The following is a 461373-nucleotide window of genomic DNA, read 5'->3' as shown; positions in this document are numbered from 1 at the left end:
GCTGGCCGACAAATACCGTCGCGGATTCCCATCATCGCTCGATGGAGCACCGTTTCTATTGCCCACCGATGTCAGCGTGCTAAGGCGTCACTTGGATCGCTGGTTCGCTGACTTAGGTATGACGCCTGTTATACGCGGTGAATTCGCAGATAGCGCGATGATCAAGATTGCTGGCCGCCGCGGACTGGGCCTGTTTGCGGTGCCGACCATCATCGAAGACGAAGTTAAAAAGCTGTACGGTCTCTTCAGGGTCGGTATCGCCGGTGGAATTGAAGAACACTTTTACGCCGTATCGGTCGAACGCAAAGTGAAACATCCCGGCGTGATCGCGATTCGTCAACAAGCACCGGACAATAAACGCGACGCGGTAGCTCGCTGAGCACTCCGCTCAACCGGCTTTGGTATCACCACCGACTACGCGCAAGTGAGGTCGAATGAAAGCGGCCGCGATGGCTCGAGGAATTTCTGCCTCTGCTAAAATCAGTTGAGCCTGGTAATCGCGCTTCAAGGCGACCATCTCTTGTTGCAAGGCGACTGCCATCGTGCGCCTGGCCTCGGACTCGGCCCGGGCGATGCGGATGTCGGCATTGGCTTGATCCAATCGCAAGCGTGCTCCGATATTGGCCCCGACGTCGATATCGGCAATGTCGATCGACACAATCGTGAACGATGTTTGCGAATCGAGGCTCCGCGCGGTCACTTCACGTGATATTAGGGCCGGATCAGCTAACGCCTCTTCATAAGTTTGACAAGCACCGATGGCAGCTACGATCCCTTGACCAACGCGCGCGATAATGGTTGGCTCCCCTGCTCCACCAATGATTTTTTGCAGATCGGTGCGCACCGTTACCAGCACGCGAACTTTCAATTGAATGCCATCTTGAGCAACCCCATAGAGCGTATCTGGGTTGCCATCGACAATTGCTGGACAACGAATAGTCTTCGGATTGACACTGGAAGTAACCGCTTCCAGGATATCGCGCCCGGCCAGATCGATGGCTGATGCCGTTTGCCAGTCGAGCACCAGGTTGGCGCGATCCGCCGCGATCAGGGCCAGGGTCACTCGATGTACATCGCCGCCAGCCAGGTATAACGATTCGATCTCGGCCGTCGAGATATGTGCCAGTCCAGCTTGCAGTGCCATGACTTTACAGCGCACTACAACTTGCGGGTTGATGCCTTTGAACGTCATCAACATCAAAGTCGTGATGCCGATATCAGTTCCAGAGGCATAGGCTTGCAGCCACAACCAGATGTGCCAACTTAGCACGAACAGTACAGCACAGATCAGGCCCAGAGCAATAATGGAGACGTATAGAAGCGTCATGCAGCGCTCGATTCATGCTGGTCAGACGCCAGTCGCGAATCGTGATAATAACTGTTCATCATATCTGCCTCCTCAGTGGGTTCGGCATGGGCCAAACCGTCAACCTACCAGACTGGGCAGATTAAACAATAGGCGTGGAATGCTAGTCTTATCGTTTCATTAGTGGACATGAGTGTTTACTTAGTGTTCCTCTGCTCCCATTTTGACATCTCCTCCAAGGTTGGCCAAAATCAACCTCATATTAGTGCTCGTCGAGCTTCTTTCACTAATACAGGGCCAAAGACTATGTTTCAGCAAGAAGGTTACGATCTGATGGCGGCAGCGTTTGAGGTCTACAACGTCCAGGGGTTCGGCTTGGCTGAAGAGATCTATCAGCAGAGCTTTGAAATTGAACTCGGCTTGCGCAACATTCCCTACCTCAGCAAAGCCCAGATCGAAGTCTACTACAAAGGGCGTTTGCTCAACACCAAGTACATCCCTGACCTGTACGTCTTCAACGGCATCGTCGTCGAACTGAAAGCTGTAAGTACACTGCTATCTGACCATGATGCGCAACTGTTCAACTACTTGCGCATCAGTCAAAATCAGGTCGGCTATCTGATCAACTTCGGTACCCCGAATAAGCTGCAATGGAAACGCTTTATAGTAACCGCGGAACACTAATATTCGCTAATAAGCACTAATAAGAAGCAGTTCGAGCCTTACCGTTTCATTAGTGGAAATGAGTGTTTATTAGTGTTCCTCCGCTTCCAAAATCGACGATCACGCCGTCCACGAGCACTCGGCCTTGGTGGATCTTGATCATCTTGGGTTGTCCGTCATCGTTACGCGCAAAGCTGCGGAATTCGAAGTAGGGTTTCTCGTTGAGATCGACGGTGATATCGGCCAGGATATGACACGCCAAGGCTTCGCCGAGCGCCAGGCTGCGCGTGTTGTCGGTTCGCCAGTGAACGCCGCCCATACTGCGTCCCAGAGCGACATTGGAGGCGAGTTTGTTGAGTTCACCTTCGATCGTCAGTTGGCTGGCGATATTGCCAGGCAAGGCGGTGCGAATTTCATCTTCGTTGTCAGCTTTGCCGGTTTGGTAAGCAGAAAACGCATCGGCTGGGCCGTAAGGTTTGCTGCGTTGGCCCAGTTCGCTCAGAGGTTTGGGAATCACTTGGCCATTAATGCGATCGAAGGTTTGGAAGTACGCTTTGAGAATGGTCACGCAGGCTCCGGCAACCGTGGCGTGGCCGGCGCCGTAGGCAGGGTGAGTCGGACTGCCTGCCGTAAAGGCCATGGGCAGCAGCAGGCTGTGGCAGTCTTCGCGAATATGTTCAGCGGCCATGGTCTTGGCGACCCAAGCTGGCAGGCCATAGGGTCGCTTCTCCTTCTTAGGCCCCACGCCGACGGTTTGGACATGCACCAGGCCGCCATAAGCTTCGGGCCGCAACCGCAGGTGCACTTGCCACTTTTGATTCCAGACAATTTTGAGCGCGCGAGTAGCCACTTCGGAGACGAGCGCCAAAATGTGAGGGCCGCCCAGCGTGCCAAAGCCGGCTTCGCGATTGCCGAAGCCTGGGCGGGGAAAATCGCCATAGGGATTGCCGTAATTCCACTTGGCTCCGCCAGAGAGCAGGAGCAGCGCAGCATTGAAGTAGGCTTGATGTAACGCATCTTTGTTTACAAAGCGAGCCAGATCGCGCATGGTGCCGATGTATCGACTGGTGTTGACATAATTCTCAGCGCTATGTTCGTTGGATTGCGGGTACGCTTGACCGTGGTTGTCTTTGCCCGAGTTCTGGGCTTCCAGCCACGCTGGATATTCGGTCAAGAAGTCGAGGTGTGACTTGTAAGGCACTTGTCGTTGGCTGATCGACTGCGTACCGAATTGAACATCGCGAACAAAGAACTGGCTGACCAGTGGTCCGTATTCTTCACCGGGCAATCCCATGCGAAACAGGTTCTGCGGAGTGATCTTGCTGAGTGAACCGGCTGGGCCTGGTAGGTCGATGCCGGTGATCAAGTGTCCTGGATCGGTACGATCTTCGATGCCGCGTTTGAATAGTTCCCCGAGTTCTTTGGCGGCTGCGTCGACCAGCTCGTGGCTGTTAAATTGATCAAACGACACATCTCTCAGAAGTGCCATCCAGTACAACTCGGTCATTTCGGCTGCCGTGGTGATCGAAAGAACCGCGGGTGCCGGTGGCATCGAGTAGGTAGCCGGATGGCGAGTCAGTCGATCGTGCGCTAGACCAGCTTGTGGATTGGTAAAGCGGGCAGTCCCGTCTTTATAAAATGGCACCTCGCTGAAAGCCGCATTACCTTCGCAGGCTTGCACGAACTTTTCGAAGTGCACCGGATCGACTTCACCAAATCGATCGTGCTTGAGCGTCTTATGAAAACTCCCCAACCCACGCACAGGCTTGCCACCGACATTGAAGACGCGATACGTATCACCATTAGCAGTCATAGTTGTGGACCTCGAGGAAAGTGATGGGTAGCCACCGTCACCAGACGGTAGACCGTCAGGGTAGCCACCGTCGCCAGACGGTGGACCACCGCATGGCAGCGTTGCGACATGTCCTGGCCCTAAGGCTGAACGTTTAACCGTTCAATTGTTTTTATATGGTACCAAAAAAATATTCTGACACGAAAGATGCTCAGTGCACAATGAAAGACGAAATTGAACTGGTCTATAAACAATAAATGCAAGAAAATTGTAGAAATATCTGAGACAGCAAAGATCAAGCCTTTGTAAATCCATACTGACCAAGGTCACAATATTCATGTGATCATTGCTAGGATAGCCATGCTTCCAGCGGGTGAAAAGAAACAGGCTGCAGGCATGAGGCATGGATCATCTATGCAGCTTTTTGCCGTTTTCGAACTGCTCAGGCCTGAAAGAGTTGGGGTCATTAAGACCAGTACAGAATTCTAGTATACTAGTGTCGCATTGTCTCCTTTCGCTCCGCGAAAGGCGAATCCTTTGGCGGAGCATAAGGAGACACAAGGTCTGTCCCAGGTCTGTCCCAATTCTTCTAGAGAGTTTCATCGTGAATACAGCCCGAGATTCACTGCGTCGTTTTCTGAGTGGCCGCCAACCTAATTGCCGTAGAGCATCCAGACCAGCGCGACGACTGCTGAGTGAAAAGCTGGAGCTGCGACAAGTGATGGCAGCGGATTTAGGGCCCGAGCAGTTGTTGCACAATTGGGTGCCGCCGACGCAGGAGGTATCTTGGGGCGATGTATCGCTAAGCTTGGGGGCGGCGGCCACGGCCGACGAGTGGAAGGCAAAGCTCGCGCCCTATGCTGATCGACTCTCCAATAGCGATCAAGCAGCGCCGACGTTTCGAGTGAACGACTTGCGTTACGACCCGTCGACCGCTACGACGTTCCTCTATTTGCAACAAACGCATCAGGGAATCGACATCGTCAATGCGTACGCTAATCTGGCGGTGCAGAATAATGGTCGAGTGACGGCCGGCTATAGCTCGTTTGTCTCCACAGATAAACTAGCTGGAACTGAACTCCGTTTTGCGAGCTTGTCGCCAGAGCTGGCGCTGGCATCGCTGGGTCGACACTACGGTTGGCCTGGCATTGATCCGGCCAACATTTCACAGTCAACGACTTCACAGTCAACGACTTCACAGTTCACCAGCGTGGATGCCAGGCAGAACCCGACGTTACAAGCTCCAGCCATAGCCCGCCAGGCCGTTGAGTATGTGGGCGTGTTTGTGCCGAACGAACGCCAAGAGCTAGAGATGGCCTGGCGAATGAACGTGGAGCCATTGGTTTCCAACTCATGGCTCGACGCATCGGTCAGTCAAATTGATGGCAGTGTGTTGTTTGTTGCCGATTGGACTTCGAATGCTCAGTACGAAGTGTTCGCCTACCCCAAAGAGAGTCCAGCCGACGGTCCGCGCACGCGCGTAATTGATCCAGCCAATACAACAACTTCGCCGTATGGCTGGCATGATACCGATGGTGTGCCAGGCGTCGAGTCGGTACGCACTCGCGGCAACAATGTAATTGCCTATCGGGATACCGATGCTAACAATCGGCCTGATTTAGATTCGTATGTCAATGGTGGCGCGATTTTGATATTTGCACCGCCGCTAGACCTGACCCAAGAGCCTGCCAGTTATGCTGAAGCAACGACGGTGAACCTATTCTATACAACCAATCGGTTGCATGATGTGTTTGCCAACAAAGGATTCTATGCAGAGGCAGGCAACTTCCAGCGCAACAACTACGACGCAGCCCGTGGCCTGGCTGATGATCCCCTACTAGCCGAAGATCTCGACGGCGGCGGATTCAACAATGCGAGTATGACGGTACCGCCCGATGGTCGTCGACCGCGGATGCAAATGCAACTGTTTAATACGACGACTCCGGCACGCAGTAGTTCGCTGGACAACGGTATCATCGCGCACGAGTACGCGCACGGGGTTACGGTTCGCTTGACGGGTGGTCCCAATAATTCCTCAGGCCTGGCAACGCTCCAAAGTGCGGCCATGGGCGAAGGCTGGAGCGATTTCTTTGCGTTGCTCTTTACGCAAGCATCTACAGATACAGCGGCACAAGGTCGAGGAATAGGGACATATTTGCTCGGGCAACCGGCCGATGGCCCGGGCATGCGGACGCAGCGATATAGCTATGACATGTCCGTCAATACGCTCACCTTTGCAGACATTGTCGGCGTTTCCGATCCGCACACGATGGGCGAAGTATGGGCGGCTACGCTGTGGGACTTGAATTGGGCGCTGATTGGTGGGCGTTCGCTGGATGCAAATTTGAATAACACAGGTTTGGGATTCAATACCAACTTGAATGCGACCACCGGCGGCAACAACGTGGCCTTCCGCACTGTGTTACATGCCTTGAAAATTCAACCGCTCAATCCCACCTTTCTGCAAGCACGCGATGCGATTTTGCGAGCCGATCAAATTCTGAACTCGGGGGCCAATCAAGAGACCATTTGGCGCGTCTTTGCGCGGCGCGGCATGGGGTATAGCGCCGTTGGTAACGTCGCCTCCAGTTCGGCAGTCACGGCCGCTTTCGATATGCCGATCGTTGGGTCGATTGCTTTCGAACGTCAAGGTTTGCTCGGGAGCGGCATAGCGACAGTCAGCGGTCCATTGTCCAACGTGCTCGGGATAAGAGGTTCACAGAGCTTGAGCTTCGCGATGGAAGCCAATAGTCGCGTTAGTTTCCAATTGACCCCTGTGAGCGCTGCGGCGCAATTGACGGTGCAAATTCGACGTGCCAATGGAACAGTTGTGAGGGCGGCAGAACAAGCCGCAGCGGGTGCCACGATTGTTATACCAACCTGGTCTGCCGGAGAGGCTGGAGACTTCTTATTGGAGGTCTCTGCCAGTGCTCCCACGAAAGTCAACTTGGTGGCTGCGCGAAACGCGGCTCTGGAATCACAGGTGGGTGATTCGTCCAGCGAGAATGAGCTGGGGTTGAACAGTTCGTTCCGAGCACTAGCGGGAGGAGGCATCAACGCCGCGGTGGGTAATACGGGCGTAGCAGGCTACCGCTTTACCCAGGGCAACGACGCTAGTAAGTTCATTGACATCAGCAGTTCCGGCACAGCAATGTTTCTGTCCGATGATCAAGAGCGAGTTATCCAGTCGACTGTCGGCAATCGAATCATTCCTGCTGGTAGCGTCGTCGTCAGCAATAACGGAACCATACTGGCTGGACCCTATATTGACTTGAGCTATGTCAACCTGCCTCTGAGCCAGGTGGCAGAGAGTTTGCCGCCAAGCTTATTTGTTTACTGGGATGATATTGATGGAGGTCCCGGCGCTGTCTATTGGCAGGAACTGATCGTCAATGGTATTCCGACTTTGATTGTCCAATGGCACGAACGTCCCTACTTCCCCAGATTGGGACAGGCCACTTTTCAGCTGCAACTCTTCGAGTCTGGTCCGGTGTTGGCGCGTTATGCGTACAAAGATGTCGAGTTCGGATCGGCTAGTTTTGACAATGGAATCAATGCCACTGTGGGCGTCATTGGGCCAGACGATTTCGCAGAGTTCAGTTTCAACACTGCATCATTATTCGCCAACGACTATCTCGATATTCTACCTAGAGATGTCAATGACGAGTATCGTTTTTCGGGTATGGCTGGGCAGCGTGTCGATGTGGCCCTGGATGCGCTCGGGACAAGCAATCTAGGCGACACCACTGTGCGCCTGCTTAGCGCATCGAATTCAGTGCTGGCGACCGCCAGCCGAACGCCCATCAGTGCATCGACTGCGGTGGCCAATTATGATCTGGGTATCTTGGGCTTTGTGTTGCCTGCGACTGGCGACTATTCCGTGCAAGTTTCGGGCCTGGCAGGTTTTGACTATTACCTGGCAGTAACCGAGTCGTTGGCCATCGATACCGAGAACGCCAGCGGAGTAATAACTCCCGCGCGTTCCTTGACGTTGCCAGCGGCGGCCGCAGGTTTCATGAGTGCCTCGGATACACGCGATTTGCTCGATCTGCAACTGACCAGCGGTCAAACGATGCGTGTGTTGCTTTCCTTGGCCGACGATAATGCAGGTATGCTGCCACGCAACACTTTGCGCCCGCGCGTGAATATTCTGGGACCTGGCGGAACCATCATCGCCACCAATTCGACATTCAACGCGGACGGACAAATTGTGCTCAGCGTGACAGCGACGGAAACCGGACGGCACCGCATTGACTTGCGCAGACTCTCGGGTGAGGGTGACTATGTTCTGCAAGTCGACCAGCTTCAGGCTGCCACCAATGCCACTGTTGCATTGGCTGCTCCGGCCACAGCCGTGGACGAGCGTGCGAGCTGGCGCTCCGCCTGGTATAATCTGGCACAGCCCTTAGACGTTAGCGATGATCTGCAAGTTACCGCCCTGGATGCCTTGCTGCTGATCAATGAAATTAACTCACGGCACGTCAGTTCCGCGTTCGGTCTCTTGCCGTCGCGCAGGACGGATACAGCAGTGGTCGACCAGTTCTTTGATACCAACGGCGATGGTATGTTGACACCGGCCGATGCGCTGTTGGTGATTAACCAGCTCAATCAATAAACGGTCATTAATTTTTGCACGGTTCCTTAGCTGCAAATGGAGTAGCGAGCATGTTGATCATGCGATGGTCCTTGGTTTTGAGTTTCAGCTTGTTGGCATGGCCGAGTACATGGGCTGACGATTGGCCGCAGTGGCGCGGGCCGCAGCGCGATGGCAAATCGGCAGAGACCGGCTTACTCAACAAGTGGCCTGAAGGCGGACCGAAGTTGGTGTGGCAGACCAATGACTTGGGCAATGGCTATTCAACGCCATCGGCCGCCAATGGCCAGTTGTACGTTATCTGCAACAAAGACAATGCGAGTGAAGATTTGATTTGCCTGTCGCTGGCCGATGGTAAACGCCTCTGGTCAACGCGCATCGGTACGGTAGGCAAGAACGAAGGCCCCCAGTACCCCGGCACGCGATCGACACCCACAATCGATGGTGCTTTGGTCTATGCGCTGGCGTCAGATGGGACGCTCGTTTGCGTGGAAGCCAAAGGCGGCACGCTCAAATGGTCAACCAATCTGCCCAAAGACCATGGCGGCAAGGCCGGTATGTGGGCTTATACAGAATCACCACTGATCGATGGCGACGCTTTGATCTGTTCCCCTGGTGGGGCAAGTGCGACAGTGGTTGCGCTGAACAAGAGCAGTGGTGCAGTGATCTGGAAGGCGGCCCTGGCAGAGGCCGATTCAGCCAGTTACTCTTCGCCGGTGATCGCTACGATCGATGGAATCAAACAGTATGTTTTGTTTCTGTCCAAAGGGGTCGTCGGTCTACAGGCTGACACAGGCGAGCTGCTGTGGCGCTATACCAAGACCAGCGATGCGCAAGCCAACGTGCAAACCCCGGTCGCCCAGAACGGTTTGGTTTACACGGCGGCCAGTCGCGTAGGAGGTGGACTAGTCCAAGTTGCCGGCACCAAGTCAGAACCGAAGGAACTGTACTTCGCCAAGCAGATGCCTTCGGGGATGGGAGGCAGCGTCTTGGTTGACGGCAATCTGTTTGGTTCAGCGGGACCAACGGTCATGTGCATCGACTACACAACCGGTCAATCCAAGTGGCAGGATCGCAGCGTAGGAGCCTCTGCAATTTGTTACGCCGATGGCAAGCTGTTCTTGCACGGCGAGAACAACGACGTGGCCATGATCGCAGCCTCCGGCGAAGGCTACCAAGAGCTAGGACGCTTCACTCCGCCCAACGCGCCAGATCGTGGAAAAGCCAAAGCGTGGACCCATCCCATTTTGGTCGACGGCCAACTGATTTTTCGGGATGTCGGAACCATCTGGTGCTACGACGTCAAGAAACCAGGCTAAGTGGGCTACTTGAGAGTTGAAGTCTGCTCCTTACTCCTACTCCTACTCCTACTCCTACTCCATTCGAACTCCTACTCCATTCGAACTCGTACTCCATTCGAACTCGTACTCCATTCGAACTCGTACTCCATTCGCAAGGCGGTCATGGAGTAGGACTGCGTAGTGCTTAATACGTAAGTCTCACTGCTGCTGTTGTCTTCGAATCTCGTACAGCAAGACACCAGCAGCGACGGCGACATTTAGCGAGGTGACGCGACCCGTCATGGGAATCGTAACCCGCTGGTCGCAAAGCGACAGTAGCTCAGGGGCGACACCGTGTGCTTCGCTGCCCAGAATTAGCAGGCTAAAGGCCCGTAGATCACTGTGCCACATGTTTTGCGCGGCATTGGAGTCAGCCGCGACCAGCGTGGCGCCTGCCGTCTTGATCTGCGACGCTGCCTGGACCAGATTGTCGGTTTGGATAATCGGTACATAATTGGCTGCCCCAGATGATGACCGAATGACATGGGGAGTCATCTCCGCTTGATGGCTTTGACCAACGACTACTGCCCTGACGTCTGCACCGTCGCAACATCTGAGGATGGCACCGAAGTTAAAACTATCTTGAATTCGGTCGCACATCACGATCAGCGGCGTAGAGGCATGGTCCGCTGATTTGATCAACTGCATTAGTTCGTCGAGCGATCCATAGGGATAGGCACCTAACCGCGCCACCATCCCTTGGTGTTCGGTTGATTTCGACAACTCCTCTAAGCGTGAGCGGTTGACGATTTGAACAGGGATGCTGTTCAGTCGATCGGACTGCAGCAAGTCAGTCGATTCAGCAAACACCTCTTGGGTAACGAAGACTTCCAATACCGGCCAACGACCAGTAGCTAACGTTTCCAAAACGGCATGTTTACCCCACAGCCAACTCCGCTGATGATTGCCACTGAAGGCTTTATTCGTACGCTTGCGCAAAACTATACCACCAATGCCTCTCGCCGCATTTCATATCGGGTTCGCGAGTGCAATTCATGCGGCGACTTCCAAGAGCCTGCTGCGAAACACACTCTGCCTCAGGTTGCACACCGGCCCGTGATTGTTTGACGCGATCGGTGCACTAACAGTCTATCCTGAGTCGGAGTATTGTCCCACGGGGCCAAGGATAGGCTGAGCCAGGTAATCGAGGCTTAGCGGTTGCCGTTACGCGGAAACATCTTAATCTTCGGCGAGGCCGCGTTTAGATTCGATACTAACCGATTGAACTTCGTTTTGGGCTGCGACAAATTGCTTCAACTTCTTAGCGCTTTCCAAGTCCTTGCACTTGGCATGACAGATTCTGGCTGCAGTTGAAGTGGCTTTTAAACCTGGCTGATCGCCCAGCGAACGAACTGCGGAGCAGTCAGGGTGTTTCTGCACTTCGCTCAGCAAGCTCATTCGCTGGTCAGGGCTGAGATCGGGTTTGAGTACAAAGCTGAGCGTTTCCATGTTGGCCTCCTTCGGTCGGGATCCGTATTACCACATCGACCGGCCATGTCGCAACGAGGTTTGCTTGACCTTCACCTGCAAGAGACGGATGAACTCATGATAGGGTTAGTCAAGTAGGAAGGCAAATCAGACGGCTTCGGCCAGTTTCAGCAGATTCAGGCGTCCGTGGCCATGCTCGTCGGTAAACGCATTGCCGAGCATCGCTGGAACTTGATCGCAGTTATCTTCGAGCAGTTGTCGAACATCGGCTGGCGACAAGCTATTATCACGACCCAGCAGTAGCGCGATGGCAGCGCTCACGTGCGGTGTGGCCATCGACGTGCCGGGCCAGGCGTCGTAGTCTGTCTCGCGAGGGCTCTTCGAAATCTGCCCAGTTGAGGGATTCTTGCGAAAGCCAAAGTCGCCAGCGTAGGTTGGCAAAGTTGACCAGATGTCTTCGCCCGGAGCCATCAGGCTGATGTGATTGCCTTTGTTGCTGAAGGATGCTCGAGTATCATTGATGCGGCTAGCGCCGACAGCGATCACGCCAGGAATGGCGGCGGGATAGGAACGTCTGCGCGTGTTATCGTTGCCCATCGCCGCTACAACGCATACGTTCTGATTGTTCAATTCTTGGAACAGCAGCAACTCTGCCCGTGACGGTTCACCATAGCCACCGATGCTCAGGTTTACCACGCGTGTGCCATCGGAGGCGCAGCGGATCAGAGCGCTGTGGTACATTTCCGGATCGACGAAGTATTCGTAGAATTCAAAGCCCATGTCTACTTCAACTAAATCAGCTTCGTCATCGAAGATCTTGTAGGCCGCCAGCTGGCAGTTGCAGATACCGTTAATACCAACGTCGCCATTGACCAAGGCGCGAATTGTTCCCGAAACATGTGTTCCGTGACCGATGATATCTCGATCACTGGATTCGACGTCGCCATAGTCGAATATGTAGTCGATTTCGCTGCCGGGTAGATCGGGATGTTCCAGATCAATGCCGGTATCGAGCACTGACACTCGAATGCCTGCAGCTTGATTAAAGCCCAGGTCTTGAGCTTCTTGCCATTTGATCTTCTGTAGATTCCACATGGTGACGGGAGCCGGCGGTACGGCGGCAATACCGGCCCGACCTCCGCGCCCGCGCGTGGGCGCCCGCGACGCTTTGGCTGCGGACTTCGAAGGTCTGAGCGAAGGCGTTTTCTTGACGGCTTTCTTTTTGGCCATGAGGTATCGAACGGGTACCCGCGAAACCAGTTCGACGTTGTTGTCTTCCATCAGTGCGGCTTGCAATTGCGTCAAGTCCGTGCCTTGGGTGACTTGGATCATTCGCATACCGGTGGGTGTCGGTTCGCCTGCGGCTGGAGGATTCATGCCGAGTAATCCAGCCACCGCGATGCGTGTGCGGGCTGAGCCAGATGACGGCGAAACGACATCTAAGTTCGTGACCTTTCGAATTACGCCACCGCGATCCATGCGATCCAGAATGCTTAGTCCAGGTGTGGAAAAACCGCCTGGGCCAGCAGCCAGTATGCTGATACCTCGAGACGCCGCTGGCGGAGCGACTTTTACTATCAAACGGTCGTCGTGGAACTTGGGGGCAAACGTATGCGATTTTAGCGGCGAATCGAACATCATCTTTCCTTTCGGGGGCTACGGAAGAGTGTATTCAACGTAGAGTGGCCTGCTCTTAAACTTTGGGAGTAAAGTCTGTTTGGAGAATTTCAGTCGCTTGAGAAACTTCATCCCCGCCGGGCTTTTCTCGGCCAGCGATTTGGTTTCAGCTTCGTTGAAATCAGCTCGGGCGATACAGTGGTCGGTCTGATCCTTCAAGGCCATGTACAAAAGATCAAAAGGCATCTTCCAACCATCATGTGGTGGACGTTTGCCTTTGGCATACTCTTGGTCGGTAGGAATCATAGCCACCAATTGGCCACTGGTCATGTCTTCCAGTCCGCCAGCTTTGCGAGTTGCATTGTGGCTGCCGTGATGGCCAACCTTATAGAACACGGCCCGCTGGAGCAACTGTTGACTTGTAACGTTTAACTTCTTGCCCTCCTGGCTTTTGAACTCAACGTTATCCCACGAAAGCCAATTGCCAATTTGCGCATCGCCTGGAAAGATCAGCGTGCGCCCATCGGGTAACTCAAAGGCTACGACCAGGCTGGTGTTATTGACTCCTACATCCAATTGCAGGGCCAACTGCGAGGCTGCGCTCAGCCAATCGTCATCGATGCGTCGCCAGGGAGTCGTTTGATGATTGAGCGGGTCATTATCAAAGCCATAGTGCTCGCGGAAGTAATTGTCCTCCTGCGCCTGCTGTTCAGAAATGGCATAGCAGTCATCGAACGGACCGGCCGGTAGATGGTCATCGTCGGGATTGAGAAGCCATTGAGCCGCCGCGGCTAGCGAAGTGGATTGGTCGGCCAAGTGTCGATAGCCTTGGTCGCCACTGGGATTCATCTTGCGAATCGACTTTTCGTTTCGCGGTGGTCCGAGTATGTAAGCTTTGACACCAGTAGTTCTAAGCGGTAGGCACTCGCCAGGTTTGCGGAAGTCATTGCTTTTCATTTGGCCACGCAGCCAATCCATCGTTTGGCCCAAGGTCATGCGTCCCGTAGTTTTACTGGACTGGTTGGCATCGACTCCCAGGAATCCCATGACCTGCTCAGTTGCGGCCATACGCTGTCGAATTCCGAAGTCGTTGATGGCTTGGACGCCGCCAGCATTCTCGACTACCTTTAGAGCGGCCTCGACGCGAAGGCGATTCTTGTTGATCGATTGCTTGATTTGTTTGGCCATCGGGTCGTTCAAGTTTTCGGCCCATGACAACCACACGTCTCTAAAATTGATCTTCTCGAAGACTGCCTTGGCGAGCGAAAATCCAGAGATGTGATCCCAATGTTCATGTGTGATGATGAGCAAATCAATTTCGCCTCCGGTAAGTTCTGCGAGATCTTGAGCGACCGCATTCAATCGCGCTTCATCATCCGGCGTGTTCAGGAATAGTCCGCAGTCGATCAGCACATAATAGGGTTCACCTCCAGAAGTTCGCGGAAACGAGATGAGAAAACAGTCTCCCAAACCGTGACAGTACATACGGACCTTGACGCTCGAGTTGCCCTTGGTCGAACTGCTCTTTGGCGTAGACTTCTTTACCGACTTGCTGGCTGCCGACTTCTTCGTACCCGAAGGGATACCAGCTTTCTTGGGAGGCGTTTTCTTCTTCGCAGCTTTTTTCTTAGCCATAGATGCCATCTCCCAAGTCGGTTCCATGTAACAAGGCAAATGGACTGCCGATGTTTGTATCGAAGTATGTTGATTGCAAGGCAAACGAACCACCTTGCTGTTCGAACCGGCGTTGTCGTTCCAAGCGACTTTTGCTGAGAATCGACTTGTAAATGGAGTATCGAACTGCAGTAGTGCGTGGATCGATGATCAGCGTGCATCCGCCGCGAAACCAGAAGTCTGGTTTCCGATACTTGTACCCGGTCTTCGCGGCTTGACGTTGGGTAAAGGCGAACGGCTCTGTTGATCCGTCAACTTCTTTTTGTTCGCCTTCGGAAAGAAAGCCTGCACGCCGTTGCACTACTTCTACCACCAAGTCTTGACTCTGCTGATCATCGGGGCCAACTCGCAAGCATCTGCGTACTGAGTGCACTTCAAAGAGAGGCCTACCTTCTTTGTTGCGAGGCACACTCTTATAACCCTCGCCGCGAACACAGATGCCCAGCATTTGATCAGTGTCAGAATTGGCAGCATGATCTACGAACCATTTATGAAAGATACCGCAATTCTCGCGCATGCGCAGATACGCCGCGCGGCGGTCGCGGCTATCGTAGTCGTCGTTCAGTTTGAGCTGGTCGAGGACACCTTGTAATAGCTGTGCATCGCGAGCGCTGGGAGATCTCCACAACATGGCAGACTGGTCGAGGACGTTGACGTCGGCTGGATACAATCCCCAGCTGCGAAATGCATCGATGACGGCCGTGCGATAATGTAAGTCATCGTTGCGAACTAGTTCGTAGTCGGCTGTAATCAGCGCTCGCAGGTACTCGCCGAAGGTCAAGTCTACTGGCGGTACATAGTCCAGTGCTCGGACACACATCGTCAAAAAGTGTTTAGCAGCTTTGGAAGCTTCGCCAGCCAGTCGATTGACCAGGTCCGGTGTGATTTCACCATCGGGCAGTATGCCAGTTCCGCCAGAGGCGATACGGTACAGATCGCGAGTGCGATGATCATAAATGTTGAGAAACGCTTTGAACAACGCAGCCATCAAGATGGCTCCGCGATCATGGGGTTCAATAACTTCGTTGATTTGCGAGGGATCGGGAGGCACTTCGATGTATTTGCGAAGCGCCCCGCGGTGACCACCTAGCGCAGCTCCAAACTGTTGAGCCAATTCGCCGAGAAGATTCTGCTGTCGCAGATCGCCTCGTGTCTTGGCGATTTGATGCTTGACTACTTCGGCATGCGAAAACTTTTGAAACAGCGCAACTGCATCGGCAAAGGCCTCGTGAAAGGCAAAAACATCTGGGTTACTGGGATACAAATAGTACCGGTGTAAGCCATGTAGTAAGGCGTGTGTCGTTTCGTGAGCGACGATGTCATACGATTGACAGGTGAACACAACCCCGCCGGGTAGAGTTTGCCCACCGGGTTCTTCGCTGGAAGCGAAGTAGCCAAACAGTACCGCATGGCGGTCCGGGTCATAGTAGGCGTTAGCATCACGAAATGCATGCGGATAAATGCGCAACCTGGCGACGAATTCATCCTCGACGTTATTCGGCGGAATGACTTCGCCATCTTCATCGCGCACGAGATGGGGAGCCCACAATGCCTTGCGACCTAGCGCGTGCTCGAAGGTTAGGATAGTATTCATGGCCACTGCGTACGTCATCTGCTGATGAAACTGAGGATTCGACTCAGCCGGTGACAGACCATCCTGGGCCACCAGTCGCGGATCCGAAATATCGACCGGGTAATAGAACCTGCGGCTGAGCGGATCATAGTCGATGACTTCTATGTATTCGCCGATCGGTCCCGGCTGAAGTTGATTGTCATCCCAAGGCAAATTGACGGTTATGACTGCGATTCCCAAGCCCGATATATTCGTGGCCAAGAGCGGATCAAAACTAAATACTCGTAGTCGGCGATGGTTGGGAGCACTGGGCACTGGCCGCGACGATCGTTTGGGCGGAAGAACGGCTTCCTGAACTGACTTCGGGTTCCTCTTAGCGGAAACAAGTTTGGCCGTTACTGATTCAAGAACGGGCGCCGAGGCTGCGTCGATATCTTCGAGCGTGGTCACCTGGTCATCTCGCTTGACTACGTTGGCAGCCAATGCAACGCGTGACAAACGTGGTAACTCGCCCTTCAACAAACTCCTGACGGCTGATATGACGGTGGGGTACATGGCTAACATGGCATGCTTGCCCTTGGGCATGCGGAAAGTGCGTACGTCATCCAGCTTGGCGTTGGCATCGGTGACTGTACCATCACCTGGAACAATCAAGCCACTAGCGACCGCATGACCGTTCTCAAAGGCAATGGCTTCGGCCATTGGTACATCGCCCAAAATGATCGACGTGCGATCGTTGAAGAATCGAGTATCGAGTTTTTTGCTCCAGTCAAATCCGTATTGCAGCCGGTCCGTGTCGATTCCGAGCGTCCAACTGCTCGCCTTCTGCAGCAGCGTCACATCGAACCTGGGCTGCTCGGCTCTGGGGTGGCCATTAACTGGCAACTGAAAGTTCTCGGACTTCCAAGGCAGCAGTTGATATAAACCGGTAAAGGATTGTAGGATTGATTTGAAGTCGGCCTTTACTCCGAAACGTTCTAGGATGTCGATCGAAGAGTTATCGCCTGTGAAAGCAAAAGCTGCGGAGAACGATCCATAACTGGCTGGACCAAGCAGGATAAGATTGCTAACGATCTTCCTGGCCAGGTCTGGACCTAGCAAGTGAAGGGCTCGGCGGGCGACTAGCGAACCTTGGGAATGAGCAATGATATGTAAGGGACGCGATGTACTGGCTTGGTGTGCGCGAATCTTGCCTGCTAGTGATCTGGCAGCTAGTTCGAGGTCTTTGCGCCAGTCGAACGCAAAGTAGCTGGTACCATAGCGATGCAACTCGAGATCCCAAGCCAGCAGGTCGTACATGCCTGGCAGCGTACCGGTAGCTTGGATGGTGACACGATCATCGGCTTCGGTTTCGTCCGCTCCCAACGAGGTTGCCGACGTTCGCAGCTTGTCGAGTTTGAGAGCGCCCAATTGCCCGGCGTCGGTATCGAAAGCGATGGTCGGGTCGATCCAAATCAAGCCATGGCCACCGCGTGTGTCTGTTAGCGTGCTACCGAGAAATCCCGGGACAATGATGATATCAGCGGTGTTGCCAAATAGTTGTGGGCGAGTAGCTGATGAACGTTCTTCTTCCCTGAGCTTGAGCAGATATCTGAGCTGCGCAGGTTCGATCAATCGCTTTTCATCGTCATCCTCGGATTCCTCACGCAATAGCGTTTCGCCGTCTGGCTGATTGAGCAGCCGTGGCAGGGAACCGGCAGCTAAAATTCTTCGACGTCGCTCATCTCTATTCAGATTCGTCATGCTGGTCGCCTTTCGCACAGCGCGTCATCGTGGCCGCGCGTTACCGAAACCAGGCTGAGTTTACCAAGTCAGCTTAGGCTTATATTAATTGAGAACTAAAGCGATATGGAAGAAAAATGCACAGGTTATGTTGTCTGGCAGATGTAATATTTTTTCTGATGAATGGTTGATCCTAGATGTAGACGGACTGGGCGTCACAAAAGAACGCGGTATTTCGAAAAGTAGCGCGGCTCTCCAGGGCCGCTCACAAAAAATCAGAACAGTTGCTCTACGTTGTAGAGCGGCTGTCCCCAGCCGCTCAGCACCCGGCAAGTCGCTGGCCTGTAACGCTGGTCCGCTGGTAGTCGGAAGAAGCATTGGTTAGAGGGTTCTGAATTAAAAACGCAGAGACGCAGAGGATCGCAGAGAAGACACCCACCAAGTCGCTTGCCTGCAACGGTGGTCTATTGGTCGGAAGAAGCTGAGGTTAGAGGGTGCAGAGCAGCTCGGGACAGCTGCTCTACGTAGCTGCTCACTTCGAAGCGTCAACTTCTTTCTTGGTCTGCAACTGTTTCAAATATTCGGTGACCGTTTCTCGATTCTGATCAACGGCTGATGCGACCGCCTTCTCTTGAACTTCGATGGCCTGGTCGAGCTGGCCGTTGAGCTCTAAGAGGTGAGCATACGTGTCGAGGTAGTGCGAATCCTCGGGGGCTTGTTCAATCGCCGCAGCCATGATCTTTTCAGCTTCGGCCAGGAGCTCAGGCGATAGCTTTCGTCCCTCGATTGCGGGTGTGGCAATTGCTTGCCAAACAACCTGATTGACTTTGGCCGGCGGTTGATCCTTCAGCAGAGCTTGCAGGGTCTGTATGGCTTCTGCCTGTCCTTTAATGACCTGATACTCAAGCTGAGCTGACTTGACCGAGGTCACCAGCAATTTAATGCGTGTCTGGATGGCTGGACTATCGAACTCGCCCTCCGCTTTTTCGATCAAGGCTAATGCATTATCGAATTTGTTCGTCATTGCCGCCTGCATAATCTCTGAGGCAACGGCTGAGAACCGTTCGCTTTCGCGATATTCAACCAAGAATGCCTCGCGATCCCATTTACCATCCAACACACTCTCCAGTGGCTTGTCGATGGACATCGGATGTCCGATCCACTCGATGTAGCCATCTTTGCCAACTAAAAATGCGCATGGGATGCCGTTGCGACCGGCAGCTGCCATGTAGGCTTGGTGACAGGAACCATCCGGATCGGTAGTCAAACAATAGGCGCTCGTCAGTTCGCCGTAAGTGGTCGGCTCTTTGTCGGCAGGTTCTTTGTCGTTTGACTCTGCGTCTTCAGCGGCTGGCTTCTTTTGAGATGGTAAGGCGCGTTCCAGGAACGACTCGACGGTCTCCAGATCTTCGTTGCTGATACTAACTACTTGCAGACCTTGCTCGACATGTTTCTTCTGTAGTTCGACGATGTGCGGCATAGCGGCAATGCATGGTCCGCACCAAGTGGCCCAGAACTCAACGATGTAAACCTTGTCAGCTTCAAATTTGGTTACCGGTTGGAACTTGCCGTTTCCATCGTGTACCCAGTGTTCAATATTCAAATCAGGCGCCGATGAACCAACTGTCAAGCTGGGTGCCGGCCGATCAGCGAGCTCCTGCCTTTTGGCTCGAGGCTTGCGCAGCTCAGGCACTTCCTTTTCGTCGACTGTCGTGCCATGACTGAGCGTAAAGCCATGAAAATTCTCGTGGGGCAGATTGAAAGAGTAATAACGGCTTTCGGATTGGAAACCGACGGAGTTGACGGTTGATTCTGGATCAGTAGAAGAACCATAAAACGCCAGGCGGAGTGTGTCACCAGATTTGAGTTCAATCTCTTTTAATGGGATCAAATAGCTATCCACTCGCACCGTCTGGCCGTCGCGCGTCTGCACATACTGAATGCCGCCACGTCCTTCTGAGTCGGGCATCAATCCAGTTGAGCCGCGTTCACTAATTACGATCTGGTAATGCAAGCCAGTCGATGTGGGCCATGGATTCAAGTCATACGTGCGATCGATTTTGGGAGTCCGTTTCTGGTCACCATCGGTATCGAGAATCAAGCTCGATGAATCACCACGCGACCGTCCATTGGGGCCTTTGACGATCTCGTCACTTTCATCATTCCACATAATCGCTTGAACGTAGAGAAAACTGGCATTGGACCAGGCCGAAAGGCGCAATTCGTCTGTGTCGATTAACACTTGGGCTTCGGACTGCGGAAACCCGAAAGCACCATCGGTGCGGACATCGACATCCTCGGCACCGTGGCCAACTGTCAAACATCCGAGCACGACAACGACAGGTAGAAAGCTATGACGCCACAATCGATTGAACATGTGATTGATCCGGTAGAAAGCGATTGAACAACCAACTTGCCCCGCGTCAGCAAGAACTGCGCATAGTGTAACGACTTCCGGAGCCAAATTAAAGTCAATTGTGTCTAAGCACGTCTACACGTCCAATTCGGGATTAGGGCACAGCCAGGAATCGAGGATAGTGGTGCTTACCGGCTGCGCACAGAATTTTACGTCATCCACGAAAGCAGTTCGCGAACACCGACGGTCGCGAAGGTGGTGGCGTAGTCGGACATGGCATAGGGAATGATCAATTGTTCTTGGTGAATTATAGCGCCGCATGTGTACACAACGTTGGGCACGTAGCCTTCGCGCTCTTGTTCATTGGGGGCAATCAAAGGTTCGCGCAGCCTGCCGATAATCCTGGACGGATCCTCTAGATCAAGCAGTATGGCACCGATGCAGTATTTACGCATGGCACCCACACCGTGAGTCAGTACCAGCCAACCTGCGTCAGTCTCAATCGGTGAACCGCAGTTGCCCAGTTGCACATACTCCCACGGGTACGTCGGCTTGATAATCAGCTCTTTCGTATGCCAGAAATAGAGCATATCCGAGTACATCAGAAACAGATGTTCGCCATCCTGCCTGCCCAGCATGGCATAGTGGCCATTGATCATTCTGGGGAACAGAGCCATGCCCTTATTGGCAATGGCTGCACCATTGAGAGTGTGCATTTTGAAGCGCACAAAGTCGGTCGTTTCTAGCAGCTGCGGCAGAACCATCCGGCCATCATAGGCGCTATAGGTTGCATAGTAACAGGACTGATTCTGGTCACCCGTGAACCTAACGAAACGCGCGTCTTCGATTCCATTGGTCTCCGTCGGACTCAGCGGGAACACGGTGCGTTCCGACAGGTCATGATCGGGTGAATACAAAATTGTGTAATTCGATTTCGCCAACATGATAATGCGGTCCACTAGAGGAGCCATTTCTGCATGATGGAGCCTGTGTTGGCGCAGCGCGGCTTTGAGGCCGTGCTCCAAGCGATCCAAGGTAAACTCTTCCGGGAGCGTGGCCAATACTTCATGGCTGAAGGGTGTCGATAGGCCCAGCTCAATCAGTTTTCGTTGAAACAGATCTTTGTTGTACGAGGCGTCAGGAATCAATCGTGGAGTCGTGGCGAATTTGGCCGGTTCATCAACAGCAATTTTAACATTGCGATCAATTGTGCCTGAACGAAAAACAATGGACGATATGTGGCCTTCACCTACGGCCCGCAAGCTCATCGCAAAACGGCGCGAGCCTTCGGGAAGGTTCGACTGATCGGGATGCCAAACCATTGATGGATTGAACAGTGCGGCCGACTCTAAGGCATATTCCTGAGTGAAATATGCACCGAGTAACAAGCTGCGGTTCTGGCTGAGCGCGACATCGGTAAAGAGATAGCTGCGGAGGTCATTGAATCGCTGCTCAAAGAACGACTCGGGCGACTGGTGACGTCCATGAAACTCTCTGAGTACCTGCTCCAGTTGAACGTCGACTTCGCTTTCTGCCAACTGCGACACACGCGCGATGACACGCACAACTCGATCCGCACCGGGTGGTTGAAAGGGGCGTAGAACAACTCGTTGTTTGTTGGGAGAGAGGACTATACCTGTTCGTTTTATCGCAATAGAGCTCAAGCGATGAACTTTCCGGAGTGACTGGATGGGGCATTTGTTTGCAAGCAGTGAATTTAGTTGCTGGCAGTAATGTTGGCTGCGAACTGGCGCATTTCAGAGAGAGATAGCAAGAACGCCAGCGTGGATTCGGCACCTTGATTGGCATTGACTTGGTTTTCCATCAAGCCGTCAAAGCAACCACCGGTGGCGGCATCATAAATCGGTTGACCTAGGTCGTTCCGTCCCAGAAACCAGTCAAAGGCCAAATGCGCTTGATTGCACCAAAAGGGATCCTCCGTAGCACCAAAAGCTTCGATGGCGGCTGACGTCATCGCATAGGCTTCAATGGGCTGCTGGTCATACACCGCATGTGCGCCGCAATCACGACTGAACCCATTGGAACCGATGGGACGAAATCGGCCTTCGGGTGATAGTTGTTTCTCAGCCAGCCATCTAAGGCTAGCCAAACCGATCTCAGTGGTTTGCGGATTGCTTGCCCAGCGGCCTTGCGCGATCAGGGCCTGGCACAGCCTGGCATTATCATACGAAGCAATATCTTCAAACCATGGCCAGGCTTCGGTAGCCACAGTGTTGTACATAGCCATCAACTTATCGGCTAGTCGCTGACTCATGGATGCCGCGAGTCGATCGCCACTATAACGACGTAGGTATTGTTGAATGCCCAAAATAGCCAAAGCCCAAGTTCTCGGAGAACTGGTACTCTCGCACGTGGGCAAAGCCTGTTGAAAGAGTTCATGTGCCCAGGAAACCAGACCCGGACGGCGCGAGCGACCGACGCAGGTGCCCAGTGACCACAGCGATCTGCCTTGCGAATCATCGGACCCGTCGTGCTCTAACCATTGCCGCTGGAAGCTCATGAAATTGCGAAAGCGGCCGGTATCGCGCACAAAGGCGTGATTCAAAAAAGCAGCGTAACGCGAGGCAAGGATCTGGACTTGCGGCGAGTCCTTGCCCATGTCTTCGATCAAAACTGTCAGTATCAGCGCTCTGGCATTGTCGTCAGTGCAATATCCGTGCAGCCGGTCGGGCACGCTGTAAATCGCATGTTGCAAGATTCCAGTTGAATCACTCATGTGCTCCAAATGGCCCAGATGCATTTGTGGCAAAGCCAAAGGCAATTCGTCTAGCGTTCGGACTGCCAATGGACTGCTGCGGATGCTGCGTTCTTCGATCGCTCGCTGAAAGGATTTCAGATACTGTAGCGACGCCTTGTCCCAAGTCATGGAGCGGCCGAGCGTGCGAGCTTGCTCACGCATTGCCAGCCGACGCTGGTCATCGCCGAGCAATTCACAAACTTCGCGAGTGATCGCGTCGGAATCACTAAAGGGTATCAAGATGCCGCGGCCATCAGCCAGTAGTTCTTCAGCATGCCAATAAGGAGTCGAGATTACAGCTTGACCGCAACCAAATGCGTAAGCCAAGGTGCCCGATACGGCTTGTTCGCGGTTCAGATAGGGAGTGATATATAGATCGGCAGCGCCGATGAACTCCGTCAATTCATCGAGTTCTACGAACCGATTATAAAAACTCACGTGTTTGCTGATGCCCAGTTCCTTGGCCATCCGCTCCAAACTAATTCGATATCGTTCGCCTTGTTCGCGGATCAGACTGGGATGCGTTGCGCCCAACACCAAATAAATGAAATTCGGAAAACGCTCCACGATCTTGGGAATGGCTTTTAGTACGTACTCGATGCCCTTGCCGGGTGAGAGTAGACCAAAGGTGAGGGCGACGGCTTTCCCTTGCACGCTGAATTGCGATTTCAAGTCTGCCTGATCGGCTTGCGGTGCGTGCGGTATTCCATGCGGGATGAGATCTATCTGAGCGCTATCGGCGGCGTAAGTTTCGATGAGCGTGCGTTTGCACCGCTCGGTCATCACGACTAGTCGACTCGAATATCGAATCAACTGGGTCATCACAGATCGCTGTGACTGACTGGGCGCCGAGAGTACCGTGTGTAGTGTCGTCACAACGGGCATTCTCAAGTCTTGCAACAACGCCAGAATGTGGCTCCCGCTGGCTCCTCCGAAAATGCCAAACTCGTGTTGCAGAGACACGAGGTCTACATTTCTGAAGTTCAAGAAGTCGGCTGCAGCTCGGTACTCGTCGAGTTCCTGAGCGGCGACATGGAATTGTGCTTCACTGCCGTAAGCGTATCCGCCTGCGATGTCATTGAGAGGAACGACCATACACTCGGCGGGAGTAGACTTTGTAACTGCGTTTCGCAGATCAAAAGTGAACGTGGCGATACCGCACTTGCGTGGCAAGTAGGTGCCGATGAATGCGATTTTGCGCAGGTCTTGATGGTTCAGGTTGGACATATTTCTGTGACGCTCTCTTTCTTCAGAGATTTCAAGATGGCCCCTGTGGAGAGCTCGAGTACGGCGACCGAGGTGTCTGCTGCTCCGTAGAACACGTGCAGGTTTTCACCTGCAGTTAGCGTTCCCGTCGGAAAGACGACTTCCGGTACAAAGCCATGTGTTTCATGAGCCGATGACGGAACAAGGATCGGTTCAGCGGATCGAGCGATCACTTGTGTTGGATCGTCGCGATCAAGGAGCAACGCACCAACTGCATAGCGGCCCACGTGACCGGCCACCTTGGCTTTCGCACTGCCGTGGTACAGCAATAACCAACCTTCATCCAGCAGTATTGGCGGAGGCCCACTGCCTAGGCGATCTGCCTCCCATACTTCACGACCATGGGCTAGCGGCTGATGTTGTCCCCAATGCAGGAGATCAGGTGAGCGAGCTAGCCAGATTTGCGGTGCACTAAAACGTGAGTTGGGATTGGGACGATGAAGGGCGACAAACTGGTCGTCAATCTTGGTGGAAAAAAGTACTACGTCTTTGTTCTCGCAGGGAAAGATGATGCCATGGCGATGAAATTGCACCATGTTCTGTGACGACATCAACTGCGTTAATGCCCCCAGTCGAGAAACCGCGACATAGGTTATCCAATAGGTCTGATCGATCTTGGTAATGCGAGGGTCTTCGATGCCGAATTCCTCTGCCAGGCCCCAGGGTTTGATCAGTCCCGCTGGCTGCCAAGCAGAATCACTATCACCATGTTGTCGATAGACCGCTAGTTGAGAGACCGATGTCAGCCGGAGCGCACCGGTGGCGGGCAGGCTTACCACGCGTGCGTCTACTCCCAGCAACTGCTCGTCCGGGATCCAATCTGCTTCCAAGTGTCCATCGTGCGTGTAGCGCGGTAGAGCCGTCATGCCAGGCCGTTGCTCGATGGGTCGCTCGGCTACACGTGCTAACATCACGGGACCTGTGGCGGTCATAGTGATCGCGGGATTGAAGACTCCGATCACCTCCCAGCCTGCTTGGGAAGGTTGGATGTCCCTGGGGCTGAACAAGATCTTCTCATTCTGACGCGCAGGCATGCTCATACGCGGTCGGTCTCGTCGACACAGCCGAGCATTTCACCAAACTTCGACGCGGAAATGGCTCCAGAGAAACGATACACTTCGGGGCTACTAGTTGGATCCAAGCGATAAAGCGCTACGCTGGTCAACGACGCGTGGTTAGCCTGGGCGTGTTCAGGTTGTGAATGGCCCTCGAGTTGAACGAAGGTATCCTGGCAAACGAGCCAAACCAAGTTGACCGGCAGGAGGTCATACGGATGCTCTCGACGCTGCGAGTGTCCATCAAAAGGTCCACCAACAAACCCAATCCATTCGTGTGCATTTTCGGTGACGCGTAACATAGTCGTTCCTCCATGGTATCGAGTGTTCTATGAGTTCGACATGGATGTTTCAAATGACTCAACCAGGCCATATCCATGGCAGCCTGCTCGCAGTGCAAGAGAATGCGATAAATCAACCAAGTCTCGCTTTTCGTCGATGGCCGACACGATTGCCTGCATAGTCGCAGCCACTACCGTCGGTTGATTTGGACCGGACGCATCAATGACTACCAAATGCAAGCCGGTTGTGGCCGAGTTGAGCTGGCCTTGCATGTACCCTTTGACAAGCGGATAAGGTGTCAGCTCGCTGGCTTCAGGGCAGTTTTTTAAGTAAGCATCATAGCTGGACTTTTCCGTAAATCCGTAAATGGCACTCAGCGCTGCGGCGCTTTCTCGAGCCGCTAAAGCGGGCTCCAAAGGCGCGTTGTCTGCGTTCAATATGTAGCGAGGAACCCGAGAGCTACGATCCACCACAGATGCCTCCTTGGCACAAGAGAAGTAGCCGCAACTGCTGGAATTCATAGCACACTAAAACAATGTGCTAGCAGACTGCGCGCCTTGACGTGGTCGACGAAGAACAGATCTTGCAAGCAAAGCATGCGCTGAGTTGAGCCCCTGTTTTTGGCAAGAGCTCCAACTCGAATGTTCGGCATTGGCCAACTTGTAAGCCTAACAGAGTGGCTTGAATAAACAATGGCTACGCCCAATATTGCCGGTTTATTCATGTGGAGCTTGCGTTGCGGGCAAAACGCGAGATTGAACAGTTGTTGGTTGGGTATTGGTCGAGTACTTCTTAATTTCTGGTTGGCCAGTCTCCCAGAGCCACTCGTAAATTCGCGGCAGTCGATCGGCTGGTTGCCCCGAGGCCTTCGTAAGCTCCGATGAAGTCAGTAGGTGGATGGTGCTACCGTCGGTTGACCATTGGGCATGCACGAAACTGGGACCTTTCTCTGCCAAATGTTCGCGCACAATTTCACCCGTGAGCGTATTCAAAATCTTCAGGTGATTGCCGGAGACCAACAGCAGTTGGCGGCTGTCTGGTGAAAAACGTAGCTCGGACGCTTTGAAGAATCGTCCATGCCCTTGTTTTGGATCAGCGAAGTCGATGCCCAGGCGATGCTCACCTGAATGTGTATCCCAAATATGGACCGAACCCAAGTAGCCAGCAGCGACAACCAGTTGGCCATCAGGTGACACAGCGAGACCAATCGCCCCCTGAACACCAAAAAATGGTTCGTATGTGTTGGCCAGTTTGCCCGAGTCTAGATCGCGTCGCACGATGCGGTGATCATCCGTGGAGTATAAAACCGACGATTCGTCAGAAGCGAATACTATCCCTGGTCGTGCTTGAGCAGGGTATTCTCCCACGAGTTTTCCCACGTGAGTGGTCGCATCCAGTTTCAGGCAGCGAAGATTCCAGAAATGCCGAGCATCCAACGTAGGTGGGTCGGTGGGAATAGTTTCGACTTCGGTACGAACATGAATAAGCGCCGCAGCATATTTCCTGGCAGGTGATATCTGTACGGCCGAGATTCGTTGTCCTTCAGGTACGGCAAAGCCAGAGTACTGCTGGGTACTCTTGCTGAGTAAGTCGATGGTTTCACCTGCCTGCGTCAGCATCGTGCTGCCATCGGGCGACAGCGCCCCAAGTTCTGAACGTTGGACCAGCAGGATGCGACTGAGGTCGGATTTGGACCAGTCCCAAACATGCAAACGTACTACGCTGGGATCCAGGCCAGCATCAATGTCAGCATGCGGTACCACTTCGCCCAGCCGCACAGGATGGTCTGGACCAACGCAGGCAATCACTGTTGCAACTTCGGCCACGACCGGACGCGTCATGGTTGTAGCCGCTCGCATGAAGCGCTCTATAGGTGCCGTCGCGTCAGTATTGAGGACGGCACCAGGTGTAGACGCATGATTCGAACCAAGAATCACCTGTGGACCAACATGCAAGGCAACCAGTTTGTCTTGGATATCAAAGAAGCAATAGACTTCAATGACAGGCTGGTGATCAGAATTACTTGCTTGCCGAAGCTTGCCATACAAGTATGTCCGAATGCCATCGCGCTCGATTGTCCGTTGGGTAGCGTCCGGTGCGATGTGTTGCATGACATCTATATTTATTTCGGCGTCTACGATGTCGTCAAATTCATTGGCTCGAAGCCATTTTAGAACCTCGTCGCGATGAATTGACCCAGATAACTCGCGCGGAATTCTCTCTAGCCAGCTCTCTTGCCATGTGCGTTCTGGTTGGCCTGAGACTGGGGCGGACAAGTCTGCAGACTTCGTCGAAGTGTCCGGTGCGCTGAGTCGGTCTCGTTTGTATCGTTTGAGAATACGGTTATCGCCCGCGCCCGTCGTAAACGATTCGGGTCGAGGTCCTCCTTCTCGAGCAACACATAAGATCAACTCATCACCGTCAAGTTGGTAAAGCCCATGAATGGTGCCTTCCCAGAGTTGGAAGTCCATGGCGGATGCCGACGCGTTCATGGGAATCACGATATGTCCATACTCGCCTTTAAGCTCTGCGCCGTTGGGCGCGGTTTGATGCTGCGAGAATTTGGAGCCCTGAATAATCATCCTTTCATTGAACAGCTGATCCGGGGCACCGGCTTTACCATCACGTTCAGATGATACCAGTCGCCAAACTCCTTGCAGCTCGACAATCACCTGACCATTAGAGGCAGGTTGCAAGAAACTGTAAGCCGTCATCAGGCCACCGAGGGCGACGAGCGACACAATGATCTTAGCCATGTTGGATCGCACCTTTCCAAAGATCGAAGTCTGGGCGTTATTGGGAATGTTGGAGACCTGCGTGTCGACCTCACGAGGAAGTGGTATGAAGTCGGGTTGTTGCACATGCGCCAGGCATTGTTCAAGTAATCGAGCGACGTCGGCAGCACAGCCGAATCGATGATCGGGATGTTTGGCCATCAACTTGCCAATGATGCGACATAGCCAATCAGGAATATTGGGATTGATGTCGCGAATGCTTCTGGGCTCATCATCGACGATACGCCTGAGCACGCTCAAGCTTGATTCGGCGCGAAAAGGTGGGCGGCCAGTACACATGGTGTAAAGGACGCTACCCAAGCTAAACAGATCGCTGCGGGCGTCGACCGGCTCGCCGGTGGCTTGCTCGGGTGACATAAACTGTGGAGTTCCTGGATGAACTCCGCTACGAGTTAAAGTGGCATCATCAACGGCTCTGGCCAATCCGAAGTCAGTAATCAGCGCGCGATCCACGCCCGCTTCCAGAAGTATGTTGGATGGCTTGATGTCGCGATGAACCAACCCCTGGTCGTGAGCGGCCGATAAACCCGCAGCAATTTGCTTGCCGAGTCTGAGTATCTCGCACGTTTGCAGAGGTCCAGTTTGATCGATTCTGAACTGCAGCGACTGACCTGCAATGTATTGCATCACCAATAGGGGAGCATCGCGTTCGGTTTCGACGTTATGAATGGGCACCACATGCTCGTGGACGATAGCAGCCGCTGCCCGGGCTTCTCGAGCAAAACGCTTACGAGCCGCTCCGCTGCCTGCGAGGAATGGAGCCAAGACCTTAATCGCAACGGGACGATTTAATTCCGAATCGAAGCCTTTAAAAACGACTCCCATGCCTCCCGCGCCGATCATACGTTCGACTTCGTATCGTCCGAGTCGTCCCAGCATTTCGGGATGGGACGGTGGCGACAACAATTGGCGGGCCATGGATTCATTCCACGAGAACCCACTCTCGAGGCCGTGCGCCCACGAGAAATGAGGTCGATCATAGGCACTGTCAGAGCCGTCGCTTGCCGCATGAGAGGATAGTGCATCGCTCGCCGTGATCCAATCGTTAGGGCTAGCAGCTAACTGTTCCAACCGCTGTTGGCAGTAAGTACATTGTTCAATGTGCTGCATCAATTCACTCTGGTCTAACTCGCCGTGGCTGCTACGCAACATGGCGGACAATTGAAGGTCATCGCAAGTGTTGGATTTTGGGTTCATGATTCGTCTTTGTAGCGTTCGACAAGTTCCTTGATACGCGCCATAACGCGACTTCGACCAAAGTAAATGTTGGCCCTACGCGTTTGCAGAGTGCGGGCTGCTTCCTCGATCGACAGCCCATCGATATGGGTTAGCCAGAATGCTTGCCATGTTTGTTCTGCCACTGAGCTCCGAACTTTCTCTGCGGCCCAGCGAAACACGGCTCGCTCGTACTCCAAATCGAGATGTTCAGACGGATCGCTGGGGGCTGGCAGCGAGCACAGCGTATGTTCAGCTGCCACTCCGTCTCCGCCCAGCGGACGTTTACTGCGGCGTGAGAGTATGTCGGCAGCTTCGTTGCGAGCGATGGTAAGCAGCCATGCTCGAAAGCTGCCGCGATCTGTTCGGTCCAACCATTTCGAGACCGATCGAGTGACTGCTAACAACACTTCTTGAACCAGGTTTTCAGCATCAGCCGGCTGCAGTCCGCGGCCTCGAGCCACTCGATACAGCACATTGCCGTAGAGTTCGACAAATTCGTCCCACGCGGACACGTCGGCTGCGTTTTGCAGTCGTAGAATCAAGCTGACTCGTGTCTCAGGTGGGCTTGGCGACATTTGTAACCATCTCCGCGATGTCGGACAGGACATTTATTAGACTCACAAGTCCATGCCAGTCTTGCGCGCGCAAACGAGAAATGTAGAGGGAGTTCCTCTTTTGCCCCTTTTGATCAAAGCCTAGTATAGCGCCGTGAAAGATGGTACCATTGGTGGTTCGGACGCAATGCGTTCATCGACTCCGAATTCGGGTCGCCACTCCTTGTCGCACAGCGATTAGCCGCGGCAGCCTTCACTTGAGGTTGATTTTACCGACTGGCTACTCTTACTCGCTGGAATTCTGTTATGGCGCAGGGAACGATCAAAAAAGTGATCGCTGACAAAGGCTTCGGATTCATCAAGACCGATCGAGGCGAAATCTTTTTTCACTCATCCGCACTGCAAGGCGTGACGATTGAATCACTCCGAGAAGGCACAGTAGTCGACTACACCGAAACGCGTGGACCGAAAGGCCCGCGAGCTGAGTCGATCAAGGTCGTTGCACCTTAGTCGCTCTGGGGTGGATCGTTACTGATTTCATCCGCTGGCATGCGCAGCGGCTATTCAGCCCTGCGCGTATGTGCTCCTTTCTTGGAGGATAGTGCATGACTGTAAATAAGATTCCCGACAATCAACTAACGCGCAGCGTGACCATGAAATTGGCTCAACGCAGCGGCGGTAGTGGTTGCAAAGTGACTGCCGTGGTGGCTAACGGCTACGTGACTCTCAGTGGTTTTGTAGCTGCTGAGTATCAGAAACGCCCACTGGTCAATGCGATCAACGGCATCAACGGTGTGCGTCGCGTGATCGACGAGTTGCAAGTTACGCCTAAGAAGAAACGCGAAGACGCTTAAGCGGCTTGGTCAATGTTAAATGCAGCAAGGCCGACATTTGCATGTCGGCCTTGTTGATTTCTCATGTTGCGGTAACGCTCTCAGTCGCGACTTACCAGCGTTCGCGACGTTGACGACCACCAGCACCGCCGCCACCACCACCGCCGCCACCGCCATCAAACGATCGTGGGCGATCTTCGCGAGGCTTGGCTTCATTGACTTGTAGATTCCGTCCATCGTTGTCTTTGCCATCCAGCCCAGCGATCGCTGCGTTGGCTTCTTGTTGACTCGACATCTCGACGAAGCCAAATCCTTTGCTGCGTCCAGTATCGCGATCTACGATGACTTGAGCGCTGACGACGCTGCCAAACGAGGCAAACAGTTCTTCCAGTTGTGGCGTACCTACGTTGTAGCTCAGGTTTCCACAGTACAGTTTCTTACCCATCGATCCTAACTCCAAAACGGGTTCTTCGTTCGTATTCAATCAACAAGACAAAGAACCATAAAAATCTTATTGAAAGTAGCTTTGAGCCCTTCGGCTAACCGCAGGGCATTTGTTTTATCTTCGTCCGCTTTCATTAGCAGCGGACGGCGTTGTTTACTGAGCCTCGCTGGTCACTCGTCGCATGGCTTCGAAGCCTGTCGCGGTGAGCGAATAGCCACCTTGGAACGATTCAGCGTTCAGTAAACCAGCGCTGACAAGTCGCGCCAAACTGTGTCCGTGCGAATCGAGCTCATTGCCGCTTAAGCACAGCATTTTACCTGTGGTCATCAAGTAGCGACTGAATATGTGCAGGACGCGTGTTTCATCTTCCGAGATCACAGGTGCATCGGGCCGCAGGGTGGCTTCCGTGTGACGTTTCTCACGTTTTTCTCTCTTTTTTGCCGCTTTATCACGCTTTTCGACCTCGCGCTGACGCTTGGCCATCGTGTTTCGGTCTTTCGCCATGGGAATACTTTCATAGAGCACGTGGCAAGTCGTGAGCCATGCAACAGGATTTCAGCTGAACCTGATAACCCTGAAGACGTTGCCGGATGCTGTGTGTTTTTGAGATTATCCTCGGCCGCTCTGCTGTATTAGGATCAATCCACACGGATTGACGCGCGCAGCGAATGAGGACTTGGAGAAAGAAGAAAGAACACGCGGTTCTCTGATCGACTGGAAGAGCTCACTGGTTACGTTTCGGAAGTATACCACATACCAACTCTGGCGGCCAGTTGAAATTTGGCCCCCTGTCAAAGTGCTAGCCTTGCGAGGGCTCAGATTTTGCGATGCACGGTTAGTGATTAAACGCTTGCCGCTACAGCGGCAAAGGTCACAAACTCATTGCGCTCTGAGTCCCACAGTTTGAGCCTCAGGCAACCAATAATGTCGCGCAGGGCAAACGACGTGCGGCCAGGTGTCTGCAAGCCAGTCAATCCAGACATGGCTTCCGGCAAGCGATAAAACGGAATCTTGGCATTCAAGTGATGCACATGGTGATAGCCAATATTCCCTGTAAACCAACGCAAAATGAACCCGGTTTCCAAATAACTGGACGAAATAAGGGCCGCATCGGTATAAGACCAGTTCGAGGCGTTCAAAATCGTGGCCGTCGGGAAGTTGTGCTGGATGTAAAACAAGTAGGCCCCGAGCACCATGGCCAACCATGTGGGAAACACGAAGGCAAATACAGTAAACGACCACCCAAACAGAGTCACACCTAACGCGATCACACCGAAATGCAGCAGCAATGTGCCCAGCACTAAGACGTTTTTCTTGAAGTCACATAGCAGCGGGTGAATGCACATTCCAAATAGGAATACCGTCAAATAGCCAAACAAAATGACCAGCGGACTGCGCGCAAGGCGATACTCCAACCGCTCCGCAAAAGTGGCCGCCAGGTAATTCGTTCGAGTCATAATCGGAAACGAACCAATGCTGGCCCCGAAAACTTTGGAATTGTGGCGATGATGATGGTCGTGGGATCGCTGCCAGACCGCCGGTGGCGTGAGCATCAAATGACCATACAGCTTCAACAGGAGGCTGGCGGCAGTTGAGCCTTTAAAGATCGCCTGGTGCAGAAAGTCGTGGTAAATGATAAACATCCGCACCAAAGTCAACGCAATCAGTAAACTACAGGCAGAACGCAGTAAAAAACCTGAGTTAAGCCACACAATCACTACCAAGCCCAACAGCAAGGACATAGTGGAAAGCAAATGCCACCAACTCAAATAGCGGTTCTCGGTGGCGTAGTTTCGGCTATCGATTAACAGCTGGCGTTCAGATGATGCGAGATAGTCAACGTGGATATGTGGAGCCTGCTCGCTCGTTTGACGCAATTGATAGCTCCAGCAGTGGTTCGGACATTGGTCGGAAATGCAATCGGCACCCCATATGTCCGAAAACAAAGATGTCAGCGTAGCTTACCCCACGTCTCCCCGTCAATTGCACTCGCTCGAGTTCTGCTGGAGTTCAACTAAGTTCTTGGCCCTCAAACTCACCGCGTCGGAAGCCACACAGTTCACCTAGCAATTCAACGGCATCTTTGTTTTTGCCCTCAACCTTTAATTGCCAATCGAAGTATTCGCCGTCGATACCTAGAGTTTGCATAACCGCATGAGATTCCCACTCAAAATCGACTTCCCAATCGCGATCCCATAAGATGCGATCGCGCAGGCATTCGATCAAGAGATCCCAGGTGTCCATCGAATCGCAATCAGAATCGACGATTTCGCCGGCCATCGACTCGCGCACATGGTCGCTGGTGGCATTCCAAACCATATTCCGCCAATAGTGCGCGCCAGGTTCGCTGGGCTCAAACAAATAGATTTCGCTGCCCAGCATGCCTTCGACTTGCCTGAACGCCATACCCACGGCCGCTTCCGTCCATGCATTCAAAGGAGCCAAGTCTGGTGTTTCCCGAAGCAGATAACGACCTACATAGGCAAACAAGTGCAATAACGACTTGCGCGATTGCCTGGCCAACAATGTCCCCGAGCAATCCAAAGAACGTTCTTCCAGCATTTCCACCGTACGTCGCAGCCCGGCGCGAACTACCCGCGATTCGTGGCCAACCAAAATCCGGTCACCATGTGGTGTATGCCAAGTCATGACAAAGCCTTCTGAAGTAGCTGGTGCGAACTCAAATCAGTAGCCTCATATTCTACTCTCTCAGCCTGACCACTCAATTGCAGCAAGGTACCTGTCGGCGGTGCCGGCATCACTACATCCAAGCGTCGACAAAATCGCCGGCCAAGTCTCTTTTGATTTCGCAAAAATCTTTGCGTTTCGCGGAGCGAAGAAGACGAATGGCGCCTACTCCCCAGCGGTTCTCAGCCAACTAGAAGACACCAGCGTTTGTTTCCGATTGTCTAAGGCGACGGGGCACTTCTGTGACTTTTCAGGACCGGTTTCCAAAGCAGATCGAGTTCGACATTGACCGGGCGGCACTCAAACGGATCTATCGAATTCAAGCAGCGGTATTGTGCTACGGACTGCCGTTGTTTTTCTCAATACTTTTGTCTATTTCAGTGTTCGCAGAGTATCTTAAAGCCCACGGGCGAATGGCTGGTTGGGAATGGTGGACTGCGGGGACGCAATACGTTTCGATTGGGATTGCCGTCGGTTTATTGATCGGTTCGGCGTTTTACTTCGCCTACTTCCATCGCTCAGCCGAACTGACCGCCAACAATCTGAGACTGATCGTTGAGGGACCATTTCTGCGATTGGTTACTGGCGGCTACGTAGTGGTTGATCGACGCTTTCATTTCCGCGATATCCACACCTACACTACGATTGAAGGTCCCATACTTCGACGACGTGGGTTAAAGACGCTGATGTTTCGCACCGACCAGCGCCAGGCGCAGCCCATCCAAATCGATGGTCTTAAGAATGCAGACCAGGTCCGCGACATGCTCTGCGAAATCGATGCTCTTCGAACAAATGATGCGTGAACCGGATGATACTACTGGCTGCCGCGATCTTCGGCTGGTCCGCCATGACTGGCCAGGTTGCGGGCTGTGTTGACCAAACCGATATGCGAGAACGCTTGCGGAAAATTTCCGAGCATCCGTCCCAGAGTCGGCGAATACTCCTCAGAGAGCAATCCCACATCATTGCGGAGTGAAAGTAACTGCTCGAACAACTGTCGAGCTTCACGATGGCGACCGGCCAGCGCATAGTTGTCGGCCAACCAGAAGGAACACAACAAGAATGCACCCTCTCCGGCTGGCAACCCATCCACATCGTTGCGATAGCGTTCAACGAAGCCATTGTGCGTTAGACGCTCTTCGATCAATTTGACAGTCCCAGCCATACGAGGGTCGTCGGCGTTGATGAACTCCACGATCGGTAGCATGAGCAGAGATGCATCCGGTTCTGTGGCCCCATAGTATTGCACGAAACTGCCCATGTCTTCATTGAAGCCCTGGGCACAAACTTCGCGGTGAATTTGGTCGGCCAGGTTGCGCCACTTTTGCGCATCACCTGGTAACTCGAAGCGCTCGATTTCTTTGGCTGCTCTATCGGCGGCCACCCAGGCCATGACTTTCGAGTGCGTGAAATGTCGGGGCTGGCCCCGAATCTCCCAAATACCCTCATCGGGTTCTTGCCAAATGGTTTCGAGAAAATCCATCATAGCCGTTTGGACACGCCAGGCTTCCGGACTGGGCGCGATTCCATGGCGCCGCGCTAAGTGCAGGGCTTCCATGATCTCGCCCGGCACATCGAGTTGTCGTTGAGAATAAGCCGCATTGCCAGTCCGAACCGGTTGCGAATTCTCGTAACCAGGCAGCCAAGGCAACTCGATCTCTGTCAAACGTCGCTCGCCGGCAATGCCATACATGATCTGCAGCTGTGCTGGATTGCCTGCCGCTGCGTTGACCAGCCAGCGTCGCCAGGCGCGAGCCTCCTCTGTATAGCCACCGACCAGAAAAGCATACAGAGTGAAGGTCGCATCGCGCAGCCAACAATAGCGATAATCCCAGTTGCGCACGCCACCCAAGTGTTCCGGTAGCGAAGTGGTGGGAGCTGCGACGATGCCACCGGTCGGTCGATAGGTCAGCGCTTTTAGAACCACCAACGATGCGCGAACATCTTCCAGCCAAGGGCCAGTGTATTGGCACTGATTCGACCAATCCAGCCACCACCGACTCGCATCGTCGAGTGTCTGCGTGGCATTCTTGCCCGGCGGCTCGGTTTCATGCGTGGGCATCCACGTGAGTTCGAAACTCACTTGCTCGCCCGCGCCTACTTGAAACTCGGCAGTGGCATTGCCCTTTCCTAATGTCCAAAGACAGTCGCTACGGCAAATCAAAGAATCGGGGCCAGCCGTCATGCGCACGCCTCGATCGATAGCCAGAGCCCAAGGAATGATGGAACCATAGTCGAATCGAGGCGATAGTTCGCAGCGCATCCGAACTTCGCCGCGAACTCCTTGTACGATACGAAACACCTCGGCTGTGTCTGTCTGCGGTGCCATAAAGTCGATGATGCGCACCATGCCGGAATCAGTGGTGAACTCTGTTTCCAGGATCAATGTTCCACTGCGATAGCGGCGAGCTGTATGGAGTACAGGCTCCAGCGGTAACAGCCGCCAGTAGCCATGCTCTGCGTTACCTAGCAGCGAGGCAAAACAGGCAGCGGAATCGAATCGCGGTAAGCACAGCCAATCAAGTGAACCACGACGACTGACCAGCCCCGACCCGCGGCAGTTACCCAGCAGAGCATAGTCTTCGATCAACTCGGGCATGATGCTTGGCTTTCCAGAATAGTGGCACTGTGCGCAGGTAACGTTATCCAGTTGTTTAAAGCTGTAGGATCGGGTGATTCTGGAATTGGTGACTCTGGTTTGGTGGCTGCGTCCATAGCGTTGGCTTGGTCGCTTCGTAAGAGCACCCGCCAGTGCGAGGGTAACGCGTGTGGCAGGGTTAGCTTATAAGCTTTGTCTTTAAAGTTGCAGAGCAGCCAGAGTCGGCCTCTCTGCACGCACAACCACTGCTCTTCATCGCTATACCAAGTTTGCACAGCATCAAAATCGCCGTCTGTTAAATCAGGGAACTGTTTGCGAAGCGAGATCAGCTTGCGGTACCACTCGAACATGTCGCGACTGTGGTTGGATAGTGGTTCGATCCATCGGATCTTTGAGCGTTCAAAGCTGTCGGGTTCGGTTGGATCGGCGAGTTGATCCGCTGACCAGCCGAACGCGGCGAACTCTTCATTGCGACCTTGACGAACCGCTTCGGCTAGTTGCGGATGGACTCTCCAGTCTGCGAAATAGAGGAACGGCTGTTGGCAGTGGAGTTCTTCGCCTTGAAAGAGCTGGGGTATATGCGGGCTGAACATCAGTAGGGCGGCTGCCAGCTTCGCTTGCGCGTGACCGACCAGTTGCCCCAGACGTTCACCACCAGCCCGATTGCCGATTTGGTCGTGGTTTTGGGCAAAGGTAATGAAGCGATGGCCGGTCAAAAAGGGAGCGGGCCGTCCATGGCGCCGCTCGCGAGCTGATGAATGTTGTCCTGTGTAGATATAGGGATGGGTAAATGCGCTGGCCAGCCCACTCAGATTTCCAAAGTCTTGATAGTATCCATCGCGCTCACCAGTGATGGCTGTGTGCAATGCATGATGAAAATCGTCACACCATTGCGCGTTCAAGCCGAATCCGCCGGCTTCGCGGGAGCGCAGCAGTCGAGGATCATTAAGATCGCTTTCGGCAATCAGCGACAAATGACGCCCAAGATGCGCCGAGAGCTTTTCGACTTCGACAGCCAATTGTTCTAGAAACGATAACGAGGTTGTATCGACGATCGCGTGAACTGCATCCAATCGCAACGCATCGACATGATAATCGCGCAACCACATCATGGCGTTATCACAGAAGAAGCGGCGTACCCCATCGCTATGCGGTCCATCGAAGTTGATGGCTGCGCCCCAGGGCGTCTTGTGTTGCTCGGAAAAGTACGGACCGAACTCCCGTAAGTTGTTGCCAACTGGCCCCAGGTGGTTGTAGACCACATCTAAGATCACGGCCAGGTTACGCGCGTGGCATGCATCAATCAATTGCTTCAATCCATGGGGCCCGCCATACCGATGATGGGGAGCAAACAATCCGACTCCGTCATAGCCCCAGCCGAATTCACCAGGAAATTCTGACACGGGCATCAATTCGATATGCGTAATGCCGAGCTGGGCTAAGTGATCAAGTCGTTCGATGGCGGCTTCGAACGTGCCCTCTGGCGTGAAGGTTCCCACGTGTATTTCATAGATGATTGCAGAACTGAGAGGACGAGATTGAAAACCGCTATCGGTCCATTGAAACTGTTGGTGATCGAGTTGTCGCGACGGACCATCGTAACCGTACGGTTGCCAGGCTGAACGCGGATCGGGCCTGGCCGGGCCATCGTCGATACTCAGCAGGTAATCGGCGTGTTCGTCTTGACTCCAGAGCTCATAGCCTGCAGGTACGACCCAGTCACCACAGAGCGCATGCTCAGTGCAACGCTCGAGGGCCAGTTTCTTTTGCCCCGTGTGCAACCAAACGCTTTTGGCCAAGGGTGCCCAGACTTTTAGTGAATTGCTGTTCATGGGATTGGCGGCCAGGGCAAATTCTATGCCTGCGCACGTGCTGTCTCGGAATGCGTCATGCATTTCTATTCCTTGCAATTTTCGTGTGGGCGAAGACGTTTGAGAACTCCATTACTCGAGCACGAGTCGCCGCCTGCACTGGGCATAGGCTTTGCAGAGCGAGTCCAAGCTGCGCTTTGTTAATCCTGCCTGAACAATAGATCCTGAGAGCCTTCCCATGAGTACCTTGCGATCAAGCGACTCCGTTTCTATCGAGCAGACTTCAGCCAGTGTGATAGCCGGGGGCGGGCTAGTCGGGACACTGGTGCAGTGCGTCAAGCAGCGCATAGTTCAGGCCGAGGGAATCGGAGCCACGTATCGGTGCCAATTTCATGGCTCAGGTTTTCGGTTGGAGGATGCGTACCAGCTGGTTAACTATTTCAAGGAGTTGGGCGTTACGCATTTGTATTGCTCGCCGCTAATGAAGGCCCAAAGCGGCAGCACCCACGGTTACGATGTAGTGGATCCGACGCAATTAAACGACGAGTTGGGTAGCTTAGAACAACTGGAGCAGTTGATTGCAGGGTTGGGCCGCGCAGGTATCCAAGCGATGGTGGATGTTGTGCCCAATCATATGAGCGTCGCCAATGACCAGAATCTTTGGTGGATGGATGTCTTGAAACATGGGCCGGCGTCACCTTATGCGATGTTCTTTGACATCGACTGGTATCCACCCAAGAGCGAACTCCATGGCCGCATACTATTGCCGGTGCTGGGAGCTGTATCGGGTGAGGTTTTGGAGAACGGCCAACTGGCTGCACGATATTGCCAGGGCGAGTTCTGTCTCGAGTGTTACGACTATCGACTGCCTCTGGATCCGAAGACATGCGCTGAGTTGGTGAGCATTGCTGCACCTGAGCCATCTGGTTCTCCAGAGAATCTGGAGGCGGTGGAATGGTTAGAGTTGCGGTCCATTAAAGCGGCGATGGAACATCTGCCTGATCGCGGTTGCAACGATTGGGCGAAGATATCCGAGCGGCAGCGTGAATCAGTTGTGATTCAGCGTCGCTTGCACGACCTGGTAACCAAGTCGCAGGTGATCGCTGAACATATATCTCAGAAGATAAAGCAAATAAACGGGGTTGTTGGTCAACCACGATCGTTTGACCAACTGGATCGCTTGTTAGGCCAGCAGGCTTATCGGTTGGTGCATTGGAAGGCCAGTTCGGATGAGATTAACTACCGTAGATTTTTCGACGTTACTTCTTTGGCTGCTCTCTGCGTAGAACGGTTGCATGTCTTTGAGCATACGCATCGCCAAGTGATTCAGTGGGCGGCGGCCGGATGGATCTCTGCGTTGCGAGTGGACCACGTTGACGGATTGTTTGATCCGACTCAATATCTGTGGCGATTGCAGTGGTATTATCTGTTGGCATGCGGACGACTGGAGTTCGAGCAGCTCGCTGACGATGCGCGGGGTGGCACGGAATGGTCGGATATTGAGCCAGAATTTTTGGCTTCTCTGCACGCTGAGTTAGGCGGTGTGGATCCAAATCGGTTGCTATCGGCTAAGGATCTTGAACGCCAACTAGCGCCGCTGGCTGTCGGTCATCGCCCGCTGTTGAATTTTGATGATCGATTGCCTTTGCCGGTTTACGTCGAGAAAATCTTGGGTGCTGAAGAGCCCTTGCCGGATGAATGGCCCGTGTTGGGTACAACGGGTTACGACTATTTGAACACGCTCAACGGTTTGTTTATCGAAGCGGCCGGTTTTCAACAGCTGGCCAAACAATACGATCGCTTTGTGTTAGAGCACCAGCAGTTTGAAGAGGTTGTCTACGAATGTAAGCGATTGATATTGAGTGGTCCGATGCGTAGCGAAGTGACGTTGTTGGCTACTCGACTTGATCGACTGGCCCACAGTTCGCGTTACTGGCGTGACTTCACGTTGAACTCACTTGAGTTTGCACTGCAAGAGACGATCGCGTGCTTTACTGTTTATCGTACTTACATTCGCGATACAGTGGTTTCGGCTCGTGATGCACAGATTGTGCAGCGAGCGGTGGCGATGGCCAAGCGTCGCAATCCGGCTGTGGAAACAGATGCGTTCGATTTCTTGCGTGATGTTTTGCTATTGGCTGAGCCGCGCGATTTGAGTGATGATGCCTGGCGCGATCGTGAATATCTGGTAGGCCGCTTTCAACAGGTGACTAGCCCTGTTCAGGCTAAAGGGGTTGAGGATACTGCTTTCTATCGATATGTACCGTTACTTTCGATCGATGAAGTGGGTAGTGATCCACGCATGGCGATCAAGTCACCAGAAGAATATCATCGTCAGAACGTGCAGCGTCACGAACAATGGCCCGCGAGTATGTTGGCCACGACCACACATGATACAAAGCGGAGCGAAGATGTGCGGGCACGCATCAACGTGCTGAGCGAGATACCCGGTGTATGGCGGAAAGCCATGCAGCGTTGGCACCGCCTCAATCGCAAACATGTACGCCAAGTCGATGGACTAGATGCTCCCAGCCGTAACGATCAGTGGCTGCTATATCAGACGCTCTTTGGTGTCTGGCCGGTGTCGGCTCCCAGTGATGGTGAACGCGCTGAGTTGATCAGTAGGTTGCAGCAGTACATGGAGAAGGCAACCAAGGAAGCCAAACTGCACACAAGTTGGATTAGTCCCAATCCCGCTTACGATGCAGCCGTCAAGCACTTCGTCGAGGCGATATTGGCGGACGGTGCTTCGAAGTTCGAGATGGATTTCCAGGCTTTCGTCGATGCGGCTCTGGATGCTGGACTGGTCAACGCTGCCTCGCAGGTGCTGTTAAAGCTTACTGCGCCCGGCGTGGCTGACATTTACCAAGGGCAAGAGCTATGGGATTTTAGCTTGGTGGATCCGGACAATCGGCGGCCAGTTAATTACCAGTTGCGTCGGCATTTGTTGGGCGAGATTCGCCATGAGATACGCGATGCGACCAGTCGACGTGGGTTTGCCCGCTACTTGGCAGGGAATTTGCGAGACAATCGCCTAAAGCTGTGGATCACCCTCGAAGGACTTGGTTTTCGTCGCCGCTTATTCGGAGTTAAGGACGCAGCTGCCGGTGATAAATCGGCCAGTGGCCGATCGAACTTGCGCTATAGGCCGCTAACGGTTGAGGGTCAATTGGCCAATCACATCGTGGCGCACGTTTGGCACTGTCCAGCCCGACAGGATCGCATCGAGGGTATCGTCGTCGTGCCGCGTTTCGTTCAGTCGCTTGGCATGCCGATTTCCCAAGTTGATTGGCTGGACACGCGGATCGAGCTGGGAGTGTTGCCCGAGGGCATGCTGAATGTGTTCACAGGCGTACCAGTGCCGCCGAGTGCCACGCTCAAGTTGTCTGACCTCCTAGCCGTCTTTCCACTGGCACTCCTATCTCGGTAACGTCGCCTGGGACAGACAACCAGCACCGCAGTCGATGGGTCTGTCCCCAGCCTGGAGTGCATTGCTAGCACGACTATTTGCACTGGGGACAGACCACGCGCCAGTGGCCAAATCGCAATGCAAGCAAATCAACCCGGGGTCTGTCCCCGCAGGCGATGATGCTAGCAATAAATTCTCATTGTCGACTTGCGAAGAGGGACAGACCACAGGCCACTGGCGGCAGGCCGACGTAGTCGATGGGTCTGTCTGTCCCCAGCCGGGAGCGCATTGCTAGCATGACTATTCGCACTGGGGACAGAACACGCGCCGGTGGCCAAATCGCCATGCAACAAATCAGTCCGGGGTCTGTCCCCGGGTGGCGGCTGGATGCAAGTAACCGGGGCTAACGCCCACGGCTTAGTGAATAACCGGGGCTAACGCCCACGGCTTAGACCTGGGCAGTGGGATAGACGTTGTAGATGTCGCCGGTGGGGATGATGGGCTTGCTGGGGATCGGCTCTTTGCCGGCTGGTTTCGGACGCTTGTAGCCAAAGAAGCCGCGACGCTGAATCGTCTCGGCAACTTCCGCCGGGACGTGATTGATCCAGTCCAGATTGCCCCGTTCAATCATCTGCAGAACTTCGCGCGAGAACGTACTCAAGAAATTCGGATTGTAATTGTCCAATTGCTCGATACAGCCCTTCTCGACCAGGTATTGATACAGCTTCCTTAACTCTGGGGCCACGTTGAGGTTTTCAACGGTAGTCAGCTCACCGCTCTGGCGATCCAGAAGCGGATAGATAAAGAGTTTCAAATCGTTCTTGAACAAACGACCAAACGACTCCAAGATGCCGCCGTCGAGTTGCGTGTAATACTTGTGATCGAATAGATCGATCAGACTGCTCGCGCCCATGGTTATGGCAATCTTCTTCTTCGTATAGCGAGCCAAGTAGGCGGCTAGACGGTAATACTCGAAGTAGTCCGAGATCAAGACGGTCATGCCACTGGCGGCCAGTAGATCGATGCGCGCCATGAAGTCACGCAGGTCGATGTCACCGGCCATCTGCAAGTTGTGCATGGTGATCTCTGCCAGCGATACAATCTGATCACCCGAGACGTCTGGCTCGCGACTAAATTTGTCATACGCGGCGCTGAGCATATCCAGATTCACGTTGGTGATCGGTCGAAAACTGCCCCGTTCAACCAAGATCGGTTTCTTGTACAGAACTTCCGATGGTTGCAACACCTCGCCTTTGGCAGAAAACATGGCCGCGCTACTCAAGCCAAGTTGCACCAAACGCAGACTCATCACACGATTGTCGACATGCCGAAATGCAATTCCTGAGAACTCGATCATGTCGATTTCTATGCGCCGCGTGCTCAGGTTATCCAGCAGCGATTCAATCAAAATCTCCGGCTCGTGATTCAAGAAGAAGGCACCATAGAGCAGATTGACTCCCACGATGCCCAGGGCTTCCTGCTGCATAGCGTTTTCGTTGTCGAGCATGCGCACATGAATAATAATTTGACTGTCCTGGTCTCGCGGATGTGCTTGAAAACGTACGCCCATCCAGCCATGGCAATCATTCGTGCCTTTAAAATTACGAGCCGAGACAGTATCGGCAAATACGAAGAATGCCGTCGCATCACCACGACTTTCCTTCAGTCGCTCAATGTTCAAGTTGTGTTCATGGTCCAGCATGTCTTCCAATCGCTGGCGACAAACATAGCGATCACACTGGCCATAAATGGCATCGCTAACCGACATGTCGTAAGCCGACATGCTCTTGGCAATCGTCCCGGCTGCTCCGCCCACGCGGAAGAACCAACGCACGACCTCCTGGCCAGCCCCAATTTCAGCAAACGATCCATAGCGTCTGGGGTCAAGATTAATGTTGAGCGCTTTACGCTCAGTGTTCGGACGCTCAGAATGTGGGCGCTCGCCAGAACTCATGATGTAATCCCCCCGGATCATGAAAAACTAGTTGGCCAATCGATACAGTTTGCCTGAAAATATGCGTCAAGATCCAACTTCCGGGGCACCAGATCCACCCGCGAAACATCAGAAACAGTTTTGCCAGCCGTCATAACCGGTCAGGTCGATTTCTCCGAAACTGCGAATTCGTCCTGCGGTATACCGTCCACGGTGAACCTATGGAGAACAGTCTGGTAGTTTATTTTTCTAAGGCTTCTAAAATAGGGACTCTTTCCATGTGAGCTCCCAAAGCAAGAGTTTGGCTGTACCTAAATAGACTGAATTTGAGTACGGACAAAAATACGAACGAGAACTTGCACGTCGAGGTTGTGATTGGAGTTGTATGCTGTCTTTGACCGCCGAATATGCTTTACGAGCGGTAACTTGCTTGAGCGTGCACGCTACGCAGGCGATGTCGGCCGATGCTTTGGCTCAGCAGACCAAAGTACCACGTCGCTATTTGACACGAGTCCTCCAAGATCTGGCGCACGCGGGACTGGTGCATTCTCGCCCAGGGCCAGGTGGCGGTTATGAACTGCTGCCTTCAATCGACCAGTTGACTATCTTGGACGTGGTCAACGCGGTTAGTCCGCTAACGAGAATCCACAGTTGCCCACTCGGTCTCAAGTCGCATCAAGAACTCTGCCCTCTGCATGCTGAACTCGACCGCGCTTACGCGGCAACAGAAGCTGCCTTTCGTGGCGTCACGATCCGGCAACTGTTAGACTCTACCAGTTCCAGTGTGCCACTGTGCGAAAGATAACAACATGCGAATACTTCTCAGCCTCCTGCTCGCTTTGACCTGCGCATCCTCCGCGCTGGCTCAGTTGCATTGCCAACAAGCGGACGATCGACTGGTGATTACGGCCGCCAGCAATCGCCCGGTGATCGAGTATGTTTTCTCCGATCCGGAAATTCGAAGGCCCTACTTTACCGGCGCTCATTCACCAGCTGGTCATCTGCTGACCCGCCGCCATCCACCGGATCCAAGCGTCGATGCCACCGATCACGCCACTATGCATCCCGGTATCTGGCTGGCGCTGGGCGATATCAGTGGCCAAGATTTTTGGCGTAACAAAGCTACGCTCAAACATACTCGCTTTACTGCCGAACCAGCCCTGGCAGGCGATCAACTGAGTTTTGCAACCGAATGCGAATTGATCTCGGCCGAAGGCACAGTCATGGGGCGTCTAAAGAATGCTTACGTCATCACGTCCCTAACGAGGGCCTGGGTGATCGCTTGGCAAGCTACCTTTCATGCCTTGGATCAACCCTTGGTCCTGGGCGACCAAGAGGAAATGGGCTTCGGCGCACGCATGGCTACGGCTCTTACTGAAAAGAGCGGCGGCCGAATTATCAATTCAAACAAGCGAAAGGGAGCAGCGGAAACATGGGGGCAAGCGGCTCTGTGGTGCGATTACTCCGGCCAAGTCGCCGGTCAGCCCTGTGGTATCACATTGGTTGGTTCACCCAAGAACTTTCGCATCAGTCATTGGCACAACCGAGACTACGGATTGATGGTCGCCAATCCATTTGCCATCGCAGCCATGAAACAAGGCCAACCGAGTAAAGTCGTTGTCCAGCCGGACATGCCACTAACCGTTGCGTTTGCCGCTGTGCTGCATGATGGCCAATATGATCCTGAGAAGACTTATGCCCAGATAGTGGATAGCGATCTACTAACTTGGGATTAGGCAGTGTCTCATTTTGCTCCGCAAAAGAAAGATCTTTTGCGGAGCGAAAAAGACTGAGCTGCCTTTCGCGGAGCGAAAGGAGACTAATGATTTAGTCGTCTGACAATGATCTCGTCTAGCCGTCCTTCCCAGCTAGAGTCCGTGTGTCCGCGTCCGCCGAAGAATAGGTCTTGAACTTCGTGCGGAATAGTCAGCGACGCTTGCACATCGATCTCTGGTTCAATGGATGTATTAATAGTTGCATCATCAAGTGCATCTAAGAAAACTTGTACTCGCTCGCCGCGACGTTCAAAGCGGACTTGGGCCCAAGTCCAGCGTGGTATCTTCGTTCTGCCGAAGACCGGTTCGGCGGAACCTGATTGAAACATCAACCTGCCCGCTTGCTGGCCCTGACCGGACAGGCCCAGCGAATCGCCTGCAGATACTGGGCTGTGATTGTAGCCTCGTCCAAATATCCAGCCGGCCACGGTGCGACTTTCATCGGGCATCCCATTCCAGATCCACAAGGACACCGAGTAACGATCGGTTAAGTTTGGAATGCGAGCGCGGAGTCTGCCGCCAGCGAAATGTGCCGCACGATTTATTTTCTCGGGACCATGGTACTGCCCGGAGTGTGGACCCGCTAAGAAGAATACTACGCCGGGCTCATAGATCGCATCAGCATTCTCACCCGACAAGTCGATGGCGCGGGGACCCTCGGTTTCATTCAGTCGATAGTAAGCTGCGGGATGTTGGCCGAGCGTCGCTTGCACCGCCGGACCGGACTCATCGACGCTGGCGCGGCGAGGCCGCGCCGATACTTGTTCCAGCAAGTTCAAGCAGGCTTCAGCAATCTTCGGCTCAGCGTCAACTTCCAGACCCGCCGAGCGTGCTGCCCAGGTATTGTAACCACCCAGTACATGTTGCTCGGGCGGTGGTATGTAACCGTCGCCACCGTTGGCCAGTTCGATCACCATGGTCTGTTCCAGCGGCGATTGCAACTTGAGTTTCATGCCGGTGAGCGCATATGTTTCTGTGGGAGTAGTGGCGATAGCGATCGAACCGATGCGCACCGCTTGTACAACCACGTCGGTCGATTGCCGCTCGTGCAATAGAAGTTGTTCGCGCGCATAGACCTCTTCGGTTGTTTGTGGCAGATTGGTACCCAGCTGGTCGACGATCGCCTGAGCCCACAGTAAACGCTGTTTGTCTGGCACGCGGTATTTTAAGTGTAGACGCGTCTCGGCCATTGCCAGATCTGCTTGCTGGTCGTACTTGATTTGCTGCATGGCGGCCTGCGTCAAGTCGAGCATTTCGCTCGTGTACTGGTCAATCTTGATCGATTCAAAACGTGCTGGAGTTTTCTTGGTGTAGTCCATGCGCCAGATGTCGCCACTGCAGCCGTGCGACATAATGCCGACGAAGGGAGCCTTGCTAGTGGGTGTGCTGGTCGAATTCGATGCTGCTAGTCGCGCCTTTAGGCCTTCAGCAAACCGACCGAAGTAGTCAGCGCTGACGGGTGTCTCGCCGCTGAAATAATGCATGGAGAAGTTGGCCAAAACCGCAATGGGCCGACCGGCAGTAGACTGAATTGAAATCAGTGCAAGGTCGGGATCTTCGGGACCACTCTCGCCGGTGACGTCGTCCCAGACTCGGCCGGCATGCATGTTGGCTCGAACGGTGGCATTGCCAAATGGATCTTCACCGCGACGATCTGGGCGGCGAATCCAACGTCTCACTGCCGTATAATCGGCGGCGCTGGTTGTTGCCCAACCAACTTGGGCTGGTTCAAGATTAGCCAGTGCCGTTTCGATGGCTTCGACAATTTTCAAGCGCAGAAAAGGTATGTAGGCGGCATCTGCATCCGTACCAAGACAGCTCATCGACGCTGGTACCGAATGAGCATGTGTAGCCGAGATCAACATGCGGTCAGTCGGCAACCCGGTTCGCTCCTTGGCCAAAGCCTTGGCTTGGTCAATAAACTCTCGCGACATCATGCAACTATCGACGACGACGATCGCCAAGCGTTGTTGACCGTCGGCCAGCCCGATAGCTCGCGCATAGATGGGTGTGGTCGTTTGATTGGCTGTACCTGCGGTCATGCCGCCGTTGATCATCACTGGATAGGCAGTGGGCGTGATATCGATAGCCGCTGCACCTGCCTGCAGGGATTGAGCCCGAAGCTGGCGGGCTAAAAATTGGTTCGCCAATGCGAGGCAGACCAGGAGTACCCACAGAGATTTCATGGTTGATACCTCAAGCGAAACCCAAAGCGGAATGCGGTAGTGGGATTCGGTAGCGGAATGCGTCAAGCATTTCGAGGCCTGACAAGAGCCAGATGGAACCGCAGACGATTCTCGAAAGCCTTGACGGCTTCCGCTACCAGAGGACTACGAAAGCCTTGACGGCTTCCGCTACCAGAGCATTACGAAAGCCTTGACGGCTTCCGCTACTGCAGGTGCTGGCAGGCGGGAAATCAAAACGCGTAAGCGAGGGAGCAAGTCGGTGGTCACTTTGCTCAAGCGTTAGCCAAGTAAAGTGGTTTCACCGAGTTGGTCCCTCGCTTACGCGCCGGTTACGAAAAGGTGCGTCGCTCGCTTAAGGGCGGCTATGGTTTAACCAAAACAGCAACTATTTCTTAGCTGGCGCGGCAGCATCCAAATCGATTGGGAAGTTGTTGGTTTCACCTTTGACAACGTCAACTTCAATTCCCGATGTATCCTTGTTGGAGTACTTTTCGGGAATAATATGCTTTGGCTTGGCGCGATTCTTGGCTGCGGCTGGTCCCATCATGGCTTCGTAGCCTTTTCCGCTGTATCCCTTTTTCGACAATTCGGCCGCGTCGAACGAAGGCTGATCTTTGGTGTCGATTTTGGAAATCGTCACGATGTGATGGCCGACCAGAGCGCCATCATTCATGCCGAAGGTCGACGCTTTGAACTCGCCTTTTTCGTTGGTCGTACCGTACGAAGTACGTGGTCCACCATCCTTGGGATGAAACATGACTTTGGCTTCAGCGACGGGTTCGCCATTCATGGTGATGACGCCCGTGGCCTTTTCCAGTGAGGCTGGACTACCACAACCTGCGAGACTGATGACTGCAGAGAGTCCGGCCAGGTTCAGTAAAGAAACCGCAAGAAACCTTCTGTTACGCATTGGCTATTTTCCCCCTTCGGACCGTTGGACTCAAAAGAAAACGCGCACTGCGTTAAGGATCTCGCAGTGCGCGCTTAACATTGTCAGTTGAGCATGACTGGTAAGTCAAGTCAATTTGTGAAGACTACTATTGCCAATTACCGACTGGTACAGCGTCGCGACGATCGCCCAAACGCTGGTAGGTCAAGTAATCGATCGTGGCAGGCACGAAGTGCACCGAGCCATCGCACAGCACGAACTGTGCACCACCGGTGTGCAGCGACTTGAAGCCTTGCGACATGTTCCAGGTACGGAAGTGATTGCAGTCTTCAGCACCGCCGGTCGAATCGTCCTTACCGCCGTTTTCGCGGCGGCAAGTTGGATGGTTGATCGGAGCCGTGGTGGCAACCCAAATCGCATTGTGGTGCGACCAAGGATGGTACTGGCTGTGGTCACCGCACAATGGACGAATTTCGCCCATGGCGATCACATTGGAAGTACCGTCAGTGACGTCGCGCAGCTTGGCCGACCAGTTAAAGCGGGAGGTAACACCCGAGATGCTTTGACCACCAACTTCATTGCCCGAATCACCGTGACCAGCAGGACCAGTGCCGAAGTTGTTACCCAACAGACCTGGGCAGCGACCGCCATCAGGCATGAACTGATTACCCATCGACATGGCATAGTTGGAGATCGACTTGTTGGGCAGATCTACATAGGGGTCCGATGGACATCGCATGATCGAGATGTCTTTTTGTGCTGGTCGTGGATTAAGAGTGGACCAGCCTTGCAGGCCGTACCCAAGATCGCACATCTGCACGTCGATGCCATTAACACCTGGATCGGCAGGACTGGTGATCAACCGGACGAAGTCCAGCTGACCATAAAGTCCGGTTTGCTCGAGGAATGGCAACAGCTTTACGAGGTGACTTCCCTTACCATACTGGGTGCGCCAACCTGGGTTCTGGTGTGGGTTGGTGCCATACGGGAACGACTTATGGGCGCTCTCGTAGTTGAGCAGTGCTAGACCGAACTGCTTCAGATTGTTCGAGCACGACATGCGTCGTGCAGCTTCACGGGCGGCTTGAACGGCGGGTAGCAACAGACCCACCAGAATACCGATGATCGCAATGACCACCAACAGTTCGACGAGGGTAAAACCTCGCCTGTGCATCGACCTCTGCATGTAACCACTCCCATCAGTTAGCGAATAACACAAAAGAGAAAAAACGTGACTAGGTGCCCCATGATTGCTTAGATAAGGTATACGGGGCCCCGGCGCGTCATTATGATACAGTTTAATTTCGGATGTCAAGCGCGCACTGGCTAAAGTTTTTTGCCGCTTGAAATAAAGTTATCCTTACCCAATGCCCATCCCGTTTTCATTTCCTTCCTTTGGGGGCCTCGCACTCTATGTCCTATCTCGATATCAACAATCCTGAAATGTCAGGTTCGAATTCGACAACCACCGCCAGCGCTACGGTTCCAATCGCGCCTGTGTTGGGAACTGTCGCAATACTCGGAATTGCCCTGGTTGCCGTGCTGCACTTGTTTTTTCCAGTGTTTACGCCAGGCGAAGACTTGCTCATCCTCTTCCCACCGGAAGAAATCGCGCAGAAGCGTGAGGCCACGTTCATGCTCTATCGCTTGCTCAATCCGATGCTAGCGCTGGGGGTGTTTGCGGTCGCTACAGCCATCGCCGTGCCCTTGGTGTTAGGCTCAACAGGCAAAGTCGTCCCAGGGTATACCAAGATGCTCTTGCCCTACGCGGTGTTGGCCGGCGTTCTAACGTGTATCGGTCTGGCTCTTGGTCACTTAGTAATGGAATTGCCCGCCGCCAAGAGTTTAGGACTAGGCCGGACCTTCCTGGCACGTTGGCTGGAATTTGCTTTTCTTGGTGCCGGAATAGGTGGCGCAATCGGAGCGGCGGTCGGTGGGAAAAACATGGCGATGCGCCTCGGGGTCAACAGCGCAATCGTAGGTGTGATCTGCGCCCTAGTCATGGACCTGGTCTTTGTGCCTATTGCTACCGCTAAAGTTGATGTGCTAGTACCAGGCGGAATCACATGGGGCCAGAAAGATCTGCTGGCCTTGTCGCTCTTTACAGTGGCTGCAGTGGTCGCCATCACCATCGGCGTAACCAAAGAACTCTCTGCCCCTAAGTGATTGAGTGGCACCCTTAACCGTGGGCGTTAGCCCTGGTTCCTAAACAAACGACCAGCAACCGCGGCTAACGCCGTCGGCTTAGTTTGATAACCGCGGCTAACGCCGTCGGTTTAGTGTTCGACGATCAAGACCGTCTGATTGGCGGCGATGTTGGATAACTGTTGTCGTTGGCCGCTGGGCCAAGTGATCTCGATGTGATCACATTGAGCCTGGTCGGCCAGTCCGAAATGAAGCACGTTACCCCAACTGCTTTGATAGCCGCGGCCGTTGCGGACTTCGTCTACTTGTGTCAGTTTACCGGCGACAACTTTAACCTTTGCGCCGATGGCTGGGCGATTGCTAGTTGTGCCCACTAACTTCAACTGCAGCCAAAGTCGTTTCTCACTGCGATTGTCGATGATGGCAGGTTCTTGGTCTAGGTTCAGCACAACCATGTCTTGGTCACCATCGAGATCCAGATCAGCTACTGCCGCTCCACGACTAACGGATTGCCTTTTCAGGATATCAGGTAAGCTGGATGTGATGTTTTCGAAGTACCACTGCCCTTTGTCCTGCAGCCTATTGCAGAGGACCATATCGGCTACACGATAGTAGGTATTCTTTCGCCGATGATCTAAGTGACCGGTAGCCACATAAACGTCGCGATCGCCGTCATTGTCCAGATCGCTCAAGCAGCATCCCCACGTAACATGTGGCAACGTATCCTCGCCTACGCGAGTCTGCCGAGAGACATCTTGGTAAAGTTGTTGTTCGGTCTGGCGGAACAGATTGATGTATTCATTCTCAAAGGTAGTCACCAGCAAATCGATGCGGCCGTCGCCATCCAGGTCGCCAGCGTCGACTCCCATACTGCCGGAGGCTGCACCTAGGGCATTGACCGCCGCTCCCATGACGAGTCCCGCTTCTTGGAAATTGCCGTAACCGTCATTGCGGAAGAAGCTATTGGGCATCTCGTCGTTGGCCACAAAGATGTCGCTGTCGCCATCGTCATCAAAGTCGCCGACAATACAACCCATGCCCGTCGCTGATGTCCCGCCAATACCCGAACCGGCGGTTGCATCTTGCCACTGGCCGCGCTCGCCGGTGCTCATCAACAACGAACTGTGTTCTGGGCGAAAGTCTTGCGGGCCCGGATATTGGGTGCGCGCTAGCTGGACTTGCTCGTCGATGTCATCCATCGACAGTTGAACATAACGGGCGACGAATAAGTCAAGATTTCCATCGCGATTCACGTCGACGAAGCTCGCGCCCGCGGAAAATTTGCGTTCCAAGAGCCCGCTGATTTCGTGCGTGACATCTACAAAATGTCCATGCCCATCATTGTGAAACAGCAGATCACCATCAAAATTGCTCAAGAAAAGATCGGCAAACCCATCGTTATCGTAATCTGCTGCCGTGACTCCCAGACCAAAGTGCCCGTGGTCCAAACCAGCAGCCTGCGTCACCTCGAGGAATTGCCAGTTGCCCAAGTTGCGGTATAAGGCACCACCAATTCGATTGGGGGAATTGCTTGATGTGTCAAGTAAATTAGTTGATATATCAATTATTGTGCCGGAGGGGTCTATCAATGGTCTGCCACTGCAGAAGTAAATGTCGATCAACCCGTCCTGGTCGTAGTCGAACAATGCCAGTCCGCCAGTCATTGTTTCTGGCAACAAGAATTTGCCGCTCTGCCCCGTTTGGTGCAAGAACTGGATGCCAGTCTGAGGCGTGACATCGTGCAGCCGAATAGTGTTGACTACCGGTTTGGGTGGCCTGGCCGGCTGGGCTGACCGGTCTACGCTCGGAGTGCAGCCTAGTAGCAGACAGATTACTAAGAGACCTACCCTGTTGGCACCGCGGCAATTACTGCTGATGGTCATGACATAGGCGCGTAGCCCAGGCCACGCGAGTGGCCGCGTCTTACTCATGAGGCACAAGTCCGCCGCTGTAGTATTGGCTGAGCAACTGGCTTGCGCCTGGATGATCGGGGCTGATCTCCAGTACCGTGCGGAGCCATTTGACTCCATCGGTGATCGAGCCGACTTTGATCAAGCGTTGGCCGATGTCAAAACGCAGGTCAGCGTTTTCCGGAGTCTCGATGACTTGGCGAATGAGTCGAACGATTTCGTTTTGCTCTTTGGTGGCGGCCGCGACCAGGTCGAATTGGTTCTTAGCTTGTTCGACTTGCCCGGTTTGCTGTAAAGCTCGGCCCAGCGCCTCACGAGCCACGGTATCGTCGGGGGCTAGCTGTACCACGTAGACGAGATCTTCCAGGGCCGCCTGGGGTTCATTGCTGGCCAGGCGAATTTGGCCCCGCAAACGTCGGGCTTCAGGATGCATCGGGTTGACCGTTAGCACGCGGTCTAATTCTGCCAAGGCACTTCCGAGATCATTTTCGGCGAAGTCGCACGTGGCCAATAATGCATGGACTTCGATGTCATCGGGTTCTTCTTGCGCACAGATGATCAACTCCTTGCGAGCTGCGGCAGTGTCACCTGCCTCGATCAATACCTCGGCCAGTCGCCGGCGCATGAGTGTGGTTTTGGGCGACAATTGCAGACCTTGTCTATACGCTTCGATGGCACCGGGCAACTGATTGATGCCTTGCAGCAGATAAGCCTGCAGGAAACTGGGCTGTGGATCGCTGGGCGAAGACTTACGCCAACCATCCAGCAGACTAAGAGCTTCGTCGGTTCGCAAGTTGGCGAACAGTCCCAGCACGTAGGCTTGAAAAATGTCAGGTCCAATATCGGCTCGCTCGACAATCAGCTGAGCGAACTCTTTGTCGAATCCTCGAATCTGACCTGACTGAACCGTAATCAGCTTGCGTTCCAATTCGAGATCGGCAGCCGGCGCGCCTAGCTTGGCGGCTGCTTCGGTCAGCATCAGTGCTTTATCCAAATCACCCGTACGACGATGAGCCCGGACCAACTGCAGGGCAGACTGCGGATTGTTCGCATCGGCTAACAACTGCGACCGTAATAGACCCAAAGCTTCGCCGTCGCGGTAAGTGCGAAAGAGCTGATCCGCTTGGATCCGCGTGCGCCAGTTGGAGACATCATTCCAATACCAGGCTAAAACCGCCAGGCCGACACCAGTGGCCCACAGCAACCACACAAATCCACGGCGGAGAATGGGAGGCCGGCCGGCTGCTGAGCTCATCGTCGAAAGGTCTCGGGGGAAAGGACATACATAAATGCGGTCAAGCCACTATTATACCTTGTCTCGTCCGCAGTGTAGCGGAAGCCGTCAAGGCTTTCGGGATGGTCCCGCAATGTAGCGGAAGCCGTCAAGGCTTTCGGGATGTTCGGTTTCGAAATGCTTGACGCATTCCGCTACGGGGGACGACGAAATGCTTGACGCATTCCGCTACGGTTGGCGGTTCGGGGTATGATGGTAGAGAAGAGGGACCCGCGGAACTATGGCAAAAAAAGTTTTGATTCTCTGCCTGGCAATCTTGTTGCTGGTGCCGATTGGCTATCGGCTGTGGCGGTTGGTACAACCACCGGCGGTGGGCGATCTTTACACGCAAGGGCTGCGTCAATTGGCCGAAGGCGATGTGGTTATGGCACAGCTCTCTGCCGAAGCTCTCGCTGCGCCTGGTGTGGATCGCAGTTACAAAGATGTACTAGAAGCCGGCGTGGATTTGAAAATGGGGCGAGTGCATGCGGCCGCCGCTCGACTGCAAGCCGCCTTGGCACAGCCGACGACCGCAGCCGTAGCTCATGCGATGACTGGCGAAGCCTTTTACAAGAACCGGCAATTCGGCGCGGCCATTGATATGCTCAAAGAGGCGATCAAGCTGGACGAGTCTTCGGTCGATGCACATCGCTGGCTGGCTGCGTCGTACTACGATATTGGAGCGACCGGACCGACGATTCAGGAGTTGGCCAAAGTCTCCGAACTTGCCCCAGATGATCCGCGACCGCATCGTCTGACGGGTTTGATCTACAAAGATATGGAGTCGTACGACGCCGCCATTGAACAGTACCGCGAAGCCTTGCAGCGGTCCAGCGATTTTCCAGACCGCAAAAATGTCCTGCGCGAATTGGCCGAATGCCTGCTCAAAGCCGGTAAACACGATCAAGTTGACGAGATTTTGAAACAATGTCCGCTGGATGCGGTCACGCAAACCTACTCCGCCGAAGCCATGTATGCGCGCGGTGATCTGCAACCTGCCCTGGTCGCCATCGACCAGGCCTTGGCAATGGATCCGCAGCATCTGCCAGCTTTGTTGCTCAAAGGTACATTGTTGGCAGAACTGGATAAACTGGATGCGGCTGTGGAAGTGTTGGAACAAGCGGAGACGAAGTTTGCGCAAGACAATCGAGTTCACTATCAGCTTTCACAACTGTATTCGCGTTTAGACAAAACCGAGTTAGCCGAAAAGCATGGCAACGAAGCGACGCGCCTGCGCGATTTGCGGGCCCACTTTACCGAACTCCATGCGCAGGCCTCAGAAGATCTCAACAATGCCGAAGTGCGATATCAACTCGGTACAACTGCCAAGCAACTAGGGTTGAATGAACTAGCCATCACTTGGTTCTCGGCTGCCTTGGCCCTCAAGCCTGAGTATGTCGAAGCGCTTCAAGAACTAAAATCGCTAACTGGACGCTAACCATCAGCTGCAAGTTTTCAAACTTCAAACTTCATACTTCAAATTTCCCCATGCGTCTTCTTTGGCTCTTGGTCATTCTCTTAGCTTGCCCACTGGTTGCGTGCAACAAGAAGAGCGAACCAACTCGAGTTCCAGATAATCCCAAGCCGCCGGCTGCGCAGCCGGTTCCTGCCGTTGAAGCTAGTTCCGGCACACTCGATTCAACCTGGACACTGATTGATCCAGCCTCATCGCATGCGGCCTGGACCTATCGCAACGGAGACGAGGCGGACAAGTGTACGATTCTGGAATCGCTGGGCGGAGGTATCGCGGCGCTGGACTTCGATAATGATGGACGAGTTGATATATGTGCCACGGGCGGTGGCCAGTTTGGCTCCGACGATTCGATCAGCGGCTTGCCCAGCGCATTGTTTCAGAACTTGGGCGAGTGGAAATTTGTCCAACGAGCCGGCGCCAGCCGTATCGAGCCGGCTGCATTTTATACACATGGCGTGGCCGAGGCCGACTACAACCAAGATGGATACAGTGACCTGGCCATTACCGGCTACCGCGGATTGATGCTGTGGCTGGGCATGGGTGATGGCACATTCATCCAAGCCGCTTCGGCCAGTGGCATCGACCACCAGCTATGGAGTAGCAGCGCCGCTTGGGCCGACATCGATAATGATTCCGATTTGGATCTGTATGTTGCCAATTATGTCGATTGGTCTTTTGAGAATCATCCTCAATGTCGCTCCGCCGATGGCCGCCGCGATATCTGTCCGCCAAAATCATTTTCAGGTATGCCACACGCTCTCTATCTCAATCAAGGCGATGGTTCTTTCCAGCCGGCTGATGCAGCCATGGGACTAGCTGCCGATGGCAAAGGACTGGGCGTCGTGATCGCCGACTTTGATGGCGATGGCTGGCCTGACATTTACGTAGCCAATGATACGACGAGCAACTTCTTGTACATCAATCAACAGGGCAAGTTCTCTGAGCAAGGAGAGCTGAGCGGAGTAGCGCTTGACGATCGCGGCTTGCCTAATGGCAGCATGGGCGTGGACGTTATGGACTACAACCGCGATGGCCGGCTGGACATCTGGGTGTGCAATTACGAAGATGAAACCTTCGCGCTGTATCGGAACATGGATGGCAGTCACTTCACGCATTCCAGCAAAGCGACAGGTTTGAATTCGTTTGGGCAGCGCTTTGTTGGTTTCGGGACTGCCTGCGCCGATTTCGATTCCGATGGAGATGAAGACGTAGTCGTGACCAACGGTCACGTGATCAAATTTCCGAATCGCTCTCCGCGCAAACAAGTGCCGCTATATCTGAGCAACGAGAAATCGCGGTTTGTGCGCAAGAGTTTTTCCAGCCAACACTACTTTGGTCAACCGCACGAAGGTCGTGGCCTGATCACGGCCGACTTTGATAACGATGGTGACCTGGATGTAGCCGTCTCCCATTGCAATGAAGCCCTGGCCATACTTCGCAATGAAAATGCAGTGGCTCGAAGTATGACGTTGCGGCTGATCGGTACGAGTTCCAATCGAGATGCCATTGGCGCCATGGCCACGTTGCAGACTGACAAAGGCAAGTACGTTCGCACCATTAAAGGCGGTGGCAGTTATCTGTCTACTTCGCAGCGCTTAATACACTTCGGCTGGGCCGACGGCGAAACACCAACTAAGCTGATGCTGCGCTGGCCCAGCGGTCGCGAAACCGAATATGCCGTAGCCGTGAAAATGGACATCATCGTTGAACAGTAGAGCAGCTGTCTACAGCTGCTCAGAACCTGTTAACCAAAGTTCCTTCCGACCGCATGACTTGAGTTACAGGTGGACGACATGCCGGGTGCAGAGCGGCTGGGGACAGCCGCTCTACGACCAGCGCGCACTATTGATCCAGCTGTAAGCGATAGGGTTGCGACTGGCTATACATCTCACGTCGAGCCTCTAGCTGTTCGGCTAGCTCGGTTAGATTTTGTTTGCGCGCGTTTGAGATGGCCAGGTCAATAATTTCGATGGCGCGTTCGAAGAGCTTTTGATCGGCGTGGGCTGCCGCTAGGGCATCGCCGGCTTCGGGCGATTGCCCTTGGGTTAGTTGCCAGGCTCGATCGGCCAGTTCAATGGCCAACTTGGGATCGCGCGCGCCCTCTTGAGGATGTGTCGCCAAGATCCAGGCCGCTGAGTTGAGCGCTACGATATGATTGGCGTTACGCTTGAGAACCTCTTGATAGTTGTCGAGCGCTTGCGTGTACTGCTTGGAGGCTTGCTGACTAAATGCGAGACCAATCCGGGCTTCGATGAAATCGGGATCCTGCTCGAGCACCTGCGCGTAGACGCGTTGAGCTTCGACGGGATCACCAGTGGCCTGCAAAACATTGGCAACGCCCAACAGTGCGCGACTGGCTGTTTCGTCTAACTTGAGAGCGGTCTCCAAGCTGATGAGGGCTTCTTTGTTCTTGCCTGCTTGACCGAGCAACCAACCCAGCTGCGTATGAGCATCGACAGAATTCGGTGTCTGCTGAATCGTTTCTCGCAACAGTTGTTCCGCTGCATCTAATTGCCCTGTCATCGCCAGCACGTCGGCCAAGCGCAGGCGGCAACGCAGATCGTTGGGTTTGACCTTCAACACGCGCTGATAGAATTCAATTGCAGTCGATAGTTCCCCTTCGGATTGCAAGAACGAAGCTAAGGCAAAGTTGGCTTGTGGGTAGCTGGGCAACGCAGTGATAGCCGCTTGAAATGCTTCGAACGCCGCCTGCAGATCACCGCTGGCCTGACTTATTTGACCTCGAGCCAGAGCCACGCGCGCTATGACCTCTCGCAAATTCTCGTGACGAATTTGCCCGGCCTTGGCCAATAACTCCGAGTAGCGACTGCCGACCAAGAGCGCTAGGGGAGTGAGTTGTCGCTCCAACAGTGCAATGATCGTGGGCGCATCAGACTGAGTTTTCACCGGCAAATATTCCAGGAATGGTCGATCATCACGATAGATCTGACCACCTTCGCTCAATCGCTCCAGTTGAGCTGGTCCGCACAGAAAGCCAGCGAGAAACGATTCGGGTTTCGCTAAGTAATAGTCGGGGCCGCCCCAATACGCATACTGCATATCACGCCGCAGTTGTTCATTAGCTTGCAACTGGTCCGTCAGTCGTTGAGGATTAAAAGACAGGCTCTCATCGACAGTTCCGATCAGCAATAGTTCCGAAGTGTTGTACCACAACATGCACTGCGGAAACACTTCGCGAAAGGTAGCGACCAAAGTACGAAATTCATCGGGGCCAAAGAACTCGATCGGCATAAATTGGCAAACCAGACCGTGCTCTCTCAAGCGAGGTTTGAGTTGTCTATAGAAGTCTGCCGTATAGAATGACGCGATGCGCGGTCGGTAGATCTGCCCGACTTCAATCGAGATGATGTCATAAGCCCGCTGAGTATGTGTCACGAAGTTGCGACCATCTTCGACAATCAATTGGACGCGCTGATCGTCCAACCATTCGCCTTGAAAATGCTCACGCACTAGCTGCACCAGTCCATCTTCGATTTCCAGGCAGTCGAGTTGGTTGATGTCATGCGTCAAGAAGCTACTAGCGGTTTGTCCCGTTCCTAGCCCGATTACCAAAACATCTTGAGGATCGGGATGCAAGATGGCCGGCACGTGAGCCGCAAAGATCTGATGATTGCGAATGTTCTGGCCTTGCCACATGCGATTGATTTCCAGCCGCATCACATTCCCTTGCTGGACCACGCTCACATTGGCGTTTACACCTTCGCGAAAGTCAATCAAGCGACCATCCAGCGCTAGAAAATCTTGTGGCAAGCGCGTCTGGCAATAGGTTGGAATGCCTAACCAACCGGCAATGGCGAATACTGACCAAATCACTTTCCAACCGACGTGCATACGTGATTCGACCAGCCACCAGGCAGCCAGGCCCAGCGCGATACCTAGGCCGGTGACAATCCACACCGTGGCCGATAGACCCCACACAGGCAATAGCAAAAAACCAGTCATCAGCGAACCAACTATGCCGCCCAGTAGATTAATCGCCGTCATGCGCCCGGTCTCCCAGCCGGTTTGCCCGGCTTCATTGACCATCAGACTGATGGCCAATGGAAAGGATGCACCCGATAGCATGGCCGGCACCAGCATCACTATGGATATGATGACCAGTTGTCGGCTGACTTCGATAGCGCTCAGCCAACTACCCCACCATTCCGGTCGCCAATGCATCGTTAACGTGATCGCCAAAGCGCTGAGCACTTGAGCGAATCCCAATACCGCCGCGCGGCGCTTCAAGTAATCGCCCAAGAGCGCAGATAATGTGCTGCCCAGAACAATACCTAGCAACACCATGCCTAGCGTCAAGCTGTAGGTGTAAACAGTATTGGGCATCCACAGCGACAGATACCTGGCCCAGAGAACTTCAGCGGCCACTGCGACCAAACCGATCCCGAAGAAGATCATCGCTAGGATAGTACGCTGACGAGGCGTCAGTGCCAGTTGCGGTGAATTGGCTGCGCCGATATTTTCCGCTGGCAGTTTGGCTAGGTTGGGCTTGGGAGTCTGTGTATCAGTGGCGATCGAATAACTGACTGAAAGTCTAAAGGCTACGATACTCACCAGGATGTTGACGATGCCTGCGGATATCAAAGAAAGCTTGACTCCAATCGTGGGTATCAACACAAAGCCGGTCAGCATGGCTCCGAGAGCCGCTCCCAGCGTATTGATCGCATACAATTGGCCGACGGTACGGGTGACTCTCGCTGACTTTTGGCGTTCCAGCATCTGACAGAACAGTGGCAAGCTACCGCCCATCAGCGTGGTGGCGGGTAACAGTATCACGCTAATCAGGGTTAGACGCGTCAGCGCGAGCAGCCAAGGTGACTGGAAGACTTGCTCATAGATTTGCCCATACAGCGAATCGATCCACTGAAACATCCACGGGCTCAGTATGGCTAATATGCCAACGCCCAGTTCCAGCCAGGCGTAACCTCGCAGCGGATTGGAGATAGCCAGGGTCTTGCGGCCAACCAGCAAACTCCCCAGGGCCAAGCCGACAAAAAAGACCGCCAGTACCACACTCATCGCCCATGTCGAACTGCCCAGCGTCAGCGAAGCGGTGCGAATCCAGCACACTTCGCAAACCAGCGCCGAGAGGCCGGTGAGCAGAAACAAGATGCGTGACATGTATATCCTTAGGGTGTAAACAATTTCTTCAATTCGCTATCGGCTTGAACGTTCGTAGGGTAACGATCCAAGACCCAGCGGTAGTGTTGGCGGGCACTCTCTTTATCGCCGATGGCGGTGAAGACTTCAGCCAGCCCGAGGTGTGGTTCGGCCGCGCTGGGGTTGAGTTTGGCGGCTTCCAAGAACTCTATGCGAGCCTCGTCCCATTTCTTCTGTTGCGCTAACACCAACCCTAGGCGGTAGTGGGATGGATAGTGAAACGCATTGCCGGTTATCGCAGCCCGATAGTGCGTTTCGGCATCAGGCAGTTCATTATGTTTCTCTAAAATCGTGGCGAGGTTGTAATGAATATCAGCGAAGTTTGGATTCAGTTTCAAAGCCTGTCGATAGTGCTGGACGCACTTGTCTTCTTCGCCCTTGACGGCATGGGCAAAGCCTAACGACGCGTGAGCTTGCGCGGCGTAGTCAGGTTTTAATTCCATCACGCGGTTATAGAGCTTGATGCCTTCATCCACGTTGCCCAAGCGAACATAGGCATTACCCGCCTGGTATACGGTCTCTGGGTCGTTGGGGATAAGTTCGAGGGCTCGCAAGGCAACGCGGTCGGCGTCCTCTTTCTTACCAGCCCAGCTGTAGACCTTGGATATGTTACGCAGCGCGGCTCCGTGGGCTTCTGAATCAATGCCCTGCAAGACACGCTGGCTGGCTGCGGACAGCATTTGGTCGTTAACCAAGAGCCCACTAGCGTTGGCAGCGCCTGCGCTGATCAGTTGCTCACTTGCCATAACGTTCACAATATCGACGGCGATTTGTTTATAGGCGTCGATCGTAGCGTGGACGTGATCCAGGAATAATGCATCGCCCGCAATGCCATGCGCAGACTGGTCTTCGGTCCATTTGACAAAATCGATGAGCGGTACTTGCTGCTCGCTGGCCACCTGCCGCACAGCTTCGATCACCTCGGTGGGTGCGCGGAGAGTGCATACGTCTTCGTCGCGAGCTTGCAGGTAGTCGGCTTTGGCACGTTCCCACTGTCCGAGCGCCTCAAAGATTCTCGCGCGCAGATAAAGCGTATCAGCGTGGCGATCATTCAGTTCCACACATAGGTTGATAGGATAGACGGCATCGGCGTATTTACCTTCGCGGTAAAACTCTTGCGATTTTTCGTAAGCTGTCTTCCACTCGAGCAGTTTGGCTCCCAACAACCGCGGATGATTTTCGCTTTTAAAAGGCGAGCACTGGCCTATGTTGGAGGCTGGAGTTATGAGAATTGTCTTGGCCCCGTGCTCGCTGGCCATCTTGATCATGCGTCGCAAGTTGTAGGCGAAATGATCTACGATATGCGCGCGTTGGTCGTCATCCCGATGATAAACTTCGGGACCGATGGCGCTATCGAGCAGTGTGTTGACTTCCGCGGATAACTGATTGGGTGAACGATTGATCGTACCAGTTTTCGAATCGGCCTGAGTGGCTTTTGTGGCCAGGCTCTTGAGCGCCGTGAAGGTGCGCGTGCGGCTGGCCAGGCTGCCCAGTTGCAAGATCAAACCGGGCGTTTGTTTCAGTTGCCCATACGTGCGAGCTTCCAAGAACTCATTGTGTCCCGAATAGATGACGAATAAATCCGGCTCGTAGTTCAGTAGCTCCTCCATCAAGTTGGCTGCTCGGTAGCTGGCGTAACTGATGCCGCCGCAGTTGATGACCTCGAATTGATGACTCTTGTCCGCTTCAGGCAACAACTCGCGCAGCCAACCACTGAATGAAGTCTGGTCATCGTAGGGGTGGCCGTAGGTGGTCGATCCGCCGAGTGTAAAAATGCGGTACGTGTTGGCGGCTTTCTTGACCGGGAAAGTCTGGCGATTGAACCAGCGCAGCTTGTTTCGCGCGGTCATATACTCGGGCTGACCTTGCGCGTCGACCGACTCTGCAAACAGTGGCGAGTGACTTGCAAAACCCACGTACGGATCTTCAGTGGCCGTGGCTGGGGCGATGCCAATCAAGCCCAATACCAATTCCAGCAAGCCAAAAAAGAGCAGCGTGATGACAGCGGAGAAGACGACCTTTTTGGTCGTGCTGAGTTTGCGTTTGCGAGAATTCACGGGCGGCACAGTCGATTGTGGTCACAGTGGGATTGCAATAACGGGAGGTTACATCCCATCATAACGCAAAAAAGGGGTCAGGTCTCTTTTTCATCGTCCCTCGCGTTTACAGTTTTTTCCTACACTTGCGATTTCGTTATCCAGCTCATGACGACCTACGACTTGGCAGTCCTCGGATGTGGCGGCATTGGCTCCGCCGTGTTATTTCATGCAGCCCGTAGCGGCGCGCGTGTCGTGGGCATTGAACAGTTTCCAGCCGTGCACCACCATGGAAGTTCACACGGCCACACGCGCATTATTCGGCAGGCATACTTCGAGCACCCGCATTACGTGCCGTTGTTGCTCGAGGCTTACGAACTGTGGGCCGAACTCGAACTGCTCGTCGGTCAACGGTTGTATGTCGAGACCGGGCTACTGCAAGCCGGGCCCGCCGATGGTGTAGTTGTGCCCGGTGTGCTTCAAAGCGCCCAAGAGCACGATTTGCCGATCGATCGCCTGACGGCCCGTCAGGCCATGGATCGCTTTCCAATGTTCCGTATCCCGGAAGAGCACCTGGCCGCATTTGAATATCGCGCGGGATACTTGCTGGTCGAGAAGTGCGTAGCCGCTCACTTGCAAGCCGCTCGCATGGCTGGGGCTGAACTCTGGGATCAAACCAAAGTTGAAGCCTATAGACCGGTCGAAGGCGGATTTGAACTTACGACTTCCCGCGGCAGCATCCGTGCACGTCGCTTGGTTATCACCGTTGGCGCATGGCTGTCACAGTGGCTACAAGATCAACGAGCCCCATTGCAAATACTCCGAAAACATCTGCATTGGTACCAGGCCAGCGACCAACGGGTCCTGGAGACGGATGGTTGTCCGTTGTTCTTCTTCGAAAACCAGATCGGCTGCTATTATGGCTTTCCCGCGATCGACGATTATTGGGGATTGAAAGTAGCGGAGCACTCTGGCGGGCAGCCGATCAACGATCCATCTCAACTCGATCGCCGGATGGATTCCCTTGATCGTGAACGCATCGAGTCTTTTCTGCGCCAGTACTTCCATGGCGGACACGTTCATCAGCGGCATGATGTGTGTATGTACACAATGACCAGAGATCATCACTTCTTGATCGACACGCATCCAGAGGATGACCGCGTGTGGATTGCCGGCGGCTTCTCCGGCCACGGCTTTAAATTCGCGTCGGTCATTGGCAAGCTATTGGCCAACGCAGCGCTGCAAGACCAGCGTGATGGCCGTATAGAATTTCTACGGCTGAAATCGTTTAACCCGTAGCCGCCAGGCGAGGTGCACCCTCTAACCAAGCTTGCGTTTACCTGATCATCCGCTTGCTTAACTCAATGAGTTGGTGGTGAGAAACCACTCCTTCGTTTGCCTCGCCTTCGGCTACGGGTTAAACGAGTCAAACGGCCAGGCGAGGTGCACCCTCTGATCAAGCTTGTGTTTACCTGAGCATCCTCGTTTAACCCGTAGCCGCTAGGCGAGGCGCACCCTCTAACTAAGCTTGCATTTACCTGATCATCCGCTTGCTTAACTCAATGAGTTGGTGGTGAGAAACCACTCCTTCGTTTGCCTCGCCTTCGGCTACGGGTTAAACGAGTCAAACGGCCAGGCGAGGTGCACCCTCTAACCAAGCTTGCATTTACCTGATCATCCGCTTGCTTAACTCAATGAGTTGGTGGTGAGAAACCACTCCTTCGTTTGCCTCGCCTTCGGCTACGGGTTAAACGAGTCAAACGGCCAGGCGAGGTGCACCCTCTAACCGAGCTTGCGTTTACCTGAGCATCCGCTTGCTTAACTCAATGAGTTGGTGGTGAGAAACCACTCCTTCGTTTGCCTCGCCTTCGGCTACGGGTTAAACGAGTCAAACGGCCAGGCGAGGTGCACCCTCTAATCAAGCTTGTGTTTACCTGAGCATCCTCGTTTAACCCGTAGCCGCTAGGCGAGGTGCACCCTCTAACCAAGCTTGCATTTACCTGATCATCCGCTTGCTTAACTCAATGAGTTGGTGGTGAGAAACCACTCCTTCGTTTGCCTCGCCTTCGGCTACGGGTTAAACGAGTCAAACGGCCAGGCGAGGTGCACCTTCTAACCAAGCTTGCGTTTACCTGATCATCCGCTTGCTTAACTCAATGAGTTGGTGGTGAGAAACCACTCCTTCGTTTGCCTCGCCTTCGGCTACGGGTTAAACGAGTCAAACGGCTAGGCGAGGTGCACCCTCTAATCAAGCTTGTGTTTACCTGAGCATCCTCGTTTAACCCGTAGCCGCCAGGCGAGGCGCACCTTCTAACCAAGCTTGTGTTTACCTGATCATCCGCTTGCTTAACTCAATGAGTTGGTGGTGAGAAACCATTCCTTCGTTTGCCTCGCCTTCGGCTACGGGTTAAACGAATCAAACGGCCAGGCGAGGTGCTAATCTGTTAATACGACTGGTAGCGAACGAGCGATCTCTTCGAAGGCGGCCCGCAGTTCGTCTTCGTTACTCGTGCCGTAGTAGCGTCCACCGGTGATGGTGGCGATTTCTTGCAGGTCAGCTTGATAGGCAGTCAACATCGACACGCAGTGCACGATAATGCCGGCGGCGCGAGCATCATAGGCTGCATTGGTCGGGTCGCGGCCAGCATTCCATTGACCATCGGTCAGCAGTACGACCACTTTGCTGGAAAATCGATTGCTGTTGGATCCGTTGAGTACAGCCACTGCGCGGTCCAAACCGGCTGATAGATTGGTACCACCCATGATCGGCTGATTGGTTCGAGCGTTAACAAGCGAGCGAACGGTGGATGCATTGGTGGACCAATTAGCCCCCGAGACAGCTGGTAAGGCTAAGTCGGTAGAAGAGGCTGGATAGTCGGTATACGGGCTGATCGGCATCTCGTAATCCGAACCCCAAGTGACTAGCGCGGCACGAGGCGGCGGATTGGTTTGACCGGCAGTATCTAGGAACACATTGATGGCTCGGGTCAGTGCAGCCCAACGACTGTGGACTGGATGTGGTCGAGATAGCATGTTCTGCCAGGTAGTTCCCCAAGCAGTAAAGTTTGAAAGGTGCGGATTGCCCGATGGGAATGAGTAATCGACACCCGTCATATCAAAGTTCATCGATCCTGACCGGTCCAAGCACAAGCAGACTTCTACTTCTTGCTGACCGGCGGTCGATTGGAAACTGGGAGTGAATCCGTTGTTGCCGAGGACACGACTGAAGTACAGGGGTAGCGCAGCATTGGCGTAACCTTCGCCAGTTTTGGCGTTGATACGAACTGCGTTGGGTGGCGAACCATTAGCCTGGAAAGTCCACTTGCCAGAGTTCGACGCCGAGACGCGTCCGATCGTGATGTCGTTGGTGCCCAAGCGGAAGGGCTGACCACCCACGTTGTTGGCGGCTGCATAACGTACAGCTTCGCTCCTGGCCACAGTTGTATCTTGCGTCCGAGAGAGTGCTTCAGCCCCGGCTTTAGCCGCTGCATCGGTGGCTGACCGCAATTCGGTCCGTACCAACTGCATGTAGGCGAAGTCAACGGTCATAGCGGCCGTGACTACGAAGACAAACATCATCGTCGCGATGAGAATACTCGCTGCACCTGCGCGGCTGGCCCCAGCCCGCACCCTCTGCCCGGTTGCGTTCATATTATGCCCCACTTTTTGCATTCACTGGTCATCCATCGTTCCCCAACGCGGATGTCCATTGAAACCCTATCTCGCTTTTTCCTTGCAGGTCAGGAAATGAAGCCAATGTGGAGATTTTCAACATGCACTGCGATATCAGCGGCAGTTGATTACGTTTGTAGCGATTGCGCGTACAAATACCTGACACTTCCACACCCAAAGTATGGAAGTGTCGTGTAGTTCCACTAGCTGTAGAACGAATCAGCGGAGCACTTCAAACTCTTTAATCTCACGTTTCACGCCGCCGAAGATGCCCAAGTTGGTTAGTGAATCGATGCCCGCACCGCCTTCGAAAACAGCGTCAACTGTTGCAGCGACGCGCGTAGCGACCAGTTGGTCATTGCCGCTATCCAAGCTGACCGCAATCGACTTGCCACTGTCCACATCGGTCATCCGGACGACATCGTTACCAGCGCCAGTGAAGATCCCCAGATCTTCGACCGTGGCTACGCGGTTGAGGGCGACGACATCGGCTCCAATGGCACTGTTGGCATCGGTGTTTACGTTAAGTGTGAACGCGCTCAAGTCAGTTAAAGTTACGCGATCAGACCCACCCTTGGTTTCGATGGACGCACCCAATCCGAAACTGGAATTGGAAATTGAAACCACATCGTCGGCTTCATCGCTCACGACGGTCGCGAACTTGTCCACCAGCAGGTTACTAAGTTGTGCGTTGAGGGCCCCAATACCACCGTCGATATAGAGATCTTCTCGTACGACTGTACCGTTCAATTGCACAACATCCGCGCCAGCTTCGCCATAGATGCTTGCGTTGGCACCAATGGTCATCGGTGCGGCAGCAGGGTTGACCAGGCGATCATTGCCAGCTCCCAGATCGACCATGAGGTCATTGGTCAATTGGACTGAACGCATAGTGACGGTATCGTTGCCGCCTTCCATGCGAACTTCCATGGCATTCAAATTTGGACGTACAAATCGAAGGGTCGTTCGGCCATTGATGAGGGTTCCATTCTGACCGCTGACTACTACATCGCCAGATGCTGCCTGTGCAACGATTATTTGGTTGTCCAAGTTGTCGCCTTCGATTCGCAACAAGCTGCCTTCGAGGGCGACCGATACATCGCCAGCCATCAACCGGCGTTGCTCCAAAGACTCTACCCGAGGTCGACACAGACTTTTCAATTGACGTTTCACAATAGAGGCTCCCAAAATTTTGATTGGAAAACTGGTTCTGCAACTGGCGCCCGCCTGCGCTGGCAAGGCGTAAAGGCTCATGCATTACTCAGTAAAGGTCTCGTGTGCCGTAGAATCCGCCAGCAGAATACGGAATTTTCTCCAGGGCTCAGGGACGCCCAAACGTCCTGAGTGCAGCAGATCTCGCCGGCGTTATGCCCCCGGGGGAGAATCGTCCAGATTGTGCTCGAGCCTCGTTCGTTCTATGCTAAGAACATCCCACCCGAACGCACCCAACTCGAGGATCCCACCTGTGCATCTTCGTCAACTATTTTCTCTCTTGCTGCTCATTGTGCTCTGGCAGCCCGGTCCATCGATCGAAGCGGACGAACTGTTTTTCGAGAGCCACGTTCGACCAATTTTGAAGCTGCACTGCTTTCATTGCCATGGCGAAGATGGTGTGCGCGAAGCCCAACTGGATGTTCGCCTGGTACGTTTCTTGAATCAAGGTGGTGAAAGCGGTCCAGCGCTGGCCATCGGGGACGCAGAACACAGTTTACTTTGGCAACGCATTGATGCCGGTGAGATGCCTCCCAAAGGTAAAGGACTCAGCCCAGCTGAAGCGACGATCCTCAAAACATGGATCGATCAAGGGGCTCGTACCAAACGGGCCGAACCAGAATCGCTCGACGATGCCAATCAATGGACGGAAGAGGAACGCAGCTACTGGGCATTCCAGCCGCCGGCGGCCACAGCCTTGCCTTCTACGAATCGTCCTGAACTCGCTGACAATCCAATTGATGCCTATCTGTTGGCTCGACTGGAAGCGGAAGGTTTGTCGTTTAGTCCGCAAGCCGACAGAGCCACGCTCATTCGGCGACTTTCATTCGATCTACTAGGTTTGCCGCCGGCTCCGTCCGATGTCCTCAGCTTCGTCGGCGATGACTCGGTTGATGCATACGAACGACTGGTCGACCGACTGTTGGCCTCGCCCGCTTATGGTGAGCGTTGGGCGCGGCACTGGCTCGATGCTGCGGGCTATGCTGATAGCGATGGCTACACCGAAGAAGATGACGTCCGACCATGGTCTTTTCGTTATCGCGATTATGTGATTGCTGCCTTCAATCAATCGCGGCCCATTGACCAGTGGGTCGTCGAGCAACTTGCGGGCGATGAACTGGTCGCTGGTCCGTATCAAGATCTCGATGAAGTTGCTATCCAGCGGCTGACCGCAACAGGGTTCTTGCGCACGGCACCCGACGGTACGGCCGGTGGCGGAGTTGATGCTGAAGTCGCCAAGAACGACGTCATGGCCGAAACTCTAAAGATTGTCAGTACATCGCTGATGGGGATGACCGTCGGCTGCGCACAATGTCACGATCATCGCTATGATCCGATATCGCAAGTCGATTATTATCGCTTTCGTGCGATCTTCGAACCAGCGCTCGATACCAAGAACTGGCGTCCCAAAGCCTCGCGGCTGGTCAGCATTCTCAAGCCGCAAGAGCGACAGTTGGCACAACAAGTTGACGCAGAGATGAACTCTGTTGAAGAACGCAAGACTGCCGAACTCGATTGCATCGTCGATGAGATCTTCGGCAAGGAACTCGACAAGCTGGCCGATGATATGCGCCAGCCAGCTTTGATCACGCGCTCCACGCCTGAAGATCAACGATCTGCTGAGCAAAAGCAGTTGATGAAAGATTACCCATCGCTCAACGTCGATCGCGGTTCCGCGTACTTGTATGAACCGGCTCGCCTGAATGAGCTCAATAAACGCTATGACGAGTTGCGCGAGCGGATAAAGGCACGCCGACCGGCTGAACAAGATGTAGCTTGTCTAAGCGAAGTGCCTGGGCAAGTTCCAGTGACCTATCTCTTTTCTCGTGGAGATCACAAACAACCTCGTCAGGCCGTTGAACCTGGAGGGTTGAGCATACTGCCCGAGCCTGCCAACATTGCCAGCGATGATGAGTATGTGCCCACCACTGGGCGCCGTTTAGCGTTGGCAAGGCATTTAACCAGTGGCACGCATCCACTAACGGCGCGTGTGTTTGTCAATCGAGTTTGGATGCATCATTTTGGTCAGGGAATTGTCAATACGCCTGGCGACTTCGGTGCGCTTGGTGAACGCCCCAGCCATCCAGAGTTGCTGGATTGGTTGGCGCTGGAACTAGTCCGCAACGCTTGGGATCTGAAACAACTGCAGCGCAGAATCGTTACCTCGTATGCCTATCGACAAGCGTCGCAGAAGACCGAAGCCCTGGCCGCTGTTGATCCCGATAATCGACTGCTGGGGCGCATGTCGATTCGACGATTGGAAGCAGAGGCCATACGTGATGCGATGATAGAGGTGGCCGGCATGCGTGTCGCGACAATGTATGGCCCACCCTCGACGGTCAATCCCGACGATGTTGGCCAGGTCATCGTGGGCTCTGCGATGCGCGATGGCAACGGCATCATGGTCGCGCAGTTAAAAGACGATCCTGAACAGTTTCGCCGCAGTTTGTATGTGCAAGTGCGACGTTCGATGCCGCTGGGTATGCTGGAACCGTTTGACTTAGCAGCCTTGGCTCCCAACTGCGACCGCCGCAGTGCCTCGACCGTAACGCCGCAAGCCCTGCTGTTGATGAATAACCAAGTCACCATCCGTTTAGCTGAACGTTTTGCGCAGCGACTTGTGCGCGATTCAGGGCCAGACTTACGCAGTGAGGTTGTGCAAGCTAACCTCTTAGCCTTCGCGGTGCGTCCGACTGAAGAGGAGATAGCTGCAGCGATCGCTTTTATCACCGAGCAACAGAATTACTTCGAGCAACAAAAGCTGGAGGGAATCACACCTGCCGAGCAAGCTCTCGCGCTGTACACGCAAGCGCTGCTGTCGACCAATCGCTTCTTATACGTGGACTAAACACGTGGACGCATCAACGTGTTTAGACTCGACTGTTCCATGCTAGCCAGTTGTTCAGAGCCTGTATGTTTCAAAGGATGCCGCGATACTTCAGAGCGTACACGTAGCCAACGATGGATAGGATGAACAAATAGAGCAAGCCGTTGGTGGGATAGGCACGACCGCGGGCTGGCTTATTGGGCTCCCATTTTTGAAAGCCCAACCAGTTAGGGGTGGGCTCGAAGACGATGGGTTTCATAAGACCCTCGAGAAGTTCCTTCTGACGTGGGTCTGGCTGGAGTCTAGCGATATCCGCAGGCGTCAGCCCCTGCCCCGCTTCGCGCACGACCACGCGTGGCGGATCCCAAACCGGACGACGCACCACACTCATATCGAGCAACTGGTAAGTCGGAAACGCTGCAAATACAGCTCCGGTCATCAACACCAATACCAAACCGCCGACGATAATCGCGGCGTCAAGCTGATCTCGGCTGAGTTTGGACATAGTGCTAAACTCTAGGACAATTGGCCATCAAAGTTCAATCAAAAACGCACTTGGCCATTCCGAATTATGATCTTTCCACAGGCGGCTGGGGATTCGCAAGATTGCTTGGTTCTCATTGGTGCCACCACCGGGTTCTTTAGGTGCCCAAGGTGTAAACGCAGACTCGGTCCCGGATGACGTTTTCCATGTGCCTTCTTTTGATGCGTCGCTGACATCTAGCCAGATTGAGCTATAGACTCCGAAGCTTTCGGCCAGCTTGGCTAACTGCTCATTTTCTTCAGGTGTAGTGGGGGCCGGCAATGCGCCGCCCATAGATTGAGCCAACTTGACTGCGTCTGCATATTTGGTTGGCGTGCTGATCATGACATACTTCTTCCCGCCCACACTTACCGGATTGGATTGAACTTGAAAATCGTGTTCACATCGCAGTTCGGGGCGGCTGGTGCATAGTTGGTGGATTCCATCGAGCGTGCATTTCGTCTGGTAGACTGCAATCGAGTTGGCAGACTTCAGTTTGCCGAATTCCAGTAGTAGATTGTCATCAATGGAATCGCTCCACGAAAGATCTAACTTCTCGATTTTCGAGTGGGCCGCCAGGGCGGTGGCTGCCTCGATCGTTTGCGTACCTCGAAACAGTACCAGTTGTTGTAGCGTAGGATGTTTGGCCAACTGGTTGGCAATCGCTGGGGAAACGTCAGCATACATGATGACTAGCCTCAGCAGTTGCTTGTTCTTCGATATGAAAGCCATCTCTGAGTCTGTAATGGTCGGTCCAACTACGCGAACGGTCTGGGCGTTTGGCAGCTTGGCAAGCAGGGTCAGAGCACGATCACTTTGAGCCTTGGCTAGCCGATCTAGATACAAGGTATCTGCCAATTCTGGGTGGGCAAAATCGAAGCTTATGTACACACCCATCTCCCGAAGTTCTCGCAAGTCGGCGATTATCTCAGCGGTGAGCATGGGCGTAGGGACGTTCTTGACTTCGGATTGCGATTCCTCGTTGTCGCTCTCTAATCGTAGCGAGACAAAGATTCGTTTATAGCCAATCGTATCAGCATGTTCAAAACGCAATGTGTGAGTACCTGCCGCAACGGTGATTTGTCGACAAGTTTGTCGCGCATCGTCACGCACCCAGTCATCGACAATGGTTTCGCCGTCCAGCTTGATGCGCAGGCCATCGTCGGTTAAGGTTTCGAGGCGATACACTCCACCGTCGGATTTGAATTTGCGCTCGCCCACGGTGACGCCGTGTGCTACTGGGGCGTCTTTTAGCGGCGCAAGATCGCCCCAGTGCCAATCGACCGCGGGAGTTGAAATGGCTGCGTAGAATTTCGTACTCATAGGAGGTACTTCGGGCAGCATCCACCAATCGTAATCGTGTTGCGCTTTCCAGCCGGCCACTTTCCAAGGACCCAGCCAGTCCGGCTCACGCGCAGTAGCCGGCGTATTTGAAAGTAACGGTATCTGAAAAACGAGCTGGCAATCAATCGTACGATATTGATGGGGCGTTAGTTGCACGAATAATCGATCCGCTTCGCACCGATAAGCCAGATCGCCCCGTTCCAATTGCTCCACATATACTCGCGCCAAGTTGAAATTCAATTTGGTACCCTTCCAAGGCAGAATTTTGAAGGGTGATTCTCGGGTATTCCATACCTGACTGCCCAACTTAATTTCAGCTTTGTCATTGGCTGGCAACTGTCCAAAAACTTCAGCCCGCGAGCTATCAAACATCAGTAGTGCTGGATCAAAATTTTTGATCGTCAGTCGTACTTCGACGAATGGCAGAGCGTAGGCATCGCTGGCCTTTTGACGGAGCAAGGTAGGATCAACCCACAGAGCTTTATCGTTCACATTGCCCTTGTCTGCTGCTTCCACTACTAGTTCGAGCTTCTTTACTCCGCGAATGTCGACGGTGATACCGTGGATGAGGTGATCGCGAATAATGCTAGAGCGGTAAAGAGGTTGGCCATCTCCGCGAATGACAAAGGCGACCGAACCGGCCTGGTTGTCTTGCAATCCGAAGTAGGTGGTAAACGACGAGAAACCTTCGGGGATAGCAATGGTCGTGCTGTGCGGAGCATCGACCGCCAGGGAGTCGTAATGTTCGACGCCACCGAGCAAATGTACAGGAGTTGGATTCAAAACCGGATCGGCCAGCCCCTGGCTGTTGAAGCTGTAATCGGTTAACAAGACTGTTTGTAAATCAGCGGGAACTTTGGCCAGCAATGGTTTGCTTGGCTGCGGATTGGGTGATGCTGAGGCCGTCTCCACTGGCAAAGCTGGACTTGGTGGGGTCTTCGTCCGAGCCTGGCTCGAAACTTCGAGCGATTGCTTTCGAAAATCGGCCGCTGAACTAGTTAGAGATTGAAAATAATCGTCGTCAGTCTTGGGTCTTATACCTAGCGTCGTCAAGCGACTGAGGGTAGGTGTCGTGACTGCCTGACGACTTGGAAGATAGAACGGTGCAGCATGATAGACAGGTTTTGTGGCATCGACTCCATCGTACTTGCCGCGCACGTCGACCAGCTCCACCATTGAGTTCGATTCGAGCACACTAACTCCCGCTTGGGTCGTAACAAAGATTCGCGAGCCATCTTCATTGAAACTAGTACCAATCGGCAAGCGATCGCCCTCAGGCGTCCACTGACCCACGAGTTTCAAGTCAGGAAGAGTTAGCTTGACGACCGCAGTAGGGTGGCCAGCCACATCGGGAATGCGTGTGAAGTCAGGAACAGTTACGGCGTAGGTTTCGGTCGTGATTGTTGAATATGGCACCTGAACAGTGTATTCCTCAATCTCATCATAGAACTCGGGGACCTGCAGAGTTCTGGTACGAGTTACATTGCGCAGTTGACCTTCAAAGTCGACAGAAAGCTGCTGAGTTTTATTAACATCAAGCATGCGAGACTTTTTGACAGTTCGTTGCCGAATTTCTGTTCGACACGATGTCATTCTAATTGTTCTTGTTTGCGTCTCGGTACGCAGCTCGATTCTTAGCGGGTTATTAATTGTCGCACAGACCATGGAGGCATCAGTTGCTTGGCTCAGAAGGCTAGCTGGCCCATCGGCCTGAAAAGCGGCGGTCTGCTGTCCGGTGCCGAGGTTCCACAAGATGACGCGTCCCTCCTCACCGCAACTGAGGAGCTGATTATTGGTAGTGGCTAACAGCGACGTAACTTTCCCGACGTGACCTGCCAATGTTTTTAGCTGCGCGCCATCCGTGGTCGAGATAACCTGGATGTTCACAGGAGAATTATCTTCGTTTTGCGCGGCCCCGAATCCAACGGCTAGCTGAATTCCATCGATCGAGAATGCCAACGACTGGACAGGAGCGTTGCCCACCGGCCACGTTTGCAACACTCGTCCATCGGCCGAATCGAGCAGGCGAACTTTACCGTCCTGCCCACCAACGGCGACGCGCTGCGTTTGAGCATGGATGGCTAAAGCCCGCGGCAACAAAGGTTGGGGTTTCGTAAAGCTGGTCACAAGTTTGACAGGATACAGCTTTTTCAAGAAACCGCCCGACTGCTTGGGCATTAGTCCAACATCGATTGCAAATTCAAACTCGCCAGTTTCTTGCGGAGCAGTGCCGATCAACTGAATCTGTAAAGTGCCAGGCGCAGATATTGGTTTTGCATTGGGGCTGGATTCGTTGTCGTAATGCCACGTCGTGGCGTGGAACTGCATGAGTTTTTGCGTTTCACTCTGTGGCAGAATCGCATCTAACTTCAAGTTGGCAAACAGCTTGGTCGGTTCGGATGTTTGAAAGGTGACTTCGATGTTAACGGCAAAGTTCTTGCCAGGATTGGCTGCGATCGAGAGGATCGTGTCTTTGGGCTGCAGAGCGCCCGATATAGAAGCAATCTTGATATCCAGTTCAGGAGTAACCGACCGATTGCTATCCGGCGATGTTTTTCCTTCCGGCATCGGGAGGGTTGAGTTCCAAAGAGGTTCGCCAAAGTCAGGTGTAAACTTCATCCCTGGCGCTGCGGGTGCCGTTGGGTTGATTACAGTTTGACTGGAACCTACTGATGACCAGCCAAGGACCATACACATGCAGAGGATCGAGACTCGTCGCATCCAAGACTCACACAATTCTTCAGCGGTCATTATTGCGACTCCACAATACGTCACCTGTATCAATATCAATAAATGAAACTTGTGCATCGTCGGCAACCACTGATTGATTGCCGTTTCGATCTACTGCTATGGTTTTCAGTATCCCGGGTGACTGGCTGTCCTTTTGTGGGCTCAGCAATCGCGTATCCCAGACGTAAACGGTTTGGTCCTTGACGGCCAGAACCAGGCGCCCATCGCAACTAATATCAGCGCTAATTAATCCATATCCATCTAAGAGCGAGTGCTGAACTGGATTGCCTGCGCCATGCACTAGAATGGCCACTTTAATACCAAAATAGCTGCTATCGAAGAGTACCAGGTCATCTTCTCGGACACGCAATTGAGATGGAGCAAACGCTAGCGAGGCCAGCTCGAAATTGTTCTTGCACACTGTCCACGACGGGTCGGTACGTACGACAAAGTAACAGTCCTCCGTATTGGAGTTAGGCAGCACGGCTAGCGGCGAAAGCTTCTTCTCTGCGTAAGTTTGAAACGAAGTAGGTTGGAAGCTCAGTTGCGACTGCAAAGGCAAGAACCGAAGTTGTTGCTCAACTGCCACGAATAGCTTAGAAGAATCATGCGCGAAGACGGGCATATCCACATGGCGGAGTATCGAAGTGTGGATGACTTGTTGTCGTTCAAGGTTGACTAGAGCGAATTGATTATCCGGCCCTTTTGCGTATAGCCATTTGTCATCCCACGAGATCATGATGTTCTGAGGAATGAATGGCATGTCGAAGCTGGATAGCTCCTGCTTTGACCGCCAGTCCCAGCCTTTAATCTTATTGGCATTGGAATAATAAGCTAAATCGGCTTGGTTAGCCAATGTCACGGCACGTGCATCGGTCTGCAGCTCCGCCAGCAAGCTTCCATCGCGAATGGAAATCACACGCATGGCCGATGGATTGGCGCTGTGAACCAAACAGGTGGCACCATCGGTGCCGGCCAGAATTCGGAGGACTCGCCGCTGTTCAAGAGGAAATTTGGAGATCAATCCCTGGCGTTGGCGTGCATCCAAATGTTGATATTCCCAATCCCGGATGTTGTCTCCAGATTCGTCGAGCAATTTTCCCGAGAGTTCGCGATCGCCAATCGATTCGGCGCGCGCCGCGCTGTTCAATTTTCGGGAGTAAGCGATCCACAGTGGCAATTCGGATGTGTCCGAGCCCGCGGGGATCGGGCGGAGGCCAGCGGTGTCGTGAATCATACTAGTTATTGCGCCCAGTTGATTCTGCACGGATTGCAGACTTCGATTGGCGTTGTTGATACGGCGCGCAATGATCGTCGTCGTAGCCATGAGAAGACCGACGGCCGCAATTGCACCACCAGTCGACCAGGCCGCGAGCTTAGGATGTTTCTTGGCATAGTATTGCGCTCGCTCAAGCAAGCTGATGCGGCGGCCTTTGATCAACTCGCCATTTAAAAAACGATCGAGATCATCAGCCAGTTCACCGCAACTGTCGTAGCGATTCCATGGTTCGTGGGCCATCGCCTTGAAGCAAATCGCATCCAAGTCAAGTGGAATGCTGGTTAATAGGCTGCGACAACGCGGCGGGGTAGGTTTTTCGAGACCGGTAACGATGTCGAGAGATTCGCCAGGGTGCGGTCGTTGTCCGCATAACATTTCGAACAGTGTGGCGGCTAAGGCGTACTGGTCGACCGCTGAACCGACCGATGCTCCCCCAATTCCAGCTTGTTCGGGAGCCATATAGGCCAAGGTACCCGATTGGGAATAGGCTGCCTGCTCGCGTTGTTGCTCATCAGTCCGATCGACGGCCAGCCCAAAGTCGGTTAGTTGCGGTCGATCTTGGTCGTCCAGAAGTATGTTGTGAGGTTTTACATCGCGATGGATCAAGCCTTCTTGATGTGCATAGTGTAGGCCTCTAGCCAGATCGCGTACGATGGTGGCGGCGTGCCGTGGCTCCATCGGGCCATCAGTGATGCGATCGGCCAGACTGCTGCCCGGAATCAGCTCGCTGACGACGAAGGGCCGCTGACTATGGCCCCCAACTTCGAAGACGGCCACGATGTTAGGATGGCGCAGCCGAGCCGCAGCCCGCGCCTCCTGAAGGACTTTCTCGAAATCAGATTCAGCCAGTGGTGCCGTCTGCAATTTGATAGCGACCTGGCGTTTCAATACAGGATCCTTGGCCAAGTAAACGACACCAAAGGCACCTCGACCAAGTTCTCTGTCAATTACATAACGACCGATAGTCTGTTGCCCACGCGCTTTATTCGAAGTGGCTGGAGTCAGTTCGCTTGCTGCCGACGACAGCGGCTTAAACGACTCCTCTTGAGATGGAGAAGTCGGAGTAGATGGCTGCTTGGGTGATGGTGTAACTTCCGAGTGGGTGGCCAGAGCTTCGCGACTGGCCAGTTCATCTTCAGCCGCGTGGAGCTTGACGGCTTGAACCTCGAAGACTCCATGGCATTTAGGGCAGCGAATGCGACTGGCGATGTACTTGGAATCAAGTCGTAGGCTGGCGTTGCAAAGGGTACATACGGTAGCGATGATATTCGACGCGTGGGGCATAGCGTGGTTGAGCCTGATGATCAGTGCAACTGAGAATGGATATGTTTCAAACTGGCGAGCATGTCCTCGGTGGATGAGAATCGCTGGTCAGGATTCGTGTCGAGTCCGCGATGAATCCACTGGGCCAGTTGGCTGTCGATCTCCGGCACCAGCGATTCAATAGCCGTAAATTTGTTATCGCGAACGGCGATGATTGGATTGGTGCGGTTGTCAATTTTGAGCGGTGGTCGAGCCGCGATGAGTTCGTATAGAGTAGCTGCCATCGAATATTGGTCGCTGACGGGTTTGAAGAAGCGAAAACCGGCCAGCAACTCGGGAGCCATGTAGCCAATGGTCCCGCCGATCTGTTGATCGCTGGTCATGCCGCTGTAGCCCGCATCGAAGTAGTTTTTGGCCAGGCCAAAATCCGCGAGCTTGACGATTAACTTCATGTCGCGACGTTCCAACAAGATATTGCTGGGTTTGAGGTCTCGATGAACAATGCCTTTACTGTGGGCAAAGGCCAGCGCCTCCAAACAATGCGTAATGATGCCCGCCGCCAGTTTGATTCGGCGTTTAGCCGATAGAGACTTGCACACTTCGGCCCAACGCACGGTCGGCACGTAGTCCATTACGATGTACGGTGACTCGCCGGCCATCCCCAGTTCGCGAAAGCCGACGATCTTAGGATGTTGTAACTGACAGAGTACCACTGCCTCTCGTAGAAAACGGTTGCGATCGATGCCATGGCACTTGTCAATGCGCAGCAGTTTGATGGCAAAGTCCCGTTGATCGCTAATGCGTATGGCGTGATATACAGCCCCGAATCCGCCTTGGCCGATTAAATTCTGAATCTTGAAACCAGGCGGTTCGAAGGTTTTTACGATTTGAGGTATCGACTGCGAGGGCCCGGTGTCAGGTGTAAACTCATCCGTATGTTCATTAGACATGATGCATCTTAAATCGGTTGCCTCCGAGTGCCAGGTAGGCCGCGCGGATGTCGCCTGGCGCGTTACGGGCGGGCTTCCAGTTTTTTAATCCGCGCTTCAAGGTCGCCCACTCTTCTGTACAAAGACTTGAGTGCATCAAACTGTGTTTCAGAGATGACCGCATATCGGTCCTGTTTGGCCACGAAAGCTATTTTTTGAGCGACGGCGACACTAGGGATGCTGCTCTTGTTCTTTCTGACGCCATAAACTTTTAATTGAGTTTCGACATCGATCTGCTTCTTGTCGTCAACCATGACATCGGACATCCATATCATGGCGGTACCCTGGTTGGACGACAGCCGTGCAGGTCCGTAGCCGCGAAAACCTTTAGCACCTGTCTCTTCGCCGGCAGCGTTTGCACCAATTTCCAGTCCCACTACTAGCCTGTCGACGGATTCTGGATCTTCACTTGCCTTCCAGTCGGTCTGGTAATCGAATGCGACAAAGTACTTGGTCGCCGGATCGAGTAGTTTTTGCGAGTCTAGTGGTACGGGCGAGGTGGGATGACTGCCATTGGCATCTTGAGTCATGGCTGGGGAAGTCATCACGCGGATGTTGGTGATTTCGATATTGACTCCAGCCAAAGTCACCTTGGAAGCGGTTGCTTGAGCGTGTACGTACGCTGTGCACAACGCAACCCAGGCTGTGCTGAAAACAAGAACAATGTGGCGCATAAGATCCCTGACCTAAGCGAACGAGAATAAAAGGCAGAGCAAGTTTTTTGCCTCGCTATTGGCTTTTACGCACGTACCTTACAGCACTCACAAAAATCTCACTTCACACGAGCTTAGTTTTTTTTCGGTGGTAGAGTTCTCGCGATACGAAATCCGCAGTTGATATCGCGGGTCAATGCATTGATATGGTGGTGGGAACCTGCCGAAGAATAAAGACGGCTGGACAAGAAAGATCCACCACGGATATCGAGGACCGTCTGTTTGTCGAGCGACTGGTCATCCCAAATTCGAGACCTAATGGTCGTCAAGTGTTGGTCATCACCCAAAACCGCTTCATACAAGTTACCCGCTATATCATAGAAACCCCACGGATTGGGTTTGCGTGTGGCTACCTCTCGGGGACGTTGGTCACAGTTGGACGAGTCCCAGCAGTAAGATGGAAGGTAGTCATACGAGTCACCCAAGAACTGCCGAGTTCGTGTGCCTGCGCGGAACGCCATCTCCCATTCAACGTTAGTTGGCAAGCGATATCCGTCGCTATCCCACACATTTGTGGGCAAGGTTAGCCCAACATCAATTTGTGAGCTTTCTGGTAACCCGATCTGTTCGAGGGGAATTTGATCCAGTTCGCTCAACCAGCGACAGAACTTTAGCATGTCGGTCAGATTGTAGCCCGCCGCAGGACAGTCATCCGGCACGATGTAGTTGTAGCGATCATTGCTCACAATGGCTGGGTTTTCGATCAAGAACTTGTGCATCAGCCAATGCGGAACTTCGATGGCACACAGTGCGAATCGATTTTTTACGGTGACAAGCTGTCGATTGATCGTCAGGGACCAAGGTAAGTTCTCATCGATGCCGTAAATTCCAGAAACACCCTGGTCAATGATCACAAAGGGCAGTCCCAACGGTCCATAAAACCATTGTCGATTTGATTCGTTCGGGGTGTAGCCATAGCTGTGCGCGTGTTGCTGGTTGGCTACCGGTCCGGCTTGTTCAGGAAAGTACAGTCGTTGCAGAAAGTCGGCCGCAAAGTGAACTCCGGAATTGGGATGCTGCCAGCACCAAGCCAAACGTTGTCGCAGGTCGCTGCGCGCGGGTTCTCGCGTCAGAGTAATGTCCGCTGGTAGCGCCAGGAGCAGCCCCTGCAATTGCGACGCAGATGCCTCGGGATGAATCAACTGTAGAATTGCAGCGGCGCCGCGTCCGGCAGTGGCCAAGTTTTCAATCACTGCTGTCTTCAACGCGGGGTTCGATGTTTGGTCAAGAACCCGAAGGACAAGGTCGCTCGAGCCGAGTTGCCAGGTTGCCAGTGCGAGTTTGGCCATGTTTGCCGAGTCTTGCACGCGCAGCCGACCAGTTTGGCGATGCCAACAACTATGCAGATAGCCCGTATTGTTCTCTGCATAGATGTAGACTGGATCATAGCCGAGTTTCGACAACGTGAGTTGCTGGCGTAGATGTTCACCGGGCTCACAACGTCGGATGAGAGCAAACTCCTCGGTACCAGAGATGTACTCCAGGCGGTAGGTAGACGAGACGTTGCATTCAGCGAAACTTACGGGCTCCTGGATCATCATGAATTTGCGATCGTTTTCATCGCGACTGGGATGTTGGCGACTGGTCAGCAAGCCGACTTCGATGGCCTGTTCGCCACAGGTAATCGTTTGTTGAAATACTTTGGTCGACGCCTCAGAACTATCTCCATCGGTAATATTGCGGAGTGCTTCTGTTAGATCTTTCGAGAGAAATGTGCTAGGCCCCCACTGGCCTTTGCGCCAGAGCAGGGCTGCATATTGAGGAGTAGGTTCTACGTGTACCCACATGGAAATCGCTTCCCAGCCAGCCTGTCGCCGTTGATCGATGTAAGCACCCACTTGATCGAGTGGTACCAGCCAATCGACCGCGCATGGCTCATCGGTTAGTTCGAAGGTGGCGCAGAACAACTGGCGACCTGCCAACTCATACGGCTGAATGGTCAGTAGCGACAAGTGGTTCTCCGCTAGGGCCTCGATCAGTTCATCGCATCTTGCACGTTCAATGGAGTGTATAGATCCCAGACCTCTGCCCATGAATGCACTAGACTGATCGAATAATTGTTGCAGTCGAACATTTATGGAACTGGGTGGCGGCTGTTCCTCGGATTGCCGCCAGAGTCGTTCATACTCGGTATGAAACTGCTTGATTGCATCATTTTGTGTTGCGAGAGGTAGACTTGATGGAATAGCCACTGAAGACAAAGGCGTCAGCTCGAGGAAACGCAACATAGATTCTGAATCGCGCAAAGCCCAACTCCAGGCAGTCTGGCGAAGTGATACCGAACGTACCAACGGGTGTTCCTGTAGCGTTTGAAGGTTAATCGTTCCCAATCGTTCCTTCGATGACTGTCCCTCGTTCGGAGGTGGTGCCCGAAAGAGTTCCAGCAGCAAGTCCTGGCTTACTCCTTGGAGTAATCTAGACCATTGACTGGATTCTTCGACGGGAGCTTCGGTCAATCCATGAATGATGTTCTGCAAGCAGTCGGGCGAAGCATGCCAGCCTGGTTCCAACTCGGTCCGCAGGCTTACAAGTCGGAGTGCACCGACTTCGGACTTCGAATGCTGTATTGCCTGGTCCAGGGCTGTGACGAATTCCGATGTAGCCACCTGTGAATGTTTGACGAGCCGGGGAAGTAAGAAAGCTAACTCATCACAGGCAGAGTTCTCAATTGCGGCGATCAGTTCGTTTGGTCGTACAAGTGCACCATCGATTTCGGGAGTCAGGCAGAGCCATCGCATTTTCACTTGCCAGCTGACTTCTTCAAATTCGTGTTTTGGGACTGGAGTTTTCAGTCGAACACTGGCTTCAGCAAAAAGTTGTGGCAAATTCTCTGTCGATGCGCTACCAATCGCCCCTAACAGTGCAAGATTTGAGAGTTCGATACGTTGAGACTGATCGTATTTCAGCGAACGGTAAATGACTGCTGCGCACAACGTGCTGACCAAAAACATGGCCGCCAGCAAGCCAACGATGGTGGGATGTTTGGCAATGGCTCGCCATGCCCGTAGCGGTACGCTCTTAGGGCGAGCTTTAATTGGCAATCCCTGGAGCAATCGCGTCAAGTCATCTGCGACCGCTTGCGCCGAGTCGTAGCGATCGGCGGGGTTCTTTTCCAAACACTTCAGGCAAATGATCTCGAGATCCTTGGGCGTCTCTGGACGCAACTTGCGCGGAGAGATGGGGGCGTCATTCAATACTTGAATGGTGACTTGCATTGGCGAACTGCCAATAAACGGTGGCCGGCCTGTGATCAAGGCATACAGAACCGCTCCCAGACCATAGACGTCTGTCGCAAAGCTAGTCGGATGATCCGCCTGAGATGCTTGCTCGGGAGCCATGTAACCCGGCGTCCCCAGCATAACTTCGGAGGCAGTCAGCGACGAATTGGAATTCAAGTTCTTGGCGATGCCGAAGTCGGTTAACTTGGGTAGTCGATCACTGCTGAGCAGTATGTTTGATGGCTTCAAGTCGCGATGCACTATACCCAGACCATGCAAATGACTTATCGCGCTGGCAATTTGCTCTGTCCAGGTGACAGCATCCCGCAAACCGATCAGCGGCCGGGCTTGTAATTCTTTGGCCAAACTGGTTTCAACCCAACGTGTCGCGAAATAACATCCTTGTTCACGACGACCAAAGTCGAGCAACTGAACGATATTGGCATGGTCGCATTGGGTAAGCGTTTGCCGTTCTAGTTCGATTCGCTGCCATTGATCAGCTGTCAGGTTGGGAATGATCTTGATGGCAACTTCGATTCCCGAACGTTTGTGGTTGGCTCGATACACTACGCCCGAGGCGCCAGCGCCTTCGTACGCCAGCAGGGAATAACCTTCGACACTGGGAAGAGGCTGCGCAGACTGAGGGATCGACTGCAGCAACTTTGAAATGTCGTCGGTTCTCTGATCCAGGGCGATCTCGTCCAGGCTCACGCGGCACTTCGGGCACAGACTCAGATGCAGAGCAAAATCTGGCACGCTCTGCAACGCCTGATCAGGATCGCCGGCAAACGCATGTAGAAACGATTTGTTGGGACATTCCATGGGGCCACGGTGCTGGGCTGAGTGTGAGGGAAGAGCGATCGCTCTGGAAGCGGCAACGCCGCACGTTCGCAAGCATTTTCAGCTTCAACTCATTTACGTACCAGCCTTACATCGCTCAGTCCCAAAGAGTGCCTAATCGCGAATTGGACGAGTAGAAGTGCCATAGTTCTGCGTCAATCGTTCGCGAGCCTCGCTCAACATTTTGCGAATCCGGAAGACGTGAATGTACACCCTTTCAACGGGGATATCCAAATGTTGGGCGATGTGCTCGCCGCTCCAGCCCTCAACCTCTTTTAGAAAGAAAGACTGCCAAGTCACAGACGCGGCTCGTGATCGAACATCGCTGACTACCGCGTGAGCCACCTTGAGGCGTCGTTCTACCGAATCAGAAAAAGCTGCTAGCGAATCATCGTGATCAACCGCATGCGTAGTTGAATCAGTCAATTGCTGCAATTCAGGCAGTTGCTTCAACATGCGATCATTACGCAAGTCTCGGCGCAGATGGTCGGAAGCCGTATTGTCGACAATCACCCTCAACCAGCCGCGAAAACTCTGGCTGGGATCATAGATGAACTTGGGCAGGTTGGTCAGCAGTTTACAATAGACTTCGCTGACAATGTCTTCCATCGCGTTGTCTGGAACGCCGCGATATTTTAGCCAAGTTCGGAACATGGGCTCGTAGATGTGTACGAACTTTTGCCAACTCGCGTTATCGTCGACTCGGCCAATTGCCCGAACCAGTGTACCCGATGTTTCTGGGTCGCATGCTGAAGTCGTCATCGCGTATGCGTACTCGGTTGGCCTACGAAATCTTAGCTTTCAAAAAGTCATGCATTACAGTGTATTTTCTGGGGGTACTCCACGCCAGTCTTAGTTTCTGGGGCTCAAAGATTTCATTGGTCGCCTGATTTGACGAAACGGTAGCCAAGTTGTTTCGTCGTCGGTCGACAAGCTGGCTTCTCCGCCTTGTGTTGGAAGTCGTAGGGTGAAACCGCGCGTGGCATCGTGGAGATAAATGAAACTTTCGTCGCGGCGCGTTTCTTGGAAAGTGAAGTGTTCAGGCAGTCCTTTCTTCGTCTCGATCCATCGCCCGACGGGTTGATACTGGTGATACAGTGCGCCATCTCCATATTGAACAGACTCGCGCACGGTAAACGGATCGATCAGATAGGGACGCTTGGGCTCAGAAATTGGCATTGGCTTGATGGTCGTGGGTGACAATTCTCGATTGGAGAGCGTGGCCAATTCGGTGCCATCAAACTTACGAATTGAGCCATCCAGCAGCGCGTAGATGGCTTCGAAGTTGTCTGAAAATTCGAGAGTCGTGCCTGACATGCGGCTGCCGAATTCAAGTGTCAGCAAGGGCAAAGCAGTTTCATAGTCCAACACCGGCATACTGTGCCAGTAGTTTGTTAGCACAACCAATCGCTGGCCCTTTTCGTCGAATCGAACATCAATGGGGGTTTGCGGTAGCAAAAACTCTCTTAAGCGATTGCCGCTTCTGATGTCTACGGCGGTTAAACTCAAGGGGAATTCGTCGGCGTGTCCGATCACGATCTCTGGTAGCTTCGGGTGATAAACGAGGGAATTGACGGTGCCCTTTTCGTCAAACTCAAACTCGACTTTTCCGCTTTCCAGGTTGTAAGCGGTAACGCGATCGGTACCAATGGCGAGTTGACTACCGTCTGGCGAGATAGCGATCGAAACTTGCGCGCCAATCCAAGCGGTTTGTAACGGAATGCCTTCACGGGCTGGCTTGAGCTCAGGGGTCCAAAATGATATGGACTTCTGGCTTACGGTCACCAATAAATTCTTGGCTGGATGCCACTTGATGGCTTTGGCAGGATCTGGCAGAGTGATGGAGGCTGCTGGTTTACCGTTGGACTGGTAAACGCGTAGATGGCCTTGATCAGTTGCCACGGCAAAATATTCACCCGAAACCGAACTTTGCACTTGGCCGAGTTGAGTAAGAGTGACCTTATCGACGGTGGCTAGCTTGTTTCGATTTAGTCCCAGGAGTTCAATCTGTCCACCCAGATTTAAGCTTACCAGCCGATCATCAGGCAATTGAGCAAATGCGTGAGTCCACGGGGACTGTGACGTTAGCGAATTCGGAGTCGTCAATTCACTCAGCTTCCAGGTTTTGATGAAGCCGTAAGCGTCGCCAGAAACCACCCACTGCGAGTCTTGAGAGAAACATAGCGCAGATAGTGGTCGGGTGTGTCCAACTAGAGACGCCGACTTGGTTAAGTTGGCAGCATCCCACAGATGAACTGTTGTGTCGTCGCCGATCGTTGCAATCCATCGACCATTGGGCGAAAACTTCGCATCGATCACACCTCGCGGATGTTCGGAACCCAAAAGAGACCTGACCGACCTTGGCTGATCGAGTATTAATACTCGATCCGAACAAACGGCGATGCGGTCGCTGTCAGGTGAAATGGCAAATGTCGGGCGCCTATGAGGACGGATTTCAAAGCGTTCAATTTCGCCAGGAGGATCTAATGTCCACACGCGCATCATGTTGGGAGATGAAGATAAAACATGTTTCGAATCTTGGCTGACGGCCATGCCAACAATCGATTCGTCATGTGCAATCCACGAAGCCACCGGTTGGGTCTCTGGCGATTTGGGATCAAGCACTACGATGGTGTGAGGCGGTGACTCACGACGAGCTGCAATGACCAGGCCATGAGATGTTAAGGCCAAGTGGATTCGACTGAGATCGGAATCTGCTGGCGGTGGTGGTTCTGGATGTTGAAAGAGGATACTCTCTTCCACCTGTTTGAGTAGGTTCCATGCACGCACCGTACCATCGTTGCTGGCCGAGTAGAGGGTGTGTCCATCGCTGGAGAACTTGACGCTGGTGGCTCGAGCGTTGTGGCCTTTCAACGTACCGATTTGCTTTAGAGTGGCGAAATCCCAAAGAAAGATATCACCTGTGAAATGGCCGCTGGCCACGATGGTGCCATCGGGAGATACGTCCAAGCTGACCGTGGTCCCGCCCGAGGCCTGGTTCGATGCCGAGGCTCTGGAAATGGCTCGCATCCAATACCTCCATTCAAAACCGCGTTGATCACGCTGGCCGGCTGGCGGTGTTGATTCCTGCAGCAGCCGGTTCACCATTTCGATGTCCCCGCTATTGAACGCCAGTTGCAAGCTGTTCATCTGGGAAATGTACAGTCGATCCTTGGACTGCTGGTCGCGCTGAAGCGCTTGTGATTCTGCTTCTCGAGCTCTTTGACTTTCATTGTGCTCGCGGGCTTGCGCAAGCTTTGCCTCGGTCGCCGAAGCTTGGGCCTGGTCGCGAGCGTCGTTGGCGATAGCCGTTTGAGCTTGGGCTTCCCATAGCCCCATTAGCGTTCCGATCAGACCGCCGATCAAGAGCATTAGAAATGTGCATCCGGCCATAACGGCAGCCAGGTTCTTTTTGACAAACTTCCGAATCTTGTAGCTGGCCGAAGGTGGGCGGGCGACCACCGGCAGGTCCGCCAGGTAACGTTCGATGTCCGCTGCAAAACTGCTGGCCGTTTCATAACGCCTGGTTCTATCGCGTTCGAGCGCCTTCATCACCACCCAATCAAGATCGCCTCGAAGCAAACGATGAAGATGTTGGGCATCGATTCGTCGCAGGAGACTGATTTCGGAAATTTTGGTTTTCGATGAAGTCAGCCGATCGCTGGGCCGCGGCGGATCGTGCTCACGAATGGTTTGAAGTACGTTGAGAAAGGCAAGCTGCTTGATGGATTCGGCTTCCAGGGGTGTCATACCGGTGAGCAGTTCATACAACACCACACCTAGTGCATAGATGTCAGTGCGAGTGTCGACGTCCATGGCAGTCAGCCCCGCTTGTTCGGGACTCATGTACTGAATGGTGCCGATAACCGAACCGAATTCGGTAAACAGAGTTTTGTCTGTCAGCTTAGAGTACTGATCTAGGGCTTTGACGAGTCCAAAATCAATCACTTTGGGCAGCGGTTGGCCATCTTTGTTGGTAACCAGAATGTTCGACGGCTTCAGGTCGCGATGGATGATGCCCTTTTGATGAGCATGCTGGACCGCGGCGCACACCAAGCTAAACAACTGCAGTCGTTCGCGAATACTCAACTTGTTGTTATCGCAGTACTCGGTGATCGGTACGCCGCGTACCAGCTCCATTACGAAGTAGGGTTGCCCGAATTCGGTCGTTCCGCCATCGAGGATTCTCGCGATACACTCGTGGTCCATCATAGCTAGCGCCTGACGCTCGGCTTCAAATCGAGCCACGATCGTCTTGGTGTCTCTTCCGGCTTTGATCAGTTTCAGAGCGACTCGGCGTTTGATAGGCGCTGTCTGCTCAGCTACCCAGACTTCCCCCATGCCGCCTTCGCCAATTTTCTGAAGCAGCTTGTAATTGCCGATTGTGCTACCCGCTTGCTTCAGACTTACAGTAGCTCCCGACAGGGTAGGAGCCGCCGAATCTTCATTGGCGCTGCGCTCCTCTGAATCATCGGCAGCATTCGAGAACCAAGGATCGTTTTCGTTACTGGCTGTCATAGGTGGTTACTCGATCGCGGGTACCGTAAAATCGGCCGTCGGCCTCCAATCGTGCCAGTTGTTGTACACACTCGTCAAGGTGTTGCAAGTGAAAACTGACGGTGATCCATTGATGGGCTGCTTGATTCGCCAGCAGCTATCGGTAAAACATTCGAGAGACAGCTCAATACATTTCTTTGAAATTGGAGAAATGATGACGCAACTTTCGTTAGGTCGATTGACGGTTGCAGCTCTACTTGCAGGTTTCTTGATACTCCGTGGCGTTTTCGTTCCGAGCCACAGTCAATCGAGCAATTTGAATGGTGTACGCAAGTCTGAACAGACGAACGTGACCAAGCCCATAGAACGGATCGAGGTTGGCCAACGAGTTCTGGGGGAGGAACTCTATCAGCAATCTCGAATGCCAGAACCAAACTGGGCCGAATGGCTGCTTTTAGAGGCAGTCCTTCAGGATCCGACACATTCGGATCGGAGCTCTCAAGGCTTGACGATTCAACTTTTGAGGCCAGAGGCATGGGTCCGCGAGCAAATCCGACTCGTTTCCACTCGCACAATGATCGACTTCAGCGAGTCACCCAAGCTAATTGAATTGCAGGGCAGTGTTGTCCCGCTTCGTGGGATCTTTCTGGATCTCCTCGAGGAGCTTGTCCAGCTCGAGGACCAGGGGCAGGTGCTCGAGAGGATTGAATTGGACTTGAATCTGCCCGAAATGGGCGCGGTAGGATCGGCCCGCATCACAGCCATAGCGAACTGCCCAATCATCGAACCTGGTCCTGGGAACGTGGTGACGGCGACATTCGCCCATCCCGCCACGGTAGCCGTATTCGATGTTGCATTCGGTAATCATGATTCACCTGGCTCAGTCGATACCGTTGGTGTAACTTCGAACCATCCCTTTTGGAGCGTTGACAGAAATCGGTTCGTTCCTGTCGCTGAGATGACAATTGGCGAACGGTTGCGCACTTACCAAGGGACGACGAGCCGGTTGCTACGCAAGATTGCTCGGTCTGGTCAGCATCAAGTGTACAACTTGGAAGTCTACAATCAGCACGTCTACTATGTGGGCGACTCAAACGTGCTGGTCCACAATTCGTGTGTGCGGGATGATTGGGAGAACGAACCTCGCGATCGCCCAACATACTCTGCCCGAGAGTCGCGTGAATTAGGCTTGAACCCCGTCCCCACCCGCGGCGCACTAGTAAGCGGAAGGCCCCTTAGCACTCAAGAAGACCATCATATCGCTTCGCCATACAAGCGACAGCTTCGAGAAATTTTTCGTAGTGTTGGATTGAATATCAGAACGCATCGAGAGAACATTCTTCCATTGGATTATCATACAGGTCCACACTTGTCTGCCTACCACGAATTCGTCCATCGTGTTCTTACGAAGGCGTTGGGAAAAGACGGTGGGGACCCAGTTAACGCCATCAATTCTGCACTTCGACGGCTTGGTAACTTCTTAAAGAAACATCCCACTATTCCGAATTACTTTCGCCTCTAAGAAATTAAATTAACTCTTGTGAGTGACAAAATACGCAAACTTCTGGAATCGATCTCTACATCGCTAGTTGAATCGCATTATGGCGTACTGGCAGCGGTATCGCTTGTGCCTGCCAGGAATGGCACAAAGCAGTTGTTGTTTGCTCCAAAGAGCATTACGGAACTTCAGAGTTGGGATCGAGTTGGCAAAGTCATCGGGTACGAGGCGGATCGAGCTGGCTCATTGAGCGTGATTAGACGATTGTTGGAGTTTCGTGAGTTCTTGATTTCGGAGCGTATCGTCGACCACAATCAAGCCGAATGGAATGCACGGCAGTTTTGGGAGCTAGCGGAAAACCGGCATGCAATTACTCAGGCCGAGATTACCCGCTTTGAGTCAGCCTGCAAGCTTTCGAAAAGAGCCTCACGGCCATTCGATCAGCGGTTGCATCTAATCTGCTGTCGTTTTCTGTACACACAACTTATGAAATGTGAGTCTCTAGGACGCACCGGTTCTGAGTGCTGCACGTTATACATTCAAGCCATGGAACTGCTGGATCATGAGTTGCCGCATTCTCGCCGGCTGACGAGCCAAGCCTTGTCGGCGGTGCGAACTTTGTTGGTTGATGATCAGTGGAATGTGGGTGAAGATGGCTGCCAGCTCAAATTCAAAGCCGCATGCGAAGCCATGATCCGGGCTATTCAGCTCGGTGTGCTCCAGTGGATCGTGGATGGATAGAAGACAGATCGGCAAGGTGTAATTGGTTGTCGAAGGTGATATAGTCGAGATTCCTTTGCCAATTGGATGAGTGGCCATTGGTTGGATTCTCTATGTCTCGAGCTACTTCAAGAACTGTGTGGGCTTCATTGTCTTCGGGATTAAAGGACAGCTGCGCGACGATGTGGTGTTTAACTTCGCTTCCGATCGACCAGCGTCGATGATGGTTCTTGGTCCGCTGTACACGAGCATGCCGGCGATTAAACACTACGGCTGGCGGCCGGTTGCACATCAACCTATCTCATCTGCCAAACTTATGCTGACCAGGCGCGATGTGGGCGGTGAGGTGTTTGTTGGCGACCAGCATTTGGGACCTGTGGGAACCCATGAACAACTGCCCAAGATGGAGCTGTTGGGAATGCCTTTGGTTTATCAGGAGATTCAAAAAGGATTTGGCTGACGGAGCGAAGGAAGTGTAGAGCGGACACAGGCTGGAAGCCTATGCTACAGAAGACACAGGCTGGAAGCCTATGCCACAGCTATTGTTGGTATGGGCCGAGGAGTGTGTATTTGATTTCGCGTACATCGCCGCTGGTATCTTCGCCGCTGGTATCTTCGATGCGAATTTGGACAGGGCAGCGGCCATCGCTGAAGTCCTTGAAGTCGGCGGATATCAAGACGGGAATGTATTGATGCTCTCCGCCAGGTAAGACAACTTCGGGTTTCTCGATGGGACGAATGGTGCCGCTGGCCGGTGAGACGATCGATAACTGGTAGCTGCGCTGTTCCGTTGTGCGATTGGTCAGACTCAGCTTCAGCGTGTTGTCGATCGAACCGTTGGAGCCCACTGAATACGTGTTGCCTAGCGTACGCAGAATCTTGGCGTCGAAGTCCTTCTTGGTCAAGAAGAAGAAGGTGAAGAGCGACAACGTGATGGTGATGGCGATGGGATAGATGATCAAGCGTGGGCGAATGATCGAGGCGTTCTTGCGACCGACGGAATCTTGATTGCTGTACCGTACGAGACCTTTGGGCATGTGCAAGGTGGTCATGACGCTATCGCAGGCATCGATGCACTGGGCACAATGCAGGCACTCCATCTGCAAACCGTTGCGAATATCGATACCCGTGGGACAGACTTGCACGCACATGCCGCAATCGACACAGTCACCTTTAGTAGGTTGTCCATCATTGATTTCTGGCTTGCCGTGGCCGCGTGGTTCGCCGCGCAAGTTATCGTAGGTCACGATTAAACTGCGACGATCCAACATCACGGATTGGAAGCGACCATAGGGGCAGGCGATCAAACAGGTTTGTTCGCGGAAGTACAGGAAGTCGAACGACAACAGAACGGTCGTCACGCCCATCACCAAAAACGGTATGGGGTGCTCCAGCGGTGAACGCTGGATCCACTGGGCCAGGCGATCGGTGCCTACGAAGTAGGCTAAAAACGTGTGCGTCAAAAATGCGCAGATGGCCACGACCACAGCGCCTCGCATCCACCAACGCCAGCCGGTTAACTTCGCGCGTGGCACCCCGCCTTTGCCCGTTGTCCCCTGGAACAAACGATCAATAGGGCGAATCAGGAATTCCATGTAGACCGTCTGAGGACAACCCCAACCGCACCAGACTCGGCCAAACAATGCAGTCACAAAGAACAGCGACAGGAATCCCGTGACCATCAGTAGAGCCAACAACAACGTGTCGGTCGGCAAGAAGGTGTAACCGAGAATCGTAAATCGGCGCGCTGGAATATCGAGCAGCACCGGTGGTAGCCCACGAAATCGCAAGTGCGGCAGGATCGTAAAGAAGGCGATCAATAGCCAACCCACGATGCGTCGCGCATGCCAGAATTTGCCGATGGCCACTCGAGGAAACAGCCAGCGTCGTGAACCATCAGCCTCCAACGTAGCCAGTACGTGCTCTTCAGGACGCAAGAGTGACTGGCCAGCATGTGCACCTTCACTGGTGGCAGTTGGCGGCTTGGATACCTTCGGCGACGTCATGGTTTTCCCTCACGCTCATTAGAGATCATATCTGCTATCAATATAGATCCAGATGTGCGGCAAAAGTTACAAGCAACCGTTGGCCTGTCCGGTCTGTCCCCCAACGCCGCTCGACGACCGGGGACAGACCCCGGTCGATTTGCTGGCATTGGACGAGAGGCCCGCGTGCGCGTGCTCTGTCCCCCCGGCGCGACGGGGACAGACGTTGGGTGTGAGGCAGTTTGGGTTAGAGGGTGCTGAGCGGCTGGGATATCCGCGCTACGATCGGGGACAGACCTTGGGTCGATTTGCTGGCATTTGGCGATGGCCCGCGTGCGCGTGCTCTGTCCCTGGGCGCGATGGGGACAGACGTGGGGTGTGAGGCGACTTGGGTTAGAGGGTGCTGAGCGGCTGGGGACAGCCGCTCTACGACCCGGGGACAGACCCTGGGTTGATTTGCATGCATTTGGCGATGGGCCCGCGTGCGCGTGCTCTGTCCCCCGGCGCGACGGGGACAGACGTGGGGTGTGAGGCGGACTTGGGTTAGAGGGTGCTGAGCGGCTGGGGACAGCCGCTCTACAGGGCTAGGCCAGGCCTCGAAGCATGCCGTGCCAATAGAGTTGGGGCAGAGCATATGCTTTCAACAAATACATCGAGTAACGTTCCTTGGATTGATCAAACGGGAAAGTCTCTTGCGGTTTGCCGTCATAGTCGAATTCGGCCAGCACCAGTTTGCCATAGCCAGTAATGATCGGACATGAAGTGTACCCATCGTATTTGGCCGTCAGAGGCTGGCCGTTGAGCGCACAGAGTAAATTTTCGACGAGCACGGGAGCCTGTTTGCGAATGGCCGCGCCAGTCTTGGAGGTTGGCAAGCCACTGCAATCGCCGATGGGGAACACATTGGCAAACCGCGGATGTTGTAATGTGAACTTGTCGATCTCGACCCAGCCGGTGGAACCTGCCAGTGTGCTGCTCTTCAATACATCGGGCGCACTCATCGGAGGAGCAACGTGCAACATATCGAACGGCTGAGTGGTGATGACTCCCGTCTCCAACTGCTCAAAGACCGCTTCTTTGCTCTCAGGCTTAATCTCGATCAAGTTCCACTTCAAACGGACTTCGATGTTTTTGCGAACCGTGACTTTCTCAAGCGTCTTGCGATACTTTTCCACTGCAAACAAGAAACCTTGTGCAGTCGCAAAGATCACATTCGTGCCCGCACGAGCGCCAGATTTGCGAAAATGATCATCGGCCATGTACATGATCTTCTGCGGCGCTCCACCACACTTGACCGGCGTGTTGGGCATCGTGAACAGCGCGTTACCACCCTTGAAGTCACGAATGCATTCCCATGTGTAATCGACATGCTCGTACGAATAGTTGCTGCAGATCTGCTGATGGCCCAAGCCCGCCCGCAAGCCCGGGATCTTGTCCCAATCTACTTGGATACCCAGTGCGACCACCAAGAAGTCGTAGCTGACCTGGCGGCCATCGGCCAGCGTTACGCAATTCTCTTCGGCCGTAACTTTTACTATGCGTTGCTGAATCCAGTCGGTACCTCGCGGAATATAGTCGGCTTCCGCACGACGGCTTTGTTCTTTCGGAAATACGCCACCACCTGCCAGCGTCCAGAGCGGTTGATAGAAATGATCCTGCGATGGTTCCACGATCGCCATCTCTAACTTGGCGTCCTTGCGATGCAGTTGAGCGGCGACAGTGATACCGGCTGTGCCTCCGCCGAGAATCAGCACTCGATAGTGGTTCTTGATGATTGTTTGCATGACAAGTGCCTTAGGATATTAGAAAAGAGTGGCTAATGAGAATTACAGTTTGCCTTCGACCCAAAACCATCCTCGCAATTCCCCTTCTCGAAAACCGATAGCGGCATCGTCAGGATAATGGGTGCGCAGTTGTTCTAAGACATCAGGGCCAATTTGATCTTTCGCTCCATGGCACATCACACATTGTGCCTGCAACTTGATAGGTAACAGTCCAACTGGACGCCCATCTTTGAGAACGCCAAACCAAGGCTCGTTGTTGCGCTCAGCCACCAACTCGGTAGCCCATTCAGGAGCCGCATTCGCAGGATTGCGCAGCCGGACACCAGTTCTGCCAATTCGCAGCCCAAGTTCTTGACTGACTTGCTGCGCCAGAGCAGGCGCTTCCGCATGACAAACATCAATAGCCTTGACCGGGCCCTCCGCAGTTAAGACTTCCACCAGCCGGCCAGAGAGCTTCGTAAAGAGCTGATCCTTAGCAGCCATCAACTGTCCACGCTGCTCTTCTGTCACCACCGCATCAGAATTGATAAGCGAAAGTGATGAACTGTCTTCAGCCGCATTCTGGCCAACAGAATCGTTTTGTGCCGGCACGCAGCCGGCGAAGGTCGCCATTGCCAACAAGCCAAAAGCGATCTTGAGTTGCGTTGTCTTGGTCATGTATCCGTGTTCCCAATTCGTGTTGTCAAAAGAGTATTCGATTAAGGATGGAATGCCGTGCGCGACAGAACCAACAGGGCCACCGCCACGATGGCACCGGCAAAGACTCGTTGGAGCACGATACCGGAAAGTCGCTGCGCGAACTGACTGCCAATCATCAAACCGATCAGGCTGCCCAGGCTGAACTGAGTGGCGATCTCCAAGGACATGACATTGCCATTCCACAAGTGACTGGCAATACCTGAGATACTGACCAACGTCATAACCAGCAGGGAGGTGCTAATGGCTCGCTGCATGCTCATGCAACTAAAGGTGACTAAGGCTGGGACGATGATAAATCCGCCGCCTACACCGAACATGCCGGACAGGAACCCTGTGACAACACCGACCACGACCAGCAATACTGCGCAGGGCGATGTCCAGCGCAGCTTTCCCTCACCATCCCGCTTACAAACCGCTGGCGAATCGCTTTGCCCTGACGCGAAAGCTTGCGTCTCTTCGTCGCGTTTGAACCACATCTTCGCCGCAATACCGAGCATCAGGAAAGCAAAGATCGTCAGCAAAATCGACTCTGGTATAAAGTCAGCCACATACGAGCCGAGGGGTGCTCCCGCCATGCCAGCGACCGCAAACAACAAACCTACTGGAAACTCGACCAGCCCCTTGGTCGCGCGTTGCATAAAACCCACCAAGGCAGTGAGACCCACGGTCAAGAGCGATACATCGATCGCTTGACGTGGCCCCACGCCAATGGCGTAAACCAATAGTGGCACCGCAAATATGGCTCCACCACCACCAGTCAAGCCCAGCGAGATTCCGACTATCGTTCCTAAGAGCATCGTTAACATGCTCATATTGGATTCTCGGTTGAAGGGTTAGTGGATAAAGCGTTGAGGTCTAAGGATTACAAGACTAAGCCACGCACATCGTCGGCAGGTTGGATGCCTGCCAGGCTTTGTAACCACCAATCATGTCTTGAACGGCACGGCCATGGCGAGCCAGCAAGCTGCAAGCGATGGCTGAGCGGTAACCGCTTTCGCAATGCACTACCAGCGGTCGATCGGCAGGAATTTCACCGAGGCGCTCTTCCAAATGATTCAGCGGAATATTGAGGCTGCCAGCCAAGTGACCACCAGCCCATTCGCGTTCGCTGCGAACGTCCAGAATCGTCAGCGGATTGTTACCTTCAATGCGTTCGGCCAACGATACCGCCGTAACTCGCTCGATGCTTTCGACCAGCTCGGGACTTTTGCGCAGTGAGTTCATGCCATGCACAAGGTAGCCGACTACGTTGTCAAAACCAATTCGTCCAAGCCGCATGACGGCTTCCTCTTCATCGCCTTCGTCGCTAATGATCACAATGGGGCGATCGGTGCTGAGAAGCGTGCCACACCACGTAGCGTACTTGCCAGTCAGGCCGATATTGATAGCACCTTTGAAGTGAGCACCTTCGAAGTCGACCGGACTGCGCACGTCAACCACCTGGGCACCCTGGCGCTGAAATTGCAAGAGCTCTTCCAGCGATAAAGTTTCCATAGAATCCATCAGTGTGTCATGCAAGTTGGGACGCTCTTGACGATTCAGAATCGCATCGTGCACAAAGTAGCCAGGCGCTTCGGGCTGCTCGGCGGTGACAATCTGCTTGAACTGTTCGCGGGGCATCGGTTGGAGTGCATAGTTGACCCGCTTTTGTTCGCCAATGGTCGAAACGGTCTCATTGCTCAAGTTCTTTCCGCACATCGAACCGGCGCCGTGCGCTGGGTATACGAGCGTATCATCAGGCAGGGTTACCAACTTTTGATTCAACGAATCATACAACTGGTCGGCCAACTCATCGGCGGTGACACCTATTGAAGCTAACAGGTCCGGCCGTCCCACATCTCCGATGAACAGCGTGTCGCCGGTGAGAACTGAGTGTGGTTTTTGCGTGTCAACAGAGAGGTCGTAAACAAGAATCGAAATACCCTCGGGAGTATGGCCGGGTGTCTCCAGGACTTGCAAACGCACATCGCCAAACTCGATCGTTTCATTATCTTTCAGCTTAATGGCTTCGAACTGAGCTTGAGCGCGGTCCCCCAGGCATATCTGAGCCCCAGCTCGGTCGCGCAGTTCAATATGGCCAGCCAAGAAGTCAGCATGAAAGTGCGTCAGGAATACATAGCGAATCTGACAACCCGCTGCTTCGGCATCTGCCAAATATTGGTCGATGTCGCGCTGCGGATCGACAACCACTGCCGTTTTCGACTTCGTATCGGTGATCAAGTAAGACGCATGGGACAGACAACCAAGATAGTACTGTTTGATATTCATGGTTACGGCCGTTGGCTAAGAAATCTACCAGGAGGTGGGAAGTTGTAGCGGAAGCCATACTCGAAATGCTTGACGCATTCCGCTACCAAACATTAACCGAAATGCTTGACGCATTCCGCTACCAAACGTTGACCGAAATGCTTGACGCATTCCGCTACGAGGCGTTAGTCATTTGACGCAGCAAGCCGTTGAATCGGTCGCTGTGTTGTTGGTCGACCTGACCTGATTCCAAGGCATGCGTGCGAGCATCATGCCTAGTACGCACGAGTCAGTCATCCCAGAGAACAGCAATCCAGCGCCCATGACTCCGGACAGGATCGACCACATTGGGTTCCACGCCGACAGGATCGCTCCTACCATGACCAACGTACCAACGATTACTTGCACCTGGCAGTTGATCGGCATGGTCTTCTTGCCTTGAACGACGGGTACTCCCGCTGACTGGCAAGCCATCGTTCCACCGTCGATGTTGATGATGTTGTCAAAACCTGCGGCTACGAAGCGTTCACACGCTTGGCGACCTCGAGCTCCCGAACGGCAGACGATGTACAGCGGTTCTTGCGACGTACCATTTCGAGCTGTTTGTATGGCACACGGATCCAGACGGTCGAGCGGTTGGTTGCGAGCAATGGTGATATGAACCGATTGAAATTCTGCAGGCGTCCGCACATCGATCACTTCCAGGCGTTGGCCTGCTTCGACCAGTCGTTTGAACTCTATCGCTGAAATGGATCTAACCACAATCTGTACTCCTTGCTCTAAAGTCTGCCACCCGTTCCACTGCCGCCCTAGGCAGCGCCCGGACAAAAGCCTAGAGCCACCAAACTAGGGTTGGTTACACAGATTTCGCTGAAAATGCCCAAAATGTCCACAATGTCTCGATGCGCAAGAATCTGTAACCTTTTGACCTGTATTGGCTCTAGCTAAGTCTCGGAACCTGATGCGGGAGAATTCCTCATGACTTGCGAAGAACTGCTTAAAGCTTTAAATGAGTACGTCGACGGCCATCCCATGGACTTGGTTTGCGAAGAATTCGCAGAGCATTTGGCAGGGTGCAACCCTTGCCAGATCGTCATCGATAACATCCGGCAGACGATTTCAATTTACAAGTCCGGATTGCCGTTCCCCATGCCGGCTGACTGCCAGCAGAAATTGGTACAGGCGCTCAAAGCCAAATGGGAAGCAAAGTTCAGTGCCGAGGTGAGTTCGGTAAACCGTTAAGCTGAGCTTGGGCTAAAACGTTTCATTCAGGCGGTAAAGGGAATTGTTGTATGTCCGCAAAGTTGATCCACTATGCAAGCAAGTTTGCCAGTTGGCTTCTGCTACTGGCCAGTATCGCAGGCGTCAGCTTGCTGCTGATGGTCTTTGCCGGCCTGTTTCACTCTAAGGTCCAGCCCTCTGAGCAGACGCATTATGAGAAGTTACCTGCAGGCGCTCAGTTGGCCACTGCGCAGTTGGTGACGCAACCCAGATATGAATCCGCCATTGGCGCTATTCGCCCGGTTCACGAAGCCAATGTGGCTTCGAAGATTCTGGCGCGCGTGTTGGAGGTCAACGTAGTCGCTGGCAAGAGCGTTACCGCTGGCGAAGTGCTCGTGCGTTTGAGCGATGAAGAGCAGCAATCTCGAGTGCGGCAAGCCGAAGCCGATCGCGATTCACGCCGAGCAGAGTTTGACCTGGCCCGCGTTGAATTCGAGCGCGCCAAGCAACTGGTGCGGACTCAGGCTATCTCGCAATCCGAATACGATTCAGCTCGCACCAAATTGCAAACGACCGAAGCAAACCTCAATCGCTCCTCTCGCGCACTGGAGGAAGCCAAAGTATTCCTAGACTACACAACCGTGGTCGCCCCCTTTTCCGGGACGGTAGTCGACAAAGCTGTGCAAACTGGTGATACGGTCAGTCCCGGACAAACTCTGGTTACGCTGTACGATCCCACGCAAATGCAATTGGTTGCTAGCGTGCGCGAGTCGTTGGCGATGAAGTTAAAGGTCGGCCAGCAACTGCCAGCCGAACTAGAAGCTCTGGGCCTTAAGTGCTTTGCAACTGTCAGCGAAGTAGTCCCGAAAGCCGATACGTTCAGTCGTTCCTTCGACGTCAAAGTTACCGGGCAGTGTCCCGATGGAGTTTACAGCGGCATGTTCGGACGACTGCTGCTGCCGCTGGAAGATGAACAGTTGCTGCTCATCCCACAAGCGGCCATTCAGCGCGTCGGACAATTGACATTTGTTCAAGTTGCCACTGGGGATCGACTGTCGAGACGCTCAGTACAAATTGGACGGTTATTCTCCGACCAGTTCGAAGTGTTGTCTGGATTGCAAGCTGGTGAACAAGTTGTCGTTCCAGGTCTGGTGTCTGAAGGAACAGCCCAATGACTCGACATGCAAAACATGAACCAACCGATTTGTTGACATCGATCGTCCGCGCGTTTCTCGACTCGAATCTGTCGATCATCTTGATTCTGTTGTCGCTGATCGTGGGCGCCGCTGCGCTGTGGATTACGGCCCGCGAAGAAGATCCACAAATCGTAGTGCCCTTGGCCGATGTGTATGTGAACTTTCCTGGTCATTCAGCCTCGGAAGTCGAACAGCTAGTCTCGACTCCTTTGGAACGCATGCTCTACCAGATCGACGGAGTGGAGTATGTGTACAGCATGTCGCGCGATGATGCAGCGATCATCACGGTCCGCTTCTATGTGGGCCAGGATCGCGAACGGAGCCTGGTCAAACTATTCAAGAAGCTGAATGAGAACGCCAACGCGATTCCGACTGGTGTGACCGGTTGGGTGATGAAGCCCGTCGAAATCGACGACGTTCCAATCGTTACGTTGGCCATCACCGGCGCATCGGATAACAGCTACACGCTGCGTCGTGCGGGTGAAGAATTGGTTGAGCGACTATCGGTTGTGCCACAGGTCAGCCGCGCGTATGTCATAGGTGGACAACCACGTACAATTCGAATCGATCTCGACCCTGACCGTTTACAATCACGAAAACTGGGCATCACCGATGTACGTAACGCCGTGGAAATGTCCAACCTGGCCAGTAGCGCCGCCGCGTTTTCCAAGCTCGATCGCGAATTCCAAGTCAGCGTGCGGCCAAACCTGCAGACTGCCACTGATGTAGGCAATCTGGTGGTCGGTGTGTACGACGCTCGGCCGGTTTTGCTGCGAGATGTGGCTGATGTCATCGATGGTCCTAGCGAAGTCACCGACTATGTTCGCTATGGTTGGGGAGCTGCCAACGAATTCGAAAAGCACCCATCAACGCCAGGTTGGGTGCTTGGGCAGACACATGAATTCGATTCCGAATCATCTGGCGATAGCCACGACCATGGACCAGCCAAAGCGGTCGACTATTCGCGCCCTGCAGTAACGCTGGCGATTTCCAAGCAAAAAGGGGCCAATGCAGTGCGGGTCGCGGATGCCGTAGTTCGCGAAGCTACGCGTCTGCGTCACGAAGTGCTCCCCGGCGATATTGAACTGGTTGTAACCAGAAACAACGGTATCGTCGCCAACGAGAAAGTAAACGAGCTGATCGAAGCTCTCGGCGTAGCCATCATTATTGTGATCTTGTTGCTAACGTTCGGCTTGGGGTGGCGCGAAGCGTTTATCGTTTCCATCGCGGTACCAGTGGTATTCGGATTGACGTTAGCCGTGAACTTGATGTTTGGTTACACGATCAATCGCGTAACCCTGTTTGCATTGATTCTAGCGCTGGGGTTGTTAGTCGACGATCCGATCGTGGACGTGGAGAATATCGCTCGGCACTTCGAGCATCGCAAGAAAGCCACTCGCAAGATTGTGTTGGATGCTGTGTCCGAAATTCGGCCACCGCTGATTAGCGCGACCTTGGCGGTTATCGTCAGCTTCTTACCGATGTTCTTTATCACCGGCATGATGGGGCCATACATGTCGCCGATGGCCTTGAATGTGCCGGTAGCCATGCTGATGTCGATGGTGGTGGCCTTTACGATTACGCCGTGGCTGTCGTATCACGTGCTGACATGGGGTACCAAACTGATTCGCGCCGAAGACAAGCACAGCGCTTCCACGGATGCGGATACCGAAGCTGGGGCAATTAGCGAGGAGGCCTACGATCCGGCGGTGGTGCAGCAGTCATTTTTGTATCGTTTTTTCCGTCCCCTGATGTTGCCGCTGCTTAAGACTCGTTTTCGCGCGATCGCCTTTCTGATATTCATGGCAGCACTTACCGCCGGAGCGATGGGCTTGGGCGTGCTGCGCATGGTGCCGCTAAAGATGTTGCCCTTTGACAACAAGAATGAGATTCTCTTCCTGCTCGACATGGACGAAGGTACGACACTTGAACGGACCGACGCGGTGGTACGGGAAATGGAGTCGATCCTAGGTGCACAGCCCGAAGTGATCAACTATGTCAGTACAGTTGGCACCTCGGGCCCCATCGATTTCAATGGCATGGTGCGCCATTACTATCTGCGCAATCGTCCGCATCAAGCCGAAGTACGCGTCAACTTTGTAGGCAAGAAGAATCGCAAGCTGCAAAGCCATGGAATCGGTTTGCGCCTGCGCGACGAGTTAGATGCATTGGCCAAGAAGGTAAACGGCAAAATTCAGATCGTGGAACTACCGCCAGGACCTCCGGTGCTGGCCTCGCTGGTAGCCGAAGTGTATGGCAAAGAAGATAGCAGTTATCAAGAAGTGCTAGACGCCGCAGCTACCGTGGGACTGCGGATGAGTCGCGAACCCGGAGTGGTTGAGGTAGATGATGTTCGCGAAACGCCTATTACGAAAATGGTGTTCGAACCGGATCAAGAGAAGGCGGCGATTTCGGGAATCTCTGTTGCCGATATTTCCAACACAATTCGAATCGCGCTAGAGGGTGATACACAAACCAGTTTGCGAGTTGATGATGAACGCAATGCGCTCAAGCTGACGTTCCGCTTGCCGCGAGCCTTGCGTTCCAGTGCCGAGGGGCTGTCGCAGCTAAGCTTGCGAAGTGCTTCTGGACAACTTGTGCCCCTGCATGAATTGGGCAAGTGGTATACGGAAGCAGCTTCGCAGACTGTATATCACAAGAACCTGCAACGCGTGGCCTACGTGTTTGCTGAATGTGTAGGCCGACCGCCAGCTGAATGTGTGATCGATATTTTGAGCGATCAAAAGCCCAGTGGCCCGAATATGGTCGAAGATGACCAACCTGTACCGGTCTCGCAGCGCACTTTTATAAATAATGGCAGCGGTATCGACTGGCGCATTCCGGAGGATACAACCGTCACTTTTGCTGGGGAAGGTGAGTGGAAGATCACGCTGGATGTGTTCCGCGATTTAGGCCTGGCCTTTGGAGCTGCCATGCTGATGATCTATATCATCTTGGTTGCTCAAACAGGTTCGTTTTCCGTACCGGTGATCGTGATGTTGGCAATACCCTTGACAGCGCTGGGCGTAATGCCCGGGTTCTACATGCTGAGCGTTTTGTTCAGCCAACCGGTCGGCAATTACCCCGATCCAGTGTTTTTTACGGCCACGGCCATGATTGGGATGATCGCGCTGTCGGGTATTGTGACTCGTGACTCGATTATCTTGGTCGACTTCATGCAGCAATCGGTAGCTCGAGGTCGTCCGCTGTTTGATGCGATCTTGGAAAGCCGTGTAGTGCGCTTGCGACCAATTCTATTAACCGCGGGCGCTGCCTTGCTGTCCGCTGTTCCAATTACGCTTGATCCAATCTTTTCAGGCTTGGGTTGGTCGCTGATTTTTGGACTAATCGCCTCGACGGTCTTCACGCTGTTCGTCATCCCGGTGACCTATTGGCTGCTGACAGCCAAGCGTGAGCCGTGATCGGTTGACCACTAAGCCGAGGGCGTTAGCCTCGGTTGCTGCATCTAGTTGTCATGAACGTTGGGAAACCGAGGCTAACGCCGGCGGCTTTGTAACCTTTTCCACTTGTGTGGATCTAATGAAGAACAATGGAGAAGAGGGTCCGCCAGGGACGCTCTGTGTGTTTAGTGGTTTGGACTAGGAGTTTGTTCATGAATCGTCGATGGCTGTTGATTGCTTGTGGCATGGTTGCCTTGCTAGCGGGTCGTCTTGTGGCGGCGGATTTATCGCATACAAAGGACTCGTTGGATGTGGTCAAGACGCGGGTGGCGGAGAAGAAGGCCATCTTGGTTGATGTGCGGAGTGAGGATGAATGGAAAGATGGACATGTGAAGCAGGCGCTCCATTTGCCGGTGTCCGATCTCGGCAAGTTGAGCGAACAGCAATTGCGCGAGAAGCTACCCCAAGACAAGGTCATTTACACGCACTGTGCTGTTGGGCTGCGGGCCTTGAAGGCTGGCAAGCTGATTCAAAAGTACGGCTACGACATTCGGCCTCTGAAACCCGGTTACGACGAACTAGCCAAAGCCGGATTCGAAGTCGTGAAATGAGGTCAGTTGTTTCACACAGCACCAGTCGGTTAGCGTGTCGATATCGGCGGTAACGCTGTCGAGATTCAAGATCTCTACGCAATTCGCGGGCTGTGAACGTATCCACGCTTTCGCCCCGGTGTCGCCGTCTAATTCGCCAAGTTCCGATAGGCTACGATGGCGAAAACAAGCTGGCACCCCGGGGCCCTCTGCGTATGAAGTAGCTGCGACGAGCGTTGATTGTTGGTCGCCCAGGCTGTCGATCAACGCTCGATAGTGGCAGGCCGCCATCAAGGGCTGGTCGCATAAGGCCACTAGCAAGTTGTACGGAACGTCGATAGTTGCTCGGACATTCTTCAGCCCATAACGCAAGCTGCTGGCTTGACCAGCATGCCAACGAGTGTGTTCAACGAAAGTAATGAGTGAGTGGCCAGCATCGAAGCTATCGATCAGGGACTGACAGGCCGCCTTGCACTGCTGAGCGTGAGCGCCCAGTACAACTACGACGCGGGTACACCCAGCTGCCAGAAGTTGTTCGATGGTATGCACTACCAACGGACTTCCTTGCCAGGGCAGCAGTTGCTTGGGTTGTCCCAGCCGACTTGATCCTCCAGCCGCTAGCAACAAGGCGACTGTCTTGACGGTTGATGTCATTGTTCGAAGCCTGTGCCTGTTCAATGATACTCAGTTTCGGCTGGTGTAGAAACATTAGTATGGAACACGGGCGTGGCTTTGATTGCGTCTTGACCGACCTCGGCAACAGTTATTGACGGTCGACGAATCTCGAAGACTTGATGTGCCAATGGAGGATGCACTGAGCCAGATCGTTCGGTCAAACTCATACCCGTCTTACCATGTTCGAGAGCGACAAGTTCTGACATAATCGACAGAGCAATTTCCTCGGGCGTAACGGCTCCGATATCCAAGCCCACTGGACAGCGAATTCGATCAACTTGCTCTGCGGACAACATTTGTCCGCGGCGATAGAGTGCGGCGATCAGTTTCGCTAACCTGCGTTTTGATCCCAGCGTACCGATCGAGCCTACGGGTGCGGCCACGAGGATCGGCAGTAGCTGGAGATCGCTATTGAGATCATGCGTCATCAATAAGACGTGAGTGTGCGAGTCTGCTACTAGCGATTGGGCTAACGCTAGATAATCCCCTAAATGCACTTGTGCACCTGGGAACCGAAGCTGGGTTGTGGTCTCAGGGCGTTTGCCCACAACGCAGACTTCCCAGCCTAGACTGACCGCGGCTTGGACGACCGGCTGAACATCGTCGCCCGAGCCGAAAACGACAAGGCGTTTGGGAGGCTCAAGAATCTCGACAGACAGTTCAATAGCCTGCCGCTGCGCATCGAGTGTAGTAGCGGTGAAAGAGTCGCGTGTGTTGCGCAGCAGTTGTTGGAATACATCTCCGCCATGACCGACTGCGGGCGCGGAAGCCAAAAAGGCACCATCGCTGAACTGAATCAGACTGTCGCCTACACTAATGTCGTTCCACTGCGATCGATAGACCGTCAGTAGGCGCGCAGTCTGTCGATCTCGGGCAACTTGCGCGGCCATGCGGACAAAAAACGCATCTGCCCAATCCAGTGGTTGGCAGAGAATTGAAACAATACCATCGCAACCAGTGTTGTAACGCGTGGGCGAGATTGAATTGCCGCGTGTATCAAATGCGATCAGCTTCGGACTGTGCCGTGCTTCGGACCAGGCTCGACGTATGAGGTCCTTCTCCAAGCAACCGCCACTTATATAGCCGTTACGCTGGCCACCTTCGGTCAATAGCATCCGCGCGCCGACGCGACCATAGCCACTGCCTTGTAGACGCACAACCGAACACAGGATGCCTTTTTCTTTAGCGACTAACGCGGATTCAGCTAATTCGAGCAGTTTGAGCATAGGTGTGACTCTTTCTGGGCACGTGGACGCATCCACGTGTTTAGCGCATGACCAAGCGAGGCACGATCGGCAAGTGACGAATTCGTTTGCCTGTGGCGTTGTAAACGGCATTGGCAATGGCGGCAGCGACACCTGTGATGCCAATCTCACCGATTCCCTTAGCACCGATGGGCGAGGCATTGAAATCAGGCACCTCAGTCCACATCACATCGATGAAGGGAATATCGGCATTGACCGGCACATGGTATTCCGCCAGGTTGTCGTTCGTGATTCGCCCCAGTCGATGATCCCATTTGACTTCTTCATACAAAGCATGACCGACACCCATAATCATCGCGCCCAGGAACTGGCTGCGGGCTGTCTTGGCGTTCAAGATGGTGCCACAAGCGAAACTGCCGAGCATTCTGCGGACCCGTACCAAGCCAAAGTCTTCATCAACTGCCACTTCGACAAATTGAGCGCCGAATGAATGGTTCGAAGTCTGCGTGTCTTGCTTCATCGGCATCTTGCCGCTGGCTTCCAACGTTTGTTTATTGGCGATTTGAAGCAGTTGGGACCATGAGGTTTGGTCGTTGGTGGTTACCAACTGACCCTTTTGGAATTTGATTTCGTCGGCGTCCACTGCGCGGAGCGGTGATTCCTTAGGGAGCAGCTGCAGAAGCTTGCCCTTGAGTTCCTCGACTGCATAACGCACTGCCGCGCCTACGCTGAGGGCAGTGGTGCTGCCTCCGGATACACCACCGGCCGGTAAATCACTGTCGCCAAGTTTCATCGTCACCTTATCGACTTCGATGCCCAGCATATCGGCAAGCAGTTGGCACTGAACTGTTTCGGTGCCGGTCCCAATTTCCTGGGTGCAGCAGTCGATGTGGGCAGTGCCATCGTCTTTGATAGTGACTTTGGCTTCGGTAGCAAAAGCGATGGATGGATAAGTTGCGGCCGCCATGCCCACTCCGATCAGCCAGTTTCCCTCTCGTCGTTGACCAGTCTTACTCGATCGATCTTTCCAGCCGAAACGTTCGGCGCCTGCTTGCATGCAAGCGACCAGATGTCGACCGCTAAAAGGCTTGTCCTGGTGAATGTCTTTGGCTGGTTCGTTGAGGATGCGCAGCTGGATCGGGTCCATGTCGAGCTTCACTGCCAATTCGTCGATGGCCGATTCCAGGGCGTACATGCCTGGAGTTTCAGCAGGGGCGCGCATGAAGGTGGGGACTTGCATGTTCAAGCGACATTGCGTCTGCGCCAGTCGAAGAGCTTCCGTGTGATACATCATACGCGTAGCCATCGTAAAGGCTTCCGCGTATTCGTCTTTGATGGCCGTAGCCGCTACTCCTTCGTGGATGATGGCTTGGATGTGGCCATCGCGCCGCGCCCCAATGGCAACTCGCTGTTTCATCGGAGTGCGTTGGCCAGTACCGCCGTACATCTGTTCACGCGACATGACCACCTTGACGGGGGCTCCGACCACTCGACTACAAAAACAGGCGAGCAGAGCTTGTGGCCATGAGAGTCCCTTAGAACCAAACGCCCCGCCTACATAGGGACAGATGACACGAACTTGGCTGAGTTGTAAACCAAAGACCTTCGCGTATGTATTGCGAGCTGCGGCGATACTCTGCGTCGCCTCGTACACCGTCAAAAACGGTTGGCCATCTTTGGTCGACCACTGAGCGATCGTGGCATGTGGCTCGATCGGGTTATGATAGTTGCCTTGCAAATCATATTCGACATCGATCGAAGTCTCAGCAGACTGTAGTAAACTGTTGGCGTCTTGAATTTCGATTACTGGCGGTGCGCCCATGAGCGATTTGGGTCGTTCGTCGGCTGGAGCTTGATGAATATCGGTTACGTGCGCCGTGCTTTCCGTTTCGATGCGCACCAGGTAGGCCGCGTCGCGTGCGTTTTCAAAAGAGTCGGCGACGACGGCGGCCAGGAATTGACCCGCAAAGAAGACCTCCTTTTCGGCCGCGGGAAACAGTTTGGAATGAGCGTTTGTTTGGAACTTGCTTTCGCTGGCCGTGGCTACCCGTGTGAACTCTGGAATGTTGCCGGGAGTGATAAGGCGTTTGACTCCAGGCATGCGCTCGGCGGCTTGCGAGTCCACAGCCAGAAATCGGCCGGCTGCGATGGGGCTGGTTATTGGGACCGCGTACAACAAATCTTCGATGGGCCACTCTGCCGCAAAACGAGCTGTGCCCGTAACTTTCTCACGACCGCCGCGGCGCACCAGGGGTTGGCCGACATTGGCGCCGAGCGTTATGGGTTTGTATGTAGGCGAACTCATGTTTGTCCTCTCCGAGTTTGCAACGACGCGTAGGAATTGTTCTTAGGAATCGCGACCATGCTGGAAGGCCCAGAGGTCACGATCGGTCGGAGTGCCCTGGTCGCGCAGCGTCTGCAAGGCTCGAACGAGAACACGTTTGCCCAGTGTGCGCTTGTATTCCAGCCCACTGGGCGGTTGGGCATCACCCAAGGCGGCTTCGGCAGCCTGGGCAAACACATCATCGGTGGCCGCTTGACCTTGCAGTGCCTTCTCCGCTGCGGGGCTGGGCCAAGGTATGGTCGCTAGTCCCCCCAGTGCCACGCGAGCGCTTATTATCTTGGCTTGCTGGCCTTGACCTTCAAGTTCTAAACCGACGGCCGCACTGGCCAAAGCAAAAGCGTAACTGCTACGATCGCGAATCTTCAAATACATGCTTTGACGACTGGCAGCCGTAACGGGAATCGAAACACCAACGATTAGTTCCTGGTTTCGTAGAACGGTGCTGTAGGTGTCTTGGTCTTTTGGTTCCACAAAGAAGTCACGAGCAGCCACAGTGCGTTCGTCTTGGCTGGAACGTAAATGCAGCTGACAGTTCAGGGCAGCCAGGGCGATAGCCAAGTCCCCGGGGTACGTGCCCAGCAAGCGACCATGATGACCCAAGATAGCCATCAACGACAGATCGACACCCTGCGTAGTATTTTCAAGTTCATTGGACTGCCATGGCGCGTCTGGGAAGTCGATATGTCGAAAATAAGGCGACCGCGTACGTTGCAGAAGATTACCACCGATAGTAGCCATGTTGCGAATTTGCGGTGAAGCTGCCAGCAACAGCGCCTGCTTGACGGCAGGCAACAAGCGCCCGATCAGTTTATGATCAGCGACTTGAGCCATTGTGCAGCCGGCTCCGATATAGACGTTCGTTTCCCGCTCCTCGATCGTTGTATCGAGTAGCGGCTTGATCGAGATCACTTTCGACGGGGTGAGCACGTTCAGCTTCATCAAGTCGACCATGGTCGTGCCACCAGCTAGGTACATTGCTTGTGAGTCGTCATGGCTCTGCAGCGCGTCTTCAAGACTTGATGGCGCGGAGAATTGGAACGGTTTCATCAATGACTCCTGGGGCTAAGATACATCGAAGCGCGTGACCTGAGTTACTGGATCAGAAACCGGTTCAATACCGGCTGCTTGACGAACCGCAGACACGATGTTGGGGTAGGCTGAACAGCGACAGAGATTACCGCTCATCCACTCACGAGTCTCTTCGACAGATTGCTGAACGTGACCTTCCTGGATGCAGCCGATGCCGGACATAATCTGCCCTGGAGTGCAATAGCCGCACTGATACGCGTCGCATCGCAAGAAAGCTTCTTGCAGTGGATGCAGCTCATCGCCGCGGGCGATTCCTTCGATAGTTGTCACTTGCTTACCACTTAACGTGGCAGCCAGGGTTAAGCATGACAGGACACGTTGGCCATCAAGGAGCACCGTACATGCACCACAAGCACCTTGGTCGCACCCCTTCTTGGTCCCAGTCAACTGCAGTTGCTCGCGAAGCAAATCGAGCAGCGTAGTCCTTGAATCGATTTCTAACTTCACAGTCTGATTGTTTAGTTTGAATTCAACGCTCATCGTGTGCGTAGTTAGGTTGTCATTTGAATCAGCTTGACTGCCCGCAGTGGAACCACCGACGCTGGCCGCCGAAGCGCCAGCAATCAATCCAGCTTCTTTGATAAAGTCTCGCCGCCCGATGCCACTTTGATTGCTCATCGTCCATGCCCATGGTGTGATTCGAAGCCAAACAATCATGAATACGCAATGCAATCACCGTACCAACGTCAGTGAGCTCTGCCAGGCTTCGCCTGTAGCCGATCTCGCCAGAGATTGGAAATGGATCGGTCAAGGGACTCGCCCCTCCCGAATCTCGCTACGGCTCGATTCGACCTCCCCAAGGCGAAGCCTTGGAGAGGTGACTGTCACCTCTCCCGCGAAGCGGGGGAGGTCGCAGACGAGGCGTTTAGCCTTCGTCTGCGGGAGGGGGCACTGCGCCAGGCAAGACTCCGGCGGTACTAACCACCTCCACTGCCCAGACCCCTCCCGAATCTCGCAAAGCCTCGATTCGACCTCCCCAAGGCGAAGCCTTGGAGAGGTGACTGTCACCTCTCCCGCGAAGCGGGGGAGGTCGCAGACGAGGCGTTTAGCCGAAGTCTGCGGGAGGGGGCACTGCGCTAGGCAAGACTCCTGCGGTACTAACCACCTCCACTGCCCAGACCCCTCCCGAATCTCGCAAAGCCTCGATTCGACCTCCCCAAGGCGAAGCCTTGGAGAGGTGACTGTCACCTCTCCCGCGCAGCGGGGGAGGTCGCAGACGAGGCGTTTAGCCGAAGTCTGCGGGAGGGGGCACTGCGCTAGGCAAGACTCCGGCGGTACTAACCACCTCCACTGCCCAGACCCCTCCCGAATCTCGCTACCATGCTCTATGCGTGGAGAGGTGACTTATAGATCAGCAACCGCAATGCATTGGCGACGACGACCAACGTTGAGCCTTCATGGAGGACAACGGCTGGGCCCAGTGAGAGGCCCAGCGTGGTAGCGGGTACTAGGAACGCGACCATGCCTAAGCTGATCCACAGGTTTTGTCGAATGATGGCGCGCGTTTGCCGACTGAGGCCAACTGCAAATGGCAAGTGATTGAGATCATCGGCCATTAATGCAACGTCGGCTGTTTCGAGCGCGACATCGCTTCCGGCGGCACCCATTGCAATTCCAACGGTGGCGCCAGCCATGGCGGGCGCGTCGTTGACTCCATCGCCGACCATGGCCACTCCACCTTGCCTGCCCAGCGACTGAATGAAACGCACCTTGTCATCGGGCATCAGATCGCCATGCGCCTCCTCGATGCCTACGCTGCGAGCAACAGCTTGAGCCACTTGTTGATGATCACCTGAGAGCATTAACATCCGCTGGATGCCAAGCTGCTTTAGCACGCTGACAACACCAGCAGCGGATGAACGCGGCGTGTCCATCACTCCCAAGACACCCAAGTATTGATTGCCCTGTCGGACGATCATCGTGGTGCGCCCCTCTGCCTTTAGTTGGTCAACCGTTTGGCGAATCTCAGGTGGTAACTCCGCGGATTGGTCGGTGAACAAGTTCTCTTTGCCAATGGCCACCGGCTGACCATCCACTAGAGCTCGTACACCGCGGCCGATGACTCCTTCCAAACTCTGAGCAAGGGGTATGACCGCATTGCCGAGTTGTGCCTTGGCGTCGCGGACGATAGCTGAGGCCAGCGGATGGTCGCTCAGGGTTTCAACGGCTACGGCAACGCTCAACAACTTTTCACGCGTGATGCCGGGCATCGGCAGGACATCGGTCAAGCGAGGCTTGCCCTCGGTAAGCGTGCCGGTTTTGTCGAAGGCGATTACATTGACCGATCCTAAACTTTCAAGAGGGCCACCACCTTTGATGAGCACTCCACCGCGGGCGGCTCTGGCGATCCCGCTCAGTACAGCGCTAGGAGTCGAGATAGCCAGCGCACATGGGCTGGCAGCCACCAACACGGACATAGCGCGATATAGTGACGCCGAAAAAGTTTCGTCGATGATCAGCCAGGCGAACAGCAGCAACACATCAAACGCTAGGACCGCAGGTACAAAGTACTTTTCGATGTGACGCGTAAGCGTTTGAGTCGGCGAGACGCGTGTTTCTGCTTCGCTGACCAGCTTGACGATGCGGCTGAGTGTATTGTCGGCGGCTGTTTTGGTCACCTGGATCTCCAGTGCCCGCGTGCCATTGATTGTGCCTGCGTACACGCGATGTTCGGCGGATACTTGTTCGGGATGCCCGCTTGCTTGCTGCACATCATCTACAGGACTTTTATCTACAGGTACACTTTCGCCAGTCACGGGCGCTTGATTGACACTGCTCGTGCCTTGCACCACAAATCCGTCGGCTGAGATGCGTTCGTTGGGTTTGACGCTAACGACTTCGCCGACTTGCAGGTCTTCCACCGCCACATCCACCCATTGGCCGCTGCGTCGTACATGGGCTGTGGCGGGTGCCAACTGGGTGAGTGCTTCGATAGCGCGTTTCGCGCGGCCCATGGCGTAGCTTTCCAACGCATGTCCAATGCTGAAAAGGAAGAGCAGCAAGGCACCTTCAGCCCATTTACCTAGATACGCTGCGCCAGCGGCTGCCAAGAGCATGAGCGAGTCAATCTCGAACTTGCCAACCCACAAACGCTCGAAAGCCTCGCGCAGCATAAAACCGCCTGCCAGCAGATAGGCGGTGATGTAAAGTCCGATTGAAATGGCCGCAGGTACCGAAGCTGAAAATGAAATCAGCCATCCCACTAACACACATGCGCCGGCCAAGACGGCACACACCAGTTCGATGTCGAGACCGCTAGCAGTGGTATGCCGATGCCGGTCGCAGCAACCTGCCGCGCCATGTGGATGTTCACCCGCATGGCCTGTATGCCGGTGGCCAGCATGTGGCGTGACATCAGAATGGGAGGAAAACGCGTGCGATTGAATTGCGGCTATTTGCTCGCGCAGTTCCTCGTCGGTTACCAGGTTCTTGTCGTATTCAATGCGCACGGTGCCGTCGGCAGCGACGACTGCTTCCAGCACTCCAGGCAGATTGCCCAGTTTCTCGCCGCGTAACGTCGCCAGGCGCGCGTCCATGGGTGGTGTACGGTCGAGGAAATGACCATATTTGTTTTCGATCGATAGACCCGCGCGCCGCGCGTACTCCTGCAGCTCCGAAAGCGAGACCTGTTGCCGATCGAAATGGATACAGAATTGAGAAGTTGCCACTGAGTCAGATACCCGCGTCATATGAACGTGGCTGACTCCCTGCTTGGCTTGCAGCATTTCTTCGAGACGTCCAATGCAGCTGTCCTGCTGATCTTGGACGTGCGGCAGTAGCACAGCCAAGTCAATGCATTCTTTATCGTTCATCGATGTACTTCATAATCAAGATCATGCGGTAACCAAGGCCTCCATTGAGAGCAGGCGAAGTCGATTTGATCACAACTGCATCAAAATGACATGGTGAAATATTAGCCGCACAGCCCGCGCCTTGAAGAAATCGTGTGTTTCCTGGGTTTTCTGCAAACTCTTTTTCAAGTTTTAACATTGGTACAGGGAGTGCCAACACTTCATGCACGTTCTTCACTTTGAGGAAGCGCTGGCGACAAACCTCCGAACAACTCTGGGAGTGTACGATGAAGGATCTGCTGTTGGTAGTCGGTGCGGTGATGCTATTGGGTGGAGTGAATCAAGTGGGCCAAGCTCAGCAGCCCTATCACGGGCCGGCCTACGGAGCCAATTATCAACGACCGTTTTATCCAAGTCCCTATAACGCAACCTTCGGTGGTCTGGGCTACGCAGCGCCCGCTTATCCGCCTAGGTTTGCACCGACAATTGTGCATCCCAGAGCCAATTATGGTTCCAGTTACAGTCCTCGAGGGTGGAGCGGTTATCCAAACGGTTTTCCCAATTCCAATCGCTATGAAAGCTATCCTAACTCAGCCCGACACGGTTCACATCATGGACATCAGCACCACTCACACCAGCACCATCAGCACCAACATCAACACCAGGCACCGCAGCCTGATTATCAGTCGCATCCTTGGCATCCTGGCCACTACTTGTTTGGAATTTAGATCTTAGCCTCCCGAAGTTGAGGCGCGATCGCTGACTAGCGAATGCTCTTGCTTCGCGATAGGTGAATGGCTATCGCGGAGTGGGAGGCGATTGAGGAAGTGGTTTTGGCGGCGAAGGGAACAGGGAGAGATGGGGAGATGGGGCTGCCTTTCGCGGAGCGAAAGGAGACAAAGCAGCCTTGACCCGATAATTTAACTAAGCGATATTGGCGCTAACCGGTTCAAGTCGAGGATATCAGATTGTTGGCTGCGTGTTTTAGAATTGTGATGCTGCTTTCCTTCACTGCACACGCAGTGCTGGGTTGCTGCATGCACCATCAACACCACTTGTGCAATCCGGGGATTCTGTTTTCCAGCCAGGCAGCCAAAGTTTCCAGCCCGGTTGTGAAGTTGGTCGGTCATCACTGTTGCCAACACCACACGGAACGAACTTCTAGTGAATCCGTGCCATTACCAGCGGCGCCCAGTCATGAACCAGACTGCGACCAGCCGTCGTGTTCGTACCTGGTCACTGATTGCGGACTAACCAATCCGAAACTGCTAGATCTGGATTTGAGTTTTGATTGCGTCATGGACGCATCGCTTCCCCATCAGCTTACTGTGGACACGTTCGCTGCTTCGAATTTGAGCCGGACCAGGCAACTATCTATCGTGTTCGATTTCTGCGCGACGCAGAATTCTTGGCAACTCTGAGCCACCCCTGAACACAAGAGCTCGTACAGCTTTTTTGACTCTCGCACAGACACGGTTAACTGAGCGGTGCCTCGTCGCATGCTTTGCTGCTGGAGAATCAACTCACTTAACGGCTCGCAAACGATCGCGGTTTCGTTGACGGTTTCCACTGCAGAACGCAGGGATGAGATGGGGGAGGTCCTATGAAGTCGAACACAAGTACGTGGTTGCGGCGAGTCGCCTGGGGGCTACTGTTAGCTCTGGTGATTGGTACCGCTGTTACTTATGCGTGGTGGTGGCCCGCAGTTAGTCACACGGTCGATGCGATTGTACATTCACGCAAGAATACGCCTGCGCAAACGCCTGGGCAAACTTCGACCGAACATGACCAGCATGATCACAACCATGCAGGGCATTCGGAGACTCAATCTCTAGAACTCTCGGCCCAGGCGCTCAAGAACTTGGGTTTGACCGCCGAATACCTGGGGCCGATCGAGTTGGGCAGCTATCAACGCACGATTTCCGTACCAGCCATTATCGCCCCGCGTCCAGGCCGCACACAGCTGCGGGTTTCGTCTCCTATGAGCGGCGTTGTGATGCATGTGCATGCAGTGACTGGTGAGGCCGTCATGCCGGGCGACCTACTTTTTAAAGTTCGATTGACCTACGAAGATCTGGTTGAGACTCAAACGCAATTCCTGAAAGCCATCAGTGAGTTAGAAGTCGAAAATCGCGAGATCGCCAGGCTTGAACAAGCGGTGCAGTCGGGAGCTGTACCTGGTAAAGCATTGATCGATCGCCGATATGCCAAGGATAAATTAGAAGCCTACCTCACCTCGCTGCGCGAAGCTCTCAAACTCCACGGCTTATCGCCTCAACATGTACGCAACATCGAAGTCGACAAGAAACTGCTGCGCGATCTGTCGATTGTTGCGCCCGAGATTGACGTACATGACCATGACGAAAATTTGCGCTTGAGCAAGTTGCCGTTGCATCCGGCTAGCTTTCGCCAGCCACCATCTAACCAGCGACATGGATTGGATGGTCAACACGGTCACGATGAGAGGCAGAATCCAAATGAACCGCCAGCATCGGCGGATGCCTCCGTTATGCGTCCCTTGATCATAGAGGATCTGAAAGTCGAGAAGGGCCAAGGCGTGATGTCGGGTGAACTGCTATGCACGTTGTCCGACTACTCCGAGCTCTACATCGAGGGCCGAGCCTTCGAACAAGACGCGCCGGCAGTGGCGGTGGCCGCAGAAAACGGTTGGACGATCGATGCCCTGTTTCCGACGACCAGCGGTCAAGAGCAGCTTTCGCAATTGAAGCTGGCATACGTGGCTAACTCGGTTGATCCTGCTTCGCGCACGCTGTCATTCTTTGTTGAGCTGCCCAACCAGGTGCTGCGCGACGAGCAGCGCAGCGATGGAAAGCGATTCATCAGTTGGAAGTATCGCGTGGGGCAGCGCCTTCAATTACAGGTTCCCATCGAAGTCTGGCAGCAACAGATTGTCTTGCCAGTCGATGCGGTCGTCAAAGATGGGGCTGATTGGTATGTCTTCCAACAGAATGGTGACCATTTCGATCGAGTGGCTGTACACGTGAAGTATCGCGATCAACGCAACATCGTGATCGAAAACGATGGTTCGATCTTTGCGGGCGATGTTGTGGCTCGTCGAGCGGCTCATCAACTGCAAATGGCAATCAAAAACAAGTCGGGCGTGGGTGCAGATCCACACGCTGGACATACGCATTAAGGCACTGCAGAACAAAAGGCCAGTCGACTTATCGTAGTGCCCTAATCCCGAATTGGACGTGTCCACGTGCCTTGGAACGGAGTCTCATCGTGCTGAACGCAGTCATACGCTTTGCCCTTCACCAACGATTGTTGGTGATAGCCATGTCACTCTTGCTGACCGGCGTAGGGTTATGGCAAGTGTGGCGGATGCCGATCGATGTCTTTCCAGATTTGAATCGGCCACGTGTGGTGATCATGACCGAAGCCCCGGGAATGGCACCAGAGGAAGTGGAGTCGTTAATAACTTTCCCAATTGAAACTACGCTCAACGGTGCCAGCGGAGTTGAAGCGGTGCGCAGTTCGTCAGGCGTCGGCATTTCTGTGGTCTACGTCGAATTCGCGTACGGAACAAACATCTACACTGACCGCCAAATCGTGGCCGAGCGCATGCAAATGGTGCAAGACCGTTTGCCACAAGGCGTCTTACCTCAACTGGCTCCCATTTCGTCCATCATGGGCCAGATCCTGATGCTGGGTATGTGGAGTGAAGACGGCCAGGTTCAACCGATGGAGCTGCGCACAACGGCCGACTGGATCGTACGTCAACGCTTGCTAACTATCCCCGGCGTATCGCAAGTGTTCACGATGGGTGGCGAGCGCAAGCAGTTTCAAGTTCTCATCGACCCCCAGGCGCTGACTCGATTTGGCGTCACGCTGAAAAAAGTCGAAGCTGCGGTCGCCGCCAGCAACGAAAACGGTACCGGTGGATACTTGGATCGGCAAGGGCCCAGTGAATTACTGGTTCGTTCGCTCGGTCGGTTGAATTCGATTGAGGAACTGGCCGCTGTGCCGGTTACGATTCGCGATGGGCGGCCCATCGTACTCAGCCAGGTTGCCACCGTCCGCGAAGGCGCTCAGATTAAACGCGGCGATAGCTCGGCATTTGTTCGTCGCGATGACAAAACCAAGCCCAATCAGGGACTCTTTTCGGGCGGGCCGGCGGTAGTGTTGACCATCAACAAACAGCCTGGCGCCGATACACGCCGTGTTACAGAAGACATCTTGAAGGCCCTCGCAGATCTCAAGTCAGCGCTACCAGCGGGAGTACGTATCGAACCGACCTATTCGCAAACGGCTTTCATCCAACGGGCGATCGCCAATGTTGAAGAGGCGCTGCGCGACGGCATAATCTTGGTAGTCATTGTCTTGTTCGTGTTCTTGATGAACATTCGCACTACGTTTATTACCTTGACCGCTATTCCGCTGTCGCTGTTTATGACGGCCATCGTATTTGCTGCATTTCAGCTGTCGATCAACACCATGACCCTAGGCGGCATTGCTGTAGCGATGGGGGAGCTAGTCGACGATGCCATCGTCGATGTCGAGAATATCTTTCGGAGGCTCAAGGAGAATCGCCTGGCCGGAAATAAACTCAACCCTCTGTTGGTTGTCTTTCGTGCATCAACGGAGGTGCGACGCTCGATCGTCTTCAGCACGACTATTGTGATTCTGGTTTTTCTGCCACTCTTTGCGTTAGGTGGCATGGAAGGCAAACTGTTTGCGCCGCTGGGAATCGCTTACATCGTCTCAATTCTATCGTCGCTGATTGTTTCACTGACGGTCACACCAGTGCTCTCCTATATGCTACTGAGTTCGAATAAGAGCCAGCGGCATCAGCAGGACGCTCTAGCCTTGCGTTTGCTCAAGCGAGTCGGCGAGAAAGTCATACGATTCAGCTTGGCGTTTCCCTATTTCAATCTAGGACTGACAGTGGGCCTGGTGGCCGTGGCTGGGCTGTTCCTGTCACGCTTGGAGCGAGACTTCCTGCCGCCTTTTAACGAAGGCACCATTCAACTGAACGTGGTTCTCCCGCCTGGCACTTCTCTATCGGCATCCAATGCAATCTGCCATAGCGTCGAGCAGTCGCTCATGGCCATTGACGATGTCCAGCGTTTCGTCCGTCGCACAGGGCGCGCAGAATTAGATGAGCATGCCGAAGGCGTCAATATGAGCGAGATTCTGATCGAACTGGATCCGCAATCTCCGCGCTCCCGGGAACAGCAGTTGGAAGCGATTCGCCTGGCGATGCAAAATATTCCTGGAATCGTAACTGCCGTCGAACAGCCGATCGCACATCTTATTTCGCACATGCTCTCCGGCGTAAAGGCCCAGGTGGGCATCAAAGTATACGGTGATGATCTCGACTTGCTGCGTCAGAAGGCCGAAGAGATCAAGGCGCAAATGCAAGGCGTCGCGGGGGTAACCGACTTGATGATTGAACCACAAGTCATGATTCCTCAGCTGCGCATCGAGCTGGATCGTTATCAGCTGACACAGTACGGACTAAATGTCAGCGAAGTGAACGAGTACGTGCAGACAGCTATGAATGGTGCAGTGGTTTCCGAAGTATTGGACGGTATGCGAACATTTGATTTACTGGTGCGAATGCAGAACGAGTATCGTGAAGACATCGAGGGTTTGCGGCGGCTGGCCATTCATCTGCCAGAAGGTGGCACGATTGCTCTGGGCAGCATTGCCCGCATCTACGAATCGGGCGGTCCGAATACCGTCAATCGAGAGAACGTGCGCCGGCGCATCGTTATCCAGTGCAACGTTAAAGACCGTGGCGTAGTCGATGTGGTCGGCGATATTCGAAATGCTATAGCGCCGGCAATCAAGTCTCTGCCACCGGGCTACTACGCCAGCTACGAAGGTCAATTTCAAAGCCAACGCTCGGCCAGTCGGGCGATTGCGATCCTATTTGCGGTTGCCCTGCTGGGCGTGTTTCTAGTGCTGTACACCTTGTTTCACTCAGTGAATCTAGCGCTACAAGTTATGGCTGCGCTACCGATGGCCTTTATCGGCTCGGTAGCAGCATTGGTCTTTACTGGTCAGACAGTGACGATTGCCGCCATGGTAGGCTTTATCTCGTTGGCCGGAATTGCTTCGCGCAATGGTGTGCTGTTACTGCAGCACTACCTGCACCTGGTTGAATTCGAAGGCGAAGCGTTTACCAAGGAGATGATCATTCGTGGGGGGCTCGAACGTTTGGCCCCGGTGTTGATGACCGCGCTGACTGCCGGTATTGCACTCGTACCGTTGGTGTTGGCAGCTGGTGAACCTGGTAAAGAGATCCTCTACCCAGTGGCCACAGTGATCTTGGGAGGTGTAATCAGTTCGACCATGTTGGACTTCTTCGTCCACCCTGCCCTGTTCTGGTTGTTTGGAATTAGGTCAGCCGAGCGGGCAGTGTCAAAATCACGACAGCCGGTTGAATTGACGGAGCTGGACCGACCGCTACCAACTTTCCGTCAGAGTTAAAACATATTGGGCCAAGTTGCAGTTGTTTTCTGTTGGAGCTTGAAATGAAGTATTCTGGTGTATGCGTTTCGCTGGTAGTCTTACTTGCTGGTGGTTGTGGACCTGAAGTTAATAGCGGGATCAAGACTACCGACAGTTCCATACCATCGTCTTCGCAGGCTCATGAACATCCTAGCCAAGGTCCGCACCACGGGACTTTGGTCGAATTGGGCAACGAAGAGTATCACGCTGAAGTTGTACATACAGCTGATACGGTGACGGTTTACATGCTCGATGCACAAGCTAAATCTGCAGTTGCCGTTGAGACGCCGGAGCTAGTGATCAATGTCGTGCATGACGGCCAGCCCAAGCAGTACAAGTTGCTCGCCAGTCCAGAGTCAGGACAGCCTGAGGGCAAGTCGTCGCGCTTCACCCTAACCGATAGCGCACTGGCTGCACATATCGATGATGATCATGTAGCCTCCAAACTCTCGGTGACCATAAACGGCAAACCGTATCGCGGCGAGATTCACCACGACCATGGGCACGACCATCCTCATTGATTGCCAGCCGAGCCGAAAAATGATCACAATCGTCAAATTCGGTTGTGGTCAGAGTGCAATATCGAATTGGAACTACGGGTGTAATGGTTGAGTTCTGAGAGGTGGCCTACTGTTCACTGTTTAGGGGCAATTTCGATCTGCGCATTCATAAACTCGATGGAGACGCACGGTCTTAATACAGAGTAGGGGCAACTCTGAATGTTTGGCTTTGGGAAGAAGAATGCAGAACTTTTGGCTCTTAACCAAAAGATGGGGCGGTTCATCAACGACCACTACTACGTTGACATGGAGTTGAGCGTTGAGCGTAAACGAACCGAAAGTCGTAGCAGGTGTACGGTGCCTTGTGTTCTGTTCCTATTAAGTGAAGCACAGGATCCGCAGTGCTATGCCACAGGCACCACAGTCGAACTATCTCTCCATGGGATGTCCGTGATTACCACGGATCATCTAGAAGTTAGCGACTACGTAATCGTAATCGGTGCCGCCGAAAAACGTATGTACGTGCGTGCCAATTGCAAGTTCTGCAAACCTCGCGAACTCGGTGCTTATTACGTAGGAATGCAGTTAACTGCCATTCTCAATCCGCTCGACTATCCGGCCATCACCAAGACGATTCGAATTTTCGAGGAAAACCAACAAGTCCCCAGCCTGGTGTAGAAGTGCCTTAGCACGTGGACGCGTCCACGTGCCTAGTGCAAAATCGTCTGAAAATGGGCGACCAGTTCATCGACGTTAGGACGACTCAAGACATTCGCGTGCGCACCTTCGATATCGACTACCTGAAATAGTCCCGGTGCAAACAGTGGAGACCAAGAAGCAGACGGGTCTGTTCGATCCTCTCCAGGCCAATTGGCTCGCAACTTGGCTCGATACAAGACTGCCGGCCCCTGTGCCGACGTTGGCCGGTAATGTGACAAAGCCTGCATATTCACGGCAGCGACATGCGCGTAGCTACCTTTAACATCGATCAATCCTTCTAGTCGCTGCTCCCAGCTGATCAGCTTAAGTTTGAATTGAATGCCCAGCCAGTATCCGTGAATCCTCTCCATTAAGTAATGCCAGCGTCGATCGGCGGGCAGTTGGCATGCGTAACGAATATGAAACGCTAAGCTTTGGAGCAGGGAAGCTTTCAGCGGAATACCAGTAGAGCAATCAATCAGTGCCAGGGCAACTTCTTGACCGTCGCGCCGCAGGATTTGGGCCATTTCATAGGCCACAATTCCACCGAACGAGAAACCCACTAGATTGTATGGGCCATGTGGCATGGCTTCACGCAAGGTATGCACGTGATCGGCTGCCATCGCCACCATGTCGGTTAGGGGAGTGTCGATTCCGTTTAAACCCACGGGCTGCAGGCCAAACATGGGCCGATCATCACCCAACAACCTTGCCATATGCCGGAAGTTCAGAAAGTGCCCATCGATTCCGGGCAGGCAGATAATTGGTGATTGCGTCCCCAGCGGTTGCAGGGGAACCAGTTTGTCCCAACGTTCGAGGTGGTGAGTTTGTTCGTCGCGATAGATGTCTGCCAGCAGTCGCATGGTTGGGCATTTGACCAAGGTATCGATCGAGATCGCTCGGCCAAACTCTGCTTCCATGCGCGAGAACAATATGGCCGCCGCCAGTGAATCACCGCCGCAGTCAAAAAAGTTGGAGTCAGCATTTAGTTGATCATGCTGGAGGACTGATCGCCAGATCGACAGCAGCCTCACGACTACTGGATCTTGTTCGACATCGTCCGGCACAAGTGAAACTGGCTGTTTTTGTTCAGCCTGGTGCGTGGCCAGATACTGGCGATCTACTTTACCTGTGGCGGTAGTCGGAAAACGGTCGACGACTACGAATTGCTGTGGAATCATATAGGCCGGTAACGTGGCTGCCAGTTGCGCTGGAATGGAACTTGTATCCAGTTCGGCTTGGTTACCCAGTATGTAGGCACGCAACTGCGATCCAGCTCCGCAATGGTGCAAGCAGACTATGGCTTGCTGGATACCTGCGCATTGCGTGAGGGCCAGTTCGATTTCATTCAATTCAACGCGATGACCGCGCACTTTGACCTGATGGTCATTGCGCCCCATAAACTGGAGCTGACCTTCCCAGTTCAGGTATCCTAAATCGCCAGTGCGATAAAGGCGTTCATCCGGGAAGTGACCGTGGACTGGGCGTGCAATGAACCTCTCCGCAGTCAGTGGATCATTGCGAAAATAGCCTTGGGCCAAACATTCACCGCCCAAGTACAATTCGCCTTCAAAGCCACGGGGTACAGGTTGCTGATTGCGGTCTAGCAGCACCACGCGACAATTGTCGATGGGTTGGCCGATACAAGGGCTGGCAGACCACTGCGAGGCGGCACCAGTCAGCAAGTGGGCGGTGACCACGTGGGTCTCAGTTGGTCCATACTGATTCCACAAACGACAGTCAGGCAGTTGAGCAAAAAAGTCGCGCACAGCCGGCGTGATTTGCAGCTGTTCACCCGCGGTAATGACTTCCTTGAGCGCTGCTCGGTTAGCTTGGTCGCCGGCAATCTCACACAGTCCACGCAAGGCCACAAACGGCACAAATATTCTCTCGATGTTTTCGCTAACGATGAACTTCCAGAGACGATTCAAGTCCTGTTGCAGTTCCTCATCAACCAGCACTAACTGGCCACCGGTGGCCAGGGTCGCGAAGATCTCCTGGAATGAGACGTCGAAACCTAGCGATGCAAACTGCAAAGTTCTAGTTGATGATCCGGCCGTGGACGTGCGGCCCTGCCAGTCAACCAGGTTATTCAAAGCCCCATGCCGCATGGCGACACCCTTAGGACGTCCTGTCGAACCCGATGTATACAGAATGTACGCGATGCTCTCAGCGGCTATTTCAACCTGTTGGTAGTCATGGGCAGTTAGACTTGAGTAATCGAAGGTATCGCAGTCCAAACGTGGCAGCACCGCATGCGCTGCGACACGCAGGTCGTTCATTTGTGAAAGCGTCAGCACTAGAGCTGGCTGACAGTCTTGCAGAACTTGTTCACGTCGCTTGTCAGGCCAGGTTGGATCAATCGGCACATAAGCAGCCCCGCTCTTCAGGACTGCCAATACTGCCACAATCATCTCTGAGCAGCGAGGCATGTAAATGCCCACGGGTTGACCGGGACCGATCCCACAGCATTGCAAGCAAGCTGCCAGAGCTTGACTGCGATGTTCAAGTTCGGCGTATTCAACTTGGCTGTCACGAAAGCTCAAGGCAGGCAAGTTTGGGTTCTGGGAAACTTGCTGACTGAAGGTTTGCAAGAATGCAGGAGCTACACCCACGGACTGTCCGCTAATACTTGACAGTTCATCGGCAGGCAACCAGTCGATAGAATCAATCCGCTCTTGGGGGTGGTGAACGACAGCCTCGAGCATCGATTGCAAATGCCTGGCGAAGGCTTCGATGCGTTGGCGGTGGAAGCAAGTGCGTCGATACTGAAGCTCGAAGCGAATGGTATCAGCACCAACAAACGCAGCGATCAGCAAATCGAACTTAGCGGTTCCATTGTCGATAGGTACCGACCTGCATGACAATCCAGGTAGTTGCAGAGCGTCTGGTTCATCCTCCAGCACAAACATGACGCGAAATGGATCTTGGCCAGCGATTTCTGACGAAAGCAGTTCCTTCTTGAGTAATTCTAGCGGATATTGTCGATGGGTTAGCGCGCCCAAAACTGTGGCACGCACTCGCGTTAACAGATCGGAGAAACTGTGGCTGCCACAAAAGCGTGTGCGTAGAGGCAGGACATTGATGAAGTAACCGATCAAATCTTGCGTGGCTTTGTCACTACGTGTGGATACGGCGGAGGCAATGACAATATCCTCTTGCCCAGTGTACCGGTAGAACACGGCTTTGATGGCGGCCAGTAGCGCAATGAAGGGCGTTACCTGACTGTCCTTGGCAAACTGCGTGACGGACTCGAACAGCGATCTACTCAGTTGAAGATAGATTGTTTCGCCTTCGCTATCAGCACTGGCAATCTTGTCGTCTGGCAGATCCAGCACTGGCAATGGTCCCCTGAGCTGCTCGCGCCAATACTCGCGCTCCGCCGCGAAGACAGTGGGTGGCATATTTTCCGCTTGCCACTGGGCGAAATTGGCAAACTGATGTTGCAGATTCGTCTTCTTACTGGTGCAACCGCTGACGAAAGCCTGGTAACGCTCAGCGATCTCTTGTTGGATCAAGTTGATCGACAATCCGTCGATGGCAATGTGGTGAATGGACAGCACGAGTCGCCAGGTTGCTTCGTCGAGCTGGTAGAGGGCCGCGCGAATCGGCATGTCTTCGTGCAGATTGAACGGCTGAGTAACCAGTTCGTGTGCGTAGCGAGCGAATTGCGATTGTTGGGCATCAAACGACAGAGCAGTCAAGTCGACGCAATGTAGTTCAAGCTCACTAGTGGACAGTACGATCTGCTCCAACTGCGAATCGTTCGCCACATAAACCGTCCGCAAGATGTCATGGCGGCTGATTAGTTCATTGAGTGCAAACTGCAGTGCTTCCACACTCAAACCATTGCCGCAGGCCAGCGACGCTTGGGTGTTGCGATTTTCGGGCAATTCAATCTCATACACCAGCGGAACGTTGTATCGTTGGCGTTTGTTCTCCAGGAAGTTGACGACCCACAGCTGTTGCTGCGAATAAGAAAGCGGCGCTCGAGTCAGTCGCGTGTTTCCAGCGGTCATCTCTGGCAGAGCCGCAGGTTCGCACTCGCTGTGGCTGCCTGCGTCGACTAGTTTGGCCAACTCGATAGTGTTAAGTGACTTAGTCAAGACGTCGGGCACGGAAAGCTGAATGCCGCATGCGTTACGAATTTGGCAGACGAGTGCAACTGCTAACAGAGAATTACCACCCAGCGCATAGAAGTCGTCACGAATATCCAGTTGAGGCAATTTCAAGAGTTTGCAGAGAAGGCTACTGACCAGCATTTCCGTGGTTGTCGACGGTAATCGTATGTCGGCCGCTGCGCGTTTGATCGACGGTTGTGGCAGTAGTCGTCGATCGACTTTACCATTGGGACTGAGCGGCAGCCCCGGCAATGTTACCAGCGCGCATGGAAGCATGTATTCCGGGAGTACTTGCCCGAGTTGTGCATTGAGTTGCTCTAGGGTGAGAGCGTGACCTGAATCCAAAACTACGTAGGCCAACAGGCGGGCACCAGCGGCTTCTTCGCTGGCAATGACGGCTGCCTCGCGTATATTCGGCAAGCGGGCGATTTCCGATTCGATCTCGCCCAAGCCGATGCGGTAGCCACGAATTTTGACTTGATGGTCTCGTCGCCCTAGAAATTCCAAGTTGCCGTCGGGCAAATAGCGGCAAAGATCACCAGTGCGATACATCAGGGTGCCTGCATCCCATGGATCGGGCACAAAGCGCTCGGCAGTAAGTTCTGTTCGATTGAGATAACCTTCAGCGACTCCGATACCTGCCAAACACAATTCACCTACTTCGCCAATCGGACATAAATTCAAATCGGCATCAACGACATAGAGACGTTGATTAAGCATGGCCGTGCCGTAAGGAATGCTGCGCCACTGAGGGTCGACCTGGTCAATTGGATAGAGAACGGACCAAATCGAAGCTTCCGTGCTACCACCGAGAGAAACGATCTGCGCTTCTGGAGTCGCCTCTCGAATGCGAGCGGGCAATGAAACTGCAATCCAGTCACCGCTGAGCATAATCAGCCGGAGGCTGGAATAGGTAATCCGCGCTTCCGAGTAGGTGACCAACATATCCATCAGCGCGGGTACAGTATTCCAAATGCTGACCGCATGTTGCCGTATTAGTTGACTCCACTGCTCAGGATCGCGTGATTGTGAGAGCGTAGGCTGAACAATGGCCCCGCCAATTGCCAGCATGCCGAAGAGGTCATACACGGACAGGTCGAAACCGAACGACGATAGGGCCAGCACTCGATCGGTCGACTGAACATTGAAACGATCGTTGATATCGCGAACAGTATTAACCGGTCCGCGATGATTCAGCATCACGCCTTTGGCTTTACCTGTGGAACCGGAGGTATACAGGACATAGGCCAGATTGTCGGCGGGCACTTTTGGAAAGCGCGCGAGCTCGGTAGGTGGCAAGTCGCGCGTATCGACAAAAGTGATCTCTGCCTGCCCTAGCCAGTCGGGCTGGCTAGAGTGGCCCACGACCATACGTACAGCCGCATCTTCCAAGAAGTACCGTAGTCGTTCCTCTGGCAGCGTTGTGTCAAGCGGCAGATACGCACCACCAGCTTTGAGAATCCCTAGCAGCCCAACGACTGCGTGTTGACTGCAATCAGCCAAGACACCGATCGGTTCTTGAGGTTGAATACCGGCGGCGATCAAGCGCGCAGCCACTCGCTGCGATTGTTCGTTCAAGTCTCGATAGCTCAGAACGCTGCCGCCGCAAATCACGGCAGGCGCATCCGGCGAACGAAGCACTTGAGCTTCGAACAGCTCATGCAAGCAGGGATCGTCAGACCAGGTTCTCTCTGTGGCGTTCCACTTCTCGATCAGGCGGCGCTCGTGTTCCGAGAGCCGCTCGCAGAAGGTGGAAGACAGATCAACCTGATCCTGCTCAACCTGGGTCATGAGAACAGCCAAGGGGCTGTTCTGTTTTTCTCCAAACTTTGCAGAACTCAATTCGTCAACTTCCTCAAGCTACTTGCATATGGCTTTCTTCGACCTTCGAACCATCACGTGAAGGCAGTTCGAGTTCGATGACAGCCGAGTGCCTGGTCGGGCTGTGGCTGGTGGGTACGCGCCGTCGCAGGTGAAAAGCCACCGCAATCAGCAAGCTCAAAAAGGCGGCGATGGTAGCTCCCATAAACATGGTCAGCATGACTTTGGGATTGCTAGGAATCTTCGACTGACTGGGTGACTGCAGAATGCTCAGGTTCGAAAGATTGCGTTCGCTCAGGGCTAGATCAATACGAGTCTGTTCGTAGCGCTGCGCGTAGTCTTCGTAGTTGCGACGAGCCAAATCGAGCTTGCGATTGATTTGGGCCAGCCGCAGCTCATTTTCATTGATGTTCTTCAGCTCTGATCTGGCTTCGGTCAGTTGTTCACCCAAGATGCGTTGCTTGGCGCGGAGCGAAGCGGCAACTGCCTGCTGGTTCAGCAATGATGACTCCATTTCACGCCGCGACTGGTTCAGGCCAACAGTCACTTGCTTCAGAGCTTCTTCCTCGTTGAGCGTGCGTTGAGCGGCGACAATCTGCTCGCGAGTGCTACGTACATTGGGATGGTCAGGGTTGTAGCGTGCCAGCAGTTCTTTTTCTTGAAGTTGCAAGGCATAAAGTTGCTCACGCATGCCCTGACTGGCGGAACTTGGCAAGCCGGTTGTTTCGGCCAGCTTCACTTCGCCAGGTTGTTGACTCAGAATCGACCGACGCGAATCGACTTCGCCTTCAACCGTTTGTCGCATGGCGGTCGCATCCAATAGAGCCGTTTCGAGCTGTGAAATCTGCGCGATCTTGAGTTGGCGTTGCTGGCCCATTTCCGAGAAGCCAGTCGAGTTCTTGAACTCCAACAATTCCTCTTCAATCTCGGCGACTTGTTTACCGAGTTCTTCAGTTTGCAGTTCAAAGAATCTGCTCGAGCCTTCGTTTTGGTGAACCCGCACGTGGGTATCGATGGCCGCTTGAATAACTTCGCTAAGTACATTGGCTGCCAGGGCGGGATCAATTGTTTCGTAACGCAGACCAATGATGGTCGTGTTTCGAGGATTAAAGATCTCCAAGCGTTTGGAGAGGGCTTCAATGGCTTTATCGCGCGGACTATCGACGTAGACTGGATTGAACGATTGAATCGTCTTCATGTCGATGGGAAACCAACTGGATTTGCCCTTCTTGGCTTTGGCCTCCAGGATGCGATCGGGGCCAATCTTGTCGACAGCTCGTTCCAAAACCGTGCGGCTTTGGACTAGCGTCTGAACCGAAAAGATCTCTTTCTCACGAGAATCTTGCACGGCAATAGTTTGGCCGGTCGTGGCCGTGGGATCTAAACCTACTGTTTCTTTGCCCAAACGCACGAAGAGACTGGCTTCCGAGGTAAAGCGTGGCTCGACGACGTACAAGTATCCTAAACTTGCCGCCATCGCGAGAGCGAAGACCATGAAGATCTTACCCTTATTGTTCCAACACGCTTCGAAAAGATTGAGCGCTGCATCAGAGCTAGTCGACGAAAACATGACTTGTATTCTCCTCAGGTTATGTACCGACATCAATCGTCTCTGACGATAACGAGGTGATAGGTAGTTCGGGATTCAAGGTCGCAGAGTGATCCATGGGGTGAGCAAGATCGGCCCTGTAATCAGCGGTATAAGGTTTACGCCGTCTGCCGCTGCGACGTGTCCATTCGAGTTCCACAAAGTCACGCATTTGTTGCCTGAAGCGTTCGGGACGGAAATACTCGGCATGTCGACGGACTGCGGAGAGATCGAATTGCTGTTGAGTGGCTTCGAAGTGTTCGATTGCATCGACGATGCTGTCTGCCTCTTGATGTTCAAAAAAGCAGCCAGTTACGCCGTCGATGACAGTTTCAAGACTGCCACCGCGTTGATAGGCGATGACGGGAGTAGCACAAGCTTGAGCTTCTACCGGCATGATGCCAAAGTCTTCTTCGGCCGCGAAGACGAACGCTTTGGCGCGTTGCATGAGCTTCTTCAGTCGGTCATGTGGCAAGAAACCTAACATCTCGACATTGTGAGGCGCGATTGCCTTGAGCTTCTTGTACATCGGGCCGTCACCGGCAACCAACAGTTTGCGATCGGGCATTTTTCTAAAGGCTTCGATAATCAAATCGACGCGTTTGTAAGGCACTAAACGCGAGGCGGCCAGGTAGTAATCGTCTTTGTTATAGTTCGGGCTATAGGCATACACGTCGACCGGTGGGTAGATCACTTCGGCATCTCGACCGTAGCATTTGCGAATGCGATTGGCTATGAACTCGCTGTTGGCTACGAACACATCGACGCGACTGGCGGCGACATAGTCCCAGAATCTCACGTAGTGCAACATGGCGCGAATCAGCATGCTGCGTAGTCCACGTTCCAGATTGCTTTCACGCAAGTACTGGTACTGAAACTCCCAGGCATAGCGGATGGGGGTATGCACGTAGCTGATGTGCAGTTGATAAGGTCCAGTGATGATACCTTTGGCCACAGCGTGATTCGACGAGATGATCAAGTCGTATTCCGACAGATCCCATTGCTCGACCGCCATGGGCATCAGCGGCAGATAGTTTCTGACCAGCTTGCGCACCATGGGTAGCTTCTGGATGAAGCTGGTCTTGGGGACTTTACCTCGCAGGAAGGCACGCTCATTCTTTGGCAGAATGTCGGCGACTGCGAACAGGTCGGCTTCGGGATATTGAATCAAGAATTGTTCAACAACCCGTTCCGAGCCAGCATAGCTGGCTAGCCATTCATGAATTACCGCAATTTTACGCATGGATTAAATTACCGTAGCCCTAACGGAGTGTTCCACTTTTTCAAGTGGTACAACGGTTTCAGCCAACTCGTCGAAGACTGCGCGGACTTTACTGGCCGCCGCCTCCCACGTGAACATGGCCGCTCGTGCGATCCCTCGCTGGGAAAGTTCATCTCGTAATGATGAATCGTCTATTAGCTTCATCAGCCCAGCTGCAATGGCAGCGGCTGTCGGTTCGACCAGCCAGGCTGCCTCACCTGCGACTTCGGGTAACGAAGTAACATTGCTGCATACCACCGGTGTGCCACAGGCCATCGATTCGATAACTGGCAAGCCGAAGCCTTCGTACTGGGATGGCATCACGGATACTACTGCGCCACGATAGGCGGCGGCGAGATCTGTATCCGAGAGTGCACCGAGAAAATGCACGCGATCACCCAAGCCCAGCTCGGTAATGACTTGGGCAGTATGAGGCGACGCCGTACCGGTGATGGCCAGATCCAGCTTGGTTTGTGATTGAATAGATGCGAACGCTTGCAGCAAGCCATCAACGTTCTTGTGAGCGCGTTGATTGCCGACATACAACATGTAGGGTGAAGCTTGATGGCGTGGGCCGGTAGCGGTGAACGCTTCGCCGACACCGTTGTAAACGACTTCCACACGCTCCGCCGCCAGTCCTGCCCAGTGCATAATTTCGCGTTTGGAGTACTCAGAGACCGTCAAGACTTTGAATGCTCGACGCGCCGCTGGCCGGACTACATAATTGAAGTACTGACGTTTGGCCCAAGAGGCTTCACCCGGATAATTCACGAATATCAAGTCGTGTATCGTGAAAATGAATGGACAAATCGGAACCAGTGGCAGCGTTAGCGGCGGATTGTAACCAGGCGAGAAGAAGGCTTGTTGACGGTTCCAGAGTTTGTAGCCCAGTCGCACACAATCAATCGGACTTGTGGGCCGACCAGTCAACGGTTGACTGACAAGAGTTGGTAAGCGTCGATGGAGCTCGCGGGCAAAACGTCCAATGCCTTGCTGTGTCTCCCAACGGGCGTCGTATTGAATCAAGTTGGTTAAGGCGTTCATGCGAGGCTCTCCATAGCAGGGCTTTCCAACTTCTGAACGAGTCGAGTTCCAGCGGCCGCCAGCAGCACAGCCAAGATCAAAAATGTGAACGAACCAGCGGCGAAGTAATAGGTACGCCACAACTCAAAGAAGGCATACAGGACGATGCAGCCGATCAAACACAGCAAGTTCTCCGCGCGGAAAAAGTAGCTGCCTACGGCTGACATCAAGAATGCAATCCACGCCATGATCGGAAACGACCAATAGCCCAGGTCGCCATACATTTCTACAAAGGCAGAGTTGGTCGTCAGAGTTTCTTCGACATCGACTTTGCGCAAGTACCATTGGTCGCCAACACCACCCGAATTGTCGTTGGGTCTCATGTCTGCTGGGTGCATGAAGGTCGGGGTGATGTACTTGATTACATTACGCGTTGCACCCCGCGATGGGTGGTCGATGGCAATGCGTGCAACTCCTACGCTGGCCTGGACGGGAGCGCCCAAGTAGCGTTGAACTTCCAGGAAGGTTACCGCTATCGGATTCTCGACACCGAAATACTCACGGTAGCTGCCCGCGGTTCGGACCCAAGTGAAACAGATCACTAGTGCGCCCAGTCCCAATACGGTCGGCGTGATAGCGTGAGTGCTGACATGTCGTAGCTGGTCAAAACGCACGGCTAGTCCGCCGGCAAACAAGACCGCTTGTGCAATCAGAATGCGAGCGGATAAAGCAGCTGCCGCCAGCAAGAGACAAAAGTTAATGGCATCCAACCAACCAAACTTGCCTTGGAAGACAAGTCTATACAGCGCATAACCACCGACTAATGAAGCTGCATAACGCAGCGAGTACAGATGGTTATAGTTTTCATAGAGCGCATCTTTCAGTTGATTGAACTGCTGCGTTCGCACTAGTTCCATAAGGCCTGGCCCACCACGCATCGCTGCCATCCAAGCGCCTGCTACGCCAATCATCGCCAACATCGACAGAACGAAGTAGAAAGTTTGAGGTCGGAAGGCATCACTCGACATAACGGTCAACTTGGGTAGAGCGGCAGCCACGTATTGTCCCAGAGCCGCACAAGCAAAGATGCCTCCGTACCATGCGGAGAGCACAAGGATGCTACCGAATGTCAGCTCTTCACGCACTCGATAGCCTGACGCTCCTTCGGTCGATGGACACAACCAAAGCACGACACCGACTATCAGCAGCGGCATGAACACCATGCCTGGTTGGCATAGTGAGGCCGCAGCTTGCGCCCAGTAGTTGGTCTTGTTCGATTTAATCGGCAGCGAAAAGGGCATTGATCCTTGCTCATCAAAAATCTGATTTCTCAGTTAAATGGCTTAACGCTCACCCCCCTACGCCATACTAATTACGGGATTTCCCAGGCGAGCTACTGCAAGTTGCCTACTGCCCTTTTTTCAGTACTTTCTCCATCAAGAACGTATAGCTGTGCCGACTGTGCGACAAAAGGCTCAGGTCCATGATCGTCCATACACCTACCGATACCCGGGCACACAGGCAAAAACCAATACACTGAAGCGATACCACTATGCTCCACGCCACTGCTAGACCATAAATGCCGCAGTTGCGAGTTAGCAAAACACCAAGTGTAAACATGGCTATTGAAGTGCCGAGATTAATCCATAGAGCTTTTAACTGTTGGCCAGCCATCATCAACGTCAACTCGGCGGCTCCCGCGCACACAAACACAATCTGACCGATGCAGAGCAGACGCAGGATGTTGGCGCCTTCGACATAAAATGGCCCAAAGAGCAGCCCCAATATTTGCGGGGCGAAAGCAACAATCGGTATCGACACCAACAGGGCAGGTAGAGCTGCCATGGTGGCCGCCGAGCGCAGAATCCTTTGCAGTTCTTGAAGTTTGTTTTGGGCCCGCAATTCTGCAATCGAGGCGATTACAGTTAGATTGACTAATTGCATCGGAATGCCAATCAGCAACATCAACCGCCGAGCCGCACCATAGAGAGCCATGTCTTCATGCGAAACCATGGTTCCACCAATCCAGATATCAGCTTGGCCAGTTACGTACGACAAACATTGAGTCAACATCAAGGGCCAGCAGACCCATAACAAGGCTATCCAAGATAAATCAATGGTCGCAGGTGCGCCAGGCGCTTCGGTCAGTTCAAGCAAGCGACGATTGCCGATTGAAAACAGCGCTTTCACTGCCAACGGCATCACAGCACACAAAGAAATTGCACTGCACAACACGGCTTGTTCTAGACTGACAGGGGCCGTTAGGATGTATAGTCCCACTATCGACAAGATAAACAGCGTATTGCACAGGGGTCCGCCAAATTGGCCAGTCAACAAGATCGACCAACGCGAATCGTGAAAACTGCGTAGCAAAGCCGCACAAAGCTGAATGACTCCCCAAGCGACTACGCCGATGGCCAGCAGAAGTGCGACCCACTGAACATTCGGGATGTTAAAGAGTTGCTGACCAAACGCTTGCACAAATGCAAAGCATAGTGCGCCGCCGACCATCAGGGCTACGAATGCTAGAAGAAACCCGCGGCGTAGAATAAGTCTGACTTGCCGCAGATCACGCAAGCCAATACTCTCAGAAACAAAGCGTACCAACGCCGTATTGAGTCCGAACATGGCCATCAAAGTGGCAAATGTCAGGATACTGGCTAGTACGAAGTACAGACCAAAGTCGGCCGGCGATACAACCCGAGCCAGTACGACGTTGGCACCTATCGCCGTTGCAATCCCGACGACACGCCCACCCACGACCCAAACGCTCTCGCGAAGCAAACGCTTTTGAGTTCGTTTAGTTTCATTCAGCATCGCCTAGTCGCTCCTGGGGTCAGTGCCCAGTCGACTATCGTATTTGCTGCAGCATCAAAAAGCCATCAACATCCGGATCACAGTAGTCCACCAGCAGACTTGCCCGCGGTACAGCCGCTACCCAAGGCATAATCGGGCCCTTCCGAGCGCGGGGTCGGTTGAGAATTTGGTTAGCAGGTTCCCATTTATGAACGCAGAGACGCAGAGGATCGCAGAGAAGTAAGTCGAATGCAGACTGGCTGTGTTCTCAGCGTTTTCTCTGCGGACTCTGCGAACTCTGCGTTTCAATAAGCGTCATTGCCCGGACCTATGTCCGTACTTCATTACGGTGTTGGGCTCGGGAGAACTTTCGCCCTTCCGGGCGCGGGGTCGGTTGAGAATTTGGTTAGCAGGTTCCCATTTATAAACGCAGAGACGCAGAGGATCGCAGAGAAGTAAGTCGAATGCAGACTGGCTGTGTTCTCAGCGTTTTCTCTGCGGGCTCTGCGGACTCTGCGTTTCAATAAGCGTCATTGCCCGAGACTTGTGTCCGTGCTTCATTACGGTGTTTGGCTCGGGAGAACTTTCGCCCTTCCGGGCGCGGGGTCGGTTGAGAATTTGGTTAGCAGGTTCCCATTTATAAACGCAGAGACGCAGAGGATCGCAGAGAAGACATGTCGAACGCAGACTGGCTGTGTACTCAGCGTTTTCTCTGCGGACTCTGCGAACTCTGCGTTTCAATAAGCGTCATTGCCCGGACCTATGTCCGTACTTCATTACGGTGTTGGGCTCGGGAGAACTTTCGCCCTTCCGGGCGCGGGGTCGGTTGAGAATTTGGTTAGCAGGTTCCCATTTATAAACGCAGAGACGCAGAGGATCGCAGAGAAGTAAGTCGAATGCAGACTGGCTGTGTTCTCAGCGTTTTCTCTGCGGGCTCTGCGGACTCTGCGTTTCAATAAGCGTCATTGCCCGAGACTTGTGTCCGTGCTTCATTACGGTGTTTGGCTCGGGAGAACTTTCGCCCTCCCGGGCGCGAGGGCGGTTGAGAATTTGGTTAGCAGGTTCCCATTTATAAACGCAGAGACGCAGAGGATCGCAGAGAAGACATGTCGAACGCAGACTGGCTGTGTACTCAGCGTTTTCTCTGCGGACTCTGCGAACTCTGCGTTTCAATAAGCGTCATTGCCCGGACCTATGTCCGTACTTCATTACGGTGTTTGGCTCAGGAGGACCTTCGCCCTCCCGAGCGGGCCGCAATCGTTCAGAGCGGGCGCCGAGCGGCTGGGGACAGCCGCTCTACGGAGGTCAGGCTTTCGAAATCGCCGAACACTTCGTCGACCGCTGCGCTCGAGATCTTAGAGGACGAGTTGGCGGACGTCGAGGAAGTTACGAGACCGGAGCCGACCACGGGCAAACTAGTAGCCATCATCAACGGATTACCTGGCGGCACTTGTTGATTGACAACTTCTGCGCGCGAGTTTGTACGCGATGGCGAGTTTACTGTGGACAGTTGCACTGTGATGGGCTGCGGTGCCGCCAGACTTCCCAGGCTCATGGCATTGCCCGAGAGTTTCTCGGAAACGACCAGCTTCTCGCCGCGCGATTCAGCGACGCTGCCGATAGCGGGAATCGTAATTCGCCGTAGCACTCGATTGGCAATCACTGAGTTACGGATGGCCACGCCGTCCGAGTTGAGGACAAAGCCGTCTTTGTCGACGTCTCGATTGTTATCAATGGTTGCTACACCACCAATTGGGTTGACCATCACCAAGTCGGCATTGCTAACAAAGAAGGCTCCGGCCAGAACTTGTCCGTTCATTTCCCCCTGAAGGTGGCCGATATAATAATCGTCGGCTTGACTGAGACCAGTGTTGCTAGTGGGCAACACACGAATCTGTAGCCAGCGATTGGCAATCGCGTTATCGGGCCATTCGATGCGAACCCGCGCGGGTGTCGATGGTGTACCTGGGGTAACGATGATCGCCGAAGGTGTCGGCGCATCGGCCCAAGTGCTGGGCGCATTGGCGGTTTCATTGAAGTTCCCTTGTGGGCTCATCTTGAAACTAAAGTCGCTGGCCAAGAGCGAACTGGCAGTCAGGCCAGCGATATCGAATACCAGACCGTTAATACCACGAGTCGTATTGATCAAGTTTTCATAGGTCAAGACAACCGGGACCGCACCAGCCCGAGCCAAGTTCTTGTTGGGCGCAATCGCGGCATCAACGCTACTAGACGCAAAGCTGCTGCCCTTGTAGTAGAAACCAGTGTCGGCCACCGTCGTGAAAACATCAATGGTGAAGGTGACCTGGCTGGTATTGAATCCGTCATCGGCGGTGATGGTTACCGTCGCGTCATCGACACCGATCGTAGGAGTGTACGTCCAGCTCCATGTGCCATCGGCATTGCGAACAACATCACCGACAGAAGCGCTGAGCGTCACGATGGTCGATTCAGGATCACTCCAGTTTCCGTTGTTTGCCAAAACAGTAGACACATTGCCTGACACGTGTGACTCGGTCACCGTCAAGAGCGGCGACTCATTCACATTCGTGACATTGATAATCAGCGACTTTTCCAGTGTCAGTCCGGACGAATCCATCGTCCGCACACGAATGGAGTAACTGGCTTGCGACTCAAAATCAAAACTCGAGTTTGCCGTCAGCGTGTTCCCAGTGATGGTAAACGCATTGTTGTTGGTATCGCCAGCACCCGTCACTAACGTATAGATAAAGCTGCCCGGACCGTCAGGATCTGTAGTCGAGAAAGTTCCCACCGCGGTGTTGGCAGCTGAGTTCTCAGGAATCGATGACGCGCTGAGTAAAATGTCGGTTGGTGCTTCTTCGACGTTGGTGACCGTGATGACGAAGCTCTCTTCGAACATCAGTCCGCCTTGATCGGTAGTCCGCACCCGAACCGAGTAACTGCTCTGGGTTTCGAAGTCGAAGGCCAGATTAGCCGAGATTGAGTTACCTGCAAGGGTGAAAGAGCCGTTATCTGTACTGCCTGCTCCCGCGACAAGTGCGTAGGTGAAGGTTTGACCTGCGTCTTGGTCTGTCGACGAGAGTGTACCAATCACAGTATTGGCTGGTGAATTCTCGGCAATCGACGAGGCTGAGAGGGCGATGTCCGTGGGAGCTTCGTTGACATCGGTGACACCGATCACGAAGATCTCTTCGAACATCAGTCCACCTTGATCGGTAGTCCGCACACGAACCGAGTAACTGCTCTGGGTTTCGAAGTCGAAGGCCGAGTTGGCCGAGAGTGAATTACCTGTGATCGTGAAGACCGCGTTATCTGTGCTGCCAGTTCCAGCGACCAGTGTATAGGTGAAGGTTTGACCGGCATCTTGGTCGGTGGATGAGAGTGTACCAATCACCGTATTAGCTGGCGAATTCTCGGCAATCGACGAGGTCGAGAGGGCGATATCCGTGGGAGTTTCGTTGACATCGGTGACACCAATCACGAAGATCTCTTCGAACATCAGTCCACCTTGATCGGTAGTCCGCACCCGAACCGAGTAACTGCTCTGGGTTTCGAAGTCGAAGGCCGAATTGGCTGAGAGCGAGTTACCTGTAAGGGTGAAGAGGGCGTTATCAGTACTGCCTGTTCCAGCGACAAGTGCATAGGTAAACGATTGACCTGCATCTTGGTCGGTGGATGAGAGCACCCCAATTGCGGTGTTAGCTGGCGAGTTCTCGGCAATCGTCGTAGCGGACAGGGCGATGTCCGTGGGCGCCTCGTTGACATCGGTGACGCCAATCACGAAGATCTCTTCGAACATCAGTCCGCCTTGATCGGTAGTCCGCACCCGAACCGAGTAACTGCTCTGGGTTTCGAAGTCGAAGGCTAGGTTAGCCGAGAGCGAATTACCTGTAAGGGTGAAGAGGGCGTTGTCTGTGCTGCCTGCTCCAGCGACCAGTGTATAGGTAAACGATTGACCTGCATCTTGGTCGGTGGAGGATAGCACCCCAATGGCGGTGTTAGCTGGCGAGTTCTCGGCAATCGACGTAGCTGACAGGGCGATATCCGTGGGAGCTTCGTTGACATCGGTGACACCAATCACGAAGATCTCTTCGAACATCAATCCACCTTGATCGGTGGTCCGCACACGAACCGAGTAACTGCTCTGGGTTTCGAAGTCGAAGGCCAGGTTAGCCGAGAGCGAGTTACCTGTAAGGGTGAAAGAGCCGTTATCTGTACTGCCTGCTCCAGCGACCAGTGCGTAGGTGAAGGTTTGACCTGCGTCTTGGTCTGTCGACGAGAGTGTACCAATCACAGTATTGGCTGGTGAATTCTCGGCAATCGACGAGGCTGAGAGGGCGATGTCCGTGGGCGCTTCGTTGACATCGGTGACGCCAATCACGAAGATCTCTTCGAACATCAGTCCACCTTGATCGGTGGTCCGCACACGAACCGAGTAACTGCTCTGGGTTTCGAAGTCGAAGGCCGAATTGGCTGAGAGCGAGTTACCTGTAAGGGTGAAGAGGGCGTTATCCGTACTGCCTGTTCCAGCGACCAGTGCGTAGGTGAAGGTTTGACCTGCATCTTGGTCTGTCGACGAAAGCGTTCCAATCACAGTATTGGCGGGCGAATTCTCGGCAATCGACGAGGCCGAGAGGGCGATGTCCGTGGGAGCTTCGTTGACATCGGTGACACCAATCACGAAGATCTCTTCGAACATCAGTCCACCTTGATCGGTAGTCCGCACCCGAACCGAGTAACTGCTCTGGGTCTCGAAGTCGAAGGCCGAATTGGCTGAGAGCGAGTTACCTGTAAGGGTGAAGAGGGCGTTATCAGTACTGCCTGTTCCAGCGACAAGTGTATAGGTAAACGATTGACCTGCATCTTGGTCGGTGGATGAGAGCACTCCAATTGCGGTGTTAGCTGGCGAGTTCTCGGGGATGGTTGCAGCTGACAGGGCGATATCCGTGGGCGCTTCGTTAATGTCCAGCACATCGACGACTAAGGACTTTTCGAAGAACAAACCGCCTTGGTCTGTAGTGCGAATACGCACTGCGTAGCTGTTCTTGGCTTCGAAATTGAAGCCTTCTTTGGCCACAAGTGTCGCACCGCTGATGGTGAAGGCGCCATTGTCAGTGCTGCCGGTTCCGGTCACCAGCGTGTAGGTAAACGTATTGTCAGCATCCTGGTCGGTTGAGGTGAGAGATCCGACAACTGTATTGGACGCCGAGTTTTCGGCAATGCTGCTGGGTGCAAGTTGCAAATCGGTGGGTGCCTCGTTGACGTCGGTCACCATGATAGTGAACACCCGCTCGAACATCAGCCCCAGGTTATCGGTCGTGCTAACACGAATGGAATAGCTAGACTTCGTCTCGAAATCAAACGCTGCCGTAGTGGTCAGCTGGCCACCGCTGATCGCAAAGAAGCTGTTATCCGCATCGCCAGTCCCGCTTACCAGGCTATAGACCGGCGTGCTGGTTTCATCCACATCGCTGGTATCAAACAGCCCAACAAGCGAGGTCGCCGGCATGTTCTCAGCGATGGAAGCCGAAGACAACGTCGTATCCGCAGGCTCTGGATCAACCAATTGCACCCGGAACTGATAGTCGACCGGATCTGGATTGCCGAACACGCCTTCGAACATTAGGGTGTAGGTACCGTCAAGTGGTACGGTAAGGGTACCTATATCTGCATACTGATACGTTGACACCATGGATCGCCCAAGTGGATCAAACAAGTGCCAGGTAGCATTGTAAGTTACTGGTGATTGAGTGTCGAAGTAGAAGCGTTCACCCGCGCTGGCGTCGAAGCGATATATATCGGTGTTGCTGCCCGGAACAAGTTGACCAGTAATCGTCGTTCCGGGACTAAATGGGGTAATGGCAGCGACGTCCGATAGACGGAATTCGTAGTTTCCCGTGGCGTCACCGTTTCCGTACACCAATAGAGCATATTGTCCCGCGGTGAGGCTGAGTATAGAGCTAGACGAGCCCGACCAGCCGATACCGTCATCGCTGATGCCACGGTTAGGGACCACGGTTCCTGACGGTCCCACTAGTGTCCAGTTGATAGCCCCACTCGCATTCAACGTATCAAAATACAATTGACTGTCGGCAGACAGAGTAAATGTATAGCGATCAATTGCACCTACTGTGTCGATTGAATCGTCGTAGCTGGTGCCAAGAGTTAGCAGAATGTCACCGCCGTCGATTACTGGCTGAACGTTGAAGGTGTAGTCAACCGGATCTGGATTGCCGAACACGCCTTCGAACATCAGCGTGTAGGTACCGTCAAGTGCTACAGTAATAGTGCCCATATCTTCGTACTGATACGTCGACGCTATCGATCGCCCCAGAGGATCAAACAAGTGCCAGGCAGCATTGTAGGTTGCTGGTGATTGGGAATCGAAATAGAAACGCTCACCAGCGCTGGCGTCGAAGCGATAGATATCGGTATTGTTACCGGGGAAAAGCTGAGAAGTAATCGTCGATCCAGGACTAAATGGGGTAATAGCAGCGATGTCTGATAGACGGAATTCATAAGAGCCCGTGGCCTCACCGTTTCCGTACACCAATAGAGCATATTGTCCCGCGGTGAGGCTGAGTATAGAGCTAGACGAGCCCGACCAGCCGATACCGTCATCGCTGATGCCACGGTTAGGGACCACGGTTCCTGACGGTCCAACTAGTGTCCAGTTGATAGCCCCGCTCGTATTCAATGCATCAAAATACACTTGACTGTCGGCAGACAGAGTAAAGGTATAGCGATCAATTGCACCTGCTGTGTCGATTGAATCGTCGTAGCTGGTGCCAAGAGTTAGCAGAATGTCGCCGCCGTCGATTACCGGCTGAACGTTGAAGGTGTAGTCAACCGGATCTGGATTGCCGAACACGCCTTCGAACATCAGCGTGTAGGTACCGTCAAGTGCTACAGTAATAGTGCCCATATCTTCGTACTGATACGTCGACGCTATCGATCGCCCCAGAGGATCAAACAAGTGCCAGGCAGCATTGTAGGTTGCTGGTGATTGGGAGTCGAAATAGAAACGCTCACCAGCGCTGGCGTCGAAGCGATAGATATCGGTATTGTTACCGGGGAAAAGCTGAGAAGTAATCGTCGATCCAGGACTAAATGGGGTAATAGCAGCGATGTCTGATAGACGGAATTCATAAGAGCCCGTGGCCTCACCGTTTCCGTACACCAATAGAGCATATTGTCCCGCGGTGAGGCTGAGTATAGAGCTAGACGAGCCCGACCAGCCGATACCGTCATCGCTGATGCCACGGTTAGGGACCAGGGTTCCTGACGGTCCCACTAGTGTCCAGTTGATAGCCCCACTCGCATTCAACGTATCAAAATACAATTGACTGTCGGCAGACAGAGTAAATGTATAGCGATCAATTGCACCTGCTGTGTCGATTGAATCGTCGTAGCTGGTGCCAAGAGTTAGCAGAATGTCGCCGCCGTCGATTACCGGCTGGACGTTGAAGGTGTAGTCAACCGGATCTGGATTGCCGAACACGCCTTCGAACATCAGCGTATAGGTACCGGTAAGCGGTACGGTGATGGTACCCATATCTGCATACTGATACGTCGACACCATGGATCGCCCCAGAGGATCAAACAAGTGCCAGGCGGCATTGTAGGTTGCCGGCGATTGGGAGTCGAAATAGAAACGCTCACCAGCGCTGGCGTCGAAGCGATAGATATCGGTATTGTTACCGGGGAAAAGCTGAGAAGTAATCGTCGATCCAGGACTAAATGGGGTAATAGCAGCGATGTCTGATAGACGGAATTCGTAAGCACCCGTGACACCGCCTGGTCCCTGCACTGATAGACCGTAGTCGCCCGTTGGCAAGCTGAGTAACTGACTGCCTGAACCCGACCAGTGAATTCCATCACTTTCGAACAGTTGATTATCGATCACTGTCCCGGTGGGGCCCATTAGTGTCCAGGAGATACCCCCGGTCGATGAAAGTGCGTCGAGGTACAACAGGCTGTCAGCAGACAATGTAAACGTGTATTGATCAACTTCGGAACTATCCGAGATCAAGTCAGTCACCAGGTCACCCAAGTTCAAGGGTGAACCAATGAACGGTTCAGGCGGAACATTGTCAATGAAATCAACTTGAAATTCGTACGCGAGATCGCCTGAATCGTAGAGGTAACCTTCGATCAAAAGATAGTATTCTCCGCCCACCGCCAGTCGCACATCCGTGGCATCCGTTCCTTGACTGGACGTGAAGATGATTTGCCCATACGGATTGATCAGCCGCCAGATGGCATTCGGCGACGACTCGACCAGAGAATCAAAGTTGAAGGCATCTCCCGCGGTGGCATTCAATGTGTAAACGTCGGTCTCGCCTGCAGGGGTGAGTATCTGGGCCACAGGAGAACCAAGTGTAATTGCTGAGCCAGCCGAGGCCAGTTCGAGCACTTGGAACGAGTAGTCTCCGGTACTGCCATTGTCGCCTGAGACAGTCAGCAAGTAATCGCCGGCAATTAGTCCAGGAGTCGGATTGCTAATCGATTGGTCCTGATCTATGCGGCGATTTGAGAAATGCGTTCCGGCGGGGCCTTGCAGAGTCCACAGGAAATCACCGTTAACTGACAAGGCATCAAAATGCAGATAACTTTTACTGGCCAGCGAAAAACTGTAAACATTCTCATCGCCCACATCAGAAATCGCGCCTGCAACTGGAGTGTTCAGCGGCAACGGCGTGGTGGCAACCACGATCTGATGAATGGAGAACGCATAATCGACTGGGGGCGTATCACCATAGTAACCTTCGACCAAGAGCGTGTAGTTACCGGTCAATGGCACCTGAGCTTGCATATCGCTACCGGCCCCACTGCTAACCACTGGCCGCCCCAGCGGATCGAGCAATTGCCAGCGTGCATTGCTGACGTCGGCATCCTGGGCATCGAAATAGAATCGCGTTCCAGCGGCGGCCGAGAATTGGTAAGCATGCGTCTCCGAAGTAGGGTCAAGCGTACCTGAGGTGACACTATCGAGAGTTAGCGAAGGCGCACTTCCCAAGTTCAGCACTTGGAACGAGTAGTTGCCAACCGTTTCCCCGTTACCATCAACGGTCAGCACATAATCTGCGGCAGGCAGGCTGAAGGTCATGGGATAGCCATTCCGCCAGTCGTAACTTAAGTCCTGACCGAAGAACGTGGTACCACCCAGACCGGTTAGAGACCACGAGATACCACCATCAGATGAGAACGGCTCAAAATACAGAAGGCTGGTGCTGGCCAGCGAGAAACTATACACATCGACTGCACCAGGTTCGTCAATAGAATCTGTGTACGGTGTGTCAAGCACGAGCGGAATAACCGGTGAGGCCTGAATCTTGCTGACTACAAACGAGTAGTTGACCAGTTCCGTGTCATCAAAGTAACCTTCGATTAAGAGCGTGTAAGTGCCGGTTAGTGGCACTTGAGTTTGCATATCGCTACCAGCGCCAGCAGACGTGATTTCGCGTCCTAATGAATCGCGCAAGCGCCATTGGGCGTTAGCTACGTCAGCGTCCTGTGAATCGAAGAAGAAACTCTCACCAGCAGTAGCCGAGAATTTGTACGCATGTGTCTCCGAAGCAGGGTCCAGCGTGCCCGAGGTAACGCTGTCGAGAACTAGCGCAGGCGCATTTCCCAAGTTCAGCACTTGGAACGAGTAGTTGCCAACGGTTTCTCCGTTACCATCAACGGTCAGCACATAATCCCCGACGGGCAGGCTGAAGGTCATGGGATAGCCATTGCGCCAGTCGTTACTCAAGTCATGGCCGAAGAACGTGGTACCACCCAGACCGGTTAGAGACCACGAGATACCACCATCAGAAGATAACGGCTCAAAATACAGCAGACTGGTGCTGGCCAGCGAGAAACTGTACACATCGACTACACCTGGTTCGTCAATAGAATCTGTGTACGGTGTGTCAAGCACGAGCGGAATAACCGGCGAGACCTCAATTTTGCTAACTACAAACGAGTAGTCGACCAGTTCGGTGTCATCAAAGTAACCTTCGATCAAGAGCGTGTAAGTGCCGGTTAGTGGCACTTGAGTTTGCATATCGCTACCAGCGCCAGCAGAGGTGATTTCGCGTCCTAATGAATCGCGCAAGCGCCATTGGGCGTTAGCTACGTCAGCGTCCTGTGAATCGAAGAAGAAGCTCTCACCAGCAGTAGCCGAGAACTTGTAGGCATGCGTTTCCGAAGCAGGGTCAAGCGTGCCCGAGGTGACGCTGTCGAGAACCAGCGCAGACGCGATTCCCAAGTTCAGCACTTGGAATGAGTAGTTGCCAATCGTTTCTCCGTTGCCATCAACGGTCAGAATATAATCACCGGTGGGCAGGCTAAAGGTCATGGGATAGCCATTCCGCCAGTCGTAACTCAAGTCGTGACCGAAGAACGTGGTACCACCCAGACCGGTTAGAGACCACGAAATACCACCATCAGACGAAAACGGCTCAAAATAGAGCAGACTGGTGCTGGCCAGTGAGAAACTGTACACATCGACTGCACCTGGTCCAGAGATCTCGCCCGCAACCAGCGTATCGAAAACTAGCGGCACAACTGGCGAGACTTCGATGCTGTGTACGGCGAACGAATAGTCGACGGCGGTCAAATCATAAAAATATCCTTCAATCAGCAGCGTATAAGTGCCGGTCAAGGGAACTTGAACTTGCATATCGATCACAGCCCCGCTGGACGCAACTTGTCGCCCTGCTGGATCAAGCAGCAACCAGCGCGCATTGCCTACTTCAGCATCCAGAGAATCCACATAAATCGAATCTCCTGCCGTCAATTCGAACTTGTAGGCGTGAGTCTCCTGAACCGGATCCAAGGTGTCGGTCGTCACCGCCTCCAATGCAACTGGTGTCGCGGTTGCCAAGTTGAGTACCGTGAAGGAGTAATCCCCGACGGTTGCATCCACCCCATCGATCGTGAGCTGGTAGTCGCCTGCGATGAGCTGAAAGTCAGATCTATAGCCGGCCCACCAGTCATATTCCAATGGTCGATCGATCACGACCACGCCATCTGGACCGCGCAGACTCCAGGTAATACCGCCGGTTGTCACCAGATTATCGAAGTAAACGAGCGAGTCAGTGGCTAACGTGAATTGATAATCGTCTTGCTCGTCTGCGACTGAAATCGAAGACGAAATCGTTTCCCCCAGAGTCAGTGGAGCTCCAACAACTGGGGTTGGTGGATTGTTCGTAACGTAGTCCACCTGAAAGCTGTACGACAACTCCCCTGCATCGGCGGTGTTGCCATCGATCAGCAGCAGGTATTCGCCGGCTAAAACAAGACTGATGTCAGTCGCATCGTTACCCAGTCCCGTGGCAAATACATCGCGTTCCAGTGGATCGAGCAACCGCCAGGCAGCATTCAGTGGATCGGCCGTCAGAGCATCAAAAGAATACACGTCGCCCGCGTTGGCATTAAAGCGGAATGCGTTCAAAGCCCCAGCCGGATTGAGAGTTCCATCGACCTGCGTGCCCAGCGTAATCGCGGTGGGTGTATGCAAATCAACAAGCCGAAAGGAGTAGCCAAAAGTCGACTCGGACTGCGATGCAAAGTCGAGCGAATAATCGCCGGCAGGCAGGTTCAGAACCAGTGTCTGACTTGTCAGATCGCGAAGCGGAACGAAAGTCTCGAAATCGTTCTTCAACGTCCATGCGACGGAAGCATCCGCCGTTAAACCGTCGATCGCCACGCGCGTCGGTTGGCTGAGACTGAACTCATATTGGTCCAGATCGCCCACCGTACCCATGGTTTCGTGGACTTCTTGGCCCAACGCCAAACCATACAGCATGGTTCGCAGTTCTAGCTGTTCTACCGTACTGCGTCGCGCGAGTCTGCGTTTGCGGTTTATATTCTTGCGATTATGACGGGACTTCTGCGCGCTGGCCGAGGGTGGGACTTGCGAAAACAAGCTGCCAATTGACATTGTCCGATTCCTGAGGGTTAGATGGTCATCAACTTAGCTCTCAGGAAACATATCAATTTTCAAAGAGTATGTAAGCCGGCAAGTTGCCTCGCGACAAAATTAACCATCGCCTCCGTCAATAACGCGACAAGACAAACTCCTTTTGGCACCATTGGTTGCATTTTGATAAGAGTGAACAAATGGTATGCTACTTCTGGTTGGTTGAGCATCTACTTGCTCGATGTCAAAAACGCTAGCAGATCGCGCAAGTCATGATCGGTTAATTGATCTACCAGTCCCGTAGGCATCAGGGAAGACTTGAGCTCTTTGCGTTGCACAACGTCGCTCTTTTGAAAGACGCGTTCCTTGCCGATCGCATCGCGATAAACGTCCACACTGGACGAACGCAGTAAGATCCCAGTGAATACATTGCCATCATTTAGCTCCAGAGCAGTGGCAAAATATTGTGGAGCGACATCGCGATTTGGTTCCAGTAGAGAGCGTAACAACTGAGCCCGATCGCCCTGCAACGCTACCAGGCTCAAGTCGGGACCGACCACGTTGCCGCGGCCTGAATGACGATGACAGTTGGCGCACTGGCTACTTTGCGAGTCATGAAAGATGCGTCGCCCCGAGTCAGGATCTGCTGTTCCTGGTAGACTGTCCAGTCGCTGCAGCCATGCCAGGGTATCGTTGGCTGAAGGTCGACCGCGTTTCCACTTCGCAGGCGAAAGCACGGCCGCTATATGTTCAGCCGAGTCGGGGTATCGCTGCACAAGTTCAGTCAACTTGGCTTGCGTCGATTCATCGAGCGTAGAGGCGCGCAGGCCGCGCAGGGCTGTGTGACGCACCGACAGATTTGTATCTGTGGCCAGTTTAACGAGTAACTCGAGTTGTTCCGCTCGAGCCTTGCCCACGCTGGATTGACCCAGACCTGCGATAGCGTCCAGGTGCAGCTCTGAATCAATATTCTCACGCTGAGCGATCTCCATCAACATCTGCCAGGCCTCAGCATTTTGGAGCGTGCCCAGACTGCGCACGACTTCCAGACACAAATAGCGATCGCCAGCAGCATACAAATCTCTCAGCAGCTGCACATCGATCTTGGGATGATGGACTGGCGCCAAACGCAGGGCGTAGCTCTTGATCTTCGCGGGAGTTGAGGGATCAAGCAGTTTGGTAATCAAGACCTCGGGATCAGTGACACCTGCGCCCGGATTACCATGGAGTGTATTCCACGTGGCTAAAGCTGCTTCAAAAATTGTGTAGTCCAGTTCGGAGCTACGTAACAGCTCTTCAACGTCAGCTGTGAATTGTGTTAGCACGCCATCGGCAATCCAGCGCAAGAGTTCAAAGCGAATCTTCGGATCCTTATCCGACCACAGGGCGCGCACCCATTTATCGTCTTGCAAGTCTTGGCGGCGTAGAGCGACCAAGGTCCACAACCGATCACCGCTCGGCATCTTGGTTAGCGCCTCAGGCGTTAGTTCACTGCTCTGCGCGGCAATAGCCGTGAGAGCCGCGTCGGCCAGGTAGGCATCTTGACCACTTGCCAGTTGCAACAACTCGGGCAGCTTGAGCACAGATTTTCCAGAGCGCAGGCTGGCCGCTAAGGTGGCTTCAGCATTTAATGGCTCGGGTTGTGTTTTGACCCAGGGGCTCGCGCGATCGATGCTGATTTTCCATAACCGCCCGCGCTGATGTAGTTCATACGAACTGAATACCCAATCGGTAACAAAGAAATCGCCCGTCGGCCCAACAGCCATAGCCACTGGCCGAAAGTACTCACTGCCGGTAATGACTTCGATGCGTTGCGAAGTATAGCCGGCGCCTTGCCGCTGGAGCGGGAAGTACTCGATGGCATGGTTGCTCCATGACGGAATCAATACGCCGCCGCCCAGTTGCACGATCGCGCTCGGACCTTCACCGCATGGATAGATCATGCCCAGCGTTCCACGCAGTTCTCCATTCCAAGCGACGAAGGGATGTACTGGGGCGCTACCGTAGACCCACTGGTATCCATAGTCGGCGCCTTCGATGATCTGCAGCAAGCGGCACGGTGGTCGGCTGCCTGGATCGTTTTCGGCGGCGAAGATCTCGCCATCAGATCGAACAACTAAACCGAACGGATTCCAAAAACCTCGCGCGATCCTGCGCATGCTCGTGCCGTCAGCCTTGATCCAAAACACACCGCCTTCACCACGACCGCTGACCTTCGATCCATCGCGAGCCGTTAATGTCCAGTCTTTGCCAAAGTTCTCTCCAAGTGAAAAGACCAGGCTGCCATTGGGATGCCAGGCCATACCGCTCAGCCCGTTATGTGGATAGTCGGATACTGTATCCAGCACAGCCACATTCTCTTCGAGATCGCCGACACCATCGTTATCCGTATCTTTGACGCGCAGGATGCGATCGCGTTGGCTCAGGTAGACCCAGCCATCCTCGCCCAGTTTGATATGCATGGTGGCCTTGGTCCGATTGTAGAACACACGGCGATGTTGCCCCTCTTTATCGAAAACTAACACCTCGTCATGCTCAGGTCCGGGGTAGCCTTCGGGCCTAAAGTGCGTATGACAAGCGACCAACCACACATTTCCTTGAGCATCGACATCGATGCCCGTCGGTGTCACTAGTGCCGGATGCTCGGCGAGCAAAGTCATGTTGACTCCACTCTGATGAGTCTGAATCTCCGCTGCCAATTCTGCTGGCACCGCAGGCGGCTTGGGGGCTGCAGCTTGTCCATGAGCCAAGCGAGCTGGTCCCCAGGAGACCATCAACGCCAGCGTCACCACCATCGTAGGATGTATCGCTCGATCCATAGCCGCCACTACTCATTTCTCGCACAGGGATATTTGATCTGCCCGATGACTCGTGCCGGACATTGTATTTCACTAGCAAGCCTCAGTGGGCCACAAGGACATTTAGAGAATCTTTTGTCCATGCGGGAAAATTTCGGGAATATCAGTATGTCGCCAAACGTTAAACAAAAGAGCAGACGACGCCATAACCCGAGTATCGAGAAGGAGATCACCATGACCAAACCAACTTTGCTCGCAGCCATGCAAATGCTCATCAAGCTGGTGTCACTGATTGGAGTGCTGCCCCTGGCCCCGGTGGTCCTACTCTGCTGGGCAGCCTACTATGCGAACCTTCTAACCAAATTTTCGACCGACCGCGCGCCCGGGAGGGCGAAGGTCCTCCTGAGCCAAACACCGCTATGAAGCGCGGACATAGTGCCGGGGGGAGTTGTAGAGCGGCTGTCCCCAGCCGCTCAGCACCCGCTCTGAACGATTACATGATGGAACGGGATGGCGGAAGGTCCTCCTGAGCCAAACACCGCAATGAAGCACGGACATAGTCCCGGGGGAGTGTAGAGCGGCTGTCCCCAGCCGCTCAGCACCCGCTCTGAACGGCCTGATAGTAGGGTGTTATTGCAGGGCTAGCAATTTGGAAGTCTATGCCACAGATCACAGGCTGGAAGCCTATGCCACAGATTCACACAGGCTGGAAACCTATGCCACAGATTCACACAGGCTGGAAGCCTATGCCACAGAAGAACACAGGCTGGAAGCCTATGCCACAGAAGAACACAGGCTGGAAGCCTATGCCACAGTTACTTGGTCAAGCGAATAATATAGAGGTCTCTGGCTGATGAACCCGGTGCTGAGAATAGTTTGCCATCGGCGCTGATGGCTAGGGTTTGCACGTAGCCGGAATCACCGACTGCTTGGACGTGCACGCGTTGGGCTTTCTTGACGTCCCAAATGTTCACCTTGGCGTTACCGCCGCTGAGCAGTCGCGAGCCGTCGGGAGTAAACTCCATCGACCACTGAATTTCATTGCCGACTAGCGGTTGAAGTTCGCGGCCCGTTTCTAGATTCCATACCCGAATGTTGTAGGTATCTCCGACGGCGATGGTCGAACCATCGGGAGAGATCGCTGCTGCCTGGCCGCTGGACCACGAGCGGGTCAGCATGCGTCGCTTCTTGATCTCTTGCTTGGCAATATCGAAATCAATCAGCGCGCCGCCATCGGTGGCTTGTAGTGTGCGACCGTTCTTGTTGATGAACACGGCTTTGACTTTGCCTTCGAAACCAGGAATGCTGGCGACTTCGTCGCCGGTTTCCAACTCCCAATAACAAGCCTTTTTGTCTTCGCCACCAGAGATGACATACTTGTTGTCATTGGAAACGAACATGCATACGACCTCTTTGGTGTGGCCAGCAAATTGTCCCACTTGCTTCAGCATGCCTTCGTCGGAGACGGAGTAGACGATGATTTGACCAGAGGCGCCACCGGCCAGTAAGAACTTGCTATTGGCAGAGAACGTGCAGCACGAGACCTGGCCGAGCATCTCCAGTTTGTCGAGCGAACCCGCTTCGCTCTGATTGGCAATGTCGAACAGCACCAGAGCTCGATCGTTCTTGCCCGCAGCCACGAACTTGCCATTGGGCGAAATGGCCAGCGATTTGACTCCCCAGTTCAGATCGGTGAACTTGGCGACTTCGCTGCCATCGATCGGGCCACCTGCTTTCGGTCGACCGCTGCGTGGACTGGCATTGTTACCCGAAGCCATATTGTTTGAGCCAGCCGCGGCTCGTGGCGCAGGTTTGCGAGCTTCGCTGGAATCGGTTTTCACGCTCAATCGCACATCGATATCGACATTCAGCTTCAGCTCCACGGCGGCTTCGGTAAACATCGATTTAAAGACATCGCGCTTCATAGTACCGCCCGGAATCAGCAAGGAACTAAAGGCGCGGGCTACGTTCCGGGTATCGGCCAGTCGCTTCTTGAACTCATCGGCGGTCAAACCGAACTCGCAGGCAACTTGTGGCAAATCGATCTCTTGGTCGAAGTTGCTGGCCATAGCGGATACCGGCTCACCGCTGCGACTGAGACTGTTGATACCCAGAGCCCGCAGAGCCTGTGCAAATCTCTGACCATCTTTGTCGAAGACTTCGTCAAGTTCTGCTGCTTCGCGATAAAGGGCCAAGATGTCATCGGCCTCGGCGAATGCGTTGCGATTGGCGCGCACTGCGCCTCCCACTTCGTCTCTTTTAGGGATCACGCCGGTGTAATGGCAGGACATGCACGAGACGCCGTTGGTAACTGTTTTGTCAGGGCGTTTGGGATCGCTGACGATGCTGGTGGGGCCTTGATCGATACGCTTGCCGGCATCATCGACCAGCAGATAACCTTGCAGACCGTTGGGCAAGCTGAAGATGATCTCGCCGCCATCGTGTTTAAAATTTTCTTGAGCCCCTGTGGGACCCAGTGGATATTGAAACAGGTTTTGCTGGCCGATACTGCCACCAAAGTCGTAACTCTTCCAATAACTGCCGTAGGGTGACTTGTGCCATTCGATCAAGCGATTGTTTTGAGAAACGCCCGAGCGATTGAAGGCTGCTCGAATGGCACGCTCTTGCTGAATGTTGGACGCCACGTTGACTCGCAGCATATCTTCCAGGGCAGCGTCGGTCTCGGGCAAGTTCAACAGCACATGATACAAGGGTGGCTTGGAGGCCGCGAACACGAACCAGTCGATGCGCACGTAGGGCATCTCGGTTTGGGTTTCTGTCACTGAATTCTTGAAGGCTGGCGATGCGAGTTTCAAGAAGTAGGGATTCGCTTTCTCGATGGCTTGCCACATCTCACCGTTCCAGTGCAGATCGCGAATGTCGATCGCCATTACGGTGCGGGCTGCATCGATGGGCCGCGGCAGAACCATCGTCGTATTCCAACTTAGACTGTTGATCAGTTTGGAAAACGCATTGCGATAGGTTTGTAGTTCGTCTTCTGACACGCCCGCATTATAAAGATGCGTCAAAGTAAAGTAGCGCATGAAGCGGCGTGAGCGTTCGCCTTGCTTGGCCACGTCCGCGTAGATCGCATCGACCACTTGATCATGGGTGATGAACGGTCGAACTTCTTGTTTGGGTTTGACTGGACTGCCTGCATTGATCCAGGCTTCGATCGTTTCCAGATCTTCCTGGGATGGTCGTGGCTCTTCGCCGATCGGCGGCATGACGCCTTCGTCTTTGGCTTTCATGCGTTGCAGCAGCAATGACTGTTTGGCTTGACCAGGCTTGGCCATCGTGGTGGCCAGCTTGCCAAGATTGCTCACGAAGTTGAATCCCCCTTCACTCGCGCCGTCCTCGCCATGGCAGCGGTAGCAACCAGCTTTCAAGATCGACTCGACGCGCTCGGCCAGCTGTAGTTTGTCGGTAGGCAACGATGCGGCGGATATCCCAGCTGAACCTGGCGAAGACGGCTGTGCATCGCTAGTCGATGGCTGCGTGGGCTGGCCCTTGGCTGGCGCTCGAGTGCTGGTTTGTGATTTGATGAAATCCTGATCAGCCTGGCACAACTTATTGAATGGCACCGTGATGATCGATCCATCTGGCTTTTCCAGAATGACCTTATCCCCGCGGACGGTCACCAGCTCAGCCACAATTTTATGTTTGCCCGTCGCGTCGAGCCATTCACGGGACATGGCCAGCGTTGGGAGCAAACAAACCAGGATGGCAAATGCGAACAGGGATTCAACAAATGGTCTCATGAGAAACCTTGGGAGGTGAAAGGCAGTGTCTCCTTTTGCTCAGCAAAAGGAATTTGCATTTTCGGGAAGCGAAACGAGTTGGCCGCTGGAGGGCTGTGACGAGCGTGCCTTTCGCGGAGCGAAAGGAGACGCTTATTGTAAACGAAAGTTGTCAGCTAAGTCTACGAACATTATATTCTGGCGACTCTCCTGGTTCATGGCGACCTCCAGGATTGCTTGCGTCATGAGTTCAAAGTATGCAAACAACTGGGCCGAGGGAACATGAGCAATTTTTCGTTTTCGATTGACGGCCCGATTGTTGGTCTGTATCTGCTGCTGACGATGTGGGCCGGCATCTATGTACGCAAGTATGTTAGCCGCGTCGAAGATTTTCTGGTGGCTGGCCGCGAAATGAATCTCTACTTGGGAATCGCCTCATTGGCAGCTACCGAGTTTGGCATTATCACTTGCATGTACACTTCGCAAGCTGGATACAATCATGGCTTCGCCGGCGCCATGCCAGGTATTTGCCAGGCGATTGCCATGTTCGTCGTAGGCACGACGGGGTTTTGCGTCAAGCCGCTGCGCGAATCGGGAGCGATGACGCTGCCGGAACTATTCGAACAACGTTTCGGAAAATTTGTGCGCTGGCTCGCCGGTGTGGTGATCGTCATGGGCGGCCTCTTGAATATGGGCGTCTTCCTGAAGATTGGTGGCGAGTTCTTGTGCCTGGTGTGCGGGTTCGATATTCGCTACCTGGCATTGATGATGGGTGTCTTGCTGACCTTGGTCGTGATCTACACAGTACTGGGCGGTATGTTGTCAGTGCTCGTCACCGACTTCCTGCAGTTTATCGTCATGAGCGCAGGAATTCTGATCGTGACCGTGATGATTGTCTACCAGATTGGCATCGACAAAATATTCGGTACAGTTGAACAGTATCATGGGGCAGGCGGGTTCAATGCCTTGGTCAATCCTAATCTTGGATGGACGTATGTACTGTTTCAGATCTTAGGCACAACTGCCGCAACGCTGACCTGGCAAGCCACGATCTCCAGATTGCTGGCAGCCAAAGATGCCAGGACTGGTCAGCAGATTTATACGCGCACCAGTTTCTTCTTTGTGTGTCGCTGGATCTTGCCCGGCGTGTGGGGAATCGCAGCCCTGGCTACCCTAGGCTGGCATCCGCTGAATGAATTGACGGATGCTCAGAGGTCCGCTATTCCGGCGAGTGTTCAAGCCAAGATTGAAGCCTCTGCAGTCGGCAAGCCGCTGGCCGGGTTAAGCAGCGCTGAAGTGGCCGCAATCGATAGTGCCAGCGTTACCAGAATCAGCGATGCATCGCTGCATGCCATGCCGAAGTTCTTGAGCACGTTTCTTCCGATAGGCATCATGGGACTGCTGGTGGCAGCCATGTTGGCTGCGGATATGTCCACCGATTCGAGTTACATGTTGGGTTGGGGTAGTGTCATCTACAACGACATTCTCGCCCCCTTTCGTCGTCGCCCGTGGCCACACAGTCGAGCCATTTTGTGGAACCGCTGCATCGTGGCATTGATTGGTGTTTATCTGTTTGTGTTCGGATTGATGTATCAACTCGAAGGCGACGTTTGGTCGTTCATCTTGCTCACCGGATCGATCTACTTGTCGAGCATTACAGTGCTGTTGATCGCTTGCTGTTATTGGTCGCGAGCCAACAACTGGGGAGCGATTGGTTCGATTCTGCTGGGCGCAATAGTGCCGATCGCGCATTTAGCCATGCAGAAGATTCCCGCTACCAAGGACCTGGCCGCCTCTTTTGGTTCCGACGCAGCCGGTATCGCCGCCTTTGTGGCGTCGGCCTTGGGTATGATCATCGGTTCGCTGCTCAAACCACGCACGAAGGAAGCTCAATAATGATCGCGCACCCATTCTGGTCGCTACTGCTGCTCGCCTGTGTCGTCTGGTACTCGACGATCACCATCTACGTAGCCATTCAAGGCCTTAGCGATATCCGCAAGATGCTCAAGTTGTTGTCGGAAAGAAAATAGCCTGTAGAGCGGCTGTCCCCAGCCGCTCAGCACCCGCTCTGAGCGCACGGTCGGTGGAGAATTTGGTTAGCAGGTCCCTATTTGGAAACGCAGAGACGCAGAGGATCGCAGAGAATACCAAAATCGGATGATTCAATTAAATGGTCTTCTCTGCGAACTCTGCGAACTCTGCGTTTACTGCGCGGATGCGAGGGCTTGTACTTCTGCGTTGCTGCGTAAACCAAAAGCTGTAAAGCGTCGATTGCGGTGAATCCAACTGGCCGCCAGCTGATCGTCAGTCCCGAAGACATCGATCTTTCGATTGTCGTTACTGATCAATTGCCTGGCTGCCTGGCCATATTGAACTTTGCTCGACTGACCATGTTCGAGGACCAAGAACTCGGAGTTGTCCGTTCGCCGACATAGCAGCGCTGCACAGTTGCATTTGCCAGGAGCACAAGTGCACTTGCCTTGTTTGCATAAGCATTCAGGTAGCTTGAGCACTTTAGCCGATACCAGCCTGGCATCTTTGGGTAACGCGATCGAACTGAGCGGTTGATAGCCCAACAGTTGTTGGGCTTCATGTAAGTCAACATCTTGGCCTGAATATTCTTTGGCGAGTTCCTGTAAGGCTTGCGTAGGTTGACCTGCATATACGCTGACGACGCGCGAGTAATCGATCACGATCTCTCGGCTGTCTGGCGTGTCGGTCAGCGGAAAGGCGAGCCACACAAATAGGCTAGCTGCCAGGGCCAATCCTAAAACAAGCAGGCGATTGCTACGGCCACCTTGTCGCCGGCTTGGAGTTGTACTGCTCGAAGTCGTATTGCTGGAGACGCTAACCTGGTTGTTCAAACTCTCGCAGAGTTTCGACCACGCGGGCGCCGGAGCGCACGGCTGGTCGCACGCGCTGATCATGGATGATAGAGACTGAAACCTGGCCAGCTCGGAGTGGCAGGCCGGGCACGACTCAATATGACAGCGGCACTCGTTCATTTCCGCTGGGCTCAATTGGCCGTCGAAGTAGCTCGAGAGGTTGGCGGAGACTTGTTGGCAGTTCAATTCTTAGCCCTCCCATCCCAATTGTTTCAGTGCCTCACGCAGCTCGCGTCGAGCTTTGTTCAAGCGTGACCCGACGGTTCCTACAGGAATATCCATGATTTCAGCAATTTGTTCGTAGGGTAATTTGTCGACTTCCTTGAGTTGAATCACGATCCTTAAGTGATCATCCAACTTAGCCAGCGCCATCTCGAGCAACTCGCGCATTTCAAGTTGGTGTCGCCGTGGTTGAAAAGCAACCGTTGATTCATCAAGTTCCAAAGTGGCTCGTCTTCGCTCACGTCGGAGGTATTGCAACGCCTGATTGACCGCCAAGCGGTAGACCCAGGTGGAAAAACTTGCTTCTGCCTGGTAGCTATCCAGCTTGGCAAAAACCTGGATGAATACATCCTGAGTCACATCGTCGGCCGCCGTTTCCCCCACGATCCTGCGCACCAAGTTATGTACGCGACCGCCCAGCAGCTCATAAACTTGCTGTTGACTCTCACGATCGCCACTGGCAGCGCGCCGAATTGCGTCAGTACTTAATGTCATTCTCGCTCACAGCTGTACCTCACTGCGGAAATCTACAGCGGAAACATAACCCCCAATGGCAACTCGCGACGTCCAGTGCTTACACACCTTAGATGCCCAGGGCGGGTTCATCCTTCACGCTAAACATAGAATTCTTCGTGAAGTTTCACAATCCGCAAACTCAATTGTTCGTTGTTCTGCGAAAGGCGGTTGTTGGCACGTTGTTTGATTGAGCAACATCATCGCTCAGGTCAATTTTGGGCTTTGGGGTTTGATTCAAGATTCTGTGACTATGGGAGAAGTGTTATGAGTTTGGGATTGTTACTGAATGCTGGTTGTTGCTTGGCGCTGCTGGGAGCCGTTCACATGGTGGCCAAGGAGGAGCACAATGAACATATGACCAAGTGCGCCAAGACGTGCGCCGACTGCGCATTGGAATGCGACGCGTGTTCGACGCATTGCCTAGGTCTGCTGGGTGAAGGCCAGAAAGAGCACCTACGAACCGCTAAACTGTGCGTTGACTGTGCTGAATGCTGTAAAACGTGCGCCAGCCTCTGCGCGCGTCAGAGCGAACTATCGCGTCCGATGCTCGAATGCTGCGTCAAGAGTTGTACGCAATGCGCAGAAGCCTGCGAAAAATTCCCCGACGATAAACACATGGCCCAGTGCGCTAAGACTTGTCGCCAGTGCGCCAAGGAATGCAAAGCCATGCTCGAAATGCTCGGCAAATAATCAGCTCTGTAAGGCAAACTATCTAAAACTGTGGCCCGGCATCCGCTGGGCCACAGTAGATGGACGAGCGACGCTTCTTTACTCAGTGACGCAGCACTCGCATACGCACTGCGCGCACAGACATACGTCGTCTTCGCAATCACAACCCTTGTCCACGCAGCAGGCGGCGCCGCTACAGGCCTGAGTTTTCTGAGCTACCGGGGTAGCTGATGCGCTCGACCAGGTAACCGCTGCCGCCAGAGCCGCAATGGCCAGCCCACCGCCTAACACAGACTTCAACATCGATTTGTCTCCCAACAAGTTTACCGTGCGGCCGCGCAAACCATTCGCATCAGCCTTACCAGTTAGATGCCCGAGCTCGTGTGATCCTTCAACGGTTTCGCGGAAATGTAGAGCGGCTGTCCCCAGCCGCTCAACAGAAAAATTGGCCCGTGTGACCAAAGTTGTCCAGCCACGGCTGATAAATATTGGCGTTGGGACGCAACGCTCTCAACCAACTCTTTAAGTTACGCGGACACTTACACTCAAGGAAGAAATGAAATGCTAGCACTATCTCGCAAAATTGGTGAAAAGATCATCATCGGCGACAACATCACTGTTGAAGTGCTGCGTGTCAAAGGCAATCGTGTGGTGCTGGGCCTGGCTGCGCCCGCCGATGTCAAGATCATGCGTGAAGAACTGAAAGGCAAACCCAAACCTGAACGTATCACGCTGGAAGTTGTGGTCGAAGATGGACTGCTCGTCGCCTGCTAAGCTGGCCAGGCTAATCTAACTCAAGACTCGCTCGCTTCAACCGCAGCGAATTCATGATTACGGAAACCGAACTCAAGCTCATCGCGGCCCCGGCCAAGATTGGGCTGAGCAACAGACCGAACAGTGGATACAGCACGCCGGCAGCCACTGGCACTCCGACCAGGTTGTAGACAAAAGCGAAGAACAGGTTCTGGCGAATATTGTTCATCATGTGTCGACTGAGCAAGATAGCTGTTACCAATCCGCTTAGGTCGCCGCGAACCAACGTAATCCCAGCGCTTTGGATCGCGACGTCCGTACCCGTACCCATGGCGATCCCGACATCGGCTTTGGCCAGTGCCGGCGCGTCATTGACTCCATCGCCAGCCATGGCCACGCGGGCTCCGGCGGCGCGCAGCTTATCCACATACGCAGCCTTGCCCGACGGGCTGACTTCCGCTTCGAAACCATCGATCGATAGTTGGCTGGCAAGGCTGCTGGCCGTCCGTCGACTGTCACCGGTGAGCATAATGATCTTTAGTCCCAGTCGTTTCAACTGCGCAAGCGCGGCCACGGAAGTCGATTTTGTGGGATCGGATACGGCCAGCAAGCCGACGATGTGATCGTCTACAGCCACGGCCATAACGGTCTTGCCGGCTGACTGCAATTGCTCCAACTTCGAGCGAGTTGTGTCGAGCACTTCGGTGCGCTCGGCTTGATGGAAAGCCAACGTGCCAATGGCAATCTTGTGATCATCTACCAACCCACTAACTCCACCGCCGGCAGTGGATTGAAATTGTTGGACAGCCAGTAATGAGAGGCTGCGATCCTTGGCTGCTTGTACGATGGCGGTGGCCAGTGGATGCTCGCTGCTGGCCTCGATACTAGCGGCCAGGCGGATCAATTCACTTTCGGTAGTCGACTTCAGCGTGATGACATCGGTCAGGCGTGGTTTGCCTTCGGTTATGGTACCGGTCTTGTCGAGTACCACTGTATCCACTTGGGCTAGTCGCTCGAGGGCTTCAGCATTGCGCACTAGCACACCGGCCCCAGCGCCGCGTCCGACGCCCACCATGATCGACATGGGTGTGGCCAATCCGAGCGCACAAGGACACGCGATGATCAGTACAGCTACCGCATTTACAATAGCGTACGCCAGCTTGGGCTCTGGTCCCAACCACAGCCACATACAAAAAGTTATGACTGAAACCGCCAGAACTGCAGGTACAAAATACCCGGCGACACGATCCGCCAGGCTCTGAATGGGAGCACGACTCCGCTGCGCGTCGGCGACCATCTGCACAATTTGACCCAACAAAGTATCGCGACCAACACGCTCAGCGGTCATCACCAAACTGCCGGCACCGTTGAGTGTGCCGCCGGCCACTGTATCGCCCACGGTCTTGGCCACGGGCATCGGTTCGCCGGTCAACATGGACTCATCGATATGCGACTGACCTTCGATAACAGTGCCGTCGACAGGCACTTTGTCACCCGGCACGATGCGCAGTTGGTTACCGATTTGAACCTGATCCAAGTCGATAACTTCATCGCCACTAGAGGTGATGCGTCGCGCGGTCGGTGGAGCCAGGCTGAGCAATGCCTTGAGTGCCGTACCCGTTTGACTGCGAGCCCTCAACTCCAGCACTTGACCGAGCAATACGAGCACGACAATCACCGCGGCCGCTTCGAAGTAAATCGCCACCTGCCCCGTGTGTCGCATCGCATGAGGAAATAGATTTGGAAAGAGCAGTGCAAAGACACTGTAAATGTAGGCACTGCCGACACCCAACATAATGAGGGTGAACATGTTCAAGCTGCCTGTCCGCAGCGATCTCCAGCCCCGCTTGAAGAATGGCCAGCCAGCCCACGCAACGACTGGCGTCGATAGTAAAAACTGTAGCCATCTGGACCAAGTGCTCTCCGCCAACTCATGGAGAGACTGACTAGGAATGAGATGGGACATCGCCAACAAGAAAACGGGCAATGCTAAGGCAGCGCCAATGATGAGCCGCCTGGTCATCCCTTGCAGTTCGGGATCGGCTGCGTCATCATCACCGGCCCACATGGGATTGCGCTCGAGTGCCATACCACACACGGGACAATCACCAGGCACCTCGGACTCTACCCCCGGACACATGGGACAAAAGTATTTGGCTGAACTGGAAGGACTGACATCTGCGTGCGCCTGTCCATGACAACAGCTAGGGGCCGCATCGCTGGGCTGCTGATTCAGAAAAGCCTCTGGTGTCTGCGCAAACTTGTGTTTGCAGTGCGCACAACAGAAGTAGTATTGGGTGCCGTTGTATTGAAACGAATCAGCAGCCGAATCCGGATCGACCTGCATCCCACATACAGGATCTCGCACCGTCGAGTTATTTAGAATCGGCAATCCGCCCAACATGATGTCAGCTCCTAGTGAAACCTCATCTGTGATTGTACACACTCTGAAGGTTTGCACGATGGAACGGGAGGGCGAAGATCCTCCTGGGCGCGCGGTCGGTCGAGAATTTGGTTAGCAGGTTCCCAAAGATAAACGCAGAGAGACGCTGAGAATCGCAGAGAAGACTTTCTGTGTCCTCGGCGTTTTCTCTGCGGACTCTGCGGAACTCTGCGTTTTAAAACGAGCTCTGCTAATCGTTCGGTGAACACCGTCTGGCTCAACTTCCGGCACGTAGTTTGCCGTGCATGCACTGGTCCCTTCAACTACCTGGAGAATCTGTCATGACTTCGATCGACCGCCAACAGCCCGAGAAGAACCACGAGGACCTGACTGGACAGGCAGCTGTTGACAAGATCAAGCAGATCGTGGCTGATGGGCCAAATTGCTTTTTCTGCTCGGGCCCTGGCGCATCCGGGTCCATGTCGTCGCGGCCCATGAACGTGCGCGAAGTCGATGATCGCGGCAGCTTGTGGTTCCTAACAGCCAGCGATAACACGCTTGCCCAAGAACTTCAGCAGCATGCAGCGGTGACATTGTTAGTACAAGGCGCCAAGACTTCCGAATTCTTGCAACTCGACGGTCACGCCCAGCTCTCCCACGATCAGACTAGAATCGAACAACTGTGGGAACCGATCTTAAAGACTTGGTTTACCGAAGGCTCGCATGACCCACGCATTCGAGTCATCCAAGTCGTTCCACAGAAAGGCTATTACTGGGATCAAAAGCACGGTGGCCTGGTAGCCAGCACCAAAATGGCCCTCGGCGCTCTCTTGGGCGTCACTCTAGACGATTCCATTCAAGGCACATTGTCTTCGTTTAACAAATAAGCCTTGAAGGCCGCGGCACGGGTGGCACTGGCGATGCGCAGCATTGCCAGTGCATGGAACGAAGTATTGCGTATGGCGCCCCCGGTTGGTCGGCCAAGGTCAGCGAAGTGATGGTGGCACCGGAGTCGGCGCCCTAGTTACTTGATTTGATCGCTGGCGAATCAATTTCGCATGGGGCTCGCAAACTTCGGTTCCGTTGGTTGGCGCGACCGGTGGCCGAAAATCAAACGCTTCGTTCGGAGCACTGGCCATGCTGCGCATTGCCAGTGCCACCCGACGCCCAGCGATGCAATCCAAAGTTTGGCGCCTTCGGCTCCGGGTCTTGTAGCCGATCTCGCCAGAGATTGGAGTGCTTTCTCGTCGATCGATGACGCGTCCAAAGTCTGGCGACTTCGGCTACAGGGATTTAAGGGCGTTCGTCTACCCTAAAATTCTTTCTAAGGGTGGCTAATAGTCCTGCGTGAGCGGTGGGGGCTGGAAACGCGGTTAAGATTCTTTAAACTACAGGCCCTGTTTTCCTGGCCGTGCAATTCCTTGGAAAGAGTATGGATCTTATGAAACCGCCTCAGCCCTTTAGTCGGTGGATGTTAGCCCTCTTAGTAGGACTCACCAGCTTTTGCAGCCTCGATGCCTTCGCTTTGGCTCAAGATGCTGCTACGCCTGAAACAACTGCAACCGAAACGGCCGAGCCGGCGCGGCGGCCGGGCGGCGAAGCCAACCTGGTTCTGCCGGATCTGGCCCAAGTCAAATTTGTGGGCGGCCTGGATGGCCGTACGCTACTGTTTGGTGGCCTGGTCATCAGCGCCCTGGGACTCGTCTTCGGGATGGTCATCTATACCCAACTGAAGAATATGCCCGTGCATCAAAGCATGCGCGATATCTCGGACCTGATCTACGAAACTTGTAAAACTTATCTGCTCAAGCAAGGGCTGTTCATCGGCATGCTGTGGTTGGCCATCGCAGCGGTGATCATCTTTTACTTCAAACTGCTGCTGAATTTCGAGAACCAGCGGGTGGGCATCATTTTGCTCTTCAGTGTTATTGGGATCTTGGGCAGCTATGGTGTCGCCTGGTTCGGTATTCGCGTCAATACGTTCGCTAACTCGCGCACCGCTTTCGCCAGTCTGCGTGGGTTGCCGCATCCCATTTATGAAATCCCGCTCAAAGCCGGTATGAGTATCGGCATGATGCTGATCAGCGTTGAACTGCTGATCATGCTCTACATTCTGTTGTTTATTCCACGCGACTACGCTGGGCCATGCTTCATCGGTTTTGCGATCGGTGAGAGTTTGGGCGCGGCGGCGCTGCGTATTGCGGGCGGTATCTTTACCAAGATCGCGGACATCGGCGCCGATTTGATGAAGATCGTCTTCAAGATTAAAGAAGACGATGCGCGTAACCCGGGTGTGATCGCCGACTGTACGGGCGATAACGCCGGTGACTCAGTGGGCCCCAGTGCCGACGGTTTTGAAACTTACGGTGTAACCGGCGTTGCCTTGATCACGTTCATACTTCTAGCGGTTAACGAAAAGACTGCCGGCGCGAGTTTTGAAACGCTGCAAGTACAACTGCTGGTGTGGATCTTCGTGATGCGGATCATGATGGTGATCGCTTCAGCTGCCGCTTACTTCATCAACGAAAACATTACTACCAAACAGTATGCCACTTCGGAAACGATGAACTTCGAAGTCCCACTGACGCGGTTGGTGTGGGTCACTTCGATCGTGTCGATCGTGCTGACTTATATTGTCTCTTGGATCGTGATTCCTAGCTTGAGCGACAATACCACGCTGTGGTGGAAACTGTCGACGATCATCTCGTGCGGAACCTTGGCCGGTGCGGTGATTCCCGAGTTAGTGAAAGTGTTTACCTCGACCGAGTCCAAACACGTCCGCGAAGTTGTTTCGTCGTCCGAACAAGGTGGAGCGTCGCTGAACATCCTGTCGGGTCTGGTCGCTGGTAACTTCTCGTGCTTCTGGTTGGGCTTGGGTATTGTGGCGCTGATGGGCGTCGCTTACGGCGTAACGGAAGTTGGTCGCGGCACACCCACGGGCCTGGATGCGATTATGGCTGCCCCCGCCGTGTTTGCGTTCGGCCTGGTCGCCTTCGGTTTCTTGGGAATGGGGCCAGTTACGATCGCGGTCGATAGTTATGGTCCGGTGACCGATAATGCACAGAGCGTGTATGAACTGTCGCTGATTGAAGATGTACCCAACGTCGAAGCGGAAATCAAACGCGACTTCGGTATCGATGTGAAATTCGAACGCGCCAAACATTTGCTGGAAGAGAACGATGGTGCGGGCAATACCTTTAAAGCTACGGCCAAACCGGTGCTGATCGGTACCGCGGTTGTCGGTTCGACCACGATGATCTTTTCGATCATCATGGGACTGACGAACGGTCTGACGCAAGACTTAGATAAACTCTCGCTATTGCATGCTCCGTTTATGCTGGGGTTGATCAGCGGTGGTGCGATCATCTACTGGTTCACCGGCGCATCGATTCAAGCGGTCACCACCGGTGCTCACCGCGCGGTCGAGTTCATCAAGGAGAACATCAAGCTGGAAGGCACGACGCGAGCATCTGTCGAAGACAGCAAACGCGTGGTCGCCATATGTACGCAATACGCTCAGGCGGGTATGGTCAATATCTTCTCGGCTGTGTTCTTCGTCACTTTGGCTTTTGCGTTCTTGGAGCCCTACTTCTTTATCGGTTACCTGGTATCGATTGCGATCTTTGGTTTGTATCAAGCCATCTTCATGGCCAATGCCGGTGGTGCTTGGGATAATGCCAAGAAGATTGTCGAAGTCGAACTGAAAGCCAAAGGCACTCCCTTGCACGATGCGACCGTAGTCGGTGATACCGTCGGCGATCCGTTCAAAGATACCTCGTCGGTCGCTCTGAACCCGGTCATCAAGTTCACCACGCTCTTCGGTCTGCTGGCCGTCGAGCTGGCTGTGGAACTGGGGGCTGAATACGGAGCTGTTGCCACCAGCTGGCTGGCGATTGGCTTCTTTGGGCTGGCTTTGATCTTCATTCACCGTAGCTTCTACGGTATGCGGATCAAGAAGTAAACCGTGGCCACCGTCGCCAGACGGTGGACATTCTGTAGCCACCGTCGCCAGACGGTGGACTCCCGTAGCCACCGTCGCCAGACGGTGGATGCGTAGCGTGAGATCATCCACCGCTTGGCAGCGGTGGCTACACAGGCTGGAAGCCTATGCCACACCCCAGATAGTGACTTCAGCCTTAATCTTGCCGAGGGCACTGCCCAGCTGGAGCATCGATACGACATCAAATCCATGAGTGGAACTGGCCTCACGCTGCAGGTTGCTGCAGTGGGGCCAATGCCAGTGCTCAACTTGACCCGAGCCGCCACGCAGGGCATCGATTAAATGCACTCGCGAAAAATCTTCGATCCAGTCCAGCACATCCAGCGGCACGAGAGCTCGGCGGACTGTGACCAGCGGAAGTTTCAATTCTGCAATCTGATCCGCCAATAACCAGCCGAGCGAATCGTCGCCATGTGGGCTGCCAATGCCGACTACCAATTGATTGTGCGTGTCGTTTGTGTGCAGAGCAGCCAATAGTTCAGCCGGGATCATCTAGGCCCGCTCGATCTTGACGTTCAGAAAGTGCGTCGAACAACTGATACATGGATCATAAGCCCGCACTAGTTGTTCGCAGATAAGAGCCACTTGCGGATCGGGCTGGTCGATGATCGTGGGCAACAGGCTGCGCAAGTCCGCTTCGATCTGCGATTGATTCTGCGATGTAGGTGGGACGATTTTTGCCGAGACCACGCGGCCAGCGTCATCGACTTCGTAGCGATGATAAATCAATCCGCGTGGCGCTTCCGTCGCCCAGCACCCCTGCCCCGCCCGATGCTGGTACGCCTGGCGGGCACTACGCAGTGGTCGATACTGTTGCATGAGGCTCAGCGCATCTTCGAAGGCCGTGATGACCTCCAGGGCTCGCGCCATGATGCCGTGTTGCGGGTTGTGACTGACAAGCGGCCAGTCTAATTCGCGGGCGACGGCCAGCGCGCAAGGCGATAGCCGCTGGTGATTCAAAGCCAGACGAGCCAGTGGCCCCACAAAGTAATCCTCTGTTTGGTTGCCAACTCGCCGTTGCGATTGCAGAGCTGTCGAATGCGGCACTTGAACCTCGGCAAAGTGCTGCTCGTAGTGCTCGATGTCGATGCGCAGTTGGTCACCAATGCCTATGTGGCCACGCATGATCGGGTACTGCTGGTCGTCGACCAGCGACACGTATTGATGCGGCTGTGTAAATTCAGGGAATGTAAAAGTGCTGATCCAGCGCGCGGTTTCCATGGCCAATTGCAAACAGTGTTCAAACTCAGGGATCAGACCCGCCAGCAACTCCGGATCGGGAGGGCGATAAAATCCACCGACCGCTACGTTGATGGGATGGATCGCGCGGCCACCTAGAATTTCTAGCAAGCGATTGCCCGCCTTCTTCATGCGCAAACCGCGATTGACCTCCATTGGACTGCGCTGGGCCAGTTCAATACCGCTAGCGCAGCCAAAGAAGTCGGGCGCGTGCAGCAAGTGAATATGCAATACGTGACTCTCAATCCATTCGCCACAGTACAGCATTCGGCGTAGATCCTGAATTTCGGGTCGAGTAGTAACTTCGAGCGCCCGCTCTAAGGCTTCGACAGCGGTGATTTGGTAGGCAATGGGACAGATGCCGCAGATGCGAGCCGTCGTATCGGGCACTTCTTCCAGCGGCCGACCGCGCAAGAGACTCTCAAACAAGCGCGGCGGTTCGTAGATCCCCAGCTGCACGTCGACCACTTGGCGACCATCCAGTTTGATCAGCAGTGAGCCTTCGCCCTCGACACGCGTGAGAATCGGAATATGAATTTGACGAGCCATTGTATTTACATTTCAAACTTCAAACTTCAAACTTCAATCTTCAATCTTCTTCGGCATTTGACAAGTGAAGCTATGCAACAGTTCATACACTTCGCGCTGACTCTTGGCTGCTCCGCGGGGATCGGCCAGCATGTTGGAAGCCGAAGGCAAGTTGATTTGCACCATGTGGCCAAAGCAACCGTAACAGCCGCGATCGTACGCTGGGCAAATGGATCCGCAGCCTGACTGTGTGATTGGTCCCAAGCAGGCTTTGCCTTGAGCCACCACGACACACACCGTACCGCGACGTTTGCAAGGTTGACACACGCTCTCAGTTGAAGTTCGCGGTCGTCGACCTGCGACCAGCGCCGTGAGCACTTCTAGCAGTTGATGTTTATCGACCGGGCAACCGCGAAGTTCGAAATCGACTTTCACATGATCGGCGATCGGTGTCGATGTGGCCAGCGTTTCAATCCAGTCAGGTTGAGCATAAACAGACCGCATGAACTCGTCGTGGTCAGCAAAGTTGCGCAGGGCTTGAATCCCGCCCGAGGTTGCGCAAGCGCCGATGGTCACTAGTTTCTTGGAGACTGCCCGCAACTGCTGGATGCGCTCGGCATCATGCGGCGTGGTTATCGAACCTTCGACTAACGTCACATCGTAAGGGCCATCTTCCAAATGGCTGGAGGCTTCAGCGAAGTGAGCAATGTGTACCAGGTTGGCCACAGCCAGCAGTTCATCTTCTGCATCTAGCAGCGTTAATTGACAGCCATCGCACGAAGCGAACTTGACCACGGCCAGTCGAGGTTTTGTATTCATCACCACTCCTTGATGCGCATGAGCTGGCAAGCATGATCGTAGCGATACACCGGCCCATCTTTGCAAACGAAGCTGGGGCCGAGTTGGCAATGTCCGCACAGTCCGACCGCGCATTGCATATGTCGTTCCAGCGATACCCAGATCGATTCGGGAGCGATGCCACACTCGATCGCGCCTACAGCTGCGTAATGCATCATGATTTCTGGCCCACATGTCATCACCACTGTACGCTCCGGCCGCATCACTGTTACTTGTTTGAGCAGTTGAGGAACAACTCCTACATGGCCAGTCCAATTGGGATCGGAGTGATCGACCGTGGTGATCACTTCCCAGCCGTGTTGTTGCCACTGTGCGAACTCATCGGCGTACAGCATTAGATCCGGCGTGCGGGCGCCCATGAGCAAGATGTTGCGCTCCGTTCGATGGGGCTGGTCCATCAAGGCGTAGATCACTGGCCTGAGAGGTGCCAAACCAATTCCACCAGCCAATAAGATAACATCGCGCTGCTCGCAGGCTGCGATCGGCCAGGTCGAACCGTAGGGACCACGCAGACCAAGTTGATCGCCGACCTTCAACGCAGCGAGCGCTTCTGTCACCCGCCCCGCCGCGCGAATTGTATGCAACAGTCCACTCGAGCGCGCATCAGGCTCGCTCGGCCCGCTCATACTGATAGCCACTTCACCGCAGCCCGGCAGATACAACATATTAAATTGCCCCGGTGCAAAACGATACGCGTTGCTGACCGCTTCGTCGGTTAACTCCAGTCGATAGGTAAGCACATCGTTGATCTCTGGCGAGATCGCAGCGATGCGGGCTGGATGAGTGAGCCAAGGGTTCATATCAATTCTCCATGTTGCAGTATAGCGTTAAAGTCACCTCCCCCAAGCTCGCTTGGGGGAGGTCGCAGACGCGGCGTTCAGCCGTCGTCTGCGGGTTTTGAAGTTGCGCCTTTTTTGCTTAAATCATACGGCTATCCTGTATTCTGTTGGAAGTGCTGCAGCCATCAATCGTTTGAGTTTGTTGATGCCTCCAGAAGTTTTTAGGCGGTCGTTGATGTACTTTAGTTCTTGGCCCATACTTTCTTGGCGGTAGGCTAAGCACAGTCCATGCAGTCGCTGCATGGCCCACCATCGTCGCCTCTCCTCGTCGAGCCTACGGTCATTCATTCTTGTGATACGCATATCTTCCAAGAACAATACCGTAGTAATCGCCAACTCAGTCCAAGTCTCCACAGCTCGGAAGTCTTTGAACGAGTACTGATCGAAACCGAGCGTAGACTTTAGTTCTTTGAAGAATAGTTCGATTTGCCAGCGGAGCGAGTACATCTCGATCACTTCAAGCACACTCAAATCAACAGCATTCGTCATCAGGATTTTGACGTCGTCGGAAGTCGCCTTCACTAGATTGGATTTCGTTGTCGAAAAAATCAGTAGCACTGAACCGACGTTCCGTACCTCTGCTTTTTCCTTGTGCGTATAGTAATCGCGATGTTTCGTTTTCGGCCCAATACGATACTTGGAAAGCCGCCGGTAAGAGGCGTACTTGCCCGTACTCGCGTGAAGCCTGGTTCGCTTGAGCGACAAACTCGTCCAATCCTTTAAACGAGACCGCAATTTGGGGCGGTTGCCCTTGGTGCCTTGATAAACTCTTTCCGAATTAGCCGGAAAGATCCATGTGTATCCTTTTTCCTCACAAGCTTCGCGTACAACCTGAGATTCATAGGCCGTATCGCCTATCACCACTACTTCCGCATCATCTGGCAATGGGAGCGTGCGGATCATTTCCGCAGCACACTCTGCCGTTGTCAGCATCGGAACTTTTCGATGCTCGCTGTATTCTTCCGTGTAGTGGGGCATTTGCCTTGGCACACGGATGCCACTGGGAGTGATCAGCACACCGCACGTGAAGCTGTGGATCGATTTAGCATCCGTCTTCACGCGCTTCCTGTTTTTACTATTCCCGTTCTTCTTGCGTTGGCGATTGCCAGCGCTACATATGTATGTGTTTTGAGATGTCTTACCAGACTGCGTCTTCTGCGTTGCATCCACAATGAAAAAGAATTTGCCGCGCTTCGACTCTTTCGCGAGCAGTGCCTTGGCCAGACCTTTATTGAAATCGAATTTCCGCCAACGTGCCTGCGCCAAGAAACGAGTTACCTCCCCGCGATGAACTGCCTCGGAGCAAATACTACCAGCAGCAGCCGAGCAACTCATTCGGCCGCGATGCAGAATAAAGGCGAGCACCATTCGCATGAACATCATCAATGCGCGTTCTTTGAGATTACATTGAGCCAAATACCCCTTGAGCGACTTGGCAGATTCGGCGACGATAATCATTGCGGGTCCTCCTCCATGTTTGGTGATATTCAACAAACTTTTCATGGAATGGACCCGCTTTTTTTGCAATAGCAGTTTTTTTGCTAGCATGAAAAAGGCGCAACTTCAAAATCTGCGGGAGGGGGCACGGCACCAGGTTTGACATGTGCGTTAACTGATATTCATTCAGGACTCGCCCCTCCCGAATCTCGCAAAGCCTCGATTCGACCTCCCCAAGGCTTCGCCTTGGAGAGGTGACGGTCACCTCCACCGCGCAGCGGGGGAGGTCGCAGACGCGGCGTTCAGCCGTCGTCTGCGGGAGGGGGCACGGCACCAGGTTTGACATGTGCGTTAACTGATAATCATTCAGGACTCGCCCCTCCCGAATCTCGCAAAGCCTCGATTCGACCTCCCCAAGGCTTCGCCTTGGAGAGGTGACAGTCACCTCCACCGCGCAGCGGGGGAGGTCGCAGACGCGGCGTTCAGCCGTCGTGTGCGGGAGGGGGCACGGCACCAGGTTTGACATGTGCGTTAACTGATATTCATTCAGGACTCGCCCCTCCCGAATCTCGCAAAGCCTCGATTCGACCTCCCCAAGGCTTCGCCTTGGAGAGGTGACAGTCACCTCCACCGCGCAGCGGGGGAGGTCGCAGACGCGGCGTTCAACCGTCGTGTGCGGGAGGGGGCACGGCACCAGGTTTGACATGTGCGTTAACTGATATTCATTCAGGACTCGCCCCTCCCGAATCTCGCAAAGCCTCGATTCGACCTCCCCAAGGCTTCGCCTTGGAGAGGTGACAGTCACCTCCACCGCGCAGCGGGGGAGGTCGCAGACGCGGCGTTCAGCCGTCGTGTGTGGGAGGGGGCACGGCGCTACGAGGTGACGTAAGCGCGGCTACTTCTTGCGTCAAGTCGATGCCGACGGGGCACCAGGTGATGCAGCGACCGCAACCGACGCAACCGGAGGTGCCGAACTGATCGATCCAAGTAGCTAGTTTATGTGTCAACCATTGTCGATAACGCGAGCGAATTTGAGGGCGCACGGCACCGCCGGCGATGTGGCTAAAGTCAAAATTAAAACACGAATCCCAATGTCGTTCGCGCAACACACTCTCATCCACCAAGTCCGTAACCTCATCCACCGAATGACAAAAACAAGTTGGACAAACTAGCGTACAGTTTGCACAGCTCAAGCAGCGCGAGGCGACGTCATCCCATTGAGGGTGATCCATGCGGGCGAGCAACTTGTCATGAATGTCGCGGGTGTCCAGGCGACGCGAGATCTGATCAACTGCGTTTTGCCGACCGACTTGCGCTTGCGAAAGTTCCTCGTCGGTGGCAGGTCGCAGCGGTAACTGGTCGCAAATCGCTGCGCCAGCTGGACTGCCGCTGACGATAGTAAAACCGCTTTCTATTTCAGTTAAAGCCATATCGTATCCGGTGGTGACCTCGGGGCCGGTGTTCATCGAAGTACAAAAGCAGGTCTGGGCAGCTTGCGTACAGTTGACGGCGATCAATAGCAAATGCTGACGTCGCGTGGCGTAAGCTGGATCGATGTAGTCACCCTGCATGAAGACGCGATCTTGAATACCAATGGCAGCTAGTTCACATGCGCGCACACCCAAGCAAGCCAGCTTGCGAGGCTGGTCGACGATCTCTTCAAATTTCCAGCCATCGTCGCTAGTCTTTCGCGAACGCATCAACGGCAAGATCGGCGGGAATAAATACTTCTTCCACGAATGGGGACCGACCACGTAACCAAACAGACGCTCGTCGTCGCGTTTGACTAGTCGATAGTGACCAGGGGATTGTTGATCACCGTAGCCGATCGGCAGCTGGTCAACGTTATCCAGCGGGCCATAGACAATCGCGGCTTCGTCAATGCGCGGACCGATCACCTCGTAGCCCGCTGCGATGACGACATCCAGCAGACTTTGGAATTGATCTTTCTGCAGAAAGTTGGTGGTCATGACGGAAGTATTCCACACAGGCTGGAAGCCTATGCCACATTGGTTACAAACCTGGCGTCGAGGGCTACGACGCGCTCGGGGCTGGCCACCAACGGATTGATGTCAGCTTCGATCAAACTCGGCTCATTACGAATCATACGACCGAAGTCAGCGATCACGCTAGCGAGCAACTCCAAATTAACCGGTGGACGGTTGCGGAAACCGGCCAGTAGCGGCCAGCAGCGCAGTGACTTGAGCATCCGCAAAGCTCGGTTTTTGCATACCGGCGGCAACTCGAGCGCGCGATCTTGAAAAACTTCAGCCGCGATACCTCCGTAACCGACCATGATAACGGGACCAAAGACCGCATCGCGTTTCATCCCAATAATCAACTCGACACTGCTGGCCAGCGTCACCATCGGTTCCACCGTAACGCCTTCGATCACTGCATCGGGACGCATGCGGGCGGCACTACTGACGATCGCACTGAAGTGCTCGACGACTTCGCTATCGCTGTTGATATTCAAAGCCACGCCGTTGACTTCGGTCTTGTGCGTGATTTGGGCTGACCAAACTTTTAGTACGACTGGATAACCGATCTTTTGCGCCACTTCGATGGCTTGCTCGGGACTGCTAGCGGCGATCGCGCTAGCCACAGGAATCGAGTAACGTTGCAATAGCTCTTTGGATTCCGTCGAGTCGAGCAATCGCTGCGATTGTGGACTCTGCGGAGCGCGCGTTGGCAGCGGGACATCCAGGCTGCGCGTGAAGTCGACTTCCAGTTCGACACTATCTTCTTTACGAAACTCTTGATTGGCAGCTCGGGCACGCGCGTAAGCGGTTAAATGATTAAAGCCACCGATGGCTTGCTCGGGAGTTTCAAAGGTTGGTATCTGGGCCGCTTGCAGCAGCGCGATTCCGCTGGCCATTTGTTGGCCGCCCATCCAAGCGGCGATGAGTGTCTTGCCAGCTCGCGGCGCTAGTTGTGCGACCAGGCGAGCGGTGCGTTCGGGTTGCGTCATGGCTTGCGGAGTTAGCAGTGCCAACACGGTATCGACGTTTGGATCATCGCTGACAATATCGATCGCTCGCGCGAAACGCTCGGGATCCGAGTCGCCTAACACATCGACGGGATTACTATGCGACCAACTGGGTGGCAAGAACTCGTCCAGTTTATGCATCGACTCGCTGCTCAACTGAGCCAGTCGACCATGGCCGGCCAGCAAGGCGTCGGTGGCCATGACCCCTGGTCCACCGGCATTGGTCACGATGGCCAGTCGCTCGCCAACTTGTTCAGGATGTCGCGCTAGTAGTTCAGCGCATTGGAACATCGACTCTAAATCAAATACGCGCACGATACCCACGCGCTCGAAGGCGGCTTGATACACTGCATCGACGCCGGCCATGGCGCCGGTGTGCGAAGTGGCCGCTTGAGCCGACTCGGCAAAGCGACCGGCTTTATATGCAATCAAAGGTTTGCGACTCGCAAAGCGACTGGCCGCTTGCAGAAAATAGCCGGCTTGCATGATCGATTCGACATACAAGATGGCCGCGCTGGTATGGGGATCATCAGCCAGGTAGTCCAGCAAATCGGCAAAGCCCACGTCCAGTTGATTGCCCAGCGAGACGAAGTGCGAGAAGCCGATGTCTTCGGTCAGTGCCCAGTCAAGAATGGCAGTACAGAGCGCTCCGGACTGCGATAAGAAAGCGATCGAACCTGGACTGGGCATGCCGATCGCAAAGCTGGCGCTCATTTGCGTCCAAGGTGAAATCACTCCCAGACAATTGGGACCGATGATGCGCAGACCTTGATAATGACGTTGAGCTTGACGAATCTGTTCTTCCAGCAGAAGACCGGCTGAGCCTAGTTCGCGAAAGCCGGCCGTCAGAATCACGATAGCCCCCACGCCGCAGCGACCACACTGATGTACCAGGTCGGGTACCGTTGCTGCAGGTGTGCAGATGACGACCAACTCGGGCACTTGCGGTAGATCCGCCACACATGCAAAGGCTGGCAAGCCATGAATGGTGCTGCGCAAGTGGTTCACTGGGTAGATCGTTCCCCGATACCCACTGCGCATCAAGTTGGTCACCACGGTTGAACCAACTTTCGCCGGCGTTTCACTAGCGCCTACGATCGCGATCGAATGCGGAGCCAGTAGTTTGCTAAGGTCCATATGTCTCCTTTCGCTCGTAGCCACGTAGCAGCGTTTCTCCGAAACGCTGACGAATTGCGTCTCGGAGATACGCAACTACGCGACGCACTCGTAGCCACCGTCGCCAGACGGTGGATGCACCTGCTTAAGGCCTCTACCGTCTGGCGACGGTAGCTACGGTTCGACTCGTAGCCACGTAGCAGCGTTTCTCCGAAACGCTGACGAATTGCGTCTCGGAGAGACGCAACTACGTGACGCGCTCGTAGCCACCGTCGCCAGACGGTGGAGGCACCTGCTTACCGCCTCTACCGTCTGGCGACGGTAGCTACGAAGACCTACCGTCTGGCGACGGTAGCTACGGTTCGAGAGGCGACAGTGCGCGTGCGATTGTTTCGAGGTTATGCGTCATCATACCGATATAAGTTCCTTCGGGTGTACCGGGTTTGCCCATGGCGTCAGAGAATAATTCGCCGCCGATTTGGACGGAGTGTCCTCGAGCTCGGGCGCCTTCCAGCAAGGCTTCGATGCTCTTGGCTGGTACGCTGCTTTCGACGAAGACGGCGGGGATTTTTCGGTCGACGATCAGGTCGACTAATTCATTGATGCGTTGCAGTCCGGCTTCTGAGTCGGTGCTGATGCCTTGAATGGCTTGGACCTCCAGGCCGTAAGCGTGTCCGAAGTAACGAAAGGCATCGTGCGAAGTGATTAAGACTCGGCGCTGTTCCGGAATGGACGCCATGAGGCTGAGGCCATGTTGGTGGAGCTGGTCGAGTTTTTGTTGCAGGTCCGCGGTGCGTTGCTGGTAGAGCGCACTATTTTTGGGATCGTACTCTTGAAGGAAGTTGCCCACGATCCCCGCGGCTTGTTGCCACAAGCTGACATCCATCCACACGTGTGGGTCGGGATGATGCGGATCGCTATCGGGCAAGTTTTCAGGACGGTGCAGCAAATCGCCGACTGCGCAGGTTGGCCGCGAACTGGACGAGGCTTGAAGGGCTTGCGACATTTTGCCTTCGAGCATCAGACCATTGTTGAAGACCACATCGCAGCCGAGGATGGCTCGTAGGTCATCGGTGGAAGGTTTGTAGAGATGCGGATCGACGCCATCGCCCATCAGCTGAGTCACTTGGACTTCTGGTCCACCGATCTCGCGCACCAAATCGGCGACCATCCCCACGGTCACCGTGGCTTTGATGGGGTACGTACCATTGAAGGTGGTCGACTTAGGCGCCGAGGACGAGTTACACCCGACCACCAGCAGCACAGCCAACCAAAGATATTTGCGATTTATGATTTTCGATTTTCGATTTGAGATTTGAGATTTGAGATTTGAGATTTGATATGACCAGCGCTCGTTTAACCCGTAGCCGCAGGCGAGGCGCACCCAGTGTAGCGACTCTGCGCAACGACCGTAGCCGAAGTCGCCAGACTTTGGAAGCATCACGTTTGACCCATCCAATCTCTGGCGAGATCGGCTACAACAACCGTAGCCGAAGTCGCCAGACTTTGGAAGCACCACGTTTGTCTCAAGCGCGGGCAGAGTTGGGTTAGAGGGTGCTCCTCGCCTGCGGCTACGGGTTAAACGAGCGCTGGTCATGGTCGCATGTGCGGTACTTTACTTCTTGGCTTCCATTTGATCGATCAGAACATCCAGGACGGTATCGACGTGATCGTGGAAGCCGCCTGGGAGTTGTTTATCTTTGCAGTAGGCTTCGATATTTTCCATGGGGAAGAAGCGGCGGGCGTCGAGTCGATAGCTGCGGGTGGCACCTTCGCGGGGCGTGATGCCGGACTTATCGAATTCGGTGATGGCGATACTGCCGCGAATGCTGCAGTTGTCGGGTCGAGCCGGGTGGCCGTAGGGATTCAGGTAGACCAGTTGCGTGCGATTTTTGGCGGTGACGAACACGTGGGACTTGAGGCGTTCGGAGCCGGCGTCGGTAGGTCGACCACGGACGAAGGCGTATTCGAATTGGCTGCCGGTTCGTTCGCCGGATTTGAGGATCGAATTTTTGAAGATCATAACCAGCGTACGTAGGTCTTCGGGTTTACGTTCTTGGGGACTGGAGCGGGTGAAGAGGCCGACGCTGCGAAACTCGTTCATAGCGTTGGAGATGACAGGTTGGAAGCGCTGGGTGACTTTAGAGCCGCGGAACTGAGCGGTAGCGGCCAGTGGCAAGTGATGGTAGTAGAGTTTGCCGTCGATCAAGTCGCGGCGCACGCGGACTTGGATAGAGACATAGTTATCGTCGAGGTATTCCAAGATCGTCTTGCGGCTGATCATCGGCAGGGCGGCTTGATCGGAGGAGTCCATCGTCAGTCCGACGGAGATCACGCAATGTCGCGCGGCGGGTCGTGAGGAATTATGTCGCGCGGTGCGGATGATAGCGAAGCTATTGGTTTCCAGCGATTGCCCTTCGGCGATCTGGTCGCAGCGATTGCCGCTATTTTCGCTATGCAGTCGATCCAGCTCTGATTGAGTGCGCGGCAACGAGCGAATGGTTTTAACATCCGCAAACTCATCCTCAGCACCAGCCAAGTTGGTCACAGCCGCCCAACACGCCAGCCCAACCAACCACATCTTCAACATTACATTCGCCCCCAACTAAGCCGAGGGCGTTAGCCCCGGTTACAACTAAACCGAGGGCATTAGCCCCGGTTCCTACACTACTCCGCCGGCGTCACCCCCGGTTCCCTGTCCATCACCTGGTTCCCTAAGCCGCAGTCGTCACCCCCGGTTGGCAACAACCATCGGCCGTGTGCGTTTGAAAACCGAGGCTAACGCCAACGGCTTAGTTTGTGCGTCCTATTCTAACGCGCGGGGGCGGACGTGTGAAACAAGCACAGAAGCGCAGCCGGTCGATGGGAAATCCGCAGCACCATCCAACCCAGCAGCTACGAACTATAGGCCACACATAAGCCCAGTATTGTGCACTGCGATGATCTGCGCAGGGGACTCGGGATGTTTTAATCGACATCCACGAGTCCGATCGAAGGCTTGTCACCAGGGACGGCGACTTCGCTACATTGATCAGTTGATAGCTAGTCAACCAACCTACGATGGAGAATGCAATTTTCCGTGTTCAGATCGGTACCTGGTACAAATCCGACCGGTATCGAGCGGTCGATCAAATAGAACGCTCGGTGCCTCCTCGCTTTGCCTTGGTTTGCTCCGTATTCGGCACCCAGGCCGGTATCGATATCGTACTCGAAGAAACCGAGCGTTATTCTGACAGCAAACACGTTCGATCGATCCGTGACTAAATTGGCAAGTCGTGCAGCAGGGTAATTGAAGATCTGCGAATTGTTGATACGCGTCGAGTTCGGGAACAAGGGAGAACCGTTCAAATCATCTCTAAACAATCTTTGCCCGTTCAGCTTTCGAAGTACGGAATTGTCGGCATTGTCAGGCGTTCCAATCGGCAATGGCGGCGGGAATGAATTACGGCCAGCCAACGAAGTGAATCGACCTGGAAATTGTGTAGGTGAAGTGCTGTTGAGATAAGGGTTACCCTCGCCAGTTCGGTTATCCAACACTGACGATGCAGAAAGTCCGCCACCGAGCGAAGTTTGCAGTTCCTGCAGGTACGGAATTTGTGCACCTTGGTTTTGTCGATCGTTGGCTGGCATCATGTTCGCCATGAGGCCTTTGATTACGTTCGGCTGAGTTGCAGTGTTGATATTCACCTTGCCTGGATAGCGATACGATGGAATCAAGTTAAAGGGGGCCCGGAATGGTGCCAGTAACTCGTCTCTGGCAACGTCCCCGTTGGAGATGACCCTATTTGGATCTACAACGGTCCACGAATCTCCCCACGGACTTGGAGTTTCTATTAACTGAAGTAATTCAACTACCGACCCAACTGAGTTGTTGGCTTGTGGCCCCTGATCAATCTCGAGTGTGTGGCGATGACGCGGTTTGTTGTTTACCGTTTCGAAGTAGAACTCTTGATTGAACGTACCTGGTCCGCTGATCGGAACGTTTGCAAGTTCAATTGGACTAACAAAGTTTCTATTTGCCCAGAACGGTGCGTCGGGGACTCTCGAAGGTCCGCCTTGGTAGTAAACGTGCTGATATTCACTGCTATCCGGGTAGCCCCGAAGAATAAATTCTTTATTCAAATAGCCGAACGTTTGGAAGTCAGGCGTTTGTTGCGTTCGATCTTGGGATGCGTTGGGTGAAGCCTGATCAGCGTTGTGTTCACTCTTTAGTTCAAATTTGAAGTAAGCCGTTGAGGTTGTCGATGGCTGCGAATTTTGCTGCGGCAGGTCTTCAGTGTCATAGGTATAGAATGTTTCGCCTTTGTTTCCTTGCTTGTACTCATTTCCAGTATCGGTGGCGTCAAAGAACGTATGTTTGCCTGACTTCGAGCGAGATACAAACTTGATTTCTGGACTTGAGTTCACGGAAGGGTTTTCCCCAGAAAACACGGTCAAATCAATCGAAATCCAGTCCACTGTGATATAGGGATTTAACGCCGGATGGAATGCAATTGTAGGATCGGCCAGACGTTGGAGGACTGCGGCGCTCCAATTTGCTTGGGTCTTTGATTCGGGAACGTTATTGATGACGTTCCAACCGTGTTCTTCCAAAAAGAATCGCGAACTAGCTCCATTTTCTCCGTCGAATACATCGCGCGTGCTTAGGGATCCGCTATCCATTGCGATGTAGCCGTCTTGTGGCAACTGTTCAAATCCCGGCGCTCCAATTGTAGGATCGCCAGTAACATCCCCTGGAATTGAAACAGTTGTAGGGATTGGATAATACCGTTCAGTTGTTGGCTCGGAAATGTTAATGCCAACGTACGGTTTCACTGTGTTCGGATTTGCCGTGGTATTCAACGCACTCCAATCGGCAGGAAGCGTAGCTCCGGCAATCATCGTTATGCAAGGACGTACCGTACTCTCCATTGGTGGTTGAGTCGGTGAACCAGGCATATTGGACGGCACTCGATGGGGAAGCCAAAATCCGGGAACACCATCTTGATTCCAAATCTGGAACCAGTCGAAACCGTACGGTGGATTATTACCGTGTCTCAGTGCAATGCGATGGTAGCTTGGCAAGTTGAACTGGCGCGGTAGCGCCTGTTCTTGGCTTCCAAAATATGTCATGGGCCGAGGACCGATAACTAAGTATTGGCCACCTTGCAATGCAACTTCGTCCGCCTCTTGTCGATAGAAAATTCTGGCTTCGGGATCTGTTACTCCTGGCAATGCCCTCGACGCGTTCGTACCTGTTGGAGGAACCTCGGTGCGGTCGGTGAACCAGAGCACGCGGTCGATTACAGGTTCGTCTAGAGCTGGTTGGCTGTTTCCATCGTCGGCAGCACTTGAGGTTCTCCATTCAAGGCCATCGTCTGGGTTGCCAATTTGATAACTGTAGTTGAACCGACGAGATCCTTGGTCGGTGGTTTGACCAGCTTTTTGTTTGAACGCTTCTGTAAAGTTATCTGTGTCAGGCGTGTTTACGGTAGCTTGAGTGGTGACGTCTGGTTTCAGTAGCAGCACGCGCCAAACGGGATAGCGATTACCGCTTGAGTCCTGTGTGTACTGCGCAAGATTCAATGCAAGTCGCCCATTCAGATTCTGCGTATACAGAGTCGGCGACGAGCCAGGCAGCGCGTTATCGAAATCTTGATTCGACGCAGTTGAACGAGGGCAATAAAATTCTAAGAAGAGGGAGCCTTCTGGTACGCGAATTTGCTCATGGCGGTTTTGTTGCGTGGGATTAGCGAAGTATCGAGCGTCATGTGTCGCTAATGACTCCGTAATCAAAAGCTCAGGTTGCTCCATTCCAAACACGACACTGTCTGGTTGTGGAACCCACTGAGGTTGAAAACTGTTGCCATTAAAGAATGGATCCGGGTCATAGACGAAGCGAGTCATCGTCGAATCGGCATCACGATAGTCCACGACATTAACGGCCCATTGAGCAAGTATTCGGGCGCGTGTAGCCGTGTCAACGGTCGCAGTCGGCTGATTCGGGAATTTATAGTCGGCAGGCAGAATCATCTGTGCCAGGCAATACAAATGCCGTGCAAACAATTGACGCGATTGAACTCCGAAATACGTGCTTTGGTAGTCAGGATCTGCCTCCCAGGCAGGATCGAAACTCGCACGGCCAAGAAGTAGATCGGAATTCACATTTGCCCGTTGGGGATAGGGGACGGCTTCTGGGTTTGAAGTCAGTTCAAGTGGTTCGTCAACTTCGCCATTGGCACCTTGGCCATTTGGCAAGCCATCAACGCCATTGCCGAACGGTCGGTTTAGGTCAAGTCCACGGTTATTGGTAAATTCAAGCGGGAAAAGTTCTTTCAGAGCAGCATTGCTCACAAGTGGGTATGCAGATGACCCAGTACGCATTTGCCAAAACGATTCAACAAACTCAATGAACGAGCTTACCCTTGCAGTATCAGAGTTTCCATTGACGTACGTAAATGGAAATCGAGGAGTTGTCAATTCAACGTTACGAGGACTGATGCTTCGAACTCTGTTCAGAAAGTTGGAATTGCTCACGGAAGACCACGAATCTGCAGTGGCTTGTTCGAGGTCTCGGGCCATCGCCGCTCTGTCTGGATCGCTCGCTCTTACAAGTCGCTCCCATGCAGAGACGGATATGCCGCCATCCGAGTAATGGCCGCTTAGTGGACGTGCTTCATATGGGTCGTCAATTTCTTCCTCGAGGATATCTGCAGGATTTGTCGAGTTGGTCAAGATGGGATTACCGTGAAGATCGAGAGCAATTCCAATTCGACCATGGGTTGAAATCGGTAGCCCGGGCAATCGGAGATTGTTCGGACGTGATGGACGCAAAACGAGATTTGAGCTATCAGATCGCTTAGCGATTGCTTGGCTGAGTGGATCATCTTCTGTATCAATACCTGGTCGATCGTTGTATCGCAGGTTCATTAGGCCCGTCATGTCTTGATCGCGACCGCTATCGAATAGGTGACGCAAATAGATGTCTGCGGGACCATGCCCCAAACCCTGCGGCCAATTTCCAGGTTGAGGGAAGTTGACATTGTACGCAAACTTCTCGGATGACAGTGTTACTGGATAGTTAGTGCTGTTGGCCTGAATCTGCGCACCGGCAGAGTTTATATCTAGTTTGCCATCCATATCCTCGATATAGACTGCAACCAGGACCTTAAGCAGATGTCCATCTGACGATGTTGACAGCGGAAAGTTAACGTCGACCCAATTCGCATCGGTAACGCGGTCTCCATCGGTGTCAACGTCCCAAGGGCCTCGCAGATTCCATCGTAACCAAGCGTCAAAACTCTCTTGTTGGTCGGGATCATTTCCAAGTCGGCTCCAGTCGAGTCTCAGCTGAGGATTTCTCAACCCTTCAGCAAGCTGGACGTTGGAGCCGCCGGTAAACATCGTATTCTTTTGAAGCGTGATCGTTCCGTTGTTTCCGTCAGGAAAGTTTCCAATTCGATAAGATATGGGTCTAGCGGTTGCGCGCTCGACGAGTTCAAGAAATGACAAAAATACCGCGGGTTGAGATTGCAGATTCGAAAGCGACAACATCTGCGGGTCTAGACCAGCAATGTAGTTGATCAGATCAGGTCGATGGAACGACGGGGTGATCTCATCGGAGGTTTCGGCAGCGCTGGTGGTGTCGATAAACCGCCGCAGGGCCAAAAAGAAGTTGTTGTAGTCAGCCGCATCATAGGCTTCGTCCAAATCACCGGTTATCGAGTAGGCTTGGCCGTGGTGCGCATTTGTTGCCCCGATCTTGGCATGATTGGGTTGGAACGCCTCTGGAACCTGATTGAAGGGAGCTTGTAATTGATTGGGATGGGCATGCTGACCTGCAACAGGAGGCTGGGCGCCAGCCGCATGCTGCTGGTTCATGAACAGCGAACCGGTAGTCGGGGACAAGTTCGCACCGTTTCGAACGATACCAATCCCATCATTGTTGTGCGAGCCACCGTTAACCACAAACGAAAATGGTGACAGGAGGGTCTGGCCCGTAAAGTTTGCGTAGAGCAGGCTGTCGCCTTGGTTTTCGTTCTGGTAATTGGTTTGGTCATCTAGCTGCATCAACTCGTTTATGGTCACATAGCGGCTTAGCGCTGAAGAGAAAAACGGCCGCGTTTTTGCCGTATCAAGAGACGACAAGTCTATCAAAACGGTGTATTGCGCAGGGCCCTTGGTGTTCATCTCAGCAACATCAATTTCTCCTACGTACCGCACAATTCTGAACGATTGATTTGCTAGTGGCCCATCAACAAACGTTAGGACCCGACCTGTCCAAGCATCATGTTGACGGGGAAGCGAACGGTTGTACTCAAGAGGGATCTTCAGAAATGGACCAAACACCCCGCCACTATACGACGTATACAGTTTAGGCCCGTATTCAAAGCCTGCGGCATCGGTAGGAATAGGGGTTGGCGGAAGCGTGTAACCGCGATTCCCGTCGTCGCTTAGGTTGATGCGAGCTGTTAGCGTAACCGACTCGCTTCCATACAAGTCCTCAAGGAGACTATGCTTCCAAAGTGCAGAATCGCGATCGTTCGTGCCACGCACGATTTGCCGAACAACACTATCGAGCAGTCGCGACGGCGGAGTACCGCGAAAATCGCGCCGGGCCATTTGCATACTCGCGGTGCGAGCTTGTCCCGAGAATGCTAAGTAAGTCACTGTCAGGAGACTGAATAGCGCTAGCATTCCTAAAACGATAAGCAGAATCAAGCCCTGCTGTGAACGTCTTCGCAGATGCATCTTCCCGCTCCTCTTAACCTCGGACTTGGTAACTAACATTATCGCATACGCTCCAAGGTTCGTTCGTAAACTGCCACCGTTCCAGGGATATAGGTTGCAGTTGTTATTGCTACATTGTTGGGATCAAATTGCCAATCTGGCCCGTCGAGCACAACCTCTCGATGCCATAAGGCATCAGTGCCTGGCTGTCCCATGGACGCGGTCGACGGGATGGCATCCTGAGCCATAGCGGCGATCCGAAACCAACGATGCACGGCGTTCTGGGTACCCATAACTTTGGATAGCATTATCCATTCCCCAACATGCATCCCGCTGTCAATGCCATCGGTGGCAAACAGGCTTACTCGACCACCATGTCCACCTTTAAAATCCACTGGGCCTGCAGTGCCTGCCATCGGTATTACGCGAAAGTATCGTTCACCGGATGGTTTGTTTTCAGTATCTGCAATACCCGCGCGAGCTGCGGGAAAGGCAAAACCAAGATCGCGTTTGTAGATTACGGCGACTGAGAGGATTGCGCTGTCCACCGCCGAGTCACCCGCATTGGTGTCCGTCGGGCACAAGGTAGCAATCCAGCTATATTCAGACTTGCTCGTGAAACGTCCACCACTGGCGTATCGGACCGGTGGGACTGAATTATCCTCTTCGGTCGTTGATAGCGTAGCGTCCGGATTTACAGCATCTCCCACCGAAATATCATCAATCGAAGTGAACAACTGTTGCACCTGGCGTGCAGATACTCTCGCTCCACTAGAACTGTTGGCCAGAGTAACGCGAACCATTCGCGGTTGTGTGTCGATCGCTAAAGCAGGCGCAAAGGGTACGGCCGGATCAACCGCAGGATTATACGTATCCAAGTAGTACGGAAATACCGCTGGACGGTACCAGTTGTTTCCAATACTCGTAAATGAGTTTGCGGCTTCCAGTTGTGTCCAATCTCTTGATGATAGGAATAGAGGATCTATACAAACGGCTTGGCGCGACAATATACGCGTCGCAGTTCCGCGTGCGGTGGGCAGCGAGGAATAGGAGTGATATCCAGGATTTATTACGTTGTTAATTGTGAAGTCTTGATAGAATTGCCAAGAAGCACTTTTGTGTATTCCCCGAGCAACTAAGTCATCGTACCATTGATGAGCCAATGCCTGAGCTTCGGCTGAACGTAAGCTGTCAGCTGTGTTTCGGACTGCCAAAGGTATCAGAGAGGCGATACCCAACAATCCGACGATTGCGATTCCCATCGCAAATAACACTTCCAAAACGGACAAGCCGAGCCGCCGTTTCTGCACTCGTCTTCTTGTCATCAGTTTGCGCCTCCAATCAAGCCGCGTGTTGCAAAAAATCTCGCCGATGACAAGTCTGCCAAGCCTACGTTCTGCGCAACGAGAGTCGAGTAAACCGTTCCATGAGCCGTGTTGATACTCACCCATCGATTTGATAAATCTAATATGTTCAGCTTCACGTCGTCTCGACCCGAAACTGAATCTGGAACGACTTGCTCAGTGCGGCCAACCAGCAGATGAATAAGTCCCCGAGCAGCCCAGGTCTGACTTATCGACGAGCCCGCTGAATTGGTTTGCACCTCATAGACGCTATCTACACTACCTGAGGGTGCGAATACAATGAATATTTGCCGAGTCACGGCAACGTTCAGATTTACGTTGGTAGCAAACTGATTAAGCGTTGGACCGATACCACTCGAGTTTAGATCAATGCAAGTATCTCGAGGCAGAACTACGGTTCCGACCATCGTTTTACTGGGCTTTCGATAAATGCGAAACGGAACACTTGGACGGGGCGTTGAACTAAACGGATAGTTGGCAGTCGTGGCGGACGGCAGCATTTTTTCCATCGATGCAGTGTTGATTCCTTGCGCAACATCTACAAACCGCGGCGGGTTTTGAAAGCTCACGCCTACCAAAGTGTTGTCTGGAGCGGGAAGCAACGCAGGAGTCCCGACGATCTTAAAGCGGAACCTATGGTCGCCGATCTCGATCTCATCGCCATCCGAGGCTAAGCCACCTAGAAGGGTACTCGCTTGGGCCTCTGGAATCGCCAGCCTGTCAAAGAATCCATCGGAATCCACATCGTCTAATCGCCCAGTCGTTCCAACCCAATCGCCTTCGTATGGTGGAAATACTTCGCCGAGTGACAAACGTGTTGAGTGAAGTAACCCTGGTTGATTGTTGTTGTCAAAACCCGCGCGCTCAATGATCACGGATACCGGACGATTTGATGCAACGGCTCGGGCTTTTGCGGACTCAATAAAGCCTTGAACAATCCGTGTGGCTTGCGAGACTTTCTGGTCCTTAAGCAGCGTTCGAATATTGGGCAGAGTAACAGAAGCCATGAGCAAAATTATGCCCATCACTATTAATAGCTCTACCAGTGTCACTCCACTGCGGCGTCTAGATGTTTTAGTGTTTATCATTGTAGCAACAAGTCGTAATTAGTAATGTTGTCGGCGTAGCCTTCGGTTGTTCCATCAAAATTGGTATCGTGAACTGAACCGATCAAGACAGGTGCCTGAAATCCCGAAGGAGTGAACTCCAAAAATGGGTCTATGTAGTAATGCAATCCATTATCTGAGTAGACTCCTAGGGCAGTCCCTGCCCATGGCTTGGTAACATACTGGGCCAGTGCCGTCGGACCTCCTGATGGATCAACGCAAGGCAGATCGTTGTTACCGGCATCGAAGTCAAAAACTAGATCAAACACGCCGTCCGGTCCAGCGCTAACGACCAGCGGTACCAAGAGCCATGTTCTGCCGCTCGAACTGTACCTGAAGTCGGTTTTCAAAGGATCTAGTGCATCGGGCACCAATGGGTCATTTAGTGGGCTGGCAAAACCTGCGGGCCATCTTATCCAGCGAATCGGCTGGCCCCAGGCGTCAAGGAACTCGGGAAATGAATCACCGTCCGTGTCGCCGATCTCACTGGGCTTGAAGTATTCAAGTGCCGAAGCGCCGTTGTAGTTCGAAGCCGTCACAATTTCGTAAAGAAGTTCGGCACCTTGGTTTTGGATTGTTGGATTAAGCGAGCCTATCGGTGCCATGACAATGCTCGATGCTGGTACAGGCAGCGAGGGGGCAGGACCGCTAACCATCTTGCTGCGGTAGGTAAGATAAATCCCAGGTACATCGCGACTTACGGGAATCAGAGTATCGGTCGTATTCGGATCAGCCGTAAATGCCGCCACCTTGTAAGGTATTGGAGGGTACATCAAATCGACATAGCGGTCGGGCATCTCCATTCGCATAAGGTCTCGCAGAATGATCATTCGAGCCCTAGCTCCCTCGCGCGGACTAAGCGGAACTGTCCAAGTTCCATTGGCGGTTTTAAAAGGGCTTAGTACATCGTCGGGTACGTTTACCTTGACCGCTCGATACCGATATTCTTCCCAACGCATGAGTATGACATCGTTGATCTTCTTGATTGTGCCGTTCGTTCTGGTGATCTTCGCGTCTCTTTGCGCGCCCGACAAAGTGTAGAGCACCATTCCCATCAACACACCAATGATCGCGATCGCGACCATTAGCTCCACAAGAGTGAAGCAACGATGATGTCGAATGAAGATTTTTTTTTGCAAACGATTCATCGCATTAACCTAACTCGCATCTCGTCGTCGCAACCTGAGAATCAAATCTCAAAATTTCGCGTTTGGGAAGCAAAAACATCGACAAGATGGTGTGCTTGTACCCATACGCAAACCACGTTCCTAATTGCTCAGCCCGTCGCGAAGCTGCCCTTCCGAAAAGTTCGTCACGTTATCGAGTTGCGCAGTTGCTGCACCGTCGACATCCGAATATCGGCTAAATTGAGCGAGTGTTGGGCCATGAGTGGTATCAACCGGCCCAAAGTCAATGGTTGCACCCGACGGGAACGCATAAAAGATTGGTCCTGCAACGGGGCTTTGGCGACCTGTCACCGGAGGTATAGTAATTGGATTTTGAGGGGTCGGATTCGCATACGGACCGCTATAACTGGCGGTTGGATCAAAAGGAACTCCGCCGTATCGATCGTCTAAACCGGCGCTGATTATCTGAAACGATTTTTCGTTTGCATATTTATAGCGCAGCTCAGCTGCTGCTCCGGTCGTTCCCGCATTTGTATTCTCTTGCCCTGAGCGATATGGTCTTGCAACTCCAAGTCCAGCGACTGTGTAATTGTTGAAAAATGTCCCAACAGGCGCTACTGGAGAAGTGTAGCTGTAGGTTCGTTTTTCAATGTACACATAGGGCGCGCGCAGACCGTACGAAGGGCGGTACACGGGAATCGCGTCAACGTCAGATGTCGTGAAACCATAATCGGACTCATCACTCGACAAAGTTGCCGGGCCCACGATTCCGAGAGTTAACTGCGCTTCTTTGAAATCATACAAAGCACCTGTTCGAGCAGTGTTGTACTGATACGACGTGGTGTTTGGAACTAAGCTGAATGGCCCACCAGGACCTGTGAATGGATGGACTGGGTCATCACTGAATCCGCCCAATGCAAATACCAATGCTTCAGGTGGGTCCATCACACCCAATGGCGCACCATTTACAACTTTTCCAAGACGATCCGCTTGTGTTAGCGGCGCCACGGGTCGGTGAAGCATTTGAAATTCGGTGTCTGCGATTTGCGGAAATAGCTTGCGGTAATGACGTTCAAAGACGACCGAATTCGATCCGTCAGGTGGATAGTCGCCATACTTGTTTTTGTACTGATCAATCGCATTGGCCAGCGTGCTGACCTCCATCGCGACTCCGGCGGACTTTGCAGCACGCATACCCCAGAATACTGCCGGCAAAAGTAAGCCAGCCAGTATCCCAATGATTGCTATTACCATCAGTAGCTCAACCAGGGTGAAGGCTGAGCGGGGGCGGTGGAGAGGGCGGTGCATGGGGTCGACTCCTTTTGGTCTGGCTTCTACTGGGCCACTTTGTACTTGGGTCACTGTGTACTTCGTTTACTGTGTACTGGTGCGATTTTTCAACTTGGCGTTCTGGTTAACTTCGGCGATCTCAAATCTAAATGCCTTACCGGCTCTCAAGCTCATATTCACTTGCAGCGAGCGGCGCATCTAGATTTGAAATTCAAGTCTTCATTCTCTGGTATTAAGTCACTTACTAAGTCACTCACTGAGGCATTCTCTGGGTCGATCGGCTCGCGATTAGGTCAGTGAGGTGATCATCTGAATCAACGGCATGAACAAGGCCACCACGATGAAACCGACGGCTACCCCTAAGAACACGATCAATAGCGGCTCGATCAAACGCGTCAAACCTTCGGTCATCACGCGGACTTCGTCGTCGTAGGTGTCGGCCACCTTGTAAAGCATCGTGTCCAATTCGCCCGTCTCTTCACCGACGTCCACCATGTTGACGACTAGCTCGTCGATCACGCGGTCCCGCATCTTGACCAGGTAAAACAGCACGCAGCAGACCGCTCCCAAACCGCAGGCAAAACCGCCTACAGTCGTCAACGTTTGCAACGAACCCTTGGCACCTTTGACCGTTCGACCAGCCGTGATGGCGACCGACAGAATCATCACGCCTGGGAACACGCCCAGCAGCGCCCAAAAGAACATGGCCATCGGATGGAAACCAGGCGTCGCGTTCTCACGCAACGGCTTGCTGATCACTTCACCCTCGCGAATCGAATCGTTGACCCGCGCAAAAATTCTTTCAAACAGCGCATTGCCCGCCGTCTCACGCGTAATGTTGAGAGCTTCCAAAATCGGCACACCGCTACTGACCAGCGTACCGAGCGTCCGCGTCGTCCGGGCCATGATGTTCTTTTCCATCAAGCGCCCGAACACTGGCAGCTTCAGAATAAACATGTCAAAGCCCATGCGGCCATGTTTGAACTTGCGAGCCAGCTTCGTCACCAACCAGAAACAGAACGGGATGATCAGCAGCAAGAACCAATACCGCACGATGTAATCGCTCATGGCCACCAACAACACCGTCGGGGCCGGCAAGTCCAGGCCGAACTCCTGGAACATCTTGGTAAAGTTCGGCACGATCACCGCCATGATCAACACCAAAATCAAACTGGCAATGATCACTACCGCAATTGGATAAATCAAAGCGCCTTTGACCTTACGCTTGAGAGCTTCGGAGCTCTCCAAGAAGTCGGCTAGACGCTGCAGAATCGTTTCCAGAGCACCACCGGCTTCACCGGCTTTGATCATGTTCACATACAACCGGTTGAACACTTTGGGCGACTTGCTCATCGCTTCCGACAGCGTCGAACCGGTTTCGATTTCATCGCACGTGTCACCCAGCGCGTTCTTCAGCTTGCCAGGTTTATTGTTAGCTTCCAAAATGCGCAGCGAACGCAAAATCGGCAGACCGGCGTCTTGCAGAATCGATAGCTGACGCGTGAAGGTGCAGATGTGTTTGGTCTTGGCTCCGCCAATGGCAAACGGCCGCTTCTTCTTGCCACCGACGGACACCTGTTTGTTGGCGCCCTTCTTCAGATGGATCTTGGTGACGAAGTAACCCATCTGACGTATAGTCGTTTGGGCTTCTTCCTCGGTGGCGGCTTCGATCACGTCCTTGATCTCTTGGCCGGTCGCATCCATCGCTTCAAATTGATAGGTTGGCATGATTGAAGTTTGAAGTCTGAAGTTTGAAGTTGGAAAACCTAAAGCCTGAAAAAACTAACGTCTACTGGTGCGTTTACTCTTGCATGGTCTCGCGCAGCACTTCATCGACGGTGGTGACACCTTCGTAGACGAACTTGATGCCGTAGGATCGCAGAGTGGTCATACCGTAACTGGCAGCTTTGTCGCGCAGTTCGTCGGTCGTGACGTTACGCATCACGGCGTCGCGCAAGTCGTCGTTCATGACCATCAGCTCAAACAAACCTACGCGGCCTTTGTAGCCGGTGTTGTTGCAATTATCGCAGCCGCGGCCGCGGAAAAATTTCTTGCCCTTCACGTCCGTTGCGGTCAGCCCCAAGTCGGCCAACAGTTCCATCGGCACTTCGGTCTCTTCGCGACACTTGGTGCAGATGCGGCGCACCAAACGCTGCGCCAAGATGGCTTCCAGACATGCGGTAATCAAGAAAGCTTGAATGCCCATGTCCTTCAAACGCGTAATCGTGCTGGGAGCATCATTGGTGTGCAAGGTGCTAAAGACCAAGTGACCCGTCAGCGAAGCTTGAATGGCAATCTCGGCTGTCTCGAGATCGCGGATCTCGCCGACCAAAATCGTATCCGGATCCTGACGCAAGATAGCGCGCAAACACGACGCAAAGGTAACACCGATGTCGTGATCGATCGGAATCTGGATGATGCCGTCGATATCGTATTCCACTGGGTCTTCGGTGGTGATCAGCTTGTCTTCGATATGATTCAGCTCGGAGAGCGCCGAGTAGAGCGTCGTCGTCTTGCCCGAGCCGGTCGGACCGGTCACCAGCACGATACCGTTGGGGCGATCGATGATCTTGCGGAAGTAGGTCAAAGTCTCTTCGTTCATACCTACATTGTTCAGGCTGAGCGATACGACCGAACGGTCCAGGATCCGCATAACCACGCTTTCACCGAACATGGTCGGCAAAACGCTAACTCGCAAATCCACCGGGTGACCACCGACCATCAATTCAATACGTCCGTCTTGAGGCAGACGACGTTCGGCAATATCCAAATTGGCCATAACCTTGATGCGCGTGGTAATCGCAAAGGCCAAGTGACGTGGCGGCGGCACCATTTCATACAGCACACCTTCGGCTTTGATGCGAATGCGGAATTCATCTTCGAAGGGTTCAAAGTGAATGTCGGAGGCGTGGTCCTTGATGGCCAGCAGCAGCACCATGTTCAGCAGCTTGCGCACGGGCACCGAGTCGGCCAGAGCTTCGGCGTCGGTCAAGTTGAACGCGCCTTCGGTTGCCAGCGCCTTGGCCGCAGCTTCTAACTCTTGATCGCTGGCCAAGTCAGCCACGACGCGCTCGAAGGTATCCAGCTCACTCGAGTAATACTTGTCCACGGCCGCTTGAATATCGCGCTCGGTGGCGACCACCATGCGAATCTCATAACCCAAAAAGGTTCGCAGTTCGTCTTGAATGTTCAAGTTCTGTGGATCGCAAGTCGCGACAGTCAGCGTGTTGCCATCGAAGTGTACGGGCACGACGCGATACATCTGCGCCATGGCTTCGGTCAGTTTGCTGATCACATCGGGCGGCAGTTTCAGTTCGCCTAGATTGACGACCTGCATGTTCTGCTGCTCAGCCAACGCTTGGGCCAGCTGTTCATCGCTGATCAAGCCGATTTCTTCAGCGATCTTGCCCAAGAGCGCACCGGGCCGCTGCTGCTGCTCATCGAGAATAGCTTCGAGCTGTTCATCGGTGATGAAGCCCATATCGACGAGGACTTGACCAATTTTTCTTACTGACATGACTTAGCTCTCGTGTGACTGTTGGCTCAGCGTTTGCCACGGGTTAAACGCAATCCGGTTCAATATTTGTCCGTAGAGCGGGTCTCCAGGCCCGCTCGAGACTCGCGGCCCAACTAAATCCAGGTTGACGGACGGGCCTGGAGACCCGTCCTACGTAATCTTTAAACGAATCGGTTAATGGGCTTCCTCTTCGACTGGGATGGCGTCGTCGCCTAGTCCGCGGCGGACGTTGACGATGCGTTTGGCCAGGTCGTCGGGGCGGTGAGCTTTACTGAGTACATCTTCGACGGTGACTTTGTTGTCGCGCCATAGATTGAATAAAGCGTCATCCATCAAGTTCATGCCGTATTTGGCTCCGGTTTGAATGGCCGAGTTAATACGGAAGGTTTTGTTTTCGCGAATCAGGTTGGCGATACCAGGGGTTACGACTAGTACTTCGTAAGCTGCGCAGCGACCGCCGCCGATTTTCGGGAGCAATGTTTGAGCGACTACACCGATCAGCGATGTACTCAACTGAGTTCGAATCTGGTCCTGCAAATTTCCAGGGAACGCATCGATGATGCGGTTGACCGTGCCTTGAGCGCTATTGGTGTGCAGCGTGCCGAAAACAACGTGGCCGGTTTCGGCGGCGCTAATGGCCGCTTGAATCGTTTCCAAGTCGCGAAGCTCGCCGACCAGGATCACATCGGGATCTTGACGCAGCGCGCGGCGAATGGCTTCGGCAAAGCTGGGTACGTCGACGCCCACTTCGCGTTGGTTGATCGTCGACTTCTTGTGATCGTGATAAAACTCGATAGGGTCTTCGATCGTGATGATATGGTGGTCATGCGTTTCGTTGAGGAAGTTGACCAGGCTGGCCAGCGTGGTGCTCTTGCCCGAACCCGTAGGGCCGGTCACCAGTACCAGGCCACGCGGACGCTGGACCATCTTCACCACCGAATCGGACAGGCCGAGTTGTTCGGGAGTTAGTTTGTCGTTGGGGATCTGACGCAACACCATCGAAATGTTGCCGCGTTGTTTGAAGATCGACACGCGGAAGCGGGCCATGTCTCCAAAGGCGAAACCGAAGTCGGCGCTGCCCGCCTCTTGCAACTCGCGCTGGCAACGCTCGGGGGCGATACTCTTCATCAGCGAAACCGTGTCATCCTGCTCGAGGACTTTGGTCTCGAGTTTGCGCATGCGACCATGCAAGCGAAACACGGGTGGCTGACCGACAACGATATGAATATCGCTGGCCCCTTGCTTTACCGCTGCCGAGAGCAGCTTGTCAATCAGAACTGTTGCCATAGATCTCTCATGCTCCACGCTCCACTGGCGGCTATCGGCAGGCCGCCAGCAGCAAGCGCGGGAGTACTGGAAAGTGAATGCTGGACAAAAGGAACTGGGAAGCCACGTAACCGACCGAGGACGCGAGGCTCAAAATCAAGTGCGACAATGTAAAACGCAACAGTGTGCAAACAGACTTTAGTTGAGCGCTGGGCCTTCGGATTGGGTTTCGGAAGTTTTGGACTGCGGCAGGCTCAGGAGGGCGCCCAATCAGGCGGTGCGTCCTGAGCCAACGGCTACGAGGTAAACGAGAGCGCTGCTTGAGATGAGACAAATGAATGGATGAATGCAGCAGAGCTGGCTCGCTATGGGCATTGTAATCGGTGCATGGGAGTTGGGACCAATCGATGAGTTGTATGAGCCTCCCTGCAAATAGCTCCTCTGGGGGTTTGTTTAGTTGTTACCAGCTCGTTTAACCCGTAGCCGCAGGCGAGGTGAACCCTCTAACCCAAGCCTGCTGGCTGATGAACCCTCTAACCCAAGCCTTCTGGCTGATGAACCTCTAACCCAAACCTGCTGTCAGAGACTAGCTCTGCGTGCTCCTCGCCTGCGGCTACGGGTTAAACGAGTGCCGCGAGGTGAACCTACTAACCTAAGCCTGCTGGCTGATGCTGGTTGAGACTAGCTCTGCGTGCTCCTCGCCTGCGGCTACGGGTTAAACGAGTGCCCTCGGCTTAGGCTGGGGCTTTGACAGCTTCGGCGTCGCGGAATTCCTTGAAGATGATGTTCATGGCCCGGTCGTCTTGCTCGGTTCGCTTGGCAGCTCGATACACTTCTTCCAGCACAGTGATGCCTTTGAGCACCTTGCGGATACCATCGCAGTACAGCGTGGTCATGCCTTGGTTGATCGCTTCTTCACGTATGTCGATGGTGGATTTACCCTGGAACATTAGTTCACGTACTTTGCTGGTCACGACCATCAGTTCGTAAATACCGATGCGTCCGCGGAAGCCAGACTTCTGACAGTAACTGCAGCCTTTGCCGCGCGAGAAGGTCGCCTTCTCGGCTACGTCGGCTGGAATGCCAGCATCAATCAGCACGCTCTCAGGCAGCTTCACGGTGGTCTTGCAACGCTTGCAAATTGTGCGCACCAATCGCTGCCCCAACACCGCCACCACCGAGCTAGCCACCAAATATCCGGGGACTCCCATGTCACACATGCGTGTAACAGCACTGGGCGCATCGTTCGTATGTAGTGTACTGAATACCAAGTGTCCAGTCAATGAAGCTTGAATTCCCATGGATGCGGTCTCGGTATCGCGCATCTCGCCGACGAGGATGATGTTGGGTGCTTGTCGCAGCATGGCGCGAATGATGCGCGCGAAGTCCAGTCCGATATTGTGTTTGACTTCGACCTGGTTGATACCGGGAAGATAGTATTCGACTGGGTCCTCGGCGGTGATGATTTTGCGATCGGGCCGGTTCATCGTATTGAGGGCGGCGTAGAGCGTGGTGGTCTTGCCCGAGCCCGTTGGGCCGGTCACCAGAAGAATGCCGTTGGGTCGTTTGATCATCTGGCTGAAGACTTTGAAGTCGCGCTCGGCCAACCCCAATTGGCGGATACCCACCTTGATGTTGTCTTTGTCCAGCAGTCGCATAACGGCGGACTGACCGTGGCTAGTTGGGATGATGCTCACGCGCAGGTCGAGCTCCTTTTCCCCCACAGTGACTTTGATTCGACCGTCTTGCGGGCGACGTCGTTCGGCGATGTCCATCTTAGCCAAGATCTTGATACGCGAGAGGATGGCACCCAAGAGTCGGCGAGGTGGGCTATCGCGTTCGACCAAAACGCCATCGATACGATAGCGAATGCGCACGCGATCTTCGAACGGTTCGACGTGGATATCGGAGGCGCGGAGCTGGACGGCTTCTTGAATCATCAGCCCGACTAGGCGGACAACTGGGGCGCTATTCTCATCGACCAGTTCATTATCGCCGGACGCGCCGTCTTCGGAGGTTTCGGTGAAGTCGATTTGCGTGTCGGTGAATTCTTGCAGAATCGAGTCGGCCGATTCACCTTCGACCTGGCCATAGTAACGGTTAATGGCGTCGTTAATAGTCTCTTTGGGGGCCAGGGCCGTTTCGATGCGGCGGTTGAGGATGAACCGGAGTTTTTCGGTGGTCTCCAGATCGAACGGGTCGCTGATGAGCACGATCAGGGCGTCACCGTCTTCTTGATACGGGATGATCGTATTTTCGCGGGCCACCGACTCGGGTACCAGTTCGATAATGGAGTTGTCGATGCGCACCGAAGCGAGATCGACGAAGTTCATCTTATGGAAGTCGGCTAAGGCTCGATAAACATCCTGTGGTGCCGCGTATTGCATTTTAATGAGGGCGTCGGCTACCGAGATGTCATCTTGCCGAGCCATATTGCTGGCTTCGGACAATTGATCCAGGCTGACCACGCCGCGGCGAAGCAGCAGGTCGGTAAAGTCGCGCATCGGTTGGTCCATGATAGGCTCCTGTGTGGGTGCCGATTCCCAAATATTGACCGGTGTGCCACGCCCTAAGTGGAAAACAGGGTGTGGCCAGTGAATAGTCTGTTGGTGGAATTACTGTGGATATTACTTCAGTATTGTCCAGTTTAACCAGAGTCTCGCCGAACGCCTAATGTCTTGGCAACGGGGGACTTGCGCTAGAAGTGCGGGACAATGAGATGAGGATACGCTCATCTTGACTGATTGGGGCGCGCGTTGTCAACAATTTGCAACCAAGCAGGTGGATTTTTGAAAACTATACCGAGGGCGTTAGCGGCGGTTCCTAAGCCGAGGGCGTTAGCCCCGGTTCCTGCTTCAACGCGCTGCAACCGGGGCTAACGCCCTCGGCTTAGTTGGGGAACCGGGGCTAACGCCCTCGGCTTAGTTGGGGAACCGGGGCTAATGCCGCTAACGCCCTCGGCTTAGTACCGCAGCGGGGTTGTCGATCTCCTTACAACACAATTGGTATCGGTCCAACTTCTCAGCGTGTTCGGAGCCCTAATGATGGCAGCTAAAGATGTATTAGCCTTCTTCATCACATGGAATGTATATGGAACGCATTTGCAAGGCGATCCACGCGGTTGGTGGAAACGCGGGGCGGGACTACAGCAGCCACAACCGCTCTTGCAGGAATGGCACGCCGATCGACTTAAATATCCAATTTTGCTGTTGAACGAACAACAGCGGGAAGCTGTCGAAAACGAACTCGATCGCTTGGCGGATGCTTGCGGCTGGTGTTTATGGGCACGAAATGCTCGAAGTAATCACGTGCATACGGTGGTCACTGCCTACGATCGAAGTGCGCAATCGGTGCGTGATAAAATGAAAGCTAACTGTACCCGAATGATCCGAGAGCGTTGGCCTCAATTTCAAGACCGTCCCGTATGGACTGCAAACGGCCACTGCGTGTGGATCAAATCTCAAGCAGATCTTGAAGCCGTTATTGATTACGTCAATATCGCCCAAGATCTGATGCACCTGCGTTTCCCCCTAAACCGAGGGCGTTAGCCCCGGTTCCTACTAAGCCGAGGGCGTTAGCCCCGGTTCCTGCTTCAACGCGCTGCAACCGGGGCTAACGCCCTCGGTTTAGTTGGGGAACCGGGGCTAATGCCCTCGGTTTAGTTGGGGAACCGGGGCTAATGCCCTCGGTTTAGTTGGGAACCCTAACGCTGGACTTTGGTTCAGCGTCTATCTATTGTAGAGCGGCGCCGAAATTCTGGCGCAGTTTGTCATCGTTTCGATGTTAAAACGCCGCTCTCGATATCCATAAAAGGTTCCGCAATGTACGTTGCCCCTCGACGACGTCCCTCACGTCGCAAGCTGTTGGTCGAAGCACTTGAGAACCGTCGCGTGATGGCGACACTCCAAGGTAATATCTTCTTGGATAGCGATATTAGCGGCACGCGCCAAGCGGCGGAAAATCTGCTGGTCGGTCAAGCAGTCACCGTTTACGTTGATTTGGATAACAGTGAAACTCTGACCGCCGGCGATATATCGGTGCCTACCGACACTGGCAGCTATTTGATTTCAGCGCCGCTACTGGGGGCGGGCACGTTTGCTGTACGCGTTGATCCCAACGGAGCTCCCTTTGCGCCCAGCAGTGTTGGCACCGCGGTAGTCATCGACCCGCTGACGATAACCACTGTCGATGACATCGGCGTCTATCGCCTGGGAGAAATTCGTGGAACCAAGTTCAACGACCACAATGCAGATGGTACGCGTCAGTCCACCGATGAAGCGATTGCGGGTGTGGCCTTCACCCTGACCAATTTGGGCGCCGACGGTACCGTCGGCGGCGGCGATGATGGAGTTCCCGTAACAGTCACCACCAATGCCGCAGGTGAATTTGCTTTTCCCAATCTCGTAGCAGGCACGTATCAATTAGTCGAACAAGCCAATCCTACTCTCAGAGTAACCACCGCTGCGTTCACCAACTTCGTGGTTGATGCCAGTGGTCAACTGTTTGTGCCCGCTACGGCCATTCCCACGGACGCATTTCAAACTCTTCAAGTGTTGCGGCCTGAACTAGCGCGGGGCAACTTTCGACTGGGAGCGATCCATGGCTATGCTTTCGTCGATGCCAATGGCAACGGTGTCGACAATGCAGAGTCGCGCGTAACTACGGGTGTAACTGTAACGCTTCGAGGTGCCGGACCAGACAATGCGTTTGGAACGCCAGATGACCCGGCGCCGGTGGCCACAAATCCAGATGCTGCCACTGGCCTGTATAGTTTTACTAACTTGGACTTTGGTCGATTCCAGATTGTGGTCACACTGCCTACTGGCGTCGTGCGCACGACGCCAGCTCTAGGCGTTTACTCGATCAACGATAGCGGGTTGATTTACTCTCCGACCAGTACACTAGTGATTCCCGATGCGCGTCAACAAGCTCCGGTGCTGAGCCCCGAACTAGCACTCGGACTGTTTCGCAATGCAGAAATTCGTGGTCACAAGTTTACTGACCACAATGCCGATGGCGTCAAACAGTCTACTGATGAAGGCCTGGCGGGCGTCCGCTTTCAGCTGACCAACTTGGGATTGGATGGTTTGCCGGGTGGGGGCGATGATGGCGCTCCGATTGTGGTCACTAGCGATGTCAACGGCGACTTCAGCTTTTCCAATCTTGGGCTGGGCACCTACCAGCTGCTGGAACTTGATATCAACGCGAACATCCAGACCACCACGGCCGACTTTACAAACATTGTCGTCAGTGCCAGCGGTCAATTGTTTGTGCAGACAGCCGCATCGGGCGTGCCTGATGCCTATCAAACTCGAGTTGTGCGTCCGGAGCTGCGGCGAGGTAACTTCCGCCTGGGCGAGATCTTTGGTTATGTGTTCGTCGATCGCAATAGTAATGGAGTCGACAATACTGAGACACGCAACATGCCCGGAGTCACGCTGCGTTTGACTTGGGCTGGACCTGACAACGATTTTGCCACCACCGCCGACAACACCATTCAGACTCTGACACCCAACGCTACCACTGGAGTCTTTAGTGCCACGCGTCTGGCGTTTGGCCGCTACTTGTTGCAAGAGCAATTGCCTACCGATGTGATTCGTACTACGGCAGCCCTGGGTACTTATAACATCAACGATAGCGGGTTGATCTTTGCGCCCAATACCACCTTGGCCATTCCTGATGCGCGTCAACAGTTTGCACCATTGCGAACGGAATTGGCTGTGGGGACATTCCGCTTAGGTGAGATTTATGGATATACGTTTGTCGATAGCAATGACAATGGCGTGGACAACGCGGAATCCCGCGTCACGCCCGGCGTGACAATCCTATTGACCTGGGCTGGTCCAGACAACGATTTCGCGACTGCAGCCGATAATACAACTCAGACGCTGACACCCAATGCCACCACGGGACTGTTCAGCGCTCGAGGTTTGGTATTCGGCCGCTATCGGTTGCAAGAGCAGTTGCCTACTGACGTAGTTCGCACGACAAACCCACTGGGAGTCTACAGCGTCAACAACAGTGGCTTGATCTTTGCGGCGACTGCCGCACTGGCTACGCCCGATGCGCGGCAACTACCTATCACACTGCAGCCTGAATTGGCTCTGGGTGTCTTTCGACTGGGTGTAATTCGTGGTTATGCATTTGGCGATATCAATGGCGATGGCATTGATTCCGGGGCGGCCGAACCACGTGGAGACGCTGCGCTGTCGGTCCCACCCGAAGCCCAAGAGCTGCGTGTGCGCGTGCAGCTTTCGCGCAATGGATCAGATGTTGGTGCGCCGATCGAAACCAATGCGGCTGGAGTGTATAGCTTTGGCGGGCTAAGAGGAGGCACCTATCAAGTCGTGGTGACTCAGATACTGCCCAATCGCAAGCTAACGACCGCGCGCGTGATTAGCAATTTGCTGGTCACATCGGGCAGCGTTTATCAGGCTGTCACAGGTTTGGTTGCGCCGCTGGATGCGTACCAAACATCAACCGTCAATGTCAATCTGGCCATCGGTTCGGCCAAGCAAGCTGTCATTAAGGGCATTGTCTTCTTGGATCGCGATGGTAACGGTTCGCAAGGCGCGCCGGCACAAGAACCCGGTATGGCCGGTTTTACGATAACGCTACTGGGTGCTGGAATTGACAATACCTTTGGCACAGCTGACGATCTCAGCTTCTCGCCGATTTTGACCACGTCCACGGGGCTGTATGAATTCAATGTCGATGCACGCAATCCCGTTGGCCTGTTGACAGCCACACCGGATATTCTGCCCGGTCAATTCCGAGTAACAATCACCGAACCGATGCATTACACCCGCGGCAACGGCAGCAACTTCGGTACAGAAACTCGTACCATTACTGGCGTGCGTTTGAACGACATTGTCTTGGGCCCCGGGGTCGTCGCTACGCTGGCACCCAATGCTGACCAGACGACCAGCACCAATGCGCTACTCAATTTCGGCGTTGAGCGCTACGCAGCCATTCAGGGCGTAGCCTTTAACGATCTGAATGCCAATGGTGTCCGAGAAGCTGGTGAAGCGGTCGTTGTCGGCCAGACCATCTCGCTGCAGGGGCCAGCTGGTTTTGCAACTCGACAGGTGCTCACAGGTCCCGGTGGGATTTACTTGTTCGATGATTTGCCAGAGGGAGTTTATTCAGTTCGTCCGATTCTGAGTTCTGAACTTGTCAATGGCGTTACCCAAGAGACGCAAGGTCGCACGAAGAGCTACGCGACTGTCGATGCGGATTTGAACAACATCTACGTGGCGCCTGGCCTCGACCCGCGACAACCCAATGAGCGGGCCAATAGTTCCACACCGCCAGTTGAACGAATTCTGCTATTGCCCACTACGGATCTCGAACAAGGAATTGTTCAGCTGTCCAAACTTGAGGGCACAGTCTTTGTTGACACTAATGCAGACGGTACGCAAAACGCTGGCGAAGCGGGACAAGTTGGTGTTCAAGTCGCTATCCGGCGCATTAGCGGTGGATACAGGCAAGACGAACTGGCGACCCAGCGCATCCTGGCTACCGATGCTGCAGGCAAATACACCTTCTATGTTTGGCCTGGCACTTACGACGTAGCCGAAGTAACACCCGCGGGCTTTGAATCTACTGTTCCACGCACGCGCTTTTCCGAGTATGGCTTGGTGAATATCGAAGGGGGCACATCGGCCAAACCGCGCTGGAGTGTAGCTGCGTCCCTGGATGCGATTGGTACCAATAATGATTTGATTGTGGTCGATGAAGTCTTCAATCGCGCATCGTCTTCGAAAGTGGGTGGCATTCGCATTTACAGCAATGTAGGCCTGAGCCCGCTCGAAGGATATCGCTTCCAAGAAATTGCCTTCGGTCCGAATGCCCGACCTAGCTATGCGACAGCGGTAAATCTGGTCGGAGACTCAACTCCTGAAATCGTTGTGACATTCTCAGGCACACCGGGAACGCAGGTGAGACCATACGATAAGACGTGGGGCGATGTGTTGATCTTGCGCCTGAACGGTCTGGTGTACGAAGTCTACGATCCACTGACAGGTGGTAAGATTCCAACCAGCGAGTTAGCCAACTATGGTAACCGTCAAAAAACGGTCACTAGCGCGCTGGGCGGTGATGGTCCGCGTCACGTGTCTGTCGCCAACATCAATGGCTTGAACTACTTGGCGATCTCCAACGAACGCAATTTTGATAATCCAGGCAATACGGATGTGACCAACTACCATGATGTGAGCATTGCGAGACAAGTCTCCGCCAATTCGCTGTTGTTTGTCAAAACGCGCTCGATCGATGTTAGCACGCCCTCGATTTCGGCAGACGTGGTCTCGACCGCCTTCGGTGATTTTGATGGCAATTCGACGATCGAGTTGGCCGTGCCACAATCGGGATTGGGTACGGTTCAGTTCTTCAGTCCCGTTACCGGCGCCCAAGTTCTGCCGGCTATTAGTGGTCTGATGCAGCCCACGCATGTGCTGGCAGGCAAGTTCACTCAAAACACGCGCGATGATTTGGTAGTCACCGAATACAGCAGTTCTACCGTTAGTCTCTTCCCCCAGGTCAATGGACGACTTGGTAGCAAGATTGTCGTGGGTGAAGTTGGAGACGCGGGGCGGCCAGCTTTTGCTGCGGCCGCCGATATCGATCGCGATGGAGATCTAGACCTGGCCGTCGCCTCTGGGCAGTTCGGTTCGATTTCGCTGTTCTACAATCAGACGCCCCGTGGAGCAGCCACGCGGTTTGATAGCGCGGATCGACTGAATGTGAAGACGCCTTTGCCTGCCAGCATTCAAGTTGCGTTTGGTGACTTTAACGCTGATGGTTTCCCCGATTTAGTCAACACGCATTTTTCAGGTGCGGTATCCATTCATCCTAGTGTGGTAACGACTGGCTTGACATGGAAATCTGCCCAGGCGATTGCCGGTCCAACCAATGGTATAAATCTGATCGACCAACGCGCCGCTACGAGCGTTAGCGTAGCTGATGGTAGCTTTGTGTTACCGATACGCGCTTTGGCGACCAATGGAGCGGCCTATCCGCTCAACAGCAAGTACCCCAATTCCGCACTTATCCCGGTGGCTCCCGCGTTCTCGCTGGCCGCTGGACCAACCACCGTGCCTACGCAGAAGTTGGGCAATTTCCGCGTGGCTCCTGCACCGCTGCGCTTGTCGACTGAACTACGTGCGGAGGTCATGGCCTTTGACCTGACCGGCAACGGTCAAGTCGAACCGTTGGATGCCTTGTTGGTCATCAACTCGCTGAACTCATTGCCGGCAGGTGATTTGGGCAACTTGGATGTCAATCAAGACGGCAGCGTAACGCCACTGGATGCACTGTTGGTTATCAATGAACTCAACACGCAGGCGGCTGTCGGCGCGACTATCGACACGGCCATCGCGCAGTCGATGTTCTCAGCTGCCATCGAGCGGTTGAGCGTAGTCAGTGGGCGACCTGAGTTACTGGCGCCCTTGGTCAACATGACCGTAGCAACCGATGATTTGCCCGAAGGAGTATTGAGCTGGGTGACCGGCAATACACTGGTGGTCGATTCACAAGCTGCCGGACGCGGCTGGTTTGTCGATAGCACTCCCGAGAGCGATAGCGAGTTTGAATCGGGCAAGGTAGTCACTGGCGTCGACCTGCTGAGCGTGTTGACTCATGAGATCGGACACTTGCTGGGACTGGAAGATCAATTGGCCGGCACCGAAGGTGAAATCATGCACGCCCACCTACGTAGCGGCGAGCGTCGCTTGGACGCTGACGCCGTGGATCGCTTGATTTCAAGTTTGGGAATCGAAATCTAATTCCGTAGCCACCGTCGCCAGACGGTGGATCTGTCGTAGCCACCGTCGCCAGACGGTGGATGCGGTACTTGATGATTTTCCACCGCTTGGCAGCGGTGGCTACGGTCCAGCGGTGGCTACGTTTTGAGCTTAGTAGTACCGGTTGAAAGTCGCACGGAATTCACCGTCGAAGGCTCGGTCACTACCGTTGCCCACCGGTACACCTATTCCAAGTCCCAAGCGGTTACGTTGGCTGAACTCGAAAACCATGGCGCTGACCAGGTTGACATTGTCAAACTGTTGAATGGGCAATTGAATCTGCGTGCGTCCGGTAGGATCGACTACGCAGTCAGCCTTGTTGAGCGAACGGTTGTAGTGAACTTCTGCAATCGGAGCCACACCGGTCAGACCTCTGCCGGTGCTGCGATACATCCAGTAACCAGCACCCAAATCGGTGTAGAGCAGCGTCATATCCTGCAGCCGTCCGATGCGAGTCAAGCTGGACTGATTCAGGTTGTTATTCTGGAGTACGGTGTTGCCGTTCACATCCATGTCAACTTGTAACACGCCTTGTAGGAAGGCGCGTTGCGACGGTTTGTAGAAGGCGCCCAAGAACGGCATCAAGTGCACAGACTCGTTTTCAATGCGAACGACTTCTTGGCCCAGGCCGTTGAGCACGCGCGTCGAATCGGCCGTGGGCACGGTCATCGACAAACCACCGGAGACCAGTGCATTACCTCGCCGCCACAAGACGTGCTTGAGCGAGAAATAGAGATTACCGAACTCGACGTTGCTGGTATTGGTACCACCGTCAAGCAGGATGTTGCTGTCGAGCGTGGTTGCAAACGGAGTGCGCATCTCGAACGACGTGTTGGGACTGAGTAACAACGTTTCGAAACCCGGCGAGATACGATTGACCGTAATGCCGTTCTCTAGCGGAACATTGTGAAACAAACTGTAGTTGACAAAGACACGATTCTGCGGAATCGGGCTGGTGTTTTCGGCCAGCTTCATACGTTGCTGAGCAAACGAGCTCGGCACGCTGATTGCCTTCGTATAACCGTACCGCAGCAAGAAAGGATCACTGCTGCCGCTGGCGGTGCCGGTTAGCGTTGCCGTACCACCACCGAAGGCGTAGCCTGGCTCGGCGGGGCGTTGCAAGTCGTTGGGCGAGGCAGGTTGGGCCAAGGCAACTGTAGTGCCGTTGAGCACACCGGCAGCCGAAATGTCATTGCCGGCTGGGCCCATAACATCAAAGTCATACACGCCACCATTCAAGTCACCATACGCCATCGTCTCGTAGTTCTGCGAGATGATTGAATTGGCATTGGATGTCGGTCCAAAGAAGTCACCGAACATTCCGGGATCGGTCAGGCCAGCGTTGCTACCAAAGAAACCACTCTGACTTTGTTGACCGGGTCGGCCCAGACTGGCCAACGACTGAGATTCGTCTTGCGTCAGTGGTGTATTGAGAGCAGGCGTGGCATCGTTCAGATTGAATTCGGTTGTGGGATCTGGCGTAGGCGTGGTGGGGCTGGGTTGTTCGGGAGAGGGTTGAGTTGGCAGCGCATTGGGAATCGATGAGTCAGGAAAGGGCTGCGATGGATAGGGCTGCAAGGGCATCGATTGGCTGGGCGGCACCGGAATCATGTTGCCATTGGAATCGTAAATGGGAGCCGGTTGCATCGGCATGGGCATCGTGCCAGGTGCCATGTTAGGCATCATGGGTATGACTTGGCCGGGTGGGCAAATCTCGCGCAGCTTACGCTGTTGGCAGGCGGGGCAAGTCCAGCGACCGCACGTGCAGCGTTTGGTCGAAGCCGGAATGACCTGCACTTCCGGCGACTGTGGCATCTGGGCCAGCAGATTTGGTGTTCCGCTACCCAACGTAACTGCGCCAGCGAGAATCGCAGTCCGTCGAATCCATCTTGGATAGTTCATGAATCACTTCCTTCCGTGGAAGAGCGTACGCCACTTAATGGGGCGGCTAAATTTAGGATTGGCCCATTGACAGCATTGATCGACGATTTGCAAAACTTCTTTGAACAGAATTCGTCATGCAAGCATAAGCATCACAAGCACCATGAACTACCAATTTGTCACACACCTATGGGGCTTTCACCGCCGTACGCTTGCCGCGGCCCTCGCTTCGTTCATTTTTCTAAATCGACAGATTCAGTTTATGACAACAAAAATATTGTCTCAAGCGCGCGTAATCGCGCATGATTTCGTATCCGAGCTCGCTAGAGTTTGGATCGGCACACGGTTTTCGTAGCCGAACTCGCCAGAGTTTGGATCCCGGCCATGCAGGCTTCCTCCGCCACCCAGCCGTTAAAGCTTTCCGCAATGCAGCTCGTAGCGGAATGCGTCAAGCATTTCGTATTTTGTAGCGGAATGCGTCAAGCATTTCGTATTTGGATTGTCCATGCATATCGAAAGCCTTGACGGCTTCCGCTGCGAGGATCGAAAGCCTTGACGGCTTCCGCTACGCGAGGTTACTTGCAACATGCTTCGCAGACCAGCACCTTGCAGGGTACCAGCTTGGTGACTTCGACTTCTACGTTTTTGCGTTCAATTTTGGGGACGCACACTTTAACTTTGCGTGTGCGCTCTTCGGGCACCAGGTTATAGAATTCTTCTTCGGCGCACGGAATCTTGAAAGACTTGGGAGTCTTCACGCAGTAGAAGATGGTGCACTCGGTTTTATCAATGACCAGTTGCTTTTCCAGGTAATCGCATTCTTGCGTACCGTCGTGCATGCGGACCTTTTCAACTGGGCACGTCTCACAGACGCACACCGGTCCACACTTGGTGCACTCTTCGTGGCACTTGGTCTCTTCCACGCAGAACGATTCTGGAATCTTAATGTGTTCGGTTCTGGCCACCGGGACCGAAGCTAACTTGGGTTCGATCTTGGTGATCTTCTGCTCTTTGACTTCGTCATCCAAATACCAGCATTCTTTTTTATAGGAACGCTTGTCTGGCTTCATCACGAAGACCGTATATTTCTCTTCGCGTTCTTCTTCTTTGGTGACGATGCAATTCTTGCCGCGTAGTTCTACCACGGTCTTAGGCACCATGATGGTCTTTTCCACCAGGTGATACGTTTGGCAGTTCTTTCCGCAGCGGTGGCAGCGCAGTAGATGCTCGCCTTGGACGGCGACAGGGGCCAGTGATAGCAGGGTCAGGCAGCCCAGCAACGGCCAAAACCAACGGCTTGATTCCATTTGTTTCAACATGACGGGGCCTCCGGTCCCTAGCTTTGCGCATTTGTCTCATGCGTAGTATCAACCGTTACTTCGTCCAGGAAATGCCGCTTTGCTTAAGTTTAATAGCCGTGTAGACAGCGACGACTGCAGCGGTGTTCAGTTTGTAACGTCTAGCGTCTCTTGAACACCTAGCTGATCACGTAGCTGAACTCGCCAGAGTTTGGCTTGGGTCGTCTTCGCGCTAAACGAAGATCCAATCTCTGGCGAGATCGGCTACGAAGGTCCAATCTCTGGCGAGATCGGCTACGAGATGCAATCTCTGACGAGATCGGTTACGAAGATCAACTCTCTTCTTTCGGGCGCGCCAAGACGCGGACGGTGATGGATTGAGGCTGACCGTCACGTTGTATTAACAGTTTGATTTGACTGCCGACGCGTTGGCTGGCGATTGCGCGGCTGAAGACCACGGGGTCATTGACTTTCTTGCCTTCGATCTCCAAGCACACATCGCCGGCACTGAGCACGTTGGCGTTGTCGCCCGTGGAGTTGACGATGCCATTGATGTAGACACCTTGAATACCGCTCAAGCCTGCGCGGCGAGCTCGGTCGCTATCGACTTGGGATAGTTCGACGCCGAGCCAACCGCGCTGGATGTTTCCCTGCGCAGTTAGCTCCTCGGTCACTTTGCGGGCGATGGTGGCCGGGATAGCGAAGCTTACGCCTTGGAATTTCTCGCCAGCGATCGCCGTGTTGATACCCACGACTTTGCCCTCAATATTTACCAGCGGTCCCCCGCTACTGCCAGGATTGGTAGCGACGTCCGTCTGAATGAAGTCTTGAAACGGACTGTTCGAAATGGCTGGATTGCGATTGGAACTGACGATGCCCATCGTCACACTATTTTCGAGTCCAAAGGGTGAGCCAAAAGCCCACACGAAGGTGCCTATCTTTAGCGTTTGAGTGTCGCCCCAAACAATAGGCTGTGTTTGTTTAAAGGTCGTCTGCACCAAAGCCAAATCGGTCAGTGCGTCATAGCCAACCAAGGTGCCACTTTGACGTTGGCCGAGGTGATCGACCACTTCCACCGCCTCGGCCGAGCGCACGACGTGATAATTGGTCAGTACCAGTCCGGATTGATTGACAAACATTCCGCTGCCCAGGTCTTCGCGCGGAAGTGCCAGGGCATCGCCGAACAGCACGGCCAGTTCATCGCTGACACGTGCATTTTCATGTTTGCGAACCGTTACTCTAACGAGTGAACGCAGAGTTGCATCGGCTAGTTTTTCAGAGTGTACCGAAAGCGAAGCAGCGGTTGACTGCTGCGTCGTGATCGGATTATTGGCTTCGACGATCAGCATGCCGATGGCATACGCCAGCAGCAGTGACAGGGCGAGTAATAAACTGACGGGCCATAGATAGCCACCGCGATTACCCAAAGTTCTCGGCAAAAAGAAGCGACTCATTAGGTGACCATTCTGAGCACATTCGAGCTACGGGTTTTTGGGCTCGACTTGGGCCATGGGTAAACGAACGTAGGGCAATAACTCGGAGGGAATGAATTTAGGTCTCTGTGAGAAACCGGCAGTGGCTTGCACTGCAGTGGCTCGCTCAATAACGCCTTCTTGAACTTGCTTGACGAACTCGGGCCAGGTGAACAGTTTATCGCCGTCAGCATCGTTAGGAGTAGTGAGCGTCTTGAGAACGACATCTGTAAACAAACTTTTTCCTGCCACTTCAGCTGCCGGTTGATCGCCTTCGCTGGCGGTGAGGGTCAACACCAAATCGGCTTGCAACACGCGTACGGCCGAACGTAAGCGATCGCTTTCCAGTGGTTGGAAAGCCGCACTGTAACAAGTATCCAGCACCACCACTTTGCGACACGCCAATCCGGCCAGCGGGGCAATCTCTTCGATACCCAAGCAGCGGTCGAACTGCCCTGCCCGGACGTCGCGGGAATCGGCGTCGGCTGCAATATAGAAGTAGTTCCCAGATTGTTCATCCTGTATGCCGTGTCCGGATAAAAATATCATGACAACGTCGTCGGGCCGCACCGTATCGCGCAAATTTTGTAATTTGTCATGCACCAGTGCCAACCAGCGGTTGCGCGTCATTTGTGAACCGACCAATAACGTCGAACGTTGCACGTCGTATACATTCTTAGCAGCCATCTCGATTTGCGAGGTGAATTCGGTGACGTTGCGTTCGGGTGACTTCAAATTCGGGATGCGGTTATCCTGGTAATCTCCAGTGCCTCCGGCGAAGATCCACAAACGCGGCTTGGTCTTGAGCCCATCGGTGGCCGGGCGATGCACGATCACTTCAGCAGCGCCGACCACACGCTGACTACTGGCGGCCAGCACTTGCAATTTGATGTCGCGATCATGGGGGACGCCAGCTTCCCATGATAGGCGGACGATGTGTTTGTCGGCCGCCATTGGCGATGCTTGATCGTTCCGCGAAGTCAACCTGGCAGGCACTCCATTGGCGAATGCTTTGACCGACGCGAGTTCCGATCCCAGCGGCAGCACAACTTCCGCTTCGACCTGCACCTGGTCCTCCCGAGTTTGAGTACCGGTCTTGGGCGAGAGTATATTGACCGTCGGTTGCAAAGCGATTGCGTTCTGCAAGGGATTGAACGTGCCGGTCAAGGTTTCACCAATGGCGCGGGCCGCTGCTTCGACGCTACCTTGCTCGATAACGCGCTTGAGCAGCTCAGGTCTTTCCAGTACCGCTTGAAATCGATCGGCTCGATAGAACGAAGGCGCTGCTTCGGGTCCGCGATTGATTTGCCAACCGAAGATCGAATTGCCGTTGAACGACGATGCATAGAAGCCGGCCGCTGTCCAGGCAGCCCATTCTCGCTGCGCGTCGAAGACCTGGCCAAACAGTGGTCGCCACTGCGGTTTTAGTACGACGGCTTTGGGGTCATTGCCAGGCTTTCCATATTTGAACTTGACGATGGTATCGAAGTCGGGGCGATTCAAGAAAGCGATCCCTTGTTCGTCCAGCGGGACGACTTGCTCTTCGACTTGGGTTCCATCGGCAGATGCTTTGAACCAACTAATGCCCGAGATCTGATCACCGGCCCGCAGGCCAAACTCGAAGAGCGGCCCGGCGGAATGAGCTTCACTGACCGTCAGCTGGCCTGCATCGAGCGCAAAGACCGCGCCGTACTTTTGCCAACTAATCTGGGCCGATCGTTCATCACTTAATAGTGCATTGAGGGGCCAGGTGCAGAGTTGGCGGTCATTTCCACATGACATCATGATCCGCTGATCAGACGAAACGGATAACGACAGTACATCACCTTCGTGGCCGTTGAGTATGCCGACGCGACGCAGGCGCCCGTTATCTGGTTGACTGAGCGAGAACAGATGGATGTCGCTCTCGCGTGGAAATTGATAGACCACGGCCACATGAGTCGGTACTTGATTGGCGTTGCGTATCCACTGAGCCGCAATGATCTGCCGGGGCTCGGGTTGAGTGAGTGGATCGAGACTTCCCAGTTGCACCTGTCCACGTTTGACAACGCTCAGTCCGCCTTCGATAGCGATGCGAAATTCGCCTGACTGCCAACCGTCGTTCGGCTTGAGCGTTGGCTGCCAGATATCGGCCGCTGCATCGATCAGCGTCATGCGCTGGGGATCAAACGTAATAGTGCCTTTGGAGTGCGTCGCTTTCCATTGGTAGCCGGTTTTGGCAAAGGCGATGTCCGTGATCGGTAGCACCGTGGCTTCCGATGGCAAGCGTTGGTTGCGAATCGGTTTCTCTTTGAGCGGCAAAACGTAAACGGCCATGCGCCCACTGAGGATCAACCAATTGCTGTCAGGGCTAAACTGGCAAGCAATGTATTCACTGCCGAATTGATTGGGCAACTCTTCCACTGCTGGTTCGGCTTTGAAATTCCAAAGTTCGATCTTCGAACGCGATTGAACACCAATGGTTCTTACCTTTAGCACGGCCAACTGTTGACTGTCGGCCGACCAGGCGAGGCTGCGATAGTCGTCCAGGACCTCGTTGTCTTTGGCGACTTGCGCGGTCTTTAAAATTAATGCACCATCGCGCCACACATACAGCCAATTGCCTTTGCCTTGGCTGGCCTCGCCATCCGCAGCCAAACTATCGACAGCGGCGACCATGCGACCATCGGGGGACATCGACAACCACATGAGCTTTTTACCGTAGGCCGCTTTGCACTTGCCATAGAAGGCTTGAACATCGGCGACCATGGATGGTTTAACCGACCGGACCAGTTCGTGAAACTGTTTGAATACCTGGGCATCGGTGCCCGGTGCTACGCTGGGACTCCACAAGCGTGTATTGCCTTGGACCGAATTGCGAGCCACGATCGACCAGGGCCGGGCAGCCGGCGCAGATTCGGTCAACCATTCGACACCGCCCTCGATCGCCCGGGCAGTTACCGGCCAATAGTCAGGCATCACGGCTTGCGGATTCTGCAACCAACGCGGCGCGACCGAATCATCAACTGTGTAGAGGGCCACACCCAAATGCTCATCAATTGCCAATGCTTGTCCGCGATCCAGCGCCAAAATGCGCATGATCGGTCGATTCTGGAACAAAAATGGTTTGAGCCACTGGCGCTGAACCCAGTCATATCGCAGGATCTCACCGCGGACGCCATCGGCACCATAGCCTGAGATCAGCAGGACATTGCCACTACAGGCAATCGCGCGCACACGACCGCTAGGACCGCTGCCAACCTGCCAACGAATCAATTCGTCGTGCATCCACTGCTGAGTGTTGGCTTCCGGCAATTTTACGAGCCGCCAATGGTGAACCAACTTGTCATCACCGCCGGTGAACAAATGTGTCGAGCTGGCATCAAAAGCATGAGTGAACACATTGCTGGTGTGTTCCGGCACTGCCAGCCGCAATCGCACACGCGCATCTCGACTGCCCTGTAATTCTTGCAGTTGTCCCACTTGGTCGATAACCGGAACCACCTCCATCGTTTGGTCGGCTTTAGCAACCGGTAGCGAACTTTCGCTAGGCAACTGTCCGGCAGGCGTAGTGCCAGGCTGGGCCTGAGCAGATTGCGAATTTGTGCCGCTTGAGCTATTGCGTTTCCCGGGCAGGGTCGATTCAGCTGGCAGACGCTGAGTCGAGTTGGCCGCGTTTCTGGTCAACGCTGGCGGCAACGAAGACTCCGGGGGCAAAGCCCATACTGAATTACCTGTCAGTAACCAGAGGGTTTGAATCACCACCAGGCAGATGGTGTAGGGTCGACGAAGAGGTGTTGAGGTTCTCATATCCAAGTTATCGCCGAATTCTGCCGCCGGTTGCTGGCTGTGCCACATATTTTCCAAGACTAGGCCATTTTTAGGAAACTCCAGCCACCAGCCTGCGATACCATGAACGGAGCCCTCGATCGCACTTGGAGATATCAGAATGTTTCGCCACTTCATGCACAGCCTCGTATTTATTAGCGCCTTGGCGCTGACATGGCCCGCGTTGGGACAGCCACCTGCCAGCCCATTGGGGGATGCCTTTCGATCCATGTTCAATCCGGGATCCAATGTGCAACGCATGGGCTCTATTCAGCGTACCAACTATTTTGACGATTTGCTCAACGCACGCGGACGCTTGGAATTGGCTTTTGTCATCGACGGCACCGAGAGCATGGGGAAGGAGCTATCGGGTATCCAAATGCAGTTGGGTGCTCTGGTGGGTGACCTGCGGCGCGTCGTCGGTCAAGAATTGGCGGTTCAGATGATCATTTATCGTGATTCTGGCGCCGCCTCTGGTCCAATCTCCTGGCCGCTGGAGGTCAGCCCCAACTCGTGGGCGATGAAAGATGTCGACATTGCGACTGGTCTCTCGAAGCTTGTGCCGGAGTCTGGGGCGCCTTACTACTACGAACAAGTCGACGTCGGTTTGTTCACAGCGCTGGAAGAACTGAATTGGTCGAGCGACGATAATGTGACTCGCTGGGTATTCTTGATTGGCGATGCTCCTCCGTTCCAAGTCGGCTTTGCGGAAGAAGCCAATCAAGCGGCGCGCAAGTATGATTCAGAATTGCTCAAAAGCTTGGCCAAAAGCAAAGGCATCAATGTCTACGGGATCGTCTGTCCATCGCGGCCCGAAGATGCAGCGATACACAAACAGGTCTTACCGGAGTGTCGAGCTTTCTTTCAAGAATTGGCAGATGCCACCGGCGGGGCTGTGTTGGATCTGGCCGATCCACATCAGTTAAGCGAAGTGCAGCATGCAGCTCAACTCGCCACGGCCCGGGGAGTGAAATTCGCGCCGATCACCCAAGCCGATCTCGATCGCTTTAGTGTCGCCGCCAAGAAACCGACCGCTCCGGTTGTCGTGGCCGTCGTGCCCTTTTTGACGATCGACGAGATGAACTTTGATTTCAAAGAGTCGATGGTGCAACTCGCCGAAGAGGTTCGCGTGCAATTGAATGACAAAGGCATTCAGACCAGGCGCTTGGCCAAGGTGCGCGACGAGTACCAACAACTAGTGCGCAGTCGCGTCCCGATCGATGACAACATCTTGGCACAAAAATTGGCCGACCGTTTGAAGGTGGATTACTTGATATGGCGACATCTGCCCTCGACCAACCAGTCCAGTGCCAACGTAGCCAGTACATTCCAGGTGGCCGTCATTAATGCCCGCACGGGCAAGCCTGATGCTGTGTCTGATCCGATCGACCCCAAGAAACCGACTGCTCCCGGGGGACCGCTGAACGTGAAGTTATGCTCGCAAGTTCTACAGTCGTTGGCAGCCAAGACCAAAGGTAATAGCCCGATCATCGCCAAGGTCTTTGATGGCAAATTTACGACCCGCCTGGTAGCCACCACGGAAGAAGGTTCGCGACAGTTAGAGATCGCGCGCTTGAAATTGCAGCAATCGATGCCAAAATCTGCCAACCTCGGCGATGATCAAGAACTGCAGGCGGTCATCGACGCTTTAACGGAAGTTCCCGATTCGATGAAGAGCGATCCACTGTTAAACAACTTGCTGGCCAACGCCTACTACGGTGTGGGGTTACAAGGCAAGTTGCAATCGAATAAGGCAGCGGCGAGCAAGCTGGCCCAGGCTAGAAAACATGCCGAGATTGCCAATAAGGGCAATCTCGAATTTCAAGCCGACTACAGTTTCTTCCATGAACAATATGACAAAGCCATCGCCAAGTACGAAGAAATCGTCGCTCAAAGCATCGGTGTCGACGCGGTCTGCCGTGCTCATTGGATGCTTGTGTTTCTCTACGCTGGCGATTGGGGCGTGAATCCCCAACAAGTCGATCTATCCAAGTCGCGAGAACATGCGATCGCCCTGTTGGCCACCTACCCTGATTCGGCCGAAGCAGCGGCGCTCAAAGACGTTCTCCGCTGGGACCCACGCAGCCAACGCACGCGTTTCAACGAGCTACAACTGGAAGACATCAGTCCTTCCAACAAGTAGCTATCCTCGTAGCGGAAGCCGTCAAGGCTTTCGAATGGTTGACCAAATCGACATGCTTGACACATGCCGCTACACGGCGTCGGGTGGTACTGGCAATGCTGCGCATAGCCAGTGCCACCCTTACGAGCGGATGCTCGTACTGGCTTTGGCGGGGGCGACGGCTTTGTTGCGTCGGATGGCCGCGTCGAACATCAAGCGTATCTGGCGAAAGTCATAGATCTCAATGTCGCCTTCTTCCGAGCCGGTGATCAGGTATCGCTCATCCAGACGCATGTAACGCGGCCCGCTGGAGGTTTTGGCAATTTCAATCAGGTTGGCATTGTCGTCCAGCGACTGTAGGTACAGGCGATTGGAATCTGTTCCAAAGACCAACCACTTGGCCACTGGTGACTGGCTATCGAGTGCACAGCTGACGATCGTACCGCTATCGCTCTTGGCATAGATCTTCCTTGGCGATGCATAATCGGCTACGTCGGGCACAAACAAGACTGTTGCATCGACGCAGCCGATCAGGAGCTGAATCTTGCCGCCTACTTTTTCGAGCCGCGCGTAGTAGGCTTCTGTCGTCTGAGGCACGTCTAACAGTTCATACTGCGTGGGCGCAGCCAGCGGGAAGCGAATCAGCTGCGCCAGGTTCATCGATTCATTAACGCTCGACTGCTCTTTACGAAGGGTGATATATCCGAAGGTCTCATCAGTTTGAATCGATAACATCTCTTCTTTAATATTGAAGCTGAGGTTCGGATCGTCTGTCGGCAAGGCCAGGCGTTCCAACTTGCCAGATGCCTCCAGGCTTGCGACATGCAAACTGCGCGAAGTTTGAATGGCGACCCACTTGCCGTCGACAGATAGCCGAGTAGTCGGTGTTGAGAAGTAGTCGATGTCTGCCAAAGATAGCCTGGCTGACTGACCATCCAGCGTCAACAATTGATCTGCACCCCAATCCAGCAGCACCGCCGCCTGTCCATTGCCAGCGAAACAAAGTTCGGTGGGATCGTTGGACGAACGATACTGATTGAGTGGGGCAGGCAAATCAGTGGTCGAATTGAAGGCTTGGATCAAGTACTTGCCCTGAAGTTTCCCACTGGCAATGACCTGCGAATGAAAGATCCCCAGATTGTGAATCTCGTCAAAGACTATGTCAGAACTGGATACTACGCGATTGTCGCGATAACTAGCCAGTGAGACTGATTTGTCAATGCGCTGGATACTGACCAATTCATTGTCAGGCTTGACCGCAAACACGTTGGGTAGATAAGCCGCCTTCTCCGTGTCGCGCAGGACGGGACTGGGCAAGTTAATTGCCGAGCGAAAGGCGAGCCGATCACTGGGCAGGCCGGTATCGATGGCTTGCGTCATGGCTCGCACTGCTTCTTGCCATTGCTCATTCGATAGCGAGGGCTGATCCAACAACTTGAGGGCGATGTTCTCTTGTTCTTGCCAGGCCGGCAGTGGTAGCGGAACATCGGGCTCTTGGGTGGGCACCTCTCCACCCTTTTCTGGTTTCGGCTTGGGCCACAGCGTAACACCCACTGCGGTCGCCAGGCTGGCTAGCGCCACCGCACTGCCGATCAATTTCCAATTGCTCAATCCGGGCGGGCGGCTGGTCGCCGCTCGCAGGGCATCGACCATATCAACTGCATTGACAAACCGGCGCGACGGTTGCAAGGACGTAGCCCGACGAATCACGGCTGCTTCGGCACTAGGCAACTCGCTTAAATCCAAGATGCCGCGGCGGCGTTGATCGATTACGCCAGCTTGAGAAAGATCTTCGAAGGGCAACTTGCCGGTGCGCAGTTCCAAGTAGCTGATCGCCAGCGAGAACTGATCGGAATAGGGAGTCACTTCGTCGTTGACACACTCTGGTGCCATGTAGGCCAGCGATCCACCCATCGTTGTTTTGCGAGTTGCCGATGATCCGAGGATCGTGCGCGACACACCGAAGTCGCACAGCACTACCGATTGACCCATCAATAGCAGGTTCTCTGGTTTGACATCGCAGTGTCGAATGGCCACCGGGCCTTCACCTAGATCATGTTTGGGTGCGTTGAGAAAGTCGATCGCCTTAGCGGCGTCTTCCATGTACTCGATTAATTCATCGCGCGGAATCCCTTCGACACCTTTCTGCTTGTACTCTTTGAGCAGATGATCGAGACTCTTGTCGGCAAACGGCATGGCGATAATTAGTGTGGCCGGCCGATGATCATCGGGCACGCGCGTCACGCTGGCCAGAGTACCACGCACGGTATCCAGCAGTATGCCATCGTTGACTTGATCATCGGGAATGATCTCGCCATTCTCATCGAGCAACCAAATCGCGGTCATCTGCAAAAGATGTGCATGCCGCAGGTGCTTCAGCGGTTGAATGGCTCGGTATTCTTTGCGGCCTTGAGACTGTTCCAGATTCAAGAACTTTAGCGCGGCATACGTATTGCCCGGCGCCATGGCTTGCCAGACTTCGCCAAAGTTACCGCGGCCCAGGAACTTAACCAAACGGTGGCCAGTAACGAGACGGTCACCTTCTTTGAACATCTGGCAGCTTCTCCGGAAAAATAGCCTTAGCACGTGGACGGTGCTTATTGTAACCGAACAGGTTCTTCTGCCCACTCGGTGCTGACCCACTGGGCATCGCCGTCGCCCGGGGCCAAGAAAAAGTCCAGTTTGCCGGATGGTTTACCAGAATCATATTCGTATCGATAGACCACGCGTCCATCTTCGAAGTATTGATGTTTGACGCGGTTGGCCAGCGGGGGTCGCACGACCAAACGCGCGCTGGCACCGGGCACGACGGCTATCTCCAACAAATACTTGCCCGCTTGCTGTTGGCCTTCGGCCCGCACTTTAAACTTACCACCAATGTCATGTACTTTGTCTACGCCGACCTGGTAGACATCTTTCATGTCGATCGAACCGACGATGGTGGGACCTTGTGGGCTTTTACAAATCCACAAGCGCGCAGGCAGGACGCGATCGGAGTTTGGCCCGCTGAAGGTCACTCGGCCCACGGGACGCACCTGGCCGGACTCCCAGAATACATCTGCCGACCAAAACAGCGGCTTGGGTTGATTGCCACTGGAGCCAACTTCGATAAACGACCACTCCGGTCGCAGCGTTTGTTCGGTGCGTTTGGTGCGATCGAGCTGAAAACGGACATCGTGATAATTATCGCGTGAGCGCAGCCGCCAGGCTTGCAGTTCAGGAGTCAAACGCAAAGGTAATTCTTGATGTCCTGGGAACGGAAAAGTGAACAAATTGTTCGTGCGATCGTAGTCGATCTCAATTGGATCACCCGCATGCACTTCAATTTTCAGACGACCTAGCTCTCGACTGACAGGATCAGAAAAATCAGTGACTGCGACTTCCCGATACTCAGCTTGAGGCGCATCCTGATTAATGTCCAAGGGAGATTCGGTACCAAAGGTCAATTGTCCTGCAATGTCTTTAGCCTTGTGCTGGCCCAGATGTACAACTGAATAACGCAAAGGCTCCAGTGTTCGTGACAAGACCTCAGCCAAGTTCCTGAAGTTAGCAGTGACATATTGCCCGCCTGTTCGCTTGGTTAGACCTTCTAACTTTACATCCTTCCCATTCCCAATATGGAGCACATTGAACTGAGCGCTAGCTCCGCCGGTAAATGCGTCGTCGACTTCCTTGAATGATGTATTCACTTTTACGGGATATTCGGTTAGTGGCCTGCCGCCAGGCGTACCATCGTGGGTAGGCACCACCATATTTTCACCGTCGGTGATCAAAATAACGCGACGATACACATTGGCAGTTCTATCGCGTTCAAACGAGTGATCCAAGATCTTTTTGCATTGAACGGCCGCGTAGTACAGCGGCGTATTACCATATGGTTTCAGATTCGCGAGATACTCCTGATCGATGCGGTCGATCACTTTGGGAGTCGCGTCCACAAGATCTTCCAGCGTCGTCACATCGGTACTGAAATCCGAGCCGACCAGAGTTGGAAACTTCGTCTGCCATGGTGCATTGATCTTGTTAATCCAAGTATTCGAGTGTCCGAACACAACCAATGCAATTCGGACATTAGGACGTCCCCGCAACGTTTGCAACGCATCCCGCAGATTATTCTTGGCGATCTCAAAATTGGTCTCAGAGAAAGACCCAGAACAATCTAAGGCAAATACAATCTCGAATGGTTGTGGAGTCGCGGCCACTTTGACGGTGGTTCTCAAGTCGCGCGCAAAATCGTTTTCTAATGACCACTGGACTTTGGGGCGTCCAAACTCAACTGGCAAACTAGCCGAATGACCGCGATAGTCGCAGAACAGTTTGCCTTCTTCGCCTGTCAGCGCAAATTTGGATCGCGCAGCCTGATCACCGATCTTGACCGTGGCCAGGTGCTGCATGGTCCAATCGCCCAAGTATTTCATGCGCGTCCAGTTGCGAGCCAAGCCGAGCGGATAACTGGCTGCAGGTAAGCCGACCGTCACGGTCTTCTGCACTTTGTCGGTTTCAGGACTGCCTGTGGCCAGTATCTCCGACCAGGCGATCGATTGGGATACGCGTTGTTGCAACCGTTGCTGTGCGTCGGCGCGAGGTGGCTGAGGCGCGTGCGGTAGTTTATCGCATTCATCCAAAAACGCTTGTGCACAAATGGCGAAATAGGGGCGCGAGCTGTCGGCCACCAACTCCGGTGTGCGCCAAAAGTCGTTGGCCATCCCGTCGGCCCGCCACAACAGATAGTCTTGCCAGGTCGTTTCTTCCAGCAAGCGAGCGGCATCAAAGGTTGGTGGAACCGGATACCAATTGGTAGACATGCGCACGGCCATGGCCGCTGACGCTGGCTCGCTCTTGCCCGCCGTTACACTATTGTGCCGGCCTTGCGAGGCGGCAATCTCTTGCAACATCGCCTGCCACAGCTTCTCGCTATCTGCACGCCCAGGATTACTATGCGCGTCCATACTCAGCAGCGGTGGGAAGAGCCCTAACATGGCTGGCTGGATACTCAAATCGCGCTGGAGCGGACGAATGCCATCGCTTCGGATGTTGGACGACGTCGCGCCGGCTGGTTGTGCAAAGGCCTGAAAATGCGCCAGCAGATTATCGTGCAACTCGCGGCGCTGACTGGTATCGATCGGCACATGATGCAAGTGCAAATAGATGTCGTGCAATGTTTCAGGTGTAAGTCTCTTGGTTAGACCTTGCTGATCATTCAACAGCTCTTTGACTTCCGTGCGATACCTGGCACGTATCTGTTCCATCAGCTTGCCCAGTGGAGCAGCATCGGCATTGATGTCCGCCGACAGACGTTTGGTCTCTGCTATGGCACTGGCCAACTTGCTCTGCAGCTGAGGATCAAACAGCCAATTGGCGACCAGTGGCAACTCGTCCATACTCTGGTCCAGCAACTGCCACTTGTCTCCCAGTTGCTGCAGCGCAGCGCGCGTTGATTCAATCGATGTCGGCGACAGCGAGGTCGAAACCAGTTTGCGGGCGTGCAGTTCATCGCGCTGCAGACGCAGCAGTGCAATGGCCTCCTCCATCTGCTCGCGACTCGTGCGATTGCTCAAGATCCGCGCGTCGGCTTGAACAACCTGGTAGAAACTGCGTTGAATCTGTTCTAGTGCCGTCAGTAGCAGTGGCCAGTTCCCATTGACACTCGCATCGGCGTTCCAGATGTTGGCAATCGACTGCGAGTCATCTAACACTTGTCGCAGCAAAGCCTCTTCCATGCGCGTGTCATAAGGCGCTTGTTCTATAGCAGGCCATAACTTGTTCAGCCCATCCAAGTTGTCTTTGGTCCAATGATCTGGACTTTGCTTGAGCCACCACCAGGCGAACTTGGTGAATTCATCGAGTTGTTTGGTCTGAGGCGGAGCGGGACGTTTGCCATCGGCGGCCGGGGGAGTCTGTAACCAGTCGAGCGCTAGGTCAGCATACGTGGGTTTGACCTTGGGATCCGCTGGTGCTGTGGCCAGTGGCGCTGGGGCTGGCGTTTGAACGGAAGGGGCAGTCTTATCGTTTTGGCCTGCGCCCTCTGTCGACTGTTTGGCTGCTGCTGCCGTTAACATCTCCTCCGCGGTGGCATGCGGCAATTGAAAATCAATCTTGATCGGTTCACCTCCAAAGCGTGAGGTGCCAGTTAAATTTGCGGTGCGAGTTTGGTTATCTTTCATCGCCAGGTCAGCACTGGCTAACTTGGCATTGGCCAAGGATTCGTAATACTTGCCAGCCCAGGCCAGTTGATCAGCGTGGCCGATTTCGCTGCGCACTTTGGCTACCAACCACGGGTTGTCTTGCAGTCGTTTGACGCGCCACGGTTGAAATCGATTCCAAGCCTCGGACAATCTGGCGATCATACTCGCTTGGATAACCGCAGGCTCTGCGCTGCGCGCGTTGGTCGGCTCGCAGTAAGCGACGTCAAAGTCTTTGCCTTGGACGCTCCAAACTAATTGCGGTTCTTGCAGGGCAGCGCGGGTTTGCAGCGCATGATCTTTGACCGAGCGCTGCAAATACTCGAACATCTCTTGGACTGTTATTTGGCTATCTTCATTGCGATCGGCCGCCCCGCTGAATCCTTGGGCCGTCAAGGCGCCGAAAATTGTGCCGCCCAGTTCAGGTGCGGGCCAACTCAACTGCCCCTTGCCCGCGGCGAAGACTACCGCCAAATGTCGACGCTGCAATGACTCAACTTGCGACTTGGCTAGTTCAAAGAACTCATTGGAGAAGATTGGTATGCGTGCATCGGGCAATTGCCGGCCCTGATCGACCAGGAGCAAGATGCGCGTAGCACTGTCGACCGACTTGATGATCTCCAGCACTTCCGAAAAGGGTGCAGATGACTCGTTAGAAAAATGCAAGACTGGCTGACCGTCCTTGACCACGCCATGCGCGGAAATATAGACGACCAGTGTCTTGTATTTACTCCAGCTGAATTCCGAACCGCCTGGACCACCGGGACGGGCTTGCTGCAGCTGAGTCTTTAAGATGTCATCCCATGTCCAGGGTTTGCCATACGGTGCCGTGGCCTCGTCGAAGTAACTCTTGCATTGCAGAGCTTGCTTGTTTTCGCGGGCGTTGAACCAGGCTTCAAAGCGTTCGGCGTCTTCTTTGGCCCACGAATTGGGTTGCCAAGGCGAATCGAAATTCAGACCACTCAGCACGATGCAATCGGTCGCATCGCCTCGAGGCATCAGACTAATCGCAAAGAAGAACGCAGCCGCTAGAAGTGAAGCGGCTGAAACAAACAACCACATTCCGCGCCAGCCCATTGACCTCGGACCGCCTTGAACCCAAAACGGTTTGCTGCTGGCTGCCTTGCGACCGCTCTTCCAGGAGGCAGCCCCGGCGGCGCGGGCCGGTCGAGCCGATTCCGAATTGGCAACTTCGGTCGACTTGACGCTCTTGCGCGGACCTGGCGCCTTATCGTCTTTACGCCAACCAGCCATCGATCCACCTCGATTATTGCACACTCAGGATTTACACAGGCTGGAAGCCTATGCCACACACCTACACAGGCTGACAGCCTATGCCACATCATACAGCCAACGGATGTGGGCCACATTATAAAAGACGCACAGGCCGCTAACCTTAGAAAGGTTAGCGGCCTGTGTTTGTTCACCAATGTCGGATCTTAGAACGCGCGCCAGTGCGGAGAATTATTTTTCCAGGAACAGCACTGGGGTTACGGAAACTGGTGGGTCTCCAAACATCACATGGTCGCCTGGCAGGAGCATGTACGCGGCATCGGAATCTTCCGGAGCCAGGTTCGCTCGTCCCTTGGCCGTGGCCACTACTTTCCAAGAACCTCGGAAACCACTGCCGCGAGCCGGGTCGACTTGAACATAAACGTTCGAGCCGATGGGAATAATCATCGTAGGATCTTCAAAGTGCACATAAGCGAGTGCATTTTGCGGATCGTACCCAATTACCACGCCACCCTCAGGATTGGGGCTGGACGTCAATTCCAAGTCTGGATTGACAATCGGCGCGGGGCGATTGGGGGCCAAGCGAATTTGTGGCACGGCGCCATGTGACAAGGCAGCCAGGCGAGCTGGCATGCTGTCGTTCAGACGGCGCAAGGCTGCATCTTTCAGTTCGCTTTTCTTCTGTGCGTCTTCTTCATCCTGTTTGGCTTCTTCGCTATCAGCGTCATCGGCCTTAGGCTTCTCGCCAGGAACTTCCTCGGCATCCGGCTTGGGTGCTTCCGGAACGATCGGTGGCAACTTCTTTTCGGGTTTCTTCTTCGGTGGTGGTGGCTCTTGTTCGGGTTCTTTTTCCGGTTCCATTACAGGCGGAATTGGGCTTGGGCAACAAGCCTGTAGAACGCGAACAGCCAGTTCACGCACACGCGCCGATGGCTCGACATAGCAACCGAACTCATCTTTGGCATAAGCGATCTCTGCCAATTTCTTGAGCATGGGTTCCTTGCAGCAACAGCTCATACCACACTTGCTGCAGCATTTGCCGCAAGCCAGGTTGAGCAGTTCCTCCATGGTCGTCACACGGACATCTTCGGTGCAGTCCTCAGCCGCGGCAATGAGCGCCTTGGTGATCTCGCCATCTTTGTCATAGCAACCGCAACCGATCGAAGCCAAATACTTGATGGCTTTAATCTTTTGTGGTTTGAGGTCTTCCTCTTGCTTGACCTTGGCGGCCTGCTTGATGGCTTCGTTCTTCGACTTGAGATTCTCGGGATCGCCGATGGCTTTCAGCGGCGGCTTCTTCTCAAGGTTAGGACGTTTACCCTTGGTATTGAAAAGGGCGCCATGCACTTTTCGCGCGCCTTGGGGAATTCCCAAGAAATTCCATAACGTTGGTGGAGCTGGAGCGGGCGGCGCCAACGCAGCTTCCTGTCCAACTGCTGGCGAGATGAGCAATGGTATGCACAATCCCCACAGCAAAAGTTTAGTTCTGACCCACATCTTCGCACTCCATCGCACTCAGACTTGGCATTGGTGAAGGTGATGCTCGGCCGGGTTGGGCTCTGGCCCCATTGCCCAAGTTCCGTTTGGGCTCTTCCGAGACATCATCTTTCCAGATATCGTCCGGTCGCCGAAGGAAAATTGCAAAATGGGTCAATTGAAGTCGAGGATCGATAACCGCTGTGTTAAAGTTTGTCTCAATCGATGTAGCTTGCCTCGCTTAACACTCGTAGAGCGGCTGATGTGGCATAGGCTTCCAGCCTGTGTGAACTCTGCGTTTTAAAACCAATGGCCAAGCGTCCAAAGTCTGGCGACTTCGGCTACAGCACAAGACCTCGGGAATTTGTTCCGGGTTCCAATTTAAAAACGCAGAGGAGCGGAGGATCGCAGAGAATACCAAAATCTGATGATTCACATGAATTGTCTTCTCTGCGGCCGCTGCAAACTCTGCGTTTTAAGACTGATGGCCAGGCGTCCAAAGTCTGGCGACTTCGGCTACAGCACAAGACCCCGGGACTTTGTTCCGGGTTCCAATTTAGAAACGCAGAGGAGCGGATGATCGCAGAGAATACCAAAATCTGATGATTCACATGAATTGTCTTCTCTGCGGCCGCTGCGAACTCTGCGTTTTAAAACCAATGGCCAGGCGTCCAAAGTCTGGCGACTTCGGCTACGTCACAAGACCCCGGGACTTTGTTCCGGGTTCCAATTTAAAAACGCAGAGGAGCGGAGGATCGCAGAGAATACCAAATCTGATGATTCACATGAACTGTCTTCTCTGCGGCCTCTGCGAACTCTGCGTTTTAAAACTGACGGCCAGGCGTCCAAAGTCTGGCGACTTCGGCTACAGCACAAGACCTCGGGAATTTGTTCCGGGGTCCAATTTAGAAACGCAGAGGAGCGGAGGATCGCAGAGAATACCAAAATCTGATGATTCACTTGAGTGGTCTTCTCTGCGGCCTCTGCGAACTCTGCGTTTTAAAACTGACGGGCAGCATCCAAAGTCTGGCGACTTCGGCTACAGCACAAGAACCACCTTCCCCCGGACTTTGTCCGTGCTTCAGAGCGGTGTTGGGCTCAAGAGGACCTTCGCCCTCCCGCGCGCTACTCTTTTTTATTCATCTCGACTTCCCACACCTTCTGGAAATCTTCGGGTTTAGTCAGGACGATGGTTGTTTCGCCTGCATACTCTTGCGAAGACTGGCTGTATTTGACCGAGACTTTGTAACTGCCAGCCTTTACATCCTTGTAGATAAATTTGTTCTTGGCTTTGCGTTCCTGTTTGGGAATGGCCGGAACGATGGTAAAGATCATATCGTTACGCGCCGCGCGGTTTTCATGCAGCTTGGCTTCAACCTGCAGATCACCTTTGACCTCGGGTGGTGCTGCCCCAGCTCCGCCAGCCTCTTTGGGATCGACAGGCACTACCGCATTGATAGTCAGAAACTTACCGAACGCGACGCGAGTGGAATGATCGAAGCGGTCGCTGACCACCATGGCCAGTCGATACTTGCCGGCTGGCAACAAGGAGATATCCATCTTCTGTGCCACGCTCTGAGCTGATGTCAGTTCGATAGGCTCAGCAATCAGCGGCATGGGTGGTCTGCCCTCAGCTTGAGCCGTGATGCTCTTGATGGTCAACTTGCCGCTGGAATCCACGGCCCGCAATCGAACTTCGATCGGTTTGGTATCACCAGCGGTGACCGATTCGGTCAGCAGCACACCTTGTGCATCGGAGGGAGCATCAAAGTCAGCCAAGATCGCGGGCAAGCTGGCCAACGTTTGCGGGCCACTCACTACCGAGACAGGGAACTTACGATCGTGAACTAATTGGTCATTGGAAAAGTCGAACGTTACCTGTTGATCACGTTCGTTCCAGTTGACGATCAACAGATCATCGACACTTTTGATATTGGCGGTAATCTGGCGATCGCGAACGTCGCGCAGCTTGGGGACTTGAGCTAAATGCACGGTGAAGCGACTATCGGGTTCCGGCAAGTCGACCGCCAACTGCACTTCGACGAGGGCTTTAAGATTGGGAAAGACTGCAGTGCCGCTGGCTGACAGTTCCTGCAGATCCTTTTCGGTAGGTGGCGGTGTGAAGGGCACGTAGGTCAAGCCAGGTTTGCCGCTATCCATTAATGCATAACGTCGCCACTGGACGCGCGAGCGCATGCGTTCGATCGGACGCGTAGCAGGATTCTGGCTATCGGGTCGCACGACGTATATCAGGCTGCGCGGTGTTCCGTCGACATCCAACCACACTTCACCATCTAGAGCTGCGAAGCGCAAGTTGGGCGAAGTGAAGTCGGACCAGGTGGCCTTGTCTGTGGGCATGCTTAGACTGCCAGCCATGATGTTCTCGTTGTTGCGTCGCCAAGGCAATGGATCCCAAGTGATCTTCAATGGCTGTTTGGCTAGATCGTCGGGTGCCTCGTCGGCTCGACCATCACTGTTGACATCGCGCCACCGCAGGCTGACGCGCAGGTCTTGGCCACGTTCCATTTGCACGCTGCCTTCCAATAAATCGGCCGCCTTGCGCGGCCGGAGATTGACCACATAAGTTTTGGCTGGCTTGTCATCGACGAACATTTGAATGGCCATGCCGCCAGCCACGCTGAGGGCTGCCGCAGAAGGAGGCGTCGCGGGTGGAGTGCCCGCAGTAGCCGGGTCGGCCGGAGGTGTGACGGCCGCGGCCGTCGCGGGTGCAAAAAACTTAACGATACCCTTGTCGCTGCCTTTGATCTTTTCAGTCCAAGTAAACTCTGGGTTGCGTGACTGGAGATTCGGAACCGCTTGCAAGTGCGCAAAACTACCGGTCGGTTCATCGGAGAACACATGCAACTTTAAGGTGACCTCGTGAGCGCGCGAATCGAGGTTTTGGACTGAGAATTGAAACTTTGATTCACGGCCTGCAAAGGGCGCTAAAGTAAACCGCGAGGTCGCGGCCAGCGTTTTCCATTCGGGCACGCCGTTGACTAACAAACGCTGGGCCCAAAACAACTGCACGGGATCGTCGACCGGTAAATCAAAAGCCAGGTCACCTGGTAACCTGCGAATGCCTGGACTGGTCGATGTCAATGTCAACCCGCCGAGCGTTTCACTGCTGAGCGTCTTTTCGCTTTTAAGAATTTTTAAAGCCAGCCGATAACTGCCACGTTGCTCTTTGAACCAATTGCGTTCCAGCGGTGTACCAGGTTGGTACAGCTGTTGATCGATCAACACATCTACGTTGACCGGGTTCAAGTGCATCACGGGGAACGGCAAACTGGCATCACTGGCCTTGAGCGACAAGGTCAAGTCGGTCGCACCTTCTAGACGAATGGCCTCGCCGGTGACGGCGATGGCGCCACCCTCGCGATCCCATTGAATCAACCAGTACTTCAGTTGCTCCGGAGGTTTGGGGAAGGTCGGAAATTCGCTTCCGTTCTCCATGCGTTTCCAAGGCGATTCTAACTCCGAAGCCACACACAGATCGCGCGAATCTACTTGTGCGATCTTTTCGATCGGCAGATCGCTGAGGTTGTTACCTTCGCGCGCAGTTCGATAGGCCAGGATGTCAGCGGAGACATCGTGTTTTGGCTCGCTCCACAGCGGCTCGGGTACGGTGGTATTGGGCGACAGGTCCAAGTATTGATCGCCCTGCAGCCGATCGTTATCAACGCGCAGGCTTACCCGGGACTGAAAATCTCGCAGAGCCAAGCGCTGACTGGCGGTTAGTAAACTGGAACGCAAGATTATTTCGGTGGCAGCGGCCGCCTGGCCGCCATTCTGATCCAGGTTGGAGGACAAACTTCTGCGAATCTGCGCGATCAAGCGATCCAGCTCTTCGCGCAGCAATTGTTCGACCGTCTGAGGCTGTCGGGTTGCCAAAGCTGTTTTGATCTCCGCGGTGCGATCGCGATCAAACTTGAGGTTGGTATTAAGAGTCTCGAGCGAGGCTAAGAGTTTTAAGCTATCTAAGTGAATGAAGGCCCACTGCCGCTCCGTTTGCAGTTGTTGATAGCTGTTGAGAAACTGCTGGCGCTGAGTGGGATCAACTTCGCCATCGATCAAATTGGTCGGCGGCTTAACTTGACGGGAACTTTGGGCCAAATCGTTTCGAAGAGTTGCTATATTATCTGCAGCGCGATCGCTACCGGCGAAGTATCGCAACTCGAGGTATAAGATGCGCGTGGCAATGTCTTTCATCGACAACGGAGAGAGCATCGCTTCGGACCAACCATATAGTTCTTCAGAAGGCGTGCGCAGGCGATCAAACTGTTCCCACACGGCAACTAGCTCACGCAATTCTTTGGGTTGTTTGGCAAGATCGGGCTCAGCTGAATTAGTTGATGCATCAACTATTTCTGATTTGTCTTTCTCGGCGTTTCGGGAGCTGTCGGGCGCATCTTTGGATGGCTTGGCAGGAGCAGGTACGCCTAGTGGCAACCCGGTCTTGGTATTGAGGACTAAGAGCTGACTTTGATCGGCTCCATCCCAGCCTTGGGAACTGGACGCTACTAAGCCTGTGCCGGTTTTCAGCAGCCATGGGAATTGAAACCTCTGGCTATCGGCGCTCACGCGACGCGCCACGTAATCGGCTAGATGACTGACGGTCAAATGCGAAGCACCTTTGGGTATCGCCGCCAGGTGTGTTGGATCCGGATCGGGAGGCAAGCGCCGCGGTTCGATTAGTAATCCTTCGGTCACCGCTCGCGCGAAGAGTGAGCGACGTTCGAGATTATCCACCAGTGATACCTGGCCTTGCAGGTGAGAGACCAGGATCCAAGTCGGCTGGCTGCCGCGTGGATTAACTTCTTTTTGCACGCTGGACTCCAGCGCGCTGATGAAGTTATTGGCCAACAGATTGATGCGCGGATCGAAGACCTCTTGCCCCCAATCGAGAATCAAGAGTTTGGGACCTTTCCACGTAGCCATGCTCTTTAAAATTTCAGTGACGCGCAGCAAGCTCTTAACATTGCTGCTGCTACTGGCGACATCATTGAGGCGAAACGTATCGCCCACGATCACCGCATTTCCTGAGTGAACAATGCCGGTGCCTTGCAGCCACACGATGAGTGCGTCGCTGCGATGGAGTGATTTGGTCGACTGTTGGATGCTGGCGGCCAAGCCTTCTTCATCCAGATTCTTGCTCAACTGGCTCACGCGCACAGCATGAACGCCGGGCGCTCGCGCCTGATCCAGGACTTTATCCCAAGCCTGTTCCACGTATCGAGCTGGAGGTAATGCGAACTGATTTTCGTCGGCCGACTTGCCGGCCATCAGAATGATGGTTTCCTGATTATGCTGGGAAGTGATCCAATAGATGACCAGTCCGATCAGCGTCACCGAGAAGATCAGTGCGGTGGTAGCGAGAGTTCTTCGGCGACTGAGGCTCGAGGCGCCTGGGGGTGGCAGCGCGCGCTTTTGCTTCCAACTGGCGGGGGCTTTCGACACTTGACTGGCCTGTAATTTCAATGAATGGTGCGCCGGGACGGAAGCCCATTCTAAGTTTTAGTTCTTCATCCATTCAACCGTTTAAGGTCCACAAAGGCAGAACTAGATCATCTCTGTTAGAATGCTGCTCGAGCCGCTATCTTAGGCAGACTCTCCATCCCGTGTGTGAATTGCCCCTGTTTCGCAACTCGTCCCCTATTGCCAACTTCCGTGGATTGAAGCACCCTTCATGCGATATCCCAAAGTTCATTGGTTCGAAGGAATGTTCCTTCGACCACAACATTTCCAAGCGGCCGATCGCTTTGCCGGTGAACAACTGGTGGCGGCCATGCAGTGGCAACACGCCTATGCCTATGGACTGCAGAGCCTGCAAATTCAGCCTGATGCTCTGGCCGCGTATGCCTTTCAACTCAATAACCTACGCATTGTCTCACGCGAAGGCGACATTATCGAAGTCAGCAGTGCCCCGCTGCGCATTGGCCTGAAAGAGGCTTTGGGCAAAAGTGCGTCGGTTACTGTCGTGGTGGCAATTCCCAAATATCAATCTGCACGCCCCAATGTAATTGGTTCGGCCAACTCGATGGCCCGCTACTCGGTACAGGCCCTCAACATCCCCGATGAAAACTCTGGTGTGGGGGATACCGAAGTTCACTTCAAGCATCCGCAAGTGCGACTAATGCTGTCGACTGAAAGTCTTGAAGGCTACGACACCTTACCCATAGCCCGCATCAAACGCGGGGCCGGTGATGAAGCGTTGCCCGATATCGATATCGACTACATTCCACCGCTGCTATCGTTTTCGTGTTGGGAGCCGCTGGCCCAGGGAATCGTGCGCTCGCTGTACGACCTGTTTACCCAAAAGATGGAAGTCCTGGCCGAACGCGCGGTCAGCCGCGGACAAACGCTCGGTAGCGCCAACCCCGGCGATCTGGAAGACCTCATGATGCTCACGCAGGTCAATCACGGAGTGGCGTTGTTGCAAGCGCTGACTTATTCGCAAGGTGTTCATCCATTTGTGGCTTACACCGAACTGTGTCGCCTGGTGGGGATGCTGAGCATCTTCGGCGCGGCTCGACGCGTGCCGCATGACTTGCCGGCTTACGATCATGATGACCTGGGCCGAATTTTTCGTTGGCTCTATCGCACGTTGTGCGAATTGCTCGGTTCGGCCAAGAAGCTCGAATACGAACAGCGATTCTTCATTGGCACCGAGCGTGGGATGCAAGTTTCGATCGATCCCAAGTGGTTGCATTCCAGTTGGCAGTGGTACGTTGGAGTGCATGGCGAGAATATCTCGGCCGATAACACCCGCGAACTTCTACGTCCGGGCGTACTGGACTGGAAAATGGGTAGCGAGAAACAAGTCGATTTATTGTTCCGATATCGCATGCCCGATGTGAAGCCCGGCGAAGATCTGCGGATCGTGCCGCGAGCCTTGCCTAGCCAGCAAGGCTGGATCTACTATGAAATTCGTCGCGAAGGTCCAGCTTGGGCCGACGTCTTGGCCACGCAGACGCTGGCGATCCGGTTTAATACCAATATTATCAATAATTTGGAGACGCTGCCCAATCAACGTCGCTTGGAAGTCGTCTATAGAGACAAGCGAGCTATGCTCGAGTTTGCCTTGTTTGCGGTTCCGGGAGCCCAGGTATGAGTCCAGAGTTCGCGCGCGCCGTCGATCCGATCTTCCTGAATGTCCTGCGAGCTTGGGATCGAATCCAATTGCACGCCGACGTGTCACATGTTTCGTTGCATTCACAGTTGTTGGTCGGAATTCGCGAAGCCGATGACCGCTTGCGTAACAGCCAATTTCAAGAAGCGTGGGAATTAGCCCGATATGCACTGTGCGCCTGGATCGATGATCTCATGATCAATCGTCCTTGGGCCGGTCAACATTGGTGGGAGAATAATAAACTGGAGTTTCAGTTATTCAACACCAACGATGCGGGTACGATGTTCTTTCAAAAAGCTTTGCAGGCGCAGAAGATCACCAACCGCGATGCGATTGAAGTCTTTTACATCGCGGTCATCCTGGGATTCAAAGGACTGTATGCTGTTAACGATGCCCAGTATGCAGCACAAAGTTTTGGTTTACCGGCCACGCGCGAAGAATGGGCTCGCCGCGCATCATCGATGCTCAACACGCGGCCGACTCGACCTTCGATCAGCGGCACGGCTGTGGCTGCCAGTGGTGCCCCGCCGCTGGATACCCGACTGACGCTGGTGGGCGCCGTATTGTGCCTGTTAATGCTGGCGGTTTTGGCCGCCTTCGTCGGATACTGGGGCTTGATTTACCAAGCATCTGAAATTTGAGAACCACACTTTGCTCTCGACACTGACCTCATACTTACGCACGATTCTTTTGACACCGGCCAATTGGCTGGTCAGCGCTGGCCGCTGGATGCAGATGAGTCTGCCAGCGCGGGTAATGATCGTGCTGTTTGTGTTCGTGATCTTGGTCGAGATTGGTTATTTTGGTGTGCTGTGGTACGTCGATACCAACAACGCTTATTTTTCGTCGCGACTGAAGACTTTCTTTGTGCCGTTCTTGGTTATCTTGATCGCGTTGCCGGTATCGGCCTATTACGCCACGCGTTTTTGGTTGGAGACGCCCCCCAGCGAATATCCCGATATCGACGAAGCCTGGCGGCTAGGGCTGGAGGCACTGGCCAAAGCCGGCATCGACATCAATGATGTGCCGCTGTATTTGACGCTGGGTGTTAGCGATGCCAAAACGGCCGACCAGGTGATGCAAGCTGCCAACTGGGACTTGAAGGTCGATGGCGAGCCCGGCGGTGCACAGCCACTGCGCTGGTATGCATCGGATCGCGCCGCCATGCTGTTCTTACTGGATGCCAGTGCGACGTCCGCGATCCAACGCATCGACCAGTTGGCTGAGTCGAGTGGCCCGGATAATATCCGTGGCACTTTAGTGGGTGCATCGCCAACGGACGCTGGCGGAGGCAGAGGTATTCGCGGCACGATCGTAGCTGGAGCAGAACCTAAAGCCAATCCATTCTTCAGCGGATCAGCGGCCGCTGGTGAAGGAGCTAGAAGTAGCATTAAGGGCACGATGATTGCCGGGGCTGCCCTGGCCGACCAGCCTGCTGGGGCCCCCAGTCCGCAATTGGCGCGGCAAGACCGAATCGAGCACAATCGACGCCTGGGGCGAGTTTGTGAACTGGCTGTAGGCACGCGATTGCCGCACTGTCCGATCAATGGCTTGCTGACGATTGTCGACTGGAATGTACTGCTGGCCAGTCGCGATGCGCAGCTGTCGTCCAGCATGCGTTCCGATTACGATGCGATTGTGCAATCGGCCAAGATGGTCGTGCCGATGGTGGTGTTAGTTAATGGTTTGGATGTTGATCCAGGCTTCGTGGAACTGTCGCGACGTGTGGGCGAAGACAAAGCCAAGAACAACCGTTTCGGACATGGCTTCAATCATTTGATTCCGCCCAATTCCAATCAGTTAGGCGCCCTGTCAGCCCATGCGGCTGGCGCGTTCGAAGATTGGATCTATGATTTGTTTCGTCACCCCGACTGTTTAGATCGTTCCAATAACGAGAAGCTCTTCGGTTTGTTGTGCCGCACTCGCAACGAGTTGGCACCGCGCCTGAGTGAGATGTTAGCCGGTTTGGCTGGCACTGCAGACTCCGACCGCACGCTGATGTTGGCGGGATGTTACTTTGGTGCCACTGGTCGCAACCAGGCCAAACAAGCTTTTGTGCGCAGCGTGGTCGAGAAACTGGTAGAACTTGAAGACGACATTGAATGGTCACCCTCTGCGCTTGAAGCCGAAGCGCGATTGCAGGGCGTCCTGCGTATGGTCACCATCCTCAATGCCCTGCTGGTTGCATTCATCTTGGGTGTAATCGCCTACAAGTTCTTTATAGCCAGCAGCTAAAAAAGGGGTCAGGTCTCTTTTTTCGGCACGTGGACGCGTCCACGTGCTGAGCGTCCAGATTTAAAGAGGAGTTCCAAACTTGTCCACTCCCCAAGGCGAAGACGGGCGCCCGCCAGCCGAAGAGTCCAATGCGCATTTGATGCAGCAGATGTTGGAAGCTACGCTGGCCCAGCGTGATGGTTCGCTCTCTGAAAATGAATGGAGCGTTTTGAGGCGAGTTGCCAGTGAGGCCCATGGTCGCGGAGCGGGAACGGTCGAGTTTGTCGAAGCCCTGATCTGGGAACTTTGCGGATTGCGTTTCCCTAAGATCCAACAAGATACTGTTACTTGTAAACGCATGTGCTTACGCATCGCCGCCACCTTGGCTGCCGATCCCAGCGCACGTAAACGCCTCAATGAATTTCAGCAACACCTGCTGCAACCCTGAATAGAACTGCCCCAAAAAGCGTGTCTGAACCAACTGCGCAGCAAATCACCGACTTGATCAATGAAGGCCATGCCCTGGTGCGTTCGTTGGCGCTGCGCATTTACCGCAACGTCCCGGTGAAAGTCGACTTGGATGATTTGATTGCTTATGGCGAGTTAGGCTTGGCTGAAGCGGCTCGCGATTTCGATGCGGAATTCGGCAATCAGTTCAGTACGTTTGCTTACTATCGTATTCGCGGGGCCATCTATGACGGCCTGGCCAAAATGACTTGGACCAGTCGCGCTCGATACCGCCGTCTGCGTTACGAGTCGATGGCTGATGACGTCTTGGAATCTGAGCGCGAAAGCGATGACGGACAACCCAAGTCGGCTGAAGAGAGCGGACGTTGGTTCCTGCGAGTCACCCAGCGCTTGGCCATGGTTTACCTGGCCAGTGACGATGACGACGAGCACAATCCGGTGCAATCGGCCGTCGATCCCTGCGAGACAGCGCCCATGCGTTTGATGCATCGAGAAGCCAGCGAAAAACTCCGCACGATGGTGGAACGCCTGCCCGAAGTAGAAAGCAGATTGATCAATTATGTCTATTTTGAGGGATTAACGCTTCAGGAGGCTGGGATTAGGCTAGGTTTTAGTAAATCGTGGGCCAGCAGATTGCATGCTAAGATTCTGGAGCGGCTAGCCGATGATATGCGCCGCCTGGACCTCCACGACTAGTACTAGTCCTCCTCAGGGCAACCTCCTCCCATGTCTCAGCCGGCATTATTAGATTTCGATGCGCTGGTAGCCCCCATCAGCGATACGCATCCATGTGGCACCAGTTATGACTCGGGGGAAAACCCCGTGCTGACTCAACTCTTTAGCGAACTGCGCACGCTGACCAACGTGGCTCGCAATTACGAGAAGCAACGTTACCTGATGGCCTCCGGGGCTGTTGAAGTTGAGCAGGCATCGGAGTCGCCAAACTGGAACCGCATTGCTGATCTGAGCAACGAGATCATCTGTCGGCACAGCAAAGATACCCGCGCGATCGTGGGCCTGATCGAATCTGCCACGCGCGTCTACAGTTTGCCTGGTTTGCGCGATGCGCTCAAAGCCGGCTTGATGTTGGTTGAACGTTACCAACTGCAATTGTTTCCCGAGACCGAGCCCGGCGAATATCCCCACTACTGTCTTGAATTCATCGGCAAGATCTGCGAGTCCGAACTTTATAACTTGCAATCGGCCATTTACCAGGCTGATTTGTTCGAGAACTCGCCAGGCTTTAGTTGGTTCAGTTACTCCAGTGCAACTCAACTGGAAAAGCAGCTTCCAAAAGTCCGCGAAGAAGAGCGCGCCATTCTGATCGAGCGCAGTCCGATGACGCTGGAAAAATTCCGCGTCAAACTGGCCGAGTTCAGGAAGCGGAGCGACTTTCGAGAGTTTGCCGAGCAAGTTGATGAAGCACTCGGCGCTGCCATTGCTTTGGACAAATTGCTAGGCTCCCTCAGCGACAATCAAGTTGGTATCACACGGTTGGTGGGCGACTTGACCGAGTTGCAGCGTTGGTATCGCAACTTGACGGGCGAGTATATCGACAAGCTGCCCGCCGAGACGGTAGCGGCGACCGATAACGCCACGAGCGCCTCCAGTACCGGTGAAACTGCGACGACCAATACCTCCGGCACCGTTGGTGGTTCGAACGTTTCGTCCAGCACCTTGGCCACCCGCGATCAGGCCTTAGCCAGTCTTTTGCAGGTCGCCGCCTTCTTCCGTGCGACCGAACCGCACTCGCCGCTTTCCTATGCACTGGAGCAGGCAGTTCGATGGGGGAAAATGCCCTTACCCGAATTGCTGCGCGACCTGGTTCAGGACTCCAGTGTCCTGGCGCAGGTCTATCAACGCATGGGAATTCAAGAAAAGCCCGACAATTCCGACGAGTGAAAGTAGCAATCAGGCTCCGCTTCGGTTATTTTTTCGCATAGTGGACCAAATTACGGATATAGTGTTGATCCCCTCCCGCGCTGAGCAATTCCGGGCCGCCCTTCGGTCCCGTGCTGCGCATGTGAATTGATGTTCTTGGTTACTGTTTAGGAGATGATATGAGTTCTGTACACAGCAAGCTCAGTAGAGTTCGCAAGCCCCGCGTCCACATCACCTATGACGTTCAAATTGGTGATGCTACCGAAAAGAAACATCTCCCGTTCTTGATGGGTGTGGTTGGAGATTTTTCGGGCAACAAGCCCACCAGCCAACTTAAACCGCTGCGCGATCGCAAGTTTGTCAACATCGATCGCGACAATATCAACGATGTGCTCAAGAGCATGACGCCTGGCGTCAGCATGGAAGTCGAGAACACGCTCAAGGGCGATGGCTCGATGATGAAGGTCAATCTCAAATTTGAATCGATGGAAGATTTCAGTCCAGCTAGCGTGGCTTCGCAAGTTGAGCCGCTGAAGAAGCTGTTGGAAGTGCGTGACAAGTTGAAAGATCTGCGATCCAAAATGGACGTCAGTACTGATCTGGAAAACACGCTGGAAGAAGTGCTGAAAAATACAGAGAACGTAGCCAAGTTGGCCGGCGAACTGGGACTGAAAGAAGACAAGTAGTCTGCCAGCGACACCTTTGTCAATCAACACTTACGCCACCAACATGTGCCAGCGCAGGCGCACTATGGGCCGCGCCTACCTTTGCCTCTGAGTACGGTTTAACAAACTCGCCTGCAGATTTCGGGTTCAGGCAGTAGCACATCGATTCAACACTTACCCAAAACATAGAAGGCTCCTCATCAATGGCTGATCCAAACGCACAACCCTCCACTGAATCGGCAGCGACCACTACTACCGAATCACAAAAAGGCTTTTTGACCCAAGCCATCCACGCCACTAAGCAAACCGAAAAGCCGCGAGCCGAAGAACTCCTGCGAAACTTTACCGAACAAGCGCTCGAAGGTGTTGTCACGTGGGACAAGAGCATGTCCCGCTCGATCCAAAACGCGATCGATGCCATCGATGTCAAAGTCTCCAAACAACTTTCGGCCATCATGCACAATGAACACTTCCAGAAACTGGAAGGTTCATGGCGCGGGCTGCAATTTCTGGTCATGAGCTCGGAAACGGGCACGGACCTGAAATTGCGAGTATTCAACTGCACCAAAGACGAACTCCGCAAAGACCTTGAAAAGGCGGTCGAGTTTGATCAAAGCAATTTCTACAAGAAGATCTACGAACAAGAGTTCGGTATGCCCGGCGGTATTCCGTACGGCTCACTGGTGGGTGACTTCGAATTCAAGAATCATCCTGATGATATGCAAATGCTGCGCAACATCTCCAGCGTGGCCGCTGCAGCCTTCTGTCCCTTCATCGCGTCGGCCGGTTGCGAGATGTTTGGCTTTGACAGTTGGACTGACCTCAATACACCGCGGGATCTGAAGAAGATCTTTGATAACGTCGAGTACACCGCTTGGAAGAGTTTCCGCGAAACTGAGGACTCGCGTTTCGTTACCCTGACCATGCCCCGCACGTTGGCACGCTTGCCCTATGGAGCTCACACCAAGCCAATCGACGAATTCGCCTTTGAAGAAGTTGAATTAGGCGCCGATGGCAAACCCAAGACGACCGACCATCATGAGTATTGCTGGATGAGCACCGCCTACGTCATGGGCGCGCGTCTTACCGATGCCTTCGCCCAATACGGTTGGTGCGTGGCCATTCGCGGACATGATGGTGGTGGCAAGGTTGAGAATCTGCCGACTCACATCGTGCGCGCAGCCGACGGTGATTTGGAGTTGAAGTGCCCCACCGAAGTTTCGATTCCCGATCGTCGCGAAAAAGAAATCAGCGACTGCGGATTCTTGCCTTTGTGCCATTACAAAGAAACTGACTATGCCGTTTTCTTTGGTGGTCAAACCACGCAAAAGCCCAAGCAGTACGAAGGCAAGGACGGAGTGGCGGCTACCGAAAACGCAGCCATCAGTGCACGTCTGCCTTACATCCTGGCCACCTCCCGCGTCGCTCACTACTTGAAGGTCATCGCTCGCGACAAGATCGGCTCGTTCCTGGAACGCGAAGAATGCGAAACCTGGCTGAACAACTGGATCACCAACTATGTCAATGGTGACCCCAATCCCAGCCAAGAATCCAAGGCGCGCAAACCACTGGCGGCGGCGGAAATCAAAGTCAGCGAAATCCCTGGTTCCCCTGGTTCCTATAGCGCGGTTGCTTACCTGCGACCTTGGCTGCAGTTCGAAGAACTCACCGCTTCGTTGCGTCTAGTCACTAAGATCCCGAGTGGTAAGAAATAGTCCACGTGCTTATCAACCAAAGGACTACGCGATGAGTTCGCTGGAGCCCTCGGGTCAAAGTGCTGGTCAGCCATACAGAGAATTAGAATCCGGTAACTGGGCCGCATCCGGCCCAGATACACCGTCTCTGCTGGATCAGGTTCTAACTCAAAGCCAGGCAGTTGGAACTGCCGGCAGCGAGCGACCGGATGACACACGCGCTCAAGTTGCAACCGGAAGCCTGCAGCGGTTCAGCGAAAGCGATAATTTCGACGAGCAGTTGTTACTCTGGTTTGGTCCCGAGCGGCTGCGTCGCTGTGCGGTCGATGCCCACGAGGGGAAAGACTGGTTAAAAGACCAGATCGATCGCGATGTGGCGCAGATCGATACGTTGTTGCAGAGCCAGTTGAATGCGATTTTGCATGCGCCCGCGTTTCAAAAACTGGAAGCGTCGTGGCGCGGCCTCGAGTACCTGGTTGCGGCGCGAGATCAATACTCCGACGCGCCGATTCGAGTTGAAGTATTGAATGTCAGCTGGGCCGAGTTGAGCCGCGACTTTGAAAACGCCTCCGAGTTTGATCAGAGTCAACTGTTCAAGAAAGTCTATGAAGAGGGCATTGGTCAGGCTGGTGCCAATTCTTTCTCGGCGATTCTGGCCGACTACGCTATCCATCCTCGGCTCAGTCGCGAACATCGTTTTGATGATATGAACATTCTGCGTGGTTTGGCGCAGGTGGCCGCAGCCGCATTTTGTCCGCTGATCACCAATGCTCATCCGTCGATGTTCGCCGTCGATAACTTTGCTGAAATCAAGAATACGGTTAATCTGCAGACCCTGCATTCAGGCATGGACTTTTTTGCCTGGCAGCGCTTTCGAGAGATTCAAGACTCGCGTTTCGTCTGCCTGGCTATGCCGCGGCTGCTGATGCGGCAACCCTATCGCGACGATAGACGCCAGGGATTTCCATTTACCGAATCCGTAACGCAGACCAACGATTATCTATGGGGTGGAGCTGCCTTTGGCATGGGCGAGGTACTCATGCGAGCCTTTGCCGATAGCGGTTGGTTTGCCAACATCCGCGGCGCGCAGCGTGGAGTGGAAAGCGGTGGCCTGGTGCTCGGACCAACTGCGGATCCCTTTACGACCGAACCATACGAAAACGCTCCACGAGCTCTGACCGACTATGTCGTCAACGATGAATTTGAGCGTGAGTTGGCCGGGGCTGGTTTCTTGCCGATGTGTGCTGCCAAGGATATGCCGCTGGCTGCCTTTTATTCCGCCAGCACCTGCCAGAAGCCCAAAGAATACAATAGCTTCGAAGCCACCATGAGTTCGCGACTGAGTGCGATGCTGAACTACATGCTGTGCGTCTCGCGATTCGCTCATTACTTAAAACATATTGCCCGCAATCGTATCGGCAGTTGTGGCTCACCCGAAGAATTGCAAGACATTTTGCAGAACTGGATCAATCAATATGTCTCGCCCGATAAAGATGCTAGTGCTACGACACGACTTCGCAAGCCGCTGTTGGAAGCCGAGATTCGAGTTAGTTCCATCGCTGGACGCGCAGGTGAATACATGTCGGTCTTCCAGTTAGTGCCGCATCATGAACTGGACGACATGCGCGTTTCGATTCGACTCGATACGCGTTTGGTAAAACCTTCGACGTAAGTTATCATTCCGACTTTCCCATCCCTCAATCTTTGCTAGTGAACATCCATGGACGCGAAAGCATTGTATACCGCTGGCCAATTGGCTGAGGCCACCACTGCTGCTCTCAGCTATATGAAGAGCAAGCCGACCGATATCGGTGGCCGCTTGTTTTTGGCTGAACTGTTTTGCTTTCAAGCGGAATGGGATCGAGCCGAGAAGCAGTTGGATACTGCGGCCCAGCAAAGTCAGGATGACGGTTTTTTCGCGTTGCTGCTGCGACAGTTGATTCGCGGTGAGATCCTGCGCGAACAAGTGTTCAACGAGGGGCGTTCGCCGCAGCTGGTTGGTGAGTTACCCGCAGATGCCAAACTGCAATTGGAATTATGCGCCGTTTTGCGATCAAACGATGCGAGTCAATCCGCGGAACTGGTTGAACAGGCTGCTTTGAATCGCGCGCCTGTGTCCGGAATATGCAACGGTCAGGCGTTCGATGATATTCGCGATTTAGATGACCGCATTGCAGGTGTCTTGGAAGTGATCACCGCCACAGGCAAGTACTACTGGGTACCCTGGAAGTCACTCCGCACACTCGAACTAAGTCCCCCCGAACGCCCATCCGACTTGCTGTGGCGGAAAGCGGAGATCGACGTGGTCGATGGTCCAGAAGGTCAGGTCTTTATTCCTGTGCGGTATCCCTGTCCCACCAGCGAGGGCTGGGACGATCAATTGCGTCTGGGCCGTGCCACCACCTGGGCCGGCGATGATCCAGGACCCATTCATGGACTGGGACAGCGGATGGTGCTGGTCGGGCAAGACAGCCTGGCTTGGATGGACATTCAACGCATCGAAGTGACTCAACCCGAGTAGGCATGTGGACGTGTTCACGTGCTAAGAAAGTGTTACCGAGGTACTGGCGATGAGTCGCATCACTCCCGAACAACTGCTGGTCCCTTCCTTGTTGGATCGTCTACTGGATGACGAACCGGACGTTAGTCAAGAACTGCCGCGATCGCGTGCCCAGCGCCTGGCCGACTTGAAACTGAGCGTGCGGCGCGACTTGGAACATTTGCTCAACACGCGCATTTGCCTGCGTGAAATGTCGGATGAGCAAGAGCATCTGAAAACCTCGGTGCTCAACTTTGGCATTCCCGATTTCAGCGGTGTGGCCATGGGCTCGCGCGAGAAGCAAGAACAGTTGCGGCGACGTGTCGAAGATGCAATTCGTCGCTTTGAAACTCGATTTAAATATGTCCGAGTCGAATTGGTAGTGGATCCCGAGAACCAGTTGCAACGGGTCATTCGTTTCCGCATTGATGGTATGCTGCACGCCGAACCAGCACCTGAACCGGTTGCCTTCGATTCACTCTTAACACCAGCTGTCGGTCAGTTCCAAGTTAAAACGAGCGAGCTATGAAAGATCCTCTGCTCGACTTCTACGAGCGTGAACTGGCATTCATTCGCGAAGAAGGTCGCGAGTTTGCGCGTCGCAATCCGAAGATCGCTGGACGCTTGCGGCTATCGGATGCGGAAAATGTCGAGGATCCGCACGTCTCCCGCCTGATCGAAGCCTTCGCTCTGTTGTGTGCTCGCCTGCGCATCAAGATGCAGGACGAGTTTCCTGAGATCTGCCAGACGCTGTTACAAGCTCTTTACCCGCAGTACCTGGCCCCGGTTCCACCGGTGTCGATCTGTCAATTGGAGCTGTCGGATCTGTCGCTGGATGTGCCCACAGGCCGCTGGATCAAACGTGGTGAACGACTGGAAACGGAAGCTGCCGAGGGAGTTCAATGCGCGTTCCGCATGTGTTTTGACACGCAACTCTTGCCGCTGTCGGTCACCAAGGCAGAGTACTTTGAACATCCATTGCCCTTTGATGTCGATGTGACTTGGAAGGATCAAGTCGAAGCGGCTATTCGCTTGACGCTGGTCAGCCAGTCCGAGAAGTTGCCTTTGTCGGCCATGCAGTTCGAGCACTTGCGATTCTACCTCGGAGGATCAAGTGCACTAGGCAGCGAACTGTACGAAGCATTGTTCCGCGATGCAGTGGGATTGGTTTTGACATCGCCCAATCATCCTGGTGGTCTGCGCGTGGCTCGCCAAGCAATTCAGCCGGCTGGTTTCGCCAGTGATCAAGGCCTGCTGGATCATGATCCGCGCACCATTAATGCTTATCGACTGCTCTGGGAATTCTTTGCTTGCCCAGCCAAGTTTCGCTTCGCCGACTTGAAAGTGGGCGCAGCCTGGTCGGCGGCCATTGGCTCCAGCCAGTCAGTTGAGCTGACGATCTTGCTGCGCCGCGCTCATCCGCTAATACAGCGCGAACTGCGCAGCGATACACTCCGCTTGGGATGTTCGCCAATCATCAATCTCTTCGAACAATCGGCCGAGTCATTTCGCCTGGTCGAGAGCAAGAGTGAGTATCGAATCATCCCCAATGCCCGCAAACCGCTAGGCACAGAAGTCATTTCGGTTGACCAGGTGCATGCGACCAGTCCTGGCGGACAAGAGAAACGTAAGTTCAAACCGTTCTATTTGCCCAGCCACCACGAGCAATCGGGCCAGCAGGCGATGTATTGGCACAGTTCACGTCGCCGAAGATTGGCACCTGATTCCGATGGCGATCGCGGTACCGAAGTTTTTTTGACGCTGGTCGATTTGCAGTCGCAGCCACAGAACTTGCAGGATTGGACGGTCCACGTCAGCACCACTTGTTGCAATCGCGACATCGTGGCCAGGCTACCGTTTGGTCGCGGCCGACCGAAGATTACACTGCGCAATGCTGGGGCTGCGGTCAAAGTGGAGATGCTTACGCCACCGACAGGCACGCTGCGACCCGTGGTTCCCGACGAATATTATTGGCGGCTATTGTCGCACTTGTCGATGAATCATTTATCGCTGGCCAATACACCTGCCGGTGCCGAAGCCGTGCGGGAGATTCTCAGTCTGTATAACGCGCATGGCAGTGACGAAACCAAGCGGGCCATTCAGGCCATCGACAAGATCTCTTACTCTCGAGACGTCGGCCGGTTATCGGCGGAAGTGGGCACCGGGTTCTGCCGTGGCGTACGTGTTGAAGTGGTGGTGGATGAAGAGCGCCTGGTCGGTATGGGGCGTTACCTCTTTGCCACGATCCTGGATAACTTCTTCTCGCAAATGGCCACCATTAATTCCTTCACAAGGTTGATAGTACGAGAGTCGGTGAGCATGTCGGTTATTTTTGAGGGCCAGCCGCGCGCGGGCGATCGATTCCTGTTGTAAGGGCCGAGAGTTTAAGTGGTACGCAAACAACAACTCGATGCACACGATCCGTCAGCGATTAAAGAAGTCAGCTTCTTTCAGTTGATACGGACCATTGAACGCGAGACCGGTCTGCGGCTGGGTGGCGAACTAATGCCCACCGCCGAACCCGTTGTGCTGAAGGCCGATCCTGATGGGCACTTTGCCGCTACCGAAGTTTGCACTTGGAATGCGCAAGCCGAGATACCGGAGGTCAAGGTTTCCTTCTTTGGTCTGTTCGGCCCCAGCGGCGCGCTGCCTCATCATTACACGCAGCTGATCAATGATCGGGCCCGCATGCGCGATTTTGCGCTGCGAGACTTTTTGGACTTATTCAATCATCGGCTGTTGTCGTTCTTTTATCGTTGTTGGGAAAAGCATCAGTTTCCCGTAGCCTTCGAAACGGCTCATTTCTCCCAAGCCGAAGATTGTACTACCGCAGCTTTGCGAGCCCTGATCGGCATGCGCACCGAGGGACTGTGGAACCGCTTGAGCTTTCCAGCCAGCGATCTACTGTATTTTACTGGTCACCTGGCCAATCGCCGGGCTACAGGCTCGGCCGTCGTCGATATGGTGCAATCAGCGTTTAATGTGCCCACCCAACTCGAGCAATTTGTTGGTCAGTTGATGTTGATCGACCCCAGTCAGCAGACGCGACTTGGTTCCCAGCCACTTGGATTCTCCATCGGCAATCACCTCGGTGAAGAAGCATTTGCTGGCCAGCGCATATGGGATTTTCAGAACAAGTTCCGCCTGCGTCTGGGGCCTTTGACATTCGATCACTTTCAAGAGTTCAGTCCCGGTGGAATTAAGCTGCGGCAGTTGTTCGACCTCGTACGCACCTACGTGGGACCACAATATGATGTTGATGTACAAGTGGTCCTCAAGCGAGAAGATGTAGCAACTGTTAAACTCAACGACCAGCAACGCGCCAGCTTGGGTTGGAATACCTGGTTGGGCGATTGGCCGCATGATTACGATGCTGATCAACCACTTTTCCAGCTAGCTGATATACCCTTCGCCCAGTAAACCTCATCCCTGACATTGTCGAGTAGAAAGCTGAGAGCGCAACATGGTTCACGTCGATCTGCAAAAGCTCTTTGACCGCCTTAGCCCCATGGGTAGCCGCACTCTTGAAATGGCTATCGCTGGTTGCGTCAAGCGAACCAACTATAACGTTGAAGTCGAACACTGGCTCAGTACACTCATCGATGCTGATGATTCTGATTTCATTCGAATTCTCGAGTCGTATGAGATCGATCTCAGTCGTGTCAAAGCCGACCTGACTAAGAACCTGGATCGCTTGAAGACTGGCAATGCCAAGTCGCCGTCGCTCAGTCCCGATGTGGTGGAGATGGCGACCGATGCATGGACGATTGCCACCATCGATTACGGTGCTGGTCAAATACGCACCGCGCACCTGGTAGTGTCGATGATGGCCAACGAATCGATTCGCCGCGCGGTTTTGGGTGCTTCGCGTCAATTTGAAAAACTCAATAGCGAGGCATTGCGCAAGAACCTGTACGAAATCTGCGCCGATACAGCCGAAGACCGGGCAGCGACCAACTTGACTAGCGCCACGGCTACTACTGCCGAAGGTGCACCGCGCCGCGTGAATACGCCATCGCTGGATCAGTTTACGATCGACCTGACCGCGCGGGCTCGCGAGGGCAAGATCGATGCGGTATTGGGCCGTGATAACGAGATTCGCCAGGTCATCGATATTCTTACTCGACGTCGACAGAACAATCCGATCCTGACCGGCGAAGCGGGCGTGGGTAAGACAGCCGTAGCCGAAGGCTTCGCACTGCGCATCGCGGCGGGCGATGTGCCTGCGCCGCTGAAAGATGTGGCTGTGCGGACACTCGACTTGGGATTGTTGCAGGCTGGTGCTGGCGTCAAAGGTGAATTCGAGAATCGGCTCAAGTCGGTGATCGACGAAGTGAAATCATCGCCTAAGCCAATCATTTTGTTCATCGACGAAGCTCATACCTTGATTGGCGCCGGTGGGTCCGCTGGGCAAGGCGACGCAGCTAATCTGCTCAAGCCCGCCTTAGCGCGGGGTGAGTTGCGAACGATTGCTGCTACGACTTGGGCTGAATACAAAAAATACTTCGAACGCGATGCCGCCTTGGCTCGTCGCTTTCAAGTCGTCAAGGTCGAGGAACCGAGCGAACCGGTCGCCATCGAGATGGTGCGAGGTCTCACCAAAACGCTCGAGAAACATCATCGAGTTAGCATCCTGGATGAAGCCATTGTCGACGCCGTCAAACTCTCGAGCCGTTACATCAGCGGACGACAACTGCCCGATAAAGCGATCAGCTTGATCGACACCGCGTGCGCACGCATCAACCTCAGCCAGTCTTCTACACCCCCTGCCCTCGAGAATGCTCAGCGCCAGCTAACGCAGTTTCAACTTGCACGCGAGATCCTGGAACGTGAGTCGCTGACCGGTTCGGATCATACGCTGCGCCTGAAAGAGATTGACGAGCATATCTTGGCGATCGAAGCTGAATTGAAGACCTTGCAAGAACGCTGGAACCAAGAGCGTGAAATCGTACAAGCCATCCATGAGTTCACGTTAAAACTGCACGCCACACAACCAGAGCCAGCCAAAAATGGCGGCACCCAGCCTGCCGACTCCCAAGCCCCTACAGCCGCCCCAACGACCAACGCTCCATCCACTACCCCTGCACCGCCACCAGTGCCGCCTACAGCAGAAGAAATTCAGAGCTGGAAGACTCAACTAAACGAACGCAAAGCGGCGCTCAAGAAGTTGCAAGGTGAATCGCCCTTGGTGCATCCGTTTGTTGACCGCAATGCGATCGCGGAAACGGTCGCCGCCTGGACTGGAATTCCGGTGGGGCGCATGGTTGCTGATGAGATCAAGACCGTGCTGAACTTGCACGAACTAATGGAACAGCAGATCGTTGGTCAATCGCATGCGCTTAAGCGCATTGCCCAATCGATCAAGACTTCGCGAGCCCAATTGAACGACCCACGCACCCCGATCGGCGTTTTCTTGCTGGCGGGCACCAGCGGCGTGGGCAAAACAGAGACTGCGATCACACTGGCTCAACTGCTCTACGGCGGCGAACAGAACATGACGGTGATCAACATGTCCGAATTCAAGGAAGAGCATAAAGTATCGCTGCTCATGGGCTCACCTCCAGGCTATGTGGGCTACGGCGAAGGTGGAGTGCTGACCGAAGCCGTGCGCCGCAAACCTTACAGCGTGGTGTTGCTGGATGAAATGGAGAAAGCGCACCCGGGTGTTCAGGATGTCTTCTATCAAGTCTTCGACAAAGGTACGATGAAAGACGGCGAAGGTCGCGACATCGACTTCAAGAACACCGTTATTCTGATGACCACCAACGCGGGCACAGATGTCATCAAGAGCCTTTGCAGTGATCCGGACACGACTCCAGAACCTGACGCATTTGTCGAAGCCATTTTTCCAGAGTTATTAAAGACTTTCAAACCTGCTTTCTTAGGGCGATTGTCGCTGATTCCCTATTATCCGTTGGCCGAACATGTCATTCGCAGAATCATCGGCTTGAAACTCGGCAAAGTCGGCAAGCGCCTGGCAGAAAACTACAAAGCCACGTTTGGCTTCTCTGAAGAGCTTGTCCAGTTGATCGCTGATCGCTGCAAAGAAGTCGACACCGGAGCCCGCAACATCGACCACATTCTGACTCGGTCGCTGCTGCCGGAACTCTCGACGATCATGCTCTCGCGACTAGCCGAAGGCAAACCCATCACCAGCGTACAAGTGAAAGTAACCCCCGACCAGACGTTCGCTTTTGATATCGAGTAACTGTCCTTGGAGTGCTGCGGCGTAGCCGTAGCTTTGATGTACTAACCAAACGGTACCGTAGCCTGAACGGACCACTCGTTATGAACGTCATCCGGTGAATGCAGGCTGCGGAACCGTCAACGCTTACATCAAAGCTGTGGCTGGCCGGCAAAGTCTCCGCTGTCAATTGCCGCGGCCCACGACTCGGACAGACGCTCGAAAAACTCATGCAGTAGAGCACCAGTTGTGGCATAGGCTTCCAGCCTGTGTGCGATGTGGCATAGGCTTCTAGCCTGTGTGCTTTGTGAGGCGTCCAAAGTCTGGCGAATTGGGCTACCGGATTATGGTTCCAATTTAGAAACGCAGAGACGCAGAGGATCGCAGAGAAGACCAAAATCGGATGATTCACTTGACTGGTCTTCTCTGGGGCCTCTGCGACCTCTGCGTTTTAAAACCAATGGCCATGCGTCCAAAGTCTGGCGACTTCGGCTACAGCACAAGACCTTCTTTCCCCGCGACTATGTCCGTGCTGCATGACGGTGTTTGGCTCAGCAGGAGCATTCGCCCTCCCGAGCGCACGGTCGGTCGAGAATTTGGTTAGCAGATTCCAATTTAGAAACGCAGAGACGCAGAGGATCGCAGAGAAGACCAAAATCGGATGATTCACTTGACTGGTCTTCTCTGGGGCCTCTGCGACCTCTGCGTTTTAAAACCAATGGCCATGCGTCCAAAGTCTGGCGACTTCGGCTACAGCACAAGACCATCCTTCCCCGCGACTATGTCCGTGCTGCATGACGGTGTTTGGCTCAGCAGGAGCATTCGCCCTCCCGAGCGCACGGTCGGTCGAGAATTTGGTTAGCAGATTCCAATTTAGAAACGCAGAGACGCAGAGGATCGCAGAGAAGTCCAAAATCGGATGATTCACTTGACTGGTCTTCTTTGCGGCCTCTGCGACCTTTGCGTTTTAAAACCAATGGCCATGCGTCCAAAGTCTGGCGACTTCGGCTACAAGCTTATGTCAAGCGCGCGAATCCGGTGTGTTTGACTTCGACGCCGATGGACTGCAACCTCTCCAGCACATCGCCACGGGCGATGACGTCGGCCAGTTCTGCAAACACCGGTGTGGCTGCTGACAAATAGTTGGATACATGCTGCGATGAGTGGGCGTAGCTGGGATAGAATCCGCTGCCTGCCAAGTATCCACGATCGATCATACGCGCGGTGAAGAGCGTCATCACTGCCACAGCTTGCGGGCAGTCAAAACCCAAATGCAACAAGGCGGGGTGACCGGTGGCTTTGGCTGGCACTTTGAATTGCTGACTGAGTGCCTGCCAGCCGCGGCGCATCTGCTCACCGATCGTTGTCGTGTGCTGTGGCATGTCGAGCGTTTGCAACTTGGTGATCGTGGCCACGGCGGCTGTTGGACCAACAGCTTCGGTCCAATAGGTACTGCTGATGAATGATCGCTGAGCCGCATCCATGACCGCGCGCCTGCCGATGATGGCTGCGATCGGGTGCCCATTGCCGAGGGCTTTGGCAAACACCGCCACATCTGGCTCCGTGCCATATTTCAAGTGCACTCCGCCCAGATGCATGCGCCAGCCCGATGAGATTTCGTCGAAGACCAGTTTCGCACCGTGCTGATCGCACAGTTGACGAATGCGCGGCAAGTAACCAGCGGCTGGATCAAGGGCGCGCGTCGGTTCCATCACTACGGCGGCGATGGAATCTCCGTGGTGTTGGAAGTGCGACTCGAGTTCTTCCAGTTCGTTATAGCGAAAGGGTAACAGCGTGCCTGCCAGGCCGGTCGGGACACCAGCCGGCTCGAGCCCTGGCAAAAGATGTTGGCTCAGTTGGTCACCCGCAGTGCCTTCGGCCACGACATTGGCGGCCAGGTACCAGTCGGTCCAGCCGTGGTAACCACAGAAGGCAATCTTGTCGCGCCCTGTCGCGGCTCGGACCAGCCGCGCAGCGATCGCCATCGATTCGCCACCGGTGCGGGCATAACGAACTTGCTCGGCCCAAGGATGAATCGACAAGAGCAACTCCGCCAGCTCGACTTCTTCCGCTGCGTTGAGTGTCGACATCGAACCTTTGGCCACACGCTCTATGACCGCGCGAGTCACATCGGGATCGGCATAACCGAGCAAACAAGCACCGATGCCCGATGTCGTCATATCGATGAACCGCCTGCCATCCAAATCGATCACTTCGCAGCCCCTGGCCTCTTGGGCATAAGTGGGCCAATAACCCGGCGCGAACATCTCTGGTCGTTTGCTGAGCAACTGCGTACCACCAGGAATGATTTGCTTGGCGCGACGATAGGTTGTTTGCGACTTGGAATCAAAGCTGGATGAGTTCGCTGATGCATGTGGCACAAGATTGAAGGCCTGGGTGGCGTTGCCCCAAAACAGGTTTTCGATATCGCTGCGCGACCATTGAGCCAACTCGGCTGCTTGTTTCATGGCGAGTAGCTGTTCATAGATCGCCAGAATCGGGCGGCCGTCGCAATGAGGAAACTGCAACTTTAACTTGTCGCTATCCACATACTGCCAGGCTCTTCCCATGGCCGCGTATTGACCATGGAAGTAAGTGGCATCGACGCCGTCGGAACCGTAGAAGATACGCCGAGGGTTCTCACGCGTGAACAAAGTCAGCATAGGCCGGAGATCCGTCACCGCGGAGACGTCATACCAAATGTTGGGCAAATCTCGCAGTCGATCGATCGCCTGGCGAATTGGCCAATACGTAAAGCTGCGCGCGCAATGAGCAAGAATCCATTTGATGCGCGGGTAGCGTCGCAGTGTGTACTCTTCCAAGTCTTGCAGATTCCACTGGTCGGCACAGCCATGATAACGCGACAAGTGCATCGTCACCCACAGTCCGAGGTGATTGGCCAATTCCAGTTGTGGGTGTGGCAAGAACTCATGAATACGACACTGAGCTATATCTCCGGTGACCGAATACAAACGATACGGCTTCAGACCCAAGTAGGCTGGGTTTTGCAGGTCGCGCTCGATCGACTCTAGCGAACATGTAGGGGTGACCAAACGATTCATCCGCGACATGGGATCACGGGCGACTTGCTCGACACACCAGGCATTATGCGCGTCTATGTCGATTCCGATTGTGGGCGTTCCCAAGGTCAGAAAGTGAACTTCGCGACCGGGGTACAACCTGGCCGCCCATTCATGCAGTGTGGAAAAATCAGCCAAACTCCAGGTGCTCGCTTGGCCAGGCAACATATGCTCGGGATGAAACATATGAATGTGTGCATCAAAGACGCGGCATGGCACGAAGGCATCTAGCTCTTCATCCCATATCTGTTGATCGTGCAGATTCAACGTCATCTCCATCTATACACCCTTGCCCCTTACCATGCGGTCCAGCCGCCATCGACGAGGATATTCTGGCCGGTCATATAGCTGCTGGCATCTGACGCCAGGAACACGAGCGCACCTTTTAATTCGCTCGGCATGCCCATGCGTCCCATCGGGCTCTTTGAACTCAAACGCTCAACGAGTTCAGATGATACGCCAGGTGCGGGGAACGGTCCGGGACTCAGGCAATTGACACGCACGCTATCCTTGGCCCAATACACTGCCAGGTGCCTGGTCATGTGAACGATGCCGCCTTTGAGCGCATGATACGCCACGGGGCTGGCAATCGATAGGTCTTCGTAGGCCTCGGGATACGAAGCGACCACGCCGTACATCGAACCCAACATGACAATACTACCTGAGTGCGACTGCGCAACCACATGATCGCGAAACAGCTTGGCCAAAGTAAAGTAGCCGGTCGCATTGGCCAGTTGGCGGTTGAATTGTTCGGGCGTAATTGACTTCCAATCCGCGGCTACCGCTGCATGCGCGTTGTTGACCAGAATGGAAATCGGTCCAGCCAGCGATTGAGCTTCAGTGAAACTTGCACCCAGCGAGTCTGGCTGCAGATGATCGAGCGCGATCCCGAAGTGTCGAACATCGCCAGCAGTTGGCAGTGATCGCGCACAGGTTTGTGCGTGGGTGCGATCGCGGCTAGTGACTATGACACTAGCTCCAGCCTCGGCCAGAGCCCGGCAGATGGCGGAGCCCAGGTGTCCACAGCCGCCGGTCACCAGCGCCGTGCGTCCACTGAGATCGAACAGTTGTTGGATGGTCGGTTCGGTTGTTGATAGAGTCATGAGTGCTTACCGTTTAATCTCTTGCCAGCCGCGTGAGGTCACACTGGCTAGCACCGCCAGGTTGATACGCAGCGTCTGCAGGCCTTCGGCCAGGGTACATCTCGGCTGCTGACCCAGCTCGATCGCATCGATAAAGTTGTGGGCTTGGGCAATAAAGGCTGCATCGCGCGGCTGTGGTTCCGTAGGCTGAACCTGCCACGCTTCATCTGGGGCCAGCATGTATCGCCAACGACTAAGATGAGTATCGAAGCAAGCTGTCCCCTTTTGGCAGATGACCGTGATGGTGGTCTCGTTGGGCGCCTGATGTTGGTTCAAACTATAACATGCCAGCACGTGACCATGTCGAGCCAGCACGTGTACGGTATCTTCAACATCGACATCAGCCAGCGCCAGGTGGGCCGCGTCAGCGACCACCGAGTCAATTGGCCCTACCAACCACTCGCCGGCATTCATGATGTGCGTCAGTGCATCTTGAATCGCTCCGCCACCGGTAGCATGTTGAGTGTAATAAGTCTGACGATACGCGGGTCGATAGGTTGGGAAATTCTGACCACACGTTGCCACCAGTTGCAGCGGCCTACCGAAGCGACCACTGGCGATCGCTTCGCGCATGTCCAGCAGCGCTGGAAAGCAGCGATAGACATAGGCCACGGCCGCAACCAACCACTGCTGCTCGACCAACAGCATTAGCTGCTCGATGTCAGCGAGAGATGTACTGAGCGGCTTTTCGATCAGCAGGTGTTTGCCGGCGCTGGCCAACTGAAGTGCAATTGGGATGTGCACATGGGCTGGTGCAGCCACGACCGCTGCCGTTAGATGCGGCTGATCTGCTAAGGCGGTATTGATGTCCGCGTAGCCCGGTACGTTGTAACGCTCGGCAATGGTCGTGCGTAACGCATCGTTGGGCTCGGCAATAGTGACACTGGCTCGCCCAGTCTGCTGAAAGCATCGTACGTGCCGCTCACCAATCGAACCGGTGCCAATGACCAAGACATTCATGGGTTACTCGTTAGTCTCGAATTGGTAGCCACCGCTGCCAAGCGGTGGATAGTCGCCACGGGCTGCGTCCACCGCCTGGCGGCGGTGGCTACGAAGTTCCACCGTCTGGCGACGGTGGCTACGAAGTGTGAAAAATAAACGATTGGCGTATCGTTTAGCCGAAGGTAAACCCCAGCTTGGCGTAGCGTTCCTGAATTTGTTCCATGCCTTGTTTGACCATAATCAGATCACAACCGTGGCAGATGAATTTGGCACCGAGGTCCAGCAGCTTTTGGGTATGTTCGGTAGAGCCGCTAACGGTTCCCCACCACTTGCCGGCAGCCGCGGCAGCAGCCGCGATGCGTTGGTAGGCATCCGTGATGATCGGATGATCGAATTGATAAGGTATGCCAGCCACCACGCTCAAATCTCCGGGTCCTAACATGAGCACATCGACACCGGGAACTTGGGCAATTGTTTCGGACTGTTCGAGGGCGGTCGGAGATTCCAATTGCACAATCAGCAGCGTATGTTCGTTGGCGGCTTGCAAGTAAGGCACCATGGGCATGGTGCAATACGGATTGTCGCCATTGGCCCCATCGACCCCGCGAATGCCTTGCGGAGCAAACTTGGCCCAGCGCACCACATCGGCGGCTTCGTCTGCCGATTCACAGCGCGGATACATGATGCCCTGCGCACCTGACTCCAAGAGTCGGCCCATGCGCATGTATTCCCCTTTGGCAGGCCGAGCAATAATGTCCGACTGGCCGACACGCGCCGCCCGCATCAATCCGGCAGCCGTTTCATCGCTGGTGGGGTGATGTTCCAGATCCAGCCAGATACCGTCGAAGCCCATCAAGCTGACCAGCTCATAAACGCTGGGATCGGTGAAGTGGCAGCAAGTGATCAAAGCCGGCTCGCCTTGACGCAATTTTTGTTTGACTCTGCTCGGTCTCATGAAAGTATGATTCGCTGAAGGAATTAAAAAATCTCGATCGCATTCTACGTAGCGGAAGCCGTCAAGGCTTTCGGTCATTCTGTGTAGCGGAAGCCGTCAAGGCTTTCGGTTCGAAATGCTTGACGCATTCCGCTACCAAGGCTTTCGATCGAAATGCTTGACGCATTCCGCTACCATGTGATGCAGCGCGACGCACAAGATGATACTCTGTCCGGTCGGGTGCGTGGGCTGATTCGAGTGCAACTACCTGAGGACGCGAGAGGACATGCAGCTAGTCGACTTCATAGTACTAGCCATCTACGCTGTCATGATGATCGCGGTAGGTGCCTATTATTCGCGGCAGAATCGCACAGCAGACGACTACTTTTTGGGTGGCCGCCGCATGTCGCCCATTGCACTGGGGTTGTCGCTATTTGCCACATTGGTAAGCACGCTGTCGTACCTGGCGCATCCAGGCGAGATGATTGCCAATGGTCCGATGCTACTGACACAGCTGGCGGCTTTTCCGATCATCTTTGTGATTGTGGGTTACGGTTTAATTCCGCTGCTCATGCGTCAACGGGTGACTAGTGCCTACGAAATTTTGGAAACGCGATTGGGACGCAGTATTCGCACGGCCGGAGCCGCGGTGTTTTTGATGCTGCGGTTGGGCTGGATGGCCACGATTCTGTTCACGACCAGCAGTGTGGTGATCATTCCATTGCTCAAGCTCGATCCGCAATGGACAGCTGTATCATGCGTGGTGATTGGCTTGCTGACCGCCGCCTATGCGTCGACTGGTGGTCTCAGAGCGGTGGTGATGACCGATGCTATTCAATCGCTCACGATGCTGGCTGGGGCGCTGATGACGTTAGCTGTCGTGACGTATCGTTTTGGAGGCGTAAGTCATTGGTGGCCGCAGAGTTGGCCGGAACATTGGCAAGAACCGAACTGGGGATTTGATCCCGACGTACGCATCTCGTTTGGCATTTTGGTGTTCTCGACTACCCTGTGGTACGTCTGCACCAACGGTTCGGATCAGATGTCCATTCAGAGGTTTTTGTCGACGCGCGATCCGGCGGCCGCACGCAAGACATTGTTGGTATCACAGTTGGCCGATGGCACGGTGTCCATTCTTCTCGGTCTGACCGGCATAGCCGTACTGGCTTTCTACACGGCCTTTCCACCGCAGTTGCCTGCCGGCGAGAGCATCAAGAGCATTGGTGATAAACTGTTTCCCATGTTCATCATGAATGAAATGCCGGCTGGCCTGGCAGGTCTGGTGCTGGCCGCGATACTCTCGGCAGCCCTCTCGAGCCTCTCATCGGGTTTGAATTCATCGTGTGCTGTGCTGGAGCGAGATTTTCTCAGCACCCCAACTGCTGAACCGGCTAACAACATGCGTCGCTTGCGGCGCATGACCTGGATCGTGGCTCTACTGGCAATCGCTGTCAGCATGTTGAATCTATTATTTGTGGGCAACTTGGTCGAACGCTGTTTCAAACTGATCAATCTGCTGACAGCCCCACTGTTTGTACTGTTCTTCTTGGCTCTATTTGTGCCCTGGGCCAATGCCATTGGTGCCTGGTGTGGCTTGATTTGCAGCGCCGCGACTGCCATCTTGATCGCGTACTCGAAGGAACTGGGTTTGCCCTATACGATTAGTTTCGTTTGGATGATACCTTGTTCACTGCTGGTCGGCATTGTGATCGGTAGCCTGGTCAGCGCCATAACTTATTCAAGTACTGCTGGGAGCACGTCAGATGAAGTATCAGGCTGAGAAGGCTTTCTACGACCTGCACGGCTTTGTGGTCATTCGTCAATTGTTAAGCCCTGCCGAGTTTCAAAAACTGAACGACAATCTGGACCGCTATATTCGCGAAGTTGTACCGGGTTTACCTGATGCCGATGCCTTCTACGAAGATCGATCGCGGCCTGAGACGCTAAAACAACTTCAACATATGGGAGTCGATCCATTCTTTCGCGACTACAAGCACCAAGAGCGATGGTCCGAGTTGGCAGAGGCACTTGTTGGTCAGTCGGTTGCCAGTGATCAACCCGAATGGTTTAACAAGCCACCCGGCACGCGGCATGTCACTCCGCCCCACCAAGACAACTACTACTTTTGCTTGGCGCCAGCTGAGGTGGTCACCATTTGGATGGCGCTCGATAAGGTCGATGCCGAGAATGGTTGCTTGCGTTATGTGTCAGGTTCACACTTGCAAGGTTATCGCCAGCATGCACGCTCCAAGATCTTGGGATTCTCACAAGGCATTGTTGACTACACGCCCGATGACTTTATGCGCGAAATCGCCGTGCCTCTCGAGCCAGGTGATGCCGTAGCTCATCACGGCATGACCATCCACCGCGCCGATGCCAACCTCTCCACTACTCGCCATCGCCGCTCCTTTGCCATGGTTTACCAAGGCGTATCCTGCACACGCGATGAAGAGGCATACGCGCGTTATCTGAACTCAGCTCGTCAACAACACCAGGAATTGGGACTCGTGTAACCCGTAGCCGCCAGGCGAGGTGTCCTCGTTTAACCCGTAGCCGCCAGGCGAGGTGCACCCTCTAACCAATCTTTGCGTTTACCTGAACGTCTGTTGGCTTAATACCAGCGCTTAGTTCTGGCGGATGCACTCCTTCGATTGCCTCGCCTTCGGCTACGGGTTAAACGATTTGCCGCCAGGCGAGGTGCACCCTCTAACCAATCTTTGCGTTTACCTGAACGTCTGTTGGCTTAATACAATGACTTAACCACGCGAGGACAATCGCTGCGTTTGCCTCGCCTTCGGCTCGTTTAACCCGTAGCCGTTAGGCGAGGTGCACCCTCTAACCGATCTGTGCGTTTACCTGAACGTCTGTTGGCTTAATACCAGCGCTTAGTTCTGGCGGATGCACTCCTTCGATTGCCTCGCCTTCGGCTACGGGTTAAACGATTTGCCGCCAGGCGAGGTGCACCCTCTAACCAATCTTTGCGTTTACCTGAACGTCTGGGTGCTTAAGATAATGACTTAACCACGCGAGAACAATCGCTGCGTTTGCCTCGCCTTCGGCTCGTTTAACCCGTAGCCGCCAGGCGAGGTGCACCCTCTAACCCAACTGTGCGTTTACCTGAACGTCTGCGTGCTTAAGATAATGACTTAACCACGCGAAGACAATCGCTGCGTTTGCCTCGCCTGGCGGCTACGGGTTAAACGAGTCAAACGTAATGTCGCTACTCGGGCAGTGCGAAGCACATGACTTTGGTTCGGGTTCTCACGTACAGTCTGCCGTCGGCGATGGCAGGTGTAGCGGTGATTGCTTCACCTAGGTCGTTGATGGCCAGACCAGCGTAGCTGTCATCATCCTTCAGTACGGTGACTTTGCCGTTGGTGCTAGCCAGGTAGATCTTGCCATCACCAACGACGGGCGATGCATAATAGCCGCCACCGTTGCCCACCCGCGCGGTAGCTCGCATGGATAGTCCATCGTGCATACCGAAGACGGTGCAAATTCCGCCGTCTTTGATGAGAAACATGCGACCATGCGTCAGCAGCGGCGAGACGATATGATCGGTGCTCTTGGTTTTGTGTTTCCAGAGCAGATGACTATCGGTCACATCGCCGGTGCCACCTGCCCGCACCGCCATAATGAACTGTTCCGCCGCTGCGTCACCTGAAGCTTTAAAGTCTGCACCCGCAAAATTGTTTGGGTCCAGAAACGCGCGATCGAGTTCTTCACCTTCCAGAAAACCATCCTGATTGACGTCGCCCTTGTCGAATGTCTGCTTGAGAAACTCATCCAGCGCGGCTTGTTTACCCACGTAGCGCTCGATTTCGGCTTTGTCCAAGCGGTTGTCGTTATTGCCTGAGTGTTCATCGCGATCCACGGCCGCTAGCCATTGATTGGCAATGGCACTGCTCTGTACCGACAAGTAGATGACATCGTCAACCACCACCGGTGTCGTCTTGATATTGCGCAGCAAGACTCGAGCCGTCCAGAGTCGTTTACCGTTTTGGGGAGCGTAACCAATCAAGCGGCCCGTACCGGCGACCACAATTTCGTCGTGATCCTTTAGACGCACGACGACTGGGTGCGAATAATTGACGGCCATGTCGCGACGTTCGTCTTTCCATCGCACGTTACCGCTGGCTTTATCAAACGCATAGATGGCCGGGTTAAGATCGTCGTCTTGACAGAAGAGTACCATGTCTTGGTACAAGACAGGTGACGCGCCGGGACCCCACTTGAATACAAAGAAGGGTGTCGGCAGTTTGTGATGCCAGGCATCGCGACCCGTTTTAGCATCGAGTGCTATCAGGCCCAGAGTCGTGAAGTAGAAGTAGACTCGATGTTCATCCGCAGCGGGCGTGGCGCTAGCTTGACTATTGGTCGCGTGAATCTCCGACAGCGGACCAGTCTCCCAACTGCGCTGCCATAACAACTGGCCACTGCCAGCCTCAAAGGCTTGCAGTTGTACGGTGTGATCGTCCAGCATGCCACTGACAAACAACCGGCCAGCAGCCACCACAGCCCCGCCGATACCATCGCCAGCCTCCGCTTGCCACTGGAAGTTTTCACTCGCCGAAAATCGCACTGGCAGCGGTTTGGTTTCGGTCGATATCCCGCTGCAGTTAAGACCGCGAAACTGCGGCCAATCATCGGCCCGAACACGAACCAGGCCCACCTGCAGGACTTGCACAACGATGCAACTGATGAACAACTGCCAAGACTTCATGGTGAGTCGCCACTGGATATCGAGTGCTGAAGCTCAGAACCGATACCAGCCTATAGGCCAACGAGGGCGTTGCCTAGTGTCTCCTTTTGCTCCGCAAAAGGAAACTGCCTCTCGCGGAGCCAAAGCAGACAGGACCTTTCGCGGAGCGAAAGGAGACGATGGCTAGAAACTAAACACCGCTGACAAGTTGACGCCATGATAGAGTTGCGAGTTTAGATCGACCTGGCCGATGGGTAGGAACAGCGGTATCGCTTGGTTTTGGTCCAGACCCTGAGCCATGTCGCTAATGAACAGGCACTGGTACGCAGCCAGTAAATCCAGGCCGCTGACAAAGTTGTATCGTATGCCGGTTTGCACTTCGGCCAGCGATGCGAAGGCGGTGTCGTCGAAGTCTCGCACGACGCCTGTGCCCGTGCTATCGGCAGCTCTGGCTGAGCCGTAGATCTTGTTGTGCATGGCTCCGTATTTGCCACTGGCAATCCAGTCGAGGCTACGCCACCGCAGCAGCGTACCTTCGATGCCAAACTGACCGCCAAACAGGCTGTTGTTGGTCTTGGAAAATCCGCCAACCGAGGTTCCGTTGATCGACTCGAAAGCATCGAATTGATCTTCCACTTTCAAATACCGCAATCCCACGATCGGCCGAAAGCGTCGCCCTGACATAAATCGCAAATTGGCTTCGCCCGAGTATAGATTCGTGGAGTAGATAAAGCTGGAAGTATTGCTGGGGCTGACCGGCACCGAATTAAAGAAGATTGGCAAGACTTGCGGCGCATTAACAGTGGCTGTGGCATCCATGCTGTTGATGCCGAAGTAGCCGAACTGCAAATCGGTACCACCTAGAGCATTCCACAGTCGATAGAAATCCACCTTGGCATTGAGGCCAAACTGCAGGTCGCCTTGAAACTGGTCAGCGTTCAAGATCTCGGCATTGACCTGGTTAATCGCCACGACTTGACTGTCGGGTTTCTCGCGCTGCAGACCCAAGACACCAAGCTCGACGCCCATGCGGTCCAACGAGCTGCGATGCGGCCACCAGGAACTGACTTCGGAATGTATGACTTCCGAATGGGCTGCTCCACCGGCATCCGGCCACGGTTGATCGACCGGATGGATAGCCGGCTCTTGAGCAAGTGCACTCTGAGTTAGTAGCCAGCACAATGACCAGAAAACCACGGGGCGCATACGTTGGTCCTTCAACGAAATGACGGGCTAGCCGCTCTATTGAGACGATCCATCTGTTACCACGTGAATTTTTTAACTCGCGGCGCGCCCCATCCTGAGTTGCGAGTCTATTGCTATCACGTCCAATTTTCAGGGGATCGGCAGGGCTGACCCAAGATATGTAGGGATAGTTGCCTCCCCGCTCCAAACAATACAAACGGCAAGATGCGCTTTGATTCGTTTAACCCGTAGCCGCCAGGCGAGGTGCACCCTCTAATCAATCTGTGCGTTTACCTGAACGTCTGCTTGCTCAACACAATGTCTTAACCACGCGAGGACAATCGCTGCGATTGCCTAGCCTTCGGCTACGGGTTAAACGATTTGCCGCCGAGCGAGGTGTCCTCGTTTAACCCGTAGCCGCCAGGCGAGGTGCACCCTCTAACCAATCTGTGCGTTTACCTGAACGTCTGCTTGCTCAACACAATGTCTTAACCACGCGAGGACAATCGCTGCGATTGCCTAGCCTTCGGCTACGGGTTAAACGATAAGCCGCCGAGCGAGGTGTCCTCGTTTAACCCGTAGCCGCCAGGCGAGGTGCACCCTCTAACCCATCCCTGCGTTTACCTGAACGTCTGCGTGCTCAACACAATGTCTTAACCACGCGAGGACAATCGCTGCGATTGCCTAGCCTTCGGCTACGGGTTAAACGATTTGTCGCCGAGCGAGGTGTCCTCGTTTAACCCGTAGCCGCCAGGCGAGGTGCACCCTCTAACCAATCTGTGCGTTTACCTGAACGTCTGCGTGCTCAACACAATGTCTTAACCACGCGAGGACAATCGCTGCGATTGCCTAGCCTTCGGCTACGGGTTAAACGATTTGCCGCCGAGCGAGGTGTCCTCGATTAACCCGTAGCCGCCAGGCGAGGTGCACCCTCTAATCAATCTGTGCGTTTACCTGAACGTCTGCGTGCTCAACACAATGTCTTAACCACGCGAGGACAATCGCTGCGATTGCCTAGCCTTCGGCTACGGGTTAAACGATTGAGCGTGCTTGTTTATGCCTATGCCACAATCAAAAGTCGCGTGAGTAGCCGGCTAGCCAACCGCCGTCGACGGTCAGGATCGCGCCGTTGATATACGAACTGGCAGGTGCGACCAAGAACAAAGTGGCATGCGCGATTTCTTCGCAGGTGCCGGGTCGACCGAGTGGGATGTGAGACAACATGGCTTGGACGCGCTCGCTGAACTTGCCTTGCTCGCTGTAAAACAATTGCTTAGTGCCTTCGGTCAAGATCGAACCGGGGGCGATGCAATTGACTAGCACGCCTTGCGAACCGAGTTCAATAGCCATCGCCTTGGTTAAATTCACGACACCAGCTTTGGCTGCCACAAAGGCACATTGCAGTCGAGCTGGCACCAGTCCCATTACCGAAGCAATGTTGACGACTCGACCGGAATGCTTGGTCAGCATCACACGCGTCGCCGCCCGGCTGACATAAAACAATCCGTTGAGATCCACATTCAGAATTCGTAGCCATTCGTCGGTAGGAAATTGATCGATGGTCACGCGATGAGCCATCGTATTGACTCCGGCATTATTGATCAGGATATCCAACTGGCCGCACTGCTTGAGCACCGCATCGATAACCGCCTCGACCTCTGACTCGTTGGTCACATCCATTTTCATGCCCAGAGATCTTTCTTGGCGAGCCGCCGCGGCTTGCGCACCCTGACCATTGACGTCGGTGTAAACGACGACTGCACCATTGTCAGCCAGCTTGTCCGCAATCGCCTGGCCGATGCCACCTGCGGCACCGGTAACTAGAGCCACCTGCCCACTCAAATCAACTTGCATGAAACGCCGCCCACATCGTAAGAGGATTGATCATCGGCACCGGGGAAAAGCGGGAGCCTTTCCAGGGCTACACGGGTTCAATATTTCACCAAACTGTAGCAAGTACGTCGGCGACTTGCTATCTTGTCACCACTCCCACCTTAACCCCACAACCCGCGAAAAGCTCTCCTCATGAATTCGCCTCGCGTCCCGACGGTAGCCATTACCGATTGGACATTTCCAGATCTGTCGGTCGAAGAATCCATTATCAACGCCGCTGGCGTGCGCATGGTAGCCAATCGCTGCCAGAGTGAACAAGAGCTGGTCGCGCTTTGCGCGGATGCCGACGCGGTGATTACTCAGTTTGCCAAATTGAATAGCCAGGTTGTTCAAGCCATGCAGCGAGCTTCAGCCATCGTGCGCTACGGCATTGGCGTCGACAACGTCGATGTGGAAGCGGCCAAACAGGCTGATATTCCAGTATGCAACATTCCCGATTACTGCGTTGATGAAGTTGCCGATCATACGCTGGCGTTCTTGTTAGCCACTACGCGGCAAGTGGTCAGCAATACGCTGCATGTGCGTGGCGGAAAGTGGGGCATGGCCACGCCGCTAGGCAATATGCAAGCGCTCAAGTATCTGACGATCGGTGTGGTGGGTTTCGGCCGCATCGGCCGGGAAGTGGTGCGACGACTGATCGCTTTCAAAGCCCGCGTGCTGGTGCTCGATCCGCTGGCCCAACCGGAAGATGTGCGAGCCTGCGGTGCAGAACTCGTTACCTCGATCGCATCTCTTTTGCCGCAGTGTGATGTGCTGACGCTGCACTGTCCTTCACTGCCAACCACACGGCGCATGATCAATACCCAGTCGCTTGCCGCCATGAAGCCGGGAGCCATTCTGATCAATGTCAGCCGCGGTGACCTGGTCGAAAGCGCAGCGCTGGTGGCTGCACTGGAGTCGAAACAATTGTCGGCAGCGGCGCTGGATGTGTTTGATCCCGAACCGATTCCGGAAGAGAGTCCATTGAGAGCGATGCCCAACGTGATCCTGGCCGCGCATATCGCATCGGCCAGTCCCTCGGCAGTAATGACGCTGCGTCAGACGGCCGCTCGCCTGGCGGTCATGGCCATCCAAGGCGAACCACTGCCGAGTATCGTTAACGGTGTCTCCGCTGCCAGGCGCTTGTCATGAGCTCTGCCTCCAACGCGGACATCCAACTGGGTTCCATTCAACGCCAAGCGGCCATGCGACTGCTGCCGCTGATCGTCTTGCTGTATATCGTTTCGTATCTCGATCGAGCCAACGTCGCCTTTGCCAAGCTGCGTATGCGCGAGGATTTAAACTTCTCTGAAGAGGTTTTTGGTTTCGGCATCGGGATCTTCTTCATCGGCTACTTGCTGCTGGAAATACCCGGGGCATTGCTGGTGGAACACTGGAGTGCGCGCAAGTGGTTTACTCGCATTTTGGTTACCTGGGGTCTGATTTCCGCGGGCACAGCCTTCGTCCAAACCGAAACTCAGTTCTATGTCGCGCGGTTTGCACTGGGCGTAGCAGAAGCTGGTTTCTTTCCCGGCATCATTGTTTATTTCACGCATTGGTTTACCCGTAAGGCTCGAGCCCGGGCGTTGTCGGGGTTGATCCTGGCCGTACCATTCAGCCTGGCACTGGGCGCGCCCGTCTCGGCGCTGCTGTTAGATGTAAAGTGGTTGGGACTGGAAGGCTGGCAATGGCTATTCATCATCGAAGGCATGCCGGCCGTGCTGTTAGGTATCGTAACCTGGTTCATGTTGCCCGACCGCCCCCGCGACGTGGACTGGCTGAGCACTGAAGAGAAAGAGTTATTGGAAACCACGCTCGAGAGAGAGCGTAACGAGCAACTGTCCAATCATCTCTCGATCGCTCAAGTATTGAGACTACCGAATGTTTGGTTTTTGGCTCTAGGCATCTTCGCTACCAACACTGGTGGTTATGCGCTAACGATATGGCTGCCGAGCATGATCAAGTCGCTGTCTGGCGGCTCGGATCGTCAAGCCTTATTTTACAGCTGCCTGTTCTATAGTTTTGGACTGCTAAGTGTCTTCGTTTCTGGCCAATCATCGGATCGAACTGGCGATCGCAAATTTCATTGTATGGCTGGCCAAATCGGGACAGGTATATTTTTGATATTGAGCACGCTACCGGGTCAGTCTTTCGGCATGATCATGGTATGGCTGTGTTTGACAGCGCTGACTGCACACTTTTGGCAAACTCCCTTTTGGACGTTGCCGACAATCACTCTGTCCGCTTCCGCCGCAGCGGTGGCCATTGGCGTGATCAATATGAGCGCGAACTTCGCTGGTTATGTGGGCAACCATGCAACCGGCTGGCTACAACATAATGGCTTTGGCGATCGTAACTGCTTGATCTTTCTGGGCATTTGTTTCATCGTAGGAGCAACGCTGATCGCCTTTGTCAAAGTCCCCAAATTCCAATCCTAATGTGGCATAGGCTTCCAGCCTGTGTGCCCCGTAATGTGTCATAGGCTTCCAGCCTGTGAACTCCGTGGTGTGGCATAGGCTTCCAGCCTGTGTACTCCAGTAGTTTATTTTTTTGTTCCCTAACCTCGGTCCACTCATGTCACTCGCGACAGCGCCTGCAACCGTGTCTATCATGCCTGACAAAGCTCAGTTGTTACAACTCTATCGCACGATGCTGATCATACGCAGTGTCGAAGAGCGATTGGCCAAAGCGCACCAGCAAGGTCTCATTCATGGGGCCTGTCACACGTATGTGGGTCAAGAAGCGATCGCTACCGGTGTGTGCGCTCACCTAAGGGCCGACGATACGATCTTCAGCACACATCGTGGACACGGCCATGCGTTGGCCAAAGGCCTGGCACCCGAGGCGCTCATGGCCGAGCTATATGGTCGCGAAGGCGGTTGCTCGCGCGGGCGTGGCGGCAGCATGCACTTGTTTGCGCCTGAAATTGGATTGATGGGTACCAGCGGAATTGTGGGCCCGTGCATACTGCAAGCGGCCGGGGCTGGCTATAGTTCACGCATCAAGAACTCGGGCCAGGTCGCCGTAGCCTTCTTTGGCGATGGTGCCGTTAACAATGGTGCCTTTCATGAGGGCCTGAACATGGCCAGCATTTGGAAGCTGCCGGTCCTGTTTGTCTGCGAGAATAATCAGTTTGCCACCGAAGTGCCCTTTGCCGAAGCCGCGGGCAACCCCAGCGTGGCCGCACGCGGACAAGCCTATGGCCTGCCGTCAGTCGAACTGGATGGCAACGATGTGCTGGCCATCAGCCAGGCAGCGCAGGAGGCGGTCGCGCGAGCCAGAAGCGGTGAAGGCAGTACGCTACTGGAATGCAAGACCTACCGCACGCGACCACATGCAGAAGGTATGGGCGACTTTACCTATCGCACGCGACAAGACGTTGATCAGTGGAAGCTGCGCTGTCCGATTCAGCGATTCAAGCAACACATCCTTGCAGCTACCGTAGCCGCTAGTTCTGAACTGGAAGCCATCGAGCGGGAAATTGCTGAGCTGACCGAGGTCGCCCACAATCGTGCGGCCGCCAGCCCGTATCCGCCAGCTGAGTCTGCCACAACGCACGTATACTTCGAAAGCGCACACGGTCTCAAGAAAGACGCGAACACCAGCCCCAAGGCTGCGCCGCCGCAGAGTTCAGCAACCACACGCGAATTGACTTATATGAAAGCCACGCTGGAAGTTCTCACGACGGAGATGGCACGCAATCCGCATATCTTTGTGTTGGGTGAAGGCATTGGCAAACGCGGTGGCAACTTTGCCACCACCACGGGACTCTACGCGCTCTACGGCCCCGAACGTCTACGAGACACGCCGATCTGTGAACGCGGATTTGTTGGCCTGGCAGGTGGAGCCGCGATGACGGGCACACGACCGGTCGTCGATTTTATGTTTGCTGACTTTGTGTTGGATGCCGTAGGCGAGATCATCAATCAGATCGCCAAGATCCAATATATGAGCAGCGGGCGAATTAGTATGCCTATCTTGCTGCGCGGTTGTATCGGGATAGGACACTCCGCGGCCACGCATCATTCGGGCAGCTACTACAGCATGTATGCCAACATACCGGGCCTGCGGGTGGTCGTGCCGTCCAACGCCGCCGATGCCAAAGGCTTGCTGCAGACAGCGCTGACCTGCCAAGATCCGGTGCTGTTCTTGGAACATCGTGAACTGCTAGCCACCAAATGCCAGGTGCCTGAAGGCGACTACGCGATCGAGTTTGGACAGGCCGCTATTGCTCGCAGCGGTCGCGATGTGACGGTCGTGGCTTTGGCCCTGATGGTACACAAGAGTCTCGCGGCGGCCGAGCGATTGGCGAAAGAAGGCGTTTCCGTCGAAGTGGTCGACCCACGCACGGTGGCTCCCCTGGATATTCAGACGATCATTCAGTCCGTCGCCAAGACGGGACGACTATTGATAATCGACGAAGCTTTCGCCCCCTGCGGTGTAGCCGGCGAGATTGCCGCTGCCATCGCCGAAAATGCATTCGATGAACTGGACGCTCCCATCCGGCGACTGACCGGTGTGCATACACCCACGCCGTACAGCCCCACACTGGAATCAGCCGTCGTGCCTTCTACGGACGCCATCGCAGACGCCATTCGCCAATTGGTTCGCGAGTGATAGCTTACGTATCAGCTACTTTGCATTATATATCAACTAATTTACTTTATATATAAATTATACGAGTTCATGACCGAGACGACGTTGATTGAAATCCGCTTGCCGCGTTTAGGATGGTCGATGGAGGAAGGTACATTCGTGGGCTGGCTGAAGTCGCCTGGTGACCTCGTGCGCGCCGGTGAGCCCCTGTTTGCGCTGGAGAACGACAAAGCGACTCAGGATGTTGAAGCCATCGACAGCGGCACCTTGAAACTGGCTGATGATCCTCCGCAATCCGGACAGACATTGCCAGTGGGCGCACTCCTGGGCTACTTGATCTCCACCGGTCCAGCTTCTGCAAGTCACAGCGATACCAGTCCAGCAACATCGCAGCCCGCGGTTTCACAGCCGCCAACGTCGCAGCCGTTGAATTCGCAGCCCGCTGCCCCGCTGGCAAGTGCTCCTCCACAACTAACTCCACAACCACAGGTATCAACTCCCGCGACAGGCCAGTTCGCAGCCCGAGCCGTCATGGCTAGCCCGCGCGCTCGGCGACTGGCCGCTGAGCACAACGTGGATCTGTCTAGCTTAACACCCAGCGGTACCAGCGGGCGCATCGCAGAAAAGGATGTCCGCGCTGCCCTGGTCGACGCATCGCCTGTACCGATTGGTACTCCAGCTACCGGTCAATCAATTGCACCGTTCCGCCGCACGATTGCCCAGCGGATGCTGGCCAGTCAACAACACACGGCGCCCGTGACTTTAGTCGCGACCATCGACGCCGCTAGTCTGGTGGCCACGCGTTCGCAGTTAAAAGCCGAAACATCTACCGCAGCGGTACCGTCTTACACCGATATCGTGATCAAGCATTGTGCTCGCGCCCTGGCCATGCATCCGCACCTGGCATCGCGCTGGCAAGACGACCAGGTTATAGCGGCTGAGAGTCTCGATATTGGATTTGCAGTCGACACGGATTATGGTTTGGCCGTGCCGGTTGTGCGAAGTGTCGATCAGTTATCGTTGGCTGAATTGGCAGCTCGTTCGCGGCAATTGATCACTGCGGCACTGGATCGCCGCTTGCAGAGCCAAGATCTGGTTGGTGGAGTGTTTACGGTGACCAATCTGGGTAGCTTTGGCATCGATGCCTTTACACCTATCATCAACTATCCCCAGTGCGCCATTCTGGGTTTGGGAGCCATCAATCGCGAACCGGTGGTCTTGGCTGACGGTACTTTAGGAGTCGGCTGGCGGATGACCTTGTCGTTGACCTTCGATCATCGAATTGTCGATGGGGCTCCCGCTGCGCGATTCCTGCAAACATTGCGTCAGCTGCTGGAAGCTTAGGCGTCCACCGTCTGGCGACGGCGACTTGTAGCCATCGCCGCCAGGCGGTGGATGATCGTGTGGTGATGCTTCCACCGTCTGGCGACGGTGGCTACGGTGACGGTGGCTACGGTGACGCTACAGAATGGCCAGTGGATTTTTGGGTCCATCCAGCGTTCCACGCGTGACGCCCACGCGATTGTCGGCGCGCAGCGTTCGCCAGACTTCGCCACCGGAGCGCTGGCCGGCCAGCAGTTCGCGATAAAGACTGATCAACTTTTCAGTCTGCTCCAAAGAGGTATCGCGCAGCAATTCAATGCGGTAATACTTCAGTCCCAGCGCTTTCAGATCGGGCACAATCTCGGCCCCGCTCTGGGCTTGCGCGTTGTAGAGCGTATTGCGGCAACCGATGTCGGCGTGCAATACGTGCTCCATACCGACGCGATCCTTCAACTTTACATCGTGCCGATCACAAGGACGACCGCAGTCGCTCTTGTTGCGTCCAGGCGAGAGCGTACTGCAGAAGACGCAATGCTCCATGTGGAACATGGGCATATGTTGATGAATGACCACTTCCATCCAGTCGCTAGGCACAAATCCCGCCAGCTGGATCAACTGTGCACGATTCAGATCGTACGATAACGTGAAACGTCGAGCTCCCCAGTCCATGATCTGCCGTGCGGTAAGTGGATTGGCTACGTTGAGCGAAAAGTCAGCCACAAACGGGATGTTCGCCTGGCGCGCGTACTCCACGGCTGCCAGACTGCGGACTAGCCACATGGAGGCACCACTCTTTTGCAACATGCGAAAGAGCCCATCTTCACCGGGCTTGTGGATCCGCAGCGTAGCCACCATCAACTCGGCCTGATGCGAGTCGGCCAGGCGTACGGCTTCGGCGTATTGCCTGAGATCATGGAAGTCAGCGATGACCGATGTGATGCCACAGGCCAACGCTTGCTGGAGCTGGACCAGCGAACGGCATAATACGACCAGCTGTTCCGATGAAGTTTGTTCCGACGTGGTTTGCTCCGCAGGAGTCATCGTCGATGTTAGCTGGGCATCCTCTTCGGCGGCTGCTTCCAATTCTATGACTTCGTCCAGCAGTCGATTAACGACTACAGGTTCGGCGCAGGTGCGTGGTGCGATAAGTGTACGAGCCGCATCGAGCTGGTCGATCAATTGCTTACGCATCGCCCCTAAAACGCTCAGCGGAACCATCGGCTGGCCATGAATCGTGGCTCTTAATTCGTTCAGTTGATAAACCGAACCACCCAAGCGTTCCAACTGCTCGCGCAATTTTTCGATTGATAAGGGGTGCTTGAGGGCTACAGCTGGGGTGTGCGTGGAATTGACGACTACGGTGATGCCGTCTGAACACCTGGCCTGTAGTTGGAGTGGTTGGCCGACGTCGATCGTCATCTCAATATCGATAGGCACGCGTTTATGGGCATCCGCTGCTTCGAAGCTGGCTCGCAAACGTTTGCCTAGTCGTGGATCATCGGTCTTCCAAACTAGTTTGCCGATCAATGCCGAACTTTCTGTGGCGTTCAAGGTGCCGCGTTGCAGATACACGTCGACGGCGCCGACGGAACTAGTGTCTACTTTGAATCCATCCACTGCCAGTTCGTAGATGCGACCGCCAATTTCCTTGCCTGCAAAGCGATCACCTTCCAGTACGATCCCATCGCCAATCGATAGTGGGATAGCGGAATCGATGCGCAGTACGTCTCCGCGCACTTCGGTTATGGGACCGAGCAAGACACCACGTTTGGCACTGGATAGTCCGGGTACCAGGCGTTTGTGATCGCAACCTTCCAACCAACCAGGCGAAAATCCGCGCGAGAAGCTGAGCTCCATTTCTACTTGTTCATCACGCGTCATGCGTTGGGGTTGTCCGGCCAGGGCAGAATCGATAGCTACTCGATAGTGCTGGCAGATGTTGGCCACGTATTCAGGCGTTTTTAGTCGCCCTTCGATCTTCAGGCTCGAGATACCAGCTGCGATCATCTCTGGTACATAATCGTACGCCGCCAGGTCTTGAGGACTGAGCAAGTATTTCATATCGCCCAGTTCGCGCGGTTGATCATCGCAGATCAGCTCGTATGGCAAGCGACAGGCTTGAGCACACTGACCTCGATTGGCGCTGCGGCCTCCAAATGATTCACTGGTCAAGCATTGGCCGCTATAGGCCACACACAGCGCACCGTGCACAAAAGCTTCGAGCGGCAGTACCGATTCCGCCGCAATCTGGCGAATCTCCTTTATTGACAGTTCTCGGGCTAGCACAACGCGTCGGACGCCCAACTGAGCCGCCATGCGCACGGCCGCGGCTGAGGTGACGGTCATCTGCGTACTGGCGTGCACTTCCAGTTCGGGGCAGAGCTCGCGCAGCAGGTTGGCTACACCCAAATCTTGTACCAGCACCGCATCGATGCCGGCCTCAATCAGTTGCCGCACATGTTCTTCCAGCCGCGGTAACTCGTCGGTAAAGACCAGCGTATTGAGCGTGACATAGCCGCGGACCGCCTGGCGATGCAGCATTTGCATCAGCTTGGGCAGTTGGTCCATATGGAAATTGGTAGCTCGAGCCCGGGCATTAAAGCCGACATCGAGCCCAAAATAGATAGCGTCGGCTCCATTTTCGACCGCCGCCCGCGCACAATCCCAGTCGCCAGCCGGGGCCAGCAATTCAACGTTTTCAGGTACTCGAGCCGTAGCGGTAGCAGCAGTGGATTTCATCCAATCAGTTATAAGTGCGGGGGGGCCATTACGGAAGCCGCCGTAGCGGAAGCCGTCAAGGCTTTCGTGTCCTCAATGTCCCCCGTAGCGGAAGCCGTCAAGGCTTTCGTCGTAGAAGCGTCCAACGCGAAAACGAAATGCTTGACGCACTCCGCTACGAGGAAGAACGAAATGCTTGACGCATTCCGCTACGAGGATTGGCGCGGTCGGTCAATTTGGTAGTTGAAATAGGCGGCACAGGCGCCTTCGCTGGAGACCATGGTGGCACCCAGTGGGTGGCGCGGGGTGCACTCTTTACCGAAAGCGGCACATTGATTCGGTTTGAGTTGGCCGATTAGCACTTCGCCTGCTCGGCAAAGCGATGACTCGCGGGTACAGATCGAGGTAGTTTCAAACTTGTAAGCTGCATCCCATGAGCGATACTCGCTGCGCAAGGTCAGGCCGCTTCCAGGAATGTTACCGATGCCGCGCCACGTGCGATCGCAGACTTCAAAGACTTCTTGCATCACTGACTGCGCAGCTGTATTGCCTTCAGCACTGACCACACGTGCATACGCATTTTCGACGTGATGCTGGCCACGCTCTAGTTGCAATACGGTTCGACGAATTCCTTCGAGCAAATCGAGCGGTTCAAAACCGGTGACGACAATCGGGATCTGGTAACGTGCGCACAGCGGCGGATACTCATGGTAGCCAGTAACGCAGCAGACATGCCCGGCCGCCAAACACGCTTGCACTCGATTGCCGGGACTCTCCATGATGGCGGCGATGGCTGGTGGTACCAGCACATGCGAAACCAACATCGAAAAGTTGGTGATACCTTGTTGCCTGGCAAGGTGAACGGCCATGGCATTGGCTGGGGCCGTTGTCTCGAAGCCGATGGCCAAGAAAACAACTTCGCGAGTCGGATTGTCGCGTGCAAGTTTCAACGCATCCAGTGGCGAATAAACGACGCGTACATCACCACCAGCTCCTTTGACTTGTAACAGGTCGTCGCACGAACCCGGCACGCGCAGCATATCACCAAAGGAACAGAAGATGACATTCGGTCGAGCGGCGATACTGAGTGCCTGATCGATCACAGCCACAGGCGTAACACACACCGGACAACCCGGGCCATGGATCATCTCGATTTCAGGTGGCATCAGCTGATCGAGCCCATTGCGCATAATCGAATGCGTTTGGCCGCCGCAAATTTCCATAATCGCCCAGCGGCGCGTGGTGATGTTGCGAATCTGTTCGATCAGCCGTTCAGCGGTGGTGGCGTCGCGATACTCGGTCAAGTGTTTCATGATACATCGGTCGCTCGCAATTCTTCCAACTGCTCTTCCAAGAGTCCCAATTCGGCGAAGGTCTTGAGCGTCTGCTCCGCGGTGGCTTCGTCAATCTTGCTGAGAGCAAACCCAACGTGCACGATGGTGTAATCGCCGACATTCAAATCTGGCAAATACGCCAGGCATACATCTTTGACAACACCTCCAAAGTTGACCCGGCCCATGCGCGTGCCACGCTCTTCGTAGATGCTCTCAACGCGTCCAGGAACTGCCAGGCACATGGTTCATCCTCTACTTTTATTATGAATCAAGTCACCAAAGAGCGCGCGACAATCCCAAATCATAACACGGTTATTGCCCGAATCGGCAATCGCCATGCGGCCACCACGAAAGGAAAGCCCATAGGGCCAACACAATGTGTCATGCCGCACGCTCTGCCAACGATTCTCACCGGCCGCTGCGAAATCGATCTGACCAATAACATCTAGCGCACTGGTGGTAGCACAGGCTTCCAGCCTGTGAACTGTGGCATAGGCTTCCAGCCTGTGAGCTGTGGCATAGGCTTCTAGCCTGTGAGAGCAAGTGTCTGCCTTTGCGGTGGAAGCGGTGGAGATTGACACAGGCTGGAAGCCTATGCCACAGGACACAGGCTTCCAGCCTATGCCACAGCCACAGTCACACATGTACAGCAACACGCGGTTGTTGGCGGTATCGGCTACTGCGAGCACATCTTCGCATACATCAACGGCGTAGGGGAAACGCAGGCCGGTTGCAGATTGATTGGCATAGGGCCACTCTTTGGAGGACTGCATATCGGCTTGACCCAATACCCAATCGGCAGGTCGGTCCTGGGTAACTGGCATATGCCAACCTAATACACGATGGTTGCCTGCGTCGGCTACCCACACGTAGCGACCGTTGCCGGCTATGTCGTGTGCCCAACGAAACGAGTTGCCGGTCACGGCTCCACCGCGGTTCTCATCGCGATCCGAGGGACTTGACTGGCCCAGCACAAAATCCGCTGGGCAATCATGTTCAGGTAGATGGTTCCATACCAGCACACGGCGATTGCCGGTATCAGCCACCCACAGTTGATCACCAATGGCGGTCAGGCCGTATGGCCAATTCAGCGTTGCCAGCGATGGAGTTCCGCCGCGATTAGCTGCGATTGAATTCAGATCCGGTTGACCCAGAGCGTAATCGGGTGGCGTGCCACTTTTGACAGGCACTTTGTTCCACACCAGGATCCGATGATGCCAGGCATCGGCTACTAGTAGCTTGCCGCCGGCCACGATGACACCTGTGGGCAGGTGCAATCCAGCTTCACGCGGGCCTTCGCTGACCCAGTCGTCTTGTCCCAAAACAACATCGGCCGGTGTATGATCACTCTGTGGACCACCGGTCCAGATCATGACGCGATGGTTGCCTGAATCGCAGACAATCAATCGCTGGTCATCCAGCCACACGCCGCGTGGGCCATACAGCGTGGCTGCCGTTGGCGCCGCATCGGGCAAGGCCAGGCCAAAAGTGGCGGGCGCACCTAACCATACATCAGGTCGACATGCCAAAGCCGGTTGAGCGTGCGGGCCGCTTGGTTCAGCCGATGGCTTCGAAATGCGAACTGTGGGACAGTTAACATCTTCATAAGTTGAATGGATTGGATTCATGATTCGGGCCGCACCCAAATGCGACCATCGATCACGCGCAGAGGAAAAGCTTCTAATTGGCACTGCGGTGCCGACATACATTCACCTGTACTGGCGCAAAACTGAAAACCATGCCAGGGGCAAGTCAAAGTATCACCGCTGCGATCGAGCAGGCCACCATCCAGCGGCAGCCCTTGGTGAGCGCATGAATTGCGATAGGCTTTCAATCCATCATCGGTAGGCACGATCAAGATCTGGTCTTTGTCTGCGCTGAACTCGAATGGCCGGGCAGGATCGACTTCGTCCACCAGTGGCCCGGCCACCCAGCCATGATCGCTATCGGGACTGGTGGGCGTGGTAGATACATGGGGCGAGCCGAGTTGCGGACTGATCGAAACCAGCGCAGATTGAGCAGATGGTGAGTCATCGACTACTTGAACGCCTAAGATCTCCGGCAAGTGTTGCTTGAGCGACTCTTCGACTGTATTGCGCAGCGTGATGGTTGACATCGAGCAACCCTGGCAGTTGCCGATCAAACGCACATACACAATCTTGTCGCGCACATCTTCGAGAATGCAATCACCGCCGTGCGATTTCATATAAGGTCGCACCATCTCTAAGACACGACTGGCTTGGGTGCGCAAATCGGCGCGGATCAGGGAGTGCATGGCCAGCAGCGCATAGACGGCGGGTTCATCGACCAGGTCGAATAACAGCTCCTTGCCGCGCGGGTCCGCCTTCAGTCGTTTGACGATTTGCGTCAGACCGATCTTATGAAACTCTTCGATGGCGGCTTTCAAGGTCATGGCTTTGGCTCGCTGCTCAGCCGGCAGGGTCTGCACTTCGGCAACTGCCTGGTCAACCTTGTGGGCAACGGCCTCCAGCGAATCAGCTTGATCGAGTGTTGAAGAGCCGTCGTCGGTGTGTGAGTTGTGAGAATTGTGTGACTGAGGCGTAATCGACATTATGCTTCTCCCCACTGGACCGGTTGATAACTGGCATGTTGTTGGAGGGCTTCGATCGTTTTCTGGACCAGTAAGTCGCGTAGCAATTGCCTAGCCAAAGCGACCAGCAGCGTTTCGACTGTGTGGCTACCGTTGGTTGCGCCCGTTAGTTGATCGATCGTTAGTTGTTTGCGTCCCAAAGCGCGAAGAATAAAGCAGGCCCCGTCGATGTTGTCGAGTAAGAACTCGCTCATGACTGCCTCGATGAAACCATCCAGCCACACCAGCTCGCTGGCTGGGTTGGACTGCAGTTGTTCCAGGGCTCGTTCCGGGCCGCGACAGCGGAGCTCAATACGTTCGACGAATCGCTCGACAGCGGTTTGCAGGAAGAAGTCAAATTGTTGACGTTGATAGTTATCCATGCGCTTAGTTTTATCCGGCTATGTTTTCGGAACCCTGCGATCCTGTCAGAACTTGCTCTGTCACGACTTGGGTCTCGCGGGCCAAGTGCACTTGTTCCATGAGTTCGTGAGCCGCTTGAGCTTGTTCGGTTTGATGGTGGCACTGGAACAGTTTGTAAGCTTCGCTGAGATTCTCCATGGCTGGTTTGAAGATGCCCAAATGGGCTAGCGCATTGGCTTGATTAAGCAGTACCAGCGCGTATGCTACGGGATCGCGATCACGGGTGCGCACGCCCAAGACTTGTTCGTACAGTTCCACGGCAGAGACCAGGTTCTCTTGTGGATGTGAGGTCGGCAGATAGACCAGCGCGCTGGCCAGGTTCATGCTAATCGACGCCCACAGTTCGATATCCGATTCGGGCTGGAGTACATCGAGCGCGCGTCGAAAGGACTGGACGGCAATGGCCGAGCGGAGTTGATGGGATGTTTCGACTTGTGGCATCGAGAGATACGCCAGCCCCAAGTTGTTTTGTAGCAGCGCATAGGAATTAGGACGCGACTGGGCATCAACGCCCATCCGCAGAGCGGCTTGATAAGCAGCGATCGCTTCCAGCAAGCGACTGCGATCACCAGCGGCGGACTGCTGCAAGGTTATACCAAGCTTCATCCAGAGTTCAGCCAGAAAGCCGGTCAACTGACAACCTTCCGCCCAAGTGATCGCTTGGCGCAATTCTTGAACTACCCACGCATCGGCCTGGGCACCTGTGCTTTGGGCCGCGTCACAGTGTTCGACCATTAGCAGCGCAGCCAGCACATGCGAGTGTGGCATGGCTGCCGCGATGGCAGTTTTGAGCGTATTGCGAGCCGCTGCTCGATTGCCGGCTTCCACTTCCGCGGCAGCTTTTACCGCCAGGGCATGTGCGAGCAACTCACCATCAACTGCCCAATCGTCGGGCAGTTGATCGACCAGGCCTACCGAGTAGGCAGCGACCTTTAGCAGCTCTTTCAGATGAGGATCTTGTAACTGAGCACAACACATGAGCAATCGATCCAGTGTGCTTTCAAGGACGAACTCATTGTAGAGCCATATGTCGCGTTCTCGAGTTTCGCTGGTGGCCTGGCGTTGCCGTACCAGTTTCAATGCCTCATCGATACGATTGTCTGCAGCCACTTTGAAGAAGCGCCACCGATCGGGCAGGTCCACCGACAAATCACCGAGCATCAATGCTTGTAAGGCGGTACGCAGAGTCAAGCTATCGACTTCGTCGGATAAATCGGGCAACAATAGATGCGACGCTGGGTAAGCGAAAATGCCGATGGGTTGCGGTCGCAATGTTATCACGCTAATGCCTCTTGATGGCTGGATTCACATCGGCTCAGATCCATACGCAAGGCGCCGGCCGCCGGATCCCAATAAGCGGGCCAATGCCCAACGGGAATCGAACTGAACTGAAACACCTCGGCCAGCAACACCGCGCGATCCCCCTGGGCATTGCGTTGTTTGAGCAAGAAACCACCTGCCGCTGGTCCGCGCGTGGGCAGCAACCATAACTCACCGTCGCGATGCAAGGCGACCAACGAACCTTCAGGAAAGAAACGCTCGGCTTGCGGCCGGCTCATTCGCAAGTAGCCGTCGGGAGTTATCTCGTAAGTCGCCTTGTCCATCATCGAGTCGCTCGCAGTGGAAGGACACAATAATTCTGCCAAGCGATCGATGGCCTGGCTGACTCGGGGTGTTAGTTCGGCACCATGCTGGTCAGACTTGGCTTCGATCAGATAGACAGTTATCCGCCGAGGATAATCCTCTTTCAATAACCAGCGGGCAAACGCTAGGGCATGATCCCAACGAAAAGAGTGCAGGTTGATTCCCGTCAGCGGCGGCAGTTGCTCGAGTTCTTTTCCTGGCACTTCGTACAAAGTACCGGGCGGGCTGTCAGGATCACCGGTGGTGCACGCGTCTACCAGGATGACATGTTCTACACCACGCATTTGAAAAGCGACGTCCATGCCTCCAGTTCCGCCATCGGCACAGTGCATGCCTTCGGGCAAACCGCGTTGCCATAGTCTGCGCACCAACACCGGACCAGCTGCATCGTCCCCGCGCAGCAAGTTACCGCAGCCGATGACCAGCACACGGGCATGACTGCGAATCGGTATGGATGGATCGAAGTTCATATAAGCGCAAATGAAATTGGCCAACTCAAGTCAATGAGCGCGCCTGTTCGAGGTTGTACAAATTATGCATGCACCAACTATTCTGCTAAGCACGTGGACACATCCAATTCGGGATTAGGGCACAAACAGGAATCGAGGATAGTGGTTGGCACAGACCATATTCGAGTGAATAACACTTAGTGAGCTTAACAATTCCAATTAAAGCTTGGAGGCATTGGTGGATGGAGATCCTAGCTGCTACGAGGGTGGGGCTGCTTGTCAGTAATGGTGTCAAGTTCGTAGGCTTTTGGCTGGAGAAAATGGGCCCTGATTACAGATTCGGTTTGATATGAGGATCGCTGGCGGCCTGGCGGTAGTCCCGCACCAACGCAAATCCGTCCGCAGAGCTGCCCATATTTTCTTTCTTAGAATCTTTTGTTCGTTCGGGGCTCAATGTGCCCTGACACGAAGAGTGCCCTAATCCCGAATTGGATGTGTCCACGTGCTTAGCTACGCGCCTTCGCCCATGCGGAAGCGGGCTAGTTGTTTGCCGGTCTTGGCGTCATAGGTATGGACGGTGCATACCAGGCACGAATCGTAGGAACGAGCAACGTGTCCCATTTCGACAGGGTCGGTTGGGTCAACGATACTGGCACCTATGAACGATTGTTCCATCGGGCCGTGAACTTGGGCCGCGTCTTGGGGACCGATATTCCAGGCTGTAGGCGTAATCACCTGGTAGTTTTCGATGCGTCCGTTCTCCAGCACGATCCAATCCGAGAGCGAGCCGCGAGCTGCTTCGGTGGAACCAAAACCTTTGCCCGAGGGCGCCTCGTAGGGTTTCGTATAAAACTTGTCATGCAAATCAATTTCGCTGAGCCACTTCTGGGCCAGCTTGTAGTATTTGCAGGCTTCGTGCATGCGAGCCATCACACGCACCAGCACATTGGGGCCGTCGCTCTTGATCGCATCCAAGAACAGTGGATCATGGTCTTGATGCGTGGCAGCGCCAGGACGGCCAGCGATCACTTGACGAGCCAGTGGTCCAGCTTCTAGCGGACTGGAGCCAAGGCCAGGTATTTCATAGCGCGGAGACTTGGCCCAACTGTATTTCTGCTGCTTGTGCCCTTCGGCCGGATCGATGGGCTCGGTCTTGCCTTCCCACGGATGCAAATAGGTCGTGCCTTTGTAGAACGAATGAGCAGTGGACTCGCGTACATTTAAATGATCGAAATCGTGATACGCCTGACCATCGTAGACGCCCGCGCGATTGATGAGGGCCGCATTGCGACCATCGATGGTTGGTTTCTCATACAGCGATGGTTCGAAGTAAGTACCGGTGGCCAAGAAGCGTCCGCAGCCGTGCCCGAATTTGTCCAGACCGATCGCTTTGGAGAAACGCAAGAACAGTCCGCAGTCGGAATTCCGCTGCTGGTCGTTCTCGTCAGCCCACTTCCATACATCAGCCCAAGTCTTGTTTTCCATCCAACGTTCGATGGAACAACCTAGCCACAATTTCTCCAGCCATTCGCGCTTCCAATAATCGAGAATCGCAATCGAGCGGGTGACATCCGATAGATTTGGCGCGCACATAACGCCGCCAGGAATCATGAAACTGGAGTGCGGCCACTGGCCACCGAAGATCGCGTAGACTTCCACCGGCTTGCCGGAGAGCGTCACACCGATTTCGTAACTTGTACCGACAAAGGGCGCAAAGCGTTTGACGACTTCTGCGTATCCGGGGGTCTTGGCGTAATTCTTGTTGGTTAAATCGATCGCGAAGAGCGCATAGAACCAGCGGGGAATCGATTGCAGGGTCTCGCAACACTGGGCGATGTTGCGCACCAGCGTCGCATTGCGTGGCACGTGAGTTTGCCAGGCAGTGTCCAGCGCATAACACGCTTTGTACAAGTGACTGCCGCCGCAGATACCGCAAATGCGCGGCGTAACGATCAGCCCAGCTTGCGGATCTTTGCCTTTGAGGATGATCTCAAAGCCACGAAACATGCTGGCTTCGGTCCAGGCATTGGTAACAACGCCACCGGTGACTTCGATCTTTAGATCGAGGTCGCCTTCCACACGACCCAGCGGACTTATGCGCATGGGTGTAGCTGGGGCAATGGCTGTAGCCATCCTTCATACTCCTTGGCGACGAGACGAGAGTGAGACAAAAGTTGCTGGGAAGTGTCAAACAAAATCAAACAACAAACAGATCTTCTTTGGACCACTTGGGGGCGGCCACGCGGGCCGCTGCTGCATGAGCCATGTAAGTCACATGATCTGTGCCTTCAGGGACATCTTTGGGAATGATGCCTCCGACCTTCTGGGTTTTGAAAACAGTCCCGGGTGCCAGATCATAGAACGGGAACTCGGGCTCGGTGCAACCTGTGCAGGGCATACCGGCCCGCGTCTTGGATGACTGTCGATTCCACAGAATTCGATTGCACGGTGAATGTGTCATAGGACCACGACATCCAAATTCATAGAACAGGCATCCCGTGCGCGTGCCTTGACCAAACTCCATGGTCGACTGTTTGTACTCAAAGAATTGGACGCGGGTGCAACCGGTTTGCGTGAAGGTCTTGAAGAACGTTTGCGGTCGTTGCAAGTTGTCGAGCGCAATATCTCCAGCCCGACCACTGGCTATGGCCACCAGGATCTGCGTCACCCAATCGGGATGACACGGGCAGCCAGGTATATTGACCACGGGCAAGCCCCACTTGGATCTAAAGTCACTGCCTAGAAAACCACCATGCGCGCGCTTGAGAAACTGCAAACCAATACTGTCGGTAGGATTGGGCGCGTTGGCCGGTATGCCGCCCCAACAGGCACAGTCACCCAGGGCCACCACCGCGCCAGCTTGAGCGGCTAACTCGCGGACCCAGTCTTTCATCGGGCGATCGGCGAACATATTGAAGCGACCGGTCCCAGAGGGGCCCATAATCACCGTACCTTCGAAGACGAAGATATCCAGCGAGCGGCGGCCACTGGCCAGATCCTTGAGCATGCTCTGGACATTGTTGCCCATCTCCACGCCCAGCGAAGGATGCCACAGCACATCAATGCCAAAGTCGGTCACCAGGTCACAGGCACTGGGCTCTTCCGCGTTCAAGAACGACATCGTGTTGCCGCTACAGGCTCCGCCTTGCAGCCACAGTAAAGACGCCATGACGACCTCCGCAGATTAGATGAAGACGACATCAAAGCGGAGTCAGATTCCTCCGCCATCCATATTGCGGATGGTTATCGCCCTTTGCGGCCACGGAGGGAATAGCACGAACTATGTATTTTGTACAGCAGCATCGCTTCGGCGGACAAAGGAGGCCGATGTCAGTCGGCTGGACCGGCCATCTCTTCCAAGAGCTGGCCGACCAACTTTCGCAGCTTGGGCTCGAGTTGCTGGCCGCACTGAACGACCTCGGCGTGTGAAGTTCCGTGAGCTTGATCGGTACAGGCGACGTTGGTAATGACGGACATGGCCAAGACGCGCATGCCTGCCTGACGCGCCGCCAACACTTCTGGAATCGTGCTCATACCTACAGCATCGCCGCCCATCGAGCGAAACATGCGATATTCGGCTCGAGTTTCGTAGGTCGGTCCGAGCGTCGAGATGTAGGTGCCGCGTTGCAAGTTGATCTCCAGGCCCAGCGCAATTCGTCGAGCCTGATCCATCAGTATCGAGTCGTAGGTTTCGGCATGTTGACGCAGTGAACCACAAAACGCTTGCGGTGGGACATCCTGCGGCACTGGGAAATTCTCAGCCGCATCCACCTGGCTGTGATGACGTGGCCACAAGCAATCGATGTGTTGATCAACAAGCATCAAATCACCAGGACGATAACGTGGATTCAAACCACCGGCGGCATTGGTGACGACCAATGCTTTTGCGCCCAAGCCTGCCATGACACGCACCGGAAAACTCACGCTGGCCGCGGAATGTCCCTCATAGCGATGGTATCTCCCCTGCATGACCACCACGGGGACGCCCGAGAGAAACCCTAGCAACAATTGTCCTTGATGGCCAACTGCGTGAGTGGAGCGAAAATGCGGAATCTCTTCATAACCTAGGGCCGTGACATGCTGAACATCTTCGGCCAGACCACCCAGGCCACTGCCCAAGATGATAGCGACTTGAGGCTGCAACAGACGTTGACGCGAGACCCAATCCACCGACTGCTGAATCCGAGTTGTCAATGAATCCTGGCCCTCATTCGAGGCTCGGCTATTCATTCTCGGTTGCGCGTTGTTGACAATCTTGTCTGCCACCGTAGACATCTCGGCCTCTTATGAAAACAAACTTGCGTCGTTGCCAGTCGCAGGTAGCCAACGCTGCCAAGCGGTGGAGTTCGCCGCCAGCCCAGCGTCCACCGTCTGGTGACTGTGGCTACCCAGCGTCCACCGTCTGGTGACTGTGGCTACCCAGTAGTCGCACTGTGCAATCGCTCGGCCTCGTATTTCAGTACGCCGGTTACCAATGCTGACAACTTGGGCTCGGCGGCATTGGCAGTGGCAATGATCTTTTGCACGTCAGCCGGTTCTAGCGCATCTGGGAAGCAAAGATCGGTGACGACAGAGAACCCGACCACGCGCAGGCCGGCGTGGACAGCGACGACCACTTCCGGTACGGTCGACATGCCGACTACATCGGCCCCAATCGCACGCAAGAATCGGTACTCGGCGCGCGTCTCCAGGTTCGGCCCCGCCACGGCGACAAACACACCTTTGTGCGCCACGAAATTATGGTGGCGAGCGATCTCCAACGCTTTATCCACCAGGTGTTGTTCGTATGGTTGACACATATCGGGAAAGCGTGGACCCAAGCGGTCATCGTTGATGCCGATCAGCGGGTTATCACCCATCAGATTGATATGGTCTTCGATCACTACGATGTCGCCGCCTTTGTAGTAGGGATTCATCCCACCGGCTGCATTGGAAACGACCAACAACTGTGCACCCATGTGCTTCATCACCCGCACAGGCAGGGTGATCTTCTTCAGCGAGTAACCTTCGTACATATGAAAACGGCCTTCCATGGCCATGACGGGCAACCCGCAAAGGTTGCCACACACCAGCCGTCCACGATGGCTGATCGCAGTAGATTTCGGAAAATGAGGAATCAGCTGGTAATCGATCGCAGCTTCGACCTCAATTTGATTGACTAACTGGCCCAGACCGGTGCCTAAAATGATGCCCGCATGTGGATCGCGATTCCATTGACTGCGAATGAACTGACACGCGTCCAGAACCTGGTCGTATAACTCGAGCATTATTGATGCAGCAATCCCTGGGAGTACGAGCTCAAACCACACACTTGCTTTAGCGGTGTGACAAGAGCAGGCATTAAACCAAGTTTCACGCGCAAGTTCAATAAGTGAACGAACGACTTGTTGGTTCTTCAGCCGTACAGCATCGGTTCACGTGGTGGTTGACCGCGCGATGGTTTTAGAGTAACCAAGCGGGTCGCCTGCAAAGCTAGCAGACTAAGATAGGCGGGATTGAGCAGCATGTAACGTTTCCATAGTCGCAGCGGCTCACGCGTAAAGCGATACAACCATTCCAGACCACGGTCCTGCATCCAGCGCGGCGCTTGAGCCAACTGGCCGGCATGAAAAGCAAAAGCCGCTCCCACTGCTAACACTGGCATCGACAATTGATCTTTGAATTCAAAAGCCCACACCTCTTGCCGTGGACAACCAATTCCGACCATGGTGATTTGAGCACCGCTCTGTTTGATTTCGGCCACTAGATCCTGCCCTTCAGCCGGCGTCAAGCGACGAAACATGGAAGGTCGCTGACCTACGATCTTCAAGCCTGGAAAACGTTCCGTCAAATTGCTGGCCAGCAATGCCAACGTTTGCGCGTTGCTGCCAAACAAGAACACGCTCAGTCCATTGGCCGCAGCTGCCTGACATACTTTCAACATCAAGTTGGGACCATAGACGCGATCGGGCAATCCGACTCGATGCAACAAGTTCATGGCCCATCGCACCGGTTGGCCGTCGGGGACCACCAATTCCAATTGATTCAGCCGATAACAATGTTCGCGATCCGAAACGCCAGTCATCACCCCATGGACCGCCAGCGCACTGACGCCCAAAGGTTGTTGGTTCTGCGCAGCGGCCACGATTTTCGCCACCGCTGCTTCGTAATCGACCGCAGCGATCTGTATGCCCAGCAAATTGACTTTGCCTTGATCGATCATTGGATTACTCGGCAACTAACGTTGATGGAGCTGCTACTGCGGGACTGTCGAGGCTCGACTGCACATGGCGACAGTACGGGCGACCATCTAATCGAGCTGCCGCTTCGCCTTGCGTTTCAACATCGAAGCATCGCGTGATCTGCTGCAAGAATTTGATCAGGCGCTTACGTTTGACTTGACCGGTAGATTTCATCCCTGGAAAGAACGCCAAGTCTTGTTCATCATCACCGCCCAAAAAATCCAGTGGGTGCAACAGCATCGAAGGCTCGATGCGCCACAGTCGGCACAGTCGCAGGGACGTTGCCAGATAGAACCTTGCTAGTAGCTCAGATTTCTCGGCGGCAAACTGCAAATACGAAAAGTGGAATGGTGTACGAAACAGCGGCATCACCGTAACGGGCATCATCCACAGACTGGGTGAACCAACCGGCAGCGGAAAGGGATAATTTTTGCCTAACATTGCATCAAACGACCCAAACAGTTTTTCACGTCCTTTGCGCTGTTCGGCTTTCAGTCCAGTTTTGAAGAAGTAGTAGGCGCGTGCCAAAGGGCCAACACAGCTGTTCAATTGCGAGGCACAGAAGCGATATCCGCGCTCGCACAACAGCTGGTGCACCAACGGCGAATCGCTGTAACCAGGTCCGCGAAAACCCAACGAATGCTGACCATCCAGCCGGCCGAGCAGCTCGTCAGTCTTGTCAAGTTCATAAGCGATCTTGTCGCGATCATACAGATGCAACCATGGTTCATGATGGAAGGAGTGATTGCCCAGGTCATGCCCAGCCCGCGTCAGTCCCTTGACTGCGGCCACATCTCGATCGCTCAGCAAATCTTGACCGACCACAAAGATCGTGGCATGCACGGCGGCTTGCGCCAGTACGCTTTCGATGTGCGCGCAGGCAGTCGGCAAGTATGAGGGAAACTCTTTCCACGCGGGCTTGTTAGCGGTCTTCAAATACGACCACTTATTATCCAGATCCAAAGACAGATTTAACATCAAACTTTTTTCCGCAATTGGAGCAGTAGCGAGCTCAAAATCTGAACGCGTGCAGTGGCCACTGAATCTTAGTTCACACTACTCTCAGATGTCGGATGCCGGTGATGCCGCCAAACGTCGGCCAGCATCAAGCCAGACATCACCAAAAAACAGAAACCCAAAGCAATACTCAGCCCAATCGGTACCGCGTAGGTGCGATCTATTTGCCAGGTATCAAATGTCGATCCCATACAGGTTGCGACGATTATGAGGATCAAAGTGCCGGCCAAACGCACGATCACACTGGCTACCGCTTTACCCCGAGCCCGCAAGTAACCATCGATAGCCTGCAATAGACCGCGAAACATGCCCGCTGGCAGCAGCAACCAGGCGAACACCACCGTCGGGTCGAATCGATGACCATAGAACATGGGCACCAGGTAGGGCAGCAACAAACCCAAGACCGTAGCACAGACAATTTGAATGAGTAAACCACTAATCAAAATCTTCCATACCGAGCCGAGCGTCGGAATCTCGTGACTGCGAGCACCGAGATTGAAGGCATACAAACTGGCGGCATTAGGTACGATGATCAGCAGAGCAGCGATCGGCACAGCGGCTGCATAATATCCCAGCACCGCATGGTCGCTGACCAGTACGAGCATCAAACACATATCGATGCGTTCCAATAACTCGCTGGCAAACCAGGCGGCGATCAGCGGACGAGCTTCGCCCATCGCTTCAGGCACACTTACTGCAGTTGGGCCGAACCACGACTGATGCATGCCACGACCGGCCAGCATTAGAGCCATTGCCTGGCTGAACAGAAACAAACCACATACCGCAGAGAGGCTGGTCCAATGAAACATCCACGCCACGATCAGGACGATTGGAAAAGCCGCGGCCGCCAGAATTCGGCTTTGATTGTAGCGTGACAGGGCGCGTTGGCCGTGATCGACCGCGGCGACGGCTAAGCGTATTTGCTGCAGTGGCAAAGTCACTGCGCATAAACATGCCAATGGTAAAACTGAGCGAAACTCTTGGCCGAGAAAAAACACGTTCAGCAGCAAACAGACTGCCAGCGACAGACCACCTGCCACTACACCATATCGCGCCGCGCTCCGTCGTAGTGGCGCATCGCTCAGACCACGGGCGGCGTAGCCGGCGAACAGTTCAGGCGCGCCGAGCAATCCCAAATACACTAAAGCTTGCGGAAAGAGCACGGTCGCTGCAAACGCACCGCGCATCTCAGGGCCAAGCATGCGAGCCAGTAGGATGCCTTGCAGGGCAAAGAACACAAACGCACCTAGCGACGCGCCCAGCGTCGCTAAGGGGCCAATCACTCGGGCTATCCACGCGCGAAGACCAGAGGGCAACCAACTCGGACCAAACTCTTTACGCTGCTGTGCGGGCATCGATGACAAAACACTAGCTCCAAGGCTGGTGGCGCTAGTGGCCGACGCGTCCTAAAATCACGGCGGAAAATGTACTGACGATCAACTTGAAATCAAGCCACAAATTGCGAGCTCGAACGTAGCGCATATCCAGCCGCATCCATTCCACGAAAGTCATCTTGCGCGTCTTGGATATTTGCCAGAAACAGGTCAACCCCGGCTTGGAGAGCATGCGAGCCCGTTGCCAAGTTTCGCATTGATCAGCTTCCTTCACCGGCAAGGGACGAGGACCCACCAGCGACATGTCACCGATAAGCACATTGAAAAGTTGAGGCAGTTCGTCCAAACCTGTCGAACGCAAGATGCGTCCAAAGCGAGTTATGCGTGGATCATGACGCATCTTGAAGGCCGGGCCATCGCGTTCGTTACGCTCCAGTAGCGAACTCTGCATCTCTTCGGCATTGACAATCATCGTCCGCAATTTGTAAATCCAAAACGGACGACCCAGATAGCCAATGCGCTGCTGGGCAAAAAAAGCTGGTCCCGAACTGGTCAAGCGAATGATCAGGGCCGCCAACAAGATGAACGGTAAAGTAAGCGCTAAACCAATCGCCGCCCCGGTGACATCGAGCACGCGTTTCCATGCTGGATAAACACTGGCTAGGATACTTGTCGGTAACGGGCTGACTTTAATCGGCTCGGCTTCAACGGAGTCCAGCGGGACCGTATTGTCTTCGGCGATTATTTCCACCGTCTCATCCTGCGAGCCGTCGCTGTGCGATTTGTCAACGCGTCGCGGTCGCTCGGGATAGACGAACGCTTCACCCTCGATAGGCAACTGGGCTGCCGAAGCTAATTTGAGTATCTCAGCTAAGACGAACTGGGTGCCATCTTCGTTAGTGCACGGTAGCACGACACCGATGCGCCCATAGTTGAGGTGGCCCTTTTCGTCGGTCTCGCGCAAACGACGATGCAGCACCTTGGCTAACCTGAGCGAAGTGGTGCGCACGTTGCGCAAATCTACCACACGGAGAATGATCAAGCCAAAGCAGGTGCCTTCGCGATCAGCTCGCATGCGCTCTTTGGACAGCACACGTTGTAACTGACGCTGATTGATCAGCAGCGGAGTCCAAGTCGTGCGACGGGTCCACTTTCTTTCGGTCCTTCGTTTCAACCAACTCATCATGTTGCAATACCTAATGCGATTCCACCAACGGTTCGGACGGGCGATCCGCGCTCAGAGCAACGCCAGTTACCTGGTTGTCCTCTGCAGCGCCTCTGACATTGGAGGGACGACCAGCGATGTACGCATCGCCGGTATCAGTTCGAGCAATCGCCGAAGCCTTCTTGGCAGCCGGTTTATTGGCAGACAGGGCCGGTCTTAAGGCATCATCGGAATCAACTACAGTTTCAAGCTGCGAGCTGACCTTCGATCGCTGACGAATTTTCTTTGGGCCTCGCCACACGGCCAAGGCACAACTAATTACAAATGATCCCGCCGTCCCGAGCGCTAACAGTAAGCTGCGCTTGGGAGCGACGTGTTTGTAGACCAACATCGGAGGCTGCGGAACAGAGATATCGGAGAAGTTCCCCAGATCCAGTTCCTTGAGCAGCCGGGCCTCTTCACGCTTGCGACCGTAGGTCAGCACATCGTTGCGGGCCAGTTGAACGCTGCGTTCTAGCTCATTGATGCGCAATTCATCGGTGTTCAACTGAGCGGCCTTCTCCTGGGCAATCTTGAGTTTGCCATTGATCTCGTCCATTTGAGCTTTCCAACCTTCGAGGGCGGAGAGATTGCGGAGTCGATCAAGCTCGATCTCTTGACGAATGGGATTGAGAGCTTGCTTGCTCAAGACTCGATCGTCGGACTGTTGATCAAAGATGTTCTTAGCTTCGCGAAGTTTCGAGCGCACTTGTACCACCAACGGATGCTCGCCCGAATATTTACCGACCAACTCCTTTTCCATCATTTCCAGTTCAAACAGTTGGTTGCGCATGGCATCGGTGGCCACGTTGGCGACACCCGACGTTTGCTCCAAATCCAGCTTGTCCGGCATATTGATTAGCTTGCGATCGATCTCAGCGTCGCGCCCCTGAGCAGCAGCCAACTCAGCCGAGGCTTTCAGGCGGTCTGTCTGCAACTGCCGAATCTCTTGATGAATCAATTCCTGCTTGCCGGACACAGTCATCAAACTAATGCGATTCTTTTCATCGCGCAGTTCAGCTTCAGTCGCAGCCAGCCTTTGTTGACACAGTTCATACTCTTTGTCAAAGAACTGCAACGAGCCTTCCATGCTGTGAGCATCAACGTGTACCATGCGATACTCGCTGACGATCGCTTGACACAGATCGCGGGCTAGTTCGGGATCCAATGCCCGCACCGAGACTCCCAAGGTGTAGCTTTCTTTGGCAGCGTCGATGCTGAGCGCACTGAAGAGCCGCTTGATCGCCAGCTCCAAATTCTCTTGAGCTTTGAACTGCGCAGCCGTCATCCCTGCTGGTGTCTTGTCGCCACCAATAATGCGATGTTTGAGGAAACGATCCTGCAATGTGTTGGTGGAATTTTCAAACCAAACTCCCGCACGATCGAGGGCTTGATTCCACCAGGTTTCGTGGGACAAAAATCGATCAACGCCTACTTGCTTGACCGCGCGATCCAATACGACGCGCGACCGCAACATCTCGCGCACAGAATTAATTTCAGATTGACGACGGTCCATCAGCGAAATGGTTTGGCTGGCCGCTGTGGTGGCCGGGTCCAACGAAACAGTGCCTCGTCCCATACGTACATATAACAACGCATCGGACTGATAACTGTTGGGGATGAGCATCAAAATAACGACCACGATCATCGAGAACATGATCGTGGTAGCCAGGATGCCGAGCCAACGACTTCGCAGCGACGTAACAATATCCGCGAGGGTCACGAAGTCTTGCGGTGACGATGTCGACATTAACCAATCCCTTGAAACCGAACGAAGCCAAGGATCTTGTGGTGTACCCATCGGATCCGACTTGCGTTGGTTGATGGAGTTCACTCTTCACAAACTAACCAAACAGCGCTCGATTGCTAGCTGCACAAAGCTGCAATTGTAAACTTACCTAGCTTTTGCAAACCCCCTGGTCGTCAAATTCGGCAAAGGGCGTGTCCACCATTCTACCTAGTTTGAGCCTCACGTGTACAAACCGGAGCCCGAGGCGGAAGGTCGCCCGCTAGCGATCTGATCTAAGGGTGATAACAGTGCCGCTAGTGTGGTTGGATGCCCCACTAAAAGCCAGAGCCTGTATGAAAAAGTCCATAAAAATATGTCGTAGAAGTGGAAAACATGTAGCCGAAGTCGCCAGACTTTGGATGAACTACTCGTAGCCGAAGTCGCCAGACTTTGGATGAACTACCGTATGCGCTCGATTTAGGCCTGGTTCCTACGCGTACTCGTACTCGTACTCGTACTCGTAGGAGTAGGAGTAGGAGTAGGAGTAGGAGTAGGAGTAGGAGTAGGAGTAGGAGTAGGAGTAGGAGTAGGAGTAGGAGTAGAAATCTAGGCTTGAAACCTATGCCAGGCCTAGTTCGCTCATCACCAACTGCACATCCTGCCACACCAGTTTTTTGGCGTCGGGATTTCGCAGCAGATATGCGGGGTGATAGGTAACCAAGACGCGGGCGCCGTGGAAATGATGGAAGCGGCCGCGCAGCCGGCCGACAGAATCCGTGCTTTGAAGGACAGAGCGTACGGCGACTGCTCCCAGCAGGATGATGAACTCAGGTTGTAAAATCTCAAGTTGCGTCAGGGCGTAGGGGCGACAGTTGTCGACCTCTTCCGGCAGTGGAGTTCGGTTTTGAGGTGGTCGACATTTCAACGAGTTGAGGATGTAGACTTCTTCGCGTGCCAGCTTCATCGCGCGAATGATGTCGGTCAACAATTTGCCGGCCGGGCCCACGAATGGTCTGCCTTGCGTATCTTCGTCGGCACCCGGAGCTTCGCCAAAGAAACAAACCCGTGGGCGAATATGGCCCTCACCGAACACAGTTTGGCGACGGTAGCAAACCAGTTCCGGACATTTGCGACAAGCCTTAACTTGGACATCTAACTCGTCCAGTTTGCTTACTCGCAGCGCATTATCCATGTTGGGTAGCTGCCAGGTGCCAGGGGTCACTGGCATCGCTAATTCGGCTGCGGCGGGTGCATGTCGAGCGGTGGCTAGTGGCGTCATGGCCGGCGTAGTCGCGGCTGGTGTCGTCGGGGACTCGATTACGGACTGGGCTGCGGAAGCGACGCTTGCAGGCTCAGCTTTGGGCTGGGCTGCGGCTTGACGGCTGTCTGTGGTGTGCGCTTGAGCACCCATCAGCGGCGCGAGCACTGCAGTGTTGCCGGGATTGGCTGGCTGAGTATTAAAGCGCACCAGGCCAGCGGCTGCATAACACTCGAGTATTTGCATCAAGCCTTGGCGCAGTTTCGGTGCATCGGAGATAATTGGCGTGTCCATGGCGACATTATAACAAACTACTTGACCAGAGCTGCCTTGACCGCAGCCACAAATTGCTCAGCCGAATCCGCAGGCGAGCGATCTTGGATTGAGTGACGGGCAAACGTTCGCATCTGTCTCACAGTTGCGTGGTCGACTTGGATTATTTCCTCCATGGCTTGAGCTAGCGAGGTTGTGTCGTCTGGATTGTACAACCAACCATTGCGCTGAGGACGAATTAGCGTTTCACAGGCTTGCGAATGAATACTGCCCAAGACCAATTGGCCAGAGCCCAATGCTTCATCCACCACCAATCCCCATTCATCACCCAGGGTCGGAAAGAAGTTGATCGGATATTGTGCGTAGAGCGATTTCAACTTAGCGACATCGCAATGTCCCAGCCAATCAATGAAGAGATTGGAGGGCAGTTGTATCTGTCGAAGTTCATCAGCTTGAGGGCCAGTACCAGCAATTGCCCAGTGGATATGGATGTGCAGATGGCGCACAGCCCAGGCGCTCAGTTGCTCGATGGCTCGAGCGACGCCTTTACGAGCGATCAATTGGCTGATCGACAACAGATGCAGCTGTGAAGTGATTGAGGGTGGCTGCTCATCGACGATTGGTCCTAGATAGATCTTCTGCGGATCGGCTGCGTAGTTCCAAGGTAACATGCGGCAGATGTGGGCGGCTTGACTTAGAAGATAGCGCTGGCAGCTCGGACCGTTGTAAGTAATGATGTCGGCCGAGCGCAATAAATGACGACGGAGCCAGGTGCGCAGTCGACCACGCCCGGCTTCACTGCGTTCCGAACCGTAGATGCTCAACACGTGCCGCGTCGATCTATGGAAACGTCGATAGATAGAACTCTGCAAACTGCGCATGCCCATCTCCAGCGATACGATGCAATCGGGTTGGATGCGCCGCAGTTGGCTCCATGTATCCCAAGGCACGTGGATGAACAGTTCTTCGCTGTAGCCGCCCGGATGAGCTACGATCTTGCGTTTGGTCCATGTCTTCTGGCAGGTTACTTGTAAGCCTTGGCTATCGACCGAGAATTGTCGATTTGCCTCCATTGGCACTGATACCAGGATCTCCAGCCGTCTGACGCGCCGTGCGATTTCACGCATGACTTCGACCAGGTTAGGCGAGAGGAAGTTGACCAGAAAGACGACGCTGGCATCGGTGAGCGTTGTTTTTTTGGGGTCGGGCAAGGAACTCAGATCGCTCAAGGGAAATTACGATTTGGTTAATAGACGAGAGGTGTTAATTGTCATCTAGGATAACTACAGAATTTAAGATCAAAATATCGGAAGCACGCTCTGCGTACAGGGGACTTTGAAGTCCGGACGCAAAGCAGCCATGTAGGTCGGACCAATCGTCGGTTAAAAATATAAACCAAAAATTAGAGATTACTGGCGGACTTACGCCAAAAACTCGACTTCTGGAATTAGGGTGTAAAGCTGAGCGCACTCAGCCCGTAGCCGTTCCCGCGGGCTGGCTGACGTTTCTCAGCAATAGGAAGTTGCGTCGGAGATCGATAGATTAGCCAGCGATTTCAGGTGAAACTTCAGCAATCAACCGACCAATAGAGCTTCTAAATTTGAAACGTGGCGTCTAGCACGTTGGCAGAGCCAGGCAGTACGATGGTTGGCTCACAGCACTTAGGAAATCGAGGGACACTCACTTCAAATATTGCGTTGCAGAATTACTATTAGCGTTTTCATGATTTGCACCCCCGAGAACGAACATGCGGATTTTGGTTACGGGAGGCAACGGATACGTTGGCCGAGCGCTTTGTCGCCTGCTGGCTTCTTCGCACGATGTATGCATCGTCGATAGTTTGCGGTATGGCACCTGGCGATTTACTGATCGCGAGTTATCGCAGATGTCTTGCCGACGGCTGGACATTCGCGAGCTGTCTCCTTTGCGACAAGTGATGGCCGAGTTTAAGCCCGAGGCCATCATTCATTTGGCGGCGATCCATTTTATTCCAGAGTGTGAGGGCGACCCAGAACTGGCCGTTTCCACTAACGTGTTGGGAACGTCGAACGTTTGCGCAGCGGCGCCGGCGGGTTGCCGAGTGGTATTTGCCAGTACCGGTGCGGTTTATCAACCGGAAGCAGAACCGCATGACGAGTTGCGATCCATCACGGAACCGGCGGATGTCTATGGCTGGACCAAACTGCAGGGTGAGCAGTATCTGCGTTACTTTGCAAAACAACGCGGATTTGCGGCTGGAATAGTCCGTCTATTCAACGTGATAGGTCCCGGTGAAACCAATCCACACGTTTTACCAGAGATTGTGGCTCAATTAAAAGCCGGCCGAACTACACTGCAACTTGGCAACCTTGACGCCAAACGTGATTATGTTCACGTGGCCGATGTGGCGCGCGGGTTTGCCAAAGTCGCGACCGCCGGACAAATCGAACCGAGCCAAAGTTGTACTGTCAACTTGGGTACAAGTAGCTCACTGAGCGTAAAAGAGTTGTTGGATCAGTTGCGTCAAGTTGGAGCACCTGAATTCAACGTGGCTACCGATCCTCTGCGCATGCGACCATCGGACCGACCTTTTCTGTCGGCCGACATTACCCGAATCGGCCAAATGTTTCAGTGGCAACCAGAATTGTCTATCGGCCAGGCCTTGGCTGATCTGTGGCACAACCCTGACCTGCCGATTGAGTGGATTGATCGATATCGATGAAGATTCTGGGCACCATTGTCATACCTCCCCATTTGATGGCTAGCGGCGCGGTCAACGCCGCCCTGGCCATATCGCAGTCGCTGTTGCGTCACTGCGATATCGATGTTGCGTTGATGGCTGACGAGACCAGTCAGCAACGCTGCAAAGGCTTGAGTGTCTTCAAACGCCGAGCCAGCACGGCGATCGACTTTACGCGCGGCTGGTTGCCCAACAAGTACCGCACGCTCTTTTACCGTTCCGACATTGCGTCGCTGGTCGATGCTTACGACCTGGTGCACATCCACAACGCCATACCCGCCTTCGAGATGCAGCGCATTGCGCGGCGCTGCTTGGCTAAGAAGATTCCCTATGTGCTAACGACTCACGGATTTGTAGAAATTCTCGGTCTGCAATCCGCATATCAACTGAACATGCTGCAGCAGTTGATCGGCCGCTTCTGTATGCGTCGGCCGCTGCAGTTCGTGATTGATCATGCCAGCCACATTTGTTGCCTTGCCCCGCAGGATCATGCGCTATTGGTCGAGCTAGGCGTGCCAGTGGACAAGCTCTCGATCATACCCAACGGCGTCGCCAAAGATTTTTATCCAGAGCCGCCCGAGTCAGAGGTGGCGGAAGTTTGCAACAAATTCGGTTTGCCCGAGCACAAACAGTCGGATGTACCAGTGTGCTTCTTTCTAGCCAATCACACCCGCAATAAAGGGCTGGATGTTTTACTGGATGCGTTTCTGCAAAGCGAGCTGCCGTATTGCTTGATCGTCGGTGGTCGGAAGCGCAGTTATGACTACGACGGTTACCAGGCCAGAGCGCAGAGTGGCCAGCGCATCGTATTTACCGATCTCATCAGCGATCGCGAAATTCGCTGCTTGCATCATTACGCCGATTTATTTGTGTTTCCCTCACGAGCCGATACGCTACCACTGGTCGTGCTGGAAGCCATGGCGGCTGGTCGCCCAGTCCTCTCGACCCGTGTGGGCGGCATTCCCTATCAGATCGATGACAGTTGCGGCCGCCTGGTGGAACCCGAGAATCCAACTGCCCTGCGGCAAGCGTTCGAGCAGTTGGTCAGCGACCCAGCGCAATTGAAAGCCATGGGCCAGGCTGCCCTGAAAAAAGTTCGGGCCCAATTCGATTGGGATCTATCAGCCGATCTGACCATCGATGTATATCGTGAAGTTTTGGGACTCTGCCCGCTTCAACCACCCAGCGAGCAAGAAGAGTCCGCCAATCTAAAAGTGGCTCACTCGTAGCGGTTCTGTCAATCGACTGTCTTTGGCTGGTCGAGGTTTTGTTAGACTAAGTGCTGGCCGTCTATTCGTAGCCACCGTCACCAGACGGTGGACGCTTGGTAGCCACCGTCACCAGACGGTGGACGCTTGGTAGCCACCGTCACCAGACGGTGGACTCGGCTGGCGGCGAAATCCACCGCTTGGCAGCGGCGGCTACCTAACCTCCCTCTAAACCCACCTACTGACCGGATCGACAGTATGCGAACACTTGCTTGCCTCATGGCTGTGTGTTGGTTAAGCACTACCTTGCCAGCTGACACTTCCAAACTCAAAGCGCTGATTATCGATGGCCAGAACAACCACGATTGGAAGCGGACCACTCCATTGATCAAAGCCACTTTGGAGGAATGCGGACTTTTTGAAGTCGAAGTTGCGACAGCACCCGGCAAGCCTGAAGAGATGAGTGGCTTTGCACCCCAGTTCAGCTCCTACGCAGTGATCGTCTCGAACTATAACGGCAGTCCATGGAGTGAAAAGACCATGGCCAGCTTTAGTGACTATGTTCGTGGTGGCGGTGGCTTTGTCAGCGTACATGCAGCTGACAACTCATTTCCACAATGGGCTGACTACAACCGCATGATCGGCGTCGGTGGCTGGGGCGGGCGCAATGAAAAGTCTGGCCCGTATGTACGCTGGCGCGATGGCAAGATCGCGCGTGATACTCAGGCGGGCCGTGGCGGCAGTCATGGCCGTCGACATGCCTTCGAAGTGGTCGTTCGCGATACTGAGCATCCAATTACTTCAGGTCTGCCGAACAGTTGGCTGCAAGCTGAAGATGAGCTGTATGCCGAACTGCGCGGCCCGGCCGAGAATATGCAAGTGTTGGCCACTGCTCTTAGCAGCCAACAGTCGGGCGGCACCGGCGAACATGAGCCGATTCTCATGGCGATTCAGTTCGATAAAGGTCGCGTCTTTCACACGACCATGGGCCACGATGTCACGGCGATGAATGGCATGGCGTTTCAAGTAACACTGCAGCGTGGCGCCCAGTGGGCCGCCACCGGCAAGGTTACGTTGCCGCCGGTCACCAGTGAGGAACTGTCCAGTAGCCAAGTGTCAAATCGCGATCCACTAAAGCTGGCTCAAATCGATTTCCAAGCGATACCAGACTCGACTGCGGGTAGTAACTGGCAATCACTTTTCAATGGCAAAGACTTGAGTGGTTGGTCGCAGAAGAATGGAACGGCCACCTACTTGGTTGAAGAAAATTGTGTCTTAGGGCGAACCCAAGAGGGCAGTCCCAACTCATTCATGTGTACCGAGCAGAACTACAGCGACTTTGAATTGACCTTTGAAGTTAAGGTCGACGACGCGCTGAACTCTGGTGTCCAAATTCGCTCGCGTAGTCTTTCAAATTACAAGGATGGACGCGTCCATGGTCCTCAAGTCGAAATAGAAACTGGCGGCACTGCCGGTTACGTCTACAGCGAAGGCACTGATCGCGGTTGGATCAGCGCCCAGCAGCCAAAGATGGAGGCTTTCAAGAAAGGCCAATGGAATAAATACGCCATTCGCGCCGCTGGTGCCCGTATTCAAACCTGGGTCAATGGCCAGAAAATTGAAGACCTGGTCGACCCAGCCAGTTTCCGATCTGGCTTTATCGGCTTGCAAGTCCATGGTATCCCTAAAGACCAAGGGCCTTACGAAGTCCGCTGGCGCGAGATCAAAATCCGGGCTTTATGATCGTGGCGCAGGCGCTCAGTTGTTTTTGATTGCCTGAGTCGAAAGCCTTGACGGCTTCCGCTACGGGAGTCGTCGAATCCGAAAGCCTTGACGGCTTCCGCTACGGGACCCTGGGGGGTGCAAGACTAGAAGTCGCTGCCCGGTCTGCGTAGTATAATTAAGTAGTGGCGGACACTTTTCTCTTTGGTCGTATGCAGCCCAGTTATGCCGGGCTGCCACGAAGCGGAGGCGCAACAACGCAGTGCGAGAACATTATCGATCAACCAGTGTGGCTCAGGAACGGAGTGTCTTGGCTAGGGTTATCGGTCCCAGCGATGCTTTTACCGAAGACCCCTTGGATGAATTGACTGGTCTGGCGGAGACAGCAGGCACCCAAGTTTGTGGTGGAGTCGTCCAACGACGCGAGACTCCTGACCCCAAGACCTACGTTGGCAAAGGTAAGGTATCGGAACTGAAGATGCTGGTCGAAGCCAATGAGGCGGACCTGGTGATCTTCGATAACGATCTTTCTCCCAGTCAAACGCGCAACCTCGAGAAGGTTGTCGGATGCAAGGTCATCGATCGCACGGAGCTGATTCTCGACATCTTCGCTTCCAATGCGCAAACTCACGAAGCTCGGCTGGCTGTCGAACTGGCACAGCTGGAATATTCGTTGCCGCGACTGAAACGCATGTGGACGCACTTGTCGCGTCAAACGATGGGTGTCGGGATGCGCGGCCCGGGTGAAAAGCAATTGGAAGTTGACCGTCGCTTGGTAGAACGCCGCATTCACGAACTGAAGATGGACCTATCCAAGGTCGAACGTCGACGTGAACGCGAAGTGGCCGGTCGTCGCGATTATTTAACAGTCTCGCTGGTCGGTTACACTAACGCTGGCAAGAGCACGCTGATGAACGCGTTGACAGAAGCCGATGTGCTGGCGGTCGACAAGTTGTTTGCCACGCTCGATACGCGTACGCGACGTTGGACTCTGCCTAGTTGGGGACCAGTGCTGCTGAGCGATACCGTCGGTTTCATTCGGGACTTGCCGCACAACCTGGTGGCTAGCTTCCGCGCGACGCTTGAAGAAGCGCGACAAGCCGATTTGCTCTTGCACGTCGCCGATGCCAGTAACCCGGCTGTGCTGGATCAAATCTCGGCAGTTTATCGCGTACTGCATGAACTGGGGATCGACGAGAAACAAACGCTGTTGGTCATCAACAAAGTCGATGTGCCGGGCGCCATGGAACGCATGGCTGCCGTCGAACAACGTTATCCTCGGTCCATTGGCATTAGTGCTAAGACGCGGCTAGGCTTCGAGAAACTGGCGCACACCGTCAGCGGTATGCTCAGCGAAGACTTTGTGACCGTCGGCCTGCGGCTGAGCCCAGCGGACGGGCGCACCGTTGCCTGGCTGACCAAAGTTGGCGATGTGACCAGCAAGCAGTACCACGATGAGTACGTAGAGATTCACGTGCGTTTGCCCAGTCGTCATGCCGGCCGTTTGATGCGCGAAGGCTATCAATTAGACGTCCACAGCGGTACGTTGCCGGACGTCACTCCCGCTCCCGACAATTGGCGTGAACAACTGCCCTCATTTCGCATCGCCTAAGCCCTAATCCCGAATTGGATGTGTCCACGTGCTTAGTTAAAAGCTGACGAACTCCTATGGGAGACGGGGGCCTGCGGGTATAACTTGCTCGCAGTCCGTTTTGCTCGTTTCCCACTGAAGGTGCGATTTATGCGGCGTCATGGCCCGTGGACAATCGTGAAGTCGACGCTGGTTTACCAAGATCCATGGATTCGTTTGGATCGAGATGACGTTATCCGACCCGATGGTTTAGCGGGTACGTATTCGACCGTTCATCTCAAACCGGGAGTGACGGTTATTGCCGTCGATGCCGACAACGTCGTACATTTGACCAGCGAATTTCATTACGCGGTCGGTCGCGTAACCCTGGAAGGAGCTAGTGGTGGCATTGAATCGGGTGAATCGGCCCTCGAATCAGCCAAACGTGAATTGTTGGAAGAGTTAGGCATCGTCGCCGCCCGCTGGACTTCGCTGGGCACCGTCGACCCGTTTACATCCGCCGTACTCTCGCCAGTCGAGTTGTACCTGGCTGAAGAATTGTCATTTGTTCCCACGCAGCCCGAAGGCACTGAACTGATTGAACGAGTACCGATGCCGCTAAGTGAAACCATGCAGGCTGTTCACGAAGGTCGCATCACCCATGCGCCAACTTGTGTCGCACTGTTGAAACTCTGGCTGCGACATCAATCCCACCAGTGACTTTTGCATGCGATACCGCAGTACACGACAACTTGTCAATGATCTTCAAGCCGCTGGACGATTGATCGAAGTTACCAACCCGATCGATCCCAAGCTGGAATTGGCGGAAATACAACGACGTGTCTACGCCCGCGGCGGACCAGCTCTGCTGTTTTCCAATGTCATCGGTTGTCGGTTCCCTGTAGCCTCTAATCTTCTGGGTACGATCGATCGCGCGCGTTGGATCTTTCGCGATACTTTTGAAACGCTGCAACTAGCCATTCACTGGAAGACACATCCCGAAGACATTTTCAAGCAGCCTTGGCAATTGTGGCGCGGACCGATTGTAGCTGTGCGCATGTTGCCCAAACGCGTCAGTGCTGGGCCGGTCAACAAACACACCTGTCGCTTGAGCGAACTACCACAGATCGTGTGTTGGCCCGATGATGGCGGGCCGTTTGTAACCCTGCCTCAAGTCATCAGCCAACCACCCGACGATGCGCGGCTGTCATCGATCAACCTGGGCATGTATCGCATTCAAATGGCCGGGAACAACTATGTGCCCGAGGCTGAATGTGGATTGCATTACCAACTTCATCGCGGCATCGGTGTTCATCACACGCGGGCCATCGAACTGGGCCAGCCTTTTCATGTTAACGTTTCCGTGGGTGGTACACCTGCCATGACGATAGCCGCGGTCATGCCCTTGCCCGAAGGCATGAGCGAATTAGGTTTCGCAGGTGCACTAGCCGGTGGTCGAATACCACTGGTGTGCTCTGGCGCCGCGACGAAAGCCCACGCGCCCATCTATGCTGATGCTGACTTTGTAATTCAAGGCACCGTCGATCCTACGCAGTTAAAGCCCGAGGGGCCATTTGGAGATCACTTGGGTTATTACGCCCGCGTGCATGATTTTCCGCTTTTGCAGGTACACAAAGTCTGGCATCGCCCCGATGCGGTCTGGCCGATGACTGTCGTGGGACGGCCGCCGCAAGAAGATACCGTCTTTGGACAGTTGATCCATGAACTAACTGAACCAGTCATTCCTACCGTTCTGCCAGGTGTCAAAGCCGTTCACGCAGTCGATGCGGCCGGAGTGCATCCACTACTGTTGGCCATCGGGAGTGAACGCTACACGCCCTATGCTAAAGCGGGTAAACCCCAAGAATTGCTAACGCAAGCTTCTGCGATCCTTGGCCAGGGGCAATTGTCCTTGGCCAAGTATTTGTGGATTACCGATGCGCCCGATGGCCAGCTAGACATTCATGACGTGCGCAGCTTCTTTGAATACATGCTGGCCCGAGTCGATTGGAATCGCGATCTACATTTTCATACTTGTACTACGATCGATACGCTCGACTACTCAGGCGACGGATTGAATGCTGGCTCCAAGTTGGTCATCGCTGCCACGGGACAACCCAAACGCAGTTTGCCAACTGAATTAGATGCTGATCTGCATATGCCTGCGAGCTGGCGCAATCCGCGCATCGCCTGGCCGGGTATCTTGTGTGTGGAAACAAACCGACTGCGAGATGCTGCTGATGTCTCCGCCCGCGTGTGGCAACAGGTATGTGATAGTCTGGATCCAAGCGGTGCTCTCAGTCGTTTTCCGCTGATCGTGTTAGTTGACGACGCCGATTTCGCGGCGCGTAACGTCAGCAACCTGGTCTGGGTCACCTTTACACGCAGCAATCCGGCGGCTGATGTCTATGGTATCGGTGCGAAAACCATCAACAAACACTTTTCAGTATCTGGTGCGCTGGTGATCGATGCACGAGTAAAGCCTCACCACGCACCACCCCTGATCGAAGACCCTCGCGTTAGTTCGAGAGTCGATGCCTTGGCCGCGCAGAACCTGGCTGTATCGAAGTACCTGTAAATCCGTAGCCGATCTTGCCAGAGATTGTTTTTGTAGCCGATCTCGCCAGAGATTGGAACGTATCAGAGTTGTGCATCCAAAGTCTGGCGACTTCGGCTACGGGTTGATCTGTAGCTGATCTCGCCAGAGATTGGTTCTGTAGCTGATCTCGCCAGAGATTGGAACGTATCAGAGTTGCGCATCCAAAGTCTGGCGACTTCGGCTACGAGTTGACCTGTAGCCGATCTCGCCAGAGATTGGTTCTGTAGCTGATCTCGCCAGAGATTGGAACGTATCAGAGTTGTTCATCCAAAGTCTGGCGACTTCGGCTACATGGAACCCTACCGTACGGAATATTGAATCAACTCTTGATCATGCGCGATCCAGAGTTGTAGTTCTTTGCCCACGGGTAGGAGAGCCAGGCCGCGAATGGGTGAAGCGAACTGGCAGTGGTCGACCAATCGGCCATCGCCGTTGAAGAAATGCACGCGTGTGTCACCGGTACTGAGAGCCCAGATTGGCCCGCCGCTAATGGGATCGTCAGTAACGCTGATGAGCGTCCCCGATCCTCCGGTCTCGATCGGCAAGGGCGCATGCCACAGTTGTCGCAACTGTTGATCGAGCACGTAGATACCGGGTTCATCGCTGGCGAGCCAACCGCGAGCCAGGGTCGACGCGGACTTGCCATCGCTCCATGGACTCCATGGTCCGCGGGCAGGTGTGAATTTTAATTGTTGCTCCAGGCTCTGATTGGCGGTCGGCTTCGTTGGATCGGTTTTGGTTACGGTCGATACCGGTTTGGCTAGCGCTGCTGACCGGGCCCCGCCTTCGTCTTGTACGATGATAGGTTCCACACGACCATCGTTCAGAATCACCAGGCCACTGGCCAAGGCTTCTGATTTCGGGCGCGGCAGCAGGGCTACCGGCAAGGCTGGGCTTTGGCCACTATGTTGTTCCGCGCGCTTGGGATCGATCAGGAGCGTGCGTCCACCATCGGTGATAGCGGCCAGGCGCATACCGGCAGGCGTATCGAGCCAACGCATATCGCTGACGGTTTGCTGTTTGATGTCTACTGTGGATCGTTTGCCTGTAGCCACTTCGATCAACAGCAATTCACCGCCTGTGTGGCCAACCAAGGCGATCTCGCTACCCTTGGGATCAATGGCCAGGCGGACACTCGTTGTTGACGTCGATTTGGTCGGCTTCCAACCAACATCGATCTGCGCTTGCTTTTGTCCACTGCTATTGAGGCTGATCAACTGTCCCTGGCTGTTAAGGTGCCACAGGTTATGGGCCCAGTCCGATTGAAACGCGATGATCTTGGATTCCTGCTTCCAGGACTTCAGCTGGTTGAGAGTCAATTGGCCGGGCGGATAGGTTGATGGCTGAGTAAAGGCACTGCCAACTGCATCGCTGGCGCGAGCCAGCCACAGTTCTGCGCCAAAGCGTTCACGCTGGAGCGCGTTTCTCTGCACCATGTTGCCAGCCAGGTTTTCGCCGGCGACTAGCCGAGCCAAGAGAGCGGGCAAGGCGTCGGCCAAATGCGGATTGGCGCGAGGTTGTAAAAGTTGGAGCCGATGTTGACTATCCAGAATGACGACTGTCGGAGCTTCAGCCACGCCCAATACATCGCGGCCCAAGGCTTCCAAGTCTTGAACCAAGGACATTTGCAACTGCCACGCCCGCGCGAGCTCGGTCCACGATGATCCGGCGGGTGGATCGGATTCGGCCCAGATCGCCGTGGCCACCACCTGACTCTTCATCGGTGGCGGCAGGCTATCAAGCGCGGACTTGACTTGATCCAGTGTCGCTCGGCACGACGGATGATCCGCTGCCCAGACGAGCACTTGAACTTTACCTTCTTTCGAGTTGGCACTTGTGTCTAAGCCTCGACTACCCACCAAGCCTGGCAGTTTGAATGCCGGTAACGCTTTACCTAAACGACTATCCAATTCGACCTCAGGCGGCACGACAAAGTACCGTACGAGTTGATCTTGGGGTTGCAGTGGCAATTGCCACTTGCTCCAATCGATTCGCGCGCCCAGTTTGGGATCGTCTAGTTCGATGCTCAAATGCAAGTCGGATATGTGTGTGTCGGCCAACATTACAGGTGGCAAGGACTCGCTGGGTAATTCGATGCGTCTAAGCAGCGATGTGGTTGTACTGAGCCACAGTCGATAACGGGCCGTACCACGCGTGACAGTGACAATCTGAAAGGACTGACCAGATTCTTTGCCGAGGCCGTCGAGCGTGATAGCGGTGGCACCGTCCAAGAGTGACCGGAAAGGTTGATCACCTAAGAGCAATTCCAATTGTGGCGGCGAACCGGCCAGACCTGCGGAAAGATATTGAGTCACTGTGGCATCGCTTGTCAACCACGGCATGGTCATGGTAGCGGGAGGCGCGCGACTGATAACTTGCCGACTCAGCGATTGCGGTGCAGCGGGTGGTAAATTGAGACGCAAGCGAAATCGATCGTCGCTGGTGCCGGCGATAACCTGGTAGGCCTTAATACCCAAACGGTTGGGGAACTCAAAGGCCACGCTGAGCGGCGCGATGTCCTGCGTTGGTTGGCCATCGACTTTGTAACCCAGGACAACGCGCGCCGAGTCTTGATAGCTGGTAGCGCGTTTGTAGGCGGCGGCGCATTTCTCCAGTAACTGGACAGCGGCGTTATCGGCTTGCGTATCTTGGCTGATCAATTTTCCAGCCCGAGCTGGAGCCCGATCTTTCTGGGCCAGTTCATGCGTGGAGTCGCAGCCCAGAATCAGACACAATATTGCTCCCAGGCCTGCCCAAATTCGCATGTGCTGGAATCCTGTTTGCTTGTCCACCCGGAGAGTCCTTTTGCCAAACCCAGTCGTCGCTTAGGGGAGCGAAGTGCGGTCCCCAAGCGGGCCCCCTGACGAACGGGCACCACTCGGGTATCCTCAGTAGCAGGTTATCTCGGCAATGACAATATTTTTTCTTTTTGCTAGCATCGACTCATGGCTCAGGCAGGCACGGCAATAGACATTGTGTATGGCAACTCCACTTCTGGTCGGCTGTCCTTTGGCGGTCAAGTCCAGCGGGCCGGGGCCACTTCGCAGTTGCGGGCTCTGGAAAATCTGGCCAAAGAAGTTGAGCAGGCGCTGTCCAACCCCATCGAATTCCCCTCGATCGAGCAAGCGATTGTCCCAGGTGATCGCGTGGTACTGGCGGTCGATGTAACGGTGCCGCGGCTGGCAGACGTCACGGGAGCGGTCATTGAATATTTGTGTCAGCACGGTGTTGAGCGCGCGCAAATTTCGGTGGTCGTGGCCGGACATGCGACCTTCGACCAAGAAGAATTAAGTAAAGCGCTGACCGACCAGGTGCACTTGGAAGTTCACGATGCTGACGATCAGACGAAAGTTGCCTACGTGGCTGCCAACAAAGAAGGTGAGCCGATCTACATGAATCGCACGATGGTCGATGCGGATGTCGTCATCCCGATCATGTGTGCACGCGGTCGCCAGGCTATTGATTACGAGGGAGCCTACGGGGTCTTTCCGCAATTGACCGACCGGCGCACGCGCGGTCAGTTTTACAGTTTGCGGCACCTGGCTGATCCGGGCGAACATCGGCGATTGACTAACTGGGCAGATGAAGCAGCGTGGTGGGTTGGTTTGTTAGTGGCCATTCAAGTCGTGCCTGCACCGCTGGGTGGAGTGGCGCGCATCATGGCCGGCAATCCGCAAGCGCTGGAGAATGCCGTGCAAGCCTGTATGACCGAACTGTGGCGTACAGATTTGGAGCAGTCGTATGACTGTGTAATTGCACTGATCGATGGTGGTCAGAGCCAACAAAGCTGGGATTCGATCGCTCGCGTATTGGCCAGCGCTGCGGCGCTGGTGGCCGCCGATGGTGCGCTGATCATTTGCAGCGAGCTAACCGAGCGACCTGGGCGCGCGCTGCATAAACTCGGCGATCCGCATCGGTCGGAAGAGAAACTGGCCCAACAATTATCGAACGACTCAGCCGATGATGCACTGGCCGCCGCCGTTCTGCTCGAGTCGCTTGAAAGCTGCCATGTGTACTTGTTAACGCAGTTACCCAGCGCGGTGGTAGAACCTTTGGGTGTGGGCGCCATTGAAGACTTGCATCAAGCCGAGCATATCTTGCAACAACGCAAGAGTTGCCTGGTTATCGACTCAGCCCAACATAGCATTGTTCAACGCGTACCTTAGGCTTCGAATTCACCTTTGGAGAACACCCGGGCTCTGCCGGACAACCACACTCGCTGGCCGGCTAATCGCATGGCCACGATGCCACCGCGCTGCGACGCTTGATAGCCAACTAGCGTCTTCTTGCGAAGTCTACTGCCCCAATAATCCGCCAAACAGCAGTGCGCCGAACCGGTGACCGGATCTTCGCTAATGCCTACTGCAGGAGCAAAGAACCGTGAAACGAAATCATGCTGGCCACTTTCATCGGCGGCCGTCACGATCACTCCGCGGCATTCGATGCGTGCAAGTTCGGTCAGGTTGGGTTGCATGGCTCTTACTTCTTCGGCGGAAGCCAACTCAACCAGGTAATCGAATTGATTGCGGGCTACGTGCAGGGCGTGCACTCCCAGGGATGTCAACAAGCCCGTGGGCGCTTCACATGCTTCGGCGGCTACGATAGGAAAATCCATTTCGAAGAACATGTTCTGGGCCAGTACATGCAACGTGCCACTATGCGTTGAAAATTCTATGCGCTGGCCGGTACTGAGTAGCCCTTCTTCGACCATGGCTGCGGCAGCGGCCAGCGTCGCATGACCGCACAAATCAACTTCGACTTTGGGTGTAAACCAACGCAGTTCATAACATGCAGATTGCGGAACCAGAAAAGCCGTCTCAGCCAGGTTCATTTGCATGGCTACGTTTTGCAGCCAACTATCCTCGGGCCAGTGCTCCAAGATGACGACGGCTGCAGGATTGCCGGTAAATGGAGAAGCGGCAAATGCATCGATAACGCGAAAAACATATTTCATCTAACGAGTCTCGAGCACCCACTGGGTACTGGTCCGCACCAGTTCGATGGCGCTTTCAAGCTTGAGTTTATTCTTGATGTTTTCGCGATAACGCTCGACGGTCTTGGGACTGACATCCATGCGATGAGCAATTTCGCGAGTCGTCAGACCTTGACCAATCATTTCGAAGGCTTCAAGTTCTCGGTTGGAAAGTTTATGCACTGGAGATTCGTCATTGGGCTTGGGGACACCGGAGATCGAAGTGAGCATGCGTTGGCTCATCTCTTCATTGAGATGAATGCCGCCTTCTAAGACGCGATCGATGGCCAGCAATAGATTTTCGGTTGCACATTGTTTGTTGACAAAGCCACTGGCGCCAGCCCGCAACACTCGTTCGGCGAACAGGCGATCGTCGTGGGCCGAAACAGCCAGCACCTTGATCGACTCGTCAAGTTGGCGAAGTGAGCGAATCAATTCCAGGCCACTGCCTTCTTTCAACGACAGGTCTACGAGAGCCAAGTTGGGGTGAGTCTCGGTGGCGATCCGCAAGGCCTCGCTGGCACCTTCGGCAGTGCCACAAACCTGAAAATTCGGACGAGTAGCCAGCAAGTGGAGATAGCCTTGGCTAACAATCGGATGATCCTCGACAATCAAGACTCGCACAGTGGAGTGATCGGTCGGCGCGGTTTGAGGGGCTAACGCAGTCATCACAAAACTCCAGCAGACGGGAAGGGTACGGCGGAAAAGAAGCGGGAGATAGACAGCGTTGGATTGTCGCACAACCCAGTCTCAATTCAATGCTTTCCCCCCAAAGTAAGGCCGCTGAGCATCGCTGTTAAAGTGTGCCGACTAGGGAATTGTGTGTAGTCTGACGCAAAATCGTGACGGAAGCGGGGGCAAGCGAGTCGACATAACGTAGACGGCATACAAGGAAGATTCCCATACGGGAACACCTTGGATGCTCGCATTGGTTTTTCAGTCACTGGATCAGCCTCGCCCGAGTCGCTGTACTGGTGAGAGGAGATATCACGTTGGTGCGCGCCGGCAGTTCACGCCTAAAACCGACCTTCTTTGATCGGTGGGGCCGACTCATCTTGTTGTTTACCGTGGCGATGGTCCCCGGTATTTTTTACTGCGCCGGCAAAGCGGTTCAAAGCAACGTCAATAAAGTCGAAGATTGGCTGCCGAAGACCTTTAACGAAACCAAACAACTTTCTTGGTTTCGTAAACACTTTGCATCAGACCAGTTTGTGGTCATCAGTTGGGAAGGTTGTCGCATAGGGCACCTACAGGGTCCCGATGCTGCGGCCACCGATGATCCGCGCATCGAACGCCTGGCACAGCTCCTGGTCGCTGATCGCGACCCAGCCGAGTTGCCTAAAGAGCTAGCTCCGGTCAAACCAGTCACAGATGAATGGAAACGCGATGCCGCTCGCTATTTCAAAAGCGTAACCACTGGCCGCCGGGTGCTCGATCGCATTACCAAAGAGCCATTGAGTCTGGAAGCCCAAGAAGCCGTCAATCGCTTGAAGGGTTCGTTACTGGGGCCCGATGGTAAGCAAACCTGCGTCGTCGTAAGTTTGCATACCGAAGCACTCGGTAATCTCAAGCAGATCATGGGTGCCGGGCAGTACCGCGTCTTTCGTCCCAGTGTGCCACCCGGACTGCTGCGGCAATTGATTATGGCGGCAGGGTTGTCGCTGGATGAAGTCCATCTAGGTGGACCGCCAGTAGACAATGCAGCCATTGATGAAGAAGGTGAGAAGACGCTGATTCGCCTGGCCGGAGTCTCAGGTTTGTTGGGTTTGTTCTTGGCCTACTGGGCGCTGCGCAGCGTGACATTGACGGTTGTCGTCTTCGCGGCTGGTGTAGTTAGTGCGGCAGCTTCGCTAGGTACTGTCTGGCTGACGGGTCAGACGGTCGACGCGATCTTGATGTCGATGCCTTCGCTGGTATATGTACTGTCGATCTCGGGTGCGGTGCACCTGGTGAACTACTATCGCGATGCCATCCGTGAGGATGGACTGCATGGTGCGGTAGAGCGTGCCGTAATGCATGCCTGGAAACCAGCCGCCCTCTCATCCATTACCACTGCTATTGGTCTGATCTCGCTGTATGCCAGTGAACTGGTACCCATTCAAAAGTTTGGTTTGTACTCAGCCATCGCCATGATCACGCTGGTGTGCATTCTGTTTCTGTTCTTGCCCGCTGCACTGCACGTTTTCAACATTGGCAAGCGCTGGGCGGAACCCGAACACATTCGCTTGGTTCGCAAGCAACAAAAGAATTTGCACGTCGAAGACACCTTGACTCCTGCAGAGCGGCTATGGCACTGGATCGCTAGTCGCCTGGTCAACAATCATGCCATGGTAATGACTCTGTGCATGTTGACCATTGGAGCCATCGGGTGGGGAATCACGCGCAACAAGACCAGTATTAATCTGCTGGAGCTGTTCGATGGCAAGGCGCGCATCTTACGCGACTACGCCTGGCTGGAAGACAACCTGGGCGTGTTGGTGCCGATGGAGATTGTGTTAAAGTTTGAACCGTCGTCGCTCTTGGGTAGCCATGCGACGCATCATGAGAATGATGAAGACCTGTTCAGGCTGTCGTTCTTGGAACGAATGGAAGCTGTATCGCGCGTACAAAAAGCGATTCAGAAAAAGTTTGGTGAAGAGGGGCAAGGCATTGTTGGCTCCTGCATGTCGGCCGTTTCGTTCGCGCCACCTTTGCCGGATGCCAGTGGCAATACCGTTAGCTTCATGCATCGCAAGGCGCTCAATATGCGTCTGGAGAGCAGTCGTGGAGAATTTACGAGCGCCGGCTTCCTGGAAATCGATCCGGTCGACAACTGTGAACTGTGGCGTATTAGCTTGAGAGTTGCAGCCTTCAAGGGCGTGGACTACGGTCAGTTGGTCACCGAAATTCGCGAAGTCGTGCAACCGGTCGTGCAATCGTACGTCGATCGCAACCGAGTACTGCGCCAAGTCGCGGCCTGGTCGCCAGCCGCCAGTTACCATGGCGCGCGGGTCATGCTATGGCACCGTGATCAAGATAAGTTAATGGAGTCCGCTTCGGCGACGAACCAATTCTTGTCGACCAGCCGTGCAGAAGGTGTGCAGCCTAACATTGATACCTTGAACTCACTGTTAATCAATGCGCGTTGCCGAGTGATGAGCACGGAGGTCGACCCGGCTTCCATTACGCTTACCAGCCTGGAACGCTTGACAGCCACCGACGCCGTTGTGCTGGTGGGCGACTTTAGTGACTCGGATATGCTGACCATTTCGGGCCTGCTGCCGCAAACAGTCGTGGCCGGTGAACACGGCGGATCGCGCACACGTCGACAGTTGGCTGGCGATGCCGGTATTGGCAATCGCGATCCAGAACTACATGCGGTTTACACCGGTGTTGTGCCAATCGTTTATAAAGCGCAGCGCGCCTTGCTGGACAGTCTGATTCAGAGCACACTTTGGTCGTTCTTGACGATCACCCCGCTCATGATGATCGTGTCGCGATCGATCGCCGCCGGTGCCGTGGTAATGATCCCCAACGTGCTGCCGGTACTGGTGATCTTCGGCGCGATGGGCTGGATGGGAATCTCGATTGATATTGGTTCGATGATGACTGCTTCGATTGCACTGGGTGTGGCCGTCGATGACACGATCCACTTCTTATCCTGGTATCGCCAGGAATTGGATCGCTTGGGTAATCGACGCCTGGCGATCGTGGATTGTTATGCCAAGTGTGCGACACCTACGCTACAAGCGGCCATGATTAGCGGTCTGGGGCTGTCGGTATTTGCGCTCAGCACTTTCACACCGACGCAACGCTTTGGGTGGTTGATGCTGTCGATTTTGGTGGCTGGCGTGGTGGCCGAGTTGGTCATGTTGCCGGCGCTACTGGCTGGCCCGCTGGGAGTCGTGTTCAAAGCTCATACTCGTCGCCGCACTTGGATCTCGCGCATCTACTTGCTCACCCGTCACCAACTGCGTCAATGGCAACAACCGGTCGAATCACCGGCCAGTGTGCCTGTGCAGGTAACGCGTCGCGAAGCCGCGTAATTTCTGGTCTGCCTGAGAATTGAAATTTTCACTTCTCAGGTTTCTCTTCCAGATTTCAAATCCGCTACAATTGCTCGTTCATCCCCCCGCCTGAGAAACCATCTCGGCTTTTCCCCCTCCCCGTTTTTGTTCTCCTCAAGGAATTTCACCATGAGAGTTGGTGTTTCGCGCATCGGCGCGTTTCTATGTTTGATGGGACTGACAATCGTCGGCCAATCATCGACGGCTCGGGCCGAAGTCAAAGTGCCCAACATCTTCAGTAGCCACATGGTTCTACAGCAATCGCAAAAGAATCGCGTGTGGGGCAAAGCCAATGCAGGTGAAGATGTGTCCGTCAAGATCGATCAACAAACGCACACGGCCAAGGCGGATGCCAACGGTGATTGGCAAGTCACGCTCGATCCCTTGGCTGTGGGTGGACCTTATGAAATGACTATTCAAGGTAGCAACCAAATTAAGTTCGACGACATCCTGGTCGGCGAAGTTTGGATCTGCTCGGGCCAGTCGAATATGCAGTGGAGCGTCAATGCGTCCAACGATGCCGACTTGGAAAAATTGTCCGCCAAGTTTCCGAAGATCCGCATGATCAACTTTCCGCAAGTCGGCACTCAAGAACCGGTGTGGTCGCACGACGATCGCAAATGGCAGGTATGTGCACCAGATGCTATCGGCAACTGGTCAGCTGTGGGTTTCTTCTTCGCGCGGCAACTGCACCAAACGCTCGATGTGCCGGTGGGCATGATCAATAACGCTTGGGGTGGTTCAGCTTGTGAAGCCTGGATCAACCGCGAAGTATTGGCCGCTGACCCGCAATATCAACCGCTGATGGACCGTTGGGCTGGCATGGAAAAAACCTACGCCGATCTCAAGGCAAACCCCGAAGGCAAAGCGGAAGAACTGAAGAAGTTGCAGGGCCCTATGAACGGTAACTCGCGGCCCGGCAATATCTACAACGGTGTACTCAAATCCCATTTGGGTTACGGCATTCGCGGAGCGATCTGGTATCAAGGCGAATCGAACGCCGGTCGCGCTTATCAGTATCGAGAGTTGTTTCCGCTGATGATCTCCAATTGGCGCAAGGAATGGAATCAAGGTGACTTCCCATTCTACTGGGTTCAGTTGGCCGACTTCCGCGATGAAAAACCAGAACCTGCTGACAGCGATTGGGCGGAATTGCGCGAAGCTCAAACAATGACTATGAGCAAGCTACCTAAGACTGGCGAAGCTGTCATTATCGACATTGGCGAGGGCAAAGATATTCACCCCAAGAACAAAGTCGATGTTGGTCGACGTTTGGCTCGATGGGCACTTGCCAACGAGTATGGTGTGAAAGTTCCATACCACAGCCCGCAGTACAAGTCGATGGAAAAGGTCGACAACAAGATCGTGTTGACGTTCGATTACTTGGATAACGGTTGGCGACCCTTCGACGTCAATACGCCTCGCGGCTTTACAATCGCCGGGGAAGACAAGAAGTTCTACCACGCCGATGCCAAGATCATCGACGGCAACAAAGTCGAAGTAACCAGCGCGCAGGTTGCCAACCCCGCCTCGGTCCGCTACGCGTGGGCTGACAATCCAGTGTGCAACATGTTCAGCGGCGCAGGCTTGCCACTAACACCTTTCCGCACCGACGACTGGCCGGGCGTGACGATCAACAATAAGTAATCGTCACCCACGCTACCCGTAGCGGAATGCGTCAAGCATTTCGAATTCTCGTTGTGGCGGAATGCGTCAAGCATTTCGAATTCTGGAACGAACTTGAGAATGCTTAGACCGCTTCCGCTACGCAGGGCAGTTGGCTACCAAGCCAATGCAAAGATCGAGAGCGTCAGTGCCAGGCTCAGAGCAATGCCGATGACGCCGGCCCACAGCGCGGTGGCTTGGCGATCGCGCTTGCGGATCGAGCGAAATACTTCCAGAGCGACCTGCGTCTCTTCAGCACCGGTGGTCGATGGATCACCGAGCTTTGCATGCGGCCTGGCTACAGGCGTCGCTATCACGCGGGCCACGGGCACCTTCGCGGCCGAGTCCTGTTGGGCGGCATTCCAACGAGCTGACACAGTGATGTCCAGATCGTCTTCAGTCCACAGCAGCAGTTGCACACGCTCAAAAAGCGTTTGTCGCCGTCGCGGATCCAGCAGGTGATAACCGGCGGTGGCAATGCGAGCCAGTTGCTGGTCGTCCTCCGCAGATTGCTCTGCAGAGAGATCTGCAACAGTTCCAGCCGTTTCGCTGCTGGCGGATTTAACGTTAGCGGCTGCCTCATGCATGGCTTGCCGAATGATATCTACGCGAGCTTCGCGTGGTCGCAGGCCGAGCAAGCGAAACTCGGGCGTCATGGCGCGACCAATTCGGAATTGCGCTCGTGGCGCTGGTTCCGGAGCGGCAGAACCGCGAGCTTGGTTGCGGAGGGTCGTGACCATGATACGTGCGAGCCGATTGGCGCATCGCTCAGCCTGGCGATGCTATTCGGTAAGCGTCCTTGAGGTAAGTATTGAGTTGGAGGAATGGGACAGCGGCTGGGGTTAGTAGTCACTGCCTATTGAACACCGTAGTCGTTGGGTATGTTTCGGGGAAGGGCTATTGACGTTAAATAATTCGGCTGAAGCCGCGACAATATTTGGCGCGAATTCAGAAAGTTTTCGTAAGCTTTTTCTGGGCTTTTGTCCCACTTGCGCTCAGCAAGCGAGCCTCGACCCTTGCCGGTGCCCTATGGGGGTTTCGCCGCCATAGCCGCGCAGTCAATGCTCTCACGATGCCAATGTAGACAACGCTGGATTGGATAAGGTTCCCGATTTCCAAAAAATGACTCAGCCGCGAACATTAGCCCCGGATGTCGTAGAGCGGCTGTCCCCAGCCGCTCAGCACCCTCTAACCCAGCCACTTCCAACCGACGTCTATCCCCCGTCGCACCTGGGGACAGAGCGGACAGAGCACGCGCACTGGAGCCGGCGAGCAATGCGAGCAAATCACCGCGGGGGTCTGTCCCCGATCGTAGAGCGGCTATCCCCAGCCGCTCAGCACGCTCTAACCCAACCACTTCCGACCCGGCGTCTGTCCCCCGTCGCACCTGGGGACAGAGCACGCACGCTGGAGCCAGCGAGCAATGCGAGCAAATCACCGCGGGGGTCTGTCCCCGATCGTAGAGCGGCTATCCCCAGCCGCTCAGCACGCTCTAACCCAACCACTTCCGACCCGGCGTCTGTCCCCCGTCGCACCTGGGGACAGAGCACGCACGCTGGAGCCGGCGAGCAATGCGAACAAACCACCGCGGGGTCTGTCCCCGATCGTAGAGCGGCTGTCCCCAGCCGCTCAGCACCCTCTAACCCAGCCACTTCCAACCGACGTCTGTCCCCAGGGCGGGTACTCATGCTAGCAATGCGATTCTGGCTGGGGGACAGACACACGGTCGACACCCGTCTACCGTCGGTGGTCATTGACCGATGCTCTGTCCCTCTTAAGCCAGGCGCCATCGGGAACTATTGCAAGCATTATCGCGTGCGGGGACAGACCTCCGGTATCGTCAGACTGGTCTGTCCCCAGCGTGCACTAAGCCGCGGGCGTTAGCCGGCGTTAGCCGGCGTTAGCCCCGGTTCCCTAGTCCACGGCCGTGAACGTGTTGATAACCGGGGCTACTAATGCCCTCGGCTTAGTTTGAGGCAACCGAGGCCAACGCCTGCGGCTTAGCAACTTGTGCTCTGTAAAATGCTGGGTATGGTAGGGATTACTTTTTGCCCAACTCGGCAACCATAGAAATGTTTTCCGTTGCCTTCTTGCCTGCCTAGGATAATGCGATGAATCACAACGCTAGCGATAAGTTTGCCGTAGCCGAAGTTCTCTACGAGCCAACCGATAGAGACTTGAGTTTCTTGCCCGAAGGGCCTATCGATCTCGGGGGTGGTCGGTTCAGCTGGGTTGGTATCCAACACGGAGCGACAGCCAAGTTTGGATCGCTGAATATTTTTGATATCAGCACGCGCCAGAATCAAAATTTCCGCCTGCCTGGACGCCCGGGCTTTGCACGACCAACTGAGAACCCTAACAAGTTCCTCGTGGGTGCTGAACGCGAACTGGGCTACTTCGATATTCAATCCGGTGCCTGGGATGTGCTCTGCGGCGGCGTCGATGCCGCCGTCGACAACACGATCATCAATGATGCCACGACCTGGCAAGACAACGTTATCTTCGGCTGCAAAGACCTGGAATTCAAAACCAAGAAAGCCGGGCTGTATCTTTACCGCGGAGCAGACAAGCAGCTCATTCGACTGCGTGGCGATCAAATTTGCAGCAACGGCAAAGCAGTCATCCAGAACAGCGCTGGTAATTTGACTCTGCTGGACATTGATACACCCACCCGCAAAGTCGTGCGTTATCAACTGGACATTGCCGGCGGTAAAGTAAGCGAGCCTGAAACCGTAGTGGAACTAAGCGAGGCCACCGGTTTCCCCGATGGCATGGTAGTGACACCCGACGGGCTCAGCTGCATTATTAGTTTCTACAACCCTGACGAAGCCGAATACGGTTTGACCCAGCAGTACAGCCTGGCCAACGGACAACTCGAGTTCTCGTGGCGCACGCCGGCCAGCCCGCAGAACACTTGCCCGCTGCTCCTGAAACATCCTGACGGTTCAACCAAGCTGATCATCACGACGGCTATCGAACATATGCCCGCTGAGCGTCAATCGCGAGCTGGCAAGAGCGGCTGCCTGTTCATCGCCGATTTTCCTGCTGCAGTTTAGTTCAACAAAGCGCCCGTCGCATCGCAGCCTCTCATTCAAACCATTCATCCCAACGACCGAAGCGTCTCATGCAAACGTCTAGCATTACTGTTTGGCAACTCCGATCAAAACGCATTGAGTTTCAGGGCGTGCCGGCGGTTATGGGGATCGTAAATGTAACACCCGATAGTTTCTCGGATGGCGGCCGATTCTTCTCGCATCAATTGGCCGTCGATCACGCGCTGCGATTGGAAGATGCAGGCGCAGCGATTATCGATATTGGAGGTGAGAGCACGCGTCCCTACAGTGAACCGATCAGCGCCAGTGAAGAATTGTCGCGCGTGCTACCGACCATCGAATCGCTGGTCAAACGTATCACCATACCTATCTCCATCGATACATCCAAGTCACACGTGGCTCAAGCCGCCATTGAAGCCGGCGCAGAGATCATCAACGATGTCACGGGCCTGGAGGGCGATCCGGAAATGCTCGGCCTGGCAGCCCGCAGTCAAGTTGGTGTATGCGCCATGCACATGCAGGGCTCGCCGCGGACCATGCAAGATGACCCGAAGTACGACAACGTTGTCGAAGACATCTACCGATATCTGGCCCAGCGCGACGCGGCCTTGCTGACTGCGGGAATCTCGCCTGAGCGCATTTGCCTGGACCCGGGCATCGGTTTCGGCAAGACGCATCAACACAACTGGGATCTGATGCGCGGGTGTCAGCGTTTTCTGGACCTCGGGCGGCCAATTCTCATCGGCCACTCGCGCAAAGGCTTCATTCGCAAGTTAGTGGGCGATGCGCCGGAACGCGTGGCAGCTGGATCGGTAGGCGTAGCATTGGCCGCTGCCCAGCAGGGCATGCACGTCTTGCGCGTGCACGATGTCGAAGCCACCTGCGCCGCGCTCAAGTGCTTTGCTAGTTGCCTGCCGTGAATTTGAAGCGGTTCGTCCAAAGTCTGGCGACTTCGGCTACGGGAAGCCTCGCCAGAGATTGGAGATTACACTTCCAAGAACAACCTGGTTGGATCTTCCACTACTTCCTTGATCGTCTTCAAGTAGCTAACCGCTTCGCGACCATCGATGATGCGATGATCATAGGTTAGCGCCAGGTACATCATTGGGCGAATAATCACTTGACCATCGCGCGCGATCGGCCGCTCCTGAATCGAGTGCAATCCCAGGATCGCGCTCTGAGGCGGATTGACGATCGGTGTACTGAGCAGCGAACCATAGATGCCACCGTTGCTGATCGTAAAGGTACCACCTTCCAGATCTTCGGGCATCAAGCGATTTTCCATGGCTTTGCGGGCAAAGTCACCGATGTTGCGTTCGACATCTGCAAAGCTCATCTTCTCGACGTTGCGTAACACGGGCACCACCAGGCCCTTGCCGCCCCCGATCGCAATCCCGATGTCGCAGTAGTGGCGATAGACGATGTTGTTACCGCGCATTTCGGCATTGACCGAAGGGAAGCGTCGGAGGGCTTCCACGCTGGCCTTGGCAAAGAACGACATGAAGCCCAACTTAACGCCATGACGCTCGACAAAGGCATCGCGATACTTTTGCCGCAAGTCCATTACGGGTTGCATATCGACTTCGTTGAAGGTCGTTAGCAAGGCGGCATTGTGTTGAGCTTGTACCAGGCGCGAAGCGATCGTGCGCCGAATCATGCTCAGCGGTTTGACCTCTTCGGTACGTTCTGGACTACCGGAGGTGATCGATGTCGATGCCGACTTGGCTGGCTCGATCATGGCGCTGGGCTTGGACGCCGCTGGTGCGGGTGCGGGTGCGGCTGGCGCTGGCGCACGTGCTGAAGTGGCTTGCGCCGGAGTTGATGAACTCTTGGCTTGCACTGCCCGCTGAGCATCTTCTTTGAGGACGCGTCCGCCGGGACCGGTGGCTTGCACATCGCTGGAGGAGAGTTTGTTCTCTTCCAGGATGCGTTGGGCGGCGGGCATGACGCGAGCTTCTGGCGTAGGCGCACTGGCGGCAGCCGAACCATTGCCACTGCCATCCGCTTGGCCGGCTCCGCCAGCAGGTTTTTCAGACGGCTCGATGTCGGCAATTGCTTCGCCCACCGCGGCAAATTCTTCGGCTTGTTTGTGAATCTTCTTCAGGATGCCCGAGACGGGCGAGGGAACTTGGACGGAAGCCTTTTCGGTCTCCAGATCCACCAGGTTCTCATCCTTGGCAATCCATTCACCTTCACGCTTCAGCCATTGACCAATCTGTACTTCCTGAATGGATTCGCCAACGGTAGGAACTTTCACCTCAACCATTTCCGGTGCGACTTTCTAGTGATTCGATTTGAATTCGGATATTTGATTTTTGAGATTTGAAACTTGAAATCTGGGAACTGAGTAGAGCAACTCAGGCCGATGTCAGGGCTGGCAAGTCAGCAAAGGCGGCTTGCAGCAGATCGTCTTGTTCCAACTTGTGCGAACTGGAGGAACCGGTCGAGGGGCTGGCCGATTCGACGCGACTGAGCGGCCGCAGGCGGAAACGCTGGTTGATGGCATCGGCATAGTGGACTTTCAGAAACTGCCATGCGCCCATGTTGGCCGGCTCTTCTTGCAGCCAAATGACATCGGTGTCGCTCGGATATATCTCCAGAGCGCGCATCAGTTCGGCTGTCGAGAGCGGGTAAAACTGTTCGATACGCACGATGGCTACGTTGCTGGCGCTGAGCTCTTTGCGACGTTCGATCAAATCGTAGTAAACTTTGCCGCTGCACAGGATGACCCGGTCGGTATGCGAGGCATCGGTGCGTTCGTCGGGCAAAATCTTGCGGAAGCGATGGCTGACAAACTCTTCCATAGGTGAGACCACCGCAGGATGACGCAGTAGACTTTTCGGAGTCAGCACGACCAGCGGCTTGCTCCATTGCCAAAGCACCTGGCGGCGCAGCAAGTGGAAGTATTGTGCCGGTGTCGAAGGCTGAGCAACTTGGATGTTGTGTTCTGCAGTCAACAACAGGAAGCGTTCCAGGCGGGCGCTGCAGTGTTCGGGACCTTGGCCTTCGAAGCCATGGGGCAGCAGTAGCACCAGGCGACTGAGGCGTCCCCACTTGTCTTCGGCGCTGGCAATAAATTGATCGACGATCACCTGAGCCGCATTCCAGAAATCGCCAAACTGAGCTTCCCAGGCGACCAGCGCCTCGGGGTAGTCGAGCGAGTAGCCATACTCAAAGCCCAACACGCCCGCTTCGCTCAAGGGACTGTTGATAATGTCGATGCGAGCTTGCGAGGAACTCAGGTTTTTCAGCGGCATGTACTTGGTATTATTCTCGGTATCGTGCAGAACCGAGTGGCGTTGGCTGAAGGTACCTCGTTCGCAATCTTGACCGCTCAAACGTACTGGATGATTCTCTAGCAGTAGCGATCCGAAGGCTAAGGCTTCGGCGGCGGCCCAATCCAAGGAACGCGTGCCGGCGGCCATTTCTGCGCGGAGTTCCATGAAGCGTTGCAACTTGCGTTGCAGCGAAAAACCGCTGGGCAGCTTGGTGAGCGAAGTGAGAATGCTCGAGGCAACCTCGGGTTTGATGCCCGTATTGGGTTGGTCGCTGGCGGGTTCCATGCCGCCGATATAGCCGCGCCAGTTACCGCCCAAGGTTTGCAAGTCGGGCACGTATGGTTCATTCTTGGCCGCTTCGAATTCGCGTTCCAACTTATTCTGGCGCACATCGGCGATGGCATCCGCTTCGGCGCGCGTCAGTTCGCCCATGGTCAGCAAACTATCCAGATAGCTTTCACGCACGCTCTTGCGCTGATCGATGGCTCGATACATGATGGGTTGTGTAAACCGAGGTTCATCACCTTCGTTATGTCCCCAGCGGCGATAGGCATACATGTCGATGACCACATCGCGGCGAAACTCACGACGGAAATCCATGGCCAGGCTGACCACCTGGGCGACGGCTTCGGGATCTTCACCGTTGACGTGGAAGATCGGGATCTGCAGCATCTTGGCCACATCGGTGGCATAAGTACACGAGCGCGCCTCATCGGCTTCGGTCGTAAAGCCGACTTGGTTATTGATGATCACATGCAGCGAACCGCCGGTGCTGTAACCTGACAATTGGCTGAGGTTCAGCGTTTCTTGCACGATGCCTTCGCCAGCAAAGGCGGCATCCCCGTGCATCAGAATGGTCATCGTTTCCGCGTGGCGATCATCGCGACCGCGATCTTGTTTGGCGCGACAGCGACCTTGAGCCACCGTGTTGACGTATTCCAAATGGCTGGGATTAAAGCACAACGAGATGTGCACTTTGTTGCCCGTGGATGTCGTCCAGTCACTGCTGTATCCCAAGTGATAACGCACATCGCCGGTACCGCGATGCATCTCCGGTTCTGGGTCATCGAATTCCCAGAAGATGCTTTGTGCTCGTTTGCCGAGAATATTGGCCAGCACGTTCAATCGACCGCGGTGGGCCATGCCCAGGACAACGCCTTTAACGTTATGTTGTCCCGCTTTTTCAAGTGCCAGGTCGAGCAGCGGTATCAGGCTTTCGGCGCCTTCGAGAGAAAAAGTTTTGGCTCCCACAAATTTGCGGCGCACGAACTCTTCGAAGATGGCCGCGTCGGCCAGGCGTGTATAAATACGCACCTGCACATCGCGCGATAGTTCGATGCGGTTCTGGCTGATCTCCATGCGGCGCTGCAGCCAATCGCGAATGGTGCGATTTTCGATATGCATAAATTGCACACCAATGCTGCGGCAATAAGTGTTCTTGAGTTTGGTAACCAGATCGCGCAGCGTGCGGCTGTCGACATGTTCCAATGCAGGGCATGAGAACGCGCGATCCATGTCAGCCGGGCTGACACCGTAGGATTGTGGATCCAGTTCCGGTGGAGCCTGGCGATCGATGCCTAGCGGGTCCAGTTGAGCCATCAAGTGTCCGCGGACGCGATACTCGCGGACCAGGTGATCGACGCGGTCCTGCATGCGGGCCAGCCACAAGGCTTCGTCGCGAATGGTGCGGGTGACTTCGCCTACCGTTTCAGCTTGCAAAGGATTGGCAGGCGGGGCTTGCGAGTCGTTCTGAGGCGTAGCCGACAGCGAGAACTGCTCGAAGTATTTCCGCCAGCCAGCCGAAACGCTGTTGGGGTCCTGGATAAATTGCACGTACAAATCGTCGATATAGTCGAGGCTAAAAGTATTCATGCTCACGATCAACCGGCAGTGCGTGGAAACGCCAATGAAAAGTTAGGAATGATTTGGAATGCTGTCCGTTCAGTAGGGACATATACGCTGCGAAGGGCATCGGGGGCAATGCGAGCATCAGCAGAAAACAGCTTGGCCGCAGCTGGGCCGCTACAGGATGGCTCTGATGTCGAAGCTGTTGATGTCGAAGAAGACACTGCTGCCACTTCGCTTAACGCCGCTAGCATTCCATGCCGAGCAAGCTTGGGGAGGGACCCAGCGCCAAGTTGGGAGGCTGGTGGATGACTCCCTATGATACCGGATCGGCAAATTTTGACCAAGGTGGCCTCGCCCTGACCACCCCGACTCTTGACAAAGCGCTACAATAATTTCTGGACGCGACCAACCGTGTCCACGGCATCGCGATACTTGTAGCGTAGCTTCGACGAGTATTCAGCGATTGCCAAAGGTGTCGCAGCGGCGCCTGAAACCAAACGCTGAATGAAATCGTGGCCACACCACAGCGAGTTCTCGAAAGAGTGTCCGTTTCATTCACCCACTTTGGGGTCAGGGATTCCAGGGATATGGTTACAGCGAGTAAGACGATGGCCAAGAAAAAAAGTGTGACGACCAAGAAGGAAGATAGTGCTCCAGCAGGTTTGGAGGCTATCTACAAGAAGGAGCCCAATCTCAAAACAGCGCTCCAGCAGATCGAAAAGCAGTTTGGCGAAGGCTCGATCATGCCTCTGGGCGGTGAGGGCACGCTGAAGATCGATGGCGTGCGGACCGGCAGTCTGTCGCTGGACATAGCTCTGGGGGGTAAAGGTGTGCCACGGGGACGCATCATTGAGATCTTTGGCCCGGAATCCAGCGGTAAGACGACTCTGGCTCTGCATATTTGCGGCCAGGCTCAGGCCTTAGGTGGAATCGCCGCCATCATCGACGCCGAGCATGCATTTGATCCAAGTTGGGCCAAGAAGATTGGCCTGCAACTGGACACTTTGCTAGTTAGCCAACCTAGCACCGGTGAAGAAGCCATGCAGATCACCGAGCATTTGGTCAAAAGCAATGCGGTCGACGTCATCGTGATCGACTCGGTAGCTGCCTTGGTTCCTAAAGCCGAACTGGAAGGCGAAATTGGTCAATCGCACGTCGGTCTGCAAGCTCGATTGATGAGCCAATCGATGCGGAAACTCACCGGCGTAATTGCCAAGAGCAAAACCGTCGTGATCTTCATCAACCAGATTCGCGAAAAAGTGGGTGTGATGTTCGGTAGCCCCGAAACCACTCCCGGCGGTCGAGCACTGAAGTTCTACGCTTCTTGCCGCATCGATGTTCGACGCATCGGCAGCCTGAAAGAGGGCGAAGAAGTCGTCGGTCAACGCGTGCGTTGCAAGATCGTCAAAAACAAAGTGGCTCCTCCGTTCCGCCTGGCCGAATTCGACATGATGCACACCACCGGCATTAGCTACGAAGGTGACTTGCTGGACTTGGGCACGACGTTGAAAGTCGTCTCGCGCAGCGGCGCCTGGTTCAAGTACCACGAAACGTACTTGGGCCAAGGCAAAGAAAAGGCGCGAGCTTTCTTGCTGGAAAACAAAGACGTCTGCGAGCAAATCAAGGAAGAGATCATGTCCTCTGGCGATTACACTGGCCCCGAAGGACCCGCCGCCATCGGAGCCGATGCCTCGGAAGCCGCTGACGCCGAACTGGTCGATTCTTAAGACCTCAAGCCGCAGGCTCAAGCGGGTTAGACGAGCTTGGCCCCCAAGCTCGTTTAACCCGTAGCCGTCAGGCTAGGTGTCCTCGTTTAACCCGTAGCCGCCAGGCTAGGTGAACCCGCTAACCAATTCTCCGCGCGCTCGCTTGAGCATCTGTCGGCTTAAGGTGGACATTTGGCGCTGCACGCTCAACTGCTTCGTTTGCCTGGCCTGCGGCCACGGGTTAAACGATTCTGCCAGGCTAGGTGAACCCTCTAACCAATTCTCCGCGCGCTCGCTTGAGCATCTGTCGGCTTAAGGTGGACATTTGGCGCTGCAAGCTCAACTGCTTCGTTTGCCTGGCCTGCGGCCACGGGTTAAACGATTCTGCCAGGCTAGGTGAACCCGCTAACCAATTCTCCGCGTGCTCGCTTGAGCATCTGTCGGCTTAAGGTGGACATTTGGCGCTGCAAGCTCAACTGCTTCGTTTGCCTGGCCTGCGGCCACGGGTTAAACGATTCTGCCAGGCTAGGTGAACCCTCTAACCAATTCTCCGCGCGCTCGCTTGAGCATCTGTCGGCTTAAGGTGGACATTTGGCGCTGCAAGCTCAACTGCTTCGTTTGCCTGGCCTGCGGCCACGGGTTAAACGATTCTGCCAGGCTAGGTGAACCCTCTAACCAATTCTCCGCGCGCTCGCTTGAGCATCTGTCGGCTTAAGGTGGACATTTGGCGCTGCAAGCTCAACTGCTTCGTTTGCCTGGCCTGCGGCCACGGGTTAAACGATTCTGCCAGGTTAGGTGAACCCGCTAACCAATTCTCCGCGCGCTCGCTTGAGCATCTGTTGGCTTAAGGAGGACATTTGGCGCTGCAAGCTCAACTGCTTCGTTTGCCTGGCCTGCGGCCACGGGTTAAACGATTCTGCCAGGCTAGGTGAACCCTCTAACCAATTCTCCGCGCGCTCGCTTGAGCATCTGTCGGCTTAAGGTGGACATTTGGCGCTGCAAGCTCAACTGCTTCGTTTGCCTGGCCTGCGGCCACGGGTTAAACGATTCTGCCAGGCTAGGTGAACCCTCTAACCAATTCTCCGCGCGCTCGCTTGAGCATCTGTCGGTTTAAGGTGGACATTTGGCGCTGCACGCTCAACTGCTTCGTTTGCCTGGCCTGCGGCCACGGGTTAAACGATTCTGCCAGGCTAGGTGAACCCTCTAACCAATCTCCGCGCGCTCGCTTGAGCATCTGTCGGCTTAAGGTGGACATTTGGCGCTGCAAGCTCAACTGCTTCGTTTGCCTGGCCTGCGGCCACGGGTTAAACGATTCTGCCAGGCTAGGTGAACCCTCTAACCAATTCTCCGCGCGCTCGCTTGAGCATCTGTCGGTTTAAGGTGGACATTTGGCGCTGCACGCTCAACTGCTTCGTTTGCCTGGCCTGCGGCCACGGGTTAAACGATTGCGCCAGGCTAGGTGAACCCTCTAACCAATTCTCCGCGCGCTCGCTTGAGCATCTGTCGGCTTAAGATGGACATTTGGCGCTGCAAGCTCAACTGCTTCGTTTGCCTGGCCTGCGGCCACGGGTTAAACGATTGCAGGCTACGGACTACTGAATGGCTACAATGAATGGCCAATTAGTAGCTGATTTCAAAACTCTGCCAACTGCCTGCGGCTGCGCCCCAGTCTTCAACTTGATTTACGATATGCCGCTTCATTTCTAGCGCGATGCGATCGCGGAAGCGGACTAGTTCGGCGCGCTGGCCTTCAGCTTCCAATTCAACTCGGCCGTCTGCCAAGTTTCTTACGCGTCCAGTTACCTCAAAGTCACGCGCCAATCGCAGCACACTTGCGCGGAAGCCGACGCCCTGAACGCGACCCGAAAACCAAACAGTGATCCTTTGCACACTAGTTACCTCAAAGTGCTATTGACTTGGTAGGTGGCCTGCAACTACTTTCCGGCCACCATGCGTAGTTTACCTGTGCTTTATCCATTCGAAATTCGTGGGCAAGCTCCTGATGTGGCCTAGGTTTCCAATCTTTGCCTTGATATTGGCACTCATCGCCCACTGTGCGATCATGGCCCGCTGTGCGTTTGCGCAGGAGTCGCAGCCGAATAGCATGGTAACTCAAACATCCGGCGAAAGCCTGATCAGCGGACTTGATATTCCGTCGGTCGCCAAAACGCGCGTCGTTTTGCTCAAGAATGATCGATGTTTGACTGGGGTGGTGCGTCAGTTGGGCGACTTGGTTGTCGTTGATATCGATCAAAACGCGCGCATCTCCAAACCGACCAGCGACATCCAAACCATTGCAGATGATATGGAAGGTGTCTATCGCTACAAATTGTCTCGATATCCGCGACTAGGGCCTGGTGAGCATATTCGCATGGCTCGCTGGGCCATGGGCAACGGCTTGCCTGAACACGCCGCCACTCACTTTCTGGCCGTCAATCGCGAAGCGGGACAGAATCCGATCGTTCGACAATTGGGCATCGAACTCCGCGAACAATTGCTGCGCGATGAAGGCTTTCGCAATTACTTAGGCTTGCAGCCCACGCAGGTGGCGGGCAATGAACCCGCCGAAGTGCGCACTGCCTCGACCGCTGGCAACGGCGATGAACCGCTGGCACCCATCTTGCCAATTGTCCTGACGTCGTTTGCCGATCACGTTCAACCCATCTTATTGAAACGCTGTTCGCAATCGGGATGTCATGGATTTAGTTCTGTGAATCGCTTGAAATTTTTACAGCCATCGGGCAATGCGCGGGCTCGCATTTCGGAGCAGAATTGCCGAAGCGCGCTGCAATTTGTTGAAGTTGACAGCAGCAACATGAGTACGCTCTTGCGTTACTCGGTGGTTGCCCACGGCTTACAAAAAGAGGCCGCCATCACGTCTCAAGAGAAGAAACTCTCGGAAACGATCGAATCCTGGACAACCTTTGCACGCAACCCAGTGATGGCGGCGGTGCAACAAACGCCCGTCGGTGCCACCGGCAAGCCGGATAGTACCGCCACGCCTGCGGTCTACACCGGGAAACCGAACGGTTCAAACGCGGTTGGCTCGGCTGGTTCGGGGCCCGCCCCGCTTTCGCCTCTGGCCCCTGGGGCCACGCAATTGCGATCAGCGCCGCCAGCGGCGGGAGCCGCTCCGGTGATCATTCCCGGCAACGGCAAGGTTACCGATCGCGAGATCGATCAGCTGGACGACATGGTCCGCCAGGCTTTGGGTGAGCCGCCGCGTGGCCAAGCTACCGATCCCTTCGACCCGGCCGAATTCAATCGCCGCGCCGGCGCGGCTAAGAAGTAGATCGCTCCTCAGCCCTACCCGGCTGCATCTTGGGCCTACCCTCCTCGGCTAACTGTACTAAAATGCCGCTCTACAAATTGTAGAGCGGCTCTCCAGGGCCGCGTTAAAAGTAGCGTGGCTCTCCAGGGCAGCACTAAAAAAGTAGCGTGGCTCTCCAGGGCCGCACTAAAAAAGTAGCGTGGCTCTCCAGGGCCGCTCCCAAAATCAATTCCTGAGCCACCCCAAGGGTTCGGGTTAAAAGAATCATTTTTGTTAGACGATGCGAACAACTAGCGGGAACAGGTCAGCTCGGGAGAGCTGCTGCGTGTAATCCCTGAAGGAGTCGGATTTTGTTGCGATCTCACACTTGCGGCGAGCTGCGAAGTGAACATGTTGGCCAGCGCGTGACGCTTTGTGGCTGGGTGGACCGCACGCGCGACCACGGTCAGACCGTATTTCTCGATCTTCGCGATCGCTATGGCCGAACGCAAGTCGTCATCAGTCCCGATAGCGGCGCGGAAGCACTGCAAGTCGCCAAAGATTTGCGCGGCGAAGATGTCGCACTGTTCACCGGAGTGGTGCGTCCACGCCTGGAGGGCAAGAGCAATGAAAAACTGGACACCGGCGAAATCGAACTGGTAGCCAGCGAAGCTAAACTGCTCAATCGCTGCCAGACCCCACCATTTTTTCCCAGCCAGGCGGAACTACCTGGCGAAGAAACACGCTTGAAGTATCGTTATATCGATCTGCGTCGCGAAGCCATGCAGAAGACCTTGATTCTGCGCAGCCGCATCATCAAGGCCATGCGGGACTATTTCGCTGATCATAACTTCATCGACGTCGAAACTCCGATCCTCGGTCGCAGTACACCTGAGGGGGCGCGTGACTACCTGGTGCCCAGTCGAGTTCATTGGGGCAAGTTCTTTGCCTTACCTCAATCGCCACAGCTTTACAAACAGATCCTGATGGTCGCCGGTTATGATCGCTACATGCAGGTAGCTCGCTGCTTTCGCGACGAAGACCTGCGCGCCGATCGACAACCCGAGTTTACGCAATTGGACCTCGAGATGTCGTTTGTCGATGCCGAAGACATCATCGGCATGATCGATGGGCTGATGAAATTTCTAGCCAAAGAAATTTTGGACATCGAGCTGCAATTGCCACTGCCGCGCATCACCTACGATGATGCCATGCGTCGCTTCGGTCACGACGCGCCGGATGTACGGTACGGCATGGAAATTGTCGATGCCAGCCACCTGGCCAGGCAAACTGAGTTTCGTGTCTTTCGGGGCGCGGTCGATGCCGGTGGATTTGTACGCGGGATCAAGATTGACAAACGCGCGGAAGAGTTTTCGCGCAAACGCATCGATGAACTGACCGAGTTTGTCAAGCATGACTTCGGAGCCAAGGGACTGGCCTGGTTCCGCTGCGAAGCCGATGGTTCGCTGTGGTCGCCTATCAGCAAGAATCTCGAACCGGCGGTGTTGGATGGATTCAAGTCCACGTTTGCTTGTCAGCCCGGCGATCTGGTCTTGCTGCTGGCAGACACTTGGGAAGTGACGTGCAAAGGACTGCATGGCCTGCGCAAACGTTTGGGTGCCGAACTGGAGTTGTATGACCCCAAGCAGATGCACTTTTCATGGGTTGTTGAGTTTCCGATGTTCGATCGCGATCCCGAAGAGGAACGCTGGGTGGCGATGCACCATCCGTTTACGGCTCCGCGACCGCAAGACTTGCCGAAGCTGAAAGAATCGCCGGCCGCTTGTCGCGCACAAGCCTATGACCTGGTGATCAACGGTTACGAGGCCGGTGGCGGTACGATTCGTATTCACGATAGCGAGACGCAACAATCGGTGTTTGATCTGCTGGGCATTACGCCCGAGATGGCCAAGAATCGCTTTGGCTTCCTGCTCGATGCGCTGCGTTACGGTGCGCCACCGCACGGCGGTATCGCTCTGGGGATCGATCGCGTAGTCATGCTCTTTGGTGGCCTGGACAATATTCGCGACTGCATCGCTTTCCCGAAGACGCAACGCGCGATGGACCTCATGACCGAAGCTCCCGGCGATGTCGAAAACAAGCAGATGAAAGAGCTGCACATCCAAATCGAAACTCCTCCGGTCAAGAAGTAGTTCACAGAAAGCATCCACTTGTGGCCAACATCAAAGTTTGGGAAGTCTCCACGCGCAGCGACAAAAAGGAATTTGTGCGTTTGCCGTTTCGCCAATACGCCAACGATCCTAACTGGGTGCCCCCGCTACTGCTGACGCAAGAAGAGTTGTTGGGCTTTCGCAAGCATCCTTTTCACGAGTACGCCCAGGTCAATAACTTCCTGGCCAGCAAAGATGGCCAGGTCGTGGGTCGCATCTCGTCGATCGTCAACAACCGGCACAATGAACGTTTCGAAGAAAAGCGAGGCTTCTTCGGCTTCTTTGAATCGATCGATGATCAAGCGGTGGCCAGTGCCCTCTTCGAACGCGCTTGTGATTGCTTGCGATCGCAAGGCATGACGGCCGTTCGCGGGCCCTGCAATCCTTCGCTCAACTATGATCTTGGAACTCTCATCGAAGGCTTTGATACGCCACCCACGTTTATGATGGCCTACAACCCGCCCTATCACGACAAGTTGATCAGCGGCTATGGGTTTGGCAAGTCGCAAGATTTATATGCCTATGAAGGTGATGTATCGATGCTCTCTAACATCGATCCGAAACTGGCCTTTGTAATTCAGGAGCTCAAGCGGCGTTTCAACGTTAAAGTGCGAAAGTTCAATCCCAAGAAATTCATCGACGAAGTCAAGTTGTTCTTGGATATTTACAATCGTTCGCTGGTTGGCACCTGGGGATTTGTGCCGATGTCGGAGAACGAAGTGCTGGCGCAAGCCGCCGGACTGAAACACTTGTTGGTGCCCGAGCTGACATCGATTATCGAAGTCGATGGCAAGCCGATCGGTGCCGGCCTGGGACTGCTCGACTACAACCCGATCATTAAACGCATCAACGGCAAACTGTTTCCGTTCGGATTCTTGCATCTGATTTTTGGCAAGAAGAAGCTCAATCGAGTACGTCTGATGAGCACCAATGTGCTACCCGAATTCCAGCGCTGGGGTTTTGGCCTGTTAGCTCTGGAACAGATGTTGCCAGCCTGCCTGGCAGCCGGCATTACGCACGGTGAGTTCAGTTGGGTGCTGGAGTCCAACCATCTGTCGCGCGCCAGCCTCGAGCGCGGCGGCACCCGCAGAACGAAAACCTACAGGCTATACGATCGCGAGCTCTAGGGACGTGGAACCGTCCACGTGCCTTAACTTTCGGCTTGCTTACTTCTGGCCACGGTGACTTCGATGGCTCGCTGCATGGCTTTGGCTTTATTGAGCGTCTCTTGAAACTCGCTGTCGGGTTGGCTATCGGCCACGATGCCCGCGCCGGCTTGGATGTAAATTTTGTCGTCGGTGAAGACCATAGTGCGCAGGGCGATGCAGGTATCCATGTTGCCATGGTAGTCGATATAGCCGACTGCTCCAGCGTAGGGGCCGCGGCGATGTGGTTCGACTTCGTCGATCACTTGCATGGCCCGCACTTTCGGGGCTCCGCTAACTGTACCGGCTGGCAAACAGGCTTTCATAGCGTCCATCGCGTTGCAGTCATCGCGCAGGATGCCATCGACGTTGGAGCTAATGTGCATAACGTGGCTATAACGTTCCACGACCATCACATCACTCAGCGAGACACTACCAAACTTGGCAACGCGGCCTACGTCGTTGCGGCCCAAGTCGACGAGCATGACGTGTTCGGCGCGTTCTTTTTCATCGGCCAGGAGTTCATCGGCCAGGCGTAAGTCTTCGGCTGGAGTTTTGCCCCGCGGGCGAGTGCCGGCCAAAGGACGTACGGTGACCATCCCGTTTTGCACGCGGCACATCACTTCGGGAGAAGCGCCTACCAGCGTCACAGCGGGCGTGCGCACAAAGAACATAAAAGGGCTCGGATTGACTATGCGCAGCGAACGATAAACTTCCAGTGGTTCGCAGACGCGATCTAGCTCAAATCGTTGGCTGATAACGACTTGGAAGATGTCGCCAGCTTTGATGTACTCGGTGCACTTCTCGATCGCTTGTGCAAAGGTCTGGCGCGTGAAGTTGCTGGTTGTTTGCAGAGCGGGCACGGCATCGCCCGCGGGCAGGTCGCTCGAGTCCAGCGGAGAGATACTCTGTTGCAGTTGGCGAGCCATGTTTTCCAGGCGAGTCTGTCCGTCTTGCCAGGCTGAGAGCAAGTCTGCGAAGGCGGCCCCGTGGACCAGGGCGACCAGGTACAAGGTCTTATTGACGTTATCAAAGATTACCAGGTCATCGAAAAGTGAAAAATCGAGATCGGGTAGGTGACGATCGTCGGTGGGCGGATGGGGCAAGTCTTCGACATAACGAACCACATCGTAAGCCGCATAACCGAACGCGCCGCCTGTGATGGCCGGTAGCTCGGGCAACTGGGCTACCGTCTTGCCGGAGACCATGTGCCACAAAGTGTCCAGTGGATCGGGCGAAGTGATTTCCTGTTCTACGCCAGCCTGGGTTTTGAAGACTCGTTGCCCGAAAGCGGCAATTCGGTCGCCGGGATGGACGGCAATGAAGCTATAACGCCCAACCTTCTCGCCACCGATGACGCTCTCGAACAGGCAGGCCGAGGATGTGCCGTCGTCGAGCAATTTGAAGGCCGAGACAGGTGTCAGACTGTCGCTGAGCAGGCGGCGAAACATGGGCACCAAGTCAAACTGGCGCGCAAGAAGCTCGAATTGCTCGAAACTGGGAGATGCCGTCATTCAAGGTCTCGAAACTATAGTGGCCGGTAAACGCGAAAAGCACATGATAATCGAGTGGCTGAATCCTGCTAGAATCGGTCGGTCAGTCCCCACGCGACCGGCAACACGATACAATACTCTCGAGCCGAAGCAACAACAGAGGATATGGGCTTAGATGAAGTGCCAGCATTGCGAAAAACCCGCCACCTTCCACATAACTGAACTAACGGACCCCGATGGGCCTCAGGTGGTTCACTTGTGCGAGGAGCACGTGCGCCAGTATTTGTCGCAAGAAGGTGGTAAACCATCGGCCACCGCGCTGCAGGGGATGCTGGAAAAGCAGCTCAAGCTCGAGCAAACTGCCGAACAACTCGCCAAACAAGATAAAAAGACCTGCCCAGTTTGCGGCATAACCTTTGCCGAATTCCGACAAGCCGGACGGCTCGGGTGCCCCTACGATTACGTGTTTTTCGAAGACGAATTGGAACCGTTGCTCATCAATATCCACAACGCCAAGATGCACAAAGGCAAACGCCCCAGCCGCAATACCGGCTCGCCCGATCGCCAGCATCGCTTGATCCAGTTGCGCCGCGAAATGCAAGAAGCGGTTCAAAAAGAACAATACGAAAAAGCCAGTGAATTACGGGACGCTATCCGACAACTTGAAACCGACGCCAGCGCCGGTGAGTCGCCACCGACCGACGACGAGGTTTAGTCACTTGTTTCAATTCTCATATACAAAATCTCAGATAACGTACTGTGAAACTGGAAGACCTGGCTGAAAAATGTGGTGAATGGCTGCGTGGCTCCGGGCCCGAGTCCGATATTGTGATCAGTAGTCGTATTCGACTGGCTCGCAATCTGGCTGAATATCCATTTGTACGCCGAGCCAGCGACGACGAAAAGGCAGCCATTGCCAAGTCGGTCCGCCGACAAATTGAATCGGTGCCCAGTTGGAACGACCTGGTTTTTCTGGATGTCGATCGCCTGGCCGAACTGGATCGTCAGTTCCTGGTCGAACGTCAGTTGATGAGCCGGGAATTGGCCGAAAACGAAGGCGTGCGCGGTGTGGCCATCGATTTGAACGAACAGTTCAGCGTCATGGTCAACGAAGAAGATCACCTACGTATCCAAGTCATGCGCAGCGGATTAGATGTAATGTCCGCGTGGGAACGCATCAATCAAATCGATGATCTGCTGGAAAAAGGTCTGAACTACGCCTTCCACGATCGGCTGGGCTACCTGACTGCGTGCCCCACCAATGTCGGCACCGGCCTGCGCGTAAGTGTCATGTTGCACTTGCCGGCCCTGGTCATTACTCGCGAGATCGAAAAGGTCTTTCGCAGCCTGCAAAAGATCAACGTCGCGGTGCGCGGCCTGTACGGCGAAGGCTCGCAGTTTATGGGCGACTTCTATCAAGTCAGCAATCAAATCACCCTCGGGCGCAGCGAACTGGAACTGGTCGACACCGTTACTCAAGTCGTACCTCGCATTATTCAGTACGAACGCAAGGCCCGCGAATTCCTGGTCAACGAGAGCGAACAAGATCTACACGACGATGTCAGTCGCGCGTTCGGAATCTTGTGCACCGCCAAGAAAATCAGCAGCGAAGAAACTTTGCACTATCTATCGAAAGTGCGGATGGGCGTGAATCTTGGATTGATTCGCGACGTAAAAATGGGCACGATCAACAAGTTGTTTGTGCACACGCAACCGGCTCACCTGCAAAAGTTGCGCGGACACGCCATGAGCGTCGCCGACCGCAATATTGAACGCGCTAACTACCTCCAACAACACCTGTTGCCGCAAAACCCAGGTAGCTCGAATAACTAACGCTGACTTCTCTGCGATCCTCTGCGTCTCAGCGTTTAAAAAACAGAACCCTCTAACCAAGGTTTCTTCCGAGCTGTAGAGCAGCTGTCCCCAGCTGCTCAGCACCCTCAAACCGAAGTTTCTTCCGACCGATTGTCTAACGGTTGTGAGCGGCCCTGGATTTTTTTAAAACGCAGAGGCCGCGGAGTCCGCAGAGAAACCCAGTCTTCTCTGCGATCCTCTCCGTCTCAGCGTTTAAAAAAACGAACCCTCTAACCAAGGTTTCTGCCGAGCTGTAGAGCAGCTGTCCCCAGCTGCTCAGCACCCTCAAACCAAGGTTTCTTCCGACCGATTGTCTAACGGTTGTGAGCGGCCCTGGATTTTTTTAAAACGCAGAGGCCGCGGAGTCCGCAGAGAAAACCCAGTCTTCTCTGCGATCCTCTGCGTCTCAGCGTTTAAAAAAACGAACCCTCTAACCAAAGTTCCTTCCGAGCTGTAGAGCAGCTGTCCCCAGCTGCTCAGCACCCTCAAACCAAGGTTTCTTCCGACCGATTGTCTAACGGTTGTGAGCGGCCCTGGAGAGCCGCTCTACGGGAGATCTTCAAAGCGCCGACTTTAGATCGTCGATCAGATCGTCGACGTCTTCCAGTCCGACGGACAAACGGATTAAGTTGTCGTCGATACCGGCGGCCTGGCGAGCTGCCGCATCGTAGCTGGCGTGCGACATGGTAGCCGGATGTTCGATCAGTGATTCGGCGGCGCCGAGGCTAACTGCTAAATGAAACAGGTTCGTTGATTTGACCACCCGGCGGGCATCTTCGAAACTTCCTCGCAGGGCGAAAGTGATCATGGCTCCATACATACCGCCAAAGAGCTGGCGAGCGCGGGCATGGTCGGGATGCGATGGAAGACCGGGATAAAGCACGTACTCGACACCTGGATGTTCGTCCAAGAACTGAGCGATTCGAAGCGATGACTCGCACTGCGCGCGAAAGCGTAAATCGAGAGTCTTGAGTCCACGCGCCAGCAGAAATGAGTCGAAGGGTGACAGCACTGCGCCGGTGGCGTTCTGGATAAAGTACAACTGCTTGTGCAGCTCAGGTGAGGCTGTGGCTAGAACACCGGCCAGGCAATCGCTGTGACCACCGAAGTATTTGGTGGCCGAATGCATCACGATGTCCACACCCATCTCCAGTGGCCTCAGCAGTACCGGCGTTGCGAAGGTGTTATCGACACCAACCAGCAGTTTTCGGGCTTTGGCAATCTCTACGATCTTGGGCAAGTCGGGCACGGTCAGCCGCGGATTGCCGATGCTTTCGAGCCAAATCATTTTCGTGCGTGGGCCGATCGCAGCCTCCAGTTTGGCTGGGTCTTGTAGGTCGACCAATGTCACGTCAATGCCTGAGCGATTGCAGATCTTATGCAGCAGGCGATAGGTGCCACCATAAATATCCATGCCGGCCACCAAGTGATCGCCACTGGAGAGCAGCATGCTGGCGCAGTGCGTGGCGGCCATACCGGAAGCAAACGCCAGCGCGCCGCAGCCACCTTCGAGCGAAGCCAGTGTCATTTCAACCGCTGCCCGCGTAGGATTGCCACTCCGAGAATAATCGAAGGTGCCCCACTCGCCCGCGCCGGGCTGAACGTAGGTAGTGGCAGGATGAATCGGAGGGATCACCGCTCCGGTTTGTGGATCGGGTTGATTGCCAACATGGATCGCGCGCGTGCGGAACTTCATGAATCAAGCGCCTGCCTTAAATCTTCAACCAGGTCCACGGTGTCTTCGATACCACAAGCCATGCGGATCATATTATCGGTAATGCCAAAGCGTTCACGATCAGCCGGTGCGTGATTGAAGTAACTCATCACCATGGGCTGTTCAATCAGCGATTCGACGCCACCCAGACTGGGCCCGATGCGCGGGATCTTGACGCGGTCAATAATGTTCGCGGTCTCACGCCAATCAGCATCTTTGACTAAGAACGTCACCAGGCCACCGTAGCCACCGCGCATGGTTTGTTTGGCGATTGAATGCGTCGGATGGCTGGGCAAGCCCGGGTAATAGACGCGCTCAATGCGTGGATGCGATTGCAGGAACTCAGCGATGGCCATGCCGTTCTCGTTGTGACGTTGCATCCGCAATTGAAAAGTCTTCAAGCCGCGCTGGAGCAGATATAGATTGTGTGGCGAGTTGATGCCACCCATCACGCCGCGCAGTTGCCTGACGCTTTCCAGCTTCTCACGCGAACCGGCGATTACTCCGGCCAGCAAATCGTTATGGCCTCCCAAGTACTTGGTGGCCGAGTGCAACACATAGTCTACGCCATACTCAATCGGCTTGAGGTTCAAAGGTGTAGCCAAGGTGGCATCGATGAGCGTTTCAACTTCGTGCGCTTTACCCAGAGCGACGAATTGTTCCAGATCGATACATGTCAAATGCGGATTGGTCGGTGACTCGCTGACCAACATTTTGGTGCGCGGTGTGATCGCTTGTTCCATCGCTTGAAAGTCACCCGTCTTGACTTGGTGAGTAACGACGCCAAAACGTGACAAGTGTTTGAAACAGAACTCGCGCGAGCGGTGATAACACTGATCAAAGAAGACGATCTCGTCACCCGAACTCAACTTGGCCATCAACACGCCGACGATCGCTGCCATCCCGCTGGAGAACACCAGCGCTTCTTCGGCACCATCGAGTGCAGCCAGTTTGGCTTCGACTACGCGTTCATTGGGATTGCCGTAGCGCCCGTATTCTTCGCGAGGTTGCTTCTGCTCGATAAAGTCGATAACCGATTGAGTGTCATCAAAGGTGTAGGTCGAACTACAGACAATGGCGTCGGTAACCGCATCGAGCGCCTTGCGACGGGCTTCGCCTGCGTGCACTGCCAAGGTCGATGCTCCGTTGGTATGACTATCGACAGGCATAGTATTCTTCTTTGCGCAAGTTGCTGGGGGCAAGAGTGGAATCTGAGCAGTCATAAAAAATACGATTGAGTTGAGTGCAGACGAAGGAACCATAAGTGTAGTGCATCCCGCGCCAAAACTTTGGGATGCCATCGAATGTGTGCCATCCTGTGCACGCCGACTATTATTCAGAGAACTGCGACAGCTTGGGCTACCTCAGCTGCAAGTGCCTTCAGCAAATAAGAGGGGGCTGAAATTTGGCACCTTGTTCCCGCAATTGTTCAATCAACTCTAAGGGCAGCATGATTGGCGAGCGGGTCACATTTTATCTGGCTCTTTAGCAGTTGTAGGCTGCAAGCGGCCGCAAATCCCTGGACGCGTCGATTGTAGCTGGAGCGGCACTAGGGTGCAACTGCTCCCCATCGGCCCGGCTGCAACTGCTGCAACTAAGCACCTGGACACGACCAATTCGGGATTCGGGCACAAACAGCAGGCCAGGACAGTGCTAGGCACAAACCACATCCAAGGTGAATAACACTTAGTGTGTCCCCAAAGCGTTCATTATTTTATTTCTTGGATTTTGTGGTTCAGACGCTGTCATCATCGCTGAGCATGTTGGCGATGCTGGTGCGATTGACTGGCTGGATCACTCCCCGCTCCGTAATCAGGGCGGTGACGAGGGCGGCGGGCGTTACGTCAAAAGCGGGGTTAAAAACATGCGCGCCTGCCGGTGCGATGCGGACGCCGCCTGGTTCGGTAATCTCGCGGGCATCTCGCTCCTCGATCGGGATTTGGTCGCCTGAAGATAGAGTCAGATCGAAGGTGCTGCTGGGGGCGGCTACGTAAAATGGGATGCCGTGATGCTTGGCTAACACCGCCAGGCTGTACGTGCCAATCTTGTTGGCTACATCACCGTTGGCGGTGATACGGTCGGCTCCCACGATGACTGCGGTCACTGGCCGGCTGCGCATGACGTGGCCTGCCATCGAATCGCAAATGATGGTGGCTGGAATCTTGCGCTGCATCAATTCCCAAGCGGTGAGGCGTGCCCCCTGCCACAATGGTCGCGTCTCATCGACAAAGACATTCAACTCCTTGCCTTGGTCTTGGCAACTAAACATGACGCTCAAGGCAGTGCCCAGAGCAGCGGTGGCCAGGCCACCCGCATTGCAGTGGGTCATCAGCGTGGCGTGATTGGGAATCAGGGCGGCACCGTATTGGCCAATTGCCTGGCACATATGACGGTCTTCGTCCTGAATCGACTGAGCTTCTAACAGCAATCGCATGCGAAGTTCGCTGCCGGTTTGGCTGCTGGGCGTATGTTTGATCAGCCGCTGCAAGCGTTCAAGAGCCCAAAAGAGATTCACCGCTGTCGGTCGGCTAGTGGCCAAATGATCGATGGCGGCCATGGCAGAATGAGTGGTTGCGACCAACTGATCACTATTGGCTTGAGCGGCTCCCAAGCACACACCGTAGGCCGCGGCAATACCGATAGCCGGAGCGCCCCGGACTCGCAGCTTTTTGATCGCTTCCCACACCTGGTCGACCGTCGTGCAGTCGACGTACGTCAGCGAACCGGGTAGCAGAGTTTGATCCAATAGACGCAAATGTCCATCTGTTTGGCCAACCCACTCAACGGCTTGAATCGAATCGGATGCTATCGACATTTGGGGCTGTGGCAGTTCGCTGATGAAATTGATGACATTGACAAAAAGAGCCTGACTCTGGCATTGTAGCCCGCCGGCCGCAGTTGGAAAACGTAGGCTCCTGCCAGCCAAGAAGTCGAGCGAGGTTATGCCATCGTGAGTGAATCGGCTATAATACTGACGGTAATGTTGATATCTCGCCCAACCTGCAGGACACTCAATTGTCGAGGACATTTGGCATGACTCAACGAGTTTTTTATTGGATTGTTGGCTTGACTGCCTCCATAGGCTGCCTGCTGGCGGTGCGTCAAAGTGCAGTGTTTCATAACGCAGATGCCGCACAGAATTCGCTCCAGGTGACCAACGTGGTCTCACCGCCCCTTAACGCCGACAAACCGGATTCGGCCTCAAACAAGAGGAAGAAGAACGTGGATGACAAAGACGACGACAAAGTCGAATATAACAAGCTGAATCCAGCTGAAGCATATGTAATTTTGCGTAAAGGTACCGAACGACCGTTCACTGGTGAATACACCATGTTGAAGGACCCGGGGACCTATCTATGCCGCCGCTGCAATGCACCGCTCTATTACAGCGATTCGAAGTTTGAGAGCGAATGTGGCTGGCCAAGTTTCGATGACGAGATCAAAGGTGCTGTTAAACGACAGTTGGAAAAAGATGGTACTGGTCGAATCGAGATCGTGTGCAACAACTGCGGTGGACATTTGGGCCACGTGTTCTTGGGTGAAGGTTTTACCGCCAAGAACACGCGCCATTGCGTAAACTCGGTCTCCATGAAGTTCATTGCCAAAGGTGAGGAACTGCCCGAAGTAATCAAGAAGAAGCGCAAAGGCGAAAAGGAAAAACCAGAAGCCAAGGATGAACAGCTAAAGGTCGAAGGCAGCGCGAAAGCGGATACCAAAACCGATAAGTAGGCAACCGGCTTTTACTGGCTAACATTGATTCCGACGCGGCGCGTCGGTCTTCGTCCGACGTGTTGTGCATCCAGCTACTGAAAGCCCTGCCAATGAGCTCCTATCCGCGAGTTGCCCAGCTGAAAACGGTTGATGACTTTCTGGCCAGGCTGGCGGAGTTAGGATGTTCGTTGCCGTGCGATCGAGAGTTGCTGTCGGCCGAGCAAGGTTCGCCGCTGGCTCAGCCGCTCCGCTTTGGCTCGACAACTGCGGGCAACCGCTGGTGTATCCACCCCATGGAAGGCTGGGACGCCAACCGCGATGGCTCGCCGTCGGAATTAACGCTGCGCCGCTGGGAACGTTTTGGACAGAGCGGGGCCAAATTGATTTGGGGAGGCGAGGCCGCAGCCGTCAGGCCCGATGGTCGCGCCAATCCAAATCAGACGCTGGCCGTCGCCAGCAACCAAGCTGGCCTCGAGCAACTGCTTACGACACTGAAAGAAGCTCACCGCGCCAGCGGACAATCGACTGATGATCTGGTGGTCGGTCTGCAACTGACGCATTCGGGCCGCTTCTGCAAACCGGCCGACCACAAGAAGTTCCAACCGCGAATTGCTTATCATCATCCGCTGCTGGATCCTAAGTTCAAAATTGATCCCAGCGATGCAGCGGTGGTTTTCAGCGACGCTGAAATTGATCAGTTGATCGATGATTACGTAGTTGCCGCGCACCTGGCGGCGAAAGTTGGTTTCGACTTCGTCGACGTCAAAGCCTGTCATGGTTATCTGCTGCACGAATTTCTCAGCGCGCGCACGCGACCGGGACGTTTTGGTGGAGACCTGGTCGGCCGCTCGCGAGCCATGCTGACGATCATTGGGCGAATTCGCAGTGAACTACCGCAGCTGATGATTGGCGTGCGTTTGAGCCTGTTTGATTTCTTGCCATATCAGGCCGGCAGCGAAGTTGGAGAGCCGATGAACTGGCCGGTAGGTCAACCCTATCCGCATGCCTTCGGCTCCAGCGCCGAAGATCCAACTCGCATGGACTTGGAAGAGCCGTTATGGTTACTCGATCAATTGACCAGGCTCGGCGTAGTCGCGATCAATTTGTCGTGCGGCAGTCCTTACTACAATCCACACATTCAACGTCCGGCGCTGTTTCCGCCCAGCGATGGTTATCAACCGCCAGAGGATCCTCTGGTCGGCGTCGTTCGCCAATTGCAGGCCGTGGCCGCCGTCAAGCAACAGTTCAAGGACCTGCCCATCGTTGGCACGGGATACACCTACTTGCAAGAATTCTTGCCGCTGGTGGCCCAAGCCGTCGTGCGCGAAGGCTGGGTGGACTTCGTTGGACTGGGACGCATGGTTTTGTCGTACCCTGAGATGCCGCGAGATTCGCTTTCCGGCAAGCAACCTTCCAGGAAACTGGTGTGTCGCACCTTCAGCGATTGCACTACTGCTCCTCGCAACGGCATCGTCAGCGGTTGCTACCCGTTGGATAGCTTTTACAAAGCACGCCCTGAGAAACAACAACTCGAAGCGGCCAAAGGTTCGCAATAACCAACCATCAAAGAACTATAGGTGATGGCGCTGGACGATTTGCAGGGCAGCGGGGTGCAAGCGGCCGTTGGTGGCCAAGACGCTGGTTTTCGCCAGCGGTAAAGGTAGGCCACGACCGGTGGTAATCTGGCCGCCGGCTTCTTCCAGAATTAGTCGGCCGGCTGCAAAATCCCATGGGCTAAGTTGGTATTCGAAGAAAACGCCATACATGCCTGCCGCGACCTGGCAGAGGTCCAAAGCCGCTGTTCCAAAACGACGAACGCCGTGGATCTGTTGACGAAAGAAGTCGCCGATGGCTGCCAGCGTGGCTTCCATCATCTGGCCGCGGTCGTAATAGAAACCGACGCCGACCATAGTTTGGTTCAGCTCGGCCTGATCGTTGACTTTCAGCGGTTGACCGTTGTAGTAAGCGCCTTGACCACGTAACGCCCAATACCAGTCACCGCGCACGGGATTTACGACTACACCACACTGCGCTTGCCCGGCGTGATAGTAGGCGATCGAGACTGCGAAGTGCGGAATGCGATGCGCAAAGTTATTGGTGCCGTCCAACGGATCAACGATCCACAAATCCGCTGCTTCCACCGAACCGCTGTTCTCTTCTTCGCCCAAGATTGCGTGAGCTGGGAATCGCGTCTGGAGTACGCGGGCAATCATCTGCTCGGCTTCGATGTCCGCCTGCGAGACCAAACCCTCGTCCAGTTTGTTGCGCATCTGCACTCCTCGTTCAAAGTAATGCAGAATCACCTTGGAGCCAGCTTCGGCCGCAGCAAAGGCAGCCCGCAAATGGTCATCCGGGGGCAAATCAAATTCAGCAGGTACCATCATCGTCTCCTTTCGCTCCGCGAAAGGCGATTTCCTTTTGCGGAGCAAAAGCAGCCTCTGCCAAGCACGTTTCGGTATTTAATCACAAACAGAGTTTCGCTGCGCGAAAGGCAGTTTCCTTTTGCGGAGCAAAAGGAGACTATGTCACCCTCGATGATATTGAAGGCTGGCCGCCACGGCCATCTCGTCGCAACGCTCATTCTCTGGATGCCCGGCATGTCCTTTGACATGATGAAACGTCAAACTGTGCAAGGCGACCAGCTGGTCGAGCTGTCGCCAATGTTCGACATTCTTGACTGGCACCTTCTTCTTGCCTTCCAGTCGCATCCAACCTCGCGACTTCCAACCAGCCATCCATTCAGTCAGCCCTTGCAAGACATACTTGCTATCCGAATAGAGCTCGACGCGACACGATTTCTTTAGGGAGTTCAGGCCTTCGATGACGGCTTGCAATTCCATTTGGTTGTTGGTCGTTTCCACCGCGCCGCCAGAGCCTGTAAGTTCTTTGCCGGTCTTGGTATCGCGCAGGATAAACGCCCAGCCCCCAGGCCCAGGATTGCCGCTGCAGGCGCCGTCGGTGTACAGCTGCACACAGCGCAAGGCCCGCTTGGTGTTTTCGTCAGTCGCTTCTGTATCTTCAGTATCTTCTGTATCGCTCATCTTCGCGATTATACAGCCAAGCCGGCGATCGTTGAACACTCGTCCCGGGCAGACGTAGCCGATCTCGCCAGAGATTGGAAGGGTTGATGGTCGTGCAGCCAAAGTCTGGCGACTTCGGCTACGAAAAAGACGTAGCCGATCTCGCTAGAGATTGGAAGGGTTGATGGTCGTGCATCCAAAGTCTGGCGACTTCGGCTACGAGTCTAGAGAGACTCGACCAGGTTGCGGACAGTGGTGGAATTGCGGAACTCTTCCGAACAGAAATTGAGCAATTGATCGACGACAGACTTGGCTTCTTGAGTACGACTGTGGTTGACTAACATGCGAGTCTTGCCAATATAAGCCGCCTCGAAGAACGGATCGGCTTCGATGGCACGATCGTAACTTTGGAGAGCTTCTGCAATTCGGCCTAGCTGGGCCAGGCACTCGGCCCGATTGTTCCAGAGGGCTGGTTCATCGGCGCCTTGCGTAATCAATTTATCGAAGCAATCAATCGCTTCGTTGAATTGGTGACTATAAGTCAGGGCCATGGCCAGCTCGAACAGTGCCAGCGGACTGCGCGAAGAGTCAAAGATGCGTCGTAAGTCGTCCAGGGCCCCAGCTTCCTGCAAACGAACTCGGCAAGCGGCCAGTCCCAGTTGAGCTTCGAAACTATCGGGACCCAACCGCACGGCTTGTGCGTAACTGGCCGCAGCCTCGCGATACTGCTCCATTTCACGCAAGGTGTTGCCGCAATTGCACCAAGCCACAGCGTCATTGGCATCGATCGCTAAAGCGGCAGCGTAACAACGCAGCGCTAATTCATGCTGCCCCGCATCATCCAGCATTGATCCCATGTTGACCCATGCGTCTGTCATAGCGGGAGCCAACTCCAGCGCCTGGTTGTAACAGTCGCATGCATTGGCGATGTCGTCAGCGTCCCGGTAGGAATTGCCCAGCATATATAGCGAACTTGCAGCGAATTCTCCGCCCAAATTCGAGCAAGCCTTCAAGGCCATTACAGCGTCAGGGAGTTCCTGCCGCTGGTGATGCAAGCAACCCTTCAAATACAATAATCGCGCACTGTCCGGATAGACCTGTAACGCACTGACAACGACATTGAGCGCCAAGTCTGTCTGATGCGAGTCGAGCAACTGCTCGACATCTTCAGCCAATTTTAGTTCTCGCGCTTCGCTCATTAGCGCCCTTCCACCGCCTACAGATAATTCTCGTAAAGCCATTGCCACAGTCTAGCAGACTTTCTACCCAATAATCCAAAAGATAATTTGACAAATACTTAAAAAAGCATGAGGAAGACCTCTAGTGTAAATGCGTTCAGATGTTTGAGCATAATGAGTTGGGGCAAAAGATGGAGTCATTGCGGTAAAGGTAAACTGAATCGAACTGCCAGCCCAGGCTGGAGGTTCTCGGCCCAGATCTCGCCTTCATGTTCGAGAATGATTGAGCGGCAGATGGGTAATCCCAACCCGAGACCCTCGGGCTTGGTAGTTTGAAAAGGTTGAAAGACCGATTCAAAATCGGTGTTGGGTAGTCCTGGACCATTGTCTTCCACGCTAACCAGGATCTTGTTACCACTTCGCTGAGTCCGAATTCTAATTTGAGGCTGAGGGCACGCGATCGCAGTAAGCGCTTCGCACGAGTTGCGAATCAAGTTGACTAAGACTTGCTCTACCTGCAGTCGGTCCAGCAGAGCCGGAGGTAGCGTTGAATCAAGCTCTTGGATGATCTCGACTCTGGCCTGTTTCAAATCGAACTGAAGCAGTGCTAGCGCTTCGCGAACCACACCATTAATGTTAACGGAACAGGCCACCGAATCGCTGCGCCGCGCAAAGCCCCGCAGCCGCTGAATGATGTCATTGGCTCGCTGAACCTGCTCGATAATTTCTTTGTTCCAGTCGACCACCTTTTCACCACATGCGGCGCAGTTTGTATTGAGATGATGTTGGCAAGCGAATGCGAAGTTACTGATGGAATAAAGTGGTTGACGAAGTTCGTGCGTGATGACCGCAACCATCTCACCCAATAGGGACAATCGCGAAGCATGGCGCAACAGCTCTTCTTTTTTGTGTAGCTCCTCTTCGGCTTGTACCAGGCTCGTCACATCACGTCCCACGCCCTGCACACACACAAATTTACCGAGTTGGTCGAAGAGGCCGATGGCATACCACTCCTCCCAAAATGTACTGCCATTGTGATGAAGGCGGAGGCGCACACGTTCTGTTGGCCGATCGGGTGTCAAGCTATCGATGACCTTGAGCACTTTAGCCAGTTCATCGGCGTCGCGGATGTCGGTAACTTTCGATGCCAGCACTTCTTCCAGCGTCACGTCGTAGTGTTTCTTGTAGGCTTCATTGGCGAACGTCAGAGCACCTTCGGCGTTGACATGAATAATCATCTCGCTCTGATTCTCGACGATCGATCGATAGCGCAACTCGCTCTCCTGCAGTTGCCGTTGTGTCTCGACCAAATTCGTGACGACCCGTCCGATTGCCTGGTAACCAACCAGCGTCCCATCGACATCGTACAGGGCGCGCCCATTCCATTCTGCCCAATCCTGTGAACCATCGGGACGGGCGACCTTGATGACCATGCTGCCGGTTGGGTTGGCGCGATCGATCGAATGCACCAGCGCCGAGACTGGCTGACGATAGTCGGGATGAATATTTTCAAAGCAGTTCGTACCAATGCATTGTTCGGGCGTCAGTTGATAGCGACTGCAGTAGGCTTTGTTGGCGAAGGTTACTTTCCCATCGAGCGTAAATCTTACGATCATCTCTGTTTGATCTTCGACGATCGATTGATAATTTTGCTGACTAATGCGCAGGGCCTTTTCCAGTTCCTGTCGTTCTTGGATTTCCTCGGTCAGCTGGCGGTTGATTGCCTTGAGCTGTTCAGTTCGCAGATTAACGGTTTGTTCCAGCACAACTTGCGTGGATGCCAAGGCTTCGCGGCAGCCTGCCAACTGCTGCTCAATATCTGCCATATGCCGCAGCTGGCTAGCTGTGATGCCGTTCCGTCGCCACCAAAAAGCTACGGCCGTGAGAGCTGATGTTGTGGCAGCGATACCGAACCAGGTCAAGTACATACAGCGTCCAGTTGGGCATCAGAATCGTGAAGTGTTTGGCCTCGGCATATTTTCCAAATTCCCTTGGGCCCAACAAGCCAGTTTGACTGCGGTTTGCCGCAATGATCCGCGAAATCGTGGGATTTGACTCAATCAACTCTTTTCGAATTCCTTAAGACTTCTATTCTTTTCATTGACGTTGAAGTGGTGGGAGCTTTAACGCCCAAGGAACGTTACTGGGATGAATGAACTACAACAATCTACGACGGGAGTCGTGTGTCTGGTCGATGATCAGGTTGAAAATCGCGCTCTGATCTATGCTCTGGCGCTGCGCCTCGGATTGCGATTCGCGTGTGACGAGCATCCGAACGCTTTCCAGCCTGGCATGTTAGCGATACGGCCAGCGTGCTTGATCATTGCGGATAGATTCATGCCAAAATCCGACTCAGAGGTGTCGCTTGACTCCGACTTCTCTGATCCGGGTCAACACGCAGGCAATCTGGAACCTGCGCATCCAACCACCAGCTTAGATTTCACCGGCAATCATCTGGCTACAATTGTGCTCTGCGAGCAACCTCATATTTACGACGTGGTGAAGTATATGCGGGCCGGCGCGATAGGCGTGCTAGCAGAGCCGCACGACCCTGAGCTAATCGCTCAATGGATTCATGAGGCACTGCGCGTCGATAAGCAACGTTTTCGCACTTATTGTCGCGCGCAGGAGCTGGCCAAGACTTATTCGCAGTTCAGTCGCCGCAAACAAGTGGTACTGCGGCATATGATCGACGGTCGGGCCAGCAAGTGGAGCGCTCACACTTTGGACGTCTCTCGCCGCACCATCGAGTTGGACCGGGCTGAGATTCTGGCTGCATTTGGTGCTAGCAATGCTATTGAATTGGCGCGTGCCGTCGGCCCGTGGTTAGACCAACTGCACTGGGGAACTCCCCATGTCACTCCAAAAGCAGAGTGTGAAGCAGTAGCTCAATAGTCATGGACCGTCCGAATGGAGTCTTTGCCGCAGGTAGTTTCGGGCAGTTGCGCTTGCTACAATTTCCGGCCAATTCCTTGGGGACCGGAAAAGGGGGTGAGCATACAGACATGGAGAAGCCCGGATACGTTTTCATCGTCGATGATGACGAGGGTTCCCGTCGCTCTGTAGCGGCGCTTGTGGAGCCTCTGGATGTCCATGTCGAATGTTTTGCGACTGCCGAAGAATTCATCAGCGCCTACGCTCATCAGCGCCCCGCGTGTCTGGTCACAGATCTCCGCATGCCTGGTCTGAGCGGAGTGCAATTGCTGGAAGATCTGCGCGAGCGGGGGCTGAACCTCTCCGTCCTGGTCATGACGGCTTATCCGGATACGCGCTCGACGGTGCGCGCCATGCGAGGTGGTGCGGTCAATCTGATCGAAAAACCATGCAATCCACAAGAACTCTTTGATGCGATCGCCCATGGCCTGGACGACGACCGCGAACGGATTGGCCAGGAACAACTGACCCGCCTGGCCGCCGAGAAGGTGGCTAGCCTGACGCCTGCTGAGTTGGACGTCATGAAACTCTTGACCAGCGGCAAAGCCAACAAGGTCATCGCTTCACAACTGGATGTCAGCTTGCGAACCGTCGAATCGCGCAGGGCAGCAATCTTCGAAAAGCTGGGTGTCAACAGCGTCGCTGAACTGATGAAAGTTTGGTTGACGATTCATCCATCTAACTGACAAAGCTTGCCGTAAACAATCCGTTTGCCAAAGCCCAAGAGTCAGCAATAAGCACTACCAATGAAAGCATTGCCTTAGTCAACAAAACGTTTTTGCGCAGGTTCGCAATGGACTTTTATCCGCAATTGCCGAAAACTACTCCTATCGGATTCGCTTCACGGCAAACCGATCCAATCGATCGCGAGATAGCATGAGCTGGATGCGAAACAAGCTAAAGGCTCGGGCTAGACGTCAAGGGGTAATTGATCGCGAATGAAGGTTGGTTTCGAGTCCGGTCCACAAGGTGAGTCCTTCAGCAGCTTGATGAAGCGAGGGGCTGAAATCAAGCTGCTGAACTCACCGAATTTTCTTTTGCACCCGTAGCGGAAGCCGTCAAGGCTTTCGACATGCTTGACGCAGGCCGCTACCACAACTGGCTAGCAGATTCTTGGCAAGAGTTCACCCAACGGAAGCGTCACCACGCGTGAGGCACCAAGCGCGGTTTTGGCGGTGACGATAGCTGGTCCTGCTTGCACCTTGCCAATGATCGCCGCTTGCCTGCCCAAGGGATGAGCTTGTAGACAAATGAGTGCCGCCCGAGCTTGGGCACTTGGAACAATGGCTACTAGCTTGCCTTCGTTGGCCACGCTCATTGGGTCGATGCCCAAGATCTCACAGGCCGATTGCACTACGTGCGAGACTGGAATGGCTGATTCCAGAATTTCGATTCCCAGTTTAGCGGCGGTGGCCAGTTCATTGAGCGTGGCCGACAGTCCACCACGAGTTGGATCGCGCAAGACGCGCGTCTCGGGGCACGCAGCCAGGAGTGCTTGGACTAATTCATGTAGCGCAGCGGTGTCGCTGGAGATCGGAGCTTCGAACTGCAAGCCTTCGCGCTCACTCATGATTGTCATGCCATGATCGGCTAGCGTACCACTAACCAGTACCGCATCACCGACTTGAACTTTGGTGGCAGACAGATCAACTGTGGCCGGGATCGCGCCGATGCCGGAAGTGTTGATGTAGCAACCATCGCCATGTCCGCGCTGGACAACCTTCGTATCGCCGGTGACGATCAAGACCCCTGCCTCGCGGGCCGCGCTGGCCATGTCGGTGACGATGCGCTGCAACTGTTCGATAGGAAAACCTTCTTCCAAAATAAAACCGGCGCTCAACACCAGCGGCCTGGCTCCACTCATCGCCAGGTCATTGACAGTCCCATGGACTGCCAGATGTCCGATGCTGCCACCAGAGAAAAACAGCGGTCGCACTACGTAGGTATCCGTAGAGAACGCGTACCTTCCACCTTCGAGCGACAGCACAGACGAATCTCGCAGCTCGTTGAGTTGATTATTGCCAAAGGCGGGCAAGAATACAGTTTCCATTAGTTCGGCCGACAGTTTGCCGCCGCCGCCGTGGCCCAAGATGATTTGAGGGTAATTCGACAGTGGAACCGGGCAACTCAATTGCAGTGCGTCGCTCTTCACATCCATCTCCAATCGGGTTAAACGCCTAAGCAACAGGCCACGACCAATTCGGGAATAGGGCACAACCAGGACCCTCGCAAGAGGTGCTTTTCCCGCTGAGCAGTTGGAACTTTGTGTCCTGTTTCGTATACTTAAGTTTCAGAGGACTACCGCTCAGTTTAGCCACATGTCAAACAGCCTGGAAGGAATTGCGGATGAATCGCTATGGTGCATTCTGCGACGACACTTATGTGAATATGCACCTGACGACCGAGATGGAATTGCCTCAAAACCGCGAAGCGGTCCTGCATTTCTTTGAGCAAATTCAAAAACGCTTTCCCAAACTGAAGAATTTTTTTGCCCGCGAGCGCGCTGAATTTTGCCTGGAAGAAGACAAAGAGGGGCAAGGCAATTGCTGGGTCGCCATCGAACCGCGCCGCATTGGTAGTGCTGTAGTCAATCCCGCCAGCTTCGAAGAGTCCTTGGTACAACATACGGCGGTTTTGGAACTAGCCCCCTACGCGTTGTCGATCAGTCATTTGGATTGTGAATCGCTGAACGTGACCATGGGGTTTGATTTCAACTATCGCGGTAATCAAAACGACCTGTTGGCTGAGGCCTTAGGGGTAATTCCTGCTCACGAAAAGATGTTGGACATCCCGGGCTCAAACGTGTTGGGATACGAGCCAGCCATTCAGTTATCTCTGGACGATGATTGCCGCACGCAATGTCGACTAGCCTTCGAGACTCGCAACAATGCTTACCAGGTTCGCAGTGGCGAATACGCCGAAGAGCAACTGAGTGTCTACCTGGTCGTCCGTCGACTTGATAGTCTCCGACCTGGTGAGAGCTATGTCGACGAATTTCAGCGACTGGCCACGATGTGCCGCGAGATCGTCGACAGCCATCTGATCGAAAACGTGCTTAAGCCTTTGCAGCAAACCATTGCGCTCAAGTAAGTTCGCTTGAGTCAACTTTGATCAGTTGGTTCGTTGACTGCGGAAGCGATCCAATTGAGTGCGATAGTGGACATGGCGTGGATCGAGGGCAATACACTCTTTGGTCAGTTCGATTGCCCGATCGAGATTGCCTTGCCGGAATTCGACTTCGGCCAGCGTATCGATATAGGTAGGTTCACGCTCGGATAGCTCAACGGCCAATTCCGCATGCTGTTTCGCTTCGCTTAACAGCACGTTGCAGCGGGCCAACATCCAGGCAAAGTTGTTGTGGCTGCCGGCATCCTTGGGCCACTTTTCCAAGTGATCGCGCATGCGCTGCGAACATCGCTGTAACAGTTGATCTGCGTCGGACTGCTTGCCAGCTTTAACCAGGCGAGGATAGCAGTGTTCGCATATTTCGATCCCACCGGGACGCAGCGATTCGTATCTGCGAATGCGATCGAGAGCTAGCTCGATTTTGTCGGCCTGAATATCCGCAGCAGCTTGCATGAGATGCCAATATGTGGCCACGGATTCGCGTTCGTCAAAGCCCGCATCGCGAGCCATCGGCAAAGTCGTACGGGCCATAAACATGTTGACCGCCGCTAATCGCCAACCCTGAGCGCCGCCGGCAAAGTCTTCCAATTCCAAACAATTGCGACCTAACCATTCACCCGAAACGAATACGTACGGCTCGTTGGTCTCGCACATCACCGTAGCGACTTCTGCATGTTGCCGTCCTTGATCGAATTGCCCTTGCCGAAACAAATCTATCGCCAGCAGCAGGTGAGTCGTTTCGCTCTGACGTCCGATATCGGCTGACAGCGGACGCAGCCACAGCGAGGTTTCGTATTCCCCAGCCTTCTCGCGGTCGCCCAGCATCTCTAGCGCCGTCACTTGCTTGCGAATCCACTCCAATTGCGAAGGTTGTCGCGCAATCGCGACATCCCAAAACTCGGACGCATTCTCCACGCTACCGTTCAAAAAAAGTATATCCGCCGTTTCATGCATGGGAATTCGAGGATTGGCTTTCAAGAGTGTTGAAGCCACGCGCCGCAAGCCTAACTGCGAAGCGATGCGGGCCAGCTCCGGACAAACACGCTCGGAAGAAGTGCCCATCTTCAAACTGTCTTGCATGACCGCTTCCAGCCACTGTTCAACTTGTCGTGCCGAAGTCGGATCACTGACCAGCGTCGGATCGCTCCGCCATAATCGCTCCAGAGTTCTCCATCGATGCACGCCTTCGTCATCTTTAGCCAGGCTTTCCGGCATGAGCGAATAGAGGCGTTCAGCGCTATATTGCCATTCGGATTGCCGCCACTCCGAATAGAGTTTCATCAATACGATTTGCCGCGTTTCGTTATTGATCTTGCCGTCATTAGCGTCCAGCAGTTCGATGGCGAGTTTGCGCAGCTGAGCCCGCCGGGCGGTGGACATGAGATTGTCGAAGGACTCTTGTCGCTCTTGTCCGCCCTGGTTCATTATCAGATCGAATAACTTGCGAAACAGCAGCTTGCCTTTGTCGACTTCGCCAATGGCCACCAAGAACTGCGCGACTTCGCCGTACTCGCGAAATTCACGTCCCATACCACGCGGAACTTTTTGCAGTGCGCGACGACTCCAGGTTTCAAACCTGTCCAGTTCCATGTCTTTGGCTAAACCGTACGCTTCCAAGCCGCGGTCGTACTCGAGCGTATTCTGAAAGTGCAGCAAGTACTCATGTGCATTGGGGATCAGCTTGGTCAAGGTGGCACCATCGCCACATATCAACAGGGCATCGAGCAATTCGTCGGTGGCGGCAATGGGCAGCGTTTCTTCAGCCTTCTGAATTTCATGGCGTACGTTAGCCAGATGCTGGTCGCTGACGGCCTGGTCATCGGCCAAGTACGCAAAGGCCGCTTGTTGCGCCAAGCCGGAGGTCGAATCGTGGGTCGCGCCCATAACCATCGATTGGACTTGTGAGTCTTTCAGCCAAGGCCAGCGTTGCGCGTGCGTGACGATACGAAACTTGATGGCCGCGCTGGTATCCAGTTGCCAGGCCTCATCAACTTTGCCTTCATACAACAAGTAGAGCGCTCGCTCGTCAATCGGCAGCGCTTGCAATTCTTCGTCACTGGGAGTCAGGCGTTGCAATTGAACTTTGGCTTTTGCCGGATCAACACCTTTGGGTACTGCTTCAGTTCGCAGGTAGTGCCTGGCACGATACGCCATATACTGACGTTGCTGAGGCGGCAAAAGTTGTGAGATGGCGGGCCAGGCTTCGGTGGCATCTCCTTGCTCAAAGGCAGCTTGAACCACTTGGTTCAGATCATCGAATTGGAGATTCGGTAATTGAGCCGTCCAGATAGGCTCATTGATCTTCAGGAGTTCGCGAGCTAAACGCCAATGGCCTTTTTGCGCCAGCGACTTGAGCGTGCCTATGACGCTGCCACGCGTCAAGTTGGCCAGTTCGGCCAACTCGTCGTTATCCTTGGGAGTGATTTCCAAACGTAAAAGTAATTCCAGTGTGCGAGCAGCCACCGCCGTTTGTGGATCTTTGATCGAGATAGCCGCATGAACCTGCGGCAAAGCCACTGCCCCTTGGGCCCACAAATCCAAAAAAGCCTTGCGGCGGGCAACGTACTCGTCCGACTGCAGGTCCCGGATCCATTGTTCGATGCGCAATTCCTGTTCGGTTGGCTGCGATGTCTGGCCCTGAGCCGCGGGCGGCGCATCATCGGTGCGAGCGGTTAAAGGCACGCCGACCAATATCAACAGGCCTATCAGGCACGCAGCTGGTCGTTCACTTGGCCGAAGCATCTGCACTCATCCTCTATCGATCGCTGGGCAAATAGTCGCTGGAAACTGGCTTCCATATACCTCATAATACACTTTCCCGCCGAATTCCTCTGCACTACGGACCCACCTATGAATCCCAATTGTCTCCTTTCGCTCCGCGAAAGGCCCCGCACATTCAACAGCAGCCTGCTTTCCACCATGACCTGCCTGCTGCTAGTGGCATGCTCGCCCGTCTTGGCATTGAGCGCCGAACCTGACAACTGGCCGAATTGGCGTGGTCCCACTGGCAATGGTGTGGCCGCCACCGGGCTGTATCCGACCGCCTGGTCGGAGAGTCAAAATGTTGCTTGGAAAATCTCGCTGCCTGGCAAGGGAGCGTCGACCCCAATCGTCGATCAAGGGCGTGTGTTTATCACTAGCGTAACTTCCGAGGCCAACGTGCTCCAAGCCTTCGATCTGGATGGCCAGGAGTTGTGGAAGACCGAAATCGGCCAAGCGCGAGCCGGTAAACATGTGAAAGCTACTGGCAGCAATTCTTCGCCGCTGTGCGACGGCCAGTTCGTCTACGCTTACTTCAAAAGCGGCGACTTCGCCTGCTGCAAAGTCACTGGCGAAATTGTCTGGCACATTAACTTGCAAGAAAAATATGGCGAAGACACGTTGTGGTGGGATTTGGGGACCAGCCCCGTCTTAACCAAAGATGCCGTGGTCATCGCTGTTATGCAATCCGGTCCCAGCTTCGTGCTAGCTCTTAATCGTGCTACCGGCCAGCAACTCTGGCAATCCGATCGCCAGCTGCCGGCACCTGACGAAGCCAACCAGAGTTATTCAACTCCCATCGTGGCCTCGATCGATGGCCAAGAAGTTTTATTGACACTAGGTGCGGATCATTTAACGTGCCACTCAACTACCGATGGCAAACTGCTGTGGCAACAAGGCGGTTTCAATCCTGACCAAGGACGTTTTATGAGGTCCATCGCTTCGCCGGTGTTAGCTGGCGATTTAGTGATCTGTCCCTACGCGCGCGGCAATACTCTCACAGCTATCAAACTAAAGGCGAATAGCGATGCCGATCGCATCGCCTGGCATCGCACGGATCTGGGTAGCGACGTACCCACCCCAACTATCAGTGGTGATCGACTATACATCATCGGCGATCGGGGCCTAGTGTCGTGCCTCAAGCCTTCTACGGGCGAAACCGTTTGGAGCGAACAATTGCCCAAGCACCGCTCCGTCTACAGTAGCTCGCCGGTAATCGCAGGGGGCCACGTGTACATCACGCGTGAAGATGCGACTACCTTTGTGATCCAAGACGCAGCCACCTACCAACTGGTTTCTACCAACGCAGTAGGTGGCGATACCGTCGCTACGCCCGTCCCCGCCTCCGGCCGCATCTTTCTGAGAACTTATGACCAACTGTTTTGCATCCAGTAGCCATTGCCCCAGTTGGATGCGTCCACGTCCTTATGACCCGATATGATACCGGTCCATTGCCAGAGTAGAGTTACCTTCTGGGCAATGGCCGGGCCCCAAAGGCAACATGGCTGATGTGTTTTAAAACTACTAGTAGTAGCATATTTAGTTTTCTAAGCGTGGTCTTGCTCGCCAGTTCCTGGAACGTCGCGCAAGAAGCTGAGCGCTTCGAACAAGTTGTCCAACCGCTGTTGACGGAACATTGCTTACGTTGCCACAACGTCGACGAATTGACGTCGGGTGTTCGCGTGGATCAGTTGAGCCAGCTCTCTAGCGCTCAAGACGAACGTTATTTGAAACTCTGGCAGAGCATCCGTCATCAACTCGCCGATGGCAAGATGCCACCGCCCGAGGAACCGCAACCAGAGTCAAGCGCGCGGCAAACAACCATCCAGTGGATCGATGGCCTGGTTCATCAAGCCCGCTCCCAACCGTCGCCCAAGAACGGGTTGACGCGCAGACTGACCGTGGCTCAGTATCGCAACACGCTCGAACAGCTCTTGGGACTAGACGAAGACTTGACCGACATCTTGCCACCGGATGCCGTGTCTCGCGACGGGTTTTTGAACAACAAAGAAACATTACAGCTTTCGCCTTTGCTGCTGGAAAGTTATTTCCAGATCGCCGGCCAGGCGCTGGACCGCATCTTGGTCGATCCTCAATCGCGGCCCCAAGTGCAACTGTTCCAAGTGGACTTCGGCCGACGCATCAATGCTGATCCCTGCCCCGATGATTTGATCCTGGGCGCCAATAACCATTTGCTGCGCAACGAAGACTTCGGGGTACGACAACTAAAACCACCAAGCCCCGCCTTCGATCCTTTCGTCATGCAAACCAAGTTCCGCTTTATTGAAGGCTATGCGGGCAACGACACAGTTCGTGGCTGGCGCGAGTACGACAGCATCTATCACGCCGTGTTCGCCTGCATGCGTGGCAGCGAAGGTTATCCTAAAGGCCTGGCCTATAGTATGGGTGCGAGTGGTTTGTTACTGCGTCCAGCTATACCCAGTGTCGAAGAGTTCGAAGTAGAAAGTACCTACGGTCCCAAAGCCAACTTCAAACTTTCCTTGCGCCAGCTGCCCGATCACGGTCGCTTTCGCGTTACCGTCTCGGCCGCCCAGTATAACGATGGCCTGCTGCTGGATGCGACCGACCAGCGAGCAGAAAACATTCCCCCTTCGCTGGTCGTTACGAACCCCGAAACAGCCCAGTCATTTTCGCTAACCGAAGACGGCATCTATCGAATCGATACATTCAGACAGTCGTATGAACGTCAGAATCTATCGCCCGATAGTTCGCGTTTGGCTGAGCAGCGTTTGGGTTACTGGCCGCTGAATGCTGAAGCCAATGACAGCGACTCTCCGGCCACTGGCCGGTTTGAGGAGCAGGCTCATTTGGAAGAGTCGCCCTTTGGCCAGGCCCTGAGCCTGGATGGTCAAGGCGATGCGCTGGTGATACCACGTCAAGATTCGTTTAAGGTCGGTACCGGCGAATTCACCGTGGCCGCTTGGATTCATCCGCGGCAGTTGCAACAAGCGGGCATCGTGAGCTTGGGTCAATACAACTGGACGCACGGTTGGTATTTCGACATGCCGGACAATCAAGGTCGCATTCGACTGGAAACGGCGAATTCACAAAGTGCATCCAACGGTTCGGTGTCATCGCCTCCGGGTGTAATCGTGGCGGGGCAATGGCAACACGTGGCTGCCGTGGTCCGCCGCGGCCAAAATGCGACGCGACTGTTTGTAAATGGCCATCCAGTAGCCAAGGGCACGATCGGCGCGGCTGACCTGGATAATCTGGCCATCGATCTGCATCTAGGTCGCATACCTGCAGCCAATGCGTTTAATGGTTTGATCGACGAAGTAGCCATCTACGCTCGAGCGCTCGAGGATTTGGAAATCGAAGCCCTCGTCCAACCGGGTCGTCAATTCGCCACGCCGCCCAAGATGCCACCGCAAGATATTCATTTGACCCTCGATCAGCGCGAGTTTTCGAGCAAGCTCGAGCACCCCGCCTTGGTGGCTGTGCGCCTGGCCGCTGGCGAGCATCGCCTGCATGCGCAATACGCTGGGGCCGAGAGAATTGAACGCATTGAACTAACACGCCTTGATCCAGGTGCCTTAGCCGACCGCATGGCTGCCTTTGAGCGCCGCGTGCCCAAACTGGGAGTGCATCTAGGCTTGCGCCGCGATTGCGGAAGTACCTTTTCGCGCGTAGGACAAATTCAAGAAGTAGGCAACGCTGAGCCACAAGAGTTTACGTTCGAAGGGGCCATTAACGATTTTCCAAGCCCCGATGTAGAAAAGGACAACGTCAACTACCTGGCCGGCTTGCGCGAGATTGGTGTGCGCAGCGAATACACCGACGCCCGCGATATGCCGCGACTGCAAATCCACAGTATCAAATTCGAAGGGCCCCTCTATGATGCCTGGCCGCCTGCCGAGCATGTTCGCATCATGCCGGCCAGAAAGGTTGGCGAGGACGATCCGGCGTATGCGCAGCGCACGGTCACCGATTTCGCCACCCGCGCTTGGCGGCGACCACTGCAGGGGCACGAAGTAGAGATGCTGCTGAGTGTCTTGGCCCGCGCGCAAGTCGAAGGCCTGTCGTTGCAGCAGAGTATCAAAGACGCGTTGCAAGTCGTTTTGACATCACCACAATTCTTGTTCTTGATCGAGAGCAGCAGTTCGCCCGAGCCAGAACCGCTGGATGAATTTGAACTAGCTTCAAAGCTGGCTTACTTTCTATGGAATGGCCCGCCTGATGAACAGTTGCTGGAGGCGGCTCGACGTGGGCAGTTGCATCAAAGTATCGACGAACACCTGGAACGAATGTTAGCCGATGCGCGGTTCCAACGTTTCACATCGCCATTCGTCTCGCAGTGGCTGGCACTGGACAAATTCCAGGTGCTCGAAGCTGATCGAAAACGCTTCCCGAAACTCACGCCGCATGTGCGCGGGCAATTAAGCGAAGAACCGGTGCGCTATGTTGAGTATCTATTGCAGCAGAACTTGCCCGTCAAGCGATTGATCGACTCGGACTTCATCGTCGTCAACGAAGTGGTCGCCGACTATTACGGACTGGGCCAGCAGGTTGAGAGCGGTTTTCAATATGTGCCTATCCAGGCCCATCGTCGTGACCTGGGAGGCGTGATTACCCAAGCTGCTGTTCTGGCGGGACTGAGTGATGGTCGGCAGGCCAATCCCATCAAGCGCGGCGCCTGGCTGGCGCGCCGCATCATCGCTCAGCCTCCCGATGACCCACCGCCCAATGTTCCCAACCTCAAGCAAGAAACCGAACACTTGCCGCTGCGCGAGCGACTGGAAATGCATCGCAATCAAACCGGTTGCGCGCAGTGCCATGCCCAGATCGATCCGTACGGTATTCCACTAGAAGAATACGATGCGGCTGGTCGACGCAAGTCGGAGGCTGTCGACGCGCGCAGTCAATTGCCCGACTCCGCACACATTAGCGGGACGAACGATCTGAAACGTTATCTCGCCCAGGATCGCCTAGACCAGGTAGCCTTCAGCTTCCTCAAGCACCTGACAATTTATGCGTGTGGTCGAGATCTCACCTACTATGAGCTTGAGTTCATCCGACAAAACAGTCAACAATTAAAGTCACACGATTACCCAATGCAAGACATGCTGCGCTGGGTCGTGCACAGTCCCATGTTTTTAGAAAAGTAGCGCTGCGATGCCAGGATCAATACACTTAGATCGCCGAGCCTTTTTGCAGGGCCTGGGTGGCGTGGCGATGGCCTTGCCAGTTCTCCAGTGCATGGGTTCAGAAGTAGCCGACGATATTCCGCGCCGGTTCTGTGCGATGTACACTGCCAACGGCATGTCGTTGCCCAGAACTGAAAATGGTATCGATCAGTGGAGTTGGTTTCCCACTGCCGAGCAAGATGGCCAGTTCGTCTTCGGCAAATCCACCGAACCACTTGCACCATTTCGCAAGCATCTGAGTTTCATGGGTGGTCTCTATCATCCCAGTGGCCCCAAAGCGGACCCGCATGTTTGTTCTGACATGTGGCTTACCGGAGCACCGCTGCATAACTCCAAGCCGGGTACTTACAACTCGGTCGGCCTCGATCAAATCGTGGCTTTGCACACCAAGCAATTCTGCCGTCAACCCAGCCTGGTCCTCTCGATTGATTCCGGCACGGGCTTTCTATCGCGCACCGGTACGATCTCTTATAACTTGGAAGGTCGACCGATTCCGGCCGAGAGCAGTCCGCGCCGCGTCTTTGATCGACTATTCAAAGCCGACCGTAGTTCGCTCGAGGCGCAGCGCGTTGAACTTCGTCGCAAGATCAAGTTGGTTGACGCAGTGGTTGAAAGCGCCAAGAGCCTGTCGCAACAACTGGGTCAAACCGATCGTCAGCGACTGGATCAGTACATGACTTCGCTCAATGAAGTCGAAGCTCGTTTGATCGCTTCGGAACGCTGGATTGATATCCCGATCAAACCGCAGGACTATGCCAACTTGGATTTGACCGCTTCTCCGGAAGGCGAACCGGCCGTTTATTATTCCACGATGTTCGACTTGATCGCGCTGGCGTTCGATGCCGACATTACCCGTTCGGTGAGCTTTATGCTCAACCGTGAAGACGGAATGGGCATCAGCGATACATTTCCATTGAAGCTGGGCTTGTCGCGCACGCACCATAACCTGTCGCACGCCGGTGATAAGGACGGTCAGCTTGAGTTCGCCAAGTATGACTTGTTCTTGAGCGAGCAGCTGGCTCATTTCCTGACTCAGCTCGATACCTATCAGGATCGCAGCGGTTCAGTGTTGGACAATACGATCGTGCTCTACGGTAGCGGCGCCAGTACTACGCATAATCCCCGCAACTTGCCAACTTTGGTTGCCGGTGGCAACAACATGGGCCTCAAGCATGGCCGTTACTGGCGCAATGGTGAAACTCGCATGTCCAATATGTATTTGAGCATTTTGCGCAGTATGCAAATCGAGGTCGAGAATTTTGCCGATAGCACCGGCGAGTTGAGCGGCTCGATCTTCGCATAGCCACCGTCGCCGTAGCCACCGTCGCCAGACGGTGGATTCGTGGCGTCAAAATCCACCGCCTGGCAGCGGTGGCTACCTTCGACTACTCAGCATCTTTGATCACAAACTTGGCTTCCAGCTTGGCAACTTCGCTGGCCAAGCCGGCTAATTCCACGCTGCGTAAGACTTCGGCAAAGTCTTTATAGGCATCAGGGGCTTCATCGATGGGGTAGTGCCTGCGATTGCTAACCACGTCGGCATCGGACAAGGACCGTTCGACTTCAGATGCGCGGAGCTGCGCGCGTGCCGCGGTGCGGCTCATGCGCCGCCCTGCCCCGTGATTGACGCTGAACGCGGTCAGTTCGGCGCCCTTTTCGGCGACCATAATTGACGAACCATCGCGTGGGTTACCGGGCAATAGAATCGGATGGCCAGTATCGAAGAACTCAGTGCCTGCCAGTTCTGGATGACCGGCCGGCATGGCTCGCGTAGCTCCTTTGCGATGAACCCATTGCAATTGGCCATCAACTAATTCGTGACGCGCGATGTTGTGGCTGATGTAATAAACCAACTCGCCTTGGCAACCGGGCAGTACTTTGCGAAAGGCGGATAAGACAATCGCGTTGATTAACAAGTGATTGACGGTTGCAAAGTTGGCACCTAGCGCCATATCGCACAGATACAGTTCCGCTTCCGGTGAACCGTACTCAACGTGCACTAGCTCTTTATCGCCCGCCGGGAAGTAACGCCGCTGTTTGCGAAAGCTCTGCTGCAAGGTACGAAATTGGTTAGTGGCCAGTGCATGGCCCAAACCGCGCGAACCGCAGTGCGATAGAAAGGCGACGCAACCATCGCGCAGGCCGAATTTGTCAGCCAGCACACGGGCGCGATCATTGTCGCGCACGTGGACAACTTCGCATTCGCCGAAGTGATTGCCACCACCGTAGGAGCCCAGTTGCCGACTCTTGGCCAGCAGATCTTTGACTACGCCGCTGCGCACGAGTTTATCTAGTCGTATGGCCAGTCGATCGGGACGGCGATCCGGTGACGCGTGACTGGCGTCTTCACAGCGCTGGATCCAATGCGTCGGAATGTCCAGTTCTTGCAAGAGACTCTTGCTGGCTCCTTCGGCGGCTGCTTGAAAGCCTGTTTCGTCGTTGACTCGACGGTTGCGTGGCGCTTTGCGACCACCCAGTCGTGCTTCGATTTCACGAATCAGGTGGCGACGAACATCAACGTCAGCAATCGCTTCAGCCGGTACATCGGTTTGCAGCAAGCTCATCGAACATTTGATGTCGACACCCACTGGCCCTGGGTAGATGTGCGTAGGCGAGACCAATACGCTGCCCACAGGCACGCCATGACCATAGTGGGCATCGGGATTGAGGATGAGTTGCGCTACACCTGGAGCTCCGCGGGCGGCCATGGCTTGGGCGATACAACTGTGGCCCATCGATTGTCGAATCGCTTCGGTGCCGATGACCTGAATGGGTGACAGGTCACCGTTCATAGGTACGACACCCGTCGCCTCACCGGTATGCACTATGCCAAATTCGTCGGGTTGTCCGAACTGGAGTGTTTGAGAAGCGGATGGAGGCTGGGTATCGGCAGGGTTCATATTGGTAAAACGCGAAACGATAAGGTAGGCGTTTTGCGCCGATGGATCGATTCGGCCACCGCCGTACGTAGCATACCGGCATGCCGCTCGAGGGTTGCCTGAAGCGAGCGCAAGCCTTCTTCATCCATTGTGGTAGCAGGTTGCACCATCACCAGCAGATGGGAAGTATTGGGTGCCGGCAAGACATCCATGATGTAAGCGTCCATCGTCGTATCGCTCAAGGCTTCGGAGAGCCCGAAGTCGAGCGCTCGACGCACTTGAGCGCACAGTTGCGCGGCCTTTCTGTCATTAGAACCAGGATTGCGTGATCTCATGATCAGCTAGACCTCATCGAAGAGTGCCAGGTTCGCCAGTTTCCGTACACGATATTAAATTCTATTGTAACTCTCGGTAAACCGTGGTGGCCAGTCACACGAAATAAGCTCTCCTACTCCCCGTACTCCTACTCCTACTCCTACTCCTACTCCTACTCGAAATGCCTGCGAGTACGAGTAGGAGTACGAGTACGAGGGGGGGGTCAGCGAAACTTCGGCAGGTGCTTACCAATAACCAGCGTGTTGATAGACGACACCAGAGATGGAATCGACATAATATCGCGCGCCTCCCCCGTCGTATTGCGTAATGCTGTGGTAGACAACCGGGTTATTCAGCGGTGGCCAAATCGGGCCCTGGAACCAGAGTTCGATCTCTTCGGCCGACACCGGCTCTCCGTCACCCAATTCGGAGCGCTGACTGGCCGACTGCGGGCCGTCCATCTCCCACTGCTGATCTAACCATTGCTTGAGCTGATCTACCTCGATGCGATACTTGGCACGGTGACCTTGTGGATACTTCTCCAACAAAATCTGACTAGCCATCGGCGGCAGGTAACGTTCGACACGGAAATCCTGCACCTCCGCGTACGTCGCATATTGGAAGGTGCCGAACCTGCGGGCATCTACTACCTCCATCACCATGCTGCAAGAAGGTATGAAGCCGACGATGGCTAGCATCACGGCGATAGCGTGCACCATCAGTGGCTTCCATTTCAATAGAATAGCTACCAGGGTGGCGCCTAGTACCAAGAACAGCATTACCCCGAACGTAATCTGTGCCGGAAGTATGAAAGGCCAAAACATAAATTGACTTTGCAAGTGGACAGTTAGTCTGCAATCCAACTCGTCGTCTGATTCAGGTCGAGGCGAAATAACACTACGGCTATCGCAAAAACAATGAAGTAGAACACTGCGTATTTGCTGACTGGAAAGCGAGAAAAGCGGGCCATCAATAACATAATTGGCAAGATCGCAAACGCCATCGTTTGCAGGATATGGTGCACGGCCAGAGGTATACCAAAGAAAATATCTTTGGGATCATCCACTCCGGGTTGCAACCAGCGCGCTTGCGAAACACTTGCCAAACTCCAGAACGCCAGCACGTAGGCGTAGCTTGCCAGCGGCATCAAGCACAGCAGTGCTCGGCGAAGCCGTTCGCGACTCGGTCGCGCGGGCGTAGCGGGGGACGAGCGCGCGTGCTGACCGATGGGCGGCTGGTACGGATTGAGTTGATCAGGCATAGGTTCACCAGCCATTGATTGTACTGTTGCTGGCGAGCGGCCTCTACTGATCTAGAGAATAATGGGGTCAGGTCTCGATTGGTCACCTTTATTGAGACCTGACCCCAATTTTCAGCCTGGAAGCACTTCCGGTGTCCCTGCGGCCCCACCGAGCTTGCTCGGTGGACCGGTGACTTCTTCGGCTAGAGTGCTAGCCAGAAAGTCGTGCTCCCACCGACACAAGGTCGGTGGAGAGCTCGGCGCACATTAGTTTACGCATCAAGTAGTTGACATCGGGAACAATATAATTATCGCCCTTCTGTTCTTTGAGATCAGGCCAACTGGAACTTGCGTTCTACTGGGCGTACTGCAAGGCGGCGGTGGAGATGCGGGATAGTGGCAGGATGCTTTCGGCAGCGCTCATGGCGATCGCTTCACGCGGCATGCCGAACACGACGCAGCTCGCTTCGTCTTGCGCTATCGTATGGGCACCGGAGTTTTTCATGGCCAGCAAACCTTCGGCCCCGTCATTACCCATGCCGGTCAAGATAACTCCGACAGCATTGCGACCTAAGTGTTGCGCGCAGGAATTGAAGAGCACATTGACGCTAGGACGATGGCGGTTGACCGGTGGTGCTTGAAAGACACGTACCGAATAGGTGGCGCCACTGCGGATGGCTTGCATGTGATAGTTACCGGCAGCCAGTAGCGCATGGCCTGGCAGGATGCGGTCTCCGTCTTCGGCTTCCTTTACGCGGATTTGACAGTTGCGATCGAGCCGTTCGGCATAAGACTTGGTAAAGCCTTCGGGCATATGAATGACTGCCACAACGCCGGGTGAATCGGGTGGGAGAGCAGTCAGCACGTCCATCAAGGCTTCGGTGCCGCCGGTCGAGCCACCGATGGCGATGACTTTGTGCGTACTGGTGATCAAAGCACTAGGCGTTGGTTTGACAGCTCCCGTAGGCTTGGGAGCGGGACGGGGGATGCGGTTATGAATCTTGGCGGCCGCCGCTTGTTTGACCTTCGTGATGATCTCTTCAACCAGGTGATCCATACCTTCGACAAGATCCAGCTTAGGCTTGGCAACAAAGTCGACGGCGCCCAGTTCCAGCGCGCGCATGGTCGTCTCGCAACCTTTTTGAGTAAGCGATGACAACATGACCACGGGCATGGGGCGCCCGGCCATTAGTTTTTCCAAGAACGACAGGCCATCCATGCGCGGCATTTCTACATCCAACGTAAGTACGTCTGGATTAAGGGCCAAGATTTTTTCGCGGGCCACGTAGGGGTCGGAAGCGGTACCGACTATTTCGATTTCTGGATCCTGTTTGAGAATCTCGGCAATCATTTGGCGCATGAGAGCGGAGTCATCCACGATCAGAACTTTGACTTTTTGCATGATTGCTTCTACTAAAACAATGTGACTGAGTTGGTAGCATTCGTAAGTGGCAGTGGAACTTGTGTTTCAGCAGCCACAACTTGGGCGGCTGAGCGTTCGTCCAAAACTCGAACCACCACTTTGTTGCTTCGGGTGTGAAAGCGGACGTGCATCGCCCGGTTGCCGCCGGTATGGCTGGCAACCAAGGGAATCGTTTCAGCGTCCAAAAATTTCTTGGCAAAGTCGACGTTGGCAGCCCCGACATTCCACCGCGCGTCCGAGGTACGAATCACTGCGCCGCCACCAAACAATTTGGCTTTCAAACGCCGACGATCGGCTCCGAGTTTCATCAACGAATTGATGAGCATTTCCATGGCATGGACACCATAGCTGGCGCAAATTGTGGCATCGGCGCCTCCCAGCGGTAACATAAAATGATTCATGCCGCCCACGTTGATTCGCTCGTCGTACAAACAAGCAGACACACATGATCCCAACAGCGTGCTGATCCACTTGGGTTCATAGCTGGCATGGATTTCGCCGACGATGATGGGATGCACGGGCTCTTTCGTGCGAGCCAATTGATAGGGCGTTGGTTGGGTGGTGTCAGGCAGCCGTAGAGAAGAGTTGCTAGTCGCAGACTTGGACGCGATAGCCGCCTTGGAGCCACCGCTTGCAAGACTACCCTTGCCACTCTTCAGACGATAGATGGTGTTGCCCACCAGGTCAAAGTTATCGTTCACGCCTGAAAGTGTTTCGGAATGGCCGATGATCAGGTGACCCTCGGGCTGCAAGTGATTGACAAAACGCTCAATCAACTTGCGCTGTGTCTCGAGATCGAAGTAAATCAGCACATTCCGGCAGAAGATCACATCGAACTTGGTCTTGATGGGCCATTGACTGTCTTGAAAATTAATGCGCCGAAAACGTATCAGGTCGCGTAGTGAATTCTTGACGCGCCAGGTAACGTCGGCGCTACCACTGGTCTTCTGTTTGTCAAAGTGACGATGCAAAAGAAATTTGGGAACCTCGGCGATCCGCTCGGAAGTGTAAACTCCTTGGTTACAGCTCTCGAGTACTTGAGTATCGATATCTGAAGCCAAGATACCCATATCGCAGCTGGTGCCTAGACTCTCGCGCAGTGTCATGGCGATCGAATAAGGCTCTTCACCAGTCGAGCAGGCGGCGCTCCAAATCCGTAGATTACGAGTGCCGGCTGCCAGCGATTCCTTCATCTTGGGCAGAATCTCACGCTTGAGAAATTCAAAGTGATGGTTCTCGCGAAAGAAGTCCGTCTTGTTGGTCGTCAAGCAGTTGATGAACTCGACTAGTTCTGGGCCAGTCGCATTCTTTTCCAAGTAGCTCAAGTACTTATCGTACGTATCCAGCTTCAGTGCCCGCAAGCGTTTGGCCAGCCGACCTTGAACCATCGACAATTTGTTTTCGGGCAAATCGATGCCTGCCTGATCGTAAATCATCTTCTGGATGAGCTTGAACTGTTTGCTGGTCAAGCTCAGGTTAACGTCGATCACAGATACGGTCCTTCAACTCTCTCGCGGAAGAACTGGTGTCGATGGTCTTAGCCTGTGAACTTGCGAAGGTTCAGAGCTGCGATCGATCAACACCAGTTTCTCAAAGCTAAATCAAATTAACTGTACTACCTTAAAACTCCAGCACACCACTGGCGTCCAGATGGGAGTGGTCCATTACAATAGGTGCGTGTCTGAGATTTGCTTCACTTGGTCGCACTGAGTCACGTTGGCGAGTCTCAGTGTGCCCTTCATTGCGTCGAGACAAGCGTTTGGAGTTTTGTCCGTCCAGTTGGAATCGACTGACCAGGTCTCCCAACTGTTGTGAGTGCGACAGAAGCATGCCAGCTGTGCCCGACATTTCTTCGGTCTGCGTCGCGTTGCCTTGCGTGACGCGGTCCATTTGAGCCACGGCTTTGTTGACTTGCTCAATACCGGTCAACTGTTCTTTGGAAGCGGCTGCAATTTCTGCCACGATGTCGGTCACGCGTTTCACCGAAGTGACGATCTCGCCGAGCGTTTGACCTGAACGATTAACCAGTTCGGTGCCATTCTGAACTTTGTTTACCGAGTCTTGAATCAAAGACTTGATCTCTTTGGCCGCGCTGGCAGAGCGTTGTGCCAAGTTGCGAACCTCGGCTGCCACAACGGCAAAGCCTCGTCCTTGTTCGCCGGCGCGGGCGGCTTCCACGGCTGCATTCAGAGCCAGCAAGTTAGTTTGGAAAGCAATTTCGTCGATGGTGGTAATGATGTCGGCAATCTTCTTGGAAGAGTTGTTAATTTCTTCCATGGCTTGCACTGCTTCACTAACGACATTGCCTCCGCGTTCAGCGATATCCCGCGAGCCATTGGCCAGTTGCCTGGCTTGCTGAGCATTGTCGGTGTTCTGTTTGACCGTCGAGGTAATTTCTTCGAGGCTGGAAGCGGTCTCTTCAAGACTGGAGGCTTGCGTTTGAGCGCCAGAGGAGATCTCTCGCGATGCTTCGGTCAGTTGCGAGGCGGCGGTCGACACTGTTCCGGCCACGTCTCGGACCTCCGACAGCGCAGAGCGCATGGCGTCAACTGCTGTTGCCAAGGCCGCAGCCACTTGGCCAACCGGGTCGTCACCCAAGTCCGGAATTGTGACGCTGAAGTTTCCTGCAGCGACAGAGTTGACGACGTCCAGCACGACCGCAACTTTGCGTTCGACTTCTTGGGCCAGGGCACGTTCACGATCACTGCGAAGTTGTTCGGCATCTTCGGTTGCCCGCTTATCGGCGAAGAACTTGGCCAGCCCTTCACCCAGCTTACCGATTTCGTCGTTGCCACGCACGCTTAAAGTCATCGAGTAGTCGCGCTGCGAAACTTTGTCGGCTACGGTCAAAATTTCATTGACCTGGCGACGCATTTCGGTGGCAGCGATTTCATCTTGCTTCTGACGCTCGGCGATCGCGAATTCCATTTCCTTCGTGGCCGTAATATCGGTCGCGTACTTGACGACCTTGTATGGTTTGCCGTTGAGGTCAAGGATCGGATTGTATGAAGCCTGAATCCAAATCTTCTTGCCGCCTTTGCCCACTCGCTCGAATTGAGCTGTCTGGTAGATTCCATTGCGGAGGTCATCCCAGAACTTGCGATATTCGGGACTCGCACTGGTGGTCGGAGCGACAAACATACTATGGTGCTTGCCCTGAACTTCCGATAGCGAATAACCCACGCATGACAAGAAGTTGTCATTGGCCCAGCGAATGGTGCCGTTTAAATCGAACTCAATAACAGCTTGAGCCTTGTTGATAGCTTCCAGTTGTCCGCTGGAGTCGGCGGCGGCCAGTTTTGCTTTGGTCACATCAGTGGCATACTTGACGACTTTCAGCGGCTGGCCATTCATATCGAAGATGGGATTGTAGGAGGCCTGGATCCAAACCTCTTTGCCACCTTTTCCAATGCGTTTGAATTCACCGGCCTGATATTGACCAGCCCGCAGGTCGTCCCAGAACTTGCGATACTCGTGACTATTGCCATACACAGATTCGACAAACATGCTGTGATGTTTACCCTTGATTTCGTTGAGCGAGTAGCCCAAGGTAGTCAAGAAGTTATCGTTGGCACTGATAATCTTGCCGCTGAGATCGAATTCGATGACGGCTTGAGCTTTACTGATGGCCTCGAGTTGACCCGCGAAGTCCGCAGTCCGCAGTTTTTCAGCCGTGGTGTCGATAGCGAACTTGATAACCTTGCATGGTTTGTCGTGCTCATCAAAGATGGGATTGTACGAAGCCTGAATCCAGACTTCTTTGCCGCCTTTGCCGATGCGTTTGAATTCCGCGACTTGCGCGCGCCCGGCGGCCAGATCGTTCCAAAACTGACGGTACTCGGGACTAGCCGCGTAGGTCGATTCCACAAACATGCTGTGGTGCTTGCCACGAATTTCATCGAGAGTGTAGCCGAGGGTTCTCAAAAAGTTTTCGTTGGCATCCACGATGGTTCCATCGAGGTTGAATTCGATGATCGCTTGTACCTTATTGATTGCATTCAGTTGCGATTTCGCTAGCGAAAGTTGTTTGTGCGTAGCCCGTGTGCCGCGCAGGCCGATCCAGCCTGCCACGAGAGTCGCCAGCATTTCCAGACTACTAAAAGTCAGCCAGCCGACAAACGTGCTCTGACTGAGCAGGCCAGCGACGATCGCAGTTACCAGGCTAAATAGGCTGCCACCTACTAACCACATCACAATCCAGAAACGACTTGTCAAGTTTGTAGATCTGTTCATAAATTCCCCATTCTCAAGCTGTAATTGTTTTCCTCAGACGGTATAGCTAAACTGAACTTCGACCGAATTAAACGCTCATTTGCAGCGCGCCATCCGGTTCAGTATTTTCAGACATATGTGAAAGACCAAAGATATCCAAAATCAGAGCTACGCGACCGTCGCCCAGGATGGTCGCGCCGCCTACCCCCGGAACCTTTCTAAAGTTGGATTCCAGGTTCTTGATGACAACCTGCTGTTGTCCTAATAGTTCGTCGACCAGCAGCGCGATGCGTCGTCCTTGATCTTCGACAATCACGATCAATCGCTGGTCGTCTTGGGCACTCCGAGGCATGCCGAGGACCTTGTCCAGTCGCAATAGCGGAACAACTTCACCACGCAGCGAGATAATCTCTCCTATGCCCACGATCGGGCGAATGTCCTGCAGTTGAACACTGATCGATTCGATCACTGACAATAGTGGGAGGATGAAAACTTCTTCGCCCAGTCGCACTAGCAGACCGTCCAGAATCGCCAGGGTCAACGGTAGCCTTACTGTCATGGTCGAGCCTTGACCGGCAACCGAGCGAACGCTGACGCTGCCTTGCAGGGCTTCGACATTTCTACGCACGACGTCCATGCCGACGCCGCGCCCAGAAAGTTCGGTAACTTCGGTGGCCGTTGAGAAACCCGGCAAGAAGATTAAATTACAAATCTCTTGCTCGGACAGATTCGCATCGGCCGCGACCAAACCTCGTTCGATGGCCTTGTTTAGTATGCGAGTCTTATCTAGGCCCTTGCCATCGTCGGACAATTCGATGTAGATGTTGCCGCCCTGTTGGAAGGCGCGCAAACGCACGGTGCCTTCCGGATTTTTGCCGGCCGCAACCCGCGCTTCGGGCATTTCAATTCCATGGTCCGCCGCGTTACGAACCATGTGAATGAGCGGGTCACCGATTTGATCGACGACCGACTTGTCCAGTTCGGTATCATCACCTTCGGTTACAAAGTCGATTTGCTTGTTGAGTTTCTTGGCTACATCACGAATGACGCGATTCATCTTTTGGAACGTAGCCGCAATCGGCACCATTCGCAGTGAGAGGCTCATCTCCTGTAAGTCGCGTACAATCTTGCCCAAAGCAGCCATTGAATCGAGTTTCAAGCCGCTGTTGACCCCTAGCAACTCTTGTTCGACCATCGAGGCACCGATGACCAGTTCGCCAATCTGATTGATCAAATCATCCAAGCGACGGCGGTCGACACGCACCGTTTCATTTTCGTTACCACGCTGAGGCGCACTGCTTCGAGCAGGTTCATTTCCGGATGGCGTTTTGGTGGCTCCGGCAATCTTGTTCGCACTTCCACTGGGAGTGGCGATATCCGTCATCTTGGCTGCAGCTGTAAGTGTGGATATGGCCGAAGGAACTGCATCGAAGTCTTGTTTTTGGTCAGCCGCCTGAGTGATAGAAAAAGTGCTGTTGTTGTCCAAGAACATGAACACTTCTTCCAGCGAACGTTGAGGCTCGCCAGTGATCAAGTCCAAGGTCCAGCCGACGTAACATTCTTCGGCATTCATTTCTGTCAGGGCTGGTAGGGCTTGGCTATGCAGAACCACCTGGCTGCACTCGCCCATTTCGGATAATTCGCGCAGGAGCAGCAGTGCGTCTTGACCGAAGCGGGAGAACTCTCGCGAAGGTCTAAAATCAATTCGATACTTGAGTTGGCCACGAGTTACTGACTCGACTGCGAGACCCGCAACAACTTTGTCCTGCTTCGTAGTATTATCACCGTTGGCCAATTGCAATTGAGCGAAAACTGCTTCCAACTCCGCGGGCAGCGGCGCCCCATCGCGTGAGTTGGCAATCAGGCCCTCGAGCACATCAATGCTGGAGAGGAGCAATTCAACCAGTTCGCTGGAGGTAGCTAGTTTGCCCTCACGCAAACGATCAAGCAGATTCTCGAGCACATGGGTGAACTTGCCGACCTCTTCGATACCGAACGTCAAGCTGGCACCCTTGATGCTATGCGCAGCTCGAAAGATCGTATTGAGAAGCTCGTTATCGTTGGGTGCACTCTCCAGCTGCAGCAGTGCAGCTTCCATGTGCTCCAAGTGCTCTTCCGCTTCGACATAAAAGGCCGCGCGAAAGCGACTGACATCAATCTGCATGCTAATCTCCGAGGCAATAGTGGTCAGGTCTATTTTTTAGAACAACGCTCAACCTGCCAGGCCGTTGTCCTACTTCAAGACCTTCTTGACGACCGCCATCAATTGATCGGGGTTGAAAGGTTTGACGATCCAACCGGTGGCACCTGCCGCTTTCCCTTCCTGCTTCTTGGTATCTTGCGATTCAGTGGTCAGCAACAGAATGGGTGTGAACTTAAAGGCTTCTTTAGCCCGAAGTTCCTTCACGAGCGTGATGCCATCCATTTCAGGCATGTTCAAGTCGGTGATCACCAAGTCGACCTTGGCACCGTCACTGACTTTTAGGGCTTCGCAGCCATTGGCACCTTCGATCGTTTCATAACCCGACGATTGCAGGGTGAAAGTCACCATTTGACGCATCGAGGCGGAATCGTCGACGACGAGAATTGTAGACATAAGATTACCTTTCTTCTATTTAAAAGAGGTCGATGGTAGATTCTACCGAGGGCTCGGCCGCAGCATTTCCGGACATGTTTCGTTCAGCACTCATGGTGGACTTTTCGGCTAGCCGATCCGTCCACAGCTTGATGATTTTGTCCGCCGTCTCTGGATCGCGCGTCAAAGTCAGCGGGCGTAAATCGGCTGACAGTTCATGGATGGTCTCAACAATGTGCTCGATACGTTGGTTGACGCGGTCCTGGAACTGCATGCTCATCACCGATTGACCGATGTCCAGGTTAAGTTGGCGGTTCATAGCAGCGGAGCTAGATAGTGATTCGTTCATCTTCTCGTACGAGATCGACATCATGTCGAGCGTGGTACGAATCGTTGATTCGCTGGAGGCGATTGTCTTTTGATCTTCTTCCGACTTGGCACGGGCTCGCGAGGCACCATCTTTGGTAATGCTTCTCAGTCCCATGACCAGGCTACAAATAGCTTGACCGCACTGAGCGGAGGCCTGCGCCAGGACTGCAAAGCTGTCGAGCATCTGCTCGGCTTCGACGCGATTGCCCATGGCTCGCTTGACGATGCCAATCGAGTGATTCGTGGCATTACGCGCATCGCCAGAGATCTGGATCATCTTCTCGCCCAGTCGGACAACCAGGCTCAAACGTTCATCGATTTCATCGATCTGCTCGGTAAGGTGCAGCGAGAAATCACGCGATGATTCCAAGCGCGCTAACATGGTGGCCAAAGCCATACGCACGCGATGGACGAAGGCCGGCAAACCACCATCGTCGCTGCTGGTATCCAATGCATCAGCAGCTTTGGCCAAGGCAGTACGAGCTCGAGTGCTCATGCCTTGAAAGCCATTACACACACCAACGACCGAGATTTCGACGTCCTTGGCAATATCGTTCAACTGTTCCGAAACGATATCCAAGACCGTCAATATAGCCGAGATGGACGAGCCATCCAGGAGCGAATTGTTCTTATGAGTTTGCGCCATAATATGAATATCCTTCAAGGGGCCAGAGGTTAGTTACGTGACAAGCTCAATCCACACCGAGGTGTGTGTAAGCGACGTTTCCACACCGTGTCTAAGTTGATTGCGACCAGCGGAGATCCGAGATCAAGCGAGAGTTAGTTCGCGTGCAAAGCCACTCTGCTCGAGCCAGTGACGCACCGTGCCCTCGGTACCAACTTTGACGCTTACTCGACCTGGTGCGCAGCGGTGCGCAGCGAGCAGCAATTGCATACAAGAAGTGTCGAGCCATTCGGTCGAAGCGCAATCGACAACTATCGGACGACCTGACGCTACGGCTTCAACCAGCGTCCGCTGCAACTCAACTGCATTGCGGATATCAACGCGACCGTCCAGTACAATGCTGGCTTGATCGTCCGAAAATTCATAGCGCACATTAGTCATCGTTGTCGGTGCCCCCCAGCACGTTGTATAGATATCCCGATTGTTCTACGGGCCTTCGTCGTAAACGGAAGAAGACCCAACGGTCCGGAGCCGCGCAGCTTCGGTCGGCTGCGGGATAGACCTTTTCTATTTACAGGGATCAACAGAGGCTGCGGGGCAAGTCGCAGGCGTCGAATACGCAACCGTTAAACTACTCCTGAACGGCACCGCTTATTCAACTGACAAAGGTTACGATACACATTCTGGGTTGTCCAATAGAACTTTGCACAAGTGCGAGCAAATTCTAGCGGGTAAGGTGGCTTAAGCCGGTTGGCACCTAAACCGTAGGCGTTAGCCTCGGTTCTAGAACGTTCATGATGGTTGAGGTAGGAACCGGGGCTAACGCCCAACGGCTTAGGGGGCCGTAGGCGTTAGCCTTGGTTGTTGAACGTTCGCGATGGTTGAGGCAGGAACCGGGGCTAACGCCCTCGGCTTAGTGGACCGAAGGCGTTAGCATGGTTGAGGTAGGAACCGGGGCAACGCCCACGGCTTAGAACTCCAGCAGGGCGTTTTCGGAGCGGGACGTAGTAAAGGTCACCGGCGCTGGTCGCACCTCTGCTTCCAGTGTAGTTTTGGAGACGACCGCTTTGACTTCGTCACGCCTGGCACGGCGTGTTTTGTCGCTTGGGCCTTCTAGCTGAAATTGACCGACCAATTCGGCCAACTGCTCAGAGTGTGTCAGCAGCATGCCAGCAGTGCCCGACATCTCTTCGGTCTGGGCTGCGTTGGCTTGGGTCACACGATCCATCTGAGCAACGGCTTTATTGACTTGCTCGACACCGACCAATTGTTCTTTCGACGCAGCTGCGATTTCGGCGACGATGTCGGTGACACGTTTAACGCTAGTGACGATTTCTCCAAGCGTTTGTCCTGAACGATTCACCAGGTCGGTGCCATTTTGAACTTTGGACACCGAATCTTGGATCAGTGTCTTGATCTCTTTGGCAGCGCTGGCTGAGCGTTGGGCCAGGTTGCGAACCTCGGCCGCGACGACTGCAAAACCCCGACCTTGTTCACCAGCGCGAGCCGCTTCGACCGCAGCGTTGAGAGCCAGCAAGTTCGTTTGAAACGCGATTTCATCAATGGTAGTGATAATATCAGCGATGCGCTTGGACGACTGATTGATCTCTTCCATGGCCAAGACTGCGTCGTGTACAACTGCGCCACCGCGTTCGGCCACATCGCGTGAGCCGTTGGCCAGCTGTCGCGCTTGCTGCGCATTGTCGGTGTTTTGCTTGACTGTCGAAGTGATTTCTTCCAAGCTGGAGGCGGTCTCTTCGAGACTTGAAGCTTGGGACTGCGCGCCTGCAGAGATTTCTCGGGCCACGCCGTTCAATTGCTGTGAAGCGGTCGATACAGTTTGAGCCACGTTGCGGACTTCTTGCAGAGCACCTCGCATGGCGGTAACTGCCGAGCGAAGTGCTGTGGCTACCTGGCCAACAGCATCATCGCCCAAGTTGGGTATGGTCACATCGAACTTGCCATCGGCTACCGAGCTGACGGCTTCCAGAACCAGGGCGACCTTGCGTTCCAGTTCGGCTGCGGCCTCGCGTTCACGCTCATTGCGAGCTTGTTCAGCCTCTTCGGCAGTGCGTTTGTTATCGAAGAATCGGCTCAGGCCTTCACCCAGCTTGCCAATTTCGTCATTGCCGCTCACAGTCAGGCTCTTGGAGTAGTCTCGTTGGGCGACGCGCTCAGCTACTGTCAAAATTTCATTGACACGCTGACGCATATGTATGGCGGCTTGTTCGTCTTGTTGCTGACGTTCGGCTATGGCAAATTCCATTTGTTTGGCAGCGGTAATGTCGCTGGCGTATTTGATCACTTTGAACGGTTTGTTATTCTGGTCCAGTATTGGGTTATATGAGGCTTGCAACCAAACGGATGCCCCATCTTTCTTATGTCGTTCGAATTGACCGGCTACGTATTTGCCTGCGTTTAGGTCTGCCCAGAATTGCTTGTATTCGGCGGAGGTGGAGATCGAGTTAGGTACGAACAAGCTGTGGTGTCGACCCTTGATGTCGCCAAGTTGATAACCGGTCGCATCCAGGAAGTTCTGATTAGCGGTTATTATCGTGCCATCCAAGTTGAACTCGATGATTGCTTGTGAGCGATCGATGGCATTGAAACGCCCGGTGAAGTCCTTGTTGCGATTCTCGGCCTTGCGAATCAGGCGGAAGACCGTCCAACCGGCAGTCACCACGATGGCGAGAGCTGTAGCAATAGTTCCGAGCAGCCACCATGAACTGCTGGCGACAGTCGCGCCGACTTGACGTTCTACATTCGCGTTATGTGCCGTTACTTGCTTGACCACTTCATCAATCGCTTGGCGATGTTCTTCAAAGGTGGGCTTTAATGTCTGATCGTACAATTTTTCAGCCGCCGCTTGCTCGCCCGCATTCAAAGCGGCCAAGAACTCATTGCGGACGACCTTAAAGAACTTTTCGGCGGGCTTGCGTGAGGCTCCCTCAAGCGTTTCAAACACGGCGAGCATGCTAGGATCGCCGCTGTGTCTGGCCATCTGTTCATTCCAGAACGCGAGTCGATCTTGGTATTCTGCCTCAAGGCGATTTACCGTCGTTTGATGAATTTCCAGCTGCGCTGCGTCATTGGTCCGCAGCATCTGACCTACTACTTGAAAAGCTTCGATAATATAGGCGGGTGGTGGAAGAATATCGGCCACCAAGTCTTTGCCTTCGATGATTTGGTCGTGCAGCTTGCCGCCAACTTTGACGTTGCTTACCGTCTGGACAGCCAGGCCGCCGACGATCAGCAAACTAACAAGTGAAGCTAAAAGCGTATATACAAACAGAGTACTGGCGTTCTGACGATTGAGAAATTGCATGGACGTCCACCTCGCGTAGTTGACCGGATATAATGTTCAGAATCAAGAATCAGCTCACAAGTCCTACGCGACTGCGGCGGGTGTGTCGCCCTGAACCAACTTGGCGATATTGAGAATCGTGATCAGCCTGTCATTGGATTTGGCAATGCCGTTAACGACAGATTGTCCAGCCTCGCTGGTCAGGCTCGGGGGGACTTCGATGTCCACTTGATTGACGTCCATAACGTCTGAGACTGCATCCACCACCAGGCCCACCACCCGCGAATCGATGTTGACCACGATGATCACCGTGAATTTGTCGTACTCGGCGCAAGGCATGCCCAAAGTACTGCGCAGATCAACGATCGGAATGACCGTGCCGCGCAGATTCATGACACCTTTTACATTGGGAGGCGAGTTCGGAATGGGTGTTACTCGACTGTAGTTTTTAATCTCCTGCACGCGCAAGATCTCAATACCAAACTCTTGGTCGCACAGCGAAAAAGTAAGGAACTGGTGAGAACTGGACGAGCTGACATCGGCATCGATGACGGACATTTCGGACATGAATTACTCCAAATAATGGGATGTTCAAATACTCACACGCGTGCGGGTTCACGTGCGATGCGTGGGAAATGCTGCGCTAGGCACCTGGCTGGTGAAAAAGGTGACAAGCACGGACCGGTAGCCCATGCCAGAGCGAGTTGTTTGCCAGGGAGGAAGACATCTGCAAGGGGTGCAGAACAATCGGCGGATTTCTTCGTGGGATGCTATCTAGCTTCGCCACCGTCCATGCATAAAGTACTCTCCGCCTTGGAAACAGTAGGACACTAGAAGAACTCTGTCCACTGGCAATCATGGGAACAGTGTCAGTTTGTGCCATTCAGGGGTGCTGAGCGGCCTGCGCAAACTGCTGGGTTCGGGGGAGGCACTTGGCGCTGGTGTGGTACACAGCTTGCAAGCTCTACCCATTGTGTATCAGCCAGGCTTAGCCGATTTCTCCAACTGGGGGGGGCGGCTGGCCGGCAATTGAATAATCACTAGGGAGATGTTGAGCAATGTTCAAGAAAGCAGCCAAGTTGATGGCTATTGGATTGTTAGCCGGAATAACGTTGATGGCGACAAGTGTTGATGCGTCGGCGCAAAATCGTGGTAGATTTCGCGGCGGTTACGTTGGCTATCGCGGCTACGGTTACCGGGCGCCCGTGGTGCGCTACTATAACACCTATCCGCGCAATTACGGCAATTACTATGGCGGGACCCGGTACTACGGCAGATCGTATTACAATTCGCCTTACTACGGATCCATCTACAATCGTCCATCTTACGGCGGTTACTACGGTAACAACTACTACGGTAGCGGTTTTTATGGCAATGGCTACTACGGAGGTTATAACCGAGGCGCCAACGTGGGCGCGAACATAGGTGGTGCAATCGGCGGCTTCCGCGGTGCCAACATCGGCGGAGCAATAGGGGCCGCGGTGGGGAACTAGGGTTGGACGTGTTGCGTTGCCACGCGACGAGCGTAGAAGGCGGTGATGCTGGTCAGTAAGAGTCTCCTTTCGCTCCGCGAAAGGCTAAATCCTTTTGCGGAGCAAAAGGAGACGTTAGGCCGCCTTCACTCCGTAGGTGGTCGCCTGGAGCCGGCCGTCGCGGACTTCGTACGTTTCGTCGGCGAGCACCGCAAGGGCTTCGCGGTGCGTGATGATGATGATGGTGCACTGGCCTTTCATCTGGGCGAGTGACTCGCGGACCAGAAGCTCGCTGGCCATGTCAATCTGACTGGTCGATTCATCCAGGATGAGGATCTCAGGTTTGCGCAAAATTGCTCGGGCCAGTGCAATGCGTTGACGTTGTCCGCCGCTAAGTCGACCGCCGCCCTGACCGACGACCGTTTCGTAGCCATTCCCCAGTGCGCTGACGATGAACTCGTGGGCGTGCGCTAGCTTGGCGGCTTCGATGGCATCTTCTCGAGTCGTGTCAGGACTTCCGTACTGAATGTTTTCCAGGACGGTGCGATTAAACAGTTCCGTATGTTGACTGACCAGCGCGATCCGCTGCCGAACGTCGCGCAATGTCAGGTCACGATAGTCGACTCCATCCAAGCTAACGCTACCGCTAATGGGATCATAAAAACGACATAACAATTGAATCAGAGTAGATTTACCGCTGCCGTTGGCCCCTACGATGGCCAGCGTCTTGCCAAACGGAATGGTCAAGTCGACGTCTTTCAGCACCGGGCATTCGGGCGTGTAGGCAAACGAAATATTGCTAAGCGATATAGTTCGATGCGGATGAGCGACAGTCCTGGGTTGCTTGGTCTCGACCAGCGTCGGTGGATGGTCGAGCATTTGGTAGAGGTTGTCGGCAGCAATCGCGCCGCCGTAGATGCTTGAGAATACGCCTGACATCTTGCGGAGCGGGTCGCTGGCACCGATCAACAGTGCAAAGAAAGCCATCAGTTGGGCGACGTCCATCGGCTCGTTGCAAATGCGCAGAAAGAAAATGTGCGTTTGCTTGTTGACGATCAGATAGGCGCCCGCACACACGGTGATGGCAATCATGCCGACGCCGATCAATTCGGTAAAGGGTTTGCTCATCCCGGTGTAGAAAATCATCCGCAGGCTGCATGTCTGCATATCTTCGGTGCAATTGGCAAAGCGTTTGCGCTCCGAATCTTCCATCGTGTAGGCTTGCACGGTGAAGATGTTGCTGAGGGCTTCCAGGATAACTTCGTGAAAACCTGTGGTGCGGCCCAACATTGAGCGGGCGATGTTCTTAACGCGGCCATTGAACCAGTAGACCACTAGAATCATCAGCGGTGCCAAGATCACGCTCAGCAGTAGCAGGCGCCAGCAAACGATGGCTGCTCCAATCAAACACGCCACCACGCGCAGTGGTTCGCGAATAGCGGCTCCAAAAAAGCTGATCAACCCGTTGCTGAGCATGTCAGCAGTATGCGTAATCGAAGCCAGTAGCGAGCTGGTGCCGTAAGCCTGATAGGTCCGCCGATCGTACGCCAAGGCTTGATCAAACAATCGCCGTCGCAGCGAACGCACTATGGTCGTCGATACACGACCAATGAGCATGTCGTTAGCCAAAATCAACAGATGCTTGACCAGCGTGCTAAAGACCAGAATGGCCATGATCCAACAGATTGTCTGAAACGGATCTTTGGGCAGTACGTTTTCAGCCACTTGCAATTGCCAGTGTTGCCAGCCCAGCGTCTTCTGCGATCGGGTTAGCTGTTTGTTCAGTTGCTCCAGTTCGTGCTCAATAGGAGCCTTATCGGCTGGGGTGGCAGCGGCTGCCAACTGGCTCTTGAGCTCGACCTCACGCTCAACCTGTTTGCCCAGCTCTTCCTGGGTACCCTTGATAGACTCAGCGACTTTGCTTTGAACGGACTTGCCTTCCAGCGTCATCTGAATGACGGGATACATGGCCCCGATGTTAGCACTCCACAATGCTGCCACGCAAATGGAGCATAGGGTCGCCAGGACAAGCATGGGCCAGTGATGCAGCGAATCCAATATCGCGCGTCGAAAATTCTTCATCGTATCTCGATCAGTCCCTCTAGAGGTCGCACCAAGGGCGGCATCCGTGCAGCTCTCCTAGGCGTCCGGGGCGTATTGTGACAACACTGCCACTGTGAGTCCATATCGAAAATTCCCACGTAGCCGAGTCTCTCCGAGACTCGCCCTTAACCAATCAGCGTCTCGGAGAGACGCTGCTACGTGTAACACTAGATCACTCGCAGAGCGGCTCTCCAGGGCCGCTCACAACCGAAAGACGAGCGGTCGGAAATCGGTACGCAGAGGCGCACGATCTTCTCCGCGGGCTCTGCGAACTCTGCGTTTTAAAAACGAACCTGCCACAGGCTTCAGTCCGCGCCATTTAAGAGGGCATGAGACCTTCGGTCATCAGTTCCGACTCGAGCTGCTCATGGGCTCGGAACTGGGCGTCGAAATCAGCCGTGGCTGCAAGAAGTTCGTTGAATTCGCGATCGGCCACGCCGCGATACTGTGCTTCTTCCGCCGTCTCGCACAGCTCATGGATGCGCAGGTAAAGCTCGCGGTGTTGCTGCTTGGCCATTTGAGCTCGCTGAGCTATGCGCGGCGCAATCCCTCGGCAGCCTTCGATGAAACCGTAGGCTTCCTCCAGTGAAAAAGCAAAAGCCAACTGGTCGCGCAATTGGCTGAGCAGACTTACCAAGCGCTTGGCGTTGCACGCCGAGCTGGCAGCGCCCTCGACCAAGTGACGAAGTTCGTGAACCACATCCCATAGCTCGATGTTCGATTCCTTCACCTCCTGAAGGAAGGCCGCATTGATCATCGTTGAAAGCGAATGATGATGGATAGCGACTGCCATGATGGTATCCTTAAACTTGATATACGTACCCGAAAACGACAGGAGACCGGGGCGCGATTGTTGCCGACCAAGGAAGCGAAACTGATGAGTCTTCTAGATGTAGGGCCGGTTCGACGCCTCGTGCGTCACTCGCATATTTTTACTGACAAGAAGCTCCATTGTAATGCAGCCAATCGTCGCGGGAAACTGCGAATATGTAACTAAAATCTTAGAGGCGCACTGGTAGCCTTTAAGGGACGTCTATGGCTATTTACGTGCCATAAATCGTGATTTTCCGGTCGGGATCCAGAATTAAAGTTTGAAAATTGTAAAGTTAGACGGTTGAAAACTTGAAGGGCTTCCAAAGGCAGGGGCGATTCAAGTTCTGCGCCAGTGGCTCGGTAGGTCGGGTTGTTGCCAGACACTCATTCCGCCATCGACCAGCAAGGTCTGTCCGTGCACATGTTCTGCTTCGTCGCTGAGCAGAAAGACTGCTGGCGGACCACAACACTCTGCCGACGGGACTTGACCGTTGGGCGTATGCAGTTGCATCCAGGCCAGCGCATCGGGATTCTGGTCGAGTACAGGTGAGGTCAGCGGTGTGACCACTAAACCTGGAGCCAGGGAATTGACGCGAATGCGGTGTGGAGCCAGGGCCACACACAGACTGCGCACCATCATCCACACCGCGCCTTTGCTGGTGTCGTAGGCGGAATGATCCATCTCGGCCAGTTGACCATTGATCGAACCGGTGAAGAGCACGCGTCCTGGTTGGTTCTGCTCGATCCAACGTCGGGCAAAGGCTTGTGTCAGAAAGTAACCGGCCGCGACGTTCAACCGCCAAGTCTTTTCAAACGTAGCCACATCCATCTCTAGAAATGGTTTGTCCATGAACGTGCCCGCATTATTGACCAGCAAAGTCAACTGCGGCGCAAGGCGCGTACATTCGCCAAACAGGTAGTCGACCACGGTGGCGGTGTCGTGCATCAAATCGCCATACACTACCTGCACTTGAGCGCCTGCACGCCGGCACGCATCAATGGTCTCTAGGGCTCGCTGATCTTCGCGAAGTCCATGCAGAATTAAATCGCCACCGGCACGAGCTATTGCTAGCGCAATCGCGGCTCCCACTCCTTGGGTGCCACCGGTTACGAGTGCAGTTCGTCCATCAAGTCGCATTGGTCATTGGCCCCGCAGGCGAAGTGTGTACAAAACCGCCATTCTACATCTCTGAGAGCATAAACGCTAAGCACGTGGACTATTGAAACAGTGGTCCGCGACTCCTGAGCCGTTCGAGCATCGCCGCTAATTCTACTACAGAATCGACGCCCATCGTTTGCAGAATGCTTGAACGGCGACGATCGAGCGTGCGTGGACTGACAGCTAATTTGTAAGCAATGGCTTTGTTGCTGAGGCCCGCCACCATGCACTCGAGCACTTCGCGTTCGTCATCGCTGAGGGCACTCAGGCGCTGGCGCATTTCGGCTAGCTCGGCGTGTTGCTGGCGAACTGCCTCGCAGCGGCGAACGGCTTTCTGAACCGCGGCCACCAAATCGGTCGCAGCGTACGGTTTCTGCAGCAATGTGACGGCACCTTGCTCCATCAACTGTACGGCAGTTGGTACATCGGCGTGACCAGTCAAAAAAAGGATCGAGATCGTATCATCAATCTCCAAGAGACGCTTTTGTAACTGAGCGCCATTGATCTGCGGCATGCGCACATCCGAGACCACGCAGGCCGCGATTCCCGGTTGCATGGCGGTCAGGCACTCCTGGGGGGACAAGAAGACGCGACATTGGAACTCACCCATCCCAGTAAGAACTTTGGCAGCCAATGTAGCTACAGACTCTTCGTCATCAACAACCCAAACTATTGGTCGATCATGCATTCTGGATCACTTCGAGCTTGGAGCGAGGGCGACTTTTGTATATCTTAGGCCGTAGATGTTCGAGACAACAGTATGGTTGCAGGCGATAGCGACTCGAGGCCCCTCAGCTGCCCAGCCACTGTATTCGCGATTTTGATTCCACGTTTCGAGCATCTTCCTTTTCGCTAGTGGGGCCGATCATGCTTGAAACCATTTTGATTGCAATGCCGCTGAGCTACGTCGTATGGACGTTGGCGCAGACCACGCTCAGTACCGCGAATTTTGTCATCATCTCGTTGATGATCGCCCTGCTGGCAATGACTGGTATCGCCAGTTTCCTGGCACTTCGCTTTAGTCAGCTGCAACAACAATCCTTGGCTGGAACGCTTGGTTATTCCAGTCGAGGTGATTCCGAGAACCATCGCTTGATGGAACTGTTGCATACCATCTTTTCAACCACAACCGATGCCGTGTTCGTCAAAGATCGCAGCGGTATCTACATCATGGCCAACGAAGCAACCGGCCAATTTGTCGGAAAGCCGCTAGTGGACATCATCGGACACACCGATCGCGATCTGTTTGCCGCCGAACATGCCGAGTTTCTTCTGCGCCGCGACGGTCAGATTATGGATTGCGGCGCGATTGATACAGCCGAAGAGGAGCTCTGCGCTGCCGGTACGACTCGCACGTATCTAGCGATGAAAGCTCCTTATCGCAACAGACAAGGAACCGTTATCGGCCTGGTTGGTATCTCCCGCGACATTACTGAACGTAAGCAGGCGGAACAGGCTTTGAAGGCCAGCGAACAGAGCTTGCGTGTAAGTCAGCAGAGGCTGGCCTATGCCCAGGAAATTGCGGGCCTGGCAAACTGGTACTGGGAGCCTGAGGCTAACTATGTTTATTGGTCGCCAGCTTGTTTCGAGCGATTGGGGCTATCGCCCGACACTTTTCAACCGTCAACCCACTCGATCGTTTCTTTGGTTCATCCGGCAGATCGGCAAAGTATAGAAGATTGTTTGCATTCGGTCGTGATGGGTACGATCGACGAGTTTGCTCGCGACGTTCGCATGGTTAAGCAGGATGGATCGATCATCTGGATTCATGCTGTCGCCCGGGCTACGCGGGATGCCTCTGGCAAACTCATGCGGCTCGATGGCATCGACCAAGACATCACGCATCGCAAACAGATGGAACAAGAGTTGCGCCAAGCTCAAAAGATGGAAGCCGTCGCGCGATTGGCTGGCGGAATTGCACACGACTTCAACAACCTGCTGACAGTCATTAAAGGTTACTGTGAGCTGCTGCTGAGCGACTCGCACCAGCGCGGCTTGCCGGGTGTTAACTTGCGAGAATCGTTACAGGAGATTCGCAACGCCGGGGATCGGGCGGCTCAACTGACTGGCCAGCTGCTGGCATTCAGTCGCTGCGCAGTCATGCAGCCCCGCTTGGTCGACATCAGCCAAGTAGTGCGAGCATCCCAACCACTGATTGAACGCTTGATCGATCCCCAAATCAGCTTGCATTTCAATTTGGTCGAACACTTGCCCGCAGTGATTGCCGATGCCGGCCAGTTGGAACAAGTCATCATCAACTTGGTTATCAACGCTCGCGATGCCATGCCCCGCGGCGGTCTACTAGAAATCAACACGACAGAGCGCACCTTCGAACGGGAAACGGATTTTTATGGTCGACTCATCCGCAGCGGCAGGTACGTGGACTTAAGCATTAGCGATACCGGGACCGGTATCGCCCAGGGCGATCGTGGCAAGATCTTCGAACCGTTCTTTTCAACCAAGGCCGACCGACAAGCGACCGGTCTGGGATTGTCCGTGGTACACGGCGTGGTGACCGAGTATGGCGGCTACGTAGTCTTCGAATGCAACCAATTAGGCGGCACGACATTCCACGCTTTACTGCCAACCCTCAATGCAAGTCGGCCAGCTCTGAAGACCGAGCATTTGTCTTTGGTGTAGTCCAACCGCTTCCTTTGGCGAACCTTCGCCAAGGGTTTCAGGTTGGCAATCAACGATAGATAGAAGCAGATTAACCTTCTAATGCCAAACTAGTCTTTGGTCACAATACAGGGGCGGCGGCATACGCTAGGGGCAAAACGCTTTCAAATCATTTCGGGCTCGAATACCGATAATGAAATGCAAGCGTCGTTAGTTTTGGCAGTTCGCACGAGGGGATCGCGGGCTGCTGAGACGATGCGTGTGTCGCCGCATTTTTTCCATATTATCCATGCTACCTTGTGGCATGATATCAATACGGCGTCCCCGCCTCACTTTGGGTGCACCCGACGGCTCAAATCTATTACAATTGGCAGGATTTCGCCACCAATCCTACGCTATGGTTGACCGATCATTGAACAAGTAAGAGTGTCGAGCTGGTGGGGTACAAGCTGTCCAGCTCAGCACCCTGGAGACCGTCACGAGCTGACGCTCTACGTGTTCCCGCAACCTTTGGGCGTTCTTCAGATTAGCGGTTACTATGCCAGTGGCCAATAAAGACGTTGCCATCCGCGATTTGCAGATTGGACAACCGTTAAATTGCGACATCTTAGATACTTCGGGTATCGTCCTCTTACGTAAAGGACTGGTACTCAGTCAAACCTTAGTGGATGGCTGGACCAAGCGTGGCTTTGCTCGAGTACTTTTGCGGTGTGAAGAGAGTTCATCTATTAACGATCATCCGGACGATAGTTCACCCGAAGCGCTGGCCGCGAGATTAATCCGGCCTTACGATCCTCAATTGATGAAGGAACTGAGTCAGAACTTTACGCGCGCCAAGCAAGTAATCGACGAGATCATCTTCCAGTTGGCTGTGAAAGAAATTCCAGAGATGAGCACTCTGGAAGCCGTCTTTACAAAATACCTTGACGCTACCACGGTTGACCAAGGAGCCGTACTGAGCAACGCGGCTGCCCAAAAAATCCCTCCAGGTAAACGTAGCAACAGCTCGCTAGCCACTCGCAATGTACAGATGTCCATGTTAGGAACCGTCACAGCTTATGTGATGGGACTTTCACGCGATGAATGCCAGGATATCGCTCTGGCCGGCATGCTCCATGATATGGCGCTTTTCGAAGAACCGCTGGCCATGTTGCAAAACGATTACAACACCCCTGAAGAACGCCGTGAAGTACTCTTCAGGCACGCCCTGCATAGCGCTGAACTATTCAGCCGTTGTAGTGGAGTTTCTGAGCTGGTGCGCGTAGTGATTACGCAAGTCCACGAACAGGTGGATGGTCGGGGCTTTCCCAGGGGTTTACCGGGCCATCACTTGAATGTGCTCAGTCGCATCTTGAACATCGTCGATGCTTATTTGACTCTGATCGAACCGGAGCATTCGCAGAGCGCGTACGTTCCCAGTGACGCCATCGCTTACATGGTCAATCACACTAACAACGGCTCGTTCGATCGCGATTGTATGAAAGCCTTTCTGTCGGCTCTGTCGATTTACTCGGTTGGTTCGAAAGTTGAATTGGACGACCATCGTTCGGCTACAGTTTTGCGCAGTTCCAACTCGGATCCGTTGCGGCCGATCATTCGCATCGATGACGAATCGGAAACGATCATCGACTTGCGACATAGCGACCTCTACGTCGCGCGTCCCATCACGGAACCGGAATTCCCACATCGCCGCCGTCTGCCCAAAGCTCAAATGCAAGCCGTCTTGTGGAAGCCTATGTACTAAGGAACCGTGAAAAAATAATGACCTGACTCACAGGGCCTGCGGAACGAACCTAGAGTTCGCAAAGACCGCACTGGCGATTCGGTCTTCTCTGCGACTCTCTGCGTTTTAAGATGGAAACCCGCTAATCGTTCACGTCCAGGCTGTTCAAGCGAGAGGCGGCAACGAGAAATTTGCCGAGGATGGTCACTGACGCAAGAAGGGATCGGCGACTTGGTCATCGGTGACTTGGTCATCGGTGACGTGGTCATCGGTTGACGTGGTCATCGGTTGACTTGGTCATCGGTGACGTGGCGACTTGGCTTAGCGTCCCAAGGTTGCGCGCCAAGCGTTTTGGATGACACTGCGGATCTTGGGCGCGGTTCCCAATCGATCTCCCATGCCAGGCAGGGCAACGCACGCAAACAAAAACGCAATCAACATGGCCAGCGGCAAGACCGGGTCGGCCGTCGGGTTGGGTACGGGCAAGACCGAGCCGAACGTTGGACGTGGTCCACGAATTCGAGTCAGGTCGCGAATGCGTGCCATGCTGACACTGAATTGGCCATTGGCCAACTGAAACACCGCCATGCATTGGACTTCCCAGATCTCGTCGTTGAAATCCAGTGTCGCTCGCGAGCCTTCTTTCAGCTTGCGAAAGGCTTGAGGTTTTACTTCGAGCGTGAAAGCATCACGCGAGGTATCGATTACACGCACAGGGAACGTGTGCCAGCCCGCCTTTAGCCGGCCATCGGAGCATTCGGGGACAACTGTACAGCGATACGCGCTTCGAGAATGGTCACCAGTGTTCATAGTTACGTAATCCTATTCTTGACTAGAGCGAATCTAGTGTGGGGCATGGCAACTGTAGGCCGCTGAGGCTTGACCTGCCACCAAATGTGGTGGCTCATGAGCGAAAAGTCGCAGATTGATATCTCAGTCGGCAGGCTGTAGCGATTGAACAAGCAAGTGGGGTAAAGTTACCCTCTATGCAATGGCCGGTTTAGAGAACCTTGACTATGGCCGCTATGGCCGTCGGGCAGAGTTGCTGAACTTCGGGGTGGTGTTGATTTGCAAAGGAGTCATTGGGTTGGGTGGTGAGAGAACTGTCACCAGTCTGACCTCCAGGGCCTCGATTTGCTCCGCCACCTTCAGGGCTGCCTCGTCGCTCATCACGCACATGGCTGTGTCAGCCGCATCAGCTTGAGTTGATGTACGGGCGATGACGGTAACCAGCCGCGGGCCGGGCACGCCGATTCCAGTGCGAGGGTCGAGCACATGACTGCGACGCACGCCGTCGACTTCCATGAATTGGTAAAGATCACCGGAGCTCGAGATGGCGCAGTCGGCCAGATACAGTTGAGTCGATTTCTCATTTTCGCTCAGTCGCGCGATTTCAACCGGCCAACCCGATTTGCCTGGAGGCGCGTGGCCCAGTCTCAAATCGCCGCCGGCCCGTACCAGCGAACATGGCAAACCATTGGCGGCCAACTTCTCGTAAGCCCGATCGATGATGTAGCCTTTGCCCATGGCGCCGAAATCCAATCGCAGTCCTTGCAAATCGATGCGCACCAGTCGCTGCTGGCGATCCAAGTGAACATGAGACCAGCCGCACAGCTCTCGAGCCGCTTCAATTTGTTCGGCAGTCGGAATGGTCTTGGCCTTGCGCGCCTTGCGCCACAGAATCGATAGCCGACCAACGCTGGCATCAAATGCACCATCGGACAACTTATGCCACTGGTCGCACACGTCCAAGACTTCAAACAACTCCGGCGAGACCTTTTGCCAACGGCCAATCTTGTCATCCGCGCTCAGGAGCACAGTTTCGCTCTCGGTGCTGTAGTCGCTGAGGATCTCGACCAGGCGTTCGACTTCCTGCTGCGCTGCGGCGAAGCCAGTGTTAATCCGCGACTCATCCTGGCTATAGCACTGCAGTGCCATTTGCGTTCCCATGGCGGGAAAGACTAGTTCATAGGCCTCGGATTTATCCGGCTGGACCTGGGACGCGACAGAGCCCACCAGTGCCAGCAGCGATAAAATGACGGACAACAGCGGTGTACGGATGGGCATGGCAAACTTCAAAGCTGCGAACTTCCAATTTCAAACTTCGTCCCGTGGTAGGATAAGTACTTCCATATATTATGGGCAGATAAGTGCTTCGCGGGCAAATACTTTAGACAAGCGATTGAAATGCGGTTGACTCTGGCAGTGGTGGTCACGACCGAGCGGGTCGAGGGTCGCACGATATACAAGTGTGCAACGCTGCGCGGCGCCAGTTGCTCGGCGCGGGATGCCGTATTGAGTGCCGCTCTGGGCAAGCTAGCCAATACGGCTCGCAAGTCGATCAACGCCTGGATCGAGGAGGGCAAGCCAACGCGGAGTGCTCCGTGGCTGTACGAACCGGGCATGAAAGGTACGGTGCTCCGCCTGGTACTGACTCTGCGCGACCGAACTATTCGCTGTAAAGTCCTGGTGGTAACCGTGCCGATGGCAGGACGAATTGTAGCTATGGCTACAACTGCTCCGGGACTGGTCTTCGAACATCAGTCCCATCGTCAACTGGAAGATCGTGCACAAGAAGTGCTGACCCAGTGGTGCACACAGCGCGTTAAAGAAAACGATGTTGAGTCACTGGCTGGCTTGTCGATCGAAGGGGACGCTTGGCTGGAAAGTCTCGAAGTCGAAGTTGAAAGCAATGTGCGGGCCAAGAAGAAGATGAAGAATATCTTCGCGGCCATGTTCGGCCAGGGACCAGTCAGTGGCAGCGACGAATTGAACAAAGTCGGACAATGTCTGGACTACATGGCGAGCGAGTTTGAAACGGCCCTGGGCAGAACAGCTTTGGTGGACGAAGTCGATCATGTACTGCGTCGCCCCGATCGCCATGGTGTGTTGATCATCGGACCGCCGGCGGTCGGCAAGACGGCCATTGTTCAAGAAGCCGTAAAGCGTCGCACGCTGCGGTTTCAAAAGCGCCGCGGACACAAACCGCAAACCTGGTGGATTTCGCCGCAACGTTTGATCAGCGGCATGATGTACTTAGGCCAGTGGGAGCAACGTTGGTTGGCCATCTTGCGTGAAGCCACCAAGCGCGATCACATTCTCTATTTCGATGACCTGGTCGGTTTGTACACGGCCGGCCTGACGCGCGATAGTCGCCTTAACGCGGCCGATGTGCTCAAGAGTTACCTGTCCGAGCATCGCGTGCGGATCGTTGGTGAAACCACGCCCGAAGAACTAGCCATACTGCGTCGTCGCGATCGCTCCTTGGCCGATCGCTTTCACTTGATCTACGTACCGTCGCTCTCGCCTGGCGATACTCTGCCAATCTTGCTGGAGTCAGCTTATCGCGTAGAGACTCGCAAACGTATTTATTTTCATCCCAGTGTGGTGCCTGCAGTCATTCAGCAACAAGAAGTGCTGGCACCAAATCGAGCCTTTCCTGGCAAAGCGATCGAACTGATCAAGGCGCTCGGGGATCCGGACGCGGCCGTTACGCTAAACGATTTGCTCTTTCACTTGCACCAGCGAACTGGTACCAACTTGCGATTGTTGTTCGGGCACTTGGGTAGTCAAACCACGATTAGCGATGTGCTGAGTCGCAAGGTGATTGGCCAGCCAGCTGCCATCGAAGCTATGACTCGTGTAGTCATTCGCTTTACGCAGCGATTGCAACCCAGCGACCGCCCTGTCGGCGTTTTGCTGTTTCTTGGTCCAACTGGCGTGGGCAAAACGGAATCCGCGAAAGCCCTGACGGAATTGCTGTTTGATGATGCCTCGCGGATGATTCGCATCGACATGAACGAGATCACTACGCCGTTGGCCGCGGAACAACTAGTCGGTTCGTTCGACGCGCCCGATGGTCGTTTGACTTCCGCCATTCGGCGTCAACCGCACTCGGTCGTCTTACTGGACGAAATCGAGAAGGCCCATCCAGATGTTTTCGATTACCTATTACAGGTTCTGGGCGAAGGTCGTTTGACTGACGCTCGCGGCCGCATCGTAGATTTTCGAAACTCCATTATCGTGCTGACGAGCAATCTCGGTTCAACCCATCAAGGCACGCAGTTGGGTTTTGAAAGTCAGAGTCAGTCGGAGCTGAGTTATCGTCGCGCCGCCGAGCGTTTCTTTCGTCCAGAATTCTTCAACCGCATCGACGAAGTAATCGCGTTCGGTCAGTTAACTGAAGCCGATATCAAGAAGATCGTGCTTATTCAATTGCGGTTGCTCTTGGCCCGCGAAGGGTTGAAGCGGCGCCATGTATTTGTGCGCATTGAACCGTCGGCTCTCGAGCATGTCGTCAAGGTCGGTTTTGACAAGAACCTGGGAGCTCGCGCCGTGCGCCGAGCGCTGGAACAAGAAGTAGTTCAGCCACTGGGAGATCAATTGGCGGAACTGACGGTGCAAACCCCTGTGCTCATTCGAGTTTCGCGGCATGCCGAGCGTCTGTCCTGTCAATCGTTGAATTTGCACGAATTGACTCCGCCTGAAACGACGCCCGTGCCATCGTTGGAGACGGTGAGCGAACTGGCCAAGCCGATGCTGCTGCAGTTCGAAGAGCAGTTGGCTGCTGCCCAGGGCCGGCTGAAATCGGGTGGTTCTGATGATGAAGTGAGCGCCAACAAGTTGGAATACTACACGCTGCATGAGCGCGTATTCCGCTGCAATCAATTGCTGCGCGCCGCGCGCCATCGTCTGTCCCTTCAGGCACAGCCCAAGCTCAATCCGATGCAGGGTAGGCCCTCTGCAATTCGACGAACGACGATTTACGGAACAAGTTCGCGGCGCATGATGCGCGACTGGATGGCTGAAGAAGACTTGCGTGACACGCTGCGCCACGAAGACTTTGATCCTTCGCACATGAACGAACCCGCCGAGGTGTTGGCCATGCACATTCAGCAAGAGTTGCTATTGGCGCAGGCCATGTTGGAGAGCGTAGGTGAACCGAAGCGCTGGGTGATCGGCATGGAAACGTTATCGCGTCCGGAGAGCCAAGCCAGTCAAGGATTGTTGCGTCCAAGTATGTTCAACTATCTTTTGGAACCCGAGATCTTCTTTCTCGATTGTTTGCTTGACTGCTTGGAGAGCCAGTGGCAGTACGAGGTGGCGCCGATTGAAGGCTTGGAGAATTATCGACTGGTATCGGGCGTAGCGATTGCCGGCCTGCTGCGCTCTGTGGCAGGTGTTTATGTCGTTGAAGCCAGGCTGCAGGGGCGTGATTTATGTGCCTTGCGAGCTCTGCCGGTGCCGGAAGAGATGGTCGTATCGGAGATTGGTCAGTGGGTTCGAGGCCAGCATGTGCTGACCGATGACGGCTTTACTCCAACGCCACTGTCACAGCCCTACGATCACCAAGTTATTCGTGGGGCCATCTCATCGGAAGTCATCGACTTTGCATCTGGAACACGTTTGAGGTTGAGTAAGGACTGGGCGGAAGATTCTCCCAACTCCGAACAATGGGCCAACTGGTGGATCGGTACGCTCAAGAAGCGCTGATGGCCAAGCGAGACGGGTGCACGTTGGCTTGGCATGCATCTGTGGCGTAACGTCTATCTGCGTTTACGTGGGCCAATAGTTGGGCAATGGAGCTTCAAAGATTAGCTCTTCTGCGCGTGTGGGATGTTGAATGCTGAGGCGTTGGCTATGCAAGGCGATGCCGCGTGGGAAACGGCTGGTGGCCTCGTACTTGCGGTCACCTAGAATCGCATGTCCCCTCGAGGCCAACTGCAAGCGGATCTGATGTTTGCGACCCGTTAGCAACTGGATGGAGACCAATGTTTGATTTCCACGGGCTTCGAGTGGTTGCAGTTTCAACGAGGCACTCAGGGCACTGGGATGAGTTGAGGCCACGACCATCATACGGTGACTCGACTCATCTTTCGCCATCCAGTCGGTTAGTTCCATTGGAGTGGCGCTTGGGAAACGACCTTCGACCCAGGCCAGATATTGCTTGGCGGTGGTGTGCTCGCGAAATTGCTCCGAGAGACGACTGGCTGCCTTGCTGGTGCGCGCCAGCACAAGCACGCCTGATACGAGACTATCTAGACGACTGACAACGCCCACGAAGACGTTGCCGGGTTTGTGGTACTTGCGTTTCAGATAGGCAGCGGCAAGTGTCACGACAGAGGGGTGCCCAGCGGCAGTGCCCATGGTCGCCAGTCCCGCAGGTTTATTGACAACCAACAGGTGATTGTCTTCATACATAACTGGCAGCGACGCTTGCAACTTGGCCCCAACTACATGGACTGTGGCGGTGCAGCCTTTTCCACCGCATCAACCGTTTCGACGGTCAGGCGGGTCGCAATTATCTCAGTGCGCGGAGCAGCGGTTTGTCGAGCTACTATGGTAATGATGTTGCCTGACTGGACGCATTCGTTGCGTGAGTTCATCAGCTTGCGATGCCACAGGACCTCGCCGCTGCGCCGACCGCGCGGTGTGATACGTTCGATGGTACTGACGACGAAAATTGTATCGCCCACGTAGATGGGTCGATGAAATTCCCAGGTATCGACTTTGGTTAATGCCAAGTTTCGCATGCGTGGCGTGGTACTGCTGAGGCCTGCCATGAGAGAGAGGCCTAGCAATCCGTGTGCAATCGGTTTGCCATAATGGCTCTTGGCGGCGAACTCATGATCGGTATGCAACGGATCAAAGTCGCCGGTCATACCAGCAAAGAACACCACGTCGGTCTCGGTAACGGTGCGCGAGGGACTGGTCCACAGGGCACCAATTTCCAAGTCTTCTAGATACAAACACTCCACCATTCTCGCTTTTTTCCTTTTGCGAGGCCTTTCGATTGGTCGTTTGGGAGATTGCATTCTCTCCATCGGCGAATCATCGAAAGGTTGGTTCGCCAAAGTCATGTGGAGCTTATACCTCTTTTAAAAATCACTCAAGTCAGAACTACGGGCTGCCGACAACATCCTTCAAAACTTTCGCCAACCCGCCCTTATTAACGTACAGATTCGCCAACTCGATGCATAGTCGCCATCTTGCCAATCTGTCCTAAATTGCAAAGGGCGGACCGGAATTGCCTTTTTGTAAAAGGGCCATTGGCGTGCAGTGGTGCTCTGTCCCCAAATCCGCTCGGCAGGCAGGCATCGATCATTCCTATGCCAAGCCGTTAGGGGACAGAGCCAATACCGTTCGGCCCTCGAATTGCCTTGCTGTCGAGTGTGGAAATGCTAGCGTTTTTTCAGGGTGAATCGAATTGCTAGCGTTCACAGATAGAGTGTGCAGTTGTTGCGTTTTCTGGATCGGCGCGCACCGGTAGCCCAGTTGAGTGCTAGCATTAGAGACTAGTTGGCTTGGGCTTGGGACTTAGGGAGGTCGCTCCTTCAGGCGTTCGAGATGCCGCTCCACTTCCTCCAGACTGGCCCAGCCATTGATGTAGTGGCAAAGCATCTCGAAAGTGCGTTTGGTCGGAGTGCGTCCGGTGTAAATCAGGATCAACATGCAGGCTATCAACGCACAGTAGACCTGGATCTCAACGCCCTCTTGCTTGTGGCTCAGCAAGTGACGACAGCCCAACAACTGCTTGAGCATTCTAAAAAATAGCTCAATACTCCACCTGAGCATATATAAATAAGCGATCAACTCAGCCGGCAGATCAAGCATGTCGGTGACGATTCGTAGGACGCCATCGCTGCTGGGACCAGTGCTGGAGAAGTTTCTCCCCCGAGTTCGACCGCGACTGGTGTGAGGCGAACATCGCACGCAAATCATGCGAACCGGATGGTCGGGACGATTGTTCTCACTGGCCCCCACTTGAACGAGTTGATCACTCAACACGCCGGCTTGCCGGTCCTGTTCCGTTAGCGGGCGATCCTCAAGCACTTCAAACTGGATCTTGTCGCTAACGCGACAAACATAGTTACTGTCCTGAGCATGAATCCTGTTCCAAAGTTGGTACTTGGCATACCCTCGATCCATCATATAGCAGTGGTCAGGCGCAATAGTTCGTTCGAGAACTGCTGTTTCTGAGTCTCGGCCCTTGGGATTTGCCCCGGTTACATCTATACGCTTGGGCAGACCCCGCAGAACTTCGAAGTGGGTATGCAACCTGTAACCACAGCAAGACTCATTGATCCAAGCCAGTTCGGCCACTTGCATTAAGATCTTGACGACAGTGCCATCGACGGCCATTAGCGTCTTGCTTAACTGAGAAAGCCTCTCAGGCACTTTGGGCTCGGGCAGGAGCTTCGCTAGCTCATACATGATCTCCTTGACCGCCTCGGGGTCAAACACCCTGACCGACTCCGACAGCGAGCCCATAGAGGCTCGAGAGATGCCGAACTTCTTTTGGATCTTCTTGAGTTCGGTCACTTGCTGAAGGCCCCGCAGAGAGTCGACCGTAGGGGAGAAGAGCCACAGCAGGATCAGCATGCAGTACTGGTCCATGAACAATTTGCGCTGGCGGCCCTGATCACGCTTCGTTCCCACCTTATGCAAGCGTTCTAGAAATGGACGAAGCGCCTTTAAGTACCTCAATCCTTTGATGTCTTTAGACCTAATATGCTTGCCATTACCCTCAGAATCTGACGCAGACATCCTCCACCTCCGTCAAATGCTAGCAAGAATAACCCCAATCTCACCCAACAATGTCAGCATTTTACGCCCCGACGCCCCTCAGCAAGAAGAGTACCGAACGGTATTGGGACAGAGCACGTGCACAGAGCTCTCGTTCTATGCCACCAATTCACCCCGTGCTCCGTCCCCTTTCGCGAACCACCATCCGCGAGCCCGGGGACATACACCGCGCGGGTCCACCTGTGCTCTGTCCCCGTCGCGCCCGGGGACAGAGCACGCGCACATGACACCCTCATGCCATGCCAGCAAATCACCCCGGTGTCTGTCCCCAGTGGTGCGCGCCTGGGGACAGACACCGGATCATGGAGTCCCCTGTGAGCGCGGCGGTGCTCTGTCCCCACTCATGCTCGGCTTGCAAGCAAGCCGCCACTGGGGACATACACCATGCTCTATCCTTTGCTAGCTCACAAACTAGCGCAGATTGAAGACGCGATTTTTGAGCCTTGAAAAATATTGCAGAATATTTTCGGGCGACCCAATCTTGAAAAACCCTGGTGCTTACAGGGTATGCACTCAGCCAGCGGGGCGGCGCGCCCTTGACGCATCACTATCTATATAGGGTGACGTTTCGTTGTTACCGGCTACCGGGCTACCGATGGCTACTGCTGTTTGCTAGCACAAGAAAAAGGAGTGCAAGATCATGGCTCGAAAACCTCGGAGAAGTTTGTTCACCCCAGACGAAGTCGCCACCGTGCATATCTCCAATCGCTGTGTCCGCGGCCAGTACCTGATGGGGCTGGACGAGACCACCGGCGAAGATCATTCCGAACGACGCGAGTGGTTTCAAACCTACATGCAGTTCTGTGCCGGGCACTTCGCCTTCGACGTGCTGGATCAAGCTATTATGGAAAATCACTTTCATGTTCTGGGCAGAGCCCGGCCCGATGTGGTCCTGTGCTGGAGCGATGCCGAGGTAGCTCGCCGCTGGCTGACCCTCTGCCCGCCCAGCTCTGGCAAACGCAAAGGCAAGAATAAAGACAGAGCTCCCCTGCCCACCGGACCTACCAAAGCTCAGATTCGAGCCCTGACCGGGCAGCCGGAGTTTATCGCCGAGCTGCGCAAGCGCCTCAGCGACATCTCGTGGTTTATACGCAAGATCTGCCAACACGTGGCTCAGCGGGCCAACGCCCAAGCCAAAGCAGCCAATAAGCCCACTGGCAGCTTCTGGAACGGTCGCTTCCACGGCGTACGCCTGCTGGATGAAGAAGCCGTGTTGGCTTGCTCGATTTACATCAATCTCAATCCCATCCGCGCCGTCATGGCCTACACCTTCGAAGACAGCCAGTACACCTCGATCCAGCGGAGACTGCAAGATCTGTTGATGGTCATGCCTGCTGACGAGAACAAGGCCATACCTGAAGCCATCTCCGATCCTGGTACGGAGCCAGTATCCGGCTCAAGCGCAGCGCAGCCGCTGGCCAGCGACAGCCTGCTGGACGATCAACTGGGCAGCGATCACTTAGGCAGCGATCAAGTGGTTAGCGATACCAAGGTGCAGCCGCTGGAGGTGGCTGCCAGCAATCGCAGGGAGGCCTCGCCGCCGCAGGACATCTTGGCGTCTAGCCTCTCCACCAATGCGGCCGCGCCCGACCGGCGGCGTTCGCTGGCTGAGACACTGGCCGATCAGATCCTTCGGTTTGGATCGGCGATGGCCTACGAGCCTGAGGAGGGTGAAGAGGAGTCGCCGGAGATGGCCGAGCTGCGCAAGTTGCCGCCTGTGCCCTGGCGGCCGGGCGGCTACCTGGCGCCGCTGGAGATCAACGAAGCACTGGATCCGATCGGACCACGGCTCAGTCGCAGTTGTCAGCGCTGTAGTGATCGTGGCTATTTGACGATGACCATTGGCAAGTACATCGAGTTGCTCGAATGGTGTGCGCGGCAGATTCGCCCTGGCAAACGCGGCGTGATGCCCAGCGACACTCCGCCGATCCTCGAGCGTTTGGGGATTCCCCCGGAGGTGTGGATGAAGCTGGTCACCAGCTTCAATGAGCTCTTCAGCACAGTGGCTGGCATGCCCGACAGCGTCGATGCGCATAGCACGTCGCGCAATGAGCGTTTCTACATGCCCAAAGCCACGCGTGAGATGTTGACCATCCAACCGCTCTCCCAGCAACCGACCGAACCAACTGTGCCAGAGCAAGCGGCAGACATGTCTAGTTCGTCGGCCTAGAGCCGACGAGCACAATGCGCACACGACAAGCCCGCTGGCTTAGCCGGACAGTTTCAAACTAGGCAATTTCGGCCCTTCTAAAAACTCACCTACCGGGTGCGTCTCGCTACCGGTCTATCCCGGTCTCTCCCCAGCGGCCACACAACACCCGCCAACGCCCTCAAAAATCGCCTCCCACACCCGCGCGCCACTCTCAAACAGCGTTTCCCCCGCGCTCCACCTGCGCGCATCCGAACCAAACCGCTCTCACCACCGCGCGCCCACCACCGCTTGAGCCTCAAAACGCCTGCGAATATGAACGGGGACAGACCCCGGGTATGACCCCGGGTATACCAAGGTGCCTGAGGAAACATCGGGGGACAGACCCCGGGTATAGACCCCGGGTATAAGCGGGGACAGACATGGGGCATTAGAAAACTGGGCGAGGTGACACGGCGCTGCGAAAGTCTCAGCGCCATTTCCAGGTGCGGGCGGAGAGGCGGCTGGTGGCGATGATACTTACCACGGCCAGCATGACTCCGCCGATCGAGATCCACTGAGAAATAGTTAACGAAGTCCCAAACTTGCCACTCTCATCGCTGCGGATCAACTCCAACGTAAATCTCGCGATGCCATGCAGTAGGACTGCAGAGAAGAACGCTTGGCCATCGCGCGCTACCCACGGCTGCAAGAACAGCACCAGCAAACAAAGCAACAGCGAATCGACCGCCGAATAAAGCTGAGATGGATGCACCGGCAGGCTCCAGGCCGGCAATTGCTCCGGCATCAATACTTTCTCGCGACTACCAACTTGAACCTCTGCGCCCATGGCCCAAGTGCGGGCCGGGTCGTCGACCCCGGGCCTGGGCGGAATCGACCTCGGTTGGATGCTCAGCGGCATTCCCGGTTGAGCCTCGAATTGGTCCGCCGCCAGCGAACCAGGCGCCACCGCATCGATTCTTCCTCCACCGCCGGGTTGTTGATGCGCGGTAACACCCAACAACCGACCGCTTTCCAGTTGCGCGACATAAGGTGGACTGCCCTGAGGGAACTGAATGGTTGGTAAATCGGCTGTGCATATACCTCCGAAACAACATCCGTTCAGCAAACAACCCACTCGTCCAAACGCCTGGCCAATCAAAAAACCTGGTGTGATCAAATCGGCAAAAGACAGTACGGGCAAGCGATAACGCATGCAATAGATCAAGCCAGCGATCACCCCGCCAATCATGCCACCATAAATCACCAATCCACCTTCGGTTAACTTCAAGATGGCCATCATTCGCTGACCAGCGGGAACGCGTTCAAACTCGTCCCAGTATTGAATAACAAAGAACGTCCGCGCACCAATCACTCCGCCGACCATCATCCAGAAGCCTAGCGAAATGATTAGATCGCCAGACACACCTACTTGTTGCCCGCGCCAAATTGTCAAGCCAATACCTGAAAAGAGCCCAACCAAGACCAGCACGCCATAACCCCGCACAGGTAGGCCTATCGGCTCGCCATCGGGCCAGCGAGTTTCGACCATCGGCAACACAAACACAATGATCGCCGCAGCCACTAACCACACCGGCAAACCGGCAGGCAGTTCCGCGAACAACTGTCCATGCTTGGCTTGCCAAATCGCCCAGCCAATACAACCTATCACCAGCACCAGCAGCAACCAGCCAAAGCCTAGCAGTGGAATGCCGGCGATTTCATGAGGTATGAAGAACAGCGTGCTGCGCACCCGGTAGCTCCAACAACAGATTATCGATCAAGCGGGTCGTCTCAACATGCACGGCAATCAGTGCAACGAGCCCATTGCTCATACCGTCTGACCCTTGAGGTGTCTCCAGTGTCTCACGATCCACGATCCTTGCATAGTCAATGCGCTCCGCACCCTCGCGCCGCAAGATATCCTGCATGCACACTTCGATAGCCTCCAGCGCTCGCTCATTCAGGTCGCCCGAATGCATCGCCACCGCGCTCTGCGCTGCCTGCAAAGCTCTCCACAAACAAAGGGCTCGCTCTCGACCCGCCGGTGAAAGGTAACGATTCCGACTGCTCATCGCTAGACCATCGCTCTCGCGCACTGTCGGACAAACTTCTACACGAATCGGCACGTTCAACTCGTCGACCATGTGCCGAATAACCGCGCATTGCTGATAGTCTTTCTGACCAAAGTACGCGATGGTGGCCGGCAAGAGATTGAAGAGCTTCAAGACAATCGTCGCCACGCCTTGAAAATGCCCCGGACGAAACTGGCCTTCCAAAGGCAGGCTCACCCTCGGCGGCAACACAAAGGTTGAACTGCCAAGCGGATACATCGTATCGGCTGCAGGTGTAAAGACCATGTCGGCACGCGCTGTCTTCAGCAACGATAAATCCGCGGGCAACGTCCGCGGATATCGCGTAAAGTCCTCGTTGGGACCAAACTGCGTTGGATTGACAAAGATGGTCGTGATGACGAAGTCGCATTCCTGCCTGGCACGCTCAACCAAGCTAACGTGCCCAGTATGCAGCGCGCCCATCGTCGGCACTAAGCCCACTCGTTTGCCTGCTCTACGCCAATTCGCTACCTGCGCATAAGCGGCTTGTGGGTTACTGATGACTTCCATGTAATGTTTAAACCTTGGGACTTCGGCTACCCGTCCAAAGTCTGGCGACTTCGGCTACCAAATGCTATTTGCCTTTGGTTTTGGTCTTCACTCGGCATAAGTAGGAATCGGCAGTGATGAAGAGCGATGAACCATCTTCGCCGAACTTGCAGTTGCTCGTGCGTTCGCCGGTGACAATCTTGCCGATCAGTTTTCCATCGGTTCCAAAGACCCATACGCCGCCGGGACCGCTGGCAAACACATTGCCCGCAGCATCAACGGCCAAGCCATCAGGCAAACCTGGATGTTTGTCACCGACAAATTCAGTAGCATCATGGAATAACTTGCCCTCACCCAACGTACCGTCTTCTTTGACTGGAAAGGCCATCCAAATCGCTTTCTTGGGATCCGACTGAGCCACATACAGCGTCTTCTCATCAGGCGAAAAACCGATTCCATTAGGACGTTCAAGGGCCGTCGTCAGCAAAGTTAACTTGCCATCGCTGCCGATGCGATAAACTCCACAGTGATCCAACTCGCGACGCGGATCGTCATAACGCTGCGGCAATCCGTAGGGTGGATCCGTAAAGTAAATATCTCCGTTGCTCTTAAGAGCCGCATCGTTGGGACTGTTCAGGCGTTTGCCCTGATAGCGATCAGCCAAAGTCAGCTTGCCACCGTCTTTGGTTAACACGCTCACGCGCCGGTCGCCATGTTCACAACAAATTAACCGACCTTGCTTGTCCAGTATCAGTCCATTGCTGCCGGGTTCCAGCCCATAATACGTTACGCCCGTGTAGCCCGAGGGCGACATAAAGAGCGAGATACCCGCACCGGGAGTCCACTTGAAAATACTGTTGCGTGGAATGTCGGAGAACAGCAAATGACCGTCTTTGGCACCTCCAACCCACACCGGTCCCTCGGTCCACGTAAAACCTTCCGCGAGCACTTCGATGACTGCATCCTTGGCGACCAGTTCATCCATTTTGGGAGTCGTACGTTCAATTGAACCGATCTTCATTTGTGACCATCCGGGAGTAGCCATCCAAGTTGAACAGACCAGCAGTACAGCCAGAGCCGCACTCAAATGTAAACGGAAACTCACGATGTTGCTCCAGTAGGCAAAGGGTAGTGGTGGGGAGAGAGGCAGTTGTGCGATTGTTCGATCTCTCAAATCGGGTTGCCCTTCCAACGCGTGAAGGCCTCCAACGCAAAGAACTCGGGTAAGCCGATTTGGTTATACTTCTCAGCGGTGCCCTTGTTGCGATCTTCAGCCCGCTGCCAAAACTCGCGGGGATCGGAACCTGGAAAAAGCGCTTCGTCCTTTTGGCTTTCATGCATGAAGATGGCTTGACGCTTCAATTCAATATCGCTGGGGCTAAGGGGCACGGCGATTTCGATTTCATCTAGCGCATACTCTTGCCAGGCACCGCGGTACATGAGCACTTCAGGTAGCGGCAGATTCTCGGCCCGCATATCGTCCAGCACCTTCAGGATCGCTTCGGCACAAACGCGATGCGTACCGTGGGGATCGGCCAGGTCGCCGGCCACATAGACTTGATCGGGTCTGACTTGATCGAGGAGGCCGCGAATAATTGCGGTGTCTTCGCAGCCCATCGGGCGTTTGGCGATCGTGCCCGTGCGATAGAACGGCAAGTCGAGGAAATGTAGATCGTCTTCACGGCAACCTACTTGCACGGCTCCGGCCCGAGCTTCGCTCCAGCGAATCAACTGCTTGATCTTCAAGATCGTCTCATGATCAGGCTGACCAGGCTTCTTCGATTCTAGCGACTGACGCACCTGATTTTCGACTTCCTGCGATTTCTGCTGATCGATACCAAACATGCGGTTGTATTCAGTTACCATATCGGCCACACGCAGCGCATCATGATCAAAGACCGCGATGTTGCCGCTGGTCATGTATGCCACGTGAACGCGATGCCCGTCTTCGACCAAGCGAATCAACGTACCGCCCATACTAATCACATCGTCATCCGGATGCGGACTGAAGCAGAGTATTGTTTTGGGTTCGCGACCGGCAGGATGATACTCAATCGTATCCTGCATCCAGCGAAACACGCGATGTGCGATCTTCTGTGCCGGACCATGATGCCGCAGCAACTGATGCAAGTCATGCTGCCGAAAGTCGTCATCATCCAACTTGAGTAAAGCCTTACCGGTTTGTTCACACAGCCACAGTACGGCCCGCTTGATGAGACTCTCTGACCAGCTGACATTCTCCAAGAGCCAGGGCTTGGCCACGCCGGTCAATCCGCCCGCAGCGGATAAGTCCAACAGCACTCGCGCATCAGCATGTTCTTGCAAGTACGATGCGGGCACGCGATCGCTGATCGCACCTTCGAGTGTCTCGCGCACGATGGACGCTTTGTGTTCCCCCAGCGCCAGCAGCAATACATGACGCGCGGCCAAGATTTGCCCCAAGCCAACGGTAAGGGCTTGGGTCGGTACGTTTTCTTCACCAAAGAAATCGCTAGCCGCTGCTTGGCGCGTGATCGGATCAAGCGTGCACATCCGAGTGCGGCTCTTGCGCACGGAAAAGGGTTCATTGAAACCGATGTGACCATTGCGACCAATGCCCAGCAAGGCTAAATCAAAGCCGCCCGCATTTTGAATGGCTTCTTCATAACGGCGGCAATGCAAATCAATATCGCCAGGCCCAATCGTGCCATCAAAGCAGTGGATGTTTTCGGCCTTGAGATTCACGTGCCCAAAGAAGTGTTCGGACAACCACAGCTTGTGAGTCTGTGGACTATCAGCCGGTAAACCGTAATATTCATCGACGCAAAAGGCGACGACGGATGAAAAATCGAGACCCTCGGTTTGATGTAAACGGATCAGCTCTCGATAGGTTCCCACCGGCGTACTGCCTGTCGGCAGGGCCAATACGGTGCGCTGCCCCAGTTCGGTCCGCTCGCGAATCAAGCGAGCAATCATCTGAGCCGCATGCCGGGCCAAATCGCGTCCGGTCGAGAACATAAACGCAGGTAGATGCGTTCCAGGAATTGGTCTGGCTTTACTGGCTGCGTAATTCGTAGACGGCGTAACTTCCAAAGCAGTCACTATCGATCCTTAGCAAAGAAGGCAAGTCTCTTTTTTCCTGCACAGACTACGCAGGTTTCAATCGGGCGTCAGACCGCTCTTTTGAGACACACAATAGTCTAATCGCTGCTTCAAGTAAGTGGCAGAGTCAGCGGCACTCCAGGCTGGAGCCAATTGGCACTGCGGGATTGGCCTATTCGGCCTGGAAAAACATCAAATGTTGCCAGGGCAATTCGTCGTATTCTTTGACCAGTTTGAATCCATGAGCCGAGTATTCTTTGAGAATCTGCTTCTTACTCATCTTGTGCTCTGGCTTGATCGGTACCTTAGGGTCCTCTTCACGATATTCCAGCAGCGCAATCTGTCCGTCGGGTTTCAGGCTCTTGCGAATCGCCGCCATCATTTGCTCGGGATGCGAGAACTCGTGATACACGTCCACCATCAATACTAAATCGACTGTGCCAGCGGCCAGTTGCGGGTCGACAACCGTCCCCAGCAACGGCTTGATGTTGTCGATTTTGGCGTCGTCGGCTCGCAGTTTTAATAGGTGTAGCATCTCGGGCTGAATATCGACCGCCAGCACATTGCCCGGCGCGATTGTCTGGGCCATTGCCAATGAGTAGAAACCATTGCCACACCCCATGTCGCACACCGTCATGCCGGACTTAAGATTCAACTGAGCCAAGACTTGTGTGGGACGCTCTTCTTCTTCGCGCTCGTCGCGAATGAGCCAGTTGGCGCCATGAAAGCTCATGGCCTGAGCGATGCGCCGTCCCATGAACTTGCTCTTGGCCGGCGGGATCTTGTCGTCCGCCTTCGTCACATCCTGCGCGACGCAAAAAGGTACCAGGATCAACCAAGCCACCACGAGTATATATTTCATTTTGCTCTCCCAATAGTGGCACAAGCGTATCTTGAATAGCGGCGTAGGTCGCTGGCCCGCGGGTTCTATTCACTGCGTGATAATCGCGGGGTTCACAGCCTGTAGGCCTATCCCCACTATGACAAACCTCAAGGTTGCGGGCAAGCGTTGCAGTCTTTATGACTTCTTCGCCAATCCTTAACAGGATCTTAATCCAACGAGCTTGATCGACCCTTACGATGCTGGCCTGAAGTCAGTTCTATATCGAGCACGCAGTTTCTTAAGAGGAATGTCAGAGCCATGCAAAACTCTCGTCCAAGGTCGGGTTTTACGTTGGTAGAGTTGTTGGTCGTGATTGCGATTATTGGAATTTTGGTGGGCTTGCTCCTTCCCGCAGTCCAAGCTGCCCGCGAAGCGGCTCGCCGCATGAGCTGCAGTAACAACATGAAGCAACTGGGTTTGGCGTTGCACAACTATGAAAGTGCGCACAAGAGATGGCCGCCCAGCCGCATCAACCTGAGTTCTCCCCAGGTTTTCCAGCAATCCTGGACAGCGATGATCCTGCCTTACATCGAACAAACCACCATCCATGCCAGCTACCAGTTTGGAACACCTTGGTATGCACCGGTCAATGATCCGCTGACCACGGTCCGCATACCTACAATGCTGTGCCCTTCGGCGCCATCTGACCGCGATTTGCCAGCTCAGAATCTGTATTCCGATGTCACGGGTGGTACGCGCACCGATCGGCCGCTATGGGGATATGCCGATTACGGTTCGATCAATGCCGTACGCAACTCCATGTTCGTGCTGGCCGGTTTGCCCTCGTTGGGAGTAAAGGACACGTTCGGAGCCTTGGGCCGCGGGCCTGAAGGCGTGCGTTTAGCCAGCATTACCGACGGCTTGTCGAATACGGCGGTTTTGGGTGAAGGAGCGGGGCGTCCGAGTTGCTTTATCTCGGGCAAGAAATCTCTCAATCCACGCACCGGCAACTCAGCCTTTGGTACTCCCACCACGTCTGACGGCTGGGGCTGGGCAGATATCAATAGTGGCTTTAGTATCGACGGGGCCAATGCCGCGGGACTTCAAAATGACAGCAAAAATAGCGGCAACACTACGATCGTTGGCAATTGCTTGATGAACTGCACCAACGACTCAGAGATCTATTCATTCCACACTGGTGGGGCCATGTTCACGTTCGGCGATGGTTCGGTTCAATTTCTTGCAGCCACCATCGACGCCAAGACCTTCGTGGCCTTGTTGACCCGCGACCGCGGCGATATTGCTGGCGAATACTAGCACAGCCACCAGCCTTCTGTTTTGCGAGCATTAGTGTTATGCGACGGGGGACAGACACCGGGAGTGAGGCCGACGCCGGGTGCTAGGTGCTGCCAGAACGGGGGGCCCCGGCGCGAATATTTAGTAACGCTAGCAAAAAGATCAATGGTGTGTCCCCGTATTCAATTGGGGACAGACCACGGGATGATTTGCTGGGGACAGACCGGACAGACCACGGGATGATTTGCTGGCATGGGGACTGTGACCCCGCGTGCGCGTGCTCTGTCCCCGGGCGGGATGGGGGACAGACGTCGGGTGTTAGACCACTTGGGTCAGGGGGGCAGTTCACCGGGACACGATTACCCCCCAATAGAGTCGTGCGTGGCTAAAAACCGCTATTTGACTCTCTAGAGGTGGCATGTCGTATAGCGGCATCGCGGTCCAAAGCTACAATGCTGGGAGAATGCGGTCCTGCAAAAGGTAGGTGCAGCGGCACAGATCGACTTTACTGGGATCGCAGACTACCAGGAAAATTTATCCGAGGCTGGTTTGCTTCAACTGGAGATTTCGAGTGCAAATCAATGTATCCGCGCGCCATGGAACACTTAGCGGACCGGACAACGACGTAATTCGCGAGAAGGCTGAAAAGCTACGGAAGTTTCATGATCGCATCAACGCGATATCCATTACGGTTGATTTTCAACACCAAGAGAATCCTTGGTTAGAAATCAATGTAACGGCTGAACATGCCCCAGAATTCGTCGCTTCGGCTAACGCGGCGACCGTGCTGTCGGCCTTTGATTCAGCCATGGGTAAAGTGGAACAACAGCTTCGCAAACATAAAGAGAAACTGACGGGACACAAGGTCTCAAGCGTTAAACATATTCCGACCAAAGACGAGACGCGGGACGAGTAACCGGGACAAGCGTTCCTGCCGAAGTAAACATCTGTGCCGGAGTTGAGCGATCCCTGAATCGCTTTACGGCTGGCTAGAAAAGTTGAGCTCGTCCAAGCCAACTTATACGGTCTGCTAATCCTTTCGGCGGGGAACGTTTCTGGCAACCAGCTCCTGGACCGAGGCCGCCGGCGCGATTGCGCGGCCTTGAGCCAGTGTCGCTCGCCACCTGCGCCAGCTCCCCTTTGAGGAGGAGATTCCGAGAAAGGAACCATGAATGAAATTTTCAGATTTTATTAGCCAAGGCGCCATTCGCGCTTCGCTGGCTTCCAACAGCAAAGAAGCGGTGATCGGCGAATTGGTCGATTCATTGCAAGCGGCCGGTGAAATCAGTGCCGCCGATCGCGATGATATCGTCAAAGCGATTCTCAAACGTGAGGAACTGGGCAGCACAGGGATTGGTCGCGGCATCGCAGTGCCGCACACCAAGCATCCCAGCGTCAAGAAGTTAGTCGGCACCGTAGGCGTCAGTGCCGACGGCGTTGAATTCGATAGCCTCGATGGCGAACAAGTTCAACTCTTCTTTTTGCTCATCTCACCACCAGATCGTCCCAGCGATCACCTGCGTGCCCTGGAAAACATCTCGCGTCAACTGCGCGACGAAACGTTCTGTCGTTTCCTCAAGCAGAGCAAGACGACTCCGGATATTTTGCAATTGTTGGAAGAGGCGGATAACAACCACTTTGGCCAGGCCTGAAGTGGGGCATAGGCCGATTCGGCCTGTGTTCCTGAACGTGGCATAGGCTCTCCCAGCCTGTGTCTTTGATGAACTCAAAAACAGCCCGCGGTCGCTTTCGGAGAAAACGACCACCAGCACAAATTCAGAAACGCACCAGTTCAATTCGCTTCGGTACTTTTCGAGATACGGTTCGGTTGATGGAAACATCTACGCAAACAGTCGTCGTCCTCAATCGGTTAGGGCTGCACATGCGCCCTGCTGATATGTTGGTGCGCACTGCCAGCCGATACCAGTGTCAAATCGAAATCATCAAGGATGGCCAAGCCGTTGACTGCAAGAGCATCCTGGGCATTCTGACTTTAGCGGCCTCTCAAGGTACCCAGCTCAATTTGCGAGCTTCGGGAGATGGAGCGGCCGAAGCGGTGCAGGCGTTGTCGGAGCTGTTCGCGTTGGGGTTTAACGAGAATGAAAACGATTCGGAAGTGACGTCACCTCCGGCCCCGAACACAACACCTTAATACCAAGAAACACCAACCACGCGATGTTTGTCCCTTTGGCAAACCGCCGCTTGTCACCATGCTGGAACTGCAAGGCATTGCGGTCTCACCGGGAGTAGCCATCGGTCAGGTGTTGATTCTGGACCAGGAAGGGTACCGGATCACACGCTGCCAGGTAGCACCTGTGGACCTGAAGAGTGAATCGGAACGCTTGCTTCAAGCGATTGAGGCTGCGTCGGTTCGTCTGGATAATGACCGCGAAAACTCCTCGCGCATGCTCGGTCAACACGTCGGGCAAATCTTCTCCGCTCACCAACAAATCCTGCTCGACCCCAGTCTGCAGAACGAGCTGCAGCACTTAATCAAAGACGAGGCTTACAGCGCCGAATACGCTGTATCAACCGTCTTCACGCGGTATGCCCAAGCCTTTCGCCGCATGGGCAGCTCGATCATGGCCGAGCGCGCCGTCGATATTCGCGACGTGGAACGCGTGCTGCTGGAAGCCCTTGGTGGTCATCCAACCGACAACTTCTTTGACAAAAGCGATAAAGGCGTTCTGGCCTGTCATGATCTCACGCCCGGCGAAACTGCCAGGCTCGATCGCGATCGCGTGATGGGCTTTTGCACCGAAGTGGGTGGACCTGGGGGACACACGGCCATCGTTGCCCGTGGCCTGGAAATCCCCGCCGTCGTTGGCTTGGGGCCGTTCCTCTACAAACTGCGCGGCGGCAGCACGATCATCGTCGATGGCTACCGCGGACGTGTCATCGTCAATCCCGATGAAAAAATTCGCATTCAATATCTCGAGCGTCGCGAAGATCGCCAGAGCCGCGCGGCTAAACTGGAATCCAATCGCGATCTGCCAGCAGTGACACGCTGCGGCTGCGAAGTATCGCTGCTAGCCAACATCGAGTTTCCACACGAAGTCAAAGCCTGCCTGGCCCGCGGCGCCACCGGCGTCGGACTCTATCGCACCGAGTTTCTCTACTTAGGTTCAGCCACCGAACCCAGCGAAGAAGAGCATTACCAGGCGTACTCGACTGTCGTCAAACAACTAGGCGATATGCCGGTCGTCATTCGTACCCTCGACCTGGGTGCCGACAAGATGGGCAGCAAGCCGCTGGTCGAACAAGAACACAATCCATTCCTGGGACTGCGCAGCATTCGCCTGTCGCTCCGCAACCCAGCTTTGTTCCGCACACAACTGCGGGCCGCCCTGCGCGCCGCCTGTGGCGGTAACTTGCAAATCATGTTTCCCATGATCACCACGCTGCACGAACTACGCACAGCGCGGATGGTCTTGCGTCAAGTCGCTGATGACTTGTGCGAAGAAGGTATCGAAGTACCCAAGCATGTCCCGGTCGGTATGATGGTCGAAGTGCCCGCCGCCGTGCTCATGCTCGATCGCTTCTTGCCCGAAGTCGACTTCATCAGTATCGGTACCAATGACCTGACGCAGTACACGCTGGCGGTCGACCGCAGTAACGAATATGTGGCCGACCTCTATATGGCAGTCGATCCCGCCGTGCTCAGGCTGATTAAGACTTCGGTCGATTTAGCTCGAGCCCACAACATCGATGTCAGCGTCTGTGGAGAGATGAGTTCTACACCAGCCTATGCTCTGCTGCTGGTTGGTTTCGGAGTGCGCACGCTGTCGGCGCCTCCCTCGGCTTTGCCGAGTGTCAAGCACGCCATTCGTACCGTGACGCTAGAGCAATGTCAAATGCTGGCGGCACGGGCCATGGAGTTCGAGACAGCCCGAGAGGTCGATGCGTATCTGATGTCGCACTTCGCGACGCTGGTTCCTGAACTGGCGCTAGGGGTGTAAAGCATGACCAAGACACGCATTCGAATTCACTTCACCAAGAGCGGAGACCTGCGCTGGATCAGTCATCGAGATCTCGCGCGACTGTGGGAACGTTTGCTGCGTCGAGCCGGTCTGAAGCTCGCCTTTAGCGAAGGGTTTCATCCCAAACCCAAAATCAGTTTCCCATCTGCCCTGGCCTTGGGCATCGTAGCCTTGGATGAAATTGTCGAGATGGACTTAATCGGACTGGTTGATCTCGGTCAGGCTCGCACGCAGATCGAGCAGCAAATGCCCGAAGGCATGCAACTGCTCAGCCTGGCCGAATTGACGCCCGGTAGGGGCAAAGCGCTTATGATCGCCGCTACCTACGAAGTGCCACTCGATGAAAGCGATGCTGTTACTGCTCGCGAGACTCTCGATCGACTGCGGGCTAGCGGTCAAATCGAAGTCAAGCGCGACGGTAAGACGATGGTCGCACGCTTCAGTGATCCTCTTTTGGAAGTCAACTGTGATGGCAATGTGTTGCGATTCACATTGCCCACGACCGCTGCCGGTTCGCTCAGACCATCTGAACTCGTGCAAGCCCTTTCAATCGCGCATATCTTGCCGGCTGGAGCCGTGCTGACGCGCACTCGCGTGCACCTGGCCTCCAGCTCCAGCGCTGCGTCGGCCACTCACGCTCCTAGCGCTGAGGCAGAAGCCGCGACAGCGGAACTTCAAGCACAAAATGAACAATCAACGTAAAGAAAGAACTCCCTCTATGCGCAAAGAAATGCTGATCAATGTCTCCCAACCCGAGGAGTGTCGCATCGCCGTTTTGGAAGATGGCGTGCTGGAAGAACTGTACACCGAACGAGCCAGCCAGAACAACTTCGCGGGAAACATCTACAAAGGTCGCATCGTCAATCTCGAGCCAAGTATCCAAGCCGCGTTCGTCGACTTTGGCGTAGGCCGCAATGGTTTCTTGCACGTCAGCGATGTCGAAGCCCAGTACTTTCGCCAAGCCGGTTATGACCCAGATGAAATCGCCGATGGCAACTACCCAGGGGCTGATATCGATGATGACGATGACGATCAAGCCCGCCGACGCAAGCCCATGCGGGGCAATCGCCCCCGCTTCAAGCCACCCATTCAAGAGATCTTCAAACGCGGCGACGAAGTTCTGGTGCAAGTCATCAAAGAAGGCATCGGCACCAAAGGCCCTACCCTGTCCACGTATATCAGCATCCCCGGCCGCTACCTGGTGCTGATGCCAGCCCTGGGCCGCGTGGGCGTGAGTCGCAAGATCGAAGACGATCAAAAACGTCGCACCTTGCGGCAAACCCTGCAGGAGCTCAATCCACCTAAGGGCTTAGGATTCATCGTCCGCACCGCCGGTCAAGACCGAACGCGGCGCGAACTGTCGCGCGATATGGCCTACCTGCTCCGACTCTGGAAAGTCCTCGTGCGTCGCTTGAAGAATACCGGCTCCCCGGCGGATATCTACGAAGAAAGCGACATGATCATTCGCACGATCCGCGATATCTTCTCCGAAGATATCGATGCGATCATCGTCGATGAAAAAGATTCATACGAACGCGCTAAAGAGTTTTTGCAACTGGTCATGCCCCGCTACGTCAGCCGCTTGCAATACTACGAAGGCCGCGAACCACTGTTCTACAAATACAATTTGGAACACGAAATCGCCCGCATTCAACAGCGCAAAGTTCCGCTAAAAGCCGGCGGCTCCATCGTCATCGATTCGACCGAGGCCCTGGTGGCCATCGACGTCAACAGTGGCAACTTCCGCGGCGATGATTCGGCCGAAGAAAATGCTTTCCACTTGAATATGGCCGCTGCCAAAGAAATCGCACGCCAACTGCGGTTGCGCGATCTAGGCGGCGTGATCGTCAATGACTTCATCGATATGCGACGCGAAACCCATCGTCGCAAAGTCGAGCGCGCCCTCCGTGATGCCATGCGCCGCGATCGAGCTCGCACCAAGATCTTGCGGACCAGCCCATTCGGCCTGATCGAAATGACGCGGCAACGCATTCGACCCAGCCTCAAACGCAGCGTCTACGAAGATTGTCCTTGCTGCCAAGGGCGAGCCGTTGTCAAAACAGCCGAGAGCATGGCGATCGAAGTCGTGCGCATCTTGACCATGGCCTGCCATGCACCCCGCGCCAGTCGCATTACCATTCGCGTCAACGACAAAGTGGCTGCGTACGTCAACAACCGCAAACGCCGCGCCGTGATGCAGATCGAAGAAGAGAGCAAAGTTAACGTGCAAATCCTCGGCAGCGAAGCCCTCTTCCCCGAACACTTCGAAATCGATTGCCGCGACGATGCCGGCAACCTGGTCGATCTGGCCTTCCTGGAAGACAAGAAGTAAGAAGTAAGGAATAAGGAATAAGGAATAAGGAATTAGGAGTAGGAGTAGGAGTAGGAGTAGGAGTAGGAGTAGGAGTAGGAGTAGGAGTAGGCTTACACCTCACACCTTACTGCTTACTACTTACACCTTACCGCTTACACCTTACCGCTTACACCTTACCGCTTACACCTTACCGCGTACCGCTTAAAACTCATGCCACGCACGATATTAGTAACTGGTGCTGCCGGGTTTATCGGCTTTCATTTCGCGCAGAGCTTATTGGCTCGCGGCGAACAGGTGGTCGGCTTGGATAATCTGAACAGTTACTATGATGTGCAACTGAAACGCGATCGTTTGGCGCAGTTGACTTCGCACCCGAATTTTCGTTTCGAGCAAATCGACTGTGCCGATCGCGCAGCCATGGATCAACTGTTCACCCAGGGACAGTTCGAGCGCGTGGTGCATCTGGCCGCTCAAGCCGGCGTGCGCTATTCGCTGACCAATCCGCACGCTTATATCGACAGCAATCTGGTCGGGTTCATCAACATCTTGGAAGGTTGTCGGCATCATGGTGTGGGGCACCTGTTGTATGCCAGCAGCAGCAGTGTATACGGTTCGAATAAATTGCAACCCTTTTCCGTACATCACAGCGTGGATCACCCGATCAGCTTGTACGCTGCAACCAAAAAAGCCAACGAGCTGATGGCGCACACGTACAGCCATCTGTATGATCTGCCGACGACAGGCCTGCGATTCTTTACCGTCTATGGGCCTTGGGGGCGACCCGACATGGCTTTGTACATTTTTACCAAAGCCATCAGCGAAGGTCGGCCGATCGACGTTTTCAATCATGGTCAGATGCGCCGCGATTTCACTTACGTAGCCGATATTGTCGAAGCTATGGCACGGTTGGTTGATACTTTGCCTCTGCCCGATCCAAACTTTGATTCACTGCATCCCGATCCTGGCACCAGCACATGTCGCTACCGCGTCTATAACATCGGCAACAATCAACCCGAACAGCTTGGCTACTTCATCGAGTTGATCGAAAAGCATTTAGGCAAAGCGGCCATCAAGAACATGCTGCCCATGCAAGCTGGTGACGTGATGGAGACTTACGCCGACACCAGCGCCCTGGAAGCAGCCATCGGCTTCAAACCCGCCACCAGTCTCGACAGTGGCATCGCCAGCTTCGTCCAGTGGTACAAGCAATACGTGACCTAGTGTGGCATAGGCTTCCAGCCTGTGTATCTGGTGTAGCATAGGCTTCCAGCCTGTGTCTTACTATGTACCTCTTTCCGACTCACCACGTCGCTTTGCGCTTGGAATCCCAGGATTCTCAGCGGGCTGGGAGTCCTATCTGGGTGGTCGGTACGTTAAAATAAGGAGAACACAGGCTGGAAGCCTATGCCACACCAGAGACACTGGCTGGAAGCCTATGCCACACTTGGCTGGAAGCCTATGCCACTAATGAGCCGACTATAATGCAATGCCTTCGCTACCGACTTGGTTTTTTGCTGCTTCTATGCTGCTCGCCTTTGCAGGCTGACGAGCCGTTGGCGGGGCATTCGATGCATGGCGAAGCCTTCAACGAAGGTCCGCGACAAGCGGCTTATTTGATGGAAGGCATGAGCAACATCCAGTTCGATGTTTCGACCAGCCAGGCTGAGGCTCGCAAGTTCTTCAATCAGGGCGTCGCCCAGCTGCACGGCTTCTGGTATTACGAAGCCGAGCGTTCGTTTCGCCAGGCGGCCAGCTTGGATCCCAATTGTGCCATGGCTTATTGGGGCATGGCCCTGGCCAACGTCAACAATGGCAAGCGCGCCAGTGCATTGGTTGCGAAAGCTGTGGAGCGCAAAGCCAATGCTTCACCACGCGAACAGATGTATATCGAAGCTGCCGAGCGCCGCTTCGGTAAACCCGACGTAGATAAAGACAAGGAAGCAGACAAAGAGTCTGACAAAGACAAAGACAAAGAGCCCAAGAAGCCGAGCAAGAAAGAGATCGCTGAAACTTATACTCGCGATCTGGAAGCGATCGTGCTGAAGTATCCCGAAGACATCGAGGCCAAAGCGCTCTTGGGTTTGCAGTTATGGGAAAACGATCGCCACGACTTGCCCATAGTCAGCCATGTCGCTATCAACGCTGTGCTGCAAGATGTTTTCGACAAGAACCCCATGCATCCGGCTCACCATTACCGCATTCACTTGTGGGACCGGAAAGACCCAGCTCAAGCGCTACCTAGCGCGGCTCTGTGTGGTCCCAGTTTGCCAGGCATTGCCCACATGTGGCACATGCCTGGTCATACCTATTCAAATCTCAACCGTTTTCAAGATGCGGTATGGCAGCAAGAGGCCTCGGCTCGCGTCGATCATGCGCACATGATGCGCGATCGCCTCATGCCCGATCAGATTCATAACTTTGCGCACAACAACGAATGGATGATCCGCAACTTGATCAAGATCGGGCGGGTCAAGGACGGGATCGACTTGGCTACGAACATGATTCAACTGCCACGTCATCCGAGCTTCAACACGCTCAACGGTGGCAGTGCCAAATATGGTCGCGAACGGCTGGTTCAAACGCTCAGCGCCTATCGACTCTGGTCACAAATGCTCGATGCTTATGCTGCCGGCCTGGTCGAACTGGGCGAGGAACCCAAGGATCAGATCGAATGGCTACGCCATCGCGGCATCGCCGAAGCCATGCTCGATCGATCCCCTGATGTGGCCAAGACGCTGACCGTACTCAAGGATCGTCTGACGGAAGTTGAACGCGAATTGAAGTCGATTGAAACCGAAGAGCGACCACCGCAGGTCGCCGCTCGACCCGACGAAGGCACCCCGCCGGCGCCCGATGATGTCAGCAATTCCACCGCCCCAACCTCAACCTCAGATTCAACTCCGGTTGCCACTCCCATAGCTACCGAGACGCCTGACAGCACCAACTCGGGGGCCAGCGGCGGGTGCTCCGATGAAGATCAACAGAAGGCCGAAGCCAACAAGCAGCGTCGCGAGAAAGAACGTAAAGAACGCAAAGAATCGCTCACGCCCCAGCGTGATAAGCTAGCCGAAGCCATTGCCGCCATCGAAGCCTCGCAGGCCGCTCAAGCTGGCCAGTGGGATAAAGCTCTCGAACTGTTCGACAAAGCAGGCGGTTGGGACAAGCTACTAAAAGTCGAATGGCTGGCCAAAGCCGACAAGCTCGACGAAGCCTTCAAGCTGGTTGAAAGCGAGATCAAAGACAATCCGGGGACTGTTTTGCCACGAGCGACCTCTGCCTTTATTCGTTGGCAGACCAGCGGCGCCAAAGCTGCCCGCGATGAATTTGAATTGTTGCGCGAAGCAGCTTGTGTGAGCGAACTATCGACGCCCATGTTCGCACGATTGGAACCGTTAGCCTCCTGGTTAGGATACGATCAGCAGTGGGCCAAACCATGTCGACCTGCCAGCGATATTGGACCGCGGCCCGACTTGGACAAACTTGGTCCGTTTCGTTATTCGCCCTATCGCGCCCCGGCCTGGCAAGCTCAAACGCGGAATTCGGAAACGGTCACTGCGGATAAATATGCCGGCAAACCGGTGATCGTGATCTTTTACTTGGGTTTTGGTTGTTTGCACTGCATGGAACAGCTGCATGAATTCTCGCCCGTTGCCGACAAGTTCCGCGAGGCTGGTATCGAACTGGTGGCCATCAGCAGCGAATCGATCGAAGCGTTAGCTCAAGGGCTCGAAAAGTATGACAAGCCTCTGAACATACCGTTGCTATCGGATGCCGAGTTGAAGGTTTTCAAAGACTATCGCTGCTTCGACGACTTCGAGAAACAACCATTGCACGGCACGTTCTTGATCGACGCTCAAGGCCAGGTGCTCTGGCAAGACATCGGTTTCGAACCCTTCAAAGACGACGAGTTCCTGCTGAAGGAATCACAGCGTTTATTGAAAGTGAGCTCGTAGGTTTTGCCTCCACCAAGCTTGTCTCGGTGGATGCACGACTGATTGGCTAGCCGAAGAAGTCGAGCTTCCACTGACACAAGGTCAGTGGAGGCCCCACGCGGCAGCTTTACAAGATTTCCGAGATTGGCGAGCTGGGTTCGACGCCCGTTAGGCGTTGATCCAGACCTTGGAACGAGAAGGTAAAGCGTTCGTGATTGACGCCCATGCACTTCAAGATGGTCGCGTTGAAGTCGTTAATGTTCACGGGCCGTTCGGTGATGTTGTACGAGAACTCATCGGTCTCGCCGACGATCGTACCACCTTTGATTCCACCACCGGCCATCCACATGGTAAAGCAGCGGGGATGATGATCGCGACCATAATTTTCGCGGGTCAGTCCGCCTTGGCAATAAACGGTGCGACCAAACTCTCCGCCCCAGACGACCAGCGTCGACTCGAGTAGTCCGCGTTGCTTCAAATCTTGCAGTAGTGCAGCGGTGGCTTGGTCCACATCTTGGCACTGCGCGGGCAAGTCGCCGGAAATGTTGCCGTGCTGATCCCAGCCGCGATGCAAAATCTGTACGACGCGCACGCCACGCTCCACCAGTCGCCTCGCTAGCAGGGCACTGGCAGCATAGGTGCCAGGCGTCTTCACATCATCGCCATACATGGCCAGCGTATCAGCCGATTCGCTTTGCCAGTTGACCAGGTCTGGGACGCTGTGCTGCATACGGAAGGCCATCTCGTACTGAGCGATACGCGTTTGAATCTCGGGGTCGCCCAGTTCGCTGAATCGCTTTTGATTGAGTTGATTGATCGTATCCAGCATGGCTCGACGATCTTCCGAAGAAACGCCCGGCGGATTCTGTAAGTAAAGTACAGGATCACCGGCGCTGCGCAGCGCCACGCCGCTAAAACGCGTGGGCAAGAAACCACTGCTCCACATACGCGTAAACAAGGCTTGAGCCGGCGCTTTGGCCGACCAAGTAGGAGTCAACACAACGAACGCGGGTAAGTTCTGACTTTCACTACCCAATCCATAAGCCAGCCAACTTCCCAAACTGGCTTTGCCCGGTACTTCGCTGCCGGTCATCACAAAGGTGCAGGCCGGATCGTGATTGATGGCGTTGGTGAAAACGCTCTTCACGACTGCGATCTCGTCGACCATCTTGGCGGTATGTGGCAGAAGTTCACTCACCCAGCGTCCGCACTGTCCATGCTGGGCAAATTTGTATTTGCTCGGAGCTACAGGCAAACGCTTTTGACCACTGGTCATCGTGGTAATACGTTGGCCTTGTCGAATCGAGTCCGGCAGATCTTTGTCGAACTGCTCGCTCAATTGTGGCTTGTAGTCCCACATATCGATTTGCGAAGGACCACCATTCATGTGCAGATAGATAATCGATTTGGCTTTGGGAGCAAAATGCGGCAAGCCTGGCATCGGCGGATGCACACGAGCTTCTTCAGCCCGCGCAGTTGCATCCAGCGACATCAATCCCGCGGCACCTAGTGCTAATCCGCCAAGTCGCAAACCAGATCGACCGAAGAACTGCCGTCGAGTCTGCAAGAGCTCAAATTCAAGTCGAGGATCCATAGCACACATTCTGCGGGTGGGAGGTGGGAGGTTAGGTAGCCACCGCTGCCAAGCGGTGGATTTCGCCGCCAGTCTAGTCCACCGTCTGGCGACGGTGGCTACCCAGGGCACCAGCGGTTTAGTTCAGTTCGATGATTGCGTTGCGGATGACGATGATGGATGCGATGGCGATGCACACCAGGCCCAGGGTGTAAGCGATATTGATGATCGACCACCACACCTTCTCTTTGCGCGTAAATACCGGGCTGTACCACAGCAGCGGTAGCCCAATAGCGCCGGTCACACCAAAGAGAATGGCGAACACCAACGGTCGACTGGACTTAATGCCATCTTGAGGAGGTTGTCCGGGTTGGCTGACGATCGGTGGTAGTTCGTTCGACATTATGCAGGGCAACTTTTGCCAAATGAACTCTTACTTTTTCTTGTCGGCAGTTTTCTTTTTGTCGTTGTCTTTACCGTCTTTGTCTTTACTGGACCTGCCTTTGTCATCATCGTCTTTGCCGCGAGTTTGTCGGGTGCGTTTGTTGGCAAGGACTTCTGGTTGAGTCAACTTCTTGGCGGCTTTGATCGTGATCTGCTCGGCCATGACGATGGCCGGCTGAGCGGGATTGCGCAGACCGGAGACGGTGACATCATCGCCTTTCACAGCCAGGCTGAGCGCGGTTTGCAATTCATTCGCTGTCACCAAGATCTGACAATCGGGCGCCAGTTCCAATTGCATGGGCTGACCTGCGATTACCAAAATCATATTGTCTTGCATGTTGGTCAACTGGCCAACGACTCGATAGGCTTTTCCACCACCGACAGCCGAGGCATCTTTCTTGCTGTCCTTTTTAGTTGTCGCATCTTTCTTGGTGGTGTCTTTCTTAGCCGTGTCTTTATTAGCGGAGTCTGTATCTTTCTTCAGTTGCTCTTTCTTGTCGCGCGTGGCGGGTGCTTTGTTGTTAGCGCCATTAAATAAGTTCTTGGCACCAGCTGGCGGTTCTTTGCCTTCTTGATAGACACCTGGAGTTTGTTCGCGCATCTGTTCCGGCGACAAGCGGCGCGTCATTACAGGTGTGAAGACTTCGAGGGTCTTCAGTGGCGCTGTTGGTTTGCCGGCAGCATCGAAGTTAGCCGTGAAGCGTACAGAGACTCCTGGCGAGAGCCACTTCGCGTCAGCTTCGGCCGTGTAGGCGATCACGGTCAGCGGCCCAGACTGTAAGAAGATTTCCTTCTTGTCGGCGGTGCCCAGCTTAATGACCCCTTGCTGCATGGCTTCCAGCTTGCCTTCGACCTTGGCAATTTCCATTGCCCCGCCTGTATTATTCAAGCCATCAGTCGGCTTGGCAGCCGCTGCCGCATTGCGCTTGGAATCAGTCTGGCTATTGTTCTTGTCGGGCTTGGTGGCAGTGTCCGGCTTGGGCTTTTGCGCCCAAGCGACCTGGTCAGTCGGCAGCGGCCATATGCTCAAGCATCCAACCACGATCCAAGCCCAAACACCAGTAATAGGGTTAGTCCCTAAACGCATGGTATATCTTCCTTCGGTAAACGGCCCAGCAGCGGCAGGCGAACACCCTTAATTATAGCAGATACCCACTCGAAACCGAATGCATTGGTCCCGGATTACTCAGCCGTGGGCGTTAGCCGGCATTAGCCCCGGCTGTTGAACGCTGAGCATAATCGCTGCCCTATCCTTGCCTGCGTTTAAGCGACGCAGGCGGAGCCTGCAATGCATTGGGTTACCAGGCAGAGCCTGGTAACCAGTTTGGCGGTGTTTGACCGTAGGCTATCCAGCGCTGCGTTGTGCCGTCCAAAACCAAAATGCCTAATATGGCTCCCAAGGGTAAAACCGATGGCGATTGGGAAAGCCAATCATCGATTGTCTGGCGCGTAAACTCAAAGCCGCTTGGAGCTTGCTCCAGCAGCGTCACCAGCAACTCTTCAGCGGTCGATTGAGCAAATAGCACTAGAAACAAGTGCTTGGGCCAGCCAGCTTCGACCTGCAGCATCCACGACGCGTCACCCACTTGGATTGGAACCGGAACCGATGGTTGCCCAGGAAACTGGCTGTCGACCATCACCAGCCACATGGACTGGGCTTTCCCTAGCATATCAACGAGCATACCAATGAGATCGTCCGGCAGCTGGCCGCTGCGCTTAGCAGTCGCCACCACCGATTCCGGCCGCGCCGCCGCGGGGTTCCCATCGACGGGCGTGACTGGCTCTGATGTAGTGGGCTGGGATGCTGTTGGCTCTTGTGGTTGTAATTGGGAGGCGACGGCCGCTGGCTTGGCTGCAACCGGTGGTGGTTCGAGTTCGCCAACCGGATCGTGGTCGGGGGAGGGCCAAGGGCTAATACGCGGATCGTTGGTGTACAAAATCTGGTACGCACAGCCGTCGTAGCTCAATGTATCTCCGTTGCTCAACTCCGCTTGATTGGTTGGCAGGTCGTTCACCGTCAGCTCCACAGAACTATCGGCGGTCCACACCCGGCAGTGGCGATCGGTCCAGTCCAGCACGATGCCAGGTGGATGAGCTTCCTGAGTGCGATGCGTTAGCCATAGCGAGCTACCTTGCTTGATGCATATCGTCGCCTGGGCGGGAGGCAGGGCCACCAGCCACATATGGTCCAGTTGATCGCCGGGCTCTTGCCAATGACTACGGTGGGTATCGCCGGTTGAGGTCAAGGGCTGCGTGTCGACTGGTCCCGATTCAGAATTGGAGTTTGTTTGACGAAAGAATTCACTTTTAGGTGATAGTGGACTAACGGTCTCCAGCGGCAAGAAGTTGATATTGAACTTAGTAACGCCGGCGGTGATGACATCACCGGGACTGAGAATTGCGCGCTCAACCGGTTGCGCATTGAGGAAGGTGCCATTGGAACTGCGGGCATCGACAATCTCCCACTGTTCACCTTGGCCGGAGATGACGAAATGCAAGCCTGACATTAAATCGTCTTCGGGAAAAATCCAGTCCGACCGATCCGTTCGGCCTACAGAGATCTTTTCGCCGGGCATGACTTTCCGCAACGTCGAATGGCTGCCTTGAACTTCCAGAATCGTATCCAGCGAACTGGTGGACTCGCGTGAGCTGGAGGACTCACGCACCACGGCCGGTTTGGGTTTGATCCGATTGCGGGCGTCGATTTCAATGCGTGTTTGTCCCAGCGAAAGCTCGTCCTCTGGCCCGGCCACGCCACTGTTGGCTCGACGACCGTTCAGGAACGTCCCGTTGGTACTGCCTTCATCTTGAAAGTGGACCTGGGCTTGTTCACCTACCAAAGTCAAATGAAAACTGGACATCTGGCCATCGTCGGGAAAACGCAAATCGCCTTGCTCACGCCCTAGTGAAACAGATTGACCGGGCTCCAGGGTGTAGCTCAATTGTCTGCCACTGGGCAAAACCAGTATTTTTAGTTCGATCATGCAAATGTGCCCAACGTCGGACCATGTAAAGACTTACGACCCGCCTAGTATAGCGTTTTTGTCTATTGAGCGACTCACCGCTGCGACAGTCTCGCGATTCCGGAACTGCCCTGGCAGAGCAGGCCTTTGGTGTGGCTTGGAAGTTAGTCGAAAAAAATCGTGGAATCCAGGCAACTAGTTGGCATGTCCAGCGAGAACTGTAGTGTCGGGCAAACGAACACAGCAACACTCAAGTAAAAGGAAACGAATCATGGCAGCTTACATCAAGTTTGATGGCATCGACGGTGAAGTAGTAGAAAAAGATCATGACAAGTGGACCGAGCTGAGCTCGTTCTCCAATGGCGCTCACAAAGGTGGTGGGGGCAACACCGGTTCGCAGCGCGTGGCTGGCGTAACGATTTTCGAAGACATTCGCGCTTCGAAGAACTCGGACAAGACCACTCCCAAGCTGCTCAAGGCGATGGCTGAAGGCAAGTCATTCCCGAAGGTTCAGATTCACGTGACGACCACGACCGATTCCGGTCCACAAGTGATCGTGGCCTATGAACTGAAAGACGTGTACGTCACTTCGTATGACATCTCCAGCCACGGTGAAGGTCGTCCTGGCGAGAACATGACGCTCAACTACGAAGAGATCAAGATCGAGTACTTCCCAGTGGATTCCAAGGGCAAGAAGGGCGGCGGAATCGACTTCGCTTGGAACGTGCCCAAGGGCAAGACTGCCTAGTGCGGGCGGTTGGGTTAAGAAATATATATCAAGGCGAATGCGTGGGGGAGCCGGGTGGCCCCCACGCATTTTTTCGTTGGGAGTACGGCTGAGCCTCCACTGAACTTGCGTCTTCCACTGAGTCAAGGTCGACACAAACCTAGTGGCAAAGCCAGGCATTTTAATAGTGCCCGCAAGTGGTTCGGGATGTCCCGAATAAAATTCAGCGAATTGAAGCAACCAAACAGCCTGACCGACGAGAACTGTAGTGTCGGGCAAACGAATACAGTAGTACTCAAGCAAAAGGAAACGAATCATGGCAGCTTACATCAAGTTTGATGGCATCGACGGTGAAGTAGTAGAAAAAGATCACGACAAGTGGACCGAGCTGAGCTCGTTCTCCAATGGCGCTCACAAAGGTGGTGGGGGCAACACCGGTTCGCAGCGCGTGGCTGGCGTGACGATTTTCGAAGACATTCGCGCTTCGAAGAACTCGGACAAGACGACGCCTAAGCTGCTCAAGGCGATGGCTGAAGGCAAGTCATTCCCGAAGGTTCAGATCCACGTGACGACCACGACCGATTCCGGTCCACAAGTGATCATGGCTTATGAGCTAAAGGACGTGTACGTCACTTCGTATGACATCTCCAGCCACGGCGAAGGTCGTCCTGGCGAGAACATGACGCTCAACTACGAAGAGATCAAGATCGAGTACTTCCCAGTGGATTCCAAGGGCAAGAAGGGCGGCGGTGTCGACTTCGCTTGGAGCGTGCCCAAGGGCAAGACTGCCTAGTATCGCGGCGGCCGAAACCGCGGCATGAAGCCCACGCAGGCGCAGAGGATTATCGCTCGCGCCTGCTCGACCTGGGGCTTGGGATGTTTAATAATTCAGCCAAGCTCCGATGGCTTGGCTTTTTTTGCGTTACGAACTTGGGACTCTTCGGTCATGACAAAGCGACTACTTGAACTCGAACCGACTAGTCTGTTTGGTGAAGAAGCGGTGTTAACTTCTTTGTCGGGGCGCGAGCAACTGGCTCAGCCGTTTGATTTCACGCTGACGATCGTCTCACGCAAAGACAAGCTCAAACCCGAAGACGTAATCGGCCAGCCGCTGGCCGTGCGGATCAATCGCGACGAGGCCGAGCCTCGCTATGTGCACGGATACATCAACAGCTTTGCTGCCAGCAACACAGTTGCGACCGAGTCGGACTTGAAGGTCTGGCGCATTTATCGTGTGCGGATCGTACCCTGGCTGTGGTTCATGTCGCGGGCGTCGCGTTGTTTTGTCTATCTGCCAGAGAAAGCAGAAAAGTCGATTCAAGATGTATTGGATGAAGTGATCAAGCGAGTCAAGTCGTACGGTCACGTCGATCCGACGATCGAGCCTGGCAACGCCAAAGTGCTTGGCAAGCGTAAGGTCGAGCACTGCGTGCAGTATCGCGAAACCGACTTGAACTTTTTATCGCGTACGCTCGAGAAATTTGGCGTCTACTATTACTTCAAGTTCGACCCGGGTTCACACACCGTGGTGTTGTCGGACCAGGTTGATTATCCCAACGCGCCAGAAGCTGAAGTGCGATTCCCGAACAGTCCTGATATTCAGGCTTACGAGGACGTGATCACCAGCTGGGAACACGCTTACGAGTTCGTCACTGGCAAGTACGAACAAACGGACTACGACTTCGTGAATCCTTCGACCGACTTAAAGGTCAACTCGCAAAAGCACAGTTCGATTACGCTCAACAACAATGATGCGTACGAGCACTACGATTATCCAGGCGAATACGTCAACAAGGATGACGGTGAGTCTGAGGCGGCAGTGCGTCTGGAGGAGGAAGAATCGCGATTCAATACGGTGTTTGGTTCGAGTACCTGTCGTTCGTTTTCTCCGGGCTACTGTTTTAAGCTAGCCGAGCATTTGAATTGTCCGGATGAGAAGGGCAAGTCGTACCTGCTGACCTCGGTGAACCACTCGGCCTCGCAGCCTGGCCCGCATACTTCGGATGTGCAGGGTGCGGTTTACACGAACAGCTTTACGTGTATACCCAAGGAGAGCCAATTCCGACCGATGCGCACGACGCCGCAGCCCCTGGTCTCTGGCGTGCAGACTGCCGAAGTAGTTGGTCCAGCGGGCGAGGAAATTTACACCGATGAATATGGTCGCGTGAAGGTGCAGTTCCACTGGGACCGTGAAGGCAAGAAGGACGAGAACACCAGTTGCTGGATTCGAGTCAGCCAGGTTCACGCCGGCAAAAGTTTCGGTGGCATCGACATTCCCCGCGTGGGCGAAGAAGTGGTGGTTTCATTCCTGGAAGGCGACCTCGACCGCCCCTTAATCACCGGCCGCGTCTACCACAAAGAGTCCATGCCCCCCTTCGGTCTGCCCGCCGCCAAAACCATCAGCGGCATCAAAACCAAGACCTACAAGGGCAAAGGCTACAACGAGATGTCCATGGATGACACTCCTGGTAAAGAGTTAGTCAACATTCATGCCCAGTACGATATGGCAACTACTGTTGAACATGATGACACACAGACGGTTCACAACGATCGTACGATTACCGTCGATGGTACGCACACAGAAACTGTTAAGGGTGCCACGAAAATTACCATCACAGAGGGCACTTACGATCACAGAGTGGCGGCCAATAAAGCCAGTTATCATGTTGAAGGGGCATTGGCAGAGACCTATAACTCAACGCAGGACACGACCGTCAAAAGCAATATCACGATCAAGTCGACGGCCGGAGAAATCTTGATTGATGCTGCCAACAAGATCACCTTGCATACCGGCAGCAGCAAATTGGTAATGACAGCCAGCGGTGACATTACGTTGGAAGGGCTGAACGTCACGGTAAAAGGTGCTACAACTGCGACAGTTCAAGGTGGCATAGTCCATTCTTACGCCGATTCGCAACACGAGACCAAAGGGGCTATCGTCCTATCTGAAGGCAGCGCTACCAATACCGTCAAGGGTGGCATGGTCATGCTCAATCCTTAAGATGCAAAGCAAGCGTGCCCCAATGGCCACAATGTCACAATCACTCAATGGGCAGGTCGAACTGGTTACCAGTATGACCCAGCCAAGCTCTACCTACGTCGCTGTATTGGTCAAGCGAACTTATGATTTGAAGCCTGGGGCGGCCGCAACACGCAGTGCTCAAGATACACCGCTTCATAAAGTCGACATCTACTACGATGAAGGCGATCCGCTGACATCGACAGTTGCGTTCGAGTCGGATATGTCAGCCTTGCGCCGCGGTACGGATGTAGTCGTAGTTGGCTCGATCTATGCGCCGGGTGGCAAGCCCGTTGAACGTATGACCGCGAGCGTAACGGTAGGTGAGCGAACCAAGAAACTACTTGTGTGGGGAAATCGAACAGCCCATTACAATCCCGGGGGGCTGCCTCGCTATTCAGAGCCCGAAGCCTTTGTGAGCTTGCCGTTGCGATACGAGTTGGCATACGGTGGGCGGGATGAAAAGAGTGATCCTCAAATTCCGTTTTGGTATCCACGCAATGATATGGGTAAAGGGGTTGTACTTGGTAGCCATCGCGAAGTAATTGAAGGTTTGGCGCTACCCAATATCGAGAATCCCGAAGATCAGTTAACACCTGAACGTTTATCGATTGGTGATCCATGGAACTGGCACCGGCAACCGTTGCCTCAAGGATTTGGTTGGCGGCAAAGAAACTGGTTTCCTCGGTGCGCATTCGTTGGCGCCTGTCCGCCTTTCCTGCACGTGGGTACGACGACAGTCGAAGAACAGATGGGAATTTTGCCGCCGGACTACGTATCGCAAGCGATTCAATCGCGATTGGCTCCGGACGTAAGGTTGTTGGGCAATGGCGCGTCGCTTGGTATGTCTATTGAGCATCTACCTTCCGACTGTCCGATGCGACTGGATGGGTTGACGCAGGATCGCACACTGGAATTTTCACTTCCTGGCGACTGCCCTGAAATTGCCTTGGATGTGGGACGTGGCCTGCAGCCATTAGAGGCAAGCCTTAACTCGATCTGTATTCGCCCCAATGATGGACTGCTTGATATGGTTTGGGCGGGGATCTATGAAATCGGTACTGTCCGTGAGTGGTCCAATGTAGCTCGACTACAAGCGGAGGTACTCTGAAATGAGTTCTGTTGTCGAGATGGACCAAATGCCGGCGGAGGCGACAGGACAGTATACGGTCTTGCCTGGTCAGCGGCCCAATGGTCAACCGATATTGAGCGTGCTGCTGAAGCGCAGCTATCGTCTAACCAGTAGCGGGATGGCCGAGCGAGCCGACGAGGATGCGCCACTCAACTCGGGTGATCAATTTTGGGACTCGCCCTTAAACTCCTCTGTTAAGTTCGAGAGCGATTTTGTGCCCTTCAAACTCGCAACTGATCTTGTCATACAAGCGACTGCCTATTCGCCAGGTGCTCAACCGTGTCATAAGCTGATTGCGGCAGTTCAAGTTGGAGATATTCGCAAAGAAGTTTTAGTCATAGGCGATCGGCGAGCTCTTTACGTGCCTGGGGCTCCTCCACGTTTTACGGATCCCAATCCGTTTGTGCAGATGGAGCTCAAGTACGAACGATCTTACGGCGGCTGCGATGTACGCTCCTTCAAATCGGTTCCTCACCCCTATCCTCGAAATTTCGTCGGCCGTGGATTCGTCATAGCTAATCAGCGCGATGCGGTTGATCAATTACCATTGCCCAACTTGGAACAGCCAAGTCAGCGCCTGACGCCGGAGAACTTGTGCGTTGGTGAATTTCGAAATTGGGAGAAGCAGCCGATACCCAGTGGCTTCGGCTGGTTCAACAAAAATTGGATGCCGCGCGCGGGGTGGGCCGGTATTATGCCAGGTGATCGCCAGCACGAGCAGGAAATGCGCAAAGCTTACACGCTTTTGGTGCCGCCGGAGCAGCGTGAAGCGTATGGCAAGACGCAGTTGAAAGATATGGACTTTAGATTTTTCAGTGGTGCATCACCTGGACTGTCTGTGCCTTTTCTGGTTGGAGGCGAGCGCGTGCGCACTGAATTTCTGACGCCTGAAGGTACATTCGAGTTCGCCTTGCCTGCGGATAGTCCAACTATTGGGCTCGACATCGGCAAAGGCCCTGAGGTGGCTGAGGTCGTTATGCACACCGTCGCGATCGACTTGCATGAGCGTTCCATCGACTTGGTTTGGCGCGGGGCCATCGACTACCCTGGTCTCGACTGGCTTCCACAGATGCAGAAGATGCAAGTGATCGTGCGATGAGTGGACCATCACCTGCAATACCATCGATGCGTAAGATCATGCTGCGAGCAGTTGCGCTTCCCATAGTGATGTTGCTTCTCTTCGGAGGCTTCCACGCGATGAATCGATGGGGCTTAGATCTGCAGTCTGCCACGGGAACCGTTGAAGACAAACAGCAGTTCGAAGGTGGCACCAGCTACAGCACGCGGATCATCGCAGGCCGCGCTTGGGTGCAATCAGCCGACAACGGCTGTGTGAATTCAATTGTGGTTAAAACGGATCAGGGATCACTCGCCGGCTATGTATCCACCGAAAAGTATGAGTTGCTGGAGGTTGGGGATGTTGTCAAAGTTTCGTTTCATAAAACGCGATTGACCGGTGGACTGGAAGTTGTCGATATCTCGAAACCAGAGCTATAAGCGAGCCTAGCATGTTGTGGCCAGCAGCCAAAATGGGTGATACGATCGTGGGTTTGGATCTGCACACAATCCTGGTACCGCCTTCGCCGGTACCGATCCCGATGGTACCGCATCCGTATTTCGGAAGCGTGTTCTTGTGGTTGACACCTGCCTGGCCTGGCAAGATCAACACTTTGATTAACGGTATGCCGGCGGCTACTTCGGGGGCGATGGGTTACAGTTGTCATCCCTTAGGATTGCCTGTTCCTCCGACTGCGATGAACATGTTGTATTGGCGGCGGCATCTGTTGAACATTCCCAAGCAGCTTATGCTCGTCGCCTTGACGATGTTAGCCAACATGGCGATCGCAGGCATATCGTCCCTGTTTGTCACGCCCGATTCAGCGGCGGGTAGATTTCTTAAAGATGTGACTGGGGTGGATACCTCAAGCCGCAAGGCGACATGGGAGTCGATCAAAGGGAGTTTTTCTGCGTATACGCAATGGATGACCTGGGTCAAATTGCTGATTCCTCCGATACCGTATCCAGGTGCGCAAGGTTCGGTGGCGATTGGTAGTCCCAACGTCACGGTCAACGGAGGTCCTCTGGCATTTGTCGCCCCGCTGATGGCTACTTCTTGCAGTGAATTACCGATTGTGCCCAACGCAGCCACGATAGGATTCAGCAACGTGCTGGTAGGTGTGAGCCTGGCCGACATGGCCCGAGCTCTTGCAGTCAACGCCGCACAGGGTGCAGTGTCTGCCGGAGTTGCTGCGGGAGTAGACAGAGTAGGTCGCCGCGGCGGGCAACATCGTTGTGCTTGATAGGATTGGGTGAATAGATGAAGCCATCACATTGCAATTATTCACAAAACTGGCAGCTTGTTGGTGATCCGGTGGATACACTTACAGGCGCAGTCGTCGATCGAATGCTCGACTTTCGACTCATTGGACCGATCGATTTGCGGTGGGAAAGGCACTATGACAGCTCACGCTGCAATCAGTTGTATAGTCTTGGCAGAGGTTGCGCAACGGAATTTGAAAAATGTTTGTACATGGACGGCCGACATGTACGCTATCAGCATGCATTCTTGAGCTTGATAAATTTTGAGCTGCCGGCACAAGTGGGTGGTCAGTCGGCAAGTGGTGGTTACGTACTGACTCGCTTAGCCAACGATAAGTTTCGACTATCAGGATATGCTCAGCCAGAAATGGAATTTGAGTGCAATGGCCAGAGATCAATTGCAACACTGAGTAAATTGCTGGAGCGTGGGCATTCTGTAAGCTTTGTCTATGACCAACAGAATCACTTGCAATCAATTGTAGATTCGACAGGAACTTCGTTGACAGTGAACGAGAATTCGTCGGGGCAGATTTTAGAAGTCTACTTGGACGGGACCGTCGACGATCCAAAACAATTGTTGGTTGCCTATGAATATGATGCTCTGGGAAATCTGCTTGGTACACGAAATTCCGCTGGCACAGGATATTCATTTGCCTATGATCGAGATAACCGGCTCATAACTCGTCGAGGCCGAAAGGGATTTAGCTTTCAGTACAGATACGATACACAGGGTCGATGTGTATTCTCATCTGGCGACGAAGGGCTGTTTGAGATTTCGCTAGATTACGTATTGCCTGGACGCGTTACCCGCTTGACTCGCGGCGATGGCGGCGTCTGGCATTACAAATTCTCACCGCAAGGGGCGTTAACTGAGATTATTGATCCGCTTGGTGGGACACAACGATTTGTGCGCGATCTCACAGGCAAGTTGGCAATGCAGATCGACGCAAACCAAAATGTTTCTCGTTATGAGTACGATGCAGCTGGGGCTGTGATTGCGCGTTTCTGTCCGCTGGGATTCCGAATTGCGCTACCGGAAGATGACTCGTTTGCAGACGCACGTGAGTATCGGGTAGCCTCAAATGCTCTTGAATATGAAAACGGCGTATTGATGGATACGTCACAAGTCACGTTACCGACGGTTGGTTTTATTCGCACGTTGCAGTTTCGGGATTTGGTAAAGTCTTGCATAGTCACTAAGGCGGAGAATTCAGGCCTGGTCGCGCAGAAACGCGACTATCGAGTTTTGCCACTAAATTCAGCCTGGTGGCCGTCACCCAATGACGGGCGAGTCTTCAATAGAAGCGGCCAGCTGATTGCTCAATGGGATCAAGAAGGCAAAAAACGCACCTGGAACTACGATCGATCCGGTAATGTCGCTGAACATGTAGATTTTGATGGCCAACGCTGGAGCCATGAATATGGTAAGTGGCACTTGTTGAGAGGGGTGAGCAATCCACTCGGCGCCACGGACAGATTCAACTATACAGCCTTTGAAAAACTCTCGTCTGCCATAGATGCGCTTGGCACCAAGAGTGAGTACGCGTATGACTTAGGTGACCATTTGACGGAGGTGCGACGCGGCGGTGCCGTACGCGATCGATATACCCGAGACTCGGTTGGCAATTTGACAGGCAAATATGCAGCAGACGGACGTCAACTATTGACGATAGAAATCGGTCCAGGAAATCTGGTAACTAAAAAGTTGCTAGCGAGCGGTGACCAACACGAATTTGCCTACGATAAAAACGGGCGTTGTGTAAAGGCATCCACAATGGAAGATCCTATAGAGATGGCCTACGACCGCTTTGGAAATCGAGCAACTGAAGTTCGAAAAGGGAGTGAGATTGAAGCCGAGTTTCTTGGAGTTGATCGCTTTCTAAAGGTGACACTGTTTAAGCGATACCAGATTCAGTATCAGTGGAGGGGTAATGCGCTGGTGGTCCTAGACCCAACGGGACAAGAGCACTCTATCGAGTTTTTGGGGCATGGCATTGTTCGCCGTAACTTTAGTAATGGCACACGGGAGACTTCACAATATGATAACCGGGGGCGTTGTCGATTTAAGTCACTAGATCGTCCTGTGAAACGTCCATGGATCCGTAAGTTTCAGTGGTCTGGTGAGAGCCGTCTATTGAAGGTTGAGGATAACTTACGAGGCGACGTCGATGCAAAGTACGATGCTGCTCATCGCCTCATCAGTAGATCGCGATCTTCAGGCGAAGAATTCTATGAAGTCGACAATGCTTGCAACGTTCTTTCACAGCCTGGATTAGTGGTCGAGAAAGTACACTGCAACCAACTGGCTTCGGCAAACGGAACTGAATTCACGTACAACGATAGGCAAAACATGGAGTCTCGCAGGAGCGCCGACTCCTATACAAACTACATTTACGACAGTCGTGATCAACTGGTGAAGGCACTAGTCGATGACGACGAATGGTGTGCTACTTATGATGCCTTGGGGCGTCGCACTAAACGTACATGGAAACGCGATGTCACTCAATTTATTTGGTATCGCGACCAGCTAGTAGCCGAGGTTAGTGCTGACGGACGACTCCGTCTGTACGTTTATTCTAATCCATTGGCCCTAGTTCCGCTAATGTTTTTGGACTACCCCTCGGTCTCGTCTGACCCGCTAAACTGTCAAAAGTTTTTTGTTTTTAGCGATCAAATTGGTACCCCAATACTAGTTGAAAGGGCGGATCACCGAGATGTTTGGGAGGCGGATGTTCAGCCCTATGGGCGAGCCGTTGTCAGTGACCAGAGTGAAATTGAGTTTAACCTCCGATTTCCCGGTCATTACTACGATGCTGCTCTCGAGCTCAATTACAATCGTTTCCGATACTATGACCCGACCCTGGCAAGGTACATTCAATCTGACCCCTGGGGTATCAGCGGCGGCATGAATGTATACGCCTATCGTCCAAACCCATTAGCAAACGTCGATACTCGCGGGTTAGGCGAAGGAAACGACGAAAACTGTACTCAACCCAAAGAAGACGGACCTGACGCTGAGAATGCCGTAGCATCGTCACGCGGTAGCGGCTCGACTCGGTTGAATGATGATCAACTTCAGGGTGCAGCCGATGCTATCCACAACGCAATTCCGGGCGAGAAGGCGCGTAGCCTGCAGACTACTTGTGTTACGCAAGGTGTCGACCGTGATGGAAACGTTGTCCATACGGTCACAAGCAGCAACGGTAAGTTGACGCAAGAGCAAGTTGCCGTTGCCCAACAAACTCTGGGCCCAGATGTTCGATTGCCAAGTGAAGAGGCCAGGTTCAGAAGAGATCAACAACCTGGTGCAGGAAATCACGCAGAGCAACGTGGTATTCGCGCGACTGAAGGGCAAACTCAACGAACACAGGCTTCGAGTTCCGGAGCTGGGCACGGTGGGGCAGCGTGTCAGTGCTGCTGTCCGGCCCAACAGGCTGCGGGCGTAAATAATGTAACAGGGGCTCAACCGCCCAATGGAACAGGACGTATTCGATAGTGAGAACCGTCAACATGGTAAAGGTGCTGGATCTGAACAGTTCATTGTGGAGCTCACTCGAGGTCTGGGAGGGCTCTGCTGCTCATATTCCATCCTTGATCAAGAGCATCGAAGGAAAATCTGAGCTGGACTATAGGCAAGATCTTCAGACACTTGGAGAGATGATCTTTCAGCAGTTCACTCCGTCTGCGGCGGCCTATGCAGTTGTTCCCCATTTGGTTAACTTCGGTCAAAAGCTTAATCTTAGCGATAGAAGAAGTTTGCATTTTCTAATCGGGTGTATTGCTTGCACGTCTGATCGTAGTGACGCGCGATTGTCGCCCGATATGGCCGAAAACTTCGCTAACGCTCTTGCGGAGGCAGAATCTGATTTCATTAACGTATTCTTAGCAAGTGACTACGAGGTCGAGGACTGTTACTACGCCATACTTGGTTGCTTTGGCGTAGCGAGGCATGGGATTCGCGCGCTCCTGATAGATAACTTCGTGCCAGTAGCAAAAGCTGATTCCATTGTTTGTTGTCCTACCTGCGATATAGAACTCAAAGTGTTTATTGATGACGCTGGATTAAAGGCAGTTCCTTTGGAATTCGCTCGTCAAGAAATACCGAAGATTGCAAGTAAGCTTGAATCAGCCACGCTTGACTATCAAGAAGCTCGTTCTCCAAATCCATGGATGCCAGTGGCAGAAGCCCTCAGGCAAATTGAAAGCTCGGAAGGGCTACCGAAGAGCCATCTTGATGTCGCCGCGAATTTAGCGGTTCAAGGTGTTAGACCGAACTCTTCCATTTCTGCTGCGTTTTCGTTAATTGGAGCAATGTTTGCGCTCAAAGGATTCGTTCCGTCAGCATATCGCTATTTTCATGCAAGCGACCAGCTTGACTGCCCGGCGTGCCATAATCGGTTGTTATTTGCCCAAGCATGGCTGAAGTCAAACACTCCAACATAAGTCTTCACCTTGGCCGCGTCGAAATTAACCTGCCTGCCCAAATCGACGCGAACCAGATCGCTATCCCCACGCCTAACAGTAATGCCCAGCCCGTTAGCCATCCGGCTATTTGAGTCAGGCTGCCCAGCAGCGAAACACAGAAGGTATTCCAATAAAGGCGAGTCTGACTATGGCTGCGGCCATACTCCGTGCGCTCATTTTCATCTAACTCCACCAACATGCTCGAGATAGTCGACTGCGGTAACGGGCGGAGCGATGTAACCACATTTCTGAATACCTCTGTGTCGACCTTAGCTTGTCGACAAAGTTCGATCGTATTCTGGCACCAGCGAAAAATGATGCGCGAATCCTGGTACAGCCAAAATGCCACTGCCGGTAGCAGCATGCTGAGCAAGGTTAAAGTCACGAACTGACGGATAATAGACAGCCATAACAGACTTGCCACGCACGTCAGGCTCACAAATACCACCAGATTTCGATACGCAGTGGCCCGGGCTCTAATCGTTTCCAGCGTGCCATCTATGGCTAGTCGAATCGGAGGATCGTTCATGCCACAATCATAGCTAATAAATGGGCCACCGGAGAGCCACGATCTTGTACAAGGTTAACAGAATGCCGCAGACTCTGCCGTCCTCGAATCCCTACGATGAAGTTCCTTATCCCGCACACGCCTTTCCGCAAACGCATCCACGGCACTTGGAAACGTTGGCTTTATTGCTGGCACTGGAACCGCCAGACTCTCGCTGTTGCCGGGTGCTCGAACTCGGCTGTAGCGATGGTGGTAACCTGATACCCATAGCCGTGGGTAATCAAGAAAGCCAATTCATCGGCATCGATGCCTCAGAAAAGCAAATCGAGCTGGGCGAGCATCGCATAGCACGCCTGAAAGTGTCGAATATAAAGCTGATTCACGGCTCGATTGAAGCGATTGATGAATCATGGGGACAATTCGATTACATTCTGTGTCATGGGGTGTTTTCCTGGGTCTCCACCGCTATGCAGGCTAGTATCCTGCGAACCATCAACCAGCGACTGACCGATAACGGGGTTGCCTATATCAGCTACAACACTCATCCCGGTTGGCATGGACGAAGCGTTATTCGACATATGATGCAGTTTCATGTCGAGCGTTATTCTGAAGATTCGTCAGCCGAGCGTATTGCCCGCGCTCGAGGTTTACTGGAATTTCTAACCAGAGCGACATCTGTTCAGACCGGCGCTTATGGCCAGCTCCTTCGCGAGAATCTGACTTTACTAAATCAACTCTCCGATGCTTACCTGTTTCACGAGCATCTCGAGGAACACAATCAACCATTTTGGTTCCTCGACTTTTGTCAATCGCTCAGTCAATATGAGTTGAGATACTTAGCCGAAGCCGACTTTGCCAGCATGTTTGCCACGGCTGAGTTTTCCCAGGATGTCCAAGACGAGTTGGCAAAGCTCGCTCCCGGATTGCTTGAAAAGGAACAGTACCTCGACTTCTTGCGCAATAGGTGTTTTCGTCAATCGCTGATATGTCGCAGCCATCTTCGGCCCAATTACCAAATTCAAGCCAAGCAGCTCTACCGACTTTCCGTCGGTTCGTGTTTGAAGGCTCCCGAGGGCGTTGATCTGCGACACGATGTACCTCAAGTATTTACGAGCTGCGGAAAACTCGTTTTGACCACTCCTCTACCTATATTCAAGGCAGCCCTGTCAGTGCTTCAAGACGTGTGGCCTATGTCGCTACCATTCAACAAACTCTTGAGTCAGTCGATCGAGAAACTATCCGCTGCAAATGTATCGCTCGATGCGGAAGAAAGTCGTCGCCAACTTTCCAAATCTCTGCTGACGACCTACTCATCAACAGGGCGCATGCTCGTAGATCTCACGTTGCACCCTCCAGAGTTTAGCACTCAAACTGAAGGTACATGCCTGGGCAGTTGCTACGCTCGACTGCAAGCAGCCAATGCGAACTGTGTTACCAACCTGCGGCATGAAGCTACTATCTTGACAGATGTCGAGCGTCAGCTGCTCATTCAATGTGATGGTCGCGATGCCCAGACGTTGATCTCCGACTTCCAACGAACGACAACCATTAACTCCCACGAAGTGTCAGAGGCGCTGACGCGACTTGCCCGTTATGCCCTCCTGGTGAAGGTATAAACTAGGGCGAGGCTCTAGCGCAGTTCCTGCGCCCTTGACTTAAGTTGCACACGCTGCCACACGCTGCCACACGCTGCCACACGCTGCCACACGCTGCCACTCTTGGCACGGCAGCTGCTGTTTCATTCATACGTTTGATCCAATGCGTCGGCGGGTCGACTGTATAACCACTCCAGCTGTGACCCAGTGCGCCAGCACTCGGATTGATCAGCCACCTAAATATTGTGGGAGAAGTATCATGCATAACCGTTTCGCTATTCTTACGCTATCGGCCTTGATGATTCCGTCTGTCATCTCTGTGGGCCACGCGCAACGCGCTGTCGTTCACTACACCACAGCCGATGTGCCGGAATATGTGGGTGAGTACGTGCGTGCCCCGCGCTCTGCTCGGGATCTCGATAGGGATGGAGTGGTCGAATCAGCCACCGTTGTTCGTACGCCTGCAGTAGGATCCATTCCGACAGGTAGTCTTGATCGGGTGACGTTCGTAGGGCCGGGTAATCCGCAGGCGATTGCTCCTACTCCCCAAGGCTTGAACGCTGATGAGCGGAAATCGGCTACTGGTACTATCGATCGAATTAATATTGCTCGCGTTCAAGGCGTGGATACTCTACTGGTTCGTGTGAACACCAGTATCAATCGACCCGGCACGCTAGTGGATCTTGGTCCAGTAGAACGCTGGCCGGCAGGTACGATCCGTCTGCGCGATGTAGTGTCCGCTTCGGGTCCGACACTCGATGTAGGCGATCGTTCGGTCATCGTGGCTGATCGCGCTGCCTTGAATACCAATCCCGAATTTGTGATCCCGCGAATAGAACTGTAATTCGTGACTACACTATGCTTCTGCATCGCTTAGCGGGCGATGCTGAAATCGCACAATTTCAACGCGCGTACCAAATCACCAAACGTTCCAAGTCATGTTGGTGAGCCACCGTCGCCAGGCGAGCCCGATGGAAGAAGCCGGCTAGTGGCGCGTAGCTTTGGCTGCGGTCGAGAGCCACGACGATGTGCAACATGTCTTGGACTGACGGACTGCGGCCATGCGCGACCCACCGCAGCAGCCATAAGCCGACTGGGTAAAGGATCGCCAGTCCGCGTATGCTCTCGATCACTGACCAACCAGGCCGATCAGCCAGGGCATACATAAACGATGACGCGTTGGTTTCAATGAATCGCGTTAACGGCGGATAGATTTCAGGCGAGAGGGGGCCAGTGGGTGCTTCCAGGCTTTGAAACTTGACGGCTGGAAAACTGGTTTTATTAATTACTGGCGTCTGGCCAGCCGCCCACACAATCTTGGCAGCGATTTTCATCAGCTGCAGCCGTGCCGACCATTGCGATTGAAAGCGACAGCTTGGATGCAACCTGGCGCAGTCAACTGCCAAGAGTCGAAACATGATCTTCGAGTAGCCTCTGGGCTCACGGCGCTCGTCAAACAAAACCTTCGATTCCTCTGGTGCTAAATCCACCAGCGTCTGCGCCAGTTCCAGAAGTTTCTTGTCGTCCAATGATCGCGTCTTGGCCAGCGATAACAAACTGGCATATTGCAGCGCATGCACCAGGCGGCGAACCATCGGGTAGCGCTCGTCAACGATTAACTGGCGAGCGCACTCCAAGAGGCCCTTGGCCACGCGCCAGGTGCGAGCCTCTCCAGGCTTAATCGGCGGCGCTGGAATCGACTCTGCCTTGATACGCTCGTCGCGCACTTGCTGCTTAATCCATGGCAATCGTTCTGCCGCCAAGCTGCCCAAGTCGGCCGCGGCCGAGGGACAAGCTCGCCGAATCGTCAAGATCGCTTGCTTATCGTGAGGAATGATTTGCAAGGGGAAAGTCTGGCACACCGTAGGTTTGCCTTTCAGACCGTGCTGGGCATGAATGCGGCATAACCCATCCTGCATCAAAAACACGCAGCTACCATCGGGATTATGCGCCAGGCGATAACCACTCGAACCACCGCGACGCGGTTTGCCTCGGTCACGCACCATGACTCGGCGATGGTGATACTCAGGGTCGTCTTGCCAACGCTGACTATTGAGAACGTCGACATCAACCTGGCTGAGTGGCACGAGGCTGCCGCGACAACAAAACCCACATTGATGACAGTCCCAACTCTCTTGCCCCGCGTTGACGATGATGGGTAACGACATGAACTATTCCAAAGGGCCGCGGGGGTGAGTTGGTTTCAGGCCAGGAGGGGCGCTGATTGGAAGTACAGGGTACCATGGCCACAGGGTGGAAGCCTATGCCACAGAAGAACACAGGCTGGAAGCCTATGCCACAGACAGGCTGGAAGCCTATGCCACACAGCTAGTTGACTACGCGTTTGATGCTGCCTGGTCGGGGACGTAGGACCGTTATGCCGCTTTGAAAGCCCGGGGGCGGATCGGTCAGGTACTGATCATCGAATTCCAAGACAACGTTGGCGGATGTCAATTGGATCGTCTGACCGGCAAGAGCGATGCCATGAATCCGCGAAGTGCCCGCAAACGTGAGCGATCCCGTGGTGTAGATCAAACCCGAAAGTAGCGCAGGATAGTTGTCGGTCAGTGCGGAATTAGCCAGCCCACTGGGATACGGATAGGGAGTGCCGGCAGGATTCAGGTTGATACCCACCGCGGCTTCGCTAAAGCCCTCACCGTTGGTGGCCAGCCGCATGTGTCCATCGACCAGCAGACAAGGCATACCCGAAACCGCGGGTTCCATGTTCACCCAGTTGGCCAGCCGACTGCCTGGCCCTGGATTAATTAAGACCAGCGTACCAACCAAGCGACTGCGACCGACCACCAGATCTTGATTTCCACAGTTGATGACGTAGATACCTTGAGCGTTGGCGGCACCCAGCGGATTGTTGACTGGACTTATTAACTGGCGATCGATCACCGCTGTATTGTTGGGATATGTGACATCGACCAGGCTAACGGCATCCAGATAGAAATCTTGGCTAAAAGATGAATCGAGCGACAGCGTGGCTTTGGTGAGCGTACCCGACCAGCGCAGCGTCAAATCACCTTCGATGGTGATCCAGCTGAAATTACCAAAACTGTTTTTGCTGCACGCAAAATTCGGTAGCTGCAAAACTTGTATTCCATCACCGCTGGACTGAAGGGTGATATGGGCGCTGGCTGTTCCAGTAGCAGTTGGATAAAACGGAATCGACACGCGATATGTGTTGCCGTTCTTGATCGAGCCCAATGTAAGATCCTGGGCTGCAGAATCATCGCGGCTAGAGCGGCTCGAGACTCGCAGCGACCAGGTACCATTGGTCGAACGACTGGAACTGCGATATAAATTGCAATCAGTCAGCGCATACCAGGCCGATGTGTCGCCTTCGAATGAGTTGTTGCGAATGATCTGCGAATGTTGCCAGCGTGGCAACGAGGAGTAGCTGATCGCCGTGCCATTCTGAAGATAATAGTCGAGCACATGCTGAGCGTCGGGCATTTGCCGAGCCTGCGCGTGCTGAGTGACTGTGCCTGTGATGCCCGCCGGACTAGCCGATCCACTGACCACCACATCGGCAGCGATGAGCGAACTGCTCGCCTGCAGATCGCCACCCGTGGCAATCGATGTCAGACTGCGCAGCGTTGATTGACTCGCGACAATCCCACTGCCAGCCGCCATGGCATGCCGCAAGCATGCACGCTCATGGGCGCGACGTTCCATCAGCACCGAAAGCTTTTGTACCGCCCTGCCCTGTTGGCCGGTTCCAACAACCAGCAGCGATTTATCGTAGTCTGAGATCACTCCATCCGCCGGATCGGTCACTGAGATGGCCAGTGAGCCTCGTCCAAAGCTCTGGTTTTGTACCAAAGATGAACCCACCAATTGACTGCGCCAGTTGGACGTACCGGCCAGCACGGGCTGAGCCAATTGCAGGGCCGAGTGGGCCGCTGCTTTGGCAACATTGAAATCGTGGTCGTCACTCAGCTCTCGACCGCGTGTTCGGGCTAACTGCAACGCAGCCAACCCAATAGCGCTGACTAAGATTGAAGTCAGCAGAACCAATGTATAGAGAGCTGCACCTTGTCTGGTCACAGTGCGACTAGAAAGTTTTCTGCGTGGAGCGATAAGCTCAGTATTCATCGGCTACTCGATATACAACGGTCGACGAGATCAAGCGCTCAGCGAAGAATGCTTGAACTTCAATCCGTTTGAGATTGGTGTTGGTACTGGCAGTAGCCGCCAGCGAAGCGGGATCTGCCCAGCCGACTGCTACCGTGATGCGCCAATTGCTCACGCCGGCTATGACGTTGCCAAGTTGATCAGTTGGTGGTGTGAGGTTCATATTGGAGTAGTCGTCCACATCATCCAAGCTCGCACGCCACGTGTGGTTTTCTGATGCGTCCACACCCAGGCTAGCTCCTGGATTGCTCGGTTCAGCAAAGGACTTGCTGCATATTTCGCAGCTAAACGAGTCGCAGAGTTGCCTGCCCTGCATCTGCAGTAATGTCTCGGCGGTTCGATATTGCGAAGTGGATAAACTACGTAACGCCGCGGTCATCAAGATTCCGACCAGCATGACGCTAACAGTACATTCGATCAGGCTGAATGCGCGGCGGTTCATGGTGTGATCATGGTGTGATGGCATTTTGGGGTGTTGAGATTGGGTGCGGATTCAATTGGGTTGGAAGGTTAAGGGGGGTACACAGGCTGGAAGCCTATGCCACAATTCACACAGGCTGGAAGCCTATGCCACATTGGGCTATAGGCAATGCACTTGTACTCTTTGAAACAGGGTAGAACTACCAGCGGCACCTAAGGTGATGCGACGACTGCTTTGACTGGAGGTGTAAGGCGTGAGCGAATAGGTTCCATAGGCGACGTTACCGACATAAACTGAGATTCCCGATATGGTCGGATCAATGATCAATCGGACATTCAAAGGCACATTGCTCTGCCGCGTCAGATTTAAGAGTGTGACCAGTTGCGAGTCACTAGTGCGAGTCAGCAAGATGACTGACTGCGTTCCGTCAGACTGCTTCTGAATCGTAACGGTCAGCGGCGCGCAGCGGGAACCGGATCGCAAGGCGTTCAGGCTGATGACGGCCCCTTCGCTGCTTGTCGATTGGCACTGGGCAGTGAATTCGATCAGGGTTGCACTGGCGAAATTCCAATCTTGATTGGAGACCAGTTGGTCGCCGCCAGTTTGCCAACCGGAACTGGTGAGCGATGTCGCCTGTAATTCGCCACTGCGGGATAGCGACCAATCGAGTTGGCCATCGCCATTGCTATCGATCAACGTTGGATTACTTGTAAAGTCCAAGTCCCAAAGATTGCTTAGCGCTTTGGGCCTATTGAGCAGGGCAACCGTTAGCGGGATGGCAGGCGAAATACTGGTGGGCTGCAAAGTCACGCTGATCGATGCGTATTTTCTCAGCGTCTGCGAGCGAGTACCCGAAGCCCGCCAATGCTTACCATAGATCTGGCACGCCAGACCACGATTGTCCATCAGTTCCCAGGTATTGCCAGACGCATTGCCTTTCAAGAGCCCACTACCACTAACGGTGCTCGGCAAAGTGGCCGCACGCGAACCAAAATAGCGCTGCAGCACTAGCGAAAAACCACTGCCGCTGGGCATCGGTTCGACGTCGTCGAAATTGAAACTCTGCCAGGTGTAGTTGTTGTCCAGTGTGGCCCACGTGAGGTACTGCTGTTGAAGCACGTCCGTTCCCGGTGCGCAGGCAAAGGTGTAGGTTCGAAGTTGTACGGTGGCGATACCTAACAACCCTGCAAATTTGGCTGGAAACTGAATTCGAGTTGGACGCCAGGCAAAGGAGTTGGTAGGCAAGTCGAGCGTGAATCGCTGTGCCACTGACAGACTAGAGGAGACATCGTGTTCCAGTATTTGTGTCACATTGGATTGATCGATCAGTAGCGATTCAAGGGCGTCTTCGACACATACAGTCGGATAGGTAACAACATCATTTTGAACGTGCCCGTTCACTGAGAAACCGTACGCGCCATTGAACACTGTTTCCGCCGTGCCACCATTGAGTTGTCGTGTTATGGGTGCACCGATAGTTCCGTTCCAGCTATATCGAATGCGTTCAGGTCGACCATCAGCATTGCGATCGGAAACCGTAAAGCCGATGGAGGTTGCAGTGAGCTCGGAAACATATAGCGCCGTTTCGAGTTCAGTCGATAAATTAGACAGCAACTGATGTGCACGCGACTGCAGTAAGATAGGACTATCCGATCTCGGCAGGCTTTTCACTGCCACCAACACACTAGACTGCATGCCCACCACCAGAATGCCAAAAACGGCGATGGCTGCGACAAACTCCAAGAGTGTGGTTCCGCGGTGCTTGCTCATATAAATCTCGCTTTACTCTTGGACTTCGGCCAGACCTGTGTTGATGTTCAAGAGGACGCTGCGCTGGGCAGAGCCGCAGGCGACGACGATCGAGCCACCTTGATTGGGAACTCCAAAGCCGTTGAAGACAACTTGTTGATCTGCAGTTGATCCAAAAAGCGTCACGAGTTGTGCACGATACGGATCGTCCGCCAATCGAGTCTGATAGGTGCCCGCGGCACGATCGAGTGCCGGCATATTGGGCAGCCAGTAGGTGTGCGTACTAACTGAGAAATCCACGCTTTGATTGCCGCTGGTGAAGGTTGCATGACGCCGGGCCAGTGACAAGTCGGCGGCGAGGCGATGCGCAGCTGAACTAGCACGGAACTGCTGTAGGGCCATTGTCCAGCGCGGCGCGGCGACGGCGGCGGTGATCGCCATCAACAACAGAACGACAGACAGTTCAATCAATGAAAATGCTGGCCGGAACAGTAGAGTATTCGTCGATATTCGGCTTAGATGAATCATGGCGTTAACTCGATCCCGCGCTTTGTGATGCGTACTATTTGTCGTCCGTCGGGTAGCGGGTCACCTACGCGCAAGATGCGATCTTCGATGATGGCCGCCGCACCTTGTTGATCGAAGAAGATGGCTTGTAACGCGACGCTCGTTTTTGGTGCGCGGGCGGGTGCGGGGTCGGCAAGTGTCGCTATCTGGCTTACCTGCTCGACCTCGGGAGGCTTTGGTATTGTGGCTAATGCCGTAAGGTTTGGGACTTGCGGCGGGTCAAATGGGTTTAGCGCGAGCGCATCGGACAAGCAATAGGTGAACGGACCGGCCGCAACTGGACGCTCGCTCGCCTGATCAACCGTCCGCGTAAAGTGCGGCGTGGCTGGTGACACAGACGTCGAGGCACTGTGCGCAACAGGTGGTGGAGCCGAAGCCGCTTTTTTGCCAGGCAATATCAACACACCCAGCAGCACGAGCAGTAGTAGAGGAATGAGCAGCTTGCGCAAGGAGTTAGGCTTTTGACCTGGTGCACTATTCATGGTGGCTAATTGATCTTTCCTGAATAACCAAACACTAACATCAACTGCAAATCGACGGTGCAATCACCGCCAGCAGCAGATGGTCCGATGAAGGTCAAGTGTGTGATGTTCAGCGTGCGGGGCAATTGATCCAGATCATGCAACCATTGGCAAAGACTGGCGTAGTTGCCGGTGGCTCGCAAACGCAACTCCATTTCACTGGCCAACGCAGTGGTACGCACGCTGCCTGGTCGATAGTCTCCCAGCGCCACGTTGCAATGAGTGGCGGCCTCGGAAAGCAAATTCAGGAGCTCAGACTCGGATGGATGCGCGGGCAGCTTCGCCACCAGGAGCTGGCAATCAGCCTGCGTTTGTTGTACTTGCTGGCGAAGTTGATCTGCCTCCAGTTTGAGTTGCGGATGTTGCTCGATCCACTGCTGGCGCTGACTGGTGGCTAGTTGGAATTCTGTCAGGCGCTGGTGGCTGAAGGCTATGGCTGACCAGGCAATGCCGACTAAGAGCAGGCTGGCGACCACAAAGGCTCCGCGCAAGGACGCTGCAGGCGAACCACCGCTGGGCAACTTTCGGAGTAGGGTTTCGAGATTCATGGCTGCCGATCTATCGAGACTGGGACGTTTCAGTTAGCTATGGTCTGTTGAAGCTCTTTGTCAGTTCCATACCAGCCCTCCAGGTGAAATTGACGAGCTGCGGAGCCGGTTGAGCGACTTGACGATTTCAGTTCCACGCGTTGGATCCAATCCGAATGCCGTAACTGCGTGATCAGTTTGGAGAGGGCACTATCATCGTCGGCTTGCCCCATGAGTACGAGGCTGTGAGTGTGGGACGGTGAGCGGGCTGTCACACTCTGGGCACTGGTCGCCTGGGCAGTATTAGCCGTCGAAGCTACCGCTTGATCCGTTTGGATGCTGAGACGTTGTAGGTGAACCTTCCCTGGTTGATTGGCGATGGCTTTGACGATCGCACCCAAGATGGCGACTGGATGCGCGGGAATATGCAGTGAGATCAAATCAGCCTGTTTCTTGTGCAGTTCGGTTAGCGATTGGCGATCTTGATGCAGCTGGGCTTGCGTTTGACGCACCGGCTCGCACGCCACATCCAGCAAGGCTAGTTGCTGCTGCGCCTGATACCCCAAAACTAGTTGATATATCAAGTAAATGGTCGCCGCCAGGCCTAGCGTCAGCCACAACCGCAGAGAGATACGCAGTTGTTGATCGAATTGAATCAACAGACGTGTAGAGGTCGGCAGCAGGTTCAGGTGCATAGTTGTTCCTCCATGGCCAACGCCGAAAGGCCGGCGGCCAAGCCTAAGATTGCTTCAGCGGGATCGCGATGGTCAGAATTCCTGCGGAGCGACCAAGTCGTAACTGGCAACTGAACGAAGTGACCGATGCGTTGCGGCAAGTTCTTGATACTGGCTCCGCCTCCAAACAGACAGATCTGCGTGGGTTTATTCGCTGGGAACTGTTGACGGATAAAGTCCACCGTACGTTTAATCTCGCTCAAAAGATGACTGACTGGTTGATGCACCACCTGCATCGTCTTGGCAGCCGCTGGCGTTGGTGGTTGATCGCTGCGCGGGATACCAAACCGCGAAAGGAGTTGATGACATTCGGTGCTCAAGATGTTGAACTCCTGGCACAAGGGTTCTGTGATGGTGTTCATGCCTGCATCACGCAGTGGCCGCACAAAGATCGGCACGCCGCGCACTACCAGCACCACTAGCGGAAGTTGATGGCTCAAGTCGACTGCCAGCACTGCATCGTCGGTTCGGCGATAGCCCAGCATCTGTACGGCTCGAGCCAGCGCACATGGGATCGCATCGATGGCCTGGCAGTGCCAGCCGCCTTTCAGCAGCCGCTGGCCGACTAGTTCTGCCAGCGATCGAGGAATCGCATAAGCCGTATAGCGTGACATGGAAGCGTCTTGACCGCACGCTTTGCCTGCTGGCCAGTGCCCGATACTCAAATCCGATGCGTCGCACTCAAGTTCTGCCAGCAACTCTTCACTGACCATGTCTGCTTGTTCGTTATCGCTGGCTGCCGGTATTTCCAGCAACCGCATTTCGGTAACTGCCATCGGAACTGTCGCCGCGCAGCGCTTACCCGTAAACAGCCGACGTAGCGTGGGCAAAACATCAGTGTGCTGCTCCAACGCACTCTGCACAGCGGACAGATCAGGCGAATTCAGCGTGGTTGCATGCTTCAAGCACCAGTTAGCTTGAATGACAAATTGTCCGGCGACGACTCCCAACTGTACCAGCTTGGTACTAGCCATTCCGAAGTCGATACCAATCAAGCCTGTATTGCTATTCACAATCGTTTAACCCGTAGCCGCAGGCTAGGCGCACCTGCTAACCAACTAAAAATACAACAGTGTCACCGCTGCCCAGCGATGGTTTTCGCCAGCCGATTCCACCCTCTGGCGACGGTGGCTACCCAGTGCTTCCACCCTCGGGCGACGGTGGCTACGACTGCGCAACTAATGTCCGGTGGATACATCCAACATGGGTAAGACCATCGACAGTACAATCCCTGCGACGATCACGCCCAAGAACACGATGACTGCAGGTTCCAGCACTTTCACCAGATCACGCAAGTGTCGCTGGCCCACGTCTTCGTAATACTCACCAACGTTTTTGATAACTTCGCCCATACTGCCGCTACGCTCGGCGGTAGCTACCATCTGGGCAGCCCCAGGCGGCAAGAAGCTCGCGGCCAATAGGGTAGTGCCCAAGCCTTCGCCGATCAAAACTTCTCTTTCAATATTCTCAAAGAGTTTTCGGAAGTGTCCGTTGCGCGAGGCGCTTTGGCACAACCGCAAGGCATCGACCAGTGGCACACCACTGATTAGCATCGTACCCAACATCCGAAACGCGCGACCCGTCAAAAGTGCACGCGAGGCATCGCGAACAAATATTACGTTTAGGGTGGCATAGTCCCAGCCGCGTGCAACTAGCGGTGACTTGCGCAGGGACACCGCGAGGGCCACGCAACCGCCGATGGACGAAAGCACCAGGATCAGATGACCACGCACCAGCGAGCCAATGTCGAGCAAGAACTTAGTTAGTGGCGGCGCGGGTTTTTCCAGCGACTCAAATACAGTGGCAAACTGAGGTAACACAAAGAAGAGCATAGCGCACAGGACGACAACCGTCACGCCACATAATACCAGCGGATACATCAGCATCGACCATATAGTGCTGTGCAAACGCATGTCGCTGCGCAGCAGATAAGTCAGTCGTTCCAGCACTTGCGTCATCGTGCCGGCGTGTTCACCTGAAGCTACACCGGCAATGATGGTCTCATCAAAAGCCGTCGGATGTTTGCGTAGAGCTTCCGAGAAGGAAGTGCCACTGGATACATCTGCGTGGACCGCTGACAAAACAGATCGCAGCACAGGTTTTGTGGCTTGCTGGGCAAGGTTCTCTAAAGCTTCAGCCAGGTCGACCCCGGATTGGCTCATGATTGTTAGCTGAGACATGGTCATCACCAAATCATTCTTGGTCACACGCCCTGTCCAGAGTGATCTGCTGGCAGCGAGTGTGGGTGAATGTGTAGCTTGAACGGCGGTTATATGCGTGACGAACAAGCCTAGGGCCCGGAGTTGATTGCGAGCTGCAGAGAGAGTTTCGGCTTCTATGTGTCCGCTGAGGCTTTGGCCGCTGCGCTGCTTGGCTTGATATTTGAAGTTCATGTTTACTCCGCGTAAGTTACCTTCAGAACTTCATCCAGACTGGTTCGCCCTGCTTCCGCCAGGCGGATGCCTTCGTCCAGTAGCAGCGATCCACCTTGGTTCTGGTGAGCGAGCCGCAGTTGTTCGACATCGCCACCCCGGGCAATCAGCGAACGCATTTCGCGTGAGACTACCAGTAGTTCATAGATGCCTAGACGCCCGCGTAGACCCGTGTCGTAACATTCGCGGCAGCCTTTGCCATGGACGAACTGGCGCCGACGGTCACCACGATAATGAACCGCATCAAACAGTTCGTCCGACGGATAATAGACTGCCTGGCAACTGTTGCAGACCGTACGCAGTAATCGTTGAGCTATGACTCCGACGAGTGATGCAGCGATCTTAAACGGCTCGACTCCCATGTCTTGCAAGCGTGTGACCGCGCTAAAACTATCGTTGGTGTGGAGTGTACTTAGTACCAAGTGCCCAGTGAGGGCGGCTTGAACGGCCACCGCAGCCGTTTCGCTGTCGCGAATTTCGCCGACCATGATGATGTCGGGGTCCTGACGCAAGATCGCGCGCAAAGCGCTGGCGAAAGCCATGGTGCGACTGGAACCGACCGGCACTTGATTGATCTGCTCAAGCTGATATTCGACCGGATCTTCAACTGTGACGATGTTGTGATGGACGCTCTTGACCAGTTCAAGTGCGGAGTACAACGTTGTCGTCTTGCCGCTTCCGGTAGGACCGGTCACCAGGATCAGACCGTGAGGTCGAGCGAGTATCGACTTCATCTGTGTCAATTGTCCGGGTGGCACTCCCAATTGATCAAGATTAAAGGTCACGTTGCGTCGATCCAGCACACGCATGACCACTTTCTGACCGAGGATCGTTGGCAAGGTCGATACGCGCAAATCGATCTCGCGACCATCGACGCGCACGTGGATGCGTCCATCTTGGGGCGTGCGATGTTCGGCAATATCCAGTTTGGCCATAACCTTCAAACGTGAGACCATGGCCGAGTGAAATTCGCGTCTGGGCCTGAGGGCTTCTCGCAAGGCGCCGTCGATGCGGAATCGCACTACGGTAGATTGATGCCCTGGTTCGACGTGGATATCGCTCGCTTTCTGGCGGACTGCGTTGTAAATCATGTAGTTAACCAGGTTGATGATCGGACTACCTTCGGCCAGCGAATCGACGTTGCGCATGTCGATATCGAAGGCTTCGTTCTGAACTTCGACCGAATCCTGGGCGAAGTCGGCCGTCACCGCGTCGACACTGAAATCGTTCTCGTAGCACCGCGGCAGGTTCTTGACGATGTTGCTGCGCAGGGCCACGACAGGACGCACTCTTAGTCCGGTCAGACGTTCGATCTCGTCAATGTGTTGCAAGTTTCGAGGCTCGACCATGGCTACGCTGAGCGTGTGGTGAACCTTGAACATAGCGATAGCACAAAGAGCTTCGGATTTGTGACGCGGCAAAAGTCGTACGGCTTGTGGATCAACCATGCCTTCGCGGATGCGCACGGCTGGAACTTGCAGTTGGGCTCCCAGAAACTGCAACAACGTATCTTCATCGACAAAGCCTAACTCTAGCAGCGTTTCTCCGAACTGCAGGCGTTTGTCGACGTGCCGATCCAAGGCAGCTTCTAATTCTTCCGCGGTTAAGACACCGGCGCGGAACAGACGCTCGCCCAGTGGCAACACTTCTTCGGGCACAGGTTGAAAACTGCTGGTACCGCGGGCAGTGGACTCATTAAGAGTTGAGGCGACAGAATCGAGATTCAGTAGCGAGGTCATTGTGCGAAGCTCCCGATCGCTGCGCTCAAATGATCGTAAATTGCAAACTCACCGGCCAAGCCCGTGACCTGCAGGATGTCTCTACACAAGGCTTTGGGTTCAGCCAGTTGCACCGAACCGCCACTACGTAGAGCCCGGTCGCGCAGGTCCATGAGGAATTCCAAACCTTGGCTATCGATCAAGGGTATCGCGGACAAATGCACGACGATCTGCGGTTGACCTTTGTGAAAGCACTGGTCGATCAGTGGCTTGAGTCCGTCCAGGTGCTCACTGCTGAGCGGATGCGTGCCGCTGAGGACCTGAACTGCGCCATGTCTGGTTATTTGAAACATTGGTGGGGCACTCAGTTACGCTTGTGGTAGGGTCAAGGTGAAACGGGAGCCCTTGTTCAGTTGGCTCTTAACACTCAGTTTGCCGCCATGCAGCCTGGCCACCTCTTGGGCATAGGCCAAGCCTAGCCCGCTGCCCACCAAGCTCTGAACTCGTCGGTCTTGGCTGCGAAAGAACTTGTCGCTGATGCGCGGTAACTCTTCGGCTGAAATACCGATGCCTGTGTCTTCGACATGAAAGTGAAGCGACGTTTCATCTTGTTCCACGATCAAGCGAACCGAGCCTTGGTCGGGCGTGTACTTAATTGCGTTACCTAACAAGTTGACCAGGGCTGCGATCAACTTGTCTTTATCAACCAGCATCGTTGGCAGCTTGGGTGCCAGGCGTGTTTCGAATTTGAGTTCTTTCTGTAGCAGTTGAGGCCGCAAGTTCTCGATGGTCTCGTGGATCAGACGCTCGATATCGGTCTCGCCTCGCGTGGGCAAGACGGCGCCCGATTCCAGTTGGCTGATGTTCAGCAACTCATCGACAAAACGCGCTAGTCGCGTGGCCTCGTTGCTGATGATGTTGTAGAAACGCTTTTGATCGGCCATATCAATGTCATCGGCTTCGGCCAGCGTATCGGCGTAAGCCTTGATATTGGCTAGAGGTGTCCGTAGTTCGTGAGTGGCGGTGAACACGAATTGATTGCGACTCTCGTCAGCTATGCGTTGCTGCGTCACATCGCGAAAACACCACAGAGTACCTTGGTGGGTACCATGTTCGCCGGTCAACGGGATTCGGCTGACACGAACGACGCCATCGATCGAAAGTTCGCCGCGCCGCAACTCGAAGGTGGCAGGCGCTCGACTGCTGCTCTGCGTACCCTTGGCGTGGGAAAGCGTCTGATGGACTGACTGAAACGTCGAGTTCAATAATTCCAGCAGCGGTCGACCAATGGTTTCGAGGTGGGTGTCGAGACTCAGCATGGCTGTCAGCGAGTTATTGATACGCACAAGCTGGTCATCGCAGTCGCAGATGGCGATGCCTTCGGGCAGAGCATGGAAGAGGATGTTCCACTGTTTTTCATCGGCGGCCTGGTGGAGCTCGGCAAATCGCGATTCCAGTGAGTTGAGAGCCTGATGATGAAAGAGTTGTTCGACAATTAGATTCCAACCTCGGGCCAGCGAGCCGGCTTCGGCCAGCGGGCGTAGCTTAGCCGCGTGCTGACCGTCGAGCATCAACGAGCGCAGTTGATGTTCGATCGATTGCATCGTGTGCATCGATCGTCGTACAAGAACGATGCCCACTAGCAGCACGCTCATCTGTGCAGCTACCGAAAAGGCCAGGTTCTGACTCAGCGTGCCCTGCCAATGAAACCAAACGACCAGGGTCGCACCGGCCAAAGTGCTAGCCAGGGCCACCAGGTAATAGTGGACGACTAGACGTCGGGTTGCAGGATTTGGACAGGTTGCACGCAGCATGAAACCAGCTCGCACGCGAGGCTGACACTTGGTGGCTTGAGTAACGTTCGAACTAATTCAACGACTTGTCGCATACTGAACGGCTTGTAGATGATCTGCGCTACGCCGAACGATTCCTTCAGCATGCGCATATCTAATTCGCAGCCCTTGGCGGAGCACATTACGATCGGCAAGGCAGCGAGTGCCGGCTGTTGGCGAACAAGGCTGCAGAGTTCAGCCCCGTTCAGTCCTGGCATTTGATAATCAGTGATTAGTAGATCGACCGGTTCGCGCTGGAGATACTGCAAGGCGAGTGCACCATCGTGCGCGACCGTTACATCGAGCTTGGCTCGTTGAAGATTGAAACGCAGAACATCGGCCAGGACTGGATTGTCTTCAACGACCAGCACGCGAGCTGGCATGTGCGTCATATCGGCGACATCACCAACCGATATATGACGATTCATTGACCACCAGGTCGCCAGTGGTCTGGTTATAGGCCCAGCCGGCGCCACCGGTTTCTGCAGTCACAATGGGACTCTGCGTTGACGCCACCACCGTGGCATTTTGATTCGAACCGACCTGCACCGCCGGGAACGGACCCTTCAAAAGAGGATCGAGAGCAGTTGCCAACGTTGCGGCTGGTGGATAACTTCCGTTCTGTGCTTTGTACAATTCGATCGCATCACGTAACACGAACAATGATGTCTTCGTCGAGTTTTGTCGCGCATCGCTGGCCGCATCGAACATCTTTGGTGCCGCGACCGCTGCGATGATACCCAGAATGAGCACGACCACAACCAATTCCACCAAACTAAAAGCTTTGCGCTTTGTCTGATTCAAGCAATTCATAGTAGATCCCCCTCAAGTGCAAATCGCAGTTTTTGCCCCACTGCGAGTGACAGATTGTTGGCGCTGGTCGTCCCACAGAACCAGCACTTTCGGCCGCTCAAAAACATAGGTTGTGTTTGTGGCAAGTCATTCAAAAAACAAAACCAAATCGCGGCATTTCAAGCGATCTTTACAAGCTAAATTTGCAAGTTGCGTCGCACTACAGTCGACTTGAGATCGCAATGGAATCTCGAGGATTGTTATTCGAATGCACAAGATCCAAAAGCCTGACGACTTCCGCGTCGGACGTAAGGCTATTTATCCATGCAGCCAAGCCGCAGCCAAGTCTATGAGTAATACCTTGCTCTCCTCGCACCCCAATGCGTTAGTCGCCGTTGTCATCGATCGTTTGCAACAGACAACCAGGCTTGCATTTGAGTTAGTGCCCGCGTCAGTCCTAGCCGAACTTGTGCGGTCGAATGCCATCTCTGAGTTGGATTTGGCGGCGATCGAATCAGCGACGATCGTGCCTGCATCTAGTGGCCAGGTGATCGTCGTGCCGCTCTTCGCACAGCCTGGGCAGGATCTTCGCTTGAGGAGCCAGATATCACCCGACTATTTGGTGGCCAGCAGTGTAGGACCTTTGCCTGAAGTTGTGTGTCACTTGGCCGATGCGATTGTCGAAGCGGAGCAGCTCAAGCAAGAAGCAAAGTTGGCTCAGCAAAAGCTTGATCATAGTCTGTACCAGATCACTACCTGCTTCGAAGAATTGACCTGGCTACGCTCGGTGGCTGAACACTTTGAGATCTGTTCGCTAGAGGACGGATTGGCACGAGCTGGCCAGGCAACCTTGCCGCCGCTTCGACAACTGATATTTGCGCAGGAGTTGTACTTGTTTGGTCTTGCCAGTCCATCGGCGACCGAGTGTATGCCACCGATACTGGCATGGGACGGTGAAGGCTTGATTTCCCAGCCGACGGTCAACGAGTTGTGGCGCCGCTTGGCGGGATCGGGTGATAATCAATTGATCGTGTGGAATGCGCCGGTATCCGTTCGCGATGATCAAGACACGATCACAGTTCGCAACTGCCTGCTTGTTCCGGTAATGAAATCCGACGAGTTGCATGGTTGGTTGTTGGCTATCAATAAATGTATTCCGCGCGATGATATGCTGGGTGACGAGTCGGCCATTCATGATCAGAACCTGGTCGAGTTCGGAACTTCCGAAGCGGGCTTGATGAGTACGATGGCGGTCATGTTGGCGACACACTCCAAGAATGTAGACCTGCTGCGCGAAAAAGAAGAGTTGCTAATGGGGGTTCTTCGCGCGCTTGTCAGTACGATTGATGCCAAAGATGCTTACACTGGCGGTCACAGCGATCGCGTGGCGACCTATTCCCAACGCATTGCATTCCAGTTGGGGCTCGATGCGAAAGTGTGCGAAGAGATTTACATGAGCGGGTTGCTACACGATATTGGCAAGATTGGTGTGCCCGACGCTCTACTGGGCAAACCCGACCGCCTGACCGACGCAGAGTATGCTGAGATCAAACGTCATCCGGAGATTGGCTACGAAATATTGCGAGCCCTTAAACCCTTCGCGTATCTACTACCAGGTGTGCTGCACCATCATGAGTCCTTCGATGGGTCTGGATATCCGCATGGTCTTTCGGGTGAGCACATCCCACTGATGGGACGCATCATCGCAGTGGCCGACAGCTACGATGCGATGACCAGCAACCGCACTTATCGTCAAGGCATGCCGACTGAGAAAGCTGTCCAGATCTTGACCAGCGGCCAAGGCAAACAATGGGACCCAGCAGTGGTCGACGCGTTTGTGCAGTGTCTGTAGCGGAAGCCGTCAAGGCTTTCGGCATTCAGCTGTCCTGTAGCGGAAGCCGTCAAGGCTTTCGGCTAGTTGCTGTACTAATCCGAACTGGCCCCATCGACGCGCTTCGGATCGCATCATCCGCTTAACGTATTCTGCTACTGGATACACTTGGATGGTCTATCATCGGGGATGATGCGAGGCACGAGGGTGATAACGATTTCATTCCGCTCGTGGATGGTCTCGCGGCGCTGGAACAGCAAGCCAACGCCGGGTAAATCACCGAGCAAGGGAACGCGATTGCTGCTATCGCTGTCGGTCTCCTTGATCAGGCCACCGATCACGATGGCTTCACCATCAGCTAGCAGGACCTGGGTATCAACTTCGGTAGTCTCGCTCTCGGGTAGTTGCGTGGTGGGATTGATGCGGCCGGTGGAAACCTGTGGCGCGACCTTGATCATGACTTGGGCATCTTCGGTTATGGTGGGCGTGACCGTCATGATCACGCCGACATCCAGGAAGTTGACGCTTTGGAGGGTGCTGGTTTGGGTGGTCGTGGAAAGCAGGTATCCGATTTTGCCACCAACTTGGATCCGGGCTTGTTGATTGTTCAGCACGGTGACTTTGGGCGAAGCCAGGGTCTTGGCATCTGTGGTGGTTTTGAGTGCGTCGAGTAAGCCTTCCAAGTCGGATCCATCCAATCGAATCATCGATGTGGGTGCATTGGACGACGCCAATCCGACCGTGCTGACGGTGAGATCTGAATTGGCAAGTTTAAGCAAGTGTTGAAAGTTTACGCCGTGTCGAGAATTGTCTTTTAACAATATCTGCAACACGTGGGCTTCGATTTGGACCTGGCGCGGCGCGTGATCGACTTGGTAGATGTACTGTTCGATGCGCGAGAGGTAATCTGGCAAGTCTTCGACAACCAATTGCTCTTGAGTGCGCATGCGATCGGTGGGCATGGTCTGCGTAACGAATGACTTACCGACTGGTGAGAGTAAACCTTGCACAACTTTGTCGACGTCGGTAGCGGCTATGTAGTTCAAATCGAACACCAGCACCGAGCGACCCTGAACAGCTGGCGAGGCACGTTTCTCTTCCGACACTTTGGATACGATGACGATGTCTTTCTGCCTGGCCCATACGTAGCCATTGGCGGACAAGAGGGCGTCGAGCGTATCGGCAAGCGGAGCTCGCGAGATAGTGACCGAGACACGTTCGATCATCTCCGCACTAGTGACCACGTTTAGTCCATGCTGCTGGGCGATCATGGTGAGAATGCTACTCAGCGATGCATCTTTGGCGTTGAGCGTGACGAGGTTGTCCTTGACGCTGTACTGTACATCTTGGTCTTCAATGGGCGAAGGTAGCTCCAGCCAATTCGAAGTCTCTGAATCAAGTGGTTCTGGTGTCGGCAAGCGGCGGGAGGATGAAGGCTGGACGGGTTTGGGCAGCTCTTTGGTCGCGTTGGCAGGCTGGGCGATCGCTGAGTTGCGCCGGGGTATTGGCGGTGGTACTGGTACAGCGGGAACGACGGGAGCGAGTTGTTCGTTGCCCGGTGAGTGCGTCATTGCCGGCGATGCAATCGTACGCGAATCGGCTTGCTCTTTGTTAAGCGTCGCACAACCGCAGGCGGCGGTGATGAGCGGGCAGATGGCGAGAGCCAGCCGTAAGCCCATCGTGCGCTGACGAGATTGATGAGCTGTAGCCGATACCCAGCGCATAGCGATGTAACTTGGGGAAGAATCTGTGCAAATGGATGTTCGGCCATTTCCAGCATCGGCATTGATCGTAGACAAGTTAACTCGAAGCCGCAAATTCTGCGCAGACGTCAAAGTCAACGATGACGGTTGGATATCCATCCGAGCCAATAGAGATTGCCCCCTGCAAGCCGGCGGCTGTAGAGCGTCTGTCCCCAGCCGCTCGGCACCCGCTCGGATCGCTGCGAGCGTGGGGACAGACGCTCAGCGCCGACACTCAACGCCCCCGGGCTCTGTCCCAGGTGGACGGGGACGCTCTCTGAAATTTTCGAAATCTTTTTAGATGCGTCTGGAGCCTGTTTGGATAGTAGGTTCAAGGGGTGTGAATGGAGTGGCGACGGGCAACGCTTGGCCGCTATGGCAGGCTGGGAAGCATAAACTGCCTAAATGGCTGATCGTTCTGCCAAAAACTCACGAACCCGCGGGACTTTGAATGTCCGAGGGTTTGCAAAAAGGAATCATGCAGATTTCGTGAAGTTGTCGCCCGTATGCTTGCTTGCTAGCCAGTTGATCGATAACCTCTTTGCCTTAGATTGCACAATCTGCGATGACTGCGCAAGCAGTTCACGCGAGCGTAAGTGGAAACAGGCACAACAAGGTCAGGGGCGATACGCACATGGCATCAATGGTTGAGCGAAGAATGGTCTCCCGGTCGAAACGCAACACTTCACGACGAGTATCAGCTCATCGTTGTACAGTGTTGGAGCAACTAGAAAATCGGATCGTCTTCGACACGACGCCCTTTGACTTGAGCATGGGACCTCTCCTGCAGGACTGGAATAACGTCGGCTTGATCTCCACAACCAATGATTGGAGTGGCGTACCAAGCATCATGGGTTATCGTGGCGATGATATCGTCACAGCTACTGGAGCCGATCCTCAGACGGCAACTGCGGAAGGCACTAACGTCGTCAACGTTGGCGCTAACCAAACCAATCCAAATACAAATACTAGCGGGGGCATAGCAGAGTTTGAGATAGCCGATCCAGTAGTTGCGTTGCAAGGTTCTGGAACTGCCGACGCCCCGCATTTGGCTTTCTATTTGAATGCTACGGGGCGAGGTAACATTGTAATCAACTACAAACTTCGCGACGTAGATGGTAGTGCAGACAATGCAATTCAACCGGTCGCTCTGCAGTATCGCGTCGGGAACACCGGTGTATTCACGAATATCCCATCGGCTTTTGTAGCTGATGCGACCACTGGCGGTTCTGCGACACAGGAGACGTCAGTCAGCGCTACGTTGCCAGTTTCCGCCGAAGATCAAGCACTTGTACTAGTGCGGGTTCTCACCACTAATGCTGTGGGCAGCGACGAGTGGGTGGGGATCGATGACATTGCGATCACCAGCGATGTTTATGTGCCACCATCGAATCCCAACTTTACGATCGTCACTGATACCGGCAGTTTGTTGAAGGCCGAAGGGGATAGTGGCAACACGAGTTACACGTTCACCGTTACTCGCAATGCCAATACGGGTGTGGCAGCCAGCGTTGATTGGGCCATTGCTGGTGGAGCTGTCGGCGGTGCATCCGCCGCTGCTGACGCCAGTGATTTCGCGGCCCCAATCAGCGGTACGGTCAGCTTTGGAATCGGTGAGACGACGCAGACAGTCACCGTGCAAGTAGTCGGCGATACCTCGATCGAAGCCGACGAAGGTTTCTCAGTAGTGCTCGCCAATCCGTTGCCAGCCGGTGCCACGATTGGTGCCGGACAAGGCTCGGCAAACGCAGCCATTGCCAACGATGATGCCCTGCAGAGCTTGCAACCAGGCGACGTAGTATTGACCGCCGTTAGCGGTGCCCCCACGCCGGATATCTTTACCTTTGTGCCCTTGGTTAATTTGACGGCCGGCGAGACTCTTTACTTTACGGACAATGGTTGGTCTGCGACCGGTGCGGCGGGCACGCTGGGTACCGCCGAAGGTCTCATCACCTTTACTGTGGGCGCATCGGGCTTGACTCGGGGTTCGAAGGTTCAAGTAGATTTGAGCCCAGACGCACTTTCGGCCAGCGTCTTGCCAGCCAGTGCCGGTAGCGCAGTAGTCAGCGGCACTTTCAACATCACCAGTGGCGACAACTTGTTTGCCTACACGGCCAGTCAACTGCTGCCTAAGATGCTCTTCGGCGTGAACCTGGGCGCAACTTGGGTGCCGACTTCATTTTCTAACGCCACCTCGTTTCTGCCACCAGACTTGATTGTAGGACAGAGCGCGGTTGAGGCGCTGGCTGCAGTACCTGTGTCACAGGCACAGTATGATCATTCACCGAATGTAGGCAGTGCCAGCACGCTACGCAACGCAGTGGCTGACATTACCAATTGGGTAACCGATCCGAGTACCTCAGTGCGGATTACTATCAATACGGACAACTTAACTGTTGGCGCGGCTGCAATTGTTTCGCCGGTTTCTGGTTTGGTGACAACCGAAGCGGGCGGCACGGTCAGCTTCACCATCGTGCTCTCCGAGCAACCCACAGCGGACGTTACGATCGGCTTGTCTTCCAGCAACACCGCTGAAGGTACTGTGGCACCGACTTCCGTCACGTTCACGAATGCAAATTGGAGCGAACCCCAAGCAATCACCATTACCGGTGTCGATGATGTGCTGATCGATGGCGATGTAACCTACAGCATCATCACCACGACCACCAGCAGCACCGACCCTGCGTTTAACAATTTGCCAGTGGACGATGTCAGTGTTACCAATACAGATAACGACCTGCCCGGTGTTACGGTAACTCCTACTTCGGGACTAATTACTACGGAACTTGGTGGCACAGCCATCTTTACCGTGGTGCTGACCAGCCAGCCAAGTGCAGATGTGACCATTGCCCTGACCTCCAGCAACATCGCCGAAGGCACAGTTGCGCCTGCGTCGCTGGTCTTCACCTCAGCCAATTGGGATTCGCCACAAGCGGCCACGGTTACTGGTGTCGACGATTCAGTCATCGACGGTGCGATCAGTTACACCATTCAGACCGTCGCCACCAGCGCGGATGTCAACTACAGCAATATAGCGGTCGATGATGTCTCGGTGACCAACCTGGATGACGATCGCAATACCAGCGCTTTGATCAACGAGATTCTGCAGAATCCAGCCGACACGGATAACCCCTTCGAGTATATAGAACTGATCGGCCTGCCCAGCTCGACACTGGGTGGCTACTACTTTGTTCAATTCGAAGGTGATACCGGCGCAGCTCAAGGTACTGCCGATTTCGTGGTGAACCTATCCAGTTTTGCCTTCGGCACCAATGGTTTACTGGTGATTAAGTCACCGACCGGCGGGTTCACCGTGCCCGGCGCGACTACAGTTATTACCGACGTCCAGTTAGATAACGGTGGTGGTGGTATCGAGAACGGCACAGTGACTTCAATGCTCATCTATAGTCCTGACCTGCCCATCGTTGAAGGCACCGACTATGACACCGGAAGTGGATTGAGCTTGCCCGTCGGGGCCATCATTCAAGATTCGATTGGTTGGACCGATGGCGGCGCTACAGATGCTGTTTATGGCGGCGTGGTCTTGTCGATTAACTCAACGGCCCCAGCTGCAGATGGTGCTACACGTATCGTGGGTGATGCAACACCGAACGAAGTTAGTGCGTGGTACGGCGCAGATATGCTGAATACGATTGGCAATGCTTCGGTGGAGTATGATCCAGCGCGCGGCAGCTCGAATCTGCCAGTGGGAGCCGTCATTACTCCTGGCGATACCAATTATGTAGCTGGCAATCAGCCTCCTGTCGTCGCAGCCGATGCCAGTAGCGTAACGGGTGCCGAGGGCACGACGATCACCAATACAGGCACATGGTCAGATCCCGACGCCACCGACGTCGTAACCTTGACAGCATCGACAGGCACGGTGGTGAAGAATATCGATGGCACTTGGAGCTGGAGCATCGTCAGCACCGACGATCTGGCCGCTACCAACGTGACCATTACGGCTGATGATGGAAATGGCAATACAGCAACTGCGACCTTTAGCTATTCCGTGACCAATGCCGATCCGACAGTCGCAGTTAGCAACGCAGCAGTAAGCGGTGCAGTGCTGTCAACGATTACCAACAGCGGCACCTTCAGTGATGTAGCCGCTGACACGGTAACTTTAGGAGCATCGACTGGCACGATTGTCAACAACGGCAATGGTACCTGGTCGTGGTCGATTACTCCGACAGCTGTCGTTAACAATGAACTGGTGACCATTACTGCCACAGATGAAGATGGTGGATCGAGCCAGGTGACCTTTACCTACTCGGCGTTTGTGGCGGTTGTAAATCGTCAAGTCTTTTACAACAACTCCGGATTTGAAACTAACGGTGGAGTTAACGCGTCGCTGGACGCCAACAAAGTCCTGTTGTCAGCTGGACTGACTACTCAGCAGACGGGCCCAGCCAATGTGATCGGTTACACGCGTGGCATCAATGGAGTGGTGTTAGATGTGGCTGGTTTGGCCAGCACGGCCCTGACTGCAGCAGATTTCATTCTGCGGGTGGCTCCACCTGGTGCCTCGGGCTTGGTCAATCCCAGCACTTGGAATGCGGCACCTGGTCCCTCGGCCATTGCTGTCACTGCGGGAAACGCTTCGACCGCAGCCCGCATTCGACTGGAGTGGACTGACAATCAGATTCAAAATACCTGGCTGCAGATTATTGTCCGGGCCAATGCCAATACTGGTTTGTTGTCACCAGCGGTGTTCTACCTCGGGCATGCTCTGGGTGATGTCAACTTTACGGCTGCATATCGCGTAACCGGGGCAGATCTGAGTTCGATTCAAGCCTTCATTTCCAATAGTCTGGTTTCGGTCAATGAAAATCGAGATGTGAACAAAGATCGTCGTATAACCGGCGCGGATTTGTCCTTTGTTCAGCAGCGCATCAGCAACAACGTATTGTTGAACAACATCACGATTCCCGCGGCGGGCTCTGCCGAAGAAGGGGCTAGCGGTGCATTGCCCCGCTTGGCTCCAAGACTGGACGGTCGATTCCTGGGTGGTTCGATCAGTTTGTCCAATGGTTCTGTCCGCTCAGCCAGCGGCCGTGATTCTAACTTGATCGAACAAACACCAAGCGACCGAGTGGTTTCCAGCCCATACCCCGTTTCTAGGGAATTGCCACTGCGTTTGAACGCTGTAGTCGGTGCCAAGCCGCAGCCAAAGGTCGTTGATGAAATTTTGGGTGATTCACTCGATAAGTTGTTGAATGCAGATTGGTTTTGATTAGTGTAGCGCAAAAGCGAAACTTCGCGCCTTGCAAAAGTTAACTCGTTTGAATGTTGAGAGTCCTACGAATGAAATATTTACTGTTGTGCCTGGCATGCGTGCTTGGATTAGCTCAAACTGCTTCGGCGGACTTGATATTCACCGTTGTACCTAATTCGATTGACACATTTGTGGCTGGTCAAACAGCACAGTTCAATGTCTTCGTTCGTTCTGATCAAGCAGGTGGCCAAGAGGTAATCACTCTTGATTTGAACGCGTTGGCTGGAGCGGGCGATGGCACTGGCGGTGTCTTTTCATCTGGAGACACATTGCTTTTGGGCGGTGTGCCATTTGATGTGGCGTCAACACCTGGGCAAGCCTTCTCGACGAACTTCTCTGCCGCTGGAGTCAATATTCCGTTTGCTGATGGCGTGGGAGCCAATTTGGGTGTGCTGCACGCGAGGCTGTTTCTCGATACGACAGGTGTAGCCCTTGGCACCTACGACCTGACGCTCGACAGTTTGGACTCCACACCATTTTGGAATGGCGTGGGCGTTCCTCCTGGTCCGATTACTACCTCAGGTGTATTCACGTCCTACACGATTGTGCCGGTACCGGAGCCAGCATCTTTGGCACTGATTGGCATGGCTGGCGCCGCTGTTGTGCATCGGGTTCGTCGTCGCATTCGCAAGCCAGCCAACTAGAGTATCAGCATCGGTTAATTGAATTGACAACGCTGTGCCCAAGGCGTTTGTACCGGACGAGAGCCAAGTTGCTGGCGGTCGAGCAACTGGAACACCGTCTGGCACTGGCTGTCGGTGATTTGAGAATCGTCACCTATAACGTCTTGGCCTTCGATGGCACTCCGAGCCCCAATGTCGGTTCGATACTGCAAGCCATCGGTACTGAGTCGGTCAGCGGTCGCACGCGTCCCGTAGATGTAGTCGCTCTCCAAGAAGTGCGCAACCAGGCCACCACGACCGCCGCGGTGGTCGCGCAGCTCAATAGCATCTACGGAGCTGGTAAGTATCGCAGCGGCAACCTCAATGGACTCTCGCTCTCGGGAAACGAAACCGTCGGTCTAGTCTACAATTCACAGACCGTGCAGTTGGTCAGCGAAGTAGGCATCGGTTCCGTGTCCTCCTCTGCCGCAGCACGACAGCCCATTCGTTATCGTTTGCGGCCCCTTGAGGTTCCCAGCGGCCATGACATCTATCTGTACAACAGTCATTACAAAGCCAGCGATACGGCCAGCGATCTGGCGCGACGTAACATCGAAGCTCAGTCGATTCGTTCCGACGCGGATGCCCTGGGCGCAGGTGCACACGTAATCTATGCGGGTGATTTTAATGTCAAGAGTAGCTTAGAAGCCTCGTTTCAAACCTTGCTGGCCAGCGGTCATGGTCAAGCGCTCGACCCGGTTGATCGTTTAGGGCAATGGAGTGGCAATTCGAGTTTCGTAGGACTCTTTAGTCAAGCGCCGCTGATGAATCCACCCTCTGGCTTCGTCGGTGGTGGCTTGGATGATCGTTTTGATTTTCAGTTGCTCAGTGGCGAATGGATCGATGGTCAGGGATACGAGTATGTCGCTGGCACCTACCGTAGCTTTGGCAACAATGGTTCCGTACCGGTCAATGGAAATATCAATTCGTCTGCCAATACGGCGCTGCCGGGTTTACCTAATCGAACGACCATTCTCAATCTGCTCACCACGACCTCCGATCATTTGCCCGTCGTGGCCGACTACCGTTTTGCATCGAACCTGGCACCCACTGCCATTACGCTCTCTTCGGCAACGGTAGCTGAAAACGCCGGCCCAACAATGGTCGTGGGCAGCCTCACAACCAGCGATCCAAATGCTGCGGACACACACAGCTACACATTGGTTAGCGGCGTCGGTAGCAGCAGTAATTCCCACTTCACTATCTCTGGATCGAGCCTGCTGACCAGTGGCAGTTTTGCATTGGACGGGACCAACACGTATACCGTTCGTGTGCGAACTGTAGATAGTGGTGGTCTGGCGCTGGAACAAGTCTTAAACATTCTGGTACTCAACGCGCCGCCCGAACTGAGCGTTGCGCAGAGCAGTGTTGCAGGCCCTGTGTTGATCAATTTGGAAAACTCAGGCTCAACAAGTGACGTTCTGTCAGATTCAATTACCCTGACGGCCAGTTCAGGCTCATTGATCCAGCAAGGTGGTGATTGGAGTTGGACGATCACACTCGATCTGGCTACGGTAGATCAGGAGGTCACCATTGTCGCCAGCGACGAAGACGGCGGTCAAACATCGCGAACGTTTCTTGTGACTGCGTGGTCGCAGCCAGGAGGGGCCACTGCCTTCTACAATCGTTCGGGTTATGACAACGCGTTTGGAGTCGATGGCGCAATCGCCACCAATAAGAGCTTGCTGGCTGCGGGTAGCACCGCTCGGACAACCACCTTTGGAAATGTCAGCAGCTATTCGCGCGGGCTCAATGGAATAATCATTGAAGTCTTGGGTTTGGCCGCCAGCGCGCTGACTGCGGATGATTTTACTTTTCGCGTAGCACCGCACTTGGTATCAGGCGCTGTTTCTCCAGTCACATGGCCTGCGGCTCCTGATCCATCGAACATCCATGTGACGGCAGGTACTTCGCTTTTGCCTGGGCGCATTCAATTGGAGTGGCCCGACAATGCAATTGAAAACACGTGGCTTCAGATCATCGTACATCCCACTGCGCGTACTGGATTAGAGTCGCCGGGCGTCTTCTACTTCGGTCATGCATTGGGGGAAGTTAATGGAGCCGCGGCGTATCGCGTTACCGGTGCGGATTTGTCGCTGATACAGAGTGCCATATCCAACGCGTTGGTTGGTGTTCATGACGTTCGCGATGTCAATAAAGATCGTCGCGTCACAGGCGCCGATCTATCGCTGGTCCAGTCGCGGATCTCCAATTCGATTGTGTTGAACAATATCACGATTCCGCCGTCGGGCTCTGCTGATGAGGGAGCCTCCAGTCCAGCGCTGCTGCCCCAGGCTGTCGATGGCTGGATGGCTGGTAATTGGCTCGAGCTGGCACTAGCAAACGCAGCTGTCGATGAGCGGCTTAAGCGTGTGTCCAGGTTCCTCACTTAGCCAGAATCTTTAGCGGTGGGCGAACTTCGGCGCTGGTAGCGGTGAAGTCCAAGCCCAGGGCAGCGGCGACGGTCGAGGCCACTTGGGCTTGTTCGTACTTGTTCTGGGTATCGATACCGCGGGCACTCAGCCCGGGACCAAAGGCGGCAATCCATATGTGTTCAGACCCTGATAGTAGTACGCTGTGATTCTTCCAGCCCTCGCGACCGTCACCGCGACCATGATCGGTGGTCACGATAAAAAGGGTTTGATCTTTATACTCGGGCAGCGACTGACAGGTGTCCCAGAGCATTTCGATGAAGCGATCATTCTGCTGCGCGGTTAAGAGGTAACGATCATAGCGGCCCATGTGTGCCCAATCATCGGTCTCACCTAGCGAAACAAACAACACACGAGGACGATTGGTTTTCAATTCTTCGATCGCGCCGCTGGTAGTCAAGACATCGTAGCGCACGCCGTCCCATTCGTGAAACAACTGTTCGCTGACCAGATTCAGAGCCGCAACCTTGGCCGGATCACCGACGGTCAGCGGTTGCCAACCGGCATTCACAGGAACGCCGCTGCGTTTGTCATTGATGATGTAAGGAAAGACATCCCACGAAGTGTAGGCAGCGACCTTGCCTTTGAAATCCTCTTTCGCGTTCAGCCATTCCAGGACAGTCACGTTTTCGTTGTACTTCTTGTCATTACTGTTAACGCGCGGGTCAGGTTTGCCAGTCAGGATTTCGTTGTAGCCAGGATAGGAGAAGTACAAACCGTTGGTGACACTGACACGCGAATCGGATTCCAAGTCACCAGCGATCCAGCCTCGATCTGATTGGCATTGTTGCCACAAGAACGGCATCAGCAGTTCGCGGCGCTCGGTCCTGGATTCTCGCCAATATTGTGCTTTGATCTCGTCGGGCTTCTTAACACCATTTTCACTAACAATTAACCTCTGGTCAGCTCCGCCAAACACCTCTTCGCTGCGCAAGCCATCAAGGGTAATCAGCACAACGTTGCGCACGGTACTGGACTGCGCTAATACGTTTTCATCAGCGGAAACGAGCACATGCATCACAATAATCAACAGGCAAAGCGCACGAATGCGAAACGCGAACATGGTGATCAAGATCTTCATAAGCACGGCGACACGTCCAATTCGGGATTAGGGCACAAACAGGAATCAAGGATTCATCGGAATTGCAGTCAGCACCTGATCCGCGTAGACTACTCGTCGGCTCATGGTAAGTCTAGGGACTGATCGTGAACTTCGGCGCCGACGATCTCTCGATCGAATGTCTAATCAAACAAAGGTCTTCTCGTGAGTTCAGATGTCGCCCGACAGCGTCACGACTACCAGAGCGCAATATGGGCAGTGGCGGCTGCCTTTGGCTGTTACTTCTGCATGTATGCCTTTCGCAAGCCGTTCACCGTAGCTGAATTCAGTGGCGACGAGAACATCTGGGGGATGAGCTTCAAGACACTGCTGGTCACTTCGCAGATCATGGGCTACACCCTTTCGAAGTTCGTAGGTGTAAAAGTCATCTCCGAGATGACAGCCAATCAACGCCCGCGTATGTTGTTGGCGTTGGTCCTGTTAGCAGAGCTTGCGCTGTTGTTGTTCGCGATTGTGCCGCGACCATGGAATGCCTTCTGCCTGTTCTTAAACGGCTTGCCGCTAGGGATGATATTCGGACTGGTGCTGGGGCAATTGGAAGGTCGCCGGCTAACCGAAGCATTGACTGCTGGCCTGTGCACGAGCTTTATACTTGCCGATGGCTTCTGCAAGACGGTTGGTAAATGGCTGCTAGACCTCAACGTCCCAGAGCACTGGATGCCGATGGCGACCGGGGCAATTTTTTTGGGTCCGTTGGGTGTGTTTGTCTATATGCTGGCCATGGTCAAACCGCCCGATGATTACGATCGGCAGCACCGCAACGAGCGCGTGGCCCTTAATCGCGCGGGCCGCTGGCTGTTGTTCAGACAATACGCCTGGGGGTTGTTGCCGATCATCGCCATGTATTTGATCGTGACGATTGTGCGCAGTATTCGCGCCGACTTTGCGCCCGAGCTATGGCGCGGAATGAATGTCGCCGCGCCGCCAACAATTTATACAACTTCGGAAACGTGGGTCGCGCTAATCGTGCTCTTGATCAATGGCGCCGCTGTTCTGATTCATAACAATGCGCGGGCCTTCAGCGTCTCACTGGGAACTTGCCTGGTCGGTGGCCTCATCATGGGCCTGGCCATTATGGGCTGGAACCGCGGTTGGATTAGCGGCTTCTGGTTTATGGTGCTGATGGGTCAAGGGCTCTACTTGCCGTATGTGGCAGTGCACACCACACTCTTTGAGCGCTTGCTCGCCATGACGAGGCAACCGGGCAACATCGGCTTCTTGATGTACCTGGTCGATTCAATCGGTTATTTAGGCTACGTAGCTGTCATCGTTATGCGCAACAGTCGTAAAGATCAAGATCACGACCAGGTATTTCAACTGTTCATGATGTGGAGTTGGCTATGTGCGCTGGTGACCATCGCCTGCGCTGTGGCGACTTGGGCCTATTTCAAGTTTGTGTATCACAACAAGTTGCTGGCCAGTTCAGCCAGCGTCGAGCGTTCGCCCTTCTCTAGTGAAACGTGTCCGTAGATGCCCTGTCCTACCATACGGTTGATCAAATAGGTCAGGCCGTTGGAGAGTGAATCCAGGTAAGGATGATCAATCTGCTGGATGTCGCCGGTGAAGACCATTTTGGTACCTTCGGCGGCGCGAGTGATGATCGTTTTGATTTCGTGGGGCGTCAGGTTCTGAGCTTCGTCAACGATCAAGAACACGCGATGCAGCGATCGCCCGCGAATGTAGGGCAGGGGCGTTATCTCGACTTGATTGCTGGCGAGAAATTCTTGGCCGCTCTGACTGGACGGTTGACCTACTTTGTCACCGGCGCGCTGTGGATTGATCACAGCCAGGTTGTCGTACAGCGGTTGCATATACGGATCGAGCTTGGCATCGATATCTCCCGGCAAGAACCCTAAGTCGCGGTTGCTCAGCGGTACGGCCGGCCGAGCCAGGAGCGTTTGCCGATACCGATTGCGACATTCCAACGCCGCGGCCAGGGCCAAGAGTGTCTTGCCCGAACCGGCCTGGCCAGTCAGCGTGACCAGTTTCAAGTTGTCATCCATCAACGCTCGCAGCGCAAAAGATTGTTCAGCATTGCGAGGTTGAATACCGCTAGCGCTTACTCGATCAATCCGCACGTACATCTTTTCTTTAGCGTTGTACGTGGCCAACACCGAGCGCGATCCGCTGCGCATGATGAAGTTTTCGTTGGCGATTGGCTGGTTGATCTGAGGCAGGGTGGCCGCAGGGACGTGTCCACCATTGTTGGAAAACGGTGCCAATTGTTCAGCGTCGATATCTTCAATCAATCGCTTGCCGGTATACAACTTGTCAAAGCTCTCGACCTTGTCGGTGTTGTAGTCTTGCGCGGTCAGGCCAAAGGATTTGGCCTTCATGCGCAGGTTGGTATCTTTGGTCACCAATACCACCGGCCGCGGCGCGGCCTCGTGTTTTACGTTGAGAGCCACGTTGAGGATGCGGTGATCAGGACTGTCATCCAGAAACGCCTTGGCCAGGTCCGGATGGCGCTCGCCGCCCAGCATCACACGAATGGAACCACGACCAGCGCCCAGTGAGACCCCTTCGGCCAGGAAGGCATCGCCGGTCAATTCGTCGACGATGCGCAGAAAAGCGCGAGCTTGAAAGTTGACGTCCTCGTTGCCCTTCTTGAACTGATCGAGTTCTTCTAAGACGACAATGGGAATAACGACATCATGCTCCTTAAAGTTTCGCACGCAGTTGGCGTCGTGCAAGATAACGTTGGTGTCGATCACGAATACCTTGCGAAGCGCAGATCCTGCTGCAGTCATCAATGGTCCTTCAAAGCAATGTGGAAAGGAGCCGCAATCACTCCCTGACTTCACCCAATATCTTCATCGAAAATTTCGCATTTCGACATCCGGCTGTCAAACTTCCGGATTCCAATATCTGGTGTAATGTATATCCCAGCCCGGCACCAGCCCCGCAAGGAGTTTCAGATGTTTCCAATATCCGAGTTTCGAGATCAAATTCGCCGCGACGGTGGCCTCAGCCGACGTTCGTTTGTCTCTTATGCGGCGGCACTGGCGGCGATTCCCTGGCTGGGCCGCGCGGCTTGCGCAGTGGAAAATAACCCCGGCTATACCGCTAACCCCTTTGCTCTGGGGGTCGCCTCGGGCGATCCTGATTCAACCAGCGTCGTACTGTGGACACGCATTGCCCCAGAACCTTTGGTGCCTGGTGGTGGTATGGATCGTCGGGTGGTTAACGTCCAATGGGAACTGGCCGAGGACGAGGCTTTCAACAAGCTCGTCGCACAAGGTACCGAAATAGCCACACCGAGTTTGGGGCACTCGGTTCACGCCGAAGTTGTGGGGCTCAAGCCAGGTGCCTGGTACTGGTATCGCTTTCGTTCGGGTGATGCCATCAGCCCTGTCGGTCGCACTCGGACCATGCCGGAATTAACCTCCACGCCTGAACAATTGCGATTCGCGGTGACTTCATGCCAAAACTTTGAACAAGGTTTGTACACCGCCTACGAGCAAATGGCGCGCGATCACGTGGACCTGGTCTTCCATCTGGGCGACTACATTTATGAATACGAAGCAGGTCGCAATGGCAAAGTGCGAACACATATCGGGGCCGAGATCAATTCGCTGGATGAGTATCGCATTCGCCATTCGCAGTATCGCTCGGACTCATTGCTGTCCGGCATGCACGCGCAGTGCCCTTGGATCGTGACCTGGGATGATCACGAGTTTGACAACAACTGCGCCTCGGCGACTTCGGAACAGAAAGAGGTGGACCCAGTCAATTTCTTGATCCGTCGCGCCAATGCCTACCAGGCATATTACGAGATGATGCCACTGCGTCGCAGTTGTTTGCCACACGGCCCCGACATGCAGCTTTACCGTCAAGCCAGCTTCGGACAGCTGGCAAATTTCATGGTGCTCGATACTCGACAGTATCGCACCGATCAACCCAACGACGACAAAAAGTCACCGCTCAACGATGCGGCCCTCGCGAATTCCGGCAGCATGCTCGGCGCGACCCAACGCGGCTGGCTCTGTCAGAGCTTGATTCAAACACAAGCTCATTGGAATGTGCTGGCTCAGCAGGTGATGATGGGCATGGTCGGTTTTGCGCTCGAAGGGGACGAACTGAAGTACTCGATGGACCAGTGGCCCGGCTATGCTTACGAACGTATGCAGCTGATGAAGTTTATGGCCGAGCGTCGTGTTCCTAATCCGGTGGTACTCACCGGAGACATTCATTCCAATTGGGCCAATGAACTGCGGGTGGATGATCGACGCAGCGACGAACCGGTCGTGGCCTCCGAGTTTGTGGCGACGTCCCTCTCCAGTGGTGGCGATGGCATGGATCAACCCAAGGGGCATGACCGCGTGCTGGCGGCCAACGCAGGTGTCAAGTTCATGAATGCCCAGCGCGGTTACATCTTGTGTGACGTGACGCCCAAGACTTGGCGCTCGGATTACATCATCGTCGACAAAGTCACCGAACCCGGTGGCAAGTGTACCTCGCGGGCTGCGTTCGTGGTTGAAAACGGTGACCCGCACATCAAGCCAGCGTAACGCGGTCGGTTTTTCGTAGCCACCGCTGCCAAGCGGTGGATGTGGGAAGGGAGTCCACCGTCTGGTGACGGTGGCTACGCGGTGAGTATCTTACCAGCGTGATCGCAACTCGCTCTTCAATGCAGCGCGTTCGCGCTCGATCTCTTTACTGGTTCGAACTCCCGAGCGTCGAAATAGTTCTAACGGCGGACACCAACCCTGCACCGCGTGTTGTAGTAAGAAAACTGCCACTGCAGTTGGTAATAACAAGAACCGTTTGTCAACCATGGTGCCAAGAGCTATACCCAGCAAAGACACGGTTGCCGCGTTGGCTTCCAGGGTGCGCTCGATATCCCACTCATCATCCAGTGCCTGCAATCGATTTTCGATCGCCGAGCGGCCCTGCCGCGTATAGTGACGGATATTTTCGTCAGTCTGCCGGCGGATCTCCTCGTTAGCGGCTTGGGTGGTATGCAGTGGCACACGTTCGACAGTCGATGGTAACATGTTTGAACTCCTGTTATTGCGATCCGTGTCAGGTTTGTCTGGATTCCATGAATCGTCAGGCAAATACGGTACCGCAAACGCAGGGCCAATTACTTTATATGTAAACTATTGCAAAAGGTTCTACACGATGGATCAGCGACTGGTGGAGCAGTTAGAGCATCGCATTGAAGAAGCACTTGTTGAAATCATGGACGACATGAATGCTCGCCGCCTGCCGCTGGTGCCATCGCCTCATACTCTGCATCTGATGGCCAAAGCGGCGGTGACGGTTTACGAAGCGGCAGTCGAAAGAGGTTCGGACAAGCGGCAATAGCGCTCGCCAGTGGCCAGCAGGTCTACTTCACTCGTTTATACACGCCGTGCATGAACATCTTCCACGAGCCGTCAGGGTTGAGAGTCTGGGAACTGAGTGTGTGCTGGTCGGCGTCGATTATTTCGATGATATCCTGATATTTGGCCATGCCTTCGCCAGTGAAACTGGGCCCTTCGCAATCGAGCGTCAGCACTTTGCGATTAGCGTCTAGCGAACCGTTGTAGGGCCACAGGTGGTTCATGCAGGAAGAAACGAAACTGCCCACAAATCGCCCCAGTTCCGGGTTAAAACCCAGCGTGATGATCGACGTAGCCATATCTCCATCGGGCATTTCCGCAGATAGCTCACCGAGGATCCACAGTTCACCCAGCTTGCGCGTAACTTGTTTTCCAGTCGATTTCACAGCCGGTTGATCAGGCCCCATGTCGCATTCATGAGAGATTTCCCAGTGGCCGACCAGTTGATGTAGCCATTGATGCTCGGCTGTTGGATTTGGTATTTGCATTTGTCTCTCGCATTAGGGGATATCGATTTGATTTTACAGGCGATGGTTGCCCAGATTGAATCCTAAGCGACCAGTGCTCTCCAATAATAATCGATCGAGGTTACGCATATTCGACAACCTTTTTTGTAGGGGAAGCCGTCAAGGATTTCTTTCCGGCAAGAACGCACCGCAGTTTTGCTCTTTCTATTTAAACGCAGAGTTCGCAGAGTCCGCAGAGAAAACGTGGCGGTTGAAGATGGCGATCACGCCTCGGGTTACCACGAATCTTTGACGGTCGCTAGCCGACCGTTCTTCTCTGCGACTCTCTGCGTCTCTGCGTTTTTTACCGGAACGCTCTAACCGTTCGGAATCCAAGGGCCCACTGTCGAGATAGTTCTGATGAACTCGTCGCAGATCGGCACAGTTTTGGCTAAGGGAAAGCGCGATACATTTTTCCCCCACCCCATAGAGAGTCACCCAAGCATGTTTGTACGACCGTTTATTTTGGGACTGTCGATGATCGCCCTGGCGACCCTGCCAGTGTTCGCACAAAATCAGCCGACCCAAAACCAAAATCAGCAGAATCAGAATCAGCCAAATCAAACTCAGCCAAATCAAACTCAGATCGAGACCACCACAGCCAATGCTGGGGAGATTCACCAGACGGCCAGCGGCAAGACTCCGTCGTTGACCACGCAACAAGGAGTACCGATTGCCGACGATCAAAACTCACTGAAAGTTGGCGAGCACGGTGCGGCGTTGCTGGAAGACTTCATTCTGCGCGAGAAGCTGTTTCACTTTGATCACGAACGCATTCCAGAGCGGGTGGTGCATGCTCGTGGATTTGGGGTGCACGGATACTTCGAGAACTATAAACCGCTGAGCCAGCTGACCAAGGCTGATCTGTTTCAAAGGGCTGGCGAGAAGACGCCCGTATTCGTGCGATTCTCGACAGTGGCCGGAAGCAAGGGTTCACCCGATGTGGCACGTGATGTCCGCGGTTTTGCCGTCAAGTTCTATACGCAAGAAGGCAATTGGGACATCGTTGGCAATAACATTCCTGTCTTCTTCATTCAAGATGCGATCAAATTTCCCGATCTAATTCACGCTGCCAAACCAGAGCCCGATCGCGGCTTCCCCCAGGCTCAAACAGCGCATACTAACTTCTGGGACTTTATCTCGCTGACTCCCGAGAGCATGAACATGGTTATGTGGATCATGTCCGATCGCACGATTCCACGTTCATTCCGATTCATGGAGGGTTTTGGTGTTCATACGTTTCGCATGGTCAATGCCGAAGGCAAAGCCACCTTCGTCAAGTTCCATTGGAAACCTAAGCAGGGCCTGCAATCGGTCGTGTGGAATGAAGCCGTGAAAATCAACGGTGCTGATCCCGATTACCATCGGCGAGATTTATGGTCAGCTATCGAGATGAAAAGCTATCCCGAATGGGAGTTGGGCTTGCAAGTATTCGACGAGAAGTTCGCCGAGGAATTTGACTTTGATGTGCTCGACGCGACCAAGATCATTCCTGAAGAGTTGGTGCCTGTACAACCAGTTGGTCGATTGGTGCTCAATAAACTGGTCGATAACTTCTTTGCCGAAACCGAACAAGTTGCGTTCTGCACTCAGAACATTGTGCCGGGTATCGACTTTACGGATGATCCACTACTACAGGGCCGCAATTTCTCCTACTTGGATACCCAACTGAAGCGTCTAGGCAGCCCTAACTTCACACAGCTGCCGATCAATGCGCCACGCTGCCCAGTGCATAACTTTACGCAAGATGGTCATATGGCTATGGTCAATCCCAAGGGACGCGTGAACTACGAGCCGAATTCCTACGGCGTCGGCCCACGCGAAGCACCACAGAAGGGATTTAAGTCTTTCCCAGCCAGCCTGGAAGGTAAGAAGGTTCGCGCTCGATCAGAGAAGTTTGCTGATCATTATTCGCAAGCTCGACAGTTCTACGTCAGTCAAACCGAAGTCGAACAGAAGCACATCGCGGACGCGCTTATCTTTGAACTCAGCAAAGTCGACAAGGTTGACGTCCGAGTACGCATGGTCTCGCACCTACTGAACATCGATGAGCAGCTGGCCAAAACTGTGGCCGATGGTCTGCGTATTGGCGAGATGCCTGAGCCGATCAAGGCCGCTCGTGAAGTAAAGCGCGACTTGAAACCATCGCCAGCCCTGAGCATTGTCAAAAATGGTCCGAAGAGTTTTGCGGGGCGCATGGTCGGCGTTTTAGTAACCGACGGCGTCGACGCGGCCCAACTGACCAGCCTGGCCGAGGCGCTGAAAGCCGAGGGAGCAACGTTCAAGTTGATCGCGCCACAGGTGGGTGGAATCAAGACCAGCGAAGGCAAGTTCTACGCAGCCGATGAAAAAATCGACGGTGGTCCTTCAGTGCTGTTTGATGCAGTAGCGATCATGCCTTCCAAGGAAGGCGTAGGGCAATTGGCCAAGATGCCAGCGGTGCGAGATTTTATCGCTGACGCCTTGGCTCATCAGAAGTTTATTGCCTACTCCAAAGTAGCCGAATCCCTGCTCATGCAGGCTGAAGATCACCAAGACCAATTGGTGGTCTTAGACGGAGAGAATGCGGCGAAGGATTTTGTCAAGCGCTGCCGCCAGGTGAGAGCCTGGTAGAGGTGTGTTGGTTGAACGATTGTCGACGCGCCAGCACTTCTTCGGCGCGTCGATACTACTTCGAAAATCATTGCCGAGAGGTGAACATCATGAAGCATGAATCCAAGACAACGCATGACCATAAAGTGATTCGCAAATGGGTGGAAGAGCGCCGCGGTAAGCCTGCCACCGTTGAGCAGACTCAGCATAAGGGAGAAGATGTTGGCTTGTTGCGCATCGATTTCCCAGGCGGCGCTGGCGATCCCCCGCTAACGCATATTACTTGGGAACAGTTCTTCGAAAAGTTTGACGAGGCAAAATTGGCTTTTCTTTATCAGGAACAGAAAGCGGACGGCGAAACGAGTACGTTTTGCAAGTTCGTGAGTCGCCCCTAAGCCGAGGGCGTAGCCGATCTCGCCAGAGATTGGATGAAGTGGCGTTGATGCATCCACAGTCTGGAGACTTCGGCTACAGCTAACGCCGTTGGTTTAGGTGGACCAGGGGTCTTTTCGACGGCGTTTGATGTGGTCAACGGCTGTGGCAAGCGTGAATCGTTCGTTGGTCAGGTCAGCGTCGAGATCTTCCCAGCGGATGGGCATGGCTACTCCACCACCGGCGCGTGCCCGCGGTGAGTAACTGGCTACAGCGGTAGCGCCGCGACCGTTGCGCAAGTAGTCGATAAAGACCTTGCCGCGTCGCGCGGCCTTGGTGATCGTCGAAACGTAGCTTTTGGGCTTTTGCTTGGCGAGTGTTTGCGCTAGCAGCTTGGCAAACTGTTTTAATTCATCCCAGTTCAAGCTGCCGGGTTTAATGGGGGCAACGACATGTAGACCCTTGCCGCCGCTGGTCCTGACAAACGATTTCAATTTCGCCTCGGCCAATAATTCTCGAACATCATGAGCAGCTTCAATTACTAACGACCATTTCGCACCAGGTCCCGGATCTAAATCAAAGATGAACCTATCTGGCTGTTCAATATCCTTGACCAACGCGGGCCAGGGATGAAACTCCAGGGTGTTCAACTGTGCCAGAGCAATCAGGCCTTCGAGATTCTTGACTACCACGTACTGCGTGGTCGCTTTGTCTTCCTGGATGTGAATACGCTCGAGCCCTGAGGGCAGAGCTTCATCAAAGTTCTTCTGGTAGAAACACTTGCCAGCGGCACCTGCGGGGCAACGCAGCAGTGTTAACGGGCGATTGACGATGCCCGGTAGCAGCCACTCGCTCACTTCAATTAAGTAGTTTACGACATCGCCTTTGGTCAGCTGCAATTCCTTGTAGACGACACGATCTGCATGCGAAATGACTGTTGCCCCGCTTGAGCGCGACGCGGCGCGCTTTTTCGAAGTGGACTTCTTGGCACTCGAGCGCGTTCGTTGTGTTTTTGGCATGGTAGGCGTGGCCTTGGGCTCTTCAAGTGTTACCTCGTCGGCCGACTTGTCCTCTCGCAAGCCATGAAATACGGCATGTCTCAAGATCCCATCTTGGGTACGGGTGGCGTAGCTGATTTCGGCGACCAGCACTGGCCGGAGCCAAGTGACGCCGCGCAGTTGAGCGCCCGTGGGCCGACGAGTATAGGGACACTCTTCAGTTTTGAGAGTCGTAAAGCGACGCGCTAGTTCGCCGAGCGACGATTGTGTAAAGCCAGTACCGACGCGTCCGCAATATACAAGGTCATCTCCCGCATAGTAGCCCAGCAGCAGTGCGCCGAATCCCGTGCGATTCCCTGCAGGTTTGGTAACTCCGGCGATAACGAACTCTTGCAGACGAGCGCATTTGATCTTCAACCACGCTTTGGAACGCTTGGATTCGTAGAAGCTGTCCTTTAGCTTTGAAATGATGCCTTCCAGTTTTAGTTCACACGCACCTTCGATGACCTGCTTGCCTGAACCAAGGATATGATCGTGGAAGCGCACGTGAGCGGCCGATTTGCGTTTGGTCAGCGGCTGGAGGAGCTCTGCCAGCAGCGACTTGCGTTCAATCAAAGGAGTGCGAGTTAGATCTCGACCATTCAAATATGGCATGTCGAACACGTGGTAGATCAACCCGCTATCGTCATCCTGCGAAAGGGCATTTTGAAGTTTTTGAAAGTTGGATTGACCCTGATCGTCTTCAGCGATGACCTCTCCGTCGAGCCAGCATTCACTTAGCTCCAGCTTAGTCAACGCCGCCACGATGCTCGGAAAGCGCTGGGACCAATCCAGTCCGCTGCGCGTAAAGAGTTGGACATCATCGCCAGCAACTCGCGCGAGTATGCGATACCCATCTAGCTTGATTTCGTGCAACCAGGCTTGTCCGCTGGGCACCTCTTTGACCAGGGTCGCTAGTTGGGGCCGAAATTCACTGGGAAGAGTAATCCGAGATTTAGTAGGCTTGCCCGCTGCTAGTGAGGGCGTGCGCTTGCGCAAGCTCGATTTGTTTTTGACTGGCTGGTTGATGATTTTTTCACCATCTGCGATCTGAGAAAGGTCGCGACCAGTCAAGACGCTCAGAGGCTTGGATTCGAGGATGTTCAGGCGGTGTTGGGCGGTCGCGT

At 54.3% G+C, this 461373-nt stretch carries 304 protein-coding genes (2 of these 304 only partly in view); 116 read left to right on the top strand and 188 right to left on the bottom strand.

Annotated elements, in window-relative coordinates; translation table 11 throughout:
* Window positions 1-379, top strand: partial view of a LysR family transcriptional regulator gene (locus tag SH573x_RS27485; RefSeq protein WP_479351261.1) — the 3' portion only. 533 nt of this gene lie to the left of the window's left edge; only the last 379 of its 912 coding nucleotides appear in the window; its start codon lies off the left edge, out of view; the stop codon is at window positions 377-379.
* 9 nt (window positions 380-388) lie between these two features.
* On the opposite strand, the gene SH573x_RS27480 is transcribed toward SH573x_RS27485, so the two are convergent.
* On the bottom strand, window positions 389-1327 hold the full coding sequence (locus SH573x_RS27480) for a flotillin-like FloA family protein (RefSeq protein WP_479351260.1): 939 nt from the start codon (window positions 1325-1327) through the stop codon (window positions 389-391).
* Between the two features lie 285 nt (window positions 1328-1612).
* Between SH573x_RS27480 and SH573x_RS27475 the strand changes: the two genes are divergently transcribed.
* On the top strand, window positions 1613-1990 hold the full coding sequence (locus SH573x_RS27475; protein ID WP_479351259.1) for a GxxExxY protein: 378 nt from the start codon (window positions 1613-1615) through the stop codon (window positions 1988-1990).
* A 49-nt stretch (window positions 1991-2039) separates the two neighbouring features.
* On the opposite strand, the gene SH573x_RS27470 is transcribed toward SH573x_RS27475, so the two are convergent.
* Window positions 2040-3782, bottom strand: a complete 1743-nt coding sequence (locus SH573x_RS27470) for a vanadium-dependent haloperoxidase (RefSeq protein WP_479351258.1) — start codon at window positions 3780-3782, stop codon at window positions 2040-2042.
* Between the two features lie 583 nt (window positions 3783-4365).
* On the opposite strand from SH573x_RS27470, the gene SH573x_RS27465 reads away from it, so the two are divergent.
* Together SH573x_RS27465 and SH573x_RS27460 are read left to right on the top strand one after the other, a co-directional pair.
* The gene (locus tag SH573x_RS27465) at window positions 4366-8376 is read left to right on the top strand and encodes a M36 family metallopeptidase (protein ID WP_479351257.1); all 4011 of its coding nucleotides are present in this window, start codon (window positions 4366-4368) and stop codon (window positions 8374-8376) included.
* Window positions 8377-8426: 50 nt separating this feature from the next.
* Window positions 8427-9674: a PQQ-binding-like beta-propeller repeat protein gene (locus SH573x_RS27460; RefSeq protein ID WP_479351256.1), complete on the top strand. Its 1248-nt coding sequence runs from the start codon at window positions 8427-8429 to the stop codon at window positions 9672-9674.
* A gap of 180 nt (window positions 9675-9854) precedes the next feature.
* Here the strand turns inward: SH573x_RS27460 and rlmB are convergent, their stop codons facing one another.
* The 13 genes from rlmB to SH573x_RS27395 all read right to left on the bottom strand — a co-directional run bounded on the left by rlmB (window position 9855) and on the right by SH573x_RS27395 (window position 30014).
* The gene (gene rlmB / locus SH573x_RS27455; protein WP_479351255.1) at window positions 9855-10634 is read right to left on the bottom strand and encodes a 23S rRNA (guanosine(2251)-2'-O)-methyltransferase RlmB; all 780 of its coding nucleotides are present in this window, start codon (window positions 10632-10634) and stop codon (window positions 9855-9857) included.
* 240 nt (window positions 10635-10874) lie between these two features.
* Window positions 10875-11144: a hypothetical protein gene (locus SH573x_RS27450; protein ID WP_479351254.1), complete on the bottom strand. Its 270-nt coding sequence runs from the start codon at window positions 11142-11144 to the stop codon at window positions 10875-10877.
* Between the two features lie 126 nt (window positions 11145-11270).
* Window positions 11271-12764, bottom strand: a complete 1494-nt coding sequence (locus tag SH573x_RS27445) for a S8 family peptidase (protein ID WP_479351253.1) — start codon at window positions 12762-12764, stop codon at window positions 11271-11273.
* Between the two features lie 15 nt (window positions 12765-12779).
* Window positions 12780-14375, bottom strand: a complete 1596-nt coding sequence (locus SH573x_RS27440; protein WP_479351252.1) for an MBL fold metallo-hydrolase — start codon at window positions 14373-14375, stop codon at window positions 12780-12782.
* On the bottom strand, window positions 14368-17730 hold the full coding sequence (locus SH573x_RS27435; RefSeq protein WP_479351251.1) for a lipase/acyltransferase domain-containing protein: 3363 nt from the start codon (window positions 17728-17730) through the stop codon (window positions 14368-14370). Before SH573x_RS27435 ends, SH573x_RS27440 begins: the two co-directional genes overlap by 8 nt.
* 511 nt (window positions 17731-18241) lie before the next feature.
* Window positions 18242-20086 carry a TlpA family protein disulfide reductase gene (locus SH573x_RS27430; RefSeq protein ID WP_479351250.1) on the bottom strand — a complete coding sequence of 615 codons (1845 nt, stop codon included), beginning with the start codon at window positions 20084-20086 and terminating at the stop codon, window positions 18242-18244.
* A 188-nt stretch (window positions 20087-20274) separates the two neighbouring features.
* The gene (locus SH573x_RS27425; protein ID WP_479351249.1) at window positions 20275-21630 is read right to left on the bottom strand and encodes a glycoside hydrolase family 130 protein; all 1356 of its coding nucleotides are present in this window, start codon (window positions 21628-21630) and stop codon (window positions 20275-20277) included.
* A gap of 152 nt (window positions 21631-21782) precedes the next feature.
* Window positions 21783-24050, bottom strand: a complete 2268-nt coding sequence (locus tag SH573x_RS27420; RefSeq protein WP_479351248.1) for a glycosyltransferase family 4 protein — start codon at window positions 24048-24050, stop codon at window positions 21783-21785.
* Window positions 24038-25129, bottom strand: a complete 1092-nt coding sequence (locus tag SH573x_RS27415; protein WP_479351247.1) for a glycoside hydrolase family 130 protein — start codon at window positions 25127-25129, stop codon at window positions 24038-24040. Before SH573x_RS27415 ends, SH573x_RS27420 begins: the two co-directional genes overlap by 13 nt.
* Complete coding sequence (locus SH573x_RS27410) at window positions 25126-25446, bottom strand: hypothetical protein (protein ID WP_479351246.1); 321 nt, start codon at window positions 25444-25446, stop codon at window positions 25126-25128. The genes SH573x_RS27415 and SH573x_RS27410 overlap by 4 nt, the downstream gene beginning before the upstream one ends.
* Window positions 25447-25473: 27 nt before the next feature.
* On the bottom strand, window positions 25474-25896 hold the full coding sequence (locus SH573x_RS27405; protein WP_479351245.1) for a hypothetical protein: 423 nt from the start codon (window positions 25894-25896) through the stop codon (window positions 25474-25476).
* A 246-nt stretch (window positions 25897-26142) separates the two neighbouring features.
* Window positions 26143-29418, bottom strand: a complete 3276-nt coding sequence (locus SH573x_RS27400; protein ID WP_479351244.1) for a protein kinase domain-containing protein — start codon at window positions 29416-29418, stop codon at window positions 26143-26145.
* Window positions 29415-30014 carry an RNA polymerase sigma factor gene (locus SH573x_RS27395; RefSeq protein ID WP_479351243.1) on the bottom strand — a complete coding sequence of 200 codons (600 nt, stop codon included), beginning with the start codon at window positions 30012-30014 and terminating at the stop codon, window positions 29415-29417. Before SH573x_RS27395 ends, SH573x_RS27400 begins: the two co-directional genes overlap by 4 nt.
* Before the next feature lie 285 nt (window positions 30015-30299).
* Between SH573x_RS27395 and SH573x_RS27390 the strand changes: the two genes are divergently transcribed.
* Window positions 30300-30503: a cold-shock protein gene (locus tag SH573x_RS27390; RefSeq protein WP_479351242.1), complete on the top strand. Its 204-nt coding sequence runs from the start codon at window positions 30300-30302 to the stop codon at window positions 30501-30503.
* Between the two features lie 95 nt (window positions 30504-30598).
* Entirely contained in the window at window positions 30599-30847 is a 249-nt protein-coding gene (locus SH573x_RS27385; protein WP_479351241.1) for a BON domain-containing protein, read from the top strand.
* Between the two features lie 91 nt (window positions 30848-30938).
* Here the strand turns inward: SH573x_RS27385 and rbp are convergent, their stop codons facing one another.
* The 4 genes from rbp to SH573x_RS27365 form a co-directional block, all read right to left on the bottom strand.
* Window positions 30939-31271 carry an RNA-binding regulator gene (rbp, locus tag SH573x_RS27380; RefSeq protein ID WP_479351240.1) on the bottom strand — a complete coding sequence of 111 codons (333 nt, stop codon included), beginning with the start codon at window positions 31269-31271 and terminating at the stop codon, window positions 30939-30941.
* A 153-nt stretch (window positions 31272-31424) separates the two neighbouring features.
* Window positions 31425-31775: a hypothetical protein gene (locus SH573x_RS27375; protein ID WP_479351239.1), complete on the bottom strand. Its 351-nt coding sequence runs from the start codon at window positions 31773-31775 to the stop codon at window positions 31425-31427.
* Between the two features lie 338 nt (window positions 31776-32113).
* Entirely contained in the window at window positions 32114-33148 is a 1035-nt protein-coding gene (locus SH573x_RS27370; RefSeq protein WP_479351238.1) for a fatty acid desaturase family protein, read from the bottom strand.
* Window positions 33149-33281: 133 nt separating this feature from the next.
* On the bottom strand, window positions 33282-33920 hold the full coding sequence (locus SH573x_RS27365; RefSeq protein ID WP_479351237.1) for a hypothetical protein: 639 nt from the start codon (window positions 33918-33920) through the stop codon (window positions 33282-33284).
* 452 nt (window positions 33921-34372) lie between these two features.
* Here SH573x_RS27365 and SH573x_RS27360 point away from each other — a divergent pair, with 452 nt between their 5' ends.
* Window positions 34373-34762: a hypothetical protein gene (locus SH573x_RS27360; RefSeq protein ID WP_479351236.1), complete on the top strand. Its 390-nt coding sequence runs from the start codon at window positions 34373-34375 to the stop codon at window positions 34760-34762.
* A gap of 11 nt (window positions 34763-34773) precedes the next feature.
* Here the strand turns inward: SH573x_RS27360 and SH573x_RS27355 are convergent, their stop codons facing one another.
* Together SH573x_RS27355 and treZ are read right to left on the bottom strand one after the other, a co-directional pair.
* A complete protein-coding gene (locus tag SH573x_RS27355; RefSeq protein WP_479351235.1) occupies window positions 34774-36558 on the bottom strand; it encodes a glycoside hydrolase family 15 protein in 1785 nt (594 codons plus the stop codon).
* Window positions 36546-38453, bottom strand: coding sequence for a malto-oligosyltrehalose trehalohydrolase (gene treZ, locus SH573x_RS27350; protein WP_479351234.1), 1908 nt, complete (start codon window positions 38451-38453; stop codon window positions 36546-36548). Before treZ ends, SH573x_RS27355 begins: the two co-directional genes overlap by 13 nt.
* Window positions 38454-38607: 154 nt before the next feature.
* On the opposite strand from treZ, the gene treY reads away from it, so the two are divergent.
* On the top strand, window positions 38608-41799 hold the full coding sequence (treY, locus tag SH573x_RS27345; protein WP_479351233.1) for a malto-oligosyltrehalose synthase: 3192 nt from the start codon (window positions 38608-38610) through the stop codon (window positions 41797-41799).
* Window positions 41800-42226: 427 nt separating this feature from the next.
* Here treY and SH573x_RS27340 read toward each other — a convergent pair whose 3' ends face one another.
* Complete coding sequence (locus SH573x_RS27340) at window positions 42227-43732, bottom strand: TonB-dependent receptor (protein ID WP_479351232.1); 1506 nt, start codon at window positions 43730-43732, stop codon at window positions 42227-42229.
* A 364-nt stretch (window positions 43733-44096) separates the two neighbouring features.
* On the opposite strand from SH573x_RS27340, the gene SH573x_RS27335 reads away from it, so the two are divergent.
* Together SH573x_RS27335 and SH573x_RS27330 are read left to right on the top strand one after the other, a co-directional pair.
* Window positions 44097-44516, top strand: coding sequence for an RrF2 family transcriptional regulator (locus SH573x_RS27335; protein ID WP_479351231.1), 420 nt, complete (start codon window positions 44097-44099; stop codon window positions 44514-44516).
* Between the two features lie 4 nt (window positions 44517-44520).
* The gene (locus SH573x_RS27330) at window positions 44521-45447 is read left to right on the top strand and encodes a DUF6807 domain-containing protein (protein ID WP_479351230.1); all 927 of its coding nucleotides are present in this window, start codon (window positions 44521-44523) and stop codon (window positions 45445-45447) included.
* Between the two features lie 83 nt (window positions 45448-45530).
* Here the strand turns inward: SH573x_RS27330 and SH573x_RS27325 are convergent, their stop codons facing one another.
* From SH573x_RS27325 to SH573x_RS27315, 3 genes are all read right to left on the bottom strand, one after another.
* On the bottom strand, window positions 45531-47672 hold the full coding sequence (locus SH573x_RS27325) for a hypothetical protein (RefSeq protein ID WP_479351229.1): 2142 nt from the start codon (window positions 47670-47672) through the stop codon (window positions 45531-45533).
* A gap of 385 nt (window positions 47673-48057) precedes the next feature.
* Complete coding sequence (locus SH573x_RS27320) at window positions 48058-48582, bottom strand: transthyretin-like family protein (protein WP_479351228.1); 525 nt, start codon at window positions 48580-48582, stop codon at window positions 48058-48060.
* A gap of 127 nt (window positions 48583-48709) precedes the next feature.
* Complete coding sequence (locus SH573x_RS27315; RefSeq protein WP_479351227.1) at window positions 48710-49747, bottom strand: DUF1559 family PulG-like putative transporter; 1038 nt, start codon at window positions 49745-49747, stop codon at window positions 48710-48712.
* Window positions 49748-49974: 227 nt separating this feature from the next.
* On the opposite strand from SH573x_RS27315, the gene SH573x_RS27310 reads away from it, so the two are divergent.
* Window positions 49975-50727 carry a hypothetical protein gene (locus tag SH573x_RS27310; protein ID WP_479351226.1) on the top strand — a complete coding sequence of 251 codons (753 nt, stop codon included), beginning with the start codon at window positions 49975-49977 and terminating at the stop codon, window positions 50725-50727.
* Between the two features lie 110 nt (window positions 50728-50837).
* Here the strand turns inward: SH573x_RS27310 and SH573x_RS27305 are convergent, their stop codons facing one another.
* Entirely contained in the window at window positions 50838-52637 is a 1800-nt protein-coding gene (locus SH573x_RS27305; RefSeq protein ID WP_479351225.1) for a CRTAC1 family protein, read from the bottom strand.
* Complete coding sequence (locus SH573x_RS27300; protein ID WP_479351224.1) at window positions 52630-53871, bottom strand: tetratricopeptide repeat protein; 1242 nt, start codon at window positions 53869-53871, stop codon at window positions 52630-52632. Before SH573x_RS27300 ends, SH573x_RS27305 begins: the two co-directional genes overlap by 8 nt.
* 259 nt (window positions 53872-54130) lie before the next feature.
* On the opposite strand from SH573x_RS27300, the gene SH573x_RS27295 reads away from it, so the two are divergent.
* Entirely contained in the window at window positions 54131-55327 is a 1197-nt protein-coding gene (locus tag SH573x_RS27295) for a tetratricopeptide repeat protein (protein ID WP_479351223.1), read from the top strand.
* Window positions 55328-55377: 50 nt separating this feature from the next.
* Window positions 55378-57078 carry a CRTAC1 family protein gene (locus tag SH573x_RS27290; protein ID WP_479351222.1) on the top strand — a complete coding sequence of 567 codons (1701 nt, stop codon included), beginning with the start codon at window positions 55378-55380 and terminating at the stop codon, window positions 57076-57078.
* 127 nt (window positions 57079-57205) lie between these two features.
* On the opposite strand, the gene SH573x_RS27285 is transcribed toward SH573x_RS27290, so the two are convergent.
* Both SH573x_RS27285 and SH573x_RS27280 read right to left on the bottom strand, forming a co-directional pair.
* Entirely contained in the window at window positions 57206-60502 is a 3297-nt protein-coding gene (locus tag SH573x_RS27285; RefSeq protein WP_479351221.1) for a fused MFS/spermidine synthase, read from the bottom strand.
* Between the two features lie 8 nt (window positions 60503-60510).
* The gene (locus SH573x_RS27280) at window positions 60511-62598 is read right to left on the bottom strand and encodes a tetratricopeptide repeat protein (RefSeq protein ID WP_479351220.1); all 2088 of its coding nucleotides are present in this window, start codon (window positions 62596-62598) and stop codon (window positions 60511-60513) included.
* A gap of 147 nt (window positions 62599-62745) precedes the next feature.
* On the opposite strand from SH573x_RS27280, the gene solA reads away from it, so the two are divergent.
* Window positions 62746-63876, top strand: a complete 1131-nt coding sequence (gene solA / locus SH573x_RS27275) for an N-methyl-L-tryptophan oxidase (RefSeq protein ID WP_479351219.1) — start codon at window positions 62746-62748, stop codon at window positions 63874-63876.
* 1137 nt (window positions 63877-65013) lie between these two features.
* On the opposite strand, the gene SH573x_RS27270 is transcribed toward solA, so the two are convergent.
* Together SH573x_RS27270 and SH573x_RS27265 are read right to left on the bottom strand one after the other, a co-directional pair.
* Window positions 65014-66228: a VWA domain-containing protein gene (locus tag SH573x_RS27270; protein WP_479351218.1), complete on the bottom strand. Its 1215-nt coding sequence runs from the start codon at window positions 66226-66228 to the stop codon at window positions 65014-65016.
* Between the two features lie 240 nt (window positions 66229-66468).
* On the bottom strand, window positions 66469-67422 hold the full coding sequence (locus SH573x_RS27265; protein ID WP_479351217.1) for a hypothetical protein: 954 nt from the start codon (window positions 67420-67422) through the stop codon (window positions 66469-66471).
* 292 nt (window positions 67423-67714) lie between these two features.
* Here SH573x_RS27265 and SH573x_RS27260 point away from each other — a divergent pair, with 292 nt between their 5' ends.
* Window positions 67715-70309 (top strand): PSD1 and planctomycete cytochrome C domain-containing protein, encoded by a 2595-nt coding sequence (locus tag SH573x_RS27260; protein WP_479351216.1) that lies wholly within the window; start codon window positions 67715-67717, stop codon window positions 70307-70309.
* Window positions 70310-70379: 70 nt separating this feature from the next.
* On the opposite strand, the gene SH573x_RS27255 is transcribed toward SH573x_RS27260, so the two are convergent.
* The 9 genes from SH573x_RS27255 to SH573x_RS27215 form a co-directional block, all read right to left on the bottom strand.
* Window positions 70380-70793: a hypothetical protein gene (locus SH573x_RS27255; RefSeq protein WP_479351215.1), complete on the bottom strand. Its 414-nt coding sequence runs from the start codon at window positions 70791-70793 to the stop codon at window positions 70380-70382.
* A 27-nt stretch (window positions 70794-70820) separates the two neighbouring features.
* Window positions 70821-74906: an NPCBM/NEW2 domain-containing protein gene (locus SH573x_RS27250; protein WP_479351214.1), complete on the bottom strand. Its 4086-nt coding sequence runs from the start codon at window positions 74904-74906 to the stop codon at window positions 70821-70823.
* Window positions 74896-77448, bottom strand: coding sequence for a serine/threonine protein kinase (locus SH573x_RS27245; protein WP_479351213.1), 2553 nt, complete (start codon window positions 77446-77448; stop codon window positions 74896-74898). Before SH573x_RS27245 ends, SH573x_RS27250 begins: the two co-directional genes overlap by 11 nt.
* 20 nt (window positions 77449-77468) lie before the next feature.
* Window positions 77469-78377 (bottom strand): serine/threonine protein kinase, encoded by a 909-nt coding sequence (locus tag SH573x_RS27240; protein WP_479351212.1) that lies wholly within the window; start codon window positions 78375-78377, stop codon window positions 77469-77471.
* 62 nt (window positions 78378-78439) lie between these two features.
* Window positions 78440-79000 carry a hypothetical protein gene (locus SH573x_RS27235; protein ID WP_479351211.1) on the bottom strand — a complete coding sequence of 187 codons (561 nt, stop codon included), beginning with the start codon at window positions 78998-79000 and terminating at the stop codon, window positions 78440-78442.
* Window positions 79001-79203: 203 nt separating this feature from the next.
* Window positions 79204-83169 carry a protein kinase domain-containing protein gene (locus SH573x_RS27230; protein WP_479351210.1) on the bottom strand — a complete coding sequence of 1322 codons (3966 nt, stop codon included), beginning with the start codon at window positions 83167-83169 and terminating at the stop codon, window positions 79204-79206.
* A gap of 132 nt (window positions 83170-83301) precedes the next feature.
* A complete protein-coding gene (locus SH573x_RS27225; RefSeq protein ID WP_479351209.1) occupies window positions 83302-83949 on the bottom strand; it encodes a sigma-70 family RNA polymerase sigma factor in 648 nt (215 codons plus the stop codon).
* Window positions 83950-84039: 90 nt separating this feature from the next.
* Complete coding sequence (locus SH573x_RS27220) at window positions 84040-87705, bottom strand: protein kinase domain-containing protein (protein ID WP_479351208.1); 3666 nt, start codon at window positions 87703-87705, stop codon at window positions 84040-84042.
* A 580-nt stretch (window positions 87706-88285) separates the two neighbouring features.
* Window positions 88286-88552, bottom strand: a complete 267-nt coding sequence (locus tag SH573x_RS27215; protein ID WP_479356870.1) for a hypothetical protein — start codon at window positions 88550-88552, stop codon at window positions 88286-88288.
* Between SH573x_RS27215 and SH573x_RS27210 the strand changes: the two genes are divergently transcribed.
* From SH573x_RS27210 to SH573x_RS27200, 3 genes are all read left to right on the top strand, one after another.
* The gene (locus SH573x_RS27210) at window positions 88487-89206 is read left to right on the top strand and encodes a polymorphic toxin-type HINT domain-containing protein (RefSeq protein ID WP_479356816.1); all 720 of its coding nucleotides are present in this window, start codon (window positions 88487-88489) and stop codon (window positions 89204-89206) included. The genes SH573x_RS27215 and SH573x_RS27210 overlap by 66 nt on opposite strands.
* 18 nt (window positions 89207-89224) lie before the next feature.
* A complete protein-coding gene (locus SH573x_RS27205) occupies window positions 89225-89923 on the top strand; it encodes a hypothetical protein (protein WP_479351207.1) in 699 nt (232 codons plus the stop codon).
* A 70-nt stretch (window positions 89924-89993) separates the two neighbouring features.
* A complete protein-coding gene (locus SH573x_RS27200; protein ID WP_479351206.1) occupies window positions 89994-90362 on the top strand; it encodes a hypothetical protein in 369 nt (122 codons plus the stop codon).
* A gap of 79 nt (window positions 90363-90441) precedes the next feature.
* Here SH573x_RS27200 and ccoG read toward each other — a convergent pair whose 3' ends face one another.
* From ccoG to SH573x_RS27170, 6 genes are all read right to left on the bottom strand, one after another.
* A complete protein-coding gene (ccoG, locus tag SH573x_RS27195; RefSeq protein ID WP_479351205.1) occupies window positions 90442-91908 on the bottom strand; it encodes a cytochrome c oxidase accessory protein CcoG in 1467 nt (488 codons plus the stop codon).
* Between the two features lie 563 nt (window positions 91909-92471).
* Window positions 92472-93671 (bottom strand): NAD(P)/FAD-dependent oxidoreductase, encoded by a 1200-nt coding sequence (locus SH573x_RS27190; protein WP_479351204.1) that lies wholly within the window; start codon window positions 93669-93671, stop codon window positions 92472-92474.
* Window positions 93672-93713: 42 nt separating this feature from the next.
* The gene (locus SH573x_RS27185) at window positions 93714-94328 is read right to left on the bottom strand and encodes a c-type heme family protein (RefSeq protein ID WP_479351203.1); all 615 of its coding nucleotides are present in this window, start codon (window positions 94326-94328) and stop codon (window positions 93714-93716) included.
* Between the two features lie 41 nt (window positions 94329-94369).
* Complete coding sequence (locus tag SH573x_RS27180; RefSeq protein ID WP_479351202.1) at window positions 94370-95182, bottom strand: sulfite exporter TauE/SafE family protein; 813 nt, start codon at window positions 95180-95182, stop codon at window positions 94370-94372.
* Between the two features lie 58 nt (window positions 95183-95240).
* On the bottom strand, window positions 95241-96638 hold the full coding sequence (locus SH573x_RS27175; protein ID WP_479351201.1) for an MBL fold metallo-hydrolase: 1398 nt from the start codon (window positions 96636-96638) through the stop codon (window positions 95241-95243).
* Window positions 96639-96806: 168 nt separating this feature from the next.
* Window positions 96807-97379 (bottom strand): rhodanese-like domain-containing protein, encoded by a 573-nt coding sequence (locus SH573x_RS27170; protein ID WP_479351200.1) that lies wholly within the window; start codon window positions 97377-97379, stop codon window positions 96807-96809.
* Between the two features lie 216 nt (window positions 97380-97595).
* Between SH573x_RS27170 and SH573x_RS27165 the strand changes: the two genes are divergently transcribed.
* From SH573x_RS27165 to SH573x_RS27150, 4 genes are all read left to right on the top strand, one after another.
* Window positions 97596-97859, top strand: coding sequence for an anti-sigma factor family protein (locus SH573x_RS27165; protein WP_479351199.1), 264 nt, complete (start codon window positions 97596-97598; stop codon window positions 97857-97859).
* A gap of 50 nt (window positions 97860-97909) precedes the next feature.
* Complete coding sequence (locus SH573x_RS27160) at window positions 97910-99013, top strand: efflux RND transporter periplasmic adaptor subunit (RefSeq protein ID WP_479351198.1); 1104 nt, start codon at window positions 97910-97912, stop codon at window positions 99011-99013.
* Window positions 99010-102456, top strand: a complete 3447-nt coding sequence (locus SH573x_RS27155) for an efflux RND transporter permease subunit (RefSeq protein WP_479351197.1) — start codon at window positions 99010-99012, stop codon at window positions 102454-102456. The genes SH573x_RS27160 and SH573x_RS27155 overlap by 4 nt, the downstream gene beginning before the upstream one ends.
* A gap of 191 nt (window positions 102457-102647) precedes the next feature.
* Window positions 102648-103046, top strand: coding sequence for a rhodanese-like domain-containing protein (locus tag SH573x_RS27150; RefSeq protein WP_479351196.1), 399 nt, complete (start codon window positions 102648-102650; stop codon window positions 103044-103046).
* Here SH573x_RS27150 and SH573x_RS27145 read toward each other — a convergent pair.
* The 7 genes from SH573x_RS27145 to SH573x_RS27115 form a co-directional block, all read right to left on the bottom strand.
* Complete coding sequence (locus SH573x_RS27145; RefSeq protein ID WP_479351195.1) at window positions 103014-103679, bottom strand: nucleotidyltransferase family protein; 666 nt, start codon at window positions 103677-103679, stop codon at window positions 103014-103016. The two genes, SH573x_RS27150 and SH573x_RS27145, sit on opposite strands and share 33 nt — an antisense overlap.
* A 20-nt stretch (window positions 103680-103699) precedes the next feature.
* Window positions 103700-104926 carry an XdhC family protein gene (locus SH573x_RS27140; RefSeq protein WP_479351194.1) on the bottom strand — a complete coding sequence of 409 codons (1227 nt, stop codon included), beginning with the start codon at window positions 104924-104926 and terminating at the stop codon, window positions 103700-103702.
* A gap of 40 nt (window positions 104927-104966) precedes the next feature.
* Complete coding sequence (locus tag SH573x_RS27135; RefSeq protein WP_479351193.1) at window positions 104967-107210, bottom strand: xanthine dehydrogenase family protein molybdopterin-binding subunit; 2244 nt, start codon at window positions 107208-107210, stop codon at window positions 104967-104969.
* Between the two features lie 42 nt (window positions 107211-107252).
* Window positions 107253-108296 carry an FAD binding domain-containing protein gene (locus tag SH573x_RS27130; RefSeq protein WP_479351192.1) on the bottom strand — a complete coding sequence of 348 codons (1044 nt, stop codon included), beginning with the start codon at window positions 108294-108296 and terminating at the stop codon, window positions 107253-107255.
* A 15-nt stretch (window positions 108297-108311) separates the two neighbouring features.
* Entirely contained in the window at window positions 108312-108956 is a 645-nt protein-coding gene (locus SH573x_RS27125) for a (2Fe-2S)-binding protein (RefSeq protein ID WP_479351191.1), read from the bottom strand.
* Window positions 108957-109663: 707 nt separating this feature from the next.
* Window positions 109664-112150 (bottom strand): heavy metal translocating P-type ATPase, encoded by a 2487-nt coding sequence (locus SH573x_RS27120; RefSeq protein ID WP_479351190.1) that lies wholly within the window; start codon window positions 112148-112150, stop codon window positions 109664-109666.
* Complete coding sequence (locus SH573x_RS27115) at window positions 112140-112358, bottom strand: hypothetical protein (RefSeq protein ID WP_479351189.1); 219 nt, start codon at window positions 112356-112358, stop codon at window positions 112140-112142. Before SH573x_RS27115 ends, SH573x_RS27120 begins: the two co-directional genes overlap by 11 nt.
* Before the next feature lie 58 nt (window positions 112359-112416).
* Here SH573x_RS27115 and SH573x_RS27110 point away from each other — a divergent pair, with 58 nt between their 5' ends.
* From SH573x_RS27110 to SH573x_RS27090, 5 genes are all read left to right on the top strand, one after another.
* On the top strand, window positions 112417-112857 hold the full coding sequence (locus SH573x_RS27110) for a hypothetical protein (protein ID WP_479351188.1): 441 nt from the start codon (window positions 112417-112419) through the stop codon (window positions 112855-112857).
* Window positions 112858-113732: 875 nt separating this feature from the next.
* Window positions 113733-115286 carry an efflux RND transporter periplasmic adaptor subunit gene (locus SH573x_RS27105; RefSeq protein ID WP_479351187.1) on the top strand — a complete coding sequence of 518 codons (1554 nt, stop codon included), beginning with the start codon at window positions 113733-113735 and terminating at the stop codon, window positions 115284-115286.
* An 89-nt stretch (window positions 115287-115375) separates the two neighbouring features.
* On the top strand, window positions 115376-118588 hold the full coding sequence (locus SH573x_RS27100) for an efflux RND transporter permease subunit (protein ID WP_479351186.1): 3213 nt from the start codon (window positions 115376-115378) through the stop codon (window positions 118586-118588).
* Window positions 118589-118632: 44 nt separating this feature from the next.
* Window positions 118633-119130 carry a hypothetical protein gene (locus SH573x_RS27095; protein WP_479351185.1) on the top strand — a complete coding sequence of 166 codons (498 nt, stop codon included), beginning with the start codon at window positions 118633-118635 and terminating at the stop codon, window positions 119128-119130.
* A gap of 423 nt (window positions 119131-119553) precedes the next feature.
* Window positions 119554-119787 (top strand): hypothetical protein, encoded by a 234-nt coding sequence (locus SH573x_RS27090; RefSeq protein ID WP_479351184.1) that lies wholly within the window; start codon window positions 119554-119556, stop codon window positions 119785-119787.
* 32 nt (window positions 119788-119819) lie between these two features.
* On the opposite strand, the gene SH573x_RS27085 is transcribed toward SH573x_RS27090, so the two are convergent.
* The 8 genes from SH573x_RS27085 to SH573x_RS27050 all read right to left on the bottom strand — a co-directional run bounded on the left by SH573x_RS27085 (window position 119820) and on the right by SH573x_RS27050 (window position 147130).
* On the bottom strand, window positions 119820-125771 hold the full coding sequence (locus SH573x_RS27085) for a non-ribosomal peptide synthetase (protein ID WP_479351183.1): 5952 nt from the start codon (window positions 125769-125771) through the stop codon (window positions 119820-119822).
* A gap of 13 nt (window positions 125772-125784) precedes the next feature.
* Window positions 125785-127320: a GumC family protein gene (locus SH573x_RS27080; protein WP_479351182.1), complete on the bottom strand. Its 1536-nt coding sequence runs from the start codon at window positions 127318-127320 to the stop codon at window positions 125785-125787.
* A gap of 19 nt (window positions 127321-127339) precedes the next feature.
* A complete protein-coding gene (locus SH573x_RS27075; RefSeq protein WP_479351181.1) occupies window positions 127340-128581 on the bottom strand; it encodes a glycosyltransferase in 1242 nt (413 codons plus the stop codon).
* A 3-nt stretch (window positions 128582-128584) separates the two neighbouring features.
* Window positions 128585-129643, bottom strand: a complete 1059-nt coding sequence (locus tag SH573x_RS27070; protein WP_479351180.1) for a glycosyltransferase family 4 protein — start codon at window positions 129641-129643, stop codon at window positions 128585-128587.
* Window positions 129640-130923, bottom strand: coding sequence for a hypothetical protein (locus SH573x_RS27065; RefSeq protein ID WP_479351179.1), 1284 nt, complete (start codon window positions 130921-130923; stop codon window positions 129640-129642). The genes SH573x_RS27070 and SH573x_RS27065 overlap by 4 nt, the downstream gene beginning before the upstream one ends.
* Window positions 130924-131029: 106 nt before the next feature.
* Entirely contained in the window at window positions 131030-132439 is a 1410-nt protein-coding gene (locus SH573x_RS27060; RefSeq protein WP_479351178.1) for a lipopolysaccharide biosynthesis protein, read from the bottom strand.
* Between the two features lie 1240 nt (window positions 132440-133679).
* The gene (locus SH573x_RS27055) at window positions 133680-144332 is read right to left on the bottom strand and encodes a beta strand repeat-containing protein (protein ID WP_479351177.1); all 10653 of its coding nucleotides are present in this window, start codon (window positions 144330-144332) and stop codon (window positions 133680-133682) included.
* Between the two features lie 209 nt (window positions 144333-144541).
* Complete coding sequence (locus SH573x_RS27050; RefSeq protein WP_479351176.1) at window positions 144542-147130, bottom strand: PVC-type heme-binding CxxCH protein; 2589 nt, start codon at window positions 147128-147130, stop codon at window positions 144542-144544.
* Window positions 147131-147343: 213 nt separating this feature from the next.
* Here SH573x_RS27050 and SH573x_RS27045 point away from each other — a divergent pair, with 213 nt between their 5' ends.
* Window positions 147344-147532, top strand: a complete 189-nt coding sequence (locus tag SH573x_RS27045) for a hypothetical protein (protein WP_479351175.1) — start codon at window positions 147344-147346, stop codon at window positions 147530-147532.
* 392 nt (window positions 147533-147924) lie between these two features.
* Here SH573x_RS27045 and SH573x_RS27040 read toward each other — a convergent pair whose 3' ends face one another.
* On the bottom strand, window positions 147925-150870 hold the full coding sequence (locus tag SH573x_RS27040; protein ID WP_479351174.1) for an SHD1 domain-containing protein: 2946 nt from the start codon (window positions 150868-150870) through the stop codon (window positions 147925-147927).
* 261 nt (window positions 150871-151131) lie between these two features.
* On the opposite strand from SH573x_RS27040, the gene SH573x_RS27035 reads away from it, so the two are divergent.
* Together SH573x_RS27035 and SH573x_RS27030 are read left to right on the top strand one after the other, a co-directional pair.
* On the top strand, window positions 151132-152745 hold the full coding sequence (locus SH573x_RS27035; RefSeq protein ID WP_479351173.1) for a sodium:solute symporter family protein: 1614 nt from the start codon (window positions 151132-151134) through the stop codon (window positions 152743-152745).
* The gene (locus SH573x_RS27030) at window positions 152745-152879 is read left to right on the top strand and encodes a hypothetical protein (RefSeq protein WP_479351172.1); all 135 of its coding nucleotides are present in this window, start codon (window positions 152745-152747) and stop codon (window positions 152877-152879) included. Before SH573x_RS27035 ends, SH573x_RS27030 begins: the two co-directional genes overlap by 1 nt.
* 174 nt (window positions 152880-153053) lie before the next feature.
* Here the strand turns inward: SH573x_RS27030 and SH573x_RS27025 are convergent, their stop codons facing one another.
* Both SH573x_RS27025 and SH573x_RS27020 read right to left on the bottom strand, forming a co-directional pair.
* On the bottom strand, window positions 153054-153920 hold the full coding sequence (locus SH573x_RS27025; protein WP_479351171.1) for an anti-sigma factor family protein: 867 nt from the start codon (window positions 153918-153920) through the stop codon (window positions 153054-153056).
* A 3-nt stretch (window positions 153921-153923) separates the two neighbouring features.
* Window positions 153924-154451 (bottom strand): RNA polymerase sigma factor, encoded by a 528-nt coding sequence (locus tag SH573x_RS27020; protein WP_479351170.1) that lies wholly within the window; start codon window positions 154449-154451, stop codon window positions 153924-153926.
* Window positions 154452-154736: 285 nt separating this feature from the next.
* On the opposite strand from SH573x_RS27020, the gene SH573x_RS27015 reads away from it, so the two are divergent.
* Complete coding sequence (locus SH573x_RS27015) at window positions 154737-155162, top strand: four-helix bundle copper-binding protein (RefSeq protein WP_479351169.1); 426 nt, start codon at window positions 154737-154739, stop codon at window positions 155160-155162.
* Between the two features lie 78 nt (window positions 155163-155240).
* Here the strand turns inward: SH573x_RS27015 and SH573x_RS27010 are convergent, their stop codons facing one another.
* The gene (locus SH573x_RS27010; RefSeq protein ID WP_479351168.1) at window positions 155241-155444 is read right to left on the bottom strand and encodes a hypothetical protein; all 204 of its coding nucleotides are present in this window, start codon (window positions 155442-155444) and stop codon (window positions 155241-155243) included.
* A gap of 258 nt (window positions 155445-155702) precedes the next feature.
* On the opposite strand from SH573x_RS27010, the gene SH573x_RS27005 reads away from it, so the two are divergent.
* On the top strand, window positions 155703-155915 hold the full coding sequence (locus SH573x_RS27005; protein WP_479351167.1) for a carbon storage regulator: 213 nt from the start codon (window positions 155703-155705) through the stop codon (window positions 155913-155915).
* Between the two features lie 10 nt (window positions 155916-155925).
* Here SH573x_RS27005 and SH573x_RS27000 read toward each other — a convergent pair whose 3' ends face one another.
* On the bottom strand, window positions 155926-158298 hold the full coding sequence (locus tag SH573x_RS27000; RefSeq protein WP_479351166.1) for a heavy metal translocating P-type ATPase: 2373 nt from the start codon (window positions 158296-158298) through the stop codon (window positions 155926-155928).
* Window positions 158299-158618: 320 nt separating this feature from the next.
* Here SH573x_RS27000 and SH573x_RS26995 point away from each other — a divergent pair, with 320 nt between their 5' ends.
* Both SH573x_RS26995 and SH573x_RS26990 read left to right on the top strand, forming a co-directional pair.
* The gene (locus SH573x_RS26995; protein WP_479351165.1) at window positions 158619-159164 is read left to right on the top strand and encodes a pyridoxamine 5'-phosphate oxidase family protein; all 546 of its coding nucleotides are present in this window, start codon (window positions 158619-158621) and stop codon (window positions 159162-159164) included.
* Window positions 159165-159718: 554 nt separating this feature from the next.
* Entirely contained in the window at window positions 159719-162238 is a 2520-nt protein-coding gene (locus SH573x_RS26990) for a sodium-translocating pyrophosphatase (RefSeq protein WP_479351164.1), read from the top strand.
* A 144-nt stretch (window positions 162239-162382) separates the two neighbouring features.
* Here the strand turns inward: SH573x_RS26990 and SH573x_RS26985 are convergent, their stop codons facing one another.
* The 18 genes from SH573x_RS26985 to SH573x_RS26900 all read right to left on the bottom strand — a co-directional run bounded on the left by SH573x_RS26985 (window position 162383) and on the right by SH573x_RS26900 (window position 192178).
* The gene (locus SH573x_RS26985; RefSeq protein WP_479351163.1) at window positions 162383-162769 is read right to left on the bottom strand and encodes a hypothetical protein; all 387 of its coding nucleotides are present in this window, start codon (window positions 162767-162769) and stop codon (window positions 162383-162385) included.
* Window positions 162770-164065, bottom strand: coding sequence for a Ni/Fe hydrogenase subunit alpha (locus SH573x_RS26980; protein ID WP_479351162.1), 1296 nt, complete (start codon window positions 164063-164065; stop codon window positions 162770-162772).
* Window positions 164066-164098: 33 nt separating this feature from the next.
* Complete coding sequence (locus SH573x_RS26975; protein ID WP_479351161.1) at window positions 164099-164863, bottom strand: NADH-quinone oxidoreductase subunit B family protein; 765 nt, start codon at window positions 164861-164863, stop codon at window positions 164099-164101.
* The gene (locus SH573x_RS26970; protein ID WP_479351160.1) at window positions 164863-165702 is read right to left on the bottom strand and encodes an FAD/NAD(P)-binding protein; all 840 of its coding nucleotides are present in this window, start codon (window positions 165700-165702) and stop codon (window positions 164863-164865) included. The genes SH573x_RS26975 and SH573x_RS26970 overlap by 1 nt, the downstream gene beginning before the upstream one ends.
* Window positions 165703-165825: 123 nt before the next feature.
* Window positions 165826-167199 (bottom strand): transposase, encoded by a 1374-nt coding sequence (locus tag SH573x_RS26965; RefSeq protein WP_479348747.1) that lies wholly within the window; start codon window positions 167197-167199, stop codon window positions 165826-165828.
* Between the two features lie 821 nt (window positions 167200-168020).
* Window positions 168021-169148: a 4Fe-4S dicluster domain-containing protein gene (locus tag SH573x_RS26960; RefSeq protein ID WP_479351159.1), complete on the bottom strand. Its 1128-nt coding sequence runs from the start codon at window positions 169146-169148 to the stop codon at window positions 168021-168023.
* Between the two features lie 29 nt (window positions 169149-169177).
* Entirely contained in the window at window positions 169178-171304 is a 2127-nt protein-coding gene (locus SH573x_RS26955) for an acetate--CoA ligase family protein (RefSeq protein ID WP_479351158.1), read from the bottom strand.
* 334 nt (window positions 171305-171638) lie between these two features.
* Window positions 171639-172724 (bottom strand): metal ABC transporter solute-binding protein, Zn/Mn family, encoded by a 1086-nt coding sequence (locus SH573x_RS26950; RefSeq protein WP_479356813.1) that lies wholly within the window; start codon window positions 172722-172724, stop codon window positions 171639-171641.
* Window positions 172725-172898: 174 nt separating this feature from the next.
* Window positions 172899-173873, bottom strand: coding sequence for a hypothetical protein (locus SH573x_RS26945; RefSeq protein WP_479351157.1), 975 nt, complete (start codon window positions 173871-173873; stop codon window positions 172899-172901).
* Window positions 173874-174325: 452 nt separating this feature from the next.
* On the bottom strand, window positions 174326-180013 hold the full coding sequence (locus tag SH573x_RS26940) for a hypothetical protein (protein WP_479351156.1): 5688 nt from the start codon (window positions 180011-180013) through the stop codon (window positions 174326-174328).
* 38 nt (window positions 180014-180051) lie between these two features.
* Entirely contained in the window at window positions 180052-181317 is a 1266-nt protein-coding gene (locus SH573x_RS26935; protein ID WP_479351155.1) for a type IV pilus modification PilV family protein, read from the bottom strand.
* Window positions 181317-182444 carry a pilus assembly FimT family protein gene (locus SH573x_RS26930; RefSeq protein WP_479351154.1) on the bottom strand — a complete coding sequence of 376 codons (1128 nt, stop codon included), beginning with the start codon at window positions 182442-182444 and terminating at the stop codon, window positions 181317-181319. The genes SH573x_RS26935 and SH573x_RS26930 overlap by 1 nt, the downstream gene beginning before the upstream one ends.
* Window positions 182441-183610 carry a prepilin-type N-terminal cleavage/methylation domain-containing protein gene (locus SH573x_RS26925; protein ID WP_479351153.1) on the bottom strand — a complete coding sequence of 390 codons (1170 nt, stop codon included), beginning with the start codon at window positions 183608-183610 and terminating at the stop codon, window positions 182441-182443. The genes SH573x_RS26930 and SH573x_RS26925 overlap by 4 nt, the downstream gene beginning before the upstream one ends.
* 120 nt (window positions 183611-183730) lie before the next feature.
* Complete coding sequence (locus SH573x_RS26920) at window positions 183731-184897, bottom strand: type II secretion system protein (protein WP_479351152.1); 1167 nt, start codon at window positions 184895-184897, stop codon at window positions 183731-183733.
* A 270-nt stretch (window positions 184898-185167) separates the two neighbouring features.
* Window positions 185168-186607 (bottom strand): type II secretion system F family protein, encoded by a 1440-nt coding sequence (locus SH573x_RS26915; RefSeq protein WP_479351151.1) that lies wholly within the window; start codon window positions 186605-186607, stop codon window positions 185168-185170.
* 73 nt (window positions 186608-186680) lie between these two features.
* The gene (locus SH573x_RS26910) at window positions 186681-188396 is read right to left on the bottom strand and encodes a GspE/PulE family protein (protein ID WP_479351150.1); all 1716 of its coding nucleotides are present in this window, start codon (window positions 188394-188396) and stop codon (window positions 186681-186683) included.
* 174 nt (window positions 188397-188570) lie between these two features.
* On the bottom strand, window positions 188571-189683 hold the full coding sequence (locus SH573x_RS26905) for a type IV pilus twitching motility protein PilT (protein ID WP_479351149.1): 1113 nt from the start codon (window positions 189681-189683) through the stop codon (window positions 188571-188573).
* Between the two features lie 713 nt (window positions 189684-190396).
* Entirely contained in the window at window positions 190397-192178 is a 1782-nt protein-coding gene (locus SH573x_RS26900; RefSeq protein WP_479351148.1) for a GspE/PulE family protein, read from the bottom strand.
* A gap of 525 nt (window positions 192179-192703) precedes the next feature.
* Here SH573x_RS26900 and SH573x_RS26895 point away from each other — a divergent pair.
* Together SH573x_RS26895 and SH573x_RS26890 are read left to right on the top strand one after the other, a co-directional pair.
* A complete protein-coding gene (locus tag SH573x_RS26895) occupies window positions 192704-193210 on the top strand; it encodes a transposase (protein ID WP_479351147.1) in 507 nt (168 codons plus the stop codon).
* 273 nt (window positions 193211-193483) lie between these two features.
* Window positions 193484-199447, top strand: coding sequence for an SdrD B-like domain-containing protein (locus SH573x_RS26890; RefSeq protein WP_479351146.1), 5964 nt, complete (start codon window positions 193484-193486; stop codon window positions 199445-199447).
* Window positions 199448-199576: 129 nt separating this feature from the next.
* On the opposite strand, the gene SH573x_RS26885 is transcribed toward SH573x_RS26890, so the two are convergent.
* The 4 genes from SH573x_RS26885 to SH573x_RS26870 form a co-directional block, all read right to left on the bottom strand.
* The gene (locus tag SH573x_RS26885; protein WP_479351145.1) at window positions 199577-201367 is read right to left on the bottom strand and encodes a hypothetical protein; all 1791 of its coding nucleotides are present in this window, start codon (window positions 201365-201367) and stop codon (window positions 199577-199579) included.
* A 554-nt stretch (window positions 201368-201921) separates the two neighbouring features.
* The gene (locus SH573x_RS26880; protein ID WP_479351144.1) at window positions 201922-202665 is read right to left on the bottom strand and encodes a hypothetical protein; all 744 of its coding nucleotides are present in this window, start codon (window positions 202663-202665) and stop codon (window positions 201922-201924) included.
* Between the two features lie 311 nt (window positions 202666-202976).
* Window positions 202977-204098 carry a S1C family serine protease gene (locus tag SH573x_RS26875; RefSeq protein WP_479351143.1) on the bottom strand — a complete coding sequence of 374 codons (1122 nt, stop codon included), beginning with the start codon at window positions 204096-204098 and terminating at the stop codon, window positions 202977-202979.
* A gap of 27 nt (window positions 204099-204125) precedes the next feature.
* Window positions 204126-208061 carry a caspase family protein gene (locus tag SH573x_RS26870; protein WP_479351142.1) on the bottom strand — a complete coding sequence of 1312 codons (3936 nt, stop codon included), beginning with the start codon at window positions 208059-208061 and terminating at the stop codon, window positions 204126-204128.
* Here SH573x_RS26870 and SH573x_RS26865 point away from each other — a divergent pair.
* Window positions 208045-210066: a vWA domain-containing protein gene (locus SH573x_RS26865; RefSeq protein WP_479351141.1), complete on the top strand. Its 2022-nt coding sequence runs from the start codon at window positions 208045-208047 to the stop codon at window positions 210064-210066. The genes SH573x_RS26870 and SH573x_RS26865 overlap by 17 nt on opposite strands.
* Window positions 210067-210186: 120 nt before the next feature.
* On the opposite strand, the gene SH573x_RS26860 is transcribed toward SH573x_RS26865, so the two are convergent.
* The 4 genes from SH573x_RS26860 to SH573x_RS26845 form a co-directional block, all read right to left on the bottom strand.
* Window positions 210187-212598 carry a serine/threonine protein kinase gene (locus SH573x_RS26860; RefSeq protein ID WP_479351140.1) on the bottom strand — a complete coding sequence of 804 codons (2412 nt, stop codon included), beginning with the start codon at window positions 212596-212598 and terminating at the stop codon, window positions 210187-210189.
* A 44-nt stretch (window positions 212599-212642) separates the two neighbouring features.
* Window positions 212643-217481 (bottom strand): VWA domain-containing protein, encoded by a 4839-nt coding sequence (locus SH573x_RS26855; protein WP_479351139.1) that lies wholly within the window; start codon window positions 217479-217481, stop codon window positions 212643-212645.
* Window positions 217482-217691: 210 nt separating this feature from the next.
* On the bottom strand, window positions 217692-218957 hold the full coding sequence (locus SH573x_RS26850; protein WP_479351138.1) for a hypothetical protein: 1266 nt from the start codon (window positions 218955-218957) through the stop codon (window positions 217692-217694).
* A 1104-nt stretch (window positions 218958-220061) separates the two neighbouring features.
* Window positions 220062-224396, bottom strand: a complete 4335-nt coding sequence (locus SH573x_RS26845) for a hypothetical protein (protein WP_479351137.1) — start codon at window positions 224394-224396, stop codon at window positions 220062-220064.
* A 229-nt stretch (window positions 224397-224625) separates the two neighbouring features.
* Here SH573x_RS26845 and tssK point away from each other — a divergent pair, with 229 nt between their 5' ends.
* The 14 genes from tssK (at window position 224626) to tssH (ending at window position 241737) form a co-directional block, all read left to right on the top strand.
* Window positions 224626-226050, top strand: coding sequence for a type VI secretion system baseplate subunit TssK (gene tssK / locus SH573x_RS26840; protein ID WP_479351136.1), 1425 nt, complete (start codon window positions 224626-224628; stop codon window positions 226048-226050).
* The gene (locus tag SH573x_RS26835) at window positions 226047-226709 is read left to right on the top strand and encodes a DotU family type IV/VI secretion system protein (RefSeq protein WP_479351135.1); all 663 of its coding nucleotides are present in this window, start codon (window positions 226047-226049) and stop codon (window positions 226707-226709) included. The genes tssK and SH573x_RS26835 overlap by 4 nt, the downstream gene beginning before the upstream one ends.
* A 10-nt stretch (window positions 226710-226719) precedes the next feature.
* Window positions 226720-228303 (top strand): type VI secretion protein IcmF/TssM N-terminal domain-containing protein, encoded by a 1584-nt coding sequence (locus tag SH573x_RS26830; protein WP_479351134.1) that lies wholly within the window; start codon window positions 226720-226722, stop codon window positions 228301-228303.
* A 79-nt stretch (window positions 228304-228382) separates the two neighbouring features.
* The gene (locus SH573x_RS26825; protein ID WP_479351133.1) at window positions 228383-228730 is read left to right on the top strand and encodes a hypothetical protein; all 348 of its coding nucleotides are present in this window, start codon (window positions 228383-228385) and stop codon (window positions 228728-228730) included.
* Between the two features lie 20 nt (window positions 228731-228750).
* Window positions 228751-229446, top strand: coding sequence for a sigma-70 family RNA polymerase sigma factor (locus tag SH573x_RS26820; protein ID WP_479351132.1), 696 nt, complete (start codon window positions 228751-228753; stop codon window positions 229444-229446).
* Window positions 229447-229476: 30 nt separating this feature from the next.
* A complete protein-coding gene (tssA, locus tag SH573x_RS26815) occupies window positions 229477-230652 on the top strand; it encodes a type VI secretion system protein TssA (RefSeq protein WP_479351131.1) in 1176 nt (391 codons plus the stop codon).
* 158 nt (window positions 230653-230810) lie between these two features.
* On the top strand, window positions 230811-231317 hold the full coding sequence (gene tssB, locus SH573x_RS26810) for a type VI secretion system contractile sheath small subunit (RefSeq protein ID WP_479351130.1): 507 nt from the start codon (window positions 230811-230813) through the stop codon (window positions 231315-231317).
* Window positions 231318-231499: 182 nt separating this feature from the next.
* Complete coding sequence (gene tssC / locus SH573x_RS26805; protein ID WP_479351129.1) at window positions 231500-233011, top strand: type VI secretion system contractile sheath large subunit; 1512 nt, start codon at window positions 231500-231502, stop codon at window positions 233009-233011.
* Between the two features lie 31 nt (window positions 233012-233042).
* A complete protein-coding gene (tssC, locus tag SH573x_RS26800; protein WP_479351128.1) occupies window positions 233043-234662 on the top strand; it encodes a type VI secretion system contractile sheath large subunit in 1620 nt (539 codons plus the stop codon).
* A 48-nt stretch (window positions 234663-234710) separates the two neighbouring features.
* Window positions 234711-235511, top strand: coding sequence for a type VI secretion system accessory protein TagJ (locus tag SH573x_RS26795; RefSeq protein ID WP_479351127.1), 801 nt, complete (start codon window positions 234711-234713; stop codon window positions 235509-235511).
* A gap of 49 nt (window positions 235512-235560) precedes the next feature.
* Window positions 235561-236058, top strand: a complete 498-nt coding sequence (gene tssE / locus SH573x_RS26790; protein ID WP_479351126.1) for a type VI secretion system baseplate subunit TssE — start codon at window positions 235561-235563, stop codon at window positions 236056-236058.
* On the top strand, window positions 236055-237902 hold the full coding sequence (gene tssF, locus SH573x_RS26785) for a type VI secretion system baseplate subunit TssF (RefSeq protein WP_479351125.1): 1848 nt from the start codon (window positions 236055-236057) through the stop codon (window positions 237900-237902). Before tssE ends, tssF begins: the two co-directional genes overlap by 4 nt.
* Before the next feature lie 15 nt (window positions 237903-237917).
* Window positions 237918-238949 (top strand): type VI secretion system baseplate subunit TssG, encoded by a 1032-nt coding sequence (tssG, locus tag SH573x_RS26780; RefSeq protein WP_479351124.1) that lies wholly within the window; start codon window positions 237918-237920, stop codon window positions 238947-238949.
* A gap of 43 nt (window positions 238950-238992) precedes the next feature.
* Window positions 238993-241737 carry a type VI secretion system ATPase TssH gene (gene tssH / locus SH573x_RS26775; RefSeq protein WP_479351123.1) on the top strand — a complete coding sequence of 915 codons (2745 nt, stop codon included), beginning with the start codon at window positions 238993-238995 and terminating at the stop codon, window positions 241735-241737.
* Window positions 241738-242729: 992 nt separating this feature from the next.
* Here the strand turns inward: tssH and SH573x_RS26770 are convergent.
* From SH573x_RS26770 to SH573x_RS26755, 4 genes are all read right to left on the bottom strand, one after another.
* A complete protein-coding gene (locus SH573x_RS26770) occupies window positions 242730-245072 on the bottom strand; it encodes an aminotransferase class III-fold pyridoxal phosphate-dependent enzyme (protein WP_479351122.1) in 2343 nt (780 codons plus the stop codon).
* A gap of 17 nt (window positions 245073-245089) precedes the next feature.
* Window positions 245090-245896, bottom strand: coding sequence for an SDR family oxidoreductase (locus SH573x_RS26765; protein ID WP_479351121.1), 807 nt, complete (start codon window positions 245894-245896; stop codon window positions 245090-245092).
* 6 nt (window positions 245897-245902) lie between these two features.
* Entirely contained in the window at window positions 245903-246895 is a 993-nt protein-coding gene (locus SH573x_RS26760) for a Gfo/Idh/MocA family protein (RefSeq protein WP_479351120.1), read from the bottom strand.
* Between the two features lie 154 nt (window positions 246896-247049).
* A complete protein-coding gene (locus SH573x_RS26755; RefSeq protein ID WP_479351119.1) occupies window positions 247050-247832 on the bottom strand; it encodes an HpcH/HpaI aldolase family protein in 783 nt (260 codons plus the stop codon).
* A gap of 265 nt (window positions 247833-248097) precedes the next feature.
* Between SH573x_RS26755 and SH573x_RS26750 the strand changes: the two genes are divergently transcribed.
* A complete protein-coding gene (locus SH573x_RS26750) occupies window positions 248098-249591 on the top strand; it encodes a sodium:solute symporter family transporter (protein ID WP_479351118.1) in 1494 nt (497 codons plus the stop codon).
* Window positions 249575-250324 carry a phytanoyl-CoA dioxygenase family protein gene (locus tag SH573x_RS26745; protein ID WP_479351117.1) on the top strand — a complete coding sequence of 250 codons (750 nt, stop codon included), beginning with the start codon at window positions 249575-249577 and terminating at the stop codon, window positions 250322-250324. The genes SH573x_RS26750 and SH573x_RS26745 overlap by 17 nt, the downstream gene beginning before the upstream one ends.
* Window positions 250325-251031: 707 nt before the next feature.
* Here the strand turns inward: SH573x_RS26745 and SH573x_RS26740 are convergent.
* The 3 genes from SH573x_RS26740 to SH573x_RS26730 form a co-directional block, all read right to left on the bottom strand.
* Window positions 251032-252534 (bottom strand): outer membrane protein assembly factor BamB family protein, encoded by a 1503-nt coding sequence (locus SH573x_RS26740; RefSeq protein ID WP_479351116.1) that lies wholly within the window; start codon window positions 252532-252534, stop codon window positions 251032-251034.
* 162 nt (window positions 252535-252696) lie between these two features.
* Entirely contained in the window at window positions 252697-253719 is a 1023-nt protein-coding gene (locus tag SH573x_RS26735; RefSeq protein ID WP_479351115.1) for a BBP7 family outer membrane beta-barrel protein, read from the bottom strand.
* 1050 nt (window positions 253720-254769) lie between these two features.
* Complete coding sequence (locus SH573x_RS26730; protein ID WP_479351114.1) at window positions 254770-255552, bottom strand: SDR family NAD(P)-dependent oxidoreductase; 783 nt, start codon at window positions 255550-255552, stop codon at window positions 254770-254772.
* A 171-nt stretch (window positions 255553-255723) separates the two neighbouring features.
* On the opposite strand from SH573x_RS26730, the gene SH573x_RS26725 reads away from it, so the two are divergent.
* From SH573x_RS26725 to SH573x_RS26710, 4 genes are all read left to right on the top strand, one after another.
* On the top strand, window positions 255724-256722 hold the full coding sequence (locus SH573x_RS26725; RefSeq protein WP_479351113.1) for a C-terminal binding protein: 999 nt from the start codon (window positions 255724-255726) through the stop codon (window positions 256720-256722).
* Window positions 256719-258008, top strand: coding sequence for an MFS transporter (locus tag SH573x_RS26720; protein ID WP_479351112.1), 1290 nt, complete (start codon window positions 256719-256721; stop codon window positions 258006-258008). The genes SH573x_RS26725 and SH573x_RS26720 overlap by 4 nt, the downstream gene beginning before the upstream one ends.
* A 136-nt stretch (window positions 258009-258144) precedes the next feature.
* Window positions 258145-260187, top strand: coding sequence for an alpha-ketoacid dehydrogenase subunit alpha/beta (locus SH573x_RS26715; RefSeq protein ID WP_479351111.1), 2043 nt, complete (start codon window positions 258145-258147; stop codon window positions 260185-260187).
* A gap of 69 nt (window positions 260188-260256) precedes the next feature.
* Window positions 260257-261510 (top strand): dihydrolipoamide acetyltransferase family protein, encoded by a 1254-nt coding sequence (locus tag SH573x_RS26710; RefSeq protein WP_479351110.1) that lies wholly within the window; start codon window positions 260257-260259, stop codon window positions 261508-261510.
* Between the two features lie 117 nt (window positions 261511-261627).
* On the opposite strand, the gene SH573x_RS26705 is transcribed toward SH573x_RS26710, so the two are convergent.
* The 19 genes from SH573x_RS26705 to SH573x_RS26615 all read right to left on the bottom strand — a co-directional run bounded on the left by SH573x_RS26705 (window position 261628) and on the right by SH573x_RS26615 (window position 284912).
* A complete protein-coding gene (locus SH573x_RS26705) occupies window positions 261628-264228 on the bottom strand; it encodes a U32 family peptidase (RefSeq protein WP_479351109.1) in 2601 nt (866 codons plus the stop codon).
* 188 nt (window positions 264229-264416) lie between these two features.
* Entirely contained in the window at window positions 264417-265520 is a 1104-nt protein-coding gene (gene hypD, locus SH573x_RS26700) for a hydrogenase formation protein HypD (RefSeq protein ID WP_479351108.1), read from the bottom strand.
* Entirely contained in the window at window positions 265517-265783 is a 267-nt protein-coding gene (locus SH573x_RS26695; protein WP_479351107.1) for a HypC/HybG/HupF family hydrogenase formation chaperone, read from the bottom strand. Before SH573x_RS26695 ends, hypD begins: the two co-directional genes overlap by 4 nt.
* A 3-nt stretch (window positions 265784-265786) precedes the next feature.
* Window positions 265787-267169 carry an NHL repeat-containing protein gene (locus SH573x_RS26690; protein WP_479351106.1) on the bottom strand — a complete coding sequence of 461 codons (1383 nt, stop codon included), beginning with the start codon at window positions 267167-267169 and terminating at the stop codon, window positions 265787-265789.
* The gene (locus tag SH573x_RS26685) at window positions 267166-268113 is read right to left on the bottom strand and encodes a NifU family protein (RefSeq protein ID WP_479351105.1); all 948 of its coding nucleotides are present in this window, start codon (window positions 268111-268113) and stop codon (window positions 267166-267168) included. The genes SH573x_RS26690 and SH573x_RS26685 overlap by 4 nt, the downstream gene beginning before the upstream one ends.
* Window positions 268113-268514, bottom strand: a complete 402-nt coding sequence (locus SH573x_RS26680; protein ID WP_479351104.1) for a hypothetical protein — start codon at window positions 268512-268514, stop codon at window positions 268113-268115. Before SH573x_RS26680 ends, SH573x_RS26685 begins: the two co-directional genes overlap by 1 nt.
* A 10-nt stretch (window positions 268515-268524) precedes the next feature.
* Window positions 268525-269835: a tetratricopeptide repeat protein gene (locus SH573x_RS26675; RefSeq protein ID WP_479351103.1), complete on the bottom strand. Its 1311-nt coding sequence runs from the start codon at window positions 269833-269835 to the stop codon at window positions 268525-268527.
* Complete coding sequence (locus SH573x_RS26670; RefSeq protein ID WP_479351102.1) at window positions 269832-270692, bottom strand: hydrogenase maturation protease; 861 nt, start codon at window positions 270690-270692, stop codon at window positions 269832-269834. Before SH573x_RS26670 ends, SH573x_RS26675 begins: the two co-directional genes overlap by 4 nt.
* A 465-nt stretch (window positions 270693-271157) precedes the next feature.
* On the bottom strand, window positions 271158-272780 hold the full coding sequence (locus tag SH573x_RS26665) for a nickel-dependent hydrogenase large subunit (RefSeq protein WP_479351101.1): 1623 nt from the start codon (window positions 272778-272780) through the stop codon (window positions 271158-271160).
* Window positions 272781-272844: 64 nt separating this feature from the next.
* Window positions 272845-273816 (bottom strand): NADH-quinone oxidoreductase subunit B family protein, encoded by a 972-nt coding sequence (locus SH573x_RS26660; RefSeq protein WP_479351100.1) that lies wholly within the window; start codon window positions 273814-273816, stop codon window positions 272845-272847.
* 161 nt (window positions 273817-273977) lie between these two features.
* The gene (locus tag SH573x_RS26655) at window positions 273978-274922 is read right to left on the bottom strand and encodes a purine-nucleoside phosphorylase (RefSeq protein WP_479351099.1); all 945 of its coding nucleotides are present in this window, start codon (window positions 274920-274922) and stop codon (window positions 273978-273980) included.
* 140 nt (window positions 274923-275062) lie between these two features.
* Entirely contained in the window at window positions 275063-275914 is an 852-nt protein-coding gene (locus tag SH573x_RS26650; protein WP_479351098.1) for a purine-nucleoside phosphorylase, read from the bottom strand.
* Between the two features lie 128 nt (window positions 275915-276042).
* Window positions 276043-276849 (bottom strand): WecB/TagA/CpsF family glycosyltransferase, encoded by an 807-nt coding sequence (locus SH573x_RS26645; protein ID WP_479351097.1) that lies wholly within the window; start codon window positions 276847-276849, stop codon window positions 276043-276045.
* A gap of 4 nt (window positions 276850-276853) precedes the next feature.
* On the bottom strand, window positions 276854-277846 hold the full coding sequence (locus tag SH573x_RS26640; RefSeq protein ID WP_479351096.1) for a polysaccharide deacetylase family protein: 993 nt from the start codon (window positions 277844-277846) through the stop codon (window positions 276854-276856).
* 68 nt (window positions 277847-277914) lie between these two features.
* A complete protein-coding gene (locus SH573x_RS26635) occupies window positions 277915-279249 on the bottom strand; it encodes a lipopolysaccharide biosynthesis protein (RefSeq protein ID WP_479351095.1) in 1335 nt (444 codons plus the stop codon).
* Window positions 279250-279274: 25 nt separating this feature from the next.
* Complete coding sequence (locus SH573x_RS26630) at window positions 279275-280405, bottom strand: sugar transferase (RefSeq protein WP_479351094.1); 1131 nt, start codon at window positions 280403-280405, stop codon at window positions 279275-279277.
* A gap of 10 nt (window positions 280406-280415) precedes the next feature.
* Window positions 280416-282173, bottom strand: a complete 1758-nt coding sequence (locus SH573x_RS26625) for a GumC family protein (RefSeq protein ID WP_479351093.1) — start codon at window positions 282171-282173, stop codon at window positions 280416-280418.
* A 598-nt stretch (window positions 282174-282771) separates the two neighbouring features.
* Entirely contained in the window at window positions 282772-283704 is a 933-nt protein-coding gene (locus SH573x_RS26620; RefSeq protein ID WP_479351092.1) for a uracil-DNA glycosylase, read from the bottom strand.
* Between the two features lie 17 nt (window positions 283705-283721).
* A complete protein-coding gene (locus SH573x_RS26615; protein ID WP_479351091.1) occupies window positions 283722-284912 on the bottom strand; it encodes a glycosyltransferase family 4 protein in 1191 nt (396 codons plus the stop codon).
* A 518-nt stretch (window positions 284913-285430) separates the two neighbouring features.
* On the opposite strand from SH573x_RS26615, the gene SH573x_RS26610 reads away from it, so the two are divergent.
* The 6 genes from SH573x_RS26610 to SH573x_RS26585 all read left to right on the top strand — a co-directional run bounded on the left by SH573x_RS26610 (window position 285431) and on the right by SH573x_RS26585 (window position 293480).
* A complete protein-coding gene (locus tag SH573x_RS26610) occupies window positions 285431-286384 on the top strand; it encodes an NAD-dependent epimerase/dehydratase family protein (RefSeq protein WP_479351090.1) in 954 nt (317 codons plus the stop codon).
* Window positions 286381-287631 carry a glycosyltransferase family 4 protein gene (locus SH573x_RS26605; protein ID WP_479351089.1) on the top strand — a complete coding sequence of 417 codons (1251 nt, stop codon included), beginning with the start codon at window positions 286381-286383 and terminating at the stop codon, window positions 287629-287631. The genes SH573x_RS26610 and SH573x_RS26605 overlap by 4 nt, the downstream gene beginning before the upstream one ends.
* 237 nt (window positions 287632-287868) lie before the next feature.
* Window positions 287869-289353: a 3-keto-alpha-glucoside-1,2-lyase-like domain-containing protein gene (locus SH573x_RS26600; protein WP_479351088.1), complete on the top strand. Its 1485-nt coding sequence runs from the start codon at window positions 287869-287871 to the stop codon at window positions 289351-289353.
* Window positions 289354-289621: 268 nt separating this feature from the next.
* A complete protein-coding gene (gene hflX, locus SH573x_RS26595) occupies window positions 289622-290944 on the top strand; it encodes a GTPase HflX (protein WP_479351087.1) in 1323 nt (440 codons plus the stop codon).
* Window positions 290945-291073: 129 nt separating this feature from the next.
* Window positions 291074-291622 carry an NUDIX domain-containing protein gene (locus tag SH573x_RS26590; protein WP_479351086.1) on the top strand — a complete coding sequence of 183 codons (549 nt, stop codon included), beginning with the start codon at window positions 291074-291076 and terminating at the stop codon, window positions 291620-291622.
* Window positions 291623-291629: 7 nt separating this feature from the next.
* Complete coding sequence (locus SH573x_RS26585; protein ID WP_479351085.1) at window positions 291630-293480, top strand: UbiD family decarboxylase; 1851 nt, start codon at window positions 291630-291632, stop codon at window positions 293478-293480.
* A 320-nt stretch (window positions 293481-293800) separates the two neighbouring features.
* On the opposite strand, the gene SH573x_RS26580 is transcribed toward SH573x_RS26585, so the two are convergent.
* On the bottom strand, window positions 293801-296266 hold the full coding sequence (locus SH573x_RS26580; protein ID WP_479351084.1) for a hypothetical protein: 2466 nt from the start codon (window positions 296264-296266) through the stop codon (window positions 293801-293803).
* A 180-nt stretch (window positions 296267-296446) separates the two neighbouring features.
* On the opposite strand from SH573x_RS26580, the gene SH573x_RS26575 reads away from it, so the two are divergent.
* Entirely contained in the window at window positions 296447-297667 is a 1221-nt protein-coding gene (locus SH573x_RS26575) for a lactate racemase domain-containing protein (RefSeq protein ID WP_479351083.1), read from the top strand.
* Here the strand turns inward: SH573x_RS26575 and SH573x_RS26570 are convergent.
* Window positions 297664-298455 carry a PhzF family phenazine biosynthesis protein gene (locus SH573x_RS26570; protein WP_479351082.1) on the bottom strand — a complete coding sequence of 264 codons (792 nt, stop codon included), beginning with the start codon at window positions 298453-298455 and terminating at the stop codon, window positions 297664-297666. The genes SH573x_RS26575 and SH573x_RS26570 overlap by 4 nt on opposite strands.
* Window positions 298456-299142 carry a response regulator transcription factor gene (locus SH573x_RS26565; RefSeq protein WP_479351081.1) on the bottom strand — a complete coding sequence of 229 codons (687 nt, stop codon included), beginning with the start codon at window positions 299140-299142 and terminating at the stop codon, window positions 298456-298458.
* A gap of 305 nt (window positions 299143-299447) precedes the next feature.
* Between SH573x_RS26565 and SH573x_RS26560 the strand changes: the two genes are divergently transcribed.
* Together SH573x_RS26560 and SH573x_RS26555 are read left to right on the top strand one after the other, a co-directional pair.
* Complete coding sequence (locus SH573x_RS26560) at window positions 299448-302498, top strand: efflux RND transporter permease subunit (RefSeq protein ID WP_479351080.1); 3051 nt, start codon at window positions 299448-299450, stop codon at window positions 302496-302498.
* Between the two features lie 150 nt (window positions 302499-302648).
* Window positions 302649-304166 carry a sialate O-acetylesterase gene (locus SH573x_RS26555; RefSeq protein ID WP_479351079.1) on the top strand — a complete coding sequence of 506 codons (1518 nt, stop codon included), beginning with the start codon at window positions 302649-302651 and terminating at the stop codon, window positions 304164-304166.
* Between the two features lie 134 nt (window positions 304167-304300).
* Here the strand turns inward: SH573x_RS26555 and SH573x_RS26550 are convergent, their stop codons facing one another.
* Window positions 304301-304924, bottom strand: coding sequence for a hypothetical protein (locus SH573x_RS26550; protein ID WP_479351078.1), 624 nt, complete (start codon window positions 304922-304924; stop codon window positions 304301-304303).
* 1371 nt (window positions 304925-306295) lie between these two features.
* Between SH573x_RS26550 and SH573x_RS26545 the strand changes: the two genes are divergently transcribed.
* Window positions 306296-307240, top strand: a complete 945-nt coding sequence (locus SH573x_RS26545) for an SMP-30/gluconolactonase/LRE family protein (protein WP_479351077.1) — start codon at window positions 306296-306298, stop codon at window positions 307238-307240.
* A gap of 68 nt (window positions 307241-307308) precedes the next feature.
* Window positions 307309-308157: a dihydropteroate synthase gene (folP, locus tag SH573x_RS26540; RefSeq protein WP_479351076.1), complete on the top strand. Its 849-nt coding sequence runs from the start codon at window positions 307309-307311 to the stop codon at window positions 308155-308157.
* A gap of 65 nt (window positions 308158-308222) precedes the next feature.
* Here folP and odhB read toward each other — a convergent pair whose 3' ends face one another.
* Both odhB and SH573x_RS26530 read right to left on the bottom strand, forming a co-directional pair.
* Window positions 308223-309503 (bottom strand): 2-oxoglutarate dehydrogenase complex dihydrolipoyllysine-residue succinyltransferase, encoded by a 1281-nt coding sequence (gene odhB / locus SH573x_RS26535; protein WP_479351075.1) that lies wholly within the window; start codon window positions 309501-309503, stop codon window positions 308223-308225.
* A gap of 91 nt (window positions 309504-309594) precedes the next feature.
* Window positions 309595-312387: a 2-oxoglutarate dehydrogenase E1 component gene (locus SH573x_RS26530; protein ID WP_479351074.1), complete on the bottom strand. Its 2793-nt coding sequence runs from the start codon at window positions 312385-312387 to the stop codon at window positions 309595-309597.
* A 584-nt stretch (window positions 312388-312971) separates the two neighbouring features.
* On the opposite strand from SH573x_RS26530, the gene recA reads away from it, so the two are divergent.
* Window positions 312972-314090: a recombinase RecA gene (gene recA, locus SH573x_RS26525; RefSeq protein ID WP_479351073.1), complete on the top strand. Its 1119-nt coding sequence runs from the start codon at window positions 312972-312974 to the stop codon at window positions 314088-314090.
* Between the two features lie 1599 nt (window positions 314091-315689).
* On the opposite strand, the gene SH573x_RS26520 is transcribed toward recA, so the two are convergent.
* Window positions 315690-315959, bottom strand: a complete 270-nt coding sequence (locus SH573x_RS26520) for an acylphosphatase (RefSeq protein ID WP_479351072.1) — start codon at window positions 315957-315959, stop codon at window positions 315690-315692.
* A gap of 112 nt (window positions 315960-316071) precedes the next feature.
* Here SH573x_RS26520 and SH573x_RS26515 point away from each other — a divergent pair, with 112 nt between their 5' ends.
* From SH573x_RS26515 to SH573x_RS26505, 3 genes are all read left to right on the top strand, one after another.
* Entirely contained in the window at window positions 316072-317361 is a 1290-nt protein-coding gene (locus tag SH573x_RS26515; protein ID WP_479351071.1) for a hypothetical protein, read from the top strand.
* A gap of 329 nt (window positions 317362-317690) precedes the next feature.
* The gene (gene aspS / locus SH573x_RS26510) at window positions 317691-319472 is read left to right on the top strand and encodes an aspartate--tRNA ligase (RefSeq protein WP_479351070.1); all 1782 of its coding nucleotides are present in this window, start codon (window positions 317691-317693) and stop codon (window positions 319470-319472) included.
* 20 nt (window positions 319473-319492) lie between these two features.
* A complete protein-coding gene (locus SH573x_RS26505; RefSeq protein WP_479351069.1) occupies window positions 319493-320617 on the top strand; it encodes a GNAT family protein in 1125 nt (374 codons plus the stop codon).
* A 23-nt stretch (window positions 320618-320640) separates the two neighbouring features.
* On the opposite strand, the gene trpE is transcribed toward SH573x_RS26505, so the two are convergent.
* Complete coding sequence (trpE, locus tag SH573x_RS26500; RefSeq protein ID WP_479351068.1) at window positions 320641-322149, bottom strand: anthranilate synthase component I; 1509 nt, start codon at window positions 322147-322149, stop codon at window positions 320641-320643.
* A 154-nt stretch (window positions 322150-322303) separates the two neighbouring features.
* Between trpE and SH573x_RS26495 the strand changes: the two genes are divergently transcribed.
* Together SH573x_RS26495 and SH573x_RS26490 are read left to right on the top strand one after the other, a co-directional pair.
* Window positions 322304-322843: a UvrB/UvrC motif-containing protein gene (locus SH573x_RS26495; protein WP_479351067.1), complete on the top strand. Its 540-nt coding sequence runs from the start codon at window positions 322304-322306 to the stop codon at window positions 322841-322843.
* A gap of 44 nt (window positions 322844-322887) precedes the next feature.
* Complete coding sequence (locus SH573x_RS26490) at window positions 322888-323961, top strand: protein arginine kinase (RefSeq protein WP_479351066.1); 1074 nt, start codon at window positions 322888-322890, stop codon at window positions 323959-323961.
* A 580-nt stretch (window positions 323962-324541) separates the two neighbouring features.
* Here SH573x_RS26490 and SH573x_RS26485 read toward each other — a convergent pair.
* The 3 genes from SH573x_RS26485 to mtnA form a co-directional block, all read right to left on the bottom strand.
* On the bottom strand, window positions 324542-325678 hold the full coding sequence (locus SH573x_RS26485; protein ID WP_479351065.1) for a trans-sulfuration enzyme family protein: 1137 nt from the start codon (window positions 325676-325678) through the stop codon (window positions 324542-324544).
* Window positions 325675-326865 (bottom strand): trans-sulfuration enzyme family protein, encoded by a 1191-nt coding sequence (locus SH573x_RS26480; RefSeq protein ID WP_479351064.1) that lies wholly within the window; start codon window positions 326863-326865, stop codon window positions 325675-325677. Before SH573x_RS26480 ends, SH573x_RS26485 begins: the two co-directional genes overlap by 4 nt.
* 566 nt (window positions 326866-327431) lie before the next feature.
* The gene (gene mtnA, locus SH573x_RS26475) at window positions 327432-328511 is read right to left on the bottom strand and encodes an S-methyl-5-thioribose-1-phosphate isomerase (protein ID WP_479356812.1); all 1080 of its coding nucleotides are present in this window, start codon (window positions 328509-328511) and stop codon (window positions 327432-327434) included.
* 218 nt (window positions 328512-328729) lie between these two features.
* Here mtnA and SH573x_RS26470 point away from each other — a divergent pair, with 218 nt between their 5' ends.
* Window positions 328730-329425 (top strand): methionine-R-sulfoxide reductase, encoded by a 696-nt coding sequence (locus SH573x_RS26470; protein WP_479351063.1) that lies wholly within the window; start codon window positions 328730-328732, stop codon window positions 329423-329425.
* Window positions 329426-329517: 92 nt separating this feature from the next.
* Entirely contained in the window at window positions 329518-330963 is a 1446-nt protein-coding gene (locus SH573x_RS26465) for an oxidoreductase (RefSeq protein WP_479351062.1), read from the top strand.
* Between the two features lie 15 nt (window positions 330964-330978).
* On the opposite strand, the gene SH573x_RS26460 is transcribed toward SH573x_RS26465, so the two are convergent.
* The 4 genes from SH573x_RS26460 to SH573x_RS26445 all read right to left on the bottom strand — a co-directional run bounded on the left by SH573x_RS26460 (window position 330979) and on the right by SH573x_RS26445 (window position 335533).
* Window positions 330979-331791 (bottom strand): inositol monophosphatase family protein, encoded by an 813-nt coding sequence (locus SH573x_RS26460; protein WP_479351061.1) that lies wholly within the window; start codon window positions 331789-331791, stop codon window positions 330979-330981.
* Window positions 331792-331932: 141 nt separating this feature from the next.
* Window positions 331933-332448: a ribonuclease HI gene (gene rnhA / locus SH573x_RS26455; protein ID WP_479351060.1), complete on the bottom strand. Its 516-nt coding sequence runs from the start codon at window positions 332446-332448 to the stop codon at window positions 331933-331935.
* Window positions 332449-332651: 203 nt separating this feature from the next.
* Window positions 332652-333626: a tetratricopeptide repeat protein gene (locus SH573x_RS26450; protein WP_479351059.1), complete on the bottom strand. Its 975-nt coding sequence runs from the start codon at window positions 333624-333626 to the stop codon at window positions 332652-332654.
* Between the two features lie 176 nt (window positions 333627-333802).
* Entirely contained in the window at window positions 333803-335533 is a 1731-nt protein-coding gene (locus tag SH573x_RS26445; RefSeq protein WP_479351058.1) for a PAS domain S-box protein, read from the bottom strand.
* Window positions 335534-335753: 220 nt separating this feature from the next.
* Here SH573x_RS26445 and SH573x_RS26440 point away from each other — a divergent pair, with 220 nt between their 5' ends.
* Window positions 335754-336500 carry a response regulator transcription factor gene (locus SH573x_RS26440; protein WP_479351057.1) on the top strand — a complete coding sequence of 249 codons (747 nt, stop codon included), beginning with the start codon at window positions 335754-335756 and terminating at the stop codon, window positions 336498-336500.
* Between the two features lie 2 nt (window positions 336501-336502).
* Entirely contained in the window at window positions 336503-337225 is a 723-nt protein-coding gene (locus SH573x_RS26435) for a response regulator transcription factor (RefSeq protein ID WP_479351056.1), read from the top strand.
* A 416-nt stretch (window positions 337226-337641) separates the two neighbouring features.
* Here the strand turns inward: SH573x_RS26435 and hypE are convergent, their stop codons facing one another.
* Window positions 337642-338691, bottom strand: coding sequence for a hydrogenase expression/formation protein HypE (hypE, locus tag SH573x_RS26430; RefSeq protein ID WP_479351055.1), 1050 nt, complete (start codon window positions 338689-338691; stop codon window positions 337642-337644).
* Window positions 338692-338885: 194 nt separating this feature from the next.
* Here hypE and SH573x_RS26425 point away from each other — a divergent pair, with 194 nt between their 5' ends.
* Complete coding sequence (locus SH573x_RS26425; protein WP_479351054.1) at window positions 338886-339629, top strand: hypothetical protein; 744 nt, start codon at window positions 338886-338888, stop codon at window positions 339627-339629.
* 21 nt (window positions 339630-339650) lie between these two features.
* On the opposite strand, the gene SH573x_RS26420 is transcribed toward SH573x_RS26425, so the two are convergent.
* Window positions 339651-342407 (bottom strand): tetratricopeptide repeat protein, encoded by a 2757-nt coding sequence (locus tag SH573x_RS26420; RefSeq protein ID WP_479351053.1) that lies wholly within the window; start codon window positions 342405-342407, stop codon window positions 339651-339653.
* A 177-nt stretch (window positions 342408-342584) separates the two neighbouring features.
* Between SH573x_RS26420 and SH573x_RS26415 the strand changes: the two genes are divergently transcribed.
* The 3 genes from SH573x_RS26415 to SH573x_RS26405 all read left to right on the top strand — a co-directional run bounded on the left by SH573x_RS26415 (window position 342585) and on the right by SH573x_RS26405 (window position 348896).
* Window positions 342585-343820 (top strand): outer membrane protein assembly factor BamB family protein, encoded by a 1236-nt coding sequence (locus tag SH573x_RS26415; protein ID WP_479351052.1) that lies wholly within the window; start codon window positions 342585-342587, stop codon window positions 343818-343820.
* A 113-nt stretch (window positions 343821-343933) separates the two neighbouring features.
* A complete protein-coding gene (locus tag SH573x_RS26410) occupies window positions 343934-347554 on the top strand; it encodes a DUF1592 domain-containing protein (RefSeq protein ID WP_479351051.1) in 3621 nt (1206 codons plus the stop codon).
* 7 nt (window positions 347555-347561) lie between these two features.
* Window positions 347562-348896 (top strand): DUF1552 domain-containing protein, encoded by a 1335-nt coding sequence (locus tag SH573x_RS26405; RefSeq protein ID WP_479351050.1) that lies wholly within the window; start codon window positions 347562-347564, stop codon window positions 348894-348896.
* Between the two features lie 82 nt (window positions 348897-348978).
* Here the strand turns inward: SH573x_RS26405 and SH573x_RS26400 are convergent, their stop codons facing one another.
* The 13 genes from SH573x_RS26400 to SH573x_RS26340 all read right to left on the bottom strand — a co-directional run bounded on the left by SH573x_RS26400 (window position 348979) and on the right by SH573x_RS26340 (window position 365102).
* Window positions 348979-350493 (bottom strand): RtcB family protein, encoded by a 1515-nt coding sequence (locus tag SH573x_RS26400; RefSeq protein WP_479351049.1) that lies wholly within the window; start codon window positions 350491-350493, stop codon window positions 348979-348981.
* On the bottom strand, window positions 350490-350807 hold the full coding sequence (locus SH573x_RS26395) for a hypothetical protein (protein ID WP_479351048.1): 318 nt from the start codon (window positions 350805-350807) through the stop codon (window positions 350490-350492). The genes SH573x_RS26400 and SH573x_RS26395 overlap by 4 nt, the downstream gene beginning before the upstream one ends.
* Window positions 350808-351032: 225 nt before the next feature.
* Entirely contained in the window at window positions 351033-351611 is a 579-nt protein-coding gene (locus SH573x_RS26390) for a hypothetical protein (RefSeq protein ID WP_479351047.1), read from the bottom strand.
* A 23-nt stretch (window positions 351612-351634) separates the two neighbouring features.
* The gene (locus tag SH573x_RS26385; protein WP_479351046.1) at window positions 351635-352063 is read right to left on the bottom strand and encodes a hypothetical protein; all 429 of its coding nucleotides are present in this window, start codon (window positions 352061-352063) and stop codon (window positions 351635-351637) included.
* 319 nt (window positions 352064-352382) lie between these two features.
* A complete protein-coding gene (locus SH573x_RS26380; protein ID WP_479351045.1) occupies window positions 352383-353429 on the bottom strand; it encodes a protein-glutamate methylesterase/protein-glutamine glutaminase in 1047 nt (348 codons plus the stop codon).
* A gap of 11 nt (window positions 353430-353440) precedes the next feature.
* A complete protein-coding gene (locus tag SH573x_RS26375) occupies window positions 353441-354940 on the bottom strand; it encodes a CheR family methyltransferase (RefSeq protein ID WP_479351044.1) in 1500 nt (499 codons plus the stop codon).
* A gap of 130 nt (window positions 354941-355070) precedes the next feature.
* Complete coding sequence (locus SH573x_RS26370; protein WP_479351043.1) at window positions 355071-357683, bottom strand: methyl-accepting chemotaxis protein; 2613 nt, start codon at window positions 357681-357683, stop codon at window positions 355071-355073.
* Between the two features lie 67 nt (window positions 357684-357750).
* Entirely contained in the window at window positions 357751-359826 is a 2076-nt protein-coding gene (locus SH573x_RS26365; protein ID WP_479351042.1) for a chemotaxis protein CheA, read from the bottom strand.
* A 69-nt stretch (window positions 359827-359895) separates the two neighbouring features.
* Window positions 359896-360258 carry a response regulator gene (locus SH573x_RS26360; protein WP_479351041.1) on the bottom strand — a complete coding sequence of 121 codons (363 nt, stop codon included), beginning with the start codon at window positions 360256-360258 and terminating at the stop codon, window positions 359896-359898.
* Between the two features lie 19 nt (window positions 360259-360277).
* Complete coding sequence (locus SH573x_RS26355) at window positions 360278-361252, bottom strand: hypothetical protein (RefSeq protein WP_479351040.1); 975 nt, start codon at window positions 361250-361252, stop codon at window positions 360278-360280.
* Window positions 361253-361375: 123 nt separating this feature from the next.
* Entirely contained in the window at window positions 361376-361672 is a 297-nt protein-coding gene (locus tag SH573x_RS26350; protein ID WP_479351039.1) for an STAS domain-containing protein, read from the bottom strand.
* 529 nt (window positions 361673-362201) lie between these two features.
* Complete coding sequence (locus SH573x_RS26345) at window positions 362202-364556, bottom strand: methyl-accepting chemotaxis protein (RefSeq protein ID WP_479351038.1); 2355 nt, start codon at window positions 364554-364556, stop codon at window positions 362202-362204.
* Window positions 364557-364619: 63 nt separating this feature from the next.
* On the bottom strand, window positions 364620-365102 hold the full coding sequence (locus tag SH573x_RS26340; RefSeq protein WP_479351037.1) for a chemotaxis protein CheW: 483 nt from the start codon (window positions 365100-365102) through the stop codon (window positions 364620-364622).
* A gap of 491 nt (window positions 365103-365593) precedes the next feature.
* Here SH573x_RS26340 and SH573x_RS26335 point away from each other — a divergent pair, with 491 nt between their 5' ends.
* Entirely contained in the window at window positions 365594-366028 is a 435-nt protein-coding gene (locus tag SH573x_RS26335) for a hypothetical protein (RefSeq protein ID WP_479351036.1), read from the top strand.
* Between the two features lie 114 nt (window positions 366029-366142).
* On the opposite strand, the gene SH573x_RS26330 is transcribed toward SH573x_RS26335, so the two are convergent.
* The 4 genes from SH573x_RS26330 to SH573x_RS26315 all read right to left on the bottom strand — a co-directional run bounded on the left by SH573x_RS26330 (window position 366143) and on the right by SH573x_RS26315 (window position 370770).
* Window positions 366143-368089, bottom strand: a complete 1947-nt coding sequence (locus tag SH573x_RS26330) for an ABC transporter ATP-binding protein (protein WP_479351035.1) — start codon at window positions 368087-368089, stop codon at window positions 366143-366145.
* Window positions 368090-368429: 340 nt separating this feature from the next.
* Window positions 368430-368903: a hypothetical protein gene (locus SH573x_RS26325; protein WP_479351034.1), complete on the bottom strand. Its 474-nt coding sequence runs from the start codon at window positions 368901-368903 to the stop codon at window positions 368430-368432.
* 357 nt (window positions 368904-369260) lie between these two features.
* On the bottom strand, window positions 369261-370061 hold the full coding sequence (locus SH573x_RS26320) for an SDR family NAD(P)-dependent oxidoreductase (RefSeq protein ID WP_479351033.1): 801 nt from the start codon (window positions 370059-370061) through the stop codon (window positions 369261-369263).
* A gap of 79 nt (window positions 370062-370140) precedes the next feature.
* On the bottom strand, window positions 370141-370770 hold the full coding sequence (locus SH573x_RS26315; RefSeq protein WP_479351032.1) for a response regulator transcription factor: 630 nt from the start codon (window positions 370768-370770) through the stop codon (window positions 370141-370143).
* A gap of 179 nt (window positions 370771-370949) precedes the next feature.
* Between SH573x_RS26315 and SH573x_RS26310 the strand changes: the two genes are divergently transcribed.
* Both SH573x_RS26310 and SH573x_RS26305 read left to right on the top strand, forming a co-directional pair.
* On the top strand, window positions 370950-372722 hold the full coding sequence (locus SH573x_RS26310; protein WP_479351031.1) for a PAS domain-containing sensor histidine kinase: 1773 nt from the start codon (window positions 370950-370952) through the stop codon (window positions 372720-372722).
* Between the two features lie 517 nt (window positions 372723-373239).
* Window positions 373240-374445, top strand: a complete 1206-nt coding sequence (locus SH573x_RS26305) for an HD-GYP domain-containing protein (RefSeq protein WP_479351030.1) — start codon at window positions 373240-373242, stop codon at window positions 374443-374445.
* A 300-nt stretch (window positions 374446-374745) separates the two neighbouring features.
* On the opposite strand, the gene SH573x_RS26300 is transcribed toward SH573x_RS26305, so the two are convergent.
* Together SH573x_RS26300 and SH573x_RS26295 are read right to left on the bottom strand one after the other, a co-directional pair.
* Entirely contained in the window at window positions 374746-375234 is a 489-nt protein-coding gene (locus SH573x_RS26300; RefSeq protein ID WP_479351029.1) for a hypothetical protein, read from the bottom strand.
* A gap of 213 nt (window positions 375235-375447) precedes the next feature.
* Window positions 375448-376491, bottom strand: a complete 1044-nt coding sequence (locus SH573x_RS26295) for an FAD:protein FMN transferase (RefSeq protein WP_479351028.1) — start codon at window positions 376489-376491, stop codon at window positions 375448-375450.
* A 120-nt stretch (window positions 376492-376611) separates the two neighbouring features.
* On the opposite strand from SH573x_RS26295, the gene SH573x_RS26290 reads away from it, so the two are divergent.
* A complete protein-coding gene (locus SH573x_RS26290) occupies window positions 376612-379917 on the top strand; it encodes an AAA family ATPase (protein ID WP_479351027.1) in 3306 nt (1101 codons plus the stop codon).
* 63 nt (window positions 379918-379980) lie between these two features.
* Here the strand turns inward: SH573x_RS26290 and SH573x_RS26285 are convergent, their stop codons facing one another.
* The 3 genes from SH573x_RS26285 to SH573x_RS26275 form a co-directional block, all read right to left on the bottom strand.
* A complete protein-coding gene (locus tag SH573x_RS26285; protein ID WP_479351026.1) occupies window positions 379981-380625 on the bottom strand; it encodes an RluA family pseudouridine synthase in 645 nt (214 codons plus the stop codon).
* 32 nt (window positions 380626-380657) lie between these two features.
* Window positions 380658-381185, bottom strand: a complete 528-nt coding sequence (locus tag SH573x_RS26280) for a MaoC family dehydratase (RefSeq protein WP_479351025.1) — start codon at window positions 381183-381185, stop codon at window positions 380658-380660.
* Between the two features lie 556 nt (window positions 381186-381741).
* The gene (locus tag SH573x_RS26275; protein WP_479351024.1) at window positions 381742-382971 is read right to left on the bottom strand and encodes an IS4 family transposase; all 1230 of its coding nucleotides are present in this window, start codon (window positions 382969-382971) and stop codon (window positions 381742-381744) included.
* A gap of 679 nt (window positions 382972-383650) precedes the next feature.
* Between SH573x_RS26275 and SH573x_RS26270 the strand changes: the two genes are divergently transcribed.
* A complete protein-coding gene (locus SH573x_RS26270; RefSeq protein ID WP_479351023.1) occupies window positions 383651-385180 on the top strand; it encodes a transposase in 1530 nt (509 codons plus the stop codon).
* 448 nt (window positions 385181-385628) lie between these two features.
* On the opposite strand, the gene SH573x_RS26265 is transcribed toward SH573x_RS26270, so the two are convergent.
* From SH573x_RS26265 to SH573x_RS26245, 5 genes are all read right to left on the bottom strand, one after another.
* Entirely contained in the window at window positions 385629-386891 is a 1263-nt protein-coding gene (locus SH573x_RS26265) for a prolipoprotein diacylglyceryl transferase (RefSeq protein WP_479351022.1), read from the bottom strand.
* Window positions 386860-387762, bottom strand: a complete 903-nt coding sequence (gene panC / locus SH573x_RS26260) for a pantoate--beta-alanine ligase (protein WP_479351021.1) — start codon at window positions 387760-387762, stop codon at window positions 386860-386862. The genes SH573x_RS26265 and panC overlap by 32 nt, the downstream gene beginning before the upstream one ends.
* Before the next feature lie 64 nt (window positions 387763-387826).
* Window positions 387827-388846 carry an SMP-30/gluconolactonase/LRE family protein gene (locus SH573x_RS26255; RefSeq protein WP_479351020.1) on the bottom strand — a complete coding sequence of 340 codons (1020 nt, stop codon included), beginning with the start codon at window positions 388844-388846 and terminating at the stop codon, window positions 387827-387829.
* Between the two features lie 65 nt (window positions 388847-388911).
* Window positions 388912-390822, bottom strand: a complete 1911-nt coding sequence (locus SH573x_RS26250; RefSeq protein ID WP_479351019.1) for a 6-phosphogluconolactonase — start codon at window positions 390820-390822, stop codon at window positions 388912-388914.
* Between the two features lie 172 nt (window positions 390823-390994).
* The gene (locus tag SH573x_RS26245) at window positions 390995-391684 is read right to left on the bottom strand and encodes a class I SAM-dependent methyltransferase (protein WP_479351018.1); all 690 of its coding nucleotides are present in this window, start codon (window positions 391682-391684) and stop codon (window positions 390995-390997) included.
* A 279-nt stretch (window positions 391685-391963) separates the two neighbouring features.
* Between SH573x_RS26245 and SH573x_RS26240 the strand changes: the two genes are divergently transcribed.
* From SH573x_RS26240 to SH573x_RS26200, 9 genes are all read left to right on the top strand, one after another.
* Window positions 391964-392962, top strand: coding sequence for a DUF1559 family PulG-like putative transporter (locus tag SH573x_RS26240; protein ID WP_479351017.1), 999 nt, complete (start codon window positions 391964-391966; stop codon window positions 392960-392962).
* 550 nt (window positions 392963-393512) lie between these two features.
* Window positions 393513-393857 carry a ribosome hibernation-promoting factor, HPF/YfiA family gene (hpf, locus tag SH573x_RS26235; protein ID WP_479351016.1) on the top strand — a complete coding sequence of 115 codons (345 nt, stop codon included), beginning with the start codon at window positions 393513-393515 and terminating at the stop codon, window positions 393855-393857.
* A gap of 256 nt (window positions 393858-394113) precedes the next feature.
* Window positions 394114-394593 carry a PTS sugar transporter subunit IIA gene (locus tag SH573x_RS26230; RefSeq protein ID WP_479351015.1) on the top strand — a complete coding sequence of 160 codons (480 nt, stop codon included), beginning with the start codon at window positions 394114-394116 and terminating at the stop codon, window positions 394591-394593.
* A 68-nt stretch (window positions 394594-394661) separates the two neighbouring features.
* Window positions 394662-395093, top strand: coding sequence for an HPr family phosphocarrier protein (locus SH573x_RS26225; RefSeq protein WP_479351014.1), 432 nt, complete (start codon window positions 394662-394664; stop codon window positions 395091-395093).
* 58 nt (window positions 395094-395151) lie between these two features.
* Window positions 395152-396900, top strand: a complete 1749-nt coding sequence (gene ptsP / locus SH573x_RS26220) for a phosphoenolpyruvate--protein phosphotransferase (RefSeq protein ID WP_479351013.1) — start codon at window positions 395152-395154, stop codon at window positions 396898-396900.
* 3 nt (window positions 396901-396903) lie between these two features.
* A complete protein-coding gene (locus SH573x_RS26215) occupies window positions 396904-397623 on the top strand; it encodes a TIGR03936 family radical SAM-associated protein (protein ID WP_479351012.1) in 720 nt (239 codons plus the stop codon).
* Between the two features lie 16 nt (window positions 397624-397639).
* Window positions 397640-399253, top strand: coding sequence for an Rne/Rng family ribonuclease (locus SH573x_RS26210; protein ID WP_479356811.1), 1614 nt, complete (start codon window positions 397640-397642; stop codon window positions 399251-399253).
* 192 nt (window positions 399254-399445) lie between these two features.
* Entirely contained in the window at window positions 399446-400456 is a 1011-nt protein-coding gene (locus tag SH573x_RS26205) for an NAD-dependent epimerase (protein WP_479351011.1), read from the top strand.
* 260 nt (window positions 400457-400716) lie between these two features.
* A complete protein-coding gene (locus tag SH573x_RS26200) occupies window positions 400717-403188 on the top strand; it encodes a peroxiredoxin family protein (RefSeq protein WP_479351010.1) in 2472 nt (823 codons plus the stop codon).
* Window positions 403189-403294: 106 nt separating this feature from the next.
* On the opposite strand, the gene SH573x_RS26195 is transcribed toward SH573x_RS26200, so the two are convergent.
* From SH573x_RS26195 to SH573x_RS26180, 4 genes are all read right to left on the bottom strand, one after another.
* Window positions 403295-404761 (bottom strand): DUF1501 domain-containing protein, encoded by a 1467-nt coding sequence (locus SH573x_RS26195; RefSeq protein WP_479351009.1) that lies wholly within the window; start codon window positions 404759-404761, stop codon window positions 403295-403297.
* A gap of 118 nt (window positions 404762-404879) precedes the next feature.
* On the bottom strand, window positions 404880-405143 hold the full coding sequence (locus tag SH573x_RS26190) for a hypothetical protein (RefSeq protein ID WP_479351008.1): 264 nt from the start codon (window positions 405141-405143) through the stop codon (window positions 404880-404882).
* A 30-nt stretch (window positions 405144-405173) separates the two neighbouring features.
* On the bottom strand, window positions 405174-406271 hold the full coding sequence (locus SH573x_RS26185) for a hypothetical protein (RefSeq protein ID WP_479351007.1): 1098 nt from the start codon (window positions 406269-406271) through the stop codon (window positions 405174-405176).
* Between the two features lie 211 nt (window positions 406272-406482).
* The gene (locus SH573x_RS26180; protein WP_479351006.1) at window positions 406483-408168 is read right to left on the bottom strand and encodes an FHA domain-containing protein; all 1686 of its coding nucleotides are present in this window, start codon (window positions 408166-408168) and stop codon (window positions 406483-406485) included.
* 250 nt (window positions 408169-408418) lie between these two features.
* On the opposite strand from SH573x_RS26180, the gene SH573x_RS26175 reads away from it, so the two are divergent.
* From SH573x_RS26175 to SH573x_RS26135, 9 genes are all read left to right on the top strand, one after another.
* Window positions 408419-408895 carry an Hcp family type VI secretion system effector gene (locus SH573x_RS26175; protein ID WP_479351005.1) on the top strand — a complete coding sequence of 159 codons (477 nt, stop codon included), beginning with the start codon at window positions 408419-408421 and terminating at the stop codon, window positions 408893-408895.
* 295 nt (window positions 408896-409190) lie between these two features.
* Window positions 409191-409667: an Hcp family type VI secretion system effector gene (locus SH573x_RS26170; protein ID WP_479351004.1), complete on the top strand. Its 477-nt coding sequence runs from the start codon at window positions 409191-409193 to the stop codon at window positions 409665-409667.
* Between the two features lie 153 nt (window positions 409668-409820).
* A complete protein-coding gene (locus tag SH573x_RS26165) occupies window positions 409821-411875 on the top strand; it encodes a type VI secretion system Vgr family protein (protein ID WP_479351003.1) in 2055 nt (684 codons plus the stop codon).
* Window positions 411876-411897: 22 nt separating this feature from the next.
* On the top strand, window positions 411898-413004 hold the full coding sequence (locus tag SH573x_RS26160) for a DUF2169 family type VI secretion system accessory protein (protein ID WP_479351002.1): 1107 nt from the start codon (window positions 411898-411900) through the stop codon (window positions 413002-413004).
* Between the two features lies 1 nt (window position 413005).
* On the top strand, window positions 413006-414124 hold the full coding sequence (locus tag SH573x_RS26155) for a DUF2169 family type VI secretion system accessory protein (RefSeq protein WP_479351001.1): 1119 nt from the start codon (window positions 413006-413008) through the stop codon (window positions 414122-414124).
* A 98-nt stretch (window positions 414125-414222) separates the two neighbouring features.
* A complete protein-coding gene (locus SH573x_RS26150; protein ID WP_479351000.1) occupies window positions 414223-414522 on the top strand; it encodes a hypothetical protein in 300 nt (99 codons plus the stop codon).
* Between the two features lie 11 nt (window positions 414523-414533).
* Window positions 414534-415325 carry a PAAR domain-containing protein gene (locus SH573x_RS26145; protein WP_479350999.1) on the top strand — a complete coding sequence of 264 codons (792 nt, stop codon included), beginning with the start codon at window positions 414534-414536 and terminating at the stop codon, window positions 415323-415325.
* 17 nt (window positions 415326-415342) lie between these two features.
* Window positions 415343-418840, top strand: coding sequence for an RHS repeat-associated core domain-containing protein (locus tag SH573x_RS26140; protein ID WP_479350998.1), 3498 nt, complete (start codon window positions 415343-415345; stop codon window positions 418838-418840).
* A gap of 14 nt (window positions 418841-418854) precedes the next feature.
* Window positions 418855-419787 (top strand): hypothetical protein, encoded by a 933-nt coding sequence (locus SH573x_RS26135; protein ID WP_479350997.1) that lies wholly within the window; start codon window positions 418855-418857, stop codon window positions 419785-419787.
* A 4-nt stretch (window positions 419788-419791) separates the two neighbouring features.
* Here SH573x_RS26135 and SH573x_RS26130 read toward each other — a convergent pair whose 3' ends face one another.
* Window positions 419792-420337, bottom strand: coding sequence for a hypothetical protein (locus SH573x_RS26130; RefSeq protein WP_479350996.1), 546 nt, complete (start codon window positions 420335-420337; stop codon window positions 419792-419794).
* A gap of 62 nt (window positions 420338-420399) precedes the next feature.
* On the opposite strand from SH573x_RS26130, the gene SH573x_RS26125 reads away from it, so the two are divergent.
* Both SH573x_RS26125 and SH573x_RS26120 read left to right on the top strand, forming a co-directional pair.
* Complete coding sequence (locus tag SH573x_RS26125; protein WP_479350995.1) at window positions 420400-421932, top strand: class I SAM-dependent methyltransferase; 1533 nt, start codon at window positions 420400-420402, stop codon at window positions 421930-421932.
* Between the two features lie 238 nt (window positions 421933-422170).
* Window positions 422171-422755, top strand: coding sequence for a hypothetical protein (locus SH573x_RS26120; RefSeq protein ID WP_479350994.1), 585 nt, complete (start codon window positions 422171-422173; stop codon window positions 422753-422755).
* Window positions 422756-422813: 58 nt separating this feature from the next.
* On the opposite strand, the gene SH573x_RS26115 is transcribed toward SH573x_RS26120, so the two are convergent.
* The 15 genes from SH573x_RS26115 to SH573x_RS26045 form a co-directional block, all read right to left on the bottom strand.
* Window positions 422814-424079, bottom strand: a complete 1266-nt coding sequence (locus tag SH573x_RS26115) for a YkgJ family cysteine cluster protein (RefSeq protein ID WP_479350993.1) — start codon at window positions 424077-424079, stop codon at window positions 422814-422816.
* A 160-nt stretch (window positions 424080-424239) separates the two neighbouring features.
* Window positions 424240-426015, bottom strand: coding sequence for a carbohydrate binding domain-containing protein (locus tag SH573x_RS26110; protein ID WP_479350992.1), 1776 nt, complete (start codon window positions 426013-426015; stop codon window positions 424240-424242).
* Window positions 426005-426496 carry a type II secretion system protein gene (locus SH573x_RS26105; protein WP_479350991.1) on the bottom strand — a complete coding sequence of 164 codons (492 nt, stop codon included), beginning with the start codon at window positions 426494-426496 and terminating at the stop codon, window positions 426005-426007. The genes SH573x_RS26110 and SH573x_RS26105 overlap by 11 nt, the downstream gene beginning before the upstream one ends.
* A 138-nt stretch (window positions 426497-426634) precedes the next feature.
* Window positions 426635-428245 carry a PulJ/GspJ family protein gene (locus SH573x_RS26100; protein ID WP_479350990.1) on the bottom strand — a complete coding sequence of 537 codons (1611 nt, stop codon included), beginning with the start codon at window positions 428243-428245 and terminating at the stop codon, window positions 426635-426637.
* A 12-nt stretch (window positions 428246-428257) separates the two neighbouring features.
* Window positions 428258-428752: a GspH/FimT family pseudopilin gene (locus tag SH573x_RS26095; RefSeq protein ID WP_479350989.1), complete on the bottom strand. Its 495-nt coding sequence runs from the start codon at window positions 428750-428752 to the stop codon at window positions 428258-428260.
* Window positions 428749-429273, bottom strand: coding sequence for a hypothetical protein (locus tag SH573x_RS26090; RefSeq protein WP_479350988.1), 525 nt, complete (start codon window positions 429271-429273; stop codon window positions 428749-428751). The genes SH573x_RS26095 and SH573x_RS26090 overlap by 4 nt, the downstream gene beginning before the upstream one ends.
* A gap of 5 nt (window positions 429274-429278) precedes the next feature.
* A complete protein-coding gene (locus tag SH573x_RS26085) occupies window positions 429279-429860 on the bottom strand; it encodes a type 4a pilus biogenesis protein PilO (protein WP_479350987.1) in 582 nt (193 codons plus the stop codon).
* Between the two features lie 29 nt (window positions 429861-429889).
* Window positions 429890-430534, bottom strand: a complete 645-nt coding sequence (locus SH573x_RS26080) for a PilN domain-containing protein (protein WP_479350986.1) — start codon at window positions 430532-430534, stop codon at window positions 429890-429892.
* Window positions 430525-431586: a hypothetical protein gene (locus SH573x_RS26075; RefSeq protein WP_479350985.1), complete on the bottom strand. Its 1062-nt coding sequence runs from the start codon at window positions 431584-431586 to the stop codon at window positions 430525-430527. Before SH573x_RS26075 ends, SH573x_RS26080 begins: the two co-directional genes overlap by 10 nt.
* A 165-nt stretch (window positions 431587-431751) precedes the next feature.
* Entirely contained in the window at window positions 431752-432966 is a 1215-nt protein-coding gene (locus SH573x_RS26070) for a type II secretion system F family protein (protein WP_479350984.1), read from the bottom strand.
* Window positions 432967-432968: 2 nt separating this feature from the next.
* Window positions 432969-434744 carry a GspE/PulE family protein gene (locus tag SH573x_RS26065; RefSeq protein WP_479350983.1) on the bottom strand — a complete coding sequence of 592 codons (1776 nt, stop codon included), beginning with the start codon at window positions 434742-434744 and terminating at the stop codon, window positions 432969-432971.
* Window positions 434741-435076 (bottom strand): STAS domain-containing protein, encoded by a 336-nt coding sequence (locus SH573x_RS26060; protein ID WP_479350982.1) that lies wholly within the window; start codon window positions 435074-435076, stop codon window positions 434741-434743. Before SH573x_RS26060 ends, SH573x_RS26065 begins: the two co-directional genes overlap by 4 nt.
* A 15-nt stretch (window positions 435077-435091) precedes the next feature.
* Entirely contained in the window at window positions 435092-436537 is a 1446-nt protein-coding gene (locus tag SH573x_RS26055; protein ID WP_479350981.1) for an ATP-binding protein, read from the bottom strand.
* Window positions 436495-436983 (bottom strand): response regulator, encoded by a 489-nt coding sequence (locus SH573x_RS26050; protein ID WP_479350980.1) that lies wholly within the window; start codon window positions 436981-436983, stop codon window positions 436495-436497. Before SH573x_RS26050 ends, SH573x_RS26055 begins: the two co-directional genes overlap by 43 nt.
* Window positions 436958-437368 carry a type II secretion system protein gene (locus SH573x_RS26045; RefSeq protein WP_479350979.1) on the bottom strand — a complete coding sequence of 137 codons (411 nt, stop codon included), beginning with the start codon at window positions 437366-437368 and terminating at the stop codon, window positions 436958-436960. Before SH573x_RS26045 ends, SH573x_RS26050 begins: the two co-directional genes overlap by 26 nt.
* 247 nt (window positions 437369-437615) lie before the next feature.
* Here SH573x_RS26045 and SH573x_RS26040 point away from each other — a divergent pair, with 247 nt between their 5' ends.
* Window positions 437616-439199, top strand: coding sequence for an HD-GYP domain-containing protein (locus SH573x_RS26040; protein ID WP_479350978.1), 1584 nt, complete (start codon window positions 437616-437618; stop codon window positions 439197-439199).
* 134 nt (window positions 439200-439333) lie between these two features.
* On the opposite strand, the gene SH573x_RS26035 is transcribed toward SH573x_RS26040, so the two are convergent.
* Window positions 439334-440977: a secretin GspD/PilQ domain-containing protein gene (locus SH573x_RS26035; RefSeq protein ID WP_479350977.1), complete on the bottom strand. Its 1644-nt coding sequence runs from the start codon at window positions 440975-440977 to the stop codon at window positions 439334-439336.
* 658 nt (window positions 440978-441635) lie between these two features.
* On the opposite strand from SH573x_RS26035, the gene SH573x_RS26030 reads away from it, so the two are divergent.
* From SH573x_RS26030 to SH573x_RS26020, 3 genes are all read left to right on the top strand, one after another.
* Window positions 441636-446156 (top strand): beta strand repeat-containing protein, encoded by a 4521-nt coding sequence (locus tag SH573x_RS26030; RefSeq protein WP_479350976.1) that lies wholly within the window; start codon window positions 441636-441638, stop codon window positions 446154-446156.
* A gap of 71 nt (window positions 446157-446227) precedes the next feature.
* Entirely contained in the window at window positions 446228-446842 is a 615-nt protein-coding gene (locus tag SH573x_RS26025; protein WP_479350975.1) for a PEP-CTERM sorting domain-containing protein, read from the top strand.
* Between the two features lie 68 nt (window positions 446843-446910).
* Window positions 446911-449253 (top strand): endonuclease/exonuclease/phosphatase family protein, encoded by a 2343-nt coding sequence (locus tag SH573x_RS26020; protein ID WP_479350974.1) that lies wholly within the window; start codon window positions 446911-446913, stop codon window positions 449251-449253.
* Here the strand turns inward: SH573x_RS26020 and SH573x_RS26015 are convergent.
* A complete protein-coding gene (locus tag SH573x_RS26015; RefSeq protein ID WP_479356809.1) occupies window positions 449246-450373 on the bottom strand; it encodes a hypothetical protein in 1128 nt (375 codons plus the stop codon). The genes SH573x_RS26020 and SH573x_RS26015 overlap by 8 nt on opposite strands.
* Window positions 450374-450556: 183 nt before the next feature.
* Between SH573x_RS26015 and SH573x_RS26010 the strand changes: the two genes are divergently transcribed.
* Window positions 450557-451882: a DUF5690 family protein gene (locus SH573x_RS26010; RefSeq protein WP_479350973.1), complete on the top strand. Its 1326-nt coding sequence runs from the start codon at window positions 450557-450559 to the stop codon at window positions 451880-451882.
* Here SH573x_RS26010 and SH573x_RS26005 read toward each other — a convergent pair.
* Window positions 451813-453162: a PhoH family protein gene (locus tag SH573x_RS26005; protein WP_479350972.1), complete on the bottom strand. Its 1350-nt coding sequence runs from the start codon at window positions 453160-453162 to the stop codon at window positions 451813-451815. The two genes, SH573x_RS26010 and SH573x_RS26005, sit on opposite strands and share 70 nt — an antisense overlap.
* A 168-nt stretch (window positions 453163-453330) precedes the next feature.
* Between SH573x_RS26005 and SH573x_RS26000 the strand changes: the two genes are divergently transcribed.
* On the top strand, window positions 453331-454923 hold the full coding sequence (locus SH573x_RS26000; protein ID WP_479350971.1) for an alkaline phosphatase D family protein: 1593 nt from the start codon (window positions 453331-453333) through the stop codon (window positions 454921-454923).
* A gap of 90 nt (window positions 454924-455013) precedes the next feature.
* Here SH573x_RS26000 and SH573x_RS25995 read toward each other — a convergent pair whose 3' ends face one another.
* Window positions 455014-455409, bottom strand: coding sequence for a hypothetical protein (locus SH573x_RS25995; RefSeq protein ID WP_479350970.1), 396 nt, complete (start codon window positions 455407-455409; stop codon window positions 455014-455016).
* On the opposite strand from SH573x_RS25995, the gene SH573x_RS25990 reads away from it, so the two are divergent.
* Window positions 455408-455722, top strand: coding sequence for a hypothetical protein (locus SH573x_RS25990; protein WP_479350969.1), 315 nt, complete (start codon window positions 455408-455410; stop codon window positions 455720-455722). The genes SH573x_RS25995 and SH573x_RS25990 overlap by 2 nt on opposite strands.
* A gap of 22 nt (window positions 455723-455744) precedes the next feature.
* On the opposite strand, the gene SH573x_RS25985 is transcribed toward SH573x_RS25990, so the two are convergent.
* Window positions 455745-456227: a DUF1579 domain-containing protein gene (locus SH573x_RS25985; protein WP_479350968.1), complete on the bottom strand. Its 483-nt coding sequence runs from the start codon at window positions 456225-456227 to the stop codon at window positions 455745-455747.
* Between the two features lie 462 nt (window positions 456228-456689).
* Between SH573x_RS25985 and SH573x_RS25980 the strand changes: the two genes are divergently transcribed.
* Together SH573x_RS25980 and SH573x_RS25975 are read left to right on the top strand one after the other, a co-directional pair.
* On the top strand, window positions 456690-458858 hold the full coding sequence (locus tag SH573x_RS25980) for a catalase (RefSeq protein WP_479350967.1): 2169 nt from the start codon (window positions 456690-456692) through the stop codon (window positions 458856-458858).
* An 89-nt stretch (window positions 458859-458947) separates the two neighbouring features.
* A complete protein-coding gene (locus tag SH573x_RS25975) occupies window positions 458948-459232 on the top strand; it encodes a hypothetical protein (RefSeq protein WP_479350966.1) in 285 nt (94 codons plus the stop codon).
* A gap of 93 nt (window positions 459233-459325) precedes the next feature.
* Here the strand turns inward: SH573x_RS25975 and ligD are convergent, their stop codons facing one another.
* A protein-coding gene (gene ligD / locus SH573x_RS25970; RefSeq protein WP_479350965.1) for a DNA ligase D crosses the window boundary here: on the bottom strand, window positions 459326-461373 show its 3' portion. It continues 475 nt past the right edge of the window; only the last 2048 of its 2523 coding nucleotides appear in the window; its start codon lies beyond the right edge, outside the window; its stop codon occupies window positions 459326-459328.

This window comes from Rania fehmarnensis (assembly GCF_056494185.1).
Note: the sequence above shows the minus strand (reverse complement) of the source record. Positions and strands in the feature narration are given on the sequence as shown.

Excerpts from the sequence above, each read along its gene's own strand:
- SH573x_RS26185 (WP_479351007.1), bottom strand. The coding sequence starts at position 406,271 with ATGCGTTTAGGGACTAACCCTATTACTGGTGTTTGGGCTTGGATCGTG.
- SH573x_RS26480 (WP_479351064.1), bottom strand. The coding sequence starts at position 326,865 with ATGCCTGTCGATAGTCATACCAACGGAGCATCGACCTTGGCAGTGCAC.
- SH573x_RS26755 (WP_479351119.1), bottom strand. The coding sequence starts at position 247,832 with ATGAGACCGAGCAGAGTCAAACAAAAATTGCGTCAAGGCGAGCCGGCT.
- SH573x_RS27020 (WP_479351170.1), bottom strand. The coding sequence starts at position 154,451 with ATGACATTAAGTACTGACGCAATTCGGCGCGCTGCCAGTGGCGATCGT.
- SH573x_RS26095 (WP_479350989.1), bottom strand. The coding sequence starts at position 428,752 with ATGATTCATCTAAGCCGAATATCGACGAATACTCTACTGTTCCGGCCA.
- SH573x_RS26320 (WP_479351033.1), bottom strand. The coding sequence starts at position 370,061 with ATGCGACTTGATGGACGAACTGCACTCGTAACCGGTGGCACCCAAGGA.
- SH573x_RS26350 (WP_479351039.1), bottom strand. The coding sequence starts at position 361,672 with ATGACTAATGTGCGCTATGAATTTTCGGACGATCAAGCCAGCATTGTA.
- SH573x_RS27390 (WP_479351242.1), top strand. The coding sequence starts at position 30,300 with ATGGCGCAGGGAACGATCAAAAAAGTGATCGCTGACAAAGGCTTCGGA.
- SH573x_RS26920 (WP_479351152.1), bottom strand. The coding sequence starts at position 184,897 with ATGCACCGCCCTCTCCACCGCCCCCGCTCAGCCTTCACCCTGGTTGAG.
- SH573x_RS26325 (WP_479351034.1), bottom strand. The coding sequence starts at position 368,903 with ATGGCAGTCGCTATCCATCATCATTCGCTTTCAACGATGATCAATGCG.
- SH573x_RS26300 (WP_479351029.1), bottom strand. The coding sequence starts at position 375,234 with ATGAACACTGGTGACCATTCTCGAAGCGCGTATCGCTGTACAGTTGTC.
- SH573x_RS26390 (WP_479351047.1), bottom strand. The coding sequence starts at position 351,611 with ATGTTTTGGCCTTTCATACTTCCGGCACAGATTACGTTCGGGGTAATG.
- SH573x_RS27190 (WP_479351204.1), bottom strand. The coding sequence starts at position 93,671 with ATGCAAACAATCATCAAGAACCACTATCGAGTGCTGATTCTCGGCGGA.
- SH573x_RS26085 (WP_479350987.1), bottom strand. The coding sequence starts at position 429,860 with ATGAATCTCGAAACCCTACTCCGAAAGTTGCCCAGCGGTGGTTCGCCT.
- SH573x_RS27230 (WP_479351210.1), bottom strand. The coding sequence starts at position 83,169 with ATGGAATGTCCCAACAAATCGTTTCTACATGCGTTTGCCGGCGATCCT.
- SH573x_RS26950 (WP_479356813.1), bottom strand. The coding sequence starts at position 172,724 with ATGCTTCCAAAGTCTGGCGACTTCGGCTACGGTCGTTGCGCAGAGTCG.
- SH573x_RS26645 (WP_479351097.1), bottom strand. The coding sequence starts at position 276,849 with ATGATCGATCAAGGCAAAGTCAATTTGCTGGGCATACAGATCGCTGCG.
- SH573x_RS26975 (WP_479351161.1), bottom strand. The coding sequence starts at position 164,863 with ATGAATACAAAACCTCGACTGGCCGTGGTCAAGTTCGCTTCGTGCGAT.
- SH573x_RS26200 (WP_479351010.1), top strand. The coding sequence starts at position 400,717 with ATGCAATGCCTTCGCTACCGACTTGGTTTTTTGCTGCTTCTATGCTGC.
- tssE (WP_479351126.1), top strand. The coding sequence starts at position 235,561 with ATGAGTCGCATCACTCCCGAACAACTGCTGGTCCCTTCCTTGTTGGAT.
- odhB (WP_479351075.1), bottom strand. The coding sequence starts at position 309,503 with ATGGTTGAGGTGAAAGTTCCTACCGTTGGCGAATCCATTCAGGAAGTA.
- SH573x_RS26240 (WP_479351017.1), top strand. The coding sequence starts at position 391,964 with ATGCAAAACTCTCGTCCAAGGTCGGGTTTTACGTTGGTAGAGTTGTTG.
- SH573x_RS27400 (WP_479351244.1), bottom strand. The coding sequence starts at position 29,418 with ATGAACCCAAAATCCAACACTTGCGATGACCTTCAATTGTCCGCCATG.
- SH573x_RS26290 (WP_479351027.1), top strand. The coding sequence starts at position 376,612 with ATGCGGTTGACTCTGGCAGTGGTGGTCACGACCGAGCGGGTCGAGGGT.
- SH573x_RS26940 (WP_479351156.1), bottom strand. The coding sequence starts at position 180,013 with ATGCATCTGCGAAGACGTTCACAGCAGGGCTTGATTCTGCTTATCGTT.
- SH573x_RS26365 (WP_479351042.1), bottom strand. The coding sequence starts at position 359,826 with ATGCAGATTGATGTCAGTCGCTTTCGCGCGGCCTTTTATGTCGAAGCG.
- SH573x_RS27365 (WP_479351237.1), bottom strand. The coding sequence starts at position 33,920 with ATGACTTGGCATACACCACATGGTGACCGGATTTTGGTTGGCCACGAA.
- SH573x_RS26245 (WP_479351018.1), bottom strand. The coding sequence starts at position 391,684 with ATGAAATATATACTCGTGGTGGCTTGGTTGATCCTGGTACCTTTTTGC.
- SH573x_RS26620 (WP_479351092.1), bottom strand. The coding sequence starts at position 283,704 with ATGGACACGCCAATTATCTCCGATGCACCGAAACTGCGCCAAGGCTTG.
- SH573x_RS26630 (WP_479351094.1), bottom strand. The coding sequence starts at position 280,405 with ATGATGAGTTGGTTGAAACGAAGGACCGAAAGAAAGTGGACCCGTCGC.
- SH573x_RS26930 (WP_479351154.1), bottom strand. The coding sequence starts at position 182,444 with ATGATAAACACTAAAACATCTAGACGCCGCAGTGGAGTGACACTGGTA.
- SH573x_RS26345 (WP_479351038.1), bottom strand. The coding sequence starts at position 364,556 with ATGCAATTTCTCAATCGTCAGAACGCCAGTACTCTGTTTGTATATACG.
- SH573x_RS26995 (WP_479351165.1), top strand. The coding sequence starts at position 158,619 with ATGACTTCGATCGACCGCCAACAGCCCGAGAAGAACCACGAGGACCTG.
- SH573x_RS27215 (WP_479356870.1), bottom strand. The coding sequence starts at position 88,552 with ATGATTACCGAATGCAACATCGAATACGGCTACCGTGGCGGGATGGGC.
- ptsP (WP_479351013.1), top strand. The coding sequence starts at position 395,152 with ATGCTGGAACTGCAAGGCATTGCGGTCTCACCGGGAGTAGCCATCGGT.
- SH573x_RS27000 (WP_479351166.1), bottom strand. The coding sequence starts at position 158,298 with ATGTTGGGCGGATTGCCGATTCTAAATAACTCGACGGTGCGAGATCCT.
- SH573x_RS27180 (WP_479351202.1), bottom strand. The coding sequence starts at position 95,182 with ATGAGCATGTTAACGATGCTCTTAGGAACGATAGTCGGAATCTCGCTG.
- SH573x_RS26865 (WP_479351141.1), top strand. The coding sequence starts at position 208,045 with ATGTTTCGCCACTTCATGCACAGCCTCGTATTTATTAGCGCCTTGGCG.
- SH573x_RS26495 (WP_479351067.1), top strand. The coding sequence starts at position 322,304 with ATGAAGTGCCAGCATTGCGAAAAACCCGCCACCTTCCACATAACTGAA.
- SH573x_RS26285 (WP_479351026.1), bottom strand. The coding sequence starts at position 380,625 with ATGTATGAAGACAATCACCTGTTGGTTGTCAATAAACCTGCGGGACTG.
- trpE (WP_479351068.1), bottom strand. The coding sequence starts at position 322,149 with ATGACGGCATCTCCCAGTTTCGAGCAATTCGAGCTTCTTGCGCGCCAG.
- rnhA (WP_479351060.1), bottom strand. The coding sequence starts at position 332,448 with ATGAGCGATACAGAAGATACTGAAGATACAGAAGCGACTGACGAAAAC.
- SH573x_RS27460 (WP_479351256.1), top strand. The coding sequence starts at position 8,427 with ATGTTGATCATGCGATGGTCCTTGGTTTTGAGTTTCAGCTTGTTGGCA.
- SH573x_RS26745 (WP_479351117.1), top strand. The coding sequence starts at position 249,575 with ATGAAGTATCAGGCTGAGAAGGCTTTCTACGACCTGCACGGCTTTGTG.
- tssB (WP_479351130.1), top strand. The coding sequence starts at position 230,811 with ATGAGTTCTGTACACAGCAAGCTCAGTAGAGTTCGCAAGCCCCGCGTC.
- SH573x_RS27240 (WP_479351212.1), bottom strand. The coding sequence starts at position 78,377 with ATGTCTAATGAACATACGGATGAGTTTACACCTGACACCGGGCCCTCG.
- SH573x_RS27185 (WP_479351203.1), bottom strand. The coding sequence starts at position 94,328 with ATGACCAAGACAACGCAACTCAAGATCGCTTTTGGCTTGTTGGCAATG.
- SH573x_RS27245 (WP_479351213.1), bottom strand. The coding sequence starts at position 77,448 with ATGCCCCACGCGTCGAATATCATCGCTACCGTATGTACCCTTTGCAAC.
- SH573x_RS27410 (WP_479351246.1), bottom strand. The coding sequence starts at position 25,446 with ATGTTACGCGTCACCGAAAATGCACACGAATGGATTGGGTTTGTTGGT.
- SH573x_RS26765 (WP_479351121.1), bottom strand. The coding sequence starts at position 245,896 with ATGACTCTATCAACAACCGAACCGACCATCCAACAACTGTTCGATCTC.
- SH573x_RS26330 (WP_479351035.1), bottom strand. The coding sequence starts at position 368,089 with ATGAAGAATTTTCGACGCGCGATATTGGATTCGCTGCATCACTGGCCC.
- ccoG (WP_479351205.1), bottom strand. The coding sequence starts at position 91,908 with ATGACGTCGCCGAAGGTATCCAAGCCGCCAACTGCCACCAGTGAAGGT.
- SH573x_RS26590 (WP_479351086.1), top strand. The coding sequence starts at position 291,074 with ATGCGGCGTCATGGCCCGTGGACAATCGTGAAGTCGACGCTGGTTTAC.
- SH573x_RS26425 (WP_479351054.1), top strand. The coding sequence starts at position 338,886 with ATGAATCGCTATGGTGCATTCTGCGACGACACTTATGTGAATATGCAC.
- SH573x_RS27340 (WP_479351232.1), bottom strand. The coding sequence starts at position 43,732 with ATGAGTTCTGGCGAGCGCCCACATTCTGAGCGTCCGAACACTGAGCGT.
- SH573x_RS27135 (WP_479351193.1), bottom strand. The coding sequence starts at position 107,210 with ATGAGTTCGCCTACATACAAACCCATAACGCTCGGCGCCAATGTCGGC.
- SH573x_RS26640 (WP_479351096.1), bottom strand. The coding sequence starts at position 277,846 with ATGTTAAATCTGTCTTTGGATCTGGATAATAAGTGGTCGTATTTGAAG.
- SH573x_RS26985 (WP_479351163.1), bottom strand. The coding sequence starts at position 162,769 with ATGATCCCGGCTGAACTATTGGCTGCTCTGCACACAAACGACACGCAC.
- SH573x_RS26750 (WP_479351118.1), top strand. The coding sequence starts at position 248,098 with ATGCAGCTAGTCGACTTCATAGTACTAGCCATCTACGCTGTCATGATG.
- SH573x_RS27415 (WP_479351247.1), bottom strand. The coding sequence starts at position 25,129 with ATGAGCATGCCTGCGCGTCAGAATGAGAAGATCTTGTTCAGCCCCAGG.
- SH573x_RS26215 (WP_479351012.1), top strand. The coding sequence starts at position 396,904 with ATGACCAAGACACGCATTCGAATTCACTTCACCAAGAGCGGAGACCTG.
- SH573x_RS26695 (WP_479351107.1), bottom strand. The coding sequence starts at position 265,783 with ATGTGCCTGGCAGTTCCTGGACGCGTTGAGAGCATCTACGAAGAGCGT.
- treZ (WP_479351234.1), bottom strand. The coding sequence starts at position 38,453 with ATGCATGACGCATTCCGAGACAGCACGTGCGCAGGCATAGAATTTGCC.
- SH573x_RS26485 (WP_479351065.1), bottom strand. The coding sequence starts at position 325,678 with ATGAAGTTCCGCACGCGCGCGATCCATGTTGGCAATCAACCCGATCCA.
- SH573x_RS26900 (WP_479351148.1), bottom strand. The coding sequence starts at position 192,178 with ATGGACCAACCGATGCGCGACTTTACCGACCTGCTGCTTCGCCGCGGC.
- SH573x_RS26915 (WP_479351151.1), bottom strand. The coding sequence starts at position 186,607 with ATGCCAACCTATCAATTTGAAGCGATGGATGCGACCGGCCAAGAGATC.
- SH573x_RS26180 (WP_479351006.1), bottom strand. The coding sequence starts at position 408,168 with ATGATCGAACTAAAAATACTGGTTTTGCCCAGTGGCAGACAATTGAGC.
- SH573x_RS26945 (WP_479351157.1), bottom strand. The coding sequence starts at position 173,873 with ATGTTGAAGATGTGGTTGGTTGGGCTGGCGTGTTGGGCGGCTGTGACC.
- SH573x_RS27030 (WP_479351172.1), top strand. The coding sequence starts at position 152,745 with ATGATCGCGCACCCATTCTGGTCGCTACTGCTGCTCGCCTGTGTCGTC.
- SH573x_RS26960 (WP_479351159.1), bottom strand. The coding sequence starts at position 169,148 with ATGACCACCAACTTTCTGCAGAAAGATCAATTCCAAAGTCTGCTGGAT.
- SH573x_RS27270 (WP_479351218.1), bottom strand. The coding sequence starts at position 66,228 with ATGAACGCAACCGGGCAGAGGGTGCGGGCTGGGGCCAGCCGCGCAGGT.
- SH573x_RS26305 (WP_479351030.1), top strand. The coding sequence starts at position 373,240 with ATGCCAGTGGCCAATAAAGACGTTGCCATCCGCGATTTGCAGATTGGA.
- SH573x_RS27120 (WP_479351190.1), bottom strand. The coding sequence starts at position 112,150 with ATGAACGATAAAGAATGCATTGACTTGGCTGTGCTACTGCCGCACGTC.
- SH573x_RS26935 (WP_479351155.1), bottom strand. The coding sequence starts at position 181,317 with ATGACAAGAAGACGAGTGCAGAAACGGCGGCTCGGCTTGTCCGTTTTG.
- SH573x_RS26170 (WP_479351004.1), top strand. The coding sequence starts at position 409,191 with ATGGCAGCTTACATCAAGTTTGATGGCATCGACGGTGAAGTAGTAGAA.
- SH573x_RS26145 (WP_479350999.1), top strand. The coding sequence starts at position 414,534 with ATGTTGTGGCCAGCAGCCAAAATGGGTGATACGATCGTGGGTTTGGAT.
- SH573x_RS27475 (WP_479351259.1), top strand. The coding sequence starts at position 1,613 with ATGTTTCAGCAAGAAGGTTACGATCTGATGGCGGCAGCGTTTGAGGTC.
- SH573x_RS27325 (WP_479351229.1), bottom strand. The coding sequence starts at position 47,672 with ATGAAATCTCTGTGGGTACTCCTGGTCTGCCTCGCATTGGCGAACCAA.
- SH573x_RS26450 (WP_479351059.1), bottom strand. The coding sequence starts at position 333,626 with ATGAGCGAAGCGCGAGAACTAAAATTGGCTGAAGATGTCGAGCAGTTG.
- SH573x_RS27015 (WP_479351169.1), top strand. The coding sequence starts at position 154,737 with ATGAGTTTGGGATTGTTACTGAATGCTGGTTGTTGCTTGGCGCTGCTG.
- SH573x_RS26515 (WP_479351071.1), top strand. The coding sequence starts at position 316,072 with ATGTGGCCTAGGTTTCCAATCTTTGCCTTGATATTGGCACTCATCGCC.
- SH573x_RS26175 (WP_479351005.1), top strand. The coding sequence starts at position 408,419 with ATGGCAGCTTACATCAAGTTTGATGGCATCGACGGTGAAGTAGTAGAA.
- SH573x_RS27130 (WP_479351192.1), bottom strand. The coding sequence starts at position 108,296 with ATGAAACCGTTCCAATTCTCCGCGCCATCAAGTCTTGAAGACGCGCTG.
- SH573x_RS26195 (WP_479351009.1), bottom strand. The coding sequence starts at position 404,761 with ATGGATCCTCGACTTGAATTTGAGCTCTTGCAGACTCGACGGCAGTTC.
- SH573x_RS26025 (WP_479350975.1), top strand. The coding sequence starts at position 446,228 with ATGAAATATTTACTGTTGTGCCTGGCATGCGTGCTTGGATTAGCTCAA.
- SH573x_RS27050 (WP_479351176.1), bottom strand. The coding sequence starts at position 147,130 with ATGGATCGAGCGATACATCCTACGATGGTGGTGACGCTGGCGTTGATG.
- folP (WP_479351076.1), top strand. The coding sequence starts at position 307,309 with ATGCAAACGTCTAGCATTACTGTTTGGCAACTCCGATCAAAACGCATT.
- SH573x_RS26740 (WP_479351116.1), bottom strand. The coding sequence starts at position 252,534 with ATGAAGTCTTGGCAGTTGTTCATCAGTTGCATCGTTGTGCAAGTCCTG.
- SH573x_RS26400 (WP_479351049.1), bottom strand. The coding sequence starts at position 350,493 with ATGAACCCTGCCGATACCCAGCCTCCATCCGCTTCTCAAACACTCCAG.
- tssK (WP_479351136.1), top strand. The coding sequence starts at position 224,626 with ATGCGATATCCCAAAGTTCATTGGTTCGAAGGAATGTTCCTTCGACCA.
- SH573x_RS26270 (WP_479351023.1), top strand. The coding sequence starts at position 383,651 with ATGGCTCGAAAACCTCGGAGAAGTTTGTTCACCCCAGACGAAGTCGCC.
- SH573x_RS25980 (WP_479350967.1), top strand. The coding sequence starts at position 456,690 with ATGTTTGTACGACCGTTTATTTTGGGACTGTCGATGATCGCCCTGGCG.
- SH573x_RS27445 (WP_479351253.1), bottom strand. The coding sequence starts at position 12,764 with ATGATGTTCGATTCGCCGCTAAAATCGCATACGTTTGCCCCCAAGTTC.
- SH573x_RS26445 (WP_479351058.1), bottom strand. The coding sequence starts at position 335,533 with ATGTACTTGACCTGGTTCGGTATCGCTGCCACAACATCAGCTCTCACG.
- SH573x_RS27080 (WP_479351182.1), bottom strand. The coding sequence starts at position 127,320 with ATGTTTTCGTCGACTAGCTCTGATGCAGCGCTCAATCTTTTCGAAGCG.
- SH573x_RS26860 (WP_479351140.1), bottom strand. The coding sequence starts at position 212,598 with ATGTTCAAAGAAGGTGACCGTCTCGTTACTGGCCACCGTTTGGTTAAG.
- SH573x_RS27335 (WP_479351231.1), top strand. The coding sequence starts at position 44,097 with ATGCTGTCTTTGACCGCCGAATATGCTTTACGAGCGGTAACTTGCTTG.
- SH573x_RS26005 (WP_479350972.1), bottom strand. The coding sequence starts at position 453,162 with ATGACTGCAGCAGGATCTGCGCTTCGCAAGGTATTCGTGATCGACACC.
- tssC (WP_479351128.1), top strand. The coding sequence starts at position 233,043 with ATGAGTTCGCTGGAGCCCTCGGGTCAAAGTGCTGGTCAGCCATACAGA.
- SH573x_RS26715 (WP_479351111.1), top strand. The coding sequence starts at position 258,145 with ATGTCACTCGCGACAGCGCCTGCAACCGTGTCTATCATGCCTGACAAA.
- SH573x_RS26470 (WP_479351063.1), top strand. The coding sequence starts at position 328,730 with ATGACTCAACGAGTTTTTTATTGGATTGTTGGCTTGACTGCCTCCATA.
- SH573x_RS26415 (WP_479351052.1), top strand. The coding sequence starts at position 342,585 with ATGACCTGCCTGCTGCTAGTGGCATGCTCGCCCGTCTTGGCATTGAGC.
- SH573x_RS26895 (WP_479351147.1), top strand. The coding sequence starts at position 192,704 with ATGATGGCAGCTAAAGATGTATTAGCCTTCTTCATCACATGGAATGTA.
- SH573x_RS26295 (WP_479351028.1), bottom strand. The coding sequence starts at position 376,491 with ATGCCCATCCGTACACCGCTGTTGTCCGTCATTTTATCGCTGCTGGCA.
- SH573x_RS26360 (WP_479351041.1), bottom strand. The coding sequence starts at position 360,258 with ATGTCTACAATTCTCGTCGTCGACGATTCCGCCTCGATGCGTCAAATG.
- SH573x_RS26570 (WP_479351082.1), bottom strand. The coding sequence starts at position 298,455 with ATGAAATATGTTTTTCGCGTTATCGATGCATTTGCCGCTTCTCCATTT.
- SH573x_RS26130 (WP_479350996.1), bottom strand. The coding sequence starts at position 420,337 with ATGAACGATCCTCCGATTCGACTAGCCATAGATGGCACGCTGGAAACG.
- SH573x_RS26585 (WP_479351085.1), top strand. The coding sequence starts at position 291,630 with ATGCGATACCGCAGTACACGACAACTTGTCAATGATCTTCAAGCCGCT.
- SH573x_RS26055 (WP_479350981.1), bottom strand. The coding sequence starts at position 436,537 with ATGCTGCGTGCAACCTGTCCAAATCCTGCAACCCGACGTCTAGTCGTC.
- SH573x_RS27300 (WP_479351224.1), bottom strand. The coding sequence starts at position 53,871 with ATGAGCTCAGCAGCCGGCCGGCCTCCCATTCTCCGCCGTGGATTTGTG.
- SH573x_RS25985 (WP_479350968.1), bottom strand. The coding sequence starts at position 456,227 with ATGCAAATACCAAATCCAACAGCCGAGCATCAATGGCTACATCAACTG.
- SH573x_RS26685 (WP_479351105.1), bottom strand. The coding sequence starts at position 268,113 with ATGTCGATTACGCCTCAGTCACACAATTCTCACAACTCACACACCGAC.
- SH573x_RS26610 (WP_479351090.1), top strand. The coding sequence starts at position 285,431 with ATGCGGATTTTGGTTACGGGAGGCAACGGATACGTTGGCCGAGCGCTT.
- SH573x_RS26090 (WP_479350988.1), bottom strand. The coding sequence starts at position 429,273 with ATGAATAGTGCACCAGGTCAAAAGCCTAACTCCTTGCGCAAGCTGCTC.
- SH573x_RS27420 (WP_479351248.1), bottom strand. The coding sequence starts at position 24,050 with ATGTCCAACCTGAACCATCAAGACCTGCGCAAAATCGCATTCATCGGC.
- SH573x_RS26380 (WP_479351045.1), bottom strand. The coding sequence starts at position 353,429 with ATGCAAAAAGTCAAAGTTCTGATCGTGGATGACTCCGCTCTCATGCGC.
- SH573x_RS27140 (WP_479351194.1), bottom strand. The coding sequence starts at position 104,926 with ATGCTCAAACTGCTCGAATTAGCTGAATCCGCGTTAGTCGCTAAAGAA.
- SH573x_RS27355 (WP_479351235.1), bottom strand. The coding sequence starts at position 36,558 with ATGCCCGAGTTGATCGAAGACTATGCTCTGCTGGGTAACTGCCGCGGG.
- SH573x_RS26625 (WP_479351093.1), bottom strand. The coding sequence starts at position 282,173 with ATGTCGACATCGTCACCGCAAGACTTCGTGACCCTCGCGGATATTGTT.
- SH573x_RS26710 (WP_479351110.1), top strand. The coding sequence starts at position 260,257 with ATGACCGAGACGACGTTGATTGAAATCCGCTTGCCGCGTTTAGGATGG.
- SH573x_RS26105 (WP_479350991.1), bottom strand. The coding sequence starts at position 426,496 with ATGAACCGCCGCGCATTCAGCCTGATCGAATGTACTGTTAGCGTCATG.
- SH573x_RS27330 (WP_479351230.1), top strand. The coding sequence starts at position 44,521 with ATGCGAATACTTCTCAGCCTCCTGCTCGCTTTGACCTGCGCATCCTCC.
- SH573x_RS26050 (WP_479350980.1), bottom strand. The coding sequence starts at position 436,983 with ATGAATCGTCATATATCGGTTGGTGATGTCGCCGATATGACGCACATG.
- SH573x_RS26925 (WP_479351153.1), bottom strand. The coding sequence starts at position 183,610 with ATGAATCGTTTGCAAAAAAAAATCTTCATTCGACATCATCGTTGCTTC.
- SH573x_RS26725 (WP_479351113.1), top strand. The coding sequence starts at position 255,724 with ATGAATTCGCCTCGCGTCCCGACGGTAGCCATTACCGATTGGACATTT.
- SH573x_RS26705 (WP_479351109.1), bottom strand. The coding sequence starts at position 264,228 with ATGAAATCCACTGCTGCTACCGCTACGGCTCGAGTACCTGAAAACGTT.
- SH573x_RS27285 (WP_479351221.1), bottom strand. The coding sequence starts at position 60,502 with ATGTCACGCATCTTGTTTCTGCTCACCGGCCTCTCGGCGCTGGTTTGC.
- solA (WP_479351219.1), top strand. The coding sequence starts at position 62,746 with ATGACGACCTACGACTTGGCAGTCCTCGGATGTGGCGGCATTGGCTCC.
- SH573x_RS27435 (WP_479351251.1), bottom strand. The coding sequence starts at position 17,730 with ATGACGAATCTGAATAGAGATGAGCGACGTCGAAGAATTTTAGCTGCC.
- SH573x_RS27375 (WP_479351239.1), bottom strand. The coding sequence starts at position 31,775 with ATGGCGAAAGACCGAAACACGATGGCCAAGCGTCAGCGCGAGGTCGAA.
- SH573x_RS26575 (WP_479351083.1), top strand. The coding sequence starts at position 296,447 with ATGGCTCAGGCAGGCACGGCAATAGACATTGTGTATGGCAACTCCACT.
- SH573x_RS26885 (WP_479351145.1), bottom strand. The coding sequence starts at position 201,367 with ATGAACTATCCAAGATGGATTCGACGGACTGCGATTCTCGCTGGCGCA.
- SH573x_RS26565 (WP_479351081.1), bottom strand. The coding sequence starts at position 299,142 with ATGACTGCGTTAGCCCCTCAAACCGCGCCGACCGATCACTCCACTGTG.
- SH573x_RS26440 (WP_479351057.1), top strand. The coding sequence starts at position 335,754 with ATGAATGAACTACAACAATCTACGACGGGAGTCGTGTGTCTGGTCGAT.
- SH573x_RS26720 (WP_479351112.1), top strand. The coding sequence starts at position 256,719 with ATGAGCTCTGCCTCCAACGCGGACATCCAACTGGGTTCCATTCAACGC.
- SH573x_RS27055 (WP_479351177.1), bottom strand. The coding sequence starts at position 144,332 with ATGTCAATTGGCAGCTTGTTTTCGCAAGTCCCACCCTCGGCCAGCGCG.
- SH573x_RS26955 (WP_479351158.1), bottom strand. The coding sequence starts at position 171,304 with ATGGACCTTAGCAAACTACTGGCTCCGCATTCGATCGCGATCGTAGGC.
- SH573x_RS27125 (WP_479351191.1), bottom strand. The coding sequence starts at position 108,956 with ATGAGCAATCAAAGTGGCATCGGGCGGCGAGACTTTATCAAAGAAGCT.
- SH573x_RS27290 (WP_479351222.1), top strand. The coding sequence starts at position 55,378 with ATGCGTCTTCTTTGGCTCTTGGTCATTCTCTTAGCTTGCCCACTGGTT.
- SH573x_RS26870 (WP_479351142.1), bottom strand. The coding sequence starts at position 208,061 with ATGAAGTGGCGAAACATTCTGATATCTCCAAGTGCGATCGAGGGCTCC.
- SH573x_RS26410 (WP_479351051.1), top strand. The coding sequence starts at position 343,934 with ATGTGTTTTAAAACTACTAGTAGTAGCATATTTAGTTTTCTAAGCGTG.
- SH573x_RS26550 (WP_479351078.1), bottom strand. The coding sequence starts at position 304,924 with ATGGTCACGACCCTCCGCAACCAAGCTCGCGGTTCTGCCGCTCCGGAA.
- SH573x_RS26000 (WP_479350971.1), top strand. The coding sequence starts at position 453,331 with ATGTTTCCAATATCCGAGTTTCGAGATCAAATTCGCCGCGACGGTGGC.
- SH573x_RS26835 (WP_479351135.1), top strand. The coding sequence starts at position 226,047 with ATGAGTCCAGAGTTCGCGCGCGCCGTCGATCCGATCTTCCTGAATGTC.
- recA (WP_479351073.1), top strand. The coding sequence starts at position 312,972 with ATGGCCAAGAAAAAAAGTGTGACGACCAAGAAGGAAGATAGTGCTCCA.
- SH573x_RS27395 (WP_479351243.1), bottom strand. The coding sequence starts at position 30,014 with ATGTCGCCAAGCCCACCTGAGACACGAGTCAGCTTGATTCTACGACTG.
- SH573x_RS26770 (WP_479351122.1), bottom strand. The coding sequence starts at position 245,072 with ATGGAGATGACGTTGAATCTGCACGATCAACAGATATGGGATGAAGAG.
- tssF (WP_479351125.1), top strand. The coding sequence starts at position 236,055 with ATGAAAGATCCTCTGCTCGACTTCTACGAGCGTGAACTGGCATTCATT.
- SH573x_RS27075 (WP_479351181.1), bottom strand. The coding sequence starts at position 128,581 with ATGCGTAAAATTGCGGTAATTCATGAATGGCTAGCCAGCTATGCTGGC.
- SH573x_RS27155 (WP_479351197.1), top strand. The coding sequence starts at position 99,010 with ATGACTCGACATGCAAAACATGAACCAACCGATTTGTTGACATCGATC.
- SH573x_RS26855 (WP_479351139.1), bottom strand. The coding sequence starts at position 217,481 with ATGGCTGGTTGGCGTAAAGACGATAAGGCGCCAGGTCCGCGCAAGAGC.
- SH573x_RS27440 (WP_479351252.1), bottom strand. The coding sequence starts at position 14,375 with ATGGCTAAGAAAAAAGCTGCGAAGAAGAAAACGCCTCCCAAGAAAGCT.
- SH573x_RS27310 (WP_479351226.1), top strand. The coding sequence starts at position 49,975 with ATGTCCTATCTCGATATCAACAATCCTGAAATGTCAGGTTCGAATTCG.
- tssH (WP_479351123.1), top strand. The coding sequence starts at position 238,993 with ATGGTTCACGTCGATCTGCAAAAGCTCTTTGACCGCCTTAGCCCCATG.
- SH573x_RS26545 (WP_479351077.1), top strand. The coding sequence starts at position 306,296 with ATGAATCACAACGCTAGCGATAAGTTTGCCGTAGCCGAAGTTCTCTAC.
- SH573x_RS27070 (WP_479351180.1), bottom strand. The coding sequence starts at position 129,643 with ATGAACGCCTTAACCAACTTGATTCAATACGACGCCCGTTGGGAGACA.
- SH573x_RS26385 (WP_479351046.1), bottom strand. The coding sequence starts at position 352,063 with ATGGCTGGTGAACCTATGCCTGATCAACTCAATCCGTACCAGCCGCCC.
- SH573x_RS26155 (WP_479351001.1), top strand. The coding sequence starts at position 413,006 with ATGAGTTCTGTTGTCGAGATGGACCAAATGCCGGCGGAGGCGACAGGA.
- SH573x_RS26910 (WP_479351150.1), bottom strand. The coding sequence starts at position 188,396 with ATGTCAGTAAGAAAAATTGGTCAAGTCCTCGTCGATATGGGCTTCATC.
- SH573x_RS26045 (WP_479350979.1), bottom strand. The coding sequence starts at position 437,368 with ATGAATTGCTTGAATCAGACAAAGCGCAAAGCTTTTAGTTTGGTGGAA.
- SH573x_RS26850 (WP_479351138.1), bottom strand. The coding sequence starts at position 218,957 with ATGTGGGTCAGAACTAAACTTTTGCTGTGGGGATTGTGCATACCATTG.
- tssA (WP_479351131.1), top strand. The coding sequence starts at position 229,477 with ATGTCTCAGCCGGCATTATTAGATTTCGATGCGCTGGTAGCCCCCATC.
- SH573x_RS25995 (WP_479350970.1), bottom strand. The coding sequence starts at position 455,409 with ATGTTACCATCGACTGTCGAACGTGTGCCACTGCATACCACCCAAGCC.
- SH573x_RS27480 (WP_479351260.1), bottom strand. The coding sequence starts at position 1,327 with ATGACGCTTCTATACGTCTCCATTATTGCTCTGGGCCTGATCTGTGCT.
- SH573x_RS26605 (WP_479351089.1), top strand. The coding sequence starts at position 286,381 with ATGAAGATTCTGGGCACCATTGTCATACCTCCCCATTTGATGGCTAGC.
- SH573x_RS27220 (WP_479351208.1), bottom strand. The coding sequence starts at position 87,705 with ATGACAGCCAGTAACGAAAACGATCCTTGGTTCTCGAATGCTGCCGAT.
- SH573x_RS27295 (WP_479351223.1), top strand. The coding sequence starts at position 54,131 with ATGGCAAAAAAAGTTTTGATTCTCTGCCTGGCAATCTTGTTGCTGGTG.
- SH573x_RS27005 (WP_479351167.1), top strand. The coding sequence starts at position 155,703 with ATGCTAGCACTATCTCGCAAAATTGGTGAAAAGATCATCATCGGCGAC.
- SH573x_RS26890 (WP_479351146.1), top strand. The coding sequence starts at position 193,484 with ATGTACGTTGCCCCTCGACGACGTCCCTCACGTCGCAAGCTGTTGGTC.
- SH573x_RS26970 (WP_479351160.1), bottom strand. The coding sequence starts at position 165,702 with ATGAACCCTTGGCTCACTCATCCAGCCCGCATCGCTGCGATCTCGCCA.
- SH573x_RS27470 (WP_479351258.1), bottom strand. The coding sequence starts at position 3,782 with ATGACTGCTAATGGTGATACGTATCGCGTCTTCAATGTCGGTGGCAAG.
- SH573x_RS26435 (WP_479351056.1), top strand. The coding sequence starts at position 336,503 with ATGGACCGTCCGAATGGAGTCTTTGCCGCAGGTAGTTTCGGGCAGTTG.
- SH573x_RS26795 (WP_479351127.1), top strand. The coding sequence starts at position 234,711 with ATGGACGCGAAAGCATTGTATACCGCTGGCCAATTGGCTGAGGCCACC.
- SH573x_RS26080 (WP_479350986.1), bottom strand. The coding sequence starts at position 430,534 with ATGCACCTGAACCTGCTGCCGACCTCTACACGTCTGTTGATTCAATTC.
- SH573x_RS26395 (WP_479351048.1), bottom strand. The coding sequence starts at position 350,807 with ATGAGATCACGCAATCCTGGTTCTAATGACAGAAAGGCCGCGCAACTG.
- SH573x_RS27145 (WP_479351195.1), bottom strand. The coding sequence starts at position 103,679 with ATGACATCAACCGTCAAGACAGTCGCCTTGTTGCTAGCGGCTGGAGGA.
- SH573x_RS26555 (WP_479351079.1), top strand. The coding sequence starts at position 302,649 with ATGAGAGTTGGTGTTTCGCGCATCGGCGCGTTTCTATGTTTGATGGGA.
- SH573x_RS26335 (WP_479351036.1), top strand. The coding sequence starts at position 365,594 with ATGTTCAAGAAAGCAGCCAAGTTGATGGCTATTGGATTGTTAGCCGGA.
- SH573x_RS26150 (WP_479351000.1), top strand. The coding sequence starts at position 414,223 with ATGAATCGATGGGGCTTAGATCTGCAGTCTGCCACGGGAACCGTTGAA.
- SH573x_RS26690 (WP_479351106.1), bottom strand. The coding sequence starts at position 267,169 with ATGAATCCAATCCATTCAACTTATGAAGATGTTAACTGTCCCACAGTT.
- SH573x_RS26370 (WP_479351043.1), bottom strand. The coding sequence starts at position 357,683 with ATGAACAGATCTACAAACTTGACAAGTCGTTTCTGGATTGTGATGTGG.
- SH573x_RS26875 (WP_479351143.1), bottom strand. The coding sequence starts at position 204,098 with ATGAGTCGCTTCTTTTTGCCGAGAACTTTGGGTAATCGCGGTGGCTAT.
- SH573x_RS27065 (WP_479351179.1), bottom strand. The coding sequence starts at position 130,923 with ATGCCCTTTTCGCTGCCGATTAAATCGAACAAGACCAACTACTGGGCG.
- SH573x_RS26125 (WP_479350995.1), top strand. The coding sequence starts at position 420,400 with ATGCCGCAGACTCTGCCGTCCTCGAATCCCTACGATGAAGTTCCTTAT.
- SH573x_RS27010 (WP_479351168.1), bottom strand. The coding sequence starts at position 155,444 with ATGTTGAAGTCTGTGTTAGGCGGTGGGCTGGCCATTGCGGCTCTGGCG.
- SH573x_RS27165 (WP_479351199.1), top strand. The coding sequence starts at position 97,596 with ATGACTTGCGAAGAACTGCTTAAAGCTTTAAATGAGTACGTCGACGGC.
- SH573x_RS26065 (WP_479350983.1), bottom strand. The coding sequence starts at position 434,744 with ATGACCTCGCTACTGAATCTCGATTCTGTCGCCTCAACTCTTAATGAG.
- SH573x_RS26040 (WP_479350978.1), top strand. The coding sequence starts at position 437,616 with ATGCACAAGATCCAAAAGCCTGACGACTTCCGCGTCGGACGTAAGGCT.
- SH573x_RS27095 (WP_479351185.1), top strand. The coding sequence starts at position 118,633 with ATGAAGTATTCTGGTGTATGCGTTTCGCTGGTAGTCTTACTTGCTGGT.
- SH573x_RS26990 (WP_479351164.1), top strand. The coding sequence starts at position 159,719 with ATGAAACCGCCTCAGCCCTTTAGTCGGTGGATGTTAGCCCTCTTAGTA.
- SH573x_RS26135 (WP_479350997.1), top strand. The coding sequence starts at position 418,855 with ATGGTAAAGGTGCTGGATCTGAACAGTTCATTGTGGAGCTCACTCGAG.
- SH573x_RS26760 (WP_479351120.1), bottom strand. The coding sequence starts at position 246,895 with ATGAATGTCTTGGTCATTGGCACCGGTTCGATTGGTGAGCGGCACGTA.
- rbp (WP_479351240.1), bottom strand. The coding sequence starts at position 31,271 with ATGGGTAAGAAACTGTACTGTGGAAACCTGAGCTACAACGTAGGTACG.
- SH573x_RS26600 (WP_479351088.1), top strand. The coding sequence starts at position 287,869 with ATGCGAACACTTGCTTGCCTCATGGCTGTGTGTTGGTTAAGCACTACC.
- SH573x_RS27385 (WP_479351241.1), top strand. The coding sequence starts at position 30,599 with ATGACTGTAAATAAGATTCCCGACAATCAACTAACGCGCAGCGTGACC.
- SH573x_RS26905 (WP_479351149.1), bottom strand. The coding sequence starts at position 189,683 with ATGGCAACAGTTCTGATTGACAAGCTGCTCTCGGCAGCGGTAAAGCAA.
- SH573x_RS27035 (WP_479351173.1), top strand. The coding sequence starts at position 151,132 with ATGAGCAATTTTTCGTTTTCGATTGACGGCCCGATTGTTGGTCTGTAT.
- SH573x_RS26210 (WP_479356811.1), top strand. The coding sequence starts at position 397,640 with ATGCGCAAAGAAATGCTGATCAATGTCTCCCAACCCGAGGAGTGTCGC.
- SH573x_RS26680 (WP_479351104.1), bottom strand. The coding sequence starts at position 268,514 with ATGGATAACTATCAACGTCAACAATTTGACTTCTTCCTGCAAACCGCT.
- panC (WP_479351021.1), bottom strand. The coding sequence starts at position 387,762 with ATGGAAGTCATCAGTAACCCACAAGCCGCTTATGCGCAGGTAGCGAAT.
- SH573x_RS27225 (WP_479351209.1), bottom strand. The coding sequence starts at position 83,949 with ATGACGACTTCAGCATGCGACCCAGAAACATCGGGTACACTGGTTCGG.
- hypD (WP_479351108.1), bottom strand. The coding sequence starts at position 265,520 with ATGAAACACTTGACCGAGTATCGCGACGCCACCACCGCTGAACGGCTG.
- SH573x_RS26190 (WP_479351008.1), bottom strand. The coding sequence starts at position 405,143 with ATGTCGAACGAACTACCACCGATCGTCAGCCAACCCGGACAACCTCCT.
- SH573x_RS27045 (WP_479351175.1), top strand. The coding sequence starts at position 147,344 with ATGACCAAACCAACTTTGCTCGCAGCCATGCAAATGCTCATCAAGCTG.
- SH573x_RS26655 (WP_479351099.1), bottom strand. The coding sequence starts at position 274,922 with ATGTCTACGGTGGCAGACAAGATTGTCAACAACGCGCAACCGAGAATG.
- SH573x_RS26405 (WP_479351050.1), top strand. The coding sequence starts at position 347,562 with ATGCCAGGATCAATACACTTAGATCGCCGAGCCTTTTTGCAGGGCCTG.
- SH573x_RS26120 (WP_479350994.1), top strand. The coding sequence starts at position 422,171 with ATGCATAACCGTTTCGCTATTCTTACGCTATCGGCCTTGATGATTCCG.
- SH573x_RS26420 (WP_479351053.1), bottom strand. The coding sequence starts at position 342,407 with ATGCTTCGGCCAAGTGAACGACCAGCTGCGTGCCTGATAGGCCTGTTG.
- SH573x_RS26735 (WP_479351115.1), bottom strand. The coding sequence starts at position 253,719 with ATGCGCCCCGTGGTTTTCTGGTCATTGTGCTGGCTACTAACTCAGAGT.
- SH573x_RS26140 (WP_479350998.1), top strand. The coding sequence starts at position 415,343 with ATGAAGCCATCACATTGCAATTATTCACAAAACTGGCAGCTTGTTGGT.
- SH573x_RS26980 (WP_479351162.1), bottom strand. The coding sequence starts at position 164,065 with ATGGCTCGTCAAATTCATATTCCGATTCTCACGCGTGTCGAGGGCGAA.
- treY (WP_479351233.1), top strand. The coding sequence starts at position 38,608 with ATGAGTACCTTGCGATCAAGCGACTCCGTTTCTATCGAGCAGACTTCA.
- SH573x_RS26665 (WP_479351101.1), bottom strand. The coding sequence starts at position 272,780 with ATGGCTACAGCCATTGCCCCAGCTACACCCATGCGCATAAGTCCGCTG.
- SH573x_RS26660 (WP_479351100.1), bottom strand. The coding sequence starts at position 273,816 with ATGGCGTCTTTACTGTGGCTGCAAGGCGGAGCCTGTAGCGGCAACACG.
- SH573x_RS26965 (WP_479348747.1), bottom strand. The coding sequence starts at position 167,199 with ATGATTATCGTCGCCGAATCTGCCAAGTCGCTCAAGGGGTATTTGGCT.
- SH573x_RS26060 (WP_479350982.1), bottom strand. The coding sequence starts at position 435,076 with ATGTTTCAAATAACCAGACATGGCGCAGTTCAGGTCCTCAGCGGCACG.
- SH573x_RS26730 (WP_479351114.1), bottom strand. The coding sequence starts at position 255,552 with ATGCAAGTTGATTTGAGTGGGCAGGTGGCTCTAGTTACCGGTGCCGCA.
- SH573x_RS26880 (WP_479351144.1), bottom strand. The coding sequence starts at position 202,665 with ATGTTGAAACAAATGGAATCAAGCCGTTGGTTTTGGCCGTTGCTGGGC.
- SH573x_RS27040 (WP_479351174.1), bottom strand. The coding sequence starts at position 150,870 with ATGAGACCATTTGTTGAATCCCTGTTCGCATTTGCCATCCTGGTTTGT.
- SH573x_RS27105 (WP_479351187.1), top strand. The coding sequence starts at position 113,733 with ATGAAGTCGAACACAAGTACGTGGTTGCGGCGAGTCGCCTGGGGGCTA.
- SH573x_RS26650 (WP_479351098.1), bottom strand. The coding sequence starts at position 275,914 with ATGCTCGAGTTATACGACCAGGTTCTGGACGCGTGTCAGTTCATTCGC.
- SH573x_RS27430 (WP_479351250.1), bottom strand. The coding sequence starts at position 20,086 with ATGTTCAATCGATTGTGGCGTCATAGCTTTCTACCTGTCGTTGTCGTG.
- SH573x_RS26015 (WP_479356809.1), bottom strand. The coding sequence starts at position 450,373 with ATGAAGATCTTGATCACCATGTTCGCGTTTCGCATTCGTGCGCTTTGC.
- SH573x_RS26160 (WP_479351002.1), top strand. The coding sequence starts at position 411,898 with ATGGCCACAATGTCACAATCACTCAATGGGCAGGTCGAACTGGTTACC.
- SH573x_RS26110 (WP_479350992.1), bottom strand. The coding sequence starts at position 426,015 with ATGAATACTGAGCTTATCGCTCCACGCAGAAAACTTTCTAGTCGCACT.
- SH573x_RS27360 (WP_479351236.1), top strand. The coding sequence starts at position 34,373 with ATGGCTGGTTGGGAATGGTGGACTGCGGGGACGCAATACGTTTCGATT.
- SH573x_RS27305 (WP_479351225.1), bottom strand. The coding sequence starts at position 52,637 with ATGAGTAAGACGCGGCCACTCGCGTGGCCTGGGCTACGCGCCTATGTC.
- SH573x_RS26100 (WP_479350990.1), bottom strand. The coding sequence starts at position 428,245 with ATGAGCAAGCACCGCGGAACCACACTCTTGGAGTTTGTCGCAGCCATC.
- SH573x_RS25975 (WP_479350966.1), top strand. The coding sequence starts at position 458,948 with ATGAAGCATGAATCCAAGACAACGCATGACCATAAAGTGATTCGCAAA.
- SH573x_RS27250 (WP_479351214.1), bottom strand. The coding sequence starts at position 74,906 with ATGACCGCTGAAGAATTGTGTGAGTCTTGGATGCGACGAGTCTCGATC.
- SH573x_RS26115 (WP_479350993.1), bottom strand. The coding sequence starts at position 424,079 with ATGTCGTTACCCATCATCGTCAACGCGGGGCAAGAGAGTTGGGACTGT.
- SH573x_RS27175 (WP_479351201.1), bottom strand. The coding sequence starts at position 96,638 with ATGAATATCAAACAGTACTATCTTGGTTGTCTGTCCCATGCGTCTTAC.
- SH573x_RS27315 (WP_479351227.1), bottom strand. The coding sequence starts at position 49,747 with ATGCAGAGGTCGATGCACAGGCGAGGTTTTACCCTCGTCGAACTGTTG.
- SH573x_RS26205 (WP_479351011.1), top strand. The coding sequence starts at position 399,446 with ATGCCACGCACGATATTAGTAACTGGTGCTGCCGGGTTTATCGGCTTT.
- SH573x_RS27320 (WP_479351228.1), bottom strand. The coding sequence starts at position 48,582 with ATGCGTAACAGAAGGTTTCTTGCGGTTTCTTTACTGAACCTGGCCGGA.
- SH573x_RS25990 (WP_479350969.1), top strand. The coding sequence starts at position 455,408 with ATGTTTGAACTCCTGTTATTGCGATCCGTGTCAGGTTTGTCTGGATTC.
- SH573x_RS27450 (WP_479351254.1), bottom strand. The coding sequence starts at position 11,144 with ATGGAAACGCTCAGCTTTGTACTCAAACCCGATCTCAGCCCTGACCAG.
- SH573x_RS26310 (WP_479351031.1), top strand. The coding sequence starts at position 370,950 with ATGCTTGAAACCATTTTGATTGCAATGCCGCTGAGCTACGTCGTATGG.
- tssC (WP_479351129.1), top strand. The coding sequence starts at position 231,500 with ATGGCTGATCCAAACGCACAACCCTCCACTGAATCGGCAGCGACCACT.
- SH573x_RS27150 (WP_479351196.1), top strand. The coding sequence starts at position 102,648 with ATGAATCGTCGATGGCTGTTGATTGCTTGTGGCATGGTTGCCTTGCTA.
- SH573x_RS26460 (WP_479351061.1), bottom strand. The coding sequence starts at position 331,791 with ATGATGGTACCTGCTGAATTTGATTTGCCCCCGGATGACCATTTGCGG.
- SH573x_RS26275 (WP_479351024.1), bottom strand. The coding sequence starts at position 382,971 with ATGTCTGCGTCAGATTCTGAGGGTAATGGCAAGCATATTAGGTCTAAA.
- SH573x_RS27160 (WP_479351198.1), top strand. The coding sequence starts at position 97,910 with ATGTCCGCAAAGTTGATCCACTATGCAAGCAAGTTTGCCAGTTGGCTT.
- SH573x_RS26340 (WP_479351037.1), bottom strand. The coding sequence starts at position 365,102 with ATGTCCGAAATGTCCGTCATCGATGCCGATGTCAGCTCGTCCAGTTCT.
- SH573x_RS26580 (WP_479351084.1), bottom strand. The coding sequence starts at position 296,266 with ATGCGAATTTGGGCAGGCCTGGGAGCAATATTGTGTCTGATTCTGGGC.
- SH573x_RS26315 (WP_479351032.1), bottom strand. The coding sequence starts at position 370,770 with ATGCATGATCGACCAATAGTTTGGGTTGTTGATGACGAAGAGTCTGTA.
- SH573x_RS26465 (WP_479351062.1), top strand. The coding sequence starts at position 329,518 with ATGAGCTCCTATCCGCGAGTTGCCCAGCTGAAAACGGTTGATGACTTT.
- SH573x_RS27090 (WP_479351184.1), top strand. The coding sequence starts at position 119,554 with ATGTCCGTGATTACCACGGATCATCTAGAAGTTAGCGACTACGTAATC.
- SH573x_RS26165 (WP_479351003.1), top strand. The coding sequence starts at position 409,821 with ATGACAAAGCGACTACTTGAACTCGAACCGACTAGTCTGTTTGGTGAA.
- SH573x_RS27110 (WP_479351188.1), top strand. The coding sequence starts at position 112,417 with ATGAAGGATCTGCTGTTGGTAGTCGGTGCGGTGATGCTATTGGGTGGA.
- SH573x_RS26355 (WP_479351040.1), bottom strand. The coding sequence starts at position 361,252 with ATGGCGCAAACTCATAAGAACAATTCGCTCCTGGATGGCTCGTCCATC.
- SH573x_RS26230 (WP_479351015.1), top strand. The coding sequence starts at position 394,114 with ATGAAATTTTCAGATTTTATTAGCCAAGGCGCCATTCGCGCTTCGCTG.
- mtnA (WP_479356812.1), bottom strand. The coding sequence starts at position 328,511 with ATGTCGATAGCATCCGATTCGATTCAAGCCGTTGAGTGGGTTGGCCAA.
- SH573x_RS27060 (WP_479351178.1), bottom strand. The coding sequence starts at position 132,439 with ATGCTGAATGAAACTAAACGAACTCAAAAGCGTTTGCTTCGCGAGAGC.
- SH573x_RS26280 (WP_479351025.1), bottom strand. The coding sequence starts at position 381,185 with ATGGTGGAGTGTTTGTATCTAGAAGACTTGGAAATTGGTGCCCTGTGG.
- SH573x_RS26530 (WP_479351074.1), bottom strand. The coding sequence starts at position 312,387 with ATGAATACTTTTAGCCTCGACTATATCGACGATTTGTACGTGCAATTT.
- SH573x_RS27255 (WP_479351215.1), bottom strand. The coding sequence starts at position 70,793 with ATGTCCAAACTCAGCCGAGATCAGCTTGACGCCGCGATTATCGTCGGC.
- SH573x_RS26070 (WP_479350984.1), bottom strand. The coding sequence starts at position 432,966 with ATGAACTTCAAATATCAAGCCAAGCAGCGCAGCGGCCAAAGCCTCAGC.
- SH573x_RS26225 (WP_479351014.1), top strand. The coding sequence starts at position 394,662 with ATGAACTCAAAAACAGCCCGCGGTCGCTTTCGGAGAAAACGACCACCA.